General features: G+C 60.5%; 383 protein-coding genes, 3 pseudogenes and 2 riboswitches (2 of these 388 cut by a window edge). Of the genes and pseudogenes, 209 read left to right on the plus strand and 177 right to left on the minus strand.

Going from position 1 to position 461,373, the window contains the following annotated elements; all coding sequences use genetic code 11:
* The 5 genes from HU759_RS12290 to HU759_RS12310 all read right to left on the minus strand — a co-directional run.
* Positions 1-19, minus strand: the beginning of a protein-coding gene (locus HU759_RS12290; protein ID WP_170038530.1) for a GNAT family N-acetyltransferase. It extends 473 nt beyond the left edge of the window; 19 of the gene's 492 nt are visible here — the first part of the coding sequence; its start codon is at positions 17-19; the stop codon falls past the left edge of the window.
* Between the two features lie 447 nt (positions 20-466).
* Positions 467-760 carry a hypothetical protein gene (locus HU759_RS12295; protein ID WP_056859523.1) on the minus strand — a complete coding sequence of 98 codons (294 nt, stop codon included), beginning with the start codon at positions 758-760 and terminating at the stop codon, positions 467-469.
* Positions 761-1,326: 566 nt separating this feature from the next.
* Entirely contained in the window at positions 1,327-2,187 is an 861-nt protein-coding gene (locus HU759_RS12300) for an SMP-30/gluconolactonase/LRE family protein (protein WP_099548727.1), read from the minus strand.
* A 39-nt stretch (positions 2,188-2,226) separates the two neighbouring features.
* Complete coding sequence (locus HU759_RS12305) at positions 2,227-2,700, minus strand: DMT family transporter (RefSeq protein ID WP_099548728.1); 474 nt, start codon at positions 2,698-2,700, stop codon at positions 2,227-2,229.
* Between the two features lie 11 nt (positions 2,701-2,711).
* Positions 2,712-4,109 carry an amidohydrolase family protein gene (locus HU759_RS12310; protein WP_099548729.1) on the minus strand — a complete coding sequence of 466 codons (1,398 nt, stop codon included), beginning with the start codon at positions 4,107-4,109 and terminating at the stop codon, positions 2,712-2,714.
* 145 nt (positions 4,110-4,254) lie between these two features.
* Between HU759_RS12310 and HU759_RS12315 the strand changes: the two genes are divergently transcribed.
* Positions 4,255-5,166, plus strand: a complete 912-nt coding sequence (locus HU759_RS12315; protein WP_099548730.1) for a LysR family transcriptional regulator — start codon at positions 4,255-4,257, stop codon at positions 5,164-5,166.
* On the opposite strand, the gene HU759_RS12320 is transcribed toward HU759_RS12315, so the two are convergent.
* A complete protein-coding gene (locus HU759_RS12320) occupies positions 5,079-6,326 on the minus strand; it encodes an MFS transporter (protein ID WP_186618316.1) in 1,248 nt (415 codons plus the stop codon). The genes HU759_RS12315 and HU759_RS12320 overlap by 88 nt on opposite strands.
* Positions 6,327-6,414: 88 nt before the next feature.
* Here HU759_RS12320 and HU759_RS12325 point away from each other — a divergent pair, with 88 nt between their 5' ends.
* Both HU759_RS12325 and HU759_RS12330 read left to right on the plus strand, forming a co-directional pair.
* Entirely contained in the window at positions 6,415-7,209 is a 795-nt protein-coding gene (locus HU759_RS12325; RefSeq protein ID WP_099548731.1) for a helix-turn-helix transcriptional regulator, read from the plus strand.
* A 227-nt stretch (positions 7,210-7,436) separates the two neighbouring features.
* Positions 7,437-8,651 carry an aldose 1-epimerase family protein gene (locus tag HU759_RS12330; RefSeq protein WP_186618315.1) on the plus strand — a complete coding sequence of 405 codons (1,215 nt, stop codon included), beginning with the start codon at positions 7,437-7,439 and terminating at the stop codon, positions 8,649-8,651.
* Positions 8,652-8,666: 15 nt separating this feature from the next.
* Here the strand turns inward: HU759_RS12330 and HU759_RS29840 are convergent.
* Positions 8,667-8,771: pseudogene (locus HU759_RS29840) on the minus strand (Mg chelatase-like protein); the annotation flags it as partial.
* A 112-nt stretch (positions 8,772-8,883) separates the two neighbouring features.
* Between HU759_RS29840 and HU759_RS12335 the strand changes: the two are divergent.
* Positions 8,884-9,294: an ester cyclase gene (locus HU759_RS12335; RefSeq protein ID WP_177023831.1), complete on the plus strand. Its 411-nt coding sequence runs from the start codon at positions 8,884-8,886 to the stop codon at positions 9,292-9,294.
* Here HU759_RS12335 and HU759_RS12340 read toward each other — a convergent pair.
* The 4 genes from HU759_RS12340 to HU759_RS12355 form a co-directional block, all read right to left on the minus strand.
* Positions 9,286-9,771, minus strand: a complete 486-nt coding sequence (locus HU759_RS12340) for a MarR family transcriptional regulator (RefSeq protein WP_186618314.1) — start codon at positions 9,769-9,771, stop codon at positions 9,286-9,288. The genes HU759_RS12335 and HU759_RS12340 overlap by 9 nt on opposite strands.
* Positions 9,772-9,988: 217 nt before the next feature.
* On the minus strand, positions 9,989-10,954 hold the full coding sequence (locus HU759_RS12345) for a tetratricopeptide repeat protein (protein ID WP_186618313.1): 966 nt from the start codon (positions 10,952-10,954) through the stop codon (positions 9,989-9,991).
* Between the two features lie 86 nt (positions 10,955-11,040).
* Positions 11,041-11,835, minus strand: coding sequence for an aminoglycoside phosphotransferase family protein (locus HU759_RS12350; protein ID WP_186618312.1), 795 nt, complete (start codon positions 11,833-11,835; stop codon positions 11,041-11,043).
* A 138-nt stretch (positions 11,836-11,973) separates the two neighbouring features.
* Complete coding sequence (locus HU759_RS12355) at positions 11,974-12,861, minus strand: LysR substrate-binding domain-containing protein (protein WP_186618310.1); 888 nt, start codon at positions 12,859-12,861, stop codon at positions 11,974-11,976.
* Positions 12,862-12,970: 109 nt separating this feature from the next.
* Between HU759_RS12355 and HU759_RS12360 the strand changes: the two genes are divergently transcribed.
* Together HU759_RS12360 and HU759_RS12365 are read left to right on the plus strand one after the other, a co-directional pair.
* Entirely contained in the window at positions 12,971-13,306 is a 336-nt protein-coding gene (locus HU759_RS12360) for a carboxymuconolactone decarboxylase family protein (RefSeq protein ID WP_170038512.1), read from the plus strand.
* 6 nt (positions 13,307-13,312) lie between these two features.
* Positions 13,313-13,687 carry a tautomerase family protein gene (locus tag HU759_RS12365; RefSeq protein WP_099548738.1) on the plus strand — a complete coding sequence of 125 codons (375 nt, stop codon included), beginning with the start codon at positions 13,313-13,315 and terminating at the stop codon, positions 13,685-13,687.
* Between the two features lie 218 nt (positions 13,688-13,905).
* On the opposite strand, the gene HU759_RS12370 is transcribed toward HU759_RS12365, so the two are convergent.
* The 4 genes from HU759_RS12370 to HU759_RS12385 form a co-directional block, all read right to left on the minus strand.
* Positions 13,906-15,453 (minus strand): MDR family MFS transporter, encoded by a 1,548-nt coding sequence (locus HU759_RS12370; RefSeq protein ID WP_099548739.1) that lies wholly within the window; start codon positions 15,451-15,453, stop codon positions 13,906-13,908.
* The gene (locus HU759_RS12375) at positions 15,446-16,600 is read right to left on the minus strand and encodes an HlyD family secretion protein (protein ID WP_099548740.1); all 1,155 of its coding nucleotides are present in this window, start codon (positions 16,598-16,600) and stop codon (positions 15,446-15,448) included. The genes HU759_RS12370 and HU759_RS12375 overlap by 8 nt, the downstream gene beginning before the upstream one ends.
* Positions 16,597-18,093 (minus strand): TolC family protein, encoded by a 1,497-nt coding sequence (locus HU759_RS12380; RefSeq protein WP_186618308.1) that lies wholly within the window; start codon positions 18,091-18,093, stop codon positions 16,597-16,599. The genes HU759_RS12375 and HU759_RS12380 overlap by 4 nt, the downstream gene beginning before the upstream one ends.
* Positions 18,094-18,302: 209 nt before the next feature.
* The gene (locus HU759_RS12385; RefSeq protein WP_099548742.1) at positions 18,303-19,043 is read right to left on the minus strand and encodes a helix-turn-helix transcriptional regulator; all 741 of its coding nucleotides are present in this window, start codon (positions 19,041-19,043) and stop codon (positions 18,303-18,305) included.
* An 843-nt stretch (positions 19,044-19,886) separates the two neighbouring features.
* Between HU759_RS12385 and HU759_RS12390 the strand changes: the two genes are divergently transcribed.
* The gene (locus tag HU759_RS12390) at positions 19,887-20,273 is read left to right on the plus strand and encodes a hypothetical protein (RefSeq protein ID WP_170038508.1); all 387 of its coding nucleotides are present in this window, start codon (positions 19,887-19,889) and stop codon (positions 20,271-20,273) included.
* Positions 20,274-20,707: 434 nt separating this feature from the next.
* Here HU759_RS12390 and HU759_RS12395 read toward each other — a convergent pair whose 3' ends face one another.
* From HU759_RS12395 to HU759_RS12405, 3 genes are all read right to left on the minus strand, one after another.
* Entirely contained in the window at positions 20,708-21,178 is a 471-nt protein-coding gene (locus HU759_RS12395) for a hypothetical protein (protein WP_170038506.1), read from the minus strand.
* Between the two features lie 162 nt (positions 21,179-21,340).
* Positions 21,341-21,799 carry a hypothetical protein gene (locus tag HU759_RS12400; protein WP_099548745.1) on the minus strand — a complete coding sequence of 153 codons (459 nt, stop codon included), beginning with the start codon at positions 21,797-21,799 and terminating at the stop codon, positions 21,341-21,343.
* Between the two features lie 32 nt (positions 21,800-21,831).
* Complete coding sequence (locus tag HU759_RS12405) at positions 21,832-22,200, minus strand: antibiotic biosynthesis monooxygenase family protein (RefSeq protein ID WP_169988757.1); 369 nt, start codon at positions 22,198-22,200, stop codon at positions 21,832-21,834.
* 97 nt (positions 22,201-22,297) lie between these two features.
* Between HU759_RS12405 and HU759_RS12410 the strand changes: the two genes are divergently transcribed.
* The 4 genes from HU759_RS12410 to HU759_RS12425 all read left to right on the plus strand — a co-directional run bounded on the left by HU759_RS12410 (position 22,298) and on the right by HU759_RS12425 (position 24,847).
* The gene (locus tag HU759_RS12410) at positions 22,298-22,762 is read left to right on the plus strand and encodes a MarR family winged helix-turn-helix transcriptional regulator (protein ID WP_169988759.1); all 465 of its coding nucleotides are present in this window, start codon (positions 22,298-22,300) and stop codon (positions 22,760-22,762) included.
* 193 nt (positions 22,763-22,955) lie between these two features.
* Positions 22,956-23,930: a hypothetical protein gene (locus HU759_RS12415; RefSeq protein WP_099548747.1), complete on the plus strand. Its 975-nt coding sequence runs from the start codon at positions 22,956-22,958 to the stop codon at positions 23,928-23,930.
* A complete protein-coding gene (locus HU759_RS12420) occupies positions 23,931-24,290 on the plus strand; it encodes a hypothetical protein (RefSeq protein ID WP_099548748.1) in 360 nt (119 codons plus the stop codon).
* Between the two features lie 74 nt (positions 24,291-24,364).
* Positions 24,365-24,847, plus strand: coding sequence for a GNAT family N-acetyltransferase (locus HU759_RS12425; RefSeq protein WP_099548749.1), 483 nt, complete (start codon positions 24,365-24,367; stop codon positions 24,845-24,847).
* Positions 24,848-24,855: 8 nt separating this feature from the next.
* Here HU759_RS12425 and HU759_RS12430 read toward each other — a convergent pair whose 3' ends face one another.
* A complete protein-coding gene (locus HU759_RS12430) occupies positions 24,856-26,025 on the minus strand; it encodes an MFS transporter (protein WP_186618306.1) in 1,170 nt (389 codons plus the stop codon).
* Between the two features lie 94 nt (positions 26,026-26,119).
* Here HU759_RS12430 and HU759_RS12435 point away from each other — a divergent pair, with 94 nt between their 5' ends.
* Together HU759_RS12435 and HU759_RS12440 are read left to right on the plus strand one after the other, a co-directional pair.
* A complete protein-coding gene (locus tag HU759_RS12435; RefSeq protein WP_186618304.1) occupies positions 26,120-27,013 on the plus strand; it encodes a LysR family transcriptional regulator in 894 nt (297 codons plus the stop codon).
* A gap of 181 nt (positions 27,014-27,194) precedes the next feature.
* The gene (locus HU759_RS12440; RefSeq protein WP_186618302.1) at positions 27,195-28,727 is read left to right on the plus strand and encodes a sensor domain-containing diguanylate cyclase; all 1,533 of its coding nucleotides are present in this window, start codon (positions 27,195-27,197) and stop codon (positions 28,725-28,727) included.
* Between the two features lie 29 nt (positions 28,728-28,756).
* On the opposite strand, the gene HU759_RS12445 is transcribed toward HU759_RS12440, so the two are convergent.
* Positions 28,757-30,172, minus strand: a complete 1,416-nt coding sequence (locus HU759_RS12445) for a cytosine permease (protein ID WP_017139661.1) — start codon at positions 30,170-30,172, stop codon at positions 28,757-28,759.
* A 250-nt stretch (positions 30,173-30,422) separates the two neighbouring features.
* Here HU759_RS12445 and HU759_RS12450 point away from each other — a divergent pair, with 250 nt between their 5' ends.
* On the plus strand, positions 30,423-31,334 hold the full coding sequence (locus HU759_RS12450) for a LysR substrate-binding domain-containing protein (protein WP_010171799.1): 912 nt from the start codon (positions 30,423-30,425) through the stop codon (positions 31,332-31,334).
* Positions 31,335-32,508: 1,174 nt separating this feature from the next.
* Here HU759_RS12450 and argE read toward each other — a convergent pair.
* From argE to HU759_RS12470, 4 genes are read right to left on the minus strand one after another with little or no spacing between them, the layout of a single operon-like run.
* The gene (gene argE, locus HU759_RS12455; RefSeq protein ID WP_169988723.1) at positions 32,509-33,654 is read right to left on the minus strand and encodes an acetylornithine deacetylase; all 1,146 of its coding nucleotides are present in this window, start codon (positions 33,652-33,654) and stop codon (positions 32,509-32,511) included.
* Positions 33,651-34,328, minus strand: a complete 678-nt coding sequence (locus HU759_RS12460; RefSeq protein WP_138453506.1) for a DUF1028 domain-containing protein — start codon at positions 34,326-34,328, stop codon at positions 33,651-33,653. Before HU759_RS12460 ends, argE begins: the two co-directional genes overlap by 4 nt.
* 10 nt (positions 34,329-34,338) lie before the next feature.
* Complete coding sequence (locus HU759_RS12465; protein WP_003207327.1) at positions 34,339-34,749, minus strand: RidA family protein; 411 nt, start codon at positions 34,747-34,749, stop codon at positions 34,339-34,341.
* A gap of 23 nt (positions 34,750-34,772) precedes the next feature.
* Positions 34,773-36,062, minus strand: coding sequence for an NAD(P)/FAD-dependent oxidoreductase (locus HU759_RS12470; RefSeq protein WP_186618430.1), 1,290 nt, complete (start codon positions 36,060-36,062; stop codon positions 34,773-34,775).
* Positions 36,063-36,257: 195 nt separating this feature from the next.
* On the opposite strand from HU759_RS12470, the gene HU759_RS12475 reads away from it, so the two are divergent.
* The 5 genes from HU759_RS12475 (at position 36,258) to HU759_RS12495 (ending at position 41,695) form a co-directional block, all read left to right on the plus strand.
* On the plus strand, positions 36,258-37,097 hold the full coding sequence (locus tag HU759_RS12475) for a helix-turn-helix transcriptional regulator (RefSeq protein WP_026013485.1): 840 nt from the start codon (positions 36,258-36,260) through the stop codon (positions 37,095-37,097).
* A 45-nt stretch (positions 37,098-37,142) separates the two neighbouring features.
* Positions 37,143-38,525 carry an aspartate aminotransferase family protein gene (locus HU759_RS12480; RefSeq protein WP_186618429.1) on the plus strand — a complete coding sequence of 461 codons (1,383 nt, stop codon included), beginning with the start codon at positions 37,143-37,145 and terminating at the stop codon, positions 38,523-38,525.
* A gap of 121 nt (positions 38,526-38,646) precedes the next feature.
* On the plus strand, positions 38,647-40,026 hold the full coding sequence (locus tag HU759_RS12485; RefSeq protein WP_026013486.1) for an APC family permease: 1,380 nt from the start codon (positions 38,647-38,649) through the stop codon (positions 40,024-40,026).
* Between the two features lie 39 nt (positions 40,027-40,065).
* Positions 40,066-41,556 carry an aldehyde dehydrogenase gene (locus HU759_RS12490; RefSeq protein ID WP_186618428.1) on the plus strand — a complete coding sequence of 497 codons (1,491 nt, stop codon included), beginning with the start codon at positions 40,066-40,068 and terminating at the stop codon, positions 41,554-41,556.
* 31 nt (positions 41,557-41,587) lie between these two features.
* Positions 41,588-41,695 carry a GNAT family N-acetyltransferase gene (locus HU759_RS12495; protein ID WP_225933059.1) on the plus strand — a complete coding sequence of 36 codons (108 nt, stop codon included), beginning with the start codon at positions 41,588-41,590 and terminating at the stop codon, positions 41,693-41,695.
* On the opposite strand, the gene HU759_RS12500 is transcribed toward HU759_RS12495, so the two are convergent.
* Complete coding sequence (locus HU759_RS12500; RefSeq protein WP_169988731.1) at positions 41,673-42,275, minus strand: response regulator transcription factor; 603 nt, start codon at positions 42,273-42,275, stop codon at positions 41,673-41,675. The genes HU759_RS12495 and HU759_RS12500 overlap by 23 nt on opposite strands.
* 114 nt (positions 42,276-42,389) lie before the next feature.
* Here HU759_RS12500 and HU759_RS12505 point away from each other — a divergent pair, with 114 nt between their 5' ends.
* Entirely contained in the window at positions 42,390-44,003 is a 1,614-nt protein-coding gene (locus HU759_RS12505; RefSeq protein ID WP_170038491.1) for a hybrid sensor histidine kinase/response regulator, read from the plus strand.
* On the opposite strand, the gene HU759_RS12510 is transcribed toward HU759_RS12505, so the two are convergent.
* Positions 43,993-44,328: a hypothetical protein gene (locus tag HU759_RS12510; protein ID WP_017134555.1), complete on the minus strand. Its 336-nt coding sequence runs from the start codon at positions 44,326-44,328 to the stop codon at positions 43,993-43,995. The genes HU759_RS12505 and HU759_RS12510 overlap by 11 nt on opposite strands.
* 176 nt (positions 44,329-44,504) lie before the next feature.
* On the opposite strand from HU759_RS12510, the gene HU759_RS12515 reads away from it, so the two are divergent.
* Positions 44,505-44,969: a GNAT family N-acetyltransferase gene (locus HU759_RS12515; RefSeq protein WP_186618427.1), complete on the plus strand. Its 465-nt coding sequence runs from the start codon at positions 44,505-44,507 to the stop codon at positions 44,967-44,969.
* Between the two features lie 206 nt (positions 44,970-45,175).
* On the opposite strand, the gene HU759_RS12520 is transcribed toward HU759_RS12515, so the two are convergent.
* Positions 45,176-45,658: an HIT family protein gene (locus HU759_RS12520; protein WP_186618426.1), complete on the minus strand. Its 483-nt coding sequence runs from the start codon at positions 45,656-45,658 to the stop codon at positions 45,176-45,178.
* Positions 45,659-45,798: 140 nt separating this feature from the next.
* Between HU759_RS12520 and HU759_RS12525 the strand changes: the two genes are divergently transcribed.
* On the plus strand, positions 45,799-46,128 hold the full coding sequence (locus tag HU759_RS12525) for a DHCW motif cupin fold protein (RefSeq protein WP_099548710.1): 330 nt from the start codon (positions 45,799-45,801) through the stop codon (positions 46,126-46,128).
* On the opposite strand, the gene HU759_RS12530 is transcribed toward HU759_RS12525, so the two are convergent.
* The gene (locus HU759_RS12530; RefSeq protein WP_186618425.1) at positions 46,115-47,146 is read right to left on the minus strand and encodes an NADP-dependent oxidoreductase; all 1,032 of its coding nucleotides are present in this window, start codon (positions 47,144-47,146) and stop codon (positions 46,115-46,117) included. The two genes, HU759_RS12525 and HU759_RS12530, sit on opposite strands and share 14 nt — an antisense overlap.
* An 86-nt stretch (positions 47,147-47,232) precedes the next feature.
* Between HU759_RS12530 and HU759_RS12535 the strand changes: the two genes are divergently transcribed.
* Positions 47,233-48,168: a LysR family transcriptional regulator gene (locus tag HU759_RS12535; RefSeq protein WP_099548708.1), complete on the plus strand. Its 936-nt coding sequence runs from the start codon at positions 47,233-47,235 to the stop codon at positions 48,166-48,168.
* On the opposite strand, the gene HU759_RS12540 is transcribed toward HU759_RS12535, so the two are convergent.
* The 4 genes from HU759_RS12540 to HU759_RS12555 all read right to left on the minus strand — a co-directional run bounded on the left by HU759_RS12540 (position 48,122) and on the right by HU759_RS12555 (position 52,122).
* Positions 48,122-49,036: a LysR substrate-binding domain-containing protein gene (locus HU759_RS12540; RefSeq protein ID WP_186618424.1), complete on the minus strand. Its 915-nt coding sequence runs from the start codon at positions 49,034-49,036 to the stop codon at positions 48,122-48,124. The two genes, HU759_RS12535 and HU759_RS12540, sit on opposite strands and share 47 nt — an antisense overlap.
* Before the next feature lie 91 nt (positions 49,037-49,127).
* Positions 49,128-50,756 (minus strand): argininosuccinate lyase, encoded by a 1,629-nt coding sequence (locus HU759_RS12545; protein ID WP_225933046.1) that lies wholly within the window; start codon positions 50,754-50,756, stop codon positions 49,128-49,130.
* A 281-nt stretch (positions 50,757-51,037) separates the two neighbouring features.
* The gene (locus HU759_RS12550) at positions 51,038-51,514 is read right to left on the minus strand and encodes a copper chaperone PCu(A)C (RefSeq protein ID WP_017134495.1); all 477 of its coding nucleotides are present in this window, start codon (positions 51,512-51,514) and stop codon (positions 51,038-51,040) included.
* Positions 51,514-52,122, minus strand: coding sequence for an SCO family protein (locus HU759_RS12555; protein WP_017134494.1), 609 nt, complete (start codon positions 52,120-52,122; stop codon positions 51,514-51,516). The genes HU759_RS12550 and HU759_RS12555 overlap by 1 nt, the downstream gene beginning before the upstream one ends.
* Before the next feature lie 180 nt (positions 52,123-52,302).
* Here HU759_RS12555 and HU759_RS12560 point away from each other — a divergent pair, with 180 nt between their 5' ends.
* The 3 genes from HU759_RS12560 to HU759_RS12570 all read left to right on the plus strand — a co-directional run bounded on the left by HU759_RS12560 (position 52,303) and on the right by HU759_RS12570 (position 54,121).
* Positions 52,303-52,686 (plus strand): DUF2946 domain-containing protein, encoded by a 384-nt coding sequence (locus tag HU759_RS12560; RefSeq protein WP_099548705.1) that lies wholly within the window; start codon positions 52,303-52,305, stop codon positions 52,684-52,686.
* 62 nt (positions 52,687-52,748) lie between these two features.
* Positions 52,749-53,291, plus strand: a complete 543-nt coding sequence (locus HU759_RS12565) for a putative natural product biosynthesis protein (RefSeq protein WP_169988741.1) — start codon at positions 52,749-52,751, stop codon at positions 53,289-53,291.
* Positions 53,292-53,548: 257 nt separating this feature from the next.
* A complete protein-coding gene (locus tag HU759_RS12570) occupies positions 53,549-54,121 on the plus strand; it encodes a cytochrome b (RefSeq protein WP_017134491.1) in 573 nt (190 codons plus the stop codon).
* A gap of 1 nt (position 54,122) precedes the next feature.
* Here the strand turns inward: HU759_RS12570 and HU759_RS12575 are convergent, their stop codons facing one another.
* Positions 54,123-54,377, minus strand: coding sequence for a hypothetical protein (locus HU759_RS12575; RefSeq protein WP_176991106.1), 255 nt, complete (start codon positions 54,375-54,377; stop codon positions 54,123-54,125).
* Between the two features lie 201 nt (positions 54,378-54,578).
* Here HU759_RS12575 and HU759_RS12580 point away from each other — a divergent pair, with 201 nt between their 5' ends.
* Positions 54,579-54,782 carry a hypothetical protein gene (locus tag HU759_RS12580; protein ID WP_017134489.1) on the plus strand — a complete coding sequence of 68 codons (204 nt, stop codon included), beginning with the start codon at positions 54,579-54,581 and terminating at the stop codon, positions 54,780-54,782.
* Between the two features lie 106 nt (positions 54,783-54,888).
* Here HU759_RS12580 and HU759_RS12585 read toward each other — a convergent pair whose 3' ends face one another.
* Positions 54,889-55,449, minus strand: coding sequence for a type 1 glutamine amidotransferase domain-containing protein (locus tag HU759_RS12585; RefSeq protein WP_138450255.1), 561 nt, complete (start codon positions 55,447-55,449; stop codon positions 54,889-54,891).
* Positions 55,450-55,662: 213 nt separating this feature from the next.
* On the opposite strand from HU759_RS12585, the gene HU759_RS12590 reads away from it, so the two are divergent.
* From HU759_RS12590 to HU759_RS29850, 3 genes and pseudogenes are all read left to right on the plus strand, one after another.
* A complete protein-coding gene (locus tag HU759_RS12590; protein WP_017134487.1) occupies positions 55,663-55,887 on the plus strand; it encodes a hypothetical protein in 225 nt (74 codons plus the stop codon).
* A 2-nt stretch (positions 55,888-55,889) separates the two neighbouring features.
* Positions 55,890-56,321, plus strand: coding sequence for a hypothetical protein (locus HU759_RS12595; protein WP_017134486.1), 432 nt, complete (start codon positions 55,890-55,892; stop codon positions 56,319-56,321).
* Positions 56,321-56,520 (plus strand): annotated as a pseudogene (locus HU759_RS29850) (DUF72 domain-containing protein); the annotation flags it as partial. The gene HU759_RS12595 and the pseudogene HU759_RS29850, both read left to right, overlap by 1 nt.
* 25 nt (positions 56,521-56,545) lie before the next feature.
* Here HU759_RS29850 and HU759_RS12600 read toward each other — a convergent pair.
* Positions 56,546-57,331 carry a DeoR/GlpR family DNA-binding transcription regulator gene (locus HU759_RS12600; RefSeq protein WP_138450257.1) on the minus strand — a complete coding sequence of 262 codons (786 nt, stop codon included), beginning with the start codon at positions 57,329-57,331 and terminating at the stop codon, positions 56,546-56,548.
* 121 nt (positions 57,332-57,452) lie between these two features.
* Between HU759_RS12600 and HU759_RS12605 the strand changes: the two genes are divergently transcribed.
* The gene (locus tag HU759_RS12605) at positions 57,453-58,613 is read left to right on the plus strand and encodes an alpha-hydroxy acid oxidase (RefSeq protein WP_170038477.1); all 1,161 of its coding nucleotides are present in this window, start codon (positions 57,453-57,455) and stop codon (positions 58,611-58,613) included.
* Between the two features lie 192 nt (positions 58,614-58,805).
* On the opposite strand, the gene HU759_RS12610 is transcribed toward HU759_RS12605, so the two are convergent.
* A complete protein-coding gene (locus HU759_RS12610) occupies positions 58,806-59,744 on the minus strand; it encodes an alpha/beta hydrolase (RefSeq protein WP_017134483.1) in 939 nt (312 codons plus the stop codon).
* Between the two features lie 162 nt (positions 59,745-59,906).
* On the opposite strand from HU759_RS12610, the gene HU759_RS12615 reads away from it, so the two are divergent.
* Positions 59,907-60,776, plus strand: a complete 870-nt coding sequence (locus HU759_RS12615; RefSeq protein WP_170038475.1) for an SDR family oxidoreductase — start codon at positions 59,907-59,909, stop codon at positions 60,774-60,776.
* On the opposite strand, the gene HU759_RS12620 is transcribed toward HU759_RS12615, so the two are convergent.
* The gene (locus tag HU759_RS12620; protein WP_170038473.1) at positions 60,755-61,894 is read right to left on the minus strand and encodes a GGDEF domain-containing protein; all 1,140 of its coding nucleotides are present in this window, start codon (positions 61,892-61,894) and stop codon (positions 60,755-60,757) included. The two genes, HU759_RS12615 and HU759_RS12620, sit on opposite strands and share 22 nt — an antisense overlap.
* A 113-nt stretch (positions 61,895-62,007) precedes the next feature.
* Between HU759_RS12620 and HU759_RS12625 the strand changes: the two genes are divergently transcribed.
* The 7 genes from HU759_RS12625 to uvrA all read left to right on the plus strand — a co-directional run bounded on the left by HU759_RS12625 (position 62,008) and on the right by uvrA (position 73,606).
* A complete protein-coding gene (locus HU759_RS12625) occupies positions 62,008-62,595 on the plus strand; it encodes an NUDIX domain-containing protein (RefSeq protein ID WP_026013479.1) in 588 nt (195 codons plus the stop codon).
* A 952-nt stretch (positions 62,596-63,547) separates the two neighbouring features.
* Entirely contained in the window at positions 63,548-64,165 is a 618-nt protein-coding gene (gene lexA, locus HU759_RS12630) for a transcriptional repressor LexA (protein ID WP_017135402.1), read from the plus strand.
* Positions 64,165-64,779: a translesion DNA synthesis-associated protein ImuA gene (gene imuA, locus HU759_RS12635; protein WP_017135401.1), complete on the plus strand. Its 615-nt coding sequence runs from the start codon at positions 64,165-64,167 to the stop codon at positions 64,777-64,779. The genes lexA and imuA overlap by 1 nt, the downstream gene beginning before the upstream one ends.
* Positions 64,780-64,786: 7 nt before the next feature.
* Positions 64,787-66,199, plus strand: coding sequence for a DNA polymerase Y family protein (locus HU759_RS12640; protein ID WP_170040991.1), 1,413 nt, complete (start codon positions 64,787-64,789; stop codon positions 66,197-66,199).
* On the plus strand, positions 66,196-69,267 hold the full coding sequence (locus HU759_RS12645) for an error-prone DNA polymerase (RefSeq protein ID WP_170040990.1): 3,072 nt from the start codon (positions 66,196-66,198) through the stop codon (positions 69,265-69,267). The genes HU759_RS12640 and HU759_RS12645 overlap by 4 nt, the downstream gene beginning before the upstream one ends.
* A 110-nt stretch (positions 69,268-69,377) precedes the next feature.
* On the plus strand, positions 69,378-71,090 hold the full coding sequence (locus tag HU759_RS12650) for an ATP-binding protein (protein WP_170040989.1): 1,713 nt from the start codon (positions 69,378-69,380) through the stop codon (positions 71,088-71,090).
* Positions 71,087-73,606, plus strand: coding sequence for an excinuclease ABC subunit UvrA (gene uvrA / locus HU759_RS12655; RefSeq protein WP_170040988.1), 2,520 nt, complete (start codon positions 71,087-71,089; stop codon positions 73,604-73,606). Before HU759_RS12650 ends, uvrA begins: the two co-directional genes overlap by 4 nt.
* Before the next feature lie 901 nt (positions 73,607-74,507).
* Here the strand turns inward: uvrA and tkt are convergent.
* The gene (tkt, locus tag HU759_RS12660) at positions 74,508-76,571 is read right to left on the minus strand and encodes a transketolase (protein ID WP_170040294.1); all 2,064 of its coding nucleotides are present in this window, start codon (positions 76,569-76,571) and stop codon (positions 74,508-74,510) included.
* Positions 76,572-76,745: 174 nt separating this feature from the next.
* Here tkt and HU759_RS12665 point away from each other — a divergent pair, with 174 nt between their 5' ends.
* Positions 76,746-76,970 (plus strand): DUF465 domain-containing protein, encoded by a 225-nt coding sequence (locus HU759_RS12665; protein ID WP_017135936.1) that lies wholly within the window; start codon positions 76,746-76,748, stop codon positions 76,968-76,970.
* 146 nt (positions 76,971-77,116) lie between these two features.
* Here HU759_RS12665 and HU759_RS12670 read toward each other — a convergent pair whose 3' ends face one another.
* Positions 77,117-78,493, minus strand: coding sequence for a VOC family protein (locus HU759_RS12670; protein WP_169987633.1), 1,377 nt, complete (start codon positions 78,491-78,493; stop codon positions 77,117-77,119).
* 288 nt (positions 78,494-78,781) lie between these two features.
* Between HU759_RS12670 and HU759_RS12675 the strand changes: the two genes are divergently transcribed.
* The 3 genes from HU759_RS12675 (at position 78,782) to HU759_RS12685 (ending at position 83,858) form a co-directional block, all read left to right on the plus strand.
* Entirely contained in the window at positions 78,782-80,191 is a 1,410-nt protein-coding gene (locus tag HU759_RS12675; protein WP_017135934.1) for an OprD family outer membrane porin, read from the plus strand.
* A gap of 131 nt (positions 80,192-80,322) precedes the next feature.
* Entirely contained in the window at positions 80,323-82,959 is a 2,637-nt protein-coding gene (locus HU759_RS12680; protein WP_186618298.1) for a glucosidase, read from the plus strand.
* Between the two features lie 305 nt (positions 82,960-83,264).
* Positions 83,265-83,858 (plus strand): hypothetical protein, encoded by a 594-nt coding sequence (locus HU759_RS12685; protein ID WP_099548213.1) that lies wholly within the window; start codon positions 83,265-83,267, stop codon positions 83,856-83,858.
* A 63-nt stretch (positions 83,859-83,921) separates the two neighbouring features.
* Here the strand turns inward: HU759_RS12685 and HU759_RS12690 are convergent, their stop codons facing one another.
* The gene (locus tag HU759_RS12690; protein ID WP_095016621.1) at positions 83,922-84,236 is read right to left on the minus strand and encodes an SCP2 sterol-binding domain-containing protein; all 315 of its coding nucleotides are present in this window, start codon (positions 84,234-84,236) and stop codon (positions 83,922-83,924) included.
* 56 nt (positions 84,237-84,292) lie between these two features.
* Positions 84,293-85,003: a histidine phosphatase family protein gene (locus HU759_RS12695; RefSeq protein ID WP_138451131.1), complete on the minus strand. Its 711-nt coding sequence runs from the start codon at positions 85,001-85,003 to the stop codon at positions 84,293-84,295.
* Between the two features lie 193 nt (positions 85,004-85,196).
* On the opposite strand from HU759_RS12695, the gene sohB reads away from it, so the two are divergent.
* A complete protein-coding gene (sohB, locus tag HU759_RS12700; RefSeq protein ID WP_017135929.1) occupies positions 85,197-86,222 on the plus strand; it encodes a protease SohB in 1,026 nt (341 codons plus the stop codon).
* A gap of 119 nt (positions 86,223-86,341) precedes the next feature.
* On the opposite strand, the gene HU759_RS12705 is transcribed toward sohB, so the two are convergent.
* Complete coding sequence (locus HU759_RS12705; protein WP_186618300.1) at positions 86,342-87,856, minus strand: MFS transporter; 1,515 nt, start codon at positions 87,854-87,856, stop codon at positions 86,342-86,344.
* A 150-nt stretch (positions 87,857-88,006) separates the two neighbouring features.
* Between HU759_RS12705 and HU759_RS12710 the strand changes: the two genes are divergently transcribed.
* Positions 88,007-88,906 carry a LysR substrate-binding domain-containing protein gene (locus HU759_RS12710; RefSeq protein WP_170040286.1) on the plus strand — a complete coding sequence of 300 codons (900 nt, stop codon included), beginning with the start codon at positions 88,007-88,009 and terminating at the stop codon, positions 88,904-88,906.
* Here the strand turns inward: HU759_RS12710 and dhaL are convergent.
* The 7 genes from dhaL to HU759_RS12745 form a co-directional block, all read right to left on the minus strand.
* On the minus strand, positions 88,863-89,510 hold the full coding sequence (gene dhaL, locus HU759_RS12715; protein WP_017135926.1) for a dihydroxyacetone kinase subunit DhaL: 648 nt from the start codon (positions 89,508-89,510) through the stop codon (positions 88,863-88,865). The genes HU759_RS12710 and dhaL overlap by 44 nt on opposite strands.
* A 3-nt stretch (positions 89,511-89,513) precedes the next feature.
* On the minus strand, positions 89,514-90,515 hold the full coding sequence (locus HU759_RS12720; protein WP_017135925.1) for a dihydroxyacetone kinase subunit DhaK: 1,002 nt from the start codon (positions 90,513-90,515) through the stop codon (positions 89,514-89,516).
* A 195-nt stretch (positions 90,516-90,710) separates the two neighbouring features.
* Positions 90,711-91,826, minus strand: a complete 1,116-nt coding sequence (locus HU759_RS12725; protein ID WP_017135924.1) for an erythritol/L-threitol dehydrogenase — start codon at positions 91,824-91,826, stop codon at positions 90,711-90,713.
* A gap of 27 nt (positions 91,827-91,853) precedes the next feature.
* Complete coding sequence (locus HU759_RS12730) at positions 91,854-92,609, minus strand: SDR family oxidoreductase (protein ID WP_170040284.1); 756 nt, start codon at positions 92,607-92,609, stop codon at positions 91,854-91,856.
* A 139-nt stretch (positions 92,610-92,748) separates the two neighbouring features.
* On the minus strand, positions 92,749-93,756 hold the full coding sequence (locus HU759_RS12735; RefSeq protein WP_017135923.1) for a substrate-binding domain-containing protein: 1,008 nt from the start codon (positions 93,754-93,756) through the stop codon (positions 92,749-92,751).
* A 34-nt stretch (positions 93,757-93,790) separates the two neighbouring features.
* Positions 93,791-94,768 (minus strand): ABC transporter permease, encoded by a 978-nt coding sequence (locus HU759_RS12740; protein ID WP_017135922.1) that lies wholly within the window; start codon positions 94,766-94,768, stop codon positions 93,791-93,793.
* The gene (locus HU759_RS12745) at positions 94,765-96,252 is read right to left on the minus strand and encodes a sugar ABC transporter ATP-binding protein (RefSeq protein WP_170040282.1); all 1,488 of its coding nucleotides are present in this window, start codon (positions 96,250-96,252) and stop codon (positions 94,765-94,767) included. Before HU759_RS12745 ends, HU759_RS12740 begins: the two co-directional genes overlap by 4 nt.
* 283 nt (positions 96,253-96,535) lie before the next feature.
* Here HU759_RS12745 and rpiB point away from each other — a divergent pair, with 283 nt between their 5' ends.
* The 3 genes from rpiB to HU759_RS12760 all read left to right on the plus strand — a co-directional run bounded on the left by rpiB (position 96,536) and on the right by HU759_RS12760 (position 99,988).
* Positions 96,536-96,997: a ribose 5-phosphate isomerase B gene (rpiB, locus tag HU759_RS12750; RefSeq protein ID WP_016969738.1), complete on the plus strand. Its 462-nt coding sequence runs from the start codon at positions 96,536-96,538 to the stop codon at positions 96,995-96,997.
* Positions 96,998-97,060: 63 nt separating this feature from the next.
* A complete protein-coding gene (locus tag HU759_RS12755; protein ID WP_017527998.1) occupies positions 97,061-98,041 on the plus strand; it encodes a sugar-binding transcriptional regulator in 981 nt (326 codons plus the stop codon).
* Between the two features lie 369 nt (positions 98,042-98,410).
* Positions 98,411-99,988 (plus strand): TerC family protein, encoded by a 1,578-nt coding sequence (locus HU759_RS12760; protein ID WP_017135919.1) that lies wholly within the window; start codon positions 98,411-98,413, stop codon positions 99,986-99,988.
* Here HU759_RS12760 and HU759_RS12765 read toward each other — a convergent pair.
* A complete protein-coding gene (locus HU759_RS12765; protein WP_017135918.1) occupies positions 99,936-100,283 on the minus strand; it encodes a thioredoxin family protein in 348 nt (115 codons plus the stop codon). The two genes, HU759_RS12760 and HU759_RS12765, sit on opposite strands and share 53 nt — an antisense overlap.
* Positions 100,284-100,659: 376 nt before the next feature.
* On the opposite strand from HU759_RS12765, the gene HU759_RS12770 reads away from it, so the two are divergent.
* From HU759_RS12770 to HU759_RS12805, 8 genes are all read left to right on the plus strand, one after another.
* On the plus strand, positions 100,660-101,508 hold the full coding sequence (locus HU759_RS12770; protein WP_017135917.1) for a transporter substrate-binding domain-containing protein: 849 nt from the start codon (positions 100,660-100,662) through the stop codon (positions 101,506-101,508).
* 52 nt (positions 101,509-101,560) lie between these two features.
* Positions 101,561-102,223, plus strand: coding sequence for an amino acid ABC transporter permease (locus HU759_RS12775; RefSeq protein WP_169987647.1), 663 nt, complete (start codon positions 101,561-101,563; stop codon positions 102,221-102,223).
* A gap of 11 nt (positions 102,224-102,234) precedes the next feature.
* On the plus strand, positions 102,235-102,897 hold the full coding sequence (locus tag HU759_RS12780) for an amino acid ABC transporter permease (RefSeq protein WP_017135915.1): 663 nt from the start codon (positions 102,235-102,237) through the stop codon (positions 102,895-102,897).
* Positions 102,894-103,676, plus strand: coding sequence for an amino acid ABC transporter ATP-binding protein (locus HU759_RS12785; protein ID WP_017135914.1), 783 nt, complete (start codon positions 102,894-102,896; stop codon positions 103,674-103,676). Before HU759_RS12780 ends, HU759_RS12785 begins: the two co-directional genes overlap by 4 nt.
* Before the next feature lie 15 nt (positions 103,677-103,691).
* Positions 103,692-104,081 carry a RidA family protein gene (locus tag HU759_RS12790; RefSeq protein WP_010210958.1) on the plus strand — a complete coding sequence of 130 codons (390 nt, stop codon included), beginning with the start codon at positions 103,692-103,694 and terminating at the stop codon, positions 104,079-104,081.
* A gap of 166 nt (positions 104,082-104,247) precedes the next feature.
* Positions 104,248-105,012, plus strand: coding sequence for an IclR family transcriptional regulator (locus HU759_RS12795; RefSeq protein WP_017135913.1), 765 nt, complete (start codon positions 104,248-104,250; stop codon positions 105,010-105,012).
* Positions 105,013-105,021: 9 nt separating this feature from the next.
* The gene (locus tag HU759_RS12800; protein WP_170040280.1) at positions 105,022-106,230 is read left to right on the plus strand and encodes an amino acid deaminase; all 1,209 of its coding nucleotides are present in this window, start codon (positions 105,022-105,024) and stop codon (positions 106,228-106,230) included.
* Between the two features lie 130 nt (positions 106,231-106,360).
* Positions 106,361-107,266 (plus strand): sugar kinase, encoded by a 906-nt coding sequence (locus HU759_RS12805; RefSeq protein ID WP_170040278.1) that lies wholly within the window; start codon positions 106,361-106,363, stop codon positions 107,264-107,266.
* A 120-nt stretch (positions 107,267-107,386) separates the two neighbouring features.
* Here HU759_RS12805 and HU759_RS12810 read toward each other — a convergent pair whose 3' ends face one another.
* The 11 genes from HU759_RS12810 to HU759_RS12860 form a co-directional block, all read right to left on the minus strand.
* Positions 107,387-107,662: a peptidylprolyl isomerase gene (locus HU759_RS12810; protein WP_010564624.1), complete on the minus strand. Its 276-nt coding sequence runs from the start codon at positions 107,660-107,662 to the stop codon at positions 107,387-107,389.
* 43 nt (positions 107,663-107,705) lie between these two features.
* Positions 107,706-110,243 (minus strand): PAS domain-containing protein, encoded by a 2,538-nt coding sequence (locus tag HU759_RS12815; protein ID WP_170040275.1) that lies wholly within the window; start codon positions 110,241-110,243, stop codon positions 107,706-107,708.
* Positions 110,244-110,380: 137 nt separating this feature from the next.
* Positions 110,381-112,339, minus strand: coding sequence for an acetoacetate--CoA ligase (locus HU759_RS12820; RefSeq protein ID WP_170040273.1), 1,959 nt, complete (start codon positions 112,337-112,339; stop codon positions 110,381-110,383).
* Between the two features lie 74 nt (positions 112,340-112,413).
* Complete coding sequence (gene hbdH / locus HU759_RS12825) at positions 112,414-113,187, minus strand: 3-hydroxybutyrate dehydrogenase (RefSeq protein ID WP_099549137.1); 774 nt, start codon at positions 113,185-113,187, stop codon at positions 112,414-112,416.
* Between the two features lie 7 nt (positions 113,188-113,194).
* Positions 113,195-114,586, minus strand: coding sequence for a GntP family permease (locus tag HU759_RS12830; protein WP_099489563.1), 1,392 nt, complete (start codon positions 114,584-114,586; stop codon positions 113,195-113,197).
* Positions 114,587-114,875: 289 nt separating this feature from the next.
* Positions 114,876-116,282: a sigma 54-interacting transcriptional regulator gene (locus tag HU759_RS12835; RefSeq protein ID WP_169987659.1), complete on the minus strand. Its 1,407-nt coding sequence runs from the start codon at positions 116,280-116,282 to the stop codon at positions 114,876-114,878.
* Positions 116,283-116,383: 101 nt separating this feature from the next.
* Positions 116,384-117,955 (minus strand): ABC transporter ATP-binding protein, encoded by a 1,572-nt coding sequence (locus tag HU759_RS12840; RefSeq protein ID WP_017136941.1) that lies wholly within the window; start codon positions 117,953-117,955, stop codon positions 116,384-116,386.
* 10 nt (positions 117,956-117,965) lie between these two features.
* Positions 117,966-118,988 carry an ABC transporter permease gene (locus HU759_RS12845; protein ID WP_056859498.1) on the minus strand — a complete coding sequence of 341 codons (1,023 nt, stop codon included), beginning with the start codon at positions 118,986-118,988 and terminating at the stop codon, positions 117,966-117,968.
* A complete protein-coding gene (locus tag HU759_RS12850; RefSeq protein WP_069788428.1) occupies positions 118,988-120,046 on the minus strand; it encodes a microcin C ABC transporter permease YejB in 1,059 nt (352 codons plus the stop codon). The genes HU759_RS12845 and HU759_RS12850 overlap by 1 nt, the downstream gene beginning before the upstream one ends.
* Positions 120,046-121,908, minus strand: a complete 1,863-nt coding sequence (locus tag HU759_RS12855) for an extracellular solute-binding protein (RefSeq protein ID WP_170040270.1) — start codon at positions 121,906-121,908, stop codon at positions 120,046-120,048. The genes HU759_RS12850 and HU759_RS12855 overlap by 1 nt, the downstream gene beginning before the upstream one ends.
* A 130-nt stretch (positions 121,909-122,038) precedes the next feature.
* A complete protein-coding gene (locus HU759_RS12860) occupies positions 122,039-122,320 on the minus strand; it encodes a peptidylprolyl isomerase (protein ID WP_010210937.1) in 282 nt (93 codons plus the stop codon).
* Between the two features lie 257 nt (positions 122,321-122,577).
* On the opposite strand from HU759_RS12860, the gene HU759_RS12865 reads away from it, so the two are divergent.
* Positions 122,578-123,702: an IS481 family transposase gene (locus HU759_RS12865; RefSeq protein ID WP_017135449.1), complete on the plus strand. Its 1,125-nt coding sequence runs from the start codon at positions 122,578-122,580 to the stop codon at positions 123,700-123,702.
* A gap of 856 nt (positions 123,703-124,558) precedes the next feature.
* Here the strand turns inward: HU759_RS12865 and HU759_RS12870 are convergent.
* From HU759_RS12870 to gloB, 7 genes are all read right to left on the minus strand, one after another.
* Positions 124,559-126,169, minus strand: a complete 1,611-nt coding sequence (locus tag HU759_RS12870; protein ID WP_170040268.1) for an ABC transporter ATP-binding protein — start codon at positions 126,167-126,169, stop codon at positions 124,559-124,561.
* Between the two features lies 1 nt (position 126,170).
* Complete coding sequence (locus HU759_RS12875; protein ID WP_012723835.1) at positions 126,171-127,190, minus strand: ABC transporter permease; 1,020 nt, start codon at positions 127,188-127,190, stop codon at positions 126,171-126,173.
* A gap of 1 nt (position 127,191) precedes the next feature.
* Positions 127,192-128,265, minus strand: a complete 1,074-nt coding sequence (locus HU759_RS12880; protein WP_058422335.1) for a microcin C ABC transporter permease YejB — start codon at positions 128,263-128,265, stop codon at positions 127,192-127,194.
* Positions 128,266-130,086 carry an extracellular solute-binding protein gene (locus HU759_RS12885; RefSeq protein WP_170040265.1) on the minus strand — a complete coding sequence of 607 codons (1,821 nt, stop codon included), beginning with the start codon at positions 130,084-130,086 and terminating at the stop codon, positions 128,266-128,268.
* On the minus strand, positions 130,083-131,912 hold the full coding sequence (locus HU759_RS12890; RefSeq protein ID WP_017136935.1) for an extracellular solute-binding protein: 1,830 nt from the start codon (positions 131,910-131,912) through the stop codon (positions 130,083-130,085). Before HU759_RS12890 ends, HU759_RS12885 begins: the two co-directional genes overlap by 4 nt.
* 211 nt (positions 131,913-132,123) lie before the next feature.
* The gene (locus tag HU759_RS12895) at positions 132,124-133,530 is read right to left on the minus strand and encodes a transglycosylase SLT domain-containing protein (protein ID WP_056859491.1); all 1,407 of its coding nucleotides are present in this window, start codon (positions 133,528-133,530) and stop codon (positions 132,124-132,126) included.
* A 98-nt stretch (positions 133,531-133,628) separates the two neighbouring features.
* Entirely contained in the window at positions 133,629-134,396 is a 768-nt protein-coding gene (gene gloB / locus HU759_RS12900; protein ID WP_170040262.1) for a hydroxyacylglutathione hydrolase, read from the minus strand.
* 65 nt (positions 134,397-134,461) lie between these two features.
* Here gloB and HU759_RS12905 point away from each other — a divergent pair, with 65 nt between their 5' ends.
* From HU759_RS12905 to HU759_RS12925, 5 genes are all read left to right on the plus strand, one after another.
* Positions 134,462-135,220, plus strand: a complete 759-nt coding sequence (locus HU759_RS12905; protein WP_017136933.1) for a methyltransferase domain-containing protein — start codon at positions 134,462-134,464, stop codon at positions 135,218-135,220.
* Positions 135,221-135,251: 31 nt separating this feature from the next.
* On the plus strand, positions 135,252-135,704 hold the full coding sequence (rnhA, locus tag HU759_RS12910; protein WP_017136932.1) for a ribonuclease HI: 453 nt from the start codon (positions 135,252-135,254) through the stop codon (positions 135,702-135,704).
* A gap of 79 nt (positions 135,705-135,783) precedes the next feature.
* On the plus strand, positions 135,784-136,524 hold the full coding sequence (gene dnaQ, locus HU759_RS12915) for a DNA polymerase III subunit epsilon (RefSeq protein WP_170040296.1): 741 nt from the start codon (positions 135,784-135,786) through the stop codon (positions 136,522-136,524).
* A 201-nt stretch (positions 136,525-136,725) separates the two neighbouring features.
* Complete coding sequence (locus HU759_RS12920) at positions 136,726-138,981, plus strand: arginine/lysine/ornithine decarboxylase (protein WP_170040260.1); 2,256 nt, start codon at positions 136,726-136,728, stop codon at positions 138,979-138,981.
* An 8-nt stretch (positions 138,982-138,989) separates the two neighbouring features.
* On the plus strand, positions 138,990-139,571 hold the full coding sequence (locus HU759_RS12925; protein ID WP_026013697.1) for a GNAT family N-acetyltransferase: 582 nt from the start codon (positions 138,990-138,992) through the stop codon (positions 139,569-139,571).
* A gap of 49 nt (positions 139,572-139,620) precedes the next feature.
* Here the strand turns inward: HU759_RS12925 and HU759_RS12930 are convergent, their stop codons facing one another.
* A complete protein-coding gene (locus HU759_RS12930) occupies positions 139,621-143,715 on the minus strand; it encodes a glycosyltransferase (protein WP_225933047.1) in 4,095 nt (1,364 codons plus the stop codon).
* A 279-nt stretch (positions 143,716-143,994) separates the two neighbouring features.
* Entirely contained in the window at positions 143,995-144,900 is a 906-nt protein-coding gene (locus tag HU759_RS12935; RefSeq protein ID WP_099549128.1) for a LysR substrate-binding domain-containing protein, read from the minus strand.
* A 153-nt stretch (positions 144,901-145,053) separates the two neighbouring features.
* Here HU759_RS12935 and gspG point away from each other — a divergent pair, with 153 nt between their 5' ends.
* Positions 145,054-145,500: a type II secretion system major pseudopilin GspG gene (gspG, locus tag HU759_RS12940; RefSeq protein WP_017136927.1), complete on the plus strand. Its 447-nt coding sequence runs from the start codon at positions 145,054-145,056 to the stop codon at positions 145,498-145,500.
* Positions 145,501-145,603: 103 nt separating this feature from the next.
* Positions 145,604-145,948: a hypothetical protein gene (locus HU759_RS12945; protein WP_026013696.1), complete on the plus strand. Its 345-nt coding sequence runs from the start codon at positions 145,604-145,606 to the stop codon at positions 145,946-145,948.
* Positions 145,949-146,008: 60 nt separating this feature from the next.
* Here the strand turns inward: HU759_RS12945 and HU759_RS12950 are convergent, their stop codons facing one another.
* Positions 146,009-146,245: a hypothetical protein gene (locus tag HU759_RS12950; protein ID WP_017136925.1), complete on the minus strand. Its 237-nt coding sequence runs from the start codon at positions 146,243-146,245 to the stop codon at positions 146,009-146,011.
* 228 nt (positions 146,246-146,473) lie between these two features.
* Between HU759_RS12950 and HU759_RS12955 the strand changes: the two genes are divergently transcribed.
* Positions 146,474-147,031, plus strand: a complete 558-nt coding sequence (locus tag HU759_RS12955; protein ID WP_186618273.1) for an NAD(P)H-dependent oxidoreductase — start codon at positions 146,474-146,476, stop codon at positions 147,029-147,031.
* A 422-nt stretch (positions 147,032-147,453) separates the two neighbouring features.
* Here the strand turns inward: HU759_RS12955 and HU759_RS12960 are convergent, their stop codons facing one another.
* Positions 147,454-148,095, minus strand: coding sequence for an NAD(P)H-dependent oxidoreductase (locus tag HU759_RS12960; protein ID WP_177032874.1), 642 nt, complete (start codon positions 148,093-148,095; stop codon positions 147,454-147,456).
* A 93-nt stretch (positions 148,096-148,188) separates the two neighbouring features.
* Between HU759_RS12960 and HU759_RS12965 the strand changes: the two genes are divergently transcribed.
* Positions 148,189-149,043, plus strand: a complete 855-nt coding sequence (locus tag HU759_RS12965; RefSeq protein ID WP_186618271.1) for a LysR family transcriptional regulator — start codon at positions 148,189-148,191, stop codon at positions 149,041-149,043.
* 3 nt (positions 149,044-149,046) lie between these two features.
* Here HU759_RS12965 and poxB read toward each other — a convergent pair whose 3' ends face one another.
* The 3 genes from poxB to HU759_RS12980 form a co-directional block, all read right to left on the minus strand.
* Positions 149,047-150,771, minus strand: coding sequence for a ubiquinone-dependent pyruvate dehydrogenase (gene poxB / locus HU759_RS12970; RefSeq protein WP_017136921.1), 1,725 nt, complete (start codon positions 150,769-150,771; stop codon positions 149,047-149,049).
* 162 nt (positions 150,772-150,933) lie between these two features.
* The gene (locus HU759_RS12975; RefSeq protein ID WP_017136920.1) at positions 150,934-151,428 is read right to left on the minus strand and encodes a DUF934 domain-containing protein; all 495 of its coding nucleotides are present in this window, start codon (positions 151,426-151,428) and stop codon (positions 150,934-150,936) included.
* Complete coding sequence (locus HU759_RS12980; RefSeq protein WP_017136919.1) at positions 151,412-153,070, minus strand: nitrite/sulfite reductase; 1,659 nt, start codon at positions 153,068-153,070, stop codon at positions 151,412-151,414. Before HU759_RS12980 ends, HU759_RS12975 begins: the two co-directional genes overlap by 17 nt.
* A gap of 422 nt (positions 153,071-153,492) precedes the next feature.
* Here HU759_RS12980 and HU759_RS12985 point away from each other — a divergent pair, with 422 nt between their 5' ends.
* Positions 153,493-154,560, plus strand: a complete 1,068-nt coding sequence (locus tag HU759_RS12985; RefSeq protein WP_169987678.1) for an ABC transporter substrate-binding protein — start codon at positions 153,493-153,495, stop codon at positions 154,558-154,560.
* On the opposite strand, the gene HU759_RS12990 is transcribed toward HU759_RS12985, so the two are convergent.
* From HU759_RS12990 to metH, 3 genes are all read right to left on the minus strand, one after another.
* Entirely contained in the window at positions 154,557-154,775 is a 219-nt protein-coding gene (locus HU759_RS12990; RefSeq protein ID WP_017136917.1) for a DUF2970 domain-containing protein, read from the minus strand. The genes HU759_RS12985 and HU759_RS12990 overlap by 4 nt on opposite strands.
* 125 nt (positions 154,776-154,900) lie before the next feature.
* Positions 154,901-159,730 carry a DUF6543 domain-containing protein gene (locus HU759_RS12995; protein ID WP_186618269.1) on the minus strand — a complete coding sequence of 1,610 codons (4,830 nt, stop codon included), beginning with the start codon at positions 159,728-159,730 and terminating at the stop codon, positions 154,901-154,903.
* Positions 159,731-160,100: 370 nt separating this feature from the next.
* Complete coding sequence (metH, locus tag HU759_RS13000) at positions 160,101-163,811, minus strand: methionine synthase (protein ID WP_170040251.1); 3,711 nt, start codon at positions 163,809-163,811, stop codon at positions 160,101-160,103.
* 164 nt (positions 163,812-163,975) lie between these two features.
* Here metH and HU759_RS13005 point away from each other — a divergent pair, with 164 nt between their 5' ends.
* Positions 163,976-166,267 (plus strand): fatty acid cis/trans isomerase, encoded by a 2,292-nt coding sequence (locus HU759_RS13005; RefSeq protein WP_186618267.1) that lies wholly within the window; start codon positions 163,976-163,978, stop codon positions 166,265-166,267.
* 94 nt (positions 166,268-166,361) lie between these two features.
* Positions 166,362-166,946, plus strand: a complete 585-nt coding sequence (nfuA, locus tag HU759_RS13010) for a Fe-S biogenesis protein NfuA (RefSeq protein WP_017136914.1) — start codon at positions 166,362-166,364, stop codon at positions 166,944-166,946.
* Positions 166,947-167,140: 194 nt separating this feature from the next.
* Here the strand turns inward: nfuA and cobM are convergent, their stop codons facing one another.
* The 4 genes from cobM to HU759_RS13030 all read right to left on the minus strand — a co-directional run bounded on the left by cobM (position 167,141) and on the right by HU759_RS13030 (position 169,247).
* On the minus strand, positions 167,141-167,887 hold the full coding sequence (gene cobM, locus HU759_RS13015; protein ID WP_099549117.1) for a precorrin-4 C(11)-methyltransferase: 747 nt from the start codon (positions 167,885-167,887) through the stop codon (positions 167,141-167,143).
* A 69-nt stretch (positions 167,888-167,956) separates the two neighbouring features.
* Positions 167,957-168,349 (minus strand): cobalamin biosynthesis protein, encoded by a 393-nt coding sequence (locus tag HU759_RS13020; protein ID WP_169987820.1) that lies wholly within the window; start codon positions 168,347-168,349, stop codon positions 167,957-167,959.
* On the minus strand, positions 168,346-169,047 hold the full coding sequence (locus tag HU759_RS13025) for a CbtA family protein (protein ID WP_177032893.1): 702 nt from the start codon (positions 169,045-169,047) through the stop codon (positions 168,346-168,348). The genes HU759_RS13020 and HU759_RS13025 overlap by 4 nt, the downstream gene beginning before the upstream one ends.
* Positions 169,048-169,058: 11 nt before the next feature.
* Positions 169,059-169,247, minus strand: a complete 189-nt coding sequence (locus HU759_RS13030) for a CbtB-domain containing protein (RefSeq protein WP_017136910.1) — start codon at positions 169,245-169,247, stop codon at positions 169,059-169,061.
* Positions 169,248-169,343: 96 nt separating this feature from the next.
* Positions 169,344-169,562, minus strand: a riboswitch (cobalamin riboswitch).
* Positions 169,563-169,604: 42 nt separating this feature from the next.
* Positions 169,605-169,805, plus strand: a riboswitch (cobalamin riboswitch).
* A 91-nt stretch (positions 169,806-169,896) separates the two neighbouring features.
* On the opposite strand from HU759_RS13030, the gene cobW reads away from it, so the two are divergent.
* The 8 genes from cobW to HU759_RS13070 all read left to right on the plus strand — a co-directional run bounded on the left by cobW (position 169,897) and on the right by HU759_RS13070 (position 204,636).
* Positions 169,897-170,958: a cobalamin biosynthesis protein CobW gene (cobW, locus tag HU759_RS13035; protein ID WP_186618264.1), complete on the plus strand. Its 1,062-nt coding sequence runs from the start codon at positions 169,897-169,899 to the stop codon at positions 170,956-170,958.
* 3 nt (positions 170,959-170,961) lie between these two features.
* Positions 170,962-174,723, plus strand: a complete 3,762-nt coding sequence (gene cobN / locus HU759_RS13040) for a cobaltochelatase subunit CobN (RefSeq protein ID WP_186618262.1) — start codon at positions 170,962-170,964, stop codon at positions 174,721-174,723.
* 181 nt (positions 174,724-174,904) lie between these two features.
* Complete coding sequence (locus HU759_RS13045) at positions 174,905-175,903, plus strand: AAA family ATPase (protein ID WP_186618260.1); 999 nt, start codon at positions 174,905-174,907, stop codon at positions 175,901-175,903.
* Positions 175,904-175,956: 53 nt separating this feature from the next.
* Complete coding sequence (locus HU759_RS13050; protein ID WP_099549150.1) at positions 175,957-176,559, plus strand: VWA domain-containing protein; 603 nt, start codon at positions 175,957-175,959, stop codon at positions 176,557-176,559.
* 214 nt (positions 176,560-176,773) lie between these two features.
* On the plus strand, positions 176,774-189,679 hold the full coding sequence (locus HU759_RS13055) for a non-ribosomal peptide synthetase (RefSeq protein WP_186618258.1): 12,906 nt from the start codon (positions 176,774-176,776) through the stop codon (positions 189,677-189,679).
* Complete coding sequence (locus HU759_RS13060) at positions 189,676-201,000, plus strand: non-ribosomal peptide synthetase (RefSeq protein WP_186618256.1); 11,325 nt, start codon at positions 189,676-189,678, stop codon at positions 200,998-201,000. The genes HU759_RS13055 and HU759_RS13060 overlap by 4 nt, the downstream gene beginning before the upstream one ends.
* A 522-nt stretch (positions 201,001-201,522) precedes the next feature.
* A complete protein-coding gene (gene macA / locus HU759_RS13065; RefSeq protein ID WP_177032911.1) occupies positions 201,523-202,674 on the plus strand; it encodes a macrolide transporter subunit MacA in 1,152 nt (383 codons plus the stop codon).
* 3 nt (positions 202,675-202,677) lie between these two features.
* Positions 202,678-204,636: a MacB family efflux pump subunit gene (locus tag HU759_RS13070; RefSeq protein WP_186618254.1), complete on the plus strand. Its 1,959-nt coding sequence runs from the start codon at positions 202,678-202,680 to the stop codon at positions 204,634-204,636.
* An 811-nt stretch (positions 204,637-205,447) separates the two neighbouring features.
* On the opposite strand, the gene HU759_RS13075 is transcribed toward HU759_RS13070, so the two are convergent.
* The 4 genes from HU759_RS13075 to HU759_RS13090 all read right to left on the minus strand — a co-directional run bounded on the left by HU759_RS13075 (position 205,448) and on the right by HU759_RS13090 (position 210,264).
* On the minus strand, positions 205,448-206,626 hold the full coding sequence (locus HU759_RS13075) for an integrase core domain-containing protein (RefSeq protein WP_170040243.1): 1,179 nt from the start codon (positions 206,624-206,626) through the stop codon (positions 205,448-205,450).
* Between the two features lie 174 nt (positions 206,627-206,800).
* The gene (locus tag HU759_RS13080; protein ID WP_017135449.1) at positions 206,801-207,925 is read right to left on the minus strand and encodes an IS481 family transposase; all 1,125 of its coding nucleotides are present in this window, start codon (positions 207,923-207,925) and stop codon (positions 206,801-206,803) included.
* Between the two features lie 183 nt (positions 207,926-208,108).
* Positions 208,109-208,786, minus strand: a complete 678-nt coding sequence (locus HU759_RS13085) for a LuxR C-terminal-related transcriptional regulator (RefSeq protein ID WP_026013668.1) — start codon at positions 208,784-208,786, stop codon at positions 208,109-208,111.
* A gap of 233 nt (positions 208,787-209,019) precedes the next feature.
* A complete protein-coding gene (locus HU759_RS13090; RefSeq protein ID WP_170040145.1) occupies positions 209,020-210,264 on the minus strand; it encodes a methionine gamma-lyase in 1,245 nt (414 codons plus the stop codon).
* 123 nt (positions 210,265-210,387) lie between these two features.
* Here HU759_RS13090 and HU759_RS13095 point away from each other — a divergent pair, with 123 nt between their 5' ends.
* Complete coding sequence (locus HU759_RS13095; RefSeq protein WP_017136655.1) at positions 210,388-210,858, plus strand: Lrp/AsnC family transcriptional regulator; 471 nt, start codon at positions 210,388-210,390, stop codon at positions 210,856-210,858.
* Between the two features lie 19 nt (positions 210,859-210,877).
* Here the strand turns inward: HU759_RS13095 and HU759_RS13100 are convergent, their stop codons facing one another.
* Positions 210,878-211,648 (minus strand): helix-turn-helix transcriptional regulator, encoded by a 771-nt coding sequence (locus tag HU759_RS13100; protein ID WP_099550144.1) that lies wholly within the window; start codon positions 211,646-211,648, stop codon positions 210,878-210,880.
* A 98-nt stretch (positions 211,649-211,746) separates the two neighbouring features.
* On the opposite strand from HU759_RS13100, the gene HU759_RS13105 reads away from it, so the two are divergent.
* Positions 211,747-212,877 (plus strand): MFS transporter, encoded by a 1,131-nt coding sequence (locus HU759_RS13105; protein ID WP_170040143.1) that lies wholly within the window; start codon positions 211,747-211,749, stop codon positions 212,875-212,877.
* Here the strand turns inward: HU759_RS13105 and HU759_RS13110 are convergent.
* The gene (locus HU759_RS13110; protein ID WP_170040142.1) at positions 212,867-215,014 is read right to left on the minus strand and encodes a TonB-dependent siderophore receptor; all 2,148 of its coding nucleotides are present in this window, start codon (positions 215,012-215,014) and stop codon (positions 212,867-212,869) included. The two genes, HU759_RS13105 and HU759_RS13110, sit on opposite strands and share 11 nt — an antisense overlap.
* 539 nt (positions 215,015-215,553) lie before the next feature.
* Positions 215,554-216,450, minus strand: a complete 897-nt coding sequence (locus HU759_RS13115; protein WP_099550140.1) for a helix-turn-helix domain-containing protein — start codon at positions 216,448-216,450, stop codon at positions 215,554-215,556.
* A gap of 139 nt (positions 216,451-216,589) precedes the next feature.
* Between HU759_RS13115 and HU759_RS13120 the strand changes: the two genes are divergently transcribed.
* The 3 genes from HU759_RS13120 to HU759_RS13130 are packed head-to-tail and all read left to right on the plus strand — an operon-like array spanning position 216,590 to position 220,349.
* Entirely contained in the window at positions 216,590-217,948 is a 1,359-nt protein-coding gene (locus tag HU759_RS13120; RefSeq protein ID WP_017135352.1) for a glutamine synthetase family protein, read from the plus strand.
* 23 nt (positions 217,949-217,971) lie between these two features.
* Complete coding sequence (locus HU759_RS13125) at positions 217,972-219,060, plus strand: polyamine ABC transporter substrate-binding protein (RefSeq protein ID WP_169987705.1); 1,089 nt, start codon at positions 217,972-217,974, stop codon at positions 219,058-219,060.
* Positions 219,057-220,349 (plus strand): FAD-binding oxidoreductase, encoded by a 1,293-nt coding sequence (locus tag HU759_RS13130; protein WP_170040140.1) that lies wholly within the window; start codon positions 219,057-219,059, stop codon positions 220,347-220,349. The genes HU759_RS13125 and HU759_RS13130 overlap by 4 nt, the downstream gene beginning before the upstream one ends.
* A gap of 116 nt (positions 220,350-220,465) precedes the next feature.
* Here HU759_RS13130 and HU759_RS13135 read toward each other — a convergent pair whose 3' ends face one another.
* Positions 220,466-221,356 carry a LysR substrate-binding domain-containing protein gene (locus tag HU759_RS13135; protein ID WP_017135354.1) on the minus strand — a complete coding sequence of 297 codons (891 nt, stop codon included), beginning with the start codon at positions 221,354-221,356 and terminating at the stop codon, positions 220,466-220,468.
* 114 nt (positions 221,357-221,470) lie between these two features.
* On the opposite strand from HU759_RS13135, the gene HU759_RS13140 reads away from it, so the two are divergent.
* The 3 genes from HU759_RS13140 to HU759_RS13150 are packed head-to-tail and all read left to right on the plus strand — an operon-like array spanning position 221,471 to position 223,729.
* Complete coding sequence (locus tag HU759_RS13140; protein WP_099550137.1) at positions 221,471-222,475, plus strand: aldo/keto reductase; 1,005 nt, start codon at positions 221,471-221,473, stop codon at positions 222,473-222,475.
* Between the two features lie 17 nt (positions 222,476-222,492).
* Positions 222,493-223,290 (plus strand): SDR family oxidoreductase, encoded by a 798-nt coding sequence (locus HU759_RS13145; protein WP_138452549.1) that lies wholly within the window; start codon positions 222,493-222,495, stop codon positions 223,288-223,290.
* Between the two features lie 28 nt (positions 223,291-223,318).
* Positions 223,319-223,729, plus strand: a complete 411-nt coding sequence (locus HU759_RS13150) for an SRPBCC family protein (protein ID WP_186618288.1) — start codon at positions 223,319-223,321, stop codon at positions 223,727-223,729.
* 238 nt (positions 223,730-223,967) lie between these two features.
* On the opposite strand, the gene HU759_RS13155 is transcribed toward HU759_RS13150, so the two are convergent.
* Together HU759_RS13155 and HU759_RS13160 are read right to left on the minus strand one after the other, a co-directional pair.
* On the minus strand, positions 223,968-225,362 hold the full coding sequence (locus HU759_RS13155; protein ID WP_099550136.1) for a HAMP domain-containing sensor histidine kinase: 1,395 nt from the start codon (positions 225,360-225,362) through the stop codon (positions 223,968-223,970).
* The gene (locus HU759_RS13160; protein ID WP_003219726.1) at positions 225,340-226,023 is read right to left on the minus strand and encodes a response regulator transcription factor; all 684 of its coding nucleotides are present in this window, start codon (positions 226,021-226,023) and stop codon (positions 225,340-225,342) included. Before HU759_RS13160 ends, HU759_RS13155 begins: the two co-directional genes overlap by 23 nt.
* 411 nt (positions 226,024-226,434) lie before the next feature.
* On the opposite strand from HU759_RS13160, the gene HU759_RS13165 reads away from it, so the two are divergent.
* Positions 226,435-227,340 (plus strand): hypothetical protein, encoded by a 906-nt coding sequence (locus tag HU759_RS13165; RefSeq protein WP_170040132.1) that lies wholly within the window; start codon positions 226,435-226,437, stop codon positions 227,338-227,340.
* Positions 227,341-227,501: 161 nt separating this feature from the next.
* Here the strand turns inward: HU759_RS13165 and HU759_RS13170 are convergent, their stop codons facing one another.
* Entirely contained in the window at positions 227,502-228,743 is a 1,242-nt protein-coding gene (locus tag HU759_RS13170) for a multidrug effflux MFS transporter (RefSeq protein WP_170040130.1), read from the minus strand.
* 94 nt (positions 228,744-228,837) lie between these two features.
* On the opposite strand from HU759_RS13170, the pseudogene HU759_RS13175 reads away from it, so the two are divergent.
* From HU759_RS13175 to HU759_RS13195, 5 genes and pseudogenes are all read left to right on the plus strand, one after another.
* Positions 228,838-230,259 (plus strand): annotated as a pseudogene (locus tag HU759_RS13175) (PLP-dependent aminotransferase family protein).
* 26 nt (positions 230,260-230,285) lie between these two features.
* Entirely contained in the window at positions 230,286-230,624 is a 339-nt protein-coding gene (locus HU759_RS13180) for a hypothetical protein (RefSeq protein ID WP_138454360.1), read from the plus strand.
* A 96-nt stretch (positions 230,625-230,720) separates the two neighbouring features.
* The gene (locus HU759_RS13185; protein ID WP_170040126.1) at positions 230,721-231,959 is read left to right on the plus strand and encodes a TolC family protein; all 1,239 of its coding nucleotides are present in this window, start codon (positions 230,721-230,723) and stop codon (positions 231,957-231,959) included.
* Positions 231,952-233,181: an efflux RND transporter periplasmic adaptor subunit gene (locus HU759_RS13190; RefSeq protein WP_170040124.1), complete on the plus strand. Its 1,230-nt coding sequence runs from the start codon at positions 231,952-231,954 to the stop codon at positions 233,179-233,181. Before HU759_RS13185 ends, HU759_RS13190 begins: the two co-directional genes overlap by 8 nt.
* Positions 233,178-236,288, plus strand: coding sequence for an efflux RND transporter permease subunit (locus HU759_RS13195; RefSeq protein ID WP_170040122.1), 3,111 nt, complete (start codon positions 233,178-233,180; stop codon positions 236,286-236,288). Before HU759_RS13190 ends, HU759_RS13195 begins: the two co-directional genes overlap by 4 nt.
* A gap of 194 nt (positions 236,289-236,482) precedes the next feature.
* Here HU759_RS13195 and HU759_RS13200 read toward each other — a convergent pair whose 3' ends face one another.
* Together HU759_RS13200 and HU759_RS13205 are read right to left on the minus strand one after the other, a co-directional pair.
* Positions 236,483-237,391 carry a MurR/RpiR family transcriptional regulator gene (locus tag HU759_RS13200; RefSeq protein WP_017136418.1) on the minus strand — a complete coding sequence of 303 codons (909 nt, stop codon included), beginning with the start codon at positions 237,389-237,391 and terminating at the stop codon, positions 236,483-236,485.
* An 82-nt stretch (positions 237,392-237,473) separates the two neighbouring features.
* Complete coding sequence (locus tag HU759_RS13205) at positions 237,474-237,677, minus strand: hypothetical protein (RefSeq protein ID WP_138450968.1); 204 nt, start codon at positions 237,675-237,677, stop codon at positions 237,474-237,476.
* Here HU759_RS13205 and iolC point away from each other — a divergent pair.
* From iolC to HU759_RS13275, 14 genes are all read left to right on the plus strand, one after another.
* The gene (gene iolC, locus HU759_RS13210) at positions 237,676-239,613 is read left to right on the plus strand and encodes a 5-dehydro-2-deoxygluconokinase (RefSeq protein WP_170040120.1); all 1,938 of its coding nucleotides are present in this window, start codon (positions 237,676-237,678) and stop codon (positions 239,611-239,613) included. The two genes, HU759_RS13205 and iolC, sit on opposite strands and share 2 nt — an antisense overlap.
* A 175-nt stretch (positions 239,614-239,788) precedes the next feature.
* Positions 239,789-240,679 carry a myo-inosose-2 dehydratase gene (iolE, locus tag HU759_RS13215; RefSeq protein WP_099550128.1) on the plus strand — a complete coding sequence of 297 codons (891 nt, stop codon included), beginning with the start codon at positions 239,789-239,791 and terminating at the stop codon, positions 240,677-240,679.
* Complete coding sequence (iolB, locus tag HU759_RS13220; RefSeq protein ID WP_099550127.1) at positions 240,679-241,467, plus strand: 5-deoxy-glucuronate isomerase; 789 nt, start codon at positions 240,679-240,681, stop codon at positions 241,465-241,467. Before iolE ends, iolB begins: the two co-directional genes overlap by 1 nt.
* A gap of 26 nt (positions 241,468-241,493) precedes the next feature.
* Entirely contained in the window at positions 241,494-242,315 is an 822-nt protein-coding gene (locus HU759_RS13225) for a TIM barrel protein (protein WP_170040118.1), read from the plus strand.
* A gap of 88 nt (positions 242,316-242,403) precedes the next feature.
* On the plus strand, positions 242,404-244,335 hold the full coding sequence (gene iolD, locus HU759_RS13230; RefSeq protein ID WP_170040116.1) for a 3D-(3,5/4)-trihydroxycyclohexane-1,2-dione acylhydrolase (decyclizing): 1,932 nt from the start codon (positions 242,404-242,406) through the stop codon (positions 244,333-244,335).
* A gap of 18 nt (positions 244,336-244,353) precedes the next feature.
* Positions 244,354-245,364 carry a Gfo/Idh/MocA family oxidoreductase gene (locus tag HU759_RS13235; protein ID WP_056859439.1) on the plus strand — a complete coding sequence of 337 codons (1,011 nt, stop codon included), beginning with the start codon at positions 244,354-244,356 and terminating at the stop codon, positions 245,362-245,364.
* A gap of 169 nt (positions 245,365-245,533) precedes the next feature.
* Positions 245,534-246,562, plus strand: a complete 1,029-nt coding sequence (locus tag HU759_RS13240) for a Gfo/Idh/MocA family oxidoreductase (protein WP_170040114.1) — start codon at positions 245,534-245,536, stop codon at positions 246,560-246,562.
* A gap of 127 nt (positions 246,563-246,689) precedes the next feature.
* The gene (locus HU759_RS13245; protein ID WP_163005443.1) at positions 246,690-246,866 is read left to right on the plus strand and encodes a hypothetical protein; all 177 of its coding nucleotides are present in this window, start codon (positions 246,690-246,692) and stop codon (positions 246,864-246,866) included.
* A gap of 48 nt (positions 246,867-246,914) precedes the next feature.
* Positions 246,915-247,844, plus strand: coding sequence for a sugar ABC transporter substrate-binding protein (locus tag HU759_RS13250; protein ID WP_099550124.1), 930 nt, complete (start codon positions 246,915-246,917; stop codon positions 247,842-247,844).
* 63 nt (positions 247,845-247,907) lie between these two features.
* Positions 247,908-249,461 carry a sugar ABC transporter ATP-binding protein gene (locus tag HU759_RS13255; RefSeq protein ID WP_170040112.1) on the plus strand — a complete coding sequence of 518 codons (1,554 nt, stop codon included), beginning with the start codon at positions 247,908-247,910 and terminating at the stop codon, positions 249,459-249,461.
* A 31-nt stretch (positions 249,462-249,492) separates the two neighbouring features.
* Positions 249,493-250,515: an ABC transporter permease gene (locus tag HU759_RS13260; protein ID WP_026013640.1), complete on the plus strand. Its 1,023-nt coding sequence runs from the start codon at positions 249,493-249,495 to the stop codon at positions 250,513-250,515.
* 461 nt (positions 250,516-250,976) lie between these two features.
* Positions 250,977-251,381: a TraR/DksA C4-type zinc finger protein gene (locus tag HU759_RS13265; RefSeq protein WP_003191666.1), complete on the plus strand. Its 405-nt coding sequence runs from the start codon at positions 250,977-250,979 to the stop codon at positions 251,379-251,381.
* 181 nt (positions 251,382-251,562) lie between these two features.
* Positions 251,563-253,158: a methyl-accepting chemotaxis protein gene (locus HU759_RS13270; protein WP_017136428.1), complete on the plus strand. Its 1,596-nt coding sequence runs from the start codon at positions 251,563-251,565 to the stop codon at positions 253,156-253,158.
* A 114-nt stretch (positions 253,159-253,272) separates the two neighbouring features.
* Positions 253,273-253,476, plus strand: coding sequence for a hypothetical protein (locus HU759_RS13275; RefSeq protein ID WP_017136429.1), 204 nt, complete (start codon positions 253,273-253,275; stop codon positions 253,474-253,476).
* Between the two features lie 6 nt (positions 253,477-253,482).
* On the opposite strand, the gene HU759_RS13280 is transcribed toward HU759_RS13275, so the two are convergent.
* From HU759_RS13280 to HU759_RS13290, 3 genes are all read right to left on the minus strand, one after another.
* A complete protein-coding gene (locus HU759_RS13280) occupies positions 253,483-253,719 on the minus strand; it encodes a DUF2789 domain-containing protein (protein ID WP_099550121.1) in 237 nt (78 codons plus the stop codon).
* A 77-nt stretch (positions 253,720-253,796) separates the two neighbouring features.
* Positions 253,797-254,027, minus strand: a complete 231-nt coding sequence (locus HU759_RS13285) for a hypothetical protein (protein WP_026013642.1) — start codon at positions 254,025-254,027, stop codon at positions 253,797-253,799.
* Positions 254,028-254,151: 124 nt separating this feature from the next.
* Positions 254,152-254,427, minus strand: a complete 276-nt coding sequence (locus HU759_RS13290; protein WP_017136432.1) for a hypothetical protein — start codon at positions 254,425-254,427, stop codon at positions 254,152-254,154.
* A 407-nt stretch (positions 254,428-254,834) separates the two neighbouring features.
* Between HU759_RS13290 and HU759_RS13295 the strand changes: the two genes are divergently transcribed.
* Together HU759_RS13295 and HU759_RS13300 are read left to right on the plus strand one after the other, a co-directional pair.
* The gene (locus HU759_RS13295; RefSeq protein ID WP_050547738.1) at positions 254,835-255,284 is read left to right on the plus strand and encodes a hypothetical protein; all 450 of its coding nucleotides are present in this window, start codon (positions 254,835-254,837) and stop codon (positions 255,282-255,284) included.
* 132 nt (positions 255,285-255,416) lie between these two features.
* Positions 255,417-256,436: an ABC transporter substrate-binding protein gene (locus tag HU759_RS13300; protein WP_170040110.1), complete on the plus strand. Its 1,020-nt coding sequence runs from the start codon at positions 255,417-255,419 to the stop codon at positions 256,434-256,436.
* 118 nt (positions 256,437-256,554) lie between these two features.
* Here HU759_RS13300 and HU759_RS13305 read toward each other — a convergent pair whose 3' ends face one another.
* Both HU759_RS13305 and HU759_RS13310 read right to left on the minus strand, forming a co-directional pair.
* Positions 256,555-258,681 (minus strand): TonB-dependent receptor, encoded by a 2,127-nt coding sequence (locus HU759_RS13305; RefSeq protein WP_170040108.1) that lies wholly within the window; start codon positions 258,679-258,681, stop codon positions 256,555-256,557.
* Positions 258,682-258,775: 94 nt separating this feature from the next.
* The gene (locus HU759_RS13310) at positions 258,776-259,165 is read right to left on the minus strand and encodes a DUF2946 domain-containing protein (RefSeq protein WP_017134615.1); all 390 of its coding nucleotides are present in this window, start codon (positions 259,163-259,165) and stop codon (positions 258,776-258,778) included.
* Positions 259,166-259,257: 92 nt separating this feature from the next.
* Between HU759_RS13310 and HU759_RS13315 the strand changes: the two genes are divergently transcribed.
* The 8 genes from HU759_RS13315 (at position 259,258) to HU759_RS13350 (ending at position 267,282) form a co-directional block, all read left to right on the plus strand.
* Positions 259,258-259,695, plus strand: a complete 438-nt coding sequence (locus HU759_RS13315; RefSeq protein WP_017134614.1) for a DUF3995 domain-containing protein — start codon at positions 259,258-259,260, stop codon at positions 259,693-259,695.
* Between the two features lie 131 nt (positions 259,696-259,826).
* A complete protein-coding gene (locus tag HU759_RS13320) occupies positions 259,827-261,227 on the plus strand; it encodes an amidase family protein (protein ID WP_170040151.1) in 1,401 nt (466 codons plus the stop codon).
* Between the two features lie 224 nt (positions 261,228-261,451).
* Entirely contained in the window at positions 261,452-262,210 is a 759-nt protein-coding gene (locus HU759_RS13325) for a DeoR/GlpR family DNA-binding transcription regulator (protein WP_138452364.1), read from the plus strand.
* Entirely contained in the window at positions 262,188-263,468 is a 1,281-nt protein-coding gene (locus tag HU759_RS13330) for a M20 family metallo-hydrolase (protein WP_170040106.1), read from the plus strand. Before HU759_RS13325 ends, HU759_RS13330 begins: the two co-directional genes overlap by 23 nt.
* A gap of 8 nt (positions 263,469-263,476) precedes the next feature.
* Entirely contained in the window at positions 263,477-264,433 is a 957-nt protein-coding gene (locus HU759_RS13335; RefSeq protein WP_170040104.1) for an aminoglycoside phosphotransferase family protein, read from the plus strand.
* The gene (locus HU759_RS13340; RefSeq protein WP_099550118.1) at positions 264,430-265,365 is read left to right on the plus strand and encodes a choline kinase family protein; all 936 of its coding nucleotides are present in this window, start codon (positions 264,430-264,432) and stop codon (positions 265,363-265,365) included. The genes HU759_RS13335 and HU759_RS13340 overlap by 4 nt, the downstream gene beginning before the upstream one ends.
* A 133-nt stretch (positions 265,366-265,498) precedes the next feature.
* Positions 265,499-265,750: a hypothetical protein gene (locus HU759_RS13345; RefSeq protein ID WP_017134608.1), complete on the plus strand. Its 252-nt coding sequence runs from the start codon at positions 265,499-265,501 to the stop codon at positions 265,748-265,750.
* Positions 265,750-267,282 (plus strand): sodium:solute symporter family protein, encoded by a 1,533-nt coding sequence (locus HU759_RS13350; RefSeq protein WP_170040102.1) that lies wholly within the window; start codon positions 265,750-265,752, stop codon positions 267,280-267,282. Before HU759_RS13345 ends, HU759_RS13350 begins: the two co-directional genes overlap by 1 nt.
* A 55-nt stretch (positions 267,283-267,337) precedes the next feature.
* Here HU759_RS13350 and HU759_RS13355 read toward each other — a convergent pair whose 3' ends face one another.
* From HU759_RS13355 to HU759_RS13365, 3 genes are all read right to left on the minus strand, one after another.
* Positions 267,338-267,721: a hypothetical protein gene (locus HU759_RS13355; protein WP_170040100.1), complete on the minus strand. Its 384-nt coding sequence runs from the start codon at positions 267,719-267,721 to the stop codon at positions 267,338-267,340.
* A gap of 205 nt (positions 267,722-267,926) precedes the next feature.
* Positions 267,927-268,259, minus strand: a complete 333-nt coding sequence (locus HU759_RS13360) for a hypothetical protein (protein ID WP_170040098.1) — start codon at positions 268,257-268,259, stop codon at positions 267,927-267,929.
* Positions 268,256-272,887, minus strand: a complete 4,632-nt coding sequence (locus HU759_RS13365; RefSeq protein WP_217858156.1) for an RHS repeat-associated core domain-containing protein — start codon at positions 272,885-272,887, stop codon at positions 268,256-268,258. The genes HU759_RS13360 and HU759_RS13365 overlap by 4 nt, the downstream gene beginning before the upstream one ends.
* A gap of 256 nt (positions 272,888-273,143) precedes the next feature.
* On the opposite strand from HU759_RS13365, the gene HU759_RS13370 reads away from it, so the two are divergent.
* The 6 genes from HU759_RS13370 (at position 273,144) to HU759_RS13395 (ending at position 278,818) form a co-directional block, all read left to right on the plus strand.
* A complete protein-coding gene (locus HU759_RS13370; protein ID WP_170040094.1) occupies positions 273,144-275,636 on the plus strand; it encodes a TonB-dependent siderophore receptor in 2,493 nt (830 codons plus the stop codon).
* A 313-nt stretch (positions 275,637-275,949) separates the two neighbouring features.
* The gene (locus HU759_RS13375) at positions 275,950-276,279 is read left to right on the plus strand and encodes a hypothetical protein (RefSeq protein ID WP_026013691.1); all 330 of its coding nucleotides are present in this window, start codon (positions 275,950-275,952) and stop codon (positions 276,277-276,279) included.
* A 107-nt stretch (positions 276,280-276,386) separates the two neighbouring features.
* A complete protein-coding gene (locus HU759_RS13380; protein WP_170040092.1) occupies positions 276,387-277,082 on the plus strand; it encodes a fumarylacetoacetate hydrolase family protein in 696 nt (231 codons plus the stop codon).
* 36 nt (positions 277,083-277,118) lie between these two features.
* Complete coding sequence (locus HU759_RS13385) at positions 277,119-278,027, plus strand: AraC family transcriptional regulator (protein WP_017136887.1); 909 nt, start codon at positions 277,119-277,121, stop codon at positions 278,025-278,027.
* An 83-nt stretch (positions 278,028-278,110) separates the two neighbouring features.
* Positions 278,111-278,557 (plus strand): GNAT family N-acetyltransferase, encoded by a 447-nt coding sequence (locus HU759_RS13390; RefSeq protein WP_017136886.1) that lies wholly within the window; start codon positions 278,111-278,113, stop codon positions 278,555-278,557.
* Between the two features lie 3 nt (positions 278,558-278,560).
* Positions 278,561-278,818: a hypothetical protein gene (locus tag HU759_RS13395; RefSeq protein ID WP_017136885.1), complete on the plus strand. Its 258-nt coding sequence runs from the start codon at positions 278,561-278,563 to the stop codon at positions 278,816-278,818.
* Positions 278,819-279,109: 291 nt separating this feature from the next.
* Here HU759_RS13395 and HU759_RS13400 read toward each other — a convergent pair whose 3' ends face one another.
* Entirely contained in the window at positions 279,110-280,054 is a 945-nt protein-coding gene (locus HU759_RS13400) for a sensor domain-containing diguanylate cyclase (protein WP_017136884.1), read from the minus strand.
* 246 nt (positions 280,055-280,300) lie between these two features.
* Here HU759_RS13400 and HU759_RS13405 point away from each other — a divergent pair, with 246 nt between their 5' ends.
* On the plus strand, positions 280,301-280,549 hold the full coding sequence (locus HU759_RS13405) for a DUF1652 domain-containing protein (RefSeq protein WP_017136883.1): 249 nt from the start codon (positions 280,301-280,303) through the stop codon (positions 280,547-280,549).
* Here HU759_RS13405 and HU759_RS13410 read toward each other — a convergent pair.
* Positions 280,546-280,686 (minus strand): hypothetical protein, encoded by a 141-nt coding sequence (locus HU759_RS13410; protein WP_017136882.1) that lies wholly within the window; start codon positions 280,684-280,686, stop codon positions 280,546-280,548. The genes HU759_RS13405 and HU759_RS13410 overlap by 4 nt on opposite strands.
* Positions 280,687-280,903: 217 nt before the next feature.
* On the opposite strand from HU759_RS13410, the gene HU759_RS13415 reads away from it, so the two are divergent.
* The 5 genes from HU759_RS13415 to HU759_RS13435 all read left to right on the plus strand — a co-directional run bounded on the left by HU759_RS13415 (position 280,904) and on the right by HU759_RS13435 (position 283,684).
* Complete coding sequence (locus tag HU759_RS13415) at positions 280,904-281,215, plus strand: YXWGXW repeat-containing protein (RefSeq protein ID WP_017136881.1); 312 nt, start codon at positions 280,904-280,906, stop codon at positions 281,213-281,215.
* 33 nt (positions 281,216-281,248) lie between these two features.
* On the plus strand, positions 281,249-281,827 hold the full coding sequence (locus HU759_RS13420; protein WP_017136880.1) for an RNA polymerase sigma factor: 579 nt from the start codon (positions 281,249-281,251) through the stop codon (positions 281,825-281,827).
* The gene (locus HU759_RS13425) at positions 281,824-282,255 is read left to right on the plus strand and encodes a hypothetical protein (protein ID WP_099547787.1); all 432 of its coding nucleotides are present in this window, start codon (positions 281,824-281,826) and stop codon (positions 282,253-282,255) included. Before HU759_RS13420 ends, HU759_RS13425 begins: the two co-directional genes overlap by 4 nt.
* Complete coding sequence (locus tag HU759_RS13430; RefSeq protein WP_017136878.1) at positions 282,252-282,746, plus strand: periplasmic heavy metal sensor; 495 nt, start codon at positions 282,252-282,254, stop codon at positions 282,744-282,746. The genes HU759_RS13425 and HU759_RS13430 overlap by 4 nt, the downstream gene beginning before the upstream one ends.
* Positions 282,747-282,970: 224 nt before the next feature.
* Positions 282,971-283,684 (plus strand): transporter substrate-binding domain-containing protein, encoded by a 714-nt coding sequence (locus HU759_RS13435; RefSeq protein WP_017136877.1) that lies wholly within the window; start codon positions 282,971-282,973, stop codon positions 283,682-283,684.
* On the opposite strand, the gene HU759_RS13440 is transcribed toward HU759_RS13435, so the two are convergent.
* On the minus strand, positions 283,670-284,032 hold the full coding sequence (locus HU759_RS13440) for an NUDIX domain-containing protein (RefSeq protein WP_017136876.1): 363 nt from the start codon (positions 284,030-284,032) through the stop codon (positions 283,670-283,672). The genes HU759_RS13435 and HU759_RS13440 overlap by 15 nt on opposite strands.
* Positions 284,033-284,159: 127 nt before the next feature.
* On the opposite strand from HU759_RS13440, the gene HU759_RS13445 reads away from it, so the two are divergent.
* A complete protein-coding gene (locus HU759_RS13445; protein ID WP_099547789.1) occupies positions 284,160-285,140 on the plus strand; it encodes a Gfo/Idh/MocA family oxidoreductase in 981 nt (326 codons plus the stop codon).
* A gap of 37 nt (positions 285,141-285,177) precedes the next feature.
* Entirely contained in the window at positions 285,178-285,807 is a 630-nt protein-coding gene (locus HU759_RS13450) for a ribonuclease T2 (protein WP_099547790.1), read from the plus strand.
* Here HU759_RS13450 and HU759_RS13455 read toward each other — a convergent pair whose 3' ends face one another.
* Complete coding sequence (locus HU759_RS13455; RefSeq protein ID WP_017136874.1) at positions 285,808-286,659, minus strand: helix-turn-helix transcriptional regulator; 852 nt, start codon at positions 286,657-286,659, stop codon at positions 285,808-285,810.
* A gap of 109 nt (positions 286,660-286,768) precedes the next feature.
* On the opposite strand from HU759_RS13455, the gene HU759_RS13460 reads away from it, so the two are divergent.
* Together HU759_RS13460 and glsB are read left to right on the plus strand one after the other, a co-directional pair.
* On the plus strand, positions 286,769-287,179 hold the full coding sequence (locus tag HU759_RS13460) for a hypothetical protein (RefSeq protein WP_099547791.1): 411 nt from the start codon (positions 286,769-286,771) through the stop codon (positions 287,177-287,179).
* Between the two features lie 200 nt (positions 287,180-287,379).
* A complete protein-coding gene (gene glsB / locus HU759_RS13465; RefSeq protein ID WP_017136872.1) occupies positions 287,380-288,288 on the plus strand; it encodes a glutaminase B in 909 nt (302 codons plus the stop codon).
* 41 nt (positions 288,289-288,329) lie between these two features.
* Here the strand turns inward: glsB and HU759_RS13470 are convergent, their stop codons facing one another.
* From HU759_RS13470 to HU759_RS13495, 6 genes are all read right to left on the minus strand, one after another.
* Entirely contained in the window at positions 288,330-288,833 is a 504-nt protein-coding gene (locus HU759_RS13470; RefSeq protein WP_169987747.1) for a signal peptidase II, read from the minus strand.
* Between the two features lie 71 nt (positions 288,834-288,904).
* Positions 288,905-289,240 carry a DUF6124 family protein gene (locus tag HU759_RS13475; protein WP_017136868.1) on the minus strand — a complete coding sequence of 112 codons (336 nt, stop codon included), beginning with the start codon at positions 289,238-289,240 and terminating at the stop codon, positions 288,905-288,907.
* Between the two features lie 590 nt (positions 289,241-289,830).
* Positions 289,831-290,166, minus strand: a complete 336-nt coding sequence (locus HU759_RS13480; RefSeq protein ID WP_017136868.1) for a DUF6124 family protein — start codon at positions 290,164-290,166, stop codon at positions 289,831-289,833.
* A gap of 451 nt (positions 290,167-290,617) precedes the next feature.
* The gene (locus HU759_RS13485; protein ID WP_186618248.1) at positions 290,618-290,860 is read right to left on the minus strand and encodes a hypothetical protein; all 243 of its coding nucleotides are present in this window, start codon (positions 290,858-290,860) and stop codon (positions 290,618-290,620) included.
* 327 nt (positions 290,861-291,187) lie between these two features.
* Complete coding sequence (locus HU759_RS13490; protein ID WP_017136866.1) at positions 291,188-292,432, minus strand: saccharopine dehydrogenase family protein; 1,245 nt, start codon at positions 292,430-292,432, stop codon at positions 291,188-291,190.
* A 28-nt stretch (positions 292,433-292,460) separates the two neighbouring features.
* The gene (locus HU759_RS13495; protein WP_186618246.1) at positions 292,461-293,558 is read right to left on the minus strand and encodes a carboxynorspermidine decarboxylase; all 1,098 of its coding nucleotides are present in this window, start codon (positions 293,556-293,558) and stop codon (positions 292,461-292,463) included.
* Positions 293,559-293,778: 220 nt separating this feature from the next.
* Here HU759_RS13495 and HU759_RS13500 point away from each other — a divergent pair, with 220 nt between their 5' ends.
* The 7 genes from HU759_RS13500 to HU759_RS13530 all read left to right on the plus strand — a co-directional run bounded on the left by HU759_RS13500 (position 293,779) and on the right by HU759_RS13530 (position 300,726).
* Positions 293,779-294,798 carry a LacI family DNA-binding transcriptional regulator gene (locus tag HU759_RS13500; RefSeq protein ID WP_017136864.1) on the plus strand — a complete coding sequence of 340 codons (1,020 nt, stop codon included), beginning with the start codon at positions 293,779-293,781 and terminating at the stop codon, positions 294,796-294,798.
* Positions 294,782-295,786 (plus strand): ABC transporter substrate-binding protein, encoded by a 1,005-nt coding sequence (locus HU759_RS13505; RefSeq protein ID WP_169987749.1) that lies wholly within the window; start codon positions 294,782-294,784, stop codon positions 295,784-295,786. Before HU759_RS13500 ends, HU759_RS13505 begins: the two co-directional genes overlap by 17 nt.
* Positions 295,787-296,605 carry an ABC transporter permease gene (locus tag HU759_RS13510; protein ID WP_186618244.1) on the plus strand — a complete coding sequence of 273 codons (819 nt, stop codon included), beginning with the start codon at positions 295,787-295,789 and terminating at the stop codon, positions 296,603-296,605.
* Positions 296,602-297,396, plus strand: a complete 795-nt coding sequence (locus HU759_RS13515) for an ABC transporter permease subunit (protein WP_017136861.1) — start codon at positions 296,602-296,604, stop codon at positions 297,394-297,396. The genes HU759_RS13510 and HU759_RS13515 overlap by 4 nt, the downstream gene beginning before the upstream one ends.
* A complete protein-coding gene (locus tag HU759_RS13520) occupies positions 297,393-298,424 on the plus strand; it encodes an ABC transporter ATP-binding protein (RefSeq protein WP_170040076.1) in 1,032 nt (343 codons plus the stop codon). Before HU759_RS13515 ends, HU759_RS13520 begins: the two co-directional genes overlap by 4 nt.
* A gap of 9 nt (positions 298,425-298,433) precedes the next feature.
* Positions 298,434-299,267: a phosphodiesterase gene (locus HU759_RS13525; protein WP_170040074.1), complete on the plus strand. Its 834-nt coding sequence runs from the start codon at positions 298,434-298,436 to the stop codon at positions 299,265-299,267.
* A 139-nt stretch (positions 299,268-299,406) separates the two neighbouring features.
* Entirely contained in the window at positions 299,407-300,726 is a 1,320-nt protein-coding gene (locus HU759_RS13530; RefSeq protein ID WP_170040072.1) for an OprD family porin, read from the plus strand.
* A gap of 3 nt (positions 300,727-300,729) precedes the next feature.
* On the opposite strand, the gene HU759_RS13535 is transcribed toward HU759_RS13530, so the two are convergent.
* Entirely contained in the window at positions 300,730-301,143 is a 414-nt protein-coding gene (locus tag HU759_RS13535) for a GNAT family N-acetyltransferase (protein ID WP_225933048.1), read from the minus strand.
* Positions 301,144-301,369: 226 nt separating this feature from the next.
* On the opposite strand from HU759_RS13535, the gene HU759_RS13540 reads away from it, so the two are divergent.
* Entirely contained in the window at positions 301,370-301,975 is a 606-nt protein-coding gene (locus HU759_RS13540) for a LysE family translocator (RefSeq protein ID WP_099547802.1), read from the plus strand.
* A 326-nt stretch (positions 301,976-302,301) separates the two neighbouring features.
* Positions 302,302-302,844, plus strand: a complete 543-nt coding sequence (locus tag HU759_RS13545) for a DUF924 family protein (protein WP_026013690.1) — start codon at positions 302,302-302,304, stop codon at positions 302,842-302,844.
* 41 nt (positions 302,845-302,885) lie between these two features.
* Here the strand turns inward: HU759_RS13545 and HU759_RS13550 are convergent, their stop codons facing one another.
* The gene (locus HU759_RS13550; RefSeq protein ID WP_170040070.1) at positions 302,886-304,325 is read right to left on the minus strand and encodes a hypothetical protein; all 1,440 of its coding nucleotides are present in this window, start codon (positions 304,323-304,325) and stop codon (positions 302,886-302,888) included.
* A 263-nt stretch (positions 304,326-304,588) separates the two neighbouring features.
* Here HU759_RS13550 and HU759_RS13555 point away from each other — a divergent pair, with 263 nt between their 5' ends.
* Positions 304,589-305,467, plus strand: a complete 879-nt coding sequence (locus tag HU759_RS13555; RefSeq protein WP_225933049.1) for a hypothetical protein — start codon at positions 304,589-304,591, stop codon at positions 305,465-305,467.
* A 98-nt stretch (positions 305,468-305,565) separates the two neighbouring features.
* Positions 305,566-306,198 (plus strand): glutathione transferase, encoded by a 633-nt coding sequence (yfcF, locus tag HU759_RS13560; RefSeq protein WP_138452699.1) that lies wholly within the window; start codon positions 305,566-305,568, stop codon positions 306,196-306,198.
* Positions 306,199-306,201: 3 nt separating this feature from the next.
* Here yfcF and HU759_RS13565 read toward each other — a convergent pair whose 3' ends face one another.
* The gene (locus tag HU759_RS13565) at positions 306,202-306,447 is read right to left on the minus strand and encodes a hypothetical protein (RefSeq protein WP_017136849.1); all 246 of its coding nucleotides are present in this window, start codon (positions 306,445-306,447) and stop codon (positions 306,202-306,204) included.
* Positions 306,448-306,590: 143 nt separating this feature from the next.
* Between HU759_RS13565 and HU759_RS13570 the strand changes: the two genes are divergently transcribed.
* Complete coding sequence (locus HU759_RS13570) at positions 306,591-307,235, plus strand: hypothetical protein (RefSeq protein ID WP_017136848.1); 645 nt, start codon at positions 306,591-306,593, stop codon at positions 307,233-307,235.
* A gap of 33 nt (positions 307,236-307,268) precedes the next feature.
* Positions 307,269-307,610: a hypothetical protein gene (locus tag HU759_RS13575; protein ID WP_017136847.1), complete on the plus strand. Its 342-nt coding sequence runs from the start codon at positions 307,269-307,271 to the stop codon at positions 307,608-307,610.
* A gap of 53 nt (positions 307,611-307,663) precedes the next feature.
* Here HU759_RS13575 and HU759_RS13580 read toward each other — a convergent pair whose 3' ends face one another.
* Together HU759_RS13580 and HU759_RS13585 are read right to left on the minus strand one after the other, a co-directional pair.
* A complete protein-coding gene (locus HU759_RS13580; protein ID WP_065912055.1) occupies positions 307,664-308,410 on the minus strand; it encodes a creatininase family protein in 747 nt (248 codons plus the stop codon).
* A gap of 30 nt (positions 308,411-308,440) precedes the next feature.
* On the minus strand, positions 308,441-309,154 hold the full coding sequence (locus tag HU759_RS13585; RefSeq protein WP_017136845.1) for a murein L,D-transpeptidase catalytic domain family protein: 714 nt from the start codon (positions 309,152-309,154) through the stop codon (positions 308,441-308,443).
* Positions 309,155-309,195: 41 nt separating this feature from the next.
* On the opposite strand from HU759_RS13585, the gene HU759_RS13590 reads away from it, so the two are divergent.
* The gene (locus HU759_RS13590) at positions 309,196-310,779 is read left to right on the plus strand and encodes a L,D-transpeptidase family protein (protein ID WP_099547809.1); all 1,584 of its coding nucleotides are present in this window, start codon (positions 309,196-309,198) and stop codon (positions 310,777-310,779) included.
* Positions 310,780-310,929: 150 nt separating this feature from the next.
* Here HU759_RS13590 and HU759_RS13595 read toward each other — a convergent pair whose 3' ends face one another.
* On the minus strand, positions 310,930-311,490 hold the full coding sequence (locus HU759_RS13595) for an AAA family ATPase (protein WP_017136843.1): 561 nt from the start codon (positions 311,488-311,490) through the stop codon (positions 310,930-310,932).
* 42 nt (positions 311,491-311,532) lie between these two features.
* A complete protein-coding gene (locus tag HU759_RS13600; RefSeq protein WP_186618242.1) occupies positions 311,533-312,561 on the minus strand; it encodes an alginate lyase family protein in 1,029 nt (342 codons plus the stop codon).
* A 104-nt stretch (positions 312,562-312,665) separates the two neighbouring features.
* On the opposite strand from HU759_RS13600, the gene dapF reads away from it, so the two are divergent.
* Positions 312,666-313,469, plus strand: coding sequence for a diaminopimelate epimerase (dapF, locus tag HU759_RS13605; RefSeq protein WP_186618240.1), 804 nt, complete (start codon positions 312,666-312,668; stop codon positions 313,467-313,469).
* On the opposite strand, the gene HU759_RS13610 is transcribed toward dapF, so the two are convergent.
* Both HU759_RS13610 and HU759_RS13615 read right to left on the minus strand, forming a co-directional pair.
* The gene (locus HU759_RS13610; protein WP_186618238.1) at positions 313,466-314,599 is read right to left on the minus strand and encodes a PAS domain-containing sensor histidine kinase; all 1,134 of its coding nucleotides are present in this window, start codon (positions 314,597-314,599) and stop codon (positions 313,466-313,468) included. The genes dapF and HU759_RS13610 overlap by 4 nt on opposite strands.
* A complete protein-coding gene (locus HU759_RS13615; protein WP_170040065.1) occupies positions 314,589-315,404 on the minus strand; it encodes an alpha/beta hydrolase in 816 nt (271 codons plus the stop codon). Before HU759_RS13615 ends, HU759_RS13610 begins: the two co-directional genes overlap by 11 nt.
* A 127-nt stretch (positions 315,405-315,531) precedes the next feature.
* On the opposite strand from HU759_RS13615, the gene HU759_RS13620 reads away from it, so the two are divergent.
* On the plus strand, positions 315,532-316,743 hold the full coding sequence (locus HU759_RS13620) for a YgcG family protein (protein ID WP_186618236.1): 1,212 nt from the start codon (positions 315,532-315,534) through the stop codon (positions 316,741-316,743).
* 3 nt (positions 316,744-316,746) lie between these two features.
* Here the strand turns inward: HU759_RS13620 and HU759_RS13625 are convergent, their stop codons facing one another.
* Positions 316,747-317,424 carry a class I SAM-dependent methyltransferase gene (locus HU759_RS13625; protein ID WP_186618234.1) on the minus strand — a complete coding sequence of 226 codons (678 nt, stop codon included), beginning with the start codon at positions 317,422-317,424 and terminating at the stop codon, positions 316,747-316,749.
* Between the two features lie 122 nt (positions 317,425-317,546).
* Here HU759_RS13625 and HU759_RS13630 point away from each other — a divergent pair, with 122 nt between their 5' ends.
* A complete protein-coding gene (locus tag HU759_RS13630; RefSeq protein ID WP_186618232.1) occupies positions 317,547-318,092 on the plus strand; it encodes a GNAT family N-acetyltransferase in 546 nt (181 codons plus the stop codon).
* 4 nt (positions 318,093-318,096) lie between these two features.
* Here the strand turns inward: HU759_RS13630 and HU759_RS13635 are convergent, their stop codons facing one another.
* Positions 318,097-318,591, minus strand: a complete 495-nt coding sequence (locus HU759_RS13635) for a DUF1543 domain-containing protein (protein ID WP_017136835.1) — start codon at positions 318,589-318,591, stop codon at positions 318,097-318,099.
* Between the two features lie 106 nt (positions 318,592-318,697).
* Here HU759_RS13635 and HU759_RS13640 point away from each other — a divergent pair, with 106 nt between their 5' ends.
* Positions 318,698-319,519: an aldo/keto reductase gene (locus HU759_RS13640; protein ID WP_186618230.1), complete on the plus strand. Its 822-nt coding sequence runs from the start codon at positions 318,698-318,700 to the stop codon at positions 319,517-319,519.
* 53 nt (positions 319,520-319,572) lie between these two features.
* Here HU759_RS13640 and HU759_RS13645 read toward each other — a convergent pair whose 3' ends face one another.
* Positions 319,573-320,088, minus strand: coding sequence for an Hcp family type VI secretion system effector (locus tag HU759_RS13645; protein WP_186618228.1), 516 nt, complete (start codon positions 320,086-320,088; stop codon positions 319,573-319,575).
* Positions 320,089-320,567: 479 nt separating this feature from the next.
* On the opposite strand from HU759_RS13645, the gene tssA reads away from it, so the two are divergent.
* The 16 genes from tssA to HU759_RS13720 all read left to right on the plus strand — a co-directional run bounded on the left by tssA (position 320,568) and on the right by HU759_RS13720 (position 340,364).
* Positions 320,568-322,151 carry a type VI secretion system protein TssA gene (tssA, locus tag HU759_RS13650; protein WP_186618251.1) on the plus strand — a complete coding sequence of 528 codons (1,584 nt, stop codon included), beginning with the start codon at positions 320,568-320,570 and terminating at the stop codon, positions 322,149-322,151.
* Between the two features lie 34 nt (positions 322,152-322,185).
* Positions 322,186-322,683 carry a type VI secretion system contractile sheath small subunit gene (tssB, locus tag HU759_RS13655; RefSeq protein WP_099547820.1) on the plus strand — a complete coding sequence of 166 codons (498 nt, stop codon included), beginning with the start codon at positions 322,186-322,188 and terminating at the stop codon, positions 322,681-322,683.
* Positions 322,684-322,709: 26 nt separating this feature from the next.
* Positions 322,710-324,185: a type VI secretion system contractile sheath large subunit gene (gene tssC, locus HU759_RS13660; RefSeq protein WP_176991900.1), complete on the plus strand. Its 1,476-nt coding sequence runs from the start codon at positions 322,710-322,712 to the stop codon at positions 324,183-324,185.
* 14 nt (positions 324,186-324,199) lie between these two features.
* Positions 324,200-324,601: a type VI secretion system baseplate subunit TssE gene (tssE, locus tag HU759_RS13665; RefSeq protein ID WP_176991933.1), complete on the plus strand. Its 402-nt coding sequence runs from the start codon at positions 324,200-324,202 to the stop codon at positions 324,599-324,601.
* Complete coding sequence (gene tssF / locus HU759_RS13670; RefSeq protein WP_099547822.1) at positions 324,591-326,378, plus strand: type VI secretion system baseplate subunit TssF; 1,788 nt, start codon at positions 324,591-324,593, stop codon at positions 326,376-326,378. The genes tssE and tssF overlap by 11 nt, the downstream gene beginning before the upstream one ends.
* A complete protein-coding gene (gene tssG, locus HU759_RS13675; RefSeq protein ID WP_186618226.1) occupies positions 326,342-327,334 on the plus strand; it encodes a type VI secretion system baseplate subunit TssG in 993 nt (330 codons plus the stop codon). The genes tssF and tssG overlap by 37 nt, the downstream gene beginning before the upstream one ends.
* 6 nt (positions 327,335-327,340) lie before the next feature.
* Complete coding sequence (locus tag HU759_RS13680) at positions 327,341-329,785, plus strand: AAA family ATPase (RefSeq protein WP_225933050.1); 2,445 nt, start codon at positions 327,341-327,343, stop codon at positions 329,783-329,785.
* Positions 329,782-331,311, plus strand: coding sequence for a sigma 54-interacting transcriptional regulator (locus HU759_RS13685; RefSeq protein WP_186618222.1), 1,530 nt, complete (start codon positions 329,782-329,784; stop codon positions 331,309-331,311). The genes HU759_RS13680 and HU759_RS13685 overlap by 4 nt, the downstream gene beginning before the upstream one ends.
* Before the next feature lie 73 nt (positions 331,312-331,384).
* Positions 331,385-331,516, plus strand: coding sequence for a hypothetical protein (locus tag HU759_RS29855; protein WP_026013686.1), 132 nt, complete (start codon positions 331,385-331,387; stop codon positions 331,514-331,516).
* Between the two features lie 13 nt (positions 331,517-331,529).
* Positions 331,530-332,723, plus strand: coding sequence for a type VI secretion system-associated FHA domain protein TagH (gene tagH, locus HU759_RS13690; RefSeq protein WP_186618220.1), 1,194 nt, complete (start codon positions 331,530-331,532; stop codon positions 332,721-332,723).
* Positions 332,720-333,202, plus strand: a complete 483-nt coding sequence (gene tssJ / locus HU759_RS13695) for a type VI secretion system lipoprotein TssJ (RefSeq protein WP_017136823.1) — start codon at positions 332,720-332,722, stop codon at positions 333,200-333,202. The genes tagH and tssJ overlap by 4 nt, the downstream gene beginning before the upstream one ends.
* Before the next feature lies 1 nt (position 333,203).
* Positions 333,204-334,532, plus strand: coding sequence for a type VI secretion system baseplate subunit TssK (gene tssK / locus HU759_RS13700; protein WP_186618219.1), 1,329 nt, complete (start codon positions 333,204-333,206; stop codon positions 334,530-334,532).
* Positions 334,533-334,537: 5 nt separating this feature from the next.
* Positions 334,538-335,404, plus strand: a complete 867-nt coding sequence (gene icmH / locus HU759_RS13705) for a type IVB secretion system protein IcmH/DotU (RefSeq protein WP_138450039.1) — start codon at positions 334,538-334,540, stop codon at positions 335,402-335,404.
* Positions 335,405-335,419: 15 nt separating this feature from the next.
* Positions 335,420-338,797, plus strand: coding sequence for a type VI secretion system membrane subunit TssM (tssM, locus tag HU759_RS13710; protein WP_170040052.1), 3,378 nt, complete (start codon positions 335,420-335,422; stop codon positions 338,795-338,797).
* Positions 338,794-339,525 carry a PP2C family serine/threonine-protein phosphatase gene (locus HU759_RS13715; RefSeq protein WP_170040051.1) on the plus strand — a complete coding sequence of 244 codons (732 nt, stop codon included), beginning with the start codon at positions 338,794-338,796 and terminating at the stop codon, positions 339,523-339,525. Before tssM ends, HU759_RS13715 begins: the two co-directional genes overlap by 4 nt.
* Positions 339,522-340,364, plus strand: a complete 843-nt coding sequence (locus HU759_RS13720; RefSeq protein ID WP_099547829.1) for a serine/threonine-protein kinase — start codon at positions 339,522-339,524, stop codon at positions 340,362-340,364. Before HU759_RS13715 ends, HU759_RS13720 begins: the two co-directional genes overlap by 4 nt.
* Positions 340,365-340,523: 159 nt before the next feature.
* Here the strand turns inward: HU759_RS13720 and HU759_RS13725 are convergent, their stop codons facing one another.
* Entirely contained in the window at positions 340,524-340,853 is a 330-nt protein-coding gene (locus HU759_RS13725; protein WP_169987799.1) for a DUF6388 family protein, read from the minus strand.
* A gap of 296 nt (positions 340,854-341,149) precedes the next feature.
* Here HU759_RS13725 and HU759_RS13730 point away from each other — a divergent pair, with 296 nt between their 5' ends.
* Positions 341,150-343,222, plus strand: a complete 2,073-nt coding sequence (locus HU759_RS13730) for an EAL domain-containing protein (protein WP_017136816.1) — start codon at positions 341,150-341,152, stop codon at positions 343,220-343,222.
* On the opposite strand, the gene HU759_RS13735 is transcribed toward HU759_RS13730, so the two are convergent.
* Genes HU759_RS13735 through HU759_RS13745 form a run of 3 tightly spaced genes read right to left on the minus strand, consistent with a single transcriptional unit; the run spans position 343,219 to position 346,505 of the window.
* The gene (locus tag HU759_RS13735) at positions 343,219-344,067 is read right to left on the minus strand and encodes a metal-dependent hydrolase (protein ID WP_170040050.1); all 849 of its coding nucleotides are present in this window, start codon (positions 344,065-344,067) and stop codon (positions 343,219-343,221) included. The two genes, HU759_RS13730 and HU759_RS13735, sit on opposite strands and share 4 nt — an antisense overlap.
* A 15-nt stretch (positions 344,068-344,082) precedes the next feature.
* On the minus strand, positions 344,083-344,973 hold the full coding sequence (locus HU759_RS13740; protein WP_170040049.1) for an SDR family NAD(P)-dependent oxidoreductase: 891 nt from the start codon (positions 344,971-344,973) through the stop codon (positions 344,083-344,085).
* Positions 344,970-346,505: an NAD(P)/FAD-dependent oxidoreductase gene (locus HU759_RS13745; protein WP_186618218.1), complete on the minus strand. Its 1,536-nt coding sequence runs from the start codon at positions 346,503-346,505 to the stop codon at positions 344,970-344,972. Before HU759_RS13745 ends, HU759_RS13740 begins: the two co-directional genes overlap by 4 nt.
* 275 nt (positions 346,506-346,780) lie before the next feature.
* Between HU759_RS13745 and HU759_RS13750 the strand changes: the two genes are divergently transcribed.
* The 10 genes from HU759_RS13750 (at position 346,781) to HU759_RS13795 (ending at position 360,427) form a co-directional block, all read left to right on the plus strand.
* Positions 346,781-347,779, plus strand: coding sequence for an alpha/beta hydrolase (locus tag HU759_RS13750; protein WP_099547833.1), 999 nt, complete (start codon positions 346,781-346,783; stop codon positions 347,777-347,779).
* 282 nt (positions 347,780-348,061) lie between these two features.
* Entirely contained in the window at positions 348,062-349,342 is a 1,281-nt protein-coding gene (locus tag HU759_RS13755; RefSeq protein WP_186618217.1) for an alkane 1-monooxygenase, read from the plus strand.
* Between the two features lie 134 nt (positions 349,343-349,476).
* A complete protein-coding gene (gene praA, locus HU759_RS13760) occupies positions 349,477-349,971 on the plus strand; it encodes an alkane oxidation protein activator PraA (protein WP_138452388.1) in 495 nt (164 codons plus the stop codon).
* Between the two features lie 134 nt (positions 349,972-350,105).
* Positions 350,106-350,618 carry an alkane oxidation protein activator PraB gene (gene praB / locus HU759_RS13765; protein WP_017136809.1) on the plus strand — a complete coding sequence of 171 codons (513 nt, stop codon included), beginning with the start codon at positions 350,106-350,108 and terminating at the stop codon, positions 350,616-350,618.
* A gap of 123 nt (positions 350,619-350,741) precedes the next feature.
* Positions 350,742-352,187 (plus strand): outer membrane protein transport protein, encoded by a 1,446-nt coding sequence (locus tag HU759_RS13770; RefSeq protein WP_017136808.1) that lies wholly within the window; start codon positions 350,742-350,744, stop codon positions 352,185-352,187.
* A 272-nt stretch (positions 352,188-352,459) separates the two neighbouring features.
* The gene (locus tag HU759_RS13775) at positions 352,460-354,985 is read left to right on the plus strand and encodes an acyl-CoA dehydrogenase (protein ID WP_186618216.1); all 2,526 of its coding nucleotides are present in this window, start codon (positions 352,460-352,462) and stop codon (positions 354,983-354,985) included.
* Positions 354,986-355,159: 174 nt separating this feature from the next.
* The gene (locus HU759_RS13780; protein ID WP_170040984.1) at positions 355,160-356,503 is read left to right on the plus strand and encodes a 3-oxoacyl-ACP reductase; all 1,344 of its coding nucleotides are present in this window, start codon (positions 355,160-355,162) and stop codon (positions 356,501-356,503) included.
* 3 nt (positions 356,504-356,506) lie between these two features.
* Positions 356,507-357,397 (plus strand): MaoC/PaaZ C-terminal domain-containing protein, encoded by an 891-nt coding sequence (locus tag HU759_RS13785; protein ID WP_186618215.1) that lies wholly within the window; start codon positions 356,507-356,509, stop codon positions 357,395-357,397.
* A complete protein-coding gene (locus tag HU759_RS13790) occupies positions 357,394-358,692 on the plus strand; it encodes an acetyl-CoA C-acetyltransferase (RefSeq protein WP_186618214.1) in 1,299 nt (432 codons plus the stop codon). Before HU759_RS13785 ends, HU759_RS13790 begins: the two co-directional genes overlap by 4 nt.
* Before the next feature lie 31 nt (positions 358,693-358,723).
* Positions 358,724-360,427 (plus strand): AMP-binding protein, encoded by a 1,704-nt coding sequence (locus HU759_RS13795; RefSeq protein WP_186618212.1) that lies wholly within the window; start codon positions 358,724-358,726, stop codon positions 360,425-360,427.
* A gap of 339 nt (positions 360,428-360,766) precedes the next feature.
* Here HU759_RS13795 and HU759_RS13800 read toward each other — a convergent pair whose 3' ends face one another.
* The 6 genes from HU759_RS13800 to HU759_RS13825 form a co-directional block, all read right to left on the minus strand.
* Positions 360,767-361,114 carry a hypothetical protein gene (locus tag HU759_RS13800; RefSeq protein ID WP_217858158.1) on the minus strand — a complete coding sequence of 116 codons (348 nt, stop codon included), beginning with the start codon at positions 361,112-361,114 and terminating at the stop codon, positions 360,767-360,769.
* Positions 361,115-361,411: 297 nt separating this feature from the next.
* Complete coding sequence (locus HU759_RS13805) at positions 361,412-362,386, minus strand: NAD(P)-dependent oxidoreductase (protein WP_138454030.1); 975 nt, start codon at positions 362,384-362,386, stop codon at positions 361,412-361,414.
* Complete coding sequence (locus tag HU759_RS13810; protein WP_056859255.1) at positions 362,383-363,675, minus strand: MFS transporter; 1,293 nt, start codon at positions 363,673-363,675, stop codon at positions 362,383-362,385. The genes HU759_RS13805 and HU759_RS13810 overlap by 4 nt, the downstream gene beginning before the upstream one ends.
* A 45-nt stretch (positions 363,676-363,720) precedes the next feature.
* Complete coding sequence (locus HU759_RS13815) at positions 363,721-364,662, minus strand: sugar kinase (protein WP_186618090.1); 942 nt, start codon at positions 364,660-364,662, stop codon at positions 363,721-363,723.
* Positions 364,655-365,437: a TIM barrel protein gene (locus HU759_RS13820; RefSeq protein ID WP_017137535.1), complete on the minus strand. Its 783-nt coding sequence runs from the start codon at positions 365,435-365,437 to the stop codon at positions 364,655-364,657. Before HU759_RS13820 ends, HU759_RS13815 begins: the two co-directional genes overlap by 8 nt.
* A gap of 87 nt (positions 365,438-365,524) precedes the next feature.
* Complete coding sequence (locus HU759_RS13825) at positions 365,525-366,583, minus strand: LacI family DNA-binding transcriptional regulator (protein ID WP_186618091.1); 1,059 nt, start codon at positions 366,581-366,583, stop codon at positions 365,525-365,527.
* A 246-nt stretch (positions 366,584-366,829) separates the two neighbouring features.
* On the opposite strand from HU759_RS13825, the gene HU759_RS13830 reads away from it, so the two are divergent.
* Positions 366,830-368,803, plus strand: coding sequence for a hypothetical protein (locus HU759_RS13830; protein ID WP_186618092.1), 1,974 nt, complete (start codon positions 366,830-366,832; stop codon positions 368,801-368,803).
* A 135-nt stretch (positions 368,804-368,938) separates the two neighbouring features.
* Positions 368,939-370,957 carry a hypothetical protein gene (locus HU759_RS13835; protein WP_186618093.1) on the plus strand — a complete coding sequence of 673 codons (2,019 nt, stop codon included), beginning with the start codon at positions 368,939-368,941 and terminating at the stop codon, positions 370,955-370,957.
* A 150-nt stretch (positions 370,958-371,107) separates the two neighbouring features.
* Here the strand turns inward: HU759_RS13835 and HU759_RS13840 are convergent, their stop codons facing one another.
* Positions 371,108-371,251 carry a hypothetical protein gene (locus HU759_RS13840; protein WP_017135028.1) on the minus strand — a complete coding sequence of 48 codons (144 nt, stop codon included), beginning with the start codon at positions 371,249-371,251 and terminating at the stop codon, positions 371,108-371,110.
* A 697-nt stretch (positions 371,252-371,948) separates the two neighbouring features.
* Between HU759_RS13840 and HU759_RS13845 the strand changes: the two genes are divergently transcribed.
* Positions 371,949-373,448 (plus strand): autotransporter outer membrane beta-barrel domain-containing protein, encoded by a 1,500-nt coding sequence (locus HU759_RS13845; protein ID WP_225933051.1) that lies wholly within the window; start codon positions 371,949-371,951, stop codon positions 373,446-373,448.
* A 116-nt stretch (positions 373,449-373,564) separates the two neighbouring features.
* Here the strand turns inward: HU759_RS13845 and HU759_RS13850 are convergent, their stop codons facing one another.
* The 3 genes from HU759_RS13850 to HU759_RS13860 all read right to left on the minus strand — a co-directional run bounded on the left by HU759_RS13850 (position 373,565) and on the right by HU759_RS13860 (position 378,571).
* Positions 373,565-374,206 carry a DUF1345 domain-containing protein gene (locus tag HU759_RS13850; RefSeq protein WP_017135030.1) on the minus strand — a complete coding sequence of 214 codons (642 nt, stop codon included), beginning with the start codon at positions 374,204-374,206 and terminating at the stop codon, positions 373,565-373,567.
* Between the two features lie 105 nt (positions 374,207-374,311).
* Positions 374,312-377,410, minus strand: a complete 3,099-nt coding sequence (locus HU759_RS13855; RefSeq protein WP_170038449.1) for an efflux RND transporter permease subunit — start codon at positions 377,408-377,410, stop codon at positions 374,312-374,314.
* Positions 377,411-377,416: 6 nt separating this feature from the next.
* Positions 377,417-378,571, minus strand: a complete 1,155-nt coding sequence (locus tag HU759_RS13860; RefSeq protein WP_026013522.1) for an efflux RND transporter periplasmic adaptor subunit — start codon at positions 378,569-378,571, stop codon at positions 377,417-377,419.
* Positions 378,572-378,922: 351 nt separating this feature from the next.
* Between HU759_RS13860 and HU759_RS13865 the strand changes: the two genes are divergently transcribed.
* On the plus strand, positions 378,923-379,624 hold the full coding sequence (locus HU759_RS13865; protein ID WP_017135033.1) for a response regulator transcription factor: 702 nt from the start codon (positions 378,923-378,925) through the stop codon (positions 379,622-379,624).
* 3 nt (positions 379,625-379,627) lie between these two features.
* Positions 379,628-380,929, plus strand: coding sequence for an ATP-binding protein (locus HU759_RS13870; protein ID WP_099548239.1), 1,302 nt, complete (start codon positions 379,628-379,630; stop codon positions 380,927-380,929).
* Here HU759_RS13870 and HU759_RS13875 read toward each other — a convergent pair whose 3' ends face one another.
* From HU759_RS13875 to HU759_RS13885, 3 genes are read right to left on the minus strand one after another with little or no spacing between them, the layout of a single operon-like run.
* Positions 380,930-381,604, minus strand: a complete 675-nt coding sequence (locus tag HU759_RS13875) for an anti-sigma factor (RefSeq protein ID WP_170038447.1) — start codon at positions 381,602-381,604, stop codon at positions 380,930-380,932. It abuts the gene before it with no gap.
* Positions 381,601-382,128 (minus strand): sigma-70 family RNA polymerase sigma factor, encoded by a 528-nt coding sequence (locus HU759_RS13880; RefSeq protein ID WP_170038445.1) that lies wholly within the window; start codon positions 382,126-382,128, stop codon positions 381,601-381,603. The genes HU759_RS13875 and HU759_RS13880 overlap by 4 nt, the downstream gene beginning before the upstream one ends.
* 60 nt (positions 382,129-382,188) lie before the next feature.
* Positions 382,189-382,710: a DUF3455 domain-containing protein gene (locus HU759_RS13885; RefSeq protein ID WP_017135037.1), complete on the minus strand. Its 522-nt coding sequence runs from the start codon at positions 382,708-382,710 to the stop codon at positions 382,189-382,191.
* A 135-nt stretch (positions 382,711-382,845) separates the two neighbouring features.
* Here HU759_RS13885 and HU759_RS13890 point away from each other — a divergent pair, with 135 nt between their 5' ends.
* The gene (locus HU759_RS13890; RefSeq protein ID WP_017135038.1) at positions 382,846-383,625 is read left to right on the plus strand and encodes a class I SAM-dependent methyltransferase; all 780 of its coding nucleotides are present in this window, start codon (positions 382,846-382,848) and stop codon (positions 383,623-383,625) included.
* 82 nt (positions 383,626-383,707) lie between these two features.
* Positions 383,708-384,493, plus strand: coding sequence for a sulfite exporter TauE/SafE family protein (locus tag HU759_RS13895; RefSeq protein WP_017135039.1), 786 nt, complete (start codon positions 383,708-383,710; stop codon positions 384,491-384,493).
* 127 nt (positions 384,494-384,620) lie between these two features.
* Here the strand turns inward: HU759_RS13895 and HU759_RS13900 are convergent, their stop codons facing one another.
* Positions 384,621-385,859, minus strand: a complete 1,239-nt coding sequence (locus HU759_RS13900) for an acyl-CoA dehydrogenase family protein (protein ID WP_138453614.1) — start codon at positions 385,857-385,859, stop codon at positions 384,621-384,623.
* A gap of 269 nt (positions 385,860-386,128) precedes the next feature.
* On the opposite strand from HU759_RS13900, the gene sfnG reads away from it, so the two are divergent.
* Positions 386,129-387,214 carry a dimethylsulfone monooxygenase SfnG gene (gene sfnG, locus HU759_RS13905; RefSeq protein ID WP_099548248.1) on the plus strand — a complete coding sequence of 362 codons (1,086 nt, stop codon included), beginning with the start codon at positions 386,129-386,131 and terminating at the stop codon, positions 387,212-387,214.
* Here the strand turns inward: sfnG and HU759_RS13910 are convergent.
* Complete coding sequence (locus HU759_RS13910) at positions 387,198-388,298, minus strand: GNAT family N-acetyltransferase/peptidase C39 family protein (protein WP_099548250.1); 1,101 nt, start codon at positions 388,296-388,298, stop codon at positions 387,198-387,200. The genes sfnG and HU759_RS13910 overlap by 17 nt on opposite strands.
* Positions 388,299-388,392: 94 nt before the next feature.
* Between HU759_RS13910 and HU759_RS13915 the strand changes: the two genes are divergently transcribed.
* On the plus strand, positions 388,393-389,979 hold the full coding sequence (locus HU759_RS13915; RefSeq protein WP_186354699.1) for a RimK family protein: 1,587 nt from the start codon (positions 388,393-388,395) through the stop codon (positions 389,977-389,979).
* A gap of 6 nt (positions 389,980-389,985) precedes the next feature.
* Positions 389,986-390,924: a magnesium transporter CorA family protein gene (locus tag HU759_RS13920; protein WP_170038443.1), complete on the plus strand. Its 939-nt coding sequence runs from the start codon at positions 389,986-389,988 to the stop codon at positions 390,922-390,924.
* 256 nt (positions 390,925-391,180) lie between these two features.
* Here the strand turns inward: HU759_RS13920 and map are convergent, their stop codons facing one another.
* Positions 391,181-391,930, minus strand: coding sequence for a type I methionyl aminopeptidase (gene map / locus HU759_RS13925; protein ID WP_017135044.1), 750 nt, complete (start codon positions 391,928-391,930; stop codon positions 391,181-391,183).
* Positions 391,930-392,130 carry a ParD-like family protein gene (locus HU759_RS13930; RefSeq protein WP_017135045.1) on the minus strand — a complete coding sequence of 67 codons (201 nt, stop codon included), beginning with the start codon at positions 392,128-392,130 and terminating at the stop codon, positions 391,930-391,932. The genes map and HU759_RS13930 overlap by 1 nt, the downstream gene beginning before the upstream one ends.
* Before the next feature lie 275 nt (positions 392,131-392,405).
* Here HU759_RS13930 and ilvA point away from each other — a divergent pair, with 275 nt between their 5' ends.
* Both ilvA and HU759_RS13940 read left to right on the plus strand, forming a co-directional pair.
* Positions 392,406-393,428, plus strand: coding sequence for a threonine ammonia-lyase, biosynthetic (ilvA, locus tag HU759_RS13935; RefSeq protein WP_170038441.1), 1,023 nt, complete (start codon positions 392,406-392,408; stop codon positions 393,426-393,428).
* Between the two features lie 236 nt (positions 393,429-393,664).
* Positions 393,665-393,931, plus strand: coding sequence for a DUF1652 domain-containing protein (locus HU759_RS13940; protein ID WP_017135047.1), 267 nt, complete (start codon positions 393,665-393,667; stop codon positions 393,929-393,931).
* Between the two features lie 73 nt (positions 393,932-394,004).
* Here the strand turns inward: HU759_RS13940 and HU759_RS13945 are convergent, their stop codons facing one another.
* The 11 genes from HU759_RS13945 to HU759_RS13995 form a co-directional block, all read right to left on the minus strand.
* Positions 394,005-394,265: a DUF2790 domain-containing protein gene (locus HU759_RS13945; RefSeq protein ID WP_017135048.1), complete on the minus strand. Its 261-nt coding sequence runs from the start codon at positions 394,263-394,265 to the stop codon at positions 394,005-394,007.
* 100 nt (positions 394,266-394,365) lie between these two features.
* Positions 394,366-395,304 (minus strand): carbohydrate kinase, encoded by a 939-nt coding sequence (locus tag HU759_RS13950; RefSeq protein ID WP_170038439.1) that lies wholly within the window; start codon positions 395,302-395,304, stop codon positions 394,366-394,368.
* Positions 395,305-395,316: 12 nt separating this feature from the next.
* Positions 395,317-396,798, minus strand: a complete 1,482-nt coding sequence (xylB, locus tag HU759_RS13955; RefSeq protein ID WP_186618096.1) for a xylulokinase — start codon at positions 396,796-396,798, stop codon at positions 395,317-395,319.
* A 169-nt stretch (positions 396,799-396,967) separates the two neighbouring features.
* Positions 396,968-398,449, minus strand: a complete 1,482-nt coding sequence (locus HU759_RS13960) for a mannitol dehydrogenase family protein (protein ID WP_186618097.1) — start codon at positions 398,447-398,449, stop codon at positions 396,968-396,970.
* A gap of 16 nt (positions 398,450-398,465) precedes the next feature.
* Complete coding sequence (gene ugpC / locus HU759_RS13965; protein ID WP_138453615.1) at positions 398,466-399,569, minus strand: sn-glycerol-3-phosphate ABC transporter ATP-binding protein UgpC; 1,104 nt, start codon at positions 399,567-399,569, stop codon at positions 398,466-398,468.
* A 22-nt stretch (positions 399,570-399,591) separates the two neighbouring features.
* Positions 399,592-400,422 carry a carbohydrate ABC transporter permease gene (locus tag HU759_RS13970; RefSeq protein ID WP_056859282.1) on the minus strand — a complete coding sequence of 277 codons (831 nt, stop codon included), beginning with the start codon at positions 400,420-400,422 and terminating at the stop codon, positions 399,592-399,594.
* 10 nt (positions 400,423-400,432) lie between these two features.
* Positions 400,433-401,323, minus strand: a complete 891-nt coding sequence (locus tag HU759_RS13975) for a sugar ABC transporter permease (RefSeq protein WP_017135054.1) — start codon at positions 401,321-401,323, stop codon at positions 400,433-400,435.
* 166 nt (positions 401,324-401,489) lie between these two features.
* Entirely contained in the window at positions 401,490-402,812 is a 1,323-nt protein-coding gene (locus tag HU759_RS13980) for a sugar ABC transporter substrate-binding protein (RefSeq protein WP_065931666.1), read from the minus strand.
* Between the two features lie 278 nt (positions 402,813-403,090).
* Positions 403,091-407,428, minus strand: a complete 4,338-nt coding sequence (locus tag HU759_RS13985) for a DUF6543 domain-containing protein (RefSeq protein WP_186618098.1) — start codon at positions 407,426-407,428, stop codon at positions 403,091-403,093.
* Between the two features lie 176 nt (positions 407,429-407,604).
* On the minus strand, positions 407,605-408,522 hold the full coding sequence (locus tag HU759_RS13990; protein WP_099548264.1) for an AraC family transcriptional regulator: 918 nt from the start codon (positions 408,520-408,522) through the stop codon (positions 407,605-407,607).
* A 72-nt stretch (positions 408,523-408,594) separates the two neighbouring features.
* The gene (locus tag HU759_RS13995; RefSeq protein WP_170038431.1) at positions 408,595-409,884 is read right to left on the minus strand and encodes a glycosyltransferase; all 1,290 of its coding nucleotides are present in this window, start codon (positions 409,882-409,884) and stop codon (positions 408,595-408,597) included.
* A gap of 158 nt (positions 409,885-410,042) precedes the next feature.
* Between HU759_RS13995 and tpx the strand changes: the two genes are divergently transcribed.
* The 7 genes from tpx (at position 410,043) to HU759_RS14030 (ending at position 423,129) form a co-directional block, all read left to right on the plus strand.
* Entirely contained in the window at positions 410,043-410,543 is a 501-nt protein-coding gene (tpx, locus tag HU759_RS14000) for a thiol peroxidase (protein ID WP_017135058.1), read from the plus strand.
* 230 nt (positions 410,544-410,773) lie between these two features.
* On the plus strand, positions 410,774-412,078 hold the full coding sequence (locus tag HU759_RS14005; RefSeq protein WP_170038429.1) for an MdtA/MuxA family multidrug efflux RND transporter periplasmic adaptor subunit: 1,305 nt from the start codon (positions 410,774-410,776) through the stop codon (positions 412,076-412,078).
* Positions 412,075-415,176, plus strand: a complete 3,102-nt coding sequence (locus HU759_RS14010) for an MdtB/MuxB family multidrug efflux RND transporter permease subunit (RefSeq protein ID WP_017135060.1) — start codon at positions 412,075-412,077, stop codon at positions 415,174-415,176. The genes HU759_RS14005 and HU759_RS14010 overlap by 4 nt, the downstream gene beginning before the upstream one ends.
* Complete coding sequence (locus tag HU759_RS14015) at positions 415,173-418,280, plus strand: efflux RND transporter permease subunit (RefSeq protein ID WP_099548270.1); 3,108 nt, start codon at positions 415,173-415,175, stop codon at positions 418,278-418,280. Before HU759_RS14010 ends, HU759_RS14015 begins: the two co-directional genes overlap by 4 nt.
* 122 nt (positions 418,281-418,402) lie before the next feature.
* A complete protein-coding gene (locus tag HU759_RS14020) occupies positions 418,403-419,815 on the plus strand; it encodes an efflux transporter outer membrane subunit (RefSeq protein WP_050547726.1) in 1,413 nt (470 codons plus the stop codon).
* Between the two features lie 416 nt (positions 419,816-420,231).
* Complete coding sequence (locus tag HU759_RS14025) at positions 420,232-422,328, plus strand: EAL domain-containing protein (protein WP_170038427.1); 2,097 nt, start codon at positions 420,232-420,234, stop codon at positions 422,326-422,328.
* 54 nt (positions 422,329-422,382) lie between these two features.
* Positions 422,383-423,129: an SDR family oxidoreductase gene (locus tag HU759_RS14030; protein WP_017135063.1), complete on the plus strand. Its 747-nt coding sequence runs from the start codon at positions 422,383-422,385 to the stop codon at positions 423,127-423,129.
* 116 nt (positions 423,130-423,245) lie between these two features.
* Here HU759_RS14030 and mapR read toward each other — a convergent pair whose 3' ends face one another.
* From mapR to HU759_RS14045, 3 genes are all read right to left on the minus strand, one after another.
* Positions 423,246-424,655, minus strand: a complete 1,410-nt coding sequence (gene mapR, locus HU759_RS14035) for a GntR family transcriptional regulator MpaR (protein ID WP_170038425.1) — start codon at positions 424,653-424,655, stop codon at positions 423,246-423,248.
* 156 nt (positions 424,656-424,811) lie between these two features.
* On the minus strand, positions 424,812-426,221 hold the full coding sequence (gene ccoG, locus HU759_RS14040) for a cytochrome c oxidase accessory protein CcoG (protein WP_186618099.1): 1,410 nt from the start codon (positions 426,219-426,221) through the stop codon (positions 424,812-424,814).
* A gap of 184 nt (positions 426,222-426,405) precedes the next feature.
* Positions 426,406-426,645 (minus strand): DUF3203 family protein, encoded by a 240-nt coding sequence (locus HU759_RS14045; protein WP_017139130.1) that lies wholly within the window; start codon positions 426,643-426,645, stop codon positions 426,406-426,408.
* Between the two features lie 120 nt (positions 426,646-426,765).
* Here HU759_RS14045 and HU759_RS14050 point away from each other — a divergent pair, with 120 nt between their 5' ends.
* Positions 426,766-427,263: an MgtC/SapB family protein gene (locus HU759_RS14050; RefSeq protein ID WP_017139129.1), complete on the plus strand. Its 498-nt coding sequence runs from the start codon at positions 426,766-426,768 to the stop codon at positions 427,261-427,263.
* An 8-nt stretch (positions 427,264-427,271) separates the two neighbouring features.
* Here HU759_RS14050 and HU759_RS14055 read toward each other — a convergent pair whose 3' ends face one another.
* A complete protein-coding gene (locus tag HU759_RS14055) occupies positions 427,272-427,820 on the minus strand; it encodes a hypothetical protein (RefSeq protein WP_170038423.1) in 549 nt (182 codons plus the stop codon).
* 178 nt (positions 427,821-427,998) lie between these two features.
* Positions 427,999-428,166: a hypothetical protein gene (locus HU759_RS14060; protein WP_017139127.1), complete on the minus strand. Its 168-nt coding sequence runs from the start codon at positions 428,164-428,166 to the stop codon at positions 427,999-428,001.
* A 203-nt stretch (positions 428,167-428,369) separates the two neighbouring features.
* Between HU759_RS14060 and HU759_RS14065 the strand changes: the two genes are divergently transcribed.
* The 4 genes from HU759_RS14065 to HU759_RS14080 all read left to right on the plus strand — a co-directional run bounded on the left by HU759_RS14065 (position 428,370) and on the right by HU759_RS14080 (position 437,325).
* On the plus strand, positions 428,370-430,358 hold the full coding sequence (locus HU759_RS14065; RefSeq protein ID WP_170038421.1) for an alpha-1,4-glucan--maltose-1-phosphate maltosyltransferase: 1,989 nt from the start codon (positions 428,370-428,372) through the stop codon (positions 430,356-430,358).
* 167 nt (positions 430,359-430,525) lie between these two features.
* A complete protein-coding gene (gene treS / locus HU759_RS14070; protein WP_170038419.1) occupies positions 430,526-433,873 on the plus strand; it encodes a maltose alpha-D-glucosyltransferase in 3,348 nt (1,115 codons plus the stop codon).
* Positions 433,870-436,107 carry a 1,4-alpha-glucan branching protein GlgB gene (gene glgB, locus HU759_RS14075; RefSeq protein WP_170038417.1) on the plus strand — a complete coding sequence of 746 codons (2,238 nt, stop codon included), beginning with the start codon at positions 433,870-433,872 and terminating at the stop codon, positions 436,105-436,107. Before treS ends, glgB begins: the two co-directional genes overlap by 4 nt.
* Before the next feature lie 51 nt (positions 436,108-436,158).
* A complete protein-coding gene (locus HU759_RS14080) occupies positions 436,159-437,325 on the plus strand; it encodes a diguanylate cyclase (RefSeq protein ID WP_170038415.1) in 1,167 nt (388 codons plus the stop codon).
* Positions 437,326-437,329: 4 nt separating this feature from the next.
* Here the strand turns inward: HU759_RS14080 and HU759_RS14085 are convergent, their stop codons facing one another.
* The 3 genes from HU759_RS14085 to HU759_RS14095 all read right to left on the minus strand — a co-directional run bounded on the left by HU759_RS14085 (position 437,330) and on the right by HU759_RS14095 (position 441,825).
* Complete coding sequence (locus HU759_RS14085) at positions 437,330-439,516, minus strand: GAF domain-containing protein (protein WP_186618100.1); 2,187 nt, start codon at positions 439,514-439,516, stop codon at positions 437,330-437,332.
* A gap of 161 nt (positions 439,517-439,677) precedes the next feature.
* Positions 439,678-440,529, minus strand: coding sequence for a CAP domain-containing protein (locus tag HU759_RS14090; protein ID WP_017139121.1), 852 nt, complete (start codon positions 440,527-440,529; stop codon positions 439,678-439,680).
* A gap of 81 nt (positions 440,530-440,610) precedes the next feature.
* Positions 440,611-441,825 (minus strand): MFS transporter, encoded by a 1,215-nt coding sequence (locus HU759_RS14095; protein WP_176992291.1) that lies wholly within the window; start codon positions 441,823-441,825, stop codon positions 440,611-440,613.
* Between the two features lie 113 nt (positions 441,826-441,938).
* On the opposite strand from HU759_RS14095, the gene HU759_RS14100 reads away from it, so the two are divergent.
* Positions 441,939-442,844, plus strand: a complete 906-nt coding sequence (locus HU759_RS14100) for a LysR family transcriptional regulator (RefSeq protein WP_017139119.1) — start codon at positions 441,939-441,941, stop codon at positions 442,842-442,844.
* A gap of 20 nt (positions 442,845-442,864) precedes the next feature.
* Complete coding sequence (locus tag HU759_RS14105) at positions 442,865-443,536, plus strand: GNAT family N-acetyltransferase (RefSeq protein WP_186618101.1); 672 nt, start codon at positions 442,865-442,867, stop codon at positions 443,534-443,536.
* Between the two features lie 59 nt (positions 443,537-443,595).
* Here HU759_RS14105 and HU759_RS14110 read toward each other — a convergent pair whose 3' ends face one another.
* A complete protein-coding gene (locus HU759_RS14110) occupies positions 443,596-444,813 on the minus strand; it encodes an MFS transporter (RefSeq protein ID WP_189660896.1) in 1,218 nt (405 codons plus the stop codon).
* A 562-nt stretch (positions 444,814-445,375) separates the two neighbouring features.
* On the opposite strand from HU759_RS14110, the gene HU759_RS14115 reads away from it, so the two are divergent.
* The gene (locus tag HU759_RS14115) at positions 445,376-445,612 is read left to right on the plus strand and encodes a hypothetical protein (RefSeq protein ID WP_017139116.1); all 237 of its coding nucleotides are present in this window, start codon (positions 445,376-445,378) and stop codon (positions 445,610-445,612) included.
* Between the two features lie 119 nt (positions 445,613-445,731).
* On the opposite strand, the gene HU759_RS14120 is transcribed toward HU759_RS14115, so the two are convergent.
* Positions 445,732-446,334 carry a TetR/AcrR family transcriptional regulator gene (locus tag HU759_RS14120; protein WP_017139115.1) on the minus strand — a complete coding sequence of 201 codons (603 nt, stop codon included), beginning with the start codon at positions 446,332-446,334 and terminating at the stop codon, positions 445,732-445,734.
* A gap of 83 nt (positions 446,335-446,417) precedes the next feature.
* On the opposite strand from HU759_RS14120, the gene HU759_RS14125 reads away from it, so the two are divergent.
* Positions 446,418-447,017 carry an NAD(P)H-dependent oxidoreductase gene (locus tag HU759_RS14125; RefSeq protein ID WP_186618103.1) on the plus strand — a complete coding sequence of 200 codons (600 nt, stop codon included), beginning with the start codon at positions 446,418-446,420 and terminating at the stop codon, positions 447,015-447,017.
* Here the strand turns inward: HU759_RS14125 and HU759_RS14130 are convergent, their stop codons facing one another.
* Positions 447,018-447,407, minus strand: coding sequence for a hypothetical protein (locus HU759_RS14130; RefSeq protein WP_099548288.1), 390 nt, complete (start codon positions 447,405-447,407; stop codon positions 447,018-447,020).
* Between the two features lie 31 nt (positions 447,408-447,438).
* The gene (locus HU759_RS14135) at positions 447,439-448,695 is read right to left on the minus strand and encodes a 3-phosphoshikimate 1-carboxyvinyltransferase (protein ID WP_169988503.1); all 1,257 of its coding nucleotides are present in this window, start codon (positions 448,693-448,695) and stop codon (positions 447,439-447,441) included.
* Between the two features lie 341 nt (positions 448,696-449,036).
* On the opposite strand from HU759_RS14135, the gene HU759_RS14140 reads away from it, so the two are divergent.
* Positions 449,037-449,666: a lytic polysaccharide monooxygenase auxiliary activity family 9 protein gene (locus HU759_RS14140; protein WP_138450233.1), complete on the plus strand. Its 630-nt coding sequence runs from the start codon at positions 449,037-449,039 to the stop codon at positions 449,664-449,666.
* 6 nt (positions 449,667-449,672) lie between these two features.
* Here HU759_RS14140 and HU759_RS14145 read toward each other — a convergent pair whose 3' ends face one another.
* Together HU759_RS14145 and HU759_RS14150 are read right to left on the minus strand one after the other, a co-directional pair.
* Entirely contained in the window at positions 449,673-450,227 is a 555-nt protein-coding gene (locus HU759_RS14145) for a UPF0149 family protein (RefSeq protein WP_186618105.1), read from the minus strand.
* Positions 450,228-450,268: 41 nt separating this feature from the next.
* On the minus strand, positions 450,269-451,558 hold the full coding sequence (locus HU759_RS14150) for a chloride channel protein (RefSeq protein ID WP_186618107.1): 1,290 nt from the start codon (positions 451,556-451,558) through the stop codon (positions 450,269-450,271).
* Positions 451,559-451,750: 192 nt separating this feature from the next.
* Here HU759_RS14150 and HU759_RS14155 point away from each other — a divergent pair, with 192 nt between their 5' ends.
* Positions 451,751-452,563, plus strand: a complete 813-nt coding sequence (locus tag HU759_RS14155; protein WP_017139109.1) for a crotonase/enoyl-CoA hydratase family protein — start codon at positions 451,751-451,753, stop codon at positions 452,561-452,563.
* A 5-nt stretch (positions 452,564-452,568) separates the two neighbouring features.
* Positions 452,569-453,402, plus strand: coding sequence for an NAD(+) diphosphatase (nudC, locus tag HU759_RS14160; protein WP_017139108.1), 834 nt, complete (start codon positions 452,569-452,571; stop codon positions 453,400-453,402).
* Here the strand turns inward: nudC and HU759_RS14165 are convergent.
* From HU759_RS14165 to HU759_RS14175, 3 genes are all read right to left on the minus strand, one after another.
* A complete protein-coding gene (locus tag HU759_RS14165; RefSeq protein ID WP_186618109.1) occupies positions 453,370-454,149 on the minus strand; it encodes a TSUP family transporter in 780 nt (259 codons plus the stop codon). The genes nudC and HU759_RS14165 overlap by 33 nt on opposite strands.
* 263 nt (positions 454,150-454,412) lie before the next feature.
* Entirely contained in the window at positions 454,413-455,132 is a 720-nt protein-coding gene (gene pcsA / locus HU759_RS14170; RefSeq protein ID WP_017134682.1) for a phosphatidylcholine synthase, read from the minus strand.
* A gap of 149 nt (positions 455,133-455,281) precedes the next feature.
* The gene (locus HU759_RS14175; RefSeq protein ID WP_186618111.1) at positions 455,282-456,196 is read right to left on the minus strand and encodes a class I SAM-dependent methyltransferase; all 915 of its coding nucleotides are present in this window, start codon (positions 456,194-456,196) and stop codon (positions 455,282-455,284) included.
* A 191-nt stretch (positions 456,197-456,387) separates the two neighbouring features.
* Here HU759_RS14175 and mdeB point away from each other — a divergent pair, with 191 nt between their 5' ends.
* The gene (mdeB, locus tag HU759_RS14180; protein ID WP_186618113.1) at positions 456,388-459,066 is read left to right on the plus strand and encodes an alpha-ketoglutarate dehydrogenase; all 2,679 of its coding nucleotides are present in this window, start codon (positions 456,388-456,390) and stop codon (positions 459,064-459,066) included.
* A 7-nt stretch (positions 459,067-459,073) separates the two neighbouring features.
* Here mdeB and HU759_RS14185 read toward each other — a convergent pair whose 3' ends face one another.
* Positions 459,074-459,937 (minus strand): LysR family transcriptional regulator, encoded by an 864-nt coding sequence (locus tag HU759_RS14185; protein ID WP_099548300.1) that lies wholly within the window; start codon positions 459,935-459,937, stop codon positions 459,074-459,076.
* A 112-nt stretch (positions 459,938-460,049) separates the two neighbouring features.
* Between HU759_RS14185 and HU759_RS14190 the strand changes: the two genes are divergently transcribed.
* Positions 460,050-460,658 (plus strand): LysE family translocator, encoded by a 609-nt coding sequence (locus tag HU759_RS14190; RefSeq protein WP_099548301.1) that lies wholly within the window; start codon positions 460,050-460,052, stop codon positions 460,656-460,658.
* Between the two features lie 8 nt (positions 460,659-460,666).
* On the opposite strand, the gene HU759_RS14195 is transcribed toward HU759_RS14190, so the two are convergent.
* Positions 460,667-461,155, minus strand: a complete 489-nt coding sequence (locus HU759_RS14195; protein WP_138452528.1) for a DUF1289 domain-containing protein — start codon at positions 461,153-461,155, stop codon at positions 460,667-460,669.
* A 130-nt stretch (positions 461,156-461,285) separates the two neighbouring features.
* A protein-coding gene (locus HU759_RS14200; protein WP_005788524.1) for a ribonucleotide-diphosphate reductase subunit beta crosses the window boundary here: on the minus strand, positions 461,286-461,373 show its 3' portion. It continues 1,163 nt past the right edge of the window; 88 of the gene's 1,251 nt are visible here — the last part of the coding sequence; the start codon falls outside the window, past its right edge; the stop codon is at positions 461,286-461,288.

Consider the following 461,373-nt stretch of genomic DNA (forward strand, 5'->3'; position numbering starts at 1 on the left):
GGAAGGTGAGGGCGGGCATGGGAGGTTCCTGGGGCATTAAGCGAAAGGCCACATCATAAAGAAACATCCAGTGCCTGACACAGATTGTGATGATGGCAAACAAGCCCACTGTGGCGAGCGGGCTTGCGCTAATGCCAGTCAGTTAAGGCATAGCCGGTAATTGTGGCGAGGGAGCTTGCTCCCGTTGGACTGCGTAGCAGTCCCATTGTTGGGGCCGCTTCGCGCCCCAGCGGGAGCAAGCTCCCTCGCCACAGAAGCCGGGGTTTCCAACAGCCATTTCCGCCAATAAAAGAGGGGCGTGTGAATCAAGCATCACGCCTATCACCGCGTACCTTAGTCGAGAATACAAGCGCCAGTTTGGCGAGCCGCCTAGAAAAAACGTTGTGACCATCAAGACCGCCAGGCAGTAGCCGCCCCAAAAACCAGAAAACCCGCCAAAGCGGGTTTCCTCACAGCTCACATCACGTCAACTCACAGCAGGCACATCAAAACCGCGCCGCTCCATCACCGTAAACACATCCGACACGTCCTGGATCATGATCCGCGCGGTATTGGCCACGGTATTAACGTCATGCTCGGCGTAGTCGGACACATTGGAACAGGCCATCAGGTGCAGGTAGGCGAGGGCAGCATTGAGACGCTCGCTGGCGCAGGCATGGAGCTCGCTGAGCGGGGCGTCGCTGTCGATGAGCAGGACAGGGTATTCGGTTGCGGTTTGGGACATGGGGGTGAAGCGGCGGGGCGGGTGTTGAGTAGTCATGGTAATAGTCCTTAAAAAGAAAAATTGCCACCTTTTGCTGCGAAACAAACGGGTGGCAGCTGTGCGCGGGTTCGCAGACCGGAGGACTATTACCAGACCCGGCAGACCCGAAGGTCTCCCACGCACAACCGCCATAAAACGAGAGACAGCTGTGAATCGGCTGCGTCGAGTTTGACGGTACAGGTAATAGTTTTTAGGGCTGCGAAACCCTGTCGCTGGCCAAGGCTGGCGACGGGGCGAACTATAAGGTGTGGGTAGCCAGGGTGCAACTGAGAGGATGTATCAACCTCAGTCATTAACTTTTCCATCCCTAGGTCAGGAAGATCTGGCTAGTTTCACAGGCCAGCGCAGTCAAGTGCGTTCGGCCTGCACAGTCGTTTGCAGCGGGAGCCTCAGTAGGTCTGCGTGCATAGCTGGCAGAAATCTCCTGATTGGCTACTAGCGTTACCTGGTGCAAATAGCTTAGATCCATCGAAGGTGAACGGCGGCAAACGGCCAGAACCGGTCATTCATACGCGTCTACCATGTTGGCATTCAGAACGGCGCGACAGGCTAGAACCTACTATTCAGTGCAGTCGTCCTGTAAATCGCTCTTCAGGGGATCCGGCAGCTAAAACGGCTTCGGCTTTTATCAGCGTGCTATCGAAATCTGCCGGCTTATCCAGCCCTATCCGTGCGCTGGTGCAGTAAAGCGTTTTATAACCAGGTCCCGCTAACACCGGGCAAGTTGTCTGAATACACGGGGAGTCGATCACGCTGTCAACTTTGCCGTCAGTCGCGTAACGCACGACTCTGCTACCGCCCCATTCCGCATTCCAGAGAAAGCCCTGCGCATCAATACAAGAACCGTCTGGAGCACCCTGACCGTTGACTGTAGTGAATACACGCTGGTTTTCTAGCGACGGGTAATCGCAGCAGAAAATGCATTCTTGCAGGGAGTCCGCGTAGTACATGGTGGAACCGTCCGGGCTAAAACAGATGCTGTTCGGGATCGCCACTTCGGGAAGGTCCAGCGTTTCAGTCTTGAGCGTCGCGGCATTGAACCGGTGAAATCGCCCTATAGTTTGCACCGGCTCACCGGCATCCATAGTGCTAAACACAAAGTTGCCCATACGGTCGCAGCGGCCATCATTGATCCGGGTTCCTGCCACGCCAGGGGTGGCTGTGATTTTGCTGAAACGACCAGTGCTCAGGTTGTAGTAGCCCAGGCAGGATGCCAGTCCCATCAGCAATATGTCTTCGTCTGCCGTGAGGGCAAATGACCCTAGCGGCTCTGGCAGGGACCAACGCTGCACTTCGCCGTTTTCGGGGTCCAGAGCACGCAACTCGCAACCGGAGATGTCGGTCCAGAACAGGCGTTCGGTTCTTTCACACCAGATAGGGCACTCGCCAAGAAGACTTGTGGTGCCGGTTAGGGTTTTAAACATGGTTGCGTCCTACGAAACAGGATGGGGCAAACAAGGCAGTCAGTTGGAGAAAAGCGCTGACCACCTATCACCGAACAAGGCGATTGCCAGGCCTGCGAGCATCACCATCGCCCCGGCCAACTTGACGAGAGACACCGGCCTTTCCGATGCCCCCATCAATCCGAAATGATCGATAACCAGTGAAGAGATAATCTGACCTGCGATAGCGAGGCCCAGCAGGGCTGACAGACCGATTTTTGGCGCAAGCACCACATAACTAAGCAAGGCACCGGCACCCAGCAGACCGCCCAACAGGCTCCACCAGGGCTGGGCAGGTATAGCCGCCAGTGAGGCCACTATCCCGCCGCGCATCAATGAAAAGAAGCCCAGGCATACCGCACCTGCAGTAAATGAGAACAGCGCCGCCGCTACGGAATCTCCACCCACACCTTTAGCGAGTTGACCATTCAGCGTGGTCTGCAGGGTAATGCCAAGCCCCGCGGCGATGGCCAGCAGGTAGTAAGCTGCGTTCATCTCGCGCCCCCTTACTTGGCTGACTCAAGCGGCATGAATGTCTCGGCAAAAATATCGGGCTGGTAGCCTGCGGCAGCAAACAGATGCTCACGGGACTCGTCGATTGCTGCACGCAGCCTTGCGCTGTCCACGCCCAGCACCTTGCCGCCGCGTTTGACGATGCACCCGCCAATCATGACTGTGTCGACATTGCTGCGTTCGGCCGCGTGTACCACGGTGCCGAATGCGTTGCCTGACGGGTAAAGGTTGATGTCCTGCGTGTTTATAAGGATCAAGTCGGCCTGTTTGCCGGGGGCCAGGCTGCCGACTTTCTCCTGCAATCCGGCGCAGGCAGCGCCGTCGAGAGTGGCGGCTTTGAGCAGGCCATGAGCAGGCAGGGTCACCGGATGATGTTCTGCGCCGCAGCAGCGCTGCTGATGCATGCCCATGACGCGCTGCAGGTAGAAAGCCACCCTCATCTCCATGAACATGTCACCGCTGTAGGAGGTTTCGTTATCGACACTCAGCCCCGGGCTGATGCCGTGGCGCTGGGCCGACTGCATGGCGAACATTCCATCTTCAATGCCGTAGTGGGCATCTGAACGCGGGCATACGTTGACCCGCACGCCAGCCTCGCTAAGGATTTTCCAGCCGGCGTCCGGCAGCGAGGTGCAGTGGTTGAAGATGTTATCGGGACGCAGCAGGCCCTCGCGATGCAAACCCTCCAACTCAGCTGCCATGTCCCCGCCAAAAAATTCGGTGATGATCGGCAGCCCCAGACGCCTGGCCTCAGCCCACAGCTCAGGTTCAAGCTGTGCCATCACCGCCAGCGAGAGCAGCGGGTTGTCACCGTTATTGACGTATTTTTCCTGGAGACGCTCCAGGTTGCCGGGCCAGTGGGCTTTGTCCCACTCACCGGAAACTGGCGCACCGGAGGCGTGTACAGATCGGATACCAGCATCAAGCAGCGCCTCTACCGCAGCATCGGAGTGCGCGCCGGTACGGCTGTTGTGCGAGTTATCGACCACGGTCGTGATGCCCGCATCGATGCAGCCCAATGCAGTCAGCAGGTTGCCGATATACATGTCAGCCGGGCGATAGTATTTGGCGAACGAGAAGTGCGTGGCGTTGCAGTAGTCTTCCAGGGTTTCGGCATTCGGATTGATTCGACGCAGTTGGCCCTCCCATGAGTGACGATGCGTATCGACCATGCCAGGCATGGCAATCATACCGGATGCCTCGATAACCACGGCGTCGCCAGCCTCGATGTTTTCACCTATGGCCGTGATGGTGCTGCCTTCGATAAGGATATCGCCGCGCGCCAGATTGCCAATATCGCCATCCATGCTCAGCACAGTGGCGCCGCGGATAAGGGTGCGGGCGGCCGGAGCGGCCGGGGCCTGCACAATGCTGCGGTTATATTTAGCCATTTTCTGTACACCTCTTCAAATTTCGTTGGAAGCAATGTACGCAATGCGGTACCGCGGGAAAAAGATGGTTAAACTGTTTTTATTATTCAATATTTACGAATAATAACGACTTCCCCCGATCACTGCTTTGAGGTTGCTAACAGTCATGGACCGTATTCAAGCGATGCAGGTTTTCGTACGTGTGGCTGAAGCAGGAAGCTTTATCCAGGCGGCGCAGACGCTCTCACTGCCGGCCTCGACAGTTACCAGCAGCGTTAAAAGTCTTGAGAAGTACTTGCAGGTACGCCTGCTGAACAGAACAACGCGGCGTGTCAGCCTGACCTCTGAGGGCGCACAATATTTGGCGCAATGCCGGGAAATATTGGAGCTGATCGAACACACAGAGACCAGCCTGACGGATTCCGTAAAACGGCCACAGGGGCGTTTGCGTGTCGATATGCCGGGTGGCATTGCACACTTCATCGTCATGCCAAACCTGCAAGACTTCTACAGGCGCTACCCAGATATCTACCTGATGATAGGCGTCAACGATCGGCAGGTTGATCTGGTTCAAGAGGGTGTCGATTGCGTTATTCGTACAGGCGAGCTCGATGACTCAACGCTCGTTGCGCGCCCACTCGGTCGGTTTCGCTGGGTAACCTGTGCGTCTGCCGCCTATCTCGAAGAGAACGGCACTCCGCAAAATCCGCAAGATTTGTCTCACCACCGGGCCATCCATTACTTCTCGGGCCGCGCAAGGCAAGCAGGTGAAATGCGTTTTGCCCGTGGTACCGAAAAAATCTCAGTCCCGGTGAACGGCACAGCGGCCGTCAACGAGACTGGGCTTTACATCAAAATGTGCCTTGAAGGCTTCGGGCTGGTGCAGCTCGCTGAGAATGTGGTCAGCGAGCATCTGCGAGAAGGGCGACTGGTCGAAGTGCTTGCTGACTGGCAGCCCGCATCGGTTCCTGTGCACCTGCTATACCCGCATCAGCGCTTTTTATCGCCAACTGTGAGCGCATTCGCTGACTGGATTGCTGGGCTTGTTCGCGACGATGATTCAGCAGATTCAAGTTGAACGTTGCGCCCGGCCAGCATGCCGGTGAATGCGCCGGCTACGGAGATTGCGGCTGTGATCAGCAGCGGTGCTGTCCAGCCACCGGTCCAGTCGTGCAGTTGGCCCAGCAGCAAGGGGCCTGCGGCTGCCATCAGGTAGCCGACGCACTGCGCCATTCCTGAAAGTGCCGCCGTGTCACCGGCATTTTTTGTGCGCAAGCCGATGAAGGTCAGGCCGAGCATCATGCTGGCACCAGAGCCGAAGCCCAGGACCGCGGCCCACAACATGGCGTAGTCTGGCGCGTAAATGAGCCCGATCAGGGATGAGGCGGTTAACAGGCTGACGGTAGCGGCTGCCAGTTTCTGGTCTTTGAGACGACGAAGCGTGGCCGCCAGAATCAAGCCGGGAATGGCCGTGGTCAGTTGAAGCGTGCCGTGTACCGTGCCTGCTTGCTCCGGGGATATGCCATGGTCCATCAGAATGGTCGGCAGCCAGCCGACGGCGACATAAAAAGGCATCGCGTTCAGCCCCATGAACAGCGTGACCTGCCATGCCAGCGGCGAACGCCAGACGGCCACGGTTGGCGCTTGTTTCGGACCGGACAGATTTACGTGTTCGTGTTTTTTCAACTGCGGAAGCCACACCACCATCGCCAACAGAGGGGCTGCGACCAACAAACTCAGGGCAATCGGCCATTCCCATGATTGGGTCAGCGGAATTATCACAGCTGAACCGACAGCGCCTGCTGCGCCCATTGTGATGGAGTAAGCGCCGGTCATGGACGCCATTTTTGTTGAAAAGTCGCGTTTGATCAGGCCGGGCAGCAGCACGTTGCCCAGGGCGATCCCGGTGCCTATCAATACCGCACCGGCGTACAACGCCCAGGCACTGCCTGCGGAGCGGAGCAGGATGCCCGCTGAAATGACCAACAGTGCACCGAAAAGCGTGCGCTCGATGCCGAACCTGCGGGCGACCGATGCGCTGAGCGGGGAGAAGGCTGCAAAGGCAAGTAATGGCAGTGAAGTAAGCAGGCCTAGAGCTGAGGCGCTCAAGCCAAAATCATTCTGGATCAGCGGCAAAACGGGCGCGATGCTGGTAAAGGGAGCGCGCAGGTTCACGGCGATAAGCAGAATGCCTGCGACGAGCGCGATGGCATGCCACTTGTTTTTTGTATCTGACATATTCTTTATCTGTCCTCTTAAAAGAAGACAAATGTAGAGAACTTCAGAATCGTCTAATATAGATATCAAGACACCTGATATCTAAATTATGCCAAGCTCAAAAAATGTCGTTTCCTCGCCGGAAGATTTCGATTCAGACCTTTTCGCCCAGGCAGCGATTGCGCTCAAGGTTGCGCCTGACCTCAATGGTTCGGGTGCCCGTCCGCATGATCATCGCAAAGGCCAGCTGATCCTGTCTTTGCATGGCGCAGTGAGCTGTGAGGTGCAAAATGCACTCTGGCTTGTCCCTCCCCAGCACGCCGTATGGATCCCGGGCGGCACGCCGCACAGTTGCCGAGTGACCGAAAACGCCCGGACCTGCTTTCTGTTCGTTGAGCCCGGTGCGGCAGCCATGCCTGAAGAATGCTGCACGGTTGCCATTACGCCCCTTGTTCGGGAGATGATCCTGCATCTCGCTGAACAGGAACCTGCTTACGATTCCGAGGGCAAGACAGCGCGGCTGGTTGCAGTGCTGCTTGAGCAGCTTTCCGATGCTCCGCTGAAAGAGCTGCATTTGCCGATATCAGACCACCCCAAGATCAAACAAATCGCGGATATGCTCTTCTCCGATCCAGGCGACCGAACCACGTTGCGCGAGTGGGCCACTCGGCTTGCAACCAGTGAGCGAACGCTGGCCAGGCTTGTAGAAAGCACGACCGGGCTGAGCTTCGGACGCTGGCGTCAACAATTGCATTTGATGATCGCACTGAGTCATTTGGCGGAGGGGGTATCCGTGCAACGTGTGGCGGGCATCCTGGGATATGACTCTGTTAATGCATTCATCACTATGTTCAAGAAAGCACTGGGTAAACCGCCTACTCAGTATTTTTCCTCTCTGCGCTAGTGCTCTGCTGGCTGATACAAAGCGCCGAGGCTGTAGAACGATCTGTCTGCTATTGGCCGATTGCTGACTGTAAAGAAGGGCTGCAAGCGGCTATCAGCGACATTACCGCTTTTTGCCTTACGCCCACTGCACGCAGCCAACCTCGTCGGCGTTAACCCTATTTTTACCTTGCTGAAACGTTTCATCAAGTTTATAAAAATGGCACAACTCCAAGAAAGGCTGTCGCCATGACCCCGCTTAAACTCTTTGTTGCCCTCAGCGCACTGTCCGCTGCCTCCCACGCCATGGCCTGGGATTACGTTCTGCTCGACACCGACAAAGCCGCCCAGAGCTGGCAGATCACCAGCCAGCAACTCGGGATAAAAACCGACAAGCCCTTCAGCGTTGCCCTGCGCACCTTGCACGGCGGTCGCCAGGAGGGCGTCAGCATCGTCGACATCGATAACGGCACGATGAAACTCTCGGTAGTGCCGACTCGCGGCATGAACGTCTTGCAGGCCTCGGTCGGCAGTGTGCGCATGGGCTGGGATTCTCCGGTCAAGGAAGTGGTCAATCCGTCCTTCATCGAACTCAATGGCCGTGGTGGTCTGGGCTGGTTGGAAGGTTTTAATGAACTGGTCGCCCGCTGCGGCTACGAATGGGTCGGCCACCCCGGCGTCGACAACGGCGAACTGCTGACCCTGCACGGTCGGGCCGCCAACATTCCTGCGAACAAAGTCACCCTGCATATCGATGAAAAACCACCGTACGCCATCACCCTGCGCGGCGAATTGAAAGAGCAGGCGTTCAAGAAGGTCGACTTCTCGGTCGCGACCGAACTGGTCACCGAACCCGGCAGCGTCGTGTTCGCCCTCAATGACACCCTGACCAACAACGGCGACTATCCGAAGGAATACCAGGCGCTGTATCACAGCAACTTCAGCACCCCGTTCCTGGAGCAGGGCGCTCGTTTCGTCGCGCCGGTGAAACAGGTGTCGCCGTTCAACGACAAGGCCAAGGGCGATCTGCCCGACTGGCAAACCTACCGCGCACCGACCAAGGACTACGACGAAACGGTGTACAACGTGGTGCCGTATGCCGATGCCAAGGGCGATACGTTGACCGTGTTGCATAACAAGGCCGGCAGCCTGGGCGTTTCGGTCGGCTTCAATACCCAGACACTGCCGGTGTTTTCCCTGTGGAAAAACACCGATACCCAAGGCCAGGGCTATGTCACGGGGTTGGAGCCGGGGACAAGTTTTTCCTACAACCGCCGTTACCAGCGGCCACTGAACCTGGTACCGACAATTGGGCCCAAGGAACACAAGCAGTTCCGCATCAGCTACAGCTTGTTAGCGGACAAGGCAGCGGTGGATAAGGCCTTGAAGCAGGTGAGCGAGATTCAGGATGGGCGGGAGACTGAAGTGCGGCAGACGCCGTTGGTTGATCTGACCAAGGAGTGACACCGGCTGGAACATTGTGGGCCGATATTGCGGCCCTTCGGCCAAGTGTTCGCGTCTGATTCCGTTGGCTTGTTCAAGGTCCGCCCGCGAGCGCGTGACCTTGGGCCTGCGACTGGCAGCAATAGATCAATGCCCTGCGGATGTCACCGGACAGCGCTCACTGATTCTCTGGATATATACAGTCTGACTGTATATATTTGAGATTCTACGCATTCAAGCATCAGGTGGCGTTATGTCAGCAGTGAACAAGGCTATCGTCCGTCGTTTCAATCAGAAGGTTATTGAGAACTGCGACCGCCACGAATTTGAAGTGCTCGTGGCGCAAGATTTCATAAACCATTCAGCGGCGGCGGGGCAAGACGGCGGTCGGGAAGGTCTATGGCATACCTTTCACAATGTTCTGCATCCGGGCTTGTCCGACCTTGAGGTCGAGGTGCTGGATCAGGTTGCTGAAGACGACAAGGTGACGACCCGAAAGCGCATTACCGGCCGCCACTCCGGGGTGATTGCCGGGATACAGGCAACGGGACGTGCAGTGTCTATTGATATCATCGACATCGTTCGCATCCGCAACGGCCAATATGTCGAGCACTGGGGCGTCAATTCGTTGCCGAGTGTGTTGGCGGCTTTGCGCTCAGGTTGATTGATCGTTTGGGGCGGCGGCAATCAATTGCTCCAGGATTCTGACCGCAGCTTCGAGTGTTTGCAGCTGTGACGCGGTGGTTTTTTCCTTAAGCAGGCGTGCCAGCCAGTCACTGCGCTGAAGACGACTGTGTTCAAGCGCAGCTCGACCAGCGTGCGTCAGCTCAAAAAGCTGCTTTCGTGCATCGCTCGGATCAGGACCTCGTGTAACCCGCTGCTGCTGCTCCAACTGGGCGATAACCAGCCGCATGCTTTGATGCTTGACGTGACGATGTGCAGCAAGCGCGCTTATGCTCGCGGGGCCATGACGGTCAAGCAAACCTAGCGTTTCAGATTGTGCCGAGGACGGTGTGTCCGACCCACTGCGCACTTCCCGGACAAGATTGCCGACTACTCTTCGCAGATCTTCGGCTAACTGTTCAACGGTCTCTTCAAAAGAAGCAGAGTGATGATTGGGAGATTCTGAAGGGGAGGTCAATGGGCTTTCTCAGATGTGGTTGAGCAGACGAGCATACATGAGTTCAGAATGACCGCTTCTGATCAGGAGCTGTCCATCGCCAACGACTGCTTTTGGGCCGGTTTCAGCCAGTCACAATGGGCCGTAACCGACCGAGGCGTAAGCACCGATTGTTGGGGGCTGCCGACATTACCGAGTGAATTGACGTTGCCGAAGACCTCCCGCAGTCGCTCCTGCACTAGCCTTCCAGCGTTCGAAGTTTTTCCTCGAAGTAGCGAATTTGCGCAGCATCATCGGGGTCGACCTGCCTGAGTAGCTGAAGCGCTTTTGTATACGCATCGCGCGCCTTGGCGGTGTCGCCTTGAGCCTCATAAACTCTTGCAAGGTTGAAGTAGCGCAAAATAACCTTGGGGTGGTTCTCTCCGAACGTTGCGCGGTCACTGTTCAGGGCCTTAGTCAAAAAGGCTTCAGCTTTGTCGTACTGGCCCAGGCCGCGATAGGCGTCGCCGAGGTTGTTCCAGCGGATGGCGACCGTGGGATGGTTGGGGCCACGCAGGGCCATGTCGATATCCAGTGCTTGTTGAAAAAGCGGCAACGCGGCCTTGTGGTTGCCCTGGACGTTATAGGCGTTTCCCAGATTGTTCAGGGCGGTGGCTACCGAAGCGTCGTGTTCTCCCAGCCGCTTTCTTAACGCGATATTTTTGCGCAGGTTTTCGAAACCCTCTTCATATCTGCCCAATTTGCTCTGCGCGGTACCGATGTTGTTGTAGCTGTCGGCAATCTGCAGGTCATCTGCGGCGAGTACCGCGAGGCGCATTTTCAAGGCTTTTTCATAGTAGCCAAGAGCAATTTCGAGATTGCGTTGTCGTTCGTGAAAATAGCCGAGGTTGTTCCAGTAGGTCGCCTGTTGCGCGATGGATGCCTGCCCGTTTTGTTTGGCCGCCTCTATTGCCTGGGTGACCAGGTGGATCGCGGTGCGGTCATCGCCCAGCACGTAGACTGCCAGCGCCTTGATATTCAATACCTCGGAGTTGTCGGAGTCGGTTTCAAGCACGCGGTCCGCTTCCTCAATGGTCGCCTGGTATTGTTCCGCCTCGAAAAGGCTTACTACTTTGTCGCTCGCCACTACTGAGGCAGCTTCAGCACAAAACATGATGAAGAGCAGTGGTAACGCTAATAGCGCTTTGAGCCCACGAATGTGCATGGAAGTCCTTTTGTTTGAAACGGAGAACGGGCACAACCAACCCAACACTGACAAAAAATGATGCTGGCCTTGCCCGGCCGTAAAAGTCACAAGTCCAGGGCCAACGCTGCAAGCTTTGCCACGCCAATGGGGGTATCCAGCTCCATGTTGTCCTCGAGCATCCAGGCTGCTGACAATCCGGCCCAGGCAAGCACCCATTGCAATAACCGGTGTCGATCAATGTTGGAGGCTTGTGTCACGATACCGATCCGGCGCGCGAAACAACTTGGCGCCAAAGCGCTTTTGCTATCGGGATTGCAGAAAATATTCGCGTAATCGAAGCCGCGCTCACCGTAGAGTCCCTTAGGGTCGATAGCGAGCCACCCCTTAGCTCCGAAGTCCAACACATTGCCGTGGTGGATATCCCCATGCAATACCCTGATGTCACGGGGGGCATCCAGAAGTTCGCGAGCCGTTTTGGCGCATTGTTCAAAGACCCCTCGGTGCGTTGCCGCCGCGCTCCATAAGGCTTCGAACCGTAGCTCCAGTGGGACTAAAGCAGGAGCCGGTTTTGCAAGGGGTGTGTGAAGGCGGCCAGCCACAGCACAGAGTATGCGAGTAGCCTCGTCGTCCTCGCCGCAGCTCACCATCTGCGTAAGTGAGACCGGGCTGGTCGCGCGCTCCATCAATAAGGCCTCGCCATCATGTGCCAGCACGGGTGCCGCCCCTTCACCGTCCCACCAAGCCATGAGTAGATTGCCTGCTTGCTCCTCCGGCTCTTGCGAGATTTTGAGCATGGCTGGCATGCCATGGTGACGAACAGGCAGTAGGTTGCCATTCAATGAGCCGAAAGCATCACCGTCGATCGTCAACGCCCATCGTTTCAAGTATTGATCAAACATCAGCGCTTAATTCTCGCTCTTACTGGAACAATCATTATGAATGACGGGGGCATAAGGCTAAATGTCTTCTTTTGGCCGATTCTGCCCAATTACGCTCCCCATCCACATCACTCGAACTGAGCCCTTACGTACTTTCGATTATTGCGTAACCGTGAACCGAAACGCCTGTTCTTGCAGCCCCGCCTTAATCAAAGCAGCCAATTGTCGGGCCGCCGCAGTGGGCTCGCTGCCACCGCTGTGCAGCACATAACCAAGGCTTGGCACGACGGGTAAGCCAGAAACCACACTGAGATGGCTCGGCAGCCCAATGCGGGTACGCAGCGTCACGCCCAACCCGGCGGCGACGGCTGCCCAGATACCCGCCACGCTGGGGCTGGTGAGGGCGATGCGCCAGGGTATTTGCGCGGCGTCCAGCGCCTGGGTGGCGGCGCTGCGGAGTACGCAAGGCGCGTCGAACATTATCAAGGGCAGCGGTGAGTCGTCAGCGGCGGTCAGCAATGGCGTATCGCGCGGCCCGATCCAGTGCATCGGTGTTTCGCCCAGTCGCGTGGCATAAGGCGACAGGTGCCCGGTGTCCCAGGTCAGGGCCAGGTCCAGGGCTGCACTTTCGACCAGCGTCAGCAGTTCGGCATTACGGGCGATCCTGACTTCGAGGCTCACCCTCGGGTAAGTCTGTACGAAGCGTCGCAGGATATCGCTCAGGAAATGTTCGCCAAAGTCCTCTTGAAGCCCCAGGCGCAGGGTTCCGGCGGTCTGGCTTTGATGCACGCTGTGGAAAATGCTGTCGTTCAACTCCAGTAACCGGCGGGCATGGCTGAGCAGTGATTCGCCTATGGGGGTCAAGACCAGCCCGCGCCCGGACTTAGCCAGTACCGGCGTGCCTATCTGCTCCTCAAGTTTCTTTAACTGAGCACTCACGGCAGACGTCGACCGACCGAGACGATCCGCAGCTTTGGCAAAGCTGTTGAACTCCACACCCGTGACGAAGGTGCGCAATACATCAAGATCGAAGGTGGGGCGGCGCATTCAATAGTCCACTAATTCCGGATGGTAGGCGCTATTAAATCTGATATTCGGAAGGGTTGCGACTTGATAATTTCATCCTTCAGATTGGGACATTGAAGGGAAAAACATCATGAATACAGCTATGGCCACTGGGGGAGAGCCCCAGGGCAACTATCCGCAGAAGTTTGCCGAGTTGACCGACAACGTATTGTTCGGCGACATGTGGGCGCGTACGCAACTCCAGCCCCGTGAACGCAGTTTGGTGACGGTGGCTGCGCTGGTGGCGATGTACCGTCTTGAGCAACTGCCGTTTCATTTGCAACGAGCGCTGGATAACGGCGTGAGTGCTGACGAACTGGCCGAAGTCATCACCCATCTGGCGTTTTATTCAGGTTGGCCGACGGCTGCTTCGGCGCTGAATGTGCTGAGCGAATTGCAGGTTGGCCTTTCAGAGCGACAGGAGTAACCGTTGATGCCGTTTGCACGAATTTCACTGCACCGAGGCAAGTCGGCCGAGTATTTACAGGCGTTGTCTCAGGGGTTGCACGACGCCCTGGTCGAGAGCTTCGAAGTGCCGAAGACAGATCGCTTCCAGGTCATTCACCAGCATGAGGTCGGCGAGCTGATATTCGATCCCCACTACCTGGGTGGGCCGCGTAGCCATGACTTTGTGCTGATCGCGATTACCGCTGGGCGTGCTCGAAGTGTTACGACTAAACAGCATTTTTACCGTGATCTGGTCGAGAAATTGGGGCGGGCGACGGGGTTGAACGCGGAAGACGTCATGGTGGTGATCACCACGACGGCCAGTGATGAGTGGTCGTTTGGAGGAGGGCGGGGCAACTAGGCTTTAAGTAAAACGGGGTCATACCCCAGTTAAATATGATCCCGTTTTTACGCTACAGCGCCGGCAGCCGATCCAACGCACAAATGCGTTCTATTTTCGGCTCTTTGGCCGTGGGCACGCGCACGCCCGTGTCGACATTGAATATGCCGATGTAATAACGGCTCAACGAGCCCGGGACGTCGCCAATCCTCCCTTGATCACATAGCGTGCGCCTGAACCTAGGCTCGTCCAGATTGTTGGCGTAATGCCAAGGCCGCTACACCACACAAGATCAGTGCGATACAGGACACATAGAACGCATCGCTGTAGGCCATCAGGTACGCCTCACGACGCACGGTATGGACCAGGCTTTCAAGGACCTGCTGTTGGGCGGGTAACAGTTGGTTGAATAGGAAGTCTTCGCTGTCTGCCATGCTGGCGCGCAGGCGCTCCTGCAAGGGAAAGGAAAACAGCGTGATTGACTCTCCCACCCGCTCTGAGTGAAAGCGCTCGCGCATGGCGACGATTTGCGTCAGCCCTGCAGTACCCACGGCCCCGCCAAGGTTTCGCAGCATGGAAAACAACGCGGATGCGGAACCGGCTTCAGTTTTGGCCAGCCCGGAAACCGCCAGAACAGAAAGCGCCACCATGATCAGCGGCTGTCCGATACCCCGTACCACGGTGGAAGGAATGATCACGTTGGCGGCACTATCGACGTCCAGGTGCGCGCCGAGGTAGCAGCCCAGCGCCATGATGAAAAAGCCGCTGGCGACCATCAGTTTCGGGCTGAGGCACTTCATCAAGCGCGGCATGAACGGTGCCAGCACCAATTGCACCATGCCGTAGGCGATCAGGCTGATGCCGATTTCCCGGGCGTTGTACCCCTGCAGTTGGGAAAGGTAATTGGGCACCAGGAACACCAGGCCGAAGGTAGCCCCGCCGAAAATGAACATCGCCGCACTGGCCACTCCGAAGTTGTAGCTCTTGAGCAGGCGCAGGTTGATGAATGAACGCCTGCCGTACAACTGCGACAGCACGAAGTACACCAGGGCGACGCCGGCGATCAACGACACCCACACAATGAAATCGGAGCCGAACCAGTCCTTGCGACCACCTTCCTCCAGCACGATCTGCAAGCCCCCCAGGCCGACGATCATGGCCAGGATGCCGCCCCAATCACCGCTTTTGAGCAAGCTCAACTGCATGGGCTTGGCATCGATGGACCATGCCACCGCCAGCAACAAGAGAATGCCCGGTGCCAGTTGCAGGTAAAAAATCCAGCGCCACGAGTAAGCATCGGTCAACCAGCCACCAATGGATGGCCCGGCAGCCTGGGCAACGCTGTTGGACAAGGCGAACAAGGCCATGCCCATTGCGATTTTGCTGGGCGGGAGCTCGGTGATGATCAGCTGGAATGACAAAGGGATCAGCACCGCGCCGGCAGCACCCTGGATCACCCGAATGATGATCATCACTTCCAGGTTGGGCGCCCAGGAGCAAGCAATGGATGCCACCAGGAACACAAACGAGCCCGCCAACATCACCCGCCGCAGCGAGAACACCTGGACCAGCCAGGCCGTCAGAGGAATCATCACGATTTCCGCGACCAGGTAAGCCGTGGAAATCCACGAGCCCTCCTCGAAGGTAGCCCCCAGGGAGCCCTCGATTTCAGGCAGCGCGGCGCTGGTCACATGCACGTTCATACCGGCCATGAAACAGCCGAAAAGCCCGCCGATCACCGCCACCCAGGCGCGAAAGGAGACAGTTTTTTCAACGGACTCAGTCATGCGTCGCGCCCTTTGTGCCAGGCCGGGTGTCAACGGTGGTGATCACCGACATGCCCGGCAGAATAGGCCCGCCCTCGTCATGTTCATCGATGGCGATTTTCACCGGGAAGCGCTGCACGATCTTGGTGAAGTTGCCGGTGGCATTATCCGACGGCAGCAGTGCGAACACGGCCCCGGAACCTGGCGAAAAGCTCACCACATGGCCCTTGAGCTGGCGTCCCGAATAGCTGTCGACGCTGATATCCACCGGTTGACCGGCGCGCATATCGCGCAACTGGGTTTCCTTGTAGTTGGCCACCACATAGGCCTGCTGCAGGGGCACCACCGCCAGCAACGGCAAGCCCGGCGCGACGTATTGGCGAATGCGCACTTTGCGCTGCCCCACAACCCCGTCGATGGGCGAGCGGATCAAGGTGTCTTCCAGCGCATGAGACGCAAGGCTCAACTGCGCCTCGGCCTGGCTGCGCCGGGCAATCTGTTGTTGGAGCGAGGCTTGGGCCAGCTGGCGCCGGCTAATGGCGACGGTCAACCTGGTTTGCTGTTGACGCTGCATGGCCTTGGCGATTTCCACCGCGGCGTTAGCCTGGGTGTAGCTGGCAGCCGCCGTTTCCAGACGCTGGGCACTGGCCGCGTGTTCGCGCACCAGGCCCTGGTAGCGGCGCTGGTCAAGGCTCGCGCGGCGCAACTCGGCCGCCACGCTGCGGGTGTGGGCCTCAGCCTGGTTTACCCCGGCCTTTTGCTGGGCGATCAGGCTGTCGGTCACTTGCAGGTTGGCCTGTTGGGCCGCGACCGAGGCCTGGGTTTGCGCCAATTGCGCACGCGCCTGCGCCAACCGCGCCTGGTAATCGCGGTCCTCGATGCGCACCAACACATCCCCGGCCTTGACGGGCTGATCATCCTCCACCAGCACCTGGGCCACATACCCGGAGACCTTCGGGCTGATGGGGACCCAGTCGGTACGCACATAGGCATCATCGGTCTGTTCCAGGTAACGGCCAACCGTCATCCAGTACACCCCGAACCCTACCGCCGCGATCGACAGCACAACGCATCCCAGCAGGATAAGGTTACGTTTGCGGCGTTGCTTGCGCGCATGCATGAGCTGCTCGTCCTGGACAACGGTTTTTTCATCGACAGCAATATTCATGGCTGGGTACCGGAAAAATTGACGGAAGTGTGGCTGAGGGCAGCGGTCGCAGAGGCAGAAGACTGCCAACCGCCGCCAAGCGCGCGAAACAGGCCGATCTGGCGCTGCAACAGCTGGCCGTCGGCATCGGCAAGCGTGGCCTGCAGGCGGATCAGCTCACGCTCGCTGTCCAGCACGTCGAGAAAGTCGATAGACCCGGCGTCGTAATTGAACTGGGCCAATTTGTAGGCTTGGCGACTGCTGACAAGGGCCTGGTTCAACGCGGCGTGGCGCCGGCGCTCGCCGTCGTATAGCGCAAGCGCCTGGCGTACCTCCTTGAGGGCGTTGAGAACACTGGCCTCGAATTGCGCCACTTGCATGCGCTCCAACGCCCTGGCCTGGTTGACCCGTGCGCGATTGACACGCCAGTTGGGGAATTGCCAGGTAATCAGCGGCCCAACGCCGAACACCAGCGCGCTACTGTCTCCCAACTCATGGGGTTTGTTGGCGGATGAGGACACTGAAGCGCCAAAGGTCACCTTCGGATACAGGTCGGACTGGACGATATCCACTTGCAGCGTGGCCGCTTGCAGCGCGCGCTCGGCCTGACGGATATCGGGGCGGCGCGCCAGTAATTGCCAGCCATCACCCACCGGCAGCTCGGCATTGAGTTGCGGCACGACCTCACAGGTCACCGCGCCAATGCCTTGTTCCAGGTCCGCCACGCCGGTCAGCATTGCCAGCTCGTACAGGGCAGCTTGCCGGCGTGCTTCCAACATCGGCAGCAGCGCCAGGGTTTCAGCCTGTAGGGCCTGCATCCGGGTGTATTCGAGATCTGTCACCACACCGGCCTGACGCTGCCGGTCGATCAACGCCAAGCTGTGCCCGACCACATCCATCGAATGGCGCTGAATCCTGGCGCGTGCGCCCATGGCGCAGGCATTGACATAAGCGCGAGTGGTTTGCGCCACCACCGTGATGCGCAACAAGTCTTCGGCGTCCTGCGCTGCAGCCGTCTGGACCCGAGCCCGCTCGATACTGCGCTGAACCTGGCCCCAGATATCCACCTGATAAGCCAGCTCGAAGCCTGGGTTGAACGCCCACTGTGACGGAGCATGGCTGTCCGTGGCTTTGGCCAGGGTCTGATCATCGGCTGTCTTGCCGTACTCGGCGCTCAGTGAGGCCTGGGTCGACGGCCAGCGCCCGGCATCGGCCCGCATGATCCCGGCCAACATCGCCTGCACATGGGACTGAGCTGCAGCCAGGTCGCGGTTATGCATCAATGCCTGCTGCACCAGCGCGTCAAGTTTCGGATCGTTATACAACTGCCACCAATGGTCGGGTAACGCTTGGGCCGAAACACCCTGCGGCAGGCGGCTCAGGGCATTAAAGCGCTCCGGCTGCGGCTGCACGGGTATATGGGCGACCCAAGAGGAACAACCCGCCAACAATACGACCGCCACACCCAGGAGTGAGAGACGACCATGCCATGCACAGAAAAAAGGCGGACCCATCGAAATAACCCAGAATGCCAAGTAGACGCACAGGTTAAGAGAGCACTGGGCCGCGCATCTCCCGAGTTCCAGACAACCATCGTTTCGATTTGGACAATGTGCCTGTAGACCGCCTTATCGCAGGCGCTCACGGGCCGGGCACGCGCAAAGACATGGCCCTGCCTGTAGGCGGGGCCATGGACGCTTGGGGTTGCGCGCTCGCCGGGGTGTCAGACCAGGCGGCAGGTGCTCGGGGTGTAGCCCATTGTGCGTTTGAACATTGCAGTAAACGCGCTCGGGCTCTGGTAACCGTGCTCCAATGCCACCTCCAGGATCGATACGCCGCAGGCCAGCCGTTGCATGCTGAGTAGCAGCCGGGTGCGCTTGCGCCACTCCCCGTAACTCATGCCCAACTCTTTCTGGAACAGCCGCGCCAGGGTGCGCGAACTCATATTGAGCTGCACCGCCCAACTCTCCAGTTTCGACTCCTGTGAAGGGTTGTCGATAAACTCGGCACACAGCGACTTGAGCCTTGGCTCATCAGGGATCGGCACATGCGCCAGCACCCTCTGCGCAATGTCGAGCTCCGAGAAAATCAGCTCGACAATCTGCACATGGCGCAACAGAGCGGGTTCAGTGTCATGTTCATCGGCCGCGGCGATGATCAACTCCCGCAGCAACGGCGAAACCTTGAGAACGTGGCATTCCTCCGTCAACGCCCGGTGTGCGCCCGGCGAGATCAACAGGGTGCGCATGCGCACCTCGCCGGTCATGCGGATCTGGTGCTCCGCCCCCGCAGGGACCCAGAGCGCATGCCCGGAAGGCACCACCCAAGTGGTCCCGACGACCGATACCAGCATCACACCGTTAATGGCATAAACCAGTTGACCTTCTTCATGCCGATGCGAGGCCACTATGTCGCCATGACCATAGTCACCAGCGAGCGCCGCCAATGCGGTGTGCGCGATCATCGCAGGAAGGTACCTCGGGCAGGCAAGTCCACGGTATTAAAATGGCGATATGTGCTGGACGGATCCTTGAGCATCATGACGGTTTCTCCTTTTTTCGACAGTTACGACAGTGGGCCGCAGAAGCTGCCGTTAACGCTCGCTCGCTAGATCAAACACTAAACGAAACAGACAAAAACCAATTGCAAAGTATCTCAAAAAAATCATTATTTTCAGCATAAAAAACTAACAAATATGATTTTACTGGTTATTTAACTGGCTCATATATAATTAACTGCAATCGCACCAGCAACAATATATCGGCGCTGGTACTGGCCAGCGGGCCGAACCGAGTGAACGAGAAGACCATTTCGCGTCTAGTGGCGACATAAAATCCGAACGGTAGAAACTGGCCGATAACTGACTTTCTGATTGGAAAGGCCGAGCTGGAAGGGCTGATAGGCAGCTAGTACGCTTGAGTCCCTCTAATGATAGGAACCTGACATGGGACATGATTCCTCGTTGCAGATCGAATGCGCCGCTTATGAGGAGTTCGTCCGGCTTTGGAGTCAAGGAAGCTTCGAGCATCAGCGACTGGGCCAAGCGTTTTACAACCACTTCAATCTACACAAACTCACCGATCAGGCCGGATTACACGGTCTATATGAGGCCGACGGTGATAAAGCCTCACGCTTGATCTTGAGGCTTTTCCACCTTCACTGAGTTGCAACTATCGACCCAAAGCGGACATTTCCTGTAGCTGAAGTTGACCGACCATGAATCCGTATTGCAGCATGGAATTGAAGTGTGGCACCGCTGTCCGGCCACTCTGTAAGCACTACCTTCGCACCTAACAGGGAGAAGCTCATGATCATGGTGTTATCGAAGGTCGAACTCAAGGAACTGTCGGTGAAAGCGGAAGCAGAGGGTTTAATGCTGAGTGATCTAGTCCCCATTTGCGAAAGGTTCGGCGTTGCACCGCTTGATGTGCTGAACGAAATGTCCGTCGCGGTTGCGGAAGGCTATCTACAAGGATCTCTACCCTATGATTTTTGCGACGGCGTTATGAACGGGATCATAAATGCTGTGGTTGAAGTAGGGATGACTAACGATATGCCTCAGCCCGCTTTCTCGCTTTACCAGGCATTCGATCAAGGTGAATGGTTCCGCAGTAACGACCCACCGGAAACTGACTTCAGTGAGAAATACACGAAGCATGTGGTCGAGGAAATAATGCGTACCCTTAGAGACTAGCTTTCACAGATCGGGAGGTTTCCGCTTTTCGGCTGGAAGGTGGTGGATCGAACGCCGCTTTTGGCCGCTCTCTGCCGGTCGCGAGTGCCGTAATCGGCCAAGATGGAACGTATCGGAAGTGTATTATGACAAGCAGCAAAAAGCCGCAATACTGCACGATCTGCGGATGCCTACTCGACAATCCGGATGATCCGCTATCAGGCAATACCGGTGGCGATTGCTGGGGATGCATAGGCGCTATAGAGGCGGAAATGGGATGCGCAGAGTCACTCGCCTACGTACGCAAAGAATGCGAGGCAGGACTTCGGCCTGGATGGATCGATCCATTCAAGACCTGATTCGGGAGCTGCACTACGACCACTTTGGGTTGGCCGCAGCCCTTCAAGGCCGGCAGCTTTCACCCCAAGGCAGCGATCCGCTCCTGACTATTGGGTTCATAAAACCACGTCATTTACAAGTTTGCACCAGCCATCCTTTGCCTCCTGCTCCGAGGTGAAGACCTGTACCTTTGGCTGCCAGAACTGCCCCTCAATGACGATGCATTCCAGGGTAGAGTCCTGAAACGTAAAGACGTAATGGATAGCATCTTCCATGAACCGCTGTTTATCGTGTCGAGGGTGAATGGCGTTTCTCTGCTCAAGCTCTGCTAGCCAAGGCGAATTATCTATCCGATGAATTTGGTAATGCTTAAGGCCAAGTCCAATAAGCGGATGGCCGCCCAAAGTCTCGTCGTTAGGCGAGCCGAACTGGATTTTCTTTACTAGCGGAAAATGAACTACAGCTACTTCTTCTCCAGCGGTGCAATACCGTAAACATAGCTGCGTATCCGTGGCGAACACTACGGGTTCGGGAGACGTACTTGGCTGTGGCCAGGAGTCGAGCAGCACTACGGTCGCTAATGACATGGGGGAGCCTAATGCATACATGGGAGTTCAACAGAGTGCGAGAGCCACTCGTTGTCGTCAAACCTTTCTGATCGCGACAGACCGCTTCTGGCCGATAGCTGTCGGTCACAAACGGCGGATTCCGGCCCAGCTTTTTAAGACAAACGGGAGCAAGTATTCAGCTTACTGTCTGTGACGTTCAACCCGCAGCAGTCGGCCGCTGAGGCGCAGGCCGTCACGCATATTCAGCCCCATTAATGCAAGATTGGTGGCCCCTGCGATCAGTTCGATTAACTGTACGAAGTAAAAACGCGTATCGAAGATTCCCGCCGACGCCCATTGGTTAAGCACAATGGCGCACGGCATCAGAACCAACAGGCCATTGGCGGCAATGAATGGCATGCGTTTGTTCTTCAAGGCGACCAGTCGTCCTTGTCGTTTCCGACTCATTAGCACTCCACTTGCACCGGTCGCAATCATTGTCGGTACCAGTATCCAAAGCCCGGGACTCACGATCAGGTGCTTGAGTGAGGCTATCGAGCGTCCGGATCCGATGAGTTCGACAAAAATAGTCGACAGAAAGAAGGTGGCGATGCACATCAGTGCCAGCGTGCTGGAGATCAAATGTAATCGTCTAAGCATTTATCTAATACCGTCAGACAGTTGGTTAATACTCAGGCCGTGCAGATATTCGGCACAGCTACCTTGGTGAACAGATGCGGCATGGCCAAGGCACTTGAGGGATACCGCGCCAAGGCATTGGTGAATTCCGGATGATTGAAAGCATCGCGAAACCGCTCTACCGATTCCCATACGGCGTAATTCAAGAACATGTTGCTGCCACCGATGGCCTGATGAAGCTGCGTGGAGATGAAACCGGCACGTTGTTTCATCCAGTTGGCATCCAGCTCCCATGCGCAAAGGAGGTCAGGTATATCGTCTGCGTCGACAGTGAAGAGGTTGATCAATACCACTGGAGCTTCGCTGCAATGCAGCTGTTGAGTGATGGGGACGATCGGATCAAGGGGGCGAATAGAAAGCATGGCGACCTCTACATTGTAATCATGATGACAATTTGGGTTTCACGCTCCAAACCTACTGTGATTGACATCATGGTGTCAACGTGGAAGGATTCGCGCCATGAAAAAGACAAACTACACCCCCGCAGGACGCGCCATGAGCGATCTGGTTCTTGAGATCTTTCGAGCAAGTGCGCGTCTGCTTACTGCAGGCGATCGACTCGTCGCAGAGCTAGGTCTGACAAGCGCCCGCTGGCAACTACTGGGTACTATTGTGTACGCCGAACGAGCACAACCGGTTTCATGGATTGCTCGCGACATGGGGGCAAATCGGCAAAACGTTCAGCGGATCGTTAACGATCTGGTGAATGATGGACTGCTGGAGTTTCAGCCAAACCCACACCACCGCAGAGCGCAGTTGGTTGTCCTGACTGAAGCTGGAAGAGAAGCATTCGATCTGGCGATGAATCTTCAGACGCCCTGGATTAATGAGCTGGCGGAGGGGGCGGACATCGATGCTATCCAGACTACCCATCAGGTTCTAAACCACCTGCGCAATAGGCTTGAGGATGACCAGGCCGACTGACGCGGCCAGCCTCAGCATAATCCAGCGTGTCAGAATCCCTGAGGGTCTGACCCCGTTTTATGCCCAGTGCGTAGGCATGTACTTAGAGTGAAGTAGTCCGTTTCTGAAACGTTAAAAACACCCCGATACACGTCTTACCTCCGCTGTGGCGCCTTCTTATAGTCGTGCGCCTCAGCCACTTGGAGGTGCACGCATGCAGGGACCCTACGCATTTATCAATGAATATCCCCAGCCTTATCCATTGCTTAAACTAAGCTTGGCGCTTGATCCGTATTCACACACCAAGTTCGACACCCTCAACCAGCACATCCGCAACACGGTGGTGTTGCCGGGGCAATTGGTGATCATCGGGGATAGCCGAACCGCCGCTTGCACCGCTGAAGAGGCACAGCTGATGCGCTCGGCGCAAAATATAAAGCTCGCCCTGTTGGCGCACTCCGCAACTGACCAATTTCTGATCAAAAACTATGATCAGTTGCAGGCCATCTTGACCTATTCGTCCCTTGGCATCGGCAGTGCCAGCAGTGCATGGAGCAAGCATTTGGCGCAAGTCGAGAAGACCCTTATCGAAATCGAGAGTTTGCATAAGCAGTACTTGAGCAAAGGCACCACTGGGGCAAGGGAGGAGTTTTTGGTTAAGCGAAGGGCGCTGTTTGCCAAGTTGGATAGCCAAATCTCGGGCATGGCGCGCTTTGGTACGGGGTTGAGAAACGAAGGTTCGATTAAAAAGATGTTAGGGATTTCCAGTAAAAGCTATTGGCACCATGGAGACATTCGTGGGTATGAGGAAAGGGTTAAACGTTTAGCCAAGGCCTCGCAAATATTGAAGAAGGGGACTTACATTGGCATAGCGTTGGATGTTGGGGCGACGGCGCTGGAGATAACGGAGGCGTGTTCCACAGGGCGTGAGCAAGAATGTACGCAGGCGAAGTATGTTGAAGGGGGAAAATTGGTGTTGGGGGTGGGTGGTGCATCTGTGGGCGCGGCGTTTGGGGCGCCTATCGGTGTCGGCGCCTGCATGATTGTTTTTGGCATACCCACAGCGGGTGCCGGAGCGTTGGCATGTGCCATTGTCGGCGGTGCCGCAGGTGGATTTGCCGCAGGTAAAGCCGGAAGCGTCTTGGGAGAAGGCACAGGGAAATTTCTCTATAGGACGGTGGGGGATTAAATGGTCTTTGAATATATCGGCATGTGCGCTGGGGTCGTCATGATATTAAGCCTCCCGCTGGTTTTTTGTGCCATGTTCAAAAAGCTCGACGCTGCAGAGCGCTACGTGGAGGGCAGTGCTTACATCACTGTGCACAGGGATATTTTTCGTCATGCACCCTTTGATGGAAGGCCCCAGCGGCTGGTTGCCATGGCTATCATCATTCTTATTCCAAGAATATTTGAATGGAGGCGTTTAGTACGGGTTGAGGACGTTGAAAAAATCCCACGACATCTCAAGTACTGGATGGTCATTCCGACACTGATTGCTTTCACATCCGTTACCGTCATGTGTATCAGTTGGCTATTGATATCACGCTAATTCCCCTCGGATGTGGCGGCTCATGCCAGGCTCTCTATACTGGCCGTCCCAGGATCCTAGTTCGAGCGCAGACTATGCCGGTCACACCCGATCAAAATTCCCCAATCATGTTGGTCCAGGCTCAAGAAAGTGACTTGGATGATCTGGTAGCCATTCGAATTGAGGCCATGCGCGAAAGCCTGGAGCGTGTTGGGCGATTTGATCCAGTGCGTGCGCGCGAGCGGTTTGTTAGCGGTTTTGAAGCTCGCACCACACGCCACATCGAGGCATCTGGCGAGAGGGTCGGTTTCGTAGTGGTCAAGCATCACCACAATGAACTCTTGCTCGACCATTTGTATGTGAGGCCGGGCGCGCAAGGATCAGGTGTAGGGTCTGCGGTGCTCACTCAAATTTTCAAAGAGGCGGATGCAGCTGCACTCCCCATTAAAGTGGGTGCTCTCAAGGACAGTGCGTCGAATCGCTTTTACATCCGCCATGGTTTCCAATTCATCGAAAGCAGTGAATTCGACCATTATTATGTTCGCCGGAGTGTTCCGGCGATTGGCCCAGCTGGCTAGCTGGATGCCTAATTGACGGCTAACACCCCCCTTGCCCTCGACCGCCAAGCAAACCCCACCACCATCAACAACCCCAACCCGGCCATCCCCGCACCCGCCAACGAAATCGCCGGATAGCCCCACCCGGCATTAATCACCACACCGCCCAACGCCGCCCCAATCGCATTGCCAAAGTTAAACGCCCCAATATTCACTGCCGACGCCAGATTAGGCGCGTCCTTTGCCGCCTCCATCACCCGCATCTGCAACGGCGGCACCAGGGCAAAACTGGCCACACCCCATATCAAGATGGCCACAGCCGCGGGCAACGGCCAGCGCATCAGCACGGTAAACGCCAGCAACACCACAATCAGCACGCTCAGCGACACGATCAGGGTGCGGTCTATCGAGCGATCCGCAGCCTTGCCGCCCCACAGGTTGCCGAGGGTCAGGCCCACGCCGAACAGCACGAGCATGGCGGTTATGTAAGGGGGGGAGGCGTGGGTTTCGCTGCTGAGGATGGGCGCGATGTAGGTGAAGACGGTGAACATGGCGCCCGAGCCGATGACGGTGAGGGCCAGTGCGCCCAGCACCGGGCCACGGCCCAGTACGCGGATTTCGGCCATCACGCTGACGTGTGGCGGCGCCTTGAGGTTGGGCAGGGCGAACCACAGCGCGGCCATGGCGACAACGCCGAGGCCGGTAATGCCCCAGAACGCGGTGCGCCAGCCGAACAGTTCACCGAACCAGGCGGCCAGCGGCACGCCGCCGATGGTCGCGAGGGTGAGGCCCATAAACATCGCGGCCACCGCGCCGGCGCGTTTCTCCGGGGCGACTACGCTGGCGGCGACCACGGAGCCCACGCCAAAGAACGCGCCGTGGTTCAGTGAGGTCACGACCCTGGCGATCATCAGGCTGTAATAGTCGGTGGCCAGGGCGGACATCAGGTTGCCCAGGGTGAAAATCGCCATCAGCCCGATCAGCAGGTAGCGCCGGGGGATCTTGCCGGTGGTCAGGGTCATCAGTGGCGCGCCAAGCAGCACGCCCATGGCGTAAGCACTGACTAACAGGCCGGCGGCCGGGATCGAGACGCCGAGGTCGGCGGCGATGCCCGGCAACATGCCCATGGGGGCGAATTCGGTGACGCCGATGCCAAAGGCGCCCATGGCGAGTGCAACTAAAGGTGGATTGATACGCATGGAAAGCTCCTTATCTATGCCGGCAATGCTACGATCCAGCCTTTGAAGGCGGTAGATGGCGTTTTTGACAATCACCTTTGCGTAAGAGGCACAAATGGACTTCAACGGCAGGTCAGGGGAGATGTTGGTGTTCGCCAGCGTGGCGCAGGAGGGCAGCCTGTCGGCGGCTGCGCGCGTGTTGGGGCTTACGCCGTCGGCGGTCAGCCGGATCATCGCGCGGGCCGAACAACGCCTTGGCACGCGGCTGCTGTTGCGCACCACGCGGGCGATCACCTTTACTGCCGAGGGCGAGGCGTTCCTGCGCGGGGCGCGGCGTATCCTGGTCGATATGGACGAGGTGGAAGAAGCGATTGCCGACCAGGGCGTGCCGAGGGGCCGGTTGCGGGTCAGCGCCGCCCTGGGCCATGGGCGCATGACGATCGTGCCCTTGGTGGCCGCCTTCAGTGCGCGCTACCCGAACATCGTGGTCGACCTGACCCTGGGCGACGAGGTGGTCGACATTCTTGGCGGCCAGGCCGATGTGGCGATACGCTTTGGCCATCTGCCCGACAGCCCGCTGACCGCGCGCAGGCTCGGCGAAACCGGCCAGGTGGTGGTGGCCTCGCCCGAGTACCTGCAGCGCCACGGCACCCCGCAGCAACCCGAAGACCTGCTGCGGCACAATTGCCTGCGCTTCAACTTCCGGCGTGCCGAACCCAACTGGCCGTTTATGCGCGACGGCCAAGCGTATTCCTTGAAGGTGAGCGGCAACATCGAATGCAGCAGTGGTGAGGCGCTGGCACAGCTTGCGCGTGTGGGCGCCGGTATTGCGCGTATCGGTGAGTTCACCGTCAGCGAAGACCTGCGGCGCGGCGAGTTGATACCGCTGCTGCAAGCCTGGAACCCCGGCGACGTTGAGCCGATTCACGCGGTGTTCGTCGGCGGCGCGGCGATGCCGGCGCGGGTGCGCTTGTTTGTGGACTTTTTGCTCGAGCATCATCAGCTGTAAGCGCCGGCTTGCGGGCACCGTGAGGCGCGGCAATATGAACCATTCTCGTCCACATAATCTGTTGCTGCGAAGGCTTGTAACTGCTTGTATCCTTGCCCGCGAATAAGGGCGAATGGCTGCCGCCGGTGCCCAGGTCCACTGTCCGCTGTTACGGAAAACCGTAGGTTCCAAAGGTAGCAATGTGAAGCGTGATACCCACCTGGTTGTGCTTTTGCTGGCCGTTATCGGTTGCTCCCTGGGGTCATTGACGGTCTGGAAGGTGTTTGCCTCTCGAGATCGCGCCCTGCAGGAGGTGGACGTCCATGGCCTGAACCTTACCCAGGCGCTGTCGACTTATTCCGAAGGCATCGTGCGCCAAAGTGCGCTGCTGTTGCTCGGGCTGGTCGAGCGTCTGGAAACCGAAGGCAGCGGCCCGGTGCAGATTCAGCGGCTGAGTACATTGATCAACCGCCAGCAGCCGCTGATGCCTCAGCTCAGTGGTGTCACGATCTACGATAAACAGGGGCACTGGTTGATGTCCTCCAACCGGCCGATTCCTGCGGGCGCCAACAGCACAGACCGTGCCTATTTCATTCATCACCGTGACGATCCTTCCCACGAGATCTTTATCGGCCCGCCGATTATCAGCCGGTCGAATCAGGAATGGGTGATGACCATCAGCCGGCGTTTCAATGATTCGCAGGGTGATTTTGCCGGTGTTGTGGCGGTGACCTTAGGCATCGAAAACTTCCTGCGCTTGTTTGGCAAGATCGATGTCGGGCAGGACGGCGCGATTGGCTTGTCCCACACAGACGGTACGTTGCTGGCTCGCTATCCGTTTCGCGAGCAGGACATGGGGCGCAACTTTTCCAAGTCGCCCATCTATGTGAAGTACCTGGTTGATCAGTCAGTCGGCACCGCCTCATTTACCTCCAGCCTGGACGGCGTGGAGCGGCTCTACGCCTTTCGCCAGAGCGACCGGCTGCCGCTGATCACCACGGTGGCAATCGGCAAGCACGAAGCCCTCGCCGCGTGGCGCACCGAGGCGCTCTTGTCGGCGGTGGTAGTGGCGGGGCTGCTGGGGCTTACCGGTCTTATCGGCTGGTTTTTGATCCTGGATATCCGTCGGCGCACCGAGGCTGAAGATCAGTTGCGTGAAACCCAGCGGCAGTTGCTCACCTCCAACGGGCAGCTTGAGTTGCTGGCGATGAAGGATGCGCTGACGGGTTTGGCAAACCGGCGCTGCTTTGATGAGAGCCTCGCCAGGGAGGCGCTGCGCGCCAAGCGTGAGGGCACGACGCTGGCATTGCTGATGATCGATATCGACTATTTCAAGCGCTTTAACGACGCTTACGGGCATGTGGCAGGGGACGCATGCCTGCAGACGGTGGGCAGAATCTTCGAGGCGTGCGTAAGGCGGCCGTTAGACCTGGTGGCGCGGTATGGCGGCGAGGAGATGGGCATCATCATGCCGGACACCGACGCTGACGGCGCCGCCGTGGTGGCCCAGCTTATTCTCGACCTGTTGAAGCAAGAGAACATCGTGCACAGCACCAGCCCGTTCGGGCGGCTGACGGCAAGCATCGGCATTGCGACGGCCACCGGGGTTCAGTTGGAGGACTTGCAAGGGTTGGTGGAGGTGGCGGATCAGGCGTTGTACAGCGCCAAGGCGGCGGGTCGTAACCAGTGTGTGGCGGGGGCTGGTGACTGGGGTTCACCATTGAACCCCAGTTGAACGGGGCCAGCCCGCTTCAGTCGGTTTGCTTAAACCCCGCTCACCAATTTCCCGCCGTCCATCCGGCGCTTATAAGCACTGTCTCGACTGGCCAGCCAGAAGTACAGCGGTGACGTTACCACCAGCCCCACCACCCAGGACAAATCCGCGCCATTGATGTGCTCGGAAATCGGCCCTACATACAGCGGCGTGTTCATAAACGGAATCTGCACTGCAATCCCGATCGCATAGGCCAGCAGCGCCTGTGGGTTGTACTTGCCATAAATCCCGCCATCCACGCGAAAGATCGAGGCAATGTCGTACTTGCCTTTGTGAATCGCGTAGAAGTCGATCAGGTTGATCGCCGTCCACGGCACCAGCACCACCAGCAGCACCAGCACCATGTCGACGAAGTGGCCGATGAAGTCTTTGGAGGCGAACACGGCAGCAATGGCGCACGCGGCCAGCACCAGGGTGGAGATCACTGCGCGGCTTTTGGCGGTGGGGATCCAGCGGTAGGCGAAGGTCTGGATCAGGGTAATGATCGACAACACCGCGCCATACAAATTGAGGGCGTTGTGGCTGATCACGCTGAGCAAGAACAGCACCAGCATCAACGGGCCGATGGCGCCGGTGGCGAGTTTTACTGCGTCCATGGTGTCCATGCCCACCGGAGTGGCAAGCACGGCGACGGCGCCGAAGATAAAGGCCAGGCTGGAGCCGAGGGCGGAGCCCAGGTAGGTGGTCCAGAAGGTCGACGCCACAGGCACGTCAGCCGGCAGGTAGCGCGAGTAGTCGGACACGTAGGGCGCAAAAGCAATCTGCCACAACGCCGCCAGGGATACGGTGGCCAGCCAGCCGGAGATGTTGAAGCTGCCACGGGTCAGGAAGTCGGTGGTCTGCACATGGGTGAAGATGTAGCCAAAACCCAGCACGATGCCGGCGCCGAGCACCCAGGTGCCGATGCGGTTGAGCACGTGGATAAAGCGGTAACCGATGATGCCGATGATGCCGGAACCAATGGCGCCGATCACGATGCCGACGGGCACGGGCACGCTGTCGACCACGCCGTGCAGGGATTTACCCGCCAGCACGATGTTGGAGGCGAAAAAGCCGATGTACATGACGCCGGCGATCACCACCACCAGCAGGGCACCCAAGGAGCCGAACTGCGCGCGGCTCTGGATCATTTGCGGGATGCCCATTTGCGGGCCTTGGGCCGAGTGCAGCGCCATCAGCACGCCGCCGACCAGGTGGCCAACCAGGATGGCGACGATGCCCCACACCAGGTTCAAGTGGAACAATTGCACGCCCAGCGCGCCGGTAACGATCGGCAACGGCGCGATGTTGCCGCCGAACCACAGGGTGAACAGGTCTCTTACCTTTCCATGGCGGTCTTCGGGGGGCACGTATCCGATCGTGTGTTTTTCGATAAGCGGGGCGGAGGATGTTGCAGTGGTGACCATGACGAACTCCAAGGCAAGGTGAGTACGTTGACGTACTTCGCTGTGCGCAGCGTGGGCGGCGCTTTGTTGTTGGAGTGATCATCTGCAATGGGCGCAGGGAGGTAAATTAGTAAGTTTGTTGCTATAGACCTTAAAAAATATAGCTCACCGGAATTTTTGCTCCGGTATGTTGCATGGTCTTGAATCAGTGTGAAAAAGCCGATTTTTACGCACTTGTTTGGGGCGAAGTCCCACGTTTCTGGAGGTCCCGATGGCTGCCTATAACCTGCGCCAGCTCAGATATTTTGTCACCACGGCCGAGTGCGGCAGCGTTGCCGAGGCATCGCGCAAGCTGTATATCGCCCAGCCCTCGGTGTCGACCGCGATCAAGCAGCTGGAGGACAGCTTTGGTGTGCAGCTGTTTATCCGTCATCACGCCCAGGGCGTTTCACTCACCCCCAGCGGCGCGCGCTTTTATCGCAAGGCGCTGGAGTTGCTACGGGTAGCCCATGAGTTCGAGCAAAACGCCCTGGCCGACAATGATGTGGTGGCGGGGCAGATCGATATCGGCTGCTTTGAGACGGTGGCACCGTTGTATTTGCCGCGCTTGATCGCGGGGTTCAAGGCGCTGTGGCCTGGGGTGGAAATCCGCATTCGCGACGGCGAGCAGCAAGAGCTGGTGCAGGCGCTGACGGCCGGCAGTATCGATGTGGCGATGCTGTTTGAGCATGACCTGGGCGGCACCATCGAAACCACGCCATTGATGCCGCCGCAGCAACCGTATGCGTTGTTGCCGGCCGATCACCGCTTTGCGCAGCAGGCCAAGGTGTCGCTGGCGGACCTGGTGCTGGAACCGATGATTTTGCTCGATGTGCTGCCGAGCCGGACCTACTTCGTGAGCATCTTTGAAGAACGCGGGTTAACGCCGAATATCGTGTTCAGCTCGCCGTCCATCGAGATGGTGCGCGGCATGGTAGGGCGCGGGTTTGGCTTTTCGATTCTGGTGACCAAGCCGTTTACCGAGTACACCTACGACGGGCAGAAAGTGGTGTGTGTGCCGTTGGCGGAAACGGTCACCGGTTCAGGATTATCCGCCGTCTGGTTGCGACGGGCACCGTTGACCAAACCGGTGCAGCTGTTTGTGGATTACTGCCGCGAAGAACTCGCAAGACTCCTTGGCTGAATACCTTCTGATAAACACTGAAAATCACCTGTGGGAGCTGGCTTGCCTGCGATAGCGGTGGGCCAGCTGAGAATGTGCCACCTGATACACCGCCATCGCGGGTAAGCCCGGCTCCCACAGGTTGTGCGGTGCTTGGACTGGAACACAGGGCAAAAAATGTGGGAGCTGGCTTGCCTGCGATAGCGGTGGGCCAGCTGAGAATGGGCCACCTGATACACCGCCATCGCGGGCAAGCCCGGCTCCCACAGGTTGTGCGGTGCCTGGACTGGAACACAGGGCAAAAAATGTGGGAGCTGGCTTGCCTGCGTTAGCGGTGGGCCAGCTGCAAATGTGCCACCTGATACACCGCCATCGCGGGCAAGCCCGGCTCCCACAGGTTGTGCGGTGCCTGGACTGGAACACAGGGCAAAACATGTGGGAGCTGGCTTGCCTGCGATAGCGGTGGGCCAGCTGCAAATGTGCCACCTGATACACCGCCATCGCGGGCAAGCCCGGCTCCCACAGGTTGTGCGGTGCCTGGACTGGAACACAGGGCAAAAAATGTGGGAGCTGGCTTGCCTGCGATAGCGGTGGGCCAGCTGCAAATGTGCCACCTGATACACCGCCATCGCGGGCAAGCCCGGCTCCCACAGGTTGTGCGGTGCCTGGACTGGAACACAGGGCAAAAAATGTGGGAGCTGGCTTGCCTGCGATAGCGGTGGGCCAGCTGCAAATGTGCCACCTGATACACCGCCATCGCGGGCAAGCCCGGCTCCCACAGGTTGTGCGGTGCCTGGACTGGAACACAGGGCAAAAAATGTGGGAGCTGGCTTGCCTGCGATAGCGGTGGGCCAGCTGCAAATGTGCCACCTGATACACCGCCATCGCGGGCAAGCCCGGCTCCCACAGGTTGTGCGGTGCCTGGACTGGAACACAGGGCAAAAAATGTGGGAGCTGGCTTGCCTGCGATAGCGGTGGGCCAGCTGCAAATGTGCCACCTGATACACCGCCATCGCGGGCAAGCCCGGCTCCCACAGGTTGTGCGGTGCCTGGACTGGAACACAGGGCAAAAAATGTGGGAGCTGGCTTGCCTGCGATAGCGGTGGGCCAGCTGCAAATGTGCCATCTGATACACCGCCATCGCGGGCAAGCCCGGCTCCCACAGTTGAACTGTGGTGTTTGGTAGGGAGGTGGCTTAGGCGCGGATTGAGTCGAGCATGCGCGCCAGCATGGCATCACACCCAGCCAACTGTTCGAGGCTCACAAACTCATCCGGCTTATGCCCCTGGTCCATGCTCCCCGGCCCGCACACCACCGTGGGTATGCCCACCGCATCAAACAACCCACCTTCGGTGCCAAACGCCACGGTGCCGAAGTCCCGCGAACCACTGAACGCTGCGATCAACTCCGCTGCCTGGCTGCGCTCGTCGGTGACTAATCCCGGATATGCCGAAAGCTCAGTAAACCGAATCGCGCTCTGTTTACTCACGGCCTGCATACGCGGCAACACCTGCTGCATGGCATAGGCTTGCAACTCCTCAGCCACTTCACCCGGGTCCATCGACGGCAATGCGCGCACTTCAAAATCAAAGCGGCAGTCGGCAGGCACGATATTCAAGGCCTTGCCGCCCGTAATCACGCCGGTCTGCACCGTGCTGAACGGCGGGTCAAACCGCGGGTCCTGCTGCTCGCGCAGCCGCTGGCCAATGCGCCCCAGTTCGCCAATCAACTCGGCGGCATGCTCAATCGCATTCACCCCATAGGGCGCATACGCCGAATGGCACGCCTCGCCATGCACATCACAACGCATCGCCAGTTTGCCCTTGTGGCCGAGCACCGGTTTCAGTTCGGTCGGCTCACCGATAATGCACAGCATCGGTTTCACCGGCCGCTGCTCCAGCACTGCGAGCAACGAGCGCACGCCCAGGCAGCCGACTTCTTCGTCGTAAGACAGGGCGATATGCACCGGGATACGCAAGTTGGCTTTCACCAACGCTGGCACCAACGCCAGCACACAGGCGATATAACCCTTCATATCCGCCGTGCCGCGGCCAAACAGCTTGCCGTCGCGCTCGGTCAGCGCAAACGGCGGCACAGTCCACGGTTGGCCGTCCACCGGCACCACGTCGGTGTGCCCCGACAGCACAATGCCCGGCAAATGCGCCGGGCCGATACTGGCGAACAGGTTGGCCTTGCTGCGTTCCTTGTTGTAGACCAGTTCGCTGGCCACGCCGTAACCCGTCAGGTAATCGCGCACAAATTCGATCAGCAACAGGTTGGACTCGCGGCTGGTGGTATCAAAGCCCACCAGCGTCTGCAGCAGTTCGCGGCTGCGGCTCATCGCTCGTCTCCGGCCACGCCGTAGCCCGGCGAGCGGTCGGGGGCGAGGGCGCGGTCGATGTAGTCCTGCACTTGCGGGCGGTAGGCATCCCAGAGCTTTTGCAGTTCGGCGATGGGCTGTTCATCGGCCCAGTCCACGCGCAGGTTGATGATCGGCCAGGTCAGTTCGCCCACCACCACCAGCGCGGCGGAATGCACCGGCCCGGCTTCGCCACCGGCGTTGATGGCGGCGTGCATCGCCGCCAGCAGTCGATCGGCGAGCTGGCCTTCGCCGTGTTCGAAGGCATGCACCATCGCTTCGATTACTGCGCGGTCGGCGAGCATATTGCCCGCCGCCACACACTGTTCGCCCGACACGGCATTGTGGGTGCCGAGGGTTTCGCTGCCACTGAAATGCACACTGCGGCCCAGGTGATCAATCGCCGTCAGTTGTCGGTATTGGCTGTAGCCGTTGCTCGTCAGGGCTTTGTCGACGGCGGCCGCAGGATCGAGGCCTTGTTCCAGCAGGTCGAGCACGTCCGGGCCGAGGGCCGGCAACGTGATGTTCTGGGTCGACACTGCGCCCACGCCGGGCCGCAGCCATGGGCAGCGGGCGCCCACGGCGATGCTCGAGGAGCTGATGGCGATGCCCAGTTGGCCGGTGTCCGCGCAACGGGCGACGATTGAAAAGGTCATGGACAGCTCCTTATTCGGGGATCACGGCAATCACATCAATTTCCATCAGCCACTGTGGCTGGCCCAGGGCCGACACCACCAGCCCGGTAGAGATCGGGAACACGCCTTTGAGCCACTTGCCGACTTCCTGGTACACCGGCTCACGGTAGCGCGGGTCGATCAGATAGGTGGTGGTCTTGACGATATGGCTCAGGTCGGAGCCGGCCTCTTCGAGCAGTTGCTTGACGTTTTTCATCGCTTGCTCGGCCTGGGCACGCGGGTCGCCAAGGCCAATCAGGTTGCCGTCGAAATCGGTGCCGACCTGGCCGCGCACATATACGGTGTTGCCGGCACGCACGGCCTGGCACAGGTCGTTGTCGAGGCTCTGGTTAGGGTAGGTTTCCTTGGTGTTGAACATGCGGATGCGAGTGTGAGTAGGCATCAAAAAAACTCCGAAAAAAGTGCTCAGGCTATGACAGGCGACTTGTGAAAAACCGGTGCGGCTTCGCGGTACTCAAGGTATTGGCGCTGGATGGCGATGTGGTCGGCCACGTATTTGGCGTCATGCCACACGCCCCAGATAAACGACGAGCCCCGGCGCGACTGCCACGGCAAACCCAGGAAGTAGATGCCCGACTCACTGGCCACACCGCGCTGGTGCTGCGGCTTGCCGGCGGCGTCAAACGCATTGACTTTCAGCCAGCTGTAATCCACGGCAAACCCGGTGGCCCAGATGATCGAGGTGATACCGGCCTTGGCCAGGTCCAGCTCCAGGATCGGGTTTTTGATGCACTCGGCATCCGGGAATACGCGGCGCGCTTGGGGCTCCACGGGCAAGTCGAGGCCGTTGCGCTCGATGTAGGCGTCCGCCGCATCCAGCAAAGCCAGGTAGTTCTCGTCGCCACGGGCCAGGTTTTCAACCAGGTTGGCTTGGAAGCGCGCGACGTTGCCGTCGAAGGCTTGGGTGAGGCCGACCAGGGTCATGCCTTGCTGGGCGAGCTCACGAAAATCGATGGTCTTGCCGCCGTGGGCGCCGCTTACGGCAATGGTCACGTGCTCGCGACCGGGTTTCATCGCGGCCTGGTCCCACTCACCCAACACGCCCAGCCACCAGCAGAAGTCGCGGTTGCGATAGGCGCGTGGCGGGCGGTCGTGGGCACCGACCGACAGGTACACCTGGCGCCCGGAACGCTGCAGCTCATCGGCAATTTGCACGCCGGATGAACCGGCGCCCACCACCAGCACGGCGCCGGCGGGCAGTTGTGCGGGGTTGCGGTAGTCGGCGGAGTGGATCTGGTGCAGCGCGCTGTCTTCAGGCGCGATGGCCGGGATCACCGGCTTCTGGAACGGCCCCGTGGCGGCGACTACACGGTTGGCTTCGATCACGCCTTCGCTGGTGTGCACGGTAAAGCCTGGGCGGCCCACGTTACGCACCACAGAGGTCACGTCCACGCCGGTGCGGATCGGTGCATTGAACTTGCGGGCATAGGCTTCGAAGTAATCGGCCACGCGCTCTTTTGGCGCAAAACCATCGGCGGCAACGTCATCAAATTCCAGGCCGGGGAAGCGGTCATGCCAGGCCGGGCCGTTGGCGACCAGCGAATCCCAGCGCCCGGTGCGCCAGCGCTCGGCGATACGGCTGCGCTCCAGCACCAGGTGCGGCACGCCTTGCTTGCTCAGGTGCTCGCTCATGGCCACACCGGCCTGGCCGGCTCCCACTACCAATGTGTCTGTTTTTGTTATGGCTTGAGTCATGTGTCTGTCCTTGCGTAATGCAGTTGGATTCAGCTTGGGCATGGCTTCAAGGCTAGGGGGAGGGCGTTTTTTAATAAAATATTATTAAGCTTTGGAGTGAGCATAAATATCGGATGCAAGCTCACCCTATCGGGTGATTTCGAGGACTGAGCGGGTGTGTGACCATCCTTGCAGTTCTTTGAGCGAGGCTTCGACGTGGAAAACGACCGGCTTTCTTCTGCGCAATGGTTCGAACAGATGGCCCTGGTGACCGATAACATCGGGCAATCGGGGTTCGCTGCCGCCTTGTTCGATGCGCTCGGGTGTGTGCAGCCGATACAGGCCACGACGCTGTATTTTTACCCGCGTGGCGGCATGCCCAGTGCACTGTTCGAGCTGGATGGGCCGTGGTTGCCGCAAGGCAATGTGCGCCAGTACCTGTCGGGCTTTTACTTGCTCGACCCGTTTTACGACGCCTGTGTGGAAGGCGTCAGTTCAGGCTGCTATGCCTTGGCCGACGTTGCGCCTGACCACTTCGAATTGAGCGAATACTTCCAGTCGTTCTACCGCCACTCTCAGCTCGAAGACGAGCTCAATTACATCCTGCAGTCGAGCAAAGGCTCCAGCCTGGCGGTGTCCCTGGCGTTTACGCAAAAGCTCGACGCCGCCACCATCGCGCAATTCAAGCGCATAACCCCTTGGGTACTGGCCGTGCTGGGCAAACATTTTGTCGGCCTGGATGCCCACGGCGCACGCTTCGAAAACCTGCTGGAGCAACGTATTCACGCGGCATTGAACAACTTCGGCTCGTCGATCCTGACCGAGCGTGAATGCCGCATTGCCCAACTCATTTTGCGTGGGCACTCCACCCGCTCGCTGGCCGAGCGCCTTGAGGTGGCGGAAGACACCATCAAGTCCCATCGCAAACACATCTACACCAAGCTCGATATCGGCGCGCAGTCGGAACTGTTTGCGTTGTTTATCGACTCGCTCGCCGAAGCCCAGGGCGTGCTGAGCAAAGACCCGCTTGAAAGTTACATGAGCAAGCACCGCTGAGCGGCTTGCCAGCCCTTGCGTCACGACCAATAAGAGAGAAAAGCCATGAATCTACACGCCCAAATCAACCGTCGCACCGAGGATTACCAGCAGTCTGATGCGGCCCACCATATCCATGGGTTTGTCGACCAGAAGGCGCTGAATGCCGAAGGCCCGCGTGTGATGGTGCGCGGCGAAGGCTTGTACCTGTGGGACAGCGAAGGCAAGCGTTACCTGGACGGCATGTCCGGCCTGTGGTGTACCCAGCTCGGTTATGGCCGCCGCGACCTGACTGCCGCCGCCGCCGCGCAGATGGACCAGCTGGCGTACTACAACATGTTCTTTCACACCACCCACCCGGCGGTGATCGAGCTGTCGGAGCTGCTCTTCAGCCTGTTGCCGGGGCACTACAGCCATGTGATCTACACCAACTCCGGCTCCGAGGCCAATGAGGTGTTGATCCGTACCGTGCGCCGTTACTGGCAAGTGGTAGGCCAGCCGCAGAAGAAAATCATGATCGGCCGCTGGAACGGCTATCACGGGTCAACGCTTGCGGCCTCTGCGTTGGGCGGCATGAAGTTCATGCACGACATGGGCGGCATGATTCCCGACGTCGCGCACATCGACGAGCCGTATTGGTTTGCCCATGGCGGCGAGCTGACACCGGCCGAATTTGGTCGTCGTTGCGCGCTGCAATTGGAAGAAAAGATTCTGGAATTGGGCGCCGAAAATGTCGCCGGTTTTATCGCCGAGCCGTTCCAGGGTGCGGGCGGCATGATCTTCCCACCAGAAAGCTACTGGCCTGAAATCCAGCGCATTTGCCGCCAATACGATGTGCTGCTGTGCGCCGATGAGGTGATTGGTGGCTTTGGCCGTACCGGTGAATGGTTCGCCCATCAGCACTTCGGCTTCGAGCCCGACACCTTGTCGATCGCCAAGGGCCTGACCTCGGGCTACCTGCCGATGGGCGGCCTGGTGCTGAGCAAACGCATCGCCGAGGCGCTGGTGGAGCAGGGCGGTGTGTTCGCCCACGGGCTGACCTATTCCGGCCACCCGGTGGCGGCGGCGGTGGCGCTGGCCAACCTCAAGGCGCTGCGCGATGAAGGCATCGTGCGCCAGGTCAAGGACGACACCGGGCCGTACTTGCAGCAACTGCTGCACGACGTGTTCGGCAACCACCCAATGATCGGTGAGATCCAGGGCACAGGCCTGCTCGGGGCGTTGCAGTTCGTCGAAGACAAGGCCACGCGCAAACGCTTTGCCAACGAAAACGACCTGGCCTGGCAGTGCCGCACCTTTGGCTTTGAAGAGGGCGTGATCATCCGCTCGACCCTGGGCCGCATGATCATGGCGCCGGCCCTGGTGGCCACGCGCGCAGAGCTGGATGAGCTGGTCGACAAGACCCGCATTGCGGTAGACCGCACCGCACGGATCGCGGGAAAACTCTGAAGTGACCTGCCCACCACCCTCAGGCGCGGGGTGGCGGGCAATCTCCATCAGACACGGCTTGAACGGCAGCGAGGTTATCGACTGCCGCGATGGCCCGCATCCCTCTTTCCAGGAGTCACCCATGAATACAATAACAAGCGTGGCCGAAACTCCCTCCCATCACACCTCAACCAAAGCCGCTTCAACGCGGCGCTTTCGCCAGCCGCTGGGGCTGGTCGGGCTGGTGCTGTTCGGCCTGGCCTACATGGTGCCGCTGGCGGTCTTTACCACCTACGGGCTGGTCACGCAGATGACCAAGGGGCACTTGCCGACCGCCTATATGCTGACTCTGGCGGCCATGCTACTGACCGCCTACAGCTATGGTCGCATGGTCCAGGCGCATCCGTTTTCCGGCTCGGTCTATTCCTATACACGCAAGGCGTTTGGTGCGTACTTCGGTTTTATCGCCGGCTGGACCTTGCTGCTCGACTACATCTTTTTGCCGCTGCTCAGTTACCTGCTGATCGGCATCTACATGTCCGAGTACTTCCCGGCGGTGCCGACATTTGTGTGGGTGCTCGGCTCGATTGCGCTGGTAACCACGCTGAACCTGGTCGGTATCGAGTCCATCACGCGGGTCAACTGGATCCTGATCGTGGCCCAGTTGGTGTTCATCGTGGTGTTCGTGGCGCTGTCGGTGCACAACCTCAGCGGTCAGCCGGCGCCCGTTTCGCTGCTGGCGCCATTCCATCATGAAGGCTTCAGCGCACCCTTGATCATGGCCGGTGCGGCGGTGCTGTGCTTGTCGTTCCTGGGCTTCGATGCGGTGTCGACCATGGCCGAGGAAACCCCCAACCCGCGTCGCACCATTCCACTGGCGATCATGGTGGTGTCGTTGTTCGGCGGCTTGTTGTTTTTGCTGGTGTCGTATTTCGCGCAAATGGTCTTCCCGGAATGGAACACGTTCGCCGACCCGGATTCGGCGTCGGTGGATGTGATGCGCCGGGTCGGTGGCGAGCTGTTGGTGACGGCGTTTACCGCCACTTATGTGGCCGGCTGTTTCGCCTCGGCGATGGTCTCCCAGGCCAGTGTGTCGCGGGTGTTGTTTGCCATGGGCCGCGACGGCGCGCTGCCCCGCGTGCTCGGCAAGCTGGTGACGACAAAACGCGTGCCGGCCACCGCGATTGTGCTGGTCAGCCTGTTCTCGCTGATTGCGCTGTTTATCACCCTGGACACGGTGGCCAACATGATCAGCTTTGGCGCGCTGTTCGCGTTCTCGGCGGTGAACCTGGCGGTAATCAAGCATTACGTGGTCGACCAGCAGTTACGCGGCACCCGTAATTACCTGCTGTACGCCGCGCTGCCGGCGTTGGGGTTCCTCAGCACGGTCTGGCTGTGGACCAGCCTGTCGAGCTTGTCCTTCACCATCGGCCTGTGCTGGATGGGGGTTGGCCTTATTTGTTTGCTGGGGATCACGCGCGGCTTGCGCGTGAAGATGCCTGAACTGCAGATCGCGGAATAAAACCTTCGCCTGTCCATCGACCTTCATTGGGAGTACACCGTGTTCGACCTTCATTACTGGCAACAACGCGTTGCCCGCCAGACCTTTATCGACACCGCCTTGATCGGTGGTCGGCCCGTGAGCGCAGCCAGCGGGGCGACTTTTGATGCAATCAACCCTGCCACCCACCAGCTGCTGGCGCGTGTGGCCGCCTGTGGTGACGCAGAAGTAGACCTGGCCGTGCGCAGTGCCCGACAGGCCTTCGACACCGGCCCTTGGCGGCGTATGCCGCCGGTTGAGCGCAAGAAAATCCTGATCAGGCTCTCCGAGTTGCTGATGACCCATCGCGAAGAGCTGGCCCTCCTGGATTCGCTGAACATGGGCAAGCCGGTGATGGACGCCTACAACATTGATGTGCCCGGCGCCGCGAATGTATTTGCCTGGTACGGCGAGGCGCTGGACAAGCTTTACGATCAAGTCGCGCCCACCGCGCACAACGCACTGGCGACCATCACCCGTGAAGCATTGGGCGTTGTTGCGGCGGTGGTGCCGTGGAATTTCCCACTCGACATGGCGGCCTGGAAGCTCGCACCGGCGTTGGCAGCCGGTAACAGCGTGGTGCTCAAACCCGCCGAGCAGTCACCCTTTTCGGCCCTGCGCCTGGCCCAACTGGCCCTGGAAGCGGGTATCCCGGAAGGTGTTTTGAATGTGGTGCCGGGCCTCGGCGAAAGTGCCGGCAAGGCGTTGGGCCTGCACCCTGATGTGGATTGCCTGGTGTTCACCGGCTCCACGCAGGTCGGCAAGTATTTTATGCAGTACTCGGCGCAGTCCAACTTGAAGCAGGTGTGGCTGGAGTGTGGCGGCAAGAGCGCGAACCTGGTGTTTGACGACTGCCAGGACCTGGACCTGGCGGCCGAGAAAGCGGCCTTCGGGATTTTTTTCAACCAGGGCGAAGTGTGCTCGGCCAACTCGCGACTGTATGTGCAACGCTCCATCCATGATGAATTTGTCGAGCGTGTGATTGCCAAGGCGCGTGCGTGGATGCCGGGTGATCCGCTGGACCCTGGCAGCGCTGCCGGTGCCATTGTCGACAGTGAGCAAACCGCCCGCATCATGAGGGCGATCAATCAGGCCCAGGGCGAGGGCGCCAAGCTGCTGGCGGGTGGCGAGCAAGTGAGCATTAATGGCTCCTCCAACTTCATCCAGCCGACGATTTTTGCTGAGGTGACCGGCCACATGCAGCTCTCGCGCGATGAAGTGTTTGGCCCGGTGTTGGCGATCAGCGCCTTTGACACTGAAGAGCAAGCGGTGCAACAAGCCAATGACAGCGTCTATGGGCTGGCGGCCTCGGTCTGGAGTGATGGCCTCAATCGCGCGCATCGGGTGGCGCGAGCGTTGAATGTCGGCACGGTGTCGGTCAACACTGTCGACGCCCTGGATGTCGCGGTGCCGTTCGGGGGTGGCAAGCAGTCCGGGTTCGGGCGTGACCTGTCGCTGCACTCATTCGACAAGTACACGCAGCTGAAAACCACCTGGTTTGCGCTGCGATAGCCGAAGCGGTCAGCCGGTCGTGTATTCATGGGTGCGTGGCCGGCACGGTTACCTGCACCATCTGCTGGTAATGCCGGACTACCGCCGCCAGGGCATCGCCCAGGCCATGAAAACGCCTAGAACTCCCCGGAATACTTGACCGCCGCCGCCGCGCGCGAGGGCACTTTCAAGCTGCGCAGCAGCGACGATACATGGATGCGCACGGTGAACGGCGAGATCGCCAGGGCCTTGGCGATTTCCTTGTTGGTCTTGCCTTGGGCGATCAGGCGCAGCACTTCCTGCTGGCGCGCGGTGAGGCTGTGGGTGCCCAGCGGCAGCAGGCCGGAGGGAGAAAACTTGACCAGCACTTCGCCTTCGCGGATCGCCAACAGGGCCTGGCCGATTTCATCGGGGCTGATGTTCTTGCCGATAAAGCCATCGGCGCCCAGGGCCATGACCTGATCGATCAGCGCCGGGTCATCGACCATCGACACCACGATCAAGGTGGTGCGCCGCAGTTGCTGGCGCAGGTCGGCCAGTTGGCTCATGCAGGTAAGGCCCGGGAAGCGCAGGTCGAGGATCAGCGTGTCGATGTCGCCACCCTCGTGGATCAGCGCCTGCACCGCATCGAGGTCGCCGGCCTCTTGCACCACGGCCTCGGGCAACAGGCGCTGCACGGTGCGCAACATGCCTTCGCGAAACATTGGGTGGTCGTCGGCTATGATGATTCGGCCGGTCATGGCGTGCTCCTTCCTGGGGCATGGGTGTGCATTGGCATGCTACTTTAGCACCGCGCCACAGGGACGCCTCTGGCGCGCAAAGGATAGACCGAATGCCGCACAAGGACGTCCCCCATGAGTCATGAGACCAATTCCGAACTCGACCAGGCCAACCTGCGCATCGTGGTGGCCGCCATCGCCATTGTCTACATCGGCGCGCTGGGCTTTTTGCCGGGCCAGTCGGTAGACACCTACTTGCCGGTGATCCTGTATATCGTCGCGTTCCTGCTGGTCTCCATCGCGTTGCGTCAGGTGATTGCGCGCTGGCCAGGGCATTACCCGGCGCGGCGGATATTCGGCATGATCCATGACTACACCGGCACCTCGTTCGGGCTGGTGGTGGGCGGCGAACCGGCACTGCCACTGTATGCGGTGATGGTGTGGGTCAACCTGGGCAACGGCATGCGCTACGGCTCGCGCTACCTGGCGATTGCCACCGGCCTGGCCTTGCTCGCGCTGCTGATCGTGTACCGGCTGACGCCACTGTGGCAGGCGCAGCCGTTCATGGTGCTGATGCTGATGATCACCAGCACAGTGATCCCGGTGTACGCGCATATCTTGCTTGAGCGCACGCGCAAGGCTTCCGAAGAAGCCATCGCCGCCAACCTGGAAAAATCGCGCTTCCTGGCTCAGGCCAGCCACGATCTGCGCCAGCCTATTCACTCCATCGGCCTGTTCACCGCCTGTTTGCGTGAAGCGCAGTTGGGCGAGGCTGAGCAGCGCTTGGTGGACAATATCGACCGCTCGCTGCTCAACGTGTCGCAGCTGTTCCGTTCGATTCTCGACCTTTACACCCTCGACAACGGCAGGCTGTTGCCCAAGTACCAGGTGATTCACTTGGGCGAATTCCTCGCCGACCTGGTGCGCCAACACGCCGAAGCGGCGCATTGGGCCGGGGTGCAACTGCGCCTGCGACCGTGTGCGCATTGGGTGCAGGTCGACCCCGCGATGCTGGCGACGATGGTGCAAAACCTGCTCTCCAATTGCTTTAAATACGGCGCACAACGGCCCGTGCTGATCGGCGTGCGCGTGCGCGACGGCGGCTTGTCGGTGGAGGTGCATGACCAGGGGCGCGGTATTGCCGAGGAGCATCAGGTGAAGGTCTTCGAAGAGTTTTATCGGGTCCGCCAACTGCGCGACAAGGACGTCGAAGGCGTGGGCCTGGGGCTGTCCATCGTCAAGCGCCTGGGGCAATTGATGGGGGTGCAGGTGAGCCTGCGATCACGGGTGGGCCATGGCACCTCTGTGAGCTTGCATGGCCTGGCATTGGCGACGGCGCCACGCCAACCGGCTGCGCGCGACGACGCGCGCCAGGCCGGCCTGCTGACGGGTTTGAAAGTCTGCCTGGTGGAAGATGACCACAACGTGCTGCTGGCCACCCAGGCCTTGCTGGAGCGCTGGGGCTGCGAGGTGCAGGCCGAATCCAGCGGGCAAGGCCTGGCCAGCGATTGCGACATCATCGTCGCCGACTACGACCTGGGCAACCACGCCACCGGCATCGAATGCATCGACGCCCTGCGCGAGCAACGCGGCTGGGCGGTGCCGGCGCTGATCCTCACCGGCCACGACGTGGAGAAAATCCAGGCGGCCTTGCACGACCGCCAGATCGCGATTCTGTCCAAACCGGTGCGGCCTGCAGAACTGCGCGGCACGCTGCGTGACCTCAGCCAATCGGGCGTTACTGGTTAAACGGCGTCAGGCCATTGCCCCGGGCGCCCTTGGGCTGGCAGTAGGCGGCAGGCTTCATCAGGCCAAAGCTGGCCACGGCAAACATGCCACCGCTGGCACCGCTGGGCACTGAGCAGTTGTAATCGCCGGAGGCGGCGCTGGCGATGTAGTAGGTGGTCATGGAGTCGCTGCGTACATTGGAGATACGCTTGACCGGTTCACCGAGGTTGGTTTCCGACAGCGTCTTGAGATGGTCTTCGCTGGGCTTGACGTTGCTGCAACCGGCGACACCGATGATCAGGGCGCCGAGCAGGGTGAGACGGGTAACGGGAGCGTGCAGGTTCATGATGCTTCTTCCTTGGGATTGTTTTGGTTTTTCCAACGCGCAATGCACCCTCGCGCAACAGGTGTGCGGTGCCGGGGGGAGCGTTGGAAGTGCCGAGGAATATAGCGCCGCCGGGTAAAGGGGTCGATTAGCACAAGTGTGCTAATGGCACGGTGAGGTCATGGATGGAGAGAGCAATGCTAGCGATCAAACGCGCCACCCAAGCGGACGCCCAGGCGGCGTTCGACATTCGTCTGTTGGCCATCCGCAGCCAATGCATCGGCGCCTACACCGCTGAGCAAATGGCGCTGTGGACACGCGGCAGCGCCGAAGACGGTTACGACACACTGATGGACAAGCCGTTTTACCTGGGCTGGGTCAATGACGTACCGGTCGCCACCGGCATGCTCGATCTGGACAACAACGAAGTGGGCGTCCTGTTTGTGCTGCCGGCGTTTACTGGCCGAGGTTACGGCAAGACCATGCTGGATCACCTGGAAAAGCTCGCGCGGGAACTGGCGATTGAAGAGGTCGTGCTGGACGCGACGTTGAATGCGGCGAGTTTCTACCGGGCCTGCGGGTATGTGGGTGAGGAGCAGGCGGTGTATCACTCGCCTTCGGGGTTGGCGTTGGCGTGTATCCCAATGGTAAAACGGCTTTGACTCTTGCCACAGTTGAGCTTGTCGCTGGGGGATTTGTGTATGTCGCGATGGCCCTGCGAACTGAGATCTAACCAACACAGCTGATCCCCTGTGGGAGCTGTCGAGCTTTAGCGAGGCTGCGAAAGCGGTGGGTCAGGCTACTTATGTATCGCCAGTGCCGCCGCCTTCGCAGCCTCGCCGGGGCTCGACAGCTCCCATCGTTGATTTCATTCGGCGCCGAAGGCTGTGCACAGTGTTTGAATAACCTGTTCCACGGTGGGACCTTGGACGGGTGGCGGTGTAAGGCTCTCGCCAAATTCGCGCCATACGAACAGCGTCAGCTCAGCCCCATCGGTCAGCCCTTGTTCCTTTGAGCCAAAACCTTGCAGCACCCGATAGCGCTCATCTCGCCAAAACGCCTGCTCCACCCAGTCATGCACCGGGATGAAGTGAAAGTGCAGCGGCAAGCCCGGCATGTGTCCGTAGCGGCTGATATACAGCCACTTCGGCCGCAGCTGTGCCTCCATCACCCGTTGGGTTTTGGCGAGCAGGCCACCCAGTTCAGCCAACGCGGCCTCGGGCATAGCCGCCAGGGAGTCGATCGGCGCTTTGGCGCCCAGCATCAGGTAGCCCGGCAGCTTTGAGGTCAGATGATGATTGAGCAACCAGTGCTCGGTTTCATGAAGGATGAAGGCGGGGTCGATCTGCATGCGCATGCGTCCATGAGAGCCGGGTGGGCAGGATAACAAGCATGGGCGGCTGTATCTCACAAAAGCTGGTGATCTGTGTCTGTCGCTGCGTGTGCCAGGGGGATAGTGTCGTGCCACGTTAACTGACGACCGAGCCCACCATGGAACTCACCGCTGTCCCGTTTGGCACCACCGACTGGTCCACCGTCGAGCCTGAACTTCACCCGGGCCTTACCGGCAATGCCCTGTGGCGTACCTGCCACTTCGGCACCACCCGCGTGCGCATGGTCGAGTACACCCCTGGCTATCTGGCCGATCACTGGTGCTGGCGCGGGCATGTATTGCTGTGTCTTGAAGGGGAATTGCACACGGAGTTGGAGGACGGCCGCCAGTTCACGCTGACGGCCGGGATGAGTTACCAGGTGGGCAATGACATGGAAGGCCATCGCTCATCCACCCACAGTGGTGCGAAGCTGTTTATTGTGGATTGAGGCGCACGATCAACTTGCCGAAATTACGCCCCTCCAGCAGCCCGATAAACGCTTCAGGTGCCTGGGCCAGACCGTCGATGATGTCTTCGCGAAATTTCAGTTTGCCCTCGGCGATCCACTGCGCAGCTTCCTGCAAGAACCTGTCTTGTTGTTGGTCGACAAATTCGGTCTGGATAAACCCGCGCACCGTCAGGCTCTTGGCGAGGATGTCATGCATCGTCGCCGGCAGCCGGTCGGCCTGTGCGTGCTGGATGGCGCCGTCGTTGTAGTGGGCGATCAGCCCGCACACCGGAATCCGCGCGAAGTTATTGAGCAGTGGGCGTACCGCGTCCCACACCGGCCCGGCGACGTTTTCGAAGTACACATCAATGCCGTCCGGGCAGGCCTTGGCCAGTTGCTCGGCAAAGTCCGGGGCGCGGTGGTCGATGACTGCGTCAAAGCCCAGTTCATCCTTCACGAAAGCACACTTGTCGGCGCCGCCGGCGATCCCCACGACGCGGGCACCCTGCAGCCGAGCGATCTGGCCGACCACCGAGCCGACTGCGCCACTGGCCGCTGCCACCACGACGGTATCGCCCGGTTTTGGCTTACCGATATTCAGCAGCCCGGCGTAGGCGGTAAATCCCGGCATGCCGAGTACACCGAGAGCAGTGGTGGGATGGGCGATGCTGGGGTCGAGGCGGCGCAAATCCTGGCCGTTGGATAAGGCAAAACGCTGCCAACCGGCGTAGGCCAGCACTGTATCGCCTTCGTGCCAATCGCTGTGACGCGACTGTTTGATGCGCGCGACGGTGCCACCCACCATCACTTCGCCAATGCCCACCGGCTCGGCATAGGATTTGGCCGCGCTCATGCGCCAGCGCATATAGGGGTCGAGGGACAGGTAGAGGTTTTCCAGCAACACTTCGCCGTCGGCGGGTTCGGGGACCGGTGAGTGTTCCAGGCGGAAGTCGCTGGTTGTCGGGCGCCCGTCGGGGCGTGCGGCCAAAACGATGCGTGTGTTTTCGGTGTGGTTCATGGCGTATTACTCACTGATTGAACAGGCTGAGCAGCGTAGCCATGGGCAAGCTATCAAGGTAGGCTCATAACAGTTGATTCAGAGTTATGCCAAACATGATATCCGATGCCTTCGAACCGTATTTGCTGCGCACTTTCGTTGCGGTGTGCCACCACGGCAGCCTCAGTGGCGCCGCCCAGCAGGCGGGCAGGGCGCAATCGGCCCTGAGTGCGCAGATTCGCCGTCTGGAGGAGCTGCTTGGGCAACGCCTGCTGCGCCGAACTGGGCGTGGCGTGGTGCCCACCACCGAGGGTGAGTTGTTGCTCAGCTACGCCACACGCATCCTGGCCCTGGGTGAAACGGTCGCCACACGCCTGAAGGAGCGTACGGTGATGGGCACTGTGCGCGTGGGCTTGTCCGAAGACGTGGCGGTCACTACCTTGCCGGCGGCGCTGGGCCGTTTGCGCCGCACCTGCCCGCATATGCACATGGAAATCACCGTGGACCACGGCGATGCGTTAGCGCAGCGCTGGCACGACGGCCTGTTGGATGTGGCCATCGGCGTCAGCTCGGTATTCGCCGCCGACCCGGTGCGCACCTGGAATGTGCCGCTTTATTGGGTGTGCGCGATTGACGATGAAGTCGATCCGGCGCTGCCTCTGGACGTGATCGTGTACGCCGAGCCTTGCGCGTGGCGACGCTTGATGTTCGACGCATTACTGGCGGCCGGTCGCGACTTTCGCGTGACCGTCACCAGCCCGAACGTCGGTGTGATCAGCGCGGCTGTCGAAAACGGTTTGGGCGTTGCCCTGTTGCCTGCCGACAATATCAACCCGCACACCATGCGCGTGATTGCGCTGGCGCCCGCTGGCAATGCCGCATTGAGCGTCAACTATGGGTTGTTCGCGGTACCGCGCCAGACCGAAAGCATCCGTGCCACGGTCGAATTGCTCAGCGAGGGGTTTCATTTGATGACGCAACCGAGGGTGAAGGGTCTCAGCCTTTGCGATACACCGCCCCCAACTCCCGCGCCAGCCCAATAAAATTCTGCAACGGCGCCGACGGATTAAACGCGCGCCGCACCAGCGTAATCGGCGCCAGCAGCTTGGGCCTGGCGTCTTTGATTCGGCAATACACCACGCTGTCACGGTGCACATCGCGCATCGACGCCGGCACCACGGAGATGCCTTCGCCGGCCGCTACCAGGCTGACGTTGGTCAGCATGCGTTCCACTTCAAAGGCAATCCTGGGTTCGAAACCGGCGTTCTGGCAGGCGGTGATCAAGTTGGCGTACATGCCCGGCGCGCCAGGGCGGCGTACCAGGATAAAGCGTTCGTCCTTGAGTGCGGCAAGGGGGATGGCGCTGCCTGCGGCGTCCAGCAACGGGTGGCCGGTGGGCAGGACCAGCAGCATTTCTTCGTTGAGCAGGCGGTGGAAGGTCAGGCTTTGATGGGTACTGACCGGGGCGCGCAGGATGCCGACGTCGATGCGTTTTTCGATGGCGTCTTCGGTCAATTCCCGGGCGCTGCCTTCATTGATCGAAAGCTCTACCGCCGGGTAGCGCTCGCGGTAGGCGCGGATGATGCGCGGGATCAGCGCGTGGGCGGCGGCCGAACTGGTGAAGCCGATGGCCAGGGTGCCCTCGATGCCCTGGGCCACGCGGGAGGCCTTGAGTGCGCCATGCTCAACACGCGCCAAAATGGCTTGGGCTTCTTCAAGAAACACCAGGCCACCGGCCGTCAGGTCTACGCCCTTGGGGTGGCGCTTGAACAGATCGAACCCCAGCTCCTGCTCCAGGGCACGAATCTGCTGGCTCAGGGGCGGTTGTTGCATGTTCAGGCGTGCGGCGGCACGGGTGAAATGTCGTTCTTCGGCCACCATGATGAAATAGCGTAAATGGCGAAGTTCCATGGTGGCCTATCCCGTGACAAGACGCAGTGGTGGGCGGCCGCAAGCGGCCCGGCCGTCAATATGCCCAAAGCCTGCGACCACCACAATCCGTTCAGCGTTTGCTGTCGGCCAGCTTGTCGAAGGCCTGGTCGAGATGGGTTTCGGCGCCTTTGAGCTTTTCATGCCGCTCCTTGAGCCACTGCTGATCAGCCTGCAGCGTCTTGCGCGCCTCCACCAGCATGCGCTTGACCTCCTGTGGCTGCGGGCCGCCGGTGCCTTTGCGGGTCTGGACCATGTTGGTGGGCGACAGCGCCGCTCTAAAACCTGCTTCATCGAGCGGCAGGGTATTGGGCGTCCATTTGTACTTGTCCGCCGCCTGGCTATACAGTTTCTGCGCGTCGGCATAGGCGAAGGTCTTCGGCGTGGTGCCGTTGCTGCGCGCTTCGGTGACGATCAGCGAGGCAAAGCTGTGGCCGATGCGAAACGGCACTTTGTACTGGCGCTCCAGCGTGTCGGCCAGTTCCATCGAGGTGGTCCATTCCGACTCCAGTTCTTCGAGCGCGCGCTGCGGGTTGATCTGCAGCGCGTCGAGCACCGCGTCGAGGCTGTGGAACATCTCCTGGGTCGAGCGGAACACGCCCAGCGAGTCGAAGGCGAACTTGTAGTCGGTCATGCCGGTGGTGACGTTATGCGCGCGCAAGGTGACGGCCTGGGCCAGACCCACCACGTCAGAGGCACTCTCACGCGCGCGCATCAGCAAGCCCGGGTTGCGTTTTTGCGGCATGGCGCTGCTGGTGTAGGTGGCTTCCTCATCGAGCAACAGCCAAGGGCGAATCTGATGGTACTGGGTGTGGATATCGCCAATCATCGCGCCCACACGGATGGCGGACGATGACGCCATATTGGCCGCTTCGATGGGAATGTCATAGGTCGAGACCTGGCTGGAATCCAGCGAGTTCTCGCGCACGCCATCAAAGCCCAGCAGCTCGGCCAGGCGCTCACGGTTCAGCGGATACGCCGAGTTCGCCAGCACGGCGGTGCCCATCGGGCTCTGGTTGAGGCGTGTGTACAGCTCGCGGATACGCTGGCCATCGCGGTCGAACGCGGCTTCAAAGGCCAGCAGGTAATGCGCATAGCTGATGGGCATGGCCTGCACGCCGTTGGTGTAGGCGGGCACCAGGGTGTCGACGTTTTTGTCGGCGATGTTCAGCAGGCGTTGGCGTGTGGCGTTGAGCGCTTCGCTGTAGGCCAGCACCTGGCTGCGCAGGGCGGCCAGGCGGTAGGTGGCAAGCATGTCCTGGCGGCTGCGGCCGGAGTGGATCAAGGAGGCTTCGGGACCGATCTTGTCGGTCATGATTTTTTCCAGTTGCAGCACATCACTGGGGCGCGTGCCGCCGGGCTGGTCGGCCTGGGCGATGGCGTAGCGCACACCGCCGGCGATCCTCTGGCCCATCTCGGGCTTGACGATGCCTTCTTCGGTGAGCATCACGATCGAGGCTTTGTTGATGCGGTTGAGCCAGGCGAATTGGGTCTGGGTGGGGTCGCCCTTGGCCTTGCGCTCGGTTTGGGAACTGTCGGGCGTGGCGCCGACCTTGGCCGCCTGGGCCGCGCATTGTTCGGTGGTGGTGCAGGGCAGCTCGCCGGTGTTGGCGGCATAGGCGCTGAGGCTGTTGAACAGGGCAAAGGCCACGGCAAGGGAAAGCAGGCTTTTCACAGCACGTTGGGGGGATGTGTTGTTCACAGAGACACCTGATTTATTGTTGGAATTATGGGCCGACGTTGCGGCGCAATCAGGCTAGCGGGTGTTTGAGTAGATTGAAAATATATAGAAAGTGTTGATGGCAGAGGTTTTGGATATGGCTGATAGCGCTTGCCAGATTAAGATCAAAAGCACATTTGTGTGCGCCGCGAACTGCTTTTCTGTGGGAGCTGGCTTGCCTGCGATGGCATCAACGCGGTCTACCTCACACACCGAGGTGTTTGCATCGCAGGCAAGCCAGCTCCCACATTCATCAGCGGTTCTCAGTGCATCTTGCTGTGGTCCATGTCACCCATATCGGTCAGCGCGCGGGCAGGGGCTGTTACTTCAACGGTCTGCTTCTCACCCTTGGCGTTTTCCACGGTCAAGGTCAACGGCACCTGGTCGCCTTGCTTGATCTGGCCGGTGAGGCCCATGAGCATCACGTGGTAGCCCTCCGGGTCGAGCTTGACCGCTTTGCCGGCAGGCAGGGCCACCGAATCCACCGGGCCCATGCGCATCACGTCGTCCTTCATGCTCATCTCATGAATCTGCACGTCCTTGGCCACAGGCGACTTCACGCTGAGCAATTTGCTGTCGCTGTCGGCGGTGACGGTCATGAACGCGCCGCTGGAGGTCTGGCCCGCCACGGTCGCGCGTACCCATGCATCGCTGACCTGAACCTGGGCGCTGGCGTGCGCCGCGAGGCCCAGCAAGGTGAGGCCGAATGTCAGGCGCTTGAGGGTTTGAACGGCAGTCATTAGCAGACCTCCATGACGGTGAGCAGGTCTTCTGCGCACTCTTTAGCGGTAAGGGATGCCGACAGGCCCAGGCGCAGATTGCCGCGGGTGTCGAACACGAAACTGGTGGAGGTGTGGGACAGGGTGTAGGTGTCTCCGGCCGGGATCTTTTCATAAAAGATGCCGAACTCCTTGGCGGCCACGGCGATTTCTTCCGGGGTGCCATACAGCGCTTCGAAGCTGGGGTCGAAGGCCTTGACGTAGCGGTCGAGCAATTCGGGTGTGTCACGCTCGGGGTCGAGGGTGATAAACACCACCTGCATGATTTTGCCATCGCGGCCCATCAGCTTCTTGGCCTGGGCGGCGCGGGCCAGGGTGGTGGGGCACACGGCCGGGCATTGGGTGAAGCCGAAGAACACCACCGGCATCAGGCCACGGTACGAACTCAGGGTGACGGTTTCGCCGTCGGTGTTCTTGAGCTTGAAGGTGCGGCCCATGATCTTGTCACTGAGGTCCTTGCCGTACTTGAAGTTCAGCTTGGGGCTGTAGTCACAGCCGCCCAGCAGGCTGCCCAGGCCCAGCAGGCCCATACCGGTCAGCACTTTGCGGCGGGTGAATAACGTACTCATCAACTGTGCATCCTGTGAAACGCCTGCATTGCTCTGGATCTACAGTTCAGGCTTTGAAAAGGAGTAATGATGCGGGCGCACAGTCTACCAACCCCGGCCAGCCCACGTAATCTGCGACGTTCTGCCACAGGGGCGCGTGGCGCTTCATCCTTTTGCGGCTTCGGTGGTAGAGTCGCCGCCATGAAATTGAGCCACCCCGACCGTTCACTGATCGCCTGGGCCCTGTACTTCTGCGTGCTGATGAACCTGTTCGTCTGCGGTTTGGGGCATGGGCAGATGATGGGCCTGCAGCTCAATGGTATCGGCGGGGCGTTCTGTTCGGCGGACGGCAGCCAGGCGCCGCTTTCCGACAAAGGGTCAGGAAACACGGCCTCCAGCAACATCTCGAACTACTTTGCCTGCCCGGTGTGCGCGGCCGTGACCGTGGCCATCGTGTTCATGATCGGCCTGGCCTGGCTGCTCGGCCTTGGGCAAACCCCGCGCCCGGCCCATGAACGGCGCAACAAGGCACCGCCACGCTATTGCTGGCCGTCGGCCAACCCTCGCGCTTCCCCCACTTTCTGACGTGTGCCTTGGGCTTCCTGTGATCAGGAGGCGTTCTATCGTCACGACTGTGAGTGCGTTTCATGAACCCACCTTTGCCAGCAGGCGCCAGCCGCCTGGTCAGCAAGGCATCCCGGCGTTTGCGCGCGGAACCCTTGCGCCCCGAATACCCGAGCAATTCGCGCTGCTTCGTGCACCTGGATGCACGCCTGTTGCCGTATTGGCACACCTTGTTCGATATCTGCCCGGCGCTGCTCAAGCTCGACCCGCCGGAGGGCTTGAACTTGTTCCGCAGCTTTATGACCTGGGCCTATCGCAACCAGGTCGCCCAGGATTGGACCTATCACCTGAATGTGTGCCGCTGGCTGTTGGCGTCCTCGTATCGGACGCGCATCGATGAGGAGCCGATCGAAGCCTTTATGGCGGCCGCGGCAGCACGCTGGATCAATGCCGATGAAAGCCAGGCCCAGGGCGTGGTCCTGGCCTGGCGAGACGCAAGGGTGTTCGACTGGAAGGGCAGCGCCTTGGCGGGCGTTGAGCATCAGATACTGCCGGACCCGGCAGGCGACTTTGCCTGGTGCCCGCTGGCTAAAAACGGTTTCCGCGGCTGGTTGCCGGTGCCTTGAGGTTCTGGTGAACCCATTGGGTGACACTGTGGCTCCAGAACGATCACCGTCACTGTGGCGAACAGGCTTGCCCTGCGTTGGGCTGCGCAGCAGCCCTCGCTCTTTCTTACGGGCTGACCGCGCCGCCTACAAGAGCGTCCCATTATCTCGTAGGAAACGGCCTGATGTTCCGTGCGGGCATCCTCATCAATTCTATTTTTTTGCCGGGAATGCCATCTTCACGGTCTTTGTAATGCACAGACTAATAAGAGGCTGAGATGACGAAAACTTCTGATGAGATGCCCCATTCCTTCTGCGCGAGCGACCGCTACGACCCGGTCAGTCGGGCCTTGCATTGGTTGATGGCAATTGTGTTTGCCTGGAGTTATTGCTCGGCGGTTGTCCACTTCCTGTCCTCCGATTCTGCGCTGGACAAGTGGCTATGGCCGTATCACAAGTCGGCGGGCCTGCTTTTGCTGGTGCTGCTGATACTGCGAGCCGGCTGGAACCTGCTGAACCGGCACAACCGCCCGCCGAGTTTCAACCGTGCGGCTGCTGTCGGGCATGCTGTGCTGTATGCGCTGATGTTCCTTATCCCTGTTATCGGGCTGGTACGCCAGTACGGCTCCGGTCGTGAGTTTTCGGCGTTTGGCCTGCCGATAATGGCGGGTTTCGAGGGCGATAAAATCCAGTGGATGATTGACCTGGGGCGCAATTTTCATAGCTTGCTGGGCTGGACAATGCTGGTGTTGATCGTCGGTCATATCGGCATGGTGATCGTGCATTCTCTGCGCGGCAATCCGCAGGTGTTGCGACGCATGACGGGAGGCGCCCGCCGGTTATGGCGCTAGGTCAACGGCCTTTTTTGGGGGCTTTTTTCTGGGTTTTCTTCCCGCCTTGCTGCTGAGTTGACGTGCCGCTGGAGGAGGTCTTTTCCTTCTGCGGCGTTTCAGCTTTTTTGTTGCTGTCCGACGGGCTGCTGGGGTATGTGCCCGGAGGCAGGGCCGAACCGGGTACGGCATCACCGAAGGCTGCGTAGGCGGGGGTTGCCAAGCACCCGGTCAGGCAAATCACTAACACGATCTTGCAGGAAATACCGGTCTTCATGACGAGAATCCTTTTCCATGCTTCACCTGTCAAAAGCTGCCCTTGCTCTGAATCCGAAGGGAGGCATTAATTGGGAGTGCAGGGGATCCGGCAAAGTTTTGATTTTTTTCGCCGCCACGACGAAAGGCCATGAACCGACATTTTTAATGAACCCTCACGCCGATCACTTGACCTAATGCATACGACCTCAGGAGGTGATGCATGCAAATAGACTATATCTGGATCGTGCTGGCGGTGATTTTGCTGGCGTTGGAATTGTGGGCGATCAACATCGTGTTGCGCAGCACCGGCGGCTGGGAGACCAAGGGGTTGTGGTTGATCATTCTGATTTTTGTGCCGTTGTTCGGGCTGATTGCCTGGGCCATGTTCGGGCCAAAACGTGAGATGGCCCAGCACCGTAAATAAATAGCACCGTAAATAACCAGCACCATAAATAGCACCGTAAACACTGAACACAAGCCACACAGCAAACAGGCGCCCCCGGGCGCCTGTTTGCGTTCAAGCCTGCCCGTTATCCCGCGACCGCCTTGGCAATCGCTTCGTTGAATGCCGGCAGGTCATCCGGTGTGCGCGAGGTGATCAAGGTCCAGCCATTGGCCTTGCACTCCTTGACCTGGGCATCTACCACGCCTGCAGCGCCGGCGTTTTCAAGGTCGATGCGCACGCTCTTGTATGCGGTGAGCGTCTTGCCTTCGATCACGCCGGCATCGATCAGCGCCCATGGCCCGTGGCAGATGGCGGCGACGGTTTTGCCGGCTTTGACGAAGTCGTTGATCAGCTTCAATGCGGCCGCGTCCTGACGCAGGGTGTCGGCATTCACGGTGCCACCGGGAATCACCAGCGCGTCGAAGTCACTGCTCAGCACCTGCGACAGCTTGACCTCGGATTCCACGGTCTGGTCCTTCTCGGTGTCGCCGACGAACGTCTGCACGGTGCCGCCTTTGCTGGAGCCATGCGTCACCGTCGCACCATAGCCACGCAATGTTTGCAGAGGCTTGAGCAGCTCGTCGCGCTCGATGCCGGTGTTGGAGGTGATGATGAGGATGTTCTTGCCGTTGAGTTGTGAGCTCATGGTCGAGTCTCTCCTGCTGGATGGATTAATCATGCGGTGTGGGAGAGTGGATCGAGCGTGGGCGGCAAAGGTTTAAATTAATTTGGACTTTTTTCTTGGGTGGTTTTCGAGGAGGGCCGACCTGCAAAAATCCTGAACTATCGAAAATCGCTGGCCTCTGCTGCATAGACGCCTGCTGCTTTTTGCGGGCCTTCTATTGCCTGGAGACTCACCATGACCGATCCCAAGACTGTCGACAAAACCCCGGAACCCATCAGCTCTGAAGATGCCCAGAAAGGCCGTCAACAACCTGCCAAGGGGCAGACGCTGGAACAGCCCAACCCGAAGACCAAAGCCGTGGACAAAGTGTTGACGCCCACGTCGATCAAGGACACCGAACGCCAGACTGACGCCATCAACGAGCAGGCTGCCAAGGCCGAGCGCAAGCTGGGCCACTGAGCATGGCCCGTTCGATCACGGCGTCTGAACTGGGCATTGAGCTTGCGCCCGACGATGATGCCAGCCTGTTCAAGTGGTTTATCGCCAGCTTCCTGATGGGCAAGCGTATTCAGGCGCCCATCGCGGCGCAGGCTTACAAGGTGATCGTGGAGCAAGAGGGCCGCGACACTGCACGCAAGTTGCAACATTGCACGTCGCGTGAGCTGGTTTCGATGCTCGGGCGTGCCCATTACGTGCGTTACGACGAAAGCACAGCGCAGCGTCTGCTGGACCTCAGCGCCAAGTTGAATGCCGAGTACGCGGGCAAGATCAGCCACATGCGCAGCGCCAGCGAAAACCGTGAGGCCTTCGAAAAACGCCTGGCCGAATTCGACGGCGTGGGGCCAAAAACCATCGAGATTTTCATGCGTGACGCGGCCAAGGTTCTGTTTTGATGGCACCGCTATTCGTGCGCTGTGCCGGCTGGAGTCTGCCGCGCGCACACTGGCCGGACTTTGCGGGCGTTCGGTTTTCGGTCAAGGCGCCCAGGGCATCACCCATGAACTGCGCTTGCAGCACTGCGAGACGGTACTGGATGAGTTCCTTGAACACTGCTTGAACTTGGGGGAGCAACTGGGCTGCCTGCTGATTCAATCACGCCGTGACCGATGGCTTGTTGCTACTCGACCTCTACCCGCAGCACTTCCAGGCCTAGTTGCTCATACGCCTCGACACTCGGCACATGCCACTCGGTGATCAGCGTATGAATACGGCTGCACGGCGCCACCACAAAGGGTTCTACCGCGCCGAGCTTGTCGGCCATGGTCACGGCCACCACGTGGGAGGCGCTGTCGAGCAGGGCTTGTTTGACCGTTACTTCATCGAAGTGCAGCGAAGTGATGCCCACTTGCGGGTGCAATGCACAGACACCGGTAAACAACAGGTCTGCCTGGATGCTCTGAATCAGGCGTACAGCTTCGTGGCCGCTGGTGGAGAGGGTCGCCGGGTTGATCTGGCCACCGGCCAAAATCACTTTGACATTTGGGTGGTCCGCCAAGGCGATGGCAATCATCGGTGACGGCGTGACCACCGTCAGGCGAATGGCGTGCGGCAATGACTGGGCAATACGCAGCGTGGTTGAGCCCGAATCGAACAGCACAATCTGGCCGTCTTCTACGCGGTCCGCCGCGAGTTGCGCGAGGTGGCGCTTGGCTTCGTTGGTCTCGCCGACGCGGGTGAAAAAATCCTTGCCGGTGTCTTTGGGCCGGGGCAGGGCGCCGCCGTGTACGCGTTGCAGCAGCCCGGCGGCGGCGAGTTCGCCGAGGTCGCGGCGGATGGTGTCCTGGGACACGGCGAAGTGCTCGACCAATTCTGACGCAGTGACTTTGCCGTCGCGCTCCAGCAGCAGCAAAATCTTCTGTTTGCGCAATGAAGGCAGGTCGATAGCTTGATGTGTGTTATGCATGTTTGTGCGTCTTTTTGCGTGTTTGTGCAAGATTAATCACCCGTCCACGCAAACGCAATGGCTGGTTACCAAGCCGATGGGCGGTTACTCTCCAGGCTCAGTTCAGGGAGAGGTGACCTAGATGCCGTTGATCACAACCATCGAAGATTTACGCAGGCTCGCGCAAAAACGTGTCCCACGGATGTTCTACGATTACGCCGACTCCGGCTCCTGGACTGAAAGCACTTACCGGGCAAATGAAAGCGATTTTGCCCGCATCCAATTTCGTCAGCGGGTGGCGCGCAATATCGATGAGCGTTCAATCCGCGCCAGCATGATCGGCCAGGACATGGCCATGCCCGTGGCTTTGGCGCCCACTGGGCTGGCGGGCATGCAGCATGCCGATGGCGAGATCCTCACTGCCCGCGCGGCTGCCGCTTTTGGCGTGCGTTATACCTTGTCGACCATGAGCATTTGTTCGCTGGAAGACATCGCCGCCCACGTTGGCCAACCGTTCTGGTTCCAGTTGTATGTGATGCGTGATCGCGTGTTTATGCAGCAGTTGATCGAGCGCGCCAAGGCTGCCGGTGTGGACGCGTTGGTGCTGACTCTGGATTTGCAGATCCTCGGCCAACGCCACAAAGACTTGATCAACGGCTTGTCGGCGCCGCCCAAGCTGACTGTGCCGAATATCCTCAATATGCTGACCAAGCCGCGTTGGGTGGCGGGCATGCTCGGCACCAAGCGCCATGGCTTCGGCAATATCGTCGGGCATGTCAAAGGCGTGGCCGATATCACTTCGCTGTCATCCTGGATCGGCCAGCAATTCGACCCGCGCCTGAGCTGGGACGATGTGGAATGGATCAAGCAATGCTGGGGCGGCAAGCTGATTATCAAGGGCATCCTGGATGTGGAAGACGCGCGGCTGGCCGCCAATTGCGGTGCGGATGCGCTGGTGGTGAGCAACCACGGTGGGCGCCAGCTCGATGGCGCACCGTCGAGCATCAGCCAATTGGCGGCGATTGCAGAGGCTGTGGGCGAGCAGATTGAAGTGTGGCTCGATGGCGGCATTCGCTCCGGCCAGGACGTGCTCAAGGCCATCGCATTGGGGGCCAAAGGCACCATGATCGGCCGGGCGCATTTGTATGGTTTGGGCGCGTTGGGTGAAGTCGGTGTGACCAAGGCGCTTGACATCATCGCCCGCGAGCTGGATGTGTCGATGGCACTGTGTGGCTATAACGATATACGCGATGTGAATCGCGAGATTTTGCTGCCGGGTAGCTTTCCCACAGGGGTTTGCTGAGCAAAAAAATCGTAAAAAAGTAAAAAGAGTTGTCCACGAAAACCGTGGGTATCTCTGTGGATAACTTTGCGAAGGCCCGGCAGGGTTGGCGATTTAACCTTCGGTTAATATTTGATCAGATTCTATTTTGGACCAGTATGGGCAGGGTTGGCGCTTGACAGCCAAGCGCGAACCCAGTGCCGAAAACTGCTATTACGACTCGCCGTCGCGACCTGTGGAGTGCGTGGCGATGGTTGCTGGCGTCGTTGCTGGCATCTTCGCCTGCATGAGTTTTTCCAGGGCCTGGCCATAACTGCGACCCGCCAGGCTCATGCTGTTGTTGTGGGTGGCGCCGGGTACGAGCAGCAACCGCTTGGGCTCCTGGGCGGCTTCAAACAACTGCTGGCTGAAACGCGGTGGCACGTACTGGTCGGCCAGGCCGTGCACCACCAGCAGCGGCATGTGCACGTCGGCAATCTTGTCGATGGAATCGAATTTCTGCGACAGCAGCCAACGCACCGGCAATGAGGTATTGGCCACGGCGGTGGCCGCATCCCCCAGGGAAGTAAAGGTGGACTCGATCACCAGCCCGCGCACCGGCACAGGCGTTTGTTTGCTCAGCTCAGCGGCGAGATCGATAGCCACGGCGCCGCCCAGCGAATGCCCGTAGATCAGGCGTTTGCCGGGGTCGGGCTGCAATATCTGGAAACGTTCCCAGGCAATGCGCGCGTCCTCATACACACTGGTTTCCGACGGCAAATCACCGTGGCTCTGGCCAAACCCGCGATAGTCGATGGCCAGCACCGAGAAGCCCAGCGCGTGCAGCTGTTCAATGCGAAACAACTGCCCGGTAAGGTTCCAGCGCACGCCGTGCAGGTAGAGGATCGCCGGCGCATCCTTGTGGCCGGCCGGGTACCACCAGCCGTGCAGATTCTGCCCCGATTTGAAACTGGCCGGCTTGATATCGAATTCCTGCACCGCCTTGGGCAGGCCGGTGTACCAGCCGGCGGTGCCCGGCTCGATGCGAAACACCAGCTCACGCTCCTTGTGTTGCAGCACGGCGCAGCCCACCGGCAGGCCGACAATCAGGATGGCCATGCACAGCAGGGGAACCCAGCGCAGGCCCAGGCGGGACAGAAAACGAGAGGACATGAAGGTTCCAGGACAAAGGCGAAGCAGGCGTTTTACCAGATGGCGTGGGCCGGCAGGCATTAATTCGACGGCCGTAGAGGGGGATTGCTTGCAAAGTGTTGCTGCCTTGAACAACCTCTGCTCGGGTTGTTAGGGTGGGCGGCCGAACAGGAGAGCACAGACATGGATTTCACCGGCAAAACGGCAATCATCACCGGCGGCGCGCGCGGGCTGGGCCTCAGTTATGCACGGGCGCTGGCCCAAGGTGGCGCGCGGGTGGTGATCAGCGATATCGGCGCCAACAAGGTAGGCGTCGGCACTGATGCATCGGTGGTGCACGCGGCGGCCGCAGCCTTGCAGGCCGAAGGGCTGGCGGTGCTCGGGCATGGCGGCGACCTGTCTACGGACGAGGGTTGCCGACAACTGATCAGCTTCACCATCGAGGCTTACGGCCAGCTCGATATCCTGATCCATAACGCCGGTTGGGTCGGTTACCAGAACATCGCCGACCTCGACGCCGCGTTCCTCCAGCGCACCATGGACATCAACCTTTACGCGCCGCTCTGGCTGTGCAAGCACGCCTGGCCGCACCTGCTGCGCTCAGCGGCGCCGCGCATTATCCTGACCACCTCCGACCGCGCCATGTACGTGGAGTACGAGCAAACCGGGCTGGTGGCTTACAGCGCCGGCAAGATGGCGCAATTGGGCATCATGAATGCACTGAGCCATGAAGGCGCCGAGGCCGGCATCAACGTCAACGCGATCTCGCCGGTGGCCAAGACGCGCATGTGGGGCGTGACCGACGAACCGGATGAACTCAAGCCAGAGTGGGTGACGCCGGGCGTAGTGTTCCTGGCCTCTGGGCAGTGTCAGGACACGGGCTACATCCTGCGCGCCAGCAATGGTCAATTCACCGCCGCGCGCTTCACCGAAAACCCAGGCGTGGAGTACCCGCGCAATCTCGCACGCATCAAGGCGGCCAATGCGCAAGAAGTCGCCGCCGCGTGGTCGCGCATCAAGCAGCCGCTGGCTCAGGCCGGCGTGACCAGTTGAACCCGATTACGCCCCTGCGCCTTGGCCAGGTACAGCGCCTGGTCGGCCTGGGACAATAAATGCGATAAGTCACTGCCCGCTGCCTGGGTGGTGACGATGCCGATACTCACGCTCAGAAAGCCCGGCGCCAGCAATTCCAACCGCGCAAATGCCAGGCGGATTCGCTCGGCCACTGCCAACGCATCGGTTTCATCGCTGCCTGCCAACAGGCAGGCGAACTCTTCGCCGCCAATGCGTGCGAACACATCCTCGTTGCGTAACGCGTCCTGCAGCACCTGGCTGAAGGCAATCAACGCCTGGTCGCCCATGGGATGGCCGAAGCTGTCGTTCAGGCGTTTGAAGTGGTCCAGGTCGCAAAGCAACAGGGCCGCGCATTGATGGCGGTGCAGCAGGTGTTCACCCTTGAGCATAAAGGCGCGGCGGTTGCCGATGCCGGTCAGCGCGTCACTGAAGGCGGCGGCCTTGAAGCGCAACTCGGCGCGCTCCTTGACCATCGCCAAGGTGACGTAGGCGATACCGATGGCGTACAGCATCGACTCAAACAGCATGAATGCAAAAAACGGCGTGCTTTCACTCTCCGAGGCCCGTTCGCTGTTGATCGGCAGGCCAGGGTCGGTAAAAGCGCGCACGCCATAAAAACCGGTGTGCCACAACGTCAGCACCAGGGCCGGCACGTAGGCCACTTCCAGGCTTTTGCGCTTGCGCCACAGCTCCAGCGCCGACAGCACTCCGTAGCCGGCAGCCAATAGTGAATACAGGGTGACGCGCGCCGACAGCGAGCCATAGAACGGCGGCACCAAACACATCACCAACCACAGGACGGCGCCGGCGAGGATGCCCGGTACATTGGGTTTTTGTTGCACGAAGGTGCGCATGGCGGTCCAGTTCATGGCGGCGCTGAGCAGCAGCACCACGTTGCCGATGACCAGCGCGACAAAGTCCATGCCCACGCCGCGCACCACAATCAGCCCGGTGCCCAGGGCGGCGAGCAGCAGCATGCTGCCCAGATAGCCCAGGGTCGGTTCGCGGCCACGACTCCAGGCATGTACCGTGAGCAGGCCCATGAGGCCGAACACGAACATGGCTACCATCAATAGCGTCGGGATGTGCAGCATCATTGGCGTGAACCTGGCGATCCTTCTTGGGTGGCGATTGTATCCGTAAGCAGGCCGCTTGACGCTGGTATTGCTGGCGCGACATGCTCCCGGCTTCTATGAGCAAAGGCCCGACCATGGACAACAGCCCTATTCGCATCACCGCTGAAGAAACCCTTTCAGACAGCTGGTACAACTTGAAAAAGTACAGCTTCGACCTGCGTCGCCAGGATGGCAGCTGGCAGGCCCAGACTCGTGAGGTGTATGACCGGGGCAATGGCGCGACCATCCTGTTGTACAACCGTGGTCAGCGCACGGTGCTGTTGATCCGGCAGTTTCGCATGCCTACGTTTGTCAACGATTACCCCGGCTACTTGATCGAAACGGCTGCCGGGTTGCTGGACAATGCCAGTCCTGAAGAACGTATTCGCCTGGAGGCTGAGGAAGAGACCGGGTATCGCGTCGGTCATGTGGAAAAAATCTATGCGGCGTTTATGAGTCCAGGTTCGGTGACTGAGCGGATTCACTTTTTTATCGGTGAGTATACGCAGGCGGATCAGATTGGTACGGGGGGCGGGCTGGAGGAGGAGGGTGAGGATATCGAAGTGCTGGAGTTGGGGTTTGAGCAGGCGCTGGCGATGGTGCAGAGTGGGGAGATTGTCGATGGCAAGACCATTATGCTGTTGCAGCATCTGGAATTGCGGATGCTTAAAGATGGCTGGTGAGTGAGTGGGTTGATTGAGTACATATCCGTTGCTGCGGTCACGGCGGCCTATGGTTCCGCTCTTACAGCGGGTCACTTTTGGCAAACGCCCCAAAAGTAACCAAAAGGTCTTCGCCCCACCACTCGGCACCTCGCTAATGCTCGGTGTGCCCTCACTCCGGCTTGAATCCGTGGGCCGCCGCGATGGGCCATCCTTGGCCCAGCGCGGCTAACCCGGCGTCCTGCCGGGTTACCCACGGATTCAAGCCTGCGTTCGGCCATCGTGGTTAACGGGGCGCCTCAGATCAAAAGCAAGATCAAAAGCAGAGCACGGCGGCCTGAAAGCCGACCTGAGTGGTTGGATCAAAAGCGAAAAGCGGATTTGCATACACTGAAGAGCTGCTTTTCTGTGGGAGCTGGCTTGCCTGCGATGCAGACACCTCGGTACATCAGACACACCGAGTTGATGCCATTGCAGGCAAGCCAGCTCCCACATTAGACCGAGTATGGCTTTGCTGTTGCTGTTGCTGTTGCTGTTGCTGTTGCTGTTGCTGTTGCTGTTGCTGTTGCTGTTGCTGTTGCTCTGGCTCTTACATCCTTTTCGATGACGAAGTCAGCGGTCTTTTGATCTGCGCTTTTGATCTTGATCTGAAATCGCCCCGTTAAACACGATGGCCGGAATCTGACAGGGATTTGGGGGGTAAACCGGCAGGGATGCCGGTTTAGCCGCGCTGGGCCAAGGATGGCCCATCGCGGCGGCCCCCCAAATCACTGGCGGATTGCGGGCATGCCGAGCCACAGCGAGGCACCGAGTGTTGGGGCGAGGACTTTTTGCTTACTTTTTGGTCCCTCAAAAAGTGAGCCGCTGTAAGAGCGGAACCATAAGCCGCCGTTACCCAAATAATGGATATGCACCCAACCCCCCCCCAATCCCGACTACCGGCTATTGTCAGAAATTTCCCACAAGAGTACAAATGTACTCCATGACAACCCTGACCCCCCGTCGCACCGCCATCCTGACCTTCATCCGCGACCGTATCGCGCAACAAGGCCAGCCCCCAAGCCTCGCCGAGATCGCCGAGGCGTTCGGCTTTGCCTCGCGCAGCGTCGCTCGCAAACACGTGGTGGCCCTGACCGAAGCCGGCTTCATCGAGGTCAACCCCAACCAGGCCCGTGGCATCCGCCTGCTCAACCAACCGGCGCGTCCCGAATGGCTGGACGTGCCCGTACTCGGCCGTGTCGCCGCCGGCCTGCCCATCGGCGCCGATGCCGAAGTGCACAATCGTCTGCAACTCGACCCCGCCACTTTCGCCAAAACCCCGGATTACCTGCTGCGTGTGCAGGGCGATTCGATGATCGAAGACGGCATCCTCGACGGCGACCTGGTGGGCGTGCGCCGCAGCGCCGAAGCCTTGAACGGGCAGATTGTGGTGGCGCGCCTGGACGGCGAAGTCACCATTAAACGCTTTGAGCGCCACGGCGAGCAGGTGCGCCTGCTGCCGCGCAACCCCGCGTATCAACCGATTGTGGTCGGGCCGGATCAGGACCTGGCCATCGAAGGGGTGTTCTGCGGCCTGGTGAGGCAAGGTTGATGGGCGCCGTCGTTGCTCTGGATACGCTGTTCAATGGCGGCCGCGTCTGGAAAGGCCGGCCCGCCGTGCCACCGGCCAGCGTGCACCCCACTGGGCTGGCGGCGCTGGACGCGGTGTTGCCCACGGGCGGTTGGCCGGAGTCGGCGCTGAGTGAAATCCTGATGGCGAAGGAGGGCGTTGGCGAGCTGCAATTGGTGTTGCCAACCCTGGCCCGCTTATCAACGGCGGGCGAGCGGATTGTGCTGGTGGCGCCGCCCTACACGCCGTACCCCCACGCCTGGCAGAACGCCGGGGTGGATTTGCGCCAGCTTTCGGTGATCCAGGCCGAGGCGCGCGACGTGTTGTGGGCGGTGGAGCAGTGCCTGCGTTCGGGCAGTTGCGGCGCGGTGCTGTGCTGGCCGCGCAAGGCCGACGACCGCGCCTTGCGGCGCTTGCAGGTGGCGGCCGAGACCGGGCAAACCCTGGCGTTTGCCTGGCGCGCTTTGAGCGAGGCGGTCAATTCATCGCCCGCCGCCTTGCGCCTGGCCGTCGAGGCAAAACCTGCGCAAGTGCGGGTGCTCAAGTGCCGGGGCGGCTTGGCCCACCCGGCGCCGATAGCACTGGCGGGGCACTGAGGTTGCCATGCGCTGGGTGTGTATTGTCTTCCCGCAATTGGCGCTGGACGGGGTGCAGCGTGTGCACCCTGAGCCGGATCAACCGTTGGTACTGCTGGCCGGCACACCGCAGCGCCGCGTGCTGCAAACCGTCAATGCCGCCGCCCGCGCCTTGGGCCTGCGATCAGGTCAATCGCTGACGGCCGCGCATGCCCTGGCCAAAACCTTTGCCAGCGCCGAATACGACCCCGCCGAAATCGAGCGCTGGCAGCAGTTCCTCGCCGCCTGGGCCTACCGTTTCAGCTCCCAGGTCAGCGTGTATTACCCGCGTGCGTTGCTGTTCGAGATCGAGTCGAGCCTGGGCCTGTTCGGGCCGTGGCCGCAGTTTGAGGCGCGCTTGCGCCAGGAGTTGACCGAATTGGGCTTTCGCCACCGTATCGTCGCCGCGCCGAACCCGGCGGCGGCGCGGGTGCTGGCGAATATTTATGATGGTTTGGCGATCGGCGAGGACGCCTTGCAGCAGGCTCTGGCGCCACTGCCTATCGACCGCGCCGGTCTTGACCCGCAGGCGGCCACGGCCTTGTCGCGTATGGGCTTGCGTACCTTGGCCCAGGTGCAGGCGTTGCCTCGGCACACCCTGGCGCGACGCTTTGACGCCGGCTTGCTCAAGCACCTGGATGCCCTGAGCGGGCAGCGCCCACTGGCCCTGGCGTTTTACCAGCCGCCGGATCAGTTCGACGTGCGCATCGAGCTGAATTTCGACGTGCAGTCACACCAGGCGCTGCTGTTCCCGTTACGGCGCCTGACCGGTGACTTGTCCGCCTTCCTCTGCGGGCGCGACAGTGGCGTGCAGCGCTTTGACTTGCACCTGGAACACGCCCAGGCGCCCGACAGTGTGATCAAGGTCGGCCTGCTCAGTGCCGAGCGCGAACCGTCGATGCTGTTCGAACTGGCCCGTGGCCGCCTGGAACAGGTGCAAGTCACCTCTCCGGTGCGCGGGTTCCGCCTGGTGGCCCAGGACCTGCCGGTGTTTGTGCCGCAACGCCAGGACCTGTTCGACGATCGCCCGCAACAAACCTTGCCTTGGGAGCAACTGCGCGAACGCTTGCGCGCACGGCTTGGCGATGAGGCCGTACAAAGCCTGCGCTTTCACGCCGACCACCGCCCCGAATGTGCCTGGCAGGCGAGCGCCGACAGCCGTGCGTGCCCGACCTTGCACAAAGTGCAGCGCCCCGGCTGGTTGCTGACTGAACCGACCTTGCTGGCCGAGCAGGGCGTGCAGATCCTGATGGGCCCGGAACGCATCGAATCCGGCTGGTGGGACGGCGCCGATATCCGCCGCGACTATTACCTGATCCGCACCCGTGCCGGCCAGCAAGGCTGGGCCTATCGCTGTGTGGGGCAGAACGACGGGCTGTGGCTGCAAGGCTGGTTCGCATGAGCTATGCCGAGCTGCATTGCCTGTCCAATTTCAGTTTCCAGCGCGGCGCGTCTAGTGCGCTGGAGCTGTTCGAACGTGCCAAGCGCCAAGGCTACAGCGCCCTGGCGATCACCGACGAATGCACCTTGGCGGGCATCGTGCGAGCCTGGCAGGCGGCGAAGGCGGTGGATTTGCCGCTGATTATCGGCAGCGAAGTGCGCATCGAAAACGGCCCGAAACTGGTGTTGCTGGTCGAAGATCTCAGCGGCTATCAACACCTGTGCCGCCTGATCACCCTGGCTCGCCGCCGCGCCGAAAAAGGCCGTTACCGCCTGCTGCACGCCGACTTCGAACAACCGATGCCCGGCCTGCTGGCGCTGTGGGTGGCCGAAGACAACGACACCCAGGCCACCCTCCAATGGCTGCAACACACCTTCGCCGAACGCCTGTGGCTGGCGGTGCACCTGCACTGCGGCCAGGACGATGCGCGCCATTTGCAGCAGCGCCTGGCCCTGGCCGCCAGCCTGCAGATCCCGGCGGTGGCCTGCGGCGATGTACACATGCATGCGCGCGGGCGCCGGGCCTTGCAAGACACCATGACCGCGATCCGTCATCACGTGCCGGTGGCCGAAGCCGGCACGCGCCTGCACCCCAATGGCGAGCGGCATTTACGCAGCCTCGACGCGCTGGCAGCGTTGTACCCGCAAGCGCTGCGTGATGAAACCCTGGCCATCGCGAAACGTTGCACCTTTGATCTCAGCCAGTTGCGCTACCACTACCCACGCGAACTGGTGCCCGCCGGCCATGATGCCCAATCCTGGCTGCGCACCGTGACCGAGGAAGGCATTGCCCAGCGCTGGCCACACGGTGTTGACGCCAAGACCTTGCAGCAGATCAACAAGGAATTGCAGTTGATCAGCGACCTCGGTTACGAAAGCTACTTCCTGACGGTGCACGACATCGTGCGCTTCGCCCGCAGCCGTTCGATCCTGTGTCAGGGCCGCGGCTCGGCCGCCAACTCGGCGGTGTGTTTTGCCTTGGGCATCACCGAAATCGACCCAAGCCTGACGGATATGCTGTTCGAACGCTTCCTGTCCAAGGAGCGCAATGAACCGCCGGATATCGACGTGGACTTCGAACATGAACGCCGCGAGGAAGTGCTGCAGTACGTGTTCCAACGCTACGGCCGCACCCGCGCGGCGTTGACGGCGGTGGTCAGCAGTTATCACGCGTCCGGCGCGGTGCGCGACGTGGCCAAGGCCCTCGGTTTGCCGCCGGACCAGATCAACGCGCTGGCCGACTGTTGCGGGCGTTGGAGTGAAGATGCGCCGCCGCTGGAACGCCTGCGCGAAGGCGGCTTCGACCCGCAAAGCCCGATCCTGCGGCGTGTGCTGACATTGACTCAACAACTGATCGGCTTTCCCCGGCACTTGTCCCAGCACCCTGGCGGTTTTGTGATTTCCGAATACCCGCTGGACACCCTGGTGCCGGTGGAAAATGCCGCCATGGCCGAGCGCACCATTATCCAGTGGGACAAGGATGACCTCGACGCCGTCGGCCTGCTCAAGGTGGATATCCTCGCGTTGGGCATGCTCAGCGCGATACGCCGTTGCTTCGACTTGCTGCGCCGCCATCGCAACCGCGATCTGGCGTTGGCGACGATCCCCAAGGAGGACCCGGCAACCTACGCAATGATCAGCAAGGCCGACACCATCGGCGTGTTCCAGATCGAGTCGCGGGCGCAGATGTCGATGCTGCCCAGGCTCAAGCCGCAGAACTTCTACGACCTGGTGATTGAGGTGGCGATTGTGCGGCCTGGGCCGATCCAGGGCGGTATGGTGCATCCGTACCTGCGGCGCCGGAATAACGAAGAGCCCACCACTTATCCGTCACCGGAACTTGAGGCAGTGTTGAAACGCACCTTGGGCGTGCCGCTGTTCCAGGAACAGGTGATGCAGATCGCCATGGTTGCCGCCGACTATGGCCCAGGCGAAGCCGACCAGTTGCGCCGCTCCATGGCCGCCTGGAAACGCCACGGCGGCCTGGAACCGCATCAGCAGCGTCTGCGCACCGGCATGCTCAAGAACGGCTACAGCGAGGAATTTGCCGCGCAGATTTTCGAGCAGATCAAAGGCTTTGGCAGCTATGGCTTCCCCGAGTCCCATGCGGCCAGTTTTGCCTTGCTGACCTACGCCAGTTGCTGGCTCAAGTGCCATGAACCGGCGGCGTTCGCCTGTGCCTTGATCAACAGCTGGCCCATGGGTTTCTACAGCCCGGACCAGATCCTGCAGGATGCGCGGCGCCACCGCTTGCAGATCCGCCCGGTGGATGTGCTGGCCAGTGACTGGGATTGCAGCCTGGAGCCTGTCGACGGCCAGCAACCGGCGATTCGCCTGGGGTTGCGCATGATCTCGGGGTTTCGTGAGGAGGATGGGCGGCGCATCGAGGCGGCGCGCCAGCGTCGAGTGTTCAGCGACATTGCCGACCTGGACGACCGCGCTGGCCTGGATGCGCGGGCCCAGGCGTTGCTGGCGGATGCCGGGGCCTTGCGTGCGTTGGCGGGCAACCGGCACCGGGCACGCTGGGAAGTGGCAGGCGTGCATAAACAGCTGGGGTTGTTCGCGGGCCTGCCGAGCCCCGACGAAGCGGCGGTGCAATTGCCGGCGCCGACGGTTGGCGAAGACTTGCAGGCTGATTACGCCACGGTTGGCACCACCCTCGGCCCGCACCCGCTGGCGTTGCTGCGTGATGAGTTGCGCAAACGCCGCTGCCGCAGCTCTTTGGAGCTGATGGCGGTGGAGCATGGGCGCAATGTCAGCGTCGCCGGTCTGGTGACCGGGCGCCAGCGCCCTGGCACCGCCAGCGGCGTGACCTTTGTGACGCTGGAAGATGAGTTCGGCAACCTCAATGTGGTGGTCTGGCGCGACCTGGCAGAACGCCAGCGCCTGGCGCTGGTCGGCTCGCGGTTGCTCAAAGTCGACGGGCGCTGGGAGGCGGTGGGTGAGGTGCGGCACCTGATTGCCGGGCGTCTTACCGACCTGACGCCGCTGCTGGAAGGCATTCATGTGCGCAGCCGGGATTTTCATTGAGGGCAGTGGTTTTTGTCGCCATTACCTCCTAACTTATAACAAGTGAAACCATCCGCCGCTGGCGCGCTCCAAAACGTTGCAAATACCCTCTCTTTGCACAGAGCCAACCGATGCAATTTTTATCCAACCCCTACGGCTGTGAAGGCTGGTCCGGTGAAATGGCCCAGCGTATCCGTGCTTTCGATTGGTCCGCCACGGATCTTGGCCCGATTGACACCTGGAGCGCCAGCCTGGCCTGCAACGTGCAGATGATGCTGGCCTCGCCCGTGCCGATGGTGATGCTGTGGGGGCGGGCCGGCTACATGATCTACAACGACAGCTATTCGGTGTTTGCCGGCGGCCGGCATCCGTACTTGCTCGGCACGCCGGTGGAGCTGGGCTGGCCGGAGGTGGCCGAGTTCAATCGCCACGTGGTCGACACCTGCCTGGCGGGCGGTACCTTGACGTTTAACAACAAAGACCTGGTGTTGTTGCGTAACGGCAAGCCGGAAACCGTCTGGCTGGACCTCTATTACAGCCCCGTCGCCGGGGATAACCAACAGCCGGCCGGGGTGTTGGCGATTGTGGTGGAAACCACCGAGCATGTGCATTCCGAGCGCCTGCGCCAGGAACTCACCCATAACCTGGAGCAACGCGTCGCCGCCGAAGTGCAAGCGCGTTCCGCCGCCGAAGATCAGTTGCGCCAATCCCAGAAGCTCGAGGCAATCGGCGGCCTGACCGGCGGCGTGGCCCATGACTTCAATAACCTGCTGCAAGTGATCGCCGGCAACCTGCACCTGCTGGCCCGCCATGAGCCGGACAACCCCCAGGTGCAGCGCCGGGTCACGGCGGCCATTGCGGCGGTGGAGCGCGGCGCCAAGCTGTCCTCGCAACTGTTGGCGTTTGCGCGTCGTCAGCCGTTGTCACCGGCGGTGTACAACCCGCAGCGCATCTACGCAGGCTTGGGCGAGCTGCTTCAACGCGCCCTGGGCGAAACCATCCATATTGACGTCCAATTGCCCCAGGACTCCTGGTGCATCAATGTCGACCGTAACCAATTGGAAAACGCGCTGCTCAACCTGGCGATCAATGCCCGCGATGCCATGCAAGGCGAAGGCGTGATTCGCATCAGCGGCGAAAATATCATCCTCAACCCGGGCGATTGCATCGGTAAAAGCATCAAGCCCGGTGAATACGTGCGTTTGGCAGTGACCGACACCGGTGTCGGCATGCCCCAGGAGGTGCTCAAGCGTGCGTTCGAGCCGTTCTTCACCACCAAGCGCGAAGGGCACGGCACCGGCCTGGGCCTGAGCATGGTGTTCGGGTTTGTGCGCCAAAGCGGCGGGCATGTGGAGGTGTGGAGCGAGGAGGGCAAAGGCTCGGTAGTGCAGATGTATTTCCCCCACAGCCTGGAACCCGAATGTGGTGAGGTCGACACCGAGCAGGCGACTCACAGCGGCGGCCAGGAAACCATCCTGGTGGTCGAGGACAACGAAGGCGTGCGCCTGACCGTGGTCGAGTTGCTGCAGCAATCGGGCTACACGGTACTGACCGCCGAAGACGGTGACCGGGCCATGCAAACCCTGAAAAACGGCGTGCAGCCGGACCTGATCTTTACCGACGTGGTGATGCCCGGCCGGGTCAAAAGCACCGACCTGGCCGACTGGGCGCGCGTGCAGCACCCGCCGGTGGCGGTGCTGTTCACCTCCGGGCACACCCGCGACATTCTTTCCAGCAATCATTTGCTGAGCTCCGACATTCATCTGCTGAGCAAGCCCTACAGCCCCGAAGCCCTCACGCAACGGGTGCGCAGCGTGCTCACCGCCAGACAAGGTTGCCCATGACGTCACAGCGCAACATCCCCCCGATCACCGCCCAGCGCCCAGGCTTTGTACGCGTGCGCGGCGCCCGCGAACACAACCTGCGTAACGTCGATGTGGATATCCCCCGGGATGCCCTGGTGGTATTTACCGGCGTTTCGGGTTCGGGCAAATCATCCCTGGCGTTTTCCACGGTGTATGCCGAGGCTCAGCGCCGCTATTTCGAATCGGTGGCGCCCTATGCGCGGCGCCTGATTGACCAGGTCGGCGTACCCGATGTGGACGCTATCGAAGGCTTGCCCCCGGCCGTGGCCCTGCAACAGCAGCGCGGCACGCCGAGTGCACGCTCGTCGGTGGGCAGCGTCACCACCTTGTCGAGCCTGATCCGCATGCTGTATTCGCGTGCCGGCAGTTATCCGCCGGGGCAGGCGATGCTGTACGCCGAGGACTTTTCACCGAACCTGCCCCAGGGCGCCTGCCCGCACTGCCACGGTTTGGGCCGCGTGTATGAGGTGACCGAGGCGCTGATGGTGCCGGATCCGTCCTTGACCATTCGCCAGCGTGCGGTGGCGTCCTGGCCCTTGGCGTGGCAGGGGCAGAACCTGCGCGACATCCTTGTGACCCTGGGCTATGACGTGGACATCCCGTGGCGCGACCTGCCGAAAAAGCAGCGCGACTGGATTCTGTTTACCGACGAAACCCCGACCGTGCCGGTGTACGCAGGCTTCACCCCACAGCAAACCCGCGACGCGTTGAAACGCAAGCTGGAGCCGAGCTACCAGGGCACGTTCAGCGGTGCGCGGCGCTATATCCTGCACACCTTCAGCCATACCCAAAGCGCACTGATGAAAAAGCGCGTGTCGCAGTTCATGCAGGGCAGTGCGTGCCCGGCGTGCGAGGGCAAGCGGCTGAACAAGGCGGCGCTGTCGGTGAAGTTTGCCGGGGTGGACATCGGCGAGCTGTCGCAACTGTCGCTGGCGCAGTTGGCCGAGCTGCTGCGCCCGGTGGCGGCGGGGCAGGACAAAATGAAGCTGTCGGTGGAAAAGCGCCTGGCCGCTCAGCGTATCGCCCAGGACTTGCTGGAGCGGGTCAGCACCGTCACCGAGTTGGGCTTGGGCTATCTGTCCCTGGAGCGCAGCACGCCTACATTGTCATCCGGGGAATTGCAGCGCCTGCGCCTGGCCACCCAGTTGGGCTCGCAGCTGTTCGGCGTGATCTATGTGCTGGACGAGCCCTCGGCAGGCCTGCACCCGGCGGATGGCGAAGCATTGTTTACTGCGCTTGAGCGTTTGAAAGCGGCCGGCAATTCGTTGTTTGTGGTGGAACATGACCTGGAAACCATGCGCCGGGCCGACTGGCTGATCGATGTGGGGCCGGCTGCCGGTGAGCACGGCGGGCAAGTGCTGTACAGCGGTCCGCCTGCCGGGTTGGCGGATGTGCAGGCCTCGCAGACGCGCGAGTATTTGTTTGCCGAACGGCGCGTTTGCAGCACGACGCGACGTGAGCCGTCGGGGTGGCTGAAGCTTGAAGGCGTGACGCGTAATAATCTCAAGGATCTAAGCGTGGATTTCCCGCTGGGTTGCTTTACGGCGGTGACGGGTATTTCCGGCTCGGGCAAGTCCAGTCTGGTCAGCCAGGCGCTGTTGGAACTGGTGGGCACGGGCTTGGGTCGTGTGCTGGAAAGCGACGAAGAACCGAGCCTTGAAGATGATGCCCCGCAAAGCAGTGGTGGGCGGATCAGCAGCGGTTTGGAACAGATTCGACGTTTGGTGCAGGTGGACCAGAAGCCCATCGGCCGCACGCCGCGTTCTAACCTGGCGACTTACACCGGGTTGTTCGATAACGTGCGCAAATTGTTTGCGGCAACGCCGGCGGCCAGGAAGCGTCATTTCGATGCCGGGCAGTTCTCGTTCAACGTCGCCAAGGGCCGTTGCCCTCATTGCGAGGGGGAAGGGTTTGTCAGTGTCGAGTTGCTGTTTATGCCCAGCGTGTATGCGCCGTGTCCGACGTGTCATGGGGCGCGTTATAACCCTGAGACGTTGGCGATCAAGTGGCAAGGCTTGAGCATTGCCCAGGTGCTGGGGTTGACCGTGGAGCAGGCGGTCGAGGTGTTTGCCGAGCAGCCTGGGGTGTTGCGTTCGTTGCAAGTGTTGCGGGATATCGGTTTGGGGTATCTGCGTCTGGGGCAGCCGGCGACTGAGCTGTCCGGCGGTGAGGCGCAGCGGATCAAGTTGGCGACCGAGTTGCAACGTAATGCCCGGGGCGCGACGTTGTATGTGTTGGATGAGCCGACTACGGGTTTGCATCCTCGGGATGTGGACCGTTTGCTGAGTCAGCTTAATCATCTGGTGGACGCGGGGCACACGGTGGTTGTGGTGGAGCATGAGATGCGGGTGGTGGCCCAGGGGGATTGGGTGATTGATATTGGGCCGGGGGCTGGGGATTTGGGTGGGAAGGTGGTGGCTCATGGTACGCCGCAGAAGGTCGCCAAGAGCAAAGCCAGCCGTACTGCACCGTTTCTGGCGCGGGAGTTGGTGTAAGTTTCAACGTCGATTAATTGTGGGAGCTGGCTTGCCTGCGATGGCGGTTTGTCGGTGTACATATCCGTTATTCGGGTAACGGCGGCTTATGGTTCCGCTCTTACAGCGGGTCACTTTTGGCAAACGCCCGGAATGCCGGCCCAGCCAAAAGTAACCAAAAGGTCTGTGCCCCACCACTCGGCACCTCGCTTAGGCTCGGTGTGCCAGAACGAAGGCTTGAATCCGTGGGCCGCCGCGATGGGCCATCCTTGGCCCAGCGCGGCTAACCCGGCGTCCTGCCGGGTTACCCACGGATTCAAGCCTGCGTTCGGCCATCGTGGTTAACGGGGCGTCTCAGATCAAAAGCAAGATCAAGATCAAGATCTACAGCACGGCGGCCTGAAAGCCGACCTGAGTGGTTGAAGCAAGAGCCAGATCAAGTGCAAGGCAAAAGCCTATCTACCTGATGCCGCGGGGTCTAAATGTGGGAGCGCATGCAGTTTTGAATATGAGATCGACTGCGGATTTGCATGCACTGAAGAGCTGCTTTTCTGTGGGAGCTGGCTTGCCTGCGATGCAGACACCTCGGTATATCAGGCACACAGAGTTGATGCCATCGCAGGCAAGCCAGCTCCCACCTTTGACCGAGTATGGCTCTGCTGTTGCTGTTGCTCCGGCTCTTACATTCTTTTCGATGACGAAGTCAGCGGTCTTTTGATCTGCGCTTTTGATCTTGATCTGAAATCGCCCCCCCAAATCACTGGCGGATTGCGGGCATGCCGAGCCACAGCGAGGCACCGAGTGTTGGGGCGAGGACCTTTTGGTTACTTTTGACTGGGCCGGCATTCCGGTCCTTGCAAAAGTGACCCGCTGTAAGAGCGGAACCATACGCCGCCGTTACCTAAATAACGGATATGCCCCCTCAACGCCCAGTCAGTCGAATCTGCTCCTTGGCCTGCTTCACCACATTCTCCACCGTAAACCCAAACTTCTCCTGCAACTTGGCCAACGGCGCCGACGCGCCAAAACTGTTCATCACCACCTTGGCGCCAGTCTGCCCAACGTAGCGGTCCCAACCCAGCGGGCCTGCCTGTTCCACTACCACACGGGCTTTTACCGCGGGCGGCAAGACACTGTCGCGATACGCCTGATCCTGGTCCTCAAACAATTCCCAACTGGGCATCGACACCACCTGAGCGGCAATGCCTTCAGCTTGCAACTGCTCATAAGCCGCCACCACAAGGCTCACTTCACTGCCGGTCGCCAACAGCAGCACCTCAGGCTTATCGGCACCCGCCAACACATAAGCGCCTTTGGCCGCCCCAGACGCCGCCGCATACTTTGTGCGATCCAAGGTCGGCAACGCCTGGCGCGACAACACCACGCAGCTCGGCCGATGGGTTTGTGCCAGGGCCACCTTCCACAGCTCCAACGTCTCGTTGGCATCGCCGGGGCGCAAGGTGAGCAACCCCGGTGTGGCGCGCAGTTGCGTCAGGTGTTCGATGGGCTGGTGCGTCGGGCCGTCTTCACCCACGCCAATCGAGTCATGGGTAAATACGAACACCACTGGCAATTCCATGATTGCCGCCAGGCGGATCGGCGGTTTCATGTAGTCGCTGAACACCAGGAAGGTCGAGGTGTACGGCCGCAGGTAGCACAGCGCCATGCCATTGGCAATCGCGCCCATGGCGTGCTCGCGGATGCCGAAGTGCAGGTTGCGCCCGCTGTAGTCATCGGCACTGAAACGCCCGGCGCCGTCGAAGGTGAGGTTGGTCTTGGTCGATGGCGACAAGTCCGCCGAGCCGCCCAGCAGCCAGGGGATTTGTTGTGCGAAGGCATTCAGCACTTCGCCGCCGGCGGCGCGGCTGGCGATGCCCTTGGCGTCGGTGTCGAAGTGGGGCAGTTCGTCCTGCCAATGCTCCGGCATTTCGCCGGCGCGCATGCGGCGCAATTCATCGGCCAGTTCCGGTTCGTACTGCTCCAGCTGCGCCAGGTGTTGCTGCCAGGTTTCATACAGCGGCTGGCTGCGTTCCAGCAGCGCATCGCGCAGCACCGTGCGGGTGTCGTCGGGCACCAGGAAACTGGAATCCTGCGGCCAGCCGTAGGCCGCCTTGGTCAGGCGGATTTCTTCCTCGCCCAATGGCTCGCCATGGGCGGCGGCGGTGTTGTGTTTGTGCGGTGAGCCGTAGCCGATCACGCTGTCGACCACAATCAGGGTTGGCGCGCCGGTGTTGGCCTGGAAGGTTTCCAGCGCTGCGCTCAGGGCTTGCAGGTCGTTGGCATCGGTGACGTGCAAGGTGTGCCAGCCATAGGCCTGGAAGCGCTTGATCACGTCTTCGCTGAACGCCAGCTCGGTGTGGCCTTCGATGCTGATGGTGTTGTTGTCGTAGATCCAGCACAGGTTATCGAGCTTTAAGTGCCCGGCCATCGACGCCGCTTCGCTGCTGATGCCTTCCATCATGTCGCCATCACCGCACAGGGTGTAGACGTTGTAGTCGAACAGCACCTGGCCGTCGCGGTTAAAGCGTTTGCCCAGCCAGCGTTCGGCCATGGCCATCCCGACGCTGTTGGCGCAGCCCTGACCCAGCGGGCCGGTGGTGGTTTCCACGCCGGTGGTCATGCGGTACTCGGGGTGGCCGGGGGTCTTGGAACTCATCTGCCGGAACTGCTTGATGTCGTCCAGGCTGATCGCCGGCTGGCCGGAGCGCTTGCCGTGGGCATCAATCTCAACCACACCGGCCAGGTGCAGCAGCGAATACAACAGCATCGAGGCGTGCCCCACCGACAAGACAAAGCGGTCGCGGTTAGGCCAATCCGGATGTTCGGGGTGGTAACGCAGGAAGCGGCTCCACAGCGTGTAGCCCACCGGTGCCAGGCCCATGGGCGTGCCGGGGTGGCCGGAGTTGGCCTTTTGCACGGCATCCATGGCCAGGGTGCGAATGGTGTTGATGCATTGGGTGTCGACAGCAGTGGCAGCGTGAGTCATGAAACCGTTCTCCCTCGGGTGGCGATCTACAGTGGAGGGCAGGGCACGGCAAAGGTTTGATCCCATCATGCGCATTACGACGAACGGGACCGCCTTGACCCAAGACATGACAAGACCCCTTGGAATGGGCTAGTTTCAAGGCGTAGGCCATTGATCAACTTGCGGAGGTACTCCATGCCAGTGAAACACGACCTGTATCAGGATTTGGGTTTGAGCAAGGAAGAGGTCGACGGGCGTCGGGCGAAAAATCCCCATTTGAACGCGCTGTTTGATAAGTACAACACCGTCGATGAGCTGGTGGTGAGCGCCGAAAAGGCATCCGGTAGTGATGAGGCGTTGAAGAAGCTGAAGGATAAACGCCTGTTGGTTAAAGACGAGATCAGGGACTTGCTGCAATAAAACGTCCTACAGGACGCGGACATATTTGTTCAGAATTGTCTGAGCGACAGCCGGCGTTTCACTGCTTATGATGCCGGCCGTCCACCCGGCTCTGGGGACTGTTGCGGCGCAAGGATTGCGCTGCTGAGCCGGGCGGGCATCCTATTTCATGCACGCAGCGCCTGGATGCATTCATCCATGGAGCGCTGCTGCGTCTCGGCATACAGCTTCAATTCATCAATCGTCCGGCGGCCCAGCGCCTGCTCGAATTGAGCCTGGTTCGAATGGGCTGTGTAGTGACTTTGCGCCGCATCGCCCAGGTTCGACTGGAAAATCCCCGCCGCACTCACCGGCAGAAAATCCTCATACACCAAAGGCTCCACCGCCACGTGCCCGGCCGCCATCAAGGCCTCCAACGTTTGCGGCTGACCGGCCTGGCCGCGTGCCGCCAAGCCTTGCTCGGTCACGAAGTAGCGGAAATACGCCAGTTCCTGTTCACGCATCTGCGCGTGGTTATCGGGGAAGGCCTGGAAGTGTTGCGCCATCAATTCGACGTAACGTGCAGCGTTGCCCTCATTCGGGAAGGCGCCCAGTTCGTCGCGCGCCGCGTTCAGCAACTGGTCGTACAGGGCGCGACCCTTTGGCGTCAACGCCACACCCCGTTGTTCTATTTCGCCGAAGCGCGCGCTGTGGCTGCCTTTTGCGTCGGTAAACGCGATGGGCTCGTCGAGCGCCTTGAAGCTGGTCTGACGCAGCAGGATCGGGCACTGGCGACGTGGCGGGCCTTCGATCACGGCTTTGGGCGTGATGCCTTTGCCGGGCATCGCGGCCTGCACCTGATCGATGTCCAGAGTACGTGGGGTCAGGTGATTGATGTGCGGACCTTTGAACGCCACCACGTCGGCGATCAGGCGATGCTGGTCGCTCAATTGCTGGTATTGGGCGCCGGTCACGGTGGCGGTGTGGTGCCAGCGAAAGGTTTCCAGGGCCTCGCGGATAAACGCTTGGGCATCCGCGGCGTTGAGGCCACCGTCGCGTTCGGCTTGCTCGATCAGCGCCAAGGCGCCAGGGGTGAAAATCGAGCGTTTGGCCAGGGCGCTTTCGGCGAAGGCGCGCAGCTCGAGGTTTTCGATCAGTTCCAGGCGTAGCAAGGACGTAAAGACGCGGAACGGGCTGGCCTGCAGCGCCTGTTCATGCACAGCGCGAAAGGCGGTGGAATGCACCGGCACACCGGCGGGTGTGAGGTCGTAATAGCCCACCGGCTGCATGCCCATCACCGCAAACAGACGGCCGATGGTGACCAGCTCATGGGCGGTGCCCAGGCGGATGGCGCCGTGGCGTTCCATGGCCAGGCGCTCCATTTCACCGGTGCGCTGCAGTTGTTTGGCCAGGCCGGAATCACTGTCCAAAACCCGCGTGTTGGTCTCGGCCACCAGCTCCATCAGCGCGCCATAAAGCGGAACTTCATCTCGGTACATGTCGGACATGGCCCTGGAAAAGTCTTTGCGAATCTCGTCGGGGCTGACATACGCGGCACTTGGCATAGAAAAATTCCTGAACACGGTGGTGAGGGTGCGGCCTTTCTCTGGATTCTGTTGGGCTTTAAGGGGGCTGGCAAACGAAGAATCCTCAGGACTTCATTCTGCAAATGAATGAAATGACATGAATATGACAAAAATCGGCGCCAGGAAAATTTCATTTTCACGGGTACTTTCCTAACTAATTCTTCACGAGGCGCGCCCCGGTCCTCATGAAACAATCGTTACGTTTGTAGGGATGAAAACGCCGTTTGCACACAACGCACATAAAAAAATGTTTAGGGGCCGTTACACATGAAAATTTCTACACTGGCGTTATCCATCACCGCAGCGTTGCTCGCGCAACACGCGTGCGCTGATGACTTCGGGCTCGGTTCTCTGGGCACGGGCACGGGGCACAGCGGTTTCCTTGAAGACAGCCATGCGGCTGTCAGTTCGCGGACCATGTACTACAGCGCCGACAACCGTTCGGGCACCAACAACGATCTGCGCGAAGCCGCGACCTTGCTGCGCTTTGACTACAAATCCGGTTACACCCAAGGCACCCTTGGCGTCGGTTTCGACGTGATGGCGTTCGGCGCCTTGCGTCTGGACGGTGGCGACGGCCACGCCGCAGGCCCGGGCCTGGCGGGTAACGGCAACAGCTTCTTCCCGACCAAAAACAACGGCACTGAACCCGCCGACAGTTTCAGTCGCGCTGCGGGTAACGTGAAATTCCGTATTTCCCAGACCGAGTTGCACGTCGGTGGCGGTTTGGCCCCGGTGTTGCCTATTCTGGTTTCCAACGACAGCCGTGTGGCGCCGCAGACCTTCGACGGCGGCATCCTGACCTCCAACGACATCCCTAACGTGACCTTCACCGGTGGTGAGCTCAACCGTGCCGAAGGCCGTGCTTCCAGCAACGCCACGGGCTTGAGCGTTGCCGGCGGTACCCGCGACAGCGACAGCTTCAAGTTCGGCGGTGTGGACTACAAGCCGTTTGGCTCGTCCGACAACGCCATCGCTAAAAACCTGACGTTGCAGTACTACTACGCCGACCTGCAGGACTTCTACAAACAGAACTACTTCGGCCTGGTTCACGTGCTGCCATTGGGCAATGACCAATCGTTCAAGACTGACCTGCGTTACTTCGACAGCACCAGCGACGGCAAAAACGGTGACGCCGGCTACCAGTTCAACAACAACGGCGGCTACGCCAAGCACGCCGGTGAAGTGGACAACAAAACCTACAGCGCCGCGTTCACCTACCAGTTGGGCGGCAGCAGCCTGATGCTCGGTCACATCGGTGTGAGCGATGACGGCGGCTTCGTCTGGGTCAACCAGGGCAGCATCGCTGATCCAAACGCACAAGGCGCGGGCGGCAGCGACTTCTACCTGTTCACCGACGCCGTGGTGGGCCAGTTTTCCCGCGCGGGCGAGCAGGTCAATTTTGGCCAGTACTCCTACGACTTCAAGGCCCTTGTGCCAGGTTTGAAAGCCTCCGTGGCGTACCTGGACGGCACGGGCATCAAGTCCAAAGTGGCCGGTGGTTCGGATCAGAAAGAAAACGAAACCGACTTCCGCCTGGACTACGTGGTGCAGCAAGGCCCGCTCAAAGGCTTCGGCACCACCTTCCGTACTGGTACTTACAAAGGTCACAACACCGGCACTGCGGACCAGGACCAGACGCGCCTGATCTTCAACTACACCTACGCGATCTTCTAAGCTCGCGCCGCCACAAACGGAGGCCGCCTAGTCAGCGGCCTCTTTTTTTGCGCGCGCGAACACGACTTCATGTGCATCCGCGCACGGATGGGTTTTACACTGCCCCCACTGTGTCAGTGATGGAGGACCCAATGACGGCCACGCCCGCAACCAACATCCTTGCAACCCTTGAAGGCCAGCGCCTGGCCGCCGAAGACGCCGAGCGCTGGCGCGAGTGGGGCCCGTACCTGAGTGAACGCCAATGGGGCACGGTGCGCGAAGACTACAGCGCCGACGGCGATGCCTGGGCCTACTTCCCCCACGAACACGCCCGCAGCCGCGCCTACCGTTGGGGCGAGGACGGCCTGGCGGGTTTCAGCGACAAGGCGCAACGCTGGTGCCTGGGCCTGGCGCTGTGGAACGAGCGTGACAGCATCATCAAGGAGCGCCTGTTCGGCCTCAACAACGCCGAGGGCAACCACGGCGAAGACGTCAAGGAGCTGTACTTTTTTGTCGACGGCGTGCCCAGCCATGCCTATATGCGCATGCTCTACAAATACCCGCATGCGGCGTTTCCCTACGCCGACCTGATCGCCGAAAACGCCCGCCGTGGGCTTGAGGATGCCGAGTACGAAGTGCTCGACACCGGCGTATTCGAAGACAACCGCTACTGTGATGTAACGGTTGAATACGCCAAGCATCAGCCCGACGATATTTTCATGCGCGTCACCGTGCACAACCGCGCGGACCAGCCGACGCGTGTGCAGGTGATGCCCCAACTGTGGGCGCGTAATGACTGGAGCTGGACCTTTGACGCGCCCAAGCCGCAGTTGCGCCTGGACGGTGAACGGGTGCTGGCCCGGCATCATGAGCTGACCGATCGCCATCTCAGCGCCTGGGGCGAGGACGGCCTGGAGTGGCTGTTCTGCGAAAACGAAAGCAACTTCCCCAAGCTCGATGGGCAGCCGGCGCAGGGGCCGTTCAAGGACGGCATCAACGACTACGTGGTGGGCGGCGCAGACTCGGCAATCCGTCGCGACACGGGCACCAAGGTCGCCGCGCGTTTCAGCCTCGAACTGGCGGGCCAGCAGAGCAAAACCCTGTACCTGCGGTTTGCGCCGGTGGACGCGCCTGAGGTCAATGCACGCAAGCTGTTCGAGCTGCGTCGCCAGGAGGCGGACGACTTCTACGCCGCCCTGCAGCAAGGCATTGCCGATGATGACGCGCGCAATGTACAACGCCAGGCCCTGGCCGGGTTGCTGTGGTCCAAGCAGCTCTACTACTTTGATGTAAACCAGTGGCTCGACGGCGACCCGGCCCAACCCGCGCCGCCGCCCGAGCGCCTGCACATCCGCAATACCCATTGGCGGCACTTGTCGAACTTCGACATTTTGTCCATGCCCGACACCTGGGAGTACCCGTGGTACGCCTCCTGGGACCAGGGCTTCCAGGCCGTAGCGATGGCGCTGATTGATCCGGGGTATGCCAAGCAACAGCTGTTGTTGCTGGTCAAAGACCGTTTTATGCACCCCAATGGCCAGTTGCCGGCGTATGAGTGGCGTTTCGACGACGCCAACCCGCCGGTGCATGCCTGGGCCAGTTGGCGCGTGTATCAGCAGGACAAGGCGCTGACCGGCGTGGGTGACATGGATTTCCTCGAGCGGATTTTCCACAAGCTGCTGCTGAATTTTTCCTGGTGGGTCAACCGTAAGGACGCCGAGGGCCGCAACCTGTTTCAGGGCGGCTTTTTGGGCCTGGACAACATCGCCTTGTTCGACCGCTCGGCCACTTTGCCGCCCGGCTACCAGCTGGATCAGGCCGACGGCACCGCGTGGGTCGCCGCCTATGCCCTGGACCTGATGCGCATCGGCCTGGAACTGGCCAAGCGCAATGGGGTGTACGTGGATATCGCGGTGAAGTTTTTCGAGCACTTCCTGTACATCGCCGGTGCGATCAACCGTGTCGACGACAGCGCCGAAGGCTTGTGGGATGAGCAGGACCAGTTCTTCTACGATGTGCTGCACCGCCCGGACGGCCAGAGCGAGCCGGTGCGCCTGCGCTCCATCGTCGGCCTGATGCCATTGTTTGCCGTGTTGGTGCTGGAGCAACGCGAGCACGAAGGCCTGCAAGGCTTGCGTGAGCGGCTGTTGGGCTTCATGAAACACCGGCCTGACCTCGCCAAGCTGGTGTCGCGCTGGAACGAACCGGGGCAGGGCAACCGCCTGTTGCTCGCCTTGCTACGCGGCGAACGCACCAAGGACCTGCTGCGGCGCATGCTCGATGACCAGGAGTTTTTGTCGACGTTTGGCGTGCGCTCGTTATCCAAGGCCTTCGCCGAGCAGCCGCTGGCGCTGAAGATGAATGGCGACACCCTGTGCGCGCGCTACCAGCCCGGCGAGTCCGACTCACGTTTGTATGGCGGCAACTCCAATTGGCGCGGGCCGTTGTGGATGCCGGTGAACTACATGCTGATCGAATCGCTGCGCGAGTTTCACCGCTACTACGCGGATAACTTCTCGGTGGAGTACCCCACGGGCAGCGGTTATCTGGCGTCCCTTGAGGAAGTGGCCGACAGCCTCAGCCAACGTTTGACCCGCTTGTTTTTGCGCGATGAAGATGGCCTGCGCCCGTCGATGGCGGGCTATGCGCAATTGGAAGCAGACCCGGCCAGTCGCGATCTGGTGTTGTTCCATGAGTATTTCCACGGCGAAACCGGGCGTGGGTTGGGGGCGTCGCATCAGACCGGGTGGAGTGCGTTGGTGGCGTTGTTGCTGCAGCCGAAAAGCTAAGCCGCACCACTGATTCACTTTTCTGTGGGAGCTGGCTTGCCATCAGCCACACACGGGTGGGCTGACCCACCGCTATCGCAGCATAGGTATCTACACAACCGGTTAACACGGAGTCTGTTGCAAGCCTGCTCGCCACAGGAGAAATTGGCTGCCTTCAAAAGTTGTGTAGATACCTATGGCTATCGCAGGCAAGCCAGCTCCCACATTAAAACTACATCGCTTGTGAAATGACGGGCAAAAAAATCCCGCCACCAAGAGGTCTGAATCAGGTAAATTCGCCGCCCCTTCAGACAAGGATGTAGACGATGGCGAATGTTATCGCGCGGGTTGGCAGTGCAGGCCTATTGGGGGTATTGCTGCTCACCTGCGGTGTGTTCATGACTTCACTGTATTCCCGAGAAAGCGCCGCGGCCCCGCTGATGATGCATTGCCGCGAATGCGAGAAAGGTGACGACACCTTCGATGCAACAAAGTGGTTCAGCAGCGGCATGTACCGCCTTGAAACGGATATTGTTCCCAACCCGATGCGGTCGATGACTCGCACTCATCCGGTGGTCTTCAAGGCCAAGGACAATGACCAACTGGTCGAGGCCGCGCTGCGTGGAATCAGCGATGTGCTCCCATCCTTCGATTCCCGCACGTTTGAAGCACAGTGGCCCGTGTTAACCAAGCGCGTACGTTACAGCTACAGCTTTTTTATGGCGCCTGATGAACCCCGGGACCTCTATGACATGTACTTGCAAGTGGGCAAATACAAGCTGGTGATCGTGGTTGGGCTTGACGTCAATACCGGTGAAATCACCGCCGAGTATGAAGGGCGTGTGATTCGTGAAAACGATGGTAATGACCCTGCGTACATGGACACGTTTGAAGAAATGGATGACGCCAACACCCGCTGACCGGGAGGCTGGCTGAACGAAAAATCCCGCCGAAAGGCGGGATCTTTTTTGAGCGCGGCGTTATCAGGCCGGGAACAGCTCGCTCAGTTTCATGGCCAGCATCATGTCGCCTTCGGTGCGCAGCTTGCCGCTCATGAAGGCCTGCATGCCGTCGGTCTCGCCGCTGACGATGCCTTCCATGGTTTCGCCGTCGGTCACCAGGGTAACCTGGGCGTCAGGGTTTTCGCCTTCCAGCAGTTCGCAGGTGTTGTTCTTGACCACCAGCGAGAAGTTCTGGGTGTCGTCGATACGGAAACCGAACACCAGGTCCAGGCCGTCGGCAGCGGCTGGGTTGAATTTGGCTTTCATTGCTTCTACAGCTTTGGCTACGTCAGTCATGGTTTCGATCCTTTAAGGTAGAGTCCAGTGACCTTGGGGTCACGGTTGGCCGCAATTCATCGGAATGTGATGAGCTGCGGCGCCTTCAACAGTTGCAAGTGGGTATGACTGTTGAAGGAAGCCAGTGCCACCTCGCGACCACGGAATTTAAGCTGGTTGAGCGAGGTGTTAACAATTTGCCAGTTCAGTTCAAAGGCCTGTGCGGCAGGCATTCGGGTAATCAGGTGGAGCAGGGCGGTAATGGTGCCGCCGGAAGTAAACACGGCGATCTTGTCGGTGTTCTCGGCTGCTTCCAGGATGCGTTGCAGGCCGCCCTGCACACGTTCCACGAAACCCAGCCAGCTTTCCAGACCGGGTGGGTCGTAGGTGCCGGCCAGCCAGCGCTCGATGATCAGGGCGAAAATGCGCTGGAACTCACTGCGGTTTTGCGCAGCGTTGCGCAGGATATCCAAGGCGTGAGGCTCGGTGGTCAGCAGGTCGGGGAGCAGGGCGCGGATGATCGCTTCGCCGTCGAATTCGTTGAAGGCCGGGTCGATTTCCAAGGTTGGGGCTGACAGGCCGAGGGCACGGTATTGATCGAATGCGGCGGAGGCAGTGTGCTGCTGGCGACGCAGGTCGCCAGACAGGCAGCGGTCAAACGTCAGACCCAGGTCGGCCAGGTGGCGACCGAGTACTTGCGCTTGCTCTACGCCGACGGGCGACAGGACGTCATAGTCGTCTGCACCGAAGGAGGCCTGGCCATGTCGAATCAGATAGATGCTGCCCACGTCCGTTTTCCCGGTACGTTGAAAGTCTGGCGAGGTTATGAGGATGGCAGGGAGCTGTCAATGAAAAAACATACGCTTGTTTTAAAAGCGCGTTAGAGGACGACTGCTGGCGGTTTGAGCACTGGTCCGAAGGCGGTGCCGTCGGTATGCTGGGGCCATCCGCGCCTGGCGCCGTGCTTTTTTAAGGAGACATATGGATTTTTTGGCCGAATACGCGAGCTTTCTGGCGAAGACCGTCACCCTGGTGGTCGCTATTCTGGTGGTACTGATCAGTTTCGCCGCGCTGCGCAGCAAGGGGCGGCGCAAATCCGCCGGCCAATTGCAGGTCAGCAAGCTCAATGATTTCTACAAAGGCCTGCGTGAGCGCCTCGAGTCGAGCCTGCTCGACAAGGACCAGCTCAAGGCCCTGCGCAAATCCGAAAGCAAGACCGAAAAGAAGAACAGCAAGAAGAAACCCGAGGCCAAGCCACGGGTATTTGTGCTGGATTTTGACGGCGACATCAAGGCCTCGGCCACCGAGAGCCTGCGCCATGAAATCACCGCGCTGCTGAGCCTGGCCACGCCGAAAGACGAAGTGGTGCTGCGCCTGGAAAGCGGCGGCGGCATGGTGCACAGCTATGGTCTGGCCTCGTCGCAGCTGGCGCGTATTCGTCAGGCCGGCGTGCCGTTGACCGTGTGCATCGACAAGGTTGCGGCCAGCGGCGGCTACATGATGGCGTGCATAGGCGAGAAGATCATCAGCGCACCCTTTGCCATCCTCGGCTCCATTGGCGTGGTGGCGCAGCTGCCCAACGTCAACCGCCTGCTGAAAAAGCACGACATCGACTTTGAAGTGCTGACCGCCGGAGAGTACAAACGCACCCTCACCGTGTTTGGCGAAAACACCGAGAAGGGGCGGGAGAAGTTCCAGGAAGACCTGGACATCACCCATCAGTTGTTCAAGAACTTTGTGTCGCGCTATCGCCCGCAGTTGGCAATCGATGACGTCGCGACCGGAGAAGTGTGGCTGGGTGTTGCAGCGCTCGATAAACAACTGGTCGACGAACTGCAAACCAGCGACGAATACCTGGCGACCAAGGCCAAGACGGCCGAGGTGTTCCACCTGCACTACGCCGAGCGTAAAAGCCTGCAAGAACGCGTGGGCCTGGCGGCCAGCGGCTCGGTGGACCGTGTATTGCTGACCTGGTGGAGCCGGTTGACCCAGCAGCGATTCTGGTAACCCACATCTGAAGACCCAGGTGATCCATGTGGGAGCGGGCTTGCCCGCGATGGCGGTGGCATAGGCAACATAGTTGTCGGCTGATACACCGTAATCGCGGGCAAGCCCGCTCCCACATTTTAGTTTTGCGCCAGGGCGGGTATAGGCTTTCGCATCAACGTCCCCACCACCAACGCCCCCAGCAACCCCAACAACCCCGCCACCCACAACACCCCGCTGAACCCACCCACAAACGCCTGTCGGGCCAATGGCTGCACCATCGCCCGCGCCGGTTCCGGCAGCAAGCCCATCGCCGCCGGCATATCCCCGGCCACCACTCGCGACGCAATCCCCGCCACTTGCGCCTGCCATTGCGGGTCGATACTTGTGCTCAGCAACTGCTCACTATGGCTGCTCAGCAACGCCCCATACACGCCGATGGCCAACATGATCGCGCTGAAACGCATGGTGGTACTCATGCCCGACGCCATGCCCGCGCGGTCACGTGGCACGCAGGCCATGATGTTTTTCTGCGTATCGCCATTGAGCAGGCCCGCACCGGCGCCCGTCACCGCAATCGCCAGCGCGAAGGGCAGATAACCGCCCGCATTGACCGCCCAGGCGCTTAACAGGTTGCCGCAGCCCACCAGAATCAAACCGGTTACCATCATCGTTGCAGGCGCAAAGCGTCCGGCCAGCCGTGCACCGATGCGTGGGCAAATAAGCATGGTCAGGGCAAACGGCAACATACCCAGACCCGACGCTATGGCCGAAAACCCCAGACCGTTTTGCAGATAAAACGGCAGCAACGTCATCATCACCTGAGCGCACCCGGCGTAGGCAAACATCCCCAGCAGCGCGCCGATAAAACGCGGATGGCGGAACAGCTGCAAGTCGACCATAGGCCGCTGTTGCACACGTTCGACCAGCACAAACACCCCCAGCAACACTGCGCCGCCAATCAGGCGTGCGTAGGTCAGCGGGTTATCCCAGCCGATGCGATTGGCCTCGATCAAACCCCAGATCAGGCACAACAGGCTGGCACTGAAGGCCAGGCTGCCCCATGGGTCCAGGCGTGCCGATTGAGTGTCGCGTGATTCGGGAATCGCCCGCAGCGCCAACGCCATCAACCCCAGGCCCACGGGCAGGTTGAGGTAGAAGATCCAGCGCCAGCCCAAGTACTGGGTGATCACGCCGCCGAGCGTCGGCGCGGCGGTCATCGCCACGCCCATGCAGGCACCCCAGAACGCCCAGGCTTTGGCACGCTCTACTTCATCGTGAAAGGTGTGGCCGATGGAGGTCAGGGCAGCGGTCAGCAGCAAGGCTGCGCCGACACCTTTGACGGCGCGGGCGATGTCCAGGAGCAACGCATTCGGTGCAGCGCCACAGCCCAGCGAGGCGAGGATGAAAATGCTCAAGCCCCAGATCAGCGACCGCTTGCGACCAAAGCGGTCGGCGATGCTGCCGGCGGGCAGCAATAACGCGGCGAACGCCAGCATGTAGGCGCTGACCACCCACTCGATATCGGCGAAATTCGCACCCAGGTCGCGCGCAATACTTGGCAGCGTGACGGCGACGATATTGGTGTCGAGCACAATCAGCGAGCAGACGCCGGAGGCGGTCAGCAGGGTGAGGCGCGGGCTAACCCGGCTCATGGCTTGATTGCCTTACAGGTAATATGGGAAACACAGTTGACGTGCATCGCAAGGGCTCTCTAGTGTGGAAGTACGTTGAGCTTATCTCCGGCTATGCTCTGTTTTATTAGCTGGAACCCTGCACTTCATTACCTTTGAGCTAATGCCTGAATGGAAATCCGCCATTTCCGCTACTTTCTCGCCGTCGCCAGGCAGCGCAATTTCACTCGCGCGGCTGAGCAACTGGGCATCGCGCCGCCGACCTTGAGTCGCCAGATCCAGGACATGGAAGCCACGCTGGGCACGCGCCTGTTTATCCGTCAGCAACGTGAAGTCAGCCTCACTGAAGCCGGCGCCGCGTTGTTGATTGAGGCCGAAGCCACCGTGCGCCAGTTCGAGTTCGCCCAACGCAATGCCCAGCGTGCCGGGCGGGGAGAAATCGGGCATATCGAATTGGGCTATGTGGCGTCGGCGGTGTATTCGGGGCTGCTGCAAAAACAAATGCAGGCGTTCAGCCAGGCGTTTCCCGATGTGAGTGTGAATGTGCGCGAATGCGCAATGGCGACGTTACCCAGTGCTGTAGCCGATGGGCGTTATGACATCGGCTATATCCGCTCGCCCATGACCTTGCCCGACAGTGTGGAGGCGGTGCGCCTGGACAGCGAAGGCTTTGTGTTGGCGCTGCCTCAGGATTCCTGGCTGCTGGGGCTCAAGGCCATCGGCTGCGAACACCTGCAAAACGAGACGTTTATATTGCCGGAACAAATCAGCGGCACTTTGCATGTCGCGGCGCAGGGTGGTTTCGCGCCGCGCCTGGGGCCGCAGCCGGGCGGGTTGGTTGCGGTGGTGGCGTTGGTGTCGTTAGGGCAGGGCGTGGCGGTGGTGCCGGCATCGATGGTCGGGCATGTGGGTTTGCCGGGCGTGGTCTACCGCACGATTCATCAGGATGATGCAGCGTTGTCGTGGCTGTCGCTGATTCACCGGCGCTTTGAAAAAGCGCCGGCGGTGGCGCGTTATATCCAGCAGGTCAAGCAGTCAGCCGGGGCTGCACGGAATCGGCCAGGCGCGTAAGAATCAGGCAGCACGACACCGCCCCCGCATCCAGTACACCCAGCGAGCGCTCGCCCAGGCGGCTGGCGCGACCGATTTTGGCGATCAGGTCTTTGGTCGAATCGCGCCCTTGGGACGCGGCGGTTTTCATCGCCTCCAGCGCATCATTAAACGACGCGCCACTGGCATGCGCACGCTCAAAGGCTTCAACTGCCGGGATCAGCGTGTCCATCAAGCACTTGTCGCCCACGCCCGCTTCGGTGATGTCCTGCAACGAGGTCAGGCCGCCGCGCAGCAGGTGGGCAAAGGTTGCCGCGTCGATGTCATCGCTGCTGCGCACTTCGTCGGCCATGCCGATAAACAGGCTGCCATACAGCGGCCCCATGGAGCCGCCGATGCCTTCCATCAGGCTCAGGGTCAGTTCATCCAGAGCTTCGGCCAGGGTCAGTTGGCGACCTTCGAGGCTGCGCCCGCAATGGGCAAAGCCCTTGGCCATGTTGATGCCGTGGTCGCCGTCGCCAATGGCGCCGTCAATTTCACTGAGGTATTCACGGTTGGCCACGATCACGCTGACCAGGTCAGCGACAATGGCGCTGCCGTCGCGGGTGGAAAAGTGCTGGCTCATGGTTCACTCCGCCTGGGTCATGCCGATGGAACGGCAGGGTTGGTCGATCAGGGTTTTAAGCTCCGCGTCGAGGCCGAGCAGGGTCAGGGTCACGCCCATCATTTCCAGGGAGGTGAAGTAGTTGCCGACGTAGCAACGGTGAATCTTCAAACCCTTGGCCTTGAGTTGGCTTTCGACCTCGGCGTAGAACACATACAGCTCCATCACCGGCGTGGCGCCCAGGCCCGAGACCAGCACCACCACACTGTCATCCTGGCTGAAATCGCGGTCGGCGAGGATCGGCGCGAGCATGCGCTCGGCCATGGCGGCAGCCGGTTCAATGGCGATCACTTCAATGCCCGGTTCGCCGTGATGGCCGATGCCCAGTTCCATCTGGCCATCGGGAATCTGGAAGTTCGGTTTGCCCACGGCCGCAATGGTGCAGGGCGTGAGGCCGATGCCGATGGAGCGGCAGTTATCCACGGTTTTCTGTGCGACGCGAATCACGCCATCCAGGTCGTAATGCTGGGCAGCCGCAGCGCCGCCGATCTTCCACATGAATATTTCGCCGGCCACGCCACGGCGCTTGGCGATATCGGCCTTGGGCGCGGAAGCCACGTCGTCGTTGGCGACCACGGTGCGGATGCGCATGTCTTTGCTGGCAGCCATTTTCATGGCCAGCTTCACGTTCATGTTGTCGCCGGCGTAGTTACCGTACAGGCAGGCCACGCCCGCGCCATGGTCAGCGGCGCGGAAGGCGTCGAAAAAGCTTTTGGCGGTGGGTGAAGAGAAAATCTCGCCGACGGCCACGGCATCCACCAGGCCTGGGCCGACGTAACCGAGGAAGGCCGGTTCATGGCCGGAGCCGCCGCCGGTGACGATGCCGACGCGGCCGGCTGCCGATGGCTTGGCCTTGGTGATGACCCTTGGGTTGGTTTCGTACTGGCGCAGCTCGGGGTGCGCGACCAGGATGCCGCGCAGCATGTCCTCGACCACTTGGTCCGGATCGTTGATGACTCGATTCATAACGCGGGTTCCTGTTCTTGTTCTTGAAGGGCAACACTTTTAATTGTGAAAGCTGGCTTATTGTGGCGAGCAAGCTTGCTTGCGCTGGGGTGCGAAGCGCCCCCAAAAAGCCGCAGACCGCTGCGCAGTCAGCGGGAGCAAGCTCCCTCGCCACAGCAAGCCCGGCTCCCACAGGGTCAGGGGGTGTCGCTGAAGTCAGGGTTGCAGGACTACTTTGAGCGACTTGTCCCCACGCTCCATCACCGCAAACGCTTCCTTGAAGTCCGCCAACGCAAACTTGTGAGTCACCACGTCGCGCATGTCGATCTTGCGGTTACCGATAAAGTCGATGGCGCGCGGGTACATGTACGGCCCCAGGTGTGAACCCAAAATATCCAGTTCCTTGCGGTCGCCGATGATCGACCAATCTACCGTGGCCTCGTCATTGAACACGCTGAATTCGACGAAGCGCCCCAGTTTGCGCAGCATCGCCAGGCCCTGGTTCACCGCCTTGTGGTGCCCGGTGGCTTCGATATAAATGTCGCACCCATAGCCGTCGGTGATCGCGCGGATTTTGGCCATCACGTCGACTTCCGCCGGGTTCCACACTTCGTCGGCGCCCATGCGCAGGGCGAGGGCGGCGCGTTCGGGTTTCATGTCCAGCACGATGAGCTTTTTCGGGTTGCGCAGGCGCACCGCGCCGATAATGCCCAGGCCCAAGGTGCCGGCACCGGCGACCACCACCACGTCGTCATGGTCGACATTCGCGCGCTCGGCCGCGTGCAGCGAGCAGGCCAGCGGCTCGATCAAAATGGCTTCATCCGGCGCGATGGATTCCGGGACTTTGTGGATGATGCCTTCCTTGGTAAAGATCATGTACTGGGCCATGGCGCCCTGCACGTTGTTCTGGAAACCGTAGAGGTCGTGCTTCTGGCACATCCAGTACTGGCCGTGGTTGCAGAAACGGCAGCCCCAGCACGGCACGATCTGCTCGGAGATCACTCGGTCACCGACTGCCACGCCACGTTTTTCTGCGCCTGGGCCGAGGGCAACCACACGGCAGACGAACTCATGCCCCGGAATCATCGGCGGCTTCACATAGCGCGGTTGCTCGGCATCGCCCCAGAACGACGGCGCGCCGCGATAGGTCTTGATGTCACCCATGCAGATGCCGCACAGCTCGACTTTGGTGAGAATCTCGTCGGGGCCGGGCGTGGGCACGTCGACAGTTTCCAGGCGATAGTCTTCCGGGCCGTGGCAGACCACGGCCTGCATGGTTTTCGGGATGACCGGGGAGAGGTGTTCAGGTGTGCGTTCGGTGGCGGTGGACATAGCAAAAACCTCACGACAAAAGATGAATTACTGAATGCTGTAGCCGCCATCGATCACCATGTTGGCGCCGGTGATCATCTGCGCGGCGTCGCTGAGCAGGTACAGCGCCAGCCCGGCGATTTCTTCCGGCTGGGCGAAGCGGCCGGCCGGGATCTGCAATTTGGCCTTTTCACCCACTTCACCGGCCCAGGCTTTTTTGCCCAGGGCGGTCTCGACGATGGTCGGGGAAATGGCGTTGACGTTGATCTGTGGCGCCCATTCCATGGCCAGCACTTTGGTCATGCCGACGATGGCGGCCTTGCTCGCGCAGTAGGCGACGTGACGGTCCAGGCCAATCACGGCGGCCTGGGAGGCCAGGTTGACGATGCGCCCGCTGCCCTGCGCCAACATGTGTCTGGCGCAGGCCTGGGCCACAAAGAAGCTGGCCTTGAGGTTGATGTCCAGGGTGGTGTCCCAGGCGCTTTCGCTGACGTCGATGGCCTTGTCCAGCAACACCACGCCGGCGCTGTTGATCAGGTAATCCAGGCGCTGGAAATGTTCGAATACGCTGTCGATGGTGCGCTGTATCTGGCCGATCTGGCCGAGGTCGACGGCAATACCCAGGTGGCCGTCGCCCAGGCTGGCCGCGACGTGCACCACCGCCGGGTCGCGGTCGAGCAAGGCCACGCGGGCGCCGCGTTCCACCAGCAGGTGGGCGCAGGCCAGGCCAATGCCGGCGGCGCCGCCGGTGATCACCGCGCAACGGCCGGTGAGGTCGAAGGCTTGGTTCCAGAATCCAGACATGAATGACTCCATTTTCGAAAGCAGTTGATCGTTCCCACGCTCTGCGTGGGAATGCCGCCTGGGACGCTCTGCGTCCCGATGTTGGGTGACGCGGAGCGTCACGGGATGCATTCCCACGCGGAGCGTGGGAACGATCAAGCTACTTGCCGCCGCTGACTTGTTGGTACAGCGCATCGGCATTCGCGTTAGTGACGGGCACCCACGGCAGGATGTAGTTCTTGGCGGTGCCATCGCCCCATTTCACGTCCTTGCCGTAGCGCTCCCAGATCACCGATTGCGGCTTGTAGTCCTTGCCGGCCAGTGCGCGCAACGCCACATCCAGCGCGCCTTGGGATTGGGCCTGGGCGTCTTGCAGGAAGGTGGTGACTTCGTCTTTCTTCGCCGCCTGGATCGCGTCCGGCATGCCGTCGATAGAGGTGACCGGCACGTCTTTGGAGGTCAACCCGTGGGACTTCAGCGCCTGCACGGCACCCAGGGCCATATCGTCGTTTTGCGCGATCACGCCGTTGATGCCTTTGGGGTGCGCGTTCAGCCAGTCTTCGGTGAGGGTCAGGGCCTGGGCGCGGTCCCAGTTGGCGGTCTTTTTCTCGATGATCTTGATGTCCGGGTGCTTGCTCAGCACTTCCAGCTCGCCTTTTTCCCGATCGATCTGCGCCGACTGGCCAATCGGGCCCTGGATGATCACCACATTACCTTTGCCGTTGAGCTTGTCGACCATGGCCTGGGCCTGCAGGCGGCCGCCTTCCACGTCGTCGTTACCCACATAAGGCACGGAGGCATCGGCTACTTTCGTATTGGAGGCGATGACCACCACGTCGTTGCTCATGGCTTGCTTCACGGTGCCGACACCGGCCTTGGTGTCGATCGGCACGAACAGGATGGCGTCGTAGTGCTGGGTCACCATGTTTTCGATCTGGTTGTTCTGGGTCAGGGCGTCATAGTTGCCGTCGAACACCGTCAGTTGCACGGTGCCGTCTTTGACCGCCGGGTGTTCTTTCAGCTCGCGGACCCAGTTCTGCATGAACTGGCCCTTGAGGCCGTAGACGGCCGCGCCGATCTTGTAGGTCTTGCCATCGGCGGCAAAGGCAATGCTGCTGGCGAGCAGGGTGAGGGTCGCCGCGGCGGCCAAAGTGGTACCAAGTTTCATGAGTAGAACTCCGGTTATTGTTGTGGGTCGTTCTCTAGCGTTTTTTCTTGCGCCACACGTCGATCAGTACTGCGAACACGATGATCAGGCCCTTGGCGACCTGCTGGTAATAGGAGGACACGCCGAGCAGGTTCAGCCCGTTGTTGATCACGCCGATCAGCAGCGCACCAAACAGCGTGCCGACAATGCTGCCGGTGCCGCCCGACAGGCTGGTGCCGCCGATTACCACGGCGGCAATCGCGTCCAGCTCATAAGAAACCCCGGCCTGGGGCAGGGCGGAGGTGGTGCGTGCCGAGAGCACTACGCCGGCCAACCCGGCGAGCAGACCCGAGACCACGTACACCGAAAACATCACCTTGCGCACGCCGATACCCGAGGTGCGCGCACTCTTTTCATTGCCGCCCACCGCGTACACGTAGCGGCCGTAAGTGGTGTAGCGCAGCACCATCCAGAAGATCAGTGCGACCACCGCAAAGATCACGATGGGTACGCCAATCGGGCCGATCTTGCCGATGCCCAGCGCCAGGTAGGCGTCGGGCAGGTCGGTGATCGGGCTGCCGTCATTGAGGATGAAGGTCATGCCCCGCGCGATGCTGAGCATGCCGAGGGTGGCCACGAACGGCGGGATCGACAGGTTGGCGACCATAAAACCGTTGACCACACCGAGCATCGCGCCGGCAAACATCCCCGCACTGACTGCCGCCAGCAGGCCATAACCCTGGGTCGCAACCATGGCGCTGCACAGCCCGGCAAAGGCCAGGATCGAGCCCACCGACAGGTCGATGCCTTTGGTGAGGATCACGTAGGTCATGCCTACGGCCAGGATGCCGTTGATCGAGGTCTGGCGCAGGATGTCCATCCAGTTGCGCCAGGTCATGAAGTATTCGCTGGAAAACGCCATCACCACGCACAGCAGGATAAACACCAGCGGCAGGCCGAAGCGGTCGAGGGACAAGCGCAGGCGATTGCGCGGCGCGGTGGTCATGGGCGGTGCGATGGTTTTGGCATTCATGAGGCAAGACTCAACAAGGCTTCCTGGGAAAGGGCGGTGTCGGTGCTGATGGTCACCAGTCGGCCGCCCTTGAATACGGCGATGCGATCACTTAAATGCAGCAGTTCCGGGGCTTCGGACGACACCACGATGGCAGCGCCACCGGCGCGCACGAACTGGTCGAGCAGGTGGTAGATCTCCTGCTTGGCGCCTTCATCGATGCCACGGGTCGGCTCGTCGCAGAGCAGGCACACCGGCTCGGTCGACAGGCATTTGGCGAGCACGACTTTCTGCTGGTTGCCGCCGCTCATGGACGCTACCGGCAATTCCAGTGAACTGGTCTTGATCTGCAGGCGCTTGACCATGTCCTCGGCCAGTTGGGTTTCCTTGCGCGCATTGATCAGCGACCAACTCGACAGGCGCTTGTAGGCCGACAGTGCAATGTTGGACAGAATGCTGCCGGTGAGCACCAGGCCGCTGTCTTTGCGGTCTTCGGTGACCAGCGACATGCCGGCGTTGATCGTGGCTTTGGGCAGGCCGATGGGCATGGGCTTGCCTTGCAGGGTCACGCTGCCGGAGTCCGCAACCGTCAGCCCATAGATGCAGTTGAGAAACTCGCTGCGCCCCGAACCCATCAGCCCATAGATGCCGAGGATTTCGCCCTGGCGCAGTTGCAGGCTGATGTCGTGGAACTCGCCATTGCGGCTCAGGTTATCGACTTGCAGGCAGGTAGTGGCGGCGCATTCGCGGCCGACCTTGTGGTCGATGCGTGTCAGCTCCTGGCCGACAATCCCGCGCACCAGGTGGTTGCGGTCGATATCGGCCATGCGCCCGCTTTCCACAAAGGCGCCGTCACGGAAGATGCTGTAGTCGTCGGCGATCTGCGCCAGCTCGCTCAAGCGGTGCGACACGTAGACGATGCCGGCGCCGCGCGCGGTGAGGCGGCGAATGGCCTTGAACAGGGTTTCCGCTTCGCGCTCGCCGATTGCCGAGGTCGGTTCGTCCATGATCATCACCTGGCAGTCATGGCTGAACGCCTTGGCGATTTCCACCAGTTGAATCTGCGCCACGCTCAGGCGGTGCATGGGGCTGGTGGCATCGACCTCGAATTCCAGGCTTTCGAGCAGCTCGCGGGTGCGGCGGTTGAGGGTCTTGCTGTCGACGATGCAACCGGCGCGGCGCGGTTCGCGGCCCAGCCAGATATTTTCGGCGACGGTCATGTAAGGGATGGGCTCCAGTTCCTGGGTGATCATCGCGATCCCCGCCGCCAGGGCTTCACTTGGGCGGTTGAACTGTACGGGCGTGCCGTTGAGCAGGATGGTCCCGGCGTCACGCTGGGTGATGCCCATCAGGATGCTCAGGAAGGTCGACTTGCCGGCGCCATTGCCGCCGCACAGCGCATGCACGCTGCCGGCCCGCAGAGAAAGGCGCCCGTCACGCAGGGCAGGCACCCCGGCGTAAGCCTTGGCGACGTGTTCAGCCTGGAGCAGTAATGGCGTGGCCATCGGCGTGTCCTCGTGCTGTGAATTCTTATTAGGTCGCACAGTCATGTTTTGCTGTGATCATATGTGTATCAAATGAAATTCTGATCAGTCAATCGCTTTCACTAAAAAGTTATAAATACGCCTGTTTGCGCAAATCAAGCCTGTTTATACGGCTTTGACTAGGAGGTCAGCTAAAACTCGCTTGACAGAAGGGCCGCAATACCCGAGAAATAACTGAGCGAAATTTCATTGACTGATCAAATGATCAGTCTAAAGCACCTAAACGGCAGCGGAGCCAGACGCCATGAACACACCTTTCCCGGTGGCTATCGGATGCGATGAAGCGGGTTTTGAGCTCAAAGAGCTGTTAAAGCGCCATATCGAGGCGCTGGGTTACCCGGTGACCGACTTCGGCACCCACTCCACCGCGCCGGTGCTGTACCCGGACATCGCGCTGGCGGTGGCCACCGCCATCAATGCTGGGCAGCAACGCCTCGGCGTGCTGGTATGCGGCACCGGGATTGGCATGGCCATCTCGGCCAATAAAGTGCTGGGCATTCGTGCGGCCCAGGCCCACGACACCTATTCGGCGGAGCGCGCCCGCAAGAGCAACGATGCACAAATCCTCTCTATTGGTGCACGGGTGATCGGCGCCGAACTGGCCAAAAGCATCGTCAAATCGTTTCTGGAGTCGGAGTTTGAGGCGGCGCGTTCCGGGGCCAAGGTCGAGCGTATCAATGCGATCGAGCGCGATGGGCATCAGTAGTGGACGGGACGGGGCAAGAGTCGGGAGAATGGGTTTTTGACGCCGAAACGGAAGCCCGTCCCCATGAGTGACAGTACCCAGCGCATTGCCAGCGATATCGATCAGATGACCGAAGTGGCGATGCTCTATTACCTTGAGAACGTCACTCAGGAGGCCATTGCCAAGCGCTTCGACCTGTCGCGGGCCAAAGTCAGCCGCTTGCTCAAGCGTGCGCGCGATGAAGGGATTGTCGAGGTGCGGGTGTTGCAGCACCCGGCAATGAACAACGAGCTGGAGCGCGCGCTGGTGGAGCGCTTCAAGCTCGACCGTGCGTTGATCGCCGTCGACCACAGCGACCCCGACACCCAGCGCTCGGCCGTCGCCAGCCTGGTGGCCAACTACCTGAACAAAACCTTGAGCGACGGCATGATCGTCGCCGTCGGCATGGGCCGTAACGTTGGCGCGGTCGCCGACAACGTGTTCTTGCCGGTGACGCGCAACTGCACATTTGTCTGCGCGATTGGTGGTTCGCTCAAGGCGGGCGAATACATGAACCCCGACCATATCTGCCGACGCCTGGCCCTGCGTTTTGGTGGCGAGAGTGAAAGTCTGTATGCGCCGGCACTGGTGGCCAACCCGGAATTGCGCGGCGTGCTGATCAACAATGACACCGTGCGCTCAACCCTTGATCGGGCGCGGCGTGCAGACATCGCGCTGATCGGTATTGGCGACATGAGCGAGAACAGCAACATGGTGCGCATGGGCTGGTTCTCGCCGCAGGAGATCGCGCAGGCGCGCTTGTCCGGCACGGTGGGCGACATGATGGGGTATGACTTTATCGACATCCACGGCCAGCCGGCGGTCAACGCGATTCAAGGTCGGGTGATCGGGTTGACCGTGCAGGAGTTGTTTCGCATCCCGGATGTGGTGGCGATTGCCAGCGAGAACACCAAGGCGGCGGCGACGCTTGGCGCGTTGCGCTCGGGGGTGATTAATACGTTGGCGACCACGGTGACGAATGCGCACACGATTCTGGCGCTGGATGATGCGACGCGTAAGTCCTGAATGTACAAAGGTCAAAAACTGTGGGAGCTGGCTTGCCTGCGATACAGACAACTCGGTCTTTCAGTAACACCGAGGTGATGCTATCGCAGGCAAGCCAGCTCCCACAGGGGTTATGTGTTGGGCTTACAGATTTTGTAATAGTTTTGCAGTGTGGGAAATTTGAGTTTCGACTGTACGATTCAAGTCCTTTTCTCACTGCAGGACTTGCATGAACACCCTCTCGGAGCCTCCCAGTCGTCTTTCCCCAAGGCACTCACTGTCGCTGTTCCCGCTGAAGCACCCCGTATTCCGACTGCTAACCTTGTCCCGGTCCATTGACCGCGCCTTGCCGTGTCCGGCGTTCTGAAAACTTTAAAGAGACTCTATTAAATGGAATGGTTAGCGGATCCAACGGCCTGGCTCGGCCTGTTGACCTTGATTGTGCTGGAACTGGTGCTGGGCATCGACAACCTGGTGTTTATCGCGATCCTGGCGGACAAATTGCCGCCGGAGCAGCGCGACCGTGCGCGGTTGATCGGTTTGTCGCTGGCATTGCTGATGCGTTTGGGCCTGCTGGCGAGTATTTCCTGGTTGGTGACGCTCACGCAGCCGCTGTTCGAGGTGTTCGACAAGAGCTTCTCTGGGCGTGACCTGATCATGTTGTTTGGTGGTGTGTTCCTGTTGTTCAAGGCCACCATGGAGTTGCACGAACGCCTTGAAGGCCATGTGGCGCAGCGCACGGGCAATGTGGCTTACGCCATGTTCTGGCCGATCGTGGCGCAGATCGTGGTGCTCGACGCGGTGTTCTCCCTCGACGCGGTGATTACCGCCGTGGGTATGGTGGATGAGTTGGCCGTGATGATGATCGCGGTGATCGTGTCCATCGGCCTGATGATCGTGGCGAGCAAGCCGCTGACCCGTTTCGTCAACGCGCACCCGACGGTCATTATGTTGTGCCTGGGCTTTTTGATGATGATTGGTTTCGCCCTGACCGCCGAAGGCCTGGGCTTCCATATTCCCAAAGGCTACCTGTACGCGGCGATTGGTTTCTCGATCCTGATCGAGCTGTTCAACCAGATTGCCCGCGCCCGTCGCAAGAAGTCGGCGCAGGGCACCTTGCCCGTGCGCCAGCGTACCGCCCATGCGGTGATGCGTTTGCTCGGTGGCCGCAGTTTGGCGGTAGAGGGCGTGGATGACGACGTTGCTGACCTGCTGGGTGAGCCGGATGCCGGCCAAGGCCCGCTGTTTGATCGACGTGAGCGCGTGATGATCAGCGGCGTGCTGCAATTGGCCGAGCGGCCGATCCGTACCTTGATGACGCCGCGGGCCAAGGTCGACTGTATCGATCTGGCGGACGACGCCGACACCATCCGGCAAAAACTGATGCATTCGTCCTATTCGCGCCTGCCGTTGATCCGCAACGGCGCTGTGGATGAGCCGTTGGGTTTTGTGCACAAAAAGGAACTGCTCAAGGAGTACCTGGCCGGTAATGAGCCTAACCTTGAGCACCTGGCGCGCCGGGCGGTCAATTTGCTGGAGAGCTTTTCGATCCTGAACGCCCTGGAGCAAATGCGCCAGGAGTCAACTCACATTGCGTTCGTGATCAACGAATTCGGCGACTTCATGGGCGTGTTGAGCATGACCGACATCCTTGAGTCCATCGCCGGTGAGTTGCCGGACGCCAGCGAAATCGAAGGGCCGGATATTGTCGAGGAGGGCGAGGGCTACCGCGCCAATGGCGCCTTGAACCTTAACCTGGTGCGCCAGCGTACCGGCTTCAAGGCTGCCGCAACCCAGGACTATCAAACCCTCGCCGGGTTGGTGATGAGCCTGCTCGACCGCCTGCCCGTGGTGGGTGATAGCCTCGAGCATGAGGGCTGGCGCTTGACCGTCGCGGCGGTTGAGGAGCGTCGGGTCATACAGGTGCTGTTATTTCCCTTGATGAATAATCCTCAAACAGGTCGCTGAAAAACGCATCAGCGTCTAAGGGGCGGCCAACAAGCTGCTCCTGCACCTTGCCAAACTGGTACACCAGCGTCGCCGGGGTGCCCGATACGCTGGGCACCCTCGGATTTCGGTCGGTATTCACGATCAGTGCTGTTACAGGGCCAGCGTATTGTTTGGCGATGGTCTCGAACCTCTCGTCGAGTCCAACGCAGCCCGGGCAATCGGGATGAGTGAATAACACGATGGCCGCCGCATATTTTTTCAGTTGCGCCTCGTAGTCCTCCAGATCGCTGTAAGTCATGCTTGCAATGCCCATAGGATTTCCTTGCGTGCCCGCTCATAGACGTTGGGTACATACGCTAGAACTGCCGGGCAGGGCCGTCTACTGTCAACCTTCACAGGTAGACATGCTCACGCATCCATGGCGCGCGCACTGCAAGGGTGCGCGGTAACACTGTTCTGGCGCACTCGATTGAGGGTTGTCACCGGTGTGTGGGGTCTTGGGTAGCAAGCCGATTCGAAAGGGTGGCGTAACGCCGCGTCCTGGCCAGTTAACTATCCATATGATTTAAAAAGAATTTATCCCTGACATATTTTTCCGTTAGCGCGTGTGGCACACTTTCTGCTGTCTATTCCGTTGTTACATACCAAGTTCCGGTATAGCGGAATACACAACTCCTGGAGTGCTTGTCATGCATCACCGACCTTCCGTGTTTAAAGCGTGTGTTTTTCTCTTCGCCGCATCGGCTTCCCTCGCAAGCGTTGTGCACGCGGCGGACAGCAAGCTCGATGATGTGCTCAAACGTGGGCATCTCATTGTGGGTACAGGCAGTACCAATGCGCCGTGGCACTTCCAGGGAGCGGATGGCAAGTTGCAGGGTTTTGATATCGACATCGGCCGAATCGTGGCTAAAGGTTTGTTCAACGACCCAAGCAAGGTCGAGTTTGTGGTGCAGTCCTCTGACGCGCGTATTCCCAACCTGCTGACCGACAAGGTCGACATGAGTTGCCAGTTCATCACCGTCACCGCCAGCCGTGCACAGCAGGTTGCCTTCACCCTGCCTTACTACCGCGAAGGTGTGGGCCTGTTGCTGCCGAACAACAGCAAATACAAGGAAATCGAAGACCTGCAAGCGGCGGGCGATGGCGTGACCGTGGCCGTGCTGCAAAACGTGTATGCCGAAGAGCTGGTGCACCAGGCGTTGCCAAAGGCCAAGGTTGACCAGTACGACAGCGTCGACCTGATGTACCAGGCGGTGAACTCCGGCCGTGCCGATGCCGCCGCCACCGACCAGTCCTCGGTCAAGTACCTGATGGTGCAAAACCCGGGCCGCTACCGCAGCCCGACCTACGCCTGGAGCCCGCAAACCTACGCGTGCGCGGTCAAGCGTGGCGATCAGGACTGGCTGAACTTCGTCAACACCGCGCTGCATGAAGCCATGACCGGCGTGGAATTCCCGGCCTACAAAGCCTCGTTCAAACAATGGTTCGGTGTGGATTTGCCAGAACCTGCGATCGGTTTCCCGGTTGAGTTCAAGTAAATCGTAAATCCTGGGGCGTCGCTGACGGCGCCCCGAGCAGGTACTGCCGACCATGAACTATCAGTTGAACTTTGCCGCCGTGTGGCGTGATTTCCCCAGCTTGCTGGCGGGGCTCGGCCTGGGCCTCGAACTGGCCTTGCTGTCGATCGCCATCGGTTGCGTGATCGGCCTGATGATGGCGTTTGCCATGCTGTCCAAGCACCGGGCGTTGCGAATCTTCGCCTCGGTGTATGTGACGGTGATCCGCAATACGCCGATCCTCGTGCTGATCCTGTTGATCTACTTTGCCTTGCCCACACTGGGGGTCCGGCTCGACAAGATCCCCTCGTTCATCATCACCCTGTCGCTGTATGCCGGTGCTTACCTGACCGAAGTGTTCCGCGCCGGGCTGTTGAATATTCCCAAGGGCTTGCGTGAAGCCGGCTTGGCCATCGGTTTGGGCGAGTGGCGAATCCGCGCCTACATCACCGTGCCGGTGATGTTGCGCAACGTGTTGCCGGCCCTGTCGAACAACTTTATTTCGCTGTTCAAGGACACGTCGCTGGCGGCCGCGATTGCGGTGCCGGAGCTGACCTACTACGCCCGCAAGATCAACGTCGAAAGCTACCGGGTGATTGAAACCTGGATGGTCACGACCGCGCTCTACGTGGCGGCCTGTTACTTCATTGCCATGCTGCTCCGTTACCTGGAACAGCGTCTGGCGATCCGTCGTTAAGGAGGGTTTGCATGTACGAGTCCCCAAGCTGGCTGCATGAGTTGTGGATCGCCCGGGATACGCTCTGGGCGGGGTTTCAAACCAGTATTTATTGCTCGGTGCTGGCGATTATCTTTGGCACGCTGATCGGTATCTTTGCCGGGTTGATCCTCACCTACGGCAAGTTCTGGATGCGCGCGCCGTTTCGTCTGTACGTCGATCTGGTGCGCGGTACGCCGGTGTTTGTGCTGGTGCTGGCGTGTTTTTACATGCTGCCGGCGCTCGGTTGGCAGATCAGCGCGTTCCAGGCCGGCGCCGTCGGGTTGACGCTGTTTTGCGGCTCCCACGTGGCGGAAATCGTGCGCGGCGCGCTGCAAGCCATTCCCCGTGGGCAATTGGAAGCGGGCAAGGCGATTGGGCTCACGTTCAAACAATCGCTGACCTACGTGCTGTTGCCCCAGGCGTTGCGCCAGATCCTGCCGACCTGGGTCAATTCCTCCACCGAAATCGTCAAGGCCTCGACCTTGCTCTCGGTGATCGGCGTGGCCGAACTGCTGCTCAGCACCCAGCAAGTCATCGCACGTACCTTCATGACCCTGGAGTTCTACCTGTTCGCCGGGTTTCTGTTCTTTGTCATCAACTACGCCATCGAGTTATTCGGTCGCTACATTGAAAAGCGGGTGGCCTTGCCATGAACCAACCTCAAACCAACCAACCGCTGCTGAACATTCGCGGCCTGCGTAAACAATACGGCCAGGTCGAAGTGCTCAAGGGCGTCGACCTGTCCATGCAGCGCGGCAACGTGGTGACGTTGATCGGCTCCAGCGGCTCGGGCAAGACCACTTTGCTGCGTTGCGTCAACCTGCTCGAAGAGTTCCAGGGCGGGCAGATCAGCCTGGACGGCGAGTCCATCGGCTACAGCGAAATCGCCGGTAAACGTGTGCGTCACCCCGAGCGGGTGATTGCCCAGCACCGTGCGATGACCGGCATGGCCTTCCAGCAATTCAACCTGTTTCCGCATCTGACCGCGTTGCAAAACGTCACCCTTGGCCTGCTCAAGGTCAAGAAGATGGGCAAGGACGAGGCTGTGGCCCTGGCCGAAAAATGGCTGGACCGCGTAGGTCTGCTGGAACGCCGCAACCACTTCCCCGGTCAACTTTCCGGCGGTCAGCAACAGCGCGTGGCGATTGCCCGCGCCATTGCCATGAACCCCAGCCTGATGCTGTTTGATGAAGTCACCTCGGCCCTCGACCCGGAACTGGTGGGCGAAGTGCTCAGTGTGATCAAGGGGTTGGCGGAAGAGGGCATGACCATGTTGCTGGTCACCCACGAAATGCGCTTTGCCTATGAAGTGTCGGACAAGATCGTCTTCATGAACCAGGGCCGCATTGAAGAGCAGGGGGCGCCGAAAGACATCTTCGAACGCCCGCAATCGCCGCGCCTGGCGGAATTTTTGAAGAACATTCGTTTTTAATCAGGAGCAATTTTTATGAGCATTACTCGTTACGGCGCCGGCAGCACCGCCGGTGGTGGCCAGCCGCGACCTTTCGCCCGCGCCGTGGAAGCTGACGGCTGGCTCTACGTGTCGGGCCAGGTGCCGGCGGTAGACGGTGAAATCATCACCGGCGGCATCATCGAGCAAACCCGCCAGACCATGCGCAACGTGGTGGCGATTCTGGAAGAGGCCGGTTACGAACTCAAAGACGTGGTGCGCGTCGGCGTATGGCTGGAAGACCCACGGGACTTCTGGAGCTTCAACAAAGTGTTCGGCGAATACTTCACCCCGGAACACGCCCCGGCACGCGCCTGTGTGCAGGCCAACATGATGGTGGACTGCAAGGTCGAGATCGATTGCGTGGCCTACAAGAAAAAAGGCTAAATGCCCCTCTCTTGAGATCACTGAAATCCAATGTGGGAGCTGGCTTGCCTGCGATGACGGCGTGTCAGGCAGCCCTGGGTAACTGAACCACCGCCATCGCGGGCAAGCCCGCTCCCACAGGGTACCACTGTGCAGCATTACCACTATGACCGGACCGACGACTGCCATGACCGAAGACACCATCAAACGCCGCGCCAAAGGACTGGACCGTGCATTCGATATCCTCGATTTTCTCAAGGAGATCGGCCAGCCCCTGCGCCCGAATGATATTGCCAGCGGCATCGGTAGCCCCAAATCCACCGTCTATGAACTGGTCGCGTCGTTGCTGGAGCGGCGCATTCTGGAAACGGTGGGCAAGGACGGTCACGTCTACCTCGGCCGCCAGCTGTACTTTCTCGGCCAGGCGCACCTGCGCCATTTCGACCTGACCCGCGAGGCCGACCACGCCTTGCAGGAGATCGTCAGCCAGACCCATGAAACCGCGCAGATGTGCCTGCTTAACGGGCGAAAATACACGGTGGCGCTGATGCGCGAAGGCGAGCGGCATTTTCGTATCTCCTCGGACATTGGCGAAAACGCGCCAATCCCCTGGACCGCTTCGGGGCGCTTGTTGCTGGGGCACTTGAGCGACCAGCAGATCATCGACCTGATCGACTACGACGACTTCATCCTGCCGGACGGCCAGCGCCTGCCGCTGGAAACCTTCCTGGCGCAAATCCGTCAAGCCACCCTCGATGGGTTTTTCTCCTTCGACAGCGTGGCCGACACCTTCACCCATTGCTTTGCCGCCCCGGTGCGGGACGCGCAGGGCATCAGCATCGCGACCTTGTGCATCGTTGCACCGCGCGCCGATGCGACCAAAAACTACAACGACTATCGCCGGGTGTTGATCGACAGCGCCAATAACCTGGCCCGGCGTATCAACGAATAGGAGTACTTCATGTCTGCCCTCAATGCCGTTGAAAAAGGCGCCGCTGCCATTGGCGCCCATCTGGTCCGTGACGTCAGCCTGCCGGCCCTGGTGCTGCACCGCGATGCACTGGAACACAACATCCGCTGGATGCAGGCATTTGTCAGCAACAGCGGTGCAGAGCTCGCGCCCCATGGCAAAACCAGCATGATGCCGGCGCTGTTCCAGCGTCAGATCGAGGCGGGCGCCTGGGGTATCACCCTGGCCAACGCCGTGCAGACCCGCGCCGCCTATGCCGGTGGCGTGCGCCGCGTGTTGATGGCCAACCAGCTGGTGGGCGCGCCGAACATGGCGCTGATCGCCGACCTGCTGGCGGACCCGCATTTTGACTTTCACTGCATGGTTGATCATCCGGACAACGTCGCTGACCTGGGGCTGTTTTTCGCCGCCCGTGGCCTGCGCCTGAACGTGATGATCGAATACGGTGTGGTCGGTGGCCGTTGCGGGTGCCGCAGCGAGCAGGAAGTGCGCGAGCTGGCCAAGGCAATCAAGGCCCAACCGGCCCTGGCCCTGACGGGTATTGAAGGCTACGAAGGTGTGATCCACGGCGAACACGCCGTCAGCGGCATCCGTGACTTCGCCGCCAGCCTGGTGCGCCTGGCCGTGGACCTGCAAAACAATGGCTCGTTCGACTTGCCCAAGCCGATCATCACCGCCTCGGGGTCGGCCTGGTACGACCTGATCGCCGAGTCGTTCGAAGCGCAAAACGCCGCCGGGCGCTTCCTCAGCGTGTTGCGCCCCGGCAGCTATGTGGCCCACGACCATGGCATCTACAAAGAAGCGCAGTGCTGCGTGCTTGATCGTCGCGGCGACCTCAACGAAGGCCTGCGCCCGGCCCTGGAAGTCTGGGCCCACGTGCAATCGATGCCCGAGCCTGGCTTTGCGGTGGTTGCCCTGGGCAAGCGTGACGTGGCCTACGACGCCGGTTTGCCGGTGCCGCTCAAGCGCTACAAGGCCGGGATTGTGCCGGCTGAAGGCGATGATGTAACCGCGTGCAAAGTCACGGCGGTGATGGACCAGCACGCGTTCATGAGCGTGGCGCCGGGGGTTGAGTTGCGTATCGGCGACATCATCTCCTTTGGCACTTCGCACCCGTGCCTGACCTTTGACAAGTGGCAGGTGGGTTGCCTGGTGGATGAGCGGTTGCAGGTCGTTGAATCCTTGGATACCTGCTTCTAAACCGCGTCGTGGCCATCGCAGGCAAGCCAGCTCCCACATTCGACCGAGTTCCTTCAGTTGAAATGCATTCCAGCTGTGGGAGCTGGCTTGCCTGCGATGAGGCCCTCCCACACACCAAGAGTCCCCAGGCATGAACACAACTCCCCGCATCGCCCTGATCGGCGAATGCATGATCGAACTGCAACACCGCGCCGATGGCAGCCTGCAACAGAGCTTCGGCGGCGACACCTTGAACGCGGCGGTGTACCTGCGCCGCGAGTTGGGCGCCGTCGGCACGGTCGACTACGTGACCGCCCTGGGCGATGACAGTTTCAGCGATGCCATGTGCCAGCAATGGACCGCCGAAGGCCTTGGCCTGGGCATGGTCCAGCGCCTGCCCGGGCGTCTACCGGGGTTGTACTGCATCCAGACTGACGCCAATGGCGAACGCAAATTTCTCTACTGGCGCAACGAAGCCGCTGTGCGCGACTGCTTTACCACGCCGGCAGCCGAGCCGATCCTGGCGGCGTTGCCGGACTACGACGTGGTGTATTTCAGCGGCATCACCCTGGCGGTACTGGGTGGAGTCGGACGTGAGCGCTTGCTGCAAACCCTGATCGAAACCCGCCGGCGCGGTGGCAAGGTGGTGTTCGACAACAACTATCGCCCGCGCCTGTGGGCGAGTGTCGACGCGGCGCGCGCGGCGTATCACCAGGTGTTGGCCGAGGTGGATATCGCCCTGCTGACCGAGGATGACGAGCGCGCGTTGTTTGGTTATGCCAACAGCGAGCAGGTGTTCGCGGCGTACCCGGCGATTGCAGAAGTGGTGCTCAAGCGCGGGGCGGATGCGTGCTTGATCCGTTGTAATGGCGAGCGCTTTGCGGTGCCGGCGCTGAAGGTCGAGAAGGTGGTGGATACGACGGCGGCGGGGGACTCGTTCAGTGCGGCGTATTTGGCCAGTCGGCTCAAGGGCGGCTCGCCTGAGCAGGCGGCGTTGGCCGGGCATCGGTTGGCGAGTAGGGTGATTCAGGTGCCCGGGGCTTTGATTGCGCGGTGAATGGCCGCCTGCGGCGGTTCGCAGGCAAGCCAGCTCCCACATTTGACTGCATTTTTCCAGTTGAAATGCGCTCAAGTGTGGGAGCTGGCTTGCCTGCGATAGCGGTCCTGAGCCAACCCCTCAGTCGCGGTAAAACACCTGCACTAGGTGGTAACCAAACTTGCTCTTGATCGGCCCGTGCACCACTTTCACCGGCTTCTTGAAGATAACGGCATCAATAACCCCCACCATCTGCCCAGGCCGCACTTCACCCAAATCACCGCCGCGCTTGCCGGAGGGGCAAGTGGAGTACTTTTTGGCCAGCACATCAAACGCTTCGCCCTTGGCAATGCGCTGCTTGAGCTGTTCGGCTTCTTCGCTGGTTTTCACCAGAATATGACGGGCTTGGGCTTTCATAAGGTTCTACCAGGTGTGCGACGGCGCGCGATTATGCCTGAACTCATTCGTCGACGTTGATCATGCTGCGGATTTTAGTCGCCAGCAGATCAATGGAAAACGGCTTGGCCACCATGTCCATGCCGTCCTCCAGGAAGCCCTGGCGCTCGGCGGCTTGTTCAGCGTAACCGGTCATAAATAATACGCGCAGGCCCGGCCGGTGCTGACGGGCGATTTCGGCCAGTTGCCTGCCGTTCATGCCCGGCAGGCCGACATCGGTGACCAGCAGGTCCACGCGCAGGTCCGATTCCAGCAGCGGCAGCGCGGTGCGCGCATCTGCCGCCTGGTGAGCGGTGTAGCCCAGCTCGGCGAGCACATTGACCACCAGCATGCGCACCGCCGGGTCATCCTCGACCACCACCACCGCTTCACCGGCGAGTGCCAGCGGCGCTTCGCCCAAATGCGGCGGCAGGTTGCTTTCCAGCGCGGTGCCGTGCAACCGCGGCAGGTACAGGCGCACGCAGGTGCCCTGGCCGGGTTCGCTTTGGATGGTCACATGGCCGCCGGATTGCTGGGCAAAGCCGTAGATCATCGACAACCCCAGGCCGGTGCCCTGGCCGATGGGCTTGGTGGTGAAGAACGGGTCGAAGGCCTTGGCGAGAATCTTCGGCGCCATGCCGGTGCCGTTGTCGCAGACGCCGAGCATCACGTAGTCGCCGGCCTTGACCGGCTCCAGCGTGGTGATGTCGGTGCCGTCCAGGTAACTGTTGGCAGTTTCGATGCGCAATTCGCCGCCGTCGGGCATCGCGTCGCGGGCGTTGATCACCAGGTTGAGCAAGGCGTTTTCCAGCTGGCTGGCATCGGTGTTGACCGGCCAGATATCTTTGCCCAATTGCACCTTGAGCGTGATATGCGCGCCTTTGGTGCGACGGAACAAATCTTCCAGGGACGCCACCAGCTCGTTCGGGTCCAGTGGCCGGCGGTCCAGCGATTGGCGGCGTGAGAAGGCCAGCAGCCGGTGGGTGAGGGCGGCCGCGCGATGGGCGGACGACACGGCCGCATCGGTAAAACGGCCGATTTCGTCGCTGCGCCCGGCGGCGATATAGCGCTGCATCAAGTCCAGGCTGCCGATAATGCCGGTGAGCATATTGTTGAAGTCATGGGCGATACCGCCGGTGAGCTGGCCGACCGCTTCCATTTTTTGTGCATGGCGCAGTGCGTCTTCGGCGCGCTCACGCTCGAACATCTCGTTTTGCAGGCGCTGGTTGGCCTCGGCCAATGCCTGGGTGCGCTGGGCCACGCGTTCTTCAAGGTTTTCGTTGAGGTGGCGCAGGGCTTCTTCGGTGAGTTTGCGTTCGGTCTCATCGATCACAAAAATGTAGAAACCATTCACCGAGCCGTCATTGCTGAAGCGCGGCAAGTACTTCATCAGCGCATGGCGCGGCCGGCCGTCGCGGTGCGGGGTGATGGTCATGAAGCTGCAGGCCTTGCCGCGCAGCGCGGCGTCGATCTTGTCCGCGCGCCCGGCATACACCTCGTCGCCGAGTACTTCGCGGATGCTTTTGCCGTACAGCTCCTGGGGCGTCATGCCGTACCAATCGAGGTAGGCGCTATTGTTGAGGCGAAAGCGCTGCTCGTGGTCGACATAACCGATCAGCACCGGCATGGCGTTGATGATCAGTTGCAGCTCGGTCTGGCTTTGACGCAGCGCCTGTTCGGTCTGCTTGCGCTCGGTCAGGTCCAGCGCTGCCCCCAGGAAACGCGCCGGGCGGCCTTGGTGGTCCTTGTAGCAGCGGCCGCGGGCAAACACCCAGCGCACCTCGCCATCGGCCTGCAGCAGGCGGTATTCCTCGGCGTATTCGGTGCCGAAGGTGATGCAATGCTTGATGCTGCGCGCGACCATGCCGCGGTCTTCGGGGTGAACGCCGTGCAGGTAGTCACTGATGGGGAGCAGGCCGGCGTCTTGCGGGTCGACACCGTGCAAGTGGGCAAAGTGGGCGTCGGCGATAAAGCGGTCTTCGCCGATATCCCAGTCCCAGGTGCCCACCGCATCGGTTGCCGCCAGTGCCAGTTGCAGACGTTGTTCGCTGTTGTGCTGGGCCTTGAGGCTGTCCTCGGAGCGCTGTTGCAGTTCGAGGGTTTTGCTGCGCCGCTCATTGGTCTCGATGGCAGTGACCAAGATCCCGGCCACGCTGCCGCCTTCGTCGCGCACCGGGCTGTAGGTGAGGTCGAGCCAGATTTCGGTGTCGCGGTTATTGCGTTGCAGCACAAAGCGCTGTTCGCTGAAGGTGCGCACCTGGCCGCCGAGCACCGCGTCGTAGATCGGCGCAGTAAAACTCTCAAGCTCCGGCCAGGTGTCATGGGCCGGTTGGCCCAGCGCCTCGGGATGCTTGTTGCCCGCGAGCACGGCGAAGCTGTCGTTATAGAGCTGGGTGAGCTGGCTGCCCCACAACAGCAGCATCGGCATCGGTGAATGGACGACGATATCGACGGCTGTGCGCAGGCTTTGCGGCCAGTCACCGGCCTCACCGAGCGGGCTTTGCGCCCAGTTCAGCCGCGCAATCAATGCGGCGGCTTCGCTACCGGTGGATGTTCCATTCATGAAAAAGCCCTGCACCTGACACTTTGAAATACGACAACAGCCGATTATCCCGCGAGACGGGAACGGCTGACTACCCCTCGAAAAATAGCATGCATTGAGGCGTTGTCTTCAAATCAGTGCGTCAGAGCTGAAACCTTTCATCCGTCCGCCAGCTCAGGGCGGTTGCGAAACTGTTCCAGCGCCTGCGGGTTTGCCAGGGCATCGGTGTTTTTGACCGGCTCGCCATGCACCACATTGCGCACCGCCAGCTCGACGATCTTGCCACTGATGGTGCGCGGTATGTCGCTGACGGCGAGGATCTTCGCCGGGACATGGCGCGGCGTGGTGTTGGCGCGGATCACCTGACGAATCTGCTGCTCCAGCGCGTCATCCAGCGTGATGCCTTCGTTGAGCCGCACAAACAACACCACCCGCACATCGTCCTGCCAGCGTTGGCCGATGGCCAGGCTTTCCAGGACCTGCGGGACTTTTTCCACCTGGCGATAAATTTCTGCGGTGCCGATGCGCACACCGCCGGGGTTGAGCACCGCGTCGGAGCGCCCATGAATCAGCAGGCTGCCATTGGCGCGCTGCTCGGCGTAGTCGCCCTGGGCCCATACGCCGGGGAACTGGCTGAAATACGAAGCCCGCAGTTTTTTCTGGTCGGGGTCATTCCACAGGCCAATCGGCATGGCCGGAAAGTGCCGGGTACACACCAGCTCGCCTTTTTCCCCGACCAGCGGCTGGCCCTGGTCGTCCCACACTTCGATGGCCATGGCCAGGCTCTTGCACTGCATTTCGCCGCGCCGTACCGGCAGCACCGGGTTGCCGATCACAAAGCAGGAGACGATATCGGTGCCGCCCGACATTGACGACAGGCACAGCTCGGCCTTGATCTCGCGGTACACATAGTCATAACTCTGCGGCGATAGCGGCGAGCCGGTCGAGATCAGGCCTTTGAGGCTGCCCAAATCGTGGCTCAGGCGCGGTTGCAGGCCAGCCTTTTCCAGGGTGGCGAGAAACTTGGGGCTGGTACCGAATACGCTGATTTTTTCCGCGTCGATCAGGTCGATCAGCCGCTCGGGGCCGGGGTGAAACGGCGAGCCGTCATACAGCACCGCCGTGGCACCCAGGGCCAGCACTGACACCAGCCAGTTCCACATCATCCAGCCGCAGGTGGTGTAGTAGAACAGGCAGTCTTCGCGCGACAGGTCGGCGTGCAGTCCGTGTTCCTTTAGATGGGTGAGCAGCACGCCGCCGGTGCCGTGGATGATGCACTTGGGCACGCCCGTGGTGCCGCTGGAGTACAGGATATACAGCGGATGATCGAACGGCACCGGGACAAATTCAGGCTCGCCGCCGGGTTGGTAGAAGTCGTTCCACAGTGCGACCCTGGCGTGGGTGCGGTAGTCCTCGACGCGCGCCTGGGGCTGGGCATACGGCACGATGATCAACTGTTCCAGGGACGGCAGGCGTTCGAGGATTTCATTGAGTTTGGTGCTTTGGTCGATGTTTTTGCCGGCGTAGCGGTAGCCCGCGCAGGTGATCAACACCTTGGGTTCTATCTGGCCGAAACGGTCGATCACGCCTTGGGTGCCGAAGTCCGGCGAGGAGCACGACCAGATCGCGCCCAGGCTGGTGGTGGCAAGCATGCCGACCAGGGTTTGCCAGGTGTTGGGCATGCACGCAGCCACGCGGTCGCCCTGGGTCACACCGGCCGCCCGCAAGCTGCGCTGCAAGCCTGCGACATGCTCGGCCAGTTCGGCATAGGTCAGTTGTTCGCGCTGGCCCTCTTCGCTGACCGCCACCACCGCCGGGTGAGCATCCCGACGGCGCAGCAGGTGTTCGGCAAAGTTCAGGGTCGCGCCTGGGAACCACTCGGCGCTGGGCATTGCCGCGCCTTCGATCAGCGTGGTGCTGGGCGGGTTGCGAAAGTGTACGTCGAAAAAGGACACGATCGCCTGCCAGAAGGCTGGGCGCTGGTCGATGCTCCACTGGTGCAGGGCTGGGTAGTCGCGCAGCTGCACGCCGTAGTGTTGGTTGATGAAGCGCCGGAACTGGTCCATTCGCGTGTTGGCGATGCGTTCGGGGGAGGGTTGCCAGAGGATCTCGGACATTTGCGCAATCTCTTGTTTTTGTACAAAACCTCCAGCCAACACAGGTCGCAACTGTGGGAGCTGGCTTGCCTGATTTACTGGGCCAGCCAGCCGCCATCGATATTCCACGCGGCGCCGCGCACTTGGGCGCCAGCTTCACTGCACAGGAACAACACCAACTCACCCAGCTGTGGCGGCGTCACAAACTCCAGCGACGGCTGTTTCTCGGCCAGCAAATCATGCTGCGCCTGCTGCGGATCAACGCCCTTGGCCGCTCGATCATCAATCTGCTTTTGCACCAGCGGCGTCAACACCCAGCCTGGGCAGATGGCATTGCAGGTGACGTTACCGGTGGCGGTCTCCAGGCCCACCACCTTGGTCAGGCCGATGACCCCGTGTTTAGCCGCCACGTAGGCCGCCTTGCCCACCGAACCGACCAAACCATGCACCGATGCGATATTGACGATGCGCCCCCAGCCCTTGGCCTTCATGCCCGGTAAACTCAAGCGCGTGCTGTGGAACACCGACGACAGGTTGATCGCGATGATCGAATCCCAGCGTTCCACCGGGAAGTCTTCCACGGCCGCCACGTGCTGAATACCGGCGTTGTTGACCAGAATGTCGACGCCGCCGAACTCGCGCTCGGCGTAGGCAAACATGTCGGCAATTTGCGCCGGGTCGCTGACGTCCGCCGGGTGATGCCCGACCTTGCCGCCGAACGCCTGCACCTGGGCGACCGCCGCACTGGCGTCGCCGAAGCCGTTGAGGATCAGGTCGGCGCCGGCCTTGGCCAGGCTCAGTGCGATGCCCAAGCCGATGCCGCTGGTAGAGCCGGTAACCAGGGCGGTCTTGCCATTCAAAGTCGTCATGAAAACCTCACACAATGCCAGTGGCGTAGAAAGTACCGATCACCACGAACACCGCGAGGGTCTTGATGATCGTGATGCCGAAGATGTCCTTGTAGGCTTCGCGGTGGGTCAACCCGGTGACCGCGAGCAGGGTGATGACCGCGCCGTTATGGGGCAGGGTGTCCATGCCGCCACTGGCCATGGCCGCAACCCGGTGCAGCACTTCAAGGGGGATATTGGCCGCATGGGCCGCCGAAATAAAGCTCTCGGACATGGCCGCCAAAGCGATGCTCATGCCGCCGGAGGCAGAGCCGGTGATACCGGCCAGCAGGGTCACGGTAATCGCTTCGTTGACCAGCGGGTTGGGGATGCCCTTGAGCCAGTCCGCCAGCACCAGAAAGCCTGGCAGCGAGGCGATCACCGCGCCAAAGCCGTATTCCGAGGCGGTGTTCATGGCCGCCAGCAGCGCGCCGCTGACCGCGCTTTTACTGCCTTCGGCGAGCTTGCTTTTGATCGCCGACCAGCCGAACACCAGCACCATGACGATGCCCACCAGCAACGCCGCCTGCACTGCCCAAATCGCCGTGAGCTTGGCGATGTCGGTGGTCACCGGCGCGCTCATGCCCGGCAGGCTGAGGCTGTGGGTCTTGCCGTACCACTGCGGGATCCAGTGGGTGAACAGCAGGTTCATCACGCCCACCAGAATCAGCGGCGACAGCGCGACCCACGGGTTGGGCAGCGCCAGGTTGTCGGCGGTTTCCGGCTCGTTGCGCAGCTCGGTGCCATAACCTTCACCGGCGCGTTGTGCCTTGTTGCGCTGGCGCGCCAGGTAGAGCATGCCGGTGCAGAACACGAAGACCGTGCCGATCAAACCCAGCCACGGCGCCGCCCAGGCGGTGGTGTTGAAGAAGGTGCTGGGGATGATGTTCTGGATCTGCGGCGTGCCGGGCAGGGCGTCCATGGTGAACGAAAACGCACCGAGGGCGATGGTCGCCGGGATCAGGCGCTTGGGAATGTTGCTCTGGCGGAACATCTCCGCCGCAAACGGGTACACCGCAAACACCACCACAAACAGCGACACGCCGCCGTAGGTGAGCAGGGCGCAGACCAGCACAATCACCAGCATCGCCTGGCGCGTGCCAAGCAAGCGGATGGCGGCGGCCACAATCGAGCGCGAAAAACCCGACAGCTCGATCAGCTTGCCGAACACCGCGCCGAGCAGGAACACCGGGAAATACAGTTTGATAAAGCCGACCATTTTCTCCATGAACACCCCGGTAAACGCGGGGGCGACGGCGGACGGGTCGGTGAGCAGCACGGCGCCGAGGGCGGCGATAGGGGCAAACAGGATCACGCTGTAGCCACGGTAGGCAGCCAGCATCAGCAGCGCGAGGGCTGCCAGGGCAATGATCACACTCATGGTGTGTCTCCAGATCGAATTGTTATTTTTGTGGGGGTGGTGCGTTGGAGAGGGGCTATAGCGAGATGTGTGCCAATTGATTAAGTTGTTGAAATATATAGATATTATTATTTTGTGCGGGTGCAATTCTTGAGATTATCTCTTTTTTGAGACTGACAAGGATCAAAAGTGGGAGCTGGCTTGCCTGCGATAGCGGTGGTTCAGTTCAATAGGTATTGACTGATGGGCCTCTATCGCAGGCAAGCCAGCTCCCACAGTGGACTGTCTTTGTTTGTGGAGTTTTGTCTATTTATTGAGACTCGCTCATGTCCAATGCCACCATTTTTTTGTACAGGGTCGATCTACCCAGCCCCAACCGCTTGGCGGCTTCCACCACATTGCCTTCACAGGCCTTGAGTGCCGCCGCAATCACCTGCCGATCAAAGCGCTCCCGCGCCGCCGCAAATGTCTCGCCCTCGACCGTCTCCACCCGCCCACGGGCCACCGGGCTGAACGTGCCGATCGCCGCGCGAATCTCTTCGGCATCCAGCACCAGGTCATCACTCAACAACGCCGCGCGTTCCAGTACGTTGCGCAGTTCACGGATATTCCCCGGCCACGCGTGCTGCGCCAGCAACGCCAAGGCTTCGCGGTCAAGCTCATGCTGGCTGCGCAACTCTTCAAGAATCGCCTCGCTCAACGCCGGAATATCTTCCAGGCGCTCACGCAACGGCGGCACCTGGATCGGCAGCACGTTCAGGCGGTAATACAAGTCCGCCCGGAATTCGCCGCGCTTGATCGCCGCTTCCAGGTCCATGGACGTGGCCGCGATCACCCGCACATCGCTGTGCACCATTTCGTTGGAGCCCACCGGCTCGTATTCCTTTTCCTGCAACACCCGCAGCAGTTTGCTTTGCAGCGGCAGTGGCATGTCGCCGATTTCATCGAGGAACAGCGTGCCGCCCTGGGCGATTTGCAACTTGCCGGGGCGGCCCTTGCGGTCGGCGCCGGTGAAGGCGCCCGGTGCTGTGCCGAAGAACTCGGCTTCGAGCAGGTCGCCGGGAATGGCCGCGCTGTTGATGCTGACAAATGCTTTATGGGCGCGCGTTGATGCGCCGTGGATGGCCTGGGCCAGCAACTCTTTACCGGTGCCGGTTTCGCCCAGCAGCAACACGGGCGACTCGGCACTCGCACTGCGTCGTGCCCGGCGTTTGACTTCCAGGCTGGCCGCGCTGGTGCCAATAAAATGCGCGAAGTTGTATTTGCTCTGGCGTGAACGCAGCAGCGAACGGGTGGAGGCCAGCTCCTGCTGCATGCTCAGGTAGCGCTCGATCAGCGGCGACAAGTTGCGCAGCTCATCAAACAGCGCAAACCCGATCGCGCCGATCACCGCGCCTGCGTCATCGTGGATCGGCAGGCGCATCACCACCAACGGGCCTTTGGGCGTGTCCTGGATATCCAGCAGAATCGGCTGATCGTTGCGCACCACCTGGCGTAACAGGCTATTGGAAATCACTTGCTCGCACGGCTGGCCGATGGCTTCATCGGCGCTTTTAAGACCAAAACGTTTGGCGTAGCGCTCATTCATCCACACGATATTCGCGTCGCGATCGACAATCACCGTGCCTTCGCTGGACTGCTCGATGATCTCGAACAGCGACTGGATGGCCAGGCCGCGAACCTGCTGGTAGTCCTTGAGGCTGTCGCTGATGTTCATGCTCACACTGCCAACGCAAAATATGATTGGAATACGGTCCTGTGGGAGCTGGCTTGCCTGCGATGGCGTCCTCAAGATCGCCATCGCAGGCAAGCCAGCGCCTACAAGGGAATGTGCGCCGCCGCCAGCAGCTCTTTGGTATAGGGATGTTGCGGCGCGTCGAACACCACATGGCTCGCACCGCGCTCCACCACCTTGCCGTCCTTGATCACGATCATGTCGTGGGCCATGGCCCGCACCACCGCCAGGTCGTGGCTGATAAACAGATAGGTCAGGCCGTATTTTTCCTGCAGTTCACGCAACAGCGCCACCACTTGTTTCTGCACGGTGCGGTCGAGGGCTGAGGTCGGTTCATCCAGCAGCATCAGCGCAGGCTTGAGCACCAAGGCGCGGGCGATCGCGATGCGTTGACGCTGGCCACCGGAAAACTCATGGGGGTAACGATGACGGCTGGCGGGGTCGAGGCCCACGTCCTTGAGCACCTGGATCACTTGCGCATCGCGGTCGGCCAGGCTGCACGGCGCGTGCACTTCCAGGCCTTCGCTGATGATCTGTTGCACCGACATGCGCGGGCTGAGGCTGCCGAACGGGTCTTGGAACACCACCTGCATCTGCTTGCGCCATGGGCGCATCTGCTGGTTGTTCAGCGGGTCGAGGGCTTCACCCTGAAAACGGATACTGCCGGTGGAATCGAGCAAGCGCAGGATCGCCTGGCCGAGGGTGGATTTGCCCGAGCCGGACTCGCCGACAATCCCCAAGGTTTTGCCGCGCTGCACGCTAAGGCTAATGCCGTCGACTGCGCGCAGCCAGGTTTTGCGCCTGAACAGCCCGCCGCCGAGGGGGAATTGCACGCTCAGGTCGTCGACTTGCAACACCGTCTCACGTTCATCACTGCACAGCGCATCGCCGGACGGCTCGGCATCCAGCAGCAGGCGGCTGTAGGGGTGTTGCGGCGCAGTGAACAGCGTCTCGCAGTCGGCCTGCTCGACAATCTCCCCGGCGCGCATTACACACACACGCTGGGCAATGCTGCGCACCAGGTTGAGGTCATGGCTGATCAGCAGCAGCGACATGCCCAGGCGTTGTTGCAACGACTTGAGCAGCAGCAGGATCTTGCGCTGCACGGTCACGTCCAGCGCGGTGGTGGGTTCGTCGGCAATCAGCAGCTCCGGCTCGCAGGCCAGGGCCATGGCGATCATCACCCGCTGGCGCTGGCCGCCGGAGAGTTGATGCGGGTAAGCCTTGAGGCGCTCCTGGGGTTTCTGGATGCCCACCAGTTCGAGCAGCTCAAGAATGCGTGACTGCGCCGCCTTGCCGCCCAGGCCCTTGTGCAGCAGCAGGGTTTCGCCGATCTGTTTTTCGATGCTGTGCAGCGGGTTGAGCGAGGTCATCGGCTCCTGGAAAATCATCGCAATACGGTTGCCGCGCAGCTTTTGCAAGGTGGCCGTCGACGCGCCGATCAGCTCCTGGCCGCGATACTTCACCGAGCCTGTGGTGTGCGTGCCCGCGTCTGGCAGCAATTGCAGAATCGAGTGGGCGGTTACCGACTTGCCCGAACCCGACTCGCCGACCAAGGCCAGGCATTCGCCAGGGCGCACGTCCAGGCACAGTTTGCTCACCACGGTCTGGCCGCTGAAGGCGACGCTGAGGTCGCGGATCTCGATCAGGTTCATACGCAATTACTCATGAGCGTGGGTCGAAGGCATCACGTAATGCCTCGCCGATAAAGACCAGCAGCGACAGGATCAGCGCCAAGGTGAAAAATGCCGTCAGGCCCAGCCAGGGCGCTTGCAGGTTTTGCTTGCCCTGAGCAATCAGTTCGCCCAGGGACGCGCTGCCGGCGGGCATGCCGAACCCGAGAAAGTCCAGGGCGCTCAAGGTTGAAATTGCCCCGGTCAAGATAAACGGCAGGTAGCTCAAGGTGGCGGTCATGGCGTTGGGCAGGATATGCCGGCGAATGATCTTGCCATCGCCCAGGCCCAGGGCGCGTGCGGCCTTGACGTATTCCAGGTTGCGCCCGCGCAGGAACTCGGCGCGCACCACGTCCACCAGGGCCAGCCAGGAAAACAGCGCCATGATCCCCAACAGCCACCAGAAATTCGGTTCGACAAAGCCGGACAAAATGATCAGCAGGTACAGCACCGGAAGTCCGGACCACACTTCCAGAATGCGCTGACCGAGCAGGTCGACCCAGCCGCCGTAATAGCCCTGCAAGGCGCCAGCGGCGATGCCGATGGCGGCACTGATGGCAGTGAGTGCCAGGGCAAACAGGATCGACACCCGTGCGCCGAAGATGACCCGCGCCAGCACATCGCGGGATTGATCATCGGTGCCCAGCCAGTTCACCGTCGAGGGCGGGCTGGGGGCAGGGCGGGTCAGTTCGTAGTTGGGCGTGTCGTCGCTGAACGGGATCGGCGGGAACAGCATCCAGCCGCCGTCCTGCTTGATCAGCTTTTGCACGTAGTCACTGCGGTAGTCGGCCTGGAAGGGCAACTGGCCGCCGAACTGTTGCTCGGTGTAGCGCTTGAACACCGGGAAATACAGCTCGTTCTTGAAGCTCAGCACCAAGGGTTTGTCATTGGCGATCAACTCGCCGCCCAGGGTCAGGATAAACAGGCCGATAAACAGCCACAGCGACCACCAGCCACGGCGGTTCTTCTTGAAGCGCTCGAAACGCCGACGGGCCACCGGAGACAGATTAAGCATCAGGCGTTCCTCGCGGCGAAGTCGATACGCGGGTCCACCAGGGTGTAGCAGAGGTCGCCGATGAGTTTTATCAAGAGCCCGAACAGGGTGAAGATAAACAACGAGCCAAAGACCACCGGGTAGTCGCGGGATACGGCGGCTTCGTAGCTCATGCGGCCCAGGCCATCGAGGGAAAAGATCACTTCGATCAACAGGGAACCGGCAAAAAACACGCTGATAAATGCCTGGGGAATCCCCGAGATCACCAGCAGCATGGCATTGCGAAACACATGGCCGTAGAGCACCCGGCGTTCACTCAAGCCCTTGGCACGGGCGGTGACCACGTATTGGCGCGTGATTTCATTCAGGAATGAGTTTTTGGTGAGGATGGTCAGCGTCGCGAACCCGCCGATCACCAGGGCGCTGACGGGCAACACCAGGTGCCAGAAGTAGTCGGCAATTTTGCCGATTGTGCTGAGTTCGTCGAAGTTCTCCGAGACCAGCCCGCGCACCGGGAACCAGTTCAGCGAGGTGCCACCGGCGAACAGCACGATCAGGAACATCGCAAACAGGAAGGCCGGCATCGCATAACCGATGACAATCGCGGTGCTGCTCCACACGTCAAAGCTGCTGCCGTGGCGCACGGCCTTGCGAATCCCCAAGGGGATCGACACCAGATAGGTGATCAAGGTGGCCCATAAACCGAGGGAAATGGTCACCGGCATTTTTTCCAGGATCAGGTCGATCACGCTTTTGCCGCGAAAGAAGCTGTTACCGAAATCCAGTTGGGCGTAGTTCTTGAGCATCAGCCACAGACGTTCCGGCGCGGGCTTGTCGAAGCCGTATTGCTTTTCGATGTCCTTGATCAATTTGGGGTCCAGGCCACGGCTGGCGCGCGAGCCGTTGACGGCTTCGCCGCCACCACCGCCAATGCCGCCGCCACCGATGCCCTGCAGGTGGGCAATGGCTTGTTCAACCGGGCCGCCGGGCGCGGCCTGCACGATCACGAAATTGACCAGCAGGATGATCACCAGCGTGGGGATAATCAGCAGCAGGCGCCGCACGATATAGGCAAACATCAGCGCGTTCCTCCGCGTTTTTTCAGCTCGGCGTTCATTTGCTCATTCGTCAGTGGTGTGGGGCTGATTTCCCACCAGGTTTCCAGCGCTTCGTCGTTTTTGGCCTCGATGGCCGGGCGACCGAAACGGTTCCACCAGGCAGCGGAAGTGCCGGGCGGGTAATAGTTGGGGATCCACAGGTAGTTCCATTGCAGCACGCGGTCCAGGGCATGGGCGTAAGTGAGCATCTGCGCCTGGGTGTTGGCTTTGACCAGCCCGCTGATCAGGGTATCGACGGCGGGGTCTTTGAGCACCATGTAGTTGTTCGCACCAGGGTCGTAGGCGGCCTGCGAGCCGAAGTAGTTGTACAGCTCCATGCCTGGCGACGTGGTGACCGGGAAACCGATGACGATCATGTCGTAGTCGCGGGCCATGATGCGGTTGACGTACTGGGACGAGTCTATGCGGCGGATATTCAGGGTGATGCCGATCTGCGCCAGGTTGCGCTTGTACGGCAGCAGTAGGCGCTCCAGACCGGCCTGGGCATTGAGGAAGGTGAACTCCAGTGGCTCGCCGTCGGCGTTGACCAGCTTGTCGCCCTTGGGTGTCCAGCCGGCGGCTTCCAGCAGTGCCAGGGCTTGCAGCTGTTTGTCACGGATCATGCCGCTGCCGTCGGTGACCGGCGCCTTGAAAACTTGGGTGAATACTTCGTCGGGCACCTGGCCGCGCAGTGGCTCAAGAATCGCCAGTTCCTCTGGGGTCGGCGGTTGGCTTGCAGCCAGCGGGCTGTTGGAGAAGAAGCTCTGCTGGCGGATGTACATATTGCGCATCATCTGCCGGTTGGCCCATTCGAAGTCCCACAGCATCGCCAGCGCCTGGCGCACGCGGCGGTCCTTGAACATCGGTTTTTGCACGTTGAACACATAGCCCTGGGCCGGTTGCGGCATCTCTTTGGCCAAGTGCGCACGTTGCAGGCGGCCATCGTCGAGGGCCGGGCCGTTGTAGCCGATGGAGTAGCCCGTAGCGGAGAACTCGCGGTTGAAGTCATAGGCGCCGCCACGCAGCACCTGGCGGGCCACCTCGGTGTCGCCGAAGTACTCCAGGCTCAAGTGGTCGAAGTTGTACAGGCCCCGGCTGACGGGCAAGTCCTTGCCCCACCAGTCGGGGTCGCGGGTGAAAGTGATGGTGCTGCCGGAGTCGATTTTGCTGATTTTGTACGGGCCGCTGCCCAGCGGCGCTTCGTAGCCGCCACCGTTGGCGAAGTCGCGGGTTTTCCACCAATGCTCGGGGAATACCGGCAGGGTGGCGATATCCAGAGGCAGGGTGCGGTTTTCATTGCTGGAAAAGTCGAAGCGCACCTGGCGCTCGCCTTCGACTTCGACGTGTTTGACGTCGGCGAACAGGGTGCGAAAGCGCAGGCTGCCTTGGGTCATCAGCAGGTCGAAGCTGTAGCGTACATCTTCGGCGGTGATCGGCGTGCCATCGGCAAAGCGTGCCTTGGGGTTGAGGTAGAAGCGCAGCGAGAGGCCGTCGTCGGCGCGTTCCATTTTTTCGGCGACCAGGCCGTAAACGGTGTAGGGCTCATCCAGGGAGCGCTGGGCCAGCGGGGCGTAGAGCCAGCCGTCGACCTGGGAGACGCCGATGCCTTTGTCTATGTACGGCAATACATGGTCGAAGCGCCCGATTTCGATGGCTGAGCGTCGCAGGCTGCCGCCTTTGGGCGCGTTGGGGTTGGCGTAGTCGAAATGGGTGAAGCCGGTGGGGTACTTGGCCGGTTCGCCGTAGACCGTGAGGTAGGTTTGCGGGGCCGCGATCACGGCGGTGCTGGCCAGTAGCAGGGCCAGGGTGTAGCTGAAGAGTTTTGTGGAAAAAACCAATCGCATTATCAGCCTTGAGCGCCGGGTGAACAGTAATAGGGATTTGTACGTTAACGGCTTATGGGTTGCCAGTCACTTGATGCACAACGGCCCACCAAAAGGCGGGCCGTTGTTTATAGCATCAGCGCGGACGGGATCAGTCCTGGCGGCTGGTGACTTCCAGCAGGTGGTAGCCGAACTGGGTTTTTACCGGGCCTTGCACGGTGTTGACGGGGGCGCTGAAGACGACGGTGTCGAATTCCTTGACCATCTGGCCTGGGCCGAACGAACCCAGGTTGCCACCGTCGCGGCTGGATGGGCAGCTGGAGTTGGCTTTGGCGATTTCTGCGAAATCGGCGCCGCCTTCGATCTGGGCCTTGAGTTCGTTGCACTTGTCTTCGGTGGAAACGAGGATGTGGCGGGCGGTGGCTTTGGCCATGGGGGTAACTCCTTGAAGTAAAAAGGGTGAGCCTACCGGATTCAGGTGGTTTTTTGTTGGCAAAGTTCCATCTTGTGGTGGGTTGGGTTGGGTTGATTGAGTACATATCCGTTGCTGCGGTAACGGCCACTTAGGGTTCCGCCCTTACGGCGGGTCACTTTTGGCAAACGCCCTGTACGGACCGGACACATGGTTGACGGGTGTGCGGGGACATGGTGGACACTTCTCGGCGAAGCCAGCTTCGCCGGGAGGCCATCATGCCCTGGAACACGAGAGACGCCATGAGCCTAAAACAAGAGTTTGTTTCCTTAGCAAAGAAACCCGGCAGTAATAAGCGAGAGCTGTGTCGACGATTTGGTATAAGTCCGCAAACCGCCTACAAGTGGCTAAAGCGTTACGAGGCCGGCGGCTCTGCGGGTTTGCAAGAGAAGTCACGCAGGCCCGCCAGCAGCCCCAAACTGACCCGGGCCGAGCTGGAGGCTGAGGTCGTTGCACTTCGCCAAGATCATCCGGCATGGGGCGGACGCACAATTAGCAGCATGCTGGACAAGCGAATTGCTCCCAGTACTGTCACTAATGTCCTGCACCGGCACAGCTTGATTAAGCCTTCAGAGAAAGAACCAGAGGCCCGGCTGAGATTTGAACATCCTGAGCCCAACGATCTTTGGCAGATGGATTTCAAAGGCCACTTTGCAATGCAGCAAGGCCGATGCCACCCCCTGACCATCCTGGACGATCATTCGCGGTTCAACCTGGCCATCCAAGCGTGTGATAACGAGCGAGGCACCACCGTAAAACAGAAGATGAGCGAGGTATTTGAAACTTACGGTTTACCGGCACGTATCAACGTCGACAATGGCGCGCCATGGGGCTCACCGCGTAATCCTGGCGAGATCACAGAGTTGAGTATTTGGCTGGTGCGTTTGGGAATTCGGATAAGTTTCAGTCGTCCCTACCATCCGCAAACAAATGGGAAAATCGAGCGTTTTCATCGATCACTCAAGGCAGAAGTCCTTAACGGGCGTCACTTTTCTACGCTAGCGGATGCTCAATCAGCATTCGATCAATGGCGTGAAATATACAACCTGCAACGTCCTCATCAGGCGCTGGAATACAAGGTGCCCATGGACCGCTATCGCAGCAGTCCTTGGGCTTATCCGCAAAAGCTACCTGAGTTTGAATACGGACCAGACGACGTGTTAGCCAAGGTTTATCACAGCCGTTTTCGCTTCCAAAAACGCTACTTCAGCATCGCAAAAGGCTTGGTAGGACAGCACATAGCAATCCGCCCGAACGCAGAAAGCGATGGTCTGTTCGACGTCTATTTCTGCCATCACTTTTTGCGAACAATCGACATTAGTAAGCCTGATTATGGTCAATAATGTGTCCACCATGTCCCCGCACATGTGTCAACCATGTGTCCGGTCCGTACAGCAAACGCCCCAAAAGTAACCAAAAGGTCTTCGCCCCACCACTCGGCACCTCGCTAATGCTCGGTGTGCCCTCACTCCGGCTTGAATCCGTGGGCCGCCGCGATGGGCCATCCTTGGCCCAGCGCGGCTAACCCGGCGTCCTGCCGGGTTACCCACGGATTCAAGCCTGCGTTCGGCCATCGTGGTTAACGGGGCGCCTCAGATCAAAAGCAAGATCAAGATCTACAGCACGGCGGCCTGAAAGCCGACCTGAGTGGTTGAATCAAAAGCGAAAGGCGAAAGGCGGATTTGCATACACTGAAGATCTGCTTTTCTGTGGGAGCTGGCTTGCCTGCGATGCAGACACCTTGGTGTATCAGGTACACCGAGTTGATGCCATCGCAGGCAAGCCAGCTCCCACCTTTGATCGAGTATGGCTCTGCTGTTGCTGTTGCTGTTGCTGTTGCTCCGGCTCTTACATCCTTTTCGATGACGAAGTCAGCGGTCTTTTGATCTGCGCTTTTGATCTTGATCTTGATCTGAAATCGCCCCGTTAAACACGATGGCCGGAATCTGACAGGGATTTGGGGGGTAAACCGGCAGGGATGCCGGTTTAGCCGCGCTGGGCCAAGGATGGCCCATCGCGGCGGCCCCCCAAATCACTGTCGGATTGCGGGCATGCCGAGCCATAGCGAGGCACCGAGTGTTGGGGCGAGGACCTTTTGGTTACTTTTGACTGGGCCGGCATTCCGGTCCTTGCAAAAGTGACCCGCTGTAAGAGCGGAAGCATAGGCCGCCGTTACTTAAATAACGGATATGTACACGATCAAACCACAACAGCAGGCACCAAAAACGCAGCTTCCAACAACTGCCGCGTATAAGCATGCTGCGGATCCGCAAAGATCCCCGCCGCGTCCCCCTGTTCCACCACCTGCCCATGCTTGACCACCATCAACTGGTGACTCAAGGCCTTCACCACCGCCAAATCATGGCTGATAAACAGGTACGTCAGGTTGTACTTGGCCTGCAGCCCCCGCAATAATTCCACCACTTGCCGCTGCACCGTGCGGTCCAGCGCGGACGTCGGTTCATCGAGCAGTATCAAGCGGGGCTTGAGCACCAAGGCACGGGCGATGGCAATGCGTTGACGCTGCCCACCGGAAAACTCATGGGGGTAACGATGCCGCGACTCCGGGTCCAGGCCCACTTCCTTGAGCGCTGCAATAATCGCCACTTCCTGCTCGGCCGGCGTGCCCATCTTGTGGATACGCAACCCTTCGCCAACGATCTCACTCACACACATCCGCGGGCTCAAGCTGCCGAACGGGTCTTGAAACACCACCTGCATCTCCCGCCGTAGCGGGCGCACCTGTTGCTGAGTCAAGCGGTCAAGTTGCTGGCCTTCAAAGCGAATCCCGCCTTTGCTGGCGATCAAGCGCAAAATCGCCAGGCCCAGGGTGGACTTGCCCGAGCCGCTTTCACCGACGATGCCCAGCGTCTGGCCCTGGGGCAGGCTGAAGTTGATGCCGTCCACCGCCTTGACGTAATCGACGGTGTTGCGCAAAAAGCCCTTTTTGATCGGGAACCAGACCTTCAGGTCGTCGACTTCCAGGAGTGGCGGCCCGACCTCGTTACTGGCTGGCCCACCGCTGGGCTCCGCCGCCAGCAGTTCCTGGGTGTAAGGGTGCTGGGGCGACTGAAACAGCGTCTCGCAATCAGCCTGTTCAACGATGCAACCCTGCTGCATCACACACACACGATGGGCGATGCGCCGCACCAGGTTCAAGTCATGGCTGATCAGCAGCAATGCCATGCCCAGCCGGGCCTGCAGCTCTTTGAGCAGTTCCAGGATCTTCAATTGCACGGTGACGTCGAGGGCCGTGGTCGGTTCGTCGGCGATCAGCAGTTCGGGCTCGTTGGCCAACGCCATGGCGATCATCACCCGCTGGCGCTGGCCGCCGGACAGTTCGTGGGGCAGGGCTTTGAGGCGCTTGTGCGGCTCGGGGATGCCCACCAGTTCAAGCAGTTCCAGGGTGCGCCGGGTCGCGACTTTACCGGTCAGGCCTTTGTGCAGGCCGAGCACTTCGTTGATCTGCTTCTCGATCGAATGCAGTGGGTTCAACGAGGTCATTGGCTCCTGGAAGATCATCGCAATGCGGTTGCCGCGAATATGCCGGATGGTTTTCTCTTTGAGGGTCAGCAGATCATGCCCGGAATAGCTGATGGTGCCGGCCGGGTGCCGCGCCAGCGGGTAGGGCAACAGGCGCAGGATCGAGTGGGCGGTCACCGATTTGCCCGAGCCGCTTTCGCCGACCAGCGCCAGGGTTTCGCCGCGCTTGATATCGAAGCTGACATTGTTGACCACGCGGTGATGATGCTCGCCGGTGACGAACTCGACGCAGAGGTCGCGGACTTCGATCAGATTGTCCTGATTCATCTCATTTCCTCGGGTCGAAGGCATCGCGAGCGGACTCGCCGATAAACACCAGCAAACTCAACATGATCGCCAACACGGCAAACGCACTCATGCCCAGCCACGGCGCTTGCAGGTTGGATTTGCCCTGGGCCACCAGTTCGCCCAGGGACGGCGAACCGGCCGGCAGGCCGAAACCGAGAAAATCCAGGGCGGTGAGGGTGCCAATGGCACCGGTGAGGATGAACGGCATGAACGTCATGGTCGAGACCATGGCATTGGGCAGGATATGCCGGAACATGATCGCGCCGTTCTGCATGCCCAGCGCTCGGGCGGCACGCACATATTCCAGGTTGCGCCCGCGCAGGAACTCGGCGCGCACCACGTCCACCAGGCTCATCCACGAAAACAGCAACATGATGCCCAGCAGCCACCAGAAGTTGGGCTGCACAAAGCTGGCGAGGATGATCAGCAGGTACAGCACCGGCAAACCCGACCAGATCTCCAGGAAACGCTGGCCGGCCAGGTCGACCCAGCCGCCATAGAAACCCTGCAAGGCGCCAGCGATGACGCCGATGATCGAGCTGAGCACGGTCAGCGTCAGGGCAAACAGCACCGACACACGAAAGCCGTAGATCACTCGCGCCAGCACATCGCGGCCCTGGTCGTCGGTGCCCAGCAGGTTCACCGAAGACGGCGGCGCTGGCGCGGGGACTTTCAGGTCGTAGTTGATGCTCTGGTAGCTGAACGGGATGGGCGCCCACAGCGTCCAGGCGTCCTTGGCCTTGAGCAGTTCCTGGATATACGGGCTTTTGTAGTTGGCCTCCAGCGGGAATTCGCCGCCAAACGTGGTCTCCGGGTAGCGTTTAAGCGCCGGGAAATACCAGCCACCGTCGTAATGGACTGCCAGCGGTTTATCGTTGGCGATCAACTCGGCGCCCAGGCTGAGCACGAACAGAATCAGGAACAGCCACAGCGACCACCAGCCACGTTTGTTGGCTTTGAAACGCTCGAACCGGCGGCGATTGAGGGGGGACAGGTTCATCTCAATGCTCCCGGCTGGCGAAGTCGATGCGCGGATCGACCAGGGTGTAAGTGAGGTCGCCGATCAGTTTCACGATCAGCCCCAGCAGGGTGAAGATAAACAGCGTGCCGAACACCACCGGGTAATCGCGGTTGATCGCCGCTTCAAAGCTCATCAGGCCCAGGCCGTCGAGGGAAAAGATCACCTCGACCAGCAACGAGCCGGTGAAGAAGATCCCGATAAACGCCGAGGGGAAACCGGCAATTACCAGCAGCATGGCGTTACGAAACACGTGGCCGTAAAGCACGCGGTGGTTGGTCAGGCCCTTGGCTTTGGCGGTGACCACATACTGTTTGTTGATTTCGTCGAGGAAGCTGTTTTTGGTCAGCAGGGTCATGGTTGCGAAGTTGCCGATCACCAACGCGGTGACGGGCAGGGCCAGGTGCCAGAAATAATCGAGGATCTTGCCGCCTACGCTCAGTTCCTCGAAGTTGTTGGACGTCAGCCCACGCAAGGGGAACCAGTCCAGGTAACTGCCGCCGGCAAACACCACGATCAGCAGGATCGCGAACAAAAACGCCGGGATGGCATAGCCGACGATGATCGCCGAACTGGTCCACACGTCAAAGTGGCTACCGTGCCGCGTGGCCTTGGCGATGCCCAGCGGGATCGACACCAGGTACATGATCAGCGTGCTCCATAGCCCGAGGGAGATGGACACTGGCATCTTTTCCTTGATCAGGTCGATGACCTTGGCGTCGCGAAAGAAGCTGTCGCCAAAATCCAGTCGTGCATAGTTCTTGACCATGATCCACAAGCGTTCCGGCGCCGACTTGTCGAAGCCGTACATCTTTTCGATTTCCTTGATCAGCGCCGGGTCCAGGCCCTGGGCGCCGCGGTAGCTGGAACCGGCCACCGAGACCTCGGCGCCGCCACCGGCAATGCGGCTGGTGGCGCCGTCGAACCCTTCGAGCTTGGCGATCATCTGCTCCACCGGGCCACCGGGGGCGGCCTGGATGATGATGAAGTTGATCAGCAGGATCCCGAACAGTGTGGGGATGATCAGCAACAGGCGGCGAACAATATAGGCCAGCATTTAATCGCCTCCGCTCGCCGGATCGGCGTTCTGGACAGTGTCGACGGCAGGTTTGGCCCACCAGGTGGCCGTGCCGACGTCGTAACGTGGCGGGACTTTGGGGTGGCCCAAGTGATCCCAGTACGCCACGCGGTAAGTCTTGATGTGCCAGTTGGGAATCACGTAGTAGCCAAACTGCAAGACCCGATCCAGCGCCTTGGCATGGTCGACCAGGCTTTGGCGCGAGTCGGCGTTGATCAGTTCTTCGACGAGTTGGTCGACCACCGGGTCCTTGAGGCCCATGTAGTTGCGGCTGCCGGATTTGTCGGCGGCGGCGGACGACCAGAATTCGCGCTGCTCGTTACCCGGCGAGGTGGACTGCGGGAAGCTGCCTACCAGCATGTCGAAGTCCCGCGAGCGCAGGCGGTTGATGTATTGCGAAACGTCAACGCGGCGGATTACCAGGTTGATCCCAAGGTCTGCCAGGTTGCGCTTGAAGGGCAGCAGCACCCGTTCGAAATCGGTCTGGGTCAACAGAAACTCGATGTTTACCGGCTTGCCGGTGGCGTCGACCATCTTGTCGTCGACGATCTTCCAGCCAGCCTCCTGCAACAGCTGGTAAGCCTCACGCTGCTGGGTACGGATCATGCCGCTGCCGTCGGTTTTGGCCGGCTCGAAGGCTTGGGTGAAGACTTCGGCGGGGAGCTTGTCGCGAAACGGCGCCAGGATGGCGGTTTCCGCCGGGCCGGGCAGGCCGGTGGCGGCCATCTCCGAGTTTTCGAAGTAGCTGCGGGTGCGGGTGTAGGCGCCATTGAACAGCTGTTTGTTGCTCCACTCGAAATCCAGCAGCAGGCTGATGGCCTTGCGCACCCGCACATCCTGGAACATCGGTTTGCGCGTATTGAACACAAACCCCTGCATGCCGGTGGGGTTGCCGTTGGGAATTTCTTCCTTGATCAACCGGCCCTGGGCCACGGCCGGAATGTTGTAGGCGTTGGCCCAGTTCTTGGCGCTGAATTCCAGCCAATAGTCGAACTGCCCGGCTTTCAAGGCTTCCAGCGCCACGGTGCTGTCACGGTAGTAGTCGGTGATGCGGTTATCGAAGTTGTAGAAGCCCTGGGTCACCGGCAGGTCTTTGGCCCAGTAATCCTTGACCCGCTCATAGCGCACCATGCGTCCCGGTTTGACCTCGGCGACCTTGTACGGCCCGCTGCCCAGCGGTATTTCCAGGTTGCCCTTGGCAAAGTCGCGCGTTGCCCACCAATGCTTGGGCAATACCGGCAGTTGGCCGAGGATCAGCGGTAATTCACGGTTATTGGTGCGTTTGAACTTGAACAGCACACGCAGCGGGTCTTCGGCGACCACTTCTTCGACGTCGGCGTAATAGTTGCGGTAGAGCGGCGAACCGTCCTTGATCAGCGCCTGGAAGGTGAACACCACGTCTTCGGCCCGGATCGGGTGGCCATCATGGAAGCGCGCTTCGGGGCGCAGGTAGAAGCGCACCCAACTGTTATCCGGAGCCTTTTCGATCTTGCCGGCCACCAGGCCGTACTCGGTGACGGGCTCGTCCAGACTTTGCATGGCCAAGGTGTCGTAGATCAGCGGCAGGTTGTCTGCGGGCACGCCCTTGCTGATGTAAGGGTTGAGGCTGTCGAAGCCGCCCATGCTCGATTCACGGAAGGTGCCGCCCTTGGGCGCGTCGGGGTTTACATAGTCGAAATGCTTGAAGTCGGCGGGGTACTTGGGTGGCTCGCTGTACAGGGTCAGCGCATGTTGCGGCGCGGCATTGGCTGCGCCGCACGCTAACAAGGCGCCAAACAGGGCGGTGCGCAAGGTCATCATTGGGCTTTCTCCGAAGCTTTCAGCCACCACGCGCTCAAACCCAGGCTATAGGGCGGCGTGGTGACAAAGGCGAACCGGTTGCGGTACGCCAAGCGATGATAGTTGAGGTACCAGTTGGGAATACTGTAGTGCTGCCACAGCAGCACCCGGTCGAGGGCGCGGCCGGCGGCCAATTGTTCTTCGCGGGTCTGCGCCGCCAGCAGTTGGTCGAGCAGGTGGTCGACCACCGGGTTGGCGATGCCGGCGTAGTTTTTGCTGCCCTTGATGGCCGCCTGGCTGGAGTGGAAGTACTGCCACTGCTCAAGGCCCGGGCTCAAGGTCTGGTTGAGGGTGATCAGGATCATGTCGTAGTCGAACTGATCCAGGCGCTGCTTGTATTGCGCCCGGTCAACCGTGCGCAGGCGCGCGTCGATGCCGATACTTTTGAGGTTTTCGACGTAGGGCTGCAGGATGCGTTCAAGGTTCGGGTTGACCAGCAGAATCTCGAAGCGCAGCGGTTGGCCCTTGCTGTCGAGCAGGCGCTGGTCTGAGAGTTTCCAGCCCGCTTCGCCGAGCAAGGCCAGGGCGCGGCGCAACGTCTCGCGCGGGATGCCGCGGCCGTCGGTCTGCGGCAGGCTGAAGGCTTGAGTGAACAGGTTGGGCGGCAACTGGTCGCGGTAGGGCGAGAGCATCAGCCATTCATGCCCCACTGGCACGCCGGTCGCAGAAAACTCACTGTTGGGGTAGTAACTGAGCGTGCGTTTATAGGCGCTGCTGAACAGGGTGCGGTTGGTCCATTCAAAATCGAACATCAACCCCAGGGCTTCACGCACTTTGGTCTGGCTGAAGATCGGCCGCCGCGTGTTCATGAACAAGCCCTGGCTCTGGGTCGGGATCTGGTGGGCGATCTGCGCCTTGATCACGTCGCCGCGGTTGACCGCGGGGAAGTTGTAGCCAGTGGCCCAGTTCTTGGCCTGGTGTTCGATATAGAGGTCGAATTCACCGGCCTTGAAGGCTTCGAAGGCCACGTCGCTGTCGCGGTAGAACTCCACTTCGACCTTGTCGTAGTTGTAGAACCCCTGGTTGACCGGCAGGTCTTTGCCCCAGTAATCCTTGACCCGCTCGAACACCAGCTGGCGGCCCGGGGTGACCTTGGTGATGCGATACGGCCCGCTGCCCAAAGGCGGCTCGAAGGTGGTGGCCTTGAAGTCGCGGTTCTTCCAGTAATGCTGGGGTAGAACCGGCAGTTCGCCCAGACGCAGGATCAGCAGTGGGTTGCCGGCGCGTTTGAATACAAAACGGATGCGATGGCGGTTGAGAATGTCGACCCGCGCCACTTCCTGCAGGTTGGTGCGGTACTGCGGGTGGCCTTCGGTGAGCAGGGTGCGATAGGAAAATGCCACGTCATAAGCGGTGATCGGCTTGCCATCATGGAAGCGCGCTTCCGGGCGCAGGTTGAACACCACCCAACTGCGGTCCTCGCTGTACTCCACCGATTGGGCAATCAGCCCGTAGCTGGAGGTGGGCTCGTCACCGGACGGCGCGTACTGGCCGGTGCCGACCATCAGCGGTTCGTTCAGCTCGTTGACGCCGTATTGCAGGAAATTGGGCGTGGAAACCGGGCTGGTGCCCTTGAAGGTGTAGGGGTTGAGGGTATCGAAGGTGCCAAATGCCATGACCCGCAATGTCCCGCCTTTGGGCGCTGCAGGGTTTACCCAGTCGAAGTGGGTGAATTTGGCCGGGTACTTGAGTGTGCCGAACTGCGTGTAACCGTGGCTCTCGGTAATCGTCGCGTTCGCAGCAAAGCTCAAGGCCAGACTTATTAGTAGAAGGAGGGGACGCTTCAAGTCAGAGATCCGATCCAGGCGGCTTGGGCTTTATGATCGGTACAGTAACAGCTTGTTCCGGTTGGAAAAAGGTGGCTGAAACCACTGGAGATCCAATGTGGGAGCGGGCTTGCTCGCGAATGCAGTGTGTCAGTCAACAGAGATGTTGAATGTGCCACCGCTTTCGCGAGCAAGCCCGCTCCCACATTTGCTCCCCAGTGTTCTTGAGGGGTTAGCGCGGCCCGGAAACCACCAGCATCTGCCCCGGCTTCAACGCCTGGCCAGTACGCGGGTTCCAACGCTTGAGATGTTGCATCTCGACGTTGAAGCGCTTGGCGACGATGTACAGCGAGTCGCCTTTCTTGACCTTGTACTGCACCGGTTTCTTGCTGCTGGCCACCAGTTTGCGGGTGTCCTGCATCACCAGGGTCTGGCCGACCTTGAGGGCCTGGCCATTGAGTTTATTCCAGCGCTGCAGGTCATGTACATCGACCTTGTTCGCCTTGGCGATCAGCGTGAGGTTGTCGCCACTGCGGACTTTGTAGTTGCGGGTACGCCCGGCCACCCGTGTGCTCTCAACTTCGTCGAACACCTGCTTTTTCGGGCGCATCGCCAGCAATTCTTCGGGCTTCATCGTCGAAAGGGTGCTGGTGAGCAACTGCGCCTTGGAGCTTGGCACGAGCAAATGCTGCGGGCCGTCCAGGGTGGTGCGTTGTTTCAGGGCCGGGTTGAGCTGGAACAGTTCGTCTTCGTCGATCTCGGCCAGCGCGGCAACCCGGGACAGGTCCATGCTTTGCTTGACTTCAACCACTTCGAAGTACGGCGTGTTGGCAATCGGGCTCAGGTTGACGCCATAGGCCTCGGGGGCCAGCACCACTTGGGACAGCGCCAGGAACTTGGGCACGTAGTCCTTGGTTTCCTGGGGCAGGGGCAGGTTCCAGTAGTCGGTGGGCAGGCCGAGCTTTTCGTTGCGCTCGATCGCCCGGCTGACCGTGCCTTCGCCGGCATTGTAGGCCGCCAGGGCCAGCAGCCAGTCGCCGTTGAACATGTCATGCAGGCGCGTCAGATAGTCCAGGGCGGCGGTGGTGGAGGCGGTGATATCGCGGCGGCCGTCGTAGGCGCGGGTCTGGCGCAGGTTGAAGTAGCGCCCGGTGGAGGGGATGAACTGCCACAGGCCGACCGCATCGCTGCGCGAATAGGCCATCGGGTTGTAGGCACTTTCGATCACTGGCAGCAGCGCCAGCTCCAGGGGCATGTTGCGTTCTTCAAGGCGTTCAACGATGTAATGAATGTAGAGGCTGCCGCGTTCTCCGGCGTTCTCTAAAAAGGACGGGTTGCTGGCGAACCACAAGCGTTGTTGCTCGATGCGCGGGTTCACACCCAGGCCGTCCTGCAATTGAAAGCCCCGGCGCATGCGTTCCCAGACATCCTGGGGCACTTCGGGGCTAGGCTTCTCTGAGAGCCAAATAGGTTTTTGCTTGATCTTGGCAGCAAGATTGGGTTTGGGTTGCACGGTGGATTGTGCAGCGAAATTGGTCGATTGGCAGCCCGCCAGAGTCGCGGAAACGGCCACCGCCACGGCTTGAGCCAGGCGGGTCAATGCGTCTGAAGAAATGGATTTACGAATAGATGACGACATTGGCTGGAAGTAAGTTCCGGGCAAAAATGTCGGGCGATTCTAGAAAGCGCTTTGGTTCCGGTCAACCATTCAGAAATTCCGTATCAGATTGCATCCGCTTAGAACTTATCTTTCCAAGCCCTCAAGCTAGCAAACACCTCGGCCCCAGTGCGGTTGTCGCGACCGTTCCGTTCGTCCGCTTTTTGTTTAACGGATGTTTCGGCGGTACGCAGGAAAGGGTTAGTACGTTTTTCCAGGGTCAGGTTGGAGGGAAGTGTCATTTCACCACGGGCGCGCAATTGCTTGACGGTCTCGACGCGTTCGGCGATATCGGCATTGTCCGGTTCCACGGCCTGGGCAAATTTGAGGTTACTTTGCGTGTACTCATGGGTGCAGTACACCAGCGTGTCGGCGGGCAGGGCGGCCAGGCGCGCAAGCGAGGCGTGCATTTGTTCCGGGGTGCCTTCGAACAGGCGCCCGCAGCCGGCGGCAAACAGGGTATCGCCACAAAACAGCACGCCCTGGTGGTAATAGGCGATATGGCCGAGGGTGTGGCCGGGCACGCTATAAACGTCGAAGTCCCAGCCGAGCGCGTTGATGCGCGCGTTATCGTGCAGGGCCACGTCCCGCGCCGGGATCTTTTCGTTCGCCGGGCCGTAAACCTTGGCGCCGGTTGCATGTTTGAGCTGTTCGACGCCGCCGACATGATCATGGTGGTGGTGGGTGATCAGGATGTCGCTGAGCCTGTACCCAGGGTTTTGCTTGAGCCAGGCCAGCACCGGCGCGGCATCGCCGGGGTCGACCACGGCGCAGCGTAGGGTATCAGGGTCTTGTAACAACCAGATGTAGTTATCGGTGAAGGCGGGCAGGGCACTGATCTGTATCATTCTTCGATTCGCCAAGCTGAACACTTTGGTGCATCTTAGAACGTCTAGGCGAATTGGAGAATGCAATGACTGATAAAGCGTTCGCCCAGGCCGATCCTGAATGGCTGGCCCTGATCAGCGCAGCCCGTGATTGGCTGTCCGGGCCGATCGGGCAATTTTTGCTGGACGAAGAGCGGCGCATGCTCGAAGACGAGCTGGGCCGGTTCTTTGGTGGCTACCTGGTGCACTACGGCCCGTCGGCCCAGACGCCGCCCGCTGCGCCGCAGGTGCAACGCAATGTGCGCCTGGGCGCGCCGTTGCCTGGGGTCGAGATTGTGTGCGAGGAACAGGCCTGGCCGCTGAGCGAACATGCTGCCGATGTAGTGGTGCTGCAGCACGGCCTGGATTTCTGCCTGTCGCCCCACGGTTTGCTGCGCGAGGCCGCCAGCAGCGTGCGCCCAGGTGGCCATTTGCTGATCATCGGCATCAACCCCTGGAGCAGTTGGGGCCTGCGCCATGTGTTCGCCCATGACGGCCTGCGCCAGGCGCGCTGCATCGCGCCGTCGCGGGTGGGCGACTGGTTGAACCTGCTGGGCTTCGCGCTGGAGAAACGCCGCTTCGGGTGCTATCGTCCGCCGCTTGCGTCTGCCAAGTGGCAAGGACGGCTGGCCGGCTGGGAGCGCCGGGCGGGTGCCTGGCAACTGTCGGGCGGTGGCTTCTATTTATTGGTCGCGCGCAAGATCGTGGTCGGGCTGCGGCCGGTGCGGCAGGTCGCGCGTCAGCCCATGGGCAAGCTGGTGCCGATGCCGATGGCCAAGGTCAACCGCAAGCAGAGCGAACCGTAACCCCTCTTTTTGATTGAAGACCGAGCAACTGATGACCGATACCGTAGAACTCTTCACCGATGGCGCCTGCAAGGGCAACCCTGGCCCCGGCGGATGGGGCGCGTTGCTGGTGTGCAAAGGTGTGGAGAAGGAACTGTGGGGCGGCGAAGCCAACACCACCAACAACCGCATGGAGCTGATGGGCGCCATTCGCGGCCTGGAAGAACTCAAGCGTCGCTGTGACGTGCTGTTGGTGACCGACTCGCAATACGTGATGAAGGGCATCAACGAGTGGATGGTCAACTGGAAGAAGCGCGGCTGGAAAACCGCGGCCAAAGAGCCGGTAAAGAATGCCGACCTGTGGCAACTCCTCGATGAGCAATGCAACCGCCATGACATCACCTGGAAATGGGTACGCGGCCACATCGGCCACCCGGGCAACGAGCGCGCCGATCAATTGGCCAACCGTGGCGTGGATGAAGTTCGGGGCTACAAACAGAGCTGAGCCGGCTGACGTGTTAACATCGCGCCCCTTGATTCACACCACACTGCACACCACCGTTGAGAGCTGAACCCTGATGGCCATCCGATCTGTTGTACTCGATACCGAAACCACCGGCATGCCGGTGACCGATGGTCACCGGATCATTGAAATCGGCTGTGTCGAATTGATGGGTCGCCGCCTCACCGGGCGTCACTTTCACGTCTACCTGCAACCGGATCGTGACAGTGACGAGGGCGCAATTGGCGTCCACGGTATTACGGATGAATTCCTCAAGGGCAAGCCGCGCTTTGCTGAAGTGGCGGACGAGTTTTTCGAGTTCATCAACGGCGCTCAACTGATCATCCATAACGCGGCGTTCGACGTCGGGTTCATCAATAACGAGTTTGCCCTGATGGGGCAGACCGAGCGTGCGGATATCGCCCAGCACTGCTCGATTCTCGATACCTTGATGATGGCCCGTGAGCGTCACCCCGGCCAGCGCAACAGCCTGGATGCGTTGTGCAAACGTTATGGGGTTGATAACTCTGGCCGTGAATTGCACGGCGCCTTGCTCGACTCCGAGATTCTCGCCGACGTTTACCTGACCATGACCGGCGGGCAGACCAGCCTGTCCCTGGCCGGTAATGCTTCCGATGGCAGCGGCTCGGCGGAAGGTTCGGGCAACCGTCCTTCGGAAATCCGCCGTTTGGCGGCGGATCGCAAGCCGACCACCATCATCCGTGCCAGCGAGCAGGATCTGGCTGAGCATGCGGCGCGCCTGGAAGCGATTGCCAAGTCGGCGGGCGCGCCGGCGTTGTGGTCGCAACTGACTCAGCAATAATCACGGCTGAACACGATTAAAAAATGTGGGAGCTGGCTTGCCTGCGTTGGCATCAACTCGGTGTGCCTGAAGTACCGAGGTGCCTGCATCGCAGGCAAGCCAGCTCCCACAGTAGATTTGCGTCGTCTGTAAAATCTTCATTCGCCACATCCCCTCCCAGCTTCTACCCTGAGTGCATAGCCCTCAGGACTCAAAGCACTCATGTACAAAGACCTGAAGTTCCCTGTTCTTATCGTGCACCGTGACATCAAGGCCGACACCGTTGCCGGTGATAGGGTCAGAGGCATCGCCAGGGAGTTGGAACAAGAGGGCTTCAGTATTTTTTCTGCGGTGGATTACGCCGAAGGCCGATTGGTGGCTTCTACCCATCATGGCCTGGCGTGCATGTTGATTGCCGCCGAGGGCGCTGGCGAAAACACCCACCTGCTGCAAAACATGGTCGAGCTGATTCGCCTGGCGCGGGTGAGGGCGCCCAACCTGCCGATCTTTGCCCTGGGCGAGCAGGTCACCCTGGAAAACGCGCCGGCCGATGCCATGAGCGAGCTCAACCAACTGCGCGGCATTCTGTACCTGTTCGAAGACACCGTGCCGTTTCTGGCCCGCCAAGTGGCTCGCGCTGCACGCGCCTACCTTGATGGCTTGTTGCCGCCGTTCTTCAAAGCGCTGGTGCAGCACACGGCCGATTCCAACTATTCCTGGCACACCCCCGGCCATGGCGGCGGTGTGGCTTATCGCAAAAGCCCGGTGGGGCAGGCGTTTCATCAATTCTTTGGCGAAAACACCCTGCGTTCGGACTTGTCCGTGTCGGTGCCGGAGCTGGGGTCATTGCTCGATCACACCGGGCCCTTGGCCGAAGCCGAAGCCCGCGCGGCGCGTAACTTTGGCGCCGATCACACGTTCTTTGTGATCAACGGCACCTCGACGGCCAACAAGATCGTCTGGCATTCCATGGTCGGGCGCGATGACTTGGTGTTGGTGGATCGAAACTGCCACAAGTCGGTGCTGCATTCGATCATCATGACCGGCGCGATCCCGCTGTACCTGTGCCCGGAGCGCAATGAACTGGGGATTATCGGCCCGATCCCCTTAAGCGAATTCAGCCCCGAGTCGATCCGCGCCAAAATTGAAGCCAGCCCCTTGACCCGTGGCCGGCCGGCGAAAGTGAAACTGGCGGTGGTCACCAACTCCACCTATGACGGACTGTGCTACAACGCCGAACTGATCAAACAGCAACTGGGCAACAGTGTCGAGGTGTTGCACTTCGACGAGGCCTGGTACGCCTACGCGGCCTTTCACGAATTCTTTGCCGGGCGTTATGGCATGGGCACCTCGCGCACACCGGACAGCCCGCTGGTGTTCACCACCCACTCGACCCACAAATTGCTCGCGGCCTTCAGCCAGGCGTCGATGATCCACGTGCAGGACGGTGGCGCGCGCCAGCTGGACCGCGACCGCTTCAACGAAGCCTTCATGATGCACATCTCCACTTCGCCGCAATACAGCATCATCGCCTCGCTGGATGTGGCTTCGGCGATGATGGAAGGCCCGGCCGGGCGCTCGCTGTTGCAGGAGATGTTCGACGAAGCCCTGAGCTTTCGCCGTGCCCTGGCCAACCTGCGCCAGCATATTGCTGCCGAAGACTGGTGGTTCTCCATCTGGCAACCACCGTCGGTGGCCGGCATCGACCGGGTCGCCACCGCGGATTGGCTGTTGCACCCGCAGGATGACTGGCATGGCTTTGGCGATGTGGCCGAAGACTATGTGTTGCTGGACCCGATCAAAGTCACTTTGGTGATGCCCGGCCTCAACGCCGGTGGCGCCTTGAGCGACTGCGGAATTCCCGCCGCAGTGGTCAGCAAATTCCTCTGGGAACGGGGGCTGGTGGTGGAAAAGACCGGTTTGTATTCCTTCCTGGTGTTGTTCTCCATGGGCATTACCAAAGGCAAATGGAGTACCTTGCTCACCGAATTGCTGGAGTTCAAGCGCAACTACGACGCCAATGCCAGCCTGGCCAGTTGTTTACCCTCGGTGTTCAAAGAAGGCCCGGCACGTTATCAAGGCCTGGGTTTGCGTGACCTGTGCGACCAATTGCATAGTTGTTACCGCAGCAACGCCACCGCCAAGCACCTCAAGCGGATGTACACCGTGTTGCCGGAAATTGCGATGAAACCGGCCGATGCCTACGACCAACTGGTCAGGGGTGAAGTCGAAGCCGTTTCCATTGACGCCTTGCCAGGACGCATCGCAGCCGTGATGCTGGTGCCTTATCCGCCGGGCATCCCGTTGATCATGCCGGGCGAGCGCTTTACCGAGTCGACACGCTCGATCATCGACTATCTGGCATTTGCCCGTACGTTCGATAGCAGTTTCCCCGGTTTTGTCGCCGATGTTCATGGGTTGCAACACGAAGATGACGGCAGTGGCCGTTGTTACACCGTCGATTGCATCAAGGGTTAAGGATGTTTATGCAAGCTGTAATGAACCCGAAGTATCCGGGGCTCAGCGTTCGGGTCGCCGACGAAGGCTTTGACGCCTACGTGTGGGGCAATGATTTCAGCTTTGAGGTCAGCGCCTATGGCGTACCGGAGATGGGCAAGCGCGTCGACCAATGGGCGCTGGAGCGCATTCTGCCGTACCGCAAGTGTTACGGCATCGACCCGGAAGAGTTCGCCAGTTTCCGCGATGCTCCCGACAGTGCGATTTTTATGGCGTACCTGGATGATCGCGCGGTGGGGCACATTGTGGTCAGCACCAACTGGAATGGTTTTGCCCATGTCGACGAGCTGGCGGTGGCCATGCCTGCACGGCGCCATGGTGTAGCCAAGGCATTGCTGGATGTGGCGCAGTTCTGGAGCCGCAAGAAGAACTTGCCGGGCATGATGCTCGAAACCCAGAACAATAACCTCGGCGCTTGCCGTTTGTATGAGCGCTGCGGGTATGTGATGGGTGGGATCGATCAATTGCGCTATCGCGGGATTGACCCGCAAACCCGCGAAGTGGCAATTTTCTGGTATCGGTTGTTCACGTCTGAGCGGCAGACGGCCTGAATGCCCTTGCCCCTGGCGTTCAGGCCGCGTTGAGGTGCGGCAGGCTAAGTCATGAATCGATCCACGAATGTTCGGTACCAATGGTAACCTGCAACTGGTCACGGAGTGAGCGGTAGTGCTTCTTGGCTTGCTCCAGACTCTGTTTTAGCCCATCAGGCTCACTCAGGCCTTTATTGGCGTAGTACTGGTGAATGTCGTCTTCCAGGCTGAACGGTATACCGGGCACCGCGCCATGTTTGACCTGCTGCATTTTTTCTTTGCTCATTCCATCGAATCCCGCATCGTAAATGTCCGGTCGCTTGGACCTCAGTACATCGTCAAGCAGGTTCGGGCCGACGGTCTCAAAGATCTTGCCTTCGTACTCCAGAAAATCTGAAGTGTAGGTGAACCCGCCGTTGACCTCTCTGGAAAGTGTCGGGCGGTTGGCCGCAAAATACGCTTTGTTTTCAGTGAAGCGCCGGTTCATCTCGGCGATCATTTCGGTGACCACCGGGTTATCCGGTTGCGTGGCGAAGTTACTGGTGTTGTAGAAGGGTTTGTAGTCAGTGATTTTGTGAGCGACTGGTTTGCTGAGCAGCATATCCGAGTCACCCGCGTTCAAACCGGCGGATCCCACCGCGCCTTTGATGGTGTCGTCGGTGTCGAGATAAATGCCACCATATTTATTCATCAACGGATAGCGAGCTACATCGGAAGTGGCGGCAAGGTTTTTTCCTTGGCCTCTGCGGAAGTAGGCATACAGTTCGGTGTTCTTCAAGGGTTGGAAAAAGTCTTCTTCATGCAAATTCATGACGGTGACGCCGGGCGCATCCTTTTCCAGCTTGAGTTTGATGGTCTGCAGCAACTCTGGCGTGTCGGCGTCGACGTGCACAATGGATTTGAAACCGGGCATTTTTTCGGCGTTGGTCGCGATATTCTTGATCAGCTTGTCGGGTATTTCGCCGCCGGCCCAGAAGTAGTGAATGTTGGTTGGGATGGGCCTGATATTGCTGGACTTCTGCAAGATAGCCGGTGGGGTTGCATCGATAAACCTGAAGTTGTGCTCGGGGATCTTCTGGGCATTTTTATATTCCTCCAAGGGTCCCATCTGCCACTTGTTCTTTGCGCTTCTCCAGAAGTACTCGGTGGTGACGCCGTTGGCGTTACCCGAACCGGCCATCCAGGCACCCACCTTGGTATCAAAGGTGGTGACATAGTTCATGCCTCGGTAATTGATGGTGAAGGGGTATGAGGAACCCGTGGTTATTTTTACGTCGTCTACCGGTACGACGTATGTGTTTTCATCGAGTTTCCAGGGTGACGGGGAGTTACCACCCAATAAGCGATTGGCAGTGGCGCGAGGCTCCCAGCCGGCGCTGCCCAGGTCCCGGACCACAATGTTGTCTCGGGCGGCACTGGGGTGTTGGATAACCCGCTGGCCATCCTTGATGGTGGACTGATAGAGCTTGCCGTTGACTTTTATATATTCTTTGTTGTTCGGGCCGACGTAGATATTCGCCTGCAAGCCTTTAACCTGCAGCAGGTCCGGGGAAACGATGGCCTCATATTCAAGCAGCGAGGTTCTATCAAAGACTTTGACGCTCTCACCGGCCGCCGCCGCCGCAGGCTGGAAATCTTTCAACGGTGAACCGTAGGGACGCCCCTTGGTTGCATCGAAGGCATACCATTTGCCGCCCTGGAACAACGCATCACCTTCCAGCATTTCACCAGCAACCCTGGAGGTGCCTATGGCAACCAAGCCATGCTGTGTGCTGGCGGCTTTGAGCACGTCGTAGCTGCCGCTGGCGCCCTTGAGGGTATTGAATACGCTCTTTCCCTTGGACCAGGTCCAGCGGCTGATACCTTTGAGCAAATCGCCCGCACCGCCCAACGGGTTGAGCGCGTCGATTGCGACGGTACCCAGAAACCGGGCGGTTCTTGCTGCACCCTTGAGGCCGGCCACGCCTTTGGCGAGGGCTTTACTCGCATGTGCTGCCTTGCCGGCGCCCAGAGTCACCAGACCGATCACGTCCATGCCAAGGTCAAGCAAACCCTCACCGATATTGCCCTGCGTGAAGTTAACAATCGCAGACCTGAACGGGATCATATTCAGGAAAAACTCCCCGATGGTCTTGTTGGCGGCACTGGTTTTGTCGTAAGACGTTGTTCCTCGGGCATGTTGCAGTAGCTCATCGCCCTGCAAGTCCATGCGTTTGGTGAGTATTTTGGCGATGTAGCGGGTGCGGTCTGAATCGAAGACCTGTGGTGTTACTGTGGTCGCCGGCTTTTCCTTGGCCTGCTCGGCATGTTCGTCTTCGAACGGGTTGAATCGTACGGTTCTATGCAGTGTGTTGGCGTCTCGATTATCGAGCCGGGTGTAGGGTGGCGAGTAAATGTGAGCCAGGTAATTGTGTTTGGAAATGGTCCCGGCGCGTGTATCGATGCGGTAAATATTGACCTGTCCCCCACGGGTGATTTTCACATCCAGCGTATGGCCTTTTTGGATCAGGCTTTTGGTCGAGAAATCGAGGCCGATGAGGTAGCTGTCGGTATGAAAAAACTCGAGTTTTCCATCATCGAAGTTTTCTTTATCTTCGGGTGGCACCGTCGAAATCAGGTATTGGGTCATCCCCGAGTGGCCTTTTTCCAACTCTGCTATGGCCGATGTGTAGCGTTGGGTAAAGGTGTCTGCGACGGAAAGTTCGCCGCTATCGGAAAGCGCGCAAAATTGCTTGATGGGGATGCGTTTGTCATTGGTGACCCAATGTTCGCTGTCATCATTATTGACTTTGTCGCCGTGCATGACGACATCGAGCATTGAATATGTTCCGGGGAAGCGACCGGGGCGTCCTTCGATCAGTCGGGCTTTCGTGAGGTTTTTCGCCTTGAAGACCTCATCGGATATGCCTGGAAATTTCTCCCTGAGCAGTTCCATTCCCAGGTTTTCACGCATCGGGATGGGGGTTGCGAGTGCCCGGCTGATGTCTTGCAAGGTTTGCTGCTGGGCGCTAAAGGTACTTTGCACAGTGTGCATCTGCGTGTCGTCGGGCGTCGTGCCTGCATTCAAGTAGCCTTTGACTTCACCCCAATTGTGCAACGCTTCGCGATGGATATGCTGCGAGAGCGGTGTGCCGATGTCGATGCCCTCTGCGGCGGCGAGCACTTCGCTGTAGGTCATTGTGAGTGTGCGCCCCGGCGATTCAGCTTCCAGCTTGGCGGCGGCGATCGTCAACTGTGTCCAGGGAATGCTGCCGTAGGTCACGCTCGCCGGAATGTCCTTGACCAGGTATTCAGGGGCGCAGTGGGCCAACAACATGCGGGCCGCCAGTTGAGCCGATGCCGCAGAGGCTCGGCCTGTTGCCACCAGATGACGGCTCAAACCCTCGATGACGACCGTGGCCGGTCGGTACCAATGCTGGCGTTGCCCAAGATCAAAGCCGGCAACGCGGTTACGCGCCGGAGTGCCCACGGATTGGGGATTCAGCCCCAGATGAATCGCAGCCAACAAATAGTCATTGACGCTGGTGTTCGTTGCAATGCCGCCCAACCGGGTTTGAATGGCCTGGCCCAGCGCTTGCGCCTTGGCCGATCCCAGCAGCGTTTCTACTGCGCTGCTGGTGAATTTGAAATCATTGCTGGACAACTCGCACGCGGACAACAGATAGCCCAGCACGCCTTTTGGATCAGTCAGTGGCAGTTCCGGCAGCGTTGAGTCAGGAGCGTTCAGCAGGTCGATGATGGCTTGTTTGTCTTGCGCCGAGAGCGGGATCGGCCAGGACAGCGCGCCGCTGAAGTTGCCCAGGGGCGGGGTCTGAACGTGCTCTGTCGCTAGCTGATAAAGGGCCTGCAACGCGTTCAGGGTTTTGGGCAGGGGCAAGTCGCTGCCGCTGAGGTATGTGCCCAATTTGACGATGCTGGTCGGCGCCAGATTGTGCTTTTGATAGTAGCTGGAGCCTTCGCAGACCGGTATTGAGGCGCTATTCCAGTGCGACGTCAGCCGACCTTCGAGCAGGCTTTGCTGCTCACTGGAAAGGGGGGGGCGGGAAGGCGGCGTGCAGTTCTTCCAGGCTTGTGCGCAGTTTTGCCGCCAGGGTTTCCCAGTTACACCGATCGGCAAAAGCTTTTTTAAGCGCTGCCGGGTTGTCCAGGGTGCCAGGGGTTGCATCGTTGGCTGAGGCTTCAATCGAATTCGGTTGAGCGCTAGTTAACGCACCGGCGTCCTGCGGTGGGTTGAGACTGGCAGGGTTTTGAAGGGCTCGATCAGTAAGGACAGAGTGGAGGGTAGTCATAGAAAACGCTTCCTTGTTTAGAGTATGTCGTCCAGTGGAAAGCATTCGGCTGTGCTTTCTGCTTCTGTGAGTGCGACGCTTCTAGAACAAGGTTCCAGCGGGAGTTTTTAGATTTTATGTCGATGAAAGCGCACTAGATGGTGCGCAGGGCGGGGTCAGGTGGATGCAGTAACGGTCAGCAAGGTTTCGGCCTTGTCGGCGACGATTTCCAACAGTGCATTCAACGCCGGAGCAGGTTCAGATTCCTTCAACGTCAATGCGTAAAGGACCACAGGCATCGGCGGCGATAACGGGCACGCATCCAGCCCAGCTTCCCGCGCGCCGAAGGCGGTAAACGGATCGACAATCGCCAGACCCGCTCCGGCCTCCACCATGCTGCGCATCATCTGGTAGGTCTGCACCCGTGTCTGCACCAACGGCAGTGGGCGCAGGGCTTGCAGTTTTGCGTCCAGCAGACGACTTAGCGGGTCGTGACCTTCCAGCCCGATCATTGACTGCCCGGCCAGGTCCTGCAGTGCAATGTACTTTTGCTTGGGTTTGAGCCAGCCATGGGGCGCGAGCAGTTGCAGCTTGCCTTGGGCCAGTACGGTGCTTTGGATTTGTGGGTGCTGCGGATCATGCAGGCTCAGGCCCACGTCGGCTTCGCGCAGCAGCAGGCTCCTGACGATCTCCCGGGTCGGTTGGCTCGACAGGGTGCACGGTGTGTCCTGAAAGCGCCGGCGCAGCATAGCCAGGCTTTGCGGCAACAATTGGTTAGCCAAGGGCTGCGTGCACAAGGCGCGCAAGGGCGGGGCGTGATGATGTTTGAGGCGCCCGGCCAGGCGTTGCAACGGCTCCAGCGCTTCATAGAGGTGGGCGATTTCAGCCTGCAGCTCAAGGGTTTCGCGCGTCGCTTGCAAGCGCCCGCGCACACTGGCGAACAGCATGAAGCCCAATTGCTGCTCAGCGTCCTTGAGGGTTGCGTCCACATCGCCCACGGGGAGTTGCAACCATTCGGCGGCGGTGCCGAGATGTCCGGTCTGCAAGATGGCCTGAATCACTTCGATATGACGTAAACGCATCGCCGGAGTCTATGTTCAGTGCGATGGGGTTTCAATGCCTGGGTAAAAAAGAGCACAGGCATGGGTGAGTGTTGGCTACCGTTAGTGGGTATGTCACTGTCACGGGCAGGGTATACAACGAGTGTATCAATCGAGGGAAAGGGGAGCCTCAACATGCCATCAAGTCGCTTAAGCGGAAAAATACTCACCCAGCGCGGCTTCACGCGCTGGGCGGTGCTGGTGGTGCTGGTCATTATTGGCTTGTTGGCCTTGGCGCTGGGGCCGCGCTTGTTTGGGGATGTAACGCTGACGGAAATCGCCACTGCCAAGGCGCAGGTGGCTGAGCTGGGCAAGGCTGTCGAGCAGTTCCATCAGGATACCGGCCGCTATCCTACGGATGAGGAGGGCCTGGAGGTGCTGACCGTGCAACCTGCGGCATCAGCCAATGGGAAAGGACCCTACGTCAAGGATGAGTTATTGACCGACCCTTGGGGCGTTGCCTATCAGTACCACTACCCGGCGACCCAGCCCAACACCCCCTTCGACCTGTTTTCATTCGGCAAGGACCGAACCCTGGGCGGCGTCGGCGATAACAAGGATATTACCTACGGCGACCACTGAATCACCTGGCATTCCCCATCGACCTGATTAGAATGACGCATCTGATCATCAACGACCAATGCCGCTCACCCGGCACTTAAAACAACAACAGGTCTGGTCTCACATGCCTCTACCCTCGACGTTTTTCGGGGTAAGGGCCAAACAGCTGCTGGTCTTGGTGACCATTGGCTGCGTGGCTGCTTATCTCCTCAATAATCAAGACGAACGCACCCCGGAAAACCACGCCCTTGAGGCGTTTATCCGTTCCCAGGAACAGGTGAGCGAGCAGGTGGGGGCTGTGCTGGAGATTGCGCTGGTCAGGCAGGTGGTGGCGTATCCCGCTTACGGCACGCCGGGCTACAAGCGTTCGCTGTATGCCGTTGAAGGGGAGCGGGGGCGGTTGCTGGTAACGCTCAAGCAGCTGGACGGTGAGCAGGACGTGGAGGTAACGCAGATGCGCCGGCCGTGATCCCCCGGCCCAGTCAACGCCAGTAATGGCCAGGACTGAGCAGGTCGATAAGGCGGGATCTTATGACGCGAGGGTGGTTTGCGATTCGCGGACGATAATAGTCCCCGACTGGATCAATTTGAATTCATCGCCTTCCAATTTTTCTACACGGTCGCCAATGGCCAGCTTGTAGGTGGTGGTAGGCGTCGAGCCAGCCTGGCTGTCCTGCGCCGGGTTGGATTCCTGGAACTCATGCACCGAATACACGCGTCCTTCCGCGTCTCTGGCATGGAACTGTCCGACAAGTACTGCAGCCATCTGTTTAGAACCTCTGGAGATAAACACTCGATTTGCGGTTCTGTAGACCGTCATGGAGCGGGGTAGTTTACCTATGGGAAAAAAATACTATTCGTTGATGTTTTCAGACGCTTCCTACGCTGGTGAGTGCGTGGCAAACAGCTTCGGGATTATCAAAACCCGCTGGTTAACGCGTCACGAAGGCTCTATAACTAAAGGCTCCTTTAGTCAGATGTCGGGAAAACCTCAATGAGCAAGGTCTATACGATTGCCGTCCTGGTTGGCAGCCTTAGAAAAGAGTCGATCAACCGTAAGGTCGCGTTGGCATTGGCCGAACTGGCCCCTGCCAACCTCAAGTTGAACATTGTGGAAATTGGCGATTTGCCGCTCTACAACGAAGACATCGACGGTACTGCGCCGCCCGCAGCCTACAGTACTTTCCGTCAGCAAGTACGCTCATCCGACGCGGTGTTGTTTGTGACACCGGAATACAACCGCTCCGTGCCGGCCCCGTTGAAGAATGCCATTGACGTTGGGTCTCGTCCTTATGGGCAAAGTGTCTATGGGGGTAAGCCTGGGGCGATCATCAGTGTGTCGCCGGGGGCTATTGGTGGGTTTGGGGCGAACCATCATTTGCGTCAGTCGCTGGTGTTTCTGGATGTACCTTGCATGCAGCAGCCCGAAGCGTACCTGGGCGGGGCGGGGAGCGTGTTTGATGAGGCGGGTAAGGTGTCGGAGAAGACCAGGCCGTTTTTGCAGGCGTTTATTGATGCCTATGGTAAGTGGGTTGGGAAGCAGTTGGGCTGATATCGATGGGTGAGTGGGGTGTTTGTCGGTGTACATATCCGTTGCTGCGGTAACGGCGGCTATTGGTTCCGCCCTTACGGCGGGTCACTTTTGGCAAACGCCCGGAATGCCGGCCCAGCCAAAAGTAACCAAAAGGTCTTCGCCCCACCACTCTGTGCCTCGCCTAGGCTCGGCATGCCAGAACGAAGGCTTGAATCCGTGGGCCGCCGCGATGGGCCATCCTTGGCAGAGCACGGCGGCCTGAAAGCCGACCTGAGTGGTTAGATCAAAAGCGAAAGCGGACGTGCATCCACTGGAGGTCTGCTTTTCTGTGGGAGCTGGCTTGCCTGCGATGCAGACGCCTCGGAGTGTCGGGTACACCCGGTTGATGCCATCGCAGGCAAGCCAGCTCCCACCCTTGACCGAGTATGGCTCTGCAGGCCCTAACCCCCAGCCGACCCCAATCGATCAGCAAGCTTCAGCGCCAACCCCGCACTTTCAAGGCGCGACACCTGATCCACCTCCGCCCCCAAAATAGTCTTTTCCACATAAAGCGAGTGCACATCGGTCACCCCGATAAACCCCAGCCACGCCTCCATATAGGGCTTCTGAAAGTCCATCCCCTGCGCGCCAGGTGCCGAAAAATCCATCCCCCGTGCATACACATTCACCGCGATCTTGTCATGCAACAACCCCCGCACTCCATGCTCCGGGCTGAACTCAAACAGCACGTCCTTCTGTGATACCACGTCGATAAAGTGCTTGAGCTTGTAGGGAATCGCGAAATTCCACAGCGGCACCGAAAACACCAGCACATCAGCTTGATGCAGGTGAGCCGCCAGCGCTGTGAGTGTCGTCCAGGCAGCGCTTTGTTCTGCGCTTAACGGCGTACCCGCGATGCCCGCGTATTTGGCGTCCATCACCGGTCCGGCAAACTCCGGCAATTCCAGCGCCCATAAATCCAGGGTCACCACCTGGGTGTCCGGGGCGTTTTGCTGATAGCGAGCGATAAACTGACGAGCGATCTCCAGGGACGCGGAGCGTTGTTTGCGCGGCGAGCATTCGATGTGCAGGAGTGTGGTCATGGTGGCCTCGGGAAAGTTGACTTGGGCATTGCAACATAGCGAGCATTGAAATATAAATCGTATTTAAATCATCTATTGATCACAAATCAGAATATGTTCGATGCCTTGTTGCTCAAAACCTTCGTCGCAGTGGTCGATGAGGGCGGTTTCAGCCGCGCCGCAGAGCGCCTGCACCTGACCCAGTCGGCCGTCAGTGGGCATTTGCGCCGCCTGGAGGAGCAGGTGGGCAAACCTTTGCTCACCCGCACCACCCGGTCCCAGCAATTGACGCCCGATGGTGAACGGCTGATGGCCTATGCCCGTGGCATCCTCGCGTTGAACCGGGACGCCTGGGCCGAGCTGACGCGCTCGGCGTTTGAAGGCAACCTGCGCGTAGGCGTATCGGAGGAGTTCGCGGATGCTCGCCTGTTGCGTGAACTGCAAAACGTCGCGGCGCAATACCCTGGTATGTACATCAGCGTGCAAGTGGGCATTCCCGGTTCGTTGTTGAGTTTGATGAAGCAGGGCGAACTGGACGTGGTGGTGGGTTCGTTGTGCGAATCCAGTGAGCCAGGTTTGGCACTATGGCGTGAGCCGTTAGTGTGGGCCTGGTCCGGGCAGCCGCTCGTAGCCTTGCCGAACCCGTTGCCCCTGGCCTTGTTTCCCGAGCCTTGCCCGTATCGCGAGGCGGCGCTGACGCGTCTTGCCCAAGCGGGCATCGCCCAGCGCAGCGCCATGCAGTGCAGCAGTTACGCGGCGCTGCATGCCGCCGCAGCGGCCGGGTTTGCGATTGCACCGATGGCGCAGAGCCAGGTCGGGCCGGGCTTGGCGATACTCGGCGCCGAACACGGCTTGCCCGCGTTGCCCGATGCCGAGTTCCGCCTGTTCAGCGCCCCGGAGGCGGACCCGCGCCTGGTCGAGGTCGTCACCCAGGTGGTGGTCCGCTACGGCGCTGTTCGCTGGCACTGAGGCTCAGCGCAACCAGTTGGTGCGCGCCAGTTCGATCACTTCATCGCCACGCCCGCTCATCACCGCCTTGAGCATATACAGGCTGAACCCCTTGGCCTGTTCCAGCTTGATGGTCGGCGGCATCACCAGTTCCTGGGTAGCGGTAACCACGTCCACCAGCACCGGGCCGTCATGGGCCAGGGCGCGGCGCAAGGCCGGTTCCAGGTCTTCGGACTGCTCCACGCGAATGCCGAGGATGCCCATGGCGTTGGACATGGCGGCAAAGTCCGGGTTTTTCAGCTCGGTGCCGGTGTCCAGGTAACCGGCGGCTTTCATCTCCATGGCGACAAACCCGAGTGACGAGTTATCAAACACAATGACCTTCACCGGCAATTTCAACTGCGCCAGCGAGATGAAGTCGCCCATCAACATGGCAAAGCCACCGTCGCCGGACATCGAGATCACCTGCCGTCCAGGAAATGCTGCCTGTGCACCAATGGCTTGTGGCATGGCATTGGCCATCGAGCCGTGGTTGAACGAGCCGATCAGGCGGCGTTTGCCGTTCATCTTCAAATACCGCGCAGCCCAGACGGTGGGCGAGCCGACGTCGGCGGTGAAGATCGCATCGTCGTCGGCCAGCTCGCTGAGCAAGCGCGCCACGTACTGCGGGTGAATCGGCCGGTCGGCCTTCGATGGCTGCGCCAGGTCATCCAGGCCTTGGCGGGCTTTTTCATAGTGCTTGAGCGAGGTGTCGAGGAAGCTGCGGTCGGCCTTGCGCGTCAGGCGTGGCAACAGCGCGTCAATTGTCTCGCCAACATCGGCGGCGATGCCCAGGTCCAGGGTGGCGCGACGGCCCAGCGCCTGCGGGTTGCGGTCGACCTGGATGATCCTGGCGTCGGTCGGGTAGAACTGGCGATAGGGGAAGTCGGTGCCGAGCATGATCAGCGTGTCGCAGTTGAGCATTGCGTGGTAACCGGAGCTGAAGCCGATCAGGCCGGTCATGCCCACATCAAACGGGTTGTCCCACTCCACATGCTCCTTGCCGCGCAAGGCGTGCACCACTGGCGCGCCCAAAGCATCGGCCAGGGCTACCACCTGGTCGTGAGCGCCGGCGCAGCCGCTGCCGCACAGCAGGGTGACTTTCTCGCTGCTGTGCAGGATCTCGCTGAGGCGCTGCAGGTCTTGTTCCGCCGGCAAAGTGCGCGGTGCGTGCAGGGCCGGCCAGGGCTTGAGTTTGTCTTCGACTTCCAGCAGCGAGATATCGCCTGGGATCACCACCACCGCCACGCCGCGGTTGAGGATCGCTGAACGCATGGCGCGGTGCAGCACTTGGGGCATCTGCGCAGGGTTGGTGACCAGCTCGATAAAGTGGCTGCACTCTTTGAACAGTTCCTGCGGGTGGGTTTCCTGAAAGTAGTTCAAGCCGATCTCGGAGGAGGGGATTTGCGCCGCGATAGCCAGCACCGGCACATGGTTGCGATGGCAGTCGAACAGGCCATTGATCAAGTGCAGGTTGCCCGGCCCGCAGCTGCCGGCGCATACCGTCAGCTCGCCGGTGGCGGCTGCTTCGGCGCCGGCGGCGAAGGCGGCCACTTCTTCGTGGCGCACGTGCATCCACTCGATGCTGTCCATGGTGCGCAGGGCGTCGGTGAGGCCATTGAGGCTGTCGCCGGTCAGGCCCCAGATGCGCTTGATGCCCGCCTGTTCAAGGGTGGTCGCCAACTGCTGGGCCAGGTTGATTTTCGCCATGAAGAACTCCAATCGTCAGTGAGGTTAAAGGCTGCTGATCAGTAGAGGACAGTTCGAACACCGCGGATGTTCACCCTTGAATGTGAAGATTGCGTCACGGGGCCGACTAAACGCCGCGCATAAAAAAACCCTGGCAAGCCAGGGTTTTTCACAGCAGCAGGCTCAGCGGCGACGGAACAGCGGCAACGGTTCATCCGTGGCAGCCTGGTACGTGACCGAGAAGTCCTTGAGGCTTTCCAGCGCTTCATACGGGTCTTTGTCGGCGCGCAGGGCGAAGGCATCGAACCCGCAACGGCGCAGGTAGAACAGCTGGTCGCGCAGCACATCGCCAATCGCACGCAGTTCGCCCTTGTAACCATAACGGTCACGCAGCAGGCGCGCGTTGGAATAGTTGCGCCCGTCGGTGAAGGCCGGGAAGTTCAGGGCGATGACCTGGAAGTGCTGCACGTCGTCGCCGATCTCTTCGGCTTCCTCGTCGGCGTCCAGCCACACACCCAGGCCGCCGTCGCGGGCCTTGAGGGCGTGCCCGTGTTCACGCCACAGGGCCAGCGGCACGATCAGGTCGTCACAGTTGGAGATGCCGTCGAAGCTCGCGTCCTTGGGCAGCAGGTGCCAGGTTTCGTCGAGGACTTCGTTGTTCTTAATGATTCGCTGCATAGACGCGCTCCTTGAACAGGTCGATGCCAATGCGCTGGTAGGTGTCGATGAAACGCTCATCTTCGGTACGCTGTTCGATGTACACGTCGATCAGCTTGCCGATCACCTCGGGCATGGCTTCCTGGGCGAAGGACGGGCCGAGGATCTTGCCCAGGCTCGCATCGCGGCTGGCGCTGCCACCCAGGGACACTTGGTAGAATTCTTCGCCTTTCTTGTCCACGCCCAGGATGCCGATGTGGCCGACGTGGTGGTGACCACAGGCGTTCATGCAACCGGAGATGTTCAGGTCCAGCTCGCCGATGTCGAACAGGTAGTCCAGGTCGTCGAAACGGCGCTGGATCGATTCGGCAATCGGGATCGACTTGGCGTTGGCCAGGGAGCAGAAGTCGCCACCCGGGCAGCAGATGATGTCGGTCAGCAGGCCGATGTTCGGCGTGGCAAAACCGCCTTCGCGCAGTTCGCCCCACAGGGTGAACAGTTGGCTCTGCTCGACGTCCGCGAGGATGATGTTCTGCTCGTGGGAAGTGCGCAGTTGGCCGAAGCTGTAGCGTTCGGCCAGATCGGCGACGGCGTCCAGCTGTTTGTCGGTGATATCGCCCGGGGCAACACCGGTTGGCTTGAGCGACAGGGTCACGGCCACATAGCCCGGCTTTTTGTGCGCCAGGGTGTTGCGCGTGCGCCAGCGGGCGAAACCTGGGTGTTGCTGGTCGAGGGCAGCCAGTTCGGCGTCCTGATTGCTCAGGGCTTTGTACTCAGGGTCGACGAAGTGCTTGGCTACACGGTGTACTTCGGCTTCGGTCAGGGTGGTCTGGCCGCCGCGCAGGTGTTCCATCTCGGCGTCGACCTTCTGGGCAAATACCTCAGGGGTCAGCGCTTTGACCAGGATCTTGATCCGGGCCTTGTACTTGTTGTCACGACGGCCATAGCGGTTGTAGACCCGCAGGATGGCGTCGAGGTAACTCAACAGGTCCTGCCACGGCAGGAACTCATTGATGAACGCACCGACTACTGGTGTACGGCCCAGGCCGCCACCGACCAGCACACGGAAACCCAACTCGCCGGCGGCGTTGTGCACGGGCTCAAGGCCAATATCATGCACTTCGATCGCTGCGCGGTCCGAGGTCGAGCCATTGATGGCGATCTTGAACTTGCGCGGCAGGTAGGCGAATTCCGGGTGGAAGGTGGTCCACTGGCGCACGATTTCGCACCACGGGCGTGGGTCGATCAGCTCGTCAGCGGCAACGCCGGCAAATTGGTCGGTGGTCACGTTGCGCAGGCAGTTACCACTGGTCTGAATGGCGTGCATCTGCACGGTGGCCAGCTCAGCCAGGATGTCCGGCACGTCTTCCAGTGCCGGCCAGTTGAACTGTACGTTCTGGCGGGTACTGATGTGGGCGTAGCCTTTGTCGAAGTCGCGGGCAATCTTGGCCATCATGCGCGTCTGGCGCGAAGTCAGTTGGCCATAAGGCACGGCAACCCGCAGCATCGGCGCAAAGCGCTGAACATAAAGGCCATTTTGCAGGCGCAGAGGGCGGAACTCTTCTTCGCTCAGTTCACCTGCTAGGTAGCGTCGGGTCTGATCACGGAACTGCTTGACGCGGTCCTCGATGATGCGCTGATCGTATTCGTCGTATACGTACATATAGGTCCTGTTCTCGGCAAATCTGCGCGCACGGCCGCGCACTCCCAACGGAGCCGGCGCACGATACCAGTTTGCGTTTATGCGCAAAAGTGATGTTTGAGTATATGTAAATAACCAAATTGACTAATGAGAACCGTTATCGCGATACCCACATTTGTCATGCGGGCAATCATGATCTTTACTGTCGTCGAGTCTTAGTGCAATCACCTATAAAACCGACAAGAGGCGATGCGATGAGCAATTCAACCAAAGCACGTAAACCTGACAGTACCGTTGATGCCTGGGCCATTCTGTTTCTGATAATTTTAGTGGTTGGAACCGCCGTATTCTGGGTTAGCCACCAATAAAGAAGGTTGATTGAACCTCGATTGACTGTCTCATTGCCATTATGATGGCGATCAACATTCGAGGCACAAACAACCATGCTGAAGGTTCTGATTGCGTGTGTGGGGTTGCTGGGCGTGGCCTATGGGGCGATGGCCCAGGCAACCTCAGTGGTGTTTCTCAACCCGGGCACGTCCGCTGAAAGCTTCTGGGTCAGCTATGCGCAATTTATGCAGGCCGCTGCCAAGGACCTCGGCCTGGATTTGCGCGTGCGTTATTCCGAGCGCAGCGCCGCTAACACCTTGGCCCAGGCCCGCGAAGCACTGCAAGGCAGCGAGCGGCCCGATTACCTGGTGTTGGTCAACGAGCAATACGTCGCCCCGCAGATATTGCGCTTGGCCCAGGGCAGTGGGGTCAAGTTGCTGATCGTGAATAACGCACTGACCGCCGATCAGGTGCAATTGCTCGATGCGCATAAAGATGCCCGCTGGATCGGCAGCCTGGTGGCCGACGACGAGCAAGCCGGTTACCTGATGCTCACCGATTTGTTGCGCAACCACGGCCCGGTGACGCCGGGCACTTCGTTGGACCTGCTGGCGTTTTCCGGCGCCAAGAACACGCCAGCCGCACAGTTGCGTGAACAAGGGTTGCACCGCGCCTTGGCCGAACACCCCGAAGTGCGCCTGCGCCAGTTGGTCTACGGCGAGTGGAGCCGCCAGCGCGCCTTTGAACAAGCCACGCAACTGTTCAAACGCTACCCACAGACGGCGCTGGTGTGGTCGGCCAATGATGAGATGGCATTGGGCGCCATGCAGGCGCTGCAAGACAGCGGTCGTGTGCCGGGCAAGGACGCGCTGTTCAGCGCGATCAATAGCTCGCCCGACATCCTCAAGGCACGCCTGGATGGGCGCCTGAGTACTTTGGTCGCAGGGCATTTCACCCTGGGTGGCTGGGCGATGGTGCTGATCAATGATGACGCCAAAGGGCTTGATATTGGCGCCTACGGCGGGCGTGACCGTAAAGAGGCGTTATTCCAGCTGATTGATGCCAACCAATCAAAACGTTTGTCAGGGCCAATGCCAGCGGTGGATTTCCGCGCACTGTCAGCCGTGGGTAAGCCCGCGTCCTACCGTTACCCGTTCAGCCTGCAACTGCTGTTGCATTAAACCCCGGCCAGGTGCAGTACCAGCTTGACGATGCCAAATAACGTCAGCGCAAACACCGCCGTAAACACAATACCCAGTACGACAAAATGACTGGGTTTGCCATGGGTGAAATCTCGAGCGCGGTTTTTGCCGCTTTGTACACCGAAGGCCGCCGCCATGATGCTGTGCAGCATCTGCCAGAAGGTCGGCGGCTTGTTGTTGGCTGGATCGTTCATAAATCCCTCGTCCGCAAGGCTGTCCTACAGAGCATAGACAATCGGGCAGCCCGCGACTGGCTTGTATCATCCCTCTGGACTCTGCCTTTTGATCGTTCCCACGGGAGGGAACGATCAGAACAACCTTACACTTCCAGGATCAAGAACAGTTTCTGATCCAGCGGCGCCTCAATCAGGGCCTTGTCCAGGTTGATCACGGCGCGGTTGTTTGCCCTGGCTTGATCAATCAGTTCCTTGCGGGTAAAGCGCCGCTCCGCCGGGGTCTTCAAGTGGCCGAAGTCAGGTTTTGATGCCGGCGACTCGACGGATCGGTAATGGAAATGCGCGAACCACAGGTCCGCATCTTCCGACCGTTGCCCGGGCTTGATTTTGCGCTTGTCGCGTATGACATATTCGGTGAGGTAGTCGCCGGCCTTCAGCGGCACGCGTTTTTTCACCAGGTTGATGTCGACAAAACCATGAGTGTGCAGATAGTCGACCTTAGCGGCTTTGGGGCGTTGCAGCAGGTAACCTTCGGCGCACAGCTGCCGAGCCTGGGCTGTTGCGGCTCTGGCCTCTTCGCGGTAGCTATTCCTCAAGTCAATGGCGGGTTCGTCGGTCGCGCTTTTGAGTTCCTCGGCAAGTGCTTCGAATTTGGCCGCGTGCTGGCTCAACATTACATCCCAATCATGGGGATCGACTTCCTCACGTTGACTGGGCTCCAACAGTTTGCGCTGCTGGAAGCGAATGCTGGCATCAATGCCTGCGCGCTGAGCCTTGATGGCTTGGGCATCTGCCCTGATTCTTCTCAATGGGCGAGCCGCGGGCGTGGGCGCTTTGGTCGGCACGCTTGCGGGCTCGACGATTTTCCACACGCCTTCGCTGGCGTGTTCGTGGTACGTAGCGACGATGGCGCCGGTAAGCGTGTCGACAATGTCGACGTAATTGCCCGGTTCATCAGCCTGGCCGGTACGCACGTCGCCGACCAGGCTTTTCTTGTCGGCGGTTTTGATGACCCGTCGGCTGGCCGGTTTTTGTCGCTTGGCTTTGTCGCGGGCGGGCCTGGGGGCCAGCCGTTCTTCAACCAGGATCAAGTTGGCCAATTGCGCTTCGAGGCTGGTGCGGGCCTCGCTCAGTTGCTGCACAAATGGCGCGCGGTACTGCTCTCGCAGCAGCGCACAGCCCATGTCCGTCAGCGAGAGAACGGCGTTTTCCAGGCTTTCATAGCGCTGCAGCACATCCTTGAGTACGTTGATTTGCTCAGTCTCGGAGTAACCGGCAGTCGTGCGCATTTCCGTGTGTGCGTTGACAGTAGCGTAGATCTGGCGGTCGGCGAGGAGTTCCAGGAACGGACGCTCTTGGGGTTTATCGGCGTCAAGCGCGCGATTGAGCAGCACCTCGACCAGCGATAACAGGATGTGCTGCTTGATGACGAGCGAGGAAATGTTTTGGAATTCCGGATGCTCTTTCAACAAGCTTTCACGCAGTGCCGGGCTGGCTTGTTGCATGATGGCTTCGCATTTTTCTGCGCTCTCGAGCAGTTCATTGAGCGCCTCCAGTCGCTGCGTTGCGGCGCTGATATATTCGTCATAGCCATCAGTGATGTTGTTGGGCAGTTCCCTGTCGATACGTTTGAGCAACGCTGAAAAGCTTTCGCCGCGCTGGGTCTCCAGCGTGTCGGCGATTTTTTGATGCTGGTTCGCATAAGTCGCCAACCAGTGCTTGTAAATATTCGACGTCGCGTTATCGCGTGCCTCTTTGTATGTCGGCTCTGTTCTGTCCAGCGCCATCATTTCCGTCGCCATGGCTTCGCTCTGTTGCAGCCCGGTTAGAAGCCCCTGCGCATTTGTGCGGTAATTGTCGACGGCGATATCCCATTGAACTCTGGCGCGCGCCGTGGAGCGTTGGCGTTGCGCATGGCGCTCGGCGATCCGGGGTTGCAATGCCGGCAACAGTCCGGGGTTGTTGAGCATTTCCCAGTCCTTTCTGAGGGCGAGTTTCTGTTCAGCCAATTGAGTGCGCGCCATGCTCACGGCTTGAAGAAGCTGCTGCAGATGGTTCGCCATCGGCGTTAATTCACGGCTATGAACTTCCAGCATTGGGTTCAGTTGTGCCAGCCGTTGTTTCTTGCGATCGATTAACGCAGCCACTCTTTGTCTGGGCATGCCGCCCTCCAGCCTGGCACGCCGGTCCAGCCGCCAATGCCCTTGCCCATCGCTGAGCAACCTGAAGCCGGGGCGCTGCGGGTGCTGCGGATGCACCAGGTAGACCTCGTTGAAACCCGGTACCACGCTCACCTGGAACAGCAGGCCGCCGACGCTGGCGTGCCAGGCTCCGTCAATGCGGTACAGCCCTTTAAGCGCACCGCTGAGCTGCACGGGCGGCAACGTTTCAGGCCATGGCACCCGTACTTCCAGTAACGCGTTGAGCAGCTTGGCGCTGGCCCGGGGGCTGGCAATCGAGCGGCTGAAGTCCAGAGCCGTGTGGCCAGTGGCGGGTGGCTCGCCGGGCAGCGCCACGGCGCCATGGCGCACCTGTGGCGCCGCTTGCGCCGGTGGCCGTCCCGCCGCGCGGCGCCAGGCTTCCAGTTGCAGGGCGTGCTCCTGCGCGGAGGGTTGGGACAAGGGCTGTTGGGACCGATTGGCGGGCGCGGCCGCATGCAGCAGCACCATCGCGGTGTTGAGCAACAGATCGATCAGTGCCAGCTCGCGGGTGGTGGGGTTATCGCTGTCCAGGCCGGCCAAATCCTGCTCCAGGCTGCTGACCAGCACCAGGAACCAGCCGGCCAGCATGGCCGGGCCCTGCACCAGCGGTAACAGCAGGGTATTGAACAGCAGCCATGCGCCTTCCATCACCACGGCCCAGCGGCTTTCATGGTTGGACACCGACTCGCGGTCCGCCAGGTCGACCAAGGCCCGTGCCGTGCTGCCGAACAGATGATTGAGCAGTTGACCGTTGACTTGCGATTGCAGCCATTCGCCTGCCCCTTCATCCACGGCCAGGGTCGCAGGTGCCGGATTTTCAGGGAGGCTGAATTCGTCCCCAGGCAGGAAGCGAATGATGTGCGGTTCCTTGATGCCGCCATGCTCGTAGATGGGGCGGGCCTTGTCGCTCAGCCACGCCAGCACTGTGTCTTGCAGCGCGCCGGGTACGGCCAGTGCGTCGAGCAGGGCCTGGCGGGTCGGGTATTCATGCAGGGCGTCGGCATACAGCGGCTGGTACAGCAGGTGCGGGCCGACACGCGCATCACGCGGTTCGATAATAAACGCATTATTGACCTCATCTGGCGCAGCGCCGGGTTTGCGGCACAGGGCCAATGGGCGCAAAACAATCTCCTGCTCGTCGACGACCCTGTCCGAGGGCATCTCGCCCATCAACGCCTTCACATAGCGATAACCGGTGACGGTGACGCCATGCTGCCCGCGGATCTTGTATTCCAGCGCCTGCATCGGCAGCTTGACCTTGAGTTCACGGGTAAACAGGGTTTCCCGGCGCCGTGCGTCAACCGTGTCGGACAACAAGGTGTCTTTGATTTTTTGCGGGTACATGGTGCCGATATCGACGCGCTGGATCAGCCCGGTACTGCCCAACAGATAGTCTGCGTTGAGCCAGCTTGGAAGGGGCGTTGCATTTTTGGAAAACAGCGTGAGTGTGCCTTTAGGCTTGCCGGCGAGGTTCTTCAGCGCCAGTTCCGTCAGCGACATGCGCACATGCTCGATAATGCCAGCACCGCCTGGGTAGCCGGCAGCCACGGCAAAGTCCAGCACTACCTCATCGGGGTCGCAGTCGCCATGATCGGTTTGCATCTGCTTGCGCAACGCATCGCGACTGAAGCTGTAGATGTTTTCTATGCCCTCATTGAACGCCTGACCCTGGTTTTGCCGCATCACCTGTGCCATGTCTTGCAGGTGGCGATGGTAGGCAAAGCGGTCAGCGTCGTTGGCTTGAGCGAGCCACGGTGGCAGGTGCTCATCGACCTTTTGCAAGGTCGCCGTTGCGGCTGTCGGCACCTGGGTAAACAGCAGCGCCGGATCGGTGAGTTTTTCCAGGCGTCGCCCAAGGGTCACTTCGTCCTGGCCCTGAAACTTCAACGTCGCCAGGTCTTCCAGTTGCTGATTGAGGATCAGGCCGGCCTGTTGCTCGAACACGTTGCCATCGGGTTCATTGCGTCGCCAGGTGAGGCTGTCGAACTGGAACCGCGTCTGCATGCTGGTTGCCCAGGCCTGGCCGAATTCATCCAGGCCGTCAAACACCTGAATATCCCCGGCCACGCTGTACAGCAGCACCTGCTTGTCGCGCACCAGCAGCAGGTCGGGTGTCAGCAGGCGAACTTCCTGGTCGGCATTGACGAGTGTGTTCTCAACAAAATAAACATAAGTGGCGGGCGAAGATTTGGGGAGACGCTCGGTCTGTGTCGGCCAGGTGGCGACGACCCTGAGCATGTCCTGCTGGGTCGGGTTCAAGCTCGATCCGCTCGTGGCACTCGCGGTCATCCGACCGTTGAGAAACTCGCCCAGCCACTGCCAGCGGCTGCTGCCATGGCTGTCGGTTTCGCTCCAATAGTCGGCCAGCGCCGCCTGGAAATACAGGTGAATCGATTCGGGCAGGTCATCAATGATGCTTGCGATTGCCTGCATGTCGATCAGCGTCGGGGCATCAGGCTTGAGGATCGTGGGGATCTGTTGCGTCAGATAGTACGCCAGTTCGCGTTTGGGCCGCAGGTCGAGCAACTGTGGGTTGAGCACATGGGCGATGGCGATTTCCATCAGCGGTCTGTAGGTGTACACGCCGTCCGGGTGTGGAATAGCCAGCTTAAGCGTGGACAGGTCCAGCTTGAGTGTCGGATAGCGTTCCAGGATGCGGCTGCGCAGCGCATTGAACACCACGGAATACAAGGCCGGGCGCGTAGCGAAATGCGCATGGATGGCCTGGGCGGGCAGGTGGCTCAGGGCCATGGGGGAACTCGGGGTGGGCATGATGAAATCCTTTTGCCTGTTTGATGGGGAAGCAACAGGAAATCGGATTTGGTCGCGGTGAAGGCGTTACAGGAGTACCACCGACGCGCTGTACCACCCTAGGCGAGCGGCACATCCTGGCATACACCAGTCATCTACCGCTCGGACGCCAATAGCCACCAGCTGGACTATGAAGCGCTCGGGCGGTTCGAGTCGAAAAGCTTATGGCCCGCAAACAGAAATTGATGGAGGTATGCCGCACGGCGCATCAGCGTCTGGCAGGCAGTCAGCCGGGGGGCTGGTGCAATGTCCGCTTTCACCTCAACCGGTCGGTCATCACGTCCCTGAGATGACCATTACCTGGGTCGAATGGTATGCCCGCTGATTGACCTCAGTTGTCATACCCCAGGTTCGGCGCCAGCCAGCGCTCCGTCACGCTGAGGTCCTGGCCTTTGCGCGCGGTGTAGCTGGCGACCTGGTCTTTGTCGATCTTGCCCACGGCAAAGTACTGCGCCTGCGGGTGGGCGAAGTACCAGCCGCTGACGGCCGCCGCCGGGAACATGGCGTAGTGCTCGGTAAGGAATACACCACTGCGCCCGGCGTGCATTTCCTGGGCCTCGGGGTCCAACAGTTGGAACAGTTGGGCTTTCTCGGTGTGGTCCGGGCATGCCGGGTAGCCGGGGGCAGGGCGGATACCGGTGTATTGCTCTTTGATCAGTGCCTCGTTATCGAGCTGTTCGTCCCGGGCGTAACCCCAGTGCTCTTTACGCACTTGCTGGTGCAGCCATTCGGCGCAGGCCTCGGCCAGGCGATCGGCCAGGGCTTTGACCATGATCGAGTTGTAGTCGTCGCCAGCGTCTTGATAAGCCTTGGCGACTTCTTCGGCGCCGATGCCTGCGGTGGTGATAAAACCACCGATGTAGTCGGTCACGCCGCTGTCTTTAGGCGCGACGAAGTCGGCCAGGGAGAAGTTCGGCTTGCCGTCGGTCTTGATGATCTGCTGGCGCAGGTGGTGCAGCCTGGCAATCGGCTGGCCATCGTCGCCATACACCTCCAAGTCATCGTCCTGCACCTGGTTGGTCGGCCAGAAACCGAACACGGCGCGGGCGCTGATGAGCTTTTCGTCGATCAGCTTGTTGAGCATTTCCTGGGCATCGGCATACAGCGCAGTAGCGGCTTCACCGACCACTTCGTCTTCGAGGATGCGCGGGAATTTGCCGGCCAGGTCCCAGGAGATAAAGAACGGCGTCCAGTCGATGTATTCGGCCAGCACCTTGAGGTCGATATTGTCCAGCACCCTGGAGCCGGTGAAGGTCGGTTTGACCGGTGTGTAGCTGCTCCAGTCGAACTGCGGCTTCTTGGCGATGGCGGCCGGGTAGCTCAGGCGCTCGGTGCGCGCACTGCGGTTGGCAGTACGTTCGCGCACGTCGATGTATTCCAGGCGGGTCTTTTCGACAAAACCGGCCTTCAGCTCCTTGGACAGCAACTGCGTGGCCACACCCACGGCACGCGAGGCGTCGGTGACGTAGATCACCGCGTCGTTGCTGTACTTGGGCTCGATTTTCACTGCCGTGTGCGCCTTGGAAGTGGTGGCGCCGCCGATCATCAAGGGCAGGTGGAAGTCCTGGCGCTGCATCTCACGGGCCACATGCACCATTTCATCCAGCGACGGCGTGATCAGGCCGGACAGGCCGATGATGTCGCACTTCTGCTCCTTGGCCACCTGCAGGATCTTCTCCGCCGGCACCATCACACCCAGGTCCACGATGTCATAGCCGTTGCAACCGAGCACCACGCCGACGATGTTCTTGCCGATGTCATGCACGTCGCCCTTGACCGTGGCCATCAGGATCTTGCCCTTGGCCTCCGGCTTGTCGCCTTTTTCCAGCTCGATAAACGGAATCAAGTGCGCCACGGCCTGCTTCATCACCCGGGCTGATTTAACCACTTGAGGCAGGAACATCTTGCCGGCGCCAAACAGGTCGCCGACGATGTTCATGCCGGACATCAACGGGCCTTCGATCACTTCGATCGGGCGTGCGAACGACTGGCGCGATTCTTCGGTGTCTTCGACGATATGCGTGGTGATGCCCTTGACCAGCGCGTGTTCCAGGCGCTTGTTGACGTCCCAGCCGCGCCATTCCTCGGTCTCGGCTTCCTTGACGCTGCCGTCGCCCTTGTACTTGTCGGCAATCGCCAGCAGGGCGTCGGTGCCTTCCGGCGTGCGGTTAAGCACCACGTCTTCCACCGCGTCACGCAGCTCGGCCGGGATCTGGTCGTAGATCTCCAGCTGGCCGGCGTTGACGATGCCCATGGTCAGGCCGTTGCGAATCGCATACAGCAGGAACACCGAGTGGATCGCCTCACGCACCGGGTTGTTGCCCCGGAACGAGAACGACACGTTGGACACGCCGCCGGAGGTCAGTGCATACGGCAGCTCGTCACGGATGTAGGCACAGGCGTTGATGAAATCGACGGCGTAGTTGTTGTGTTCTTCGATACCGGTAGCGACCGCGAAGATGTTCGGGTCGAAAATGATGTCTTCCGGCGGAAAGCCGACTTCATTCACCAGAATGTCGTAGGAACGTTTGCAGATCTCTTTTTTGCGCGCTTCGGTGTCGGCCTGGCCGGCTTCGTCGAAGGCCATCACCACCACCGCTGCGCCATACCGCTTGCACAGCTTGGCGTGGTGGATGAACTGCTCGACGCCTTCTTTCATGCTGATCGAGTTGACGATGCCCTTGCCCTGGATGCACTTGAGGCCGGCTTCGATCACGTCCCACTTGGAGGAGTCGATCATGATCGGCACACGGGAGATGTCCGGCTCGCCGGCAATCAGGTTGAGGAAGGTCACCATGGCCTTCTTCGAATCGAGCATGCCCTCGTCCATGTTGATGTCGATCACCTGCGCGCCGGCTTCCACCTGCTGCAGGGCGACTTCCAGGGCTTCGGTGTAGTTGTCTTCACGGATCAGCCGGGCGAACTTGGCGGAACCGGTGATGTTGGTACGCTCGCCGACGTTGACGAACAACGAGCTGCGATCAATGGTGAACGGCTCCAGGCCCGACAGGCGGCAGGCCTTGGGAATATCCGGAATAACACGTGGCGCATAACCGGCCACCGCCTTGGCGATGGCCTCAATGTGGCCCGGCGTGGTGCCGCAGCAGCCGCCGACAATGTTGAGGAAACCGCTCTGGGCGAATTCTTCGATGACTTTTGCGGTTTGCGACGGCAGTTCGTCGTACTCGCCGAACTCATTGGGCAGGCCGGCGTTCGGGTGCGCCGACACATGGGTGTTGGCCTTGTTCGACAGCTCTTCCAGGTACGGGCGCAGTTCGCTGGCGCCCAGGGCGCAGTTGAGGCCGACCGAAATCGGCTTGGCGTGCGCCACCGAGTTCCAGAACGCTTCGGTGGTCTGGCCCGACAGGGTACGGCCGGAGGCGTCGGTGATGGTGCCGGAAATCATGATCGGCAGTTCGACGTTCAATTCCTCGAACACGCCTTGCACGGCGAAGATCGCGGCCTTGGCGTTGAGCGTGTCGAAGATGGTCTCGATCAGGATCAGGTCGGCGCCGCCTTCGATCAGGCCTTTGGTGGCCTCGGTGTAGTTTTCCACCAGTTCATCGAAGGTCACGTTGCGGTAGCCGGGGTTGTTCACATCCGGCGACAGCGAGCAGGTGCGGCTGGTCGGGCCAAGCACGCCGGCGACAAAACGCGGCTTGGCCGGGTTCTCCAGGGTCTTGGCATCGGCGATCTTGCGCGCCAGGCGTGCGCCTTCCACGTTCAGTTCATAGGCCAGTTCTTCCATGCCGTAGTCGGCCATGGAAATACGCGTGGCGTTGAAGGTGTTGGTTTCCAGAATGTCGGCGCCGGCATCCAGGTAAGCCTTTTCGATACCGCCAATTACGTCCGGGCGGGTAAGTACCAGCAGGTCGTTGTTGCCCTTGACGTCACTCGGCCAGTCGGCGAAGCGTTTGCCGCGATAATCCTGCTCTTCGAGCTTGTAGCTCTGGATCATCGTGCCCATACCGCCGTCGAGGATCAGGATTCGGTCCTTGAGGGCTTGATGAAGGGCTTGCAGACGAACGCTACGGTCGGACATGGGGCTACTCTGGTCAGGCATTTCGGAGGGCGTGAATCATAACAAACCTGTGCCGATTTAGAGCATGTCCTGGTTTTGCATGAATATCGTTCATGTTGGTGCGGGTCTTGGCCCGGTAGAATTGCCGGCACTTATAGCGCACGCATTGAATCGGGACCGGATACATGTCACTTCGTCTACTCACCAGCGCCGTCCTGGCACTGGTCGCCTGCGTTGCACAGGCCAACGGACCCGCCCCGGCGATTTCCTATACCCGCGACATTCAGCCGATCTTCACCGAAAAATGCGTGGCCTGCCATGCCTGCTACGACTCCGCGTGCCAATTAAACCTGGGCAGCGCCGAGGGTGCGTCCCGTGGCGCGAGCAAAACCCCTGTGTATGACGGCGAGCGCAGCCAGGCCACGCCGACCACGCGTTTGTTCTACGACGCATTCGGCAAACAGGCCTGGCAACAAAAAGGCTTCTATTCGGTACTCGACGCCCAAGGCAGCCAGGCCGCATTGATGGCGCGCATGCTGGAGCTGGGGCATAACGCGCCGCTGCAACCCAATGCCAAGTTGCCCGATGAGATTGTGTTGGGCCTCAACCGCCAAAACATGTGCGCCATGCCCGGCGAGTTCAATGCTTACGCCGGCAGCCATCCCAAGGAAGGCATGCCGCTGGCGGTCACCGGTTTGACCGACCAGCAATACCAAACCTTGCAGCGCTGGCTCGCCTCCGGGGCGCCGATTGACGAGCAAGGCCTGGCGCCAAGTGCCAGGGAAGCCCTGCAAGTACAGCAGTGGGAAAACCTGTTCAACCAGCCTGGCGCCCGTGAAAGCCTGGTGGCGCGCTGGCTGTACGAGCATTTGTACCTGGCGCATATTTATTTCGAAAACGGTGAGCCGGGGCATTTCTTCCAATGGGTGCGTTCGCGCACGCCAAGTGGCCAGCCCATCGACCTGATCGCCACCCGTCGACCCAACGATGACCCGGGCACCCAGGTGTATTACCGCCTGTGGCCGGTGCAGGGCGTGATCGTGCATAAAACCCACATCACTTACCCGTTCAGCGCGGCGAAAATGGCGCGGATCAAAGACCTGTTCTATTCCGGCGACTGGCAGGTGAGTGCCTTGCCGGGCTATGGCCCCGGTCGTCGTGCCAACCCGTTCGAAACCTTTGAAGCCATCCCGGCCAAGGCGCGCTACCAGTTCATGCTCGATAACGCCGAGTATTTTGTACGCACCTTCATTCGCGGGCCGGTCTGTCGTGGTCAGATCGCCACGGACGTGATTCGCGATAACTTCTGGACCCTGTTCCAGGACCCGGACCACGACCTGTACATCACCGATGCACGCTATCGCGGCCAGGCTACGCCGCTGCTGGCGATGCCGGGGCAGAACGATGACGTGGGCAGTGTGCTGAGCCTGTGGCTGGCCTATCGCGACAAGCGCAACCAATACGAAGCCTTGCGCCGTGACAGCTACGCGGACGTGCCGCCGCCGAGCTGGTCGACTTTGTGGGCGGGTAATGACAACGCCTTGCTGACGATTTTTCGGCATTTCGACAGTGCTTCGGTGACCAAAGGCTTGATTGGCGAAGTACCGCAGACGATGTGGTTGTTCGACTATCCGCTGCTGGAGCGCACCTATTACCAGTTGGCGGTGAATTTCGATGTGTTCGGCAATGTGTCGCACCAGGCCCAGACCCGGCTGTATTTCGACCTGATCCGCAACGGCGCCGAGCAGAACTTCCTGCGCCTGATGCCGGCCGATACCCGCGATGACTTTATGGATGATTGGTACCAGAACAGCGGCAAGCTCAAGCTGTGGCTGGACTACGAGGCGATTGACGACGACAAGCCAAGCGGCTTGCATCTGGATGAAAAAGACCCGAAACGTGACTTTGCCAACCAGTTATTGACGCGTTACGGCGATTTGAATGCCAGCCCGGATCCGATCAACCGTTGCACAGGTGCTTATTGCTCGCGCGATGGCATCGACCCGGCGTTGCAGGACGCGGAGCAGGCATTAAGCCGGCTGACATCACGCCCGGCGGCGGGGCTCAAGGTGATTGATCAGTTGCCTGAGGCGACCATGCTGCGTATCGAGACCGCCAGCGGCAAGCGCGTGGTTTACAGCCTGCTGCGTAACCGCGCGCACAGTAATGTGGCGTTCCTGCTGGGCGAGGCTTATCGCTATCAGCCGGGGTTGGATACGGTGACGATCTATCCGGGTGTGCTTAGCAGTTATCCGAACTTCATCTTCAATATCCCTGCGCAAGAGGTGCCCGAGTTTGTGGCGGCCATGGAAAACGCCAGGGATGCCAAGCGGTTCGAGAAAATTGTTGATCGGTGGGGTGTGCGGCGCAGTCATCCGCTGTTCTGGCAATACTTTCACGACCTGTCGCAGTACATCCGCGAGACTGCGCCGTTGGAAGACGGGGTGCTGGATATGAATCGGTATGAGAATCTCTGATGAGTTGGTTGGGCCTTTTCCGACAAAATTACTCGGACTTTGTACCTGCGTAATATTTTGGCGTAAACTGCCGGCAAGCCTGTGAGGAGTTTCCATGACTGCCATAACCATTACCGACGCCGCCCACGATTACCTGGCTGACCTGCTGTCCAAGCAGAACACCCCAGGCATCGGCATCCGCGTCTTTATCACCCAGCCCGGCACCCAGTACGCCGAGACTTGCATCGCCTACTGCAAGCCCGGGGAAGAGAAACCTGAAGACACCGCCCTGGGGCTCAAAAGCTTCACTGCGTACATCGACAACTTCAGCGAAGCCTTCCTCGATGACGCCGTGGTCGACTACGCCACCGATCGCATGGGCGGCCAGTTGACCATCAAGGCGCCCAACGCCAAGGTACCGAACGTCAACGCCGACAGCCCGGTCAACGAGCGCATCAACTACTACCTGCAAACCGAGATCAACCCTGGGCTGGCCAGCCACGGCGGTCAGGTCAGCTTGATCGATGTGGTCGAAGACGGTATTGCCGTGCTCAAGTTCGGCGGCGGCTGCCAAGGCTGCGGCCAGGCGGACGTGACCTTGCGTGAAGGCATCGAGCGCACCTTGCTCGAACGTATCCCGGAGCTCAAGGGTGTGCGTGACGTGACCGACCACACGCAGAAAGAAAACGCCTACTACTGAGTAAGGTGTTCACTGCGAATAAAAAAACGGCGCCCCGTGAGCGCCGTTTTTTATGCTTAAAATTCAGTGCGTTACGCAGTCTACTTAACAAAGTAGATCAGCTGTGGGAGCTGGCTTGCCTGCGATGACGGCCTATCAGCCAACAAGTCCAGTGGCAGACACACCGCTATCGCAGGCAAGCCAGCTCCCACACTTCAGGGGCGATATAGGTGCGCATGCCCCGCCCGATACAGCGACGATTCGCTGAAACCATCACTGGCCAGCACCCGACCCACCACAATCAACGCCGTACGCCGAAACCCTTTGGCCGCTACTTTCTCGGCAATATCCGCCAACGTGCCCAGCACCCAATCCTGATCCGGCCACGTCGCGCGGTGTACCACGGCAATCGGGCAGTCCGCGCCGTAGTGCGGCAGCAATTCGGCGACGATTTTCTCCAGGTGGTTGACCCCCAGGTGAATTGCCATCGTTGTGCCATGCTGCGCCAAGCTGTCGAATGCCTCACCCGCCGGCATGCTGGTTTTATCGGCATAACGGGTCAGGATCACACTCTGGGCGATGTCCGGCAGGGTCAGCTCTGTTTCCAGCAACGCGGCGCAAGCCGACACTGCAGTCACCCCAGGGATGATCTGGAACGGTATGCCCAACTCACGCAAATAACGGATTTGCTCGCCAATCGCGCCATACAGGCTCGGGTCGCCGGAGTGTACGCGGGCCACATCCTGGCCGTTGGCGTGGGCTGCCTTGATCAGCTCAATGATCTGTTCCAGGTGCAATTCGGCGCTGTTGACCACCTGTTCAGCCTGATGACCTTGCAATACCGCCGCCGGCACCAGGGAGCCGGCATAGATGATCACCGGGCAGCTGCGGATCAGCCGCTGGCCCTTGACGGTGATCAATTCCGGGTCGCCGGGGCCTGCGCCGATAAAGTAGACGGTCATGGGAATTCCTGTTGAAAAACGGGCGAGCATGAAAGTTGCTCATGATCGAGGAGGGCAATTATCGGGATTTTAGTCGGCGCACGCCAATGCAAAGGTGGCCTGGGCGGTTTTTTTGCGCGTGATCAACAGGCGGGCAGGGCGCTGGGAGAGCTGTTCAGCCAGGGCCAGGGCGGCGCTTTCGGCGATGCCATAGCAACCTGTATGCGCAAAAGCGACGGCTGACTTGTGGCTCAAGCGCTGTTCATAACCGGCCAATTGTGCAGCACTGAAACACTGCAAGGGCAGCTCCAGCAGTCGGGCCAGGGCCAGCAGGCCGGGTTCAGCCTGTTTGCGATCAATGCTTGCCAACGCGGTGATGCGTTGGCGTTCAATGCCGCCGTCGGCGAGGGCTGCGTCAAACAGGCCGAGCAGGGTGTGAACATCACAGCCGCGCTGGCAGCCCAGGCCGACCACCAGTGTCATGCCGAGTATTGACTGTCGCGGTTGCGGCGAAACAGCCATGCGCTGATCCAGCCCAAGGCCAGCCAGAAGGCCACGTTAGTCAGGTGCGAGGCGATTTTGAACTGTGCTTCCAGGGCTTCGGGTGCCAGCATCGAATGCACTTGCGGTTGCGGCGCGCCGATCACGTGGGGCACGACCAGGATCGCCACGCCCAACACCTTGAGCAGCCAGCTACGACCAAACACCAGCAGTGCGATACCGGCGGCGGTGGAGGCCGCGGTGCCGATCCACCAGATCTGCCGTTGCGCCAGGTCGGCGGCAGCCGTGCCCGGCAACTCCGGCGGCAGCCCCAGGGTGGGCGCCAGTACAAACGTCGCGTAACCGGCCAAGCCCCAGAGCAACCCTTGAGCCGTGCGGGTCGGCGCGCGCAAGGTGTAGAGACCGGCCAGCATCAGCGCGAAACCGACCGCTACCACCAGGTTGCCGCCAGTGGTCGACAACACACGCTGCCAGCCATTTTCCGGCTCCCAGGCTTCGGCGTCGTGGGTGTGGGCTGCGGCGCCAGCGGCGTGTTCGTGCGCCACTTCGACGGCCGGGGCATTTTCAAAGGTTTCCGCCTGCAGAATCAGCGGGGCGACCCAAAAGCTTTGCAGCAGGGTCAGCAACAGGGCGGCCAGCAGGCCAGTGAAACCTGCGGTTTGGGCAATACGCTTGATCATGTCGGCAGGCCTCAGTGGCACGGGAACGCGGCGCTGTGGCGGGTATCGTGGGCGGCGTTGTGCACCGCTTCGATATGCGAGAAACCGGCGAAGTACACCAGGCACGCGCCGAGGATCGACGCGCCGATGGCGGCGCCCAGGCGTTGGCTCAAGGTAGTGGTGCTGCTGGCGGTGTGCGAAGTGCTGCTGATGATCGACATGGCGCGTCCCTTCAGGGGTTCAGGGTGACGCAGGCGCATGAAAACCCCGCGAGGCAGGCACGCAGGGTTCTGAACAGCGCCCGCCCACCGCGGGTTTGTTATCTGGTTTTTTCGGGCCGGTCTCCGGGCTTGCGAGGGGCGCTCTTGGGAAAAGAGGTGGGCCGTATCAAGCATCTCCTTCCCATGCACAGGCACAGTGGATTTGATGCTTCGCTCGCTTACCGTTGCGGGGGCAGCACCGGACTCGTCATCACGCGATGACTCACCGGTTTCCCGTTTCACCCTGTGAAGGGCACCCGAAACAAGATGTGTAGGAGAGCATGGGCGGGCGACGGTAGTCAAATCGCGCGAGCCCCTGTAGCCTTGCACCTTCGAGGTTCTTCGGCCCACGCCGAAGCTAAGAAGGGAACGCGGTCCAAGCCGCGGCTGCCCCCGCAACTGTGAAGGGTTCAGCTGCCTGCCACGCCACTGCCATAACGGCGGGAAGGCGCAGCCAGCGCGGGTCGCAAGACCTGCAAACCCCAAGCCAGGAGACCTGCCTCGCAACCGATTTTCTACTTAACCGGGCGGGGTGATCCGGTGACGAAATCCGCTGCTGCGCGCCGTCGCAGGGTCTATCGTCCCGTCTGCCCGCCCTCAAGGGCATCCGATGAAAACACTGGCCAAACTCCCCGTCACCATCGTTACCGGCTTCCTCGGTTCGGGTAAAACCACCTTGCTGCGCCATATGCTCGACAACGCTCAAGGCCGTCGCATCGCCGTGATCGTCAACGAATTCGGCGAACTGGGCATCGACGGTGAGATCCTCAAACAGTGCTCCATCGGTTGCACCGAAGAAGAAGCCAACGGCCGCGTTTACGAACTGGCCAACGGCTGCCTGTGCTGCACCGTGCAGGAAGAGTTCTTCCCGGTGATGCGCGAGCTGGTTGCACGTCGCGGCGACCTCGACCATATCCTTATTGAAACCTCGGGCCTGGCCCTGCCAAAACCGCTGGTGCAAGCCTTCCAGTGGCCGGAAATCCGCAGCGCCTGCACGGTTGACTCGGTAATCACCGTGGTCGACAGCCCGGCCGTGGCTGCCGGCACCTTCGCCGCCTTCCCGGACCAGGTTGACGCCCAGCGCAAACTCGACCCGAACCTGGACCACGAATCGCCGCTGCACGAGCTGTTTGCCGACCAGTTGGCCAGCGCCGACCTGGTGATCCTCAACAAATCCGACCTGATCAGCGCCGAAGACCTGGCCCGCGTGCGCCTGGAAGTCGCCGAAGAACTGCCGCCGGCCGTAAAAATCATCGAAGCCAGCAGCGGTCGCCTGCCATTGGACGTGCTGATCGGCCTGGGCGCGGGTTCCGAAGAACACATCGACGGCCGCCACAGCCATCACGATCATCACCATGAAGGTGAAGACGATCACGACCACGATGCGTTCGACTCCATCTCCATCGACCTGCCGCAAGCCGACGAAGCGCTGCTGCTCGACGCCCTGACCCAGTTGGTGGTGCAACACGGCATCCTGCGCGTCAAAGGCTTCGCGGCGATCCCGAACAAGCCGATGCGCCTGCTGATCCAGGGTGTGGGCACGCGTTTTGACAAACATTTCGATCGCGCCTGGGGCGCCGACGAAGCGCGCATCACACGCCTGGTGCTGATCGGCCAGGAGCTGGATGCGGCGGGCCTCGAAGCGCAATTGCGCGCAGCGCTCAGCGTTTAACCCATGCACCTGCTCAGGACTCAGCCGGGTGGTTTCGTTTCGGACGACAATATTGCCGACCTTGGGCAAACCCCTGCCGAGCTGGTGATCCTGTGCAGCGGTGATTCCAGCCTTGCACTGTTGGCCGAGGCCGGCCAGCAGTTGCCCGTCGACTACCCCAGCTTTCGCCTGGCCAACCCCATGCAGGTGCAAAACCACGCCTCGGTCGACCTCTACGTCGACGAGGTGCTGCGCCACGCCAAGGTCATCCTGATTTCTCTGCACGGTGGCATCGGTTATTGGCGCTACGGCATCGAGCGCCTGGTGGAGTTGGCCGAGCGCGGCGTGCAGTTGATTCTGGTGCCGGGCGATGATCGCCCCGACCCGGAACTCAGCGGCTTAAGCACCGTTGGCATGGCTGAGCGCGACCGCCTCTGGCACTTCCTGCGCCAGGGCGGTTTGGGCAATGCGCTGGATTTCTACCGTTGCCTGGCCAGCAGCCACCTGGGCCGCGATTACGCCTGGGACGAGCCGCAAACCCTGGCGCGCACGGCGATTTATCACCCGCATAAACCCCACCCACGGCTGAACGACTGGCAGACCGATTGGCACGCCGACTGGCCGGTGGCGGCGGTGTTGTTCTACCGCTCGCACTTGCAGGCGGCCAATACCGGTTTTATCGATGTGTTCTGCCAACGCTTGCAGGCGGCGGGTCTTAACCCGCTGCCGATGGCGGTGGCCAGTTTGAAAGAACCCGGCTGCCTGACAGTGGTCGAGGACTTGCTGGATGCAGTGCAGGCGGCGGTGATTTTGAACACCACCGGCTTTGCCCAATCCAGCCCGGAAGCCCCGCACCTGCGGCCGTTTCGCCGCAATATCCCGGTGATCCAGGCGATCTGCGCCCAGGACAATCAACCTGGCTGGGAGGCCAGTGAACAGGGCCTTGGCCCGCGTGACCTGGCCATGCACATTGCCTTGCCGGAGCTGGACGGGCGCATTATCAGCCGGCCCATCAGCTTTAAAGATTTAGCCTGGCGCAGCGAGCGCAGCCAATCCGACGTGGTGTGCTACCGCGCAGCGCCGGAACGCATGGATTTTGTCGCTGAACTGGCGCGGCGTTGGGTCGAACTGGCGCGAGTACCCAATGCCGACAAACGCATTGCGCTGATCCTGGCCAATTACCCGACCCGCGACGGCCGCATCGGCAATGGCGTGGGCCTGGATACGCCGGCAGCGGCGCTGAATATCCTGCGTGCGCTGCAAGCCGAAGGTTACCCGGTGCCGAGTGAGTTGCCCGCCAGCGGCACTGCCTTGATCCATGAATTGCTCGGCGGCGTCACCAACGACCTCGACAGCCTCGACCTGCGCCCGTGCCATCAAAGCCTGAGCCTGGACGCCTACGAGGCGATGTTCCAGCGCTTGCCCGAAGCCAATCGCCAGGCCGTGTTGGAGCGCTGGGGCGCGCCGCACAACGACCCGATGTGCCGCGACGGGCGCATGATGATCGCCGGCCTGCGCCTGGGCCTGACCTTCGTCGGCATTCAGCCGGCACGCGGTTATCAGGTGGACCACAGCGCGGTGTACCACGACCCCGACCTGGTGCCGCCCCACGGCTACCTGGCGTTCTACTTCTGGTTGCGCCACACCTACGGCGCCCATGGCGTGATCCATGTGGGCAAGCATGGCAACCTTGAATGGCTGCCGGGCAAGGGTGTCGGGCTGTCGCAACATTGCTGGCCGGATGCGCTGCTCGGGCCATTGCCGAATATCTACCCGTTTATCGTCAATGACCCAGGCGAGGGCGCCCAGGCCAAGCGCCGCACCCAGGCGGTGATCATCGACCACCTGATGCCGCCGCTGACCCGCGCCGAAACCTATGGCCCGCTGCGTAACCTGGAGCTGTTGGCAGACGAATATTACGAAGCGCAGTTGCTTGACCCACGCCGTGCCCTCGAGCTGCAAAAAGACATTCTCAAGCTGGTGCGCGAAACCCGAATCGACCAGGAACTTGAGCTGGATAACGACGCCGACGCGGCGGTCTGGCTGCCGCGACTGGACACCTACCTGTGCGACTTGAAGGAGTCGCAGATCCGCGACGGCCTGCATATTTTTGGCGAGTCGCCCGAAGGCCGCCTGCGCATCGACACCTTGCTGGCCTTGCTGCGCATTCCCCGTGGCGATGGGCGTGGCCCGCAATCGAGCCTGCTGCGGGTGTTGGCCAAAGCCTTCGACCTGGGTTTCGACCCGCTGGACTGTGCCCTGTCCGAGCCCTGGACCGGGCGCCGCCCCGAAGTGCTGCAGAAGATCGACGCGCAGCTGTGGCGTACCGCCGGTGACACCCGCGAACGTCTGGAACTGTATGCCGCGCGACTGATCGAGCAGGCACTGGAAGGGCCGCTCGAACAGCTCGAAGAACCCGGTTGGGAAGACGTGAAGTCGGTCATAGAAAGCCTGCGCATTGTTGTCGCGCCGCGCCTGGACGCCTGCGGCCCCGCCGAAATGCGCGGCCTGCTGGATGCCCTGAGTGGCCGTTTCGTACCTGCCGGCCCCAGCGGTGCGCCAAGTCGCGGGCGCCTCGACGTGCTGCCTACCGGGCGTAATTTCTTCAGCGTGGATGTGCGCAACCTGCCCACTACCACGGCCTGGCGCATCGGCTTTCAATCCGCCAACCTGATCCTTGAGCGGCACTTGCAAGACCACGGCGACCATCTGCGCCAGCTCGGTCTCTCTGTATGGGGCACCGCCACCATGCGCACCGGCGGCGACGATATTGCCCAGGCCATGGCGCTGATGGGCGTGCGCCCGGTATGGGCCACCGGCAGCCAGCGTGTGGATGACTTTGAAATCCTGCCGATCAGCTTGTTGGATCGCCCACGGGTGGATGTGACGCTACGCGTGTCCGGGTTCTTCCGCGATGCGTTCGCCAACCTGATCCGCCTGTTCGATGCGGCGGTGCAGGCGGTGGCGGCGCTGGATGAGCCAGACGACATGAACCCGCTGGCGGCCAAGGTGCGCAGTGAGCGTGAAGCGTTGCTCGAGTCGGGCCTGGATGAAGCGGCCGCGGCAAAGCAGGCCGGCTGGCGCATCTTTGGCGCTAAACCCGGTGCCTATGGCGCGGGTGTGCAGGGCGCGATTGACGGTCGCCTGTGGCAAAGCCGCGAAGACCTGGCCGAGGTCTACCTGAACTGGGGCGGCTACGCCTATGGGGGTGCCGACGAAGGCACCGCCGCCCGCGACCAATTCGCCCAGCGCCTGAGCCAGGTACAGGCGGTGTTGCACAACCAGGACAACCGCGAACACGACCTGCTCGATTCCAACGATTACTACCAATTCCAGGGCGGCATGCTCGCCGCCGTGGAAACCCTGAGTGGCGACAAGGCCGCCAGCTACCATGGCGACCACAGCCAGCCGGACCTGCCTAAGATCCGCACCTTGAAGGAAGAGCTCAACCGGGTGATCCGCTCCCGTGCCGCCAACCCCAAGTGGATCGACGGGGTGAAACGCCACGGTTATAAAGGCGCATTCGAGATGGCGGCCACGGTGGACAATTTGTTCGCATTCGACGCCACCACTGCACTGATCGACGATCACCAATACGCCTTGCTTGCCGACGCTTACCTGCTCGACGCCGACACCCGCGCCTTTGTGCAGCAGCACAACCCGGCGGCATTGCGCGACATGACCGAACGCATGCTCGAAGCCCAGCAACGCGGCATGTGGCAGGCGCCGGGTGCGTATCGCGAGGCGTTGGAAAACCTGTTGCTGGACATAGAAGAAGACAGCTGATGACCGATATTCCCACACTGTGGCGAGCGGGCTTGCCCCGCGTTGGGCCGCGTAGCGGCCCCAATAAGGTCAACCTGGTTTTCCTGAAAGAACGCGGCGTTTGGATTTAGGGCTGCTTCGCAGCCCAACGCGGGGCAAGCCCGCTCGCCACAAGAAATAGCAGAATTTAAAGAGAGCAGGTATGACTGATATTCCCCATTTCCCGCTGTCCGCCGTGATCGGCGCCGATGAGCTGAAACTGGCGCTGTGCCTGACCGCCATCGACCCGAAAATCGGCGGTGTGCTGATCGAAGGCCCGCGCGGCATGGCCAAGTCGACCCTGGCGCGTGGCCTGGCGGATCTGTTGGCCAGCGGCCAGTTCGTCACCTTGCCGCTGGGCGCCACCGAAGAGCGCCTGGTCGGCACTCTGGACCTGGACGCCGCGCTGGGCGAGGGCCGGGCGCAGTTTTCCCCCGGCGTATTGGCCAAGGCCGATGGTGGTGTGTTGTATGTCGATGAAGTCAACTTGCTGCCCGATCACCTGGTCGACCTGCTGTTGGACGTGGCCGCCAGCGGCACCAACCTGATTGAGCGCGATGGCATCTCACATCGCCATTCGGCGCGTTTTGTGCTGATCGGCACCATGAACCCGGAGGAGGGCGAGTTGCGCCCGCAACTGCTCGACCGTTTCGGCTTTAATGTGGCGCTGAGCGGGCAGACTTTGCCGAGCGAGCGCGGGCAGATCATCCGGCGCCGCCTGGATTTCGACAGCAACCCGGCGGCGTTCTGCCGCCAATGGGCCGAACCGCAGGCGGCGTTGCGTGAGCGTTGCACCCAGGCGCGCCAGCGGCTCGACAGTATTGAACTGGACGACCAGGCCCTGGCGCAGATCACCGAGCGTTGCTTTGCCGCCGGCGTCGATGGCTTGCGCGCCGACCTGGTCTGGTTGCGTGGCGCGCGCGCCCATGCTGCCTGGCGCGGCGCGAGTGCCATCGCCGAGGAAGATATAGAAGCGGTGGCCGAGTTCGCCTTGCGTCATCGCCGCCAACCGCAAACGCCGTCGACAAGCCCGCCCGATCCAGGCCAGGCTGCAAAACCGTCTGACCCATCACCCGGCCAGGGCCAGTGGGGCGATATGCCCGCGCCCGCATTGCCCACGGGCGCCCGCCGGGAAGTACCCACCTGGCCAAAAAAGCCCTAGGCATTCGCCCTCGACCTGACGCGGGGGCGGATGCCCGGCCCAAGGCAGGGCGACTGGAACATGGCAGGCACGGCAAGGCACGCAGCGCCCAGCGTGGCGCGATCAATTGGCCGGGCACCTTGCTCGGTGGCCGGCCGCAGTGCCGTGAGGATCTGCTTTATCACCTGCGCAGCCGCGCGGCCCATGAGTTGTGGCTGGTGATTGTCGATGCCTCGGCGTCCACCCGCCGCCATGGCGCGCTGAGCGACGCCAAAGGCCTGCTCGCCCAGCTGTTTGACGACGCCTACCGGCAGCGCGCGCGCATGGCGTTATTGACCGCCAGCGGGCACTCGCCTAAATGGCAGGTGCAGGGGCTCAAGGCCGCCAAAGGCTTGAGTGGCTGGCTGGCGCAGCTGGGCGCCGGTGGCGGCACACCGTTGCTGGCGGCGTTGTCCGAAGCTGGCCAATGGCTGCACGCGCGCCGCCGGCGTTACCCGGCCGAGCAGCAGCGGCTGCTGGTGATTACCGATGGGCGGCTCAAGGCTATCGCTGGGTTGCCCGTGCTCGATTGTCCTGGGCTACTGGTGGATATCGAGCGTGGCCCGATCAGGCTCGGCCGCGCAAAGCAGCTGGCGCTTGAGCTGCATCTGGACTATCGGCCTATCGATAGTTTGTAGGCTTGATAAAATTGAACGCTGCCTGATTCCCGCTTGTCCCCGCTTCCCATGTCACCCCCTGCCTGCCAAATCCCTTAATTTTCCAAGCCTGCCGGACGCCACTCCAGGCCCTCGGCTGTGCCCGCGATTTTTTCCCGGCGCCAGCACACCCGCTTCAAACGGCAGCTGAATACGGACGTTCTACTCAACCGTGACTTATCAGGCAGGTTACCCCATGCAGTTCAGTGAATTATTGGCAGCGATTTCCACCCATGCGATCCGTCTTCAATTGGAAGAAGGCGACCTGATTATTCTCGGCGATGACGAAGCCCTGGATGACGATCTGTGGGATCAACTGATCGCGCACAAACCTCAATTGCTTGCCTTCGTGGCTGAACACGGCGGTGACTGGCTAAGCCCGGCTTACCGCATTACCCCCGACATGCTGGCACTGGTCACGCTCGACCAGCCGGCCATCGACCGCATTGTCGCCGCCATCCCCGGTGGCGCGGCGAATGTGCAGGATATTTACCCGTTGGCGCCGCTGCAGGAAGGCATGCTGTACCACCACCTTTCGGCGCAGCAAGGTGACCCCTACGTGCTGCACGCGCAGTTTGTGTTCGACAGCCGCGCGCGCCTTGACGCGTTTGCCGAGGCGCTGCAATGGGTGATCGACCGCCACGATATCCTGCGCACGTCCATGGCCTGGGAGCGTTTGGACGAACCGCTGCAAGTGGTGTGGCGCAAGGCAACCCTGGCCTGCGAAGAAGCCCATTTTGTCGACGGCGACCGCCTGGCGCAGTTGCTCGCCCGCTATGACGCCCGCGCCTATCGCATGGACCTGGGCCAGGCACCGTTACTGTGCCTGGTGTTTGCCAATGACCCGGCCAACCAGCGCGTGGTGGCGATGCTGTTGTTCCACCACACCATCCTCGACCACACCGCGCTGGACGTGGTGCGCCATGAGATCCAACTGTATCTGGCCGGTGAGCACGCCCAGGCGGCCGAGCCGGTGGCGTTTCGCAGCTATATCGCCCAGGTGCGCCACGGCGTCAGCGAACAGGCGCATGAGGCGTTCTTCCGCGACATGCTGGCGGATATCGATGCGCCGACTTTGCCCTTCGGCCTGCAGGATGTGCAAGGCGACGGGCACGGCATCGATGAAGTGCGGGTGCCCGTCGACAGCAGCCTGAGCCGCCGCCTGCGTGGCCTGGCACGGCCACTGGGCGTCAGCGTGGCGAGCATCATGCACCTGGCCCTGGCGCGCGTGCTGGGCGTGGTGTCCGGGCGCGATGCCGTGGTGTTCGGCACGGTGATGCTTGGCCGCATGGGCGCCGGCGATGGCGGTGAACGCGCGCTGGGTATGTTTATCAACACCTTGCCGTTGCGCGTGGACGTGGGCGAGCAGGGCGTGCGCGCCGGGGTCAAGGCCACCCACGAACGCCTCACCACCTTGCTCAATCACGAACATGCATCCCTGGCGCTGGCCCAGCGTTGCAGCGGTGTGGCGGCGCCGACGCCGCTGTTCAGTGCGATGCTCAACTACCGTCACAGTGCCGCCACCGACATGGCGGCGGTGATCGAGGTGGCCGAAGGCATTCAGGTACTAGGCGCCGAAGAGCGCACCAACTACCCGCTGACAGTCAACGTCGACGACCTGGGTGAAGACTTTGCGCTGACGGTGATGGTCGATGCGTCCATCGGCGCGCAACGGGTCGCCGGTTACCTGCACACAGCCCTGCACAGCCTGGCCGAGGCCCTGGAGCAGCGACCGGATATGCCGCTCTGCGGCCTGAATATCCTGCCCGATACCGAACGTCACCATCTGCTGCACCGCCTCAATCAAAGCCCCGCGCACTACAGCGACACGGCCCTGATCCACGCGCAAGTCGAAGCCCACGCCGCCGCTCAACCCAATGCCATCGCCCTGCGTTTCGACACCCAGCGCATCACCTACCGCCAACTCAACGAACGTGCCAACCAGGTCGCCCACCGCCTGCTGGCCGAGGGCATTCGCCCTGATGATCGCGTGGCGATCTGCGTCGAGCGTGGCCCGGAGATGATTATTGGTCTGCTGGGTATCCTCAAGGCTGGCGCCGGTTATGTGCCCATCGACCCGGCTTACCCGCTGGAGCGCATCGCCTATACCCTGGCCGATAGCGCGCCCGTGGCCGTGTTGGTACAAGCCGACACGCAGCATCTGGTCGGTGATTTGACCCGCATCGACCTCAACAGCCTGCGTGCAGAATCCATCGTCAACCCGCGCGTTGCGCTCAGCCCGGCCCACCTGGCCTATGTGATCTACACCTCCGGCTCCACCGGGCTGCCCAAAGGCGTGATGATCGAACACCGCCACGTGGCGCGGCTGTTCACCGCCACCGAGCATTGGTTTGGCTTCAACGCCAATGATGTGTGGGCGCTGTTCCATTCCTTCGCGTTCGACTTCTCGGTCTGGGAGATCTGGGGCGCGCTGATGCACGGCGGCCAGTTGCTGATCGTGCCGCAACTGGTCAGCCGCTCGCCGGATGAGTGCTACGCGCTGATCTGTGACGCGGGTGTGAGCATCCTCAACCAGACGCCCAGCGCATTTCGCCAGTTGATCGCGGCCCAGAGCGCCCAGGCGCATTCACTGCGCCAGGTTATTTTCGGCGGCGAAGCCCTGGAACCGGGCATGCTCAAACCGTGGTACGCCCGCGCCATCAACGCCGGCACCCAATTGGTCAACATGTATGGCATCACCGAAACCACCGTGCACGTGACCTACCGCGCCCTGGAAGCGGCGGATGCGCAGTTGGTTGGCGTCAGCCCGATTGGTGTGCGCATTCCCGACCTGCAGCTGTATGTGCTGGATGCGCGTCGTGAGCCGTTACCGATGGGTGTGGTCGGCGAGTTGTATGTCGGCGGCGCCGGTGTGGCGCGCGGTTACCTCAACCGTGACCAACTGAATGCCGAACGTTTCCTGGCCGACCCGGCCACCGGCCTGCGCATGTACAAGACCGGTGACCTCGGCCGCCTGCTGGCCGATGGCAGCGTCGAATACCTGGGCCGTAACGATGACCAGGTGAAGATCCGCGGCTTCCGCATTGAACTGGGCGAAATCGAAGCCACTCTGGCCAGCGCCAACGGCGTGCGTGACGCGGTGGTTATCGCCCGTGAAGACGAGCCCGGTGACAAACGCCTGGTGGCCTACGTGATCGCCGAGCGCGAACTCGGTGCCGCTGAACTGCGCGACCATCTGCTGCTGAGCCTGGCCGAATACATGGTGCCCAGCGCCTTCGTGCTGCTGGACCAATTCCCGCTGACCACCAACGGCAAGCTCGACCGCAAAGCCTTGCCCGCGCCGGATGCCGACGCCCTCGCGCGGCGAGACTACGCCGCCCCGCAAGGCGCTGTGGAAAGCACCATCGCCGGCATCTGGCAGTCGCTGTTGAAACTCGACAACGTCGGGCGCGACGACAACTTCTTCGAGCTGGGCGGCCACTCGCTGCTGGCGGTCAAGCTGATCGAACGCATGCGCCAGGTGGAGTTGAGCTGCGACGTGCGCGTGCTGTTCGGCCAACCCACCTTGCGCGCACTCGCCGCGGCGGTGGGCGGGCAGCAGGAAGTCCAAGTGCCGGCCAATCGGATCACGGCGACCAGCGTACACATCAGCCCCGACATGCTGCCGCTGGTGGCGCTGGACCAGGCCGCCATCGACCATATCCTCCAGCACGTGCGCGGTGGCATCGCCAACGTGCAGGACATCTACGGCCTGGCGCCGTTGCAGGCCGGCATTCTGTATCACCACCTGGCAACCACCGAGGGCGACCCCTACGTGTTGCAGGTACAGTTCAGTTTTGCTGACCAAGCGGCGGTGGACGCGTTTACCCGCGCCTTGCACTGTGTGATCGAGCGTAACGACATCCTGCGCACCGGCATTCTGTGGGAAGGCCTGGATGAGCCGGTGCAAGTGGTGTTGCGCCAGGCGCCGCTGCACGTCGAGCGCCTCGACGTGCCGGCCGATGATGCGCTGGCGCAGCTGCAACAGCGCTTTGACCCACGCCATTTCCGCCTCGACCTGAGCCGCGCGTCGCTGATGCATTTCGGTTATGCGCAACAACAGGATGGCTTTGCAGGCATCCTGCTGCTGCACCATATCCTGCTCGACCACACCGCCCTGCAGGTGTTGGTGGAGGAGATGAGCGCCAGCCTGGCCGGCCACAGCACGCAACTGCCGCCGGCGGTGCAATACCGCAATTACGTGGCCCAGGCGCGTTTGGGCGTGACCCAGGCGCAACACGAAGCCTTCTTCAGCGACATGCTGGGTGATATTGACGAGCCCACGCTGGCGTTCGGTTTGCAGGATGTCAACGGCGACGGCAGCGGCATCGTCGAGGCGCATTTGCCGCTGGCCCCGGCGCTCAGCCAGGGCCTGCGCGAACAGGCGCGACAGCTGGGTGTCAGCAGCGCCAGCCTGGTGCACCTGGCCTGGGCGCAGGTGCTGGCCCAGGTTTCCGGCCAGCAGGATGTGGTGTTTGGCACCGTACTGCTGGGGCGCATGCAAGGCGGCGAGGGCGCCGACCGGGCGCTGGGCATGTTCATCAACACCTTGCCGCTGCGCGTCAGCCTGGGCGCCACCAGCGTGCAGGCCGGCGTGCGCGCCACCCATGCGCGCCTGGCGCAGTTGCTTGGGCACGAGCACGCTTCGCTGTCCCTGGCCCAGCGTTGCAGTGGTGTACCGGGTTCGTTGCCGCTGTTCAGTACCTTGCTCAACTTCCGTCACAGCGCCCCGGACGAGGCACCGGGAGACAGCCCGTTTGCCACGCACGGTATCGAGATTCTCAGTTCCCAGGAGCGCAGCAACTACCCGTTGGTGCTCAACGTCGATGACCTCGGCACCGGCTTTGCGCTGACCGTACAAGGCGTGGCCAGTCTGGATGTGCAGCGCGTGGGCGACTACATGCTCACCGCGCTCAGCCACCTGGTGACCGCGCTGCAACAAGCGCCGACCACCGCGTTGCAGGCGGTGTCGATTTTGCCGGCGGCCGAGCGTCACCAGCTGTTGGTCGAGTTCAACGCCACCGCGCGCCAATACCCGTCGCAGCTCACTGTGCACCAGCTGTTCGAAGCTCAGGCACTGGCGCGGCCCGAAGCCGTGGCGGCGGTGCAGGGGGCGTTGTCCTTGAGCTATCGTGACCTCAACCGCCGTGCCAACCGCCTGGCCCATCACCTGATCAACCAGGGCGTGCAACCGGGTGAGTGCGTGGCGATTGCGTTGCCACGCTCGCTGGATTTGCTGGTGAGCCAACTGGCGATCCTCAAGTGCGCAGCGGTGTATGTGCCGCTGGACATCAACGCGCCGCTCGAACGCCAGGCCTTTATGGTGCAGGACAGCGGAGCGCGGCATGTACTCCATACCCTGACCGACCTGAACCTGGATAGCCTGTCGCCGCGCAACCCGGAGCTTGCGCAGTCTTCGGACGAGGTGGCGTACATCATGTACACCTCCGGTTCCACTGGCGCGCCCAAAGGCGTGCAAGTGCCGCACCGCGCCGTCTCGCGGCTGGTACTCAACAACGGCTATGCCGATTTCAACGAGCGCGACCGCGTGGCCTTCGCCTCCAACCCGGCGTTCGACGCCAGCACCCTGGATGTGTGGGCGCCGTTGCTCAATGGCGGTTGCGTGGTGGTGGTCGAGCATGCGGTGCTGCTGTCCCAGGCCGCATTTGCCGAGCTGTTGCAGGAACAGGCCGTGAGCGTGCTGTGGATGACGGCAGGCTTGTTCCATCAATACGCCGACGCGTTGCTGCCGGTGCTGCGCCAGTTGCGCTACCTGATCGTCGGCGGCGATGTGCTTGACCCGCTGGTGATCGGCCGGGTGCTCAAGCACGGCAAGCCGCAACACCTGTTAAACGGCTACGGGCCGACCGAAGCCACCACCTTCTCGACCACGTTTGAAATCACCACGCCGGGCGCGGGCGCTGTGCCTATCGGCCGACCTATCGCAAATGCACAGGCCTATGTGCTGGATGCGCGCCAGCAGCCGCTGGCGTTGGGTGTGGTCGGCGAGCTGTACATCGGCGGTGCAGGCGTGGCCAAGGGGTACTTGAACCAGCCGCAACTGACGGCCGAAAAATTCATCCCCAACCCGTTCGGTGAAGGCCTGTTGTACCGCACCGGCGACCTTGCCAGCTGGCAGGCCGACGGTACCTTGCTGTACCAGGGGCGCAATGATTTGCAGGTGAAGATCCGTGGTTTCCGCATCGAGCCCGGCGAAATCGAGAGCTGCCTGGCGACCTTCCCAGACGTGCGCGATGTTGTGGTAGTGGCCCGCGAAGACGAGCCCGGCGACAAACGCCTGGTGGCGTACTACACCGCCTCGGCAGCGTTGCCAATCGAAGCCCTGCGCGGCCATCTGCAAGGCCAGCTACCGGATTACATGGTGCCGTCGGCTTATATGTGGCTTGAGCTGTTACCGCTTACCGCCAATGGCAAGCTGGACCGCAAAGGCCTGCCGGTGCCGGATCAAAGTGCGCTGCTCAGCCGTGGCTACGAAGCCCCGGAAGGTGAAGTGGAAACCGTGCTGGCGCAGATCTGGCAGGACGTGCTCAAGCTCGAACGCGTCGGGCGCCATGATCATTTCTTCGAGTTGGGCGGGCATTCGTTGCTGGCGGTCAGCCTGATCGAACGCATGCGCCAGGTCGGCCTGAGCGCGGACGTGCGCGTGCTGTTCAGCCAGCCGAGCCTGGCGGCACTCGCGGCGGCAGTCGGCAGTGGGCGTGAAATTGTGGTGCCGGCCAATGGCATTGTGCCGGGCTGCACACAGATCACGCCGTCGATGCTGACCCTGGTGCAGCTTGATCAACCGGCAATCGAGCGCATCGTCGCCAACGTGCCCGGTGGTGCGGCCAATGTGCAGGATATCTACCCGCTGGCGCCGTTGCAGGAAGGCATTCTTTATCACCATATCAGCGCCGAACAGGGCGACCCGTACCTGCTGCAATCGCGCATGGCGTTCGATAGCCTGGAGCGTTTGCACGGCTTTATGGGCGCGCTGCAACAGGTAGTAGCGCGTCACGACATCCTGCGCACCGGCGTGGTCTGGGAAGGGTTGGACAGCCCGGTGCAAGTGGTCTGGCGCGACGCGCAACTGAGTGTGCAGGAGGTGATCCTGGACCCGGCCGAGGGCGGCATCATCGAGCAATTGCACGCACGTTTCGATGCCCGTCACTACCGCCTGGACATTACCCAGGCGCCATTGCTGCGGATGGTTTACGCCCAGGACCCGGCGAATAACCGAGTCGCAGCGATCCTGCTGTTCCACCACCTGGCGCTGGACCATACGGCCATGGAAGTGGTGGGCCAGGAGATGCGCGCGTTTCTGTTCAACCAGGCGGACGCGCTGCCCGTGGCGGCGCCGTTTCGCAACTACGTGGCCCAGGCACGCCTGGGCGTGAGCGTGGCCGAGCATGAACAGTTCTTCGGCGCCATGCTCGCCGATGTGGACGAACCGACCTTGCCGTTTGGCGTGCAGGACGTGCAGGGTGATGGCCGTGATATCGAAGAGGCCGAGCAGCACCTGGACGCGGCGCTGGCCATGCGCGTGCGTGAGCAGGCGCGCCTGTTGGGCGTAAGTGCGGCGAGCCTGATGCACCTGGCCTGGGCGCAAGTGCTGGGCCTGGTGTCCGGGCGTGATGACGTGGTGTTTGGCACTGTATTGATGGGGCGCATGCAGGCAGGTGAGGGCGCCGATCGGGCGCTGGGCATGTTTATCAACACCTTGCCGCTGCGGGTGAATGTCGCGGCGGGCGCCGCCGTGGCGGTCAAGGCCACCCATTCGCGCTTGAGCGCCTTGCTCGGGCACGAACACGCGTCCCTGGCGCTGGCCCAGCGTTGCAGCGGCGTGCCGACCAGCGTGCCGCTGTTCAGCGCCTTGCTCAATTTCCGCCACAGCCGCCCCGACGAAATGGCCCGCGATGGCCACGGCATCTGGGAAGGCGTGCAACTGCTGGGCGGTGAAGAGCGCAGCAACTACCCGCTGACCTTGAGCGTGGATGATTTTGGCGCAGGCTTTGGCCTCAGCGTGCTGGCGCTGCCGCAGATCGGCGCCCAGCGGCTGTGCGGCTATATGCATAACGCCGTGGAGCAACTGGTCGAGGCCTTGGAAAACGCCGTCGATACCGCGCTCAACCGCCTGCCGATACTGCCGTCGGCCGAACGCGACACCCTGCTGCACGAATTCAACACAACGGCTGCAGATTTCCCCACCGGGCACACCCTGCACGGTGCCTTTGAAGCCCAGGTCGAGCGCCAGCCCCACGCAATTGCGGTGCAGCAGGGCGAACGGTCGCTGACCTACCAGCAACTCAATCAACGCGCCAACCAACTGGCCCATCACCTGCTCGCGCTCGGCGTACGGCCGGACGATCGCGTGGCGATCTGCTGCCGTCGTGGCCCGCAGATGCTGATCGGGCTGCTGGGCATACTCAAGGCCGGCGCCGGTTATGTGCCGATCGACCCGGCCTATCCTGCCGAGCGCATTGCTTATCTGTTGCAGGACAGTGCGCCGGTGGCCGTGCTGGCTGAGTCCAGTACTCAAGCGTTGCTGGGGGCGTTCGTCACAGTCGACCTGCTGGGCGAAAGCTGGCAGCACCACGCGGTCAGCAATCCGCAGCTCGCAGCGCTGACCCCGGCGCACCTGGCCTACGTGATCTACACCTCCGGCTCCACCGGCCAACCCAAAGGCGTGATGGTGGAGCATCGCAATGTGGAAAACCTGGTGCACTGGCACTGCGAAGCCTTCGGCCTGGACGCGCGCAGCCATACCAGCAGTGTCGCCGGTTTTGGCTTCGACGCCATGGCCTGGGAAGTCTGGCCGGCGCTGTGTGCCGGTGCGACCCTGCATTTGCCGCCTGTCACGGTGGGCAATGAAAACATCGACGAACTGCTGGCCTGGTGGCTGGCGCAGCCGCTGGACGTCAGCTTCCTGCCCACGCCAGTGGCCGAATACGCCTTCAGCCAGCACCTGCAACACCCGACCTTGCGCATCCTGCTGATTGGCGGCGACCGCCTGCGGCAGTTCACCCAGGAGCGACGTTTTGCGCTGATCAACAACTACGGGCCGACCGAGGCCACGGTGGTCGCCACCTCCGGCCGTGTCCGCGCCGGGCAGGCGCTGCATATCGGCCGGCCGGTGGCGAATGCCAGCACCTACTTGCTCGATGCACAGCTGCGCCCGGTGCCGGTGGGCGTGGCCGGTGAGCTGTATGTGGGCGGCAGCGGCGTGGCGCGCGGTTACCTGAACCGTGCGGACCTGACCGCCGAACGCTTCCTGCAAGACCCGTTCAACCCGGGGCGCATGTACCGCACTGGCGACCTGGCGCGCTGGTTGCCCGACGGTAATATCGAGTACCTGGGCCGCAATGATGATCAGGTCAAAGTGCGTGGCGTACGCGTGGAGCTGGGCGAGATCGAAAGTCGCCTGGCGGCAGTGGAAGGCGTTGGTGAGGCCGTGGTGCTGGTGCGCGAAGGCCGTTTGCTGGCCTGGTTCACGGAAAACTACCCGCTGGCGATTGAAACCCTGCGTTCGCAGCTACAAGCACAACTGCCCGACGCGCTGGTGCCGGTGGCCTACATCAAGCTCGACGCATTGCCCCTGACCGCCAACGGCAAGCTGGATCGCAAGGCCTTGCCGGAACCTGACCAGGCGGCGGTGCTCTCCCGCGACTATGAAGCGCCCCAGGGCGCAGTGGAAACCACCCTGGCGCGGATCTGGGCCGAGGTGTTGCAGGTCGAACAGGTCGGCCGTCATGACCACTTCTTCGAGCTCGGCGGCCATTCGTTGCTGGCCGTGAGCCTGATCGAACGCATGCGTCAAGCGGACCTCAGCGCGGATGTCCGTGTGCTGTTCAGCCAGCCGACCCTGGCCGCGCTGGCGGCTGCCGTGGGCAGTGGCCGCGAAGTGCAGGTGCCGGCGAACCGGATCGCAGCCGATTGCCTGCGCATCACGCCGGACATGCTGCCCCTGGTTGATATCGACCAGTCGACCCTCGATCACGCCGTCAGCCGCATCCCCGGTGGCGCCGCCAATGTGCAGGATATCTACCCGCTGGCGCCGTTGCAGGAGGGCATTCTTTACCACTACCTCACCGCCGAACAGGGCGACCCGTACCTGCTGCAATCGCACCTGGCCTTCGACAGCCTCGAGCGCCTGCAGGCCTTCGCCCATGCGCTGCAACAGGTGATCGACCGCCATGACATCCTGCGCACGGGTGTGGTCTGGGAAGGCCTTGCGCAACCGCTGCAAGTGGTGTGGCGCCAGGCCCGATTGCCGCTTGAAGAGCTGCAGTTGCAGGGCGATGTACTCGCCGGCCTGCACGCGCGTTTTGATGCGCGGCGTTATCGCATGGACATCAGCCAGGCGCCGCTTATCTGCCTCAAGTACGCCAAGGACCCGGCCAACCAGCGCGTGGTGGTGGTGTTGCTCTATCACCATATTGCGCTGGACCACACCGCGTTCGACGTGGTGCTGCGTGAGATGCAAGGGCACTTGTTGGGGCACGCCGCCCCGACGGCGGCGCCGATGCCGTACCGCAACTACGTGGCCCAGGCGCGATTGGGCGTCAGTGAGCAGGAGCACGAGGCGTTCTTTCGCGAGATGCTCGCCGATGTCGATGAACCGACCTTGCCCTTCGGCTTGCAGGACGTGCGCGGCGACGGCAGCGCGATTGAGGAACACAGCCTGCACCTGGACAGCGACCTCAACCGCCGCCTGCGGGCCCAGGCACGTTTACTCGGTGTGAGCACGGCGAGCCTGTTCCACCTGGCCTGGGGCCAAGTGTTGGCGGCCACTTCGGGGCGCCACAGCGTGGTGTTCGGCACCGTGCTGGTCGGCCGATTGCAAGGCGGTGAGGGCGCTGATCGTGCGCTCGGGGTGTTTATCAATACCTTGCCGCTGCGCCTGGATATCGACGCGCAAGGCGCACGCGATGCCGTGCGTGCCACCCACACGCGGCTCACCGCGTTGCTCGGCCATGAGCACGCGTCCCTGGCCCTGGCCCAGCGTTGCAGCGGGGTGGCGGCCCCGGCGCCGTTGTTCAGCTCGATGCTCAACTATCGCCATCGCGGCGCCGCGACGCGTTCTGCCGAGGCGCAACACGCCTGGGAAGGCATGCAGACGCTGGTCAACGATGGCCGCACCAACTACCCGCTGACCCTCAACGTGGATGACTTGGGCGATGGTTACGATATCACCGCCCTGGCGCAGGTTGACGCGCAACGGGTGTGTGGTTACCTGCAGAACGCCCTGGCCGGGCTGGTCGAAGCCTTGGAGCAGGCACCGCACCAGGCGCTCAATCGCCTGCCGATCCTGGGCGCCGAGGAACGCCAAAAACTGCTGGTAGCGTTCAACGCCACCGAGGTCGCTTACAACCTCGACCAGACCCTGCACGGCCTGTTCGAGGCTCAGGTCGAACGCACCCCTGATGCGGTGGCGGTCAAGGCCGGTGACCAGCAGTTGACCTACCGGGCACTCAACGAACGCGCCAACCGCCTGGCCCATCACCTGCGCGAACTCGGCGTGCAGCCGGATTCGCGCGTGGGTATTTGCGTCGAGCGTGGCCTGGACATGGTGGTCGGCCTGTTCGCGATCCTTAAGGCGGGTGGCGGTTATGTGCCGCTGGACCCGGCGTATCCACTCGAACGCATCGCTTACATGCTGCAAGACAGCGCACCGGTGGTGGTGTTGGCGCAAGACGCGACCCGCCAGTTGTTGGGCGACGTGCCGGTGCTGGACCTGGATCACGTCACCTGGCAACAGCAGAGCGCGAGCAACCCGCAGGTGCCGGGCCTGACCGCCCGGCACCAGGCCTATGTGATCTACACCTCCGGCTCCACCGGCCAGCCCAAAGGCGTGATCAATGAACACGCTGGCGTGGTCAACCGCTTGCTGTGGATGCAGGACGCCTATGGCCTCAAGGCCCATGACGCGGTGCTGCAGAAAACCCCGTTCAGCTTCGACGTGTCGGTGTGGGAATTTTTCTGGCCGCTGTTTACCGGCGCACGGTTGGTGATGGCCCGCCCGGGTGGGCACAAAGAGCCGGAGTACCTGTGCCAGGTGATCGAGGCTGAGCAGATCACCACCTTGCATTTCGTGCCGTCGATGCTCGATGTGTTCCTGGCCCATGGTGATGTCAGCCAGGCCAAAGGGCTGGCGCGGGTGATGTGCAGCGGCGAAGCCTTGCCGGGCAGCCTGGTACGGCGCTTCAAAGCACAACTGCCGGGGGTTGGGCTGTACAACCTGTATGGCCCGACAGAAGCGGCGGTCGATGTCACCGCGTGGAACTGCGCGCGGCCCGACGTGCCGGACAATACGCCGATCGGCAAGCCGATTGCCAATACACGCATGTACGTGCTGGACGCCCAGTTGCAGCCGGTGCCATTGGGTGTAGTGGGGGAGTTGTTCATCGGCGGCGTGCAAGTGGCGCGCGGGTATTTGAACCGCCCGGAACTGACCGCCGAACGCTTCCTCAAGGACCCGTTCACCGACGGGCGCATGTACCGCACCGGCGACGTCGGCCGTTACCTGCCCGACGGCAATATCGAATACCTGGGCCGCAACGATGACCAGGTGAAGATCCGTGGCCTGCGCATCGAACTGGGTGAAATCCAGGCGCGCCTGTTGGAGCATCCGCAGGTCAACGAGGCCGCCGTGGTCGCCCGCGAGGACCGTCTGGTGGCGTACTACACCGGCGCACACACCGACATCGACCGCTTGCGCGCCCACCTGTTGCAGCACTTGCCGGACTTTATGGTGCCCGCCGTGTTTGTGCACCTCGACGCATTGCCACTGAGCCCCAACGGCAAACTCGACCGCAAGGCACTGCCGGTGCCGGGCATGGACGCGCTGAGTGTGCGCGAATACGCAGCGCCCGAAGGCGACACCGAAATCCTTATGGCAGCGCTGTGGGTTGAACTGCTCAACGTTGAGCGCGTTGGGCGCCATGACAACTTCTTTGAGCTGGGCGGGCACTCGCTGCTGGCCGTGAGCTTGATCGGACGCCTGCGCCAGGAAGGCCTGGAAGCCGATGTGCGGGCGCTGTTCGAACAGCCGAGCCTGGCCGGCTACGCCGCTATTATCGAACGAATGGAGATCGTCCTGTGAGCATTTCTGAGTTATTGAGCACGCTGAAAGCCAAGGACGTGCAACTTGCGCTCAAGGGCGAGCAGTTGTCGGTGCAAGGCAACAAACAAGCGCTGAGCGACCCTTTGATCCTGGCGGCGTTGCGCGAGCACAAAGCGGCTTTGATCGAACTGATCAAGGCCGGTGAATACTCGGCCTCCAAGGCCGGTGAAGTGCAGGTGCCGGCCAATGGCATCCCGCTAGGTGCCGAGCACATCACCCCGGCGATGCTGAGCCTGTCGACGTTGAGCCAGGACGAGATCGAGCGCATCGTGGCCACGGTCGACGGCGGTGTGGCGAATATCCAGGACATTTACCCGCTGGCGCCGTTGCAGGAAGGCATTCTGTTCCACCACGTCAGCGCCGAGCAGGGCGACCCCTATGTGATGCAGTCGCAGTTCGCGTTCGACAGCCTGGAGCGTTTCGAGGCCTTTGCCCAAGCGTTGCAGCGCGTGATGGACCGCCACGATATCCTGCGCACCGGGGTGGTCTGGGACGGTTTGCAGCAACCCTCGCAAGTGGTGTGGCGCCAGGCACGCCTGCCGGTGCAGGCGCTGCAATTGAACCCGGCCGACGGCGATATTGCCGCTCAACTGCACGGGCTGTTCGATGCCCGCCACTATCGCCTCGACGTGACCCGGGCGCCGCTGCTGCGCCTGGTGCGGGCCGACGACCGGCTGAACCAGCGCATCGTCGCCACCTTGCTGTTCCACCATATGGCCCTCGACCACAGCGCCCTCGAAGTGGTGTGCCATGAAATGCAGGCGTGCCTGCTGGGGCAGGGCGCGGCGCTTGGCCAGGCCGTGCCGTTTCGCAATTATGTGGCGCAGGCACGCCTGGGTATCAGCGAGCCGGAACACGAAAATTTCTTCCGCCAGATGCTCGGCGATATCAGCGAGCCGACCCTGCCATACGGCTTGCAGGACGTGCAGGGCGATGCCCGTGGCATCAGCGAAGTCAGCCTGCCTTTGCCCGCAGCACTCAGCCGGCGGTTGCGCGCGCAAGCCCGGCAATTGGGCGTGAGTGCCGCCAGCCTGTTCCATATGGGCTGGGCGCAGGTGTTGGCGGTGCTGGCCGGTAAAGAGCAGGTGGTGTTCGGCACCGTATTGATGGGCCGCATGCAAGGCAGCCATGACACGGATCGGGCGCTGGGCATTTTCATCAACACCTTGCCGTTTCGCGTCGACGTGGACGCCCAGGACCTACGCACCGGGGTCAAGGCCACCCACGCGCGGCTCACCACCTTGTTGCGCCATGAACACGCGCCGCTGGCCCTGGCCCAACGCTGCAGCGGGGTGGTGGCGCCGACGCCGCTGTTCAGCGCCTTGCTCAACTATCGCCACAGCGCCCCGGCCGCCAGCGCCGAAGCCGTGTCGGCCTGGCACGGGATCGCCGCGCTCAGCGCCGAAGAACGCACCAACTACCCGCTGACCCTGAGTGTGGATGACCTGGGTGACGGCTTTGGCCTGAGCCTGCTGGCCAGCCAGCGGGTCGATCCGCAGCGCGTGTGCAGCTATCTGCAAACCGCCCTGGAGAACCTGGTGACGGCGCTGGAGCAAGCACCGCACACCGCGCTCAATCAGCTGTCGGTGCTGCCCGCCGCCGAGCGGCAGTTGCTGTTTGAGCAGTTCAACGCCACCCAGGTCGATTTCGCTCACGGCAGCACCTTGCACGGTCGCGTCGAGGCCCAGGCCGCGCTCACGCCGGACGCGATCGCCGCCGTGCAGCAAGGCCGCCAACTGACCTACGCTGAACTTAACCAGCAAGCCAATCTGCTGGCCCATCACCTGTTGGCGCTGGGGGTCAAACCCGATGACCGCGTGGCCATCGTCGCGCGGCGTGGCCTGGACACCCTGGCCGGGTTGCTGGCCATCCTCAAGGCTGGCGCCTGCTATGTGCCGGTGGACCCATCGCACCCGGCCGAGCGCCTGAGCTACCTGCTGAGCGACAGCGCCCCGGTGGCGGTGCTGACCCAACAGGCACAGCTCGAGCGCTTGCCGGCGCTGGACGTGCCGGTGATCCAGCTGGACCGCTACACCTGGCAGCACCATTCAGCCAGCAATCCAAAAGCCGCCGTCAGCCCTTCGAACCTCGCCTATGTGATCTACACCTCCGGCTCCACCGGCCTGCCCAAAGGGGTGATGGTGGAGCACCACACGGTGGCCAACCTGGTGGACTGGCATTGCCGCGCCTTTGACTTGTGCGCCGGGCGCCACACCGCCAGTGTTGCCGGCTTTGGTTTTGATGCGATGGCCTGGGAAGTGTGGCCGGCGCTGTGTGTCGGCGCGACCCTGCACCTGCCGCCCGCCACGGACGGCGCCGAAGATATCGACGCGCTGCTGAGCTGGTGGTGCGCGCAGCCACTGGACGTGTGCTTCCTGCCCACGCCGGTGGCCGAATACGCGTTCAGCCAGCACATCGAACACCCTACATTGCGCACCTTGCTCATCGGCGGTGACCGCCTGCGCCAGTTTGCGCGGGCACAGCGATTTGAGCTGATCAACAACTACGGCCCCACCGAAGCCACGGTGGTTGCCACTTCCGGCAAGGTCGAAGCAGGCCAGCCGTTGCATATCGGCAAACCGGTGGCCAATGCCACGGTGTACCTGCTCGATGAACAACAACGGCCGGTGCCATTGGGGGTAGCCGGTGAGCTGTACGTGGGTGGCAAGGGCGTGGCGCGTGGTTACCTCAACCGCCCGGACCTGACCGCCGAGCGCTTCCTGCAAGACCCGTTCAACCCGGGGCGCATGTACCGCACCGGCGACCTGGCGCGTTGGTTGCCGGACGGTACGCTTGAATACCTGGGGCGCAACGATGATCAGGTGAAGATCCGTGGCATGCGTATCGAGCTTGGCGAGATTGAAACCCAGCTCGGCCAACTGCCTGGGATCCAGGAAGCGGTGGTGCTGGTGCGCGAGGAGCGGCTGGTTGCCTATTTCACTGAGAGCCCGCAACTCGACGCGCTGGCGGTCGGTGATATCCGCGCCCACCTGGTCGCGCATCTGCCGGACTACATGGTCCCGGTCGCCTATGTGAAGCTCGAGGCGTTGCCACTCACCGCCAACGGCAAGCTCGACCGCAAGGCCTTGCCAGCGCCGGACATGGCCGCGGTGTTTACCCGCGAATACGCAGCGCCCGAGGGTGAGATCGAAAGCGTGCTCGCGCAGATCTGGGCCGATGTGCTGCAGGTGCAGCGTGTCGGGCGGCACGACCATTTCTTCGAACTGGGCGGGCACTCGTTGCTGGCGATGCGCATGGTCTCGCAAGTGCGCCAGCGCCTGGGGGTGGAACTGGTGCTGGGCGACTTGTTTGCCAATGCGGAGCTGGCGGCGGTCGCCGCAGTGCTGGCGCAGTCAGGGCGCAGCACCTTGCCGGATATTCTGCCGGCCAATCGTGATGAGCTCGTGCCGTTGTCGTTCGCCCAGCAGCGCCTGTGGTTTCTGGCGCTGATGGAAGGCGCCAATACCGCCTATAACATTCCCATCGGCCTGCGTTTGCGTGGCCAGTTGCATGTCGAGGCGCTGCAACGCGCGCTGGCGCGCATTGTTGCGCGGCATGAAACCCTGCGCAGCCGCTTTGCCCAACAGGGCGACCAAGCCCAGGTACTGATCGTACCGGCTGAAGACATGCTGCCCCTGCAATTGCAGGATTTGCGCCGCCACCCGCAACCGCAGCAGGCGCTGGATGCCTTGATTCAGGGCGAAGCCTCGGCACCGTTCGACCTGGAGCGCGGCCCGTTGCTGCGTGGGCGCCTGGTGGTGATGGCCGACGATCACCATGTGCTGCTGCTGACCCTGCACCATATCGTTTCCGATGGCTGGTCGATGGGCGTGCTCACCCGTGAGTTGATGGCGCTGTATCAAGCCTTCAGCCACGGCATGCCTGACCCATTGCCAAGCCTGCCGATTCAGTACGGCGACTTCGCCGTGTGGCAGCGTTTGTGGCTGAGCGGCGAAGTGCTGCAGCGCCAAAGTACCTATTGGCAACAGGCACTGGCCGGTGCGCCGGCCTTGCTCACGCTGCCTACCGATCGCCCACGCCCTGTGCAGCAGGACTACGCCGGCAACAGCGTCGAAGTGCGCCTGGACGAACGCCTGACCGCCGGGCTCAAAGCCTTGAGCCAACGCCATGGCACCACGCTGTACATGACCTTGATGACGGCCTGGGCCTCCCTGCTGGCGCGGCTGTCCGGGCAACACGACCTGGTGATCGGCACGCCAGTGGCCAACCGTACCCGCAGCGAGGTGGAAGGGCTGATCGGCCTGTTCGTCAACACCCTGGCGGTGCGCATCGACACCTCGGGCGAGCTGAGCACCGAGGCCTTGCTGGCACGGGTCAAGGCGCTGACGCTGGCGGCCCAGGCGCATCAGGACTTGCCATTCGAGCAGGTGGTGGAAATCACCCGGCCGGTGCGCAGCCTGGCCCACAGCCCGCTGTTCCAGACCCTGCTGAGCTGGCAGGACAGCAGCGCGCCGACCCTGGCGCTGGGCGACCTGGCCCTGGAAGGCATCGTCGAGAACAGCCACTTTGCCAAGTTCGACCTGTCGCTGAACCTGGGTGAAGTGCAGGGCAGCATTCTCGGCGCGCTGGAATTTGCCGTGGCGCTGTTTGATGAGTCGACCGTGCAGCGGTACGCCGGGTATTTCACCCGCACCTTGCAGGCAATGGTCGATAACGACCAGGCGGTGTTGGAACATGCGCCGTTGTTGGATGAGTGTGAGCGTCAGCACCTGCTGGTGGATTTCAACGCCACCGCGGTGGACTACAACCTCGACCAGACACTGCACGGGATGTTTGAAGCGCAGGTGATGCGCACGCCGAACGCGATTGCGGTGAAGGCGGGTGAGCGGCAACTGACTTACGCTGAGCTGAATGTGCAGGCTAATCAGCTGGCCCATCACCTGCTGGCGCTGGGTGTACAGCCGGATTCGCGGGTGGCGATCTGCGTCGAGCGCAGCCTGGAGATGGTCATTGGCCTGTATGCGATCCTCAAGGCCGGCGCGGCGTATGTGCCGCTGGACCCGGCTTATCCGCAAGAGCGCCTGGCCTACATGCTGCAAGACAGTGCGCCGCTGGTGGTGCTGGCCCAAGGCGCAACACGTGGCTTGCTCGGCGCAGTGGCGGTAGTCGACCTGGACCAGCCCACCTGGCAGCATCTGCCCGCAGGCAACCCTCACGTCCAGGGCGTGAGCGCCTATGTGATCTACACCTCAGGCTCCACCGGCCAGCCCAAAGGCGTGATCAACGACCACGCCGGGGTAGTCAACCGCCTGTTGTGGATGCAGGACGAATACGGCCTGAACGCGCAGGATTCGGTGCTGCAGAAAACCCCGTTCAGCTTTGACGTATCGGTGTGGGAATTCTTCTGGCCGCTGTTTACCGGCGCGCGTCTGGTGATGGCGCGCCCCGGCGGGCACAAAGAGCCCGAATACCTGTGCGACGTGATCGAGGCCGAACAGATCACTACCTTGCACTTTGTGCCGTCGATGCTCGATGTGTTCCTGGCCCACGGCGATGTCAGCCAAGCCATAGGGCTAGCGCGGGTGATGTGCAGCGGCGAAGCCTTGCCGGGCAGCCTGGTACGGCGCTTCAAGCAGCAACTGCCGGGCAGCCAATTGCATAACCTGTATGGGCCGACCGAAGCGGCGGTCGACGTCACCGCCTGGAACTGTGCCGGTCTGGTAACCCCGGACAACACGCCGATCGGCAAACCCATCGCCAACACCCGCATGTACCTGCTCGACAGCCAGTTGCAACCGGTGCCGCTGGGTGTGGTGGGCGAGTTGTTTATCGCGGGTGTACAAGTGGCGCGGGGGTATCTGAACCGGCCGGAGCTGACCGCCGAGCGTTTCCTTGACGACCCCTTCAGGCAGGGGCGCATGTACCGCACCGGTGATGTCGGGCGTTACTTGCCGGACGGCAATATCGAGTACCTGGGGCGCAATGATGACCAGGTGAAAATTCGTGGTTTGCGCATCGAGCTGGGTGAAGTCCAGGCGCGGCTGCTCGAGCATCCTCAGGTCAACGAAGCCGCTGTGATCGCCCGTGAAGAGCGGCTGGTGGCTTACTACACCGGCACGCCGAGCGACATCGACGCGCTGCGCGGTCATCTGCTGCGGCATCTGCCGGAGTTCATGGTGCCGGCGATTTTCGTGCATCTGCAGGCATTGCCGCTCAGCCCCAACGGCAAGCTCGACCGCAAGGCGCTGCCGGCGCCGGGCCTGGATTCGGTGGTGGTGCGCGAGTACGAAGCGCCCCGGGGCGATACCGAAATGGCCTTGGCCAGCCTGTGGGCCGAACTGCTCAATGTTGAGCGCGTGGGCCGTCACGACAACTTCTTTGAACTGGGCGGGCATTCGCTGCTGGCCGTCAGTCTGATGGGGCGCATGCGTCGCCTGGGCTTGTCGGCGGATGTGAAGGTGCTGTTCGGCCAGCCGACGCTCTCGGCGTTGGCGGCGGCGCTGGGCAGTGGGCGCGAAGTGGCGGTGCCGGCCAATGGCATCGCCGAAGGCTGCAGCCACATCACCCCGGCTATGTTGCCCTTGATCCAGATGGACCAGGCTGCCGTCGACCGCATCGTCGCGTGCATTCCCGGCGGTGCGGCGAATGTGCAGGATATCTACCCACTGGCGCCGTTGCAGGCCGGCATCCTGTATCACCATCGGGCTGTGCTTGAAGGCGATGCCTACCTGTTGCGGGCACAGTTTGCCTTCGATAGCCGTCTGCGCCTGGACGCCTTTGCCCATGCATTGCAGGCGGTGATCCAGCGGCATGACATCCTGCGTTCCTCCTTCCATTGGGAGGGCCTGGAAGAACCGGTGCAAGTGGTTTGGCGTGAGGCCTCGCTCAGCGTTGAAGCCGGTGCTGTGCCGCAGCGCCTGGACCTGACGCAAGCGCCGTTGATGCGGCTGGTCTATACCGAGGAGCCGCAGCGCGTGGTCGCCACGTTGTTGTTCCATCATTTGGTGATGGACCACGTCGCGCTGGACATCCTGCAGCATGAAATGCAGGCGTTCCTGCTCGGTAGTCAGCACACCCTGGGCGCGGCCGTGCCGTATCGCAACTATGTGGCCCAGACCCGCCTGGGCGTTGACAATCACGAAACCTTCTTGCGCGAAATGCTCGGTGAAATCGACGAGCCAACCGACGTCCAATACCTGGGCGCCGATGAACACGCGCATCTGGCCGTCGACCCTCAGTTGAGCCTGCGCCTGCGCACCCAGGCCCGCCAGGCAGGCGTGAGTGCCGCCAGCCTGATGCACCTGGCCTGGGCGCAGGTGCTGGGCAAGGTCAGTGGCCGCGAACAGGTGGTGTTCGGCACTGTAATGCTCGGCCGCCTGCAAGGCGGCGAAGGTGCCGAGCGCGCCATGGGCGTATTTATCAACACCTTGCCGCTGCGCGTTGACCTGGGTGAACGCGCGGTACGCACGGCGTTGCGTGCCACCCATGCGCGCCTGACCCAATTGCTCAGCCATGAGCACGCGCCGCTGGCATTGGCCCAGCAGTGCAGCGGCGTGCCAGTGGGTACGCCGTTGTTCAACGTGCTGTTCAACTACCGCCACAGCGCGCCGCACCGTGGTGGCGTGGCTGAGGCATGGCAGGGGATTGCGCTGCTCAGTGCCGAGGAGCAGACCAATTACGGGGTGTCGGTGAGTGTCGATGACCTTGGTGAGGGTTTCAGCCTGACCGCCATGGGGCAGGGCGCCCGGCGTTTGTGTGATTACCTGAACATTGCCCTTGAGCAACTGGTTGAGGCGCTGGAGCACCACAGTGATAGGGGCATCAGCCGCTTGCCAATCCTGCCGGCGGCCGAGCGTCAACAGCTGGCAGGTTTCAATGCCACCACCCGTGTGTTCCCCCGCGAGCACACGGTGCAGCGCTTGTTCGAAGCCCAGGCCCACGCACGGCCTGACGCGGTGGCTGCGTTGCACGCTGACGCGGTACTGAGCTACGGCGAACTCAACACCCGCGCCAACCGCTTGGCCCATCACCTGATGAGCCTGGGTGTGCGCCCGGCCGATAACGTCGCGATCCTGCTGCCGCGTTCCCTGGACCTGCTGGTCAGCCAGTTGGCGATCCTCAAGTGTGCGGCGGCCTATGTGCCGCTGGACATAAACGCACCCGCCGAACGCCAGGGCTTCATGTTGCAGGACAGCGGCGCGAGCTGGCTGGTGACCCGCAGTGACGCGGTGCTTGAGTTCCCGGCGCGGCGCCTGGATCTGGACACCCTGACCCTGGACCCGCAACCGAGCCACAACCCTGACCTGTCGCAGTCCTCGGACAGCGTGGCGTACATCATGTACACCTCCGGCTCCACGGGCACACCGAAGGGCGTATTGGTGCCTCATCGCGGCATCACACGGCTGGTGCTCAACAACGGTTACGCCGACTTCAACGCCGCCGACCGCGTGGCGTTTGCCTCCAACCCGGCGTTCGACGCCAGCACCATGGACGTGTGGGGCGCGCTGCTCAACGGCGGCCAGGTGCAGGTGATCGACCATTCCACGTTGCTCGACCCCGCTGCATTCGGCCGTGCGCTGCACGGTGCGACGGTGTTGTTCGTGACCACCGCGTTGTTCAACCAGTACGTGCAGATGATCCCCGAAGCCCTGGCCGGCTTGCGCATTTTGCTCTGCGGCGGCGAGCGTGCCGACCCGGCGGCGTTCCGCAGCCTGCTGGCGCAGGCGCCGGGATTGCGCCTGGTGCATTGCTACGGGCCGACTGAAACCACCACCTACGCCACCACTTACGAGGTGCAGGCGATTGCCGCCGATGCTGACAGCGTGGCGGTCGGTCGACCGATTTCCAACACGCAGATTCATGTGCTGGATGCGTACTTGCAGCCACTGCCGGTGGGCGTGATCGGCGAAATCTGCATCGGCGGTGACGGCGTGGCCAAGGGTTATTTGAACCGGCCGGAGCTGACCGCCGAGAAGTTTGTCGACGACCCGTTCAACCCAGGCGCCTTGATGTACCGCACCGGCGACCTTGGCCGCTGGACAGCGGACGGCTTGCTGGAGTGCATCGGGCGTAACGACGACCAAGTGAAGATCCGTGGTTTCCGTATCGAGTTGGGCGAGATCGAAGCGTGCCTGGCGACCTTGGCGAGCATCCAGGACGTAGTGGTACTGGCCCGTGAGGACGTGCCCGGCGACAAGCGCCTGGTGGCGTATTTCACCTGGGCTGGCGAGCCCGTAGACATCGACAGTGTGCGTGCGCACCTGCACGGCCAGTTGCCGGACTACATGCTGCCGTCGGCCTATGTGCCGCTGGCGCAGTTGCCGCTGACGGCCAATGGCAAGATCGATCGCAAAGCCTTGCCGGTTCCGGCGTTGGAGGCCTTGCTCAGCCGCGACTTCGAGGCGCCGGCCGATGTACTGGAGCAGTCGCTCGCCGGCCTGTGGGCCAAGGTGTTGAAACTTGAGCAGGTGGGGCGTCACGACAGCTTCTTTGAGCTGGGCGGGCATTCCTTGCTGGCGATTCGACTGGTCAACCTGATGGAGGCCGCGGGCTTGCAGGTGTCGCTGGCCGAGCTGTTCCAGCACGTCAGCGTGGCCTCGGTGGCGGCGATGTTGCGCCAGCGCACCGGCGAGCCGGTGCGCGACACCTCGCTGATTACCGTGCGCAGCAGCGGCTCGCAGCCGCCGTTGTTTCTGGTGCACGAGTTCAGTGGCATGGACGTGTATTTCCCGGCGCTGGGTCAGCACTTGCCCGGCGACTATCCGATCTACGGCCTGCCGGGCGCGGCACTGGGCGAGGCGCACCTGAACACCATGGAAGGCTTGGCGGCGCGCATGGTCGGCCTGATCCGCGAGGTTCAGCCACACGGGCCTTACCGCGTGGCGGGCTGGTCGTTTGGCGGCGTACTGGCCTATGAAGTGGCGATGCAATTGCTGGGGCTGGATGAGCCGGTGGCGTTCCTCGGCCTGATCGACAGCTACGTGCCGCGCATGACCGACCAAGGCAAGGCGCGCTGGAGTGGGCCGGATGCGCTTAAGCGGCATTTGCTGTTGCAGTGCACGGCGTATTGGAACGCACAGGGAGGTGTGGATGAACTGGCGAGCCTTGAACAGCTTGAGGCGGGCATTGGACAGCTGGACTTTGCGGGTTTGCTGCAACGCTGTCGCGATCAAGGTCTGCTATACGCGCAAATGGCAGCGGCTACGGACGCGGACCTCTTGAGTTTTATCGAGCGTGAAGTCGGCCACGGGCATGCGCTGGCGCACTACAGCCTGTTCCCGCTGCCGGTGCCGGTGCATCTGTTCAGTGCCCGTGAACGGCCGACCGAGCTGTCGCGGCGCAGTGAGTCGCTGGGCTGGGAAGACGCTTTGGCGCCTGGTCAATTGCGCCGGGTCGAGGTGCCGGGCGATCACCAAAGCATGATGCAGGCGCCGCATATTCAAGGCTTGGGCGCGGCGATGGCGCAGGCCCTGGCCGCGAGTGCGCCGGTGATGGAAGCGGTGCATCAACCGGTGCTGCGCATTCAGAGTGGGCGTGCGGGGTTTGCGCCGGTGTTTTGTGTGCCGGGAGCGGGTGACAGCGTCACCGGGTTTGTGGGGTTGAGCGAGGCACTCGGGCGCGACTGGCCGCTGTTCGGTTTGCAGCCGCGCGGGCTGGATGGCGAGGCGGTGCCCCATAGCCAGGTGGAAGCGGCAGCGCAGTGTTACCTGGCGGCGCTGGCGCACGAGTGTCCGCGTGGGCCGGTGCATCTGGTCGGGCATTCATTTGGTGGCTGGGTCGCGCTGGAGATGGCGCTGCGCTTGCAGGCGATGGGCCGTGAGGTGGCGTCGTTGACGGTGATCGACAGTGAATCACCGGGCGGTGCGGGCAAGCCTTATTCGACCACGGCCGCGTTGTTGCGCTTGATTGAGGCCATGCAGTTGTCGGCGGGCAAGTCGCTGGGCATTGACCGGGTGGAGTTTGCCGGGCGCGATGAGGTGGCGCAGCAGCAATGGCTGCATGCGGGGATGGTGAGCGTGGGTTTGTTGCCGGGGCGTGCCAGTGTGGATGCGATGGCGGGGCCGGCGCGTACTTATGCGGCGGCGTTGCGCACGGTGTATCGGCCGGCGCAGCGGTTCAACGGGGTGGTGCGGTTGGTGCTGGCGCAGGATCCGGCGTTGGATGCGGCGGGTAATCAGCGTGAGCAGGGGTTGATGGTGGAAGGGTGGCGGCGCCAGGGGAACGGGTTGCAGGTTTGGTATGGCGCGGGGAATCACTTTACGTTGCTTAAGGCGCCGAATGTTTTGGGGTTGGCGCGGTGGTGGCTTGAGGGGGTGGTGGTTGGGGAGGTGGTGTCGTGAGGGGGGAATGCCGGGTACATATCCGTTGTTTTTGTGATGGCGACTTAGGGTTCCGCTCTTACAGCGGGTCACTTTTGGCAAACGCCCCAAAAGTAACCAAAAGGTCTGTGCCCCACCACTCGGTGCCTCGCCTAGGCTCGGCATGCCCGCACTCCGGCTTGAATCCGTGGGCCGCCGCGATGGGCCATCCTTGGCCCAGCGCGGCTAACCCGGCGTCCTGCCGGGTTACCCACGGATTCAAGCCTGCGTTCGGCCATCGTGGTTAACGGGGCGCCTCAGATCAAAAGCAGATCAAGATCAAGATCTACAGCACGGCGGCCTAGTAGCCGACCTGAGTGGTTAGATCAAAAGCGAAAAGCGGAGTTGCATATACCTGGGATCTGCTTTTCTGTGGGAGCTGGCTTGCCTGCGATGCAGACACCTCGGTGTGTCAGGCACACCGAGTTGATGCCATCGCAGGCAAGCCAGCTCCCACACTGGACCGTGCCGTTTTAGGCCCTCTTCATCTTTTTATGGTCATTTATGGAAAAGTCTAAGTTTCGCAAAATTGGAATGCTCGCGGTGTTGGCTGTTGCCATTGGCCTGGTGGTGTACACGGTGCAGGCTCCTGCCGATGCGCCGCAGTACCTCACTGCCACGGCTGAGCGCGGTGATATTGAGAATGCGGTGTTGGCCACCGGTTTGCTTGAGGGCATCAAGCAGGTCGATGTTGGCGCGCAGGTGTCGGGGCAGTTGAAGTCGCTCAAGGTCAAGGTCGGCGACAAGGTGAAGAAGGGCCAGTGGTTGGCGGAGATCGACCCGCTGATTCTGCAAAACACCTTGCGTAAAGCCCAGGTGGATGAGGAAAACCTGCAGGCCCAGCGCCGCGCCACGGCGGCGCAGCTCAAGCAGGCCAAGTCGGTGTATGAGCGCTACAAGGGCTTGCAGGTGGATGAGTCGGTATCGCGCCAGGATTTTGAAGACGCCGAGTCCACTTTCCAGGTGCAACAGGCCAACCTGTTGTCGCTGGATGCGCAGATCAAAAGCGCGCATATCCAGATCGATACCGCCAAGGTCAATCTGGCGTACACGCGCATCGTCGCGCCCATTGACGGCGATGTAGTCGGCATCGTCACGCAGGAAGGCCAGACCGTGATCGCCAACCAGTTGGCGCCGGTGCTGCTCAAGCTGGCCGACCTGGACACCATGACCGTCAAGGCCCAGGTGTCGGAGGCCGATGTGATCCATATCAGCCCCGGCCAGCAGGTGTATTTCACCATCCTGGGTGAAGCCGACAAGCGCTACTACGCCAAGCTGCGTGGCACGGAGCCGGCGCCGCAGAACTTCCTCGAAACCCAGACCGCCGGTACGCCCAAGCAGAACACCGCGGTGTTTTACAACGCGCTGTTCGACGTGCCTAACCCGGACCATCGCCTGCGCATCGCCATGACCGCCCAGGTGCGTATTGTGCTCGACACTGCCCAGGCGGCCTTGATGGTGCCGGTGGCGGCGCTTGGTGCGCGCAATAACGACGGCACTTACCCGTTACGGGTGCTGGACGCCAAGGGCAAGGCGCTGTCGCGGGATGTGAAGACTGGCATCAATAACAACGTCAAGGTGCAGATCCTGGAGGGCCTGGCCGAGGGCGACAAAGTGGTGATCGGCGACGCCACCCCAGCTGTGGCGGGGAATTGAACCATGACCCAACCCCTGTTGGAGCTCAAGGGCATTACCCGCAGTTTCATGGCCGGCGAGCGCGAGTTCATCGCACTCAAAGGCATCGACCTGACGATTCATGCCGGCGAAATGGTCGCGATCATCGGTGCCTCGGGTTCCGGCAAATCCACCTTGATGAATATCCTCGGCGGCCTGGACTACGCCACCGCCGGCAGCTACAAGATCAACGGCATCGAGACCCGCTCGCTGGGCGATGAACAGTTGGCGGAACTGCGCCGGGATTACTTCGGGTTTATCTTCCAGCGCTACCATTTGCTCGCGCACTTGAGCGCCTTGCATAACGTGGAAATGCCGGCGATCTACGCCGGTACGCCCGAGAGCCAACGGCACAGCCGCGCGCGCGACCTGCTTACGCGCCTTGGCCTGGCGGGGCACACCACCCACCGCCCGAGCCAGCTCTCCGGTGGCCAGCAACAGCGCGTAAGTATCGCCCGGGCCTTGATGAATGGCGGTGAGGTGATCCTCGCCGACGAGCCCACCGGCGCCCTCGACACCCACAGCGGCAAGGAGGTGATGCGCATCCTCGCCGAGCTGCACGCGGCGGGGCACACGGTGATTATCGTCACCCACGACCCCAAGGTCGCGGCGAACGCCCAGCGGATTGTCGAGGTGTGTGATGGCGAGATAGTCAGCGACAAGGCCAATGACAGTGTGGGGCTGGAGTTGCCCAGCGAAGCGCCGATTGAGCCCAAGCGCAGCGGCGCTCGGCGCCTGGTGGCGAGCCTGGGGTTGTTCAAGGAGGCCTTCAATATGGCCTGGGTCGCGCTGATTTCCCATCGCATGCGCACCTTGCTGACCATGCTGGGTATTGTCATCGGCATTACCTCGGTGGTGTCGATTTCAGCGATCGGCGAGGGGGCCAAGCGTTATGTGCTCAAGGACATCCAGGCGATTGGCAGCAACACCATCGATATCTTTTCCGGCACCAGTTTCGGCGACAGTCGTGCGTCGGCCATCGAGACGTTGATGCCGTCGGATGTGGAGGCGTTGAATCAACTGTATTACGTCGACAGCGCCACGCCGGTGGTAGGGCGCAACCTGTTGCTGCGCTTTGGCAATATCGACCTGGATGCGCAGGTGAATGGCGTCAGTGATCGGTATTTCAAGGTGAAAGGGCTCAAGCTCGAAGCCGGGATTGCCTTCAGTGAAAGTGATGCGCGGCGTCAGGCGCAGGTGGTGGTGATTGACCACAACACTCGGCATCGCCTGTTCGGGCCGAACGTGGACCCGCTGGGGCAGGTGATCCTGGTTGGGAACCTGCCGTGTACGGTGATCGGGGTGACGGCTGACAATAAAAACATGTTCGCTGCCAGTAAGGCGTTGAACGTGTGGGTACCTTATGAAACGGCGGCGGGGCGGCTGTTGGGGCAGCGGCATCTGGACAGCATTACCGTGCGTATCAAGGATGGGCAGCCGAGCAAGGTGGTGGAAGACAACGTTAACAAGCTGATGCTGCAGCGGCATGGGACCAAGGATTTTTTCACCAATAACCTTGATAGCATCATGCAGACGGTGCAGAAAACCAGCCGCTCCCTGGCGCTGCTGTTGTCGCTGATTGCGGTGATTTCGTTGTTGGTGGGTGGGATTGGGGTGATGAATATCATGCTGGTGTCGGTCACTGAGCGCACCCGTGAGATTGGGATTCGCATGGCGGTGGGGGCGCGGCAGTCGGATATTCGCCAGCAGTTTCTGGTGGAGGCGGTGATGGTGTGTTTGATCGGCGGGGTTATTGGGATTTCGTTGTCTTACGCCATTGGGTATCTGTTTTCGCTGTTTGTGAAGGAGTGGGAGATGGTGTTTTCCGTGGGGTCGATTGTGACGGCGTTTGCGTGTTCGACGTTGATCGGGATTGTGTTTGGTTTTGTGCCGGCACGGAATGCGGCTCGGTTGGACCCGATTGAGGCACTGGCGCGGGATTGATTGGCTTTTGGTGGCGGTTTGTCGGCGTGTATATCCGTTATTTGGGTAACGGCGGCTTATGGTTCCGCTCTTACAGCGGGTCACTTTTGGCAAACGCCCCAAAAGTAACCAAAAGGTCTTCGCCCCACCACTCGGTGCCTCGCTTAGGCTCGGCATGCCCGCACTCCGGCTTGAATCCGTGGGCCGCCGCGATGGGCCATCCTTGGCCCAGCGCGGCTAACCCGGCGTCCTGCCGGGTTACCCACGGATTCAAGCCTGCATTCGGCCATCGTGGTTAACGGGGCGCCTCAGATCAAAAGCAGATCAAGATCAAGATCTACAGCACGGCGGCCTGAAAGCCGACCTGAGTGGTTAGATCAAAAGCGAAAAGCGGATTTGCATACACCTGGGATCTGCTTTTCTGTGGGAGCTGGCTTGCCTGCGATGCAGACACCTTGGTGTATCAGGTGCACCGAGTTGATGCCATCGCAGGCAAGCCAGCTCCCACCTTAGACCGAGTATGGCTCTGCTGTTGCTGTTGCTGTTGCTGTTGCTCCGGCCCTTACATCCTTTTCGATGACGAAGTCAGCGGTCTTTTGATCTGCGCTTTTGATCTTGATCTGAAATCGCCCCGTTAAACACGATGGCCGGAATCTGACAGTGATTTGGGGGGTAAACCGGCAGGGATGCCGGTTTAGCCGCGCTGGGCCAAGGATGGCCCATCGCGGCGGCCCCCCAAATCACTGGCGGATTGCGGGCATGCCGAGCCACAGCGAGGCACCGAGTGTTGGGGCGTGTACGGGACAACCACATGGGTTACACAAAAGTGCATTCACATAGGTAACACTTTGAGTGAAATATAGCCGTCCTTGTCTGCATTCCTCGCATCCACTTGTCCGAGGATCACTGGGCCGAAAATAACAGCCCACACATCGTCGCTCAGCATCTCCATTCCAGTAGTCTGGTATTTCAGTAAATGCCCCACATAAATCCGCAGACCTGACCGATAAATCATCCCGTTTGAGTCAGTCCGGTAACACTCAATATGACTTGCATAACCCATCTCCGGCAGTTTCTCAGGATAGGCTCGAGGTGAAGGTGAATAGCATGAAGCCGGTGTTTTCTGGCTCAGCGCTTCATGCCCTCGCTCGTAATTGTAGTGCTGTATGAAACGATCAAAGTGTTTCTGCTGAGACTCCCAAGCAACCGCAGGTGGATTGGGCAAAGTGCTTTTCAGTGTTCGGTGCATACGCTCGTGCCGGCCATTTTGGTCTGGCCGACCAGGCTCGATACGCTCTGGAATGATCCCCAGCCGTAGCCACCAGATCGACAACTGTGACAGCCCTCCGCGCCCTGTGCTGGCAAACGGCACTCCGTTGTCAGTACGGATCCGCTCAGGCAAACCATACTCGCGAAACACCCGTTCGAACGTCTCTTGGGTCTCCTTGAAATTGGTGCTGGGCATGCTCTGACAGGCAAGCAAGAAGCGACTGGCATGGTCCATGATTGTTAGCGGATAACACCATACGCCCGCACCTGTCAGGTACTGGCCTTTGTAGTCAGCGCTGAAAAGCTGATTAGGTACATCTGCCTTACGTAACGGTTTTGGATAGACAGCAACCTTTGGCCGCAGGGGTCGCGGCGTGATCAGATCGGCTGCTTTGAGGACGTTATAAATAGTCGTTTTCGAGGGCGGATCCTGGTCAGGAAAACGCCTTATCAAATCACTCTGGATCTTTTTCGGACCAGGGATTGTCTCGCCTATAGAACGAAGTTCGATAATCGCCTGCTTTACCGTCAAAGGCACCACATAAGTCTGGTGGTGCCGACGGCGACTACGCTCATCAAGCCCGCTGGGGCCTTCTGCTTTGTATCGCTCGATCCACTTGTAGCCGGTCTTTCGGCTGATTTCATAGTCTCGACATAGCTGGCTAAGGCTGTGTTTTCCAGTCAGGTATTCAGCGACAAACATCACTTTGAGGTCCATAGGTTTCAGCTCTTTCCAGGGCATGGTCAGATCCTCACGAAATCGACCCTGCCAGTTAAAAACTGTTACCTATGTGCGTGAACTGATTTGTAACCCATGTGGGTGAGTCATACCCGCGAAGACTTTTTGGTTACTTTTGTGTCTCTATGTACGGACCGGACACATGGTTGACACATGTGCGGGGACATGGTGGACACATTATTGACCATAATCAGGCTTACTAATGTCGATTGTTCGCAAAAAGTGATGGCAGAAATAGACGTCGAACAGACCATCGCTTTCTGCGTTCGGGCGGATTGCTATGTGCTGTCCTACCAAGCCTTTTGCGATGCTGAAGTAGCGTTTTTGGAAGCGAAAACGGCTGTGATAAACCTTGGCTAACACGTCGTCTGGTCCGTATTCAAACTCAGGTAGCTTTTGCGGATAAGCCCAAGGACTGCTGCGATAGCGGTCCATGGGCACCTTGTATTCCAGCGCCTGATGAGGACGTTGCAGGTTGTATATTTCACGCCATTGATCGAATGCTGATTGAGCATCCGCTAGCGTAGAAAAGTGACGCCCGTTAAGGACTTCTGCCTTGAGTGATCGATGAAAACGCTCGATTTTCCCATTTGTTTGCGGATGGTAGGGACGACTGAAACTTATCCGAATTCCCAAACGCACCAGCCAAATACTCAACTCTGTGATCTCGCCAGGATTACGCGGTGAGCCCCATGGCGCGCCATTGTCGACGTTGATACGTGCCGGTAAACCGTAAGTTTCAAATACCTCGCTCATCTTCTGTTTTACGGTGGTGCCTCGCTCGTTATCACACGCTTGGATGGCCAGGTTGAACCGCGAATGATCGTCCAGGATGGTCAGGGGGTGGCATCGGCCTTGCTGCATTGCAAAGTGGCCTTTGAAATCCATCTGCCAAAGATCGTTGGGCTCAGGATGTTCAAATCTCAGCCGGGCCTCTGGTTCTTTCTCTGAAGGCTTAATCAAGCTGTGCCGGTGCAGGACATTAGTGACAGTACTGGGAGCAATTCGCTTGTCCAGCATGCTGCTAATTGTGCGTCCGCCCCATGCCGGATGATCTTGGCGAAGTGCAACGACCTCAGCCTCCAGCTCGGCCCGGGTCAGTTTGGGGCTGCTGGCGGGCCTGCGTGACTTCTCTTGCAAACCCGCAGAGCCGCCGGCCTCGTAACGCTTTAGCCACTTGTAGGCGGTTTGCGGACTTATACCAAATCGTCGACACAGCTCTCGCTTATTACTGCCGGGTTTCTTTGCTAAGGAAACAAACTCTTGTTTTAGGCTCATGGCGTCTCTCGTGTTCCAGGGCATGATGGCCTCCCGGCGAAGCTGGCTTCGCCGAGAAGTGTCCACCATGTCCCCGCACACCCGTCAACCATGTGTCCGGTCCGTACATGTCTCTACAAAAGTGACCCGCTGTAAGAGCGGAACCATAGGCAGCCGTTACCGCAGCAACGGATATGTACACCACCAAAAGACAACCCACAGCCTGATCTAGAGAGCCGTGGCGACGCCCTCATCACCCGCATACATCCACCGCAACAACGAATGCCGCCCGCTGATCCCCAGCTTGATCGCCGCCCGCTTGAGGTAACTTTCAATAGTGTTGACCTTCAGCGCCAACTGCTCCGCCAACTCCGGTGCAGTCCGCCCGGCCAGCAAACCCACACACACATCCAGTTCTCGATTGGACAAGGTCAACCCCGATTGCACCAGACGTTCTTCAATGCGCCGACGTAAGGTTTCAAGCCCTTGATTTTCGGCGACCACAGGCGATCCGCCCTGGCGACAGGGCTGGATCGCAGTGATGTGTTTCTCGACCATGGGCAGAAGCAGCGTCGAAAAATCCTCCAGCATGCTGCGTTCCTGTGGCGAAAAACTTTCCGACTGATGCGAGCGATACACCGACAACACATAACGCACATCGTCCTTGCGGCGTGTGAGGTGCAATTGGGCAGCGGGTTGTTCTTCGCCCAGCGCCGTCACCGAGTCGGTGTAGACCGGGCTGATCCGGCGTCGGGTGTGCCCTTCGGCACTGACCTGCAGTTGGGTGATATGGGTAGCGTCCACTGCCAGTTGGGTCAGGATCAAGTCATGCAGCATGCGCGGGAAATGGCGGCTGCCGGTGCTGGCGATGACCTTGCCTATATGAGGGAACAGGTGTGAGTTCATCAGTTCGTCCATGAATGTTGAGTGCAGGTATTCATCCTTATAGCGACGGGGTTTAACAAGGTAACCAATGTGAATAACCTACAGTGATAATGCACCCGCCGAGCACCTATGCTAGTACAGCCAGGGAAATGCATGGGGATCCAATCGGCAAAAAAAACAGATTAAAAACGCATAACGGCGGTCGGACCAGTCCGACCACCGTCTGTAGGAAAGGATTACCTCAACCGTAGGCCCTATTTCACGGCGTGTTCTTCCACCACGGCCCGGCGCGGTGCCGCACGCGTGCATTTGGCCAGGGCCTGGTGGATATCGGCCAACAGGTCGGCAATGTCTTCAAGCCCGACCGACAAACGCACCAGGCCTTCGCTGATGCCGTGCTGCGCGTGTTCTTCGGGGGTGTAGGTGGAGTGGGTCATGCTCGCCGGGTGCTGGGCGAGCGACTCGGCGTCACCCAGGCTGACGGCGCGGGTGAACAGGTTGAGGGCGTTCATAAAGCGCCGGCCGGTGTCGATGCCGCCCTTGAGTTCAAACGCGATCATGCCGCCGGACTGCTTCATCTGCCGCGCTGCCAGGGCGTATTGCGGGAAAGAGCGCAGGCCCGGGTAGGTGACCCACTGCACAGCAGGGTGTGCTTGCAACGCTTCGGCCACCGCCTGGGCGTTGCTGCAATGGCGGTCCATGCGCAGGGCCAGGGTCTTGAGGCCGCGCATCAGCAAGGATGCGTCCTGCGGCGACATCACCGCGCCGGTCAAGTCCTTGAGGCCTTGCAGGCGAATACGTTGTGCCAGCGCCTGGTTGCTCACGGCGATACCGGCGGTGATATCGCCATGGCCGCTGAGGTACTTGGTGGCCGAGTGCACCACCAGATCGGCCCCCAGTTCAAGCGGACGTTGCAGGTAGGGGGTGCAGTAGGTGTTGTCGACCACCACGGTGACATTTGGCTGTTGGTGCGCCAGCTCGGCCACGGCGGCGATGTCCACCAGACGCAGGTTGGGGTTGGCCGGGGTTTCGCAATAGACCATGCGGGTGGCAGGGGACAATGCCGCGCGCAGGGCGGCCAGGTCGGTGAGGTCGACGTGTCGCACCCGGATGCCGAACTCAGCAAGGCCATGGTGCAGCAGGGCAAAGGTGCAGCCATACAGGGTCTGGCTGACGATCACTTCATCGCCCGGGCGCAGCAGGGTCCAGAACGTTGCGGCAATCGCACCCATGCCGGAGCTGAAGGCCACGGCAGCTTCGCCGTTTTCCAGGGTTGCCATGCGTGATTCCAACAGTGCCAGGGTCGGGTTGGAAATGCGTGTGTAGAAGTGGCCGCTGGCTTCCCCGGCAAAACAGGCAGCGCCATATTCGGCGGTGGGGAACGCGAAGGTGGCAGATAAATAGATCGGCGGTACGAGGGCGCCGTGATGGTCCTTGGGGTCGTAACCGTGGTGGATGGCGCGGGTAGAAAAGCCGAATGTATTGTGTTTGTTGTTCATGTCGGACGCTCCTTATTTCCTACAATGCTATGCTCATAACCAGAGTTGAACATTGCAAAAAACCCAGGAAAATCCCGGATTTCGGGGCGAATAATCGACAAAAACAACAAATAGAGGCACGTTATGCCCGTGAGTCTGGACCGCACCGACAAAGCCCTTTTAAACGCCTTGCAAGGTAATGCCCGCTTGACCGTGGCCGAACTTGCCGACCGCGTCGCCCTGACCACCTCGCCGTGCTGGCGACGGGTGCGCAACCTGGAGGAGAGCGGGGTGATCAGCGGCTATCAGGCGATTCTGTCGCCCAAGGCGCTGGGGTATGGCGTGACGGCGTTTGTCAGCATCATGATGGAAAGCCACACTCAGGAAATCGCCCGGGCATTCGAGCAACGGCTGCTGGAGATTCCCGAAGTTGTCGCCTGCCACAACGTGTCGGGGCGCTATGACTTTTTGCTCGAGGTGGTGGCCAAAGACCTGGAGTCGTTTGGCGAGTTTGCGCGTGAGGTGTTGCAGACGTTGCCCTGTGTTAAAGAAATCTACTCAAGTTTTTCCTATAAGTCGGTGCGGCCTTTACGGGTGATTCCGCTACCGGGCTGAAGCGGCCTCATGCACGCCCTCAGTCGACTTTCAAATACCCGCGTGGCGTGCTGCCGGTCATGCTTTTGAAGAAGGCGATCAACGCGCTGTCGCTGGCAAAGCCCAACTCGAACGCGCAATAGCCTAGGTTGCGTCCGATGGCAAGCAGTTCGATGGCCCGCATCAGGCGCCACTGCTGGCGCCATTGCTGATAGCCAAGGCCGGTTTCCCGCAGGAAAATCCGGCCGATGGTCTTGGTGCTGGCACCTATCTGTTTTTCCAGGGCTTGCAGGGTCGGCGGTAACCTTTCCAGATCGGCGAGCAAGGGCGCCAGGCGTTTGTCCTGGGGCAAGGGCAGGAGCATCGGTTGTGCGGTGGCCGCCTGGATTTCATCCAGGCACAACGCCAGCAAATGCGCGTAGCGGCCCGTTTGCCAATCGGTGTCGAAGGGCGCCATCGCTATGGGTTCCAGCACTGCGCGCAGCAATGGGCTGACCTCGATCACCCCCACCTGTGCAGGCAATTGATCGGCCAGTGCCGGGCTCAGATACACCGAGCGATAGTCCACGGTTTTGTGCATCACCGCGCGATGCGGCACGCCGCACGGGATCCACGCTGCTCGCGAAGGCGGCAGCAGGCACAGCTGGTTGTCCAGGGTGATACGGGTGCAGCCTTGGCGCGTGAACAGCAGTTGCCCGCGCTGGTGGCGGTGCAGGCCGGAGTCGTGATCACCGAGCAGGGCGGCAATGCCGATGACCGGCGCTGCCAGGTGGTCGGGATCGAAAGTAGCGTCGTTGGCGAGCCAGGCCATAGGTTGTCCGATTTGATGGGTAAATTGTCAAAGTCTGGATAATACTCCAGTCGACAGTCCTTACACTTCTTGCGCTGTTTCAAGCAAAGGAGTTGGGGATGAAGGTTAAATTTTTTTTGCCACTGACGGTCGCGTTGCTGATGTTCCCGCAACTGGCCCAAACGCTCTACAGCCCAGCGCTGGAAGATATCGGCCGGGCGTTTGCGGTGGGGCCGGAGCGGGCCGGGCAGACGTTATCGGTGTATTTCCTGGCGTTCGCTTTTGGCGTGGTGGTGTGGGGCCGGCTGTGTGATCGTTGGGGGCGGCGGCCGGTGATGCTGGCCGGGTTGGCTCTGTACGTGGCTGCCTCGGTGCTGGCCTTGGGCATGACCAGCTTCAACGGTTTGTTGCTGGCCCAGGCGTTGGCGGCGTTTGGCGCGGCGGTCGGTTCGGTGGTGACGCAGACCGTGCTGCGTGACCGTTTCAAGGGCGTGCAATTGGCCCAGGTATTCTCGCTGATGGGCATTGCCCTGGCCGCCAGCCCGGCCGTGGGCCTGTTCACGGGCGCCAGCCTGGTGCAGTTCTTCGGTTATCGCGGTGTGCTCAGTGGTTTGTTGCTGCTCTCGCTGACCTTATGGGCGTGGTGCGTGTGGGCGTTGCCCGAGACCCGTCCAGCCTCGATGCCGACGGCCGCGCTGGGCCAGACGTTGCGGTTGCTGCTCAGGGATGCCGGGATCTGGCGTTCGGTGGGGCTGGTGGCGGCGTTCAATATTGCGCTGTTCAGCTATTACAGCGTGGGGCCATTCATCTTTTCGCGGCTGGGTTTGTCTGCCGCCGACTTCGGCTACAGCGGCGTCTTGCTGGCGCTGGGCTCCGGGTGTGGTGCGTGGCTGAACAAGCGACTGCTCAAGCGTGGGGTAAACGGCGAGCGATTAGTGCTGATCGCCGCCGGTGTCGCAGTGCTGGGTGGCTTGCTGGTCGTGCTGCTGCAACACAGCGGGTTATTTGTCTGGCCGATGCTGCTGGTGGTACTGGCATTCGGCATGGCCATCCCCAATGTGCTGGGGGCCGCGCTGGTGGCCTACCAAGATCGTCTGGGCACTGCCGCCGCGCTGTTTGGTTTGTTGTATTACCTGGTGATCGGCGCTGGGTTGACCCTGGTCGCCTGGGCCCAGGACCTGGGTTGGAGTCTGTTGGTCTGTGGTTTGGCGGCGCTGTGGCTGGCAGCGCCGCGCAGGCTCAGAAGTTAACCGAAGCACTCAGGCGCGCGGTCAAGGGCGCGCCCTGGAACAGGTAGTCGTCGCCCAGGTATTCACCCGCATCGCGCCAGTAGCGTTTGTCGAACAGGTTATCGACGCTGAGGCGGAACACGGTCTCATAGCCGTCGATTTTGGTGGTGTAGCGGCTGCCGACATTCACTACGGCGTAGTCGCCCACTTGCACATTGCCGGTGCGGTCGGCGTACTTCTTGGCGCTGTATTGCACGCCGCCCAGCACGGCCAGCCCATTCATCCACGGCAGGGCGTAATCGGCATACAGGCTGGCGCGCAGTTTGGGGACGTTGAGCGCCTGGTGGCCTTCGTAGTCTGGCGTGCCGCTGTTGTTCACGCGGGCACGAATCGCCGCGACGCTGGTGGCGATCTGCAGGCGGTCGGTGGCCCAGCCGTTGGCGGAGAGTTCCAGGCCGGTGTTTTTTTGTTCGCCTTGTTGGACGTAGATAAACTCGAGGCCTTCGGGTTTTGCGTATTGATAGGCCTGGCGGGTCTGGAATACGGCGGCGGCGAAGCTGATGCGGTGCCAGTCGTATTTCACGCCGGCTTCGATTTGCCGGGACACGGTTGGGGCCAGGGTTTCATCGGGAATTCGGGCAAACCACGGTGCCGTGCCGCCCAATGACAAGCCCTTGCTGTAGCTGGTGTACAGCGAGATATTTTCCACGGGTTTATAGATCAACGAAGCTTGAGGCAGGAATACGTATTGCTGGGTGTGGCGCGCCTGGTTGCCTTGGTCATCGTAGGCTTTTTCATCCAGACGCACTTCGCGCCCACCAATGATGGTTTGCCATTGCTCGTTGAAGCGGATGCGGTCGGTGACGAACAGGCCGTACTGACGGCTGTCGAGGTTGCGATGGCTTGGGTTCAGCGGCTTATCAGTAGGCTCGAAGGTCGGTGCGTCTTGGTTGATATTACCGCTGCCGATGTATTCGTTGACGGACTTGCGCTTGTCGATCACCCGGCGAAACGCGCTGGTGCCGAAAGTCAGTTCATGGCCCAGGCTGCCGGTGTCGAACAGGCCTGTTATTGCCGCCTGTACTTCATCATCACGGCGGGTGTCGTCGGGGCTGCGGTAGTCGTAGACGTCGTAGTCGCCTTCCGGGCTGAAGGTGTTGGCGTTGCAGCTACCGACGTAGTAACAGCCCCAGGCAAACGAGCTGTAATCATCAATCACCACTTTGCTGTGGGCGGCACTGAGGCTGCCTTTCCACTGATCACTGAAGCGGTATTCAAACTTGCCATTGAGGTTCAGCGAATCGATGCCGACCTGATGGGAACCACTCTGGTGCCCCAGCAATTTCTTCGGTGACGCGTCATGGGGCACTTCGGTGCCGCCCAGCAGTTGATAACCCGGCACGGAGCGCTGTTGCTTGTTCTGGTATTCCGCGTCCAGTTGCAGCACCGCGTCGGGGCTGATGTTCCAGTCGAAGGCCAGGGACACAAAATCGCGCTGGCCATCGGCGTGCTCGACATACGAATTGAGGTCTTCGTGGGCGACGTTGGCGCGCAGGCCGAATTGCTGCTCGCTGCCAAACCAGCCACCCACGTCGGTGGCTATGTAACCGCTGCCTCGGTCATCGGTGGACACGGTAACCGAGCGCACATCTTCCGGGCGTTTTGTCACGTAGTTGATCACGCCGCTGGGTTCGGAAATACCGCTTTGCAAACCCGCCAGGCCCTTGAGCACTTCGACCTGCTGCTTGTTTTCCAGGGCGACGTTTTGCTCGCCAGTGATGGTGCGGCCGTTGATTTTGTAGCTGCTCGCGGCGTTCAGTGAGAAGCCGCGGATCACGAAGTTTTCGTAGTAGCCGATGGGGGCGTAGCTGTCGCCTACCGAGGCGTCGTTGCGCAGCACTTCGCTGAGCAGGCGCGCCTGCTGGTCTTTGATCAGTTCGGCGTTGATCACGGTGATTGATGCCGGAGTGTCCAGCAACGGCGCTTCGTTGAAGCCGCCGACCGAGGCGCTGTTGGTGCGATAGCCGGAGTCTTCCTGGCCCTGGACGTTTACCGCCGGTAGTTCGATTTCAGCGGCCATGCTGTTACCCAGGCTGCTGCTGAGTAGCAGGCCAAGGGCGAAACGTGAGGTAACGACGGGACGAAAACGCACAACCATGGGGGTAGGGCCTTAAAGCGCAGGGCGGGGGGCGCATAAGCTAGGGGGATGTGCTGGGATTTACAAGTTATTGAGAATGGTTGTGTTGTGTACATATCCGTTGCTGCGGTAACGGCTGAGTAGGGTTCCGCTCTTACAGCGGGTCACTTTTGGCAAACGCCCGGAATGCCGGCCCAGCCAAAAGTAACCAAAAGGTCTTCGCCCCACCACTCGGTGCCTCGCTTAGGCTCGGTGTGCCAGAACGAAGGCTTGAATCCGTGGTTAACGGGGCGCCTCAGATCAAGATCAAAATCTACAGCACGGCGGCCTAGTAGCCGACCTGAGTGGTTGAATCAAAAGCGAAAGGCGGATTTGCATACACTGAAGAGCTGCTTTTCTGTGGGAGCTGGCTTGCCTGCGATGCAGACACCTCGGTACATCAGGTACAACCGGTTGATGCCATCGCAGGCAAGCCAGCTCCCACCTTTGACCGAGTATGGCTCTGCTGTTGCTGCGGCTCTTACATCCTTTGGCCCCCAGGTCAGTACCAAAAACACCCGTCAACCCAAACGCCTGAGCGTCTCACTGGGCAACTCCCGAAACAACGCCCGATAACTCTGCGAAAACCGCCCCAAGTGCCAGAACGACCAGTTCATCGCCACCTCAGCCACCGTAGCCCGAGTCGAGCTCAACAACTCACGCCGCGCCCCGTTCAACCGGCGCAAGCGCAACCACTGCGCCGGGCTCATTCCGGTGTAGGTCTTAAAGCCTTGCTGCAATTGGCGTAACGGCACACCGGCGATCTGCGCCAGTTCCAGCAGGTTGGCGGTTTCATCCGGCGCATCCGCCGCCCATTCACCGATACGCGCCATCAACAGGCGCTCGTCACTGCGCCGCTGCAACGAGCTGCGGTCCAGGCACACACAAGCGTTGTCGAGAATAAACAGGCAGTCATCAAGCAATTGCTGGGTGAGGGCATCACGGCTGATAGGGTCAGTCAGCGCGGACAGCCGTGTCAGCGTGCCACTGAGCCATCGGGTGAACAGCGCGTTCTGCTGGCACGTCAGCGGTGCCATGAACAACCCCTCAAGTTTCGCCACATCCAAACCATGGCGCTGCACGAACTGCGGGCCGAATACCACCGCGACTTCGCGGTAGTTTTCCGGGGTGATCCAGGTGTTGCGGCTCTCGCCATTGAGCATGTACAGCGCGTTGTCGCTGCCATCGAAACAGAACGCCAGGGAGCCCGGTGGCGCATTGAAATGCTGCTCCACGCGAGTGTTCATGCACTCTTCGTAAACCTCGACGCCGTGCAGGTCGAGGTAGCGGATCTGCCCGGCAAAATGCCCTGGGGACATCTGCTGGTACTGCTGCACCCAACCGGGTGTCGCACTGCATTGAGCGGCCACATCACCGGTGGTGAAGGCCTGTACGCGCAAAGCTGTTGCCTGTGTCATGGGTAACCTGGGCGCACTCTATTGGTGCGTTATGGTTCGTGCAAAGTGGATAGATGCCGTTTGAAGGCTGGCCCAAGATAGACCTCAATGCGCCGGGAGTACAAGTCGGCGCGTGCAACCAACCCATGACGAGGTCCTTATGAACGCCCCCTTCGATCAGCTGTCCGCCTGGCTGAAAGAACACAAGATTACCGAAGTCGAGTGCGTGATCAGTGATTTGACTGGCATCGCACGCGGCAAAATTGCGCCCACCAACAAGTTCCTGCATGAGCGAGGCATGCGCCTGCCGGAGAGTGTGCTGCTGCAAACGGTGACCGGGGACTTTGTCGACGACGATATCTACTACGACCTGCTCGACCCTGCCGACATCGACATGATCTGCCGGCCGGTGTCCAACGCCACTTACGTGGTGCCGTGGGCGATCGAACCCACCGCCATCGTGATCCATGACACCTTCGACAAGCAGGGCAACCCCATCGAGTTGTCTCCGCGTAACGTGTTGAAAAAAGTCCTGCAACTGTACACCGACAAAGGTTGGCAGCCGATTGTCGCGCCGGAAATGGAGTTCTACCTGACCCAGCGCTGCGAAGACCCGGACCTGCCGCTGAAAACCCCGGTGGGCCGTTCGGGCCGGGCCGAAACCGGGCGCCAGTCGTTTTCCATCGACGCCGCCAACGAATTCGACCCGCTGTTCGAAGACGTCTATGACTGGTGTGAACTGCAGGGTCTGGACCTTGACACGCTGATCCACGAAGACGGCCCGGCACAGATGGAAATCAACTTCCGCCATGGCGACGCCCTCGACCTGGCCGACCAGATCACCGTGTTCAAACGCACCCTGCGTGAAGCCGCGCTCAAGCACAATGTGGCCGCGACCTTTATGGCCAAGCCAGTGGCCGACGAACCGGGCAGCGCCATGCACCTGCACCAGAGCGTGGTGGAGATCGCCACCGGCAAGCCGGTGTTCGTCGACGCCGACGGCAAGATGAGCCAGCTGTTCTTGCATCACATCGGCGGCTTGCAAAAGTACATTCCCAAACTGCTGCCGATGTTCGCGCCGAACGTGAACTCGTTCCGCCGCTTTTTGCCGGACACCTCGGCGCCGGTCAACGTGGAGTGGGGCGAAGAAAACCGCACCGTCGGCCTGCGTGTACCGACCTCCAGCCCCGACGCGATGCGCGTGGAAAACCGCCTGCCGGGCGCGGATGCCAACCCCTACCTGGCGATTGCCGCGAGCTTGCTGTGCGGCTACCTGGGCATGATCGAGCAAATTGAGCCGAGCGCGCCGGTGGAAGGCCGCGCCTATGAGCGCCGCAACCTGCGCTTGCCGTTCACCCTCGAAGATGCCTTGGCGCGCATGGAGGACTGCGACACGGTCAAGCAGTACCTGGGCGATAAGTTCGTGCGTGGCTATGTGGCGGTCAAGCGCGCCGAGCACGAGAATTTCAAGCGAGTGATCAGTTCCTGGGAGCGTGAGTTCCTGCTGTTGAGCGTCTAAAAAACCAATAAAGGGGTGTCGATATGCGTCTTGTGAAAAAGCTTCTCCCGCTGGCTCTTGTCGCGGCGTTCAGCAGCAGCGGCCAGGCCGCCCAGACGGTCAGTGTCTATAACTGGACCGACTATATCGGCGAGACCACCTTGGCCGATTTCCAGGCCAAGACCGGGATCAAGGTGATCTATGACGTGTTCGACTCCAACGAAACCCTGGAAGGCAAGTTGCTCGCCGGGCGCACCGGCTATGACGTGGTGGTGCCGTCCAACCACTTCCTGGCACGCCAGGTAAAAGCCGGCGCGTTCTTGAAACTCGACCGCTCGCAGTTGCCCAACTTCAAGAACCTCGATCCCAAACTGCTCAAGCTGCTGGAGAAAAACGACCCCGGCAACGCGCACTCGGTGCCGTACCTGTGGGGCACCAACGGCATCGGCTACAACGTCGACAAGGTCAAGCAAGTGCTGGGCATCGACCACATCGACTCATGGGCGGTGCTGTTTGAGCCCGAGAACATCAAGAAGCTGCACGAGTGCGGCGTGGCTTTTCTCGATTCAGCCGATGAGCTGTTCCCGGCGATTCTCAATTACATGGGCAAAGACCCGCGCAGCGAAAACCCCGAGGACTACAAACAGGCCGAAGCCAAGCTGCTGACGTTGCGCCCGTACATCACCTACTTCCATTCGTCCAAGTACATCTCGGACCTGGCCAACGGCGATATCTGCGTGGCCTTCGGCTATTCAGGCGACGTATTTCAAGCCGCCAACCGCGCCAAGGAAGCCAGGAACGGCGTGAACATCGCCTACTCGATTCCCAAGGAAGGCTCCAACCTGTGGTTCGACTTGCTGGCGATTCCTGCCGACGCCGGGAACCCGAAAGAGGCCCACGCCTTCATCAATTATTTGCTCGACCCAGAGGTGATCGCCAAGGTCAGTGCCGCGGTCGGTTATGCCAACGCCAACCCGGCGGCCAAGCCCTTTATGGCGCCGGAGCTGGTCAACAACCCTGAGGTGTACCCGTCCCAGGAAGTGCTCGACAAACTCTATATTTCCACCACGCCGACCCCGGCGACCATGCGCCTGATGACCCGCGCCTGGAGCAAAGTGAAGACCAACAAATGATCCCGTCCAATGACCACGCCCGGTCCTACTACCGGGCTTCGGCCAATACCATGCCGGAGCGCCCGTCACTGGGCGCCGACCTGAGCGCCGATGTGTGCGTGATAGGCGGCGGGTTCACTGGCGTCAACACCGCCATCGAACTGGCCCAGCGCGGGCTCTCGGTGATCCTGCTGGAGGCCCGGCGCATCGGCTGGGGCGCCAGTGGGCGTAATGGCGGGCAACTGATTCGTGGTATCGGCCATGATGTGTCGGGGTTCGCCAAGTATGTGGGTGAGGAGGGCGTGCGTTACCTGCAGCACGCCGGGATCGACTCGGTGGCGCTGGTGGGCGAGCGTATCGCCCAGCACAACATTGACTGCGATTTGCGTTGGGGCTTTTGCGAACTGGCCAACACCCCGGCGCAGTTTGCCGCGTTCAAGGGCGAGCAGGCCGGCCTGGCAGCGCTGGGTTATGCCCCTGAAACCCGCCTGGTCGGCCCGCAAGACATGGCGCAGGTGGTGGGCTCCAGCGTCTACGCTGGCGGCCTGGTGGACATGGGCTCCGGGCACTTGCACCCGTTGAACCTGGTGCTGGGCGAGGCGCAGGTGGCCGAGTCGCTCGGGGTGAAGATTTTCGAACGGACCCAGGTGCTGGAGCTTGTACACGGCGATACGGTGCAGGTGCGTTGCGCCGGCGGCACGGTGCGCGCGGCTAATCTGGTACTGGCTTGTAACGCGCACTTGGAGGAACTGGAACCGCGCTTGAGCGGTAAGGTACTGCCGGCGGGCAGCTACATCATCGCCACCGAGCCTCTGTCGGTCGAATTGGCCCAGCAGTTGATTCCGCAAAACCTCGCCCTGTGCGATCAGAAAGTCGGGCTCGATTACTACCGGCTCTCGGCTGACCGGCGCCTGCTGTTCGGCGGCGCCTGCCATTACTCGGGGCGTGACCCTGCGGATATTGCCGCGTATATGCAGCCCAAGTTGCTCAAGGTGTTCCCGCAGTTGGCAGGCACCGCCATCGAGTTCCAGTGGGGCGGCAAGATCGGCATCACCGCCAACCGCTTTCCCCAGGTCGGGCGCCTCAAGCAGTACCCGAATGTGTTCTACGCCCAGGGCTATTCCGGGCATGGCCTGAACGTGACCCACTGGTGCGCGCGCCTGCTTGCCGAAGGCATTCACGCCGGTGCAAGCCACGGCCTGGATATCTTCAGCCAAGTGCCGCACATGACCTTCCCCGGCGGCAAGGCCCTGCGCTCGCCGCTGCTGGCGTTGGGGATGCTGTGGTATCGGTTGCGAGAAATGCTCTGACTGGCAGCCGCGTTTAACCGGATGAGCCTGAGGGGGAAAGATTGAGGTAAGGGCGTGAGTGGCTGACATTGGACCGAGTATGTCCGGGGCGATGAGGTTACCCGTTGCCCTGGCCTTCACAGGCTTTCAGTCAGCACCTTCCTGAACGTTTCCACCAAAGGCCGCAAATTAACCCGGTGCCATGCCGCCCACAGCGGCGTGGTGTAGGTCAGCCATGGCAATTCACGCAACACCACCCCAGGCGGCGCATTCCGGCTCAGCCCCTTTTGCACCATCGCCACACCCAAACCCGAGGCCACCAACCCCAGGGCGGTAAACGGCTCACTGGCTTCCATAGGGATTTGCGGCGTAAAACCAGCACGAATGCACGCCGCCACAAAGTCATCCGCCGGGTTGGCGCCAGGCTTGCGTTGCACGCCGATCCACTCCTGATCAGCCAGATGCTCGGGTAACAACTCGCTGTGGCGCGCCAATGCATGATGTTCCGGCAGCGCCAGCAGCATCGGGTCGTCCAGCACCTGCAGCGCCGTCAGGTCCGGGTCATCGGTGGCCGGTGGCTCGCCGACCAGGGCAATGTCGAGGCTGCGTTGACGCAAGCCTTCGAGCTGTTCCAGCGACGGCAAGTTGTACAGCTTGATATGCACGGTAGGCCGGTCATCCCTCAATACGCGCAACGCATTGGGCAGCACGCCGGCGTGCATCGCGTTTTCGATGTAGCCGATGCACAAGCCGCCTTCTTCGCCGCGTCCCAGGCGTTTGCCCAAGGATTCCAAGCGATTGGCGTGGGTCAACAGCGCCTTGGTTTCCGCCAGGAACGTCTGGCCATCGCGGGTCAGGCGGATGCGCTGCTGGCTGCGTTCGAACAAGGTCAGGCCCAGGCGCTCTTCAAGCTGGGCGATCTGGCGGCTCAGCGGTGACTGCGAGATATGCAGGCGCTCGGCGGCACGGCCGACGTGTTCTTCTTCCGCGACCACTTCGAAGTAGCGCAGTTGGCGAAGATCAATCATGTGTAAGACCTTTCAGGACTCAAGTTGGTCGCAGTATGTCTTGGACGGTCCGATCTATGCAATCTAGGATCTGCTCAACGGTCACAGCGACCCACAACCGATTGAGGACCCACCATGAGCTTGAAAGACAAATTGCCCGGCCCGCTGGGCTTCGGCACCGCACCGCTGGGCAATATGTTCCGCGCAATTGCCGAAGACGAAGCCCAGGCCACCGTCGAGGCTGCCTGGAATCACGGCGTGCGTTACTTCGACACCGCTCCCTTCTACGGCTCGGGCCTGTCGGAAATCCGCCTGGGCCATGCGCTGTCTCAGTACAACCGCGATGACTTCGTGCTCAGCACCAAAGTTGGCCGGGTGATTCTCGATGAAGTCGAAGAAAGCGCCCGCGACCTCGGCGAAAAAAGCGGCGTGTTCGAACACGGCCGCCCCAACAAGATGCTCAATGACTACAGTGCCGACGCCACCTTGCGTTCCATCGAAGACAGCCTCGAGCGCCTGCAAACCGACCGCCTGGACATCGTGTGGATTCACGACATCGCCCAGGACTTTTACGGCGACCAATGGCTGGACTACTTCAACCAGGCCCGCACCGGCGCCTTCAAGGTGCTGACCCGCCTGCGCGAAGAAGGCGTGATCAAGGCCTGGGGCCTGGGCGTCAACCGCGTTGAACCCTGCGAGTTGACCCTTGACCTCAGCGAAGCCCGGCCCGATGGCTTCCTGCTGGCCGGCCGCTACACTTTGCTGGACCACGAACGTGCCTTGCAGCGTTTGATGGACGCAGCCTTGGCGCAGAATGTCGAGATCGTCGTCGGCGGGCCTTACAGCTCCGGCATTCTGGCCGGTGGCGCGCACTTCGAATACCAGCAGGCGAGCCCCGCGATCATCGATAAAGTCGAGCAGATCAAGGCGATTGCCCAGGCGTTTGGGGTAAGTATAAAAGCCGCAGCCCTGCAATTTTCCCTGGCGCATCCGGCCGTGGCGGCGGTGATTCCAGGTGCCAGTCGTCCGGGGCGGATTGCCGAAGACGTTGCGGCGTTGTCAGAGAAGATCCCGGCAGCCTTCTGGCAGGCGCTGCGCGAGGCCCGGTTGATTTCGGCCCGTGCGCCTCTGCCGCTCTAACTTCAGGAGTACCACCGATGAACATTGATGTAAGCGGCAAAGTAGCTATCGTCAGCGGCAGCACCGCCGGTATTGGCCTGGGCATCAGCCAGGCGCTGGCCGCCTGCGGTGCCACCGTGGTGGTGATCGGGCGCGAATCGGGCAAGGTCGACGATGCGCTGGCAAGCATTCGCCAGGCGGTGCCGGGCGCTGATCTGCGCGGGCTGGTGGCGGATCTTGGCACCGCCGAAGGCGCCGCGAAACTGTTCGCCGCCGAACCGCGTGCCGACATCCTGGTCAACAACCTCGGCATCTTCAACGATGTGGATTTCTTTGATGCGCCCGACAGCGAGTGGACGCGCTTCTATGAGGTCAATGTGATCTCCGGCGTGCGCCTGGCACGGCATTACACGCCCGGCATGGTCGAGCAGGGCTGGGGGCGGGTGATCTTCGTGTCGTCGGAGTCCGGCGTGGCCACACCGGCCGACATGATCAACTACGGCGTGACCAAAAGCGCCAACCTCGCGGTTTCCCATGGCCTGGCCAAGCGCTTGGCGGGCACCGGGGTGACGGTTAACGCAGTGCTGCCGGGGCCGACTTTTACCGACGGCCTGGAGCAGATGCTCAAGGACTCCACACAAAAGTCCGGGCGCAGTGCGCGGGACGAGGCCGACGTATTTGTACGTAACGCACGGCCGACCTCGATCATCCAGCGCGCGGCAAATGTGGATGAAGTGGCGAACCTGGTGGCGTACATTGCTTCACCGCTGTCCTCTGCAACCACAGGCGCTGCGCTGCGGGTCGACGGTGGTGTGGTCGACAGCATGGCGATCTGAAGTCTTTATTTTTCCTGGAGTATTTAGTGTGGCGACAGCTTCTTCTGTAATTGAAATCCCGGTTTCGGCCGATCAGGTCTGGCAATTGGTCGGTGGCTTCAACGCGCTGCCGGATTGGCTGCCGTTTATCGTCAAGAGCGAGCCGAGCGAGGGCGGGCGCGTGCGCCACCTGCAAACCGCAGATGGCGGTGTGGTAGTCGAGCGTTTGCAGCGTTTTGATAACGTGGCGCGCAGCTACAGCTACACCATCGAGCAATCGCCGTTTCCGGCGAGTGCTTACCTTGCGACCTTGCAGGTTGAGGCGCTCACCGACAGCTCGGCGAAAGTGACCTGGTCCGGCGTGTTCACCCCGGCAGCCGGGACCACGGACGCGGCGGTGGAAGAGTTGTTCACCGGTGTTTACAGCGGCGGCCTCGAAGCGCTGCGCGCCAACTTCTAACTAACCGGCAAAGCCGTTCCAATGTGGGAGCTGGCTTGCCTGCGATAACGGAGTGTCAGGCACTGCAAATTTGCCGGGTACATCGTCATCGCAGGCAAGCCAGCTCCCACAAGGTTTTGTAGGGGCTGGAGATGATCGTTCCCACGCTCTGCGTGGGAATGCCTCTTGTGACGCTCCGCGTCACGCTGTGGGACGCGGAGCGTCCTGGGCTGCATTCCCACGCGGAGCGTGGGAACGATCAGGCTTCGGGCATCAACTGCTGCCGACACTCCAGCACCAACCGCGCACCGCCACGCTGGCTGCTGCCAACCTCCAGCTTGAACCCGTGCAAGTTGATGATCGCCGCCACAATCGACAGGCCCAAACCGAAGCCGCCTTGCTGGTCGCTTTCATCCACGCGATAAAAACGCTGGAACACCGCATCACGTTCCGCCGCCGGAATACCCGGCCCGGAGTCGTGCACTTCGATGCGCGTGCTGCCGCCGTCATTCACACCACGCAAGATCACCTCGCCACCGGCGGGCGAGAACTTGATCGAGTTGCTCAGCAGGTTGGCCAAGGCTTCGAACAGCAGCGCACGGTCGCCGGTGATCCACGGCAGCGCTTCGGGCACTTCGAGGCGCAACTGCAATTCGCCTTCCTCGGCCAACGGCAGATAAAAGTCATGCAGCTCGCGCAGCAGTGGCAACGGGTCCATTACCAGGAAACCCGAGCGGCGCTGGTGGTCTTCCAGCTCCGAGATGCGCAATAGCCCGCGAAAGCGCGCCATCAGCGTGTCGGTCTCGGCGATGGCGTCGTCGAGCTTCACCGCGTACACCGAGTTTTCCTCGGCTTCCTGCTTGATGCGGTAAAGCTGCGCGCGCAAGCGTGTCAGCGGGGTGCGCAGGTCGTGGGCAATGTTGTCGCACACGCCCTTGACCTCGTTCATCAGCTTCTCGATGCGGTCGAGCATGGCGTTGACGATGGCCGCGAGCATGTCCAGCTCATCACGGCGATTCGACAGCGGCAAACGGTGGGTCAGGTCGCCGGCGACGATAGCCTCGGCGCTGGCCTGGATCCCGCGAATACGCCGCAGCGGGCGGCGGCGCAGCAAATGCCAACCGGCCGCGCCGGGAATAATCGTCAACGACAGCGCCCACAGCAGTGCATGCCAGATTATCCGGGTGACGCCGAACAGCGAACCGTTGGCTCGCACCAGCACCAGCCAGCGGCCGTCTTCGGTGTGGGTGGCGACGGCGTCGCAGCTGTCTTTGGGCAGTTTGGGGTCGTCGGACTCGACGCAATTGGCCAGCGCGTGGATCTTGCCATCCAGCGGCAAGTCCGGTGGCACGGCGCGGATCGGCCCGCTCAGGGGGCGAAATTGCTCATCGAACAGGCCATAGGCGTCCACGCCCTTCATGTCGAAGGTCATGCTGGTGGTCAGGGCTTCCACCAGTTCTTCGCCGTCGAAACGCTGAAACAAGTGCTGGCGCTGCATCAACGAGTGGCGGGAGAGGTCGCCCAGGTAACCCGAGACTTCGAAATACAGCACCCCCATGAGGATGCAACTCCAGGCCACGAACAGCGAACTGTAGAGCGCCAGCAAGCGGCTGCTGGAGGAGCGCCAGCCCTTAGAGGGGTTCAGCAATGACATAACCGGAACCTCGTACCGTGCGGATCAGCGGTGTGAGGCCCGGTGGATCGATTTTCTTGCGCAGGCGACCGATGTGCACATCAATCAGGTTGGTGCCCGGGTCGAAGTGATAACCCCAGACTTCCTCGAAGATCATCATCCGCGACAGGATCTGCCCGGTGTTGCGCATCAGAAACTCAAGCAGTTTGTATTCGGTGGGCAGCAGGCTCAGCGGCTGCTCGGCACGGCTGGCTTCGCGGCTGATCAGGTTCAGTTCCAGGTCGGCCACGCGCAGGGCGGTTTCGAACTCCTTGACCGTGCTTTTGCGCCGCAGCAGGACTTCGACACGGGCAGCCATTTCGTCGGAGGCGAACGGCTTGGTCAAGTAGTCATCACCACCGGCCCGCAGGCCGCGCACGCGTTCGTCGACATCGGAGAGGGCGCTGATCATCAAGATCGGCGTCGACACCCCGATGGTGCGCAGGGTCGTGACGATGGCCAGGCCATCCAGCTCCGGCAGCATCCGGTCGAGGGTGATCAGATCGTAATCACCACTCACAGCGCGGACCAGGCCTTCGCGGCCGTTGTCCACCCAATCCACGTCCAGTCCATGGCTACTCAGCTCGGCGACGATCTCGCGGGCCGTTACGGCGTCATCCTCGATGGTCAAAATACGGGTCATAGGATTACCTGGTGAGCGATTCACACTAGAAGTGGGGTCATTTTGCCAAGAAGTAGCTGAATGTTTCCTAAATTAAACTTCATCTTGGCAAAACCACCACAAATATCCGGGTTGCACACAATCATTGTGGGAGCTGGCTTGCCTGCGATAGCGGTGTGTCAGAGACAAAATATCAACCTGGAAGACCGCTATCGCAGGCAAGCCAGCTCCCACAGTGAGCGGGTTTGCAGGGAGATTGCATAAAGCACGCCCGCCACTGCTGTTTCTTGCAAGTTGCACGGTCCTGCGAAGTTCAAATTACTTAACTCGTTGAAATAACATGATTTTAATTTTTGGCCCGGCTGGCACGCTGCCTGCACTGTCCCTTTTGAGACTTGTAACACTATTTTTCCTGCCGGGAGCAAAACAACAATGATCACATCGTCATCCACGCTGCAAGAGTCAAGCGCGCGCTCTGGGGTTTCCTGGGGCGCAATCTTTGCCGGGGCCGCTGCGGCGGCTGCACTGTCGCTTATCCTGGTGCTGTTGGGCTTCGGCCTGGGCTTTTCGGCGGTGTCGCCGTGGGCCGACAGCGGCATGAGCGCCAAGGGGCTGGGTATTTCCACGATTATCTGGCTGGCATTCACCCAAATCGTCGCTTCGGGCCTGGGCGGTTACATTGCCGGCCGGTTGCGTGTGAAGTGGGCGAATATGCATGGCGATGAAGTGTACTTTCGCGACACGGCCCATGGTTTCCTCGCCTGGGCCGTCGCAACCCTGGTCACCGCGGTACTGGTGGTCGGTTCGGTCAGCAGCGTGGTCAGTGGCGGCGTGAAAGCCGGTGCCAGTGTCGCAGCAGGTGCCGCCAGCGGCATCAGCCAGGCCGCCGGTAGCGCAGCCAAGGGCGCCAACAGCGGCGACTTCGACTACTACGTCGACAGCCTGTTCCGCGATGACCGCCCAGCTGCCGTCAGCGATGACGCGGTACACGGCGTGGTCGCACGCATCCTCACCCGCACCCTGAGCAACGACGGCCAATTGGCACCGGAGGACCGTGCCTACCTGGCCCAGTTGATCAGCCAGCGCACCAACCTCAGCCAGGCCGACGCCGGAGCGCGTATCGACAAGGTCTACGGCGAAGCCCGTAAAGCCATTGACGATGCCAAGCTCAAAGCCAAGCAAGCGGCCGATACTGCCGCCAAAGTCGCTGCCTACACCTCGCTGTGGACCTTTGTGGCCCTGTTGATCGGCGCGTTCTTTGCCAGCTTCGCAGCAACCTTCGGCGGTCGTCGTCGGGATGCTGTGGTGTACGTCGAAACCGAAAACTACGTTCGTTAATTCAAGGAGAACATCATGCGCTCATTACTACTGTGGTTCCTCGGCGTGCCGATTCCGGTGATCATCCTGATCGCGATTTTCATGCACTGATTCAGGTTAACTGTGGGAGCGGCGGTGCGACGACTCGACTTGCCCGCGATGACGGAGTGTAAGTTGATGGTTTATCTAACTGACACACCGCTATCGCGGGCAAGTCGAGTCGTCGCACCGCCGCTCCCACATTTGGTTTTGTGTAATGTCAGCCAGCTTGTGATAAGAAGCGCGCTCGCCGCTGCGGTCATGATCACCAAGGGCAGTGAAGTGCCATCCGACAACAACCCCGTCACCCAGCTGCTCACCGCCGTCAGGATCATCTGGATAAAAAAGAACAACCCCGACGCCGTCCCCGCAATCGCGCCATAGGGCTGCAGCACCGACAGCTGGCAGGCCGGAATCACCATCCCCACCGACACCATGATCACCACCATCGGCAGCACAATCGCCAGCCATTCTCCCGGCAGCGCGAGGGTCGCCATCGCCAGCAAAACACTGCCCAGCACATTCAGGCCGATCCCAGCGTTGATCAAGTGGTCGGGCTCGAAGCGCAATACCAAACGGCGAAACAGGTTCGCCCCGAGCATGTAGCCGCTGATCGTCGCGGCGAATACCAGCGCGTATTCCGTGGCCGTCAGTTGGTAGCCGCGCTGCAACAGCGAAGACGACTCGCTGATAAACGGAAAATACGTGCTGTACACACAGCCGATGGCCAAGGCGTACCGCAGGAAATAGCGGTCGCGCAGCAGTTGGCCATACACGCGCAGCAGGTTGCTCGGCGGCGCAGCGGCAACTTCGGTCGGGCGGGTTTCCGGCAGGCGGCGGTAAACCACCAGGTACAGCACGGCGCCGATCACGGCCAGCAGCCCAAACAAGCCACGCCAGTTGATCAAGGGCAGCATCAGGCTGCCAAGCACCGGCGCGGCCATCGGCGAGATGGCCATGGCCATGGAGATCAGGCCGAGCAGACGCGCCTGTTCGTGGCGGTCGAAGTAATCGCGCACGATCACCCGACCGATCACCGTGGTACAGCAGCCGCCGAGGGCCTGGAACAGCCGGGCGATCACCAGCACGCCGAGGTTGTCGGCCTGGGCGCAGGTCACCGTCGCCACCACGTACAGCAGCAGCCCGGCCAGCAAGACCGGGCGCCGGCCGAAGCGGTCGGTCAACGGGCCGCTGACCAGCAGGGAAATCGCCGAACCCAAGGTGTACAGCGTGAGGGTCAATTGCAGTTGGCTGTCGCTGCTGTGGAAGTAGTCGGCCATGGCGGGCAAGGCTGGCAGGTGCAGGTCGAGGGTGAGACGGGGCAGGGCGATCAGCACGGTCAGCAGGACCAGCCAGAACCCGGTGGAGAGGGCGCGTTGAGTCATGGGAAGCTTCTTTGCTAACGAGTAGAGCCTGAACTCTAACGACTTTGTGGTTTAATTCTTTGAGCCGCTTATGGCTTAAAACACTGGACCACTTATGCGCCGAGGAAAAACCGCCGCCATCTTGGACTTGCCGCGCCCGGATACGCTGGACGTCAGCAAGCAGCAGGGTGCCTATGACGCGTTGCGCGCCGCCATCCTCAATCGCCAGTTGCCGGTGGGCAGCCGCTTGCCCTCGACCCGCAGCCTGGCCGAGCGTTGGTTGGTGTCGCGTGGCACCCTGGAGGCGGCGTTCGAGCGCTTGCACAGCGAGGGGTATGTCGAGCGCGTGGCGGGCTCCGGCACGCGGGTGAGTGCAGTGATCCCCGAGGAGTTTATCGCGGCCCCGGCGCCGAGCAGCAAACCGCGCCGCTTGGCCGTGCCTGATCAGCCCGACGCCGGCGTGCAAAGCCACGTGCCTTTTGTGGCCCGGCGCCCGGATGCCAGTCTGTTCGACTTGAAAACCTGGGCACGCTGTATTTCCCGTGGCTTGCTGTCGGCGGGGCCGGGTGCGCTGGAGGCCGCGCACCCGGCCGGGTTACCGGCGTTGCGCGAGAAAATCGCCGACTACCTGCGCAGTTACCGCGGCATGCACTGCGAGGCGGATGAGGTGATTGTCACCACGGGCATTCGTCACGCCCTCGACCTGATCGCGCGCACGCTGCTCAAACCCGGCGACACGGCATGCGTCGAAGACCCAGGCTATAAGCCTGCGCGGCGCCTGTTCAGCCTGGCTGGCGCGCAGGTTCAATCGATCCCGGTCACGGCCGAAGGCCTCGACACCGACCAACTCCCAGCCACGGCGCGGTTGGCTTACGTGTCGCCTGCCCACTAGGCGCCCTTGGGCATGACCTTGTCGGTCTCGCGCCGCCTGGCATTGCTGGACTGGGCTGCTCGCGCTGACGCCTGGGTGGTCGAAGACGATTACGACAGCGAATACAACTACAACAGCGCGCCGCTGGCCGCGCTCAAATCCCTCGATTCCGGCGACCGGGTAATCTATTGCGGCAGCTTCAACAAGAACCTGTTTCCCGGCTTGCGTGTGGGTTTCATGGTGGTGCCCAGGGCGCTGCGGCCTGCGTTATTGCACACTTCACAATGGACCGGGCATTCGGTGGGCGCCACGGATCAATTGGGCTTGGTCGAATTCCTGGGCAGTGGGGCGTTTGTGCGTCATTTGCGCGCTTCACGCCAGGCTTATCAGGCGCGCCGCGATGCATTGCTCGCCTGCCTGCCGGACGGCTGCACGGTCAGCGGCCAGCAGGCCGGGTTGCATTTTGTGCTGTGGTTGCCGGCAGGCGTCTGCGAGGCGGATTTTTGTAGCCGCGCTGCCGCCGTCGGCCTGACTTTGCAGCCGTTGGGCAAGTTCTGTGACGAGGCCAGCCTGTCGCCTGCGGTGATCATCGGCTACACCGCGCTGACCCTGGCGCAGATTCGTTTTCACGGCCGAGTTCTCACGAAATTGTTAATGGCGGCTTAACCGCCCCTTGGCTAGACTCGCGCCCCATGAGCCGCCTCCTGCGTTTAATCCTGGTCATGCTGTTAAGCCTCACGCTTCCCCTGACCGGGATGGCGGGAGTGCCGTCGAGCACCGAGCCGTGCCCGATGAAGATGGCAGACATGCAGGTGATGACCGACATGAGCCCCGACTGCTGCCAGGACGGCTTTGATCACGGCAAAGTCTGCAAGCCGGGCCAGGAATGCAAGACCGGCGGCCTGCTGCAATTGTCCCTGGCGGTGCTCAAGGCACCGCTGGCACGCGCTCATCCTTTGGCCATCGGCCACACATCTGATTTTATCCCCGACCGCACGCCCTCCGGCGTCTGGCGCCCGCCGCGTAGCTGATTCCTGTTGCATCTGAAAACCCATCCCCATTGCGGGATGGCCTTGCTGTGGGCCGCATAACGCGGCGAGCAGTGGAACAGATCAGGAATCTTTACGATGAATTCCCTCTATGTGCGCGCCCTGGTGGTGGGCGTGCTGGTGTGGCCGGTGCTCGCCTCGGCGCTGACCCTGGATGAGGCCCTGCGCCTGGCGCAGAACAACGCGCCTTCGCTGGTGGCTGAATCCGCCAAGCTGCAAGCCGCGACACACGCGGCGATTCCGGCCGGCGAATTGCCCGACCCGAAACTGCTGGTGGGCCTGCAGAATTTTCCCATCGGCGGGCCGAATCGCGGCACGTTGTATGGCGATGACATGACGCAACAAATGATCGGCCTGCAGCAACAGGTGCCCAGCCGCGACAAGCGCAAAGCCCGGGTCGAGCTGGCTGATGCAACCATAGAACGCACCGTCGCCGAAGGGCGCATCGAGCGCCTTAACGTGCGCCAGGCCACTGCGCAGGCGTGGATCCGTGCTTACGCGGTGGAGCGCAAAGAGGCCTTGTTCCAAGACTTCTATCAGCAGAACCGCCTGCTGCAAGACAGCGTGCGCGCGCAGTTGGCCGGCGGGCGCGGCCAGGCGTCCGATGCGGTGATTCCCAAACAGGAAGCCGCCGAATTGGCGGGCCGTGAGGACGAGCTGACCCAGCAACGTGCCCAGGCCCGCGCTGCCCTCAAGCGCTGGATCGGCGCCGCCGCCAATCAAGCCCCCAGCGGCCAGTTACCCAATTGGAGCATCGACAGCCACGGCTACAGCCACAACCTGCATCAACACCCCGAACTGCAAGCCTTCGTGCCGCGCACCCGCGAGGCGCAGGCGCGCGTGCAGGAGGCCAAGGCGCAAAAGACCTCGGACTGGAGCTGGGAAGTCGACTACGGGCACCGCAGCCGTGAGTACGGCGACATGGTCACGCTGCAATTGAGTTTTGACCTGCCGATCTTTCCCGGTCGCCGACAAAGCCCAGGCATCGCGGCCAAGCAGGCCGAGTTGGACCAACTCGACGCCGAACGCGAAGCCGCCACCCGCGAACACACGCAGATGCTCGACGACGACCTGGCGGTTTACCAGCGCCTGGACCGCGCCGTGCAGCGCAGCCAGGACAGCCTGGTGCCGCTGGCCGAAGAAAAAGTCACCCTCAGCCTGGCCGGTTATCGCGCCGGCAAGGGCGATTTGCTCACGGTGGTCGGCGCTCGCCGTGAGCTGGTCGAGGCCCGCTTCAAACAGATTGATGCCATCGAACAGCGCGCCCTGATCGGCGCCCAGCTGTATTTCGCTTACGGGGAACCCAGTCATGAATAATCCAATTGTCGCAGCACTGGTGCTGCTGGGTCTGGGCGCGGGCTATGGGCTGGCGCAATTTCTCTCGGTGGCGTCTGTTGCACCCAAGGACGACAAACCGGCGCTGTACTGGTACGACCCGATGTACCCGCAGCAGAAGTTCGATAAACCCGGCAAGTCACCGTTTATGGACATGCAACTGGTGCCGCGTTATGCCGAAGGCACGGCGGCTGCGGATACGCCGGCAGTGCAGATTGACCCAAGGCAAACCCAGAACATCGGCGTGCGCCTGGCGAGCGTCAGCCGGGGTGTGCTGACGTCGACCCTGGAGCTGTCGGGCATCCTCGCGTTCAACGACCGTGACGTGGCGGTGGTGCAGGCGCGGGCTGCCGGGTTCGTCGAGCGCGTCTATGCGCGGGCACCGGGTGATGTGCTCAAGGCCGGCGCGCCGTTGGCAGACCTGTTGATCCCCGAATGGGCGCCAGCCCAGGAAGAATTTCTGAGCCTGCGCCACAGCGGCGACAGTGGGTTGATCGCGGCAGCCCGGCAACGGTTGCGTCTGAGCGGCATGCCGACCGGGTTGATCCAGCAGATGGAGCGCAGCGGCCGGGTGCAGTCGGTGTTGACCGTCACCAGCCCGTTGAGCGGCGCCCTGCAAAGTTTGGAGGTGCGCGAAGGCATGACGCTGGCGGCAGGGCAGACCCTGGCGCGTATCAATGGCCTGGATCAGGTGTGGCTGCAGGTTGCCGTGCCCGAAGCCCAGGGCTCGACCTTGGCCGTGGGGCAAACCGTGCAGAGCCGTTTTGTCGGTTTGCCGGGCAAAACCGTCGACGGCACCATCAGCGCGATTTTGCCGGCCACCGCCATGGACAGCCGTACTGTGCAAGTGCGTGTCGAGTTGCCCAACCCCGACGGCAACCTGCGTCCCGGCATGACCGCGCAGGTGCGCCTGGCGCAAACCAGCGGGCAAGCGGTGTTGCAAGTGCCCAGTGAAGCCTTGATCCGCACCGGCAAGCGCGTGCTGGTGATGCTGGCCGAGGAGGGCGGGCGCTATCGCCCGGTAGAGGTTGAAGTGGGCGTAGAAAATCAGGACCAAACCGTGATCCTCGGCGGCTTGCAAGAAGGCCAGCAGGTGGTCGCCTCCGGCCAATTCCTGCTCGATTCCGAAGCCAGTTTAAGCGGTATAACCGCGCCAACATCCGACATGTCGGGCATGAGCATGCAGCCAGGAGCCCAGCCATGATCGCCTTGCTGATTCGCTGGTCGGTGGCCAACCGGTTTCTGGTGCTGCTCGCGACCTTGTTCATCACCGCGTGGGGCGTGTGGGCGGCGCAAAATACGCCGGTGGATGCCTTGCCGGACCTCTCGGATGTGCAGGTGATCATCCGCACGCCGTACCCGGGCCAGGCGCCGCAAATTGTCGAAAACCAGGTCACTTACCCGATGACCACCACCATGCTGTCGGTACCGGGCGCCAAGACCGTGCGCGGTTTTTCGTTCTTCGGCGACAGCTATGTGTACGTGCTGTTCGACGAAGGCACTGACCTGTATTGGGCGCGCTCGCGGGTGCTGGAATACCTCAGCCAATTGCAGGCGCGGCTGCCCGCATCGGCCAAGCCATCGTTGGGGCCGGACGCCACCGGGGTGGGCTGGATCTACCAGTACGCCTTGGTGGACCGCAGCGGCCAGCAGGACTTGGCGCAACTGCGTGCGCTGCAGGACTGGTTCCTCAAGTTCGAACTCAAGACCCTGCCGAATGTGGCCGAAGTGGCGACCATCGGCGGCCAGGTCAAGCAGTACCAGGTACAGCTCGACCCGCTGGCCATGGCGAGTCGCGGCGTTACCCAGGCGCAGGTCAAAGAGGCTATCGACAAGGCCAACCAGGAAACCGGCGGCTCGGTGCTGAACATGGGCGAGTCCGAATACGTGGTGCGCGCCTCCGGCTACCTGAAAACCCTGGCGGATTTTCGCGCGATTCCCCTGCGGCTCGGCACCAACAACGTGCCGGTGAGCCTTGGCGACGTGGCAAACATTCAACTTGGCCCGGACCTGCGTCGGGGCATCAGTGAGCTGGACGGCGAGGGCGAAGCCGTCGGCGGCGTGGTGATCCTGCGCAGCGGCAAAAATGCGCGTGAGGCCATTGCAGCGGTCAAGACCAAGCTGGAACAACTGAAAAGCAGCCTGCCGCCCGGCGTGGATATTGTCACCACCTACGATCGCAGCAAGTTGATCGACCGCGCCGTGGATAACCTCAGCCACAAGCTGTTGGAGGAGTTTTTGGTGGTGGCGCTGGTGTGCGGGATTTTTCTCTGGCACCTGCGTTCATCTCTGGTGGCGATTATTTCGCTGCCGGTGGGCGTATTGATCGCCTTTATCGTCATGCGCTTTCAGGGCATCAACGCCAACATCATGTCGCTCGGCGGCATCGCGATTGCCATCGGCGCAATGGTGGATGCGGCGGTGGTGATGATTGAAAACGCCCACAAGAAAATCGAGGCCTGGCACCACGCCAATCCTGGCCGGGAACTGAAAGGTGAGGACCACTGGAGGGTCATGACCGACGCGGCGGTGGAAGTAGGGCCTGCGCTGTTTTTCTGCCTGCTGATCATCACGTTGTCGTTTATTCCGGTGTTCACGTTGCAAGCCCAGGAAGGCCGGCTGTTCGGCCCGTTGGCTTACACCAAGACCTACGCCATGGCGGCAGCGGCCGGGTTGTCGGTGACCTTGGTCCCGGTGTTGATGGGCTACTGGATTCGCGGGCGCATTCCCGATGAGCAGCGCAACCCGCTCAATCGTGGCTTGATCAAACTCTACCAGCCGGCCCTCGATGCGGTGCTGCGCTGGCCGCGCCTGACCTTGCTGGTGGCGCTGCTGATGGTGGCGAGCGCGCTGTGGCCGGTGACGAAACTTGGTGGTGAGTTCCTGCCGCCGCTGGACGAGGGCGACTTGCTCTACATGCCGTCGGCGCTGCCGGGGCTGTCGACGCAAACCGCCGGTGAGTTGCTGCAACGTACTGACCGGCTGATCAAGACCGTACCGGAAGTGGCGCACGTGTTCGGCAAGGCCGGTCGCGCCGAAACCGCCACCGACCCGGCACCGCTGGAGATGTTTGAAACCACGATTGAGTTCAAGCCCAAGGACCAATGGCGCCCCGGCATGACCCCGGAAAAACTGGTGAAGGAGCTGGACCGTGTGGTGCAGGTGCCGGGCCTGACCAATATCTGGATCCCGCCGATCCGCAACCGCATCGACATGCTCGCCACCGGCGTCAAAAGCCCGATTGGTGTGAAGGTCGCGGGCGCCAGCCTGATGCAGATCGACGCGGTGACCCAGGCTGTGGAGAAGGTTGCCAGGACCGTGCCCGGTGTGAGTTCGGCACTGGCTGAGCGGTTGACCGGCGGGCGCTATATCGACGTGGATATCGACCGTTCGGCCGCTGCGCAATATGGGCTGAATATCGCCGATGTGCAGTCGATTGTGGCGGGCGCGATTGGCGGTGAAACCATTGGCGAAACGGTCGAAGGTCTGGCGCGGTTCCCCATCAGCTTGCGTTACCCCAAGGCGTGGCGCGACTCGCTGCAGGCGCTGGGCAGCCTGCCGATCTACACGCCGCAGGGCAGCCAGATCACCCTCGGCACGGTGGCCAGGCTCAAGATCAGTGACGGCCCGCCGATGCTCAAAAGCGAAAACGCACGGCCTTCCGGCTGGGTGTATATCGACGTGCGTGACCGTGACCTGGCTTCAGTGGTAAAGGACTTGCGTGCGGCGATTGAGCAGCAGGTGCACTTGCAGCCGGGCATGAGCCTCAGTTATTCGGGGCAGTTCGAGTTTCTGGAGCGGGCCAATGAGCGCCTGAAGCTGGTGGTGCCGGCTACCTTGCTGATCATCTTTGTGCTGCTGTACCTGACCTTTCGCCGCGTGGATGAGGCGGTGCTGATTCTGGGCACCTTACCGTTCGCACTGACTGGCGGTGTGTGGTTGCTCTACTGGCTGGGCTTCAATTTGTCGGTGGCCACGGGCGTGGGGTTTATTGCGCTGGCGGGGGTGTCGGCTGAGTTTGGGGTGATCATGCTGTTGTACCTGAAAAACGCCTGGGCTGAGCGTAAGGATGGTGATTTGCTGGCGGCCATTACTGAGGGGGCGGTGTTGCGGGTGAGGCCCAAGGCGATGACCGTGGCCGTTATCATCGCCGGGTTGTTGCCGATTCTGCTTGGAGGTGGGACTGGCAGCGAAGTCATGAGCCGCATTGCTGCGCCGATGATTGGTGGGATGTTGACGGCGCCGTTGCTGTCGCTGTTTGTGATTCCGGCAGCCTACCAACTGATGCGCCGCCCAAAAGCCAAGCGCTGAACAAAATGTGGGAGCTGGCTTGCCTGCGATAGCATCACCTCGATGTATCAGACACACCGAGTGTGATCGTTCCCACGCTCTGCGTGGGAATGCAGCCCTGGACGCTCCGCGTCTGCTTTGAAGAGTCGTGACGCGGAGCGTCACAGGAGGCATTTCCACGCGGAGCGTGGGAACGAACGTTCAGTATCGGCACGTCAGTCGTCAAACCCGACCTGCTCATGAATCTCATCCACCTTCAATTCCAACCGATACGCCACGGCAATAAACAACGCCTGGCACAGGCACAACGTGGCGCTCAAGGAGCGGAAGGCAAACGACGAACCCTCATTCACCAACAACACCGCGTTCGCCCGCTTGGCCAGGGGCGACAGGTTGCTGTCGGTGATGATCAAGGTCTTGGCCTGATGATGCTGGGCGATGCGCAGGCAATGCTGGGTCTCTTTGCCGTAGGGCGTAAAGCTGATCGCAATCACCAGGTCGTTGGCCCGCACGCTGCGCATCTGTTCGCGATAACTGCCGCCCAGGCCCGAGATCAGGTGGATGCGCTTGTTGGTGTGCTGCAGGTTGTAGACCAGGTAATCGGCCACGGCAAACGAGCGGCGCACGCCGACCACGTAGATATTGTCGGCGTTGACCACCAGGTCCACCGCCTTCTCAAACGCCACATCATCCAGTTCCAGCCCCAGGCGCTCGATGCCGGAGAGGGTGGCATTCACGCACTCACGCGCCAGGTCGCCGCCGCTGGCCTTCTGCGACTTGTTGGCGATCATGCTGCGGATGCGCTGCTGGTAGTTCTGCACCGGCGTGGTTTTGTGGGTGTAGGCCTCGCGAAACAGCGCCTGCATCTCGCTGAACCCACTGAAACCGAAGCGCTGGGAAAACCGCACGATGGCCGAAGGGTGCACTTCGCATTCGCGGGCGATGTCGCTGATGCGGTCGACCATGATGCGGTCGCTCTGCTGGCTCATGTAGCTGGCAATGCGTTTGAGCTGGCGCGGCAGGCTTTCGTATTCGTCCGTGATCAGCTGCAACAGGCGTTCGGCATTGATCGGAGGGCTGGCGATCGTATCTTCCAGGGTGGTCTCGGGATCGGTGCGGGACATGGGCAATCCTTCTGGCGTGTTCGTCTGATGCGCTGATGGGTGACGCAAGTCTACAGGGTAGGCGCAAAAAAATACCTCGGCATCACGGCGTCCGTGGGCTGCTGAAACGATGCACGGCGGCTGGCATGCCATTATGCTGGCTTATTGGAAAAAATATTCCACTAAAAATAATTATGGAATAAATATTGATTGCCGCCGCTGGACGTTCTAGTCTGCTTGCACCAAGAGCGTGTGCCGTCACCACGGCGGCACCACGCAGGCTGATAAAAATAACAGGAGCCAGCATGGGCCAGACTCGTTTTGCCAGTGGGCGTCAATTGGATCTGATTTGCCTCGGGCGCCTGGGCGTCGACCTCTATGCACAGCAAGTCGGTGCGCGGCTTGAGGACGTGTCCAGCTTTGCCAAGTACCTCGGCGGTTCCTCCGCCAACATCGCCTTCGGCACGGCGCGGCTGGGCCTCAAGTCGGCGATGTTGAGCCGCGTGGGCGATGACCATATGGGCCGTTTCCTGCTCGAATCCCTGGCCCGTGAAGGCTGTGATGTGAGCGGTATCAAGGTCGACCCGGAGCGCCTCACGGCCCTGGTATTGCTGGGGCTTAAAGACCGCGAAACCTTCCCGCTGGTGTTCTACCGCGAAAACTGCGCCGACATGGCACTGCGCGCCGAAGACATCAGCGAAGCCTTTATCGCCTCCAGCAAAGCCTTGCTGATCACCGGCACACATTTCTCCACCGATGGTGTGTACAAGGCCAGCATCCAGGCGCTGGATTACGCCGCCAAGCACAACGTCAAGCGTGTGCTGGATATCGACTATCGCCCGGTGCTGTGGGGCCTGGCGGGCAAGGCGGATGGCGAAACGCGGTTTGTCGCCGACCAGAACGTCAGCCAGCATGTGCAGAGCATCCTGCCGCGTTTCGACCTGATCGTCGGCACGGAAGAAGAGTTCTTGATCGCCGGTGGCAGTGAAGACCTGCTGACCGCGCTGCGCACCGTGCGTGAACTGACCCCGGCGACCCTGGTGGTCAAGCTCGGCCCGCAAGGTTGCACGGTGATTCACGGCGCCGTCCCGGCGCGCCTGGAAGACGGCGCGATTTACCCCGGCGTGCGGGTTGAAGTGCTCAATGTACTGGGTGCTGGTGACGCCTTCATGTCCGGCTTCCTCAGCGGCTGGCTCAATGACGCCAGCGATGAGCGTTGCAGCCAGTTGGCCAACGCCTGCGGCGGCCTGGTCGTGTCCCGCCACGCTTGCGCGCCGGCCATGCCCACGCCCGCCGAACTGGATTACCTGTTCAACAGCCCGGTGCCCATCACCCGGCCGGACCAGGACGTAACCCTGCAACGCCTGCACCGCGTCACGGTGCCGCGCAAAACCTGGAAGCAGTTGTTTGTGTTTGCCTTCGACCATCGCTGGCAACTGGTGGACCTGGCGCAAAAAGGTGGCCAGGACCTGACCCGTATCAGTGACATCAAGCAGCTGTTTATCCAGGCCATCGAACGTGTGGAAACCAAGCTGGCGCAGCAGGGCATCGACGCCGATGTGGGCCTGCTGGCCGACCAGCGCTTCGGCCAGGATGCACTGAATGCCGCCAGCGGCCGTGGCTGGTGGATCGCGCGCCCGGTGGAGGTGCAGAACTCGCGGCCATTGGCGTTTGAACACGGCCGCTCGGTGGGCAGTAACCTGAGTGCCTGGCCCCAGGAGCAAATCATCAAGTGCCTGGTGCAGTTCCACCCCGACGACGAGCCGATGCTGCGCCTGGAGCAGGAGGCGCAACTCAAGGCGGTGTACGAGGCGTCCCTGGTCAGCGGCCATGAACTGCTGCTGGAAGTCGTGCCGCCCAAGGATCACCCGTCGACCTATCCCGATGTGCTCTATCGCAGCCTCAAGCGCCTGTACAACCTGGGCATATATCCTGCGTGGTGGAAGATCGAGGCGCAGTCGGCCGAAGACTGGAAAAAGCTCGACGAACTGATCCACGAGCGTGACCCGTACTGCCGTGGTGTGGTGCTGCTGGGCCTGAATGCTTCGGCGCAGTTTCTGGCCGATGGCTTTCAGCAAGCCAGCCAAAGCACCACCTGCCGTGGGTTCGCGGTGGGCCGTACGATCTTCCAGGAGCCAAGCCGTGCGTGGATGGCGGGGGAGATTGATGATGAAGGGTTGATTGAGCAAGTGCAGGGCACGTTCGAACAGCTCATCAATGCCTGGCGCAGTTCCAGAAATTAAACACAGTCAAATGTGGGAGCCGCTTGTGTGGGAGCCGGGCTTGCCCGCGATGGTATCGCCTCGGTCTACCCATGAAACCGAGGTGATGCCATCGCAGGCAAGCCAGCTCCCACACAAGCCAGCTCCCACATAAAGCAGATCTCAGTGCTATCTGAAAACAATAAAAGGTGCAGCCATGCCCGCAATCCGAATTGGCATCAACCCGATCTCCTGGAGCAACGACGACCTGCCGGCCCTCGGCGGTGAAACGCCGCTGAGCACCGCGCTCAGCGAAGGCAAGGAGATCGGCTACGAAGGTTTCGAACTCAACGGCAAGTTCCCCAAGGACGCCAAAGGCGTTGGTGATGTGCTGCGTCCTTATGACCTGGCGCTGGTCTCCGGCTGGTACTCCAGCCGCCTGGCGCGCCGTTCGGTGGCCGAAGAAATCGAAGCCATCGCCGGCCATGTCGAGCTGCTCAAACTCAATGGCGCTGACGTGCTGGTATACGGCGAAGTCGCTGACTCGATCCAGGGCTCGAAGGTGCGCCTGATCGAACGCCCGCGTTTTCACAGCGAGCACGCCTGGCAGGAATACGCCGACAAGCTCACTGAGCTGGCGCGTTTCACCCTGTCCCAAGGCGTGCGCCTGGCGTATCACCACCATATGGGCGCCTACGTCGAATCCCCTGAAGACATTGACCAGCTGATGAAACGAACAGGCCCGGAAGTCGGCCTGCTGTTCGATTCGGGCCATTGCTACATGGGTGGCGGCGAACCCCTCGAGGTCCTGCGCAAACACATCGACCGCGTCTGCCACGTGCATTTCAAGGACGTGCGCAAGCCGGTGGTGCAACTGGCGCGCAACCAGATGTGGAGCTTCCCTGACTGCATCGTCAACGGCACGTTCACCGTGCCCGGCGATGGCGACATCGATTTTGCCGAGTTGCTCGATGTGCTGCTGGCTGCCCACTACAAGGGCTGGCTGGTGGTCGAAGCCGAGCAGGATCCGGCCGTGGCGCCTAGCTATATCTATGCCAAAAAAGGCTACGACACCTTGCGTGCGCTGCTCAACGAGAGGACTAAGTGATGAGCTTGTTGGTCAAAAGCAGCAAACGCGGGCAAACCATGGTGGCCCTCGAAGACGGGCGCCTGGAGTACGTGGGTTTTGCCGCGTATCGCTTGAGCCTGGGCGAAACCCTGCCGGTCAGCGCCGGCGATAAAGAGCTGTGCCTGGTGCTGCTCAGCGGGCGCGTCAATATAGAAGGCGAAGGCTTCAATTGGCAGAACCTTGGCGACCGCCAGTCGGTGTTCGAAGACAAATCCCCCTTCGCCGCGTACCTGCCGCCCGGCACCGATGCGCAGATTACCGCCTTGAGCGACGTGCAGATTGCCGTCTGTGCCGCGCCCGGCGCGCCTGGCTTTGAACCGCGCCTGATTCGCCCCGAGCAGTGCAAGCGCAGCGTGCGCGGCAAAGGCGCCAACACCCGCTACGTGTGCGACATCCTGCCTGACAGCGAGCCGGCCCATTCGCTGCTGGTGGTGGAAGTACGCACGCCGTCCGGGCACTCGTCGAGCTACCCGCCGCACAAGCACGACACCGACGACCTGCCGCACCAGAGCTTTCTGGAAGAAACCTATTACCACCAGATCAACCCGCCGCAAGGCTTTGTGTTCCAGCGCGTGTACACCGACGATCGCAGCATCGACCAGGCCATGGCCGTGGAGAACAGCGACCTGGTGGTGGTGCCCAAGGGGTATCACCCGGTCAGCGTGCCGTATGGCTACGAATCGTATTACCTCAACGTGATGGCCGGGCCAAAACGCGCCTGGCATTTCCATAACGACCCGCAGCACAGCTGGCTGCTGGACCTTTAAACGGTTTTGGACGGAGAACAACAACAATGAAGTCGCCGCTACGTTTTGCCCTTAACCGCATGGTCGCCCCCAACCTGTCCCTGCCGGACTTTATCCAGCTGGCCGCGGCCCTCAAGTGCGATGCCATCGAGATTCGCAACGACCTTAAAGGCCATGAAATCGAATACGGCACCCCGGCCAGCCGCGTGCGAGAGTTGTGCGCAGTGCGGGGCATCACGGTGCTGTCGATCAATGCGCTGTACCCGTTTGATGTGTGGAATGACGAGCGTCGCACCCAGGCCATCAAGCTCGCCACCTACGCCCGTGAGTGCGGCGCGCAGGGCTTGGTGATGTGCCCGTTGAATGAGCGCGGCGATACGCGCAACGAGGCCCAGCGTGCCGCCGGTTTGCGCACGGCGCTGAGCGAGCTGGCGCCGATCCTGCGGGAGTACGGCATCCTCGGGTTTATCGAGCCGCTGGGCTTTGAAGAATGTGCCCTGCGCCGCAAGCGCGTTGCTGTGGATGCAATCCAATCCATCGGCGGCCTGGATGTGTTCCGCCTGGTGCATGACACCTTCCACCACCACCTGGCGAGCGAGCAGGAGTTCTTCCCGCAACTGACCGGCCTGGTGCATATCTCCGGGGTAGAAGACGCCGAAGCGCCGCTCAATTCGATTCGTGACGGCCACCGCGTGCTGGTGGGCGAGGGCGATATCCTCGGCAACGCCGCGCAGATCGACACCTTGCTCAGCAGCGGGTACGGCGGTTACCTGTCGTTTGAGCCGTTTGCCGAAAGCGTGCATGGGTTGGCGGATATCCAGCAGGCCATTGGGGCCAGTATCGCCCACCTGCAAAACCCCCGAACCTGACGCCGATTAACCTGTGGGAGCAAGCCAGCCAGCTCCCACATTGAAGCAGTGTTAATCAACCCAATTGCATTCACACAAGGTGCAAGTGATGACCACAACAAGACTGACCATGGCCCAGGCCCTGGTGAAGTTCCTGGATAACCAATACATCGAAGTCGACGGCGTGCAGAGCAAGTTTGTCGCCGGTGTGTTCACGATTTTCGGCCACGGTAATGTGCTGGGACTGGGCCAGGCGCTGGAGCAGGACAGCGGCGACCTGGTGGTGCATCAGGGCCGTAACGAGCAGGGCATGGCCCATGCCGCCATCGGTTTCGCCAAGCAGCATTTGCGTCGCAAGATCTACGCATGCACCGCCTCGGTAGGCCCCGGCGCGGCGAATATGCTCACCGCGGCGGCGACCGCCACGGCCAACCGGATCCCGCTGCTGCTGTTGCCCGGTGATGTGTACGCCAGCCGCCAGCCGGACCCGGTATTGCAGCAGATCGAGCAATTCCATGACCTGAGCATCAGCACCAACGATGCGTTCCGCTCGGTGAGCAAATACTGGGACCGTATCAACCGCCCTGAGCAGCTGATGACGGCGGCGATCCATGCCATGCGCGTGCTCACAGACCCTGCGGAAACCGGCGCCGTGACCCTGGCGCTGCCGCAGGATGTGCAGGCCGAAGCCTGGGACTACCCGGATTATTTCCTGCAAAAACGCGTGCACCGTATTGAGCGGCGTCCGGCCACTGCGGCAATGATCGGCGATGCGCTGGCAGCCTTCCGGGGTAAGCGCAAGCCGTTGATCATCTGTGGCGGCGGTGTGAAGTATTCCGGCGCGAATGCGGCCCTGCAAGCGTTTGCCGAGCGTTTTGAGATTCCCTTCGCCGAAACCCAGGCGGGCAAGAGTGCAGTGGTGTCCAGCCACCCATTGAACGTCGGTGGCATCGGCGAAACCGGCTGCCTGGCGGCGAACCTGTTGGCGCCCGAGGCGGACCTGATCATCGGCATCGGCACGCGTTATACCGATTTCACCACCTCGTCCAAGTCGCTGTTCAAGCATGCCGAGGTGAAGTTTCTTAACCTCAATATCAGCCCGTGCGACGCGTTGAAGCTTGACGGCGTGCAAGTGCTGGCCGATGCGCAAGTGGCCCTTGAGGCGTTGGCTGACGCCTTGGGCGACTACCGCGCCGGCTGGGGCGAGCAGGTCCGCGATGCCAAGGCGCAGTTGGACGCGGAAGTGGATCGCGTGCACCAGGTGCAATACCACGGCGACGATTTTGTGCCGGAGGTGGATGACCACCTGGACCGCGCCGTATTGCGCGAATTTATCGAGCTGACCGGGTCGTGCCTGACCCAGAGCCGTGTACTCGGCGTGTTGAACGACACCCTGGCGGACGATGCGATCATCGTCGCCGCCGCCGGCAGCCTGCCCGGCGACTTGCAACGCGCCTGGCGCAGCAAGGGCGTCAACACCTACCACGTCGAATACGGCTATTCATGCATGGGCTACGAGATCAACGCCGCCCTCGGTGTGAAGCTGGCCGAGCCGAGCAAGGAAGTGTATGCGCTGGTCGGCGATGGCTCTTACATGATGCTGCACTCGGAGCTGGCCACCTCGATCCAGGAGCGGCGCAAGATCAACGTGGTGTTGCTCGACAACATGGCCTTCGGCTGCATCAACAACCTGCAAATCGGCAACGGCATGGACAGCTTCGGCACCGAGTTCCGCTTTCGTAACCCCGAAAGCGGCAAGCTCGACGGCGGCCTGGTGCCGGTGGATTTCGCCATGAGCGCGGCGGCCTATGGCTGCAAGACCTACAAGGTCAGCAGCGTGGAACAGCTTCAGGCGGCGCTGGCCGATGCGCGCACGCAAACGGTGTCCACGCTGATTGATATCAAGGTACTGCCCAAAACCATGGTCCACGGCTACCTGTCGTGGTGGCGGGTGGGCGTGGCGCAAGTGTCCAGCAGTGAACGCACGAATGCCGCCGCGAAAAAACTCAACGAACAGCTGGCCAAGGCCCGGCAGTACTAATAACAAGAGGAGTTGTGTATGTCGTTAAAGCTTGGAGTGATTGGCACCGGCGCTATCGGTCGTGACCATATCCGTCGTTGCAGCCAGACCTTGCTCAATAGCCAGGTGGTGGCGGTAACCGACATCAACCTTGAGCAAGCCGCCAAGGTCGTCGCTGATTTGAAGCTTGCCGCCGAGGTCTATGCCGATGGCCATGCGCTGATCAACTCGCCGCAGGTTGAAGCCATTCTCGTCACGTCCTGGGGGCCGAGCCACGAAGAGTTCGTGCTGGCCGCCATCGCCGCCGGCAAGCCGGTGTTCTGCGAAAAACCGCTGGCGGTGACGGCGCAAGGCTGCCGCAAGATCGTCGACGCCGAACTGGCCTACGGCAAGCGCCTGGTGCAAGTGGGCTTTATGCGCCCGTATGACGAAGGTTATCGCGCCCTCAAGGCCGTGATCGACAGCGGCCAGATCGGCGAGCCGCTGATGCTGCATTGCGCACACCGCAACCCGACGGTGGGCGAGAACTACAAGACGGATATGGCGATCACTGACACCTTGATCCACGAGCTGGATGTGCTGCGTTGGTTGCTCAATGATGACTATGTGTCGGTGCAGGTGGTGTTCCCGCGCAAGTCGAGCAAAGCCCTGGCGCACCTGCGCGACCCGCAGATCGTGCTGTTGGAAACCGCCAAGGGCACGCGCATCGACGTGGAAGTGTTCGTGAACTGCCAGTACGGCTACGACATCCAGTGTGAAGTGGTGGGGGAGACCGGCATCGCCAAACTGCCGGAGCCTTCGCAGGTGCAAATGCGCAGTGGCGCGAAGCTGTCGAATGCCATTTTGATGGACTGGAAGGACCGCTTTATCGGGGCTTACGACGTGGAATTGCAGGCGTTTATCGACAGTGTGCGTGCGGGCCAAGTCGGCGGGCCTTCGGCCTGGGACGGTTTTGCGGCGGCGGTGGCGGCGGATGCATGCATCGAGGCGCAGAACAGTGAGCAGATCGTGAAAGTGAGCTTGCCGGAGCGTCCGCACTTTTACGGCTAATCACAATCTGCCAGGTGGAATGCAGTCAGTGTGGGAGCTGGCTTGCCTGCGATAGCGTCGTGTCAGTCGATGAAGCTGTCACTGATAGACCGCTATCGCAGCGGTGCGACGATTCGACAAGCCAGCTCCCACACTTGATTGGGTTTGCAATTCAACAAGGAAACAACTTATGCGAATCGGACTAGTCGGCTACGGCCACGGAGGGCGCTTTTTTCATGCGCCGCTGATTGCAACCTTGCCCGGTGCGACTTTTGTTGGTGTGGTGACCCGTTCAGCGGAGCGCCGCCAGCAATTGAGTACTGACCTTCCGGGCGTAAAGGCTTTTGACAGCATCGGCCAGATCGTCGAGGCCGGTGTCGACGCGCTGGTGATCTCCACCACCCTCAAAGGCCGCCCGGCGCTGGTGCTGGAAGCCATCGAGCACGGCGTGGCGGTGGTCAGCGACAAACCCTTCGCCAGCAACGCCGAACAGGCCCAGGCGCTGATCACCGCCGCCGAGCGCCAGGGCTCGCTGCTCAGCGTCTACCAGAACCGGCGCTGGGATTCGGATTACCTGACCCTGCGCAAACTGATTGACGCCGGTGCCTTGGGTGAGATCACACGTTTTGAATCCCGCGTCGAACGCTACAGCCCGCAAGCGGTGGGCAATGCCAGTGGCGGCGGCTGGCTGCGTGACCTGGGCAGCCATCTAGTGGACCAGGCGCTGCAATTGTTCGGCCCAGTGGACCGGGTGTTTGCGCAATTGCAGTTCACGCCGCAACACCCCACCCTTGATCACGGTTTTTTCGTCTCCCTGACCCACACCAATGGCGTGATTTCGCACCTGTGGGGCAGCGCCCTGCAAAACAGCCAGGCACCGCGCTTTCGGGTCAGTGGCACCCTGGGTTGTTACACCGTCGATGGGCTGGACGGCCAGGAAGACGCGCTGATGGCCGGCAAGTCGCCAAAAACCGAAGGCGAGCACTGGGGCGCCGAGGAGCATCGACGCTGGGGCTGGTTCGAGCAAGGCGAGGATCGCGAACGAGTGCCATCCGAGAAGGGCTGCTGGACGCAGTTCTATCGCCAGTTGCAACTGGCCGTGCAAGGGCTGGGGCCATTGCCGGTAAGCGCCTATGACGCGCTGGAAACCACCCGTATATTGGACGCCGCACGCCTCAGCGCCGAGCGCCAGCAGGTGGTTTCGACAAAAATAGAATAAAATTCTAAAACATGTTGATATGGAAATTATTTTCTAATACAGTCTTTTCCAGGTTGCATAAAGTACGTTCGAACTCGATTCGCGCGGCTCAACAAAAACAAGATCAAAAACAACCAGGTACCGTCAGATGAAAATCTTCAACGCTGTACTGCGAGTTTTACGCCCTGCCTCAGCGCCACGCGGTCTGCCCCGCGCCCGGCCGTTTTACTTCTCCTTCCTTAATGTGCTGTGTGTCGAAAACCACGGCGCGCTGGTCTGCTGCATCCCGGGGGCACCGGTGGTTCGATTGCCCGCCGAGCGCTGATAAACGCAACGTCCAAAAAACCAACAAGAAAGTGGAGACAGACCGTTCATGAAGACCCCGATCCGTTTTACCGCGCTGGCCCTGTCCATGTTGCTGGCCAGTGGTGTTGCCTCGGCCGCCGACCTGAAGATTGGCGTGACCATGTCCGCCTTTGATGACACCTTCCTGACCTACCTGCGTGAAGACATGGACAAGCAAGCCAAGTCCTATCCCAAGGGCGATGGTGTGCAATTGCAGTTTGAAGACGCTCGGGCCGATGTGGTCAAGCAACTGAGCCAGGTCGAGAACTTCATCAGCCAGAAGGTCGACGCGATTATCGTCAACCCGGTGGACACCGCCTCGACCGCCAACATCATCAAGGCCGCCACCGCTGCGAAAATCCCGCTGGTGTTCGTCAACCGCCGCCCGGATAGCCCAACCCTGGCCCCAGGCGTGGCAGCGGTGGTGTCCGATGACGTCGAGGCCGGCAAACTGCAAATGCAATACATCGCCGACAAACTCGGCGGCAAGGGCAACATTGTGATTCTGTTGGGCGACCTGGCGAACAACTCCACCACTAACCGTACCAAGGGCGTGAAGGAAGTCCTGACCAAGTACCCCGGCATCAAGATCGAACAGGAACAGACCGGTATCTGGTTGCGTGACAAGGGCATGACCCTGGTTAACGACTGGCTGACCCAGGGCCGCGATTTTGACGCGGTACTGGCCAACAATGACGAGATGGCCATTGGTGCATCCATGGCGCTGAAGTCGGCAGGCAAAAAAGGCGTGTTGATCGCCGGTGTCGACGGCACGCCGGACGGCCTTAATGCGATCACCAAGGGCGACATGACCGTGTCGGCCTTCCAGGATGCCAAGGGCCAGGCCGACAAGTCGGTGGAGACTGCGCGCAAGATGGCTAAAAACGAGCCCATCGAGCAGAACGTGGTGATCCCGTTCAAGCTGATCACGCCGGATAACGTCAAAGACTTCAAGTAGCCCTTCATAACAACAATAAGCAAGCAGGGCGGCCACGGTCGCTCTGCTGATGGAGTACCCGATATGCTTGCTCAAGCCACTGTCTCGCAGCCTCCCGGTCTCCAGCCCGCGCTGCTGGAAGAACCCTACCTGCTGGAAATCGTCAACATCAGCAAAGGCTTTCCCGGCGTTGTGGCCCTGGCCGATGTGCAACTGCGCGTGCGCCCAGGCTCGGTACTGGCGCTGATGGGCGAGAACGGTGCGGGCAAGTCGACGTTGATGAAAATCATCGCCGGCATCTACCAGCCCGACGCCGGGGAAATTCGTCTGCGCGGCAAGCCGATTGTGTTTGAAACACCGCTGGCGGCGCAGAAGGCCGGGATCGCGATGATCCACCAGGAACTCAACCTGATGCCGCACATGAGCATCGCCGAGAACATCTGGATCGGCCGCGAGCAGCTCAATAGCCTGCACATGGTCAACCACCGCGAAATGCACCGCTGTACCGCCGAGTTACTGGCCCGTTTGCGTATCAACCTGGACCCGGAAGAACAGGTCGGCAACCTGAGCATCGCCGAGCGGCAGATGGTCGAGATTGCCAAGGCGGTGTCCTACGACTCCGACATCCTGATCATGGATGAACCGACTTCAGCCATTACCGAAAAGGAAGTGGCCCACCTGTTTTCGATCATTGCCGACCTCAAGTCACAGGGTAAAGGCATCGTCTACATCACGCACAAAATGAACGAAGTGTTTGCCATCGCCGATGAAGTGGCGGTGTTTCGTGACGGCCAGTACATCGGCCTGCAGCGCGCCGACAGCATGAACAGCGACAGCCTGATCTCGATGATGGTCGGCCGCGAGCTGAGCCAGTTGTTCCCGGTGCGCGAGACACCCATCGGCGACTTGCTGCTGTCGGTGCGCGACTTGAGCCTGGACGGCGTGTTCAAGGACGTGTCGTTCGACCTGCATGCCGGTGAAATTCTCGGCATCGCCGGGCTGATGGGCTCGGGGCGCACCAACGTGGCAGAGACCATTTTCGGCATCACTCCAAGTTCCAGCGGCCAGATCACCCTTGATGGCAAGCCGGTGCGCATCACCGACCCGCACATGGCCATCGAGAAGGGCTTTGCGCTGTTGACCGAGGACCGCAAGCTCAGTGGCCTGTTCCCGTGCCTGTCGGTGCTGGAGAACATGGAGATGGCGGTGCTGCCGCATTACTCGGGTAACGGCTTTATCCAGCAAAAAGCCCTGCGCGTGCTGTGCGAAGACATGTGCAAGAAGCTGCGGGTGAAAACCCCGTCACTGGAGCAGTGCATCGACACTCTGTCCGGCGGCAACCAGCAAAAAGCCCTGTTGGCGCGCTGGTTGATGACCAACCCGCGCTTGCTGATCCTCGATGAGCCGACCCGTGGCATTGACGTTGGGGCCAAGGCCGAGATCTATCGCTTGATTTCCTTCCTCGCCAGCGAAGGCATGGCGGTGATCATGATTTCCTCCGAACTGCCGGAAGTGCTGGGCATGAGCGACAGGGTGATGGTGATGCATGAAGGCGAACTGATGGGCACCCTGGATCGCGCCGACGCGACCCAGGAAAAAGTCATGCAGCTGGCTTCCGGTATGACCGTAGTCCACTGACGAACCGCACAGAATAAGAAGGTAATTGGCTATGAACGCAATAACAGACAACAAGCCTGCCACGGCACCGGTCAAGCACCGTCGGCGTTTACCCACCGAGCTGAGTATCTTCCTGGTGTTGATCGGCATCGGCCTGGTGTTTGAGCTATTCGGCTGGATCGTGCGCGACCAGAGCTTCCTGATGAACTCCCAGCGCCTGGTGCTGATGATTCTGCAAGTGTCGATCATCGGCCTGCTGGCGATTGGCGTGACGCAGGTGATCATCACCACGGGTATCGATCTGTCTTCAGGCTCGGTGTTGGCGTTATCGGCGATGATTGCCGCCAGTTTGGCGCAAACCTCGGACTTTTCCCGGGCGGTGTTTCCCAGCCTGACCGACTTGCCGGTGTGGATTCCGGTTGCCATGGGCCTGGGTGTCGGGCTGCTGGCGGGGGCAATCAACGGCAGTATCATTGCGGTGACCGGCATTCCGCCGTTTATTGCGACCCTGGGCATGATGGTCTCGGCCCGTGGCCTGGCGCGCTACTACACCGAAGGCCAACCGGTGAGCATGCTCTCGGATTCGTACACAGCCATCGGCCATGGTGCGATGCCGGTGATTATCTTCCTGGTGGTGGCGGTGATCTTCCATATCGCCCTGCGCTACACCAAGTACGGCAAGTACACCTACGCCATCGGCGGCAACATGCAGGCGGCGCGCACCTCGGGCATCAACGTCAAGCGTCACCTGATCATCGTCTACAGCATCGCCGGTCTGCTGGCGGGCCTGGCCGGTGTGGTGGCCTCGGCGCGTGCCGCCACCGGCCAGGCCGGCATGGGCATGTCTTATGAGCTGGATGCGATTGCGGCGGCGGTGATCGGCGGCACCAGCCTGGCGGGCGGAGTAGGGCGCATCACCGGCACCGTGATCGGTGCGCTGATTCTCGGCGTGATGGCCAGCGGGTTTACCTTTGTGGGTGTGGATGCGTATATCCAGGACATCATCAAGGGGCTGATCATTGTGATTGCGGTGGTGATCGACCAGTATCGCAACAAGCGCAAGCTCAAGCGCTGATACCGATTAACGGGCAACACCTATCCAATGTGGGAGCTGGCTTGTTGTGGCGAGCAAGCTTGCTTGCGCTGGGGTGCGAAGCGCCCCTAAAAAGCCTGCTCCAGCCGCGCTGTCGAACGGGAGCAAGCTCCCTCGCCACAGCAAGCCAGCTCCCACAGCGAGTCTTTATCAGACCGTTCTAACCGTTTGTCTTCTATATAGCTCCACAGCACTGAATTTCTTGCTATAAACGCACTCCGATGACCGTTCGCCAAGCCCGTCCTGGTGCCTTTGGGGGTTAATTGGGAAAAAATGCCTGTCTTTTCAGTTGCTGAGCCTTCCAGTCGGCCTTAGACTGCCGCCCCTCGTAAATTGAGTGCCGGGTGGCGCTTGAAATGGACGGCGCCCTTCCGAGGCCTGCGAAGGTCTGCCGGAACGCTCCCTTATTCGCCTTAATGCACGTATTTTTTATAGAGAAATCAATGACAAAGGAAAAGTTGCTGGCCATGCCGGCGGATGACTACATGAATGCCGAACAGCACGCTTTTTTCGAGAAGTTGCTGCAAGACATGAAAGTGGAACACCACGAGCGCATTGAGCAGAACCGCATCGCCATCGAAAGCCTGGACACCCCGGCAGACCCGGCTGACGCTGCCTCTGTGGAAGAAGAGCGCACCTGGCTGGTAAACGCCATCGACCGCGACCAGCGCATGCTGCCGCAGCTTGAGCGTGCCCTGGAACGCATCAAGGAAGATTCTTTTGGCTGGTGCGATGACAGCGGCGAGCCTATCGGCCTCAAGCGCCTGCTGATCAGCCCGACCACCAAATACTGTATCGAAGCGCAAGAGCGTCACGAGCAGATCGACAAGCACCAGCGCCAGGCCTGATGCGCTGAAGTCGGGCATCGCAGCTGTGATGCCCGAAGAAACACCGGTTACGTCCCTGTCTATTGATCTGCTGCAAGCACCCCACGAAAGGCCCATGGATAATGGCCCAATAGTGGCGTTTAATGCAGCAACAATAACGACAAACAGAGGGGTAACGACGATGGCTGGAGACGGATCTCTGATGGGCGCAGCAGCGCCACCGCAAACGGTGGTGCGCGTGCTGCCTGGCTGGCTGACGCCGCTTATGCAGAGCACCGCGCTGGTGCTGGTCCTGCTGGGCCTGTCGTTTGCCGGCTTGCCGCTGTACCTGTGCCTGCCACTGGCCTTGCTGGTGATCTGGCTGCCTGCGCTCAAAGCCCGAGTGCCGCGTGTAGCGCCTGCCCAGGCGATTGATACGCTGGGTGAGCTGACTCGCGATCTTTCCTACACCACCAGTCATAACGCACTTTCCGCTGCCGGCGTGGCCTATTCGGTCAAGCAACTGGCCGCGCGCGTGCAATCGCAATTAGGCGCCGCCAAGCAAATTGTCAGCAGCGCCGAAGTGATGATCGGCACCGAGCAAGTCACCTCTCAACTCAGCCGGCAGGCCTTGGGCGCGGCCAGCCAGGCGCACCAGCGCAGTACTGAAGGGCGCGAAGTGTTGGCTCAATCGATCACTCGCATGCACCAACTGCGCCTGCGCGCCAATGCCAGCCGAGAGTTGATCGAGGCGCTGAGCCAGCGCAGTGAAGAGATTCAGCGCGTGACCCTGGTGATCCAGTCCATTGCCAGCCAGACCAACCTGCTCGCGCTGAACGCCGCCATTGAAGCGGCGCGCGCGGGCGAGCACGGGCGCGGCTTTGCCGTAGTGGCCGATGAAGTGCGTGGCCTGGCCGGGCGTACGGCCACGGCGACGGATGAGGTCGGCGTGATGGTCGCCGATATTCAACAACGCACCGCCCAGGTGGTGGAACAGATTCGCCAACTGTCTGCCGACTTGCACATCGGCGTCGAGCAGGTGGAGCAGGCGGGTGAGCAACTGGAAAATATCGCCAGCCTGGCAGCCGACGTAGAAGGGCAGGTCAACGAGATCGCCCAAGGCACCGACACCAACCGCGCGCAACTCGACAGCCTGTTCCACGCGGTAGAGCAGATGCGCAGCGATTTAACGGTGAGCGACCAGCAGACGCGGCAACTGGCCGAGGTCGCTGTGCAAATGGAAGGACAGGCTGAAACCATCAGTGAGCGCCTGGCTGAAGTCGGGCTGGATGACTATCACCAGCGCATCTACGACCTGGCTCGCGAAGGGGCGAGCCGTATTGGTGAGCAGTTCGAGGCTGACATCGTGCAAAACCGCATCAGCCTGGAAGACTTGTTCGACCGCAGCTACACGCCGATCCCCAACACCCGGCCGAGCAAATACCACACGCGCTTTGATGGCTACACCGACCAAGTGCTGCCGACGATCCAGGAGGCATTGCTGCCGCGCCATGAGGGGCTGGTGTTCGCGATTGCCTGCACACCGCAGGGCTATGTGCCCACACACAACAAGGCGTTCTCCCACGCCCTGACCGGCGATGCACAGGTTGACGCCGTGCAGAACCGTACCAAACGCAAGTTCGACGACCGTACCGGCATTCGTTGTGGCAGCCATCAACAGGCAGTGCTGTTGCAGACCTATACCCGCGATACTGGCGAACTGATGCACGATTTGTCGGTGCCGATCATGGTTAAGGGGCGGCATTGGGGTGGCTTGCGCCTGGGCTATAAACCGGAAGGGGCCAAGGCTGGGCGTTAGGATTGTTACTGTTTATGCAATGGAGCTATTCCGGAGATAGCTTTTTCCACGTGGAATAAAACCGTAGCATGGCCAACATTGTTAGGTAGCTAACTAATGTGGCGGAGAAGCTCCATGCAAAACAAGGTCGATGTCGCCGTGATGATCGGCAGTGGTGTTCCCGAAACCCTGCGTGCGCTGGGCCAGAAAGCCTGTTGGGTGGTGTTGCTCAATGGCGAGCAACGCGGTACGGCATTCGCCAGCCGCAGTGAAGCCGAGGAGTGCAGAGCCGCCTGGCAGGCACTGATGCACCTGGAACAATCAGACAGCCTGCATTGAGGCGTGTTATTTAGACGGGTGCAGGCGCTGGTTCAGCTCATCCACCGGTATTGCCCATTCGGCGTCTTCGCGCAGTTCTTCTTTAAGAAACGCCGCTTGTTGCGCAGACCAGAAGGGTGCGTCGATCAGCTTCACGTCTTCAGGTAGCGGATGCGCGACGATAAAAGCATCGATGGCTTCAGGTGTTGAATCCAGACCGAGTTGATCAAACAGGGTTTCAAGCGTTGGGATTGGCGCGTCCATGGTGGGTTCTCCATGCAAGGTGAGGGATGTTGTGCATGTGAGGCCGGGGACGCGACAGAGTTCAGGATTTGCACAGGTCAGGAATTGAGTGCACCTGAATCCACCGCGGATTTCAGCGCCCTGGCGGCATCTTTGCCGGCAATGGCCGCAGCGTCGACGGTTTTGAACCAACGATCTTTTTCTACCTGATGCGTGGTGACCGTGGTCAGCGGTGGTTTAGCCCGCATGATGATCACCGCTTGAAACTCGCCATCTACTTCTCGCGCATCGCCATGGATGAAAAATTCGCCAATATCAAATTCCGTCACGTATAGCCTTCCCTTCAAGTTAACTGCATCAAGGTCACTGCACTGATGAACGCCGACACGCAAGGGGCAAACTTCAATGGACGGGCCAGTATGGCAGTTGTTGACGGGCGACGGCGCAGTAAAGTCAGGCGGGTGACGAAACGATCGCAGCGTGAACCGCTTGCAGGTTGGCTTCAAGTTGTTGGGCCAATTCGCAAGCCTTGGAATGCGTGCTGCGAAAGCCTTTGATCCTGCCGCTGGTCACTTCAAGGATATGAAAGAAATTGCGTCCGGCCGGTACCACTTGGTAAAGAACGTAATTGGAGTACCCGTTGGGGTTATGTAAGCAGTAGTATTGGCGCTCGTCTGGACATGATGAACGAGTGCGCGATGACATAACGGCGTGTTGACGTGGTTGCATGCTCAGCTCCTGTCGATCGACCTTGTGGACTTACCAGCAGCGTTTCGAGTGGTTTTGAACCGGGTTGCTGTTTTAGTATTGTCGTCGGCAGCCGATGCCTGGTTCCATTCCGGGTGTTATGTAATGTGTAGGCTGTCGGAAATCGCGTTTTTAACCGGGTTATTCTCTGAAGTGGGTCGGTCCGAGTTCTCGGGCTGCTGAACCTGTGATTTGCTGTGTCGCCTGATGACCTTGCATAAGGTCCATCGTGCATCTGTGTACTAGTCTTATGGCGTGGCAGCAGGTTTCTTCAGTTTTTTTACGAATGTGTGATCGAGCCGTAACGGCCGTTTTTTTGTGCTGTCCGCTCTGGCGGTCAGCGCCTTTTTTGATGTGGGGGCGTTTCCTTGGCAGTCAGTAATCTGGATATGCACGCGTTATTCGTGCTGGGTGATTTGCGCGCAAAGTTGGTCAAGCAGTTTCAATCCCGTTTCGTTTACATCACTGAACAGACGCCGGAAGGCATTTACATCGCCGAGATCGATACTGAATCGGCGCTGGTCGTGGATGACAAACCGCGCCTGGAACTCAAGGTCGGCGACCATTTTCGTGCCGCCGTGTTGCCGAGCCGTGAAGGCGGCAAGTTCGAACTGAAGTTTCGCGACATCAAGTTGACGGTGTATGGCTTGGGCGATTACGCCTTTGTTTCGTCGACCGAAGGCCAGGGCATCGTGTTCAAGGAAGGCCACAGCGTGATGCTGGTGTTTGCCGCCAATGAACAATTGCAGGAAGGCTTGACCAAAACCCTCAAGGCCGTGACCGGCAAGGCCGCCAAGTGGCGCAAGGGTGAACTGGTGACGTTCAAGGCCAGTGAGTAACTGCTAAACGCCACGTGTATTCTTGCTCCTCCGGAACCTCTACTACAGTTGAGTTGACTTAACTATTCAGAGGCTTCGCGCATCCGCAGCAAAGCCGCCCGCTATGGCTGTGAAAATGCGAGGTGCAAAGGCATGAAAGGATTGAGAACCCTGGTGGTTGCGGCTGCGGCTGCGGCGTTGACGACCATGAGTCTGTCGTTGCCGGTATCGGCTGCGCAAACGCCGGTGCACTTTGCCGACCTGAACTGGGAAAGCGGTAGCCTGATCACCGAAGTGCTGCGCTTTATTGTCGAAAAGGGCTATGACCTGCCCACTGATACGTTGCCCGGTACCACCATTACGCTGGAAACCGCCCTGGCGAAAAACGATATCCAGGTGATCGGCGAAGAATGGGCCGGCCGCAGCCCGGTGTGGATCAAGGCCGAAGCCGAAGGCAAAGTCATCGGCCTGGGCGATACGGTCAAAGGCGCCACCGAAGGTTGGTGGGTGCCGGAATACGTGGTCAAGGGCGACCCGGCCAAAGGCCTCAAGCCGCTGGCGCCGGACCTCAAGACCGTGCAGGACCTGGCGCGTTACAAGGACGTGTTCAAAGACCCGGAGTCGCCCGGCAAGGGGCGTTTTCTTAACAGCCCGATCGGCTGGACCTCGGAAGTGGTCAACGCGCAGAAGCTCAAGGCGTATGGCCTGAACGACAGCTATGTGAACTTTCGCAGCGGCTCGGGTGCGGCGCTGGATGCGGAGATCGCGTCGTCGATCCGTCGTGGCAAGCCGGTGCTGTTCTACTACTGGTCGCCAACGCCCTTGATGGGCCGTTACAAGCTGATCCAGCTGGAAGAACCGCCATTTGACGCCGATGCCTGGAAGACCCTGACCGATGCAGACAACCCCAACCCACGGCCGACGCGCTCGTTGGCGTCCAAGCTGAGCATTGGTGTGTCGACACCGTTCCAGCAAGCGCAACCGCAGATTGCCGAGTTCTTTACCAAGGTGCAGTTTCCGATTGAACCATTGAATAAAGCCTTGGCGGCGATGAGCGAAAATCACACGGCGCCGCGTGAAGTGGCGCAAGTGTTCCTCAAGGAGCATCCTGAAGTGTGGAAGGCGTGGTTGACGCCGCAGGTGGCGCAGAAGGTTGAGGCGAGCCTGAAGTAACCTCCAATGTGGGAGCCGGGCTTGCCCGCGATGGCGGCGTGACAGTCAACTTATACAGGACTGACACACCGCCATCGCGGGCAAGCCCGGCTCCCACATTTGGTTCTCTATTCCAGGTTTAGAATCGGGTTTGTACCGCCAACTCAAACGTCCGTGGCGCGCCCAAATAGTAAGCCGGCGACACATGCGCAAACTCTGCATACACCTCATTAGTCAGGTTACGTACCCGCCCGGTCACCGAGGTATGTGAATCCACTTTGTAACGCAGGAACGTGCCGAATAGCGTGTAGGCCGGGACCGTCTGGGTATTGGCATTATCGGCATACACCTGGGCCACATACCGCGCATCCACACCGCCTTGCCAGTCCTCGGCAACGTCATACGTCAGCCATACGTTGCCCACGCGCTTGGGCACGTTGGTGGGCGTATTGCCCTTGCGCGATACCACTGCGCCGCTGGCGATTTTCTCGTTGAAGTCATCGTACTCGGCGTCCACCCAGGCAAAGTTGCCTTCGGCCAGCAGCCGTGGCGTGATGCGTAACGAACTGGCCAACTCGATGCCCTTGGAGGTCTGCGCACCCACCGGAATGCTGTTGTTCGGGTCCAGCGGGTCGGTGACGGCAAAGTCCTTGCGCTCGATCCTGTAGGCGGCGACGGTGGCCGAACCGCGACCGTCGAGGTAGTCGAACTTGCTGCCGACTTCCCACTGTTTGCCGGTCGACACGTCGAACACTTGAGTGGTGGTGGAAGGTTGCTCCGCTGCGGTGCTGTATTGCACATACACATTGGCCGATGGGATGAACTGATACGTCAGGCCTACGCGGCCGGTGACCGGCTCCCAACTGCGCTTGAAGTGGCGTGGGTTGGTGGCGGTGATCACGCGATGGTTAGTCACATCCAGGTCGATGGCGTCGTAACGCAGTCCTGTGAGCAGCGAGAGTTTATCAGTGAGGCCCAAGCGGTTTTCCACAAACAAGGCTTTGGTGGTGACCTCGTTGGTCTTGTCTTTGATAAAACCTGGCTTGGTGCCCGGAATATCGTAGAAGTGCCCGGGGTTGTAGGCGTTCGGGTCCACCGTGCTGTTACCTGGCACATTCAGCGGGTTGTTGGTGGTGCTGTTGACCTTGTACTCGAAGCCGCCGGACCAGGTGGTTGACAGGCCGAACACGCTGTCGTCATGGCGCAGCTCGAACTGGTTGCCGTGCTGTTCGCCCTGATGGCGTACCTGGTAGGCGGTCGAGCGGTTCACCGCGCTGTTGTCGGCGTTGTACTGGTAGGTTTCCAGGTTGCGGTAGTCACGCTGGCTGTCCAGGTGATACAGGGTGTTTTTCAGTGTGGTGCTGTCGTTGATCCGGTAGTCGATGATCGAACGCATCCAGATCGTGCGTTGCTCGTAACGACCATCGGCGACGTTGTAGTTGTTGAAGCGGTTGTGCTTGTCGACTTTCAACTCACCCGCCTTGGGATTGAGCACCGGCGTGCCCCAGTACGGGCTGTCCTCATGTTCATCCTGGTATTCCAGGGCCAGGGTGTGGGACAGGTTGGGGGTGAGGTCACTGAGCAAGGAGAACGCCAGGCTCCAGGCATCGCGCTGGTCGCGGTCGATGTAACTGTGGTTGGTGTTGCGGCTGACATCCAGGCGCGCGTAGTGCTGCACCTCGGCGCCGGGTTCGGTCAGGGCATGGTTGAGGCCAAAGGCCATGCCGGCAGTGTCGTAGCTGCCATAGGTGAGCTGGCCTTCGGCGGCTTGTTCCTCGCGTGTGGCAAGCTTGGTCACGTAGTTCAGCGAGCCACCCACTGAGCCGGCGCCGTTGATCAGGGAGGAGGGGCCGCCGACCAGCTCAACCCGGTCATAGATCCACGCATCCACCGGCCGCGCCAGGCCGGTGGCGACGTTGATGCCGTTGAACATCTGGGTGATCTGGCTGCTGGTAAAACCACGATAGGACACAAACCCGCCAAACCCCGGCGGCGCACTGGCGTTGACGCCGGGCAAGGTGTTGGCCGCATCGCGGAAGGTTTTTGCGCCATGGCGCTCAATGTCGTTGCGGTTGGCAATGGCCACCGACGCCGGGGTTTCGCGCACGCTTAAACCCAGGCGTGACGCCGTGCCGCTGGATTGGTCCAGGGCCAGGCCCGGTTCGCTGGTTTGTTCGCCATCAATGGTGGTGGGGGCCAGCTCGAGCGCCCAGCCACAGACAGGCAGGCAGCCGAACAGGCCCGCCAACAAGGGTAAATGTTTCATGGTTGAATCCTGAAAATCTTGGCTTGAAAACAACGCACAGTCCTCCGCAGTCCTAAAGGGAGCGGTGGTCGATGCAGATCAGAAAGCGCAGGGATCAGGCGAAAACGGGAGGCGCACGCGGGTTGGCCGTGGGCCAGGTGAAGCGGGCAGGAATATCAGCGGCAAGCACCACCGCTGGCGGCGGCGCGTGCGGTTGGGGCAACACCGCCACATTGAGGCTGGAACTGAGTGCCGGGCCCATGCCGCCGGTCGAACACAACGGGCAACCGAACGCCTTGGACAGCGTCGGCAGGTTCTCGTCGGTGGAGTTGTTCTGTGCCGGCGCCTGGGTGCGCGGGTCTACCGTACAAAACTGGCCGCCGATGCCGTTGAGCTGCATGCCCAGCATCTGCCCATGTCCAATACTGCACGCGAACACATTGAACAGGACGCAGCAATACAGCATCCAGGCAATGAGTGAGCGGTCGGCACGGGCGATTTTCATGGGGCGGCACTTTACCATCAGCCGCCGACGAAATGCCTACAAAAAATCTCAGGCCGACTATCCTCATTCGCACATTTAAGGGAGCGCCTGCCATGAGCTTTTTCGTCGCACGCTGGATCGTCGCGATTTTTACCTGCATCAGCATGGTGCATCTGTACTGGGCCGCCGGCGGCAAGCTCGGCAGCCTGGCCGCCATCCCCGAATTGCCCGGCGAGTTCGCCCAGGGGCCACGGCCGGCGTTCAAACCGTCGGCACTGGGCACGTTTCTGGTGGCGATGGGCTTGGTGGCGATTGCCTTGCTGGTGTGCCTGCGGGCCGGGTTGTACTTTTCGCCGGTGTCCCACGGCGCGCTGCAATGGGGCATCAGTGCGATTGCCTTGGTGATGTTCGCCAGGGCGATTGGCGATTCGGAACTGGTGGGTTTTTTCAAGAAAGTGAGCGGGTCACGATTTGCCCGTTTGGACACCTATTTTTATTCACCCTTGTGCCTGGTATTGGGCGCGGGTTTATTGATCGTGGCGTGGAACTGATAACAAAGCACACAAAAACCACATAGCCAACAAAACCCACTTGACACGCCCCCAGGCGCGAGCGTTTATTGACGTACCCACCGGACTCATGTGCAGACGGCCCAGGATACTCAATGAACACAGACCTCTTGATGCCCACTGTGATCGACGCTGCCGAGGCCATTCGCGCGGGCACGCTGTCTGCGGTACACCTGGTCGAGCAAAGCCTGCACGCAATCGAAACCCACAATCCCACACTCAATGCGTTTGGCGACGTGTACGCCGACTCGGCATTGGCGCAAGCGCAAGTGCTGACCGAAGAGGCCAGGGCAGGGCAGTTGCGTGGCCCGCTGCATGGCGTGCCCTTTGGGATCAAAGACCTGTTTTCCACCGCCGGCCTGCGCACCACCCGAGGCTCGTTGACCGGCCTTGAGCATGTGCCCAGCCAGGATGCGCCGATCATTCGCCGCCTCAAGGACGCCGGTGCAATCATCCTCGGCAAAACCGCCACCACTGAATTCGGCTGGACCGGCGCCAGTACCTCGCGTGTGTTCGGCAACGGGCGCAATCCCTGGAACCCACAGCTCACCAGCGGTGGTTCCAGCTCCGGCTCGGCGATTGCCGTGGCGGCCCGTTTGGTGCCGGGCACGCTGGGTTCCGATGGCGGTGGGTCGGTGCGCATTCCGGCCGCGTTCTGCGGGGCGTTTGCCATGAAAGGTTCACTGGGCCGCATTCCGACCTGGCCTTGGTCGGCCACCGAAATGCTCAGCCATGCCGGGCCGATCACGCGCACGGTGCGCGACAGCGCTTTGTTGTTCGACATCCTTTCCGGGCCGGATCCGTTGGATCATCAGGCCTTGCCCGCATTGACCGAATCCTGCCTTGCGCGCTGCGACCAGCCACTGGGGCCGCTGCGGGTGGCGTATTGCCCGACATTGTTCAACACCCCGGTCGACCCGATCATTGCCGCTAGCGTCGAAGCCGCCGTGTACAACCTGGCGGAACGCTTGCCGGTCACCGTGACCACCTTGACGCTGGACTGGCAGGACCCACTCGCCACATTCGAAACCTTGTGGGTCGGCGGACGCGGCATTGCCTACGGCAAAGCCCTGGCGGATCGCCTCGACCAACTGGACCCAGGCTTTGCCGCGCTGATCCAGCGCGCGGGCGATTACGACCTCGGTGACTACCTCAAGGCCGTGCAACAACGGGCGCACTTTGCCAACCAGGTGCACGCGCTGTTCAACGACTATGACGTGTTGCTGCTGCCCACCCTGCCAACCCTGCCGTTCGCCGCCGACCAGGTCGCGCCCGAAGGCTGGCCGGGCGCGGACGGCGCGGTGCCCTGGGCACGTTGGACGCCCTTTACCTACCCGTTCAATATCACCGGCAACCCCGCTGCGAGCCTGCCTTGCGGCTTCAGCCCGAGCGGCTTGCCGATTGGTTTGCAAGTGGTCGGCCCGCGCTTTGCCGACGCCCAGGTGTTGCAGTTCTGCGCCGCAGTAGAAGCCATTGCGCCTTGGGACCAGCACCTGCCGCCGCTGTTGTTGTAGTGCCTGATTGCCCCGTGGAGCCGGCTCGTTAGAGGCCTGCCCTGGACAGATCCTTTTGTAGTGTTTCTGCCCTTTCACACCCCGATGAGTGAGAGGTAAACGTGACCCGATCAATCGCCGTCAGTCGTCCTTTGCCCCCCGCCGGACCGGTGCATGCCGCGTACCGTGGTGGGCGCAAAGCGCGCGATACTGACGGCTCGAATTTGCCTTGGAATGCATCCTTTATGCTCAATCAGCCGCGTCTCGACGAAATCATGCTCATGCTCACCCAACATCAGCGCGTCAAGGCGTCGGACCTGGCGCAAGCGCTGTTCGTCAGCGAAGAAACCATTCGCCGCGACTTCAAATACCTGGAGGAGGCCGGCAAGTTGCGTCGCATCCATGGCGGCGCGATCTTGCCCAGGCTGAACGAAGAACAACCGCTGCAAGTGCGCACCCGCATCAAGGCCCAGGCCAAGACCCGCATGGCAGTCTGTGGTGCCAAACTGGTCAGCGAGGGCATGGTGCTGTTTCTCGATACCGGCACCTCGACCCTGGCCCTGGCCCAGCAATTGATTGGTTTCAGCCAGTTGCGGATCATCACCAACTCGCTGGACATCGCGCAGTTGATCACCCAGCAAAGCAGCAACCAGGTGCTGGTGGTGCCCGGCGATGTGCGCCGTAATGACAATGCGCTGATCGGCGCACACACCCTGGAATTCGTCCGGCAGTTTCACTACGACATCGCCTTCATGGGCATCGGCGCGGTGGACTTGCAGCTGGGCTTCATGGACTACCAGGAGCCCGAGGCGCTGCTGCGCCGCACCCTGACCCAACACTGCCTGCGCAGCGTCATCCTCGCGGACGACGCCAAGTTCGGCCATCGCACGTTCATCAACACACTGCCGTTCAGCGCCATCACCACTTTGGTCACCAATCGCCCTCCGTCCGCGGAGTTTGCGACCTGCCTGGAGCACGCCCATGTCGACATCCTTTACCCCTGAGTGGCTGTCTCCCAGTGAGGCGGACGTCGAGGCCTTCGAGACGCTGTTTCGCGACAGCTCAGCCATCGGTGCGACACCGGCAGGTGGTTTGCACCGCCTGGCCGCATCGGCCGAAGACGGTGCGGTGCGCGACCTGTTCAGCGCGTGGCTGCGTGAGCGCGGTTTCGACGTGCGCGTAGACGCCATCGGCAATCTGTTCGGGCTGATCACCTTCAACCCGGACGCCCCCTATGTGCTGTGCGGCTCGCACTTGGACAGCCAGCCCAGCGCGGGGCGTTTCGACGGTATCTATGGGGTGTTGGCTGGCGCAGTCGCCATCGCCAGCCTGGCGCGACAACTGCACGAGCGCGGCGAAACCCCGGCGTGCAACCTGGCGGTGGTGAACTGGACCAACGAAGAAGGCGCGCGCTTTCAACCCAGCCTGATCGGCAGCAGCGTGTTTACCGGCGACCTGGCCCTGCACGAAGCCTGGGAATGCCGCGATGGCGACGGCATTCGCCTCAAGGATGCGCTGCAAGCGATCGGCTATCTGGGGGACCGCCTGGTTGAACTGGATGTGGCCGGTTATGTGGAAATCCACGTTGAACAAAGCGACGGTCTGGAAAGCCAAGGCCTGGACATCGGCGTAGTGCGTGAAACCTGGGCGGCGCTCAAGCAGCGTATCCGTTTCGACGGCGAACAGAACCACACCGGTCCAACCCCGATGGCCGCCCGCAAAGATGCCTTGCTCGCGGCAGCGCATGCGATAACCACCGTGCGCGCCGAAGCGGACGTGCACGGGCTGCAGTTTCACAGCTCGGTAGGGCGCCTGGAAATTTACCCCAACTCGCCGAACGTGGTGCCCTCGCGCGTCACCTTGCATGTGGAGTACCGCTCGCCGGACACGGCATTGCTGGCGGTTGCCGGTTATCGGCTGGATGCCAGCCTCAAGGCCGTCGCTGCATCGACCGCCACCACATACGAAGTCGAAAGCCGCGCCCTGCGTGCGCCCATCGCGTTACACCATGGTTTTGCCGAATTGGCCTACGGCGTCGGTCAACAACTGGGGCTGGCGGTCGGCAACACTGTCACGGTTTCCGGCCACGACGCCATCAGCCTCGGCCGACATTACCCGGCATGCCTGTTGTTCATTCCGAGCAGCAACGGCGTGTCCCATAACGAGGCGGAACTCACCCATGACCGCGACATGCGCACCGGCCTGCAGATGCTGACCGCGCTGCTGCATTGCGCCTGTACTTCCCCCAACGCTTACCGGTGAGGGACGCCATGTCCAACTGTTCCTACGCACTGTCGCGCCTGATGGGCGCCCTGGAGTCCGCCGGCCTGTCTGCCCATGTCGAGGTCTCGGACGGCACTGCCGGTATCGCCTCGCCGATACGCCTGGCCACCGAGTGGACCGGCTTTCACCTCACGGCGCCCTGGGGCCAGTGCTACGCCAAAGTGCTGCACGACGATATGCGTGCGCTGATCTACATCGAGCGCACCGGCCGCGCCACCCAACTGGCGGCTGACTGTGACGTGACCCCTGGCGTGCGCCTGGTGGATGTGGCCGCCGGCGTGCTGCTGCTGGATGCCTTGCCGGCCCACGAGTGGCGTTGGGCGCGGCTCGATGAGTTACTGCAACCCCAGCGCCTGCAAGCGCTGTGGGCCTTGAAGCGGCAGTTGCACGTCGGCACCTCACCAGGCTTCAACCGTTCGCCGTTGCAGGATATCCAGCACCTGCGTGAGCTGTGCAGCCGTGACGGCGTGGGCCTGCCCGCTGATCATGGGTGGATTGAAACCTGCATCGATCTGGCCTGGACCGCGCTGCAATTGAGCCCTGGCACCTGCGTGCCCTTGCACGGCGACGGGCTGGCGAGCAATGTGATGATCGGCCCCGGCGGCGCGTTGCAATTGATCGACTTCGACTACGCTGGTTGCTTTGACCCGTGGTACGACGTGGCCGTCAGCCTAAACGAGTTGTATGCCTTTGAAAGCCAGTGGCGTGACGGCATCAAGGCCTGGGCCGGTGAGTGTCGCGAGTGCGATTACGCCCGCTGCCGCCTCTATGCGCTGATCAATGATTGGTACTGGACGCTGTGGGGCTTGTGGGTCGGCGCGACCTCAACGCGGCCCCTGGAGTTCTCCAAGGTGGGGCAGTGGACCTTGCTGCGCTGCCGGCAGAGCTTGCAAGACCCGCGATTTGAAAGTTGGTTACGGCAGGTACAGGAGGGGCAGGCATGAAAGCAATGGGTGAGGCCTGTACGCCTCAAGAATGCCAATTGGAGGCGGCAGTGCGCGGCGTGCGCGATTGGAGTGGTTCGGGCATTCGTTACGAGCCGGTCAGCGGCGGGATCTCCAACAGCAACTGGCGGGTCGAGGTCAGCGGGCTCAACACCGCCTACTTCTTCAAAGTGCCCGGCGCCGGCACCGAGATGTTTATCGACCGACGCACCGCCCATGACGCCAGCGTCAAGGCCGCGCAAACCGGCTATGGTGCGCCGGTGTTTGCCTTCCTCGAAGAGTTTGGCGTTGAAGTTTTCGAGTTTATGGAAGGCTGGCGAGCCTCTTCGAATCAGGACTTTCTCGACCGCGATGTGCGCCATAACGCCCTGCATGCGCTGAAAGCGTTCAACGACCAGTCGCCGCTGTGCCAGACCAAAACCGTGTTCGACATGATTGCCGAGCATCAGCGCCAGGTCGAAGAACTGCAGGGCTGCACGCCCAGCGATGATGCCTGGCTGCGTCGCCAATGTGACCGGGCGCGTGGCGCGTTGCAAGCGTCGGGCATCGACTTGGCGCCGTGCATGAACGACACGCTGGCGGGTAATTTCATGCTCAATGACCGCCGCCAGATTCGCCTGGTGGACTTTGAGTACGCCTCCAATAACGACCGTCATTACGAGCTGGCGCTGTGGTTTGGCGAGATGTTCTTCACCGACGAAATGGAACTGGCGCTGATCGAAGATTATTTCGGCCAGGTCACCCCGCAACGGCTGGCGCGGATCAAGTTGCACAAGGCCCTGGCCGACATCAAATGGTCGACCTGGGCGATGGTCCAGCACGCGGTGTCGCAGTTGGATTTCGACTTCTACAAATACGGTGCCTGGAAGCACATGCGCGCACGTAGCGTGATCAATGATTCGCAATGGGAAACCTGGCTAAGACAGGCCTGAGCCTGCGCCAGCACAATAACGACGCGTCACCCTGTAGCTCCTTTGGCGCTGGTTTGCGCTGACGTTTCACTGCTTGATTTTTTGATTGATCACACAACAAACCGATCCAGAAATTCAAGGAGCACCCTCCATCATGAAACCCGCAAGCGCGTCACCCGCACGCCTGAGAAACCAGATCTTTGGCGCCTACTTTTTCCTGTTGTTGATGCTGGCGTTATTCCCGCCGTTTTACTTGAGCGTGAGTGGCAGCCGCGCCTTGGTGGTAGGCATCCCGCTGCCGATTTTCTATTGGATCGCCATTGCCGTACTCGCCGCGCTAGGGGTGTGGGGGTTGTATCTGGCCGAGCTCAAGGCCGGTGACATTCCTGACGAGGAGGGCGTGTGATGATCAGCACCAGCAGCGATGCCCACTTGTTCATTACCTTCGGTGTGATCGGCCTGTTCCTGGCCGGGATGATCGCCGTGCTCTATGCCACCAACCGCGAAAGCACCAGTTTTTCCGACTACGCCGTTGGCGGGCGCTCTTACGGGCCGTGGTATATCGCCATGTGCTACACCAACTCCTGGTGGCCGGGCTCGACCTTTACCGCGTTTTTTGCCCTGAGCGTGGGCGGCGCCCTGGGTTTCTACGGCATGGTCTATGCGACCCTGGGCGTGACCGCGATGTACCTGATGGCCAGCCGCGCCTGGACCTGGGGCAAACGCTTCAACCTGCGCACCCAGCCGGACCTGCTGGGCATGCGCTTCGACAGCCCGGCGGTAAAACGGGTGGCCTCAACTATCGGCATCATCTCGGTGTTTCCATGGGTGGTGATGGGCATCCAGGCCCTGGCGATGCTGTTCCAGTTCGCCAGCTTCGGCCGTTGGGGCGTCACCACCTGCTTGTTTGCAGGCGTGGCGGTGGTACTGATCCGCCAATACTGGACCGTGAGCATGGGCATGCGCGGGTTGATCATGACCGACATGTTCCAGGGCCTGATCGCCTACGTGGTGTGCGCCGGGGTCTGCGTGTTCCTGCTGTTCGGCGATCAGGCAGCGTTTTCCAACCTCTCGCAATTACCGGAAAAAATGCTGCAAATTCCCGGCGCCGCCGGCACCGGTTATGGCCCGATGTACATGTTCAGCCTGATCTTCACCGGCGTGATCGGCTCGATGTGCTGGCCGATGAGCTTCCAGCGCATCTACACCGCCAGCGGCGTGCGCTCGGTAAAAAAGGGCACGCTGTACACCATGCTGTTGGTGGGCGGGTTCTACGGCATCCTCATGCTGTTTGCTGCCGCCATCAGCCAGGACCCCAACGTGCTGGCCCATCCGCAACAAGGCTGGTTCCTCTCGCTGTTCGACATTGGCGGGCCATGGCTGCTGGCGCTGGCCATCGTCATCGTACTGGCCGCCAGCATCGGCCACGTCGACGGCTGCGTACAAGTCTGCGGCACCCAGTTCGCCAACGACCTGGCCACCTGGAACACCCCACGCACCGACCGCCAGCTCACCTTACTGGCCAAGGCCGGCATGGTGGTGTTTATCGTCGCCGCCTCGGTGCTGGCCTACCTGACCTTTGATTATTCGCGCCTGCAATTACTGGCGCAGATCTCCTACCAAGGCATCATTCAACTGGCCGTACCGCTGTTCTTCGGCATTTTCAGTCGACGTGGCAACAAACAGGGCGCGATTGCCGGCATGTTGGCGGGGATTATGGTGGCGATTGTACTGACCACGCTGTACCCGGATGACATTCCAGCGCTTGGGTCGTTGACCAGCGGGATTGTGGGGCTGGTGGTGAATGCTGCGATTTTTGTGGTGTGCGCGCTGGTGATCAAGCCGAGCGCGGTGGAGCAAGCGCGGGTGGAGGGGTTGTTTGAGATGGCCGCGAGTGGGCGTGGGGTGCAGGTGGGGGCTGCGCCGGTTATGAGTTGAAAATGGATCGGGGCTGCGGTGTGTGGCCCCGGTTTGAGCGTGTGACTTATGTGGACTAAATATGTGTTGGGTAAAGTCGAATTGCGGTAGCGCTGAGTTCAACAAATCCTGATTTCTGAGGTATGGGACCGTCCAACTCAATTAGGATTATTGAATCACCGAGCTTTAATGCTACACATCCTTCTTCGTCAGCTTGGACCAGTTCGGCGGTTATTTGGATGAGGCTGTTCTCCATTTTGATTTTTGAAGATTTTTCAGCGGTTGGCTTCACGTTTATATTCCATGAGAAAACCTCCTCAAAATCAAACTCAACGTCGATAATTTCACCGATTTTTGGCGCAGTATCGCTCCATAGTGCAGTGCCATCTCCGAAGGGTGAATGGAATTTTACGTGCAATACGTTCAGATAGGAAAATGTATCGATCACTACAATTTTCATGTTTTTTCCGAGTGAGAGATTGCCGGTTTTCGTGTGAGTGTTTTGGTAATGATTCGATTTTCTTACATTCGGCATCAACCCTGTCTGTTTAGCACTGTACTCGTTTGCAGTTACGATAAAAATGGGTTCGTCATAAAAATAAAGCTGTTACTGGCGCTGTTTGCAGCTTGGTTGTGTTACTACCTGTGCCAATACATTTGATGGTTTAAAAGAAGAAATACAGTCCGGTGTTGTTGTCAATTGCCAGTTTGTTGAGTTTGATTATTTTTCTTGCCAGCTCTTGGTTTTCGGGTATTGAATGATTTTCTAGTATATATAGTGATTTTTTGAGGTCTTCATTGGTGTTGATGCTCTCGTCTTCATAATCGTCGATCATCTTTCCAAGCGAATTGTTGATTTTGTCGATAACGCCTGATCCCATTAACTGCTGATATTCTGTATGGGTCAGGGGGCAATTCGCCAATAACGAGATTGGGCAATCGTCAGTGTCTAATAGAATCATCGCTTCTTTAGTCAAAGGCGTGCAGATAAGTTTCACTTTTCTATACTCTTGTTGAAGTGAGTGGCTTCGTTGTATTCACTCTGTGTTCTGCCCATTTGCTTTCCCGAAGGGGATAATTTGTTGTTTGGTACTATGCCTTCCAGACTGAGATAGCGTCTTGATCCCGGGAGTGAAGGGTCGTGTATTCTAAAGTATCCACCACTTAAATCTTCTACTATTTCAATGCCGTCAGATGGGTTTTTATATATTTTTTTACCTTTGTGCGTCGTTGTAGTAACTGGGTTTGAGCCCGCAAATTTGATGATACTTTCATTTAGATCGGCCGTTTTCCAGTTGCCTGAGTATTTGGCCGCCCGTTGTGCGCCCCCTGTTTGGGGTAGTTCAACATCTCCTTCGTCTGTTTTGGCGAACTTGGGTGGACTGCTAGCTGCAACAGCTGGATCACAGTTGCCTGCGCCAGGGCAAGTATTTAGCCCCAGCGGATCCACCCACCCCGTAGGGTTGGGCACATACCGGTACGCATTAATCCCACCCGCCAACTTCACCGGGTCCGGCGTCAGGTAGCGACCAATATCTGGATTGTAGTAGCGATGGCGGTTGTAGTGCAGCCCGCTTTCCGCATCGAAATATTGGCCCTGGAAGCGCAGCGGATTGTCGATTTTTCTGACGTCTAGGCGGGCGATTTCACCGTAGGCGCGGTAGTGCGCGGACCAGACGATTTCGCCTTCGGGGTTTGTCAGTTCCTGTGGCGTGCCGAGGTGGTCGAGTTGGTAGTGAAAGGGCTTTGTTTCTTGTGGGCCAAAGCCTTCCAGCAGTACCAACGGGCGAAAACTATCTGGCTCGTAGATATAGCTGCGATGGCAGTCCGCGTGGTGTTCAGCTACCAGCTTGTCGCCTTGCCAGAAAAACTCCGTGGTTTTTCCGTCCACCGTTTTGCTGATCCGCCGTCCAAACGGGTCATAGCGATAGCTGGCGGTTTGCCCGTTGGGCTGTGTGATCCCTATCAACCGATGCTGGCAGTCGTAACGGTACTCGGTGACGAGCTGATGACCCTTGCCACGTCGCTGTCGGATCAGATTGCCGAAGGCGTCGTAGTCGTAGTGATGATCGCCCTGAATCATCAACCGGTTCCCCGCCACGATGTCCGGGCCGGGGCGGTCTTGCATGAGCAGGTTGCCAGCCGGGTCGTGGCCGAAGCGTTCCTGCACGTCTTGCGAGTGGTCGGCGCGGGTCAGGCGGGCGAGGGGGTCGTAGTGGTAGTGGTGTTCGCCTTTGCGGGTGTCGAGCAGGCGGGCGAGGTTGCCGCTTTTGTCGTAGTCGTATTGGCGTTGGTAAAGGGTGTGTTGCTGTTGGCTGACGGCGTGGGTGTGCAGGCGGTTTTGGTCGTCGTAGTGGTAGTGGCTGAGGAGCTGGCCCTGCTGGCGTTGGTGTTCGCGGCCGGTCTTGAACAGATGGGAGGTGAGGGTTTTGCCGTTCAGTTCGACGGTGGAAAGGTGGCCGCCTTTGTCGTGGTTGAAGGTGAGGCGGTTATTGTCTGGCAGGCGCAGTTTGTGCAGTTGGCCGCAGGCGTCATAGCCGTAGCGCAAGGTGCCCCAGCCTTGGTGTTCGGCGGTGAGGCGGTTTTGTGGATCGTACTCGTAGGCCAGCGCCCAGTGGCCGTCGTCGACGCTTAGGAGGTTGCCTTGGCGGTCGTAGGCATAGTCGACAACATTGCCGTCCGGCAGGGTTTTTCTTACGAGGCGCCCGGCGTGGTCTCGCTTGTAACGGGTAACGAGCTGACTGCCGTCGTCGCCGTGTTCGGTTTTTTCCGCCAGGTTGCCGTTGAGGTCATACACGTAAGCCGTGCGCTGGCCGTCAAAGCCGATTTCCTGCTGGATCAGGCCATTGGGGTGGTAATCGAGTTGGTAGGTTTCGCCTGCCTCGTTTTCGATCGAGGTCAGCAGCAGGCGCGCATTGTCGTAGCGATACTTGACGTGGGTGCCATCGGCGTTGATTCGGCGGCTGATCAGGTGCAGGCCGTCGGCGTATTCGTAGCGGGTGACGTGGGTAAGTTCGTCGTGTTCGGCGGTGATTTTTCCGTAGGCGTTGTAGCTGTATTCGCGTGTTGCACCGCCTGGCAATACGACACGAATCAACCGACCCACACTGTCCCACTGAAACTGGGTCAGCGCTCCCTGTTCATCCTCGCGGGCAACCTGCCGACCAAGGTCGTCATAGCGATAACGCTTGATACCCCCATTGGGCAGCAGCTCCTCAAGCAACTGCCCACGCTCATTCCAAACCAGCCGATGGCAACTGTTATCGGGAAACCAAACCCCCGTCAGCTGCCCATATTTGTTGTAGCTGTAGTCCGTAATATTGCCGTCAGGATCGGTCTTGCGAATGACGTCGCCCTGATCGTTACGCTCATACTTCCAAACGGCCTCACCACGGCGTACAACCCGCACGAAACCGTTGTCATGCTCGTAGGACGTCGGCTCATCGTCCCCCGGAAACAGCGCCACCAAGCGTCCGGCGTCGTCGTACTGATACGCCGTCACCGCCCCAAGCGGGTCCTGCTCGACCGTCAGCCGGCCCTTGTCGTCATAAGACTTGAAGTGCTCAGCACCGTCCGGATCAATGCGCTGCACCAGTCGCGCACGGTCATCGTGGACATACACTTCCCGGCTACCATCAGCGTTATGCACCGTGACACGGCCGTCGTCACCCCAGGCATACCGCGTATCCATCTGCGAAAAGCTGGCCCAATGCCGAACACACCGCGCCGCCTTGCCAGCCCGTTCCCATTCCCAAAAGAAACTCGCCCCACCGGCCAGCCCGCGCTCAAGAATGATGTGCTGCTCGTCGTAGCGATAAACCTCGCTTTCACCCACCGCATTGGTCGCAGAGACCAGTCGGCCAAGTTCGTCATAGGCGTAGGAAACAACTTTCTGCTCAGTGACCCATTCAAACGGCTCATGCCCTTTGGCCCGATGAACCTGATAGTCCACCGCCACAATGCGGCCCAGCTCATAACGCAGAAACAGCGAGCGACCTACACCATTGTCCAGCCGCTCAACCCGCCCCAAACGATCGCGGAAAACCCGCAACCGGTTGTCATATGCATCGCTGATGGCGGTCAGCACACCCTCTTGAAAGTGGTAGAACCGCGACGCCTGGGCCAGCACCAGTTCATCGGGCAATTCCCCCAAATAGATCGCCGCTTCAGCCAAGCTATTGGTAATCGCCGGTCGAGCAGCGGAGGGCAGCACAAACTCAGTACGGCGATTCTCATGATCCGTCCACACCACCGAATCACCGGAAACAGAAAGCCGCTGCGCCAGCGAATGACTCCAGCCAAACCCCAACCCGCCATCCACTTCCACCGCGCTGGTGCGATACAGCCGTGTCCATTCAAACGGCAAGACCCCATCCAACGTGCCATCGGTGAGGGTCAGCAATTCCTCGCCGGTGACCATGGACACCGGGCAGCCGTTGGTAACGGTTCTGTCGGCCGCAGCCGCCGCATCGCCATTAAGGTTCTTGCCCGAAGCAGGCACGTCATCAACGTGTTCTTTTTGCTTAACCACCGCGTTTTGCCGCGCCCGCCAGCGCATCTGCAGCGTGCCTTGCTTCAACCCGCCAACCACTCCGCGAACCGCCACCGCCTTGTAACGGTCCACCGCCTGCATGAATTTGGTCAGCATCCCGAGCAGGCTCCTGACAAAACCCACAGCGGCATCCAGCACCCGCGCGCCGTACTTGGCCAGCCGCAAGCCGAGATAAGCCACGCCCGCCGCCGGCAACGCGATGGTCAGTACTGCGCCGATCACCAGATCAATCAGCAGCGACACTACAAACCCTGCCGCCGTTTCCGCGATTTCGCCGGGTGGCAGTGCGTCCAGCCAGAGCATCGCGGTGCGCAGGATCAGGTACAGCGCGGCCTCGTCGCTGGCCAATAACATGGCCTGTTCCATGACCTTGGGCGCATCGGTGGCCAACTGCGCCAACCTGGCGGCCTCGGCGCCGAGTTGCTCAGCAAATTTCAGCGGGTCTTCAAGAATCGCCTGCACCAGCTTGATGCTGTCCCATACATCGCGGATTGCCGCCCAACTGCCCGCCAGCACGCCGCTGCCAATCGCGCTGGCGGTCGATTGCTGCCAATAGGGTTTGAAATCCTTCCACTGCTCGCGCAGCCAGTGCTCCAGGTCGGCCGTCAGCCCTGCGTAAGAGGCAAACAGCGCGTCCACTTGCTGCGCAGAAACGCCGCCCTGCACCCGCACCTGATAGCGCCCACCAGCGGCGCAAAAATGCGAACCCTTGCCATGTTCATCGAGCATGACAAGCGTGGAACTGCCGTCATCCAGCCCGACAACCTCCACCGGGATATCGCCGATCGGCACGTCATACACTGATTCGAACAAGCTCTGGATTTTAAGCTCGCCGCCCGCCGGGCACAGGGCCACGGTGGAAAATCCCATGTCAGTAATACTCACGGACTGTTGCGCATCGCCAACCCGCAGCACACGGTCCATCCCCAACAGCGACGGCATGTCGGCAGCATGGCTGAGCGTATCCAACGCCCGCGCATACCAGGCGTCCATCTGCTGGCGATACTCCGCCAGGCTCCGATGAAAGCCGTTGAGCTCATGTTCGATAAAGGCGATGTGGGCGGCGTTGGTCATCCGTGACGTCTCGGCAAAAAATGGCAAGGCGTCGGAGTCTGCTGCAGGAAAAAGCCGCTGGACGAATGGTTGGAAAAATCAGAATGGGATGACGCAGGACGGGTAAAAACCGCGAAAAACTATCCCGAAGGACTACGCAAAAAAGCGAACCGGCTCATTGCAATAAAGTCATGCAAATAAAAATTACTCTCATCCTTGCCCGATTTGGCGACATGGCCGTCATGGTTAATAGAACCTCCATTACGCAGGATTTCCCATGTCGCGCCTTGCTCGTCCCTTGCACCCACTGGCCCTGTCGGTGGCGATGGCTTTTGCCGCTGTGCCGTTGTTCGTCGTCCAGCCATTGTTTGCCGAAGAAACCGGCAGCGCGTTGCGCCGTTTTTCGGTTCCCGCGGGTGATTTGAGCCAATCCCTCAATAGTCTCGCCGAGCAGGCCGGGCTGGTACTGGCGTTTGATGCAAGCTTGACGCGCGGCAAGCACAGCAACGGTGTGAGCGGGCAATACGACACCGACGTGGCATTGGCGCAATTGCTCGCCGGCAGTGGCTTGCAGGCCATCAAGATCTCCGCCGACCGCTATCGCCTCGAAGCGCTCCCGGACGATGGCGGCGCCATGCAGTTGCAGGCCACCACCATCAGCGGCGCCTACCAGAGCGAAAGCCCCACTGGGCCGGTGGCGGGTTATGTCGCCACTCGCAGCCTGTCGGGCACCAAGACCGATACCGCGCTGATCGAGACGCCGCAGTCGATTTCGGTGGTCACCAAGGACCAGATGCGTGCGCAAAACGCTGAGAGTCTCAACCAGATCCTGCGCTACAGCGCCGCCGTGGTGCCGGAGACCCGTGGGGCCACGGCTTCGCGCCTCGACCAACTGACTATCCGTGGCTTCGCCCCGGCAACCTACCTCGACGGCCTGCGTATGCCATCGAGCCGAGATGCCTTGCCGCAAAAAGACGCCTTCGACCTGGAGCGCGTCGAAGTGCTGCGCGGCCCGGCCTCGGTGCTGTACGGGCAGGGCACGCCAAGCGGGGTGATCAACATGGTCACCAAACGCCCGCTGGACACGCCGTTTCATGAAGTCGGCGTGGAATACGGCACCTTCAACAAGAAGCGCACTACCTTTGATTTAAGCGGCCCGATTGATGATCAGGGTGTGTATGCCTATCGCGTGGCGGGGTTGTTCGATGACGCCGATGGCCAGGTCGACCACACCGAAACCCGCCGCCAGTCGCTGTCCAGTGCCTTCACCTGGCGCCCGGACGATGCTACCTCGCTGACCTTGCTTGGGCATTTTCAGAAAGACCCGAAGGGCGCGTCCTACGGGTCGGTGCCAGCCTGGGGCTCGGTGCTGCGCAGCCCTACGGGACGCAAGATCGATGTGGACTTCTATGACGGTGAAAAGAACTTCGAAAAAAGCGACCGCGAGCATTACTCCCTCGGCTATGCCTTCGAACATCACTTCAACGACGTGTGGACGGTGCGCCAGAACGCCCGTTACCTGCGCGCCGAGGGCGTCTATCGCAGCATCTATAACAGCTACCTGATGGGCGACTACCGCACCTCCAAGCGCTCGACCATCGCTGCCGATGTGGACATGGGTGCCTACACCCTCGATAACCAGGTGCAGGCCAAATTCGACACTGGTTCGTTGCAGCACACGCTGTTGATGGGGCTCGATTACCAGAACACCCGCACCGACACCAAGACCGGTTATGGCAGTGGCCCGAACCTGGATATCTTTGATCCGGTCTACGGCGCGCCGGTCACCACACCCGCGTTCATCACCGACGCGACCTCGCGCAGCGAGCAGACCGGTGTTTATCTGCAAGAGCAAATGAAGTGGGACCAATGGGTGTTGTTGCTGGGTGGTCGCTATGACTGGGCCAGCACCGACAGCACCACCAAAACCATCAGCTCCGGCACCAAGAGCAAGTCGTCGCTGGACAGCAAGGCCTTTACCGGGCGGGTCGGCCTGGTCTACCTGTTCGATAACGGCCTGGCGCCGTACGCCAGCTACGCGGAGTCGTTCAACCCGCAATCGGGCACGGGTTACGGCGGTTCGGTGTTCAAGCCGACCGAAGGCAAACAGTATGAAATCGGCATCAAGTACCAGCCGCCAGGCAGCAACAGCTTCATTACGGCGGCGATTTTCGACTTGCGCCAATCCAACGTGCCGACCATGGATCCGGACCCGACGCACCTGTGCGGCAGTGGCCGCTGCCAGATCCAGGACGGCGAGCAACAGTCCCGTGGCTTTGAACTGGAAGGCAAGGCCAGCCTCAACGACAACCTGAACATTACCGCGGCTTACGCCTATCTGGACAACCGCGCGAGCAAATCCAACAGTACCGTTCGCTACGCGCCGATCAGCGATGTCGGCACTGGGCCGGCGATTGCCGTTGAGGGCACCACCACCTACGGCGTGCCACGCCATACGGCCTCGGCGTGGGCCGACTACACCTTCCACGACGGCCTGCTCAAGGGCTTCGGCGTGGGGGCGGGCGCGCGGTATGTGGGCTCGTCCTGGGGCGATACCGCCAACACCCTGAAGGTACCGGGCTACACCTTGATGGATGCGGCGCTGCACTACGACATCCCGAATATCGCCAACCCCAAAGACAACCTGCGCCTGGCGCTGAACGCGACCAACCTGGCAAACAAAGAATACGTGGCCTCGTGCTACTCCTATTCGTGGTGCTGGTATGGCTCGCAGCGCACCGTGCAGGCGAGTGCCACTTACCAGTGGTAATCGGCACCCTTTAGGGTGATCCGTTTTTTGTGGCGAGCGAGCTTTTGTGGCGAGCGAGCTGTTGTGGCGAGCGAGCTTGCTCGCGCTGGGCTGCGCAGCAGCCCCAAAACCTGACACTTGGGTACACCTGAAGTACACGGTCATCCGGTCAAGGGGCCGCTGCGCGCCCCAGCGCGAGCAAGCTCGCTCGCCACAGGTTTTTGCCAACATTTATTAGGTAAATGTTTACCCAGGAAGGCAATTTAATGGCCCCTTTGTAACAAAATCCCCGCCAAAATCACTTTTATTTTCAGGTGGTTAGATGGGGATGCAAATGCGCACTGTTGGAATGATGCTGATCGCCTGTTCCCTGGCTGGCGGCGCGGCGAGCGTGCAGGCCCGAGAGTTGCGCGAGGGTGACAAGTACATGTGCAGTTGGGGCGCAGGCACTGCCGCCAGGGCACAGGAACTCAAGCTGTCGGGTGTGTCGCTGTATGCCGCGCGGCAGAAGATCCAGACCATCAAGTTCAGCAAATCGTGGATGCGCATGATGGCCATGGGCATCACCGAGCAGACCTACGACAGCCGCTCACGGCTCAAGCCCGACGTCATCCGCCAGAGTTTTTACCAGGACTGCCTGCGCTACAAAGTGGCGCGTAAATGATCCAGGGCTGTTTTGCACCGGTCAGTGCAAAATCTGCGTAAGCCTGTCCAACTTTGCCTTGGCGCTGCTGGCCATACTGGCGCCAGGTAAACCAAGAGGCACAGGCCATGACTGATTACGTATTCCCCCCCGCGCCAACCCCATCCCTGGCCGTACAGGGCAGCGACGCACGTTTCCCGCTGCGCCGCGTGTTCTGCGTGGGCCGCAACTACAGTGAACACGCCCGTGAAATGGGGCATGACCCGGATCGCGAACCGCCATTTTTCTTTATGAAACCGGCTGATGCAGTGGTGCCGGCCGAAGGCGTGATCGCCTACCCGCCGCTGACTGCCGACCTGCACCATGAGGTGGAACTGGTGGTGGCCATCGGCAAGGGTGGGGTGGATATCAGCCCTGAAGACGCTTTGTCCCACGTTTGGGGGTATGGCGTCGGCATCGACTTGACCCGTCGCGACCTGCAGGCCGAGGCGAAAAAGCTCGCGCGTCCGTGGGATTGGGGCAAGTCGTTCGATGAATCGGCGCCCAGCACCGCCTTGCAACCTGCGAGCGTTATCGGGCACCCGGCCAGCGGCAAGATCTGGCTCAAGGTCAATGGTCAGCAGCGTCAGGTCGGCGACTTGGCTGACCTGATCTGGTCGGTGAGTGAAATCATCAGCTACGCCTCAAAATCCGTAGCACTCAAGGCCGGTGACCTGATCTTTACCGGCACCCCGGCAGGCGTCGGCGCGTTGCAGCGTGGGGATGCGGTTACCGCTGGCATCGAGGGCATCGGCGAGTTGAGTTTCACCCTCAGCCAGGGTTGAGGCTAAAGTGGTGCCCAGGCCATTCGAGAGACTGTTATGCCAGGCACCCGCGTCACCACCTATGGCATGGAACAACGCAGCGACCGCCCCGACTTCTATATCCGCGACAAGCGCGGGCGGGCGGCGCTGACCAGCCCGCATCGGCATGAATACTTCCAGATTCAGATCAACCTGGGCGGCGACACCGTGCAACATATCGGCGGCGCGGTGCGTCCGTTCCCGCACAAAGCCATGGCGTTTATCCTGCCCCATCGCCTGCATGTGATTCCCCACCCGCAAGACGGCGAGTTCATGCTGATCAACTTCAGCCAGGCGTTCTTCCTGCCGCAGTTGACCTGCGACCCGCTGGACCTGGAAGACATCCCCATCAGCCAGGCGCCGGAGCTGTCACCGTTCCGTTTTCAGGAGCACCTGGACTTCATCCTTGACGACGCCGACTTTGAACAAGTGCACATCTGGCTCGGCCATATGCGCACCCTGGACGCCCAGCGCACTTTCGGCGCGCGTGAGCGCTTGAAGGGCTACTTGTTCCAACTGATCGGCCTGGTTTGCCAGCAGTACGCCGAACCCTTGCAGGCGTTTGCCGCCAATAACACCACCCGACGCGGACGCAAAGACGCCTTGGCACGGGTGCACGGCTATATCCGCGAGCATCTGCACGAGCCGGGCCTCAATCTTACTGACGCTGCGGCCGCTGCGTTCCTGTCACCCAACTACCTCACCCATTTGCTGCGCAAAGAAACCGGCAAACCCTTTTCTCAGTGGGTGCTCGACCGCCGCATGCAATTGGCGCGCACCTTATTGCTCAACACTGCGCAATTGATAGGTGCAGTTGCCCTGCGTTGCGGGTTTACCGACGAGGCGTACTTTTCCCGCTGCTTTCGCAAGGCCCATGGCCTGGCGCCGGGGCAGTTTCGGCGTCAACAACAGGCAAAACCCCTGTAGTCGAGCGCCTTCTCTTACAAATCCACGACAATCTGTGTGTTTCTATTTACATACAATTGCGTGCATCCACGGAGGAGGCATCTATGCAAAACCCTATTCGGCTGGCGACGCTGGCGGATATCGACACGTTGTTCGCCATTCGCACGGCCGTGGTGCAGAACCACTTGAGCCGTGAGCAGATGGCGGATCTGGGCATTACGCCACAGGTGCTGGCGGACAGCATCCGTGAAGCGCCGTGCGTGTGGCTGGCAGAAGTGGAGGGCCAGCCGGCGGCTTTTTCGATGGTCAACTTTGACAGCGGCGAGGTATTTGCGATGTTCGTATTGCCCGCCTACGAAGGCCGGGGTTTGGGCCGCCAACTGATGGCGGTGGCTGAAGCCGCACTGTTTGAGCACCACCCGACGCTGTACCTGATCACCGACGGGCGCGGTGAAATCCGCGCCAACGGGTTTTACCAACGGCTGGGCTGGACGCAGGTGGGCCGGGTTGAGGGCGATGATGTGCGGTATGAAAAGAGCAGGGCACCTTAAATCATGAACCCGGCAGAACCCCCGTCCACCAACGGCCTTCGCTATGCGACGATCGGGGTTGCGTGCGCCGCGGTGCTGCTCGGCATCTTGTTTATGCGCTTCAATGCTCAGGTTGACCTGGAACGGGAAGAGGCCGCCGAACGCTTGGCGCTGTGCCAACATCTTGAAAGTGTGGCCCGTGCCACTTCGACTACCAGTCTGGAATCGCTTGAGGCCTGTAAGCAACTCAGAAAGCGTTACAGCGAGAGTGCCGCGCCGTGATAAGCAATAACCCTATTTGAACAATGGATATATAGCCACTAAGTGATAAGGGCTATATCGGTTTATTGCACCAAAAAGTGGCACTTGTTGACTTGGCTACCTTAAAAATCATGTGGTTATTGAATGACTTACGCGGCTTTTAATCCGACGAAAGGAATAAAATAATCTTGTTGCAGGTTTTGACAATCGTTACTATAGCCGGGCGTTCACCTCCCACGGTTTATGCATTTTTAAATCCCAAGTTTCCATCAGCTACTTGGGATTTTTTTTGCCTGGAGTTTGACCTCGGCATCACACTTCACTATCAGCGAACTCTGCACGCATGCGTCCATTGCGTTTGGCCTGATACAGCAACTTGTCGACCGACTCGACGAACGCCAGCAGGTCGCTGTTGGGCGTCACGGTATGCGTGCCCACCCCCAGGCTCAGGCTCAGCAACTTGGAAACCGGCGAAACGGCGTGTTCGATCTGCTGCTGGCAAATCAAGTGCAGGCAGCGCTGCGCCACTTGCCTGGCTGAGGCTGCGTCGGTTTCGGGCAGCAACCACACAAATTCCTCGCCGCCGATACGCGCAATAAAATCCCGTGGCCGGTTGGCCGCCTGCGACAAAGTGCGGGCCACCTGGCGCAAGGCTTCATCGCCCTTGATATGGCCGTAGTGGTCGTTGTACTGCTTGAAAAAGTCTATATCCAGAATAATCAACGACAGCGGCAATTGGCTGCGCAGGGCACTGGCCCATTCGCGTTCGAGCACGGTGTCGAACATGCGGCGGTTGGCGATGCCGGTGAGGCCGTCCTGGAAGGAGTATTCCTCCAGTTGTTTTTGCAGGCGGATCAAGTGCTCTTCGGTCTTCTTGCGCTCGCTGATATCGAACATAAAGCCAATCAAGGCTTCGACTTCGCCGTCCTTGCGCACCACATGCACCACATCGCGGATCCACACATACTCGCCGTTGGCCGTCAGTGCGCGGTAGTCGGCTTCGTGGTCCACGCCGGCACGCGATTGCGACACGCAAAAGTTCACCACGTATTCACGGTCGTCCGGGTGCATGCGTTCGACCCAATCATCCACGCTCACCCAGCTTTGCGGGCTCCAGCCCAGCAGCGTTTCGATCTGCGGGCCGATGTAGCTGAAGGTCATGCTCTGCCAGTCGATGCGCCAAGGGATGGCCTTGGTCGACTCCAGCAGGGTTTTGTACACGTCGCTGTCGGGCTGGCTCGGGGGAACGATGCTCATGGCGGGCGGCTCAGGGTGATGGCGAAAAGCCAAGAGCGTCTTTTGATACAGGTTGTGAGTCAAGCCCTTGCCAAAGCAGCAGACGAGAGGTCGTGTGTTGGGTTTCTGGCGCCAGTGCACCAGCGTTTACAGGGCGAAATGTGGCACAGCTATCACTTTTGAATTAATTGTTCAGTAGCAGGCAAAACCTTATCTATGCTGGTTGCATCACACCCACAGGGTCGAACCCAGGGATGGGGGCTCAGCATGATTGCGCTCGACGAACTCAATAAGATCATGGCCGCGGGCTTCCTGCCGCTGGCCTGTGATTGCAGCCTCAACAGCGACGGCTCGCTGCGCATCAGGGTGTTCGAGCCAGCGTCGGGTCGCGTCGATCTGCTGTTGACCCGGGTCTCGCCCCAAGGCCTGGACAGCATCCGTTCCATCTCAAACCTTATTGGCGAACTGCGCACCGAGATCAAGGCCGGGCGGCGTGGTTTTGCGGCAGTCGGTTAACTGTTGACGCTGCTGGTGGGGGCGGTGTCAGCGCCATAGTAGCGCCAGCAGCAATGCCGATGTTCCGGCAGGATTACGCAGCCGCTGAGGCTGACGATCAACAGGGCGGCAACCAGCATAGAGAGTCGACGGGGCATGATATTTCCTCATTGTGTGTTTTGCGTTACCTGTTGAACGCCACCACCTGCACAAATCCGTCGCGATGCTTTCAAACATTTCATCCAGCGTTTTCTTCCCTTGAGCAATACTCCCATCGTCGAGAAACAATTCACCGTTCTCGCGACGGATTTTCCTGTGCCCAGCGTTCAACCCATCAGATGCGAACATTTTCGTCCGCCGTATGAAGGAGTTGCCATGAACCCTCTGGCCAAATTGCGCTATGCCTTGTTGGTCCCGCTGGCCTTCGCCGCGCTTGTCAGCACCCCGACCTTTGCCCAGACCGAAGTGATCATTCGCCAGGCCCCACCGGCCGAACGCGTTGAAGTGATCCCGGCTGAGCGCCCGGGCTTTGTCTGGGACCGTGGCCACTGGCAATGGGAACGTGGCGCGTATGCCTGGGTGCCGGGCCACTGGCAGGAAGTAGTGCGTAACGCACGCTGGGAGCCTGGGCACTGGGAATCCCGTGGCCCCAACTGGTACTGGCGCAAAGGGCACTGGATTCGCTGAAACCTCTTAGCCCCCGGACCGAGTATTACCTGATTGAAAGACACTGATCCGGACGTTGAGCTACTGGCACGTATCGGCAACAACGAACCTGCGGCCGTCAACGAAATGGTGACGCGCAAGCTGCCGCGCCTGCTTGCGCTTGCCGGGCGGCTGCTGGGGGATGCCGACGAAGCCAAGGACGTGGCCCAGGAAAGCTTCCTGCGCATCTGGCGCCAGGCGGCCAACTGGCGCCCCGGCGAAGCGCGTTTTGACACTTGGCTGCACCGCGTGGCGCTCAACCTGTGCCATGACCGCTTGCGCCGGCGCAAGGAACGCCCGTTGAACGAGGATGAAGCGCTGGAACTGGCAGACAGCGCACCCTCGCCAGATGAACAGTTGGAAACGGCGGACCGCAGTGCAAGGATGGCCGCCGCCCTGGCGGCCTTGCCCGAGCGCCAGCGTGAAGCCATTGTGCTGCAGTACTACCAGGAGCTGTCGAACATCGACGCCGCGGCCCTGATGAACATCAGCGTCGAGGCACTGGAGAGCCTGCTGTCGCGGGCCCGACGCCAGTTGCGCAGCCAACTTGCCGACACACCCGGGCTCGCCCGCCCAGGAAGGGGAAAACCATGACACCTGAACGCTTTGCGCACTTGGCTGACGCCTACGGCGCCAGCCTGCATCGCTGGCCCAGCGCCGAACAAGCCGCTGCCCAGGCACTGCTCGACAGCGGCAACCCACGCGCGCGCGAGGCGTTGCGCGAGGTCGGTTGGCTCGACGCCCAGTTGGACAGCCATCAGCTGGTGTTCAACGAACCGGCGCTTGCACGACAGATTCGCGAGTCTGCACCGCGACGGCCGTCGTTCTGGGCACGCTATGCCAACTGGCTGTCGCCTGCCGGGTTGGTGGGCGTGGGCATTGCCGGCATTGCCGCCGGGGTACTGGTGGCGTCACTGAGTGTGCCGTTGCCGATGCTGTCATCCGACGTGCTGCCCAGCGTCTTCGATCAGGGCGACGCCGATGTCGTCTTCACCGTCAACGCCGAGGAAACCGAGCAATGACCCCAACATCCCTTAAACCCTGGCTGGTTTTCTCGGTATTACTCAATGTGTTTTTGATCGGTGGCGTGGGCGGCGGCCTCTATCACTGGATGGCTACCGCCAAGCCCGCCGAAGCGGTGGTCAACCAGCACGGTCTGCGCCAGGCGATGATCAAGTTGCCGATGGAGCGGCGCAAGGAATTGCGCCAGTTGTTGCGCCACAACCGCGCCGACAGCCAGCCGCTGATCATGGCCGGTCGCGAAGCACGCCTGGGGGTGATCAAGCAGTTGGAAGCGCCGACGCTGGATCGCGATGCGCTGGTCACTGAACTGGCCAAGGCCCGCGAGGCAGATGCGGCGCTCCGGGCATTGGTGGACGCAACGCTGGCGCAGTTTGCGAGCAATTTGCCCCAGGATGAACGGCAAAAACTGGTCGAGGCGCTGTACCAGCGCGGGCAGGCCAAAAACCGCGAGAAACTGCCGCAGGTGGCGGGGACTAGACCGCGTTCCTGAGCGGTTGCTCACATCCAGATGATGCCATGCGATCCAAGTGTGGGAGCTGGCTTGTCGGGTCGCCGCATCGCTGCCTGCGTATCGAGTGCGCCGACGGAGTATTGCCACGAGCGTGTTGGCCTTGCGTCTCGACTCGCTGCAAGCGCTTGGGTACCTTGAGCACGGCGGCGTGTTGCCGTTTGTGATCCGTTAGACTGTGCAACGGACCCGTCAAGGAGCGCTCGATGATTGACCCGCAAGTACTGCAACAGTTGGCCCCGGATGGCGTACTGCGCGCCGCTATTAACCTTGGTAACCCGGTGCTGGCGCAGCGCGGCGCCGACGGCGAGCCGCAGGGTGTGTCGGTGGCACTCGCACGCGCGCTGGCCGAGGAGCTGGGCGCCAGCCTGGAGCTGATCACCTTTGACGCCGCCGGCAAGGTCTTTGCCGCCTTGGCCGAAGACGTGTGGCGCGTGGCGTTCCTGGCGATCGAGCCGGTGCGTGAGCAGCAAATCGCCTTCAGCGCACCGTATGTGGCGATCAAGGGCACGTACCTGGTGGCGGCTGATTCGGCGCTGACCCAGGTGGCGCAACTGGATGCGCCGGGCAAGCGTATCGCCGTGGGACAGGGCGCGGCCTACGACCTGTACCTGAGCCGAACCGTGCAGCACGCCGAACTGGTGCGTGCGCCCACTTCTGCGGCGGCGGTGGACTGGTTTATCGAGCAAGGCCTGGATGCGGCGGCGGGGGTGCGGGATTTTCTGCAAACCCGTGTGTCTGCGCACTGGCGCCTGCTTGACGATAACTTCATGACCATTCACCAGGCCATGGCCGTTCCAGTGGCGCATGCAGCCGCTGCCGCGTTCGTCAAATCCTTTGTCGAACGGCAGAAAGCCAAGGGTGGAGTCAAGCGCGGTTTGCTGGACAGCGGGCAGAGTGCGGACTTACAGGCGTCGTAGGAACGACTTGACGATGTGGCGGGTGGCGTCGGTGGTGTCCAGTTCGTCCATGGCGCCGTAAGCGTGCCATCGGCAGTCAATGATCTCGTTGCAAGGGCGCGCCTCGCTGATGTTGACCACCGAGGCCTCGAACACGTGATGCACGGTGTCGCGGGCCTTCAGCTCCTGCAAGTACAACAAACCATCCACATTCAACCCGGTTTCTTCTTCCAGCTCGCGTGCGGCGGCGCCGACCGGGCGCTCGTCACGCTCGACCTTGCCGCCCGGCAAGGCCCATTTCGAGCGGGCCTTGCGCACGAAGAGGATATGCCCCTGGTGTTCACAAATTACGGTTGCACGGATTTTCAATGTCTACACCTGCCTGGCCCAATGACTGTCATGAAAGTGTAATGCAATTGTCATGCTGATTCAGGCTGGCATGCACCAGCGGTGATGTGGATACTGCCCCCTTGATGAAAACGGACGAGGACAACTGATGAATACCGTACGTTGGGGCATGATTGGCTGTGGCAGCGTCACTGAACTCAAGAGTGGACCCGCCTTCTACAAAGCGCCAGGTTCGGCGCTGGTGGCCGTGATGGGGCGCCGTGAAGAAGCTGTGCGTGATTATGCGGCACGCCACGGCATTGCCCGTTTCTATACCGACGCCCAGGCCTTGATCGACGACCCCGAAGTGGACGCGGTGTACATCGCCACACCGCCCGACAGCCACCTCGAATACAGTCTGATGGTGGCGGCAGCCGGCAAGCATTGCTGCGTCGAAAAGCCCATGTCGCTGAATGCCGAGCAGAGCGCCTTGATGCAGCGCACCTTCGAGCGGGCCGGGCTGCACTTATTTGTTTCCTACTACCGCCGTTCGTTGCCGCGCTTCCAGCAAGTACGCGACTGGCTGCAGGCAGGGCGCATTGGCGAGTTGCGCCACGTGACCTGGAGCCTGTGCAAGCCACCGGCGGCCGCCGATGCCAGCGCTGCCAACTGGCGCACCGACCCGACTATTGCCGGCGGCGGCTACTTTGCCGACCTGGCGAGCCATGGGTTTGATTTGTTCCAGTACCTGGCCGGCGATATCGTCGAGGTCACCGGGTTTACCGCGCGCCAGGCCGGCAATTATGTGGCTGAAGATGCGGTAACGGCTTGCTGGACTTTCGCGAATGGCGCGCTGGGCATGGGTTGCTGGAACTTTGTCGCAGACCGGCGCGAAGACCGCGTGGAGCTGATCGGCAGCCGCGGCCGCATCACCTTTGCCGTGTTTGAAGACCAGCCGTTACGCCTGGAAGGTGAGGTGAATGAGGTGCTGGAAATACCCTGCCATGAACATATCCAGTGGCATCACGTACTGGCCATGAATGCGCATATTTGTGGCGAAGCCGAACATCCGTCACTGGCGATCGAGGCGCTGAAGACCGACCGGATCCTCGATAAGGTGTTACTCCGTAACCCTAATTTGCCGGGTTAATGGGGATATACCTGTTTTTTCTCTCAGGAATAGGCAAATGAAATATTGGATGCTGTTGTGGCTGTTACTGGCCACCAATGTGCTGGCGGCCCCACGTAGCCAAGGGACGCCTGGGGAGTTTGATTTTTATGTGTTGTCGCTGTCATGGTCGCCGACGTTCTGCCTGACGCACCCTGGCAACGAGCAATGCACGGGCAAAGGCTACGGGTTTGTGTTGCACGGGCTTTGGCCGCAGTACGCCAAGGGCGGCTGGCCCGCGTCGTGCGATACGCAATCGCGATTGTCGGCGGCGGACCTGGCCAAAGGTGCGCTGATCTTCCCCACGCAGGCGTTGCTCAAGCACGAGTGGGCCAAACACGGCACCTGCAGCGGGCTGGACGCTTCGCGTTACCTGGAGGCCACCGATACGGCCTTGGCCAACGTGCAGATTCCGCAGCAGTTGCAGCCGTTCAATGTGCCCAATTACATGGATGCACAAGCGATCGAGAGCCTGTTCCGCCAGAGCAACCCGGCCATGGGCAACCATGGCATGGCGGTCATTTGCAAAGGCAAGGTGCTGTCTGAAGTACGCGTGTGCCTGAGCAAAGAGCTGCGTTTTGCCGGCTGCCCCCGCAGTGTTAAGAGCCAATGCAGGGGCGGTGATATCCGCATTCCGGTTCAGCGTTGATCAACTGTCGGGGTGCAAGGCGATGGCGCCAACCGCCGTTGCACTCGACGCGCCGGCGCGATCCGCCAGGTAACGCGCCGGCGGCTGGCCCACGGCTTTACGGAACATGGTGATAAAGCCGCTGGCGTTCTCGTAACCCAGGTCCAGCGCTACCCGTTGCACGCTTTCACCCTTGGCCAGGCGTTGCAGTGACAGAATCACATGTAACTGCCGGCGCCAGCGGCCGAAACTCAAACCCAGCTCCTCCAGCAGCAGGCGCGTCATGCTGCGCTCGCTCATGCCGATGCGCTGTGCCCATTGTTCGAGCGTGGACTTGTCGCTGGGGTCTGCCAGCAAACTGTCGGCCAGGCGCCGCAGTCGCAGGTCCTGGGGCATGGGCAGGTGCAAGTCTTCAATGGGGGCTTGGGCCAGTTCGTCCAACAGTGTGTTGATCAAGCGTCCCTGCGCACCGTTTTCCTCGTACAAGTGCGGAAAACTCACCGCCTTGCTGATCAACTCATGCAACAGCCCGGACACGGCCAACGTGCAGCCTTGGGTGGGCAGAGCGCCGGCGGCGTCCGGGTCGATCAGCAGGCAATACACCTCAGCCTCTCCGGCACCCCGCGCGGCATGGGCCAGGCCGCCGGGAATCCAGAGTGCGCACTGGGGCGGCACGATCCAGATACCGGCCTCGATCTGGCAATGAATCACCCCGCGCAGGGTGTACATCAACTGGCCTTTGCGGTGCGAGTGCGGCGTATGTTCCCAACGCTCGGACGTGCTGGTGGCGCCTACGGCGACCACTGCGCGCGGGATCAGGTCGGCGTCCCTGGACCGGGACAGGTCGCGTTCTTCAAGGCGGTGGCGTTGCATGGCGGATTCGCTATTTGGCCGAATTGCGAAATATTCTGGCTATTCTGTGCAATGCCGTCCAGTCGCAAGATCTCTATAGTGAGAGCCACTCTCATTTAGGAGCTTTGCCATGCGACTCGACAGTTCAACCTTTCCCGTGGTGAAAATCGTGTTTGACGCGCCTAACGAAGGCGGCCCGGAGGATGCTTTTGCGGTGTTCGAAAGCCTGCTGGCTCGCCAGCAAGCGTTTGTGCTGCTGCACGAAAAAGCCGTCGACGAAAACAACCACGAGCACTCTCACGAGGAGCGTAAACACGCCTCGATCTGGATGAAAAAAAACAAACAGGCGCTGCGCACTTACGTCAAAGGCATGATCCAGGTGGAACCCAGCGCCGCGCAACGCCTGGCCCTCAAGCCATTTGCGCTGATGTTCGGCAAGGCCTGGGGCTACCCGCTGCTGGTGGTGGAATCCAGGGAGCGCGCCTGGGCGCTGGCGCGGGATGTACTCGATGAGCAGGTGTCGGATGTGGCGCATTTTTGAAGTGCCCGATCGTTGCGCTATCGTTCCCATGCTCCGCGTGGGCATGCATCCTGTGACGCTCCGCGTCACGACTTCAGGTGCGGGACGCGGAGCGTCCGAGGCGGCATTCCCACATTGGTTGAATGGTGTGCTTGCGGACGCATTAAAGTATCCTCCGCGCCCCGCTTATCACTGATTCAATAAGAATGACCGGACAAGACATGCAGGCACTGCTGGAATCGATCCTGAGCGAAGTTCGCCCCCTGATCGGCCAGGGTAAAGTCGCCGACTACATTCCCGCACTCGCCGATGTACCTGCCAATCAGCTTGGCATCGCCGTGTACGGCAACGATGGCTCGGCCTATTGCGCAGGCGATGCCGACACGCTGTTCTCGGTACAGAGCATCTCCAAGGTGTTCAGCCTGGTGCAGGCCATCGACCATGGCGGCGAAACCATCTGGGAGCGCCTGGGCCACGAGCCTTCGGGGCAACCGTTCAATTCCATGGTGCAGCTGGAGTTCGAACGCGGCCGCCCGCGCAATCCCTTCATCAATGCCGGCGCCCTGGTGATCTGCGACATCAACCAGTCACGCTTCGCCGTGCCGATTTTGTCGATGCGTGACTTTGTGCGGCGCCTGTCGGGTAACCCGCAAATCCTGGTCAACAGCGTCGTCGCCGACTCCGAGGCCCAGCACGGCGCGCGCAACGCGGCCATGGCCTATTTGATGAAGTCCTTCGGCAACTTCCACAACGACGTCGACGCGGTGCTGCACAGTTACTTCAACTACTGCGCGCTGCAAATGAGCTGCCTGGATTTGGCCCGGGCATTCAGCTTCCTGGCCAACGAGGGCGTAAGTGCCCACAGTGGCGAGCAGATTTTGACCGCGCGCCAGACCAAGCAGGTCAACTCGATCATGGCCACCAGCGGGCTGTATGACGAGGCGGGCAACTTTGCCTACCGTGTGGGTTTGCCGGGCAAGAGTGGCGTCGGCGGCGGAATTGTCGCCGTGGTGCCGGGGCAGTTTACGGTGTGCGTGTGGTCGCCGGAATTGAATGCGGCGGGGAACTCGCTGGCGGGGATGAAGGCGTTGGAGTTGCTGAGTGAGCGGATTGGGTGGTCGGTGTTTTGAGTGCCTGGGGATTCACGCTGATGCATGAATCCCCTTGCTGATCAGGACTTACGAGGCTTCACGAACAGATCAAGCATCAAAAACAATGCCCCGGCTGTAATTGCGATATCGGCAATATTGAACACGCCGGTATGTGTTGGCCCCACGTTCAGCACCATGTAATCCACGACATGCCCGTCGCGAAACACACGGTCGATCAAGTTGGCGATACCGCCCAAGGCAATTGCGTAAAGCGGCAAGACTTTACGCAGCGGCTGGCTCCAGTTGGAAAGCGACCACCACATGGCCCACGTCACCACGACGGCTACGCCAACGATAAAGATCAGCTGTTTGACCTGCGGCGGCAATGCGGCGCCCAGGCTGAGGAAGGCGCCTGGGTTGAGGCTCAGTTCCAGCGCAAGGTTGAGAGGGCTGGAGCCAATTTTGAAGCTGCTGGCTTGCAGCGAAACCAGGGCCAGCAGTTTGACTAGCTGGTCCACGGCAATAAAGGCAATGCCGGCGAGGAGGGCGAAGGTGCGGCTTCGTAGAAGGGGCGAGGTACTCAAGCGGTAACTTCCTGTTCCGGTCTGTCGATAGAGCGCCCGAAGATAGCTCAGGCGCTCTACCTCGTCCATCTTCAGGCGGCTGGGTGGGCCACGTTCAGGGCTTTGTCCACCAGCAACTGCACACCTTCGAGCATGCGGCAGATGCCCAGCGCGACATTGCGTTGGGAGCCGTCGATTTCAAACGCCAGGTGGTTGGCGATATCGCTGATGGACGCCAAGTCCTGGGAAGCGTTGACCAGCAGGGTTTCGGTGCCCAGGTCGGCGCGCACGGTGAAGATGCCTTCACTGGGTTCGGGAATGGGTTTGCCGGGGTTGAGGTAGTGGGCGATCGCACGGTAGGCCACTTCGTGCAGGGTGCTGGTGTCGTAGTCTGGCTGGCCTGGGGGATTTGGGCTGTCTTTGATCATGGTGAAGCTCCTTTATAAATGGAGCTGCCACGATTCGCGGTCAAACGAATTAGGGTGGCAGCTATACGCGGGTTGACCGACCGGCTAAAGAAGCAAATCCGGCATACCCGAAGGTATCCCGCGTACAGCTGCCGCGACACGATACATCAGGCGTAAAAAAAACGCCCAGGATCGGTGTGGGTGCAGTTGCTCTTTAAAGTCGGACGGTCAAATCCGGCCGCTGAATTGGCAGCGACGGCACAGAGATTAGTCAGCCCACTTCCGACCGACAACCTGAAACCACTGTGGGAAATATCTGAACGCACACGATCTCCTGTGGGAGCTGGCTTGCCTGCGATAGCCATAGGTATCTACACAACCGGTTAACACGAAGTCTGTGGCAGGTGGGCTGTTGTGGCGAGCAGGACAAGCCTGCTCGCCACAGGAGAAATAGGCTGCTTTTAAAAGTTGTGTAGATACCTATGCTGCGATAGCAGTGTGTCAGTCAACCCATGCGGTACTGAAAGGCCGTCATCGCAGGCAAGCCAGCTCCCACCTATTGATCTTCATCGGTTTTGAGGTTGATCGTTCACAACGCGTGGAAACGATCTTCAGGCGGCTGGGTGCGCTACGTTCAGAGCTTTGTCCACCAGCAGTTGCACACCTTCGAGCATGCGGCAGATGCCCAGCGCGACATTGCGTTGGGAGCCGTCGATTTCAAACGCCAGGTGGTTGGCGATATCGCTGATGGACGCCAAGTCCTGGGAAGCGTTGACCAGCAGGGTTTCGGTGCCCAGGTCGGCTCGCACGGTGAAGATGCCTTCACTGGGTTCGGGAATGGGTTTGCCGGGGTTGAGGTAGTGGGCGATCGCACGGTAGGCCACTTCGTGCAGAGTGCTGGTGTCGTAGTCTGGCTGGCCTGGGGGATTTGGGCTGTCTTTGATCATGGTGAAGGTCCTAAGATTAAGTGGAGCTGCCAACGTTCGCGGTCAAGCGAAGAGGGTGGCAGCTGTACACGGGTTGACCGACCGGCAATCAAAGGAAATCCGGCATACCCGAAGGTATCCCGCATACAGCCACCGCAACACGATACCTCAGGCGTGAAAAAAACACCTGAAATAGGTTAGAGCCAAGCTGTACTTTAATTAATCGGACGGTCAAATCCGGCCGCTGAATTGGCAGCGACGGCACAGAGATTAGTCAGCCCACTTCCGACCGACAACCTGAAACCCTTGTGGGAAATATCTGAACGCACGCGATCACCTGTGGGAGCTGGCTTGCCTGCGATAGCAGTGTGTCAGTCAACCCATCCGGCACTGAAAGGCCGCTATCGCAGGCAAGCCAGCTCCCACAGGTTGATCTTCATCGCTCTTTGATGGCGAGTGTCATACCTGCGAGCTATGAACCAGGCGCAAACCAGCGTATCCAACCCGCCCATAACAGCATGAGCACGCCGACACACAGCAGTACGGCGTACACCGGCCGTACGCGGCGGACGCGGTCTTGCAGTGCGCCAAGGGTGCAGAGTGCAATGAGCAGCGCGAACACCCAGCGGGGCAGGTGGGCGGTGATGCCTAAACGGTTTCGTGCCCGTGGCTTGATCGGCGAAGTGTTGCGGGTTGCGGGTTTTGGCCGGTTCATGGACGAGTCCTTTCGCTCATGATGAATGGGTGAGCCAATCGATGATTGCGCTCTCGACTGGCTAAGCTAGCGCAGTTTGTGGGAGGCGTAACCTGTGAGAATTGACAGTTTTTTGAACTGTTTTGGCATTCACCGGAGATTCAATGTGGGAGCTGGCTTGCCTGCGATAGCAGTGTGTCAGCCAACCCATGCGGTACTGGAAGATCGTTATCGCAGGCAAGCCAGCTCCCACAGGTTGATCTTCATTGGGGTGGAGATTTGCGTTTGTTCCAAACAAAAAATGCGCCCCAGAGGGCGCATTTTTTTGTTCGGTCAGCAATCACCTAATCAAGCAATCGCATCCCAAGCCCGATCACCGTGCTCGTCTTTAATCCGAGTCGGCAAGCCCATCACGTCCAGCGCCTTCAGGAACGGCTCAGCCGGCAGTTCCTCAACGTTGGCCATGTGTTTCACATCCCACTCGCCACGCGCTACCAGCAGCGCAGCGGCTACCGGAGGCACGCCTGCGGTGTAGGAGATGCCTTGGCTGTCGGTCTCGGCAAAGGCTTCTTCATGGCACGCCACGTTGTAGATGAACATCTCACGTGGCTGGCCGCCTTTGGTGCCTTTGACCAGGTCACCGATGCAGGTTTTGCCGGTGTAGCCGGGGGCGAGCGAAGACGGGTCGGGCAGCACGGCCTTGACCAGTTTAAGCGGTACGACTTCCAGGCCTTCGGCGGTGGTGACCGGTTTTTCGGAGAGCAGGCCGAGGTTTTTCAATACGGTGAACACGTTGATGTAGTGTTCGCCGAAGCTCATCCAGAAACGCACGTTGGGCACGTCGAGGTTTTTCGACAGCGAGTGCACTTCATCGTGGCCGGTAAGGTAGAGGTTCTGCGAACCGACGACCGGCAGGTCGTCGGTGCGTTTGACTTCGAACATGGTGTTGCTGGTCCACTGGCTGTTCTGCCAGCTCCACACCTGCCCGGTGAACTCGCGGAAGTTGATTTCCGGGTCGAAGTTGGTGGCGAAGTATTTGCCATGGCTGCCGGCATTGACGTCGAGAATATCGATTGAATCAATGCGGTCGAAATGCTGTTGCTGCGCCAGCGCGGCATACGCGTTGACGACACCCGGGTCGAAGCCCACGCCAAGGATGGCGGTGATGTTCTTCTGTTTGCACTCTTCCAGGTGGTTCCATTCATAGTTGCCGTACCACGGCGGGGTCTCGCAGACCTTGCCCGGCTCTTCGTGAATGGCGGTGTCCAGGTACGCAACGCCCGTGTCGATGCAGGCACGCAGTACCGACATGTTGAGGAACGCGGAACCCACGTTGATAACGATCTGCGACTCGGTCTCGCGGATCAGGGCCTTGGTCGCTTCCACGTCCAAAGCGTTCAGCGCAAAGGCCTGGATGTCGGCGGGCACCTTGAGGCTACCCTTGGCCTTGACGCTGTCGATGATGGCCTGGCATTTGGAGATGTTGCGCGACGCGATAGCAATACGACCGAGTTCGTCGTTGTGCTGCGCGCACTTGTGGGCCACCACCTTGGCGACACCTCCTGCACCAATGATAAGAACGTTCTTTTTCAATTGCTTTATCTCTCCTTTATCCGCCAGCTTACGAAAGGCTGGACAGGTAGTCGTCGTAACCAAATTCACGAACCACCTCGACTGTACCGTCGAGTTGTTTCACTACGATGGACGGCATTTTCAGGCCGTTGAACCAGTTTTTCTTGACCATGGTGTAGCCTGCGGTGTCGATGAACGACAGCCGATCGCCGATGGCCAGCGGACGATCAAATTGATACTCGCCGAAGATGTCCCCGGCCAGGCAGGATTTGCCGCACACCATCACGGTGTGTTCGCCGTCGCTCGGCGTTAATTTGGCGTTGAGGCGGTAGATCAGCAAGTCCAGCAGGTGAGCTTCGATGGAGCTGTCTACCACGGCGAGGTTCTTGCCGTTGTAGAGGGTGTCGAGCACGGTGACTTCCAGCGAGGCGCTGTTGGTGATCGCTGCTTCACCCGGTTCCAGATACACCTGCACGCCGTACTGCTCGGAGAACGCTTTCAAGCGCGCGCAGAACGCGTCCACGGCATAGTCTTCACCGGTGAAGTGGATGCCGCCGCCAAGGCTGACCCACTCGACCTTGTGCAGCAGCGCGCCGAAGCGTTCTTCGATGGTGCCGAGCATTTTGTCGAACAGGCTGAAGTCGCCGTTCTCACAGTTGTTGTGAAACATGAAGCCCGAGATTTGATCAATCACGCCTTCGATCTTCACCGGGTCCCATTCGCCCAGGCGGCTGAACGGGCGCGCCGGGTCGGCGAGCAAATAGTCGGAGCTGCTCACCTGCGGGTTGACGCGCAGGCCGCGGGTCTTGCCTTCGCTGCGTTCGGCAAAACGTTGCAGTTGGCTGATGGAGTTGAAGATGATCTTGTCGCAGTTCTCCAGCATCTCTTCGATTTCGTCATCGGCCCAGGCCACGCTGTAGGCGTGCGCTTCACCTTCGAACTTCTGGCGACCGAGCTTCAATTCATACAGCGACGACGAGGTGGTGCCGTCCATGTATTGCTGCATCAGGTCAAACACCGACCAGGTAGCAAAGCACTTGAGCGCCAGCAAAGCCTTGGCGCCGGACTGCTCGCGCACGTAAGCAATCTTCTGCATGTTGACCAGAAGCTTCTGTTTATCGATGAGGTAGTACGGCGTTTTGATCATTTTTGAGAGCCTGCGGCGGTGCCTGCCAAAAAAGGACACGCATTGTGCCCGCACTTGGATCAGATCGAAAGGTTAGCGGGCGGATTTGCTGAACCCTACGTCGCAATAAAGACATTCTCGTGAACCCTGGCTGCCATTAAACCGTCATCTCCCTGGCACCGTCCTGCCACATTCCCCCGTTACTGTCCTCGCCAATGAGATCGATCTCAAGCGAGTGACAATGACTGATTTGAAAGACGTTGCGCAGTTGGCCGGTGTATCCCGCGCCACTGCCGCCCGCACCTTCGCCTCCCCGGAGCAGGTGCGCGAGGCCACCCGTGAGCAGGTGTTCGCTGCTGCCCGTGAGCTGGGTTTTCGGCCCAACCTGCTCGGCCGCCAGTTGCGCCTGCAAACCACCCATCTGATCGGTGTGGTGGTGCCCAACCTGCTCAACCCGGTGTTTGCCGAACAGTTCCAGGCCATGGAGCGCGCAGCGCGGCTGCGTGGCTACAGCTTGTTGCTGGCGACCACCGATTACAGCTGCGAGCGCGAAAGCGTGGTGGTCGAAGAGCTGCTGCGCCAGCGTGTGGATGGCTTGGTACTGACCGTCACCGACGCCGAGAGCAGCAGCGTGCTGAACAGCCTGGCTATGGAGCAAACCCCGTTTGTGCTGGCTTACCACCAGCCGAGCAACCCCGGCTACAGTGCGGTGTCGGTTGATAACCGCGCGGGCATGGCGCTGGCCACGCGGTATTTGCTTGAGGCCGGGCACCGACGCATCAGCATGGTCGCCGGGCCCGCCTTGCAATCGGACCGTGCGCGACTGCGCTACGCCGGGTATTGCGATGCGATGAAAGCGTATGGCCTTCAACCGCGCGCCGTGATCGAAATGCCGGCGCACACCCAGGCCGAATTTGCCGCGATCCAGCCGTATCTGCAAGGCCCGGACGCGCCCACGGCGTTGGTGTGCTCTAACGATTTCCTGGCCATCAGCCTGATCGCCGAACTGCGCCGCAATGCCTGGAATGTGCCCGAGCAACTGTCGGTGATGGGCTTTGACGGTATCTCCCTTGGCACCCAGATGCACCCGACCCTGTGCAGCGTGGTGCAGCCCATTGCACTGCTGGCCAGCACGGTGATTGACCAACTGCTGGCGCAAATCGCCGGTAACGCCCCGATTTCCCATTGCTTGCCTTGCCATATCCGGCCGGGCGAAAGCACTCAACCCCATGAGGAGCCCCTCGATGCGCGCATTCAGTAAAACCCTGGCCGCTGTGTTGCTGTGCGGTGTGGCCAGCCTGGCCCAGGCCGCCGAAACCGCGATTTGCTACAACTGCCCGCCGGACTGGGCCGACTGGGGCACGCAGCTCAAGGCCATCGCCGCCAGCACTGGCGTACAGGTGCCGCTGGACAACAAGAACTCCGGCCAGTCGCTGGCGCAACTGGTGGCGGAAAAGGCCGCCCCGGTCGCTGACGTCGTGTACTACGGCGTGACGTTCGGTTTACAAGCGCAAAAAGCCGGGGTGGTGGAGGGTTACAAACCCAAGGGCTGGGAGCAGATTCCCGCAGGCTTGAAAGACCCCGAGGGCCGATGGTTCGCCATCCATTCGGGCACCCTGGGCATCATGGTCAACGTCGACGCGCTAGGCGGTTTGCCGGTGCCGCAGAGCTGGGCCGACCTGCTCAAGCCGCAATACAAAGGCATGGTCGGCTACCTCGACCCCTCCAGCGCATTCGTCGGCTACGTGTCTGCCGTGGCCATCAACCGTGCCCTGGGCGGCGACCTGGATAACTTCGCCCCGGCCATCGACTATTTCCAGAAACTGGCGAAAAACGCGCCCATCGTGCCCAAGCAAACCGCCTATGCACGGGTGCTGTCCGGTGAATTGCCGATCCTGGTGGATTACGACTTCAACGCCTACCGTGCCCGCTACAAGGACAACGCCAATGTTGCCTTTGTGATCCCGCAAGAGGGCAGCATCAGCGTGCCGTATGTGATGAGCCAAGTGGCCAATGCGCCGCATCGCGCCAACGCCGAGAAGGTGCTCGACTTCGTACTTTCGGACCAGGGCCAGGCGCTGTGGGCCAAGGCGTACCTGCGCCCGGTGCGCCCGGTGAAAATGCCGGCCGAGGTCGCCGCACAGTTCTTGCCCGACAGCGATTACGCCCGCGCAGGTGTCGTGGACTACCAGAAAATGGCCGCGGTGCAGGAAGCCTTCGCCGCCCGCTACCTCAACGAGGTCAAGTAAGTGGCAACTTCGACCCGACACGCGGCCTGGGCGCTGGCCCCGGCTTTTGCGGTGCTGCTCGCCTTTTGGATGTTGCCGTTGGCGCACCTGGTGGTGTTGGGCGCTGACAGCCGTGACAGCAACGGCAGCGGCTATTGGCAGGTGCTGAGCAGCGCGCAATACCTGGGCAGCCTTGGGCAAACCCTGATGCTTGCGATGGTGGTGACGCTGGTCGCGCTGTTGATCGGTGGCATCAGCGGTGTGTTTCTGGCGCGCCAGCAGTTTTTCGGGCGTTCGGCGTTGGTGGCGCTGCTCACGTTTCCCTTGGCATTTCCTGGCGTGGTGGTGGGCTTCCTGGTGATTCTGTTGGCGGGGCGTCAAGGCTTGTTTGCGGCGCTGGGGATGCACTTGGCCGGTGAGCGCTGGATCTTTGCCTATTCGTTGGCGGGGTTGTTTGTCGGCTACCTGTACTTTTCGATCCCACGGGTGATTCTCACGGTGATGGCTGCGTGCGAAAGCCTCGATCGCAGCCTCGAGGAGGCCGCGCATTCGATGGGCGCGGGGCATTGGCGCGTGGTGTGTGACGTGATCGTGCCGGGCTTGGCGCCGGCGCTGGCTTCTTGCGGGGCCATCTGCTTTGCCACCTCCATGGGCGCTTTCGGCACGGCCTTCACCCTGGGTACACGCCTGAATGTCACACCGGTGGCGATCTACAACGTGTTCACCAATTACGCCAACTTTGCCGTGGCAGCTGCGCTGTCGGTGGTGCTCGGCACGGTAACCTGGGCGGTGCTGTTGCTGACACGACGCCTGGTTAAAAACGCGGGGACTGTCCTGTGAAGCGCTCATCGCTGTTTGTGATTCAACTGCTGTTCACCCTGCTGGTGTGCGCTTTCATGCTGGTGCCGGTGTTGATGTCGTTGTTGGCCGGGTTGACGCGCAATTTCTTTGTCGGCCTGTCCAGCGGCTTGACCTTCGATTGGCTGATCCAGGTGTGGCAGGCCTACTCGCCGACGGTGTGGCTGTCGCTGCAATTGGCGCTGGCCTGCGCGGTGTGCGTCTGTGTGTTGGGTGTGCCCGCAGCGTATGCGTTAGTGCGCATGAACAACCGCTTCAGCCGTGCGTTCGAGGAACTGATGGTTCTGCCGGTAGCGATGCCGGGGCTCGCCAGTGCGTTGGCGTTACTGCTGACCTACGGCCAGTTCGGCACCTTTCGCAGCAGTTGGCTGTTCATTCTTGTCGGTCACGTACTGTTCACGCTGCCGTTTCTGGTACGCCCGGTGATGGCGGTGATGCAACGCCAGCACCTGCCAGTGCTGGAAGAGGCCGCCGCGAGCCTGGGGGCCGGGCCGATCAAGCGTTTTTTCAGTGTGGTGGTACCCAACTGCCGGGCGGGGATTCTGGCGGGCGTACTGATGGTGGTCACCCTGAGCCTGGGTGAGTTCAACCTGACGTGGATGCTTCACACGCCGATGACCAAAACCTTGCCGGTCGGTCTGGCCGACAGCTATGCCTCGGCGCGCCTGGAAATCGCCAGCGCCTACACCCTTATCTTTTTGCTGATGATCGTGCCGCTGCTGATTGCGTTGCAGGCCATCAGTGCTCGTTTGTCCCGTGGAGAGCGTCGATGACTGCTATCACTATCCGCCTGAAGGGCTGTCGCAAGGCGTTCGCCGACGGCACCGTGGCCGTGCATGACTTGAACCTGACCGTCGAAGGCGGTGAAACCCTGGCGATTCTCGGCCCGTCCGGCTGCGGCAAAACCACCACCCTGCGGCTGATCGCCGGGCTGGAACGCCCGGACGTGGGGCAGGTGTTTTTCGGCGACCAGGACGTCACCCGCCTGCCGATCGAGCGCCGCGATGTGGGCATGGTGTTCCAGAATTACGCGCTGTTTCCCAACCTGGATGTGGCCGGGAACATCGTCTATGGCTTGAAGATTCGCGGCCTGTCGCCCGTTGCGCGCAACAAGCGTTGTGAAGAACTGCTGGAACTGGTGGGTTTGCAGCACCACGGCAAACGCAGCATCCACGAATTGTCCGGGGGCCAGCGCCAACGCGTGGCCCTGGCGCGAGCCTTGGCGCCGCGCCCCAAAGTGCTGTTGCTGGACGAGCCGTTGGCAGCCCTGGATGCGCAATTACGCGAGCGTTTGCGCAGTGAGTTGGATGAGCTGTTGCGTGGGTTGGGCATCACCTCGGTATTTGTCACCCACGACCAAGGCGAAGCCATGGCCCTGGGCGATCGCATCCTGGTCATGGAGCGGGGCCGTGTTGCGCAACTGGCCAGCCCGCGGGAGATCTACCAGCAACCGGCCAATGCGTTCGTCGCAGGCTTTGTCGGCAACCTCAATGCCTTTGTGGTGCTTGATCGCACCGCCCACGGCCTGAAAGTCTGCGGCGGCGAGTTGCCGTGGCACAGGGCTGACTCGCCGAGCACCGTCTATTGCCGGCCCGAACACTTGCGGGTGATGGAAGACGAAGGGCACGTGCACGGCCATCTTGTGGCGCAATTCTTCCAGGGTGCACAAAGCCGCCTGCTGGTGGATGTCGGTGGCGCCCAACCGCTGCTGGTGGACAGCAGCGACAACCTATTGCACAGCGTCGGCGCACCGATTGCCCTGGCGATTGCGCCACACAAGTTATTTACCCTCAATGCTTGAGAATTTACTGTGAACCGTCCGTTTGTTGTTGCCCAGATCAGCGACCTGCACCTGAAAGCCGGTAATCGCCTCACCTATGGCGTGGTCGACACGCTGGGCGCACTGCGCCGTGCCGTCGACCATCTGAATGCCAGTGACCCACGGCCCGACATCGTGGTGGTCAGCGGCGACCTGGTGGATTTTGGTCGCGCCGATGAATACGCCGTGCTGCACCCGGAGCTGTCGCGCCTGCACATGCCTTGCTATCTGGTGCCGGGCAACCATGACACGCGTGGGCCATTGCTGGATGCATTTGGCGATCACCGTTATTTGCCGACGTCGGCGGATGGCCCGTTGGACTGGGTTGTGGACGAGCACCCGCTGCGCTTGATCGGCCTTGATTCGACCATTCCCGGTGGCCATGGCGGGCAGTTGCTGGAGAGCCAGTTGCAATGGCTGGACGCGCAATTGGCGCAGCGTCCGCATGTACCGACCCTGCTGATCCTGCATCACCCGCCGTTTATCAGCGGCATCGGTCATATGGACCGTGAGCCATTTATCAACGCGGCTGCGTTGGAAAAGGTCGTCGCCCGTCACCCGCAAGTGGAGCGTCTGTTGTGCGGCCATTTGCACCGCCCGATGCAGCGGCGTTTTGGCGGCAGCCTGAGTTGTGTCTGCCCCGGCACCTCCCACCAGATCGTGCTCGACCTGCAAGACGCCGCGCCTGCGCATTTCAACCTGGAGCCGGCAGGTTACCTGTTGCATCGCTGGGATGAACAGCACGGGTTGATCAGCCACAACGGTGTGTTCGGGGACTACCCGGGGCCGTATCCGTTTTATGACGCCCATGGATTGATTGACTGAGGTTTCACGGAGGTCCACTTCCTTACAACCAGGTAATTGAACGTTAGTTAACGCAGCGACCCACTCACGTTTGGTCGCGTGCATCCTGCTGCCCTTTTTTTGCGCCCGGAACTTGGATTCCGCGCCGGAGTTCGCCTTGATGAAAGCCACTTTGAATGTTTTAAGCGTATTGACCGGCGGCTTGGGCATTGCCCTGAGCCCCTTGGCCTCGGCTGATTTTTTGAACGACAGCAAAGCCAACCTGAACATGCGTAACTTCTATTTCAACAACGATAACCGCGACGGCACCGCGGCGCCGTCGAAGACCGAAGAGTGGGGCCAGGCGTTTATTCTCAACTACCAGTCGGGCTTTACCGACGGCACCGTAGGCTTTGGCCTGGACGCCATCGGCATGCTCGGCCTGGCGCTCGACAGTGGTGCCGGCCGCCATGTCGGCAGCTCGATGATCCCCAACGATGACGGCAAAGCCGCCGACAGCTGGGCCCGTGGTGGTGCGACCGCCAAGGCGCGTTTCGCCAAGAGCGAGCTGCGCTACGGCTACCTGCGCCCAAACCTGCCGATTCTGGTGAGCAACGATGGCCGCCTGTTGCCGCAGTCTTTCGAAGGTGGGCAGATTACCAGTAAAGATATCGACAACCTGACCTTGATTGGCGGCCAACTGCAACACACCACCGGTCGCGGGTCCAGCGACCGCAGTGGCCTGGCAGCGGCAGGCGGCACCCAGGAAAGCAATAAATTCAACTACGCCGGTGCCGACTATCAAATCAACAAGGACCTGCTGGTGCAGTACTACTACGCCAACCTTGAAGACTATTACCAACAACACTTTGCCGGGCTGATCCATGTGTTGCCGCTGGGTGATTACGGTTCACTGAAAACCGACCTGCGTTATTTCAAGACCACCTCCGACGGCAAAAACAGCAATGCCGCCGGCCGTGCAGAAGGCTATAAGTTCAGCGGCTATACCAGTAACGGCACGGGGGAAATCGACAACAATACCTGGAGCGCCGCGTTCATCTATTCGCTCGGCCCGCACGCGATCACCGCTGGTTACCAGCAAGTCTCGGACGACAGCAACTTCGCCCAACTCAACCAAGGCGGTCTGGTGAATAAAGGGGAGGGCGGCTCCAGCCTGTACCTCTACACCGACCGTACCGTGCAAACTTTTATCCAGGCGGGTGAACGCACGGCGTTCGCCCAATACGCCTACGACTTCGTCGCGCTCGGCGTGCCCGGCCTGAAAGCGTCGGTGATGTACTTGAAGGGCGACCACATCCTCACCGTCAGCGGCAACAACGCCAGCGAATGGGAACGGGATATCTCCCTGGACTACGTGGTGCAAAGCGGTCCGTTCAAGAACGTCGGGTTCGGCTGGCGCAATGGCGTGTCGCGCAGCGAAGTCGCGCGGGACCAGGACCAGAACCGGGTATTTGTGAATTACTCGATTCCGTTGATGTAAGGCTCAAGGACCGGTGACGCCCGGCACAAGCAATTTCGCGTGGGTTGCTGTGCCATTGGTTATCTGATGAAAGCCGCAGCGCAGATAAAACGCTGCGGCTTCTGGTGTGTCGGTGGTCAGGTGTACCTGTTGAAAATGTGCCGCTGCGTGTTCCAATAACCGTTGCACCAGCGCCTTGCCAACGTTGTGTCTGCGCATTGAGGGGGCAACGTACACTCGGCGTAACCGGCCGGTGTCTGGATTGGAGTACGGATCACGTGAAACACCTCCGATCGCAATCAACAGGTCGTGACGAAACACGCCCAATAGGCACTCACCAGGTTTGTCAAACCGCAGGGTGCCGTTTTCCCATTCGCTGACAAGCCGGGTCAAAAATCTGACCGCATTGGATGATTCTATCGTTTGGCCGGCTGACACTCTACCTGTGGCGAGGGAGCTTGCTCCCGCTGGGGCGCGCAGCGGCCCCGATTTAATGTGTAGCGGGCGCCCAGGGACTCACTACAGAGTGTGGCTTCGGGACTGCTGCGCAGCCCAGCGGGAGCAAGCTCCCTCGCCACGTGTGCGCCAATCAACCACAAACGTTCAAGATTGCGCACCACCCCGCTCAGTAGACTCGCCCGACTTCTTCTACTGCAGGTTCGCCATGGACATTTTCCTTTACGCGTTCAGCGTCATGTACAGCCCCGGTCCGGTCAATTTGATGGGCCTCAATGCCGGGCTTACGGGCAAATTGCGTCGCTCCAGCGGTTTCTACATCGGCGTGGGCTGCGCGATGCTGCTGATGTTCGTGCTGTTTGGCTACACCGGCGAAGCGATCATCTCCCAGGCGGCATTGCCGTATATTTCTTTGATTGGCGGCGTGTACACGCTGTACCTCGCCTACCAGGTGTTCACCGCACGTACCGAAGTGGATGACGCCCCAAGCACGCCTGCCAAAACCTTGACCTTCTGGAATGGCCTGGTGATCCAGTTGCTCAACCCCAAGGGCATCGTCGCGGTGTTGCCAATCACCAGCGTGATGTTGCCGGCGGCGCATATCACCGGGGCCTCGATCTTTGGCGTGTCGGCCTTACTGGGGCTGGGGGCGGTCGGAGCGCCGTGGGTTTACGCATTGTTGGGCGCACTGTTGGGGCGGCGGATCAACGGGGCGGCGGCGTTTACCTGGTTCAACCGCTGCATGGGGCTGGCGTTGGCCGGGTGTGCGTATTTCATGTTTCACGCGTTCTACCTGCACGTTATTGCGCCTTGAACCCGGTGGCGCGCAGTTTCAGGCCACAGGGCGCTTGAGCTCAATGGCATCAAGGCTTTTCCAGCGGTACAGCATCACCGAGATCGCGCAGTTGGCGACAAAGATCCCGTTGATGTTGTACCCGACAGCTTGTTGCGCACTTGGCTATTGGAGTCGCTGAAAACCTGGGCAAGACGGTGGATCATCAGGTAAACCCTATGTGCAATGGTGCGACCGCGCGCAAGCTTGCGCAGCCCATGTGGGACACTTGATGGATATCGCCGACGTCGATGATGAAGTCTGTGCGGCTTTTTTTATGTTAAGTGTTGGAGAGGACGATGACGAGCATGAACGAACAATCCGCCGAGGCAGTGATCGCGTTCTGGAAGCAGGCAGGGCCAAAACGCTGGTTCGCCAAGGACGACGCGTTTGACGCAGCCTTTCGCGAGACCTTTCACGCCACGCATATGCAAGCCGCCCGGCGTGAGTTGGAAAGCTGGCTGGATTCGGCGCAGGGTGCGCTGGCCTTGCTGATTTTGCTGGATCAATACCCGCGCAATGCGTTTCGCGGCACGGCACATATGTTTGCCACCGACCCGCTGGCGCGTTTGTATGCGCGGCGGGCGGTGGACGCCGGGTTGGATCAACAGATCGAGCCCGAACTGCGCGCCTTCTGTTATCTGCCGTTTGAACATTCCGAAGACCCGGCGGACCAGCAGCGTTCGCTGGCGCTGAACCAGTATTTGGATGCCAGCACCTACCATTGGGCCAAGGAACACGCGGATATCATTGAACGGTTTGGGCGGTTTCCCCATCGCAACGCGGTATTGGCCAGGGCAACCACCCAACCCGAGCATGAGTTTCTCAAGGCCGGTGGTTTCGCCGGCTAGGCCGTGATCGTTCCCATTGCGTGGGAGCGATCATGGGCGTCCTAGACCTCGGTGGGTGCCAAGGCTGCCTTGGCGCCCACCGGACGAAAGCGCCGCAACCCCTTGAGGTCGACCGCCCAGCGCAAGGCTTCGGTGGCCGACGGGCGCTGGCCATGGCTGATTGCGCTGTCATCCTGAGTGAGCGTGCCGAGGTAACCCTGGGCACCGCCGCGCTCGCTCCAGTATTGGGTGTGGCTGAGCCAGGAGCGGGCGAGCCAGCCTTTCCAGGTGCCTACGGTGACGGGTAAATCCAGCACGCCTGCACCCATCACCGGCTTGACCGGGCCGCCGACGATATCGCCAAACAAGCCGTAGGGCGCGGGAAAGTAGAGGTTGGTCCAGCGCGTCACGGCAAACGCCGCAGCATGGTGCAGGTACTGCGGGGTAAACGGTTTTTGCCCAAGCATCACTGGCTTGCGTGCGTTATAGCCATAGCCCTTGGTGTCTTCGGTCGGTGGGCAGGCCGGCGCTTCGCGGCGTTCAATGCGTTTTTTGAAGTCACTCACACTGCGGCCCAACAACAGGCTGGCGTGGGCCATCGGGCTGCCGACGGTGACCAGGTCGCTGATGCGCCACGGATTGCCCAGGCCGCGTTGCTCGATAAATGCCTGGGCCTGCTGCTCGCGGAACCTCAAGGTGCTGCCCAGGCTGCCATCGAGGGCGGCGCCGGCGTTGGGCAATGCTTCATTAATCACCGGTTGCAACGTGGCATTGGCGGCATAACGGCTGGCCAACTCGCGGTTGCTGGGGATCACCTGGGTCAATTGGTCGTGGTGTTCATGCCACAGGTAACCGACGATGTCGTAAGCAATCACGCTGCCCAGGCTGTGGCCGACGACGATGATACGGTCGTAGTCGCCCTGGTTGTGCAGGGCGCGCAGCAACGCCACCCCGTCTGCGCGGATCTGTTCGCGAATCACCACGTTCTGCGGGTTGGGACTCAAGTAGCGCGCCGCATCGCCCAGGTAAGACAGCGCTGAATAGCGCAACCCTAGCCCGATGGCGCCAAGCAGCAGTGGCAACAGTGCGAACGGATTGTCACTGTGCTCGAACCGGCCCCAGGCCGTGGCGAGAGTGCCACTGGCAATCAGCAGCAGGAGCACCATCACCGTCCAGCGCGTGGTGCGCCAGATCGGCACGATGGCCTCGGGAATGTCACGGCGCGGGCGTTTGAAAATATCCCATAGCCAGCCCAGTAGGTGACCGACCTTGGTGCCCTGCATCTTGTGGGCCCAGTAGTATTCATAGAAGTCCGTGGAGGTGCGACCTGACGACTTCAGTACGCGCAGATCGAAATTGCGCGAAAGCCGGTCTGGCTTGCTCCAGTAAAACGGTGTGCCATCGGGCGGGGCGGCAGGGATCATCGCTTCGACGAAGCCGCGTAGCGTGTCCATTGGGCGCTGTTCGCCGATGCCGTGGATAACCACAACTGCTTGTTTCATAAGCTTATCTTCCTTGAAAGCCATGGGTGAGTGTTGCGAGTGTGGGAGCTGGTTTGCGGGGAGGCTAAACGATGTGATATTGCCACTAAGTCGCCTGTTTCCGCCAGGAATGCCTTTATCGTGGTCAGCCACCTTTTGGCGAGGAGCCTGTTAGTTCTGACAGTAGACGCAGCCTTGGAATGGCTGTGTAGTGCCTGAAGGTCAGCCTCTGCCCGATGCGTTGAGGCTGGAAGAAGTGCTTTTAGGCAATAGGAGTCTTGATCATGTCTGATTCAACCAACCCTCCGAGTGACGTATGTTGCACTGTTGTAACTGATGAGTGTGATAAAGACCCTGCGGGCTGCTCCAATCATGGTGAGGATGTGCATATACACGTGCATGTTCATGTGCACCGTCATTGTTGTTCGGCGGCGACTGCGGCCGTGACCAAGCCAGTAAAGTTGCAGGTTATAAAGTTTGGTTTTACGAGTGTCGCCATTGGTAATTCAAGTTACCCCAATTTGATGGCGCAGGTTAAAGAGCCCGCAAACTACGGACCCAACGGGACTTATAATAAAATCCAGTCTGTAGACGCTATTGATGCCGCGGCAGATATTGTTGCTCCCTCTATAACGGCTGCTGAATTGAAGGCTAAATATGATGTGCTGTCTGTCGGGTTACATAATAGTAGTTTTACCGTGGCACAAGCAGATAGGTTGAAAGAATATGCAGCGCTAGGCGGCGTCTTACTGTTAGCCTGCGATAATGGCGCCGCTGTAGGCATGTTGAATGTTTTACAGCGATTTGGGCATACCGGTACGCTTGCTGGCGTGCCTGTTGTGGGGGTTTACAGTGGCTTGTCTTCCACAACGGAAAACTTGAGCAGCTATTTCGGCAACTCTTCAGGCGTGACAATCAAGGGGTCTGCATCACTTGCAATGACTGCAACACAACTTCCCCCAGGCAGCAAGGTGTTGGCTACTTTTGGTGCTTATGTGCTTTTTTGGTTGGTAGGCGGCACGATGGGCCGAGTGATCGCATTCAGTGATATTGAACTTACCACCACTGAGGTTTCAGGCACCACGGTAGACAATGGGCAAGAGAAGTTCTTGAATAACATGATGGGCTATGCATTTGATCAAGTATTGGCGAGCGCTGGATAAAAGTATGCATTCCCACCAGGAATGCCCCTATAAAAACAGCGCATTGTCTTTCTGGGCGCCGATCTCGTAGCGTGGTCTCTCACCCAAGGAGAGCTTTTATGCCTTCACCATCGTTGCGCCTTTACGTGGATGCCCAATACACCAGCCCCTACGCCATGTCGGTATTCGTCACCCTGCTGGAAAAGGGCATGACCTTCGAAACCGTCACCCTTGACCTGGACACGGCGCAAAACCAGGCAGCGGAATTTGTCCAACTGTCCCTGACTCAGCGTGTGCCCACGTTGGTGGAAGGCGACTTCGCCTTGTCGGAGTCCTCTGCAATCAGCGAATACCTGGATGAGGCTTTCCCCCAGACCACGGTATACCCGACGGACTTAAAACAGCGGGCGAGGGCGCGGCAGGTTCAGGCGTGGTTGCGCAGCGACTTGCAGGCTATTCGCCAGGAACGTTCGACGCTGGTGGTGTTCTATGGGCAGAAGATGCCGCCGTTGTCGCCTGCGGGTGAGGCGGCCGCGCACAAGTTGATTCAGGCGGCACAGGCGTTATTGGCAGGCAACCCGCTGTACCTGTTCGGTGCGTGGTCGATAGTCGATGTGGACCTGGCGGTGATGCTCAACCGTTTGATCCTCAACGGTGACAACGTGCCCGCCGAGTTGGTGGCCTATGCACAACACCAATGGCAGCGGCCTTCCGTGCAGGCCTGGGTCAACCTGCACCGCCCGGCGCTCTAGGGGTTACAGCCATTCCTGGGCCACACGCCGGCCCAGGTCTTCCCAATCGGCCATGCCCAACACCCGCGTGGTGTTCAAGCCGCGCAGGTAACCGAGCAGTTGCTGGGCGCTGGCGTAACGCAGGTCGGCGTCTGCGGTGTCGTCCTGCAGCACGTTCTCATATTCAACCAGGTAATCGGCGACCCGCTCGCGAAACTCCGGCAATACGGCTTCGCGGATGCGGTCGAAGGTTTTCTGGTGGGGCTTCATGGCGTGGTCCTTATAGGTTTTATGGAGTTAGGCAGCCTGACACTATCGGTTCAAATGATAGTCACCATCAAGGATCACACGTTCTGTTTTTGCGCCAAAAGCGGACAATCACGCCATCGACACGCTGTTCAAGGAAATGCGCGATGAGGACGATAATCCAGCTGGGCCTGATGATACTGATGCTCGGCACCACGGTGCTGGCCAACCCGGCGATTGCCGATGATCTGCGTACAAGCCATTTGCTGCCTCTCGTCGGTAGCGTAGACTCCCTGCGGCACGCGCAATCGGTGGGGGTGTTGTACAGCGAAAACACCCGCGACAACCTCAGCTACCTTGAACGCTACCACGCCATGGCCATGAACGGCGCCAAGGATGCCCTCGACGGGCGCATCCGTGAAGCGTTCGTCAACAGCTCCGACCCGGAACTGGCCATCGATTGGTTAATGAGTTCGTTGCAGGGCACTTTTCTTACAGTAACGGTCTATAGCAGCCTCGATGAATTGGTGCAGGCGCACCCGGATGTGGTGGTGGTGCTCGATACCCACAACCAGCTGCTGACCCAGCGTAACGATCAGGTTGAGGCGCGCTTTGTTGCACGGTTCTATGACGCGAACCTGCAATACATCGCCAAGGCTGAAGGCTCGGTGCACAAACAGGTGCCGTCTGTGTGGGTGCATGACAAGGCGGTGCCGGAAATTGCCGCACAGATTGAACAGCAGCGTGATGTACAGCTTGATGCATTGAAGCAGTTCGATGTGTCGCTCAAGGCGTTGGTAAGCGCCAGTTGATGTGAACTTTTCTTTTTATACTCAGGATTTTATATGCGCGCTTTTTTCGTTCCGGCCCTGGCTGCGGCTCCTTTGTTGCTGACCGGTTGTATCACCGCTCCCAACGCTCCGAGCTTGACCCTGCAAACCAATAAGACCCCTGAAGGCTATGTGCAGTGCGTGTTGCCCAAGCTTGAAAAACACGGCATTACCTCGACGGTGACCCAGAACTCGCGTCATGCCAAAGTGGTGTTGACCAGCAAGATTGCCGCCGATGATGTACTGGAAGCCTACAAGTCCCAGGACGGCACCAAGGTGTTCCTGTATGAGCGTAAGCCACTGGCGTCGGCGATCAAGCCATCGCGGCTTGAGTTGGCGGCACAGGATTGCAAGTAATCCGAGCCTTCACACCGTTCAAGCCAGCTCCCACATTTGGATTTATGGTGGGCCTAGGGTTTGGCTTCGTTGCTGAAGGCGTTCACGCTGTTGACCAACCCCTTGGCTGCCAACGCCACCAACTCACCGCCTTTTTCCACCGTCGCCAGCGCAGGATCAGAGCCCATGCGCCCGTCGGGGAAGCGTGCGCGAAAGTCCAGCGCTTCGCGGATCGGCCCGGTGTTGGCGATTTGTGGCGAATACTCAGCCGACTTGATCGACTCTGGGTACGCCCACTGCGTCACTGCAATTTCCGACGGCGTGGCGTGGCTGCCGTGGCCCACCGGGAATTGGCGGTGAGCCAGTTCGTTGACGCCTTCCAGGTCCCACCAGTTCACCAGCTTGAGTGCAAACCCGGCCGGGCGGCGCGCGTAGCTGGCTTCGGCGTACAGCTCGGAAAAGGCCGCCTCGATGGTGGCGATATTGCCGCCGTGACCATTCAAGAACAGGATTTTCTCGAAACCATGCCCGGCCAATGAACGCACCCAATCGCCAATGGCAGCGATAAAGGTGGAAGGGCGCAGGGAAATGGTCCCGGGAAAACCCAGGTGGTGCTGGGCCATACCGATATTGAAGGTCGGGCCGATCAGGATGTCGGCGTTTTTCTGCGCCTCGTGGGCGATGATTTCCGGGCACATCCAGTCGGTGCCCAATAGGCCGGTGGGGCCATGCTGCTCGTTGGAGCCAATGGGAATAACCACCGTGCGGCTGCGTTCCAGAAACTGCCCGATTTCGATCCAGGTGGAGGTGTGTAGAAGCATGCGACGCTCTCTTTTATCTGTGGGGACAGGCTAACCACCACGGATTGTACGACTACTCGCCACCTGTTGGGGTTTGCAGTTGAGATACGTCGACGACTTCAGCCAGCGCTGGTCCGGGTACCAGGAGAACATGAACTGCCCATCCTTGAGTTTGTCTACCACCTGGCGCGCTACTTGCGGGCGCACGGCCGGGCAACCCTGGCTGCGGCCGATTCGGCCTTCGCGCTTGCTCCACGCCGGGTTGACGTAGTCGGCCGCATGAATCACCAGTGCGCGGTCGCGGGCCTGGTCATTGAAGCCCGGCTCCAGGCCGTCCATGCGCAACGAGTAGCCGTGGGTGCCCAAGTAACTCTCCTGGGTGCGGAACAAACCCAGGCTGGATTGGTGGCTGCCTTCCCGATTGGAGAATTGCGTGGCAAAGTTTTCCCCGGATTTGGCACCATGGGCCACCAGGTCGCGCAGTACCAGGGACCTCTTGCGTAGGTCGAAGATCCACAGCCGACGGGCGGTAGAGGGCTGGGAGTAGTCAATGACGGCCAGGCGATCCGAGCGTTCCTCGCCGTTATTGACCGCGCATTGCACCGCGCTCAGGGCGCTTTTCAGTACAGTGGGATTGAGTTCTGGAGCCGAGCGCGCCAGGCTGCTATACAAAGTAGGAGGGTTGGCAGTGGCGGCGAGCGTAACATTGCTCAGCGTAGCCAGGGTCATGGCGATCAAGCCGGCGCGGCATATTAAAGTCAGCATCTACAGTACATCCCCCCCGCTGTGGATTGGAGTTAAGTCAATTGTTCAAAAAACACGCATGTTACTTGAGCATTTGCCTGCTCGTTGCACCACTGGTCGCGACAGCTGATGAGCTGCCGGTGGACGCTGTGCCGGTGGTTTCGACCAGCCCGGTGCAGTTGGCCCTTTCTGAACTGCCCAGCGTTTGCCCCAACCTTGCCGCGCAGATAGACGCAACGACCCAAGCGCGCTTGCAGGCGTTCTACCAGCAACAGGGCAATGTGACGCTGTGGTCCGATGAGCGCCGCCACACTCTGCAATCTCAGTTGCTGATGCTGGCCGACGATGGCCTGGACCCCACCCACTATAGCCTGCCTACCGTGGATGCCACGGGTAACGTGCTGTGCAGCGATATCGGCAGCAGCCGGCAATACCTGCAAGCCCTGCAGGATTTGCATTACGGGCGCCTGCAACAGTCGCGTTTCGAGCCGCTGTGGCATTCCCAGCCACCCACCCTCGACCCCAATACCCAAGTGCTGGCTTTTGCCACCACCGGCCTGCAAGACATGGCGCAAGCCTTTGATCAGGCGCGCCCCAGTGCCGACCTGTACCGCAGCTTGCGCAATACCTACGCCACTGTGCGCCTGCAGCCGTTGCCCCATTGGGACCCGGTCGCCACCGGGCCGCTGCTCAAGCCAGGCATGGAGGACCCGCGCGTGCCCGACCTGGCGCGGCGCTTATATAGCGGTGGTTATCTCGCCAAGGCGCCGACGGGCAACAGCCGGCAGTACCGTGACGAGTTGGTCAAGGCGGTCAAGGCCTTCCAGCTCAGCCACTCGTTGCAGGCCGACGGTGTGATAGGCACGGGTACTGTGGCCGAACTCAATATCAGCCCGGCGATGCGCCGCGATCAGTTGCGCATCAACCTCGAACGTTTTCGTTGGCTGGCTCAGGACCTGGAACCCGAAGGTGTCGTGGTTAACGTCGCGGCTGCGCAATTGAGTGTTTACCAGAGCGGCATCCCGGTGTGGCAAACCCGCCTGCAAGTGGGGCGTGCCGAACGCCAGACGCCGCTGCTCAAGTCGCGGATTACCCGGCTTACCCTCAACCCCACGTGGACCATCCCGCCGACGATCATGCGTGAGGACAAACTCCCGGCCATCCGCCTCAACCCCGAATACCTGCGCCAGCAAAACCTGCAAGTGCTCGACGCCCAGGGCCGCCCATTGACGGCCGACCAGGTGGATTGGTCGCACCCCGGCAACATTCTGCTGCGCCAGGAGGCCGGCCCGCGTAACCCGCTGGGCCGCATCGTGATGCGCTTTCCCAACCCCTATTCCGTTTACTTGCACGACACGCCGAGTCAGCCGCTGTTTACCAAAGGCCCACGGGCATTCAGTTCGGGCTGCGTGCGGGTTGAGCAGCCGATGATGCTGCGCGACCTGCTGGTAACCCCGGCCGAACGCACGCGCACCGAAGAATTGCTGGCCACCGGCACAACCCATGAATTCAGGCTGGCCACGCCAGTGCCGGTGCTGTTGGGTTACTGGACAGTGGAAGTCGATCGCCAAGGCGGGTTGGTGTACTCGCCGGATATTTATGGGCGTGACCCGGTGTTGGTGAAGGCGATGGGAGCGGTGCTCTAAAAACTCACTGTGGCAGACGGGCTTGTTGTGGCTAGCTGGTTTGTTGTGGCAGACGGGGTTGTTGTGGCGAGCAGGCTTGCCCTGCGTTGGGCTGCGTAGCAGTCCCAAAACCAGACGCTTATGTGTCTCTGAGAAAACGCGGTGACTGTATTAGGGCCGCTTCGCAGCCCAACGCAGGGCAAGCCTGCTCGCCACGGTAAGCCCGCTCGCCACAGGGGTGATGTGTGCCAGGATCACTTCGACGGCCTCGGCGGCTGTCACACTTGCAGTGTCGACAGTCAGTGGCGTCTCAGCCCACGCCTCATATTCATGTACTGAAACGGACTGCCAGGAGGGCGGCACCAACCCGGCAATATCGCCCGTGCGGCCCTCCACCCGGCGCTGATGTTCCAGCAGGTCAGAGCAAACCACCTCAATATCAAGCATCTCGACGCCCGCTGTCGCCGCCACGGCCTGCCACGCCTCCCGGCTCTCCTTCAGCGGGTTCACACAGTCGGCAATCACCGTCTGCCCCATTCTCAAATTACTCAATGCCAGCGCATTCGCCACGCCATAACCGCTGGCGCCCACATCACCGGTCAGTACGTTTGCATCCCGAAGCGCCTGCTCAATCACATCAATACGCAGGTAAACCGCGTTTATCCGACGTGCCAGTTCGCTGGCAATCGTGGTCTTGCCGGTGCCGGGCAGGCCGCTGAATACAATAAGCATGGTCAATCCTTTGAATAGGGCGCCCGGCCAGTCTAGCCGCGCTTACTTCAAATAGCAGGCGCTGATCCAATCGGCCGGGTGGGCCGCCAGTTGTGTGGCCACGGGCAAGTAGCGTTTATCCAGTTGCGCCGCCAGCCAGAACAGCGTCGCGCTGCTTTTGGCATCCCAGGTGCCGCTGTAACCGGCTTCGCCTACTGTGGCACGGTCTTTGTCGAACTGAACGTGGGTGTGTACGAACTCCTGGTGGCTGCGTTGCCCAGTGGCGTAAGGCACCAGCCAGTCGAGGGCGGCGCCCAGCGACGCACCATTGCTCTTGAGGTTCAGCCAGTCGCCGCCGTAGGCCTTGGCCGCCAGTGCGGCCTGCACCAGCGGTTCAAGGTCGTAGACCACGTAATGCAGGGCGTCGCGGTCCTGGAAGTCGGTGACCGAACCGTCAGGCAGGATGTTATCGGCCACTTGCTGTTTAAACAGTTGATGAGCGTGCTCAAGCATGGCCTGGTCGTTGAGTGCGGCGGCGGCGAGGGTCACCAACTTGATGCGGTGGCTCTGCCAGTTATTGGTCTGGGTGCCTTTTTTCTGCCCGGGGAATTGTTCGATATGCGCGATGTAGCCATTGCCCAGCTTGCTGATAAAACGGCGGCTGGCGGCGCGGGTTTCCAGACGCAGGTGGTCGGCGGTAAGCGCATAGGCCGTGATCAGCATATCGAGATTGGTTTCGTCGATGGGGTTGAAATCCGGCTGGTAGACATCGGCCCAGGCGGCGAGGTAGTCGTCGACTTGCCTGAGGTAACGCGGGTCACCGCTGATGCGCCAGGCCAGCGCCGCCTGGCGCATCAGCGGCCAGTCCTGTTCGGCAACCAGGCTTTGCTCGCGAATGCCATGGTTCGGCAGGGTGCCTTCGGTGTGCACATGCGGCAACGGCGCAGGCTGGTCGGCCAAATGCCGTTGGGCGGCGGCCAGCAGCGCGTGGGCTGCAGGGTTTGCCGACGCAGGCTGGCAAAGGCTTGCAGCCATCGTCACGGCGGGCAACGCGGCCAGCAGCAAGGTAAAGGCAAGGGTGGTTTTGTTCATGGACGGTTCTGTTGGATAAGGATGTGCCAACGCTAGCACGCGGCTGAAACGGCTTGGATGAAACTCCCGTATGCTTGCAGGCTGATCTCGACCGAGGACCGCCCATGACCTTGCCCTTTGTGAAGATGCATGCCCATGGCGACGATTTCATCATCGTCGACCGCCGTGGTTTGGACGACCCGATCACTGCGCAGGTCGCCCGGCGGCTGGGCAACCGCCACACCGGTATCGGCTTCAACCAACTGGCGGTGGTGCTCGACTGCGAAGACGCCCTGGCCCGCATCAAGTTCTGGAACCCCAACGGTACGCCGCTGCAAACCTGCGGCAGCGCCACCCGCGGCGTGGCCGACCGCTTGATGCATGAGACCGGTCGCGACACCATCGTATTGCGCACGGATCGAGGCTTGCTGACGTGCGTGCGAGCCGCCGGCCAGCAAGTGTCGGTGGACATGGGCGCGCCCTCGCTGGACTGGTCTGGCGTACCACTGGCTGACGCGCTGGACACCCGCACCTTGCCCATCGATGGCGCGCCTGCCGCCTGCAGCATGGGTAACCCGCATTGCACGTATTTTATCGACGACATCAGCACCATCGACGTGGCGGCCGTGGGCCCGGCGCTGGAAACCCATCCGCTGTTCCCGGCCAACACCAATGTGCATTTTGTGCAGGTGCTGGACCGCAGCCACATCCGCCTGCGTATCTGGGAGCGCGGCGGGGGTGTGCCGCTGGGTTCCGGCTCCTGCTGCTGTGGCGCGGTGGTCAATGGGATTCGGCGCGGGTTGCTGGACGCCACGGTTCAGGTGCAATGCGACGGCGGCACGGTCACTGTGCAGTGGGACGGGCAGGGCGGTGTGGTGTTGACCGGCCGTGTCGAGCCGATCATGCAGGGCACGGCGTACCTGCTTTAAAGCGTTACGGTAAAGGTCGTGCCCTCGTTGACGCAGGAACTCACCGCCACGTCTCCACCGTGCGCCCTGGCCAGTTCACGCACGATATACAGGCCCAACCCCACGCTACGCACCTCGCTGCCCTGGTCAGTGCCTCGGGTCATGGGCTCGAACAGCCCGGCCAGCAGCGTTTGCGGGATCGCGGCACCGTGGTTATGCACGGCCACTTGGCAGCCACCTTCGCCCAAGCGTGAGGTGATGGTAATTGGCATCAACAAGTCGCCATAGGCCACGCTGTTGGCCACCAGGTTACCAATGATCTGCTGCACCCGGTCGGCATCCAGGCACGCTTGGCCCATACCTTCGGGTTGGTGCTTTAATGTGGCCTTGGGGAAGGCCACGCGCAGTTCATCCACGGCGTGCTGGATCACGCCGTGCAGGTCCAAGGGTGTGGTCTTGATGCTGATCCCGTGGCCGACCCGGGCCTGGGTGAAATCCAGCAGGTCGGCAATCATTCGCTGGGCGCGCTCGGAGGACTGGCCGATATGGCCCAGCAACTGATGCTCCCTGGGCGTGCGCTCGCTGCGTGCAAGCATGTCGGTGGCCATGCGGATGGCGGTCAGTGGGTTTTTCAGATCATGACTGACGATCGCCACCATCTGCTCGGCAAACAACGCGCGGCGCTGGGCGATGGCATAGGCTTCGCTCAGTTCCGCCTGGGCCTGATGCAGCGCCAATTCGGTGCTGGTGCGTTCCTGCAACAAGGCTTCGGCAAGCTTGCGCGCATTGAGCAGCTCGCGCTCGTACTTGTCGCGGTCCGTGGTGCCGAACAGCGCCAGGTCGTGTACCAATGCGCCAGCCTGTTCGCGGGCGCTGGCGTTGAGCAGTACGGTCACTTTGTGGCCGTCGTGGTGCACCAAGTCGAGTTTGACTTCGCTGACGCTGCCACGCATGCGCAGCATCGGCGCCAGGTGGGTCTGGTGGAATATTCGCCCGCCCATGGTCAGTAAATCCTGAAACCGCCGCCCGCACAGCTCGGCACTGCGCAGCCCCAGCCATTGGCCGAGCAGCGTGTTGGCGCGCAGGATCGTGCCGTCTTCAGCCGTCACCGCCAGGGCACAGGCGGCGCTGTCGAACAGATCAGCCGACATCAGCCATGGCCCATGGCGCCAGGAAGTTGTCCATCGCCCTCGTGCAGGCCTCGGGCGCGCTCATATGCGGGCAATGGCCGACATTATCGACCAGGCAATAGGTGCTGTTGGGCAGCACGCTGTGCAGGTATTCGCCCACCGCCACGGGTGCAATCAGGTCGTCACGTGATTGCAGGATCAGCACGGGCGTGGTCAGGCCGATCACGTCCTTACGGTTGTCCGACATAAAGGTCACCCGCGCAAATTGCTTGGCGATGTCCGGTTCGGTACGGCAGAAACTGTCGCTCAGCTCGGCACTCAACGCCGGTTGCTCGGGGGCACCCATGATCACGGGGGCCATGGTGCTGGACCAGCCCAGGTAGTTGCTGTCGAGCGTGTCAAGCAGGTCATCGATATCGCTGCGCTTGAAGCCGCCGACGTAGCCCACGTCGTCGATATAGCGTGGCGACGGGCCGATCATCACATGGGCGGCGATACGGCCTGGTGCCAGGCGGTCGGCGAGGGTGGCGATCATCGCGCTGACCGAATGGCTGACCAGGATCACCGGGCCGCTGGCGAAAACGTCGATAATCTCGTTTAAATCGCGGGCATAACCGCCCAGCGCAGCATATTTGGTCTTGTCGAATGCGCTGAGGTCCGACAGGCCAGCCCCCACCAAGTCATACATCACGACGCGAAAACGCTCGGTAAAGTGCGGCGTCATATAATTCCACATGGCCTGGTTGCAGCCGAAACCGTGGGAGAACACCAAGGTCGCCGGACCGTTGCCCATCACACTGACGTTGTTGCGGTGCTTCAGGTTCATGGGGTTCTCGGTTATGGCGCATTGCTATATATGCGGGCAGTTTAGATAGTCGCGGGCGTGGGGTCACGCGTTATACGTCTATAAGGTAAAGTCGACGCCTCCTCGAAGAAACTTCAGGTAACAAAGCATGCGGCTGTATTTGCGCCAATCCGTCTTGAGTCTGCTGGCGCTGGTGTTTATCGGCCTGTTGACCAGTGCCCAGGCGGACACTTCGCCGATCAAGGTCGCCCTCGATCAACGGGTGATCGACCTCACCAATACGTTGGATAACGGCACAACCGAGCGCTTGAAGGCTCAACTCGCCGCCCTCGAACAGCGCAAAGGCGCCCAGGTTGCCGTGCTGCTGGTGCCCACCACCGGCGGCGCAACCATCGAAGACTTTGCCAACCAACTGTTCCGTGCCTGGAAACTGGGGCGCAAGGACGTCAATGACGGCATCCTGCTGGTGGTGGCTAAAAACGACCACACCGTGCGTATCGAAGTAGGTTACGGCCTGGAAGGCACGGTCACCGACCTGCTGGCTCATCGCATCATTGAAGAACACCTCACCCCGGCGTTTCGCCAGGGCGACTATGCGGGTGGGATTCAACAGGCCGTCGATGACCTGGGCGTACTGGTAGACGGCGGCGACCTGCCCAAGCCGGTGGAGCCTGAGGTCAACCCGCAGGCCATTGCGGTGCTGTTGGCGTTTATCTTGGGGGGCGTCGGTGGCGTGTTGATCGCCGCCGGCAAGCTGCCTTGGCGCCGGGCATTAATCGCCACCGTGGCGGTTACGGTACTGTTGACGCTGTATGGGGGCGGTCGCGACTGGCCGATGTACCTGCTGGTGTTGCCGCTGACCCTGCTGATTGGCGGCGCGACTTTTGGCGCCTTATGGCTGGCGCGCACCGTGTTTTATTGCGTGATTGGGGTGCTGGCCTACGTTGCCGGGCTGCTGGTGGTCGACCATTTCGTGGCCGTCAACTTCGTCCATTGGCTGGTGTGGCCGTTTGGCTGCGCGTTGGTGCTGGCGTTGTATATGGGACTGTTTTTCGTTATCCACCAATCCTGGAAGAACAGCCCGCGCTTCTTCTTCGTGCGGGTGCTGGCGGTGGTGGCGGTGTATGTGGCAGTCGGGTTGCTGCTGGGGCACGGTTATCAAGGCTGGATCATCGCCATACCCGCCGCTTCGGTGGTGGCGTTTATAGTGTTTTTGCAGAGTATTTCCGATGGCGGCTCGGGTTCGGGCGGCGGGTCTGGCTCAAGCTCAGGCAGCTCGGGTTCAAGCTCCAGTTCAAGCAGCAGTTCGTCCGGAGGCGGTGGTTCCAGTGGTGGCGGTGGGGCATCTGGTAGTTGGTAAGCGCTAGCGCGGTTTATAACCTACCCATCCTTTGAAACTGAAGCCGGCGTAGAACAGCTCCACGCCTTCGAACCCGGCTTCAACCATCAAGGCTGCATCTTGTGCGGGTGACAGTACCGGCAATTTGGCGCTGATCGCGGTAATCGCGCGCTCTGCATCCTCGGCCGGCACGCCCGAGTCCACCGCAAACGCGGCGTAACGCTTCAACCAGCGGCTTTTTTCCTGCGGTGCCTGGGGGAAACTGTGGTGCGCCACGATCAGCGGTGCTCCGGGTAGCAACCGTTGCCACAGGGTCTTGAGGGTTTGCAGGCGTTCCTGTTCGGGAATGAAGTGCAGGGTCAGCAGGCAGGTGGCGCCGTCAAAGGGACCCAAGGGGGCGGTGTCGATATAACCCTCGTGCAACTGCACGCGCTCATTTAAAGGGCCCAGTGTCGCCTGCGCCAACTTCAGCATCTCGGCCGACGGGTCGACGCCTGTAAAGCGCCAGCCTGGCTCGGCGTCGGCAAAACGTTTTAGCTCCAGGCCGCCCCCGGCGCCCAATACCAACACGCTGCCGGTCGCTGGAACAGTTTCACGCAGCAGCAGGGTGGTCATCCGTTGCAAGCCATCGAAGCCCGGTACCAGACGCACAGGGCCTTCGGCGTAGCGGGCGACGGCATCAGGGGCGGAAAAAAAGCTCATGGCGGGCTCCTGCAGATTGGGCGAGGCGTAAACCCTACTGCGGCCCATCGGTAGAGGCAATTGCTGTTGACTGCATTCGTGGTAAAACGTTGATCCCTGCACCCCTTGAGTACGGAGACTCAATGCCTGTTATCAACCCGCCGCCCATTACTGTTCGGGATGCCATTGCCGAGGACGCCTTATGCATTGGCGTGCTCGGTATGCAGGTGTTTCTCGATACTTACGCGACCCAAGGTATCCGCGCCTCGATTGCCAGAGAGGCGCTGCAAGCCTTTGCGCCGCAGACCATCACCCAACTGCTGATACAACCCGGTCTCTCGCTGGTGGTGGCTGAGTCGAATGGCCACCTTGTTGGCTTTGCCCAGATCAAACTCCACGCCACTCATTCGATGATCACAGCATCAGATGCCGCCGAGTTGCAGCGCCTCTACATCCAGGAGCGATTTACCGGCCAGGGAATTGGCTATCGGTTGCTGCAGGCGGCAGAACAGCGCGCGGTGCTGGGCGGGGCGTCTTTCGTGTGGGCAACCGTGTGGGTGGGCAATGAACGCGCGCTGGGTTTTTACCCCCGACGGGGTTACGCGGTGCTGGGGTCGCCGACCTATACCTTCCAAGGGGAAACCCATGGCAATCGTTTGTTTGGCAAAACCTTGGCGCCCTGTACATAAAGGCTCAGGGCAGGGTGATGTAGTCGTTCTGTTGGATGATCGGCTGGTGCGCGCCTGGCACCAGGTGAACATAGCGACCGTCCACCAGATCGATAGGCAGGCAGTCGTCAATATCCATCACGCCATCGGTATGGGCCTGCGACCAGTGCTGCAATAGCTGCTGCTGGCCTTTGCGCTTGGCTTCCTGTTTGTCGCGAGCCACCACCAGTAAGTAATGGTGGGCCTCGCCGAACACCTTGGCTTCATAACCACCCAGGTTGATGAAGTACAGGTGATGGGCACCGGCAGGCGGCGCCATTTGGCTGAGTTCGACTTTCCAGCCGTCTACGCCATCGACGGCCATCCAGGCGTCGATATGCATGCCCTTGGGGCTGCCGAACCAGCCGTCGCGCAATTGCGGGTAGGTGGCTTGCAGCGTGTCCGCCACTGCGAACACCACATCGTGAACTTCGATTTTGGCCCTTGGGTGCTTGCCCCCGAGCATGACAACAAACAGCATTACAGGTCCTGCCTGGTGATTGGGTAAAGGCTAACCATACTTCGATTGAACCCTTTTGTCCGGTCAGTGCCACACTGTTAATTCGCCAACTCATCAGGAGGTTGTTATGCGCACCATTGATCTGGCCGGTGTTCCCGTGCCTGTCATCGGCCAAGGTACCTGGCGTATGGGTGAAAACCCGGACCTACGCAAAGCTGAAGTCGCCGCGTTGCAATTGGGTATCGACGAGGGCATGAGCCTGATCGACACCGCTGAAATGTACGGCGAAGGTGGCGCCGAAAAGGTGGTAGGCGAGGCCATTCGTGGCAAGCGCGACCAGGTGTTCCTGGTCAGTAAAATCTACCCTCACAATGCCAGCCACAAGGGCGTGCCGCGTGCCTGTGACGCCAGCCTTCAGCGGCTGGGCACTGATTATATCGACCTGTACCTGTTGCACTGGCGCGGCCAGTACCCGCTCGAAGAATCCGTCGAAGCGTTCGAACGTCTGCGCGAGGCAGGCAAGATCGGTCGTTGGGGTGTTTCCAACTTCGACGTCGCCGACCTGCAGGAACTTGCATCCCCCGCGTGTGCCACCAACCAGGTGCTCTACAACATCGAAGAGCGGGGTATCGAGTTCGACCTGTTGCCATGGTGGCAACAGCACCATTTGCCACTGATGGCGTACTGCCCAATCGCCCAGGGCGGCGAACTGCTGTCCAGCCCGACGCTCAAGCAAATTGCCCACCGACATGAGGCCACACCCGCACAGATCGCCCTGGCCTGGGTACTGCGTCAGGAGGGTGTGATTGCCATTCCCAAGGCGGTGAGCCCCGAGCATGTGCGGCTAAACGCAAGTGCCGCGAAACTGGTGCTGGATGAGCACGATCTGGATGCGATCGACCGCGTGTTCGGTGCACCCAAGCGCAAGCATCCACTGTCAATGGTGTAGCAAGCGTGCAGAAACGCTGCCGTCCATGGCCGGCGTTTCTGCGTCACCCAGGGTTAGCCGGCGACCGGGCTACGCCAGTCGTCCGAGCCGGAATTACCCGCCACTTCGTGCGTCCAGATGATCTTGCGATAGGTGAAATGCACATCTTCCAAATGCGTGAAGTGCGCGTTTTCCGGTGCCTGGCAGTTGGGCATGCGTGACTGGATGTCCACGATGGTCGCACCCTCAAGCTCGATGGTGAAATAGTGCTCCTGGGTGCCGGCCGAGGAGGTGCGGAACCATTGCAGTTGGCATTTGACTTCTTCGCCACTGGTCAGCGCGCTGAACAGCAGGGGCGATGATTTATCGAAGACCTTGCTGATCATCAGCGGTTTGTGAACCCTTTGGCCGGTTGGCTGACCGGATTGCGGGTCACGGGGAATGATCACTTGATGCGAAAAAGCCTGGACCAGGATCTGGTCTTCGTGGCCCTCCTGATAAATGTTGCCTACCGAGTCCTGGGTAAACGTGCCTGCCGTAATCAGTCCTTGTTTGACACCGGTGATCGAAAGGTATGCGGGTGTTGGCATGACGGGTTTCCTTGCCTGATGGTTGAAGTAGTGCCCAGCGGCAGTTGTGCCGGCTGGGCAAGTTCCTATAACAAGAAGCGTGCCTGAAATTAACAATCCCAGTAAAAGCAGGGGGTTGCTTGTTATTGAGCTTGATTTCATTAAGAAGGTGGATGTTTTAATCCGATTTAAATGAAATTGGTTGCGCAGAAGTGTGCATTAATTTGCTCGTCTAGTTTTTTCGTGTGCTTATTGGAGGAGATGGTTAATTGAGCATCGCGCGCTGGTTTTGCTGCGCAAAATGGTGCGTACGCCAATGATTTAGGGGGTTGTAGGAAAATCCTTAAGTGCCGATTTGACACTTGCCGGATGTTATTTGTCCGGCTAGTGTTTGCGAACTTCGTGGAGAGAGTGGCGAGGTTTTTATAATCGTGTCTTTTGCGCCTGAGTGTGCTTCAGGTGTGCAGAATTTAATTGTTTTAAATGGTGTGCGGTCCAAAATGGATTATTCAGGCGCTTTGTGTGGCTATTATCTTGAACTTGCCTTGGCGCCCTGTTCACAGGGTAACTTTGCAGGCAGCGATATGCGCTTTTCAAGTGAATATGAGGCCTTGGAGTCCGAGCTTGGCAAAGTGCAATCGATACATGTCAGCACCCAGCCGGACTGGCAGGAGGCCATGCACATCAGCGAGTGCCTGCTGCGTCAGCACACCAAGGATCTGCGGGTGGCGGCCTGGTTGACTTGGGCGTTGTACCAGCGTGAATCCTTGCCGGGGCTGGTGGCGGGCCTCGGGTTGATACGTCATTTATGCGAGCACCATTGGGCGGTTGTCTATCCGGCAAAATTACGCACCCGTGGCGCAGCACTGGGCTGGTTGGCGCTACGCCTGGAGCAGGTATTTGCACAAAGCTTTTCGCTCAAGGACCAGCAGCCATTGTTTCGCTGCATGCTTGAGCACCTGACGCACCTCGATGAGCTTTGGTCTGCGCATTTGAGTGATGAGGCACCGACGTTATTGCCGCTGCGCAGGCAATTGACGCAGCGCTTGGAGCAGGCCGTAGAAGTGGAGCTGTCAGAAGCCGGTTCGGCGCTTGTGACTGCTCAGGTCAAGCAGGCGACGACGCGGCTGCTGATCCCCGAGTCGGCAACGGGTCACGACAAAACGGGTAACCAGACGATAGCCAGTGAAAAAGAAGCCCACAAATCACTGCGCGCCTTACAGGAACATGGCCGGCACTTGTGCAACTGGTGGCTGCGCCAGGATGCGACCGACCTGCGCGCCTTGCGGCTTAACCGGACACTGACCTGGCTGGCACTCAACAGCTACCCGGACGCTGACAGTGACCGGCTCACGGTGCTTCGTGGCCCGACGCCCGACAAGCTCAAGCGCTACCGGGAGCGTTTTGCCCAAGGGCATTACGGCGACCTGTTGCTTGAACTTGAGGCCAGCCTGGCGGGTGCGTTGTTCTGGTTTGACGGCTTGCGCATGGTCTGGGAATGCCTTGACGCCTTGCAGGCCGATCTGGCCATGACCGAACTGGAAGTCAGCTTCGCGCTGTTATTGAAACGTTTGCCAGACCTGCCCGAATTCAAATTTCACGACGGTGCGCCGTTTGCCGATACCGCTACCCGGGACTGGATCACGCTTCAGGTCGCTCGACACTTGCAGCCGCCTGCGCCGTCCGGCGTGGTTGTGGATGCCAACGCCGAACCCTGGGAAGCGGCCTTGCAAGAGGTCATGCCCAGGTTGCGTAAGGACGGGCTCAAGGAGGCAATACACGAACTCAAGCAGGGCATGCACACCGCACGCAGCGAGCGCGCGCGTTTTCATTGGCGTCTGGCACTGGCGCGGTTGTGCGTATCGGCAGGCAAGCAAGCGCTGGCGAAGGTGCAGCTCGAAGACTTGGACCACGAGCTTCAGCGCGCCGGTCTGGATCGCTGGGAGCCGGAACTGGCACTGCAGGTTGCGCAGCTTTTGTATCGCTGTTGCGAGCTTTTGCCGCAAAGCCAGGCCATACGCGAGCGTAAGGAAACTACCCACCGAAGGCTCTGCCACTTCGATGTTGAAGCGGTACTTGAATAGGCTTTTGAACCCCCTCGAAAAAAGGAGATTTACCGTGGCCAAAGAAGGTTCGGTAGCACCCAAGGAACGCATCAATATCACCTTCAAGCCCGCCGTCGGGGGCGCCCAGGAAGAGGTTGAGCTACCTCTGAAATTGCTGGTGCTGGGTGACTTCGCCCAGCGCGAAGACCCACGCAAGCTCGAAGACCGCAAGCCTATCGGTATCGACAAGAACACCTTTGATGACGTGCTGGCCAAACAGGCACTGGCGTTGACGCTAAGTGTGCCTAATCGCCTGCAGGAACTGCCCGATATCGAAGCACTGTCGGTCCAGGTGCGGGTCAACTCGATGAAGGATTTTACCCCGGCGAACCTGGTCGAGCAGATCCCGGAGCTGCAAAAACTCATGGCGCTGCGTGAAGCACTGATGGCCCTCAAGGGGCCATTGGGTAACACGCCGAGCTTTCGCAAGGCGATCGAACAGGCGCTGGCGGATGACGACTCCCGCGCACGTGTATTGACCGAATTGGGGTTGAGTGACCCCACCGCCTGACATTTTCAGTAAAGGACACTGACGCCATGACCACCCAACAGCATCCGCTACCCACCCGAGTGGCTGACGAGCACAGCATTCTCGATACCATCATTGCCCAAACACTGCTGAGCGCGGATGACGAGGCCTACAGCATTGCCAAACGCGGTGTCTCGGCGTTTATCGAAGAGCTTGTCAAACCGCACAACAGCGGCGAGCCGGTCAAGAAGCGTCTGGTCGATCGAATGATCGCCGAGATCGACATGAAGCTCAGCGAGCAAATGGATGAAATTCTTCATCACCCGGATTTCCAGGCACTGGAAGCTTCGTGGAGAGGGTTGCAACTGCTCGTCGATCGCACCAATTTTCGCGAGAACATCAAGATCGAACTGCTGAACGTCTCACGACAGGACCTGCTGGACGATTTCGAGGACTCCCCGGAAACCACCCAGTCCGGGCTCTACAAGCATATCTACAGTGCCGAGTATGGTCAGTTCGGCGGCCAGCCCGTGGGCGCCATCATTGCCAACTACTTCCTTGGGCCCAGCGCGCCGGATGTGAAGCTGATGCAATACGTTTCCAGTGTTGCCTGCATGGCCCATGCACCGTTTATTGCCGCCGCAGGGCCGAGCTTTTTCGGTTTGGAAAGCTTTACCGGTCTGCCTGACATGAAGGACCTCAAGGATCATTTCGAGGGGCCGCAATTTGCCAAATGGCAAAGCTTTCGTCAGAGCGAAGACGCTCGTTACATTGGCCTGACCGTGCCGCGGTTCCTGTTGCGTACCCCTTACGATCCCCTTGAGTGCCCGGTCAAGACATTTGCCTACCAGGAAAACGTGGTCAACAGCCACGAACACTATTTGTGGGGCAATACCGCGTTTGCCTTTGCCACCCGGCTGACGGACAGTTTTGCCCGGTTTCGCTGGTGCCCGAACATTATCGGCCCGCAAAGCGGTGGGACAGTGGAAGACCTGCCCCTGCATCATTTCCAGAGCATGGGTGAAATTGAAACCAAGATCCCGACCGAAGTGCTGGTCTCTGACCGTCGCGAGTACGAACTCGCACAGGAAGGTTTTATTGCCCTGACCATGCGCAAAGGCAGTGATAACGCGGCGTTCTTTTCCGCCAGTTCAGTACAAAAACCCAAGTATTTCGGTAACAGTGCCGAGGGCAAGGAAGCGGAATTGAACTACCGCCTGGGGACACAGCTGCCCTACATGATGGTGGTCAACCGGCTGGCCCATTATCTCAAGGTGTTGCAGCGTGAGCAGTTGGGTTCATGGAAGGAGCGTACCGACCTGGAACTGGAGCTCAACAAATGGATCCGCCAATACGTTGCCGACCAGGAAAACCCCAGCGCCGAAGTGCGTGGGCGGCGCCCATTGCGGGCTGCCCGCATCGTGGTCAGTGATGTTGAGGGCGAACCTGGCTGGTACCGCGTTAACCTCAGTGTGCGACCGCACTTCAAGTACATGGGCGCGGACTTCACCCTGTCCCTCGTCGGCAAACTCGACAAAGAATGAGAAAGGGGCAGGGGATACCCGACTATCGCAGCCTTTTTGAGCGTCTCGAAGGCCTGGCACCTGCCAGGGCCGGAAGTGTAGCGTCGATTGCCGCGCACTTGGAGAACATGCTCGGCACACGTGCAGGCAGTGTCTTGACGCTGCCTGACTATGGGCTGCCCGACCTCAATGACATGCGCTTGAGCCTGCATGAGTCATTGAGTCAGTCGCGCCTGTCGATTGAGCGTTTCATCCAGGTTTACGAACCACGTCTTTCGAATGTGCGTGTCAGGGGCGTACCCGATACCGGCAACCCCTTGGTCCTGGCGTTTGTGATTGAGGCAACACTGCTCATCGACGGCGTTATGCAACCAGTGGTTTTTAACGCGCAGTTGGCCGGTGGTGGTCGGGTTGAGGTACTGCCTGATGTCCTTTAACCACTTTTACCAAAGTGAGCTCAGTGCCTTGCGCCAACTTGGGCGGCGTTTTGCTGAACGCAACCCAGCCTTGGCACCTTTTCTCGCCGACTCAGGCCAGGACCCGGATGTAGAGCGTCTATTGGAAGGCTTCGCCTTTCTGACCGGGCGCTTGCGCCAGAAGCTTGCCGACGAGCTTCCAGAGCTGACTCACTCATTGATGCATCTGCTGTGGCCCAACTATATGCGGCCACTGCCGGCGTTCAGTATCTTGCAATTTGACCCGTTGAAACATGCGTGCACCACGGTGAGCGTAGAACGGGACACGCCGGTTGAAAGCGTGCTGGTCAATGGTGAGCGCTGCCGCTTTCGTACCTGCTACGCCACCCAGGTGCTGGCGTTGCAACTGAGTCGCCTGGAGTACGTGTCCCAGGGAGCACAAACGCTCCTCAACCTGCATATGGAGATGAGCGTCGAGGGCAATTTGAGCCAGTTGGCGTTCGATCAATTGCGTTTGCACCTGGCGGGTGATCGACAGGTGAGCCAAGGCTTGTACCTGAGCTTGTTGCGTCATCTGGAAGGCATCGAATTGCGGCTCTTTGACCACGAAGGGGTTGTGATCAAGGATCGCGATGGCCAGCCGTTGTCGCTGCGGCTTGCTGCAAGCCAGGTAAAACCGGTGGGGTTCGATGAGGAGCATGCACTGATTCCCTATCCCGCCAACACCTTTTGCGGTTATCGCCATCTGCAGGAATATTTTGCGTTTACGGACAAGTATCTGTTTGTCGATGTACTGGGGCTGGATGCGTTAGAGGCGTTGCCAAATGAATTGCGCAAGCAGGCGAGATGTATAGAGCTGCGTTTCAAGTTAAACCACCCCGCGCATGCGGCGCATCGCCCCACTCTGGACAACGTAAAGCTGTATTGCACGCCGATTGCCAACCTGTTCAAGCACGACGCGGTGCCCATTCGCCTCGATGGCAAGCAGGATGAGTACCTGCTGCTGCCGGGTGGCATAGCGCGGGGCAATGCCGCGGTCTTTTCCGTGGACCAGGTGACCGGATGGCGCCCGGGTGGGCTGGGCTACCAGGCGTATGTGCCGTTCGAATCCTTCGAGCATGGCAGTGGCAATGCCACTTCGGCGCGCACGCCCAGCTACAGCATTCGTCAGCGCTCGTCGGTGCAAAGTGCCGAACTGGATACCTGGTTGAGTTTTGGCACTGGCCCAGGCAATGAGCAGGAAACCCTTTCGATTGAATTGACCTGCACCAACCACAACTTGCCACGGCTGCTGCAGGTGGGAGAGATCAATCAGCCCTGTGAACAAACCCCGGAATTCCTGACGTTTCGCAATATCTGTGCGCCGACGGCAAGCTTTGCTCCGCCTTTGGACCAGGACTTCCTCTGGAAACTGATCAGCAACATGTCGCTCAACTACCTCTCGTTGACCGATACCCGTGCCTTGAAAGTCATCCTCCAGACATACGACTTGCCGCGCTATCACGATCGACAGGCTCACAACGTCAGCCAGCGAAGACTGGATGCGTTGAAGTCCATCCGTCATCAAGCCGTTGATCGAATACATCGTGGGCTGCCGATACGCGGCCTGCAGGTCGACTTGAGTATTGACGTCAACGGCTTTGCCGGCCAGGGCGACCTGTTTGTCTTCGCCTCGGCACTCAATGAGTTTTTTGCCCTATACGCCGGCCTCAATTCGTATCACGAACTGCGGGTCACCAGCACACAAGGAGACGTGTATCTATGGCCACCCCGGATGGGTCGGCAGGCCCTGCTTTGACTGCTCTAGCACGCACAATTCGCGAGTATTCGTTATTCCAGGCGGTACTGCAGGTGATTGAGCGCCTGCGCGACAGCCATCCTTCACTGGATGACGACGCGTTATATGACCTGCTCGAGTTCCAGGCCAACCCAAGCTTGGGTTTCCCTGGGCACGACATTGACCGGGTGGTTTTTTTTGTCGAGCACGGACAGTTACGCGCGCGCCTGCGTCTTAACGTGCTCGGCTTGTTTGGCGCCGGTTCGCCATTGTCTGGGTTTTATCAAGAGCAGGCGAGTGGCAGCGTCAGCCGTGGCTTTCTCGACGTATTTCACCACCGCCTGCAGAGGTTGATGTTGCCGATCTGGCGTAAGTATCGCTATCGAGCGAGTTTTCGCACCGACGCCAGTGATGCTTTTTCCGCGCAGATGTTTGCGCTGGTCGGGCTGGGCAGCCGCCAGATTCGAGACGCGGCGCAATTGGACTGCAAGCGGTTGTTGCCGTACCTGGGGCTACTGAGCCTGCGAGCGCATTCGGCAACCTTGATCGAAACGGTGCTGCGCCATTACTTCAAGCACAGTCGTTTGTTCATTGAACAATGGGTTGAACGCACGGTGGTCATCGCCCAACAGCAACGCAATCAACTCGGTACGGCCAATAACGTGCTTGGCGAAGACCTGCTGCTCGGGCACCGGGTTGCCGATCGCAGCGGCAAGTTCAGGGTGCATGTCGAGGGCTTGAGCTGGCAGCGCTTTCACACGTTTCTACCCGCCGGCAGCGCGTGCAAACCGTTGTGCTCGCTGGTTCGCCTGATGCTACGGGTGCCATTGGACTATGACGTGCGCCTGGTACTGGCCGAGGGTGAAGTGCGGCCATTGCATATTGGCGAGCGCAACGTATGTCGTCTCGGTTGGACCAGTTGGTTGGGGTACGAGCGTGCCGACGGTGTGGTCACTCTGGCCAGCCACTCTGATTAGGGACTGATGATTATGATGAATGTAGACCTGCAACAACTGATCCGGACCTTGACCCCGCAAACGCGCGTTGACTTGGCGCGGGCAGCTGAACGATGTGTTACGCGCGGTGGCAAGGAAGTGTTGGTTGAGGACTTGCTGCTGACACTGCTGGAACACCATGATGGTCCTTTGGCCAGGGCTCTGGCGGATGCCGAGATCGCTCCAGGCGAGCTTCAGGCCATGCTGCAGCTCAAAGGTGAACACAGTGCATCGCGCAGCCCGGTGTTTGCCCCGGCACTCGTGCAGTGGTTGCAACAAGCATTAATGGTTGGCCACCTTGAACTGGGGCAGGTTGAAGTCGATGCCGGTGCTTTATTGCTGGCACTTCTGCGCCATCCACTGCAACACGCGGGCAGTGGTTATCAGCAATTGCTGAGTCGTTTGGACGCGCAACGGGTGCTCGATTTTTTGTTGAGCCAGGGATCTGGAACTGGTCCTTTGCGACCAGGCGAGTCGCTGCTGGAGCGCTTTACCCACGACCTGACGCATCAAGCCCGCGAAGGCCGTATCGACCCGGTCCTTTGCCGCGACGCAGAGATCCGTCAATTGATCGATATCCTTGTGCGTCGGCGCAAGAACAACCCGATCCTGGTGGGAGACGCGGGCGTGGGTAAGACCGCCATCGTCGAAGGGCTCGCTTTGCGAGTGGTTGCCTCACAGGTGCCCGAGCCACTCAAGGGAGTACGCATACTGACCTTGGATATGGGCTTGTTGCAGGCCGGCGCCAGCATCAAGGGCGAGTTCGAACGGCGGCTCAAAGGTGTGATCGACGAGGTCAACGCCTCACCACAGGCCGTGATCCTGTTTATTGATGAGGCACATACCCTGGTGGGTGCCGGCGGGCAGGTGGGTGGAGGCGATGCCGCCAATTTGCTCAAGCCCGCCCTGGCGCGCGGTCAATTGCGCACAATCGCAGCCACGACCTGGCCCGAGTACAAAAAATACATCGAAAAAGACCCTGCGCTGGCACGGCGCTTCCAGCCGGTGAAGGTTGGCGAGCCGAGTGTGGCGGCGGCAGTTTCCATTTTGCGCGGGTTGGTACCGGTGTATGAAGCCAGCCATGGCGTCTATGTACGCGACGATGCGGTGGTGGCGGCAGCGCAACTGAGCGCTCGTTACCTGGCGGGGCGCCAGTTGCCGGACAAGGCCGTCGATGTACTGGATACAGCCTGTGCGCAAGTGCGCATTAGCCTGACGGCGGCGCCTGAGGTGTTGCAGCAGCTGTGCGCTGAATTGGCCGAGGGCACACAGCAGCGCGTGGCGCTTGAGCGCGATGTTCAAGCAGGCTTGTCAGTTGACCAGCCAGCGTTGCAAACACTGGTCCGGCGTCTGGACGCCCTCGAGCTTGAGCGCCAGCAAGCCGAGCAGGGCTGGATGCAGCGTGAACAGCAGCAAGCCAGTCACGAGGTCTGCCCACGGGTGGTCGCTCAGGTCATCAGCGGCTGGACCGGTGTTCCGGTCGAGCAACTGGCGTTGGAGCACAGTGAGCGCATCCCGGGTTTTGCCGATGCCCTGCGCGAGCGAATTATTGGGCAGGAACCGGCGGTGCAGGCGCTTGATCGCAACCTGCGAGCGGTGGCTGCAGGCCTTAATAATCCTGAGGCCCCAGTAGGCGTATTTTTGCTGGCCGGCCCAAGCGGGGTCGGCAAGACCGAGACGGCGCTGGCGCTGGCGGACTTGCTGTACGGCGGCGAGCGGTTTGTGATCACGCTCAATATGTCGGAATACCAGGAGCAACACTCCCTGTCCCGATTGATCGGAGCGCCTCCCGGTTACATTGGATACGGCGAGGGCGGGGTGCTGACCGAGGCCGTGCGCCAGCGCCCCTATTCAGTGGTGCTGCTCGATGAAGTCGAGAAGGCCGACCCAGAGGTGCTGAACCTGTTCTACCAGGTCTTTGACAAGGGCTTGGCCAATGACGGTGAAGGTCGCGAAATCGACTTCCGTAACACGCTGATCCTGATGACGTCCAACCTGGGCAGCGATTGCATCACAGCACTGTGCGCCGATGGCCAGCGCCCTGATTCTGAGGTGCTGGAGGAAGTGATTCGCCCCGTATTGCGCGCTCACTTCAAGCCGGCTCTGCTTGCCCGAATGCGTGTCGTGCCGTATTACCCGCTCGCAGGCGAACGGTTACAGGACGTGGCAAGGCTCAAGCTTGCGCGCCTTGGCCAACGGCTGCACACGCGTGAACTGGTGTTCAGCTACAGCGCCGAACTGGTCACGCACATGGTCGAACGCTGTATGCACCAGGACAGTGGCGCGCGTTATATCGACCAGTGGATCGAGTCCCACCTGCTGCCGCAGATCGTTGATCGCCTGCTCAGTGCGATGGCCGTTGGCGAATCCCTCTCTGCCACCCACGCGACGCTGGATGGCCGCGGTGTGCCTGTGTGTGAGTTCAGCCAATGACGCACAGCACATTCAAGCCGTTGCCTGGTCCGCAGGCCTGCACCGACCAACTGCTGGGCTGGTTCACCCGCCTGGGATTTGAGCGTGAGGAATCGACGTTGGCGCAGCTTTGCGTCACGGCCGCCGCGCAGTTGAGCGAGTGTGACCTGTGCCAACTGTATGCACGGGAGGAAACCACCGGCCAGTTGGGGCTGATCGCTCAATACTTTCCTGACGGGGAACCCTCAGGCGAGCGGGCTGCAACTGTGGAGGTTCAACACCAGCAGTTATTGCACTACGTCCTTAACCAGGGGCGGGAGCTGACCATTGATGAACTGTGCAACAGCGCCTATGACAGCGGTTTTCTCCCCGTAGCGACGTTGCCTTGGCACGCGCTGACATGCCTGCCCTTGTTCAACCGGAGCAAGGCGGTGTGCGGCGTCCTGCTTTGTGCCAGCCTGCGACCGGCGCAATTACAGGGCTACGCCGTGTCGTTGGGCCAACTGGGTAGCTTTGCCCTCGGCCAATTAACTCTGCGCCGGCTTGCCCATCCTGGGCGCATCACTGCTGTTGCCCAGCGCTGTGCGCCCGTCACAGGCGGCTATGGCTTGATCGGCAACAGCACCGCGATGGAAGCGACCTGTCACCTCATCGGCAAGGTTGTGCAGGCGCCTTTTACCGTGCTGTTGCACGGTGAAACCGGCACTGGCAAGGAGGTGGTGGCGCGTGCGATTCACGCCGCCGGCCCGCGCAGCACGCGAGCGTTTGTCGTGCAAAACTGCGCAGCCTTCCCTGAGGGCTTGCTGGAGAGTGAGCTGTTCGGCTACCGCAAAGGCGCGTTTACCGGTGCGGAGCGTAACTATGCTGGGCTATTTGACGCGGCTGATGGCGGCACACTGCTGCTGGATGAGATTGGCGATATGCCACTCTCCCTGCAGGCAAAGCTGCTGAGAGTTCTACAAGAAGGTGAGGTGCGCCCCCTGGGCGCCAATACCGCCCACAAGGTCGACGTGCGAATCATCGCCGCCACCCATCGCGACCTGCTGGCAATGGTCAGCCAGGGGACTTTTCGCGAGGACCTCTATTACCGATTGGCACAGTTCCCTATCCAATTACCGGCCTTGCGTGAGCGTGACGGTGATGTGCTGCAGCTTGCCCGGCACTTTGCTGAAAAGGTCTGCGCAGCACTCGAAAAACCGGTGGTCAGTTGGTCCAGTGCCGCGCTTGACCAGCTCTCCGGCCACGCCTTCCCAGGCAATGTGCGTGAGCTCAAATGCCTGGTGGAACGGGCGGTGCTGCTGTGTGATGAAGGGGTGATTTTACCTGAGCACCTGTCGCTGTCGTCGGCTCCCGCGGGTACGACCGCCGAAGCGACTCTGCGTCAGCGCCTGGAGCGGGTGGAACGGGTCTTTCTGATCGATTGCCTGCACAAGAACCGTGGCAATCGAACGCGCACCGCGCGTGAACTTGGGGTCGCGCGTCGCACGCTGCTGTACCGGCTTGCGCGTTTGAATATCCCCATGGGCGCGTCTCGAGGGGAATGCTGAATGGTGTATTCACGCTGGCGTGCTAATGGGCTCTGCGATGCCCCGCTTGTTTTATCTACCAGGGAGAACCCCGATGCCTGATCGTCCATGGCGAGCCGTACTGCTTGTGTTGTGTTTGCTGAGCGGTTGCAGCGCCAATTATGTGTTTGATGACGCTGACTATCGTCCTTTGGGTGACTCCCAAGCGACCCGTCGCGGCCAATGAAATGGAGCCTTTCATGCAATTAGTGCTTGAAGTGTGTGATGGCGGGGGCGATGAGCCGCCACCGCGCAAGGTGTTCGATGGAGTGGGCGGCGTGGTCGGTCGTGGAGCCGGTTGCGACTGGAGTATTCCTGACCCCAGTCGCTTGCTTTCCAGTCACCACGGGTTGATCGCGTACCGTGACGCGCGTTATTTCCTGACGGATATCAGCAGTAACGGTATCCGTGCGGTGAGCAGTGGCAAGTCGCTGCAAAAGGGGCAGGCGCGGTTGATCGTGGAGGGTGATGTTTTCCAGTTGGGGCCATTTGCTATCCGTGCGCGGTTGATTGAGCGCGTGGCGTCGCATCGCCAGCCACTATCCACTGCGGGCGGGGTGATACCCGATGATGCTTACCTGGGCCTGGACCCCGTTCAAGAATGGGATCGCCAGTCGATGCACGGCGCAACGCCGTGCGAACTGGACGCCTTGAACGACGTGCAAGAGGCACCGAGTGCCTGGATGTCTGGTGACGGTGTTGAGCGCGACTACCTGACCTTACCTGCACAGGCAGACGTTTTGGTAGAGAGGGTCGAACCTGTCTTGCCTGACTCGCAGGCGCCCGAGGCTTACGAAGTGTTCTGGGCGCAGTTCGCCAAAGCGTTGGGCGTCAGTGCGCATGCGCTCGATTGCGCTGGCCGCGAGGCGTTGGCGATTAAGGTTGCGGGTTTACTCAGGCGCGCGATTGATGGGTTGCAACAGAACCTGCGCACTCACGACGAACTGCACAACGAATTGGACCTGGACGCGAGCACCTTGATCAAACGTCCGAACGCGTTGAAAGACAGCCTGTGCATTGACTCTGCGTTGGCGTCGTTGCTGGGCACGGGCGAGTTGGCGCAACCCTGCGCCGAAGCGGCCATTACGCAGGTGTACCGGCAAATGCAAGTGCATCAGGTCGCGCTGCTCGTTGCATGTCGCACGGCGCTGCGCACCTCGTTGGCGACGTTTGCCCCCGGTCACTTGCTGGCCAGTTTTGAGCGCGATGACAAGGTGCCGAGGTTCTTTGCCGACAGGGCGCATTGGCGGGCCTACCAGCGCCACTATCAAAGAGTGGTCGAAGAAAATGCATCGAATACGGACCTGTTGCGCGGCAACTTTTCCAAGGCCTATGAGGAGCAGGTACGCCTGGCCTCGGCGTTGTTTGCCACACCTCCGGGAGGATGCCCATGACCCGTGTCGCCCTGCCTCTTTTGGTTGTATTGGTGCTGCTGGGTGGTTGCAGCAACCTGTCACCGTTTTCCACATTGACCAAGCTCGACTTGACGCTGGCCGCCAGTGACGAAGTGAACCCCGACCTGCATGGGCGCCCCTCGCCGGTGGTGGTGCAGCTGTTTGAACTCAAGCATCCAGTGGCATTCGAAAACGCAGATTTTTTTACCCTGTATGGGCATGCCGAGCAGGCGCTGCCCAAAGACTGGGTGAGCAGCGAGGAGCTGGAGCTGCGACCCGGCGAGCAGGTGGCCCTCAAACTCAGGAGCGAACCGCAAAGCCGTTATGTGGGCATCATTGCGGCGTACCGCGATTTACCCCATGTGCAATGGCGATGGGTGCTGGCGCTGGCGCCACAGCAAGTCACAAGAGCGCACCTGGTGCTTGACCAGGCGGGTATCCGTGCTGGCGACCCGCTCGCCAGCCTGGAGGAGAACTGATATGCAGGCTCATAAAGTCATCTGGCAGGAAGGGATGTTGCTGCGCCCCCAGCACCTGCAACATAACGACCGTTATTACCATCAGCAGCTTAACCGAACTCGCTTGCTGGGCAGTGATGCCTGGGGTTTCCTGAGCCTGGACATCGACCTGCAATACCTGAACCTGGGCAAGCTGGTGGTCAATCAAGCCAGTGGCGTTTTGCCGTACGGCAGTCTTTTCGAGTTGACCACCGCCATGGCGCCACTGGTGCTGGAGGTGCCGGCCAACGCGGGTAGGCAATCGGTGTACCTGGCGTTACCGATGACGACCGGCAATCAGGTTGAAACCCGCACGCAGGAGGCGCCGGAGGTGTTGGCGCGCTACATCGCCTGTGACATTGAAGTGGCGGACTCCAATGCGGGCCGGGACGCTCGTTGCCAGATCAGTTGCGCACGGCCGGATTTGCGCCTGTTGCTGGGTGAGCAGCCGGGGGATGAGGTCTACGTGAAGCTGAAGATTGCCCAGGTGCTGGAATGCTCTGCTGAAGAGGGGCTGCGTATGGAGCCTGATTTTGCCCCGACATTTATTTATGTGCAGGGCTCGGGGTTTGTTTCGTCCTGCCTCAAAGAAGTGATCAGCCTGCTCGCCAGCCGGGGGGATGCGATTGCTGAGCGGATGGGCGGCAATGGCGCCACGGCGGGTGCGCAGATTGCGGACTTTTTGATGCTGCAACTGATCAATCGGACCGAGCCGGTGTTGCGCCATTATCTGGTGCAGGCGCAAGTGCGTTCAGAGGCGTTATTCCGCGAGATGCTGTCGATACTGGGCGAACTGGCGACGTTTGCCAGCGACAGCAAACGTGCCACCCAGCAGGTGCGCTACCTCCACGGCGACCAGGGCGCGAGTTTTCGTGGGTTGATGGCGGGGTTGCGCACAGTGCTGTCGATGGTCTTTGAGCAGCATGCCCTGGAGCTGGTACTGCAACAGCGCCAGTATGGGGTAATGGTCTGCCCAGTGGCCGATCTCAAGCTGCTGGGCACCGCGACATTCATCCTGGCAGTCGCGGCTCAATGCGACTCGGAAGAACTGCGCCATCGTTTGCCGGCCCATCTGAAGATCGGTCCTGTAGAGCGCATCCGCGAACTGGTCAACCTGCACCTGGCGGGCATCAAGGTCAAACCACTGCCAGTGGCGCCCCGCCAGATCCCTTTTCATGCCGGTAAAACCTATTTCATGCTCGAACTCAGTGCCCGGGATATCGCGCAGTTGGAGCAATCGGGTGGTTTTGCGTTCCATGTCGGCGGCGAGTTCAGCGAGTTGGAACTGACCTTCTGGGCTATCAGGAATTGAACAGCATGAACATGGACAGTGATTACCCGCTGGATGAAAAAACCGTGTTGCTGGATCGTAACGGCCACGGCCCGGTACAGCGCCCGGTGACGGACTTTCCCTCGCCACCGCGTTTTGAACAGCTGGAAGACCGCATGGTCTACGCCGCCGCTGTGCAGGGCGCTCAACGTTTCAACGTGGGCCTTAACCCGCTGGTGACAGCGGCCTGGGAACTGATGTGCGAGGTGCTTGAACTTAAACTCAGCAGCGGTCGGGAAAACCTGCAGACGCTCAATGAGCGCCTGGCCGCAAGCCTCACACGCTTCGAGGTCCGCGCCCAGCATGAAGGCATGGAAAGCGCTCAGGTGATTGCTGCTCGCTATGTGCTGTGCAGCGTCGTTGATGAAGCGGTAGTCACCACGGCGTGGGGAAGTCGCAGCGACTGGTCGAAGATCAGTCTGCTGAGCCGTTTTCACAACGAAACCTTTGGCGGCGAAAAGTTTTTCCAGCTGTTGGAGCGACTGTCTCGCGACCCCGTGAAGCACTTGGCCATGCTGGAACTGATGTACCTGTGCCTGTCGATGGGTTTTGAAGGCAAATACAGGGTCATGGAGCGCGGCGTGACCGAGCTTGAGGGCGTCCGTGACGCCTTGTATCGCCAGATAAGACACGTGCGTGGCGACCCGGTGTCTGTGTCCGCCTCTGTTCCCCGGCCGGAGCCGGCACGCCGCAAGCGGCTGCGCACACTCTCCGCAACCTGGTGTGTGGCGTTGGGCTTGATCGCTTTGCTGGCGATGTATTCGGCAACTGCCTGGGTACTGGAGCAGGAGCGAGCCCATGCATTGCAACCCTTTCAATCTTCGGCGCCGGAACTGACTCCGACGCCCTTGTAACGCTGGGAACATTGAATGAACGCATTCTTCAAGGGCGCGGGCAACCTGCTGCGCATCGTTTGGGTATGGAGCTTGTTGCTGGTACTTTCCAGCGCGTGCCTGGTGTGGTTTTTCGGGCCTGTGCTGGCGGTGGATGACCACCGGTTCTGGCAAGGTGCTACGGCTCGGCTCGTGACTATCAGCGGGCTGTTTCTGCTATGGGGGCTGGCGATGGTCATTGCGGGCGCACGCCACAGCGCAAGGTCCAAAACCGACGAAAGCCGGGCCGACCGTCAGCATCCGGGGCTGGTAGAGGATGAGCGCAAACAGGTACGCGCCCGTTTCAAGGACGCGCTGCACACCTTGAAAACATCTCGCCACTATTTCGGGCGCAGCGTGCGCTCACGCAACGAACTGCCCTGGTACTTGTTGATCGGACAGCGAGGCAGCGGCAAGAGCGCTTTGCTGGCAGCGAATGGCTTGCAGCGCCCGCCGGATCATCTTCAAACCGCATCATCAGGGGCCAGCGCCTACTGTGACTGGTTCTTCGCCGATCAGGGCGTCCTGATGGAGAGTGCCGGACGCTACCTGGACCAGCCCGACCGCGCGGTCGATGCCGCAGGTTGGTCAACATTACTCGGGCTGCTCAAGTCCAGGCGGCGAGTACGTCCACTCAACGGCGTGGTGGTGACGTTGTCGGTGGACACCCTGTTGGGCAGCAATGAGCATGATCTGGAGCGCCATGCACGGCATGTGCATTCCAGGTTACAAGATATCCAGCAGACGCTGCATATCGATATTCCGGTTTATTTGGTGCTGACCCACGCTGACCACATCCCAGGCTTTACCGCGTTTTTTGATACGCCGCACGACAGCGCCGCAGAGGGCGTATTCGGTGAGCTGATCACTGGCAGCCACACGGGTGTGCCTATGGCGCAGGTGCGCCAGGTGTTCGAGACGTTGCTGCAGCGCCTGAGTGGCGAACTGGTGCAGCGCCTGCACCAGGAGCGCAATGTCGAGCGCCGTGGCTGGATGCTGGGTTTTGTGCCCCAGGTGGCACGCATCGGTGAGCGTTTATGCCTGTTTATCGAAGTTGCGTTCTGCGCCCATCGCAATCAGCGCATCCAGGGGTTGCGAGGTTTCTATTTGACCTGTGCCGGTGAGCGGCACGAACGCTTTGTCCAAGGTCTTTTCAACCAGGTGATTTTCGCCGAGGCCGATCTTGCGGGGCTGCACGCCGAGGAGCACCGACGCATTCGTTGGCGGCAGGCGGGATGGGCGAGCGCCGTAGCACTGGTCATCGGTGCGGCGGGCATGCTCTGGGTGCACAGCTATGGGATCAACCACCAACGCCTGGAGCTGTTGGCGCAGTTAGGTCAAGTTAATACGCCAGCCCCGGACGATGCAGACCATACGTTGGGGTTACTGACATTGCTGGACAATCGCCTGGCGGCCACTCGGGTGTTTCCGCCGGTGTCAGAGGCCGGCGTGCTGGAGAGAGCCGGACTGTTTCAGGGTGAAGTGAGCCGACCACCGTTGGTCAGTGCCTACAACGACGCCCTGCAGCAAATGGTCGCCCAGGTCGCTTCGCTGCTCGAAGAACAGGTGCGGTCGAGCCTTGGGGATCGCGAACGGTTACTGGATAACCTGCGCGCCTACCTGATGCTCAATCTGCGCGAGCGACGTGATGCCGGGTGGCTGGCGGAGCGCGTGGCGACTCGGTGGTCCGAGCGCTATGCCGGTGAGGCTTCGACGCAGGCGCGCCTGAGTGAGCACTTCGGCCGGCTGCTTGAACAACCTTTTGCCGCGCCACTCAATGATGAACTGGTCGCCCAGGCTCGCCAGGTGCTGCGCGGAGAGTCGCTGGCAGACGTGGTATATCGCGTGCTGCGCGAGCAATCGCACACGCTGGAGCCCAGCCGTCTCACCGACGGCACTGTGTTCATGGCGCTGGACCAACCGATTTCCGGGTTTTACAGCAAGCGCTATATGCAGTATTTCGACCAGCAAGGCCCGCGATTGGTTAACGCGATTGTCCTGGACAATTGGGTGCTGGGGCAGGCGACTGACCTCAGTGCGATGGAGTTGCGCCGGTTGATAGTCGAGCTCGAACAGCGCTATTTCAGCGAGTACGCCGATGCGTGGAGCCAGGCCCTGGGCCAGATCCGATTACGCGAAACCGAAAACCTGCGCCAGGACGCCGAACAACTGGCGAGCCTCACCTCGGCGCAATCACCACTGGTGTTGTTGTTACAGCAGGTGCGTGAAAATACCCGTTTGCTATCCACTGATGACCCGATGTCAGCGGTGCCCCACGAGGCCGGTGACGTGGCGGCTATCGCTCAATCGATGGCTGCCCGTGTACGCGCGGGTGTTTTGCCCAAGCCCACAGGCGATGACGCTGCAAGACGCGCCTTGCAACGCCGTTTCGAGCCTTTGCATCAACTGCTTGATGAGCAGCAAAACCCGGGTGAGCAACTGACCCAGGCGTTGCGCCAGCTTGATGCTGTGCACCTGCAGATGGCAGCGCTGAACCGCGAAGGGTCACCGGAGCAGGCGGCTTTCCAGATGGTGAAACGGCGTATGGAAGGGCAACAACCTGGGTTGGGACAGTTACGCGATATTGCCGCACGTTTGCCGCTGCCGCTCAAAGGTTGGGTCGAGGGCCTTGCCGACGACAGTTGGCGGCATTTGTTCGATGAGGCCTATACGCATGTGAACCAACGCTACCAGAGCGAGGTGTATAGCCTGTATGCCAAGGCTATTCGCCAGCGTTACCCGTTCAATGCCCATGCCAGCAGCGACGTGGCCCTGGGCGACTTCGAGGAGTTTTTTAAACCCCAGGGCGTGCTGGCAAGGTTCCATGAAACCTACCTGCGCCCGTTTATCAGCGCCGACGGCGGGCGTTATCGCTTGCGCGGCCTGGAAGGCCAGAGCCTGCCAATGTCGCGCGCGCTGCTGGAACAACTCGGCAAAGCGCAGACCATTCGCCGTGGTTTTTTTGGTGGCGACCCAGGCGAGTTGTCGGTTCGATTTACGTTGGCACCTTATAGCCTGGATCAGGCGGTCAGCCGCGCGGTGTTGAGCTTTGGCGGTCAGCAGTTGGAGTACCGTCATGGGCCGATTGTGCCTGTGACGTTCCAGTGGCCCAGCGAGGTGGAAAATGGTCGCAGCAGCCTGGTATTGGAACGAGGTGCACAGCGGCCGTTGGGCATCGAGAAGAACAGCGGGGCCTGGTCGTTGTTCCGGTTTTTTGACTTGCTGTACAGCGAGCCCGCCAGTGGGCGCGATGCGCAAATACTCAAGTCCGACCTCGCTGGTTTGCGTGCCAATTACCTGTTGGTCAGCCAGCGCACACCCAGCCCGTTTCAGATGGACACGTGGCGCACGTTCCGTTTGCCGGAGCGGCTGTGACCGCGCCGCAAGCCGCCGCAAACAGCGCGGCACGTACTCAACGTGGCAAGGCCAGGCAGCGCAACGAAGATGCGTTCCTCGACTGCCCCCAACAAGGTTGCTGGGCGGTTGCCGACGGTATGGGCGGCCACCGGGCCGGACACAGGGCCAGCCAATGGGTGGTCGACAGCCTTGCCGCGTTGCCGGTCCACGGTACGTTCGATCAGCGCATCGATGCGGTGCGGCGATGCCTGCAACGGCTCAATCAGTGTTGGGGGGATAACACCTCACCGCCGGCCGCAGGTCGCGACGACAGGATGGGCAGTACCGTGGTGGTCCTGCTGCTGGAGGGCCGGCGCGCAGCGTGTATCTGGGCGGGGGACAGCCGCTGTTACCTGTGGCGAGGCGGGCGGTTGTATCAGCTGTCGCGCGATCACTCACTGCTGCGCCAATTGATGGATGAGCAGCGATTGAGCCTGGCGCAGGCCCAGGCGCATCCCGACGCCAGGGCATTGACCCGCGCCGTAGGCGCGCGGCACCCGCTGAAACTCGAGGTGCTGGAGTTGGGCGCGCACCCAGGCGATGTGTTTGTGCTGTGCAGTGACGGTATGTACCAGGCGATGACGCACGCCGAGCTGGGCTGCGCCATGGACAGCGGTACGCCGCAACAGGTGGTGGCGCGGCTGTTCACGGCGGCGCTACGCGGGCCGGCGCGGGATGACCTGACGGCCGTGGTGGTGCGCGTATGACCACGGCACCTGGCATGCCCACCTTGCTGGCGGGGCGTTATCACCTGGAGCGCGTGTTGGGCTCGGGCGGCATGGGTGTGGTCTACCGGGCGCGCGACCTGCTGCATGAGCAGTTTGGCGAGCCCTGTTCCAGCGTGGCAATCAAGGTGCTCGGTGAGAATCTCCGCCTGGCGCCCGATGCACATGTGCTGCTCTACAGCGAGTTTGCCCTGACCCGCAGCCTGCAGCATGAGCGCGTGGTACGCATGTTTGCGTTTGAGGTGGATATCAGCAGCCAGATCGCGTTTTTCAGCATGGAGTTAATGCACGGTATGACCCTGGACCGGCTGCTGCTGGAGTGTCCCGATGGCTTGCCGTGGCGTGAGTTGCAGCCTCTGGCTGTGCAGCTGCTGGATGCTGTGGCGTATGTGCATCGTCAAGGTGTGCTGCATGGGGATGTGAAGCCGGTGAATATCATGGTGGGTGAAGAGGGCATTCGTTTGTTCGATTTCGGCCTCGGGCAGGCGACGGCGGAGGCGATGGCAGGGCTGGCGAGTGTGAGTCGTGATCGTTTTAATGCCTGGACACCGGCTTATGCTGCGCCGGAGTTGTTGGCGGGCGGTGCATTGACGGCGAGTGCTGATCTGTATGCGGTGGCGTGTGTGGTGTATGAGTTGGCCCATGGCAAACGCTTGGGCGAGCGTCGGGCCACTGAGCGGCTGGAGCGCCCCCGGCAGCTGCCCGCAGCGTGTTGGCCAGCCTTGCGCTTGGCGTTGGCGATGGATCCTGAGCGCCGAACGATCAGCGTGGAGGCGTTGGGCGAGGTTATGGCGCGTTGTCGATGGCGCTGGTTCAGGTAGCTATGGGTGCCTGCCAAGGTATCGATTTGGCCTACGCTGTGTATCGGCTGTTCTGTGGGAGCTGGCTTGTCGAATCGTCGCACCGCTGCGATGCAGACACCTCGGTGTGTCAGGTGCACCGAGTTGATGCCATCGCAGGCAAGCCAGCTCCCACATGACCTACCCAGCCAACTCATGCAGCCGGCAGTACTCTTCCCACCCCAACCCCGCCATCTGGGCGACTTCTTTATGCACTTCCAGGCGCTGAGCCTCAAAAGTTTCAGCCGACTCGGCCGTCAACTTGAGCGTCAGCTCCCAGGCAAACAGATTCTGGCGCTCAGCCTCGGCCTCGAAAGCTTCATGCAAGCGCTCGGCGCGATACTGCGCGAGGGTTTCGCCTTTGGCTTGGGCGGCCAGAGGGTTGAGGGTATCCAGTTGCGTCGCCACCTGGGGGTGTTCATTCAAGAAACGGTCCAGGGCGCGCTGGTGGTTATCACCGGGTTCTGACAAGGGCTTACTCCTGATGGGATGAAGTGAATAGATGGGGTCACGCACAAGGCTTTGCAATCAGCTGGCGGGCAATCGCCACGTAGGCGGGCAGGGTCGCTGGCCTGGGCATCGAGAAAACGGGTTTGAGGGCTGACCTGACGGCCCCGATACACCGCGCAATCTGAAATTAACTCTGAATAATTAATTGTAGTGCGGCAAAAGCCTTTCGCTACCGGTAGGTGGCCGTGTAGCGTTACATGGGATTTTTGGGCACTGCCAAGCATGGGCAGAAAGCGATACGGGCAGAGGGACGGGGCATGGCGCAAACGCTGTTCAAACTTTTCCTCACCCAACGCCTGGCGGCCTTGGCCAGTACCGAATCATTGCGCGCCATCCGTGAAGGCTTGCTGTGGATCCTGCCGTGCCTGCTGGTGTCTGCCGGTTTCCTGATCTTGGCTGAATGCGCCAAGGTGCTGGGCTTCGATCCGCAGGTGGTGGCCTTTCTGTCGGGGTTGCATAACCAGATCAGCTCGGTGATCCCGCTGCTGGTGGCGGCATCGATTGGCTACATGCTCGCCATCCAGCACCGGCTGCCACAATTGCCAGTGGCATTTTTGTGCCTGGCCCACGTGGTGATCGCCACCTTTGTATTGCGCGACTACCCGCGAGCATCGGCGACGTTTGTATTGTTTATCGCCATCGCTTCGCCGCTGTTGAATGTGCCGACGATCGCCTGGCTGCACCGTTTCCGCTGGACACGGCTGGTCAACGAAGACTTGGTGGGCCACAACCTGCGCGGCACCATCAACATGGTGGTGCCCGGCGCGATTACAGCGCTGTTGCTGGTGGTGGTGTTGTCGTTGATGTTGCAGATTCCCTATGTGGCGCAACTACAGGGGCCGCAGGTACTGGATGCATTGCAAACGCCGTATGGCAGCGGATTGTTTGTGACCTTGATGAATTCGCTGCTGTGGTTTTTCGGCATTCACGGTGTGTACGCCATGCAGCCGCTGTTTGATGTACTGGACCAGGCCGTAGTGCTCAATGGCGCCGCGCTGGCGGCGGGTGAACCGGTCAAGTACCTGCTCAACAGTGGCCTGCTCGGTTCTTTCGCGTTTATCGGTGGGTCGGGCGGGGCGTTGTGTTTGCTGCTGGCGATCCTGTTGTTTTCCAAAAGCCAAACCATGCGTTTGCTGGCAATGGCCAGTCTGCCGCTGTCGTTGTTCAATGTCAGCGAAGTGCTGTTGTTCGGCTTGCCGATCATCCTTAACCCACGCTTGTTTATCCCGTTTCTGCTGGTGCCGGCGTTCAACACCCTGCTGGCATTGACGGTGGTGCAGTTGGGCTGGGTATCGCCGGCGGTGGCCAGCGTGCCATTTACCGCGCCAGTGCTGCTCAATGCCTACCTCAGCACTCACGGCGACGTGGCGGCGGTGGTGCTGCAAGTGGTGCTGTTGGGGCTGGGCACGTTGGTGTATGCGCCGTATGTGCGCGCGATTCATCGCCAGTCCAGTGAGGGTGGCACGGTGTACCTCAAGTCGTTGGACATGACCTTCCGTGGCCTCGAAGAGAAAGGCCGCCTGCTGGAATTGGACCCGGTGTTGGCGTCCCACAAGGCGGCCGCCCGTCAGGCAGTCGAATTGAGCCGTATCCAGCAGATCAGCGATTACGAGTTCTACCTGGAATTCCAGCCGCAAGTCTCGACCCGCACCGGCCTGTGCACCGGCTGTGAGGCGCTGATGCGCGCGCGGGACAGCCAGGGCACGGTGCATTCACCCTGGGAGTTCCTGCAATGGCTGGCCCAGGCGCGGTTGATGCCGGATGTTGATCTGTGGGTGGCGTCCCAGGCCGTGCGCCAATATCAGAAGTGGCAAAAGATCGGCTTTGCCTTGCCCATGACCATCAATATTTCCAGCGCCACGCTCACTCACGCAGGCTATGGCGAGCGCCTGGTGGAGATCCTTGCCCAGGCCTGTGGCCAGATCTCGGTGGAAATCACCGAAGATGCATTGGTGGGTGATGTCCAGGCCACCCGCCAGACCATCCAGAGGCTCCAGGCGATCGGCGCCAAGGTGTATATCGATGACTTCGGCACCGGGTTTTCGGCCTTGAGTTACCTGCATCAGTTTCCGGTGGACTTTATCAAGATCGACCGCAGTTTCGTGGTGGCCCAGCGCGACCCCAAAGGCGCCCAGGTGTTGACCGGCATGTTGCGCTTTTGTGAGGCGCTGAACCTGGGCGTGGTGGTCGAGGGCGTGGAGACCGCCGAGCAGTTGGCCTTTTTGAATACCGGCACCGAGCTGTTTATCCAGGGCTGGTATTTCAGCAAGGCGCTGCCCGGCGACCTGCTACCGGGCTTTGTCCGCAGACGTGCGGCGGCTCAGGCTTAAGCGTGGGCGGACGCGTATTCGCGCCGGGTTTTTTCAATCGCTTCGACCAGGTCGTCGATACCCGCCAGGCGTGCACGGTTGTCATGGTCCCAGGGGTGAAAGCCCGGTTTGAAATAGTGCAACCACGGCCGCAGCATGCGTGGGAACACGCCCTTGGGCCCGTATAGAAACTTGAGCATGCGCCAGAACCCCTTCAGGTGCCCACCGGCTTTGCGGTCGGCCAACAGCAGGCGCACATGGAAATCAAACACGACCAGCCAGAACAGCAGCGTGGTGGTCAACATGGTGCCGGTGCGCAACAGATAGCGCATCGGCCCAGGCTTGATCACGGTGTTCCACACATCGAACGCCACGGCCTTGTGCTCGGTTTCTTCGAGGGCGTGCCAGTACCACATCTGCTGGTAGCCCTTGAGTGACTCGCCAAAACGCGACGGGTCGCTGAGCAGGATTTCCGCGAGCATCGCGGTGTAGTGTTCCAGGGCGATGGTCACCGCCAGGTTGAACGACGGTGGCAGGTGTTTCTTTTGCAGGTCGAGGAAGAACTTCAGGCGCTTGTCGAGGGTGTGCGCCGGCAGACCGGCCGCTTGCAAGTGATCGTTGTAGGCCACGTGTTCGCGGCTGTGCATGGCTTCCTGGCCGATAAACCCCTGGATTTCTTTCTTCAACGCCGGGTCGTCGATGCGCTGGCGGTAGTGGCGCACGCTGTCCATGAAAAACAGCTCGCCCTGGGGAAACAGCAGCGACAACGCGTTGAAAAAGTGCGTGATGAACGGGCCTTGTTCGTGCCAGTCCTTGATGCGCTCGGCAGGCAAGGCAAAACGGATATCGCGACGGATCGGCAGCATGGTGCGTGCTCCTGTTCAGAGTCGGGTTTCGTCGTTGGTTTCGAACACCGGCGTGCGCGGTTTGGGCGCCATACGTTTGCTGGCGAACACCACCAGGGCCTGATAGGCCGCCGGCAGGCACCGGGCGAGCAGGTCGAGAAAGTACGCGTCGCGACCGATCAGCACGCGGCGCTTGTTCTTGCGTACGCCTTGCAGAATCACCTTGGCGGCCTGGTCGGCGTCGGTGATGAAGAGTTTTTCGAAGTCGGCGCGGGCCTGTTGCTCGCTGTGGATCAGAAAGCCGGTCATGTTCGCGTCGATGCGGCTGCTGCGGCAGATGTCGGTGCGAATGCCGCCGGGGTGTACGCAGGTGGCGGACACACCGCAGCCTTGCAGGTCGAGCTCCTGGCGCAGGGATTCGGTAAAGCCGCGCACGGCAAACTTGGTCGCGTTGTAGCCGCTCATGCCCGGCTGGGCAAACAGGCCGAACACGCTGGAAGTATTGACCACATGCCCTTCGCCGCTGGCTTTGAGGTGCGGCAGAAACGCCTTGGTGCCATGCACCACGCCCCAGAAGTTGATGCCGACGATCCACTCAAGGTCGGCATAGTCCACACCCTCGACGGTGCTCGACAGCGCCACGCCGGCATTGTTGAAGATCAGGTTGACCTGGCCATGCTCGGCCGCGCAGCGTGCGGCCCAGTCTTGCACGGCCTGGCGGTCGGCCACATCGACGACGTGGGTGGTGATCATGATCGGCGACAAGGTTGAAGACTTGATCAGCGCGAGGGTGTGTTCCAAGCCTTGGCTGTTCTTGTCCGAAAGCGCCAAGTGGCAACCTTCGCGCGCCAATGCGAGGGCCAGGGCACGGCCCATGCCGGAGGCTGCGCCGGTGATTGCCGCCACGCGGCCATTGAATGACTTCATGACAGGCTGCCTTCTGCAGTGGGTTGCGGGGCCACAACCGCGCGCGGCGCGGAGGCCGGCAACGGGTTGGCGAGGTAGTCCTTGAGGGCAAAGTGCCGGGTGACCTGCTTGAAACGCCAGGTTGAGCCGGGCCACAGCGTGGTGTTTTTGCCGGTGCGCGGGTCCAGGTACCAACTTTGGCAACCACCGGTGTTCCAGATGGTGTGCTTGAGCTTGTCCTGCAACTGTTGGTTGTAAGCCTGCTCGACGGCGGGTTTGACCTCGACCGTGGCAATGCGCTGGTGCTGCATGTGCTTGAGCGCATCGAGGATGTAGGCGACCTGGGCCTCGATCATCAGAATCATCGAGTTATGCCCCAGGCCCGTGTTAGGCCCGACAATCAGGAACAGGTTGGGATAACCCGGCACCGTCGTACCTTTATAGGCGTGGGCGCCGTCGCGCCAGGCGTCCATCAGGTCGATACCGTCGCGGCCGATGATGCAGTCGCGGGGGAGTGGATCGGTGGCCTGGAAACCGGTGCCGAAAATCAGGCAGTCGGCCGGGTGCTTGATGCCGTCGCTGGTGATCACGCCATCGGCTTCGATGCGCAGCACCGTGTCGGTGACCACCTCGACATTGCTGCGTGACAGCGCCGGGTAGTAGTCATTGGAGATCAACACGCGCTTGCAGCCGATGGTGTAGTCCGGCGTCAGGGTTTTGCGCAGGGAAGGGCGCGCCACCTGTTTGCGCAAGTGGCGCAGGGCGATCTTCTGCACCATCTTCATCAGCCGCGGGTGCAGGGCAAAGCCCACCACGCGGCCTTCCAGCGCCCAGTAAAAGGCGCCGCGCACCAGGCGTTGGGTAAACGGCAGGTGTTTGAAGGCCCAGCGTTCGAGCCTTGAAATCTCGCGATCCGGCTTGGGCATGATCCACGGTGGCGTGCGCTGGAACAGGTCCAGGTGCGCCACCTGCGGGGCAATCTGCGGCACGAACTGGATCGCACTGGCGCCGGTGCCGATCACCGCCACGCGCTTGCCTTTCAACGAATAGTCATGATCCCAGTGCTGGGAGTGAAAGCGTTTGCCCTTGAAGCTGTCCAGCCCTGGAATATCCGGCAACGCCGGGCGTGACAGGCCGCCCATGCCCGACACCAGCGCCCGCGCGCTAATCTTGCGGCCATCGCTGAAACTCAGTTGCCAGCGTTGCTGCTGCTCATCAAACACCGCACGTTGCAGGCCCATGCCGAAGCGCAAATAGGGCGCCAGCCCGAACCGCTGCGCGCAGTGCTCAAGGTAAGCGCGGATCTCCGCCTGTGGCGCAAATTGCCGCGTCCAGTTGGGGTTGGGCGCAAACGAATACGAATACACATGGGACTGCACGTCGCAGGCGCAGCCAGGGTAGTGGTTGTCACGCCAGGTGCCACCGAGGGTGTCGGCCTGCTCGGCGATAAAGAAGTCGGTAAACCCGGCTTCCTTGAGTTTGATCGCCATGCACAGGCCGGCAAAACCTGAACCGATGATGGCGATGTCGATGGAATCAGTGTGGGCATTCATAGGCTGTCCCTCATGGGCATCAGATGTGCTCCTGTTTTTGTTTTGTCTTTTAGATAGAACACCATTGCAAAGAAAAAATGAATTAATTATTTTAAAAAAGATTTTAAATAATCTACCTGAAAATATCGCCTACGCTAGGACCTTGTTCGCAATGTGCGCCTTGTCCGACAGACGCGCACGCTATGCAGCAAGTCCGGGTCCAGGGTGTGGACGGTGGCTGAGGCCTTGACCAATACCGGTCAGGGAGCAGCAGCAGGGAAGCAGAGGACCGAGCTATGGCGGTTGAATGGGTTGTTGCTGCGGGTGTGTTGGTGGGCGCCAGTGCGCTGCTGTGGGGCTTGAGTGCCTGGATGACACGGCGTATAGAAACCACCGTTCCGATCAACGGGCGTTTCGTCGAGGTCGATGGCGAGCGCTTTCACTATGTCGAAGAAGGTAAAGGCCCACCGCTGGTGATGATTCACGGGCTGATGGGCAGCAGTCGCAACCTCACCTATGCGTTGTCCGGGCAATTACGTGAACGCTTTCGGGTGATTACGCTGGACCGTCCGGGCTCCGGCTATTCCAGCCGTGGCGCACACACGGCGGCAGATCTGCCGGCCCAGGCCCGCCAAATCGCCGCGTTTATCAAGACCCTCGACCTGGATAAGCCGCTGGTGCTGGGGCATTCCCTTGGCGGTGCAATTGCCCTGGCGCTGGCGCTTGATCATCCGCATGCGGTGTCCGGGTTGGTCCTGGTTGCGCCGCTGACCCACCCGCAGCGCCTGTTGCCGCTGGTGTTCCTGTCACTGGCCGTACGCCCGGCCTGGTTGCGTCGTTGGGTGTCGCACACCCTGACCCTGCCCGTGGGGCTTTTGACCAAAGGTTCGGTGGTCAAGGGCGTGTTCGCCCCCGATACCGCGCCACCGGACTTCGCCACCCGTGGCGGCGGGCTGCTGGGGATGCGCCCGGACAACTTCTACGCCGCCTCCACCGAGATCAACACAGTCAACGATCACCTGCCGGACATGGTCAAGCGCTACCCGCAACTGACCTTGCCCATCGGCCTGATCTATGGCGCGCGCGACAAGGTGCTGGACTTCCAGAAGCACGGCCAGGCCCTGGCCAGCAAGGTGCCGGGGCTGAAGCTGCAAGTGGTGGAGGGCAGGGGTCATATGCTGCCGATCACCGCCACAGAGCGTGTGGTGGCGGTGGTGGAGCAGATTGCCAAGCGCGTCAAACCGCCGCAAAACGACCCGCTTTCGCAACGGCCATTGGCCCTGGTGGGTAAGTAGCTGGGTAAGTAGTTGGGTAAATGATTGTGCAATCCGACTCGCGGTTCAACGGCGTCGATGCCTGCTTTAGACACCTGACCAAACGGCTGAAAAAGAGACTGCCCGGTCACGTTAAAAAGCCTTCGAGAAACTAGTTGACGACCTAACGATTCCGCGCTATTAATTTTAAAAAATTATTTCAATGTGTAATTTGAAACAGTTTTTGAAATGCCTAAGAGCGAATAAAATAATGAAAAAAACGCCTTTTATCGCATACCCAACCTGCCTCGTTCGGAGGCTGCCATGAATCAGACTATTGCAAGCCCAACCGTCTGGACCGACGGCAAGCGTCACCTCTGGTGGCTCGGCATCATGCCACTGGCAACCCCCTTGCTGTCCGGCGCCCTGGCAATTACCACCGGCGTACAGCAACTGTGGTGGGTCGGTGTGCTGGTGATCTTCGGCCTTATCCCGCTGATCGACGGCCTGCTCGGTGAAGACGTCAGCAACCCACCCGAATCCGCCGTCAACCACCTCGAATCCCAAAGCTACTACCGCTGGATCGTCTACACCGGTGTGCTGTTCGTCATCTCGTCGGTGGTGATCACCGGCTGGCTCGCCGCCGGCGGCATCGACTGGATCATCAGCGGCGGTCTGCTGAACGCCACCGCCCACCTGGACCCGTCGAGCTGGCTGGCCAAAACCGCCGCCTTCATTACCGCGCGTACTGAGTTGCACGGTGCGGTCAGCTGGTTCACTTACCTGGGCATGGCGATGTCCACCGGTGCTGCCACCGGCATTGCCATCAACACCGCTCACGAACTGGGGCACAAGCCCAAGCCGCTGGAAGTGTTCCTGGCTAAAGTGACCCTGGCGCCGACCTTCTACGGGCACTTCTACACCGAACACAACCGTGGCCACCATGTACGCGTCGCCACCCCGGAAGACCCGGCCAGCTCGCGCCTCGGTGAGAGTTTCTGGGCGTTCCTGCCGCGCTCGGTGTGGTTCAGCGCCGTGTCAGCCTGGAACCTGGAGCGCGAACGCCTGCGCAAACTCGGCCTGCCGGCCTTGCACTGGAAGAACGCGGTGCTCAGCGCCTGGATGTACAGTCTGGTGTTGTGGGGCGCGATGATTGCCTGGTTGGGCGCGGCGGTAATTCCGTTCCTGATCATCCAGGGCATCTACGGGTTCTCGTTGCTGGAAGTGGTCAATTATGTCGAGCACTACGGGCTTAAACGCCAGAAGTTGCCCAACGGTCGTTATGAGCGTTGTTCGCCTCGGCATTCGTGGAACAGTAATCGGATTGTCACCAATATCTTTCTGTTCCAACTTCAGCGCCACTCCGATCACCATGCCAACCCGACCCGCAGTTACCAGTCGCTGCGCCACTTTGATGAATCGCCGCAACTGCCTTACGGTTACGCCAGCATGATTGTCTGGGCCTATGTGCCGTACTTGTGGCGACGTCGCATGGACCACCGTGTCTTGAACCACTATGCCGGGGATATCACCCTGACCAATCTTCAACCGTCACAGCGGTTGAAGTATCTGGAGAAGTACAGCAACAGCGCGACGCCGTTTTAATCTGAACTAACGCCTGTGTGATTGAACTCGGGGTCTGTGTACCGCGCAGGCCTTCATCGCCCAGGATTTATCGGTTTTAGTGCAAGTCAGTGGTTTGACCCTACAACAATAATTTCAAGGGAAGGACGTACACCATGCAAAGCCCTGCCACCTTTACCGCCCATGTCATCCTGGCCGCACTGGGCCTGATGGTTTACCAACAAGCCCAGGCTGCGCGTATCGAGCCGGCCGGCAGCGCCTTTACGGCCCAAGGCCCGATCAGTTTTTCCAAGGGCGCGCTGATCAGCGCCGACTGCACCATCAAAGTGGCCGGCAAGGTCGCGGCCAATGGCGCGTCGGTGAATGTCGACAAAGTTGAATTCGATGGCGGCCTGAAATGCAGCCGCGTCGAGGCTATCAACTTGCCGTGGGTATTAATTGCCAAAGACACTAAAAGCGGCTCGATGTCGAACATCAGCGTGGATGTGCATGCCTTCGGTTTAGGCGGCAAGTGCGGCCCGTCGACCGCCGACGGTACTTGGGATAACGCCACCGGCAAGTTGGAAGCCGCCAATGTGCCGATTGGCGAAGACTGCAAGATCAAGACGGTGTCGATCAAGATGCCGCCAACTTTCAAAGTGGTCGAATAAACGAATTCTAAAACTGTAGCGGTATAGGCATTGAAATTTGGCTGGAAAGGGAAGTTCTGCAGTTTCACCGTGACCTCTCGATCATGGCCATTACCCCTGGCGAACTGACTCGCCATAACATGTGAGGAAAAACAATGAAAAGCTTGAAAACTCTCGTGTCGTTGACTGCTCTGGCTGTTTGCATGGGTGCTGCTTCCATGGCGAGTGCAGCCACTATTTCTCCTGCAGGCACGGGCTTTTCCACGCCTGCCGGGACCATTGCGGTGTCGTCGCCAGCGTCGTTCGGTGCGCCTGTTTCCTGCAATATCGTGTTCACCGGTAGTGTGGCCGCCGACGGTTCCGCCGCTGCTATTACGGGCGCGACTGTCAGTGGTGCCAACCCACTCTGTGGCGTGCCGGTGCTGCTGGGTCTGCCTTGGACCTTGACGCCAACCTCCACGAGCACCGGTGCAGGTGTGTATGCGGGTACCGTGTCCGGCGTCAACTTCAAGATTGTCAGCAACTGCGCCAGTGGCCCGGTCACTATCAATGTGCTCTACAACAACAACACCCACGCCATCACCGTTCCATCTGCTCAAACGGTCGGCAGCTGCAAAATCACTGCTCTGAACGCCGCTCCAAGCCCAGCACTCACTGTAAATCCTTGATAGCAACGCGTTGGACGTGATGATCACACGTTGAAATGCAGGTGCCCCTCTCGGGGCACCTGTTGAGGAAAACCAGGGACGGTAGGCCCGGCCGTGGTGGATAAAAATAATAAGGAGTGGAGCATGAATAATAAGAAACAACCGGCCCAGACGTTTATCGGCCTGGCATTGTTGGGCGGTCTCATGGTCGCGGGCGGTTCGGTGCAGGCCGGTGGCTTCTCGACTCCTACATTTGGTGCCCAAGGTTGGGGTCGTGCGTTCGGTGGTGGTTCGTTGTTCAAGGACGACCCGTCCTCGGCGTACAACAACCCGGCTGCCATGGCGTTTATCGATCAAACTATCGCGCAGCAAAACGTCATTTATGCGCGCGTCAATATCAAGTTCAAAGGCAATGCCACTGATTACAAAGGCGACCCAGCTTCTGTAGGGGTATTGGACGAGTTTGGTGGCGTTACCTCTACGCCGCGTACGGGTGATGGTGGCGAAGGCGGGTTCACCGCTTGGCTGCCGACCGGGTTCCTGGTGATACCCATTAACGATCGTTTCAGTGTTGGTTTAAGCCAGGTGGTGCCCCAGGGGATGAAGTCGACCTGGGACCCGGATTGGAAAGGCCGCGATTTTGCCGTAGACACCAAAATCGAAACCGTGGGACTGACCGGTTCGCTGTCCTTCAAAGTTAACGATCAGTTCTCTATCGGTGGCGGCGCCATCGTTCAGCATACGAGTGGGTTTGTCAGCCAGAACGTCGACTTGTACGCAGCAGCGGCAGTTTCACCGGGGCTGGGCGGCTTTGGTATTCCCTTTCCATCCGGAGTGGGCCAATCGCTGATTCGGGTCAAGGTCGATAATACGTCTGTGGGCTGGTTTGGCGGCATGGCGTGGAAACCCACCGACCAGGATACCGTTGGCTTCAACTACCACGCCAAAATCAAGAACAAGCTGGAGGGCAAGTACAAATTCAATGCCGACCCAGGAAGTCGGTTACTGATGACTGACGTAGGCGGCGACGGCTTGACGCTGGTTGAGCGCGCTTACCCAGGCTTGAAACTGTTCCCGGACGGTGCCAACGCCAGCACGCAACTGGACATCCCGGCGACTGCTGCCATCGACTGGGTACACGTGTTCAATGACCGCTTCACCCTGGGCGCCAGTGCCTTGTGGACCCAGTGGTCGTCCTTCAAGGCCCTGACGTTGAAGTCTGACGGCAATACCATTGTGTCGATTCCTTACAAGTACAAAGACGTGATGATGTACTCGCTGGGCGGCGACTATAAGCTCACTGACGATTTCACTCTGCGTGCCGGTGTTGCCTATGATCAGACGCCTACCCGTGACTCCACGCGTGACCCGCGCATTCCTGACGGTGATCGTTATTTTGCCTCGTTGGGTTTTGGCTACAACATCAAAGCGGTTCCAGGCTTGAGTGTGGACGGCGCCTACTCGCGGCAGTTTGTACAGGAGGTCAAGCTCAAGACCGTCAACGAAGATCGCCTTGGGGCTGCGCGCCTGGATGGAAAGGTGGACAGCAAAGGGGAGGTGGTAAGCCTGTCGGCCACGTATAAGTTCTAACCCACAATCTGTGCGTGCTCAGGTGTGAAGTGGTCAGTCAGCGCATCTTTCTGGCGCTTCACACCCGTGCTGCAAATGTACTGGTTTTAATGTTTTCCCAATGCAGAAACTGGCTGACTCGATCAGCCTATTTTTTTCGTCAAAGCATTAAATAAAAATTTCAAAACAAAATTTGAATTTGTCCTTTCAAGTTTGTAGTGTGGTTTTACGCCCTCGTTCATCCCGAACGAGCGACGCGCATGCCATACCCTGAATTGAGTAGAGGTATCCCCATGGTTATCTGGTTATTGTTGGGTGTCGCCGCCGCGATTGCCCTGGCCTATCGACAAGCCGCTGCTGCCCTGTGGCTGGGCGTCGGCCTGGTCTGGCTGGCGCTTGGTTATCTGTTCAATGTGGTCGCAGGCTTTGGCGCCAGCGTCGCGGCCATTCTGGTGGTACTGCCCGCCGTGCTGATGACGATCAAGCCGCTGCGCCGCACGCTGCTGACCAGCAAGGCCCTGGGCCTGTTTCGCACGATCATGCCGGCGATGTCTGACACCGAGCGCGCGGCCATCGAGTCCGGCACCGTGTGGTGGGACGCCGAGCTGTTCAGCGGCAAGCCCAACTGGCAGCGCTTGCTGCAAGCCGCGCCTGCCAGCCTGAGCGCCGAAGAGCAGGCGTTTCTCGATAACGAAGTGGAAACCCTCTGCGACATCGCCAACGACTGGGAAACCACCCAAGTCTGGCAGGACATGTCCCCCGAAGGCTGGCAGTACACCAAGGACGCCGGGTTCCTGGGCATGATCATTCCCAAGCAGTACGGCGGCAAAGGCTTCTCCCACTATGCGCATTCGCAGGTGGTGATGAAGCTGTCGACGCGTTGCTCGGCCGCGGCGATTTCGGTGATGGTGCCCAACTCCCTTGGCCCGGCTGAATTGCTGCTGCATTACGGCACCGATGCGCAGCGCAATTACTATTTGCCGCGCCTGGCACGCGGCGAAGACATCCCGTGCTTTGCCCTCACCAGCCCGTATGCCGGTTCCGATGCCGGATCGATTCCAGACCTGGGCATCGTCTGCAAAGGCGTGCATGAGGGCGAGGAAGTGCTGGGTTTCAAAGTGACCTGGGACAAGCGCTACATCACCCTCGGCCCGATTGCCACGGTGCTGGGCCTGGCGTTTCGTGCCGAAGACCCGGATGGCTTGCTCGGCAAGGCTGGTTCGCTGGGCATTACCTGTGCGTTGATCCCCACCTCCCACCCGGGCGTGAACAGCGGTCGTCGGCATTGGCCGCTGAACGCGGTGTTCCAGAACGGGCCTACCACCGGCAAGGATGTGTTCATTCCGCTGGAATGGGTGATCGGCGGCCGCGAACAGGTCGGCAATGGCTGGCGCATGCTGATGGAATGCCTGGCAGCCGGGCGCGCTATTTCGCTGCCGTCGGCCAACGTCGGCCTGGGCAAGGTCGCGGTACGCGGCACCACGGCTTATGCGGCGATGCGCAAGCAGTTCGGCCTGCCCATCGGCAAGTTCGAAGGCGTACAGGCGCCCTTGGCGCGCATGGCCGGGCATTTGTATGCCTGCGATGCGGTGCGCAAAGTCTCGGTGGCGTCTTTGGATGCCGGTGAAAAGCCCTCGGTGATCTCGGCGATTGCCAAGTACCACGTCACCGAGCGCGCGCGGATGATCGTCAACGACGGCATGGACATCGTGGCCGGCAAAGGCATCTGCATGGGGCCAAACAATTTCCTGGCTCGCGCTTACCAGCAAAGCCCGATTGCGATCACCGTGGAAGGCGCGAACATCATGACCCGCTGCCTGATCATCTTTGGCCAGGGGCTGATTCGTTGCCATCCGTATGTGTTCCGCGAGATGGAAGCGGCGCACAACCCGGATCGACGCAAAGCCCTGGAAGCCTTCGACAGCGCGATGTTCGGCCACCTGAGTTTCGTGTTGGCCAATACCGTGCGCGCTGCGGTGCATTCGCTGACAGGCGGGCGGCTGCTTGCCGCACCGGCCAAGACCGACCCGGCGCTGGCGTCCTACTACCGCCAGGCCAATCGGCTGTCGGTGGTGCTGGCATTGATCTCGGATGTGTCCATGGGCGTGCTCGGCGGTGCGCTCAAGCGCAAGGAAAGTATCACCGGGCGCCTGGGCGATATTCTGTCGCAGCTGTACATCTTGTCCTGCGTGCTCAAGCGTTTTGAGGACGACGGACGGCCCCAGGCCGACTTGCCGCTGGTGCACTGGTCGGCCCAGGACGCATTGCTGCGTGCCCATGAAGCCCTTGCCGAAGTACTCGACAACTACCCGTCGAAACCGGCGGCAGCCGTGGTGCGTGCCTTGAGTTTCCCGTTCGGTATTCCCCAGCACAAACCCTCGGACCGCCTGCTGGCCCAGGTGGCCGATGTGGTGCAAACCCCCGGCGAAACCCGCGACCGCTTGCTGGCCAATTCCTACATTCCGCGCCCGGAAATCGACAAGCTCGCCTATGGCGAATTGGGCTTCCGGCTGTTGCCGCAGGTGGAGCTGATCGAGGCGCGGCTCAAGCCCGCGATCAAGCAGGGCCTGATCGAACCGATGCCGATTTCCGCCACCGCCTTTACCGCCTGGCGCGTCAAGGCGCGGGCGCTGGACTTGATCAGTGATGAGGAAGACAGCTTGCTCGGGCGTTACGTGGAATATGCCGACCACGGTATTCAGGTTGACGACTTCCCGCAGGATTTTGGCTTGCTGGAGGCTTTGCAGCAGCGTCAACAGGCGTTGGAGCCCAAGGCCAAACGCCGCAACAGCCAAAGCGAAAACGCCTCGGTCAACTAGAAAGCACGCGGTCCATGTGGGAGCTGGCTTGCTGTGGCGAGCAAGCTTGCTTGCGCTGGGGTGCGAAGCGCCCCCAAAAGCGGGCTCCAGCTACGCTGTCGAACGGGAGCAAGCTCCCTCGCCACAGCAAGCCAGCTCCCACAGTTGATCGGGTTTACAGGGAAAGAATGTTTTATGAGTGACAGCTACCTATCCTTCGTCAATTCCCCTTGGGGCCGGCGGCTGGCCCAGGCAATCGGCCTGCCGCAACCCTTGCCCTTGCAACGCCACCGCAGCGGCCAGCAAGGCCTGGCCAACCCGGTGATTGTCGCCGGGGCAGGGCGCCTCGGTGCGCAGGTGCAACAGCTCTTCAAAGACACCGATACCGTCGCCGCCACGCCGGCAACCCTCAAGGCACCGTCCACGGTCAAGGTGCAGGGCGCGGTGTTCGACGCCACGGCCGTGCTCGACCTGCAACAACTCGACGAGCTCTACCTGTTCTTCCACGCTAATGCCAAGCGCCTCGGCCAGCACGGCCGCGTGGTAGTGCTCGGCACGGCGCCGGAACATTGCCAGGACTTGCCCCAGGCCATCGCCCAGCGTGCCCTTGAAGGGCTGGTGCGCTCGCTGGCCAAGGAATTGCGCCGTGCAATTACGGTGCAATTGATCTACGTGGCACCGGGCGCCGAAGACGCACTGGACAGCAGCCTGCGGTTCTTTTTATCGCGCCGCTCGGCCTATGTGTCGGGCCAGGTGGTGCGCCTGGAAAAACCCGTGGACGCCCAGGGCACGGTGAACTGGGACAAACCCTTCGCCGGTCGCCGTGCCCTGGTCACCGGCGCCTCACGTGGCATTGGCCTGGCAATTGCCCAGGTGCTGGCCCGCGACGGTGCTCATGTGGTGTGCGTGGACGTGCCCCAGGCCCAGGCAGCGCTGCTTCAAGCCGCCGACAGTGTGAACGGCTCGGCCTTGCCGCTGGACATCACCGCAGCCGATGCGGCCGCGCTGTTGCAGGCGCATGTCAGCCAATACGGCGCATTCGACGTGGTGGTGCACAACGCCGGGATCACCCGCGACAAAACCATCGCCAAGATGACCGAAGCCGCCTGGCGCAGTGTGCTGGCGGTCAACCTCGAAGCGCCGTTGCAGCTCAGCAGCGCACTGTTGGAGGGGCGAGGCTTGAACCCTGGCGGGCGGATTGTGTGCGTGTCGTCGATTTCCGGTATCGCTGGCAACCTCGGGCAAAGCAACTACGCCACCTCCAAGGCGGGCGTGATTGGCCTGGTGGAGGGCCTGGCACCCCAGGCGGCCGCTCTGCAAGTCACGGTGAATGCGGTGGCGCCGGGGTTTATCGAAACCCAGATGACCGCGAAAATCCCGCTGATGATCCGTGAGGCCGGGCGGCGCATGAACTCACTGTCCCAGGGCGGGCAGCCGATCGATGTGGCCGAGACCATCGCCTGGCTGGCGCACCCGGCGTCCGGCGGGGTCAATGGCCAGGTGGTACGGGTGTGCGGCCAAAGCCTGCTGGGAGCCTGAACCATGGACTATGTGACGCAGATCATCGACCCGCCACCGTCGCGCACCCAGCTGTTGCTGGACGGCGTGCGCGCACTGCGCAAACCCAAGCTTGACGGGCCGCCGCCGCTGCCCACCGCGCGCCTGGTGCGCTCGGCGGTGGAGCTGAGCGCTGCTGGCATCGCCGCCTATGGCCGCGCCTGCGGTTTTCGCCGTGAGCAGGGCGTGCCGCTGTCCTATCCGCATGTGCTGGCGTTCCCACTGCATTTGATGCTGCTGACCCGGCCGAGCTTTCCGTACCCGGCCAGTGGCATGGTGCACCTGGCCAATCGCATTCGACAGCACCAGCGTTTGCGCGAAGGCCAGGCGCTGCGCCTGGAAGTGTACTGCGAGCGCTGGGTGGCGCACCCCAAGGGCCAGGCGCTGAGCATCGCCACCCGCGCCTTTGCGGCGGATACGCTGGTGTGGGAAAGCGACAGCCTGTACCTGCGCCGCGACGTCAAAGACCCGGTCGGTGAACCCTGGGACGACGTGCTGGCCTTGCAGGAAGACGGCCTGTTGCGCACCCAGCGCTGGGTGCTGCCGGCCGACCTGGGGCGCCGATTTGCCAAGGTCTCGGGGGATTTCAACCCGATTCACACCTCGGTGATTGGCGCCAGGATCTTCGGCTTTCGCCGCGCCATCGCCCATGGCATGTGGACCCTGGGCCGCGCACTGGCGGCGCAACAACCGCCGGGCGGGCTGGATCAGGCGCAAGCGCATTGCGACTTCAAGCTGCCGATCTTCCTGCCCGGCCAGGTCGCGCAATGGAGCCGCCCGGTGACCGGGCCGCGCCGTGAGTTTGAAGTGCGCAATGTTGCCGGTGATAAACCGCATATGCGCGGGCTATTTATCTGGAACGAGAGCCATCAATGAGTGACTACAGTTTCAACCCGGCCCCGACCCGCCGCGTGGCGATTATCGGCGGCAACCGTATCCCGTTTGCCCGTTCCAACACCGTGTATGCCCACGACAGCAATCAGGACCTGCTGGTGGCGGCCCTGCAAGGCCTGGTGGAGCGCTATCACCTGCACGGCCAGCGCCTGGGTGAGTTTGCTGCGGGCGCGGTGATCAAGCATTCGCGGGATTTCAACCTGGCGCGTGAGGCGTTGCTGTGCACCACGTTGTCGCCCGAAACGCCCGCTTACGATGTACAACAAGCCTGCGGCACTGGCCTGGAAGCGGCCTTGCTGGTCGCCAACAAGATCGCGCTCGGCCAGATCGAAGTGGGCATCGCCGGTGGCGCCGACACCACCTCCGATGCGCCCATCGGCATCAACGAATCGCTGCGCCACACCTTGCTGGCGGCCAATCGCGCCAAGGGCATGGGCGCCAAGTTGAAGACCCTGCTGAAGGTGCGCCCGTCGATGTTTTTCAAACCGCTGCTGCCGCGCAATGGCGAGCCGCGTACCGGTTTGTCCATGGGCGAGCACTGCGAAGAAATGGCCAGGCGCTGGCAGATCAAACGGCTGGCCCAGGATGAGCTGACCCTCACCAGTCACCAGCGCCTGGATGCGGCCTATAAACGCGGTTTTTTCGATGACCTGATCAGCCCCTATCGCGGGCTGGCGCGTGACAACAACCTGCGTGCCGATGCCAGCCTGGAGAAGCTCGCGGGCCTTTCGCCCGCCTATGATCGCCAAAACGGCACGCTCACGGCGGGTAACTCCACACCGCTGACCGATGGCGCCTCAGTGGTCTTGCTGGCCAGCGAAGCCTGGGCTGCCGAGCAGGGGTTGCCGGTGCTTGCTTACCTGCGTACCGGCGAAACCGCTGCGGTGAACTTTGTCGACGGCACCGAAGGCTTGTTGATGGCCCCGGCTTATGCCGTGCCACGCATGCTCAAGCGTGAGGGGCTGGGGTTTGCCGACTTTGACTTTTTTGAAATTCACGAAGCCTTTGCCGCCCAGGTGCTGTGCACGCTCAAGGCGTGGGAAGACCCCGAGTATTGCCGCGAGCGTCTAGGCTTGGAGGCGCCACTGGGCGCCATCGATCGCAGCAAGATGAACGTCAATGGCGGCTCCCTGGGCTGTGGCCATCCGTTTGCCGCCACCGGTGGCCGGCAACTGGCGGCGCTGGCCAAAACCATCCATGAAAACGGTGGCGGGCGCGGCCTGATTTCGATTTGTGCAGCCGGCGGGCTGGGCATCACCGCCATCGTCGAAAAATAGCCTGATCAAAAACAACAATAAGGAGACTGCCATGAACGCTGTAAGCCAGGAACACACCGAACGGGTCTGGTTGAACGCCTACTTGCCGGGCGTGCCGGCGGACATCGAGGCCGGTATCGAGGCCTACCCGTCGCTGCGCGAGGTGTTCCTGGAGCACCTGGAAAAATTCCGCGAGCGGGTCGCCTACGTCAGCATCGGCACCGAAATGACCTATGCCGACTGGCAGGTGCAAGGCCAGGCGTTTGCCGCGTGGCTACAGGGCCAAGGCGTGAAAAAGGGCGACCGGGTGGCGCTGATGATGCCCAACTGCCTGCAGTACCCGATCTGCCTGCTGGGCACGATCCTGACCGGTGCGGTGGTGGTCAACGTCAACCCGTTGTACACCTCCCATGAGCTCAAGCATTTGCTCAAGGACAGCGAAGCCGAAACCCTGGTGATTTTTGAAAACTTCGCCCACACCTTTGAAAAAGTCGCGCAGGGCAGCCGTGTCAAACGCGTGGTGGTGGCGGCCATTGGCGATCTGCTCGGCACCTTCAAGGGCGCGGCGATGAACTTCATCCTGCGTCGCGTGCAAAAACAGGTGCAAAAATTTCACCTGCCCGGCGCGGTGCGCTTCAACAACGTGTTGAAACAGGGACGGGCGCTGAACCATTTTCCGGTGGCGATGCACCTCGATGAGCTGGCGTTTTTGCAATACACCGGCGGCACCACGGGGGACGCCAAGGGCGTGATGCTCAGCCATCGCAATATCATCGCCAACCTGCTGCAAGCCAAGGCCTGGGTTGGTGACCAGTTGGACCAGGACAAGCAGGAAACCAACGTGACCTTGTTGCCGCTGTACCACATCTTTTCGCTGACGGTGAATTGCCTGATGTTCATGTGCCTGGGCGGGCGCAACATCCTGATTGCCAACCCACGGGATGTGAAACGGGTGCAGATGATCTTGCGCAAGGAGCGTTTCAACGGCATTGCCGGGGTCAACACCTTGTTTAACGGCTTGCTCGAAAACAAAGAGTTCTGTGCGCGGGATTTCTCTGACCTGCGCATGGTGATTGCTGGCGGCATGGCCACGCACACGGCGGTGGCCAAGCGCTGGAAGGAGGTCACTGGGTTGCCGATTATTGAAGGTTATGGGCTGACCGAGTGCTCGCCGGTGGTGAGCATCAGCCCGATCAACATTGCTCGCATGCGTGAGATGGAATTCACCGGCAGCATCGGTGTGCCGTTGCCGTCGACCTGGGTGCGGTTTATGCGTGAGGACGGCGAGCTGGCGGACATTGGTGAGCAAGGTGAACTGCAAGTGCGTGGCCCGCAGGTGATGCAGGGGTACTGGAAGCGGCCCAAGGAAACGGCTGAAGTGCTGGATACCGAGGGCTGGTTGTCCACCGGGGACATTGGGGTGATGGATGAGCGTGGGTATATTCGTCTGGTGGATCGCAAGAAAGACATGATCCTGGTTTCGGGGTTTAACGTGTATCCCAATGAGATTGAAGACGTGGTGGCCCTGCATCCCGGTGTGGGGGAGGTGGCGGCGATTGGTGTGGAGGATCCGGTGACGGGGGAGAAGGTCAAGATCATCGTGGTGCGCAAGGACCCGAGCTTGACCCAGGAGCAGATTCTGGCCCATTGCCGGGAGTATCTTACGGGGTACAAGGTGCCCAAGTATGTGGAGTTTCGCAGTGTTGAGTTGCCCAAGACTACGGTGGGTAAGGTACTGCGGCGGGCGTTGCGTTGATCTGAGGGTTTGGGTGTTTTAAGTGTGGGAGCTGGGTTGCCTGCGATGGCGGTTTGTCGGTGTACATATCCGTTATTCGGGTAACGGCGGCTTATGGTTCCGCTCTTACAGCGGGTCACTTTTGGCAAACGCCCCAAAAGTAACCAAAAGGTCTTCGCCCCACCACTCGGTGCCTCGCTTAGGCTCGGCATGCCCTCACTCCGGCTTGAATCCGTGGGCCGCCGCGATGGGCCATCCTTGGCCCAGCGCGGCTAACCCGGCGTCCTGCCGGGTTACCCACGGATTCAAGCCTGCGTTCGGCCATCGTGGTTGACGGGGCGCCTCAGATCAAAAGCAAGATCAAAAGCAGAGCACGGCGGCCTGAAAGCCGACCTGAGTGGTTAGATCAAAAGCGAAAGCGGATCCGCATACACCGAAGATCTGCTTTTCTGTGGGAGCTGGCTTGCCTGCGATGCAGACACCTTGGTACATCAGGCACACCGAGTTGATGCTATCGCAGGCAAGCCAGCTCCCACAGTTGACCGAGTATGGCTCTGCTGTTGCTGTTGCTGTTGCTGTTGCTGTTGCTGTTGCTGTTGCTGTTGCTGTTGCTGTTGCTGTTGCTCCGGCCCTTACATCCTTTTCGATGACGAAGTCAGCGGTCTTTTGATCTGCGCTTTTGATCTTGATCTGAAATCGCCCCGTCAAACACGATGGCCGGAATCTGACAGTGATTTGGGGGGTAAACCGGCAGGGATGCCGGTTTAGCCGCGCTGGGCCAAGGATGGCCCATCGCGGCGGCCCCCCAAATCACTGGCGGATTGCGGGCATGCCGAGCCACAGCGAGGCACCGAGTGTTGGGGCGAAGACCTTTTGCTTACTTTTGGGTCTTTCCAAAAGTGAGCCGCCGTAAGGGCGGAACCCTAAGTGGCCGTTACCGCAGCAACGGATATGTACACAGCAGCGACGCCAGTCACCGAACCCGCCAACGGACCCACCGCAAGCTCAAGCATACACACTGGGATTAACCAGATTGTCCGGCCGCTCCCCAGCCAGCGCCGACAGCAAATTTTCCACCGCGCAAGCGGCCATAGCCTCCCGCGTCTCGTGGGTCGCCGAACCGATATGCGGTGTAGCCACTACATTGTTCAAACGCAACAACGGCGAGTCATGACTCAAGGGCTCGCGCTCAAACACATCCAACCCCGCCGCCCGAATCGTGCGTTGTTGCAGCGCCTCAACCAGCGCCGCCTCATCCACCACCTTGCCACGCGAGATATTGATAAAAATCGTCTCCGGCCCCATCAACGCAAACTCACGCGCGCCAATCAGCTTTTCGGTTTCAGCCGTGAGTGGCAAGGTCAGGCACACAAAGTCAGCCTGCTGCAACAACTCCGGCAAGCTACGAAACTGCGCCCCAAAGCGCTCCTCTACCCGCGGTTTTGGCGAATGACTGTGGTAAATCACCGGCATACCAAAACCGAAATGCCCACGCTGAGCCAGGGCTTCGCCGATGCGCCCCATGCCGATAATGCCCAGGGTCTTGCCATGCACATCGGTGCCAAAATGCGCCGGGCCGATGTTCTTGCTCCACTGCCCGGCACGCACCATATCGGCCAGCTCGACCACCCGGCGAGCGGTGGCCAGGATCAGCGCGAATCCGGTATCCGCCGTGGTTTCGGTAAGCACATCCGGCGTGTTGCTGAGCAGGATGCCGCGTTGGGTCAGGTAGTCGATGTCGTAGTTGTCGACACCCACCGACACACTGGCCACCGCTTCGAGCTTGGGCGCCAGGTCGAGCAGCCTGGCATCCAGGCGCAGGCTGGCACCCAACAAACCATGGGCACCAGGCAAGGCGTCACGCAGCCGGGCGAGGCCGGGTTCGTCGAGGGCGTCAATCAGGGTCACGTCGACGTGTTCGTGCAGGCGAGCCATTAATGGCGCGGAGAGTTTTTTGTACAGGACCACAGACTTTTTCATGAGGTTTTTACCTTCAACTCCAGGGTTGGCACCGGCACGCGATCACTGGCGCCGGGCTTGAGGAAAATCGTCAGCACCACGGCAAACATCAGCGCACCGCTCATCAGCAAGTACGAGGCGCCGGGTGAGCCGGTGCTGCTATTGAGGTAACCGACCAGGTACGAACCGCCGAACGAACCGAGCGCGCCCATGCTGTTGATCAGCGCCATGGCGCCGCCAGCGACGTTGGCCGGGAGGATTTCCGGGACGATGGCAAAGAACGGACCATAGGGCGCATACATGCAGGCCCCGGCGATGACCAGCAGGGTGTAGGACCACCAGAAGTGCTCAGCGCCCAGCGCGTAGGACGCGTAGAACGCGATAGAGGCGATCAGCAGCGGCGGCCACACAAAACGTTTACGTTTTTGCAGCTTGTCCGAGCCCCACGACACCGCCAGCATGCCGATCACCGCTGCGAGGTACGGCAGCGCCGAGAGCCAACCGGCTTCGACCATGTCCATCTGCAAGCCGGCCTTGAGGATCGACGGCAGCCACAATACGAAGCCATACACGCCGATGCTCCAGCAAAAAAACTGCAGCGCCAGGATGATCACCTTGGGCGAACGAAAGGCTTCGGCGTAGTTCTTCACCGCCTTGATCCCGACCTGTTCGGCGGCCAGGGCGCTTTGCAGGTCTTGTTTATGCTGCTCGCTCAGCCACTTGGCGTCGGCGGGTTTTTCATCCGCCAGCTTCCACCAGATAAACGCCCAGATCACCGCCGGCAGGCCTTCGATGATAAACATCCAGCGCCAGCTGAAGTGCTGCACCAGATAGCCCGAGACCACCGACATCCACATCATGGTGACCGGGTTGCCGAGGATCAGGAAGGTGTTGGCCCGTGAGCGTTCGGCACGGGTAAACCAGTGGCACAGGTACACCAGCATCGCCGGCATCACCGCCGCTTCGACCACGCCGAGCATGAAGCGAATGGCGATCAGCATATAGGCGTTGGAGACCACGCCGGTCAGTGTGGCCAGGCTGCCCCACAGAATCAGGCTGACGAAAATCAGCTTTTTAACGCTGCGTTTTTGCGCGTAGATCGCACCTGGCACCTGGAAGAAAAAGTAGCCAAGAAAAAACAGCGCGCCCAGCAACGACGACATGCCGGGGGTGATCATCAGGTCTTCGGCCATGCCGGAGGCCGCGGCGAAGCCGTAGTTGGCGCGATCCAGGTACGCCAGGCTGTAGGTGATGAACACGATAGGCATGATGTACCACCAGCGACGGGTGGCGAGTTTCACAGTTTCCATGGGGTTGCTCCTGAGCTTGTTGTAGTTGTGGCAACAGGGAGTGGGTCATGCAACAGATCGGGTGGGTAATTCAGCACGGTTGGGCAAACCTTCCATATCACCCCGGCTTTGCACGGCGCGGCTGCCGATCCAGTTGCCGCGCTGTACCGCCTCGGGGAAGCTCAGGTTTTCGAGCAGGGCGCTGATCATGCCGACGGCAAAACCGTCACCGGCGCCCACGGTATCCACCACGGTTTCCACCGGGACGGCGGCGACAAAACCTTGGTCCATGTGGGTGCGGTAGTAGGCGCCGTCCGCGCCCAGTTTGATCGCCACGGCTTCGGCGCCCTGGTCAAGGTAGAACGCGGCGATGTCGGCCGGGTCGTCGAAACCGGTGAGCAAGCGGCCTTCGCCCAGGCCCGGCAAGACCCAGTCGGCGAGGGCGGCGAGGGCGTTGATTTCGCGGACCATCTGCGCTTGGTTGGCCCACAACGACGGGCGCAGGTTCGGGTCGAACGACACGCTGCGCCCGGCCTTGCGCATCTGCGTCATCAGTTCCACGGACAGCTCGCGGGTGGCCTCGGACAAGGCGGGCGGGATGCCGGTGGCATGCAGGTGGCGCGCTTGCAGCAAGGCGGGGCTGATCGCGGCAATCGACAAGTGGCTGGCCGCCGAGCCTTTACGGAAGTACTCCACCTGCGGGTCGGCGCCGGCTTCTTCGCGGGACTTGAATTGAAAGCCGGTCGGGTGCAGCGGGTCGACCGTCACATGCCGACAATCCAGGCCCTCTTTTTTAAGCGTGTCGACCACAAAACGCCCCAGGGAATCGTCGCCGACACGGCTCAGCCACGTCACATTGAAACCCAGGCGCGACAGGCCGATCGCGACATTGCTGTCGGCCCCGGCAATGCGCTTGTGAAACTGCGCCACCTGGGCCAGGTCGCCGGTCTGTTCGGCGACAAACATCGCCATGGTTTCACCAAACGAAAGGATATCGATCTCAGACATGGGCATTCTCCGCGCGGGGCTGGCCAAGGAGGGCGAGGGCGGCGACCTGCTGTGCGGTGACGGCAACCAAGTCGTCGCCTTGCAACGGGAATTCCACGGCCCGGGTAATACCTTGAGTCATATGTTTGAGCAGTTGTTCCCACAGATGCAGGTCGGTAGCGCCGGGCGGCAAGGCCACCAGCTTGCCGTCCTGGCGACGCGCCACGGCCTTGCAGTGCAGGTAATCCACATGGCGGCCCAACAGCCGCGCGGCAGTGAGCGCGGATTGGTCCTGCCACTGCCAGTTGCCGATGTCGAACGTCATTTTCACCGGCAAGCCCAGGCGTTCCACCTCAGTGAAGAAGCGTTGCATTGGCTCGATGCGCCCACCGTGCAGGGTCTGGTCGTTCTCCACCAGGAGTTTGACCGGGTGGCGGTTGAGCAGGGCGTGCAGGCTTTGCAGGTCGTTGGTGTCGGTGAAATAACCGAGGGAAACCTTCAGCCAGCGCGAGCCAAACGCTTGGGCGCGGTCCAGGGTTGCACTGAGTTCAGCGTTCGGCTGGGCGCGCCCGGCGATCCAAAGTTCTAGGGGCGATGAGTACACCGATTCCAGGCCGTTTTCGGCAGCGGCCTGGGCGAGGTCGGTGGGTTGTTCGGTGGTCAGCAGTTCTTCGCGCCACTCGATGCGCTGGGCGCCGGCGGCACTGAGCAGTTCGACAAAACTCAATTGGCCAAGCGTGCGTACCAGGTCGGCACCGTAGCTGGATAGGCTGATGGAAACGGGGTATTTATGCATTGTTATGTACCTCTGAAACCGGTTTCATTTTTATACGAAAAACCAATGTGGGAGCTGGCTTGCCTGCGATGGCGGTGTGTCAGGCGACTACGGCTTCGCCTGACAGACCGCCATCGCAGGCAAGCCAGCTCCCACAAGGGATTGGGTGGAGCCACGGACGATCAGTTCGGGCAAAAAATCCAGGGTACGCGGTGGTGCGTCATCGCCGCGCAAGCGTTTAAGCAGGCAGTCAAAGGCGCTGGCGCCAATCGCGTCGGTGGGTTGGGCGAGGGCGGTGATGCCGTTGCCCACCAGCGGGTACCAGTCGAGGTCATCCAGGGCAATCAGGCCGAAGTCATCAAAGAGGTTGCGGCCCAGCGCTTTGAGCGCGTGGGTGCAGGCCAGCGCAGCCACGCCATTGGCGCAGAACAACGCCTTGGGGCCTGGCTTGGCCAAGAAAGTGTGCAGACGGTTTTCCAGCCTGTCATCGAGTTCCAGCACCGCGCCGGTCAACGCCGGCCGGGCCGCAATTTCCGCCGTGAAACTCGCCTGACGTTCCAGACGTGAACTGGTGCCATCGGCTTTTTCGCTCACTAGCAACAGGTCGCGATAACCCTGCTGTTGCAGATGCTCCACCGCAATACGCACCGCCGCCGGGTTATCCAGCCCCACTAGGTCACTGTGCAACGGCTCGACCTTGCGGTCCACCAGCACCAGAGGCATTTCGCGCTGCAACTCCAGCAGTTGGTCAAGGTGGTGGCCAAGGGTGTTCACGATCAACCCTTCGATGTTGTACGAACGCAGCGCCGCCAGGTGCTGGCGCTCTTGCTCGTCATCGCGGTCGGTGTTGCACACCACCAGGCTGTAGCCATGCTGGCGGCAGGCGGTTTCGACGCCGTGCATCACGGCAATGGAGTAGGGGTTGCGGATATCGGCCACCAGCATGCCGATCAGGCGCGTGCGGCCGCGTTTCAACCCGCGTGCCATCTGGTTGGGGCGGTAGCCGAGTTCGCTGATCGCTTGCTCGATACGCAAGGCAATGGCGTCGGAGAGCAGGGCGCGGTCCTCGCCGATAAAGCGCGACACGCTGGCTTTGGACACGCCGGCGCGTTCGGCGACGTCGAGCATGGTCACGCGGCTGCGCTGGGCGGCGGAAAAAGGAGTCACGGTGGCAGGCCTTTCTTATTGGAGGTGGTGACGTTCTGAAACCGGTTTCAGGAGACCTCATTCACGAAACAACGTCAAGTGTCATTCAGCGCGCGGCAAGCGCTCATTCGCGCGTGCAACCGACGAATGGCGGTAAGACCTGTTAGTTCTGACAGTATCGGGAAGTTACCAACGGGTATTCAATCAACGTCACAGCCTTCAATAAAAACCAGTGACCGGCGCAATGTTGCTGTTACGGAGAATGATATGAGCCCCCCCCCAACTAATAGCAATGTTCAAACCAATAGCGCCACAGGTTTGCCCGACGGCACAGTTGTGACCGCCGTGCCTCAAGCCCCCTTGCCAATCGTTGAGGGACGATTGGCGAGTGGTGTGATTCCAAAACGCTTATTGGATGATGATCTTCTCGTATGGATACCCGGCCCATGGATTGAACTGACCCAGCCGGGGAGCACTGATTATATTGTGTTTGTTTGGCATGTCGTCGGGTTAGCGCTGCCTGTTTACGTTGAACCGATACCGGTCGTGGGAGAGTTGTTTCCCGGCGACTTTCCACTGCCGGCGTATATTCCTAGCGGTTTGCTGCTGAATGACGCTGTCGTCAATCTTTCTTATCGCATACACAATGACCAACCCGACGCACCGGTGGCCAATTTCTCGCCCCCAGTCAGGATTATTATCGACCGCAGTGCGCCGGGTAAAGGCGAGGTGCTTAAGGCGCCGGTGTTTTCAAGTGCAGTTATTACTAATCCTGATCTGGATAATAATTTGACACTGGATGTCGTGGTGCCGGGCGATTATAAGGTTCGCGCCACGCTTGACGAAATATTTCTGTGGTTTATGAGCAGCAATTCAAATCCGACTGGCTTACCGATTCACGTTGAAAAAATAGTTGCTACTACAGGTGCAATTATTTTGAAGGTGCTGGTATCGGAATTTCGCAAGTTTTCAGGTGCGCAAGAATTGTTTGCGGTGTACCGAGTCAAGGATGAGGCGGGTAACATTAGTCAACTTTCCTTGCCCGGAAGTGTCTTGCTGAGTCTAACGCCACTGCCCGGCAATTTGCCCGTGCCTACGGTGCCTGCGTTTGATTTTGATCAACTCATCAAACGTGACGATGCGCGTAATATCGTCTCGTTTGGCATCAGCAGCTACACCAATTTTATACCTGGGGATCTCTGTATCCCTGAATTGGCGGGTGTTAAACTTCCGCCGATACCTGTCACTTCATTTCCGTTTACCGGAACCTTGACCTGGCAGCAGCTGATTGCCAACGGCTCCGACCTGCAGCGAAAGGACAAGGTGCCGTTCCGCTATTACATTAGACGTGCTTCCGACACGGTGGGCCCTGGGACGCTGTCTCCGCTGAAATTGCTCAATATGGATTTCACGGTATTCGGCCGCGATCACAATCAGGCGCCAGCGTTACTTAACCCAATGTTGGACTTGGCCAATCTCTATGGCGCGGTGTCCAATACAGCCAATAAACTGGACAGTCGCGACAGTATCGACGCTGTCAGAGTGGAAGCGCGCCTGTCCGGTAACCCGCAAGTCGGTGACATGCTGTTGCTGTACTGGCCGGGGCAGGCAGCGCCGGTGGCAACCTATACCGTCAAGTCGGGTGACACCGCTGGCGCCCTTATCGTTTTTGATAATCGCATTAGCTGGTCGATCATACAGGGCGGTGGTAATACGACTGCCCCCGTGTATTACGTGAGCACTAACGGCGTTAACGAGCAACGATCGGGTAATCAAAGTGTTGTCGTAACCATCACGCCGCCTATAAGTTTTCCAAAGCCCACGTTCCCTCAAAATATAAATCATCCTAATAAAATTATTAGTTGCACACCTGGCTTTGGCCCCGACGGCAAACCAATCCCGCTTCCCTGGGAGGTATTTCAGATGCAGGTGACGCCCGGAGTCGGTATAGCCCCAGGGGATGTATGTACGCTGTCGTTCCAGGGGTACGCTAATTACCCGGATCGCAACCCGATAGCGTCGACAGCCCTTATCCTGAGTCATACGTGGGGCGTCAATCAAGTGTCCCATACTTTTGAAATTACAGATTATCAAAACATAATCAAACCGCTGAGGGACTATGCCGGCGCCTCTGCAAAATATAGTGTTTTTCGAAACCACGGATTAATAGGCGTATCGAAAGTCGGGTATGTACAAGTTGACCTTAAATATCCGACTGGGAAGTATTGTGGGCCGGCCTAGCGTTGGATAAATCCATTCATGAAGATCGAAGTGTAGGTGGCAGTGAGGTAAGTGGCGTGAGGGCTTCAGTATCCAGAGGTCCCTGGTCGTTTGGTTTTATTCGGTAAAAATATAATTGCGGATGGAGAATAGGACATGATCGGTAAAAAAATTACGGTAAAGGCAGATCCCAGCCCTGGAGCAGTTGCTCCCGAAATCCAAGGAGTAGACCCTGTAACAGGGTATATTTCAGCGGCTGACGGGAACAAGCCTGTGGTGTTGGTCATCACTTCCGGCCCAGGTTCAGACGCGGGTGACTGGGCTCTAGTCTATCGAAGAGACGTCATTAATGACTTGCCTGACTCATGGACGTTAGTGGCTCAAGTGCAATTTGTAATCAACGCCCCAGGTGACAAGTTTTCGGCGAGTATTCCTGTCGTTACGAGCTCGGGAATGCAGCTGTCGGGTGATTTTGAAGTACGTTTTGACTTGCACCAGAATGAGGGTGCGGATCCAACTATTCCAGGCTCCGTAGACAGGCCTGGTTCTCTCGGCCAGTCCTCACCCATTTCGACTTATAAAATAGACTTGGATCCACCCTATTTAAGGGGGCAGCCACCTGCGCCGCAATACACGGGGGCCTTCCCGCCGGGCCAGGTTATTAGTCTGGCACAACTGATGCTGTTCAATTTGCCATTCTCTATTCCTGACAACGTAACGACGGGCCTCGGGGCTTGGAAGCCAGGAGATGAGCTGACCTTCTTCTATAACCACGGCACCCCCGTGACAGCCACAGAAGTAGCCCGACAGACTCCACCCCGGCCCATGGCCCAAACCGGCAACATGCTGACAGTGCTCGCCAATGAGATTACGCAAGGGGGGCCGTGCTTCTTTACTTACCAAATCAGGGACTCGCAGGGCAATGCAAGTTTGGTCTCTGCGCCTTCGATTACCTTCACTATCGCGCTGGATCCGGCACCCGAAAATTTACAGCCGATTATCATTCACCAGGCGCCAGACCTCGTTGATGACTTGGTCACTATTGAAGACTTGAAATCAGGCCCAACGGGCGAAATACCGACCTATACGAACGTTGACACTACCAAGGACGAGTATCGGGTTCGATACAACAATGGAGCTTGGAGCCCATGGTCTCGCGTTCTCTCGGTTCCAATCACGTTGGATCAGGCCTTTCTGAGCCCCCTGGCTGTAGCGGACTATGCCAATGCAAAAGGTCCGAAATCGGTCGGTATCGCCTATGAAATACGCAAAAATGGTGACACTGTCCCTGGCCCGACCACGCCGTTCAGAGTGGACTTTAGTGTGACGGGGCCGAGCAATCCTGGAATACCAGGCAGTATCAATACCCGACTGATTCCAGCATCGTTCCGTGGGACCGACGCGGCGGCAGCGAACATAATGGAGTTTGCACAGGCTGGCAAGCCGGTCACCGTTACGGTCGAGTTATGGCGAACCTCTGACCCTGCTGAACTGCCGGCGCCAGGCATGTTTCTTATCCTTGTCAACCCTGACGGTACGTTCATCGCGCCCGCTAAGGAAATAAGCAATGAGATACCTGGAGACTTTGTCACCTGGGACATCGACTGGAGTGTCTTTCAAAAACTGGGCAATGGCAGACATAACATCAGCTATGTCGTATCACCAACGGCAACGCCAACGTCTGCCACTAACCTCAATCGCGCGTTACCTAGAGAGGTTGAAGTGCGGGATGCGGTAACTACACTCCTGCCGGCGGCTAAATATGTCAATGCGACGGGGGGGGCGTTTGGTCAATGGGCCTGCCAAGCGCTAGTAGCACCGGCGCCGACAAACTGGGAAGGCAGGGTAGCTGTGGATCCGGACCCGAGAATGGTGGTTGGTCAGCTACTGACCTTGGTACTGCAGGTGTTCAGACCTCGCACGGGCACACCTCGGCTTTTTGACCAAACGCAAAGTTTCAACGTACTCGTTACCCCTACCATTAGAGATAACGGCCATATCTTCCGGATTCCCTACGCGGGTTTCCTTGAACATGCCCAAGTAGGGCGTGCGGAGGCGACTTACACCGTGCCGCTGAACAACGGCACGCTGGGGCGTGGTACCGCGGGCGTTAACGTACGTACGACGTTGAGTTTCACACGGTGCGATAACGTGGGACCAATCATCGTCCCTTAGAGGCGTCATTGATACGCTGCAGGGTTCCCCTCTCACTCTGAGAGGGGGTTTCCCTGACAGTGCCCTACCGATTGGATGACCCAAAGTGCTGCCTACTTACCAATAGGTTGCAGATTAATCCTACATAAGAGTGAGTGTTTAATACTTACTCTACGTGCCGCACAGGTAAGGCGTCACTTTCAGGAAGTGAGCCGAACCGCTTTTGTAGGCCTTACCAAAAGAGTGATTGACCATGTCGGCACTGAACACGTTCGAACTCAAACCCTTGAGTGCAATGATGAAAGTCCCCACCATTACATTCTGTTTGTTTGCCGCGATGCAGGGGCAAGCTCAGGCGGTTGTGATAGGTAGCGGTGAGCAAAGAACCATTGACGCAACTGAGCAAACAACGGATTGGCAATTGTCGGGCCAATCAGCGTTGACGATGAACCGTGCAACAGCCACCACGATCAACCTTTCAAATTCCACGTTGAACATGAACAGCGGCAGTATGGCGAATAGTGTACATGCTGTGCAGGGCTCCACAGTAAACATGGACGCTGCACGTGTTACTTCGAGCGATTCCCTATACGGCGCCGTGCGGCTGGACAGCAGTAAGGCGGTTATTAATAACAGTACCCTCACCAATACCAGCGGCGTAGGGTTGCAGGCGTTTGGTTTTGTAGGCACTTGGAGCGGCTCGTCCGCTGAGGTCAGCAACTCTACGATCAGTGGCGCTATCGGCGGTGCGGAAGCATTCACTGGCAGTCAGTTACACTTTAAACAAAACTCGCTGGTGCAGGGCACGGGAGTAGGGGCCTTTGGGCTCTCCCTCGCAGGTGCCACAGCGACTGCCACGCAAAGTACTATCATCGGCAATGGCCATGGCGTGTCGTTCACCCGTAATCGGGGGGACCTGACGGATGGCAAACTGGTTTTGGACCAGTCCGTGGTTGAGGGTCGCAGCGGTTCGGCCATCTCGGTCAGGGGCACGCCAAATCGAGTGCCAGTGGTGTCTATCGATGTACTCAACGGTTCTACGTTGAAAGGCGGTAATGGCAATCTACTGTCGGTGTCTGGCGGTGCCACGGCAACGATGAATGTGGATAACAGCCGAAACCTGGCCGGTAATGTAATCGCCGATGCCACCAGCACCGTGCATTTGAACCTGCAAAACAACGCCGAGCTGACGGGCCAGTTGCAGAACGTCTCCACCCTGAGCGTAGGCAATGCTTCCAACTGGAACATGACCGGTGACAGCCAGGTGGGCGCACTGAACATGGCCGGTGGTACGGTGACCATGGGCGCGGCGAATGAGTTTTACCAACTGAACCTTCAGACGCTTTCGGGTAACGGCACCTTTGTCATGGGCACCGATTTCGACCAAGGCAAAACCGACTTTATCAATGTCACCGGCGAAGCCACGGGCAACCACAGCCTGGCACTCGCAGCCAGCGGCAGCGAACTGGTCAAAACCCAGGTTGTGCACACCGGCGGCGGTGACGCGGCGTTCTCCCTGGAGGGCGGCCCGGTCGACATGGGTGCCTATGCCTATAACCTGAAACAGGAAGGCAATGACTGGTTTCTGGACACGCAAACCCGTGTGATCAGCCGCAGTGCCCGCGTGGTGACGGCATTGTTCAACACCCCGGTGACCATCATGACCGCCGAAGAGGGCTCATTGCGCCAACGTATGGGTGAGTTGCGTTACTCGAAAAGCACCGGTCTTTGGGTCCGTGGTATCGGCAGTCAATATGATGTGTCCCAGAGTTCGGGCACCGGCTACTCGCAGAACCTGCGAGGTTTTTCCATCGGTGCTGATACGCCGCTGGGCGACAGCCAATGGAAGGTGGGTGTATTTGGCGGCCACAGTAACTCTGACGTAAACCCGGCTCGCGGCGCTGCCGGTACCGTCAAGAGCTACTTCCTGGGTACCTATGCCACCTGGATGGACGAAGAAAGCGGTTTCTATTTTGATGCCGTGGCCAAAGCCAACCGGTTCCAGAACCAGGCCAAGGCAACACTCAGTGACAACACGTCGACCAAGGGTGGCTACAACAACGTAGGCGGTGGTGTATCGGCTGAACTCGGCCGTCATATCAAGTTCGGTGAGAGTTCCTTTATTGAACCTTACGGCCGACTGTCGACCATTGTGGTCCAGGGTGGCACGTACAGCCTGAAAAACGGTTTGCAAGTGGACGGTGAGCGCACCCGCTCAAGGACCGCCGAGGCCGGTGCGACCGTTGGTCATGAGTTCCAACTCGATGATGGCACGCTGATCAAGCCTTACCTGCGTGCGGCAATGGTCCACGAGTTTGCCAACAACAATAAGGTCACGGTCAACAACCAGACCTTCAACAATGATTTGTCGGGCTCGCGCACCAAGTACGGTGCCGGTGTGGCGGTGTCGTTTACCCAGGACCTGCAGGCGCATGTCGACCTGGAGACCAGCACCAGTGACAAAATCAAGCAAAAAGCCGCTGTCAATGTTGGCCTGCGTTATGCGTTCTAAATAAACCGGCGCCCTATAAAGCCCTGATCGAAAGATCAGGGCTTTTTTTTGAACGCAAAAGCGCTTTTCAATAGCCTTTCCCGTTTAGATCAGGATTGCCGCCATACCATCAGGGTTCAACTGAACAGTCCGGCAGCAATATTGATCGAGAAGCCCAGAATCGCCGTATTGAACAGAAACCCAATCAACGACTGGCCCAAAACGACTTTGCGCATTGCGCGTGTAGCAACCCCCACATCCGCGGTTTGCACCGCCACGCCGATGGTGAACGAGAAGTACAGGAAGTCCCAGTAATTGGGGTTACGCAGCCCTTCGGCAAAGCGCAGCGCCGGCTCGTCGCCTTCCCAGGTGTAGAACAGGCGGGCGTAATGCACACTGAAAATCACCCCGGTTAGTAACCATGAACCAATCACCGTCATGCCGGTAAAACCGTAGTGCAGCAGGCGCGCCGTGCTGTCCAGGTCTTTGCTGCCTACCAGGTTGACTGTGATGGTAGCCAGGCTCGCAATCGCGGCAATGCACACCATGAACAGCACCAGCCCGGCGTTTTCATCCTCGATCTCGGCGATGCGCTTTACATCATCGGCACGTGAGCGGCTGGTAAGCCACAGCATCAGCGCCAGGTAGGTCCAGACCCCGGCGTTCCAGCCAATCAGGATTTTGCTGATCAGCGTATCGGCCGGCGCCAGAATGCCCACGGCAAGGCCAAGAACGGCGGCGGATGAGAGGCGAGGGTGGGTGCGGGCGAGGAAGGCCATAGGTGCTCACAACAGGGGAGGTTGTGAGCACCATAGCGCATTCAGTTGTTCTTGAGATAAGTGAACCCTGTGGGAGCTGGCTCCCACAGGGATCCGCGGTGCCGATCAGTCAGGCTTGCCGCGCCTGCGCACCAGTTTCATCACCACCACAAAGAACACCGGCACAAACACCACCGCCAGCGTCGCGGTGATCATCCCGCCGATCACGCCTGTACCAATCGCCTGCTGGCTGGCCGAGCTGGCGCCGGTGGCAATCGCCAAGGGCACCACGCCAAGGATAAACGCCAGCGAGGTCATGATGATCGGCCGTAACCTGAGCCGCGCGGCTTTCAGGGTGGCGTCGATCAGATCCTCACCTTGGTCAACCAGGTCCTTGGCAAACTCGATGATCAGAATCGCGTTCTTCGCCGACAAACCGATGATGGTGATCAAGCCGACCTTGAAGAACACGTCATTGGGCATGCCACGCAAGCTCACCGCCAATACGGCGCCAAGCACACCCAGCGGCACCACCAGCAACACCGAGGTGGGTATCGACCAGCTTTCATACAGCGCCGCCAGGCACAGGAACACGATCAGCAGCGACAGGCCCAACAGCAACGGCGCCTGGGAGCCGGACAAGCGTTCCTGCAACGACAGCCCGGTCCACTCCTGGCCCAGGCCGGCCGGCAGTTGGCTGACCAGGCGCTGGATTTCTTCCATGGCCTCACCGGTGCTGTGCCCCGGTGCCGCTTCGCCGCTGATGGAGATGGCCGGGTAGCCGTTGTAGCGCGTCAGCTGCGCCGGGCCCTGGGTCCAGCTGGCTTCAACAAAGGATGACAAGGGCACCATCTTGCCGGCGTTATTGCGCACGTTGATCTTCATCAAGTCCGCCACCTGGCTGCGTTGGTCGCCTTCGGCCTGCACCACCACCCGCTGCATGCGGCCCTGGTTGGGGAAGTCGTTGACATAGGCCGAGCCGATGGCCGAGGACAGCACATTGCCCACATCGGCAAACGACACGCCCAGGGCGTTGGCTTGCTTGCGATCCACTTGCAATTGCACTTGCGGTGCTTCAGCCAAGGCGCTTTCGCGCACGTTGGCCAGGATCGGGCTTTTTTCGGCGGCGGCCAGCAACTCGGTACGTGCTTGCATCAACGCGGCATGGCCGACGCCGCCACGGTCCTGCAAACGGAACTCGAAGCCGCTGGAAGTCCCCAGGCCGTCCACCGGCGGCGGCAGGATCGCGTAGGCAATCGCATCCTTGAGCTCGCTGAACGCTTCGTTGGCACGCTCGGCAATTGCCGAGGCCGAATCGTCGCTGCTGCGCTGCGACCAATCCTTGAGCGTGGTAAAGGCCAGCGCCGCGTTCTGCCCGGACCCGGAGAAACTGAAGCCCATGATCATGGTGGTATCGCCCACCCCAGGTTCGCCGGCGTTGTGCGCTTCGATCTGCTCGGCCACCTGCACCGTGCGGTTCTTGCTCGCGCCCGGTGGCAGCTGGATATCGGTGATGGTGTAACCCTGGTCTTCCACCGGCAGGAATGAGGAGGGCAGGCGACTGAACATCCACCCCAGGCCCACCAGCAGCACCAGATAGATCAACAGGTAGCGGCCGCTGCGCTTGAGGGCATAGGCCACCCAGCCTTCATAGCGGTCGGTGAGGCGCTCAAAACGCGTGTTGAACCAGCCGAAGAAACCGCCCTTGGCGTGGTGCTCGCCCTTGGCAATCGGTTTGAGCAAGGTGGCGCACAGCGCCGGCGTCAATGTCAGGGCCAGGAACGCCGAGAACAGGATCGAGGTGGCCATCGACAGTGAGAACTGTTGGTAGATCACACCCACCGAACCCGGCATGAACGCCATCGGCAAGAACACCGCCACCAGTACCAACGTGATACCGACGATGGCGCCAGTGATCTGGCCCATGGCTTTTTTCGTTGCGTCCTTGGGCGACAGGCCTTCGGTGGCCATGATGCGCTCGACGTTTTCGACCACCACAATCGCATCGTCCACCAGGATGCCGATCGCCAGCACCATACCGAACATGGTCAGCACGTTGATCGAGAAACCCAGCAACAACATGGTGGCGAAAGTGCCCATCAGTGCAATCGGCACCACCAGCGTGGGGATCAAGGTGTAGCGCACGTTCTGCAGGAACAGGAACATCACCGCAAACACCAGTGCCATCGCCTCCAGCAAGGTGTAGACCACTTTGGTGATCGAGACTTTGACGAACGGCGACGTGTCGTAAGGGATCTTGTACTCCACGTTGGCCGGGAAATAGCGCGACAGCTCGTCCATCTTTGCCCGCACCAGGGTTGCGGTGTTCAGCGCGTTGGCGCCGGGCGACAGTTGCACACTGACGGCGGTGGACGGTTTGCCGTTCAGGCGCGTGGAGAACTGGTATTCCTGGCTGCCGACTTCCACCCGCGCCACATCGCCGATGCGCACGGTGGAACCGTCGGGGTTAGCCTTGAGCACGATGTCGGCAAATTCCGCCGGGGTCGACAGTTGGCCCTTGACCAGGATTGCGGCGGTGATTTCCTGGGTCTTGGTGCCCGGCAAATCGCCAATGCTGCCCGCCGAGACCTGAGCGTTTTGCGCGCTGATCGCGGCGTTCACGTCGGCTGGCGTCAGGTTGAAACCGATCAGCTTCTGCGGGTCGATCCAGATGCGCATGGCGCGTTCGGCACCATACAGCTGGGCCTTGCCCACGCCGTCCAGGCGCTTGAGTTCGTTCATCACGTTGCGCGCCAGGTAATCGCTGAGCGCTACGTCGTCGAGCTTGCCGTCGTTGGAGGTCAGGGTCACCAGCAGCAGGAAGCCGGCGGAGACTTTCTCCACTTGCAAACCTTGCTGGGTCACGGCTTGCGGCAAGCGCGGTTCTACCGCTTTAAGACGGTTTTGCACGTCCACCTGGGCCATTTCCGGGTTGGTGCCCGGCTGGAAGGTCGCGGTGATAGTGGCCGAACCCAGGCTGCTCTGGGATTCGAAGTACAGCAAGTGATCGGCGCCGTTAAGCTCCTGCTCGATCAGGCTGACCACGCTTTCATCCAGGGTCTGGGCCGAGGCGCCGGGGTACACCGCGTAGATCTCCACCTTCGGCGGCGCAACGTTGGGGTACTGGGCCACCGGCAACTGCGGGATGGCGAGCGCGCCGGCCAGCAGGATAAACAGGGCCACCACCCAGGCGAAAATCGGGCGGTCAATAAAGAACTGCGGCATGGCGGGTTATTCCTTGACTGGCTGGCCGGAGGCGGGGCTGTCATCCACCTCGACTTTTTCACCGGGGCGCGCGTGTTGCAGGCCTTCGACGACGATGCGGTCACCGGGCTTGAGGCCGCTGCTGACGATCCAGCGGTCTTCAATCACCGCGCCCAGTTCTACCGGCTGCTGGCTGACGGTCTGTTCGGCATCCAACAGCAGCACCATCGGGATGCCGGCGCTGTCACGGGTGATGGCGCGTTGCGGCACGCTGATACCTTGCTTGTCCACGGCCTGTTCGAGGCGCACGCGCACAAAGCTGCCCGGCAACAGGTCGAGGTCCGGGTTGGGGAACTCGCTGCGCAGGATGATCTGCCCGGTGCCCGGGTCGACGCTGATTTCCGCAAACAGCAACTTGCCTGGCAACGGGTACAGGCTGCCGTCGTCCTGGATCAGCGTGGCCTTGGCCTGGTCCTGGCCGACCTGCTTCAAGCTGCCGGCGCGGAAGGCGCGGCGCAGGTCATTGAGTTCGCGGGTCGACTGGGTGAGGTCGGCGTGGATCGGGTCCAGTTGCTGGATAATTGCCAGCGGCGTGGCCTCGTTCTGGCCGACCAGCGCACCTTCGGTCACCAACGCACGGCCGATGCGCCCGGAAATCGGTGCGGTGACGGTGGCGTAGCCCAGGTTCAACCGCGCGCGTTCGACTGCGGCCTTGTTGGCGGCGACTTCGGCGTTGGTCTGGCGCACGGCGGCGCGGGCGTTGTCGTAGTCCTGGCCGCTGATGGCGTTGCCTTCGACCAACTGGCTGTAGCGCTGCTCCTGCAGGCGCGCCTGGAATGCGTTGGCTTCGGCCTTGCTCAGGTTGGCCTGGGCGCTGTCCAGGTCGGCCTTGAACGGCGCGGGGTCGATGCGAAACAGCACGTCACCCTGTTTTACGTCGTGGCCTTCCTTGAACACCCGCTGCATGACCACGCCGGCGACCCGTGCGCGCACTTCGGCAATGCGCGGCGCGGCGATACGCCCGCTCAATTCGCTGGTGATCGAGAGAGGCTTGGCCTGCAGGGTTTCGATGCGCACTTTGGCCAGTGGCGCCTCTGGCGCTTCATCGGCCGACTGGCCACAGCCACTCAGGGCCAGCGTCAGGGCCAGCAGGCAAAATGGCGCAAACAGATTCTTCGACATGCTCATATCCCAATATTGACTGGCGCATCCTAAAGACACCTGCGCCGTGGTGCTGTGAAGCTGTGTAGGCCGTGTGTGAAGAAGTGTAAGGTGCGGCCCATAGTCGCTTGAGGGCGTATATCCTTGCACAATCCTGCAAACAGCAAAGATCAAATGTGAAAACCGGGCCTGTGTGGGAGCCGGGCTTATGTGGGAGCCGGGCTTGCCCGCGATGCAGGCACCTCGGTCTTTCATAGAGAACGAGGCGATGCTATCGCAGGCAAGCCAGCTCCCACACAAGCCAGCTCCCACACAGGCCCGCTCCCACAAGGGTCTGCGTACCGCCGACAAACAGTATTATTTGGAAACACCATGCCCAACATCCTCCTGGTGGAAGACGACGCCGCACTCTCCGAGCTGATTGCCAGCTACCTGGAACGCAATGGCTACCACGTCAATGTGCTCAGCCGTGGCGACCATGTGCGTGAACGGGCGCGCCTTAACCCGCCGGACCTGGTGATCCTCGACCTGATGCTGCCCGGTCTCGACGGCTTGCAGGTGTGCCGCCTGCTGCGTGCCGACTCGGCGGGCCTGCCGATTCTGATGCTCACCGCCCGCGATGACAGCCACGATCAGGTGCTGGGCCTGGAGATGGGCGCCGACGATTATGTCACCAAGCCTTGCGAGCCACGTGTGCTGCTCGCCCGTGTGCGCACCTTGCTGCGCCGCAGCAGTTTGTCCGAGCCACAGGTGGCCAACGACCAGATCGTCATGGGCAACCTGTGCATCGACCTGTCGGAGCGCACCGTGACCTGGCGCGAGCAGGCGGTGGAGCTGTCCAGCGGTGAGTACAACCTGCTGGTGGTGCTGGCCCGGCACGCCGGTGAAGTGCTCAGCCGCGACCAGATCCTGCAACGTTTGCGCGGTATCGAGTTCAACGGCACCGACCGTTCGGTGGACGTGGCCATCTCCAAGCTGCGCCGCAAGTTCGACGACCACGCAGGCGAAGCGCGCAAGATCAAGACCGTATGGGGCAAGGGCTACCTGTTCAGCCGTTCCGAGTGGGAATGCTGATCCATGTTTCGTGTACTGCTGCGCCTCTACCTGGTCACCATCATTACCTTCAGTGCCGCGATATTCCTGATTCCCAAGTTGGTGATCCAGCTGTTTGAACACCGCTACATGGACTACAACATCGAGCAGACCCGTGGCCTGCAAAAGCTTATCGTCAAGCAGTATCTGCGTGCGCCGGTGGAGCATTGGTCGCACGTGACCGAGCAACTGAACCGGGATTTCGCACCGCTGCAAGTCAAGTTGCTGCTGCGCCAGGACGCCAGCTATACCCCCGAGGAGGAGCAACTGCTGGAGCACGGCAAGCCGGTGATCCGCCTGGGCGAGTGGGGCTGGATGGAAGACATCAGTTCGCCGATCAACCAGCAGTTTGCGGTGAAACTGAGCATCCCCCCGGACCCGCTGGACATGAACCTGCTGTACTGGTCGATGAACGTGCTGATTGGCGCGGCCTTGCTCGCCTGCCTGCTGTTCTGGCTGCGCCCGCACTGGCGTGACCTGGAGCGCCTGAAAAGCACCGCCGCGCAACTGGGTCGGGGCAACCTCAGCGAGCGAACGCAGATTCCCGCCAGCTCCAACATCGGCAGCCTGGCGTCGGTTTTCGACACCATGGCCGACGACATCGAAGGCCTGCTCAACCAGCAGCGCGACTTGCTCAACGCGGTGTCCCATGAACTGCGCACGCCGCTGACGCGCCTGGACTTCGGCCTGGCCCTGGCGCTGTCCGAAGACTTGCCCCAGGCCAGCCGCGAGCGCCTGCAAAGCCTGGTGGCGCATATACGCGAGCTGGACGAGCTGGTGCTGGAATTGCTTTCCTACAGCCGCCTGCAAAACCCGGCGCAGTTGCCGGAGCGGGTGGACGTGGTGCTCGACGAGTTTATCGACAGCGTGCTGGGCAGCGTCGATGACGAACTGGAAAACCCCGAGATCGTCATCGACGTGGCGCTTGACTGCGCGGTGGAGCGTTTCAGCCTCGACCCGCGCCTCACGGCCCGGGCATTGCAGAACCTGTTGCGCAATGCCACGCGCTATTGCGACAAGCGCATTCAGGTTGGGGTCAAGGTGTGTGCCGATGGCTGTGAAATATGGGTGGACGATGACGGCATCGGCATTCCCGTGGAACAGCGCGAGCGTATCTTCGAACCCTTCTATCGCCTGGACCGCAGCCGCGACCGCGCCACTGGCGGCTTTGGCCTTGGCCTGGCGATCAGCCGGCGCGCCATGGAAGCCCAGGGCGGCACATTGACGGCCCTGGCGTCGCCCCTGGGCGGGGCACGGTTCAGGGTGTGGTTGCCCAGCGCAGGTTGATCAGAGCACTTTGACCGCGCGGCCGATGGCCTGGATCGGCCCGGTCGGCTTGCCGGTCGGTGAACCGCGAGGGTCTTCCAGGGTCAGCTCGAACAGCTGGTTGGGCGTGAGCGGCGGCAGCTTGTCCAGCGGCACCGAGAGCGTTTGCCCAGGCTTGACCAGCCCCAATGACACCGGAGCCTGCCAGCCATCGCCCTTGGTCCAGAATTGCAGGGCTTTGTCGCTCGGAACCTCCATCATCCCCAACGGAATCAGTTGGATCTGCTGGTCATGGCTGGCCTGGATCACCCAGCCGGGTGCCTGGTTCTGTGGCGCAACCAACACCACCACAAACGTCGGGTCGGCTACGGGCGGGCGGGTCAACAGCAGGGCCGCCAACACCAGTGTGGTCACCAAGCCTGCGCCGGCCAACCCACGCCAGAACGCCAGCAGGTTCCACCACGGCACGCCGGCTGGCTGATTTGCCGTGCTGCGTTCGATGCGCCGCCACAGTTGCGCGGACGGCGGCACGGGTTCGGCCAAGGCGGTCAGCGGCAGCAGGCGCTGCTCCCAGGCATCCACCGCCGCACGCAGCTCGATGTCATGCTTCAGGCGTTGCTCGACCTCGGCGCGTTGCTCGGCGGGCAGGGTGCCCAGCACGTATTCGCTGGCGAGTTCATCCAGTGGGTTGCTCATGCCATGCACTCGCGCAGCGCGACGAGGCTCCGTTTGATCCAGGCTTTGACAGTGCCCAGGGGCGTGTCCAGTTTCCGGGCGATTTCGCTGTGGGAATAACCGTCGACATAGGCGTGAAGGATGCACGTGCGACGGGTCGGGTCGAGTTGTTCCAGGCAGCGGTACACCTGACCTTCTCGGGCGTTGAATTCGAAGCTGTCATTGGGGGCGGCGAGCTGCTCGTGTTCGTCGCCCAATGCCACCTCCCGGGAGTGATTGCGCACGGCATTGAGCGCCAGGTGCCGGGTGATGCTGAACACCCAGCCCCGCGCCGAACCACGGCTTGGGTCGAAACTGCCGGCGCCGCGCCAGACCTTGATAAACGCGTCATGCACGACATCTTCGGCCAGGGCTTTGTCACGCACAATGCGCAACGCCACGCCGAGCAAGCGGCTGCTGTCCTCGGCATAGAGTTGGCGCAAGGCGCGTTGGTCGCCACGGGCACACGCCGCCAGGCAGGTTTCGTAATCAAACAAACACGGCATCCTTAAAGGGCTGAGTCCTGTGGCGAGCGCACTCGCCACAGGCAGCGTAGCCGAGTTTACTCAGTTGGCTGCCCAGAAAATGTAGTCGGCCTGGTACTTCACCACGGCCTGCTGGCCTTTGTTCGCCGCCGTGCATTCGCTGCTCGGCGCCACGCCGCCTTTAAGGGCGACACGCTGGATGTAACTGACGCCACTCATGGCACCTTTACCTTCGGCCGGGTTGGCCTTGACCAGTTGATAGGGCAGGTTGCCTGCACTCGAAGGCGCTACCGCCAGTTGGGTGCCGGTGATTTTCGAGCCATCCTGGGCCTGCCAGGTGGCGGGCGGGCCGAAGTAGTTGCCCACCGGCTTGCCGCTGCGATCATTCAACACGGCTTTGGGGCCGACAAAGAACCATTCGGTCTGGCCGACGGCGTTGGCTTTGTCGCGGCATTCGTAGGTGATTTCGCCGACCCCGGTGGTTTCCATCGCAATCTTGTGCCCGTCCGGCACCTTGATGCTGTCCGGCAAGCCGGTCTGGGCGAAAGCCGCAGGCGCGACGGTGAGTGCAGCCGCGAGGCAGAACAGTGTTTTAGCGTTCATGGGTAGTGCTCCATTTGAGTAAAACAGCGGGGTGACTGCAAGGACTACACGCGAGGCGCACGATTGGATGCACGGGTTAGAAAATAAACCTCAGAGGGCGCACACTGTGCGCCCGCCCCCGAGGAGAAACTCGCAATGACTGGTGTTCACACGTCTGCTCAACAAGGTTTCTCGACCCAGGCCGCCACCTACGCCCAAGGTCGACCGGACTACCCACGCCAACTCACCGGCTGGCTGACCGATACACTGGGTATCAACGCACAGTCGACCGTGATCGACCTGGGGGCCGGCACCGGCAAGTTCACCCGTTTGCTCAGCACCCTGGCGCCCAGCCTGATTGCCGTCGAGCCGGTCGAGGCCATGGGCGCGCAACTGAGCAAACTGTTGCCGGATGTACGCCTGCTCAGCGGCACCGCTGACGCTATCCCTTTGCCGGAGGCCAGCGCCGATGCGCTGGTGTGCGCGCAAGCCTTCCACTGGTTCGCAACCGAGGCCGCACTGGCAGAGATCCACCGCGTGCTCAAGCCTGACGGGCGCCTTGGGCTGGTGTGGAATGTGCGCGATGAGTCGGTGGACTGGGTTGCGGCCATCACCGAAATCATTACGCCCTATGAAGGCGACACGCCGCGTTTTCATACAGGGCATTGGCGCGAAGCCTTCACCGGTGGGTATTTTTCCGCGCCGCAAATGAGCTGTTTTGCCTATCAGCATGTGGGCAGCCCCCAGGAAGTGATCATGGATCGCTTTCTGTCTGTGAGCTTTATCGCGGCGCTACCGGCCGCGCAAAAGGCCACGGTGACCGAGCAATTACGCGGGCTGATCAACACTCACCCGGCGCTGCGCGGGCGTGACACTGTGGCGTTTCCGTATCAGACCCAGGCCTATGTCTGCCATCGTCTGACAGAAAAAGCATAAAGTCAGATCATATTGATATAAGTCGTTATAAGAAAAATCGCTATCCTGCGGCCAGAATTTTATAAGGCCGCGGGTAGTTGTAATGGATGTGGGCAATTTTGGTTTTGTAGTCGCTGGCCTGATCGTTGGTTTTATCGTCGGCATGACCGGTGTTGGCGGCGGGTCCCTGATGACGCCGATCCTGTTGTGGTTCGGCATCAACCCGGCCACCGCCGTGGGCACTGACTTGTTATACGCCGCCATCACCAAGTCCGGTGGGGTGCTGGTACACAGCAAAAACCGCAATATCGACTGGACCATCACTGGCTGGCTGACCTTGGGCAGCGTGCCGGCGGTGCTTTTGACGCTGTGGTTCCTGGCCAGCCTGCACACTGATCCCAGCGCGATGAATGCGGTGATCAAGCAGGCGCTGGGCTTTGTGCTGCTGCTGACGGCGCTGGCAATCCTGTTCAAGAAAAGCCTGTTGGCGTTCGCCCAGCGGCATGCGGGCGATGATTACCACATGAGCCCGCGCAACCTCAACGCACTCACAGTCGTCACCGGCGCGATCCTGGGCACCATGGTTGCGTTGACCTCTATCGGCGCGGGTGCCCTCGGGACTGTGGCGTTGTTTATCTTGTATCCGTTCCTGGCCACGCGGCGTCTGGTCGGCACCGAGATCGCCCACGCCGTGCCGCTGACCCTGGTGGCGGGCCTGGGGCATGCCAGCATGGGCAATATGGACTGGCACTTGCTGGGCTTTTTGCTGATGGGGTCGTTGCCGGGGATTTACCTGGGCAGCCACATGACCGGCAAAGTCCCGGACGGCGTGTTGCGACCGTGTCTGGCGATTATGTTGATGACCATCGGGTATAAGCTCGCGTTCTGAGTGGTACACAGGATCGTTCCCACGCTCTGCGTGGGAATGCCACCCCGGACGCTCTGCGTCCCGCTCTTGAAGCCGTGACGCGGAGCGTCACAGGATGCATGCCCACGCAGAGCGTGGGAACGATCAATTACGCTTTGCCAGGCCCATTCCCGATCTGCCACACAAACGGCGGCTCGGTTCCATTGATCACCCAATCCCCCACGATCCGCGCCTTGTAGATCACCGGGTTATGCGACGACACGGTCCGCGCATTGCGCCAATGGCGATCCAGCGCTTTACCCTGGCGCACATCCGACGCCCCCAGTGCATTGAACAGCTCACTGGTAGCCCGCTGAATCAACTCCGACACCACCACCTGCGCTGTCGCCGATTCAATCTCGGCAGCCACGTTTGCCTCACGCTCAGCCACCTCATCCCCGGCAAATCTTGCCAAGTAAGCCCGTTGCGCCGGCACCGCAGCTTTCAACGCACTGGCCTCGGCGGCATACACCAGCGCGGCCACTTCGCCCACCACTTGCTGCACCTGCGGGTCCTGGCTGACATGTGCGGCATTGCCATGGCTGTAGATGCGTTTGCGGCTGCGCACCTGCTGCGCCACGTCGTTGAGCGCCGCACGGCCAATACCGGCCAGGCTTGCCAGCAGCACCAACTGGTAAAACGCGGTCTGGTATTTGAAGCGGGTGGCGAAGTCGATCACGTTGTCAGCCTCAACCACCGCATCGGTAAACCGTGTGGTGCCGCTGCCCGTGGTGCGTTGGCCGAACCCGTCCCAGTCATCACGTTGCACCACGCCGGGCTGGTGCGTACGGGTGGCGGCGATCACGTCGGCGCCGGTGTCGCTGCGCTGGGCGTACACGTCGATCCAGTCGGAGAAAATGCTCCCGGTGCTGTAGAACTTTTCGCCGTTGAGCTTCCAGTGATCGCCATCCGGGCTGACCTGAGTGACCACATCGCCGATGGCCACAGTGCCGATTTCGGTCCAGGCGCAACCGACGATATCGCCGTCGACAAACCGCTTGAACCACAGGTCGCGACCCGCGCTGGGTGGCGCGTTCAGGCGGTCTTCGGCAAAGGCGAAGTGCCCGCGCAGCGCCTGGGGCACATTGGAGTCGGCCGCCGCCAGTTCGATCAGCAGCTCAAACAATTGCGGCAGGGACGCGCCGCCACCGCCGTATTCCACCGGCACCCGCACCGCGCCGAACCCTGCGTGTTTGAGCCACTCAATCGGCTCATAGGGCAGGGCGCGCGCTTGTTCACGTGCCACGGCACCTTCGGCGATGCGCTGGAAGATCGGCCGAAAGCGCGCGGCAAGTGTGGGGTAATCGACGCCGATGGACAGCGGGTTGATGACATGTTGCTCGGTCATGGGATACGGCTCCTGGGCAGTGATCAATGGTGAGCTGATTGCACAGTCCGTGCCGGGCGGCGCAGCCCGTATTTACTGGGGATGGATCCAAACTGCTGTTGCCCCAGCAACAGTAAATCGACAAAACAAGGCCATCCGCGACATTCGCCGGCTTGGCAAAAACCACAGCGATATACGCCGCAACGCCCGTGGGGTGGCGCTTTGATGATGTCTGGCACGCTTGCTGCTCAAGCCTGGTTACATCCTTCTTTCGTGCGAGGTACTGCCAGATGAGTCAGCAAGCCGTGAAATTTGCCTATTGGGTGCCCAACGTCAGCGGTGGGCTGGTGGTCAGCAAGATCGAACAGCGCACGCACTGGGGCATCGACTACAACCGCAAGCTCGCGCAGTTGGCCGAGGCGGCCGGCTTCGAATATGGCCTGACGCAAATTCGCTTCACCGCCGGCTACGGTGCCGACAATCAGCATGAGTCTGTAGCGTTCAGCCATGCGTTGCTGGCGGCGACCACTAGGCTCAAGGTGATCGCCGCGATCCTGCCTGGCCCTTGGCAGCCGGCGCTGGCGGCCAAGCAGCTGGCGACCATCGACCAGCTCACCAATGGGCGCATCGCGGTGAATATCGTCAGCGGTTGGTTCAAGGGCGAATTCCAGGCCATTGGCGAACCCTGGCTGGAACATGACGAACGTTATCGCCGTTCCGAGGAGTTTATCCGTGCCCTCAAAGGCATCTGGAGCCAGGACGATTTCACTTTCAAGGGTGACTTCTACCGCTTCAACAATTACAGCCTCAAACCCAAGCCACTCGGCCAGCCGGAGGTGTTCCAGGGCGGCAGCTCACGGGCGGCGCGGGACATGGCGGCACGCGTGTCGGACTGGTACTTCACCAACGGCAACACGCCCGAAGGTATCAAGGCCCAGGTTGACGATCTCCGCATCAAGGCCGCGGCCAATCACCACTCGGTGAAAGTCGGTGTAAACGCGTTTGTGATCGCCCGCGACACCGAAGAAGAAGCCCGCGCCGTGCTCGCCGAAATCATCGACAAGGCCGACCCCGAAGCGGTGAATGCGTTTGGCGATGCGGCCAAACAGGCGGGCAAGGCCTCACCGGAAGGCGAGGGCAACTGGGCCAAGTCCAGCTTTGAGGACCTGGTGCAATACAACGACGGCTTCAAGACCAACCTGATTGGCACGCCGCAGCAGATCGCCGAGCGCATAGTCGCGCTCAAGGCTGTGGGCGTGGACCTGATACTGGCTGGCTTCCTGCATTTTCAGGAAGAGGTCGAATACTTCGGCCAGCGCGTCCTGCCGCTGGTGCGCGAGCTGGAAGCCAAGGCCGGCGTCAAGCAGGTGGCTTAAACAACACGACGGCCGCGCGCAATTTGTTATTGCCAAAACGGCACATGCGCTCGAACTCCCCATGGCTGACCGGCAGATGCTGGCAGTCCAGGGATTGGCGATGCTGGCTGTGGTCCACGTCGGGGTCGTGCAGGTAGACGAACTCTTCATCGCAGTCGGTGACCATCACCCAATGTGGCGACTTGGAACGGGTGAGGCGGTAGCTGCTGATCAGTACCAGCGGCTGCCCGCCGGCCTGCAATACCTGCGGTAAATCCAGGGCGCCGCCGAATACCTGTTCGACGTCGCTGCCGACCAATTCCTCTTCAAACGCCTCATGCACTAAGCGCATCACGTCCTTTTTGTGCTGGTCGCGCACGCCATCCAGAAACAACGGCCCGCGCACATTCACCTGCATACGCACCCGAAAACCCCGGCGCCAGGCCGCCAACGCCAAGCCTTGCGGGCTGCAGCCGCCATGGCCTGCGGTCATGAACACGGTGGTGGCTTCGCGCCAGATCTGCAGCTCTTCGCGCCGCCCGGCCACGCGACCTGGCAGCAACGCGCCCATGGCCATCAGCAGGCATGCGGCGCCACAGGTGAAGTCGGTGGTCTGTTGGTAATACGGCACGCTCTGGGGGCGTGCGACCTGGTGCTGGAGGATGCGTTTTTCCAGTCGAATAGCGGCGGTGTGATCTTCGTAATAGTCATTTATCAGCGCAAAGCGGCGATAGCCGTTGCGCTCGTACAGCGCCAGGGCGCCGGGGTTGTCGGTGCGTACTTCCAGGCGCAGATAGGCGCAATCATGTTCCAGGGCGCAGGCCTCGATGCGCGTCAGCAATTGCTTGCCCAAGCCCATGCCGCGCGCATGCTCGGCGATGGCGATGGAGTACAGGCGCGCCAATGAAGTGCCGCGATGGAACAGCACCAGTGCATAACCTTGCAACTGCGCATCATTTTCCGCCACCAGCAACTGGCCATGGGCACGGCTGATCATCCACTGGAAACTGCGCAACGAGAGCCGGTCGGTGGTGAAACAGTGCTGTTCCAGTGCGACCAGTTCAGGCACATCAGCAGGGGTTGCAACGCGAAAGGAAAGAGCCATATAACCGCCGTAAAAGTTGCGTAACGAAACGGGACTTCTCTAAAAGATCGTGCTTAATAGAAAAGGTCGAGTTCTCTAAAGCGGATCAAATATTATGTCAGCGGTACAAGGTCATTGGCGTGAAGTATCCGAGCAAAACGTCGCGGCGACAATAACTTCCAGCGGTTATTTATCGGTCGCGAGCAAAGGTTCCAGCCAAGTGGTGATCATTGTCGAACGCAAGGAAGATTGGGCCTCTTACTTCCCCAGCGAAGACATCGTGACCGCCCAGGAATACCTTGAACAAACCCGTGAAAGCGAGACGGGCAAGCGTGTGCAGGTGATCAATCTGTGCCGCAGTTACAAGTACCTGGGCCACGGCTACTACTGCTCGTTGTTGGCCGAAGCGCGCGGGCACAAGGTGATTCCGTCGGTACGCACCATCAGTGAACTGACTAAAAAGTCGCTGTATGGCTTGTCACTGGATGACCTGGATAAAACCCTCGATAAAGCCTTGAGTCATCACCTTTACAGCAATACCGAAGGCTTTACCCTGACACTTTATTTTGGTCGAACCAATATAGAGCCGCTGCAAGAATTGGCCCGCCAGTTATTTGAAACCTTCCCGTGCCCGATCTTGTTAATTGAGTTTCGCAAACACAATGGCTGGCACATCGACGGGGTCAAGTCCGGGGTCTTGCACAAGTTGCGCGATGACCAGGAAGACCAGTTCGCCCACGCCCTCGACAACTTCAGCCGCAAGATCTGGCGCCAGCCGCGCTCACGCCGCTTGGCGCGGTATGACCTGGCGATTCTTCATGACCCGCAGGAGCAACTGCCGCCGTCCAATGCTCGCGCCCTGGAAAACTTCGTGCGGGTCGGCAAAGGGCTGGGCATCGATGTGGAACTGATCGAGCGTAAGGATTACTCACGGCTGGCCGAGTACGACGCCTTGCTGATCCGCGAGACCACCAGTGTCGACAACCACACCTATCGCTTCGCCAAAAAAGCCGAAAGCGAAGGCCTGGTGGTCATGGACGACCCGGCATCGATCCTGCGCTGTACCAACAAGGTCTACCTCACTGACCTGCTCAACAGCCATCAACTGGGCATGCCCGCCACCGAGATTCTCTACAAGGAGCGACCGCAAGATTTCGAAAGGGTCGGCGAGCGCCTGGGTTTCCCGCTGGTGTTGAAGATCCCCGACGGCTGCTTCTCGCGCGGCGTAATCAAGGTGGAAAGCCAGGAAGCCCTGCTCAAGGCCACCGCCGAGTTGTTCGAACACTCTGTGCTGCTGCTGGCCCAGGAGTTTTTCTACACCGAGTACGACTGGCGCATCGGTGTGCTCAACCGCAAGCCGATCTTTGCCTGCCAATACTTCATGTCCAAGGGCCACTGGCAGATTTATAACCACAAGGCTATCGGCCAGGACATCAACGGCGAATGCCGCACCCTGGCGGTTCATGAAGCGCCCAAGGCAGTGGTGGAACTGGCGGTCAAAACCGCCAACCTGATCGGCGACGGCCTCTACGGTGTCGACCTCAAGCAGTCCGGCGACAAAGTGGTGGTGATCGAGGTCAACGACAACCCCAATATGGACGCCGGTATCGAAGATGCCTATTTGCAAGACGACCTGTATGCGCTGGTGCTCGAGGAGTTTGTACGGAGATTGGAGTTGAAACGCCAGGGCCAGGGCTGGTGACGCGCGATGATTCAGCGCTTTGAACTGACCGACGGAAAACTGTGCAAGGCGGACAAGGACGACGCTGCAATCATGCTGTTCAACAACCCGGACGCGGCCGAGCGCGAGTGGTTGCGCGACCATCACAAACTCGACGAGCACGCCCTGGCTTCGGCGCTTGACCCGGATGAAGTCTCACGCATCGAGTTTCACCCCGATAACCTGTTCCTGATCTGGAAACGCCCGGAGAACTACTCGGGCGGCGGCAGCCTGATGTTCGAAGTGGCCTCCTGCGGGCTATTGTTTTCGCCCGGCCGCCTGTTGGTGATCGCCACGGATGACACCCCACTCTCCGGGCTCGGCGCGCGCCGGCCGTTGCATACGCCGCTGGATGTGCTGCTCGACTTGCTGCTTAACAACATTCACCACTACCTGGGCCACCTCAAGGTGATCAAGCTGGTGGCGCGGGAGTTGCAGCAACAGTTCAATGCGTCGATGAGCAACCAGCACCTGATGCAGATGTTTAACCTCAGTGAAAGCCTGATCTATTACATCAACGCGCTGCACAGCAATGGCGCGGTGTTGTCGCGGTTGCGCAACCACGCGGAAAAGGAGCATTTCAGCGCCGAGGTGCTGGGGTTGATCGATGACCTGATCATTGAGAACCACCAGTGCTACAAGCAGGCCGAGATCTACTCCAACGTGTTTTCCGGGCTGATCGATGCACGCGGCAACCTGATGAACAACAGCATGAACAACCTGCTGCGCAAGCTGACGTTGATCAACGTGGTGTTTCTGCCGCTCAACCTGATCGCCAGCGTGGGCGGCATGTCGGAGTTCAGCATGATGACGGCGGGCACGCCGTGGTGGGTGTCGTACCCGCTGTTGATGGTGGCGATGGGCGTTGGGGCGGGGTTGATGGTGTTCGGGCTCAAGCGCATCGCAGGCGGCGCCAGCCGCGCGTGAACACATTGCAGTTTGTGGGAACTGACAGGTAAGGTGGCCAAACTCCTTCGTGGCGAGCGGGCTTGCCCCGCGTTGGGTTGCGAAGCGGCCCCAAACCAGGCGCTGAGTTCTTTCAGGAAACATCCCTGTGCCATTACTGGGGCTGCTGCGCAACCCAACGCGGGGCAAGCCCGCTCGCCACAACAGCGCTCCTGTGCAAGCGGTGTGTCGGTGACACACAGTCGATGCTATCGCAGGCAAGCCAGCTCCCACAGGTTTACGGTTGCAGCGTCAGCACTTCAAAGCCGTCCGCCGTCACCGCCACGGTATGTTCCCACTGCGCCGACAGGCTGTTGTCCTTGGTCACCACCGTCCAGCCATCCTTGAGGTCGCGCACCTTGGCGCTGCCCTGGTTGAGCATCGGCTCGATGGTAAACACCATGCCTTCGCGCAGTTCCAGCCCGGTGCCGGGGCGGCCGAAGTGCAGCACTTGGGGTTCCTCGTGCATCTGCCGGCCGATGCCGTGGCCGCAATACTCACGCACCACGCTGTAGCCGTTGGCCTGCGCATGGCTCTGGATTGCATGGCCGATATCGCCCAGGCGTGCGCCGGGGCGGACCTGGCGAATGCCGGCCCACATGGCTTCAAAGGTCTGTTCCACCAGGCGCCGGGCCTTGGGCGCCACGCTGCCAATCATGTACATCTTGCTGGAGTCAGCGATAAAACCGCCTTTTTCCAGGGTGATGTCGATGTTGATGATGTCGCCGTCTTTCAACACATCCTTGGCACTGGGCATGCCATGACACACCACTTCGTTGATCGAGGTGTTGATGCAAAAGGGGTAGTCGTATTGCCCAAGACTCGCCGGCCGGGCTTTGAGCTCGTTGCGGATGAAGGCTTCGACGGCGCTGTCCAGCTCCAGGGTCGAGCGCCCGGCGGCGACAAAGCCGTCGAGCATGCTGAATACCTGGGCCAGCAGGCGCCCGGATTCGCGCATCACGGCCAGTTGTGCGGGTGTCTTGATCATCAGCCGCGCCCTCGGATCAGGTCGGGTTTGTCCAGTAACAGCTTGTTGATCAGCTCGTTGTAGGGCAGGTGCGGGTTGAGTTCGGCCAACAGGCCGATCTTGATCCAGAACTCGGCCTGGGCATTGATGGAGCGGTCCATGGCGGCGCTGGCCAGGCGAAGCTGTTCGTGCAGTTGGTCGGTAATCTTGACGATGCCCATGGGTTTCACTGTGTTAGATGGATATACAAAGCGTATACGTTTCGTATATCTCTCGTAAACCCCAACCCGCTAAATGGCCACAGGCCATTGACTTGCCCAGTCACCGCCGGTTAATTTCGGTGCATGACCTTTCCAGCCTTGCGCCGCCAGTCGAGCATTATTATTACCGCCATTCCTCATTTGGCGGGATAGCACACGGCTGCACCCAAACCCGCCCTAGAGGCGGGTTTTGTTTTTCCGACTCCTGGGCAGCACACCAACACCAGGAGACGCCCATGAGTACCCACCGCGCCGCGCAAACCGCCAATACCGGGCTGCTTGAGCACTACGTGAAAAAGATCCTCGCCGCCCCGGTTTACGACGTGGCAGTGCGCACGCCCTTGCAATCGGCGCCTGCGTTGTCGGCGCTATTGGGCAACCAAGTGCTGCTCAAGCGGGAAGATTTGCAGCCGACGTTTTCCTTCAAGATCCGTGGCGCCTACAACAAGCTGGTGCAACTCGGCGATGAGCAGAAAGCCCGTGGGGTGGTGACCGCCTCGGCGGGTAATCATGCGCAGGGCGTGGCATTGGCGGCGCGGGAACTGGGCATCAAGGCCCGCATCGTCATGCCGTGCAGCACGCCGGAATTGAAGGTGCTGGGCGTGCGCTCCCGTGGCGCCGAGGCGGTGTTGCATGGCGAAAGCTTTCCGTTTGCCCTGGCCCACGCATTGCAGTTGGCCGAGACGTCGGGTTGCACCTTTGTTTCGCCGTTCGATGACCCCGATGTGATCGCCGGCCAAGGCACAGTGGCCATGGAAATACTGCGCCAGCAGCAAGGCCCGCTGCACGCGATCTTCGTGCCGGTGGGCGGCGGCGGCCTGATCGCCGGGATTGCCGCCTATGTCAAATACCTGCGGCCCGAGGTGCGCATTGTCGGCGTCGAACCCGAGGGTTCCAGTTGCCTGCTGGCGGCCTTGCGCGCCGGTGAGCGGGTGGTGCTGCCCAGTGTCGACGGGTTTGCCGATGGCACCGCGGTGGCGCAGATCGGCGCCTATGGCTTTGAGATCTGCCGCGATTGGGTCGATGAAGTGATCACCGTCAGCAATGACGAACTGTGCAGCGCCATCAAGTTGATCTACGACGATACGCGCTCCATCACTGAGCCTTCAGGCGCACTGGCGGTGGCGGGCGTTCGCAAGTACGTCACCCAAAACGGCGTGCGCGGGCAGACCTTGGTGGCAGTTAACTCAGGGGCCAATATCAACTTTGATAGTTTGCGACATGTTGCAGAGAGAGTAGCGGCGCAAGGTGCAATTTAGTACATAAACGTTTAATCGGCGCGGTTCGACGATAATCCACGCGGGGTAAACAGATTTATATACGTCAGCGCGGCGCTTATGAGGAAAGGTTACAACGAGAATGGATTTTGCCGAGTAGGCTGATGAATGAAAGCGTCTGCCAGGGTCGGTAAGACGCCGCAGGCACGCGCCTGCACCGTACCTGAATATCTGTACCTAAAAATCTGTTGGCAGTCTCAAAAAAGGAGAGGTTGGCCATGCTTTCGGAACTAGAGCTACGCAGCATTATTGAAGGAAGTTTCCTGCCCAAGCGGTGTGAATGTACCAAAGCCGAAGACGCCTCGTTGACGATCAAGGTGTATGACGACCGCGACCGTGACCGGGTGGATTTGGAAGTCAAAGGTATAAACGCCGAAAAACTCGACAGCAGTCGAGCCATTTGCAACCTGATCAGCGGGTTGCGCGAAGACCTCAAGCACACTCAAGCGCCTGCTCAGCAAAGAGTGGCGGGGCGCGGCTACTAGTCAGCCAAGTGTTTGAGAGTGATTCACCGACGACCTGTGGGCCTGGTAAACACCAGGCCCAATGCGGTGTGTTTCAATTCTGAAAATCGCAGGCTTCGGACATTTTTCGGTAGCCCACATCTTCGATCTTCCCGGCTTTGTCCACGAACTTGATATCGGCGTTGATTACCTTGCACATGTCGGTGTCTTCCTCGTGCATGGCGATCACTTTGTCGACGTTCAAGGGCATGCCGTATTGATACTGCACAGGCTTGGCGGCGGTGTCGGCCTGGGCCATCCCCGACACCGCGGCAAGGGCCAAGGTGGCGGTGAATAACAAGGTACGCAGTTTCATGGTGGTGCTCCGCAAGTGAGTTCGAATTCACTCTCGGCTTGCGGGATTAACCATCGATTAATTTTGCCTTGGCTGACAAAACCTTCATGAAACCCAGGCTTCAGCCCAACTGCTGGCGATATGGCAGGTCCGGCCCGGTCTTGCTGCAGGTCAGCGCGGCGGCGCGGATCGCGAAGCCCAGCATGCTGTCGATTTGCGCGCGTGTCAGCTGTTGCAGGCCGTCAATGGAATCCAGCTGCTGCTCGGTCAACCAGGCAATCAACGCGGCCTGGAAGGTGTCGCCGGCGCCCACCGTATCGGCCATCACCACCTTGACCGCAGGTTGCGACCAACTGCCGTGCTGGCGGCTGAACACGCTGGCGCCATCGCCGCCACGGGTGAGGAACACCAATTGGCAACGGTGCTGCAACCAGCCTTGCAGCACGCTCTCGGGCGACTGGTCGGGGTAGAGCAGGTGCAGGTCTTCATCGCTGACTTTAATCAGGTCGGCATGCTTGACCAACTCGGCCACGCGCTCACGCCACAGCTGGATATCCGGTTGCGGGTTGAGCCGCACATTGGGGTCCAGGCTGATCAGGCGCTTGCCACTTTCGCGCTTGACCAGGCTCAGCAGGGTGTCGCCGATCGGCTGCACCACCAGCGAAAACGAGCCGATATGCACGCCACGAACCTCATCGCCCAAGGTCGGCAGATGCTCAAGCGTCAATTGCCGATCGGCGCAGCCTTCGCCGCGAAAGCTGTATTGCGGTGAGCCGTTGGCGCCCACGGCAACCATCGCCAGGGTGGTTGGCGCGGCAAACTCAAGCAGAAACCGCTGGCTGACGCCTTCGTCCTTGAGCACTTGCAGCAAGCGCTGGCCAAGGAAGTCGTTGGACACGCCACCCAACAGCGCGGACTCAATGCCCAGGCGGCGCAAACCGACGGCCACGTTGAACGGCGAACCACCGGCAATGGCCTTGTAATTGACCCTGGAAGCCTGCCCGCTGGCATCCTCCTCGCTGAAAAAATCGAACAGCGCTTCGCCACACACCAGATACATAGTCGTTCGCTCTTAAAGGGTTGCCACGAGCTGCTGATAGCGCTCGTAAGCCTGTTGATAGGCACTGACATTGGCCGCCACCGGCAGCGTGCGGCTGCTTGGGTCGACACTCACACATTTGTCGCACAGGCTGGCCAGGGTGTCGCCGGACTGGCCCCACGCCGCCTGGATCGCCGCGCCCAGGGCAGCGGCTTCGCTTTGTTCGGTACACACCACTTCGGTGTTCATGATATCGGCGACCATCTGCCGCCACACCGGGCTTTTCGAGCCGCCGCCGATCAGGCGGATGCTATGGCTTTGCAGGCCGGTCTGGCGCAGCAGGTCGAGGCCGTAGCGCAGGCCGAAGGTGGTGCCCTCGACCACCGCGCGACACAGGTTGGCGCGGGTCAGGTTGGTCATGGTCAGCCCGTGGAGGCTGCCGGTGGCGTGGGGCAGGGCGGGCACGCGTTCGCCATTGAGGAACGGCAGCATGCTCACGCCATCGGCGCCAATCGGCGCTTGCGCAACCAGGCTGTTGAAGGTCGCAAGGTCAAGCTCGAACAGCTCGCGAATCACCCCGGTGGCGTTGGTCAGGTTCATGGTGCAGATCAACGGCAGCCAGCCACCGCTGGACGAACAGAAGGTCGCGACCGAGGCTTGCGGGCTGACATTCGGCTGGTCGGCAAATGCGTAGACGGTGCCGGACGAACCCAGGCTCATGGTGATCACGCCGGGAGCGATATTGCCGGTGCCGATGGCGCCCATCATGTTGTCGCCGCCGCCGCTGGACACCTTGGCATTGGGGTTGATCCCCAGGCGTTCGGCGATGGCCGGCAGGATGCTGCCGATAGCTTGATCCGCCGCAATCAACGCGGGCAGGGCTTTTTCCAGGCGCCCGCTCGGGTCGATGTGCGTAAGCAGGGCCACGTCCCACTCGCGGCTGCGCACGTTGAAGTAGCCGGTGCCCGACGCATCGCCGTATTCCGCCACGGCGCGGCCGGTGAGCCAGTAGTTGAGGTAGTCGTGGGGCAGCAGGATATGCGCGATGCGTGCGAACACGTCCGGGTGTTGTTCGCGGGTCCACAGCAGTTTCGACACGGTATAGCCCGGCGCAATCGCCACGCCGAGGCGTTCCAGCGAGCCGCTTTCGCCGCCCAGGTACGCCAGCAGGCGGTCGTTCTCCGGGGCGGTTTCGGTGTCGCACCAGAGTTTGGCCGGGCGTAGCACCTCACCGTGCTCGTCCAGTAGCACCAGCCCGTGCTGCTGGCCGGAGACGCCGATGCCGAGAATGTCCTGGCCGTCCACGCCAGCCTGTTGCAGGGCGCGGTGAGTGGCTTCGGTAAAGGCATCCAGCCATTCCTGGGTGTGCTGTTCGCGACGGCCATTGGCACCGCTGATCAGCGTATGCGCGGCGGCGCCCAGGCCCAGGACCTTGCCGCTGGACGCGTCGAGGACGATGGCTTTGGTGCCCTGGGTGCCGCAATCGATGCCGAGGTACAGGTTTTGCTGGGTCATGAAGGAGTGCTCAGCAGTATTATTCTTGGATTGATAGCCCGATTAAATGTGGACGCTGGTCTGTGTGGGAGCTGGCTTGCCTGCGATGCCAGCACCTCGGTCTATCAGTCAAACCCAGGTGATGCTATCGCAGGCAAGCCAGCTCCCACACAAGCCAGCTCCCACATTTTTAATCGGGTGTTTTCAGCAGTTGCTGCAGTGTTGCGGTGACGCCGTTGTCGCGCAAGCTGACAAAGCACCGCTCAAACGCTGCCACAAACTCAGCCGAGTTGGGAATAGCCTTGCCAAAAATCTCTTCCACACCCAGCAGGCGTTGGCTGATCAGCGCATCGTCACTCACCAGCCCTTGGCAGAACTCGGCGCGTGGGTCGGGGATCTTGTAAGTCACGCCGTTTTCATCAACGCCTTTGAGGTACAACGCCCAGGCGGCGACAACCAACGCCGCGCGCTCAGTCTCACGCCCATCGGCAATCAAGCGATTGATGGTCGGTACGGTGAACTTGGGAAACTTCGACGAGCCATCGGAACATACACGCTCCAACTGGTCGGCAATCGCCTGGTTGGAAAAACGATCCACCAGCGTCTGCTTGTACTGGGTCAAATCGATGCCCGGCACCGGCGCCAGGTTTGGCGTGACGTCCAGGTCCATGTAGGCACGCATATAGGCCACAAACACCGGGTCATTCATGGTGTCGTGCACAAACCGATAACCCTTGAGAAAACCCAGGTAGGTAAGGGCCAGGTGGCTGCCATTGAGCAGGCCGATCTTCATCTCTTCGTAAGGCGTGACGTCATCGGTGAACTGCACACCGACGGTTTCCCACGCCGGGCGGCCGTTAACGAATTTGTCTTCCAGCACCCATTGCACGAACGGCTCGCACACCACTGGCCAGGCGTCGTCGATGCCGTGCTCATCGTGCAGTTGCAGGCGGTGGGCGGTGCTGGTCATCGGCGTGATGCGGTCGACCATGGCATTCGGGAAGCTCACGTTGGCCTTGATCCAGTCATGCAGCTCGGCGTTGTGCAGGGCGGCAAATGCCAGCAGGGCCATGCGCGTGACGGCGCCGTTGTGCGGCAGGTTATCGCAGGACATCACGGTAAACGCCGGGGTCCCGGCGGTGCGGCGTTGGGTCAGTGCGGCGCAGATAAACCCGAACACGGTTTTCGGTGCATTAGGGTGCGCCAGGTCGTGCTGGATCTGCGGCAGGTGCGCCATGAACTCGCCGTTACTGTCATCGATGCAGTAGCCGCCTTCGGTGATGGTCAGCGAGACAATCCGAATCTCAGGGCTGGCCAGCTTGTCGATCAGCGCCTGGGCGCCGTCTTCGGCCAGCAGCATGTCGCTGATGGCGCCGATCACGCGCACTTCGGTGTCGTCGGTGTCGCCCAGTTCATACAGGGTGAACAGGTAATCCTGGCCGGCCAGGTCGTCGCGGGCCTTGCGGTCCTCGCTGCGCAGGCCGACGCCGCAGATGCTCCAGTCCAGGCCAACGCCGGTATTCATCAGCGCATCGGTGTAATACGCCTGATGCGCACGGTGGAAACCGCCGACGCCGATATGCGCGATGCCCTGGGAGGTGCTCGCAATGGCGTAGGCCGGAATTTTTACTTGCGGCGCCAATTGGGTGAGGTTCTGTTTATTCAGTTTCATCACAAGTCTCGCGAAATCAGGCGGCAGCGCGCAGTGGACGAGCCACGGCCACGCCATCGGTGTCGAACAGATGGCAGTGCGCCGGGTCCAGGTGCAGGTGCAGGGTTTCGCCGTATTGGCTGGCCATGTCGCCACGAATCCGCATGGTCAGCGGCTCGCCGTTGGCGGTGATGACGTGGCAGAAGGTGTCGCTGCCCAGGCGCTCGCCGACGTCGGCGGTGACGGTCAGGGTGGTTTGCCCAGGCGCGGCAATTTCCAGGTGCTCCGGGCGAATCCCCAGGGTCACCGCGCTGCCCACGCTCAAGCTGGCACCGCTCAATGGCAGGCTGATCAGGGTGCCGGCGTCCAACTGCACGTCGCAGCCCTGGCTTTCAATACGGGTGACTTTGCCCTTGAGGAAGCCCATTTTCGGCGTGCCCAGAAAGCCCGCCACAAACAGGTTGGCCGGCTGGTGGTACAGCTCCAGCGGCGAGCCGACCTGCTCGATACGGCCGCTGTTGAGTACCACCACCTTGTCGGCCAGGGTCATGGCCTCGACCTGGTCGTGGGTCACGTAAATCATGGTGGCTTGCAGCTCTTTATGCAGGCGCGCCAGTTCCAGGCGCATCTGCACGCGCAGGGCGGCGTCGAGGTTGGACAGCGGTTCGTCGAACAGGAAAATCTTTGGGTTACGCACGATCGCACGGCCGATTGCCACGCGCTGACGCTGGCCGCCGGAAAGCTGCTTGGGCTTGCGCTCCAGCAACGGGCCGAGTTCGAGGATGCGCGCCGCTTCGCTGACTTTGCTCTCCACCAGCTTCTTGTCGACGCCGGCCAGGTCCAGGGCAAACGACATGTTCTTGCGCACGCTCATGTGCGGGTACAGCGCGTAGGTCTGGAACACCATGGCCAAGTCACGCTTGGCGGGGGTGACTTCGGTGATATCGCGGCCATCGAGTTCGATGGTGCCTTCGGTGACTTCCTCAAGGCCCGCGATCAAACGCAGCAGGGTGGATTTGCCGCAGCCCGACGGGCCGACGAACACCACAAATTCCTTGTCGTTCACTTCCAGGTCAATGCCCTTGATGATCGAGAAACCTTCGAAGCCTTTTTGCAAATTCTTGATTTTCAGGTTGGCCATGATGGGCCTCCGCTTGGAATTATTATTTAACTGCGCCGAAGGACAAGCCACGCACCAGCTGTTTTTGGCTGATCCAGCCAAAGATCAGGATCGGCGCACAGGCGAGGGTCGAAACGGCGGACAATTTGGCCCAGAACAAACCTTCGGGGCTGGAGTAAGAGGCGATCAGCGCTGTCAACGGCGCGGCATTCGAGGAGGTCAGGTTCAGCGACCAGAACGCCTCGTTCCAGCACAGGATCAGCGACAGCAGCACGGTAGAGGCCAGGCCGCCCTTGGCGATCGGCAGCAGCACGCGGACCATTTCCTGCCACAGGGTGGCGCCGTCCAGGCGCGCGGCTTCGAGGATGTCCTTGGGGATGTCCTTGAAGTAGGTGTACACCATCCACACCACAATCGGCAGGTTGATCAGGGTGTAGATGATGATCAGCGCAATGCGCGTATCCAGCAGGCCAAGGCTCTTGGCCAGCAGGTAGATCGGCATCAAAACGCCCACTGGCGGCAGCATTTTGGTGGACAGCATCCACAGCAAGGTGCCCTTGGTGCGTTTGGTTTCATAGAACGCCATGGAGTAGGCGGCCGGCACCGAGATCAGCAGGCACAGGGCGGTGGCGCTGAACGAGATCACCACCGAGTTCCAGGCGTAGGCGAAGTAGTTGCTGCGCTCGTTGATGTGCAGGTAGTTCTCCAGCGTCGGCGTGAAGATGAACTGCGGCGGCGTGGCGAACGCGTCGATTTCGGTCTTGAAGCTGGTCAGCACCATCCAGAAGATCGGGAAGAAAATCAGGATTGCGATGGCCCAGGCCAACGTGCCGAGCAGCAGGCTTTGCAGGCGGCGGGATTGTTGAAGCGTCATGGCGCGGCCCTCAAGGCTTGTCAGTCAGGTTTTTGCCGATCATCCGCACCAGGATGATCGCCGCGATATTGGCGATGACCACGGCAATCAAGCCGCCGGCCGAGGCCATGCCCACGTCGAACTGCACCAGCGCCTGGTTGTAGATCAGGTAGGCGAGGTTGGTCGAGGCGTAGCCGGGGCCACCGTTGGTGGTGGTGAAGATTTCGGCGAAGACCGAGAGCAAAAAGATCGTTTCGATCATCACCACCACGGCAATCGGGCGGGCCAGGTGGGGCAGGGTCAGGTGCCAGAAGATCGCGATGGCGCCGGCACCGTCCAGGCGCGCGGCTTCCTTTTGTTCCTGGTCGAGGGACTGCATGGCGGTCATCAGCAGCAGGATGGCGAAGGGCAGCCACTGCCACGACACAATGATGATGATCGACAGCAATGGGTAGTGCGCCAGCCAGTCCACGGGTTCGGCGCCGAACAGCTTCCACACGGCGGCGAGAATCCCCGACACCGGGTGGAAAATCAGGTTCTTCCAGATCAGCGCACCGACGGTGGGCATGATGAAGAACGGCGAAATCAGCATCACCCGCACGATGCCGCGGCCCAGGAACTCACTGGCCTCCAGCAACGCGCTGATCAACACGCCGAACACCACGCTGATCAGCAACACGCTGCCCACCAGTAACAGGGTGTTGGTGGCGCCAGGCAGGAAGCCCGAGTCGGTGATGAAGTAGGTGAAGTTTTCCAACCCCACGAATTGGTTTTCGCCAGGGTAGAGCAGGTTGTAGCGGATCAGCGAAAAGTACAGGGTCATGCCCAGTGGCACGATCATCCACAGCAGCAGCATGGCCACCGAGGGGCTGACAAGGAACCAGCCGGGGTTGGCCAGGCGGTTTTTGGGTGTTGTATTCATTAGGATCAAGACCAGTCGGGGGCATGCAAAACTAGAATCGGAGCGCGCTCAATGTGGGAGCTGGCTTGCCTGCGATGGCATCACATCGGTCTGGCTGACAGACCGAGTCGCCCGCATCGCAGGCAAGCCAGCTCCCACACAAAGCATTTATCGCGGTGATGCTGAGTTATTTGGGATAACCCGCCCGCTTCATCTCACGCTCGGTGGTGGTCTGCGCGGCGGTCAAGGCTTGGTCCACCGTTTGCTGACCGGTCAGCGCGCCCGAGAAGAACTTGCCGACCTGGGTACCAATCGCCTGGAATTCAGGAATGGTCACCAACTGGATACCGATATACGGCACCGGCTTGAGCGTCGGTTTGGTCGGGTCAGCGACTTTCAGCGATTCGAGGGTCACCTTGGCAAACGGTGCGGCTTTGAGGTATTCGTCGCTGTAGGTCGATTTGCGCGTGCCAGGCGGTACGTTGGCGATGCCGTCGGTCTTGGCTACCAGTTCGCCGTATTCCTTGGACGTTGCCCAGGTGGTGAACACCTTGGCGGCATCCTTGGCTTTGGAACTGGTCGGGATGGCCAGGCTCCAGGAGTACAGCCACGAGGTGCCCTTGTCGGTCTTCTCGTGCGGCGCGAAGGTGAAGCCGACACTGTCAGCGACTTTGCTCTGAGACTTGTCGGTGACGAACGAACCGGCCACGCTGGCGTCCACCCAGATCGCGCACTTGCCACTGTTGAACAGCGCGAGGTTTTCGTTGAAACCGTTGCTGGAAGCACCCGGCGGGCCGGATTTCTTCATGTTGTCGACGTAGAAGTTCAACGCGTCCTTCCATTCCGGACCGTTGAATTCCGGTTGCCATTTTTCATCGAACCAGCGCGCGCCGTAGCCGTTGGCCAGGGTGGTGATCAGCGCCATGTTCTCACCCCAACCGGCTTTGCCACGCAGGCACAGGCCGTATTGCTCTTTGCTCTTGTCGGTGAGTTTGGCGGCGAATTCACCGATCTGAGTCCAGGTCGGGTGCTCGGGCATGCTCAGCCCGGCGCCCTTGAACAGGTCGGTGCGGTAGTAGGTGATCGAGCTTTCGGCGTAGAACGGCAGGGCATACAACGAGCCTTTGACCGACAAGCCGTCACGCACCGAAGGGAACACGTCGTCGAGGTCGTAGGACGCCGGCAGGTCTTTCATCGGCTCCAACCAACCCTTGGCGCCCCACAGTGCAGCTTCGTACATGCCGATGGTCAACACGTCAAACTGGCCGCCCTGGGTGGCGATGTCGGTGGTCAGGCGTTGGCGCAGTACGTTTTCTTCAAGCACCACCCAGTTCAGCTTGATGTCCGGGTGCTCGGTCTCGAAGGTTTTCGAGAGCTTCTGCATGCGGATCATGTCGCTGTTGTTGACGGTGGCAATGGTCAGGGTTTGCGCGCCAAAGCTGACGGCGCTGAGGGTCATGCAGGTGGTCATGCAGGTGGAGACAAGCAGTGCTTTTGCTGTGAACTTCATCGCGCACTCCATTTCCGTGCCCAGAGGGCTACAGAATGACAGTTATTGTTGTTGTGTCTTCCCACAAGGTGTCAGGAAGAGTGTGCGTTGATTACAGCCTTGAAATGGGCGTGTGACAAATCCTTGGGCACACTTGAGCTGATACTTTTTTGCACTCGGCAATCGATTGCATGAAACCTTTCAGCAACGCCCGGCCTGGTCAGCCGCTGAACCACCAGGGGCTTGAACCGGGTGATTCAACGGCTTGGCATAAGTGGGGACTGGCGCGTTGAGGTCTACTAGGCCGGTGTGGCAGGTGTAAATGTCTTCCACTCATGATCGTGCGGGCGACGTGGGTTCGGGAATTTCTCCAGAATCCAGTACCTGTCTTTCATGACTTCAAATTGAGTGACGGTGCCCACAGGCGCTTTGACGGGCACGTTCAAGCGTTTTGAGAGTTCTTCCGAAAAGCCGGTGCTGCCTGATTTGCAACTGATCATCCTGATATGGGTAGCCCCGGTCTTTTTCAGCATGGGGGCAATCAATTTTGCAAATGCTTCAGGCGAGTGGGACGCTGCGCCTTTCAGATCGCTTTTGAATGTAGCGCCGCCTTTATCACCATGCCCGATGATGTTTAGTCTGATTTCCGTGCTGCCCACTGTCCGGTCCAGAAAGTACTCATACTGACCGTCTTCCGAGATCGTAAAAGCAATGCTGTTTTTCAGTTTGTCAGCCTCGGGCAACGCCTTGAAGGCTTTATATTCACCCATGTTATGCAGTTCTTTTGAGGTGTCTTGAACCTCTGCAGTGCCCGCAATTGTTCGGGTCTTTGACGGTCCGAAGCGCTTGGGACGGTAGTCGACTGACACCTCTTCATAGATTGGATTTTGAATCGTTCCCCAGTTTACTTTTACTTTTTTACCACTCTTCTTTTCCACATGGTTAAAAATATCAATGTCTCTTAATTGGTTGTTCAGCGCTATCTCTGCCAGTTCTTTCCTGGCGGCTTCAGAAAATTCTGGACGCTGGGTTCTGAGTTTTTCAAGGGCTGTTTTGTATATATCTTCCGGGTCCACGCCTACACCAGATATATACCCTACGTCGACTGTGCCTTCATATCCCTTTACCGGGACGCCAGTGAGCGAGTGCAGTTGTGCCGCCAGAGAGTTGTCACCCCCTTTGGCGGAGTAGCACACCAGCAAGCGAACTTCCGGGTAATCTCGAATATTAATGCCCCGCCCAAAGAGTTCATTATCGAGTTTTTCAGCCGTATAGACTTGTTCACCTTCAGCGACAATCACCGCTGATTGCTCTCCCTCAGGCTTAGCGGCATGACCAATGATATTCAGCCGCTTCACTTCCTGGCCTTTACGATTGTAAGTGTCTACGTTGGTCTGGATTTCCCCGTCCACAGGTATGATCCTTTCCAGCGGCCCCCCCATCCGAAAGCGCTGTAGGGGCGGGGTGAGCGGTACTGCTTCATCTACCATCACGCTGGCGCCGGTTGCCGGGCTTGTCGACGTAACGGAAGAGGGCTCCGACAATGAGCGTGCCTTGAAGTGGATAAACAACGTTGCCAGGTTGACCAGCAGATCGGTCAGGGCTGCTTGTTTCTTTTGTGCGTCATCGTCGAGCAGGATGCCCAAGTCGCTGATAATGCCTTGAGCCTGCATCATCAAGCCGAGTATGGCGCCGGGGCCGCGCAGCACAGGCAGCACTGAATTGAGCAGCAGGAAACCACCCTCCTTGAGGGATGCCCACCGGCTTTGAGCGTCTGTTGTTGATTGGTGCTCAGCCAGGGTGATCAAGTTCCGGGCATTGGCCTCGTACAGATGCTCCAGCAATTTTCCCTCCTGTAACGTTTGCTGCAGTCGGGTATCGATGGCCAGAGGGTGGGCCTTGTTAAGGGGAACGGACCCCAGGTTCAAACCGAATATCACCAGGTTGGGATGCTTGAAACCGTCGCCGCTGTAGAGTTTTCGAGTGTTTTCATCCGGGAGCCAGGCGAGGATGTCATTTTGCAGCTTGCCTTTGTTCTGTATGGCTTCCAGCAGTGCCTGGCGGGTTGGAAATTGCAGCAGCGGAGCATCGCTGATCAGCGGCCTATACAGAATATGCGGGCCGGTCGTAGTGTCTTTGGGTTCGATCAGATAGGCACCTTCCACCCCATCGGGCTTTCCATTGGCTTGATTATCAAACGCCAGCGGTCGGATGACGATTTCCTTGCCATCAACGACCCTGGGGCCAAGGCCAGGCTTGAACACTTCCTGGATGTACCTGAAACCTGTTGCGTTGAAACCGGACGCTCCCTTGATGCTCAGTTCCAGGGCTTTGAACTGTAGTTCGAGCGGCACTTGCTGAGCGAAAAGTGACTGGCGCTGCGCTTTTTCGCTGGGGTCGTCGAGCAATTGTTTTTTGAGCAAATCCGTATAGGTTTTGCCAATATCGAGCTCGTCAACGAGCTGCTTGAGCACACCTTCTTTTTCCAGTGTGGGCACTCTGACTTTTATTTCTGCACCGTTCTCATCTTTGAGCCCTGTCTTGAAAAAGACTTCTATCCGGCCATTAGGCAGCCCCGATAAGTTATTGAGGAGCATGTCCGTCAGGCTCATGGTTTGCCGGTCAATGAAGCCGGAGTTCAGCGTTCCATAAGGCACTTTGAAGACCACCTCAAGGTTGGCGGCCGCGTGCGCCGTCAGCTTTTGGTTTTCGGGCAGGCTGTCAAATCGATGCTGCGCAAAACTGCGAATGTCCTCAATGCCGCTGTTGTAGCTGCGGCCTTGGTTAGTTTGGTGAGTGCTTGCCAATCCCAGGCTGAGTTCATGCATGACAAAACGTTCGGCTTCGCCGGCTTTGCTCATCCAGTCGGGCAGAGGGATGGTCTCCTTCGTCGAGTCGTCTGTGCCTGAGGGCGTTGAAGGCGCAGACAAACTGTCGCCCAGGTGCTGATCGATGATGATGTCGGCCTGGGCGCTGAACATATTGCCGGTCAGCCTGTCATTCAGAGCACCCAAGCCGTTGAGTTCATCCCAGCTCTTAAACGGGGTGATTTTCCCGCTGGGCTCCACTAATAGAAGAATGTCGCGATTTATGTTCGCCAAGTAGCGATGAATCACCATCTTTGGCGCTGTACCGACCAGGCTATAGACGGTGGCCCCTGATGAGTTGGGGTCAGTTGGGGCGGGGCGTGTGGCTTCTTCGGGATGTCTTGCGACCATGTCTATGGTCTTGCGCTGCTCATCATCCAGGCCGGGTTGTTTCAGACTGGCCAGTTGCAAGTTGCTTCGCAGAATTCGACTAACCAATGCCCTGTGGCTGCCGGTAAAGGCAGCACCCGCATCAGTGCCTCCAGCGAAGGCCGGCTTATCCCAATATTCACCCATGGCCGTTTCGTAGTAGTGGTTCAGTCGAGCCGGCAATGCATTTATGATACTGCTCAACGCTGACAAATCCAGATCGAGCGGGGTGTCGGCAGAGTTGCCCGTCCGTGCCAGCAGATCAGGACGTGTGTCAAAAGCTCTATCGGTGCCTGTGAAGCGCGGGGCCTCCCCACCCGTCAAGTAGTCGAAGACACGTGCCATTAATTGTGTTCGCTTGAATGCACCAGGGGTGTCCGGATCGGGCGTTTCAATAGAGATCTGGTTGACGTCGACGTCCAGTGCGGGGGCCACCTCCTTTATCCTATCGCTTAGCGCGCGCGCGACCACCGAGTAAACATTGGGCTCACCGGCAAACTGTCGGCGCGCAATGGCGGCCACCGGGTCAGTGGTGGCGGTTGGCGTTTGCGCCGGCGTTGTGGCCGGTTGCGCAGGGTTTGGCGGCGCGAGCTGAGGAATGCCAGCTTGACCCTGCTGGGGAGGAAATTTCCCCGGCTCCCGAACCATCTGAAGTGCGAGGTCCTGCTCTGCTTCGTCCTGCATTTGCCTGGCGTGCCGGTATTCGTGTCGACGGGGGCGTGGTGCGTTGGCGTCAGGAGAAAACACGGAGGGGAACCTCATGTTCTCCTGCAATTGACGGATATCCGCGAGCGTCGCGGCTTTTGTATTGGGAACCTGTACGCCGTAAAAATTACCGACAGCACGCGTAGTGGAGCTGTGTTCGTCTACGTATACAAACGACTTGTTGTCAGGGCTCAGTTTGCGGGCAGCGATCAAAACGTCGACAGTGGCTTGCTCAAAGCCTGTTTCGTAATTGGAAAAGGTCCTGCGCTTGCCGTTAACGGTGCAATCCAGCCAGCCGCTGGGCGTCACTTTCAGGTTTGAAAGATCAATGTGGTTATTTTTTGCAAACGTGGCAAACGGCTCGCTCTTGAGTGTGTGAGTAAGCTGTGCCCAGAGTTGTCCGAACGTGGAGTTGGCGGGAATAGCAGAGACTACCCCGGAGGCGATGGGCTGCTGGCGGCCTGTGCTATTTGAATTGACCTGTTCCATCAAGGCGGTGGCGAATTTTCCGGCCAGGTCGGCGTCCGCCTGGCGTACCAAGGTCTGGGCGGCTTTTTGTACTTCCAGGGAGATTACGTCAGCCGATGTGCTGCGCCGTGTCCGCGCGTTATTCGGTTGCCCCTCAACGGGCGCAGGGGATGGGCTTGGGGGGTGGGCAGCAAAGGTCAGGGGTGAGTGCGTCAGGTAACTTCTCATGGGGCATTCCGATTTGGCGACGTTGGGTGAGCAAGCAGTCAGGCTGCGGGCTGGTAGCTTGTTGGTCGCGAGAAGGAATGTGTTCCGCCCCTTGTATTGCGGGATTTAAACGAGACGGGCGGGAGGCGTATCTCAGCAAATGGCCCATTAAGGCCTGCTGCCCTCGAATTGAAGTGCTAAGCGCCTATCGGCGTCAGGTTCTGATCCGTGAGCCGTTGCACCGCCAGACGTCGGTAATGGGACGGCGTCATGCCCTTGAGCTGCTGAAAACGCCGGTTGAAGTTGGAAATATTGTTAAAACCCGATTCAAAGCACACATCCGTCACGGCTTTGTCGCCATCGGCCAGCAGCTCGCAAGATTTGCTGATGCGTAGCCGGTTAACAAACTCTATAAACGTGCGCCCAGTGGCTTGTTTAAACACCCGTGAGAAATACGTCGGCTTCATCCCCAGGTACTGCGCCACTTCCTCCAGCGACAATTCGCGGGCGTAGTGGGCAAAGATATAGTCCACCGCGCGGTTGGTGCGATCAATGCTGTGCTCGTCGGCCACTTGCGGTGTCGTCCCGCCGGACAGCAGCTGGTAATCCTCACAGGCGCTCAACACCTCCAGCAGAATAAAGAAGTGCCCCAGGCGCGCTATACCTTGGGCGTCTTCGATGCGCTGCATCAAGGTCATGGCTTGGGCGATGGTTTTTTTGCAACGGAACTCGATGCCGTACTGCGCCCGTTCCAGCATCGGCGCCAGCGTCTTGAGTTCGGCAAACACGGGGCTGCCCTGTTCAAACAGTTCGTCGGTGAAATTCACCAGCATGTCGCGCTTGGGCACCACCTCGTCTTCCTCCACCTGGCTGATCCAGTTGTGGGGCAGGTTGGGGCCGGTAAGGAATAGGCTTTCGGGGTAGAAGTTACCGATGTAGTCGCCGATAAACACTTTGCCCGAGCTGGCGACGATCAGGTGCAGCTCGTATTCCTTGTGGAAGTGCCAGCGCACCAACGGGCAGGGGAAACCATGCTGGCGATAGATGATGGACAGACCGTTGTGATCGTCCATCAACTCGTAGGAAGGGTCGGTAATGCGCATTGCTCGGGTCATGCTGCCGTCGCTTTATTGTGGTTGCTGCACAGGATAATGCCCCCTTGCGCGCAACCTCGCTAGCGTCATCCTTTATACGCTGCGGTTTTTTGCCTCGATCCACTGCGACATGTACTGGGTACTTTTATGCGCATGGTGACGCAGCATGCTGCCGGTGAAGTTGTCCCGGCGATGGGCGGCGAGGCGGCTGCGGCAGTGTTCCAGGCAAGCCACCAGGGCGGGGCCATGCAGGCTCTGGTCGTAGCGCCGAGCCAGCAATCGGCGGCCGTCTTCCTGGGCCTGGGTCCAACGCTCGCGGTCTTGATACAGCGCCACGGCGGCAGCGGCCAGGGCCTCGGCACTTTGCTCGATGGTACCGGGCCATGGCTGATCGTCGCCCATGGCCTCGGCGCCAATCGGCGTGGTGATGTTTGGCGTGCCGCAGAGCATGGCATCCATCAGTTTGCCCTTGATGCCGGCGCCGAAACGCAGTGGCGCCAGGCAGATACGGGCCGCGGCCATGACCTGCAGCGCATCTTCAGCCCAATTCATCACGTGAAAACCCTGCGCCGGGTTGTGCAGGGCGGTGGCCTTGGGGGGCGTGTAGGCACCGTAGATATGCAGCTGTGCGCCCGGCAGTTGCTGGCGGATCAACGGCCACAAACTGCTCTTCATCCACAGCACCGCATCCCAATTGGGCGCGTGGCGGAAATTGCCGATGCTCAGGAAGTGCGCGCGGTCTTCAAACGGCGCAAAGGCTTCAACCGGTGGTTCCAGCATCAATGGGCACCAGTGGAGCAGGGCGGCCGGCACCTTGAATTGTTCGGTGAGCAGGCGGATTTCCACATCGGAAATCATCAGGCTGATATCACAGCGGTAAATGGCGGCGATCTCGCGCTTGGCGAGGTCGGTGTCGGCCATCCACTGGAACGCTTCCTGCAGGGCCGGCTTGAACAGTGCGCTGAAGTCGTCACTGTCGGGGTGAGCCTTGAGGTGGGCCTTGAAACGCTGATGGCGCGCATCGCGCAGGCTTTGCAAATCGGAGGTTTCAAGCACGCGCAGGGCATCGGGGCAGCATTGCTCCACACGCCAGCCGAACTGCTCTTCCATCATAAAACGGTCGAACAACACGATATCCGGGGCTAACGCGCGGATAAAATCGTCGAAGCTGCTGTTGTTGAGCTCGATGGCGCACTCGGCGATGCCCAGGGCAGGCAAGTCGGCCTTGTGTTCACCAATAGTCGCCGGGCTGCTGAAGGTAATGTCCCAACCCTGGTCCAGGAAGCTCTGCAGAATCTGCATCATATGCCCGCCGGCGGCTGAGGAGCGGGGCTCCGGCCAGACATAACCTATGACCAGGACTTTGGTGGCGGGCTGATTCATCTAAAGCAGATCCTTGAAGGGCGGGCAAAAAACGCGCAATTAAACCACACCTGCGGGGCATGACAATTTGTGTCCGGTGGTAGGTAGTCACTGCACTTTGTGGTTAACTTCGGCCTCTCGAATTCGTTTAACCAAAACCCAGCATAAGGATTCCGTTCATGGCTCAAGTCACCCTTCGTGGTAACCCTGTCCAGGTTGAAGGCGAATTGCCGAAAACCGGTTCCACCGCTCCAGAATTCAATCTTGTCGCCGTCGACCTGTCAGAGGCGACCCTGGAAACGTTCGCCGGCAAGCGCAAAGTGCTGAACATCTTCCCAAGCGTCGACACCCCGACCTGTGCCACTTCGGTACGCAAATTCAACGCCCAGGCCAACGACGTGAGCAACACCGTTGTACTGTGCATCTCCTCTGACCTGCCGTTTGCCCAGAAGCGCTTCTGCGGCACCGAAGGCCTGGACAACGTGCTGAGCCTGTCGGACTTTCGCAACGCCGACTTCGCCGTAGACTACGGCGTATCCCTGGCCGATGGCCCGCTGCAAGGCCTGACCGCCCGTGCCGTGGTGGTACTGGACGAAAACAACAACGTGCTGCACAGCGAACTGGTGCCTGAAATCGGCCAAGAGCCAAACTACGAAGCAGCCCTGGCTGTTTTGAAGTAACTGTTTCGGCGCATTACTGTCATTTTGCAGTAGCACGCTTGATGCAAGATTGCGGCCTGGCCTAGTCCAGGCCGTTTTTATTTGCGGCTCAAACGCTTAGCGAAATAGCCAACGGACTAAGCTCAGAAGTTAAAAGTTGTAATCCAAGGTAAATAGCCGGTAAAGGCGCTTTTCTTAATGCGCCCCAGTGCTTATCTTTCAGCCTCCCAAAGAAGAAGCTCTCGCGCCCAATGGTTGATCACTCCATGCAATCCTCCCCCCGCAATTCCCGCCGCTGGCTGTTCGGCCTGCTCGTGCTGTTGGTTATCGCCGGCCTGTGCTGGAAATTCTGGCCCGCAGGCCATACAGATGCCAGCGCGCAGAAACCGGCCGGGCATACCGGCAAGACGGGGATGGCGCGCCCAGGTTTCGGGGGTTCCACCGGCCCGATCCCGGTGCGCGTGGCGCCAGCGGTACTGGGCGAGTTCCCGGTGTACTACAAGGCCTTGGGCACGGTGACCGCGCTCAACACCATTAATGTACGCAGCCGGGTGGGCGGTGAGCTGGTCAAGATCGCGTTTGAAGAGGGTCAGATGGTCAAGGCAGGCGACCTGCTCGCGGAGATCGACCCGCGTAGCTACCAGAACGCCTTGCTCCAGGCCCAAGGCACGCTCTTGCAGAACCAGGCCCAACTGAAAAACGCCCAGGTTGACGTGCAACGTTACCGTGACCTGTATGCCCAGGACAGTATCGCCAAACAGACCCTGGACACCGCCGAAGCCCTGGTCATGCAGTACCAAGGCACGGTCAAGACCAACCAGGGCGCGGTAGACGACGCCAAGCTTAACCTCGAATTCACCAGGATCCGCGCGCCGATCAGCGGCCGCGTCGGCCTGCGTCAGGTTGACGTCGGCAACCTGGTGGCGGCCAATGACACCACCTTTCTGGCGGTGATCACCCAGACCCAGCCGATCAGCGTGGTCTTCACCCTGCCGGAAAACACCCTCGACACTGTGCTCACCCGTTACCACGCCGGCAACAAGCTGCCCGTGGAAGCCTGGGACCGTGGAGATGTGAAGCAGCAGGCGCTCGGCGTGCTGCAGAGCCTGGACAACCAGATCGACGTGACCACCGGCACGCTCAAATTCAAGGGCCGTTTCGATAACAAGGACCAGGCGCTGTTCCCCAACCAGTTCGTCAATGTGCACCTGCTGGCCGACACCTTGCACAACGTGGTGCTGGCACCGTCCGCCGCGATCCAGTTCGGCAACAGCGGCACCTTCGTCTACAAGCTCGATGGCGACAAGAAGGTCAAGATGCAACCCTTGGTGGTCGGCGATACCGACGGCGACAACACCGTCATCAAGGAAGGCCTGGTGGCCGGTGATCGCGTGGTGCTGGAAGGCACCGACCGCCTCAAGGACGGCAGCGACATTGAAGTGGTCAACGCCAGCAGCGAAGTGCCGACCACGCCGACCGAACACCTGCAAGGCAAGCCTGCGGCAAAAGGGGAGACCGGCGCTAACGCCGGCAAGGCGCAAAAGGTCGGTTCATGAACCTGTCGCGACTGTTTATCCTTCGCCCGGTTGCCACCACGCTGAGCATGCTGGCCATTGTCCTGGCCGGCATCATTTCTTACCGTTTGTTGCCAGTCTCGGCCTTGCCCCAGGTGGATTACCCGACGATCCGGGTGATGACCCTGTACCCCGGCGCCAGCCCGGACGTGATGACCAGCGCGGTCACTGCGCCGCTGGAGCGTCAGTTCGGGCAAATGCCCGGCCTCACCCAGATGGCGTCCACCAGTTCGGGCGGCGCCTCGGTGCTGACCCTGCGCTTTAACCTCGACATCAATATGGATGTCGCCGAGCAACAGGTGCAGGCCGCGATCAACGCCGCGACCAACCTGTTGCCCAAGGATTTGCCGGCGCCGCCGGTGTACAACAAGGTCAACCCGGCAGACACCCCGGTGCTGACCCTGGCAATTACCTCCAAGACCATGCTGCTGCCCAAGCTCAACGACTTGGTTGACACGCGCATGGCGCAAAAAATTGCACAGATCAGCGGCGTCGGCATGGTCAGCATCGCCGGTGGCCAGCGCCAGGCCGTGCGCATCAAGGTCAACCCCGAGGCCCTGGCGGCCAACGGCTTGAACCTGTCGGACGTGCGCACCCTGATCGCCGCCTCCAACGTCAACCAGCCCAAGGGTAACTTTGACGGCCCCACACGGGTATCGATGCTCGATGCCAACGACCAGTTGGTCTCGCCCGAGCAATACGCCGAACTCATATTGGCCTACAACAATGGCGCGCCGCTGCGCCTCAAAGACGTGGCACAGATCGTCGACGGCGCCGAAAACGAGCGCCTCGCTGCCTGGGCCAATGAAAACCAGGCCGTGCTGCTCAACATCCAGCGCCAGCCCGGCGCCAACGTGATCGAGGTAGTGGACCGTATCAAGGCGCTGCTGCCGAGCATCACCGATAACCTGCCGGCGGGCCTGGATGTGACGGTGCTTACCGACCGTACCCAGACCATTCGGGCCTCGGTGAAAGACGTACAGCACGAATTGCTGATCGCCATTGCCCTGGTGGTGATGGTGACGTTCCTGTTCCTGCGCCGGGTCAGTGCCACGATCATTCCGTCGATCGCCGTGCCGCTGTCGCTGGTGGGCACCTTTGGCGTGATGTACCTGGCAGGCTTCTCCATCAACAACCTGACGCTGATGGCCCTGACCATCGCCACCGGGTTTGTGGTGGACGATGCCATCGTGATGCTGGAGAACATCTCGCGCTACATCGAGGAAGGCGAGACGCCCATGGCGGCGGCGCTCAAGGGCGCCAAGCAAATCGGGTTCACCCTGATTTCCCTGACCCTGTCGCTGATCGCGGTACTCATTCCGCTGCTGTTCATGGCCGATGTGGTCGGGCGGCTGTTCCGCGAATTTGCCATCACCCTGGCGGTGGCGATCCTGATTTCCCTGGTGGTGTCCCTGACCCTGACGCCGATGATGTGCGCGCGCTTGCTCAAGCGCGAACCCAAGGAAGAAGAACAAGGTCGTTTCTACAAGGCCAGCGGCGCCTGGATCGATTGGTTGATCGAAGCCTACGGGCGCAAATTGCAGTGGGTGCTCAAGCACCAGCCGCTGACCCTGCTGGTGGCCATCGCCACCTTGGGCCTAACCGTGGTGCTGTACCTGGTGGTGCCCAAGGGCTTTTTCCCGGTACAGGATACCGGGGTGATCCAGGGCATATCGGAAGCACCGCAGTCGATTTCGTTTGCCGCCATGAGCCAGCGCCAGCAGGAATTGGCCAAGGTGATCCTGGCCGACCCATCGGTTGAAAGCCTGTCGTCCTATATCGGTGTGGATGGTGATAACGCCACTCTCAATAGCGGCCGTTTGCTGATCAACCTCAAGGCCCACGGCCTGCGCGACGTGAGCGCGGCCCAGGTCATCACGCGCCTGCAACCGCAGATCGACAAGCTGGTGGGCATTCGCCTGTTCATGCAGCCGGTGCAGGACCTGACCATTGAAGACCGCGTGAGCCGCACCCAGTACCAGTTCAGCATGTCCTCGCCGGACGCCGACCTGCTGGCGCTGTGGAGCGACAAGCTGGTGCACGCCTTGCGCCAGTTGCCGGAACTCACCGATGTGGCCAGCGACCTGCAGGACAAGGGCCTGCAAGTGTTCCTGGTGATCGACCGTGACGCCGCCTCGCGGCTGGGCGTGAGTGTGTCAACCATCACCGACGCACTCTATGACGCCTTCGGCCAGCGGCAGATTTCCACCATCTACACCCAGGCCAGCCAGTACCGTGTGGTATTGCAGGCCCAGTCCGGTGAAACCCTGGGGCCGGCGGCACTCAACCAGATCCATGTGAAAACCACCGACGGCGGCCAGGTGCGGTTGTCGAGCCTGGCGCATGTGGAGCAGCGTCAGGCGCAACTGGCAATCGCGCATATCGGCCAATTCCCGGCGGTGATGATGTCGTTCAACCTGGCCCCTGGCGTCGCGCTGGGCAAAGGCGTGGAGCTGATCAACCAGACCCAGAAGGACATCGGCATGCCGGTGGGCGTGCAGACCCAGTTCCAGGGCGCGGCCCAGGCGTTCGAAGCCTCGCTGTCGAGCACTTTGCTGCTGATCCTGGCGGCGGTGGTGACCATGTACATCGTGCTCGGCGTGTTGTATGAGAGTTACATTCACCCGATCACGATTCTCTCCACGTTGCCATCCGCCGCAGTCGGCGCCTTGCTCGCGTTGCTGCTCAGTGGCAATGACCTGGGCATGATCGCGATCATCGGCATTATCCTGCTGATCGGTATCGTCAAAAAGAACGCGATAATGATGATCGACTTTGCCCTCGACGCCGAACGCAACCAGGGTCTGGACCCGCAAACGGCAATTTATCAGGCGGCGTTGCTGCGTTTTCGGCCGATTTTGATGACCACCCTGGCCGCCTTGTTTGGTGCGGTGCCATTGATGCTGGCCACGGGTTCCGGCGCGGAGTTGCGCCAACCGCTGGGCCTGGTGATGGTCGGCGGCCTGCTGGTGAGCCAGGTGCTGACGCTGTTCACTACGCCGGTGATCTACCTGTATTTCGACCGCCTGGGCCGTCGCTGGCGCAAAGAGCCACAAAGCCTGGAGCCGGCTGAGTCATGAACCTGTCCGGACCTTTCATTCGCCGGCCAGTAGCCACCATGCTGCTGAGCCTGGCGATTATGTTGCTCGGTGGCGTGAGCTTCAACTTGCTGCCGGTGTCGCCGTTGCCGCAGATCGACTTCCCGGTGATCGTGGTGTCGGCCAGTTTGCCCGGCGCCAGCCCCGAGGTCATGGCGTCTACCGTGGCGACGCCGCTGGAACGCTCATTCGGCGCGATTGCCGGCATCACCACCATGAGCAGTTCGTCGAGCCAGGGCTCTACGCGGGTGATTCTGGCATTCGACTCCGACCGTGATATCAACGGTGCGGCGCGGGAAGTGCAGGCGGCCATCAATGCATCGCGCAACCTGCTGCCCAGTGGCATGCGCAGCATGCCGACCTACAAGAAGATCAACCCGTCCCAGGCACCGATCATGGTGTTGTCACTGACCTCCGACGTGTTGCAAAAGGGCGAACTGTACGACCTGGCCTCCACCATTCTTTCGCAAAGCCTGTCCCAGGTGCCGGGGGTAGGCGAAGTGCAGATCGGTGGCAGCTCCTTGCCGGCAGTGCGCATCGAGTTGGAACCCAAGGCCCTGGACCAATATGGCGTGGCCCTGGACGATGTGCGCAATACCATCGCCAATGCCAACCAGCGGCGGCCCAAGGGCTCCCTGGAAGACAGCGAGCGTAACTGGCAGATCCAGGCCAATGACCAGCTGGAAAAGGCCAAGGACTACGAGCCGCTGCTGATCCGCTACCAGAACGGCGCGGCCTTGCGCCTGGGGGATGTCGCCAAGATCAGCGATGGCGTGGAAGACCGCTACAACAGCGGCTTCTTCAACAATGATTCGGCGGTGCTGCTGGTCATCAACCGCCAGTCCGGCGCCAACATTATCGAGACCGTCCGGCAGATCAAGGCCCAGTTGCCGGCGTTGCAGGCGGTGCTGCCGTCCAGCGTCAAGCTCAACCTGGCCATGGACCGTTCGCCGGTGATCACCGCGACCCTGCATGAAGCCGAGATGACCCTGCTGATTGCCGTGGCCCTGGTGGTGCTGGTGGTGTACCTGTTCCTGGGTAACTTCCGCGCTTCGTTGATCCCGACCCTGGCGGTGCCGGTGTCGCTGGTCGGCACCTTTGCGGTGATGTACCTGTTTGGTTTTTCGTTGAACAATTTTTCGCTGATGGCGTTGATCCTGGCCACCGGCCTGGTGGTGGACGACGCCATCGTGGTGCTGGAAAACATTTCCCGGCATATCGACGACGGCGTGCCGCCGATGAAGGCGGCGTACCTGGGCGCCCAGGAAGTGGGCTTTACCTTGCTGTCGATGAACGTGTCGTTGGTGGCGGTGTTCCTGTCCATCCTGTTTATGGGCGGCATCGTCACCAACCTGTTCCGTGAGTTTTCCATCACCTTGTCGGCGGCGATCATAGTGTCGCTGATCGTCTCGCTGACCTTGACCCCGATGCTCTGCGCGCGCTGGCTCAAACCGCACGTCAAAGGGCACATGACCGGTTTGCAGCGCTGGAGCCAGAAGGTCAACGACCGCATGGTTGCAGCCTACGCCACCAGCCTGGACTGGGTGCTGCGCCATCGCCGCCTGACCCTGCTGAGCCTGTTGATCACCGTGGGCGTGAACATCGCGCTGTACGTGGTGGTGCCGAAAACCTTCATGCCGCAGCAGGACACCGGGCAGTTGATCGGTTTTGTGCGCGGCGATGATGGGCTGTCGTTCAATGTGATGCAGCCAAAAATGGAAACCTTCCGCAAGGCGGTCCTCAAAGACCCGGCGGTGCTCAGCGTGGCCGGCTTTATCGGTGGCAACAATGGCACTAACAATGCGGTGATGCTGGTGCGCCTCAAGCCGATTGCCGAACGCAAGCTCTCGGCCCAGGCAGTGATCGAGCGTCTGCGCAAGGAAGTGCCGCTGGTGCCGGGCGGACGGCTGTTCCTGATGGCCGACCAGGACCTGCAATTTGGTGGCAGCCGTGACCAGACCAGCGCCCAATACTCCTACATCCTGCAAAGCGGCGACCTGGCTGCGTTGCGCTTGTGGTACCCGAAAGTGGTCGCTGCCATGCGCGAGCTACCGGAGCTGACCGCCATCGACGCCCGCGAAGGTCGCGGTGCGGCGCAGGTGACGCTGGTGGTCGACCGCGACCAGGCCAAGCGCCTGGGCATCGACATGAGCATGGTCACCTCGGTGTTGAACAACGCCTACAGTCAGCGGCAGATTTCTACTATCTATGACAGCCTCAACCAGTATCAGGTGGTGATGGAGGTCAACCCGAAATACGCCCAGGACCCGATCACCTTGAACCAGATGCAGGTGATCACCTCCACGGGCGCGCGGGTGCCGTTGTCGACCATTGCCCATTACGAAAACAGCCTGGCCGACGACCGTGTCAGCCATGAAGGCCAGTTTGCCTCGGAAAATATTGCCTTCGACATGTCGCCCGGCGTAACGGTGGAGCAGGGCACGGCCGCTATCGAGCGGGCGATTGCCAAGGTCGGTTTGCCCGAAGACGTGATCGCCAAGATGGCCGGCACCGCCGATGCGTTTGCGGCGACCCAGAAGGGCCAGCCGTTCATGATTCTTGGCGCGCTGGTGGCGGTGTACCTGGTGTTGGGCATTCTGTATGAAAGCTATATTCACCCGCTGACCATCCTGTCGACCTTGCCGTCGGCCGGTGTCGGCGCGCTGCTGTCGATCTACCTGCTGGGCGGTGAATTCAGCCTGATATCCTTGCTCGGTCTGTTCCTGCTGATCGGCGTGGTGAAGAAGAATGCGATCCTGATGATTGACCTGGCGCTGCAGCTGGAGCGCCACGATGGCATGAGCCCGTTGGAGTCGATCCGCAGCGCCTGCCTGTTGCGCCTGCGGCCGATTTTGATGACCACGCTCGCCGCCATCCTCGGCGCCTTGCCGTTGCTGCTCGGTTCCGGCGATGGCGCCGAAATGCGCCAGCCGCTGGGCCTGACCATTATCGGTGGGCTGGTGTTCAGCCAGATCCTGACTCTTTACACCACTCCGGTGGTTTACCTTTATCTTGACCGCGCGCGCCATCGCTTCAACGCCTGGCGTGGCGTGCGTACCGATGCTGCCTTGGATACTGCGCTATGACCGATTCAACGAATGCCCAGACACTGTGGCGAGGGAGCTTGCTCCCGCTGGGCTGCGCAGCGGCCCCAGATAGTCGACCTCGCCACGCCACACGTATCGGCAAGGGTGTGAAGGGGGTAACGATGCTGTTGTGCGGCGCCTTGCTCAGTGCCTGCGCCATCGGCCCGGATTACAAGCGCCCGGAGGTGGTCGAACCCGCGCAGTTCAAGGAAGCCCAGGGCTGGCGCCAGGCCAACCCAAGCGATTCCCTGGCCCGTGGCGCCTGGTGGGAGTTGTACGGTGACCGTCAACTTAACGAGCTGGTCACGCGCCTTAACAATTCCAACCAAACCGTGGCCCAGGCCGAAGCGCGCTTTCGCCAGGCCCAGGCCCAGGTGCGCAGCGCACGCGGGGCGTTTTTCCCAACGGTGGACTTCAGTGCCGGTAAAACCCGTGCCAGTCAGGGCACCGGCAGCAGTAACGCCAGCCTCAGCAGTTCCAGCAGTGGTATTCGTGACACGCTCAATACCCAGTTGGGCGTGAGTTGGGAGGCCGATGTGTGGGGCAAGTTGCGCCGTGGTCTTGAAGCGAATGAGGCGACGGCTGAGGCCAGTTCCGCGGATCTGGCGGCGATGCGTTTGAGCCAGCAGTCGGAGTTGGTGCAGGACTATCTGCAACTGCGCGTGATGGACGAGCAGACACGTTTGCTGCAGGCCACGCTGGAGACTTATCAGCGCTCCCTGAAGATGACTGAAAACCAGTACCGGGCGGGGGTTTCCGACAAAGCCGCGATTGCTCAGGCACAGACCCAACTGAAGACGACCCAGGCCAGTTTGATCGACTTGATCTGGCAGCGTGCGCAGTTGGAAAACGCCATCGCAGTGTTGATCGGCGAAGCGCCGGCCAACTTCAATCTGGCGGTGAGCAAAGACATACCTGCCTTGCCGCAGATTCCGCTGAGTGTGCCATCGCAATTGCTTGAGCGGCGCCCGGACATTGCGTCGGCGGAGCGCTCAGTGATTGCGGCCAACGCGAATATCGGTGTGGCCAAGGCGGCTTATTACCCGGACCTGACCTTGAGCCTGGCGGGCGGGTATTCCAGCAGCACCTATGCTGATTGGATCAGTTTGCCGAACCGGTTCTGGTCGGTGGGGCCCAAGCTTGCGATGACCTTGTTTGACGGTGGGCAGCGTTCGGCTGAGGTTGATCGTAGTGTGGCGTCTTATGACGAGACGGTGGCCAAGTACCGCCAGACCGTACTGGATGGTTTCCGCGAAGTGGAAAACTATATGGTGCAGTTGAAGGTGCTGGAAGATGAGGCGGTGGTCAGCAATGAAGCCCTGGAGGCCGCGCGCGAGTCCCTGCGCTTGACGCAGAATCAGTACAAGGCCGGGTTGATCGCCTACCTGGATGTGGTGACGGTGCAGGCCACTGCGTTGAGCAATGAGCGCACGGTCTTGACCCTGTTGCAGACGCGGTTGGTGGCAAGTGTGCAGTTGATTGCGGCGTTGGGTGGCGGCTGGGACGGGCAGACGTCTTTGGCTGAGAAGCAGTGACTGAGTAGCTATTAAAAACAACTCAAGCACCTTCCCAATCAAGGCTGGGCACTGTCACTGTGGCGAGGGAGCTTGCTCCCGCTGGGCTGCGCAACAGCCCCATAACACTTGCGGGCGCTGCGTACCCGAGCGGGAGCAAGCACCCTCGCCACAACAGCCCGCACTTGTTACTCCTCGGCACATTGCTGATCAAAATCCGCCCGCGCCTGTTCAATCGCCCACGGCCTGATTTTCAAGCAGATGATCCTGCTCAGCGGGCTGAAGCAGGTGGCATTTCAAGGTCAGTAGATTGGCGTCAAAATGCCACTAATGGCCCCGTGATAATTAATCAAACCGACAATAATTATTCTCGCTACAATCGCCGGCTTTGCCACTTGGCACGGGCGTTTTCAGGCCCGTCAGTCTTGAGAAGTCCCATGCTGATCGGTAGTTATTCCCCCTCTCTGGTCGTCATCTCCCTGTGCGTCGCGATCCTGGCGTCCTATACCGCGCTGGACTTGGCCGGCCGTATTGCGACCGCCAGGGGCCGCGCAGCGTACATGTGGATGACCGGCGGGGCATTGGCCATGGGCGTGGGCGTTTGGTCCATGCACTTTATCGGCATGCTGGCGTTGCGCCTGCCCTTTGCCCTCGGGTTTGACCTGGGTATCACCGCGCTGTCGTTATTGATCGCCGTGTTATCCAGTGGCTTTGCACTGTGGCTGGTCAGCCAGCCACGTCTGCCGGCTTGGCAGTTGGCATTTGGCGCGTTGGTGATGGGGGCTGGTATTGCCTGCATGCACTACACCGGCATGGCCGCGATGCGCATGACCCCGGGCATCGATTACGACCCCGCCCTGTTTGGCGCCTCATTGTTGATCGCCGTGCTGGCGTCCGGCGCGGCCTTGTGGATCGCTTTCAACTTGCGGCGCAACACGCCTTACGTACGCCTGGCGCGGGGGGGCGCCGCGGTGGTGATGGGCATTGCGATCGTCGGTATGCACTACACCGGCATGGCTGCCGCGCGTTTTGATGACAACAGTTTCTGCGGCGCCGCGCTGACGGGCCTGAGTGGCAAGGGCCTGGATAACCTGGTGCTGGTCACTTCGCTGGCGGTCTTGATCATCGCGTTATTGACCTCATTGCTCGACGCCCGGCTTGAAGCCCGCACCGCCGTGCTCGCAGACTCACTGACCCTGGCCAACCAGGAACTCACCCATCTGGCCCTGCATGACATGCTCACCGGGCTGCCTAATCGCACCTTGCTCGCCGACCGCATTCAACAAGCCATACAGGCGGTCAGGGAGCAGGGTGGTTGTTTTGCGTTGATGTTTATCGACCTGGACGGTTTCAAGCCGGTCAATGATGCATTTGGCCACCACATGGGTGACCAATTACTGCGCGAGGTGGGTTTGCGTCTGCGTGAGGACCTGCGCAGCCAGGACACCCTGGCGCGCATCGGTGGCGATGAGTTTGTGCTGCTGGTGCAGTTGACCCAGCCGGACGACGCCATGGGCTTGGCCGAGCGCCAGGTTGGCTTGATCAACCGTACGTTCAAGGTAGCCGAGCATGAACTGAAGATCTCCGCGAGCATCGGCATTGCCATGTTCCCCGGTAACGGCGTTAACCCTCAGGAACTGCTGATGAACGCTGATGCCGCCATGTACCACGCCAAGGGCATGGGCAAGAACGGTTACAGCTTCTTTGATGTGTCGATGAACACCAATGCGCGCAAACAGCTGCAGTTGTTGCAGGACCTGCGCAACGCCGTTGAGCACCAACAGTTCCGCCTGTACTACCAGCCCAAGTTCGACGCGCTCAGCGGTATTGCGGTCGGCGCCGAAGCTTTGTTGCGTTGGGAGCACCCGCAACAGGGGCTGTTGTTGCCGGCGATGTTCATCGAGCTGGCGGAAAAAACCGGGTTGATTATTCCCATCGGCGAGTGGGTGCTCAACGAGGCTTGCCGCCAGATGGCTGTCTGGTACGCGCAGGGTTATGAAGACTGGCGCATTGCAGTCAACCTGTCGGCGTTGCAGTTCTGCCATGCAGGGTTGGTTAAAAGTGTCGCGCAGGCGCTGGAGCGTCACCGCTTGCCGGCCAACAGCCTGACCCTGGAAATCACCGAAACCACTGCCATGAGCGATGCCGATGCGAGCATGACGGTGCTGCAGCAACTGTCGGACATGGGCGTGGACCTGTCCATAGACGACTTCGGCACCGGTTATTCGAGCCTGATGTACCTCAAACGGTTGCCCGCCAACGAGCTGAAGATCGACCGCGGGTTTGTGCGCGACCTTGAACACGACAGCGACGACGCCGCCATCGTCTCGGCCATTGTCGCCCTCGGCCAGGCGCTAGGGCTGCGCATTGTCGCCGAAGGCGTGGAGACCGATGTGCAGCAAAGTTTCCTCACCCGGCTGGGGTGCAACGCGCTGCAAGGCTACTTGCTGGGCCACCCATTGCCGGCCGAGGGGTTCATGGCCGATATCCAGCGCGCCGAAGACGCCTTGGCGCCTGACAAAAGCCATGGATGACGGGTATTCTTGGATCCAACCTTAAACCGTTGGTTTATTCAGGAGACCGCACGCATGGACAAAGTCGTCATTATCACTGGAGGCAGCCGTGGTATCGGCGCTGAGACGGCCTTGCTGGCTGCACGCCAGGGCTACCGCATTTGCATCAACTACCAGTCTGATGAGGCAGCGGCCCAGCGTGTACTGGACCAGGTGCGCGCCTTGGGTGCACAGGCCATTGCGGTGCGGGCCGATGTCAGCATCGAGGATGAAGTGATCGCATTGTTCAATCGTGTTGATGCCGAGCTTGGGCGCGTGACGGCCCTGGTCAACAACGCCGGCACCGTGGGGCATAAGTCGCGGGTCGATGAAATGTCCGAGTTCCGCATCCTCAAAATCATGAAGACCAATGTGCTGGGGCCGATCCTGTGTGCCAAGCAAGCGGTGCTGCGCATGTCGCCCAGGCATGGCGGGCAGGGCGGCAGCATCGTCAACGTGTCGTCGGTAGCCGCGCGCCTGGGTTCGCCGGGCGAATATGTCGACTATGCCGCGTCCAAGGGCGCGCTGGACACCTTCACCATCGGCCTGTCCAAAGAGGTGGCGGGTGAAGGGATCCGTGTCAACGCGGTGCGCCCTGGCTACATCTTTACCGACTTCCATGCCCTGAGCGGCGACCCGGACCGAGTCAGCAAGCTGGAGTCCGGCATCCCCATGGCCCGTGGCGGGCGCCCGGATGAAGTGGCGGAGGCGATTATCTGGTTGTTGTCGGACAAGGCTTCGTATACCACTGGCACTTTTCTGGATTTGGGCGGTGGCCGTTGAGTCTTTAGCGCCAGTCAAGGCGCCATCGCGGGCAAGCCCGGCTCCCACAGTGGAACGCATTTCACTGTGGGAGCCGGGCTTGCCCGCGATGGCGTCAGATAAGGCAACAACCGAGCCTAGAAGGACCGCACAATGCGCCCGAGTGTTTCCATGGCCGTTTCCGATGCCTCGGTCCACGGGCTGCCGTAGTTCAAGCGAATGCAATTTCTGAAGCGCTGGGTCGCCGAAAAAATCGGCCCCGGCGCAATGCTGATGCCCTGGGCCAGGGCCATTTGGAACAGCTTCAACGAATCGGTTTGCTCCGGCAGTTCCAGCCACAGGAAATAGCCGCCAGCCGGCTGGCTGACCCGCGTCTGTGCCGGGAAATAGCGCGCGATGGCGGCCAGCATGGCGCTCTGCTGTTCTTCTAGGGCGTAGCGCAATTTACGCAGGTGCCGGTCATAGCCGCCGTGTTGCAGGTAGTCCGCAATCGCCGCCTGGGCCGGCATCGAGGGGCACAGCGAAGTCATCAGCTTCAGGCGTTCAACCTTCTGCGCATAGCGCCCGGCCGCTACCCAGCCGACGCGATAGCCAGGTGCCAGGCTCTTGGCGAAGGAACCACAGTGCATCACCAGCCCTTCAGTGTCGAAGGCCTTGGCCGGTTTTGGCGCGTGCTGCCCGTAATACAACTCGGCGTACACATCGTCCTCGATCATCGGCACTTGATGGCTGCGCAGCAGCTCCACCAGCGCCTGTTTTTTCGCCTCTGGCAGCGTGGCGCCCATGGGGTTCTGGAAGCTGGTCATGGTCCAGCAGGCTTTGATCGGGTAGCGCTCAAGGGTTTGCGCCAGGGCATTGAGGTCGATGCCATCGCGCGGGTGTACAGGGATTTCCACCGCCTTGAGCTTCAGGCGTTCGAGCACTTGCAGGCAGGCATAGAACGCCGGGGCTTCGATAGCGACCAGGTCGCCCGGCTCGGTCACCGCTTGCAGGCACAGGTTCAGCGCTTCCAGGGCGCCGTTGGTGATCAGCAGCTCTTCCATCGGCAGCATCAAGCCGCCCACCATGTAGCGCAGGGCGATCTGGCGGCGCAGTTGCGGGTTGCCCGGCGACATGTCGGTGACCACCAGGCGCGGGTCCATCTCACGGCCGGCACTGGCCAACGAGCGCGCCAGGCGTGGCAACGGGAACAACATGGGGCTGGGGAAGGCCGAGCCGAACGGTACGGTGTTGGGGTCTTTGATGGAGTCGAGCACTGAGAACACCAACTCACTCACATCGACTTCGGTGGACTCGTGCACCTGTTCACTCACCACCGGCTCGGAAAACGGGCTGGGCGCGTGAGTGTTGACGAAGTAGCCGGAGCGCGGCCGCGCACGAATCAGGCCACGGCGTTCGAGCAGGTAGTAAGCCTGGAACACCGTGGACGGGCTGACCCCATAGGTCTGGCTGGCATAGCGCACTGAGGGCACTCGCTGGCCAGGGCCGAGGACGCCGGAGCGAATCAGTTCTGCGATGTCGTCGGCAAATTTTTCGTAGCGTTTCATGGGGGCCTGATTAACGTTCCAATAGTGTTCGCAGGGCAAAATGTGGGAGCTGGCTTGCCTGCGATGACGGTGGCACATTCAACATCATCCGTGCCAGACCGGGCGCCATCGCAGGCAAGCCAGCTCCCACACTTGATCTTCTGTGTGTGTTGGATATCAACGATTCAACGGCGCCACAAAGCGACTGTCCGCTGCACTGTAAATCCACGGTTCATCCACATCCACAACCTTGAAGCGCAAGGTCTGCGAGCTGCTCGCCGGTTTATCGGCCAGCAACGCCACCGACACCGGCACATCGCTGATTTCCCCCGGCGCCAGGCTGAGCCGGGTCTTGCCTTGCAACTGGAAGCCCTCGGCGTCCACCAGTTCCAGGCGGTAATCCTGGCGCTGCTGGGTCTTGTTGATGACCTTCAAGCTGTAGATGTTTTCGATCAGCCCCTGGCTGTTTTCACGGAACATGCCACGGTCCTTGGTCACGTCCAGCGACACCATTGGTCGTTCAATCAAGGCCACCACCAAGGCGGCGATCATCACCAGCAGCACGGCACTGTAGCCGATCAGGCGTGGCCTGAGCAGGTGCGTTTTGCCACCTTGCAGTTGATGTTCGCTGGTATAGCTGACGAGACCACGGGCATAGCCCATCTTGTCCATGATCGAATCGCAGGCGTCGATGCATGCGGCGCAGCCAATGCATTCCATTTGCAGGCCATCGCGGATATCGATGCCGGTGGGGCACACTTGCACGCACAGTTGGCAGTCGATGCAATCCCCCAGGCCAACCTGCGCCGGTTTCACCTCGCGTTTGCGCGGGCCTCGGCTTTCGCCACGCGCCGCGTCGTAGGAAATGGTCAGGGTGTCTTTGTCGAACATCACGCTCTGAAAACGTGCATACGGGCACATGTGCATGCACACCGCTTCGCGCAGCCAGCCGGCGTTGATGTAGGTGGCTGCGGTAAAAAACAGCACCCAGAACAGGCTCACACCGCCCATCTGCCAGGTCAGCAACTCACTGGCCAGCGGGCGGATTGGCGTGAAGTAGCCGACAAACGTCAGCCCGGTCAGCACGCTGATACCCAGCCATAGCGTATGTTTTGCCGAACGCCGCGCCAGTTTGTTGAGACTCCAGGGTGCCGCTTGCAGTTTGATGCGTTGGTTGCGTTCACCTTCGGTGACCTTTTCACACCACATGAACAGGCAGGTGAACGAGCTTTGCGGGCAGGTGTAGCCGCACCAAACGCGGCCGGCAAATACGGTAATGGCAAACAGGCCGAAAGCGCAGATGATCAACAGCGCCGACAGCAGGATGAAATCCTGGGGCCAGAAGGTGGCACCGAAGATGTGGAATTTGCTTTCGGCCAAGTCCCACAGCACGGCTTGGCGCCCGGACCAGTTCAGCCACACGGTGCCAAAAAACGCCAGGAACAGCACAGCGGCACCGCCCACACGCAAAGTGCGGAACACGCCGGTGAAGCTGCGGGTATGGATCAGGTTGTCACTGGATTTGGCCTTCACCTTCTTTGGGTGTATGGGCTCAAAGGTGTCCACGGTTGGGATTCTTTCGCTCATGGTCGTTCGCTCATCAGCCTCCATCAGGCCAATGAACTATGAACTTCACGCTGTTTGCATAACAGACTCAGGTAGGTCGATAAAAAGCGGATCAGATGGGCTTTCTATACGTCACTGTGACAATGTGCTGCACCCCGTAGCGCCTGGGGTGCAGCTGGCTTGTGCGCGGGTTGATACAGATCAATCAAATCACCGAATCACTGTCGGTCGCCTTCAAGTGTTTGCGACCGTCCCTTGCACCGGCGACGGTCAGTGCGTCCGCTTCGGCTTCAGTGATGTAGACCCGATCGCCTTTTAACTCTACAAAAGACATGGATTTGGCGCTGTCGGTACTCACCGTCACACCCGTGGCGGGCAGGGCGTATTCCTGGCCGTCGTCAGCGACCTTGAAAAAGCACGTTTGATTGTCGATACGTACAGGCATGGTGCTCTCCTTTTTATGGGCAGTCATGGGTTAGGGCGTCGCGCAGTGCCAGGTGTTCCAGGCAACTGACTGGCGGTCGGCGCTGTCCATCGTCTAACCACACTAAAACGGATAACGACCATGGACGCCTGGTGGCAAGAAGTGCTTCAAACCCTGCATGCAGAATTTGCTGACATCGCTGATGCAAAGCAGCTCACTCAGATAACCGTTCGCCTGCTTATCGCCGCGATCCTGGGCGGTATCCTGGGGTTTGAGCGTGAGCAAAAGGGCAAGGCGGCGGGGGTGCGCACCCACATGCTCGTGGCCTTGGGCGCTGCACTGTTTGTGCTGGTGCCGCAGATGTCAGGCAGCCAGTCGGACGCCATGAGCAGGGTCTTGCAGGGGGTTATCGCCGGGATCGGCTTCCTGGGTGCCGGCACTATCCTCAAGGGCAAGGAGGATGAAGAGGGCCAGCACGTCAAAGGCCTGACCACCGCTGCCGGGTTGTGGATGACCGCCGCCATTGGCGTGGCGGCAGGGGTTGGGCGTGAATCAACGGCGGTATTGAGTACACTGCTGGCGCTCGTTGTACTTGGCTTAATGCCCAAAGTCGTCAGGCTCTTCGAGAAGGAACGTTGAGTCCATGATCAGTGAGCCTTCATCCTTGATTTAATGTGTGTTGGGTTGAGCGCCTCGGTGATGGTGTTCATATCCATCACCGTTTGGGTTGTGTCCTTCACGCACCCATTCAGGTGCTCGAATGCTCCGGCCGTGCCTTTGAAAAACTCATAGACATGGCGAAAGCCATAATCGTCCTTACCCGATATCAACTTTAACAGTAAGGCGATTTTCTGTTTGTCATAGGCTGCCTGATAGTCGCTGAAATAAAGTTGGGTGGATAATTTTACGCAGGCCTCGTCACTATTTTTTTGCAGGAACTTGCCGATGTCCGTCAGGAGGTGAGCAACTTCCTCGGCGTCTGGTTCTTTCAACATGGAGTCGACACTTTCCTGGCTGAAATGCATGCGCATTTCATTGAGGACTTTACGCGACTTCAGGTCGTTGGGCGCACGCAAAACCTGGGCGATGTCCTCCTCTGTGAGGCTTGCTTTAAGCTCGGTGAGATAACGCCGGCTGACGGAAACGTCTGAATGTACGTGTTGGTGGCGGCTTTGCTTCACGTGAATGTCCGACATGGTATTAACCTGCTCGCGTTTAAGAGGGGGGTAAATGAAATGTGCTCAAGTAAGCGCGTGTGGGACTGTAGCAATAGGCGCACAGGCGAGATGTAGGCTATTTCACCTGTGCGCGCAGGTTAATGCGTTTTTAAGGCAGGCATCCTGACGCGAGTACGCGTGTGAGTGATGGCGTTGATCAACAAGGTTGAACAATCACCGGCGGCATGGTTGTGGGCGGTTCCTCCACGGGGGGCGGCAGGTTTTCCGGTGGTTCCTTCTCCGGGATCGGTTCCGGTTCACTCGGCGGCAGCGTTGGATTGTCGATATTCGGGTCCGGGGTTTCAGCCGGGATCGGGATATTCATCGGTGTGGCCTCCTTTGTGCTTTGCTCTATCGGTGGACAACCGCCGGGCAGGTTTGATTCCCGCCCAATGGCGGCACATCCACCTGAACTTTTCAGCGCAGCCCAGGCTCGGACCTATTACGGCCCTGCTCAGGGAGAGCGTCGCCGTCTCAGAATTCGGATCAAGCAAAGAGCGTCCACAGGGCGTAAGGGGAAGATGCTCGATGACTGCTGAAACACTGACTCCAGAAGACTCCATATTGCCGCTGTCCCAGGCCTTGTTGTTGCCAAGGATCGCGATTGAAAGCACTACGCCCGTCATTGATGGCGGCGAATTTGCTGTGAAGGCCGTGGTGGGCCAGCGCGTCACCGTCACCAGCAAGGTGTTTGCCGACGGCCATGACAAGCTCGCCGTGCTGATCCGCTGGCGCCCGCTGCAGGACGAAAGCTGGCACAGCGTAGTGATGACGGATGTGGGCAACAATGGCTGGGAGGGCGCGTTTACCGTGGCCCAGCAAGGCCCGCACGAATACTGCATCGAAGCCTGGATTGATACCTTTGCGAGCTTCTGCTACGAACTGCGCAAAAAACATGAGGCCGGTGTGCCGGTCAGCCTTGAGCTGCAGGAAGGCCGCAGCCTGGTGTTGCAGGCCGCCGAGCGTAGCGACAATGAGTTACGCGACCGCTTGATGCTGCTGCACCACGAGCTGTCGGGCTTGCTGGAAACCGAGCAGGTCGCGCAGTTCTTGCACGAAGACAGTGCACATTTGATGACCCAGGCCGACCACCGCGCTTACTTGAGCATCAGCACCGTATACCCGCTCGACGTGGAGCGTGAGGCCGCACAATTTGCCAGTTGGTACGAGCTGTTTCCGCGCTCGGTCACCGACGATCCGGCGCGCCACGGCACCTTTAATGACGTGCATGCGCGGCTGTCGATGATCCATGACATGGGCTTTGACGTGCTGTATTTTCCGCCGATCCACCCGATCGGCCGCAGCCATCGCAAGGGCAAGAATAACTCGCTGACCGCAGGCGCCGATGACCCCGGCAGCCCTTATGCGATCGGTAGCGAGGAGGGCGGCCATGAAGCCATCCACCCGCAGTTGGGCAGCCGCGAGGACTTCCGCCGGCTGGTCAAGGCCGCCGCCGAGCATGGCCTGGAAATCGCCCTCGACTTTGCCATTCAGTGCTCCCAGGACCACCCGTGGCTCAAGCAGCATCCAGGCTGGTTCAACTGGCGCCCGGACGGCACGATCAAATACGCCGAAAACCCGCCGAAGAAATACCAGGATATCGTTAACGTCGATTTCTATGCCGCCGACTCTATTCCGAGCCTGTGGACCGAGTTGCGCGACATTGTTATAGGTTGGGTGCAAGAGGGCGTGAAAACCTTTCGCGTGGATAACCCGCACACCAAGCCGCTACCGTTTTGGCAATGGCTGATCAGTGACGTGCGCTCCAGGCACCCGGAGGTGATCTTCCTGGCTGAAGCCTTCACCACGCCAGCGATGATGGCGCGCTTGGGCAAGGTCGGTTATTCCCAGAGCTACACCTACTTCACCTGGCGTAACACCAAGGCCGAGTTGAGCGAGTACTTCACACAGTTGAACGAATCGCCGTGGCGCGAGTGCTTCAGGCCGAATTTCTTTGTCAATACCCCGGACATCAACCCCGGCTTCCTGCACGAATCCGGGCGCCCGGGCTTTCTCATCCGCGCCGCCCTGGCCACCATGGGCTCAGGCTTGTGGGGCATGTATTCGGGGTTTGAACTGTGCGAAGCGGCGCCGGTACCGGGTAAGGAGGAATACCTGGACTCGGAAAAATACGAAATCCGCCCCAGGGACTTCACCGCGCCCGGCAACATCATTGCCGAGGTCGCCCAGCTCAATCGTATTCGTCGGCAGAACCCGGCACTGCACACCCATCTGGGCTTGAAGCTCTATAACGCCTGGAACGACAACATCCTGTACTTCGGCAAGCGCAGCGATGACGGCAGCAATTTTATCCTGGTGGCGGTCAACCTTGACCCGTTTAACGCCCAAGAGGCCCATTTCGAATTGCCCCTGTGGGAGCTGGGCCTGCCGGACGATGCCCAGACCCAAGGCGAAGACCTGATGAATGGCCATCGCTGGACCTGGTATGGCAAGAACCAGTGGATGCGCATCGAGCCGCAGATGCCATTCGGGATCTGGCGTATCACCGTCTCCTGAGCCTGACAGGGATTAACTGTCAGGGATCAACGGTGGGAGCTGGCTTGCCTGCGATAGCGGTATGTCAGCACCGAAAAGGCTAGCTGGCCCACCGCTATCGCAGGCAAGCCAGCTCCCACCTTGATTGCATGTCTTCTGCACAATTTTCAGTGTTCCAGGAGTTTCCAATGGCGAAGAAACCCACCCCAGCCACTTTTATCAAAGACCCGCTCTGGTACAAGGACGCGGTGATCTACCAAGTTCACGTCAAATCCTATTTCGACTCCAATAATGACGGTATCGGCGACTTTCCCGGCCTGATCGCCAAGCTCGACTACATCGCCGATCTGGGCGTCAACACCATCTGGCTGCTGCCGTTCTACCCGTCGCCGCGCCGCGACGACGGCTATGACATCGCCGAGTACCGTGGCGTGCACAGCGACTACGGGACGATGGCCGACGCCAAGCGCTTTATCAGTGAGGCGCACAAACGGGGCCTGCGGGTCATCACTGAACTGGTGATCAACCACACCTCCGACCAGCATCCGTGGTTCCAGCGGGCGCGCAAGGCCAAGCCGGGCTCGGCGGCACGGGACTTCTACGTGTGGTCCGATGACGACCAGAAGTACGACGGCACCCGCATCATTTTCCTCGACACCGAAAAGTCCAACTGGACCTGGGACCCGGTCGCCGGCCAGTACTTCTGGCACCGGTTCTATTCGCACCAGCCGGACCTGAACTTCGATAACCCGCAAGTCATGAAAGCCGTGCTCTCGGTGATGCGCTACTGGTTGGACATGGGCATCGACGGCCTGCGTCTGGACGCCATTCCCTACCTGATCGAACGCGACGGCACCAACAACGAGAACCTGCCGGAAACCCACGGCGTGCTCAAGCAGATCCGCGCCGAGATCGACGCGCATTACCCCGACCGCATGCTGTTGGCCGAAGCCAACCAGTGGCCGGAAGATACTCAGCTGTACTTTGGTGACAAAAAAGGCGACGACGGCGATGAATGCCACATGGCCTTCCACTTCCCGCTGATGCCGCGCATGTACATGGCGCTGGCCCAGGAAGATCGTTTCCCGATTACCGATATTCTGCGCCAGACCCCGGAGATCCCCGCCAACTGCCAGTGGGCGATCTTCCTGCGCAACCACGATGAACTGACCCTTGAAATGGTCACCGACAAAGAGCGCGACTACCTGTGGAACTACTACGCCGCCGACCGCCGTGCGCGCATTAACCTGGGCATTCGTCGGCGCCTGGCGCCGCTGATGGAGCGTGACCGTCGCCGCGTTGAACTGCTCAACAGCTTGTTGCTGTCGATGCCCGGCACGCCGACGTTGTACTACGGCGATGAAATCGGCATGGGCGACAACATCTACCTGGGCGACCGCGACGGCGTGCGTACGCCGATGCAATGGTCCATCGACCGTAACGGCGGCTTCTCGCGCGCCGACCCGGCCAGCCTGGTGTTGCCGCCGATCATGGACCCGCAATATGGCTACCTGTCGGTCAACGTCGAAACCCAGGCCCAGGACCCGCATTCGCTGCTGAACTGGACCCGGCGCATGTTGGCGGTGCGTAAGCAGTCCAAGGCCTTCGGGCGTGGAAGCCTGAAAATGCTCTCGCCGAGCAACCGCCGCATCCTGGCGTATACCCGTGAGTTCACCGGCGACGATGGCCGCACGGAAACCATCCTGTGCGTGGCCAACGTGTCGCGCAGCGCCCAGGCGGCCGAGCTGGACTTATCCGCCTTCGCCGGCATGGTGCCGGTGGAGATGCTCGGCGGTAACGCGTTCCCGCCCATCGGCCAGCTGAATTTCCTGCTGACTTTGGCGCCGTATGGTTTCTATTGGTTTGTGCTGGCGGCCGAAAACCAGATGCCCAGCTGGCATGTGGAGCCGGCGCAGAGCATGCCGGATTTCACCACGCTGGTGCTCAAACAACGCATGGAAGAGTTACTCGACGAGCCGTGCCGCACCACCCTGGAGCACACCTCGCTGCCGGCATGGTTGCCCAAGCGGCGCTGGTATGCCGGTAAAGACACGGCCATCGACCAGGTGCAAATTGCCTACGGCGTGCGGTTTGGCGACCCGCAGCATCCGGTGCTGCTCAGTGAGGTCGAGGTGACCAGCGGCGGCCAGGTCAGTCGTTATCAATTGCCGTTCGGCTTTTTAGCCGAAGACCAGTTCACCAGTGCCTTGCCCCAGCAACTGGCGCTGGCCCGCGTACGCCGGGGGCGTCAGGTTGGGCTCGTTACCGATGCCTTTAGCCTGGAACACTTTATCCGGGCGGTGATCCAGGGTTTGCAGGCGGGCACCGTGTTGACTACTCACGAAGGTGATTTGCGTTTTGAAGCCACGCCGCACTTGGCCGCGCTGCAACTGACCGATGAGGCGCAGGTGCGCTACCTGTCGGCCGAGCAGTCCAACAGTTCGGTGGTGGTGGGCGAGAGCCTGGTGCTCAAGCTGATCCGCAAAGTCAGCGCCGGGGTGCACCCGGAGCTGGAAATGAGCGCTTACCTGACGGCCGCCGATTACCCGAATATTTCGCCGTTGCTGGGCTCGATGATTCGTCGCGATGGCCAGGGGCAGGACAACCTGCTGATGATTGCCCAAGGCTACCTGAGCAACCAGGGCGACGCCTGGAGCTGGACCCAGAACAACCTGGAGCGCGCGATTCGCGACGAGCTGGCCCAAGCGATTTCCGAGCAGGAGCAGCATTACAACGCCTTGGGTGAACTGCAGGATTTTGCCGGTTTACTCGGCCAGCGCCTGGGCGAAATGCACGGGGTGCTGGCAGCACAAACCACCAACCAAGACTTCAAGCCCGAGACCACCACGGCCAAGGACACCCAGGCCTGGGCCAAGGACGTCGGCGCGCAGATCGACCGCGCGCTGCAGTTGTTAAAACTTCATCAAAGCCAGTTGAACCCCGCCGATCAGGCGCTGGTCAGTGAAATGCTGGGGCAGAAAAAAGCGCTGGCCAGCAGTGTCCAGGCTCTGGCGAAAGCCACGGCCGGCGGTTTGCGCATTCGGGTCCACGGTGACTTGCACCTGGGGCAGGTCCTGGTGGTCAAGGGCGATGCGTATTTGATCGACTTTGAAGGCGAGCCGGCGCGCCCGCTGCATGAACGGCGCGGCAAGCACAGCCCGTATAAAGATGTAAGTGGCGTGCTGCGCTCGTTTGATTACGCCGCCGCCATGGCCCTGAATGTGCAAGGTGTGGATCACTCGCCGCAAGCGGATACCGCCCGCCAGCGTGTGACTGATCGTTACCTGAGTGAAGCGCGCAAGGCATTTATCCAGGCTTATCATCAGGCTACGTCTACACTGGCGCATGACTGGCAGGATGCCAATGGGCAGGACGCAGCGCTGACGTTGTTCAGCCTGGAGAAGGCCGCGTACGAAGTGGCTTACGAAGCAGAAAATCGCCCGACCTGGTTGCCGGTGCCCCTGCAAGGGCTGCACGGTTTACTTAGCGGGCTGCTATCTCAAGCGAATAATGCACGCGGTGGGGAGACGTCATGAGTTTTACACAGAGAGAACCGCTGCAAGCGAAGTTGACCGCCATGCCGGCGCCCAAAGATGTAGAAGCGCTGGTGCGCGCGGAACACCCGGACCCTTTTTCCATCCTGGGGCCGCACGATGACGAGCAGGGCGGGCAATTTATCCGCGCGTTCCTGCCCGAAGCCTTGAGCGTCCAGGTGTTGGCCCGCGAAAGCGGTGAAGCCATCGGCAGCCTGGACGCGACCCAGGTGCCGGGTTTGTTTGTCGGGCATTTTTCCACGCGCCAGGGCTACCTGCTGAAGATCCAGTGGGCCGGCGGCGAGCAGATCACCGAAGACCCTTACAGCTTCAGCCAGTTACTGCTGGGTGAGATGGATTTGTACCTGTTCGCCGAAGGCAATCACCGTGACCTCAGCAGTTGCCTGGGTGCGCAGGTCACCAGCGTCGATGGCGTGCAAGGCGTGCGTTTTGCGGTGTGGGCGCCGAATGCGCGGCGCGTATCGGTGGTGGGTGACTTCAATATCTGGGATGGCCGCCGCCATCCGATGCGACTGCGGCATCCGTCGGGCGTGTGGGAGATCTTTATCCCACGTCTGCAAACGGGCGCGGCCTACAAGTACGAGATTCTCGGCGCCCATGGGATTCTGCCGCTCAAGGCCGACCCCATGGCGCTTGCTACTCAACTGCCGCCCGACACTGCCTCAAAAGTCGCCGCGCCGTTACAGGTGGACTGGCAAGACCATGAGTGGATGCAGGCGCGTGCCGACAAGCAAAAGGCCTCGGCGCCATTATCCATCTATGAGCTGCATGTCGGTTCCTGGCAGTGTGAACTCGACGAGGCCGGTGAAGTGTCGCGCCAATATGGCTGGCGCGAACTGGGCGAGCGCTTGATTCCTTATGTGCAGCAATTGGGCTTTACCCATATCGAGCTGATGCCGATCATGGAGCACCCGTTCGGTGGCTCCTGGGGTTACCAGGCGCTGTCGCAGTTTGCGCCGAGCGCACGCTTTGGCTCGCCGGAGGACTTCGGGTTTTTCGTCAACGCCCTGCACCAGGCCGACATCGGTGTGATTCTGGACTGGGTGCCGGCGCATTTCCCCACCGATACCCACGGCCTGGCCCAGTTCGACGGCACGGCCTTGTACGAATACGCCAACCCGCTGGAAGGCTTCCACCAGGACTGGGACACGCTGATCTACAACCTGGGCCGTACTGAAGTGCACGGCTTTATGCTCGCTTCGGCGTTGCATTGGCTCAAGCACTTCCACATCGACGGTTTGCGCGTAGATGCCGTGGCCTCAATGCTGTATCGCGATTATTCGCGCAAAGCCGGTGAGTGGGTGCCTAACCGCCATGGCGGCCGCGAAAACCTGGAGGCCATCGACTTCCTGCGCCATCTCAATGATGTGGTCGCGCTGGAAGCGCCGGGCGCGCTGGTGATTGCCGAAGAGTCCACAGCCTGGCCGGGCGTCAGCCAGAGCACGCAGCAGGGCGGCCTGGGTTTTAACTACAAATGGAACATGGGCTGGATGCACGATTCGCTGCACTACATCCAGCAAGACCCGGTGTACCGCGCCCATCATCACAATGAGCTGAGTTTCGGCCTGGTGTATGCGTGGTCCGAACGCTTTATCCTGCCGATCTCCCACGATGAAGTGGTGCACGGCAAGCACTCACTGATCGACAAGATGCCCGGCGATCGCTGGCAGAAATTCGCCAACCTGCGCGCCTACCTGAGCTTTATGTGGATGCACCCCGGCAAGAAGCTGCTGTTTATGGGCTGCGAATTCGGCCAGTGGCGCGAGTGGAACCACGATCAGCAGTTGGATTGGTACTTGCTGCAATACCCCGAACACCGAGGCGTGCAGAAACTGGTCGGTGACCTTAACCGCCTGTACCGCGAGGAACCGGCGCTGCATGAGCAGGACGATGCGCCCCAAGGGTTCCAGTGGTTGATTGGCGACGATGCGATCAACAGTGTCTATGCCTGGCTACGCTGGAGCAAGGACGGCAAACCGGTGCTGGTGGTGGCCAACTTCACCCCGGTGCCGCGTGAGGGCTACGCGGTCGGCGTACCGTTTGCCGGGCGCTGGAGCGAGGTGATCAACAGTGATGCCGACACTTATGCCGGCTCCAATTATGGCAACGGCGGCGAAGTGCTCACCCAAGAGGAGCCGCGCCATGGGCAGCCGGTGTCGCTGTCGCTGAATCTGCCGCCTTTGGGCGTGTTGATTCTTCGCCCGCAAGCGCTGTAACGGCTCTAGTGTGGTGGATTCTGTTGTCCGCACTACTGGCAGGGTGCCACAATGGCGCCTTTGTCGTGGCAGTCGAAGCAGGCGCATTTCATGAACGGCCTTGGGCGTGGGCAAGACCCGGATGAACTCATCGAACAGCAGGTGCGAACCGACCGTTTGCACCAGCTGTTTCGCCAATCGTTCTCGGCTATTTTCGGCAGCTACCTGGGCGCTGTCATGCTCTGCTGGCTGTGCTGGGGCCGGTTTGACCACAAGGTCATGCTGGTCTGGCTGGGGTTGCTGGCGGTGACATCGCTGGTGCGCGTCAAACTGTTCACCGACTGGTTTCGCTGCCCCTACAGCGAGCGCACGCCCCGGCGCTGGGAACGCCGCTATTGGGTCACGCTGATGCTGTCAGCCGGCACCTGGGGCCTCGGCGCCCTGGCCGTGATGCCGACGGATGATCGTGTTTCCCAGGTGCTGGTCATGCTGTTTACCGTGGGCATGTCAGTGAGCGCGGTTTCCTGTTATTCGGCCTATCGCTATATGACCCTGGGCTCCATGGCGCTGGTGCTGTTGCCGTGCACCCTGTGGTTGCTGTTCCAGCCGGCGCCGATGCAAGTAGGTGTGGCGATTGCGGTGCTGGTGTTCTCGACCTTTGTGGTCAGTGCCACGCGCAAGCTCTCGGATGCGCTGGAAAAAGCCTTCCGACTGACCCGACAGATGGAACGTGCTCACCATATCTCCACGCGTGCCGCCCAGACCGACGAGCTCACCGGGCTGATGAACCGTCGCGCGTTTTTCGAACAGGCCCACCTGCTGTACGCGCATTGCCACCACCACCAGCAGCCGCTGAGCGCGTTGATGATGGACATGGACCATTTTAAGGACATCAACGACACCTACGGCCATCAGGCCGGCGACCAGGTGTTGCGCCAGATTGGCGGGGTGATCAGCACGTCGTTTCGCCAGGCCGATGTTTATGGTCGGCTCGGTGGTGAAGAATTCGCGGTGTTGCTGCCCAACACCTCACTGGAAACCGCGCGAGGCATCGCCGAGCAACTAGTCCAGGCGATTTCGGGCCTGACCTGTGAACCGGTGAAGGGCTTGACCGCCAGCCTCGGTGTGGCCACTACCCGCAGCCTTGATCAGGACTTGCACAGCCTGATGAACAACGCCGACAAAGCGCTGTACCGCGCCAAGGCTATGGGGCGTAATCAGGTGGCCGTCGCGCAGTAGCGCCTCACTCCTTGAGCATCGACCTGGCCAATGCCCGCGCCACTTGGTCGGCGGAGTAGGGCTTGGGGAGGAATTCGAAGCCTTCATAACCGCTGTCGGCCAGTTCTTCGCTGTAGCCTGACGTGAGCACCACCGGCAAGTCGGGGCGGCGCTGGCGCAGCAGTTTGCTCATGGCCACGCCGGTCATGCCTGGCATCACCACATCCGAGAAAATCGCGTCAAACGCCATGCCGTCCGGGCCGGCCAGTGCCAGTGCCTGCTCGGCATGGGTGGCCCAGGTGGTGCGGTAACCCAGGTCCTGCAGGATCTGGTTGGCAAAGCGGCCGACCTCGAGGTTGTCTTCGACTATCAGGATGTGGCGCGCCGCAGTGGCGGGCACCTGGCTCTGATCTTCCTGGACCGGGCAGGCCTGCACCGCCACAGGCTCGGCCTCGGGTAGATACAGGGTAAACACGCTGCCCTGGCCGAGGTTGCTGGTGACGTCGACGTTGCCACCGGACTGTTTGGCAAACCCGAACACCTGGGACAAGCCAAGCCCGGTACCTTTGCCCACCGCCTTGGTGGTAAAGAAGGGTTCGAAAATGCGCTCGACGGTGTCAACGGCAATGCCGCTGCCGGTATCGGCCAAGGCAATGCTCACAAAAGGCTGGTTTGATTCGGCATCGCCACGGATACGCGGCAGTCTGGCAATGTGGGCGACGCGCAGGGTCAGGGTGCCTTGACCTTCCATGGCATCGCGGGCATTGAGCGCGATATTGATCAGGGCGGTTTCAAATTGGCTGGAGTCGACGCGCACATGGCACGGTCGCTGCGGCAACTCCAACTGCACGCGGATACGCGCACCGGTGAGGCTTTCGAGCATCTCGCCGATGTTCTTGACCCGCAGGCTCACATCGAAAACTTCCGGGTTCAGCGGTTGGCGGCGGGCAAAGGCGAGCAGTTGGCTGGTGAGTTTGCTGGCCCGCTCGACAGTGTCGGACACCGCGCTCATGTAGCGTTGGCGGCGCTCTTCGGACAACCCCGGCTGGCGTAGAAAATCCACCGAGGAGCGGATGATGGTCAGCAGGTTGTTGAAGTCATGGGCCACGCCACCCGTCAACTGGCCGATGGCTTCGAGTTTCTGCGACTGGCGCAGAGCGGCTTCGGCCTGGGCCAGCGCCAGGGTGCGTTCTTCGACGCGCTGCTCCAGGGTGGTGTTGAGTTCGGCAAAGGCTGCCAGCCCTTCACGCACATGGGCATCGGCGCGCACGCGCTCGATATGCGCCCAGGAGCGCTCGGTGACTTCGCGCAGCAAAGCCAGGTCGTAGCTCGACCACAGCCGTGGGACTTTATCGTGTACCGCCATCAAGGCCGTCAGCCGACCATTTTTGATGAGTGGCATGCAGATCGTGGCGCTGACGCCCAATGCCTGAAAGGACGCTGACTCTTCTGGTGGCAGCTCGCGCAGGTTGTCATGGATCACCAGTGGCTCACCGGCCCGCAGGCAGTTGACGGCCGTTTCACCGAAAGCCGCCAGGCTGTAGCAGCCGATAATGCTGGGCGAACCGGGGGCTGTCCAATTGTCACGGATGGTGAAGCCGTCTTCATCGGCGTCCATATCGGCGTAGGCGCAGTTACTCACCTGCAGATGTTCGGCGACCAATTGAGTGGTGCTGCTCAGAATGGTTTCGGCATCTGCCGCATTGGCCACCGTGTGGCTGATGGCTTCCAATACCGCCAGGCGACGGGCGAGGAATACTGTGGTGGTGGTTTCCGACACGGTGTCGAGAATGCCGACTACCTTGCCCTCGGGGTCGCGAATCGGGCTATAACAAAAGGTGAAGTACGCCTGTTCCCGCGTCGGGCCGCGTTCAATCACCAGGGGGAAATTTTCGATGTAGGTGGCATGGCCTTGGAAGGCGGCATCGGCGATGGGGCTGATATCCGCCCACACCTCATGCCACACCTCGTTGAACGGGCGCCCCAACGGGTCGGGCTTGGTGCCCAGGATCGGAATGAATGCATCGTTGTAGAGTGTGATCAACTGCGGCCCCCAGACAATCGCCTGGGGAAAGCTCGATGCGAAGCACAGCGCTACGGTGGTCTTGAGCACGTCGGGCCACTGCTCCAGCGGGCCTAGTGGCGTGTTCGCCCAGTCATGCTGGCGAACCCGCTCAGCCATTTCGCTGCTGCTTTGCAGCCAATTCATCATTGCGAAAACACCTTGTTTACCACGGTCTGTCGAGGGCCTGAAGCGGTCAGGCTAACAAGCAACAGACCGGAATGAATGCTGCCAGTTCAGCACGATTATTCAGGTGATAGCAATTTGATGTTCTATACAAATGAATAGGCCTGCAGTCGGGCCTAAGACGCCTATTGCGCGCCGAGAACCCCCGTCCAATAAATGCCGGCATCACTCTTGGGGTCCATGGCGTAAGCCGCGCCCAATTCACGAAATTGCGGGTTCATCAGGTTGGCGCAATGCCCGGGGCTGGCGAGCCAGCCGTCCACGACCTTGCGCGGGTTGTCGAGGCCGGCGGCGATGTTTTCGCCGATGTTTTTTGCGATGTACCCGGCCAGTTCCGCACGATCGCCAGGCGTGCGGCCGTCATGATCCAGGTGGTCGAAGAAATTGCCATTAGCCATGTTGCGCGAATGGCTGTTGGCGGCGCTGGCCAAGTCGTCATTCCACGACAGCGGCGTGGTCGCGCTAAACGCCTGGGTGCCGCATTGGCGTGGTTGTTGACGGGCGGTGTTGACCAGATCGAGAAGTTTTTTGCCCTCGGTCTGCCAGTCGCCAAGGCCGCTGGTGAGCAGCGGGCGTGCCAGCACGATGCGCCAGTCCTGGCCGCTGTTGCTCACGCCAATATCGACAAATTGCGGGTCCAGCACCACGCGGCAGAAGCTTTCGCGCACGGCCTTCATCGCCGCCTCGGCGTCTTTGGGGCCGGAGAGGCTGATGGCCTGCACATTCACCATCGGGTACGCGGCCCGCGCGAGCGCCTGCTGCAAGTCGCCGACATTGGTGGCCGGCAGCACCAGCCGCGTATCGCTGGCCAACGGTGGCAGTTCCTGGGAACCCTGGTTGCCGCAGCGTTGTACGTGGCTGCGGTATTCGTTGATCTGTTGCACTAACTGACTTTCTTCATTCGCCATCGCGCTGGCGCAGAACACCACATTGGCGGCCAGCGTCGTCAGACCCATCATCAATGACAGCACGCGCATGGACGTTACCCTTGAGCTTGAAAGTGCCCATGATGCGCGAAGTAACCCGGTTTGGGGCAACGCCTTTTTTGTTTTTTTGCCTCAACGGGTGTTCTGCGGGCAGATCGTGGCGCGGTTGCGCCCCCAGGCAAACGTGCTGGCGGTGACGATCAAGACCAACGCCATGGCGAAGGTCACATGCAAGCCATTGGCAACACTGGGCGGCGCTGCGTGGGCCACATCGGGGCTGGCCCAGGCAAATACCGCGCCCAGGGCCCAGGCACCGAAAATCAGTCCCAGGTTGCGCGACAGGTTCAGCAGGCCAGAGACGGTTCCTCGGCGTGTCGGCGCGACATCGCTCATCACCGCGGTGTTATTGGCGGCTTGAAACAGGCTGTAGCCTGTTGTGAGCAGGATCAGGGCGCCGAGGTAAGCGAGCAGTCCCGCGGTCAACGAAAGCGACAGGGCACCCAGGGCCATCACCCCCAAGCCCGCGAGGGTCATGCGATGGCTACCCAGGCGATCGGTGAGGCGGCCCGCCGGCAGACCGGTCAGCGCCGCAACACAGGGGCCGAGGGCCATGGCCAGGCCCATCCAGGCGGGGTCGAGCCCCAGGCCACGGGAGAGGTAAAACGGCCCGACCACGAACGTGGCCATGATCACTGCCGCCACCAGCGCGCTCATCGCCAACCCGGCCCGCAGCGACGGGTCTTGCAAAGGCTGCCAGAAAGCACCTGCCGATTCGCGGGCGCCGGCCTGGCGGTCTGCCGGTAAGTAATAAAAGGCGAGGGCGGCGGCCAACAGGCCCAAGGGTACGCCGACCGCGAACAACGCGCGCCAGCCCCACAGGCTCAGCAACACGCCGCCGACACTGGGGCCCATGGCGGTGCCGACTGCTGACATCGTTCCGAGCAAACCCATCACCTGCCCGGTACGCGCCTTGGTGACCGTGTCGCCCACCATCCCGAGGGTCATCGCCATCATGCTCGCCGCCCCCAGGCCTTGCAGGGCGCGCGCGGCAATCAGCCATTTAAGCGAAGGTGCTGCCGCGCACAGTGCACACGCCACGGCGAACAGCAGCAAGCCGGCGAGCAATACGCGTCGGCGCCCCCAACGATCGCCCAGGCGACCGGCGCCGACAATCACCGCCGTGATCGCCAGCAGGTAGGCGAGCACCACCCACTGCACGGCATGAAAGGATGCATCAAATGCCTGGGCCAGGCTGGGCAGGCCGACATTGGCGATGCTGGTGCCCAAAGCGGCCAGCAACATGGATAGCGACAGACTGACGAGCGCGGCGCGTGAAGAGTTGTGCATGGATGATTCCTTGAGTGAAGGCAACTGACACAACTCTACGGCGTGGCCTAATATGGCGGAAGACGCATGGGTTGCAGCTAATACCTGCATCAAACGCCTGATAAGGAACACGTATGCCCGACCTGAATTTGCTCATTACCCTGGATACGTTGCTTAGCGAGGGCAGTGTCGCCGCTGCCGCCAGGCGCCTGCGCCTGAGCCCTTCGGCCATGAGCCGCGCGCTGGCACGCCTGCGTGAAACCACCGGTGACCCCTTGCTGGTGCGCGCCGGGCGCGGGCTGGTGCCGACCCCGCGGGCGGTCGAACTGCGTGAACAGGTCAGCCGTTTGGTGCAGGAGGCCCAGGCGGTGCTGCGCCCTGCGCAAACCTTGGACATGGGCCAGGTGGTACGCACGTTCACGCTGCGCTCGAGCGAGGAGTTTGTCGAAAACCTCGGCCCGGCGTTGCTCGCGCGTATCGCCCAGGAAGCGCCGGGCGTGCGCCTGCGTTTCGTCGACAAGAGCGACAAGGACTCGGCGCTGCTGCGCGAGGGCAGTATTGACCTGTCGATTGGCGTGGTCGACGCCAGCGCCAGTCCCGAACTGCTGACCCAGGCGCTGTTCCGTGACCGACTGATCGGTGTGGTCCGCAGCGGCCATGCGCTGAGCCAGGGTGAAGTCAGCGCCGAGCGCTTTGCCCAGGGCCAGCATGTCTACGTGTCACGCCGTGGGCTGGACCGTGGCCAAGTCGACGACGCCCTGCAAGCGCTGGGCCTGACGCGGGAGATCAGCACCATCGTCGCCGGCTTTGCCACCGCCATCGCCCTGGCCCGCGACACCGACCTGATCGCCAGCGTGCCCGAACGCTACACCGCCCATCAGCGCGACGGGCTGTACAGCTTCGCGCTGCCGATAGTCGTGCCGCCGTTCACCGTGGCCATGCTCTGGCACCCACGCCTGGATGCCGATGTGGCCCACCGCTGGTTGCGCGGCTGTTTGCGCCAGGTGTGCGGGCAGCAGGTACAATCACCGCTGCCTTGACGCTAAACCCAGGAATTTGCATGTTCAGCCTTACCCGCTACACCACCGCGTGCCCCGAGCCGATCAACAGCCAGATCCTGCAGATGGTGGTGGACAACCTCACCGACATCAGCAGTGTGGCGTTGCCGCCGAGCAACCTGCTCTACAACATCTATCAATATGCCGTCGGCTTTGAGGTGCACCTGTACCTTGAAGCGCTGAATGGCGCCAAGGGCATCGCGGTTGAACTGGTGGTGGCGATGCAAGAAGAACAGGTGATCGGCTTTTGCCTGTACTTGCCTGTCAAGGACGACCCGCACGCCTGTGGCATCGCCTTCATGGCGGTGCAGGCCGGGCACCGGCGCCAGGGCGTGGCCCGCGCCATGCTTGGCGAGGTGCTGGCGCTTTATCCCCACGCAGAACTGGCCTGCTCAGTGGAAAAAGTGCCGGCGTTCCAAGCGCTGGGCTTTCAGGTGCGTGGCGCACGCGGCACCCAAGTGTTGATGAACACCCGCGATTACGGCACCGATGGCTTGATGGGCGTGCTGGACGTGGTTGCGATCTACAGCTCGCTGGAGGTGCGACAGATTCATACGTACTTGCTGCAAAAACACGGCAAGCGCGCGATGGTTGATGCCGAGAAGCAGCGGGATCGGCACTTGGATCAATTGGGGCGCAAGGTGCGGTTGTTTGTAAGTGAGTATCGGGACTGAATTCAAAAAAACTCTCTTGGGAGGTTTTTTATTGGGTGCAGAAAATCGGAATGATCGTACTAATTAACCGGGGTATGTGCTTGTTTTCTGCACACATATAAATAGACGGCAATCGACACCGAAGCAGTTAAAAATGCTATGCCGGCTGACACAATAAAGGGGGCTGGGCGACCACCTGCGATTATTATTAGTGTTCCTAAAGAAGGTCCGATTATAACGCATAAAATTTGGACGCTTCTGAAAGACATGGATACCCTTCCGATAGTGTCAGGAGGGCATAATTGTTGAAGGATTATATTTGAGGATATTATTAGTGTTTCATAGCCGAAGCCATTAAGAAACCAAGCCAGTGGATAGATATAGGCTCTTCCAGGTACTTGGAAAAATACTAAGGTCGCGGTCAGGATTAATGCGGCGGAGAAAACAACCAGTGCATGTGTCCGGAGTAGCAGTTCATCGATATGGCTGAACTTGAATTTTACCAGCAGTGCGGCGCCTATCGCGCCAGCCGCTGTTGCGGAGACGATGACTGAGAAATTAACTGAAGGTAAACCTTCGTAGGCTAAGAAGGATGCCAAATGCGGGTCGTAGATTCCTAAAGCAAGTGAAGTGAGTAGGGAGTACAAAAAGCCGATGCGTAGCTGAAAGGGTAAGGTATTGAATATTGCAATTCCTCTTGCTATGTCACGATAGAGTGGAAGGGGGTTCGTGGAGGCGTCGATGATTTTCGGTTGGAAGACCCTGCAGATAGTCCTCAGGAGTGGAAAGGTCAAAAGAACGGCAGCGGCTGATAAAAAGAATAAGTCCTTTGGTGATAATATTATCGTCAATATACCTGCTAGTAACGGCGCAAGAATTTTTGTGGATTGGTCAAATACACTGATGTAGCTAAAAAAAGATTTGCGCTCATCAGCAACTATCAGTTGCCGAACCATAATGGTTATTGAGGGGAAGTAGAATAAGTTTGATACGCCTTTCAAGATAACGAAAAGCAAAAAAATCTTAAGATCTGGAGAGACTGCGAGGGCTAAAGTAGACAGTGTGCGGACTAAAGCCCCAAATGCCAGTGTTTTCCTTGCGTCATGTCGATCTATCAGCGTTCCGACAATAGGGCCTAGAAACAACATGGGGGCACCTAGGCAAAAAGCCAGGAGCGCTATCGACGAAGGCGAGGCATGCCACAAATAGACGGGGACCGCGAAAATCAAAAAAATATCAAGCCATAGTGAGAGGCTGGAAAGCGCTTGCACACAAATAAGCTTACTTGACGTTTTCATGATGTCTATCTGAGTTCAGAAAAGTTTGTCTTCAATTACGAAGCTATCGAGGTCGTGCTCGCTCGCGAAGCGATACAGGTTGCTTAATCTATTTATGAGGCTGCGTCCATTAAGGTTTAGGGGGGTTATGTTATGCCGACTCTTGACGCATTAAGATAGTGTCGGCTCTGTAATTGTATATATCATCTCAGGGTTGTTGTCTCCAAAGGTTTGTGACGCGTTTAAATCGTATGTGTGCCTACTGGTGATTGTCAATTCTGTTTTTTGAATAATAGTGTTTTTCATAGGTTTTTGGTGTGTTTTTACAGAGGTGTATCAGATAGTTCTGATCGGCATTTCCTACGTTGCGCTTCGCCGTTGATTTCTAAAGATACTTATTTATACATAGGGCTGTAATGTTTGGTTGCATTACATCAGGCCGCTACCCATGGCGGCCATGATTTTATTTCTAAACTAGTGCCGTGTGTGAAAAGCCTGGAACTCAATAAGGAATTGTCGCCACAGAAGGCTCGCTGATCAACGCAGTTGCAGCAGTCTTTCTACCTGAATTGGAGTTCTATCTATGCACATTGGCGGCTTCAACGCTAAATCTGTACACGGCAATTTTGAGATGTCTCAGATGATGGGCAGGCCGAAGAGCCTGGAAATGAGCGATGCAAAACAATTCGATCCGGCGCAAAAGCCTGAGGTCAATGAGCAGTCTGCCAAGGACCTCAGCGCGCACAGCCAAATGTTGACGGCGCGTAGGGGCGGCAGTGATCTGCTGCCTGGCGTCGGCAGCAAGAAGATCTCGTTCTGATTGCACAGAGGCCCGTATCGTCAGATACGGGTTAATGAGATGGTCACCCCCAACACCCTGTGAGGGCTACGCTTTCACGGGGTGTCGCGGCGCTTGATTCCTTGTGCGCGAAGAATTAGTTAAACGCAGCCGCGATTGACCATCGCCAGAATCGTCGCCACCAACTCCTGCTGCGCCTCCTCACGGCTGATCTCACCACTGGCGGCCGCCTGGGACAAGGCCTCGGCGGCACCCAGCATGGCGCGTAAGCCTGCCTGGGAAACAGTGCCGTTGGGCGCGAACGGCGCCAGTGCGTCGCGGCACTTTTGCAGGAAGATCGCCTCGTATTTGCGCTTCAGCGTTTCCAGTTCCGGCGAGCTGCTCAAGGCGGCAATCACCCCCGGAATTTCCCGCCCTTGCAACAACACGCAATCGACGTAGCACGACGCGATGACCCAGGCTTGCTCCTGCAGGGTCGCGGTGCTGGTGTCCAGCGCATCGGCAAACACCTGGTTCTGGCGGCTATCGAAGTCTTCATACAGTGCGGCCAGCAGGCCGGCGCGGGTGACGAAATGGTCGTAGACCACCGGCTTGGTGACGCCCGCCAGCTCGGCCAGGCGGCCCAGGGTCAGGGCTTCGGTGCCTTCTTCGCGCACCAGTTGCCAGGCCATGTCGAGCAATTGGCGCAGGCGATCCTCGCGGGACAGGCGGCGGCGTGGGGCAGGGGATTCAGCGCTTGACATGCTTATATACCAAAAGTAACTTAAAGTGCGTAACCTACTAAAAGTAGCTAGCGCCCAGCCTAGCTTGAAATGGAGTCAATGTCATGCACGCACTGATCGTTGTAGCCCATCACGACCCGCAATCCCTCACCCATAGCCTCGCCGCGCAAGTGGCGGCCGGGCTCACGGCGGGCGGCCACACTTATGAGGTTGCCGACCTCGCCGCCGAAGGCTTCGACCCGCGCTATACCGCCGCTGACCACCTCGTACACCGCACTCGCGCTGAGCCGCCCGCCGATGTGCTCGCCGAGCAGGCGCGCATCGACCGCGCCGATGCATTGGTGCTGGCGTTTCCGATTTATTGGTGGTCCCTGCCGGGGCTGCTCAAAGGTTGGGTTGACCGCGTGTTCGTCAACGGCTGGGCGATTGATTACGGCCCCGATACGCCGGTGGTGAAAAAACTGCGGCACTTGCAGGTGCACCTGCTGGCGTTGGGTGCGGCAGATGAAAGCGCGTTTGATCGGCACGGTTATGCCAAGGCCATGCGCACGCAAATCGACTACGGGATTTTTGATTACTGTGGGGCGCAGGTGGTGACGTCAAAGCTGCTGCTGGATTCGGAAAGCGGCGCTGCGCAGGCGCACTTGCACACCGCGAAAGCCATAGGGCAGGGCTTGTTTGCACACGAAACGGTGGCTGGTTAGTCAGCCTTCGCGAAACAGATCGTGAGCATCCAACAGGCGGTAGGCGATTTCCGGGCGCTTCTCCATGCCACGGCGAATCGCTGCCGGAATCGCCTGGCGGGTTTTGCGGCACAGGCCGGGCTGCTCATCGATGTTGATCTGAATGCCGCGCATGCTCTTGACCTCGGTGTGCCCCGGCGCTACCTGCACGCGGATGCCCAATAGCTCGAACATCTTCTGTTGCATGTGTTCCAGGTCTTGCAGGCTCTGGAGGTTTTCCAGGCGCTCGACCAGCTTTTTTTCTTCCTGACGCGTCAGGCTGAGAATGCGCAGGTCGGCGCCGGGCGCTTGCAACAGCTGTTCGCGGTCGCAAGCGCAGACGCCGGGTGGGCAGGGTTGGCGAATTGACATGTGCATTCCCTCCCTACGCCGACGTGCTGGCTCAGTAGCTGAGCGTTACCCCAAGGCTGCCCAAGGCCTTCCAGTATTCAGGGTAGGTCTTGGCCACGCAGTCCGGGTCTTGAATGCGGATTCCCGCCACCTTCAGCCCGGCCAGGGCAAAACACATCGCGATGCGATGGTCGGCGTGGGTGTCGATCAGCGCATTGCAAGAGGTGCCGGCCAGCGCCGGGTCGCTGGCCACCAGCAGGTCGTCGCCCTCGATGGTCGCCAAGCCTGGACGAATCTCGTTGAGGCCGTCGTGCAGCGCCTGTACACGGTCACATTCCTTGACGCGCAGGTTGGCCAGTTCAGTGAAGCGCACCGGGGTGTTGTTGAACGCAGCCAGCACGGCCAGGGTCGGGATTGCGTCCTGCATCTGCGAGCCGACTACCGTGGCTTGCATGTTCGGGAACTGCGCGATCACGGCCTGGGCCTTGGCGTCCGGCTGGGTGAAGTGCTGCGCGGCCACGCCGATGTCGATGCGCCCGCCGGTCAACACTTCGGCGGCCCACAGGTAAGTGGCGGCGGAGGCGTCGGGTTCGATCAGGTAGTCATGGGCGCTGTAGCCGGTGGGGGCTACGCGCCAGGTGCTGTCGTCGACCACCTCGACCTGCGCACCGAACGCCCGCATGCAGTCCAGGGTCAGGTCGACATAACCACGGGCGCCGATGTCCTTGCCGGTCAACGCCACTTCAATTGGCGCCTGGCCGCAGGCGGCGAGCATCAACAGGGCTGACACGTACTGGCTGGACAAGCCGCCATCAATCTCAAAACGCTTGGCCTGCACCTTGCCCACGCCGTGTACGGTCACCGGCGGGCAGCCGGTCGGGCTGTCGACGCGGATGCCGTTCTGGCCGAGGGTGGCCAGCAGCGGGCCGATCGGGCGTTTTTGCATGTAGTCGTCGCCGTCGAGCACCACGGTGCCTTCGACGGTCGCCACGGCGGCAGTCAGAAAACGCATCGCGGTGCCGGCATTGCCGAGGAACAGCGGCTGCGACGGCAATTGCAACTTGCCGGAGCCGGTCACAACGAAGGTGGTGTCGTCCGGTTCATCGATGCTCACGCCCATCTGGCGCAAGGCCACCGACATGTGGCGGGTGTCATCGCTTTTCAGTGCGCCGCTCAAGCGGCTGGTGCCCTTGGCCAGGGCGGCCAGCAGCAGGGCGCGGTTGGTAATGGATTTGGAGCCGGGGGGCGCGACCTTGCCGTTCAGGGCGAAATTGGGCGGTGTAACGGTCACGGTTTTCTGCGAACTCAAGGTACAAGGCTCCTGATCAAGGCAAGGCGGTAGGGAGTGGCCGACGGGCGGACCCGAATAATCAGCTAAACACGCCACCCTTGTCGAGCAGGGATCGTGGTAGGGCGCGTATTTCGAGGCGGTCGCCGACTTGTCCGGGGAATGGACTGCTCCTGTAGTCGAACTACTCCTGCGGGCGTAGGACAAGCAGCAAATCTGATGCAGGACAACGGCGCTCACTTAGCGAAACGAGGGCGACGTGAGATCTTTCCGAGAGAAGTGGCGACTGGACAATAAAGCCCGCCAAGGTAAGTTCAAGGCGTGCCCCATGACGGGGCACATTCAATCAAGGAGTGAATGAAATGAACAAACCCCAGACCCAACTTCGTCACGGTCGCGTGGTGACCCCGGCCAGCCGTGGTTCAGTGGCGGTGGAGCGTGGGCTGCTCGGCAACTGGCAAGTCAACGAGATGGAAGGCGGTAAAAACTTCCCATCGCTCGCCGCCGGGCCATTCCCGGCACCTTATGAAACCGATGATCAAAGCGTCACACCGCCTGGCGACGGGCATATCTTGAGCGGCGGCAAAACCGACGACCGCGATTGCATCAACTTCACCGACGAGGAGATGAGCAAAAAGCTCAATAGCCCCTTCACTTGGCCGTTGCTGAATGTCGAGGCTGGCCAGGTGTTCAAGGTGCAGTGGGAGTACACCGCCGCCCACGTCACCCGTGGTTATCGCTGGCTGATCACCAAGGATGGCTGGGACCCCAAGCAACGCATCAGCCGTGCGCAACTTGAGGCCAAGCCGTTTTTCGAAGACTTCTACACCCAGGTGCCGTACTACCAGCACGCCGATGAAATGAAGGCCAAGGTCGAACACCAGGTCACGCTGCCCAAGGGCAAGAAAGGCCGGCATGTGGTGGTGTTGATGTGGATCGTGGCCAACACCGGCAACGCGTTCTACCAGGCGTTTGACCTGGACTTCAAATAAGCGCTGTTACCGCTGGGCCAACCAGTAGTCATGCAGCGCCCGCGCGGCGGGTTCGATGGCTCGAACCCGCTGCTGGTGGGCGTTTACATCCAGGTCGGCCGGTAGTTCGAAGTTGTCCTGCTCGGCGCACCAGGAAATCTTCTCCAGCAGCGCCGCCTGTTCGGCCGGCAGTTCTGGCCATTTGCCAATCGCGGCGCCACGGATATAACCAAAGCACCATTCCTCGGCAAGCGTGACGGTTTGACCTTGGTGCTCGGTGTCATCGAAGCGCGCCTCGAAGCCTTGCGCATCGGTGGCCAATTGCGCCGCCAGCGTATTCATATGGTGCACGCACAGCTCGAGGAAGCGCTGGGCTTCTTCGACGTTTTCCCAGGCCGGGTTCTGCCCACCCCAGATCGCCGGGAACCACTCACCCACGTCCACCTGTGCCGGGCTGGAGACCAGCGCGGTGAAGTAGCCGTCGAGTTCAGCCAGGTTCAGCACCGAATGATCGTCGCCGTATTTCAACAACGTTTCGTCGATGAAGTCGAAATCGGCAGGGGTGAGGGGTTGGGCGAGCATGGGCATATCCTTTAAACGTCGAGCGCCGCGAAGTGGGCGGCTTAAAGCGCAGAGGATGGCGCTTGGGCGGGCTTTTTTCCACTTATTTCCCAGCGCTGACACAGCTTGCTCACGCACATCGAACCCACCACCGCCAGAATGATCGGCACCAGAAAGTCATGCTCGATGCGCGTAAATTCGGCCACCAGCACAATTGCGGTCAGCGGCATGCTCATGCTGGAGGCCAAAAACGCCGCCGCGCCGATAATCGCAAACGCGCCGAGCGGCACCCCGGGCCACACCAGGCTCCAGGCACCGCCGAGCAGAATCGCCAGCAGCGCGCCATTGGCCAAGCCCGGCGTCAGCAGGCCACCCTCGGCGCCCGCGCGCAGGCTGCTCGCAGTGATCAGCACCTTGACCAGCAGCAGGATGGCGGCCAGGCCTATCGTCAGCTCATTGTCGAAGCCCAGTTGCGCCGGGCCTTTGCCATTGCCCAGTATCTGCGGCAGCAGCATCGCCAGCCCGCCGATAATCGTGAAGTTGATCAGCGACATGACTGGCAGGCGCCAGCCGCGCGCGGCGTTGGCCCTGGCGGCGCCGGTAAAACGGCTGAACCCATAAGCGGCCACACCAAACACCGGCCCGCACACTACCGCCCAAGTGATCAGCAACGGGCTCAACACAAAATGCGGCACTGCATATTGCGATTCCGCACCCAGCCCGATCCACGCCACCGAAGCGCCAATCGCCGAGGTCGCCAGCGCAATCACCGCCGCCGGCCAGCTGAAGGCGCCCACCAGCACTTCCAGCACAAAGACAGCGCCGCCCAAGGGCACGTTATACACCGCCGCCAACCCGGCACCGGCACCGCAGGCCACGATCAAACGGTGCATGTGCGGTTCCAGGCGCGCGCGTTGTGACAGCCAGGTCGCGGCCAGCGCGCCGACTTCACGCGGCGCCACTTCACGGCCCAATGGCGAGCCAAGCGCCACGGTGATGATCTGCAGCACGGCGTGGGCGAGGGTGGTCTTGGGCGGCATGATCGGCATCTTTTCAGACACGGCCTGTTTGATGCTCACCAGCGGGCGACCATAGCGATAAATCGTCCACCAGCCCAGCCCGGCGACCAGGCCGCACACCACCAACACCAGCAGACGGCGCTCCGGTGCGGCAGCGGTGACGCCCCACAAAAAGGTTTCGTGGCTGACCAGGCTGTCGAGGCTGTAACCGTAGGCCAGGTGCTGGATGCCATGCAGCAGTAACGCCAGCAGCATCCCGCCCAGCCCGGCGCCAATGCCGGTCAGCACGACCACCAGGGCCAGAATCAATGATGAACGAAAGGTGGACGGCATAGCGGGCTCCAGGCAATGGCCCTGAGTGTATAGCCGATAAAGTGCGGTGCCTGGGTGAAATGTATCGGCAGGTCATAAACCCCGCGCCCACAACATTTCATTACTTTTGCCAGTCCCGTTTTTGGCCGATGCGCCGTCATGCTCCCTTGTTATAGTTCGAGCCTTATTACTCGCCAGTCAGGGATCACTGCCATGTCCGAATACCAAGCTTTCATCGTCGAACTCACCGGCAATGTTGCCCATGTGCAGATCAACCGCCCGGAAAAGATCAACGCGATGAACGCGGCGTTCTGGACCGAGATCATCGACATCTTCCAATGGGTCGAAGACACCGACGCCGTGCGCGCCGTGGTGCTCAGCGGCGCCGGCAAGCATTTCTCGTCCGGCATCGACCTGATGATGATGGCCTCGGTGGCCAATAGCTTCGGCAAGGACGTGGGCCGCAATGCACGCTTGCTGCGGCGCAAGATCCTCGAGCTGCAAGCCTCGTTCAATGCCGTCGACACCTGCCGCAAGCCGGTGCTGGCGGCGATCCAGGGTTACTGCATTGGTGGCGCCATTGACCTGATCAGCGCCTGTGACATGCGCTACGCCGCCGAAGGCGCGCAGTTCTCGATCAAGGAAATCGACATCGGCATGGCCGCCGACGTCGGCACCCTGCAACGGCTGCCACGCATCATTGGCGACGGCATGTTGCGTGAACTGGCCTACACCGGTCGCCCGTTCGGCGCAGAAGAAGCGCGCAGCATTGGCCTGGTCAATCGTGTGTATCCCGATCAGGACAGCCTGTTGGCCGGTGTAATGGAAATCGCCCATGAAATCGCGAGCAAATCACCGATTGCCGTGGCCGGCACCAAAGCCATGATCAGTTATATGCGTGACCACACAGTCAATGATGGTCTGGAATACGTTGCCACCTGGAACTCGGCTATGTTGCAATCCAACGACCTGCGCGTGGCCATCGCGGCCCATATGAGTAAGCAGAAACCCGAATTCGTGGATTGACTGACATGACCCCAGGCTGGATTACCACAACGCTGCTGGACAACGACGCCCCTGGCGGCTGGGCCGTCGCCCGCAGCCGCGAGGGCTTTTTGCATGACACCAACGGGCCGCTGTTCCCGCGTGAATGGCTCAAGCGCCAGGACCTGTCGGTGTTCGCCGAACACGGCATCGGCCACCTTGACGGTGAGCCTGTTTACTTGCTGGAGCTGAACGCGGCGGCCGAGGTGCCAGGTTGCAGTTGGCAGGGTTTGCGCGGCTTTATGTTGCAGGGCGACCACACCCTGTACAAAGTGCTGGGCTACGCCGCGCAGATCGGCACCTGGGCGCGGGAGCATCGGTTCTGTGGCAGTTGCGGCCAGGCCATGGTGCAGGTGCCGCGCGAACGTGCGATGTATTGCCAGGCCTGCGACCTGCGCAGCTACCCACGCATTTCGCCGAGCATGATTGTGCTGGTGACCCGTGGCGACGAGATTCTGCTGGCGCGGTCGCCGCGTTTTGTCACGGGTGTGTACAGCACGCTGGCGGGGTTCGCCGAGCCGGGGGAGTCGGCCGAAGACTGCCTGATCCGTGAAGTGCGCGAAGAAGTGCAGGTGGAGGTCAAGAACATCCAGTACATGGGCAGCCAGTGCTGGCCGTTCCCGCACTCGATGATGCTGGGCTTCCATGCCGAGTACGCCGGGGGTGACATCGTGCCCCAGGCTGATGAGATCGAAGACGCGCAGTGGTTCAACATTCACGACTTGCCGCCGTTGCCGGCGTCACGTTCGATCGCGCGTTACCTGATCGACCTCTACCTGGCGCGCCGTTTAGGCCACGCTGAACCAGTGTTGCCAGGCTAGGCGCACCGTCAGGCCGAGGACCACGGTGATAAACACCGGGCGAATGAATTTGGCGCCGCCGCTGATTGCGCTGCGTGCGCCAAAGAACGCGCCGCACATTACCGAAACGCCCATCGCCAGGCCGACGATCCAGTCCACCGAGCCATTGAAGATAAACACCGACAGCGCCGCCGCGTTGCTCACGAAGTTCATGCTGCGCGCCACGCCGCTGGCTTTGACCAGGTCGATAGGGTGCAGCAGCATCGTGCTCACCGTCCAGAACGCACCCGTGCCGGGGCCGGCCACGCCGTCGTAGAAGCCCAGGCCGAAGCCTTGGGTCGATTGCCATTTCTTCTTGATCGGTGCGTCGGCGTCCAGCGGCGCCTTGGGCGTGCCGCCAAACAGCAAATACACACCACAGGCGAACACGATCACCGGGAGCATTTTGTTCAGGGTTTCGGCGGGCAGGTAGTGGGCGACCACGGCACCCGCCAATGCGCCGACCAGCGTGCCGACAATGGCGTGTACCCATTGGCGCGGGTGGAACAGCTTGCGCCGGTAAAAGGTGAAGCTGGCGGTGGCGGAGCCGAAGGTCGAGCTGAGCTTGTTGGTGCCCAGCACCAGGTGCGGTGGCATGCCGGCGGTGAGCAATGCCGGTGTGGTGAGCAGGCCGCCGCCGCCGGCGATGGCGTCGATAAAGCCGGCAACAAAGGCCACGCAGGCAAGAATGGCGAGGGTGGTCAGGTCAACGCTGAGTTCGAAGGGCATGGGCAGGGCTTATTATTGGCAGGGCGCAGAAAAGGGCTGCGCCAAAGACCGGTATCTTACTTGTATCTTGTTGTTCTACGCGATCCAAATGTGGGAGCTGGCTTGCCTGCGATAGCGGTAGGGCAGGCCCAACTGCTGTAACTGACCCGACGCCATCGCAGGCAAGCCAGCTCCCACCTTTAAACCGTGCCCGCCTGGCTGTGATCGTTCCCACGCTCTGCGTGGGAATGCCGCCTCTGACGCTCTGCGTCTGCTCTGGATCTTCAGCTGTGACGTTTGTCCAGCCACTCCAACGCCGTGCGCCACACACAAATCCCCAGAAAATACGCCGACATCACCGACCACAACCCGAACGTCCACGGGTTGGTATTGGGGTAGTCCACCACCATCAAGAAGCTGCACAGCAACCAGATGGTGGTCACGGCGATGTTGATCGGCATAAAGCGCTTGACCCGGAAGGGGTGTAGAAACTTCATCGGTGTCACGGTCAGCAGCGCCAGGCCGATCACTGTGGCCAGGGTCACCCAGGCGTCCGGCTGGATGATGTAAACGCACAAGGCCACCACATTCCAGGCCGCGGGAAAGCCGACAAAATAGTTGTCCTTGCTCTTCATGTTCACATTGCAGAAGCAGAACAGCGACGACACCAGGATCACCGACACGGTAAACAGGTGGGTAAAGTCCGGCAGGTCGATATAGCGGTAGATAAACAACGCCGGAATAAACACATAGGTCAGGTAGTCAATCACCAGGTCCAGCACCGAGCCATCAAAGCTGGGCAGTACCGTGCTGACATTCACCCGTCGCGCCAGCGAGCCATCCACGCCATCGACCACCAGCGCCAGGCCTAGCCACAGCAGGCAGGCCTTGGGTGAGTTTTCCAGCAATGCCAGGGTGGCCAGGAACGCCAGCACCACACCGGTGGCGGTAAAGCCGTGGGCGCCCCAGGCTTTGAGTCTGGCTACATGCAGGGTCGATATCACGGGCGGCTCTCCAAAAGATGAAACAGGGCAGCCGACGACGTAACGCCGTCGAGTCTGGCCGGGGAATGCAGGTATCGACCGGGAAGGGAGGTATAAGGTTCACCGCCCCGGCGTATCACTTAGCGTAGCAAGGGTCAGACGTTTCGGCATCAACCCTGACGGAACACCAATGCCTTCAAACCGCTCTGCGGGTCGACATCGGGAAATTCCGGCGGGTTTTCCAATCGCTGCACAAAGCGCAGGCCCGGTGCTTCGCGGGTTACGCCGTCAATCAGGAAGTCTTCACCTAAGGCCGGGTCGTTCATGCAGGCCAACACCGTGCCGTGGGCTGTGAGCAAATCCGGCAGGCGGCGCAGCACGCGTTGGTAGTCTTTGGTCAGCAGAAAGCTGCCTTTCTGGAACGACGGCGGGTCGATGATCACCAGATCGTAAGGGCCGCTGTTCGTCACCTTGGCCCACGATTTGAACAGGTCGTGGCCCAGGAAGCTGACGTTACTCAGGTCATGACCATTGAGGCGATGGTTGTCGCGCCCGCGACTCAAGGCGCCACGGGCCATGTCCAGGTTTACGACATGGTCGGCGCCGCCTTCGATGGCGGCCACCGAGAAACCACAGGTGTAGGCGAACAGGTTGAGCACGCGCTGGCCCTTGGCCTGTTCGCGCACCCAGTTGCGGCCGTAGCGCATGTCGAGGAACAGCCCGCTGTTCTGTTTTTTACCCAGGTCGATCAGGTAGCGCAGGCCGCCTTCGGTAATGGTCAGCTCGTCAACGGCTTCGCCCGCGAGCCATTCAGTGGTGCTTTGCGGCAGGTAGCGGTGTTGCAAGGCGACGGTGTAAGCGCTGAACTGCGTTTGCAGCAGTTGTTTAAGGGCTTCGAGCTGCGCAGGCTCGGGTTCCTTGAACAACGAGACCAGCAGCACGCCCTGCAACCAGTCCACCGTCAGTTGCTCCAGGCCCGGCCAGCAGCGGCCACGGCCATGGAACAGGCGCCGGGTTTCACTCGGCGGGTTAGCCAGGGCGGTGAGCAAATGGGCGTGCAGGGTAGCGAGTGCGTCTGGGTTCATCGTTGAGCGTCAGTCGTTGAGCGGGCGGCATTTTAAACACAGTTGCGGTGCTTCGTCGTGTTTGAGCACAACGTGCTGCAAAAAAGATGATTGGCAGTGATTCATGCTCAAAATTCTTGAACCTGCGCTTGATAACAGGCAAAAAATCCTCAGGCACCGACATAAACTGGAAAAAAAGCCCGGAGGTGCCCATGAACGGTTTCGCGAGTGCAGTCAATCACACAGCCCAAGACCCGCAAGAACTGGATGAGTGGCGCGACGCCCTGGCCTCGCTGGTGGCCAATGCCGGGCCAGAACGGGCGCGCCAGATCCTCGACCTGCTGGCCCGCGAAGGCAGCGCTGCGCCCATCGACTGGAAACCGCGCCACGGCACGCCCTATATCAACAGCATCAGTGTTGAGCAGCAACCGGCGTTTCCCGGTGACCTGGCCACCGAAGAACGCATCGCCTCGCTGGTGCGCTGGAACGCCTTGGCCATGGTGGTGCGCGCCAACCAGGCGTATGGCGAACTCGGTGGCCATATCGCCAGTTATGCCAGTGCGGCGGACTTGTTCGAAGTCGGCTTCAATCACTTCTTCCGGGCGCGCAGCGACACCTTCGGTGGCGATCTGGTGTTCTACCAGCCGCATTCCGCACCGGGTATATATGCCCGTGCTTATCTGGAAGGGCGCCTGACGGAAAACGACCTGGCGCACTACCGCCAGGAAATCGGCGGGCCAAAAGCCGGCGCACGCGGCCTTTCCAGCTACCCGCACCCGTGGCTGATTCCGGACTTCTGGCAGTTTCCCACCGGCTCCATGGGCATCGGCCCGATCAGCTCGATTTTCCAGGCGCGCTTCATGCGCTATCTGCAACATCGCGGCTTGCTGGACACCACCGACCGGCACGTCTGGGGTGTGTTCGGCGATGGCGAAATGGACGAGCCGGAAAGCATGTCGGCCCTGACCCTGGCTGCCCGCGAAGGCCTGGACAACCTGACCTGGGTGGTTAACTGCAACCTGCAGCGCCTCGACGGTCCGGTGCGCGGCAACGGGCGCATCATCGACGAACTCGAAGCCTTGTTTGCCGGTGCCGGCTGGAACGTGATCAAGCTGGTGTGGGGCTCGGACTGGGACGCCTTGCTGGCCAAGGACACTGACGGTTCACTGGTGGAAACCTTGTCGAACACAGTCGACGGGCAATTCCAGACCTTTGCCGCCAAAGACGGCGCCTATAACCGCGAGCACTTCTTCGGCCAAAGCGCGTCGCTGGCGGCCCTCGTGGCGGGCATGAGCGACGAGCAAATCGACCGCCTCAAGCGCGGTGGCCACGATATGGTCAAGATCCACGCTGCCTACCATGCCGCGCGCCGGGTAAAAGGCCAGCCCACGGTGATCCTGGCCCAGACCAAAAAGGGCTTCGGCATGGGCGAAGCCGGGCAGGGCAAGATGACCACGCACCAGCAGAAGAAGCTCGATCGCGACGCGCTGCTCGCTTTTCGCAATCGCTTCCAGTTGCCGCTCACGGATGCGCAGACCGAATCCTTAAGTTTTTTCAAACCCGCCGAGGACAGCGTTGAACTGCGTTACCTGCATCAACGTCGGCACAAACTCGGCGGTTATGTGCCAAGCCGCAGCCCGCTGGCCGCACCCGTCAGCGTGCCGCCGGTGGCGGGTTACGCCGGTTTCGCTACGGCAGCCGAGGGTAAGGAGATGTCCACCACCATGGCGTTTGTGCGCATGCTCACCAACCTGCTCAAGGACAAGGCTCTCGGCCCGCGCATCGTGCCAATCGTTGCGGATGAAGCACGCACCTTCGGTATGGCCAACCTGTTCAAGCAGATCGGCATCTATTCCAGTGTTGGGCAACGTTACGAACCGGAAGACATTGGCTCGATCCTCAGCTACCGCGAGGCCACCGACGGGCAAATTCTCGAAGAAGGCATCAGTGAGGCCAGCGCCATCAGCTCCTGGGTGGCGGCCGCCACCAGTTATTCGGTGCATGGGCTGCGCATGTTGCCGTTCTATATCTATTACTCGATGTTCGGCTTCCAGCGCGTCGGCGACCTGATCTGGGCTGCCGCCGACCAGCGCGCCCGTGGTTTCCTGCTCGGCGCCACCGCCGGGCGCACCACCCTGGGCGGCGAAGGCTTGCAGCATCAGGACGGCAGCAGCCACTTGGCAGCCGCGACGGTGCCCAACTGCCGCGCCTACGACCCGGCGTTTGCCGGCGAGTTCGCGGTGATCCTCGACCACGGTATGCGTCAGATGCTGGAGCACGATGTGGACGAGTTCTGCTACGTGACCCTGATGAACGAAAACTACCCGCAACCGACGCTGCCGGCAGGCGTGGAGGCGGCGATTATCAAGGGCATGTATCGGTTGCAAGGTGCTGCGGATGCCAAGGTACGCCTGCTGGGTTCCGGCACGCTGGTGCGTGAGGCCCAGGCAGCCGCGCAGTTACTGGAGGAGGATTGGCAGGTGGCGAGCGAGGTGTTCAGCGTGACCAGTTTCAGCGAGCTGGCACGGGATGCGCGAGAGGTGGAGCGCTGGAATCGGTTGCATCCTCAGGATATGAAGCGCTCCAGTCATGTAAATGCATGTTTGCCTAAAGGTGTACCGGTGATTGCGGTGTCCGACTATGTACGGGCGGTGCCGCAGATGATTGCTTCGTATCTGGACAGCAGCTACACGGTGTTGGGCACCGACGGCTTTGGGCGTAGCGATACTCGGGCAGCGTTGCGTGATTTCTTTGAGGTGGATCGCTATCACATTGTGCTGGCGGCGCTGACGGCGTTGGTGGAGCAGGGCCGTCTGGAACCCGAGGTTTGTCAGCAGGCGATCGAGCGGTATGGCGTGCAGGCGGAGCGCGAGCCTTCCTGGACCTCATGAACCCCTGTTAAGCCTGCTGCCTCAGTGAGCTGATGATGAATGCATGCAGGCTATCAACCGCTTCAGACCCGCGCGAGGCCCGGCTTCGCAGGATTGAAACCTCCATGGGTTCAATCCTGCCCAAGCCGTGCTCGCTGCCCAGAACCTGAAGCGATGCCTGCACGGTACATTGGGTGATTGCGGCAATCGCCAGCCCACCTTCAACGGCGGCTAGTTGGCCGGCAAGGCTGGAGCTGTTGTAAACCACCTTGAATTCACGTCCCTTTTGGCTCAGTGAGTTCACCGCATAACGTCTGGCCAGGCTTGCACTTTCGTAGACGGCGATAGGTAGCGGATCGCGCCTCCACAGTTCGAACTGGGGCGAACCGACCCATACCATGGGTTCCTTAAACAGAAAAGTGCCGCTTTGAGGGGCGTCACGCGACACGAGTGCAAGATCAAGGTCGCCGCTGCGCACACGCGGGATGAGTGCGGCCGACTGTTCGCAAGTCAGTTCTATTTCCACACCCGAATAGCGCGGCAAAAAACGCTTGAGCACCGGCGTGAGATACATCGCCGCGTAGTCTTCCGCAACGCCAAGGCGGATGCGTCCGGTCAATTCTTCACCGTGAAAGGCCGCTTGGGTCTCGGCGTGCAGTGCGAGCAGGCGCCGGGCGTAGCCCAGCAGTAACTGACCGTCCGCCGTCAGTTGAAGGTGACGCGGGCCACGGCTCAACAACTGCCGCCCCAGCGCTGCCTCCAGTTTTTTCATTTGCATGCTGACGGCGGACTGCGAGCGGTTGACCTCATGGGCCGCGCCAGAGAGCGAGCCGGCATCCACCACGGCCACAAAGCATTTGAGCCAATCGATCTGCAAATTGCTGGCAGGCATCCAGGTGACCTCTATTCGTTAATCGAATGGCTGTGACGTGAATTATGCGCTTTTCAAGAGGTTTGTTCACCCGCAAAATCCTCGCCTCAACCCCTGCCTGCTGGATTTGACCATGCCATTCGACACCTGGTTGCTTTACCTGGTTACCTGCTGCGGCATCGCTATAGTGCCAGGGCCCAATGCGTTATTAGTGCTGACCCATGGCGCCATTCACGGGCGTCGCAAAACACTCTTCACGATTTCGGGCGGCGTACTCGGATTTGCCGTGGTGCTGTCGTTTTGCGCTTTAGGCTTGGGGGCACTGATCCAGGCGTCTGCCACCTGGTTCACGGCACTGAAGGTGGTTGGCGGGCTGTACCTGATCTGGCTGGGGTTTGGGTTGTGGCGCTCGGCGCCTGTGAGTCTTGAGGCAGCCGTTACGACCAGCCTGCGAAGCTGGTCGCTGTTTCGCCAAGGGCTGGTATCGGCGATTTCAAACCCCAAGGCGCTGCTGCTGTTCACCGCCTTCATTCCACCTTTTCTGGACCCACACCGAAGCCTCATCGCGCAGACGGCCGCTATTGCGCTGACTTACGCCGTGGTGGAGTTTGTTGTTGAATATCTGGTGGCCAGCGCAGCACATCGGGTCAGGCCCTGGTTAGCCCGAACCGGACGCCGATTCAATAAAGTCTGCGGTGGTTTTTTTGTGCTGTTCGGGTTAGCGCTGCCTGTCCATAGCTGACGGCAAGTCTAGAAGGTGGCGATCAGTGCTGGCCCAAAGGCTTCTTTCAAAAAGCCCGGCGCGATATAGCGTTCGTAATGCGCCTCGGACAGCAGGAAAAACTCGCGGTCAATCGCATCACGCAAATCTGCCAGGTGACGCTCGCGAAACTCCGGCAGCAGCGCCAGCCCATACGCGTCCAGCTTGGATATCACCCGCGCGCCCCGGGCAATCAGCTGGTACGCCCAGCAGTACGGCGACTGGTGTGGCATAAAGCGAATTTTGCGGGTTTCAAGTTGCTGGCGCAAAAGCTGCGGGTCAAACACCTCAAGCTTGCTGGCCATCACCTGCACCAGCAACTGTTCCAGGCGCAGCCACACCGCCTGTTTTTCCTCGGCGTTGTAGCCATTCCACTGGATGACTTCATGGTGATAACGCTTGCAGCCCCGGCAGACCAGGTCGCCGTAAACGGTGGAGCACAGGCCGACGCAGGGCGTTTTGATGGTTTGGTTGGGCATAAAGTTTGTACGCAAGTCTAAAAAATACCGCTAACCCATGTGGGAGCGGGCTTGCCCGCGATAGCTGAGTGTCAGCCAATATATGCTTAACTGACCCGCCGCCATCGCGGGCAAGCCCGCTCCTACATTTTTAATCCCAGCTCAGCGCGCCGCCAGTCTGGTACTCGATCACACGGGTTTCGAAGAAGTTTTTCTCTTTCTTCAAGTCCATGATCTCG

Origin of the sequence: Pseudomonas sp. OE 28.3, assembly GCF_014268205.2 — a bacterium.
Lineage (GTDB): Bacteria > Pseudomonadota > Gammaproteobacteria > Pseudomonadales > Pseudomonadaceae > Aquipseudomonas > Aquipseudomonas edaphica.

What these genes read in the sequence shown, in the direction of transcription:
- HU759_RS12295 (WP_056859523.1), bottom strand. Translation starts at nt 760, where the DNA reads ATGACTACTCAACACCCGCCCCGCCGCTTCACCCCCATGTCCCAAACC.
- HU759_RS12300 (WP_099548727.1), bottom strand. Translation starts at nt 2,187, where the DNA reads ATGTTTAAAACCCTAACCGGCACCACAAGTCTTCTTGGCGAGTGCCCT.
- HU759_RS12305 (WP_099548728.1), bottom strand. Translation starts at nt 2,700, where the DNA reads ATGAACGCAGCTTACTACCTGCTGGCCATCGCCGCGGGGCTTGGCATT.
- HU759_RS12310 (WP_099548729.1), bottom strand. Translation starts at nt 4,109, where the DNA reads ATGGCTAAATATAACCGCAGCATTGTGCAGGCCCCGGCCGCTCCGGCC.
- HU759_RS12315 (WP_099548730.1), top strand. Translation starts at nt 4,255, where the DNA reads ATGGACCGTATTCAAGCGATGCAGGTTTTCGTACGTGTGGCTGAAGCA.
- HU759_RS12320 (WP_186618316.1), bottom strand. Translation starts at nt 6,326, where the DNA reads ATGTCAGATACAAAAAACAAGTGGCATGCCATCGCGCTCGTCGCAGGC.
- HU759_RS12325 (WP_099548731.1), top strand. Translation starts at nt 6,415, where the DNA reads ATGCCAAGCTCAAAAAATGTCGTTTCCTCGCCGGAAGATTTCGATTCA.
- HU759_RS12330 (WP_186618315.1), top strand. Translation starts at nt 7,437, where the DNA reads ATGACCCCGCTTAAACTCTTTGTTGCCCTCAGCGCACTGTCCGCTGCC.
- HU759_RS12335 (WP_177023831.1), top strand. Translation starts at nt 8,884, where the DNA reads ATGTCAGCAGTGAACAAGGCTATCGTCCGTCGTTTCAATCAGAAGGTT.
- HU759_RS12345 (WP_186618313.1), bottom strand. Translation starts at nt 10,954, where the DNA reads ATGCACATTCGTGGGCTCAAAGCGCTATTAGCGTTACCACTGCTCTTC.
- HU759_RS12350 (WP_186618312.1), bottom strand. Translation starts at nt 11,835, where the DNA reads ATGTTTGATCAATACTTGAAACGATGGGCGTTGACGATCGACGGTGAT.
- HU759_RS12355 (WP_186618310.1), bottom strand. Translation starts at nt 12,861, where the DNA reads ATGCGCCGCCCCACCTTCGATCTTGATGTATTGCGCACCTTCGTCACG.
- HU759_RS12360 (WP_170038512.1), top strand. Translation starts at nt 12,971, where the DNA reads ATGAATACAGCTATGGCCACTGGGGGAGAGCCCCAGGGCAACTATCCG.
- HU759_RS12365 (WP_099548738.1), top strand. Translation starts at nt 13,313, where the DNA reads ATGCCGTTTGCACGAATTTCACTGCACCGAGGCAAGTCGGCCGAGTAT.
- HU759_RS12370 (WP_099548739.1), bottom strand. Translation starts at nt 15,453, where the DNA reads ATGACTGAGTCCGTTGAAAAAACTGTCTCCTTTCGCGCCTGGGTGGCG.
- HU759_RS12375 (WP_099548740.1), bottom strand. Translation starts at nt 16,600, where the DNA reads ATGAATATTGCTGTCGATGAAAAAACCGTTGTCCAGGACGAGCAGCTC.
- HU759_RS12380 (WP_186618308.1), bottom strand. Translation starts at nt 18,093, where the DNA reads ATGGGTCCGCCTTTTTTCTGTGCATGGCATGGTCGTCTCTCACTCCTG.
- HU759_RS12385 (WP_099548742.1), bottom strand. Translation starts at nt 19,043, where the DNA reads ATGATCGCGCACACCGCATTGGCGGCGCTCGCTGGTGACTATGGTCAT.
- HU759_RS12390 (WP_170038508.1), top strand. Translation starts at nt 19,887, where the DNA reads ATGATCATGGTGTTATCGAAGGTCGAACTCAAGGAACTGTCGGTGAAA.
- HU759_RS12395 (WP_170038506.1), bottom strand. Translation starts at nt 21,178, where the DNA reads ATGTCATTAGCGACCGTAGTGCTGCTCGACTCCTGGCCACAGCCAAGT.
- HU759_RS12400 (WP_099548745.1), bottom strand. Translation starts at nt 21,799, where the DNA reads ATGCTTAGACGATTACATTTGATCTCCAGCACGCTGGCACTGATGTGC.
- HU759_RS12405 (WP_169988757.1), bottom strand. Translation starts at nt 22,200, where the DNA reads ATGCTTTCTATTCGCCCCCTTGATCCGATCGTCCCCATCACTCAACAG.
- HU759_RS12410 (WP_169988759.1), top strand. Translation starts at nt 22,298, where the DNA reads ATGAAAAAGACAAACTACACCCCCGCAGGACGCGCCATGAGCGATCTG.
- HU759_RS12415 (WP_099548747.1), top strand. Translation starts at nt 22,956, where the DNA reads ATGCAGGGACCCTACGCATTTATCAATGAATATCCCCAGCCTTATCCA.
- HU759_RS12420 (WP_099548748.1), top strand. Translation starts at nt 23,931, where the DNA reads ATGGTCTTTGAATATATCGGCATGTGCGCTGGGGTCGTCATGATATTA.
- HU759_RS12425 (WP_099548749.1), top strand. Translation starts at nt 24,365, where the DNA reads ATGCCGGTCACACCCGATCAAAATTCCCCAATCATGTTGGTCCAGGCT.
- HU759_RS12430 (WP_186618306.1), bottom strand. Translation starts at nt 26,025, where the DNA reads ATGCGTATCAATCCACCTTTAGTTGCACTCGCCATGGGCGCCTTTGGC.
- HU759_RS12435 (WP_186618304.1), top strand. Translation starts at nt 26,120, where the DNA reads ATGGACTTCAACGGCAGGTCAGGGGAGATGTTGGTGTTCGCCAGCGTG.
- HU759_RS12445 (WP_017139661.1), bottom strand. Translation starts at nt 30,172, where the DNA reads ATGGTCACCACTGCAACATCCTCCGCCCCGCTTATCGAAAAACACACG.
- HU759_RS12450 (WP_010171799.1), top strand. Translation starts at nt 30,423, where the DNA reads ATGGCTGCCTATAACCTGCGCCAGCTCAGATATTTTGTCACCACGGCC.
- argE (WP_169988723.1), bottom strand. Translation starts at nt 33,654, where the DNA reads ATGAGCCGCAGCCGCGAACTGCTGCAGACGCTGGTGGGCTTTGATACC.
- HU759_RS12460 (WP_138453506.1), bottom strand. Translation starts at nt 34,328, where the DNA reads ATGACCTTTTCAATCGTCGCCCGTTGCGCGGACACCGGCCAACTGGGC.
- HU759_RS12465 (WP_003207327.1), bottom strand. Translation starts at nt 34,749, where the DNA reads ATGCCTACTCACACTCGCATCCGCATGTTCAACACCAAGGAAACCTAC.
- HU759_RS12470 (WP_186618430.1), bottom strand. Translation starts at nt 36,062, where the DNA reads ATGACTCAAGCCATAACAAAAACAGACACATTGGTAGTGGGAGCCGGC.
- HU759_RS12480 (WP_186618429.1), top strand. Translation starts at nt 37,143, where the DNA reads ATGAATCTACACGCCCAAATCAACCGTCGCACCGAGGATTACCAGCAG.
- HU759_RS12485 (WP_026013486.1), top strand. Translation starts at nt 38,647, where the DNA reads ATGAATACAATAACAAGCGTGGCCGAAACTCCCTCCCATCACACCTCA.
- HU759_RS12500 (WP_169988731.1), bottom strand. Translation starts at nt 42,275, where the DNA reads ATGACCGGCCGAATCATCATAGCCGACGACCACCCAATGTTTCGCGAA.
- HU759_RS12505 (WP_170038491.1), top strand. Translation starts at nt 42,390, where the DNA reads ATGAGTCATGAGACCAATTCCGAACTCGACCAGGCCAACCTGCGCATC.
- HU759_RS12510 (WP_017134555.1), bottom strand. Translation starts at nt 44,328, where the DNA reads ATGAACCTGCACGCTCCCGTTACCCGTCTCACCCTGCTCGGCGCCCTG.
- HU759_RS12515 (WP_186618427.1), top strand. Translation starts at nt 44,505, where the DNA reads ATGCTAGCGATCAAACGCGCCACCCAAGCGGACGCCCAGGCGGCGTTC.
- HU759_RS12520 (WP_186618426.1), bottom strand. Translation starts at nt 45,658, where the DNA reads ATGCAGATCGACCCCGCCTTCATCCTTCATGAAACCGAGCACTGGTTG.
- HU759_RS12525 (WP_099548710.1), top strand. Translation starts at nt 45,799, where the DNA reads ATGGAACTCACCGCTGTCCCGTTTGGCACCACCGACTGGTCCACCGTC.
- HU759_RS12530 (WP_186618425.1), bottom strand. Translation starts at nt 47,146, where the DNA reads ATGAACCACACCGAAAACACACGCATCGTTTTGGCCGCACGCCCCGAC.
- HU759_RS12535 (WP_099548708.1), top strand. Translation starts at nt 47,233, where the DNA reads ATGCCAAACATGATATCCGATGCCTTCGAACCGTATTTGCTGCGCACT.
- HU759_RS12540 (WP_186618424.1), bottom strand. Translation starts at nt 49,036, where the DNA reads ATGGAACTTCGCCATTTACGCTATTTCATCATGGTGGCCGAAGAACGA.
- HU759_RS12550 (WP_017134495.1), bottom strand. Translation starts at nt 51,514, where the DNA reads ATGACTGCCGTTCAAACCCTCAAGCGCCTGACATTCGGCCTCACCTTG.
- HU759_RS12555 (WP_017134494.1), bottom strand. Translation starts at nt 52,122, where the DNA reads ATGAGTACGTTATTCACCCGCCGCAAAGTGCTGACCGGTATGGGCCTG.
- HU759_RS12560 (WP_099548705.1), top strand. Translation starts at nt 52,303, where the DNA reads ATGAAATTGAGCCACCCCGACCGTTCACTGATCGCCTGGGCCCTGTAC.
- HU759_RS12565 (WP_169988741.1), top strand. Translation starts at nt 52,749, where the DNA reads ATGAACCCACCTTTGCCAGCAGGCGCCAGCCGCCTGGTCAGCAAGGCA.
- HU759_RS12570 (WP_017134491.1), top strand. Translation starts at nt 53,549, where the DNA reads ATGACGAAAACTTCTGATGAGATGCCCCATTCCTTCTGCGCGAGCGAC.
- HU759_RS12575 (WP_176991106.1), bottom strand. Translation starts at nt 54,377, where the DNA reads ATGAAGACCGGTATTTCCTGCAAGATCGTGTTAGTGATTTGCCTGACC.
- HU759_RS12580 (WP_017134489.1), top strand. Translation starts at nt 54,579, where the DNA reads ATGCAAATAGACTATATCTGGATCGTGCTGGCGGTGATTTTGCTGGCG.
- HU759_RS12585 (WP_138450255.1), bottom strand. Translation starts at nt 55,449, where the DNA reads ATGAGCTCACAACTCAACGGCAAGAACATCCTCATCATCACCTCCAAC.
- HU759_RS12590 (WP_017134487.1), top strand. Translation starts at nt 55,663, where the DNA reads ATGACCGATCCCAAGACTGTCGACAAAACCCCGGAACCCATCAGCTCT.
- HU759_RS12595 (WP_017134486.1), top strand. Translation starts at nt 55,890, where the DNA reads ATGGCCCGTTCGATCACGGCGTCTGAACTGGGCATTGAGCTTGCGCCC.
- HU759_RS12600 (WP_138450257.1), bottom strand. Translation starts at nt 57,331, where the DNA reads ATGCATAACACACATCAAGCTATCGACCTGCCTTCATTGCGCAAACAG.
- HU759_RS12605 (WP_170038477.1), top strand. Translation starts at nt 57,453, where the DNA reads ATGCCGTTGATCACAACCATCGAAGATTTACGCAGGCTCGCGCAAAAA.
- HU759_RS12610 (WP_017134483.1), bottom strand. Translation starts at nt 59,744, where the DNA reads ATGTCCTCTCGTTTTCTGTCCCGCCTGGGCCTGCGCTGGGTTCCCCTG.
- HU759_RS12615 (WP_170038475.1), top strand. Translation starts at nt 59,907, where the DNA reads ATGGATTTCACCGGCAAAACGGCAATCATCACCGGCGGCGCGCGCGGG.
- HU759_RS12620 (WP_170038473.1), bottom strand. Translation starts at nt 61,894, where the DNA reads ATGATGCTGCACATCCCGACGCTATTGATGGTAGCCATGTTCGTGTTC.
- HU759_RS12625 (WP_026013479.1), top strand. Translation starts at nt 62,008, where the DNA reads ATGGACAACAGCCCTATTCGCATCACCGCTGAAGAAACCCTTTCAGAC.
- lexA (WP_017135402.1), top strand. Translation starts at nt 63,548, where the DNA reads ATGTACTCCATGACAACCCTGACCCCCCGTCGCACCGCCATCCTGACC.
- imuA (WP_017135401.1), top strand. Translation starts at nt 64,165, where the DNA reads ATGGGCGCCGTCGTTGCTCTGGATACGCTGTTCAATGGCGGCCGCGTC.
- HU759_RS12640 (WP_170040991.1), top strand. Translation starts at nt 64,787, where the DNA reads ATGCGCTGGGTGTGTATTGTCTTCCCGCAATTGGCGCTGGACGGGGTG.
- HU759_RS12645 (WP_170040990.1), top strand. Translation starts at nt 66,196, where the DNA reads ATGAGCTATGCCGAGCTGCATTGCCTGTCCAATTTCAGTTTCCAGCGC.
- HU759_RS12650 (WP_170040989.1), top strand. Translation starts at nt 69,378, where the DNA reads ATGCAATTTTTATCCAACCCCTACGGCTGTGAAGGCTGGTCCGGTGAA.
- uvrA (WP_170040988.1), top strand. Translation starts at nt 71,087, where the DNA reads ATGACGTCACAGCGCAACATCCCCCCGATCACCGCCCAGCGCCCAGGC.
- tkt (WP_170040294.1), bottom strand. Translation starts at nt 76,571, where the DNA reads ATGACTCACGCTGCCACTGCTGTCGACACCCAATGCATCAACACCATT.
- HU759_RS12665 (WP_017135936.1), top strand. Translation starts at nt 76,746, where the DNA reads ATGCCAGTGAAACACGACCTGTATCAGGATTTGGGTTTGAGCAAGGAA.
- HU759_RS12670 (WP_169987633.1), bottom strand. Translation starts at nt 78,493, where the DNA reads ATGCCAAGTGCCGCGTATGTCAGCCCCGACGAGATTCGCAAAGACTTT.
- HU759_RS12675 (WP_017135934.1), top strand. Translation starts at nt 78,782, where the DNA reads ATGAAAATTTCTACACTGGCGTTATCCATCACCGCAGCGTTGCTCGCG.
- HU759_RS12680 (WP_186618298.1), top strand. Translation starts at nt 80,323, where the DNA reads ATGACGGCCACGCCCGCAACCAACATCCTTGCAACCCTTGAAGGCCAG.
- HU759_RS12685 (WP_099548213.1), top strand. Translation starts at nt 83,265, where the DNA reads ATGGCGAATGTTATCGCGCGGGTTGGCAGTGCAGGCCTATTGGGGGTA.
- HU759_RS12690 (WP_095016621.1), bottom strand. Translation starts at nt 84,236, where the DNA reads ATGACTGACGTAGCCAAAGCTGTAGAAGCAATGAAAGCCAAATTCAAC.
- sohB (WP_017135929.1), top strand. Translation starts at nt 85,197, where the DNA reads ATGGATTTTTTGGCCGAATACGCGAGCTTTCTGGCGAAGACCGTCACC.
- HU759_RS12705 (WP_186618300.1), bottom strand. Translation starts at nt 87,856, where the DNA reads ATGAGCCGGGTTAGCCCGCGCCTCACCCTGCTGACCGCCTCCGGCGTC.
- HU759_RS12710 (WP_170040286.1), top strand. Translation starts at nt 88,007, where the DNA reads ATGGAAATCCGCCATTTCCGCTACTTTCTCGCCGTCGCCAGGCAGCGC.
- dhaL (WP_017135926.1), bottom strand. Translation starts at nt 89,510, where the DNA reads ATGAGCCAGCACTTTTCCACCCGCGACGGCAGCGCCATTGTCGCTGAC.
- HU759_RS12720 (WP_017135925.1), bottom strand. Translation starts at nt 90,515, where the DNA reads ATGAATCGAGTCATCAACGATCCGGACCAAGTGGTCGAGGACATGCTG.
- HU759_RS12725 (WP_017135924.1), bottom strand. Translation starts at nt 91,826, where the DNA reads ATGTCCACCGCCACCGAACGCACACCTGAACACCTCTCCCCGGTCATC.
- HU759_RS12730 (WP_170040284.1), bottom strand. Translation starts at nt 92,609, where the DNA reads ATGTCTGGATTCTGGAACCAAGCCTTCGACCTCACCGGCCGTTGCGCG.
- HU759_RS12735 (WP_017135923.1), bottom strand. Translation starts at nt 93,756, where the DNA reads ATGAAACTTGGTACCACTTTGGCCGCCGCGGCGACCCTCACCCTGCTC.
- HU759_RS12740 (WP_017135922.1), bottom strand. Translation starts at nt 94,768, where the DNA reads ATGAATGCCAAAACCATCGCACCGCCCATGACCACCGCGCCGCGCAAT.
- HU759_RS12745 (WP_170040282.1), bottom strand. Translation starts at nt 96,252, where the DNA reads ATGGCCACGCCATTACTGCTCCAGGCTGAACACGTCGCCAAGGCTTAC.
- rpiB (WP_016969738.1), top strand. Translation starts at nt 96,536, where the DNA reads ATGAACACACCTTTCCCGGTGGCTATCGGATGCGATGAAGCGGGTTTT.
- HU759_RS12755 (WP_017527998.1), top strand. Translation starts at nt 97,061, where the DNA reads ATGAGTGACAGTACCCAGCGCATTGCCAGCGATATCGATCAGATGACC.
- HU759_RS12760 (WP_017135919.1), top strand. Translation starts at nt 98,411, where the DNA reads ATGGAATGGTTAGCGGATCCAACGGCCTGGCTCGGCCTGTTGACCTTG.
- HU759_RS12765 (WP_017135918.1), bottom strand. Translation starts at nt 100,283, where the DNA reads ATGGGCATTGCAAGCATGACTTACAGCGATCTGGAGGACTACGAGGCG.
- HU759_RS12770 (WP_017135917.1), top strand. Translation starts at nt 100,660, where the DNA reads ATGCATCACCGACCTTCCGTGTTTAAAGCGTGTGTTTTTCTCTTCGCC.
- HU759_RS12775 (WP_169987647.1), top strand. Translation starts at nt 101,561, where the DNA reads ATGAACTATCAGTTGAACTTTGCCGCCGTGTGGCGTGATTTCCCCAGC.
- HU759_RS12780 (WP_017135915.1), top strand. Translation starts at nt 102,235, where the DNA reads ATGTACGAGTCCCCAAGCTGGCTGCATGAGTTGTGGATCGCCCGGGAT.
- HU759_RS12785 (WP_017135914.1), top strand. Translation starts at nt 102,894, where the DNA reads ATGAACCAACCTCAAACCAACCAACCGCTGCTGAACATTCGCGGCCTG.
- HU759_RS12790 (WP_010210958.1), top strand. Translation starts at nt 103,692, where the DNA reads ATGAGCATTACTCGTTACGGCGCCGGCAGCACCGCCGGTGGTGGCCAG.
- HU759_RS12795 (WP_017135913.1), top strand. Translation starts at nt 104,248, where the DNA reads ATGACCGAAGACACCATCAAACGCCGCGCCAAAGGACTGGACCGTGCA.
- HU759_RS12800 (WP_170040280.1), top strand. Translation starts at nt 105,022, where the DNA reads ATGTCTGCCCTCAATGCCGTTGAAAAAGGCGCCGCTGCCATTGGCGCC.
- HU759_RS12805 (WP_170040278.1), top strand. Translation starts at nt 106,361, where the DNA reads ATGAACACAACTCCCCGCATCGCCCTGATCGGCGAATGCATGATCGAA.
- HU759_RS12810 (WP_010564624.1), bottom strand. Translation starts at nt 107,662, where the DNA reads ATGAAAGCCCAAGCCCGTCATATTCTGGTGAAAACCAGCGAAGAAGCC.
- HU759_RS12815 (WP_170040275.1), bottom strand. Translation starts at nt 110,243, where the DNA reads ATGAATGGAACATCCACCGGTAGCGAAGCCGCCGCATTGATTGCGCGG.
- HU759_RS12820 (WP_170040273.1), bottom strand. Translation starts at nt 112,339, where the DNA reads ATGTCCGAGATCCTCTGGCAACCCTCCCCCGAACGCATCGCCAACACG.
- hbdH (WP_099549137.1), bottom strand. Translation starts at nt 113,187, where the DNA reads ATGACGACTTTGAATGGCAAGACCGCCCTGGTTACCGGCTCTACCAGC.
- HU759_RS12830 (WP_099489563.1), bottom strand. Translation starts at nt 114,586, where the DNA reads ATGAGTGTGATCATTGCCCTGGCAGCCCTCGCGCTGCTGATGCTGGCT.
- HU759_RS12835 (WP_169987659.1), bottom strand. Translation starts at nt 116,282, where the DNA reads ATGAACATCAGCGACAGCCTCAAGGACTACCAGCAGGTTCGCGGCCTG.
- HU759_RS12840 (WP_017136941.1), bottom strand. Translation starts at nt 117,955, where the DNA reads ATGAACCTGATCGAGATCCGCGACCTCAGCGTCGCCTTCAGCGGCCAG.
- HU759_RS12845 (WP_056859498.1), bottom strand. Translation starts at nt 118,988, where the DNA reads ATGCTTAATCTGTCTCCGGTGGCCCGTCGGCGTTTCGAGCGCTTCAAG.
- HU759_RS12850 (WP_069788428.1), bottom strand. Translation starts at nt 120,046, where the DNA reads ATGTTTGCCTATATCGTGCGGCGCCTGCTGCTGATTATCCCCACGCTG.
- HU759_RS12855 (WP_170040270.1), bottom strand. Translation starts at nt 121,908, where the DNA reads ATGCGATTGGTTTTTTCCACAAAACTCTTCAGCTACACCCTGGCCCTG.
- HU759_RS12860 (WP_010210937.1), bottom strand. Translation starts at nt 122,320, where the DNA reads ATGGCCAAAGCCACCGCCCGCCACATCCTCGTTTCCACCGAAGACAAG.
- HU759_RS12865 (WP_017135449.1), top strand. Translation starts at nt 122,578, where the DNA reads ATGCCCTGGAACACGAGAGACGCCATGAGCCTAAAACAAGAGTTTGTT.
- HU759_RS12870 (WP_170040268.1), bottom strand. Translation starts at nt 126,169, where the DNA reads ATGAATCAGGACAATCTGATCGAAGTCCGCGACCTCTGCGTCGAGTTC.
- HU759_RS12875 (WP_012723835.1), bottom strand. Translation starts at nt 127,190, where the DNA reads ATGAACCTGTCCCCCCTCAATCGCCGCCGGTTCGAGCGTTTCAAAGCC.
- HU759_RS12880 (WP_058422335.1), bottom strand. Translation starts at nt 128,265, where the DNA reads ATGCTGGCCTATATTGTTCGCCGCCTGTTGCTGATCATCCCCACACTG.
- HU759_RS12885 (WP_170040265.1), bottom strand. Translation starts at nt 130,086, where the DNA reads ATGATGACCTTGCGCACCGCCCTGTTTGGCGCCTTGTTAGCGTGCGGC.
- HU759_RS12895 (WP_056859491.1), bottom strand. Translation starts at nt 133,530, where the DNA reads ATGTCGTCATCTATTCGTAAATCCATTTCTTCAGACGCATTGACCCGC.
- gloB (WP_170040262.1), bottom strand. Translation starts at nt 134,396, where the DNA reads ATGATACAGATCAGTGCCCTGCCCGCCTTCACCGATAACTACATCTGG.
- HU759_RS12905 (WP_017136933.1), top strand. Translation starts at nt 134,462, where the DNA reads ATGACTGATAAAGCGTTCGCCCAGGCCGATCCTGAATGGCTGGCCCTG.
- rnhA (WP_017136932.1), top strand. Translation starts at nt 135,252, where the DNA reads ATGACCGATACCGTAGAACTCTTCACCGATGGCGCCTGCAAGGGCAAC.
- HU759_RS12920 (WP_170040260.1), top strand. Translation starts at nt 136,726, where the DNA reads ATGTACAAAGACCTGAAGTTCCCTGTTCTTATCGTGCACCGTGACATC.
- HU759_RS12925 (WP_026013697.1), top strand. Translation starts at nt 138,990, where the DNA reads ATGCAAGCTGTAATGAACCCGAAGTATCCGGGGCTCAGCGTTCGGGTC.
- HU759_RS12930 (WP_225933047.1), bottom strand. Translation starts at nt 143,715, where the DNA reads ATGCAACCCCTGGCACCCTGGACAACCCGGCAGCGCTTAAAAAAGCTT.
- HU759_RS12935 (WP_099549128.1), bottom strand. Translation starts at nt 144,900, where the DNA reads ATGCGTTTACGTCATATCGAAGTGATTCAGGCCATCTTGCAGACCGGA.
- gspG (WP_017136927.1), top strand. Translation starts at nt 145,054, where the DNA reads ATGCCATCAAGTCGCTTAAGCGGAAAAATACTCACCCAGCGCGGCTTC.
- HU759_RS12945 (WP_026013696.1), top strand. Translation starts at nt 145,604, where the DNA reads ATGCCTCTACCCTCGACGTTTTTCGGGGTAAGGGCCAAACAGCTGCTG.
- HU759_RS12950 (WP_017136925.1), bottom strand. Translation starts at nt 146,245, where the DNA reads ATGGCTGCAGTACTTGTCGGACAGTTCCATGCCAGAGACGCGGAAGGA.
- HU759_RS12955 (WP_186618273.1), top strand. Translation starts at nt 146,474, where the DNA reads ATGAGCAAGGTCTATACGATTGCCGTCCTGGTTGGCAGCCTTAGAAAA.
- HU759_RS12960 (WP_177032874.1), bottom strand. Translation starts at nt 148,095, where the DNA reads ATGACCACACTCCTGCACATCGAATGCTCGCCGCGCAAACAACGCTCC.
- HU759_RS12965 (WP_186618271.1), top strand. Translation starts at nt 148,189, where the DNA reads ATGTTCGATGCCTTGTTGCTCAAAACCTTCGTCGCAGTGGTCGATGAG.
- poxB (WP_017136921.1), bottom strand. Translation starts at nt 150,771, where the DNA reads ATGGCGAAAATCAACCTGGCCCAGCAGTTGGCGACCACCCTTGAACAG.
- HU759_RS12975 (WP_017136920.1), bottom strand. Translation starts at nt 151,428, where the DNA reads ATGCAGCGAATCATTAAGAACAACGAAGTCCTCGACGAAACCTGGCAC.
- HU759_RS12980 (WP_017136919.1), bottom strand. Translation starts at nt 153,070, where the DNA reads ATGTACGTATACGACGAATACGATCAGCGCATCATCGAGGACCGCGTC.
- HU759_RS12985 (WP_169987678.1), top strand. Translation starts at nt 153,493, where the DNA reads ATGCTGAAGGTTCTGATTGCGTGTGTGGGGTTGCTGGGCGTGGCCTAT.
- HU759_RS12990 (WP_017136917.1), bottom strand. Translation starts at nt 154,775, where the DNA reads ATGAACGATCCAGCCAACAACAAGCCGCCGACCTTCTGGCAGATGCTG.
- HU759_RS12995 (WP_186618269.1), bottom strand. Translation starts at nt 159,730, where the DNA reads ATGCCCACCCCGAGTTCCCCCATGGCCCTGAGCCACCTGCCCGCCCAG.
- metH (WP_170040251.1), bottom strand. Translation starts at nt 163,811, where the DNA reads ATGTCCGACCGTAGCGTTCGTCTGCAAGCCCTTCATCAAGCCCTCAAG.
- HU759_RS13005 (WP_186618267.1), top strand. Translation starts at nt 163,976, where the DNA reads ATGTCACTTCGTCTACTCACCAGCGCCGTCCTGGCACTGGTCGCCTGC.
- nfuA (WP_017136914.1), top strand. Translation starts at nt 166,362, where the DNA reads ATGACTGCCATAACCATTACCGACGCCGCCCACGATTACCTGGCTGAC.
- cobM (WP_099549117.1), bottom strand. Translation starts at nt 167,887, where the DNA reads ATGACCGTCTACTTTATCGGCGCAGGCCCCGGCGACCCGGAATTGATC.
- HU759_RS13020 (WP_169987820.1), bottom strand. Translation starts at nt 168,349, where the DNA reads ATGACACTGGTGGTCGGCCTGGGCTGCCAGCGCGGCTGTGATGTTCAC.
- HU759_RS13025 (WP_177032893.1), bottom strand. Translation starts at nt 169,047, where the DNA reads ATGATCAAGCGTATTGCCCAAACCGCAGGTTTCACTGGCCTGCTGGCC.
- HU759_RS13030 (WP_017136910.1), bottom strand. Translation starts at nt 169,247, where the DNA reads ATGTCGATCATCAGCAGCACTTCGCACACCGCCAGCAGCACCACTACC.
- cobW (WP_186618264.1), top strand. Translation starts at nt 169,897, where the DNA reads ATGAAAACACTGGCCAAACTCCCCGTCACCATCGTTACCGGCTTCCTC.
- cobN (WP_186618262.1), top strand. Translation starts at nt 170,962, where the DNA reads ATGCACCTGCTCAGGACTCAGCCGGGTGGTTTCGTTTCGGACGACAAT.
- HU759_RS13045 (WP_186618260.1), top strand. Translation starts at nt 174,905, where the DNA reads ATGACTGATATTCCCCATTTCCCGCTGTCCGCCGTGATCGGCGCCGAT.
- HU759_RS13055 (WP_186618258.1), top strand. Translation starts at nt 176,774, where the DNA reads ATGCAGTTCAGTGAATTATTGGCAGCGATTTCCACCCATGCGATCCGT.
- macA (WP_177032911.1), top strand. Translation starts at nt 201,523, where the DNA reads ATGGAAAAGTCTAAGTTTCGCAAAATTGGAATGCTCGCGGTGTTGGCT.
- HU759_RS13070 (WP_186618254.1), top strand. Translation starts at nt 202,678, where the DNA reads ATGACCCAACCCCTGTTGGAGCTCAAGGGCATTACCCGCAGTTTCATG.
- HU759_RS13075 (WP_170040243.1), bottom strand. Translation starts at nt 206,626, where the DNA reads ATGCCCTGGAAAGAGCTGAAACCTATGGACCTCAAAGTGATGTTTGTC.
- HU759_RS13080 (WP_017135449.1), bottom strand. Translation starts at nt 207,925, where the DNA reads ATGCCCTGGAACACGAGAGACGCCATGAGCCTAAAACAAGAGTTTGTT.
- HU759_RS13085 (WP_026013668.1), bottom strand. Translation starts at nt 208,786, where the DNA reads ATGAACTCACACCTGTTCCCTCATATAGGCAAGGTCATCGCCAGCACC.
- HU759_RS13090 (WP_170040145.1), bottom strand. Translation starts at nt 210,264, where the DNA reads ATGAACAACAAACACAATACATTCGGCTTTTCTACCCGCGCCATCCAC.
- HU759_RS13095 (WP_017136655.1), top strand. Translation starts at nt 210,388, where the DNA reads ATGCCCGTGAGTCTGGACCGCACCGACAAAGCCCTTTTAAACGCCTTG.
- HU759_RS13100 (WP_099550144.1), bottom strand. Translation starts at nt 211,648, where the DNA reads ATGGCCTGGCTCGCCAACGACGCTACTTTCGATCCCGACCACCTGGCA.
- HU759_RS13105 (WP_170040143.1), top strand. Translation starts at nt 211,747, where the DNA reads ATGAAGGTTAAATTTTTTTTGCCACTGACGGTCGCGTTGCTGATGTTC.
- HU759_RS13110 (WP_170040142.1), bottom strand. Translation starts at nt 215,014, where the DNA reads ATGGTTGTGCGTTTTCGTCCCGTCGTTACCTCACGTTTCGCCCTTGGC.
- HU759_RS13115 (WP_099550140.1), bottom strand. Translation starts at nt 216,450, where the DNA reads ATGACACAGGCAACAGCTTTGCGCGTACAGGCCTTCACCACCGGTGAT.
- HU759_RS13120 (WP_017135352.1), top strand. Translation starts at nt 216,590, where the DNA reads ATGAACGCCCCCTTCGATCAGCTGTCCGCCTGGCTGAAAGAACACAAG.
- HU759_RS13125 (WP_169987705.1), top strand. Translation starts at nt 217,972, where the DNA reads ATGCGTCTTGTGAAAAAGCTTCTCCCGCTGGCTCTTGTCGCGGCGTTC.
- HU759_RS13130 (WP_170040140.1), top strand. Translation starts at nt 219,057, where the DNA reads ATGATCCCGTCCAATGACCACGCCCGGTCCTACTACCGGGCTTCGGCC.
- HU759_RS13135 (WP_017135354.1), bottom strand. Translation starts at nt 221,356, where the DNA reads ATGATTGATCTTCGCCAACTGCGCTACTTCGAAGTGGTCGCGGAAGAA.
- HU759_RS13140 (WP_099550137.1), top strand. Translation starts at nt 221,471, where the DNA reads ATGAGCTTGAAAGACAAATTGCCCGGCCCGCTGGGCTTCGGCACCGCA.
- HU759_RS13145 (WP_138452549.1), top strand. Translation starts at nt 222,493, where the DNA reads ATGAACATTGATGTAAGCGGCAAAGTAGCTATCGTCAGCGGCAGCACC.
- HU759_RS13155 (WP_099550136.1), bottom strand. Translation starts at nt 225,362, where the DNA reads ATGTCATTGCTGAACCCCTCTAAGGGCTGGCGCTCCTCCAGCAGCCGC.
- HU759_RS13160 (WP_003219726.1), bottom strand. Translation starts at nt 226,023, where the DNA reads ATGACCCGTATTTTGACCATCGAGGATGACGCCGTAACGGCCCGCGAG.
- HU759_RS13165 (WP_170040132.1), top strand. Translation starts at nt 226,435, where the DNA reads ATGATCACATCGTCATCCACGCTGCAAGAGTCAAGCGCGCGCTCTGGG.
- HU759_RS13170 (WP_170040130.1), bottom strand. Translation starts at nt 228,743, where the DNA reads ATGACTCAACGCGCCCTCTCCACCGGGTTCTGGCTGGTCCTGCTGACC.
- HU759_RS13180 (WP_138454360.1), top strand. Translation starts at nt 230,286, where the DNA reads ATGAGCCGCCTCCTGCGTTTAATCCTGGTCATGCTGTTAAGCCTCACG.
- HU759_RS13185 (WP_170040126.1), top strand. Translation starts at nt 230,721, where the DNA reads ATGAATTCCCTCTATGTGCGCGCCCTGGTGGTGGGCGTGCTGGTGTGG.
- HU759_RS13190 (WP_170040124.1), top strand. Translation starts at nt 231,952, where the DNA reads ATGAATAATCCAATTGTCGCAGCACTGGTGCTGCTGGGTCTGGGCGCG.
- HU759_RS13195 (WP_170040122.1), top strand. Translation starts at nt 233,178, where the DNA reads ATGATCGCCTTGCTGATTCGCTGGTCGGTGGCCAACCGGTTTCTGGTG.
- HU759_RS13200 (WP_017136418.1), bottom strand. Translation starts at nt 237,391, where the DNA reads ATGTCCCGCACCGATCCCGAGACCACCCTGGAAGATACGATCGCCAGC.
- iolC (WP_170040120.1), top strand. Translation starts at nt 237,676, where the DNA reads ATGGGCCAGACTCGTTTTGCCAGTGGGCGTCAATTGGATCTGATTTGC.
- HU759_RS13205 (WP_138450968.1), bottom strand. Translation starts at nt 237,677, where the DNA reads ATGCTGGCTCCTGTTATTTTTATCAGCCTGCGTGGTGCCGCCGTGGTG.
- iolE (WP_099550128.1), top strand. Translation starts at nt 239,789, where the DNA reads ATGCCCGCAATCCGAATTGGCATCAACCCGATCTCCTGGAGCAACGAC.
- iolB (WP_099550127.1), top strand. Translation starts at nt 240,679, where the DNA reads ATGAGCTTGTTGGTCAAAAGCAGCAAACGCGGGCAAACCATGGTGGCC.
- HU759_RS13225 (WP_170040118.1), top strand. Translation starts at nt 241,494, where the DNA reads ATGAAGTCGCCGCTACGTTTTGCCCTTAACCGCATGGTCGCCCCCAAC.
- iolD (WP_170040116.1), top strand. Translation starts at nt 242,404, where the DNA reads ATGACCACAACAAGACTGACCATGGCCCAGGCCCTGGTGAAGTTCCTG.
- HU759_RS13235 (WP_056859439.1), top strand. Translation starts at nt 244,354, where the DNA reads ATGTCGTTAAAGCTTGGAGTGATTGGCACCGGCGCTATCGGTCGTGAC.
- HU759_RS13240 (WP_170040114.1), top strand. Translation starts at nt 245,534, where the DNA reads ATGCGAATCGGACTAGTCGGCTACGGCCACGGAGGGCGCTTTTTTCAT.
- HU759_RS13245 (WP_163005443.1), top strand. Translation starts at nt 246,690, where the DNA reads ATGAAAATCTTCAACGCTGTACTGCGAGTTTTACGCCCTGCCTCAGCG.
- HU759_RS13250 (WP_099550124.1), top strand. Translation starts at nt 246,915, where the DNA reads ATGAAGACCCCGATCCGTTTTACCGCGCTGGCCCTGTCCATGTTGCTG.
- HU759_RS13255 (WP_170040112.1), top strand. Translation starts at nt 247,908, where the DNA reads ATGCTTGCTCAAGCCACTGTCTCGCAGCCTCCCGGTCTCCAGCCCGCG.
- HU759_RS13260 (WP_026013640.1), top strand. Translation starts at nt 249,493, where the DNA reads ATGAACGCAATAACAGACAACAAGCCTGCCACGGCACCGGTCAAGCAC.
- HU759_RS13265 (WP_003191666.1), top strand. Translation starts at nt 250,977, where the DNA reads ATGACAAAGGAAAAGTTGCTGGCCATGCCGGCGGATGACTACATGAAT.
- HU759_RS13270 (WP_017136428.1), top strand. Translation starts at nt 251,563, where the DNA reads ATGGGCGCAGCAGCGCCACCGCAAACGGTGGTGCGCGTGCTGCCTGGC.
- HU759_RS13275 (WP_017136429.1), top strand. Translation starts at nt 253,273, where the DNA reads ATGCAAAACAAGGTCGATGTCGCCGTGATGATCGGCAGTGGTGTTCCC.
- HU759_RS13280 (WP_099550121.1), bottom strand. Translation starts at nt 253,719, where the DNA reads ATGGACGCGCCAATCCCAACGCTTGAAACCCTGTTTGATCAACTCGGT.
- HU759_RS13290 (WP_017136432.1), bottom strand. Translation starts at nt 254,427, where the DNA reads ATGCAACCACGTCAACACGCCGTTATGTCATCGCGCACTCGTTCATCA.
- HU759_RS13295 (WP_050547738.1), top strand. Translation starts at nt 254,835, where the DNA reads ATGCACGCGTTATTCGTGCTGGGTGATTTGCGCGCAAAGTTGGTCAAG.
- HU759_RS13300 (WP_170040110.1), top strand. Translation starts at nt 255,417, where the DNA reads ATGAAAGGATTGAGAACCCTGGTGGTTGCGGCTGCGGCTGCGGCGTTG.
- HU759_RS13305 (WP_170040108.1), bottom strand. Translation starts at nt 258,681, where the DNA reads ATGAAACATTTACCCTTGTTGGCGGGCCTGTTCGGCTGCCTGCCTGTC.
- HU759_RS13310 (WP_017134615.1), bottom strand. Translation starts at nt 259,165, where the DNA reads ATGAAAATCGCCCGTGCCGACCGCTCACTCATTGCCTGGATGCTGTAT.
- HU759_RS13315 (WP_017134614.1), top strand. Translation starts at nt 259,258, where the DNA reads ATGAGCTTTTTCGTCGCACGCTGGATCGTCGCGATTTTTACCTGCATC.
- HU759_RS13320 (WP_170040151.1), top strand. Translation starts at nt 259,827, where the DNA reads ATGCCCACTGTGATCGACGCTGCCGAGGCCATTCGCGCGGGCACGCTG.
- HU759_RS13325 (WP_138452364.1), top strand. Translation starts at nt 261,452, where the DNA reads ATGCTCAATCAGCCGCGTCTCGACGAAATCATGCTCATGCTCACCCAA.
- HU759_RS13330 (WP_170040106.1), top strand. Translation starts at nt 262,188, where the DNA reads ATGTCGACATCCTTTACCCCTGAGTGGCTGTCTCCCAGTGAGGCGGAC.
- HU759_RS13335 (WP_170040104.1), top strand. Translation starts at nt 263,477, where the DNA reads ATGTCCAACTGTTCCTACGCACTGTCGCGCCTGATGGGCGCCCTGGAG.
- HU759_RS13340 (WP_099550118.1), top strand. Translation starts at nt 264,430, where the DNA reads ATGAAAGCAATGGGTGAGGCCTGTACGCCTCAAGAATGCCAATTGGAG.
- HU759_RS13345 (WP_017134608.1), top strand. Translation starts at nt 265,499, where the DNA reads ATGAAACCCGCAAGCGCGTCACCCGCACGCCTGAGAAACCAGATCTTT.
- HU759_RS13350 (WP_170040102.1), top strand. Translation starts at nt 265,750, where the DNA reads ATGATCAGCACCAGCAGCGATGCCCACTTGTTCATTACCTTCGGTGTG.
- HU759_RS13355 (WP_170040100.1), bottom strand. Translation starts at nt 267,721, where the DNA reads ATGAAAATTGTAGTGATCGATACATTTTCCTATCTGAACGTATTGCAC.
- HU759_RS13365 (WP_217858156.1), bottom strand. Translation starts at nt 272,887, where the DNA reads ATGACCAACGCCGCCCACATCGCCTTTATCGAACATGAGCTCAACGGC.
- HU759_RS13370 (WP_170040094.1), top strand. Translation starts at nt 273,144, where the DNA reads ATGTCGCGCCTTGCTCGTCCCTTGCACCCACTGGCCCTGTCGGTGGCG.
- HU759_RS13375 (WP_026013691.1), top strand. Translation starts at nt 275,950, where the DNA reads ATGCGCACTGTTGGAATGATGCTGATCGCCTGTTCCCTGGCTGGCGGC.
- HU759_RS13380 (WP_170040092.1), top strand. Translation starts at nt 276,387, where the DNA reads ATGACTGATTACGTATTCCCCCCCGCGCCAACCCCATCCCTGGCCGTA.
- HU759_RS13385 (WP_017136887.1), top strand. Translation starts at nt 277,119, where the DNA reads ATGCCAGGCACCCGCGTCACCACCTATGGCATGGAACAACGCAGCGAC.
- HU759_RS13390 (WP_017136886.1), top strand. Translation starts at nt 278,111, where the DNA reads ATGCAAAACCCTATTCGGCTGGCGACGCTGGCGGATATCGACACGTTG.
- HU759_RS13395 (WP_017136885.1), top strand. Translation starts at nt 278,561, where the DNA reads ATGAACCCGGCAGAACCCCCGTCCACCAACGGCCTTCGCTATGCGACG.
- HU759_RS13400 (WP_017136884.1), bottom strand. Translation starts at nt 280,054, where the DNA reads ATGAGCATCGTTCCCCCGAGCCAGCCCGACAGCGACGTGTACAAAACC.
- HU759_RS13405 (WP_017136883.1), top strand. Translation starts at nt 280,301, where the DNA reads ATGATTGCGCTCGACGAACTCAATAAGATCATGGCCGCGGGCTTCCTG.
- HU759_RS13410 (WP_017136882.1), bottom strand. Translation starts at nt 280,686, where the DNA reads ATGCCCCGTCGACTCTCTATGCTGGTTGCCGCCCTGTTGATCGTCAGC.
- HU759_RS13415 (WP_017136881.1), top strand. Translation starts at nt 280,904, where the DNA reads ATGAACCCTCTGGCCAAATTGCGCTATGCCTTGTTGGTCCCGCTGGCC.
- HU759_RS13425 (WP_099547787.1), top strand. Translation starts at nt 281,824, where the DNA reads ATGACACCTGAACGCTTTGCGCACTTGGCTGACGCCTACGGCGCCAGC.
- HU759_RS13430 (WP_017136878.1), top strand. Translation starts at nt 282,252, where the DNA reads ATGACCCCAACATCCCTTAAACCCTGGCTGGTTTTCTCGGTATTACTC.
- HU759_RS13435 (WP_017136877.1), top strand. Translation starts at nt 282,971, where the DNA reads ATGATTGACCCGCAAGTACTGCAACAGTTGGCCCCGGATGGCGTACTG.
- HU759_RS13445 (WP_099547789.1), top strand. Translation starts at nt 284,160, where the DNA reads ATGAATACCGTACGTTGGGGCATGATTGGCTGTGGCAGCGTCACTGAA.
- HU759_RS13450 (WP_099547790.1), top strand. Translation starts at nt 285,178, where the DNA reads ATGAAATATTGGATGCTGTTGTGGCTGTTACTGGCCACCAATGTGCTG.
- HU759_RS13455 (WP_017136874.1), bottom strand. Translation starts at nt 286,659, where the DNA reads ATGCAACGCCACCGCCTTGAAGAACGCGACCTGTCCCGGTCCAGGGAC.
- HU759_RS13460 (WP_099547791.1), top strand. Translation starts at nt 286,769, where the DNA reads ATGCGACTCGACAGTTCAACCTTTCCCGTGGTGAAAATCGTGTTTGAC.
- glsB (WP_017136872.1), top strand. Translation starts at nt 287,380, where the DNA reads ATGCAGGCACTGCTGGAATCGATCCTGAGCGAAGTTCGCCCCCTGATC.
- HU759_RS13475 (WP_017136868.1), bottom strand. Translation starts at nt 289,240, where the DNA reads ATGATCAAAGACAGCCCAAATCCCCCAGGCCAGCCAGACTACGACACC.
- HU759_RS13480 (WP_017136868.1), bottom strand. Translation starts at nt 290,166, where the DNA reads ATGATCAAAGACAGCCCAAATCCCCCAGGCCAGCCAGACTACGACACC.
- HU759_RS13485 (WP_186618248.1), bottom strand. Translation starts at nt 290,860, where the DNA reads ATGAACCGGCCAAAACCCGCAACCCGCAACACTTCGCCGATCAAGCCA.
- HU759_RS13495 (WP_186618246.1), bottom strand. Translation starts at nt 293,558, where the DNA reads ATGATCAAAACGCCGTACTACCTCATCGATAAACAGAAGCTTCTGGTC.
- HU759_RS13500 (WP_017136864.1), top strand. Translation starts at nt 293,779, where the DNA reads ATGACTGATTTGAAAGACGTTGCGCAGTTGGCCGGTGTATCCCGCGCC.
- HU759_RS13505 (WP_169987749.1), top strand. Translation starts at nt 294,782, where the DNA reads ATGCGCGCATTCAGTAAAACCCTGGCCGCTGTGTTGCTGTGCGGTGTG.
- HU759_RS13520 (WP_170040076.1), top strand. Translation starts at nt 297,393, where the DNA reads ATGACTGCTATCACTATCCGCCTGAAGGGCTGTCGCAAGGCGTTCGCC.
- HU759_RS13530 (WP_170040072.1), top strand. Translation starts at nt 299,407, where the DNA reads ATGAAAGCCACTTTGAATGTTTTAAGCGTATTGACCGGCGGCTTGGGC.
- HU759_RS13540 (WP_099547802.1), top strand. Translation starts at nt 301,370, where the DNA reads ATGGACATTTTCCTTTACGCGTTCAGCGTCATGTACAGCCCCGGTCCG.
- HU759_RS13545 (WP_026013690.1), top strand. Translation starts at nt 302,302, where the DNA reads ATGAACGAACAATCCGCCGAGGCAGTGATCGCGTTCTGGAAGCAGGCA.
- HU759_RS13550 (WP_170040070.1), bottom strand. Translation starts at nt 304,325, where the DNA reads ATGAAACAAGCAGTTGTGGTTATCCACGGCATCGGCGAACAGCGCCCA.
- HU759_RS13555 (WP_225933049.1), top strand. Translation starts at nt 304,589, where the DNA reads ATGTCTGATTCAACCAACCCTCCGAGTGACGTATGTTGCACTGTTGTA.
- yfcF (WP_138452699.1), top strand. Translation starts at nt 305,566, where the DNA reads ATGCCTTCACCATCGTTGCGCCTTTACGTGGATGCCCAATACACCAGC.
- HU759_RS13565 (WP_017136849.1), bottom strand. Translation starts at nt 306,447, where the DNA reads ATGAAGCCCCACCAGAAAACCTTCGACCGCATCCGCGAAGCCGTATTG.
- HU759_RS13570 (WP_017136848.1), top strand. Translation starts at nt 306,591, where the DNA reads ATGAGGACGATAATCCAGCTGGGCCTGATGATACTGATGCTCGGCACC.
- HU759_RS13575 (WP_017136847.1), top strand. Translation starts at nt 307,269, where the DNA reads ATGCGCGCTTTTTTCGTTCCGGCCCTGGCTGCGGCTCCTTTGTTGCTG.
- HU759_RS13580 (WP_065912055.1), bottom strand. Translation starts at nt 308,410, where the DNA reads ATGCTTCTACACACCTCCACCTGGATCGAAATCGGGCAGTTTCTGGAA.
- HU759_RS13585 (WP_017136845.1), bottom strand. Translation starts at nt 309,154, where the DNA reads ATGCTGACTTTAATATGCCGCGCCGGCTTGATCGCCATGACCCTGGCT.
- HU759_RS13595 (WP_017136843.1), bottom strand. Translation starts at nt 311,490, where the DNA reads ATGCTTATTGTATTCAGCGGCCTGCCCGGCACCGGCAAGACCACGATT.
- HU759_RS13600 (WP_186618242.1), bottom strand. Translation starts at nt 312,561, where the DNA reads ATGAACAAAACCACCCTTGCCTTTACCTTGCTGCTGGCCGCGTTGCCC.
- dapF (WP_186618240.1), top strand. Translation starts at nt 312,666, where the DNA reads ATGACCTTGCCCTTTGTGAAGATGCATGCCCATGGCGACGATTTCATC.
- HU759_RS13610 (WP_186618238.1), bottom strand. Translation starts at nt 314,599, where the DNA reads ATGTCGGCTGATCTGTTCGACAGCGCCGCCTGTGCCCTGGCGGTGACG.
- HU759_RS13615 (WP_170040065.1), bottom strand. Translation starts at nt 315,404, where the DNA reads ATGAACCTGAAGCACCGCAACAACGTCAGTGTGATGGGCAACGGTCCG.
- HU759_RS13620 (WP_186618236.1), top strand. Translation starts at nt 315,532, where the DNA reads ATGCGGCTGTATTTGCGCCAATCCGTCTTGAGTCTGCTGGCGCTGGTG.
- HU759_RS13625 (WP_186618234.1), bottom strand. Translation starts at nt 317,424, where the DNA reads ATGAGCTTTTTTTCCGCCCCTGATGCCGTCGCCCGCTACGCCGAAGGC.
- HU759_RS13630 (WP_186618232.1), top strand. Translation starts at nt 317,547, where the DNA reads ATGCCTGTTATCAACCCGCCGCCCATTACTGTTCGGGATGCCATTGCC.
- HU759_RS13635 (WP_017136835.1), bottom strand. Translation starts at nt 318,591, where the DNA reads ATGCTGTTTGTTGTCATGCTCGGGGGCAAGCACCCAAGGGCCAAAATC.
- HU759_RS13640 (WP_186618230.1), top strand. Translation starts at nt 318,698, where the DNA reads ATGCGCACCATTGATCTGGCCGGTGTTCCCGTGCCTGTCATCGGCCAA.
- HU759_RS13645 (WP_186618228.1), bottom strand. Translation starts at nt 320,088, where the DNA reads ATGCCAACACCCGCATACCTTTCGATCACCGGTGTCAAACAAGGACTG.
- tssA (WP_186618251.1), top strand. Translation starts at nt 320,568, where the DNA reads ATGGATTATTCAGGCGCTTTGTGTGGCTATTATCTTGAACTTGCCTTG.
- tssC (WP_176991900.1), top strand. Translation starts at nt 322,710, where the DNA reads ATGACCACCCAACAGCATCCGCTACCCACCCGAGTGGCTGACGAGCAC.
- tssF (WP_099547822.1), top strand. Translation starts at nt 324,591, where the DNA reads ATGTCCTTTAACCACTTTTACCAAAGTGAGCTCAGTGCCTTGCGCCAA.
- tssG (WP_186618226.1), top strand. Translation starts at nt 326,342, where the DNA reads ATGGCCACCCCGGATGGGTCGGCAGGCCCTGCTTTGACTGCTCTAGCA.
- HU759_RS13680 (WP_225933050.1), top strand. Translation starts at nt 327,341, where the DNA reads ATGATTATGATGAATGTAGACCTGCAACAACTGATCCGGACCTTGACC.
- HU759_RS13685 (WP_186618222.1), top strand. Translation starts at nt 329,782, where the DNA reads ATGACGCACAGCACATTCAAGCCGTTGCCTGGTCCGCAGGCCTGCACC.
- HU759_RS29855 (WP_026013686.1), top strand. Translation starts at nt 331,385, where the DNA reads ATGCCTGATCGTCCATGGCGAGCCGTACTGCTTGTGTTGTGTTTGCTG.
- tagH (WP_186618220.1), top strand. Translation starts at nt 331,530, where the DNA reads ATGCAATTAGTGCTTGAAGTGTGTGATGGCGGGGGCGATGAGCCGCCA.
- tssJ (WP_017136823.1), top strand. Translation starts at nt 332,720, where the DNA reads ATGACCCGTGTCGCCCTGCCTCTTTTGGTTGTATTGGTGCTGCTGGGT.
- tssK (WP_186618219.1), top strand. Translation starts at nt 333,204, where the DNA reads ATGCAGGCTCATAAAGTCATCTGGCAGGAAGGGATGTTGCTGCGCCCC.
- icmH (WP_138450039.1), top strand. Translation starts at nt 334,538, where the DNA reads ATGAACATGGACAGTGATTACCCGCTGGATGAAAAAACCGTGTTGCTG.
- tssM (WP_170040052.1), top strand. Translation starts at nt 335,420, where the DNA reads ATGAACGCATTCTTCAAGGGCGCGGGCAACCTGCTGCGCATCGTTTGG.
- HU759_RS13720 (WP_099547829.1), top strand. Translation starts at nt 339,522, where the DNA reads ATGACCACGGCACCTGGCATGCCCACCTTGCTGGCGGGGCGTTATCAC.
- HU759_RS13730 (WP_017136816.1), top strand. Translation starts at nt 341,150, where the DNA reads ATGGCGCAAACGCTGTTCAAACTTTTCCTCACCCAACGCCTGGCGGCC.
- HU759_RS13735 (WP_170040050.1), bottom strand. Translation starts at nt 344,067, where the DNA reads ATGCTGCCGATCCGTCGCGATATCCGTTTTGCCTTGCCTGCCGAGCGC.
- HU759_RS13740 (WP_170040049.1), bottom strand. Translation starts at nt 344,973, where the DNA reads ATGAAGTCATTCAATGGCCGCGTGGCGGCAATCACCGGCGCAGCCTCC.
- HU759_RS13745 (WP_186618218.1), bottom strand. Translation starts at nt 346,505, where the DNA reads ATGAATGCCCACACTGATTCCATCGACATCGCCATCATCGGTTCAGGT.
- HU759_RS13750 (WP_099547833.1), top strand. Translation starts at nt 346,781, where the DNA reads ATGGCGGTTGAATGGGTTGTTGCTGCGGGTGTGTTGGTGGGCGCCAGT.
- HU759_RS13755 (WP_186618217.1), top strand. Translation starts at nt 348,062, where the DNA reads ATGAATCAGACTATTGCAAGCCCAACCGTCTGGACCGACGGCAAGCGT.
- praA (WP_138452388.1), top strand. Translation starts at nt 349,477, where the DNA reads ATGCAAAGCCCTGCCACCTTTACCGCCCATGTCATCCTGGCCGCACTG.
- praB (WP_017136809.1), top strand. Translation starts at nt 350,106, where the DNA reads ATGAAAAGCTTGAAAACTCTCGTGTCGTTGACTGCTCTGGCTGTTTGC.
- HU759_RS13770 (WP_017136808.1), top strand. Translation starts at nt 350,742, where the DNA reads ATGAATAATAAGAAACAACCGGCCCAGACGTTTATCGGCCTGGCATTG.
- HU759_RS13775 (WP_186618216.1), top strand. Translation starts at nt 352,460, where the DNA reads ATGGTTATCTGGTTATTGTTGGGTGTCGCCGCCGCGATTGCCCTGGCC.
- HU759_RS13780 (WP_170040984.1), top strand. Translation starts at nt 355,160, where the DNA reads ATGAGTGACAGCTACCTATCCTTCGTCAATTCCCCTTGGGGCCGGCGG.
- HU759_RS13785 (WP_186618215.1), top strand. Translation starts at nt 356,507, where the DNA reads ATGGACTATGTGACGCAGATCATCGACCCGCCACCGTCGCGCACCCAG.
- HU759_RS13790 (WP_186618214.1), top strand. Translation starts at nt 357,394, where the DNA reads ATGAGTGACTACAGTTTCAACCCGGCCCCGACCCGCCGCGTGGCGATT.
- HU759_RS13795 (WP_186618212.1), top strand. Translation starts at nt 358,724, where the DNA reads ATGAACGCTGTAAGCCAGGAACACACCGAACGGGTCTGGTTGAACGCC.
- HU759_RS13805 (WP_138454030.1), bottom strand. Translation starts at nt 362,386, where the DNA reads ATGAAAAAGTCTGTGGTCCTGTACAAAAAACTCTCCGCGCCATTAATG.
- HU759_RS13810 (WP_056859255.1), bottom strand. Translation starts at nt 363,675, where the DNA reads ATGGAAACTGTGAAACTCGCCACCCGTCGCTGGTGGTACATCATGCCT.
- HU759_RS13815 (WP_186618090.1), bottom strand. Translation starts at nt 364,662, where the DNA reads ATGTCTGAGATCGATATCCTTTCGTTTGGTGAAACCATGGCGATGTTT.
- HU759_RS13820 (WP_017137535.1), bottom strand. Translation starts at nt 365,437, where the DNA reads ATGCATAAATACCCCGTTTCCATCAGCCTATCCAGCTACGGTGCCGAC.
- HU759_RS13830 (WP_186618092.1), top strand. Translation starts at nt 366,830, where the DNA reads ATGAGCCCCCCCCCAACTAATAGCAATGTTCAAACCAATAGCGCCACA.
- HU759_RS13835 (WP_186618093.1), top strand. Translation starts at nt 368,939, where the DNA reads ATGATCGGTAAAAAAATTACGGTAAAGGCAGATCCCAGCCCTGGAGCA.
- HU759_RS13840 (WP_017135028.1), bottom strand. Translation starts at nt 371,251, where the DNA reads ATGGTGGGGACTTTCATCATTGCACTCAAGGGTTTGAGTTCGAACGTG.
- HU759_RS13850 (WP_017135030.1), bottom strand. Translation starts at nt 374,206, where the DNA reads ATGGCCTTCCTCGCCCGCACCCACCCTCGCCTCTCATCCGCCGCCGTT.
- HU759_RS13855 (WP_170038449.1), bottom strand. Translation starts at nt 377,410, where the DNA reads ATGCCGCAGTTCTTTATTGACCGCCCGATTTTCGCCTGGGTGGTGGCC.
- HU759_RS13860 (WP_026013522.1), bottom strand. Translation starts at nt 378,571, where the DNA reads ATGTCGAAGAATCTGTTTGCGCCATTTTGCCTGCTGGCCCTGACGCTG.
- HU759_RS13865 (WP_017135033.1), top strand. Translation starts at nt 378,923, where the DNA reads ATGCCCAACATCCTCCTGGTGGAAGACGACGCCGCACTCTCCGAGCTG.
- HU759_RS13870 (WP_099548239.1), top strand. Translation starts at nt 379,628, where the DNA reads ATGTTTCGTGTACTGCTGCGCCTCTACCTGGTCACCATCATTACCTTC.
- HU759_RS13875 (WP_170038447.1), bottom strand. Translation starts at nt 381,604, where the DNA reads ATGAGCAACCCACTGGATGAACTCGCCAGCGAATACGTGCTGGGCACC.
- HU759_RS13880 (WP_170038445.1), bottom strand. Translation starts at nt 382,128, where the DNA reads ATGCCGTGTTTGTTTGATTACGAAACCTGCCTGGCGGCGTGTGCCCGT.
- HU759_RS13885 (WP_017135037.1), bottom strand. Translation starts at nt 382,710, where the DNA reads ATGAACGCTAAAACACTGTTCTGCCTCGCGGCTGCACTCACCGTCGCG.
- HU759_RS13890 (WP_017135038.1), top strand. Translation starts at nt 382,846, where the DNA reads ATGACTGGTGTTCACACGTCTGCTCAACAAGGTTTCTCGACCCAGGCC.
- HU759_RS13895 (WP_017135039.1), top strand. Translation starts at nt 383,708, where the DNA reads ATGGATGTGGGCAATTTTGGTTTTGTAGTCGCTGGCCTGATCGTTGGT.
- HU759_RS13900 (WP_138453614.1), bottom strand. Translation starts at nt 385,859, where the DNA reads ATGACCGAGCAACATGTCATCAACCCGCTGTCCATCGGCGTCGATTAC.
- sfnG (WP_099548248.1), top strand. Translation starts at nt 386,129, where the DNA reads ATGAGTCAGCAAGCCGTGAAATTTGCCTATTGGGTGCCCAACGTCAGC.
- HU759_RS13910 (WP_099548250.1), bottom strand. Translation starts at nt 388,298, where the DNA reads ATGGCTCTTTCCTTTCGCGTTGCAACCCCTGCTGATGTGCCTGAACTG.
- HU759_RS13915 (WP_186354699.1), top strand. Translation starts at nt 388,393, where the DNA reads ATGTCAGCGGTACAAGGTCATTGGCGTGAAGTATCCGAGCAAAACGTC.
- HU759_RS13920 (WP_170038443.1), top strand. Translation starts at nt 389,986, where the DNA reads ATGATTCAGCGCTTTGAACTGACCGACGGAAAACTGTGCAAGGCGGAC.
- map (WP_017135044.1), bottom strand. Translation starts at nt 391,930, where the DNA reads ATGATCAAGACACCCGCACAACTGGCCGTGATGCGCGAATCCGGGCGC.
- HU759_RS13930 (WP_017135045.1), bottom strand. Translation starts at nt 392,130, where the DNA reads ATGGGCATCGTCAAGATTACCGACCAACTGCACGAACAGCTTCGCCTG.
- ilvA (WP_170038441.1), top strand. Translation starts at nt 392,406, where the DNA reads ATGAGTACCCACCGCGCCGCGCAAACCGCCAATACCGGGCTGCTTGAG.
- HU759_RS13940 (WP_017135047.1), top strand. Translation starts at nt 393,665, where the DNA reads ATGCTTTCGGAACTAGAGCTACGCAGCATTATTGAAGGAAGTTTCCTG.
- HU759_RS13945 (WP_017135048.1), bottom strand. Translation starts at nt 394,265, where the DNA reads ATGAAACTGCGTACCTTGTTATTCACCGCCACCTTGGCCCTTGCCGCG.
- HU759_RS13950 (WP_170038439.1), bottom strand. Translation starts at nt 395,304, where the DNA reads ATGTATCTGGTGTGTGGCGAAGCGCTGTTCGATTTTTTCAGCGAGGAG.
- xylB (WP_186618096.1), bottom strand. Translation starts at nt 396,798, where the DNA reads ATGACCCAGCAAAACCTGTACCTCGGCATCGATTGCGGCACCCAGGGC.
- HU759_RS13960 (WP_186618097.1), bottom strand. Translation starts at nt 398,449, where the DNA reads ATGAAACTGAATAAACAGAACCTCACCCAATTGGCGCCGCAAGTAAAA.
- ugpC (WP_138453615.1), bottom strand. Translation starts at nt 399,569, where the DNA reads ATGGCCAACCTGAAAATCAAGAATTTGCAAAAAGGCTTCGAAGGTTTC.
- HU759_RS13970 (WP_056859282.1), bottom strand. Translation starts at nt 400,422, where the DNA reads ATGACGCTTCAACAATCCCGCCGCCTGCAAAGCCTGCTGCTCGGCACG.
- HU759_RS13975 (WP_017135054.1), bottom strand. Translation starts at nt 401,323, where the DNA reads ATGAATACAACACCCAAAAACCGCCTGGCCAACCCCGGCTGGTTCCTT.
- HU759_RS13980 (WP_065931666.1), bottom strand. Translation starts at nt 402,812, where the DNA reads ATGAAGTTCACAGCAAAAGCACTGCTTGTCTCCACCTGCATGACCACC.
- HU759_RS13985 (WP_186618098.1), bottom strand. Translation starts at nt 407,428, where the DNA reads ATGAGAAGTTACCTGACGCACTCACCCCTGACCTTTGCTGCCCACCCC.
- HU759_RS13990 (WP_099548264.1), bottom strand. Translation starts at nt 408,522, where the DNA reads ATGACCCGAGCAATGCGCATTACCGACCCTTCCTACGAGTTGATGGAC.
- HU759_RS13995 (WP_170038431.1), bottom strand. Translation starts at nt 409,884, where the DNA reads ATGAATCAGCCCGCCACCAAAGTCCTGGTCATAGGTTATGTCTGGCCG.
- tpx (WP_017135058.1), top strand. Translation starts at nt 410,043, where the DNA reads ATGGCTCAAGTCACCCTTCGTGGTAACCCTGTCCAGGTTGAAGGCGAA.
- HU759_RS14005 (WP_170038429.1), top strand. Translation starts at nt 410,774, where the DNA reads ATGGTTGATCACTCCATGCAATCCTCCCCCCGCAATTCCCGCCGCTGG.
- HU759_RS14010 (WP_017135060.1), top strand. Translation starts at nt 412,075, where the DNA reads ATGAACCTGTCGCGACTGTTTATCCTTCGCCCGGTTGCCACCACGCTG.
- HU759_RS14015 (WP_099548270.1), top strand. Translation starts at nt 415,173, where the DNA reads ATGAACCTGTCCGGACCTTTCATTCGCCGGCCAGTAGCCACCATGCTG.
- HU759_RS14020 (WP_050547726.1), top strand. Translation starts at nt 418,403, where the DNA reads ATGCTGTTGTGCGGCGCCTTGCTCAGTGCCTGCGCCATCGGCCCGGAT.
- HU759_RS14025 (WP_170038427.1), top strand. Translation starts at nt 420,232, where the DNA reads ATGCTGATCGGTAGTTATTCCCCCTCTCTGGTCGTCATCTCCCTGTGC.
- HU759_RS14030 (WP_017135063.1), top strand. Translation starts at nt 422,383, where the DNA reads ATGGACAAAGTCGTCATTATCACTGGAGGCAGCCGTGGTATCGGCGCT.
- mapR (WP_170038425.1), bottom strand. Translation starts at nt 424,655, where the DNA reads ATGAAACGCTACGAAAAATTTGCCGACGACATCGCAGAACTGATTCGC.
- ccoG (WP_186618099.1), bottom strand. Translation starts at nt 426,221, where the DNA reads ATGAGCGAAAGAATCCCAACCGTGGACACCTTTGAGCCCATACACCCA.
- HU759_RS14045 (WP_017139130.1), bottom strand. Translation starts at nt 426,645, where the DNA reads ATGCCTGTACGTATCGACAATCAAACGTGCTTTTTCAAGGTCGCTGAC.
- HU759_RS14050 (WP_017139129.1), top strand. Translation starts at nt 426,766, where the DNA reads ATGGACGCCTGGTGGCAAGAAGTGCTTCAAACCCTGCATGCAGAATTT.
- HU759_RS14055 (WP_170038423.1), bottom strand. Translation starts at nt 427,820, where the DNA reads ATGTCGGACATTCACGTGAAGCAAAGCCGCCACCAACACGTACATTCA.
- HU759_RS14060 (WP_017139127.1), bottom strand. Translation starts at nt 428,166, where the DNA reads ATGAATATCCCGATCCCGGCTGAAACCCCGGACCCGAATATCGACAAT.
- HU759_RS14065 (WP_170038421.1), top strand. Translation starts at nt 428,370, where the DNA reads ATGACTGCTGAAACACTGACTCCAGAAGACTCCATATTGCCGCTGTCC.
- treS (WP_170038419.1), top strand. Translation starts at nt 430,526, where the DNA reads ATGGCGAAGAAACCCACCCCAGCCACTTTTATCAAAGACCCGCTCTGG.
- glgB (WP_170038417.1), top strand. Translation starts at nt 433,870, where the DNA reads ATGAGTTTTACACAGAGAGAACCGCTGCAAGCGAAGTTGACCGCCATG.
- HU759_RS14080 (WP_170038415.1), top strand. Translation starts at nt 436,159, where the DNA reads ATGGCGCCTTTGTCGTGGCAGTCGAAGCAGGCGCATTTCATGAACGGC.
- HU759_RS14085 (WP_186618100.1), bottom strand. Translation starts at nt 439,516, where the DNA reads ATGATGAATTGGCTGCAAAGCAGCAGCGAAATGGCTGAGCGGGTTCGC.
- HU759_RS14090 (WP_017139121.1), bottom strand. Translation starts at nt 440,529, where the DNA reads ATGCGCGTGCTGTCATTGATGATGGGTCTGACGACGCTGGCCGCCAAT.
- HU759_RS14095 (WP_176992291.1), bottom strand. Translation starts at nt 441,825, where the DNA reads ATGCACAACTCTTCACGCGCCGCGCTCGTCAGTCTGTCGCTATCCATG.
- HU759_RS14100 (WP_017139119.1), top strand. Translation starts at nt 441,939, where the DNA reads ATGCCCGACCTGAATTTGCTCATTACCCTGGATACGTTGCTTAGCGAG.
- HU759_RS14105 (WP_186618101.1), top strand. Translation starts at nt 442,865, where the DNA reads ATGTTCAGCCTTACCCGCTACACCACCGCGTGCCCCGAGCCGATCAAC.
- HU759_RS14110 (WP_189660896.1), bottom strand. Translation starts at nt 444,813, where the DNA reads ATGAAAACGTCAAGTAAGCTTATTTGTGTGCAAGCGCTTTCCAGCCTC.
- HU759_RS14115 (WP_017139116.1), top strand. Translation starts at nt 445,376, where the DNA reads ATGCACATTGGCGGCTTCAACGCTAAATCTGTACACGGCAATTTTGAG.
- HU759_RS14120 (WP_017139115.1), bottom strand. Translation starts at nt 446,334, where the DNA reads ATGTCAAGCGCTGAATCCCCTGCCCCACGCCGCCGCCTGTCCCGCGAG.
- HU759_RS14125 (WP_186618103.1), top strand. Translation starts at nt 446,418, where the DNA reads ATGCACGCACTGATCGTTGTAGCCCATCACGACCCGCAATCCCTCACC.
- HU759_RS14130 (WP_099548288.1), bottom strand. Translation starts at nt 447,407, where the DNA reads ATGTCAATTCGCCAACCCTGCCCACCCGGCGTCTGCGCTTGCGACCGC.
- HU759_RS14140 (WP_138450233.1), top strand. Translation starts at nt 449,037, where the DNA reads ATGAACAAACCCCAGACCCAACTTCGTCACGGTCGCGTGGTGACCCCG.
- HU759_RS14145 (WP_186618105.1), bottom strand. Translation starts at nt 450,227, where the DNA reads ATGCTCGCCCAACCCCTCACCCCTGCCGATTTCGACTTCATCGACGAA.
- HU759_RS14150 (WP_186618107.1), bottom strand. Translation starts at nt 451,558, where the DNA reads ATGCCGTCCACCTTTCGTTCATCATTGATTCTGGCCCTGGTGGTCGTG.
- HU759_RS14155 (WP_017139109.1), top strand. Translation starts at nt 451,751, where the DNA reads ATGTCCGAATACCAAGCTTTCATCGTCGAACTCACCGGCAATGTTGCC.
- nudC (WP_017139108.1), top strand. Translation starts at nt 452,569, where the DNA reads ATGACCCCAGGCTGGATTACCACAACGCTGCTGGACAACGACGCCCCT.
- HU759_RS14165 (WP_186618109.1), bottom strand. Translation starts at nt 454,149, where the DNA reads ATGCCCTTCGAACTCAGCGTTGACCTGACCACCCTCGCCATTCTTGCC.
- HU759_RS14175 (WP_186618111.1), bottom strand. Translation starts at nt 456,196, where the DNA reads ATGAACCCAGACGCACTCGCTACCCTGCACGCCCATTTGCTCACCGCC.
- mdeB (WP_186618113.1), top strand. Translation starts at nt 456,388, where the DNA reads ATGAACGGTTTCGCGAGTGCAGTCAATCACACAGCCCAAGACCCGCAA.
- HU759_RS14185 (WP_099548300.1), bottom strand. Translation starts at nt 459,937, where the DNA reads ATGCCTGCCAGCAATTTGCAGATCGATTGGCTCAAATGCTTTGTGGCC.
- HU759_RS14190 (WP_099548301.1), top strand. Translation starts at nt 460,050, where the DNA reads ATGCCATTCGACACCTGGTTGCTTTACCTGGTTACCTGCTGCGGCATC.
- HU759_RS14195 (WP_138452528.1), bottom strand. Translation starts at nt 461,155, where the DNA reads ATGCCCAACCAAACCATCAAAACGCCCTGCGTCGGCCTGTGCTCCACC.